Source organism: Modestobacter marinus (assembly GCF_011758655.1).
GTDB lineage: Bacteria > Actinomycetota > Actinomycetes > Mycobacteriales > Geodermatophilaceae > Modestobacter > Modestobacter marinus.
Genome location: NZ_JAAMPA010000001.1, coordinates 2330049 through 2789716, shown reverse-complemented (window position 1 = coordinate 2789716; position 459668 = coordinate 2330049). Strand labels below are relative to the sequence as shown.

Sequence of the window (459668 nt, the reverse complement as noted above, 5' to 3'; positions counted from 1 at the left end):
CGAGCGCCCCGGGTGCGAGCACGTCGGCCAGCGGCGACCCCGGGCGCACCAGCTCGCCGGCCGGCGCCCAGCCGCCGTCGTCGTCCGGGAGGGCCAGCTCGGCCAGCCACGGGAGCTCCCCCGGGGCGGGTGCCGCCGCGGCGACGAGGGCGAGGACCGCGACGGCAAGCGGCTCGACGTCCTCGTCGTCGTCGGCCCGGTCCAGCGAGCTCTCCACCGCCGCGCGCACGTCGGGGTCGGCGAGCACCGCGGTCGCGGTCGCCGGCCGGGCACCCAGCCGCTCCAGCACCCGCCGGGCCGGACCGGCGGCCACGGCGGGGTCGGCGATCCGCAGTCCGAGCGGCGCCAGCCGTGCGGCGGGCAGCGACCCGTCGGCGAGCAGCACGCCGACCGGGGTCTGCGCCGTCCGCCCGTCGGCCAGCGGGACCGGCAGGGCGGCCAGCTCGTCGCGGTCGGCGCCGTCCAGCGCGCCGTACAACCGGGCCCACCACTCCCCCGGCCGCCGCACGCCACGCACGGCCTCGACGACGTCGGCCCACCCGGCGCGGCGCACGCCGAGCGCGGCCAGCACCCGGGCGTCGGCGCGCCGGGACCAGCCGGCCGGCAGCAGGCCGGGGAGCACGCCGGCGAGGGCGGTGACCCGGTCGTCGGTCGGGTCGTCGAGGGCCACGGCCTGCCGCGGGCGCAGCGGCGGCTCCTCCGGGTCCGCGGCCGGCAGCCACGCACGCGCGGTGAGGCGGTCCAGCACGGCCCGGCACACCGCGGCGTCCAGCTCGGCGGCCGCCAGGCCGACGGCCGGCACCAGCCGCAGCAGCACCGGGTCGGCGGGCAGCGCGGCGAGCAGGTCGGCGTAGCCGTCGGCCGCCACCTCGACGAGCGCGTCGGTGACCGGACCGGGGGCCACGTGCCGCCGGTCGGGGCCCAGGGGGAAGGGGGCGATCAGCCGGGCCGGCAGCGACAGCGGTTCGTCGCTGGGGGTCGGCGCGTGCAGCACCTGCCGGCCGGTCAGCGGGACCGGCGCCCCGTCGCCGTCGACCGGGACGGCCCAGGTGACGGCGTACCGGCGGCGCTCGCGCTCCTCGACGGGCCGGTCGGCGAACAGCTCCGCCGGCAGCTCCCCGGTGCGCCGCACCAGCTGCCAGGTCGTCGTGGTGCCGTCGTCGGCCAGCCGGGCCTGCGGGCCGTCGTCGGAGCGGGTGAGGGTGCGGACCCGGCCGTCGAGCACCACGTCGACCCGGCAGAGGGCCGGCAGGGCCAGCAGCAGCTCCGGCTCCAGGGACTGCAGCGACGCGCGCACCGCCGCGACGGCGTCCGGGCGCAGCGGCAGCACGACCTGGGTGGCGAAGCCGTCCGGAGGCCGGCCGTCGGCCTCGAACGGCAGCCGCAGCACCGGGACGGCGCCGCGCCGGCGGGCCAGCTCGGGCCCGAGCGCGGGGACGGCGGCGGCAGCCGCGCGGGTCTCGGCGGCGCTGAACCGGACGGACTGCTCGGTGGACAGGACGGCCGGTTCGTCGGTCACCGCGAGCACGGCCGCGAAGCCGACGCCGAAGCGGCCGACGCTGTTCCCCGTGTCCCGCTTGGCCGACGCCCGCAGGGTGGCCAGCGCCTGCACGCCGTCGTCGTCCAGCGGCGCGCCGGTGTTGGCGGCGCGGAGGACGCCGCCGGTCAGGTCGAGGCGGAGGTGCCCCGGTGTCCCGGCCCGGCTCGCCGCGTCGGCGGCGTTCTGGGCGAGCTCGACGAGGAGCCGGTCGCGGTAGCCGCCACGGACCAGGTCCTCCTCGGCGTTGGCGTCCTCCCGGAACCGGGCCGGCGAGTCGGTCCAGGCAGCCAGCACCCGGCGGCGGAGTCCAGCGGGGTCGGCCACCCGGGCAGCATGCCCGAGGGAAGGCGCCGGGGAGACGTCCGGACAGACGACGAGGGCCCGGCCGGTGCGGCCGGGCCCTCGACGTCGATCAGGGAGTGCGGACTCCCGTCAGCGGGAGATGTGCTTGCGCCCCGTGGCCATGACGTAGACCCCGAGCACGATGATCGCGCCGATGATCGACCCGATGATGCCGGCGGTGCCCAGCTCGAACCCGTTGCCGGTGAACAGGCTGCCGAGCAGGTTCCCGACCAGCGACCCGACGATGCCGAGCACGATCGTGAGCCCGATGCCGAGGTCCTGCTTGCCGGGGACGACGGCGCGGGCGATGAACCCGGCGATCAGACCGACCACGATCAACACGATGATGTTCCAGAGCACGAGTGCCTCCTCGTTCCGACGGCGGACCGTCATGCGTCCTGGCGTCTCCAGAAGCGATGATCATGTCCCCCGCCGCCGGGACGCCCAAACGCCGAGTTGATCAACGTTCATCACATCGGGTGACCGGAAACCGGGCCGGACCCGTCCGTCATCGAGCTGCGCAGACGTCGGTGTGACGCTCCGTCACGAGCGTGGCGCCCCTCCCGGCCGGCGCACTCGACTCACCCGCCGCCCTCGGTGCACAGCTCACCGGACATGCAGACGGCTCGGCTGGGGCCGGGCTCCCACTCCTCGACGTCGGCCGACCGGCTCTCCAGCTCGACGGTGCGGCCCCCCGGGAGGTCGGTGCCGGCCGGGCAGGTCACCGGTTCGGTGGTCACGCTGCCCAGGTCGCCGCCCGAGCCGTACGCCACCGTCACCAGCAGGCAGGCCCCCAGGTCCACCTGGTCGTAGGACAGCCCTCCCCCGGTGAACGCGCTCGCGTCGATGGTCCGGACGAAGGTGATCGAGTCCTCGTGGAAGGAGGTCTCCACCGAGTAGTCGTACTGGTCGAGCGACTCCTGCGCCGCCTCCCCGGTGGGGGCCGGGTCCTGGGCGCGGCGCTCGAGGAAGCCGCCGTGCACACCGTCGAGCCGGGCCTGCAGGTCCTCGGTCGCCAGCTCCTCCGCCGACGCACTGCACCCGGACAGCCCGAGGGCCAGGCAGAGCGCGACCAGCGGGGCCCGGGCCGGCAGACGGAGCACAGCGGCAGCATGCCAGTGGAACGGTCGGGCTACCGATCAGTAACGTGGGTCACATGTCGCTCCGCCAGCAGCAGTCGGCCACCGTCCCGGGCGCTCCCACCGGAGAGGTGGACCGGCCCGATGCGACCGGGACGTTCGAGTCGACGGACCCGGCCACCGGCGCCGTCGTCCAGGTGTTCCCCGTCCACGACGCCGCGGCCGTCCGGGAGACCGTCGGCCGGGCGCACGCCGCCGCGGCGACCTGGGCGGCGCTCGGCTTCGCCGAACGGCGGCTCCGGCTGGCCGCCTACCGCGGCCACCTCGCCCGGCGGATGCCCGAGCTCGCCGACCTCGTGCACCGGGAGAACGGCAAGCCGCACGCCGACGCGGTCCTGGAGATCACCCTCGCCGTCGACCACCTGGCCTGGGCAGGCGCCCACGCGGAGCGGACCCTCGGCCGGCGCCGGGTCCGGTCCGGGGCGCTGGCGGCCAACCACGCGGCGTACCTGGAGTACCAGCCGCTGGGCGTCGTCGGCGTGATCGGACCGTGGAACTACCCCGTCTTCACCCCGATGGGCTCGATCGCCTACGCGCTGGCCGCCGGCAACGCCGTCGTCTTCAAGCCCAGCGAGTTCACCCCGGCGGTCGGCGCGTGGCTGGTCGCGGCCTGGCGCGCCGCGGTCCCCGACGTCGCCGACGTCCTCCAGGTGGTGACCGGCTTCGGCGAGACCGGTGCCGAGCTCTGCCGGGCCGGCGTCGGCAAGCTCGCCTTCACCGGCTCGTCCGCCACCGGCCGGAAGGTGATGGCCACCTGCGCCGAGACGCTCACCCCCGTGCTCATGGAGTGCGGTGGCAAGGACGCGATGATCGTCGACGACGACGCCGACGTGAGCGCCGCCGCCGACGCCGCGGTGTGGGGCGCGATGAGCAACGCCGGGCAGACCTGCATCGGCATCGAGCGGGTCTACGCCACCAGCGCGGTCCACGACCGGTTCGTCGCCGAGGTCACCCGCCGGACGGCGGCGCTGCGGCCCGGCTCGGACGACGGCGCCAGCTACGGCCCGATGACCATGGCGAGCCAGACCGACATCGTCCGCCGGCACGTGGACGACGCGCTGGCCACCGGCGGACGGGCGGTGACCGGCGGCACCGTCGACGGCGGGCTCATCGCCCCCACCGTGCTGCTCGACGTGCCGGAGAGCTCCGCCGCCGTCCGGGAGGAGACCTTCGGCCCCACGCTCACCATCACCGAGGTGGCCGACGCCGAGGAGGGCCTGCGCCGGGCCAACGACTCCACGATGGGGCTGGGTGGCTCGGTGTTCAGCGGGTCGGCGGACCGGGCGATGGACCTCGCCCGTCGCATGCGCAGCGGGATGACCTCGATCAACTCGGTGCTCACCTTCGCCTCGGTGCCGGCGCTCCCCTTCGGCGGGGTCGGGGAGAGCGGCTTCGGCCGGATCCACGGCGAGGACGGGCTGCGTGAGTTCACCCGGGCCAAGGCGATCACCCGGCAACGGGTCGGGCTGCCGGTGGACCTGATGAGCTTCGACCGGCCGGCCGGCGCCGCCCGTGCCCTCGCCGGGGTGGTGCGACTGGTGCACGGCCGCCACCGCTGACGCACCGGCCGCCGGCCGCCGGCCGCCCTGGGCGAGTGACAGCTCAGCGGGCCCACCGCCGCGGGAACGCCCCGCTGAGCTGTCACTCGCCGCACCGGACGAGGGCCCAGGGGCCGGGTCGTCGGTGCGGACGGCGGCCTCGTCGCGGTGACGCCGAGCGGTCACCCCGATGTGACCAGTCCCTCCCCCGGCTGCGCCCGGTCACCGGCCGGGTCTGGCAGAGTGAGGGCACCGGCGCCGCCCCCCGCTCATCCGAGAGCAGGTGGACTCGACGTCGGCGCGAGGCTGCGCCACCGAGGCGCGCCGGCGACCCGACGTCCGCCCCGGAAGACGTACAGCGGCCCAGCGATGGTGCCCTGCGCCCGGTGGACGAACGGTGGCCACCGGAGTGTTGAGGACCCCCAGATGACCAACGCGTTCCCCCCTGCCCAGAACGACAGCGCTGACCGCCCGCGCCGTCGCGCCACCCGCCCGTCCGCCACCCCCTCCGCGCCTGCCGCGCCGGCCGCCCACACCCCCGCCGGCCCGCCGGCCGGGGGCAGCGCGGAGGGCAGCCGCCGCCGTCGGGGCGGCCGGGGCCGCGGTGCCGGCCCCCGCCCCGAGGGCCAGCCGGCCGCTGCCCGCGCCCCGCAGGACGCCGCACCCCGCGCCGCCGAGTCCGTGCCCGCCGCCCCGGTCGTGCCGGCCGGCGACGTGGCCACCGTGCTGCCCACCGACACCACCTTCGCCGAGCTGGGCGTGCCCGCCCCCCTCGTCGAGGTGCTCACCGCCAGCGGCATCACCGCGCCGTTCCCGATCCAGGTCGCCACGCTGCCGGACACCCTGGCCGGCCGGGACGTGCTCGGCCGCGGCCGCACCGGCTCGGGCAAGACGCTGGCCTTCAGCATCCCGCTGGTCGCCCGGCTGGCCGCCTCCAGCAGCAAGCGCCAGCCGAAGCGCCCGCGCTCGCTGATCCTGGTGCCGACCCGCGAGCTGGCCAACCAGGTCAACGCCGTCGTCGACCCGCTGGCCCGCGCGCTGGGCATGCGGTCGACCGTCGTCTTCGGTGGCGTCGGGCAGAACCCGCAGGTGCAGGCCCTGGCCGGCGGCGTCGACGTGCTCATCGCCTGCCCGGGCCGGCTGGAGGACCTCATCGGCCAGGGTCACGCCGACCTCGGCGCCGTCGAGATCACCATCCTCGACGAGGCCGACCACATGGCCGACCTGGGCTTCCTGCCCGGCGTCAAGCGCCTGCTGGACCGCACCCCCAAGGTCGGCCAGCGGCTGCTCTTCTCCGCCACCCTGGACAACGGCGTCGACGTGCTGGTCAAGCGCTACCTGGACCGGCCGACCACGCACTCGGTCGACCCGGCCGTCGCCCCGGTCTCGACGATGACCCACCACGTGTTCCGGGTCGACGCCGCCGACAAGGGCCAGATCGTGCAGGAGCTGGCCTCCGGCCTGGGCCGCAGCGTGCTGTTCACCCGCACCAAGCACCAGGCCAAGAAGCTGGCCAAGCAGCTGACCGCCGCCGGGGTGCCCGCCGTCGACCTGCACGGCAACCTCAGCCAGAACGCCCGCGAGCGCAACCTCGAGGCGTTCAGCAACGGCGACACCCGGGTGCTGTGCGCCACCGACATCGCCGCCCGCGGCATCCACGTCGACGACGTCGCGCTGGTCGTGCACGTCGACCCGCCGTCGGAGCACAAGGCCTACCTGCACCGCTCGGGCCGCACCGCCCGGGCCGGCGCCGGCGGCATCGTGGTCACCATCGCCACGCCCGACCAGGCCGGCGAGGTCCGCACCCTGGCCCGGCAGGCCGGGATCACCCCCGAGGTGTCGGCGATCAAGCCCGGCGCCCGGGAGATCACCGCGCTGACCGGTCCGGCCGCCCCCCACGTCGAGCCCGCCCCCGCGCCGGCCCCGCAGCCGCAGGGCACCGGTGGAGGCAGCAACGGCGGTCGCCGCCGGCGCTCCGGTGGCGGTGGCGGCGCGGCGCCCGCCTCCTCCTCCGGCGGCGGCCGTGGTGGTCAGACCCGCTCGGCCGGTCCGGCGCGGACCCGGGCCGAGCTCGCCGCCCGGGCCGGCCAGGCCCCCAGCGGGGCCGGCCGCGGCCGTGGGCGCACCGGACGCTGACCTCCCGCTGATCACCCCGGGCTGAGGGCGGTCTCGGCACAGCCGAGGCCGCCCTCAGCCCGTTCTCGTGCCCGGCCCTGGCTGCGGCCGCGGCCGCCCCCGGCTCGTGCCCGACCCCGGTCGCGCGACCGCCCGGCGAGCGCGACGATGATGTTGAGCACTTCAGCATCCCCGTCCCGATAGAGGTCGCCATGCGCCTGCCCATCACCCCCAGCGAGATCGCCCCGCGCATCGCCACCGGCGCGTTCATCCTCAACTCCGGCCTCGGGAAGCGCGGCGCCGACGAGGCCACCGCGGCCGGTCTGCACGGCTTCGCCGCCGGCACCTACCCGGTCCTGAAGAAGGTCCCGGCGACCACCTTCGCCAAGGGGCTGTCCACGGCCGAGATCACCATCGGCGCCCTCCTGCTGACCCCGCTGGTGCCGACCGCGGTCGCCGGCGCCGCGCTCACCGGCTTCTCCGCCGGGCTGCTGGGCCTCTACCTCCGCACCCCGGGGATGACCAAGCCCGGCCGGAGCGTGGCCCCCACCCAGGACGGGCTGCCGATCGCCAAGGACGTCTGGATGCTCGGCATCGGCCTCGGCCTGCTCACCCAGGCCCTCACCGGTCGGGAGACCCGGGTCGCCACGCGCCGGGCCGGCCGGTCCCGCCGCAGGTAGGCGGACCGGTCAGCCGGCCTGCTCCTCGACCACCTCGGCGAGCAGGCCGGCCAGCAGCCCGGCGACGTCGTCCGGGCGGGTCTGCGGCGTCATGTGCGCAGCACCGGGCAGCTCGACCAGCCGGCCGCGGGGAGCCGACCTGGCCAGGTGCCCCGCCCAGCCCGCGGGGCACAGCGCGTCCCGGGTCCCGCGGACGACCAGGACCGGCACGTCCACCCTGCGCAGCCGCTGGTCGATGGGGTCGGGCGCGGTCCGGCGCCAGAGGGCGGTCATGTCCCTCGGCCCGGTCCGCAGCCACTGCGCGACGATCACCGGCACCTGCCACCACTGCTCCCGCACCGCCGTGCGCAGCCACCGGCCGGCCAGCACCGGCAGCCGGCGCATCCGCGGGTCGGTGGTCGGGCCGAGCAGCAGCAGGCCGGCCACCCGGGCGTCCCGCGCCGCGGCGGCCGCCACCACCTGGCAGCTCTGCGAGTGCGCGACCAGCACGCAGCGGCCCGGGCCGAGCGCGGCCAGCAGCTGGTCGGTCAGCTCCGCCAGAGGGCCGACCGGCCCTCGCGCGCCCATGCCCGGCAGCCGCAGCACCACCCCGCCGGCCCGCCGCCGGACCCGCGCCCAGGAGCGTTCGTCCAGACCGAGACCGGGAACGCACACCACGTCGGGAACAGGGTTCGCCTCCAGGCTGCTCACCTTGATGCCGACTGTGTCCGGGACGACGGTGCCCCGCGGCGGAGGGCGCCCGCACGTTCCGGAGCAGTAGTGGGAGGATCAGTCATCATGACGACATCAGGAGCCAGTGTGACCACCGTGACCCAGTCCACCGGACGCCGACCCCAGGTCGTCATCATCGGGTCCGGGTTCGGCGGTCTCTTCGCCGCCCAGCGCCTGAAGAAGGCCCCGGTCGACGTCACGCTCGTGGCCAAGACCAGCCATCACCTCTTCCAGCCGTTGCTCTACCAGGTGGCCACCGGCATCCTCTCCGAGGGCGAGATCGCCCCCGCGACCCGGGAGATCCTGCGCGACCAGGACAACGCCCGGGTGGTGCTCGGTGAGGTCACCGACATCGACCTGACCGCGCGCACCGTCACCTCGACCGTCCTCGGCCGCACCACCGTGCACCCGTACGACGAGCTGATCGTCGCCGCCGGCGCCGGGCAGTCCTACTTCGGCAACGACCAGTTCGCCGAGTTCGCCCCGGGCATGAAGAGCATCGACGACGCCCTGGAGCTGCGCGGCCGCATCTTCGGCGCCTTCGAGCTGGCCGAGCTGGCCACCGACCCGGGCGAGATCGACCGGCTGCTGACCTTCGTCGTCGTCGGCGCCGGCCCGACCGGGGTGGAGATGGCCGGGCAGATCGCCGAGCTGGCCCGCCGCACCCTGCGCAAGGACTTCCGCCGCATCGACCCGACGAGCGCTCGGGTGATCCTGCTCGACGCCGCGCCCAAGGTGCTGCCGCCGTTCGTCGACAAGCTCGGCCAGAAGGCGCACCGGCAGCTCAACGAGATCGGCGTCGAGGTCCAGCTGGGCGCGATGGTCACCGACGTCGACGCCGACGGCATCGTCGTCAAGGACGGCGACGGCCACGAGCGCCGGATCCACGCCGCCACCAAGATCTGGGCGGCGGGCGTGCAGGCCAGCCCGCTGGGCAAGATCCTCGGCGACCAGTCCGGTGCCGCGGTCGACCGCGCCGGCCGGATCTCGGTGCAGGACGACCTCACCCTGCCGGGCCACCCCGAGGTGCACGTGGTCGGCGACATGATCTCGCTGAAGCGGCTCCCCGGCGTCGCGCAGGTCGCGATCCAGGGCGGCAAGTTCGCCGCGGACGCCGTCAGGGCGCGGATCGCCGGCCGGCCCACCGCCCCGGAGTTCACCTACTTCGACAAGGGCAGCATGGCGACCATCTCGCGGTTCCACGCGGTCGCCGACACCTGGAAGTTCCAGTTCGGCGGCTTCCTCGCCTGGGTGCTGTGGCTCGTGGTGCACGTCATGTACCAGGTGGGCTTTAAGAACCGGTTCACCACGGTCATCCACTGGGCGGTCAGCTTCCTGGGCCGCGGGCGCTCGCAGCGCACCGCCACCCAGCAGCAGGTCTACGGCCGGCTGGCGCTGGAGGAGCTCGGCGCCGACTTCGAGGTCTCCAAGACCGGCGGCCAGCGCCACCTCGGCGAGCCGGTCGACGTGACCGGGCGCGACTCCGCCTGAACCACCCCGCCCCGACGACGACGGCCCCGGTCCCGCAGCTGCGGGACCGGGGCCGTCGTCGTGCGGCAGGTCAGAACGGGTAGGCCGGCAGGTCCCCGCGCAGCGTGACCCACTGGGTCTCGGTGAACGCCTCGATGTTGGCCTGCGGGCCGCCGTGCCGGGAGCCGGTGCCCGAGGCGCCCACCCCACCGAACGGGGCGACCGCCTCGTCGTTGACCGTCTGGTCGTTGATGTGCACCAGGCCCGACGGGATCCGCTCGGCCAGCTGCAGCCCGGCGTAGACGTCACGGGTGAGGATGCCCAGGCTCAGCCCGTACTCGGTGCCGGCCGCCATCGCCGCCACCTCGTCGAGGGAGGAGAACGGCGTCACCGGCGCCACCGGGCCGAAGATCTCCTCCTGGTAGGCCGGGGAGTCGACGGGCACGTCGCCGAGCACGGTCGGCCGGTAGAACAGCCCCTCGTACGTCCCGCCGGTGCGCACCGTGGCGCCGCTGTCGACGCTGGCGGTGACCAGGCCGTGCACCCGGTCGCGCTGGCCGGCGTCGATGATCGGCCCGAGCGCCACCTGGTCGCGCCAGGTGTCCCCGACCGGCAGGTTCTCCACCTTGCTGGTGAGGACGGCGGTGTACTCCTCGGCGATCGACTCGTGCACCAGGTGCCGGCTGGTCGCCATGCAGATCTGCCCCTGGTGGGCGAAGGTGCCCCACGCGCCGACCGAGGCCGCGGCGGTCACGTCGACGTCGCCCATCACGATGAGAGCGGAGTTGCCGCCCAGCTCCAGGTGCGCCCGCTTGAGGTGCTGCCCGGCGAGCGCGCCGACCGAGCGGCCGGCCTTGGTGGAGCCGGTGAAGGCGATGACCCGGACGGCGGGGTCGGTGACCAGGGCCTGCCCGACGTCGGCGCCGCCGGGCAGCACCTGGAACACCCCGGCCGGAAGCCCGGCCTCCTCGAAGACCCGGGCGAACACCGCGCCGCCGCAGACGGCGGTGCGCGGGTCGGGCTTGAGGACCACCGCGTTGCCCAGCGCCAGGGCCGGGGCGATGGCCCGGATGGCCAGGATGGTCGGCACGTTGAACGGCGCGATGACCCCGACCACGCCGGCCGGCACCCGCCGGGCGAAGGACAGCCGGGGCGAGCCGCTGCGCAGCAGCTCGCCGTAGGGGTGGCTGGGCAGCGCCGAGGCCTCGTAGCACTCCTGGGCGCTGGTGTGCACCTGGAAGTCGCCGAAGGGCTGGATGGCGCCGGACTCGCGGGCCAGCCACTCCTTGATCTCCGCGGTGTGCTCGGTCAGCAGGTCCCCGGCCCGGCGGAGCACCGCGGCGCGCTGCTCGAACGGCAGCGCGGCCCACTCCCGCTGCGCCTGGACCGCGCGGGCGCCGGCCTTCTCCACGTCGGCGGGGGTCGCCTTGCCGACCTCACCCAGCTCGGCCCCGGTGGCCGGCTCGACCGCGGTGTAGGTGCCCCCGCTGCCGTCGGTCCAGGAGCCGGTCCAGATCTTGCCGCGCCACGCGCCGTCCTCGAGCAGTGCCATGTGTTCCTCGTCTCGTCGGTGAGTCGTCGATGCCGGTTGTGTCACCTGCGCGCCCGGCTGTCACCCCGGCTTCCGCGGGGCGGAAGCCGAGGACCGCGTCGTGCGCGCGGTCAGCGGTGCTGCCGGCGGCTGCCCCCGTGCCAGTCCTCCTGCTCGCCGGTCGCACCGGCGGCCACGCCGAAGGCGGGCAGCTGGGGCCGCTCCCGCAGGCTCCGCTTGAGCTCGGCGAAGCCGGGGAAGCTCGCCAGGCCGACCACGTGGTCCCACAGCTGGACGGCCTCCTCCTCCGACGGGAGCCGGCTGATCACCGGGCCGAAGAAGGCCACGCCCTCCGGAGGCTGGAAGTGCAGGATCGGGGTGCCGACGTCCTTGCCGGTCAGCGCGAGCGCCTCGTCGGTCTCGGCCTGGACCGTCGCGTCCCAGGAGTCGTCGTCCAGCGCGGCCGCCAGCTCGGCCGGCAGGCCGACCTCGTCGAGCACCGGGGCGAGGAACTCGGGGGTGCCCCGGCGCGCGCGGTTCTCCTCGGCCTCCGGGCGCACCTCGAAGACCTGCCGGCCCAGCGCCTCGTACAGGCCACCCACCACCTCGGGGCCGTGCTCGGCCCGGGCCCGGGCCGCCACGCGGAGCAGCCGCAGCCCGGCGGTGTGCCCGGCCTCGTACTCGGGCGGGAACTGGGCCGCGTAGTCGACGTGGGCGTTGAGCAGGCGCAGCGAGATGAACCGCCACTCGACCTGGTGGTCGCGCTGGGCGCCGACCATCCGGACCCACTTGCTGGTCATCCAGGCGAAGGGGCACACCGGATCGAAGTAGAAGCGCAGATCGGCCATCCCCCGACCGTAGCCCGGCCCCGGCACACCCACCTGCGGGACGGCGACCCGGCCGGGTGTCACCCGGAGGGGTCGGCCCGGCGGCCCGGTGGTGCAGGCTGCGGCGCGGCGCGCCGATGCACGCGGTGACATGGAGAGCAGCGGGTGGACGAGGTGAGAGCGGACCGACGGGTCCCGGCGCGGGTCGGGCTGTTGGCGCTGCTGTACGGGTCGGGCGGGCTGTTCTGCCTCGCCGGGGCGCTGCGGCCGGTGGACCCGGAGACGCCGGTGGCCCTCGCCGGTGGGCTGGCCGTGGTCGGCATCGGCGGCGCGGTGGTCCTGCTGCTCCGGGGCGGCCGGCTGTCGGCGGCCGGCGGGCACACCGCCCTCGTCGTCGTCTCGCTGCTGGTGGCCGTCCTGGCGTCCCGGTCGGTCACCGCCGTCGGCGTCGTCGGGCTGGGCCCGGTGCTCATCGCGATCGGGCTCTACGCCGCGCACTTCTGCTCCCTGCCGGCGGCCCGGGTCCACGCCGGGCTGGCGGTGGGGACGACGAGCGTCGGCGCTGCCGTCAGCCTGCCGTCCACCGCCGCCCTCCCGTGGGTGATCACCGCGGTCAGCGCCCTCCTCCTCACCGAGGCCCATGCGCGGCTGAACCGGGACCTGCGCACGGACGCGGCGACCGACCCCCTCACCGGCCTGGCCAACCGCCGGGCCTGGGAGGCCGAGGCCGGCCGCACCCTGGCGCGTGCGCTGCGCAGCGAGGAGCCGATGACGGTCGTCGTGCTCGACCTCGACGACTTCAAGGCGGTCAACGACCGCGACGGGCACAGCGCCGGCGACCGACTGCTGCAGGAGGTGGCCGGTCACTGGCAGGCGCGGCTCCGCACCGCCGACCTGCTCGGCCGGTACGGCGGCGACGAGTTCGTGCTGTGCCTGCCCGCCACCGACGCCCCGGGGGCGCAGGAGGTCCTGGAGCGCCTGGCCGGCGGCCCGATCGGCTGGTCGGCGGGGACGGCGACCGCCCGGGCCGGCGACTCGCTGGCCACCCTGCTGCAGCGCGCGGACGCCGAGCTCTACGCCGGCAAGCGACGGCGGACGACGACCCGTCGCGACGGCGGCAGCTGACCCACAGCCCCCTCGGGGCAGGATGGGACCTCCGCGGACCCGGCTGTTGCATGGCGCAGGGCCGGAGCTCAGTCCCCGGCCTCGGCCAGCTCGGCCGCGCGCGCCGCGGCCCGGTCCCGGATCGCGGCCGCGGTGTGCGCGCGACGGACGGCGGCGTCCCGCCGGCGTTCGGCCTCCGTGACCGCACCGGCCGCCTCGCCGGCCTGCCGCTCGGCCCGGCGGAGCTCCTCGGCGAGCCGGGCGGCCCGCTCCTGGTGCTCCTCGCGCCGTCCGGCCGCCTCGACCAGGTGCCGTTCGGCCGCCTCGACGGCGGCGTCGGCGTCGCGGGCCACCCCGGCGGCCTCCTCGGCGTCCCGCCGGGCCTGCGCCAGCTCCCGGCGACGGCGTTCCTCGGCCTCCCGGCGGCGCTCCTCCTCCTGGCGGCGCGCCTCCTCCCGACGCCGCTCGGCCGCTCCGGCCTCGCCCACCGCGCCCTTCCCGGTCGCCGCGGCGGCGGTCGCCCGGGCCGGGGTCCGCTCGGTCCGGGGGTCCGGGGTCGCCGACCCGCTGCGGACGGGGGTCGCCACTGCGCCGCTGAGGTCGACCGGCCCCAGGCCGCTGTAGGACAGCGCCGTGGTGAGTCGGCCGGCCCGCAGCGCCACCCCGGCGTCGGGGTCGGCGATCGCGGCCCGCAGGGTGCTCTCCACCTGGTCGGCGACCGCGCTGCTGACGTCGTGCCCCTCCCGGTGCGCCACCGCGCGCGCCTCCCGCGCCAGCGCCGCGACCACCTGGTTGCGCTGGCGGCCCAGCGCGCGCAGCTGCTCGGCGGAGAGGTCGGCCTGGGCCCGGCGCAGCAGCTCCCCGAGCTCGAGCAGCTGGTCGACCTCCCCGGGCCGGCGGCGGGCCAGCAGGTTGCACACCCAGGCCGCGGTCGTCGGCTTGGGCAGTGCGGCGACCGCCTTGGCCAGCTCCTTGTCCCCGGCGGCCCGGACCCGGTCGCGGGCGGCGGTGCGGGCGGCGACGAACTCCTCGGGCGGGACGGCGTAGAGCTCCTCGGCGATGTCGTCCAGCCCGGCCACCGGCACCCCTCCCATCGTGTCCCCCGCCCGCCGTCCCGACCTGCACGGCGAGCGCGGTTGCATCATGCCGCCGACGACGCCCGGGAACCGGCCGCAACCGGGACTTGTTCTATTCGGCATAGAACAGTTAGATTGCTGTCGTGCTGGTGCGCATCGACCCCGACTCCCCGGCACCGCTGCACGCGCAGATCTCCGCGGCCGTGCGGCGGGGCATCGCCGCGGGCGAGATCGCGCCGGGCGAGCGCCTCCCCGGCGCCCGCGACCTGGCGGCCTCGCTCGGGGTCAACCTGCACACCGTGCTGCGCGGCTACCAGGAGCTGCGGGCCGAGGGCCTGGTCGAGCTCCGCCGCGGCCGCGGCGCCCAGGTGCGCCCGGACGCCGCACCGGCGGTCGCCGCGCTGCGCCAGGCCGTGCACGCACTGGTCGAGGAGGCGCGGCGGCTCGGGCTCAGCGCGACCGAGGTGACCGAGCTGGTCAGAGAGGCGATGGCATGAACGACGGCAGGAACGACGGCGTGGACGACGACAGGGACGAGGGCATGGACGACGCGCAGGGCACGGATCCCACGGGCGGCCGCCGCCCCTCCCGCCGGGCACGGGAGGTCGTCGCCGTCGCGCTGCCGCTGGCCGTCTGGGCGGCCGGCGCGGCGCTGGTGGCCACCTGGCGGCCGGAGCTGCCGACGCCGGTCGCGGTCCACTGGGGCCCCGGCGGCGACGCCGACGGCTTCGCCGCCCCGCTGCGCGCGGTGCTGGTCACCGGCGTCGTCCCCGCGCTGGGGTCGCTGGCCACGGCCCTGGTCCTGCGCGCCCGGCGGGTGGCCGCCCCCGAGCGCCGGCTGGCCGCCGGCTCGGCGACCGGGATCTCGGTGTTCTGCGTCGGGCTCGTCGTCGGCAGCCTGGCCGGGCAGCGCGGCCTGGCCGACCCGGCGGCCGCCCCCTCCCCCACGCTGGCCGCCGTCGTCGCCGGGCTGCTCGCCGTCCTCGCCGGCACGGCCGCCGCCCGGCTGCTGCCGGGCACGCCGCCGGGGGCGGCGCGGGCCTCCAGCGCCCCGCCCGAGTCGGCGCCGCGGCTGCCCGTCGCCCCTGGCGAGCGGGCCGTCTGGTCCGGCCGGGCGACGATGGAGCCGGTCGGCCTCGCCGCGCTCGGCACCGGCGGCCTGGTGGTCGGCGCGCTGGTGGTCCTCGGCACCGCACCGGCCGCGCTGCTGCTGGTCCCGGCAGCGCTGCTCGGCGTCGGCCTGCTGTTCGGCTCCGCCCGCGTCTGGGTCGACGAGCGGGGGGTGACCGTGCGCTCCCCGCTGGGCCGCCCCTCCTGGCAGGTGCCGCTCGCCGACGTCGCCGAGGCCACCGTCGCCGACGTCCGGCCGCTGCGCGACTTCGGCGGCTGGGGCTACCGGGTGGGCCGGGACGGGCGCCGCGCCGTGGTGCTGCGCGGGGGTGTGGCGCTCGAGGTGGTCCAGGGCGACGGACGCCGCTTCGCCGTCACGGTGCCGGGCGCCCGGCAGGCCGCGGCGCTGCTCAACACCCTGGCCACCCGGCAGCGCACCTGACCCTGCTCGTCGTGGCCACCAGTCCACCCGGCGGCGCTTCGTCGCCGCGCACGAAGAGCGTGCGCAACGCGGGCAGCAGGCTCACCCCATGGGTCGACCACTCGCGCTCGAGGACGTGTACTCCCTGCAGCTGCCGGGCGAGCCCACCATCTCCCCCGACGGGCGCTGCGTGGTCTACGTGCTGCGCACCACCGACGCCGCGGCCGACACCGACCGGCATGCGCTCTGGTGGGTCCGGGCCACCGGCGACGGCTGGGGCGCGCCGGCGCCGCTGACCCGGGGCACCGCGGACACCAGCCCGGCCTTCTCCCCCGGCGGCGACCGGATCGCCTTCCTCCGCCGCGGCGACGGGCCGCCGCAGCTGCACCTGCTGCCGGTCGACGGCGGGGAGGCCGAGCAGCTGACCGACCTGCCCGCCGGTGCCGGGGCCCCGGTGTGGAGCCCGGACGGCGAGCGGATCGCCTTCCCCGCACCGGTCCGTCCGGCCGACGCCGACGAGCACGCGCCGATCAGCACGACCCGGCTCGGCCACAAGGCCGACGGTTCGGGGCTGCTGCGCGGCGTCCGCCAGCACCTGCACGTGCTGGAGCTGGCGACCGGTGAGGTGCGGCAGCTGACCTCCGGCGACTGGCACGCCGGCCGGCCGGCCTGGTCGCCCGACGGCACCCGGCTGGCCTTCGCCGCCGCGACCGACCCCGACGCCGACCTCACCCACCGCACCCCCGCGCACGTGGTCGACGTCGCCGGCGGCCCGCCGCGCCGGGTCGGCGACGGCCTCGGCCTGGCCGGCCCGATGGTGTGGACCGCCGACGGCCGGGCGCTGCTGGTCGCCGGCCAGCCCACCGTCTCGGTCGACCACACCGGGCTGCTCGTCCAGCCGCTGGACGACGTCCCGGCCGAGCGCGACCTGGCCGCGCCGCTGGACCGCAACGTCATGCCGGGCGGCCCCGGCTACCCGGGCGGGCTGCCGCAGCTCACCCGGGACGGCGCCGAGGTCGTCTTCTGCGTCCGCGACCGGGGCTGCTCGCACGCCTACGCCACCGCCGTCGACGGCTCGGCCCCGCCCCGCCCGGTGCTGACCGGTGCCGACGTCGTCGTCTCCGGGCTGTCGGTGGCCGGTGCGGCCGACGTCGCCGCCGTCGTCCTGGCCGACCCGGGCACCTACGGCGAGGTCGGCGTGGTCGACCTGCACTCCGGCGCCGTCACCCGGCTCACCACGCACACGGCGACCGCGCTCCCCGACGTCGAGCTCGTCGTGCCGCAGCCCCGCACGTCCACCGTGCACGACGGCACGAAGGTGCACGGCTGGCTGCTGGTCGACCCGGCGACCGAGGGCCCGGCGCCGCTGCTGGTCGACGTGCACGGCGGTCCGCACAACGCCTGGTCACCGGCGGCCGACGCCGCCCACCCCCACCACCAGGCCCTGGTGGCCGCCGGCTGGGCGGTGCTGCTGGTCAACCCGCGCGGCAGCGACGGCTACGGCCGCGCGTTCCTCACCAGCGCCGTCGGCGGCTGGGGCACCGCCGACGAGCGCGACGTCCTCGACCCGGTCGACCAGCTGGTCGCCGAGGGGGTGGCCGACCCGGCGCGGCTGGTGCTCACCGGCTACAGCTACGGCGGCTTCATGACCTGCTGGCTGACCGGCCGCACCGACCGGTTCGCCGCCGCGATCGCCGGCGGCGTGGTCGCCGACCTGACCAGCATGAGCGGCACCAGCGACGCCGGGGAGGTGCTGGCGCTGGAGTACGGCGACGCGGTGACCGACCCGGAGGCCGTCCGGGCGCACTCCCCGATCACGAACGTGCACCTCGTCCGCACCCCGACGCTCGTACTGCAGGGCGGCGCCGACGAGCGCTGCCCGGTCGGCCAGGCCGAGCAGTGGTTCACCGCCCTGCGCAGCCAGCGCGTCCCGACCGAGCTGGTGCTGTTCCCGGGCGGCTCGCACCTGTTCATCCTCGACGGCCGCCCCTCGCACCGGGTCGGGTACAGCCGGCGGCTCATCGACTGGGCGCAGCGGCACGGCGCCGGGCACCCCGTGCCGGCGGACGAGCCGGTGTCGGTCCCCGGCGGACTGTTCGCGCTGCGCCCCCCGGGTACGCAGGAGCGGACGGCGGTCACCTCCGCCCAGCTGTCCGACGGCAGCATGCACGCCGGTGGCCGCGCCGACCCGAGGAAGGGCTGATCCCGGTGACCCACCTGCTCCCGCACGACGTCCGGCCGACCGAGTTCGACGCGCTGCTGCCGGCGATGCTGGCCGACCTCGAGGAGCTGGTGAGCGTCGAGTCGCCCTCGGCCGACCTGGCCGCGGTGGCCGCCGGCGCCGCCCGGGTGGCCCAGCTGGGCGCGCGGGCGCTGGGGGCCGAGCCCGAGGTGCTGCTGCACGAGGGCTGCACGCACCTGCGCTGGCGGCTCGGCGCGGGCCCGCGCCGGGTGCTGCTGCTCTGCCACCAGGACACCGTCTGGCCACTCGGCACCCTGGCGGAGCTCCCGTGGTCGGTGACCGACGGGGTGGTGCGCGGGCCGGGCTGCTTCGACATGAAGGCCGGCATCGTGCTGGCCTTCACCGTGCTGGCCCGGCTGCGGGCCGCGGGCCACGACCTGGACGGGGTGACCGTGCTGGTCACCGGGGACGAGGAGATCGGCTCCCCGACGTCGGCGGACCTGATCCGGGCCGAGGCCGCCGGCTGTGCCGCGGTGCTCGTGCTGGAGGCCAGCGCCGACGGCGGTGCGCTCAAGACCGGCCGCAAGGGCGCCTCGATGTACGACCTGCTGGTCACCGGCCGCGCCGCCCACGCCGGCCTGGAGCCGGAGAAGGGCGTCAGCAGCACGGTCGAGCTGGCCCACCAGGTGCTGGCGATCGCCGACCTGGCCGACCCGGCGCAGGGCACCACGGTCACCCCGACGGTGCTCACCTCGGGCACGACCACGAACACCGTCCCGGCCACCGGCCGGCTCAGCGTCGACGTGCGGGCGCTCACCGCCGCCGAGCAGCAGCGGGTCGACGCCGGGATGCGCGCGCTGACACCGCAGGTGCCCGGCGCTGTCCTCCAGCTGCGCGGCGGGATCAACCGGCCACCGCTGGAGGAGGCCGCGTCGGCCGGGCTGTTCGCCCTGGCGAGGGCGGTGTCGGCCCGGCTGGGTCTCCCGGCGCCGGCCGGCGTCACCGTCGGCGGTGCCTCGGACGGCAATTTCACCGCCGGGATCGGGGTGCCCACGCTGGACGGGCTCGGTGCGGTCGGGGGCGGGGCGCACGCCGTCGGCGAGCACGTGCTCGCCGACCAGCTGCCCGGCCGGGCAGCCCTGCTCGCCGGCCTGGTGCGGGCGGTGCTCGACGGCGGGGGCCTCGGTGTCCCGGACGAAGAGGCACCCGGTGAATGAGCACCCCGCACCAAGCCGGGCCGGGTCCGCGGCACCGACCATGGGCGGTGTGACCGACCTGATCGACGGGCCCGCGGTGCCCCTGCCCGCCGGCGTGCCCGCTCCGGGCGCCGCCCGGGCCGGTGCCGCGGTCGCCGCGGCCGCCGCCGCGGAGGCCGCGGGCGGCGCGCGGGTGCAGGTCGTCGCGCTCACCGACCTGGCCGACCTGCGGGCCGTCCAGGCGCTCTTCGACTCGATCTGGCACCCGGCCCCGGACAACCCGCCAGTGACCATCGAGCTGATGCGGGCGCTGACCAAGGCCGGCAACCCGCTGTTCGGCGCCTACGCCGACGGCCGGCTGGTGGGCGCCAGCGTGGCCTTCTTCGCCGCCCCGGCGGGCACCGCCCTGCACAGCCACGTCACCGGCGTCGCCCCGTCGGCCCAGCGGCACAGCGTCGGCCGGGCGCTGAAGCTGCACCAGCGGGCGTGGGCCCTGCAGCACGGCCTCGACCGGATCGGCTGGACGTTCGACCCGCTCGTGCGCCGCAACGCCTGGTTCAACCTCGGTCGGCTCGCCGCGACGCCGGTGGAGTACCTGCCGGACTTCTACGGGCCGATGCACGACACGATCAACGCCGCCGACCAGTCCGACCGGCTGCTGATGTGCTGGTCGCTGGAGGCCCCCGCGGTGGTGCGCGCGGTCGCCGGGCAGCCCGTGGACGTCGACCTGCCCGCGCTGCTGGCGGCCGGCGCGGCCACCGTCCTGGCCGCGGGGCCCGGTGGGAGCCCGGAGGTCCGGCCGGCGGTGCCCGGGGTCCCCGCGCTGATCGCCGTCCCGGCGGACGTCGAGGCGCTGCGCGCGCGGGACCCCGCGCTGGCCGCGGAGTGGCGCACCGCCGTGCGGGTGGCCCTCGGCGGTGCGCTGGCCGCCGGGAGCCGGGTGCGGGCGTTCGCCCGCGAGGGCTGGTACGTCGTCGACGGCCCGGGTACCCCCGGCGCCCCCGAGGCCGGGAGGGCCACACCGTGAAGCTCGAAGCCGTGGAACTGCGCCGGATCCGGATGCCGCTGGTGGCGCCGTTCCGGACGTCGTTCGGCAGCCAGACCGCCCGGGACATCCTGCTGGTGCGGGCGCGCACCGACGTCGGCGAGGGCTGGGGCGAGTGCGCCGCGCTGCCGGACCCGCGCTACTCCGCCGAGTACGTCGACGGCGTCGCCGACGTGCTCCGCCGGTTCTTCCTCCCCACGGTCGCCGCGGTCCCCGACCTCGACGCGAACGCGGTCGGGCGGGCACTGGCCCCCTTCTCCGGGCACTGGATGGCCAAGGCCGCGATCGAGACGGCCGTGCTGGACGCCGAGCTGCGCGCGGACGGCCGGTCCTTCGGCTCGTTCCTCGGCGCCGCCGTCGACCGGGTGCCCTGCGGGGTCTCGGTCGGGATCATGGACTCGGTCCCGGAGCTGCTCGACGCGGTCGGCGGCTACCTGGACCAGGGGTACCTGCGGATCAAGCTGAAGATCGAGCCGGGCTGGGACGTCGAGCCGGTCCGGGCGGTCCGCGAGCGCTTCGGGGACGTGGCGCTGCAGGTCGACGCCAACACCGCCTACGCCGTCTCCGACGCCCGGCACCTGGCCCGGTTGGACCCCTTCGACCTGCTGCTGATCGAACAGCCGCTGGACGAGGACGACGTGCTGGGCCACGCCGAGCTGGCCCGCGCGGTGCGCACGCCGATCTGCCTGGACGAGTCGATCACCTCGGCCCGCTCGGCGGCGGCGGCGATCCGGCTGGGCGCCTGCTCCATCGTGAACGTGAAGCCGGCCCGGGTCGGCGGGTACCTGGAGGCCCGGCGGATCCACGACGTGTGCGCCGCGCACGGGGTGCCGGTGTGGTGCGGCGGGATGCTGGAGACCGGGCTGGGCCGCGCGGCGAACGTGGCGCTGGCCGCGCTGCCGAACTTCAGCCTGCCCGGGGACACCTCGGCCTCCGACCGGTACTACGCCACCGACATCACGCCGCCCTTCCGGCTGGACGACGGGCACCTGCGGGTGCCCACCGGCCCCGGGCTGGGGGTCGAGCCCGACGCCGCGCTGCTCGAGGAGGTCACCACCTCGGTGGAGGAGATCGACCTCCGCTGACTGCACCCGTTCGTCCGCGCGGACGAACAGCGCGCCTCCGAGTCGTGCGCCGGCACTGCCCCGGCGGGCGCCGCCGCCCCTAGGGTCGGCCCGGTGAGCCTGCCTGCGAGCCCGGTCCCGGGTCTGTCCCCGCTCGCCGCCACCCCTCCGGCGGCGGCCCGTGCCAGCCTCGGCCACGTCCTGGATCACCTGGGCACCACCCTGCTGGAGGTGGTGGCCGGCGACCCGACGGCCGACCTGGCCGAGCAGGGGGTCGGCGGGCTGGTCATCCACGACCCGGTCGACCCCCCGGCGCTGCCCTCCCGGGCGCTGGTGCTGGGGGTCGGCGTGCACGAGCCGGACGCCGTCCTGGACCTGCTGGAGCAGACCGCCGCCGCCGGTGGGGCGGGGCTGGTCGTGCGGGCGCCGGCGCCCCTGGACCCGCGGATCGCCGCGGTCGCCGCGCGCACCGGCACCGTGCTGCTCGCGCTGACCCGCGGGGCGAGCTGGAACCAGCTGGCCACGTTGATCCGGTCGCTGCTGGGCGAGGGGGCGGTCGGGACGGCGGGCCCGGAGTCGATGGGCGGGGTGCCGGCCGGTGACCTGTTCGCCCTCGCCAACGCGATCGCCTCACTGCTGGACGCGCCGGTGACCATCGAGGACCGCAGCTCGCACATCCTCGCCTTCTCCGGCCGCCAGGACGAGGCCGACGAGTCGCGCATCCAGACGATCCTGGGCCGTCAGGTGCCCGACCGGTTCACCCGCCGGCTCGAGGCGCACGGGGTGTTCCGGCAGCTGTACGCCAGCGACCGCCCGGTGTGGATGTCACCGGAGGTGCTCGGGATGCCGGAGGTGACCGTCGCCCGGGCGGCGGTCGCGGTACGGGCCGGCGACGAGATCCTGGGCACCATCTGGGCGGCCGTGGACGAACCGCTGGACGCCTCGCGCGAGCGCAGCCTGGTCGACGCGGCGAAGCTGGTCGCCCTCCACCTGCTGCGGATGCGGGCCGGTGCCGACGTGGAGCGGCGGCTGGCCAGCGAGCTGGTCGCCACCGCGCTGGAGGGCGGGCCGGGCACCGTCGACGCGCTGAGCCGGCTCGGGCTGGCCGACCGGCCGCTGATCGTGCTGGCGATGGGGCTGACCGAGGGCACCGACGAGCAGGGCGCGCTCACCCTGGCGCGACGCGAGGCCGAGCGGCAGCGCTCCGCGGACGCGCTGGCCGTGCACCTGACCGCGCTGCACCCGGGCTCCGTCGTCGCCCTGGTCGGCGGGGTCTGCTACGCCGTCCTGCCGGTCGGGGCCGACGCAGCGACGGCCGACGTGCGGGCCGCCGCGGTGGCCACCGAGTTCCTGCAGCGCACCGGTGGCCGGGTCCCCGGGATGGTCGGCGTCGGCACCGTCGCCCTGGACGTCTCCGCGCTGACCCGCTCCCGGGACGCCGCCGACCGGGCACTGCGGGTGCTGCGCCACGGCACCACCTCGCGCCGGGTGGCCCGCGCCACCGACGTGCACATCGAGTCGCTGATGCTGCAGCTGGCCGACCTGGCCGCGGCCGAGGGGCACCAGGCCTCGGGGCCGGTGGCCCGGCTGGCCGAGTACGACGCCGCGCACCGCGCCCAGCTGGTGGAGACGCTGCGCGCCTGGCTGGACGCCTTCGGCGACGCGATCGCCGCCGCCGCGCAGGTGCACGTGCACCCCAACACCTTCCGCTACCGGCTGCGCCGGATCGCCGAGGTGGGCGGGATCGACCTCGGGGACGCCAACTCCCGGTTCGCCGCGATGCTGGAGCTGCGGCTGCTGCGCTGGTGAGCCCCGGTCAGCCGGCGCGGGCGAAGCGCTGGGACCACTCGGCGAGCCGCTGGCGCAGCTCGTCCGGGGCGACCACGGTGAACTCCGCGCGCACCGCGCCGAGCACCAGGGCGGGCCAGTCCAGGTCGTCGGTCTCCATCCGCAGCCGGCACCGGTGCGGGCCGTCGTCGGTGACCCGCACCCACCGTCCGACCCGGTCGCGGACCACCGCCGCGGGGGCCTCCACCACGGCCTCGACGACGGTGGGCGTGCGGAACCGGTCGATGCCGGCCCGCACGAACGCGGCGGCGTCCTCGGCCGGCAGCGGCCGCGGCGCGAACCGGGCGCCGCTGCCGTGCACGCCGGACATCCGGTCCAGGCGGAAGGTGCGCCAGTCACCCCGGGCCGGGTCGAACGCGACCAGGTACCAGCGCCGGCCCAGCGGGACCAGCCGGTGCGGTTCCACCAGCCGCGCCTCCGGTGGTCTCCCGGCCGGGGTGTAGGTGAACTCCAGCCGCTCGGACTCCCGGCAGGCCTGGGCGGCCGCCACCAGCAGCTGCGGGTCGATCGCGGGGCCGCCGTCGGACCACGGTGGCGCGGGCACCGTCATCGCCTGCAGGGACTCGACACGGCGGCGCAGCCGGGCCGGGAGCACCGGCACCACCTTGGTCAGCGCCCGCACCGAGGCCTCGGCCATCCCGGCTCCCGCCCCGGCCGCCGCAGCCTGCAGGGCGACGGTGAGCGCGACCGCCTCGTCGTCGTCGAGCACCAGCGGGGGCAGCGCGGCGCCCGCGGCCAGCCGGTAGCCCCCGTCGGCCCCCGGTCGGGCCTGCACCGGGTAGCCGAGCTCGCGCAGCCGGTCGACGTCACGGCGCAGGGTGCGCACCGAGACCCCGAGCCGGCCGGCCAGGTCGCCGCCGGCCCAGTCACGGCGGCCCTGCAGCAGGGAGAGCAGCCGCAGCGCACGGGCGGTCGGGTCGGTCATGCGCTCAGCTTCGCATCCATTGGGGACAGGATCTGGCACCGATGCCCGGCAGCATCCTCGGCACAGGTCCGATCGACGAGAGGCACACCGATGACCAGCACCGAGACCACCCGCGAGACCACCCCCGTCACCGGCGAGCGCGCCGACCTGCTGGAGACCCTCGCCAAGCACCGCTTCTTCCTGGCGCACACGGTGCGGGGGCTGACCGACGAGCAGGCCCGGCTGCGGCCCACCGTCAGCGAGCTCTCCCTGGGCGGCCTGCTCAAGCACGTCGCCGCCACCGAGCGGACGTGGGCGGAGTTCATGGTGACCGGACCGGCCGCCTTCCCGGCGGTCGACGAGTCGACGGCGGCGGAGTGGGGCGCGGAGTTCGTGATGGGACCGGACGAGACGCTCGCCGGGCTGCTCGCCACGGCCGCCGCGGTCGCGAAGCGCACCGACGAGCTGGTCCGGACCCTGCCGAGCCTGGACGCCGCCCACCCGCTGCCCGAGGCGCCGTGGTTCGAGCCCGGCGCCCGGTGGTCCGTCCGCCGGGTGCTGCTGCACCTGATCGCCGAGACCGCGCAGCACGCCGGCCACGCCGACGTCCTGCGGGAGACCATCGACGGCCAGAAGTCGATGGGTTGACGGGCCGGGCGGGCCCTGGTCAGCCGGTGCGGCCGGCCAGCGGCTCGCGCGCCGGCGCGAAGTGGCAGGCGGTGGCGTGCCGGTGGTCGACCGTCGGCTCGGTGGTCCGGCAGACCTCCCGCTCCGGGTGGACGAGCGGCCCGACCGGGCAGCGCGGGTGGTAGCGGCACCCCGGCGGCGGGGCGTGCGGGTCGGCGGGCTCCGCCGCCGCCACCGCCGCCGGGGTCGGGTCGGCGGCGGCGGTCGCGCCCGGCCGGGCGTGCGCGGAGTCGGGCACGGCGGCGAGCAGGTCCCGGGTGTAGGGGTGCTGCGGGTCGGTGAGCACCTGCTCGGCCGGCCCGTGCTCGACGATCCGGCCCAGGTACATGACGGCGATCTCGCTGGCCACGTAGCGGACGACGGCCAGGTTGTGCGAGATGAACAGCATCGAGGTGCCCAGCTCCCGCTGCAGCCGGCGCACCAGGTTCAGCACCGTGCCCTGGATGGAGACGTCGAGCGCGGAGGTGATCTCGTCGGCGATCACGACCGCGGGGCGGGCGGCCAGCGCACGGGCCAGCGCCACCCGCTGGCGCTGGCCGCCGGAGAGCTGACCGGGGTGGGCGCCGGCCCGGGCCGGGTCCAGCTCGACCAGCTCCAGCAGCCGGGCGACCTCCCGCCGCCGCTCGGCCGAGCCCGTCCCCCGCGGCACCGCCTCGGCGATGCTCTCCCCGATCGTCATCCGCGGGTCGAGCGAGGAGTACGGGTCCTGGAAGACCATCTGCACCGGCCGGGGGCCGGACCGGTGCCGCAGGGGCTTCCCGTCCAGCAGGATCCGGCCGCCCGACAGCGGCGTCAGTCCCACGGCCGCCCGGGCCAGCGTCGACTTGCCCGAGCCGGACTCCCCGACCAGCCCGACGACGGCGCCGTCCGGCACGGTGAGGCTGACCCGGTCGACCGCGGTCATCGCCCGCCGCCGGGAGCCGAACCGGACGCTGACGTCGTCGAACCGCAGCTCGCTCATGCCCGCTCCCCCAGCGAGACCGCGACCGGCGCCGCGCCGGGGACGGCGACGTCGGCGACCTCACCGGCGTGCCAGCAGGCCACCCGCCACCCGGTCTCGTCGTCGGCGAGGGCCGGGTCCTCGGCCGTGCACCGGGCCGAGGCGAGCGGGCAGCGGGGGGCGTAGGCGCAGCCCGGGGGCTGGTGCGCCGGGTCGACCGGCCGGCCGGGGATGACCGGGAGCGGCGCGTCCAGGTCGACGTGCATGTCGGGCACCGCGGCGACCAGCGCCCGGGTGTACGGGTGCCGGGCGCCGGTGCCGAGCTCGGCGGCCGGCAGGTCCTCCACCACCCGGCCGGCGTACATCACCAGCACCCGGTCGCAGACCTGCCCGACGACCGCGACGTCGTGGCTGATCAGCAGCAGCGCCACGTCGTCGGCGGCGCGCACCGACGCCAGCAGGTCCAGCACCTGCCGCTGCACCGTCACGTCGAGCGCGGTGGTCGGCTCGTCGGCGACGATCAGCGCCGGCTCCCCCATCAGGCCCATGCCGATCATCGCCCGCTGCCGCATGCCGCCGGAGAACTCGTGCGGGTACTGGTGCGCGCGGCGCTCGGCGGCGGGCACCCGCACGCTGCGCAACCGGTCGACGGCGCGGCTCATCGCCTGCCGCCGGTTCATCCCCTGGTGCTCCTCGGCCACCTCGGCCAGCTGACGCCCGATCCGGCGGGTGGGGTTGAACGACGTCATCGGGTCCTGGAACACCATGGCGAACGACGTCCCGAGCAGCCGGCGGTGCGCGCGGTCGGGCCCGGTGAGCAGGTCGGCGCCCTGGAAGACCAGCCGGCCGGCCGTCACCTCACCCGGCAGCTCGACCAGCCGGGCGACCGCCAGCGCGGTGAGCGACTTCCCCGAACCGGACTCCCCCACGACCCCGACCGCCTCGCCGCGGCCGACCCGGAAGCTGACCCCGCGCACCGGGCGGACCGGGCCGGCGGGCCCCGGGAAGGTCACCGATAGGTCCTGCACGTCCAGCACCGGCCGGCCCGCCGCCGCGCCGGGGTCGGTGACCGGCACGCCCTCGTCGGTCGCTGCGGCACCCGCGCCCTCGCTCCGCGTGCGCTCGCGCCGGCCGGCCTCACGGCGGGCGGCGCGGCCCGGGGCGAAGCCGCCACCCAGCGCGGTGGTGAGCCCGATGCCCTTGGCGACCGCCTCCCCGAAGAGGTTGAACGCCAGTCCGGCGACCACGATCGCCACACCGGGGGCGAGCGCCGCCACCGGGTGGATGTAGATGCCGGACAGGCCGTCCTGCAGCAACCGCCCCCAGTCGTAGCTCGGCGCCTGCACGCCGAGACCGAGGAAGGACAGGCCGGCGAAGGCCAGCAGGGCACCGCCGGCGCCGATCGTCGCGTTCACCACCAGCGGCTCGCCGATGTTGGGCAGCACGTGCCGGACGAGCACCCGGAACCGGCCGACGCCGGCGATCCGCGCGGCGGCCACGAAGTCCCGGTCCGCGATCCCGGCGGCCAGGGTCTGCGACAGCCGGGCGAAGGCCGGGGCGCCGGCGAAGCCGATCGCCAGGACCGCCCCGGTCATCCCGACGCCGAACACCACGGCGAAGAAGAGCGCCAGCAGCAGGCCCGGGAAGGCGACGGCGATGTTCACCCCGGCGGTCACCAGCCGGCCGCCGCGGCGTCCGATCAGCAGCGGTGCGGTGCCCAGCAGCAGGCCGACGACGACCGCGATCGAGGTGGCGGCCAGCGCCAGCCCGATGGACAGCCGGGTGGCCACCAGCACCCGGGCGAAGACGTCCCGCCCCAGGGCGTCGGTGCCGACCCAGTGCTCGGCGGAGGCGCCCTGCAGCACTGCGGAGGTGTCGATCCGGTCGGCCTCGGCCGACCACAGCAGCGGCGCGACGAGGGCCAGCAGCAGCACGAGGGCAAGCAGCAGCCCGGCGCCGGCCCCGACCGGGGTACGCAGCACGGCCAGCCAGCGGGCCCGGGCCGCCGAGCGCCGCGGGGCCACGGCCGGGGCGTCCAGGGTCGTCGAGGTGGTCATCGCCTCAGCTCTCCCGGATCGCCGAGCGCGGGTCCAGCAGGGCGAGCACCACGTCCACCGTCAGGTTCACCAGCAGCACCGCGGCTCCGTAGACCAGCACGATCCCCTGCACCACCGGGTAGTCCTTGAGCAGGATCGAGGAGGCGATGGTGCTGCCCAGACCCGGCCAGGCGAAGACGTTCTCCACCAGCACGGTGCCGGCGACCAGGGCCGTGAGCAGCAGGCCGCCGAGGGTGATGGTGGCGGTCAGCGCGTTGGGCAGCGCGTCGCGCAGGTAGATCCGGCGCCGGGGCAGCCGTTTGGCCCGGGCGGTGCGCAGGTAGTCGGCCTGCAGCACCGACACCATCTCCACCCGCATGATCCGGGCCAGCGCCGCGGCCGGGCCCAGCGCCAGCGAGAGCACCGGGAGCACGTAGGACTCCGGGCCGCTCCGCCCGGCCACCGGCAGCACCCCCCACTGGACGCCGAAGAGGTAGACCAGGCCGACGCCCAGCAGGAACTCCGGGATCGCGCCCAGCACCACGCTCGTGGAGGAGAACGCCAGCTCCCCGCCGCGGCGGCGGCCACCCCGGGTCAGCACCCCCATCAGCACCCCGAGCGGCACCGCGATGGCCAGCGCCGTCACGAACGCCAGCAACGCCAGCTGCACCGTGGCCGGCAGCCGCTGGGAGATCACCTCGGAGACCGGCAGCCGCGAGGTCAGCGAGGTGCCCAGGTCACCGGTGAAGAGCCCGCGCAGGAAGTGCACGTACTGCAGCAGGAGCGGGTCGTCCAGGCCGAGGGACTCCCGGCGGGCGGCCACCAGCGACGCCGGCGCGGTCGGCCCCAGGGCGCTGCGCACCGGGTCGCCGGGGATCAGGTGGATCATCAGGAACGCGGCGGTCACCAGCACCCACATCGAGACGACCAGCTGGCTCGCGCGCCGGACGGCGAACCGGGCCCAGGGCCCGTCCAGGACGGCGGCGCCTCGCCGGCTCGCCCCCGTCGCAGGGGGCGCCTCCGTCGTGCTGGTCACCCGCGCCTCCCCCTGCTCGTCGCCACCTGGTCCGCCGCTCCGCCGCCGGGGTGCTCAGCCCGCCGTCATCCGGATGCTGGTCGGCACCACCGCGACCGCGCCGGACTCGAAGCGGGCTCCGCTGCCGAAGGTGCTGACGCTCTGGTTGGCGAAGGGGACGACGTCGGCGTCGCGGACCAGGGCGGACTCCGCGGCCAGCCAGGTGTCGCAGCCCTCGGTGCCGGTCATCGTCATCGCCTCGGCCACGCCCGCGGCGTAGTCGGCGTTGTCGATGGCGGCGAAGTTGTTGCCCTCCGGCGCGGTCGGCCCGGACATGAACGGGACGAGCTGGTCGGGGCTGCTGACGTTGAGGGCCAGCCAGGTCACGTCCCAGTTGCCGCTGCCGAACACGGTCTCCAGCAGCGCCGTGTCGTCCTGGCCGCTCATCTCCACCTCCGCGCCCAGCTCCTGCCAGGTGGAGGCGGCGAGCTCGGCGGCGGCCGACCCGCCGGTGCCCAGGCCGCTGTTGTAGATGAAGGTCAGCTCCAGCGGCGTCCCGTCCTTGGCGCGGGTGCTGTCGGGTCCGGCCGTCCAGCCCGCGGCGTCGAGGGTCTCGGCGGCCGCCTCCAGGCCGCCGGTGGGCAGCTCGCCGGACACCGAGTCGCCGGGGCAGGCGACCGGGGCGGCCGTGGCGAACGTGCTGCCGGGAGAGCCGGTCCCGCCGGTGAGCACCTCCTGCAGCTCGCCCAGGTCCAGCGCCTGGGTCAGCGCCGTCCGGACGGCGGGGTCGGCCCCGGGCCGGCCGGCTGCGTGGTTGAACCACATCTCGCCCAGCACCGCGTCCAGCGTGGTGGAGAACAGGCCGGCACCGCTGAGCCGCTGGGCGTCCGGGCCGAGCACGGTGGCCGCGTTCAGCCCGCCGGAGAGCAGCAGGTTCGACGACGTCGTCTCGTTCGGCACGACCTGGACGACGACCTCGTCGGGCATGCCCTGCTCGTCGGTGCCCGCCCCGTCCGGCCCCCAGGTGTAGCCCTCGCGCAGGGTGAAGGTGACGTGGTCGGTGGGGACGACCTCGGTCAGCTCGAAGGGCCCGGTGCCCCGGCTCTCGCTCGCCAGCACCGACCGGTCCGCGAGCCCGCTGGCGCAGACCATCGGGAGGCTGGTCAGCCCCTCCAGCACGAAGGGCGCCGGGGACTCCAGCGTGAGGGTGAGCGTCGAGCCGTCGGCGGTGGCGCTGGCCCCGGGCGGCAGGAAGGTGCCCAGCAGCGGGCTCTCGTTGGCCGGGTCGGCGACGTAGTCGATGTTGTCCGCGGCGTCGGCGGCGGTGAACGGCTCACCGTCGGCGCAGGTGACGCCGTCGGCGATGGTGAGGGTGACCTCCTGGCCGTCGACCTGCCAGTCGCTGGCCAGGCCGCTGATCAGCTGTCCCTCGTCGTCCATGTGCAGCAGCGGGTCGTAGGCGAAGCGGCTCAGCTGCAGCACGTTGCTGGACGCCGACATCTGCGGGTCCAGGCTGCCCGGGTCGGCGTCCATCGCCATCGTGAAGGTGCCGCCGTCGACGACCTCACCGCCGGCGGCGTCCCCGCTCCCCTCGTCGCCACCGCCGCCGCACCCGGCGAGGACGGTCACGGCGACGCACGCACCGACGCCGGTCCGGATGAGCCTCATGGTGTGTCCTCTCCCTGGAACGCCGGCACCTGGATCGCGCGCACCTGCACCGCGGTTGCGAGAAGGCTGCCCCGGCCGGCGCGGGAGGTCTTCGTGCGAACGGACGAGGCAGCCCGCCACGCCTCGTCGCCGGTGACCAGTCCGGCGGTCATGCCCCGGCCCGGGGCACGGCGCGGCCGATGTGCAGGAACCGGGCGTGACCTGCGCCGTCGTCGCCGAGGAAGGCGAAGGGCACGTGCAGGCCCGACTGTGGCTGGACCGGGATGAGCGTGTCCGGGGCGAAGGAGACCAGCTCGCTGCGCTCGGGCTGCTCCCCCAGCTCCAGCGCCTCGCCCTTGGGGCGCATCTCCAGCCAGATCCGGCCGTCGTCGTCCTGGCTGACCACCAGGTCGGCCACCCGGCTGCTGTAGGTGCCGGTGAACCGGGTCGCGTCGACGCGGGGCGGGTCGGCCGGCGGCGCCGGCAGCGCCCGCAGCTGCACGCCCGCCAGCTCGCGCAGCACGTGCCCGACGACGTCCCGGTACAGGCCGTAGGGGTCCCCGCCGTTGGTGAGCAGGACGACGGCGATGCCCTGCTCGGGCAGCACCCGCAGGAACGAGGCCTGGCCGATGGTGTTGCCGTCGTGGCCGACGACCGGGGTGCCGTGCCCCTCGAACAGCTCCCACCCCAGCCCCCAGGAGTCGCCCATCACCCGGATGTCGGGCAGCTGCACCTTCGGCTCCTGCATCGCGGCGACCGTGCCGGCGTCCAGCACGGTCGACCCGTCGGGCGCCTTGCCCGCCTCCAGGTGCATCCGGGCGAAGGCGACCAGGTCCCGCGGTCGCATCGCCAGGGTGGAGCCGGCCGGGGCGTTCGACCGGGCCAGCGACCACACCGGAGCCGGCACCTGCGGGGCGCCCGGCTCGGGGCGCACGTGGCCCACCGCGACCCGGTGCAGGATCGCCTCGTAGGGGCTGGCCGCGGCGTGGGTGAGGCCCAGCGGGGTGAACAGGCGCTCGGCCAGGCACTGGTCGAAGGGCATGCCGCGCAGCACCTCGACCAGCCGGCCGAGCACGCAGTAGCCGGCGTTGTTGTAGGAGAACTGCTCGCCGGGCGGGAAGAGCTGCGCCAGGTCACCGAGCCCGGCGACGTAGCGCTCCAGGGCGTCGTCGCCGCGGCCGGTGTCGGTGAAGACGTCGCCCTCGAACCCGGCGGTGTGGCTGAGCAGCTGCCCGACGGTGAGTGTGCGGGCCGCCTGCTCGTCGGCCAGCGCGAAGCCGGGCAGGTGCGCAGCCACCGGGTCCTCCAGCGCGACCAGGCCGTCGTCGACCAGCTGCATCACCAGGGTCGCCGTCCAGACCTTGGTGATGGAGCCGATCTGGAACAGCGCATCCGGCGTCGCCGCCACCCCGGTCGCGGTGCTGAGCAGCCCGGCGGCGGCGTCGACCACCTCGCCACCCGCGAGCACCGCGACCCCGGCGGCCGGCACGTCGTGCTCGGCCAGCAGCGCCGGCAGCTGCTCGCGGATCCAGGCCCCGACCTCGTCCAGCTTCGTCATGCCGGCACGGTAGGAGCGCCCGGCGCCCGGCGGTTGGTGGTCGCGTCCAGGCCTGGACCAGCGCGTTCGTGCCGCTGGACGAAGAGACCCGGCCGGCCCGGGCGGGAGGCTGCGCCCATGGGCCGGACGTGAGGGCCCGTGGCCCGACCGGACGGAGCAGCACGTGACGACGACGACCGCACGACCCGAGATCGACCAGGAGCACTGGCAGCAGCGGCTCGAGGAGCTGGCGGCGAAGCACGAGGTGCCCGGCGCCACCCTCGCCGTCCTGCGGCTGGGCCCGGACGGGCCCGACGGCGACGAGCTGGTCGAGGCCGCCACCGGTGTGCTGAACAAGTCCACCGGCGTGGAGGCGACTCCCGACTCGGTCTTCCAGATCGGGTCGATCACCAAGGTGTGGACCGCGACGCTGGTCATGCAGCTGGTCGACGAGGGGCTGCTCGACCTCGACACCCCGCTGGTCGAGGTGCTGCCGGGCCTGCAGCTGGCCGACGAGGAGGTGGCCCGGCAGGTGACCATGCGGCACCTGCTCAACCACACCAGCGGCATCGACGGCGACGTCTTCACCGACACCGGCCGCGGCGACGACACGCTGGAGCGCTACGTCGCCGCACTGACCGACGTGGCGCAGAACCACCCGCTGGGGGCCACGTTCTCCTACTGCAACTCCGGCTTCTCGCTGGCCGGCCGAGTGGTCGAGGTGCTCACCGGGAAGACCTGGGACGCCGCGCTGCGGGAGCGGGTCATCGAGCCGCTCGGGCTCACCTCCACCTCGACGCTCCCCGAGGAGGCGATCCTGCACCGGGTGGCGGTCGGGCACATCAAGCCGGAGGAGGACCAGGAGTCGCACGTGGCACCGGTCTGGATGCTGCCGCGCTCGCTGGGCCCCGCCGGGCTGGTCAACGCCACCGCCCGCGACGTCACCGCCTTCGCCCGGATGCACCTGTCCGAGGGCCGTGCGCCCGACGGCACCGCGGTGCTGTCGCCGTCCTCGACCGCCGCGATGCAGGCCCACTCCACCGACCTGCCGGACCGGTTCTCCCTGGGCGACTCGTGGGGCCTGGGCTGGATCCGGTTCGACTGGCAGGGCGAGCGGCTCTACGGCCACGACGGGACGACGTTCGGGCAGAACGCCTTCCTGCGGGTCCTGCCCTCGCAGGGGATCGCGGTGGCCATGCTCACCAACGGCGGGCAGCCGCGGGACCTGTTCGCCGACCTCTACAGCGAGGTCTTCACCGAGCTGGCCGGCATCCGGGTCGCCGAGTCGCTGGAACCGCCGACGGAGGCCCCCGAGGTCGAGCTCAGCCGCTACGTGGGCACCTACGAGCGCAGCTCCATCACCACCGAGGTCTTCGAGCGCGACGGCGGCCTGGTGATGCGGGTGATCCCCACCGGGAGCATCGCCGAGGAGTCCGGGGCGACCGTGGAGGAACTGGCACTGCACCCGATCGAGCAGGGGCTGTTCGCCACCCGCGCCCCGGAGTCGGAGACCTGGATGGCCGTGGTCTTCTACACCCTGGACAACGGCGCCGAGTACCTCCACTACGGCGTGCGGGCCAACCCCCGGAAGGTCTGATGGAGCCGAGCGCGGAGTGCGACCTCGTCCTGACCGGTGCCCGGGTCATCGACCCGGAGACCGGCCTGGACGGGGTGCGGGCGGTGGGGGTCACCGGCGGCCGGATCACCTCCGTCACCGAGGTCGCACCGCCGGCCCGCGAGGTCTGGGACGTCGCCGGCACGGTGCTCGCGCCGGGCTTCGTCGACCTGCACAGCCACGCGCAGAGCATCACCGGCGGGCGCCTCCAGGCCCTCGACGGGGTGACCACCGCACTGGAGCTGGAGGCGGGGGTGCTGCCGGTCGCCGGCGCCTACGCCCGCGCGGAGGCGGAGGGCCGGCCGGTGAACTTCGGCTTCTCCGCGTCCTGGACCGACGCCCGGATGCACGTGCTCGACGGGGTGCCGCTGGCCGCCGACGCCTCGCTGGACCTCTTCGCCACCCACCAGTCGCGGCCGAACTGGCGCGGCCCGGCGAGCGACCGGGACGTCGGCCGGGTGCTGGACCTGCTCGAGGGGGCGGTGGCCGACGGCGCGCTGGGCATCGGGGTGCTGGTCGGCTACGCCCCGGACAGCGGCCGGGCCGAGTACTTCCGGCTGGCCGGCCTGGCCGCCCGGCTGGGGGTGCCGACCTTCACCCACACCCGCTTCATCTCCACCGCCGAGCCGGGCACCTCCCTGGAGGGCGCCCTGGAGGTGATCGCCGCGGCCGCCGGCACCGGCGCGCACATGCACATGTGCCACGTAAACAGCACCTCCACCCGGATGATCGACGAGGTCGCCGGGGCGATCGACGTCGCCCGCGGCCGCGGCGTCCGGGTGAGCACCGAGGCCTATCCCTACGGCGCCGGCTCCACCGTCATCGGTGCCGCGTTCCTGGCGCCCGAGCAGCTGCACCGGATGGGGATCGGCCCGCGGCAGCTGACCTACCTGCCCACCGGGGAACGGGTCGCCGACGACCGCCGGCTGGCCGAGCTGCGCGCGACCGACCCGGGCGGCGGCGTGGTGGTGCACTTCCTCGACGAGGACGACCCGGCCGACCTCGCCGTCCTGGAGCGGTCGTTCACCCTGGCCGACACCGCGATCGCCACCGACGCGATGCCCCTGGTCGCCTCCGGCGGAACGCCCCTGGTCGCTCCTGGCGGCACCGCTGCCCCGGACACGTGGCCGCCCCCGCCGGACGCGGTGACCCACCCCCGCTCGGCCGGGTCCTACGCACGCACGCTGCGCTGGCTGGTGCGGGAACGCGGCCTGCTCACCCTGACCGAGGCGCTGCGCCGCTCGTCGCTGCTGCCGGCGCAGCTCCTGCAGGACGCCGTCCCGGCGATGCGCCGCAAGGGCCGGGTTCAGGTCGGCGCGGACGCCGACCTGGTCGTCTTCGACCCCGACACGGTCACCGACCACGCGACGTACACCCGGGTCGCACCGTCCAGCGGCTTCCGGCACGTGCTGGTCGGCGGGACCGCGGTGGTCCGGAACGGTCAGCTGCGCACCGACGTCCTCCCCGGCCGGGCGATCCGCTCGGGAGCCGTCTGACGGACCGGACGACCCGTTCCGAGCCCGGCCGGCCCCTGGTCACGGAACGGCGGCGATGGGGGCAGGGCGCGGCTGGCCGGGCGGGCGACCGGGTAGGTCTGCGCGGTGACCCGCTTCCGCGCCGCACTCGTCGCCGCCGTCCTGGCCGTGCTCCCCGGCACCGCCGGCTGCGTCGTCACCTCGTCCTCCTCGGCGACCGGCCCGCTGGTCGCCTCCGGCCCGGCACCGCAGTCCGCGCCGGCCGGCGACCCCGGTGCGCCGGCCGAGGAGCAGATCGCCCGGGCGGTGTTCGACCGGGTGAACGACGAGCGGGAGGCCCGCGGGCTGGAGCCGGTGGCCTGGAACGACGCGCTGGCCACGGTCGCCCGCGACTGGAGCGCGGAGATGGCCGACACCGGCGAGTTCGAGCACCAGGACATCCGGGCGCTGCTGCAGGGCGACGAGCTGTCCGGGTTCCGCGCGGTGGGCGAGAACATCTTCACGGCGACCGGCCCGGTGCCGGCCGGGACGATCCACGCCGGCTGGATGCGCTCGGACGGTCACCGGGCCAACGTGCTCAACCCGGGCTGGGACCGGCTCGGCGTGGGCGTCGTCTGCGCCCCCGACGGCTCGGTGTGGGCGGCCCAGGAGTTCGGCCGGACGGCGGGTGCCGACCGGCCGGCGGTCGCGAGCAGCACGCCCCCGGTCGACCCGATCACCCGCCCGACCGACGACGGCCCGACCTGCTGACGCCGCCGCCGCGATTGACCGGGCCCTCGGCTCGGGTAGGTCAGCCCCCGATGACCCGAGCCCGCCCCGCCCCTGGGCCGAGGGCAGTCCGATCGGCTCCTGCTGCCAGCAGTGCCCGGCCGGCCGTGAACGGAGGGACGTGATCGTGCCGAGCACGGGACGCAGGAGCGCACGATGACCCGTCGGACCAGGATCGTCGCCCGCCGGGCCCAGCCGCCGGCGGGCGCCCGCGCCGGAGGTGGGGCGACGGTCGACGAGGACGGCGGCAGCCGGCCGGTCCCGCCGCCGGTACCCGCCGCGGCAGCCGAGTCCGCCCCTCCCGCGCCGGCCGGTCCGGCTCCGCTGTCCGTGCCCGACCGCGCGCGGGCGTACGGGGTACCGACCTGGGCGGTGCGGGCGATGGCCGTGGGCGGGGCGGTCCTCGCGGTGGCCGCAGTCGTGTGGCTGGGGTTCTGGCTGCTCTTCCGGCTGCCCATGCTCACGTTCGCGGTGGCCGTGGCGGTGCTGCTCACCGCGCTGATCGCACCCGTCGCCGGGCGGCTGCGCCGGGCCGGCGTGCCCGGGTCGCTGTCGGCGCTGGCCGCCGTCCTCGTCCTGCTCGGTGTGCTCGCCGGGATCGGCTTCCTGATCGGCTTCCGGGCCGCCGCGACCCTGCAGGACCTCACCCGACCCCTGGCGGCCGGGATCGACCGCATCCGGGTGTGGCTGATCGAGGGTCCGCTGCAGCTGGACCCACAGCAGGTCGCCGACGTCCGCAACGACATCGTCACCCGGCTCTACGAGGCGACTCCGAGCCCCGGCGCCGGCGCGCAGCTGGGCCTGTACGCGCTGGGCGGTCTGGTGCTGATCGTCTTCCTGGTGTTCTTCCTGCTCAAGGACGGCGCCGCGATGTGGGCCTGGCTGCTGACCCGGGTGCCCGACCGGACGCGGGCTCGGGTCGACGGCGCCGGCTTGGCCGCCTGGGACACGCTGGCCGGCTACGTCCACGGGGTGATCATCGTGGCGTTGATCGACGCCGTCGGGATCGGCATCGCCCTCGTCGTCCTGGGTGTCCCGCTCTGGCTGTCGTTGACGCTGCTGACCTTCATCGGCGCGTTCGTCCCCATCGTCGGTGCGACCGTCAGCGGCGCGGTGGCGGTGCTCGTCACCCTGGTCACCAACGGGGTGACCGACGCCGTCATCGTGCTGGTCGTCGTGCTGGTGGTGCAGCAGGTCGAGGGGAACGTCCTGCAGCCGCTGATCATGGGCCGGGCGGTGCGGCTGCACCCGATCGTCATCCTGCTGGGCGTCACCGCCGGGGGCCTGATCGCCGGCATACCCGGCGCGCTGCTGGCGGTGCCGATGCTCGCGGTGGCCTACCGCGTCCTGGAGCACCTGCGGACCCATCCCGCGCCCGCCGCGGAGCGCGAGGAGACGGTCCCCCCGTCGCCCGCCGGGGTGACTCCGAGCCGAGCGCCCGCCGCGGAGCGCGAGGAGACGGTCACTCCGTCGCCCGCCGGCGCACCTCCGGGCTGAGCGCCCGCCCCGGCCGCGCGCCGGGCTCGGTCTCAGCCGGTGGGGCCGTCGTCCGCCGGCTCCACCTGGTCGGCCGCGATGGCGACCTGACCGGCCTGCTCGTCGAGGAACGCCGCCGGGTCGTCGAGCAGCACGTCGGCGGCGATCCCGAAGTCGCGCTCGAAGGTCTCCGGCTGCACCGTCGTGGCCTGGCCCGTCACCTGGACGACGTCCCGCAGCCGCAGCGGCTGGACCGGGGTCGCCGACACCACGGCGACGGTCGCGCCCGACGCGGTGGAGAGGCGGAAGGCCGTGCCGATGTCGGTGGTGGCGATCAGGCCGACGACCTCGCCGCGCACGGACACGTCCTCTCCGTCGGTGAACGGCGGGGGCACCTCGGCGGGCGGCTGGGTGCCGGTCGGTGTCGCGCTGGGTTCCGCAGTCGGCTCGGGTGCCGGTGCGGACTCCAGCGCCTCGACCCGCTGCTCCAACGCACTGACGTCGTCGCGCAGGTCCTGGAGCTCCTCGGCGCTGACCTCCGGGGTCACGGCCGGCGGGTCGTCCCCGCACCCGGCGAGCCCGGCGGAGGCGGCGAGCACCAGGGCGAGCGGCAGGACCCGGCCGCGACCCCGCTCACTCCGCAGGCGACGGTGGTCTCTGGTCATCTCGCTCCTCTGTCCACGGTGCGGCCGACCGTGCGCCGGGCCTCGCCGGCTGGGGTCGTCGTCGCCGGGTCCCTACCCGCTCAGGGCAGCGTGTAGGCCGCCGGACGGATCTCCAGCGTGCCGTCGGTGGGGTCTTCGCTGAACAGCAGGGCTCCCGACTGCTCGCTGCTCGGCGCCAGGTAGGCGAACGTGGCGGTGGCCTGCTGGACCTCCTCGCCGTCGCGGGACAGCACACCGGTCACGTGCACCTGCTCGACCGTCTGGCCACCCTCGTTGACCACCTCGACGGGCACCACCCAGCCCTCGCCGACGCGTTCCGCCACCGCTGCGGTGACCTCCAGGCGTGGGACGCCGTCACGCACCACCACCGCCTGGTATCCCAGGAAGGCGAGCACCAGCAGGATCACAAGGGCCCCGACGGCGCCGAGCAAGTACTCGTTCCGGCTGGTGTCGCGGTCGCCGCCGCCGTGCCCGTTCCCGTCGCCGCCGGCCCCGCCGCCGGTCTCGTCCCGGTCGCCCCCGCCGCTCACGTCGTCCTCACAGGATCAGTCGGGCGGCCGCCGCGCCCAGGCTCGCCGGCAGCGCGAGGACGACCGCCTCGGTGACGGCCATCGCCGCGCCCGCCCCGTCGAAGCGGCCGAAGGTCCACAGCAGGTAGGCCGACACGGTCAGCGCGATCACGTAGCCGACGACGGTCAGGGTGAGGAACGAGCGCAGCACCCCGCCGGCGGCCGACTCCTGGCCTCGGAACCCCACCCAGTACACGAAGCCGTGCATCAGGACCAGGCACAGGAGGACGAGCGCCACCGGGTGCCAGGGATCGATCTCCGCCGCGAGGAGCACGACCTCCTCGGTGGGCGCGATGTTGGCCGCGAAGACGACCGCCCCGGCCGCCATGAGCAGCAGCTCGCCGCCGTAGGTCGTGGTCGGGGTGCGCCGGCCGCCGGCTCCGAGCTGGCTGCGCGCGAAGGAAGCGCCGACGGCCGCCGGGAGAAGCGCGAGGCTGGTGATCGACAAGGCGTCCTGCCAGTTCCGCAGCGGCTCGATCACGGCCAGCACCCCGAGGACCAGCACCGCCGCCACCGCGGCCATCACGAACGCCACCCCGGCGTCGGCCAGGTACCCCGGCCAGCCGACGCCGGGCATCCCCGCGCCGAAGTGCTGGGACAGGAAGACGACGAGCACGACGGTGGCCACCATGAGCAGGGCGAGGCGGTACCGCGGGACGGACAGCGCCAGCGACCAGATCTCCATGGTCATCAGCAGCGGCAGTGCGAACAGCAGGGCGCCGCCGAACGCGCGGCCGCTGCTCTGGGCGAGCAGGTGCCGGTTCTCGTGCCGGTCGTGGTCCCGGGTCGACGCCTGCTGGTCACCCCGATCCGCCACCCGGCCAACCTAGAGGGGCGGCAGCCGGGGACACGGCCAGGGGGCGACCGGGGCCGTCCCCGAGGCGGCCAAGCGGCGACCGGCGCCGGCCAGGGGCCACCAAGGCCGACTCCGAGACGGCCAAGCGGCGACCGGCGCCGGCCCGGGGCCACCGGGGCCGACTCCGAGGCGACCAAGCGGCGACCGGCGCCCGCCAGGGGGCGACGAAGGCCGACTCCGAGGCGGCCAGGCCGCGACCGGCGCAGGCCAGGGGATGACCGAGGCCCGCTCCGGAGACGGGAGAGGCCCCGCACGGATCTCTCCGTGCGGGGCCTCCCTCGCGTTCAGCCGGCCCAGGCCCTCCCGGGAAGGGAGGTGCCCAGGTCCGGGATCAGCTGCAGCCGCTGGTCGAGCCGCAGCCCTCGCAGACGTAGCAGCTGCCGGCGGGGCGCATCTTCGTGCCGCAGGTCATGCACAGCGGCGCGTCGGTGGCGGTGCCGGTGACCAGCTCGAGCAGCTCGGCCGAGGAGTGGGCCTCCTTGACCGACTTGGGGCCGGCCGGGGTGACCTTCTCCTCCACCTTGGCGGTCTCGATCGGCGCGGAGCCGCGCAGCTGCTCCAGGTCGACGTCGTCCTCCTCGACCGCCGGGGTCGAGGCCGAGGTGCCGTAGGAGCCGGCGACCTGTGCGGAGCGCTCCTCGGCGGTGAAGATGCCCAGGTTGGCGCGCTTCTCCACCGGCAGGTGGTCCAGCGCCAGCCGGCGGAAGATGTAGTCCATCACCGACTGGGCGATCCGGATGTCCGGGTCGTCGGTCATGCCGGCCGGCTCGAACCGCATGTTGGTGAACTTCTGGATGTAGGTCTCCAGCGGCACCCCGTGCTGCAGGGCCAGAGAGATCCCGATCGAGAAGGCGTCCATCACACCGGCCAGGGTCGAACCCTGCTTGCCCAGCTTGAGGAAGACCTCGCCCAGGCTGCCGTCCTCGTACATCCCGGCGGTCATGTAGCCCTCGGCCCCGGCGACGCTGAACGACGTGGTGACGCTGGTCCGCTTCTTGGGCAGCCGCTTGCGCACCGGGTGCGCCAGCGCGGTGGCCGGCGCGACCTCCTCGACCGCGACCTCGGCCTTGGTGCCGTCGTTCTTGCCCTTGCCACCGGACAGCGGCTGGCCCACCTTGCAGTTGTCGCGGTAGATGGCCAGCGCCTTGATGCCCATCTTCCAGCCCTGGAAGTAGATGTCCGCGACCTCCTCCACGGTCGCCGACTCGGGCATGTTCACCGTCTTGCTGATCGCGCCGGAGATGAACGGCTGCACCGCGGCCATCATGCGGACGTGGCCCATCGGGGAGATGGACCGCTCGCCCATCGCGCAGTCGAAGACCTCGTAGTGCTCGGGGCGCAGGCTCGGGGCATCGACGACGTGGCCGTGCTCGGCGATGTACTCGACGATCGCCTCGACCTGCTCGTCCTGGTAGCCCAGGCTCTTCAGTGCCCGCGGGACCGTCTGGTTGACGATCTGCATCGAGCCGCCGCCGACCAGCTTCTTGAACTTGACCAGCGAGAAGTCCGGCTCGATGCCGGTCGTGTCGCAGTCCATCATGAAGCCGATCGTGCCCGTGGGGGCCAGCACGGAGGCCTGCGCGTTGCGCCAGCCGTTCTCGGTGCCGATCGCCAGGCACTCCTGCCACTCGGCGGTCGCGGCCTTGAGCACGTCGGCGTCGTCGGCCCCGACCGGGCGGATCGCGTCGTTGGCGGCCGCGTGCTTGCGCATGACCCGGGCGTGGGCATCGGCGTTGCGGGCGTAGCCGTCGTAGGCCCCGACGACCCCGGCCAGCTCGGCCGAACGACGGTAGGCGGTGCCGGTCATCAGCGAGGTGATGGCGGCGGCCAGCGACTGCCCGCCCCGGGAGTCGTAGGCGTGACCGGTGGCCATGAGCATCGCGCCGAGGTTGGCGTAGCCGATGCCCAGCTGGCGGTAGGCCCGGGTGGTCTCACCGATCGGGTCGGTCGGGAAGTCGGCGAAGCAGATCGAGATGTCCATCGCGGTGATGATCAGCTCGACGGCCTTGACGAAGTTCCGGGAGTCGAACGTGCCGTCGTCCTTGAGGAACTTCATCAGGTTCAGCGACGCCAGGTTGCACGAGCTGTTGTCCAGGCTCATGTACTCCGAGCACGGGTTCGAGGCGTTGATCCGCCCCGTCTCGGGGTTGGTGTGCCAGTCGTTGATCGTGTCGTCGTACTGGATGCCCGGGTCGGCGCACTCCCAGGCCGCCTTGGTGACCTTGCCGAACAGCTCGCGGGCGTCGACGGTCTCGATCACCGAACCGTCACCGCGGGCCCGGAGCCCGAAGTCGGTGCCCTCCTCGACCGCGCGCATGAACTCGTCGTTGACCCGGACCGAGTTGTTGGCGTTCTGGTACTGGACGCTGGTGATGTCCTTGCCGCCCAGGTCCATGTCGTACCCGGCGTCCCGCAGCGCGCGGATCTTGTCCTCCTCGCGCGCCTTGGTCTCGATGAACTCCTCGATGTCCGGGTGGTCGATGTCCAGGACGACCATCTTCGCCGCGCGGCGGGTGGCGCCACCGGACTTGATGGTGCCCGCGGAGGCGTCGGCGCCGCGCATGAAGGAGACCGGCCCGGAGGCGGTGCCGCCGGAGGAGAGCAGCTCCTTGGAGGAGCGGATCCGGGAGAGGTTCAGGCCGGCACCGGAGCCGCCCTTGAAGATCAGGCCCTCTTCCCGGTACCAGTTCAGGATCGAGTCCATCGTGTCGTCGACGGCCAGGATGAAGCAGGCGCTGACCTGCTGCGGGGAGGCCGTGCCGACGTTGAACCAGACGGGCGAGTTGAAGCTGAACACTTGGTGCAGCAGCATCCAGGTGAGCTCGTGCTCGAAGACCTCGGCGTCGCCCTCGCTGGCGAAGTAGTCGTGCTCACGGCCGGCCGCGCCGTAGGTCAGGACGACCCGGTCGATGAGCTGCCGCAGGCTCGTCTCACGCTGGGAGCTGCCGACCGCACCCCGGAAGTACTTGGTGGTGACGATGTTGGTGGCGTTGATGCTCCACTCGGCCGGGAACTCGACCCCGCGCTGCTCGAAGTTGATCGAGCCGTCCCGCCAGTTGGTCATGACGACGTCGCGGCGCTCCCACACGACCTCGTCGTAGGGGTGCACACCGGCGGTGGTGAACACCCGCTTGACCTTCAGGCCCTTGCCGCGGCTGGGGGCCTTGGCGGTGCGGCGGTTCCGGCTGGTGCTGAGGCGGTCGGCTGTCTCGGTCATCGTGCGAGGGCTCCCTGGGTCGGACTGGTGCGGTGGTGCTGGCGGAGCGGCTGGGGAAGCCGGCGGGGTGCCGGAGCCGGGTCGTGCGGTCTCCTCGTCGAGACCTGTCTAGCGGAGGGGTCGGACAGTTCTCACGGGCCGCCGGCGCTGCCGCCGTCGACTGGTCGCGGCCGCTCGGCAGCTCGCCGGCGGGTGGTCGTGCCGGTCGCGGGGCTCTCCCGGTCGCCGTCGACCGGGCCCCGCTCGGCGGGCGGCGCCTCGGAGGGCGTCGCGTCCGAGGGCTTCGCGTCGGAGGGCTTCGCGGCGCTGCGGGCCGGTGCACCGCGGAGCTCGGCGATCTCCTTCTCGAAGTCGGCGACCGAGGAGAAGCTGCGGTAGACGCTGGCGAAACGCAGGTAGGCGACCTCGTCCAGGTCGCGCAACGGGCCGAGGATGGCCAGGCCGACCTCGTGGCTGGGGATCTCGGCGCAGCCGGTGGCCCGCACGGCGTCCTCCACCTGCTGGGCGAGCAGGGCCAGCTGGTGCTCGTCGACCGGCCGCCCCTGGCAGGCGCGCCGGACGCCGGCGACGACCTTGCCGCGGGTGAAGGGCTCGCTCACGCCGCTGCGCTTGACGACGGCGAGGACCGCCTCCTCCACGGTGGTGAAGCGGCGCCCACAGCCGGGGCAGGAGCGTCGACGGCGGGTGGTCGCCCCCTCGTCGGTCTCCCGGGAGTCGATGACCCGGCTGTCGGGGTTGTGGCAGAAGGGGCAGCGCATGTCGATCTCCTCCTCCCCGAGGTGTCGTGCGGGGCCTGCCCACGGCGTCGTAAGACCGTGACCGGGCTCCCCGCCGAAGGCCGTGCTGTGGACTGCGCCGGGGACATCCGGTGGATGCGCCGGGGAGAACGTGTGGAACGGCTGTGGATGGCTTACAGCCCTGTAACTACTAGATGTTGTGGTGGAACCGTACGACCACCCCTACAGGTGTGCAAGCCCTGACGAGCGTGTCGTCTTCCGCATCTGCCCCGAGGACCCCGCCCGCCCCATCCGCGGCCACCCACACCGGGCTCGCCGGCCCCGATCGGGCAGGTCAGGGCCGCGACGCGAGGGCACGCCCGACACTCTCGGCGCACCGCCCGACCGGAGGTACGCCCACCGGCGGACGGCTCACGGGAGCTCGAGCACCTGGCCGGGGACGAGGTCGACACCGGGGAGGTCGTTCACGTCGAGCAGGGCGTCCACCACCGCGCGCCGGTCCTCCTCGGGCGCGATCTCCCCCGCGATGGACCACAGCGTGTCCCCGTCCTGGACCACGATCGTCGTCGAGCCCGCCAGCTCGAGGCCACCCCCGGCCCCGCCGACCTCGACCGCGATCGTCGCCGCGGCGACGGAGAGCCCGAAGGCGATGGACAGGCCGGCGACGACCCGCCGCCCACGCCGGGTGAGACGCAGGGGCGGCTGCTCGTCGCGACCACGGGCGGCGACCCGACCGGACCGCACCGACAGCCCGGCACACCCACCGCCGCGCACACCGCGGCCGCCGGTCGGGGCGTCGAGGCCCGTACGCCCTCCACCCACCCGGCCGGGCCCCGGTCGGACGACCGCGGGGGCCGCCGGCCGAGGCGCCCGCCGCAGCGCGGCGCCGCGGCCCGGCGCCGCCGTCCTGGGCGGACGCGTCACCGTCCGCCCGGTCGGGAACGGGAGGACGACCGCCGCGACGGGAGACGCAGCGGTGAGCTCGGGCTGGGGACTGGCCATCGGAGTGCTCCAGGGGTCTCACGGTGCCGGACGGTCGAACAGGCGTTCGAATCGAACGCCTGCGCGATGTCTACCGCACACCTCCGACAGGAACACGCCGACACGGCGACTCCTTCGAACACGTGTTTGAACGAAGGGCCCGGAGGCGATACGGTTCCGAGGCGATCGAGGGCGGCGTCCGCGGTCCCGGCTCGCCGTGGTCACACGGCTGTCGGTGCGGCAGAGCGCCGGGAACTGCTGCCGAGGCAGCCGGACGAGGAGGACACATGGCGGTCGACGGCCCGAAGGCGCGCGGCGGCACGAGTCCCTCGCGGCGTGGCGCGTCCAGCACGACACCCGCCGACGACGCAGCGCCGACGGCGGCGGGCGCCGCGGTGCGCGAGTTCCCCGACCGGTCCGCCGACGGCGACGGTCTGACCCAGCGGCAGCGCCGGGTGCTCGAGGTCATCCGCGACTCCATCGAGCGCCGCGGCTACCCGCCCTCCGTCCGGGAGATCGGCGAGGCGGTCGGCCTCTCCTCGGCCTCGTCGGTGGCCCACCAGTTGTCGGTGCTGCAGCGCAAGGGGTGGTTGCGCCGTGACCCGAACCGGCCGCGTGCGCTCGACGTGCGACTGCCCGGTGACGCCACCGCGACGGGCACGAGCGAGCCCGCCGCCGAGGGGCCGGCCGGTCCGGGCGCGGCCGGTGCCGTCGACGACGCCACGACGCCTCGCCCCACGTACGTGCCCCTGGTCGGCCGGATCGCGGCCGGCGGTCCGGTGCTGGCCGAGCAGGCGGTCGAGGACGTCTTCCCGCTGCCCCGCGAGCTGGTCGGCGAGGGCACGCTGTTCATGCTGAAGGTGGCCGGTGACTCGATGGTCGACGCGGCGATCTGTGACGGTGACTGGGTCGTCGTCCGGCAGCAGCCGACCGCAGAGAACGGCGAGATCGTCGCCGCGATGATCGACGGCGAGGCGACGGTCAAGACGTACAAGCGGCGCGACGGGCACGTGTGGCTCCTGCCGCACAACGACGCCTACGAGCCCATCCCCGGCGACGACGCCACGGTCCTCGGCCGGGTCGTCACCGTGCTCCGCCGGGTCTGACCCGGGCGGGCGGCGCCGGGCCTCCGTTCAGGTCGGGCGCCGCCGACGCGTGCCGCCAGGTCCTCGGCCGGGTCGCCACCGCGCCCGCCCTCAGGCCGGGCGCCGCCGCAGCTTGCCGCCCAGCCACACGAGGACGGTGGCCACGGAGGCGGCGATGAGACCGGCGGTCAGCGGCTCCACCCCACCGGCGGTCGCCAGCGACCCGGCCGCGTCCTCGGTGGCCGCCGCCGGGTCCGCCGGGGCGGTGCCCGCCAGGTCACCGGTGGCGGGCACCTGGGTGACCACCGCGGGCAGCCCCTCGCCGGCGACCAGCAGGTCCCGGTCGTTGGCCGCGAAGGTGATGGCCTCCCCCTGGGGTGCCTCCGGCAGCGGCACCCGCACCGGCGACCCGGCCAGCGCTCCGGCGACGTCCGAGCCGCTCAGCGGCCAGACGTAGGCGTCGGTGTAGGTCCGCAGGGCGATGCGCGAGCCGTCCGTGGAGACCGCACCACCGGTGACCATCAACTGTCCGGCCCGGCCCACCGGACCGCCCGGCGTGCCGGTCAACGTGAAACCGAGCGTCGCCACCTGGCTCATCGGCACGGTGGCCCCGTCGGCGAGGGGCGCATCGGGGCGGTACACGGAGCTGGCGCCGAGCACCTCCTTGGTCACCAGGTACGGGGTGCCGTCGGGCGCGAGCAGGAGCGCCTCGGCGTCGTGCGCCCCGTCGGGGTAGGTCAGCCTGGTCAGCACCGTGGTCCCGTCCGGGCGGAGGCCGATCAGCGCCACCGTCTCCCGGCTCTGCGCGTTGTCGCCGATGTCGGCGACCCAGAGGGTGCCGTCGACGGCGAGGGCGAGGTCCTCCGGGTCGTAGGGGTCGACCTCCGCGGAGCGCACCTCGCCCACCGCGCAGGCTCCGTCGAGCAGCAGCACCTCGACGCGGTCGCCGCCGTCGTTCATCGCGAGCATCGTGTCCCCGGCGCCGGCCAGGCCGGAGAGCTCGGGGAGCCGCGGGTCGGTGACCTCGCACCGGGTGACCGGCTCGCCGTAGGGAGCGGCCCCGTCGTCGGCAGCCGCGGACCCGGCCGGCAGCAGCGCGAGCAGCAGGCCGGCGGGCGCACAGAGGGCGGCGCCCGCCGCCGTCCTGCGGCGGGTGGCGCCGCTACGCCTCGGATCGGCCGGCTCTGGCACCGACCCAGCGTGACAGCACGGCAGCGTCCAGTGCGTGAACCACGCCCAACAGCAGGAGCCCGACCGAGAGCCCGACCACCGCGTCGGTGACCCAGTGGAAGTCCAGCGCCACCATGGCCACTCCCGTCGCCACCGGCCCCAGCACGCTGAGCAGCCAGGCGGCCCGCTGCACGCCGGCGGGCAGACGGTACTCGACGGCCTGCCACCGGGCCACGCCCCACATCAGGACGGCGTTCGCCACGTGGCCCGAGGGGTAGCTGGCCCCGTCCTGGTGGAAGAACGACCCGGGGAAGGCCGGGGCCGTGCGGCCGGTGCCCCACTTGAAGGCGTAGACCACGGTGGTGAGCAGGGCCAACGCGACGACCACCCGGACCAGCGGCACGAGGGTCCGCTCCCGCACGGCCAGCCAGGTGACCAGGCCGGCCAGCACGACGAGGATCGTCACCCGCCCGCCCAGCTGGGTGACCACCCAGATCGGCCAGTAGGCCCACGAGTCCCGCAGCGCCCAGACGCTGGTCACCTCGGAGACCCGCAGGTCCATCCGCTCCAGCCACCCGCGGCCCAGCAGGTTGACGGTGACCCCGACGGTGACCAGGGCGGCGAGGAGCAGGACCCACCACGGCGGCCGGCCCACGCCCACCACCCGTGGGACCGGCCGGTCGGCGGCGGTCGCCATGCGGTCCACCGCTCCCCTGGTCACCGCGTCACGGTACCGGGGCCGTGACCTGGTCGTGATCCACCGGGCGGTCCGCCGACCCCGCTGCCGCGGCGTGACACGTGTGCGCCGGCGGCAGCGGGGTCGCGCGTCAGTGCTCGACGGCCGGGGCCGTGAAGCCCTCGAGCTGCGCGGCCAGGCCCGCGTCGACCCGCGCGGTCAACCGGGTCCCGGTGGCCTCGTGCGCCTCCTCGACGACCTCGCCGTCCCGGTGCACCCGGGCGACCAGGTCACCCCGGTCGTAGGGCACGAGCACCTCGACGTCGATGTGCGGGTGCGGCAGCCGCTGGGCGATCACGTCGCGCAGCGCCTCGATGCCCTCGCCCGTCCGGGCGGAGACCCACATCGCCCCGGGGAGCGCCTGGCGCAGGGCCAGCATGTCCTCCTCGGTCATGGCGTCGACCTTGTTCACGACGATGAGCTCCGGCACGGCCGCGGCGTCGATCTCGTTGAGCACCGTGTGCACCGCGTCGATCTGGCCGAGCGGGTCGGAGTCGGACCCGTCCACGACGTGCACGAGCAGGTCGGCGGCGGCCACCTCCTCCAGCGTGGACCGGAAGGCGTCGACCAGCTGGTGCGGCAGGTGGCGGACGAAGCCGACGGTGTCGGTCATCGTGTACTCGCGCCCCTCGGGCGTCTGCGCCCGGCGGACGGTCGGGTCCAGAGTGGCGAACAGCGCGTCCTGCACCAGCACGCCGGCGTCGGTGAGCTGGTTGAGCAGGCTGGACTTGCCGGCGTTGGTGTAGCCGGCGATCGCCACGCTCGGCGTCGCGTTGCGGTCGCGGGAGTTGCGCTGCGTCGTGCGGGCGGTCGCCATGCCGGCGATCTCCTTGCGCAGCTTGCTCACCCGGGAGCGGATCCGCCGCCGGTCGGTCTCGATCTTCGTCTCACCCGGACCACGGGTGCCGATGCCGCCACCGCCGGCGACCCGGCCACCGGCCTGCCGGCTCAGCGACTCACCCCAGCCGCGCAGCCGGGGCAGCATGTACTGCATCTGCGCCAGCTCGACCTGGGCCTTGCCCTCCCGGCTGGTGGCGTGCTGGGCGAAGATGTCCAGGATCAGGGCGGTCCGGTCGACGACCTTGACCTTGAGCACCTTCTCCAGCTGGTTGAGCTGGCCAGGAGCCAACTCGCCGTCGCAGATCACCGTGTCCGCGCCGGTGGCTGCGACGACCTCACGCAGCTCGGCGGCCTTGCCCGAGCCGACGTAGGTGGCCGGGTCCGGCTTGTCGCGGCGCTGGATCAGCGCGTCGAGGACCTGGGAACCGGCGGTCTCGGCGAGCGCCGCGAGCTCCGTCAGCGACCGCTGGGCGTCGGCCACCGTCCCCTCGGTCCAGACGCCGACCAGGACGACCCGCTCCAGGCGGAGCTGCCGGTACTCGACCTCGGTGACGTCGGTGAGCTCGGTGCCGAGGCCCGCGACCCGACGGAGTGCGCCGCGCTCCTCCTTGACGTAGGAGCCGGTGGTGTCGTCGTCGGCGTCCCACTGGCCGGCCGGCGCGGGCTTGGTGTCGGGCATGCTCGCGAGCGCCTTGTCGACGCGGGCTTCGGCCCCGTCGAGGATCGCGCGGTTCTGGGCTGTCGTCATCGTCTCCAGCGTGGCACGCCCCTGCACGTGGGGCGAACGACTTGTCACATCACCTGTTGTCATCGCGGGGTACAACACCTCAGACGTCCGGATGCATCCCCAGGTACAGCGACCAGCGCTCGGCGCCCGGGTGAGCCGGCCGGGTGGCGTACTCGTCCAGCAGCCCGTACAGCCGCTCCCGGAACTCGGCCAGGTCTGCTGCGCCCAGCCGCAGCCCGATCCGGGTGCTCTGCAGCTGGGCCTCGCCCACGAGGCCCACCTCCTCCAGGAACGCGGCCAGCAGTGGGTCCCGGGCGGCTCCCGGCGCACTGGCGCCGTCCATCAGCCAGCTCTTCCCGGTCGCCCGGTAGGGCACCTCCCGGGCACCCCGGGCGCCCCGCCGCTCCCCCTCGGCGGCGAGGAAGCCGTTGTCGACCAGGGTGCGCACGTGGTGCAGCACGGTGGCCGGGTTGCGGCCCAGCCGAGCGGCGATCTCCTTGTTGGTCAGCGGCTCGTCCAGGCACAGCCGCAGGATCCGCAACCGGACGGCGGAGGCCAGGGCGCGCGCCTCGGCGTCGGTGGCCGGACGGCGCTCGCCGACGAACCGTCGCGCTCCCGCACCGGCCTCCGTCTCACCCATGCCGGCAGCGTAGGACGTCGCCGCGAGACAGTGATTGACAATCCCCAACCAGTAGCGGGACGCTGCGCCGGTGACCCGGGACCGGAGCCTGCTGCGGCACCACGACTTCCGCCAGCTGTGGGCCGCGGAGACGGTCAGCCAGGTCGGCACCCAGGTGACCCTGCTGGCCCTGCCGGTGCTGGCCGTCTCGCTGCTGGACGCGACGCCGCTGGAGATGGGCGTCCTGACCGCGCTGGAGACCGCCGCCTTCCTGCTGATCGGGCTGCCGGCCGGCGCCTGGGTCGACCGCTGGCGGCGCAAGCGGGTGCTGGTGACCGCCGACGTGGTGCGGGCCGTGGTGCTGGCGACCCTGCCGATCGCCTACCTCCTGGACGTCCTCACCCTCGGGCAGCTGTTCGTCGTCGCGGCGGCCACCGGTACGGCCACCGTCTTCTTCGACGTCGCGTACCAGAGCTACCTGCCCGCCCTGGTCGACCGCGACCAGCTCGTCGACGGCAACGGCAAGTTGGAGGCCAGCCGGGCCGTCGCCCAGGTGGCCGGCCCGGCCATCGCCGGTGGGCTGCTGCGGGTGATCGGCGCCCCGTTGCTGATCGCCCTGGACGCGCTCTCCTTCCTCCTCTCGGCGTTCTTCATCCGCCGCATCCAGCGCCCGGACACGGTCCCCGACCGGGCCGGGCGGCGGTCGCTGCGCGCCGAGATCGCCGAAGGGCTGTCCTTCGTCGTCCACCAGCCGCTGCTCCGCCGGATCGTGGCCTGCACCGGGACGTCGAACCTGTTCTCCACGATCACCACGACCCTGCTGGTGCTCTACGCACTGCGCCGGCTGGAGCTGCCGGAGAGCGCGCTGGGCCTGGTCTTCTCCGCCGGCGCGGTGGGCGGCCTGGTCGGTGCGGCGACGGCCGCGCGCTTCGCCCGCACCGTCGGCGAAGGCCGGGCGATCCCGCTGGCGGTCATGGTGGTGGTGCCGTTCACCGCACTGACCCCACTGGCCGCCACCGGCGCCCCGCTGGTGCTCCTGGTCCTCGGCCAGATCGGCTTCAGCTGGTCGGTGGTGGTCTACAACATCACCCAGGTCAGCTTCCGGCAGCGGCTGTGCCCGCCGGCGCTGCTGGGCCGGATGAACGCCTCGGTGCGCTTCCTGGTCTACGGCACCATGCCGCTGGGCGGGCTGCTCGGCGGCGTCCTCGGCACCTGGCTGGGGGTGCTGCCCACCCTCTGGATCGCCGTCGCCGGTCAGCTGCTGGCGGCCGGCTGGGTGGTCGCGAGCCCCCTGATGCACATGCGCGACCTGCCCGACGGGCCGGACGCACCGGCCGCCGGGGTGCCGACGGTGCCCGAGGCCCGGGCGTCGACCGCCGGCAGCGACCCCGAGCGGTCCGGCTGACCGGCCGGCGGATTGGCCGGCCGGGTGCCGGGTAGGGCGGCGGGGACACGGTCCACCGCTCGAGAGGACGACGATGACCAGCCCTGACGAGGAGATCGACGACCCCGGCCGCGACCCCGCCGGCCTCGACCCGCCGCGCAACGTCTTCGGCGGCGCCGACCAGGACACCGGCCGCGGCGAGCCCCGCGGCACGGGGAACGTGGGCCCCGGCGACAAGCCCGAGGCGCCCACCGACGACCCCGAGACGCGGGCCGACGAGCCCGACCGTCCCTGACCGGCGTCCGCGATGCCGGGGCCCTCAGCCGGCGAGCCACTCCCGGCTGAGGGTCCCGGTGGCGACGACGACCGCCGGGCCGGAGAGCACCGTCGTCACCCCGTCGAACTGCACCGACAGCCGGCCGCCCGGCACGTCGACGAGGACCGTCCCGGTGCTGTCGCCGGCGGCCTCCAGCGCGGCGTAGGCCGCGGCGCACGCGCCGGTGCCGCAGGAGCGGGTCTCCCCCACGCCCCGCTCGTGGACCCGTAGCCGCACGTGCGCGCAGGTGCCCTCGGGCGGGAGCACGTTCACCATCTCGACGTTGACGCCCTCGGGGAACATCGCGTCGTCGACCCCGGGCAGCGCCTCGAGGTCCAGGGTGTCGACCTCGACGTCGGTCAGGCAGACCAGGTGCGGGTTGCCCATCGACACCCCCACGCCCGGGTGGGTCACACCGGCGATCCGCGCCGCGCTGCGGCCCAGCGGGACCGCCGGGCCCATGTCGACCCAGTAGCCGCCGTCGGGCCGGGCGCCCACCCGGCGGGGCCCGCCGCGGGTGCCGACCAGGACGCCGGCCTCGGCGACCGCCCGCTCCAGCAGCCCCTCGGCCAGCAGCACGTGCAGGAACAGCCGGATGCCGTTGCCGCACATCTCCGCGAACGAGCCGTCGGCGTTGCGGTGGTCCATGAACCACTCGCAGTCGGCCAGCGCGTCGCCCAGCACGTCCGCGGCGTCGGGCACGTGCCGGCTGCGGACCACGCGCAGCACGCCGTCCCCGCCGAGCCCGGCGCGACGGTCGCAGAGCCGGCGCACCAGGTCGGCGTCCAGCCGTGCCTCCGGCCACCCGTCCCCGTCGGGGTCGGGCAGGACGACGAAGTCGTTCTCGGTGCCGTGGCCGAGGAGGACCCGCGGGTCGGAGCTGTCGATCACCGGTCGATCGTACGGTCGGCGATCACGGTGAGGACGGCGTCGAGCAGGTCCGGCCGGGCCGCGTCGAACCACACGGTGCCGGCGTCGCGGCGGAACCAGGACCGCTGCCGGCGGACGAACCGGCGGGTGGTGGTGACCGTCCGCTCGCGCGCCTCCTGCGCGGTGAGCGCCCCGTCGAACTGCTGGAGGACCTGCGCGTACCCCAGGGCACGGGACGCGGTCGGCCCCTCGCGCAACCCGTCGTCGGCGAGCGCGGCGACCTCGTCGACGAAGCCGGCCGCCCACATCGCGTCGACCCGGCGGGCCACCCGGTCGTCCAGCTCGTCGGGCGCCCGGTCCAGCCCCACCGTGATCGCCGGGTAGTGCGGCTTCGGGGCAGGCAGCGTCGCGGTGAAGGGCTGCCCGGTCAGCTCGATCACCTCCAGCGCCCGGACCACCCGCCGGCCGTTGCCCGGGAGGATCGCCGCCGCGGCAGCCGGGTCCAGCGCCGCCAGCCGGGCGTGCAGCACCGCCGTGCCCTGGGCTTCCAGCTCCGCGGTCAGCCGGGCCCGCACCACCGGGTCGGTGCCGGGGAAGTCCAGCTCGTCCAGCACCGCGCGCACGTAGAGCCCCGAGCCCCCCACCAGCAGCGGGACGACGCCGGCAGCGCGGAGCCGGTCGACCTCGGCGCGGGCGCGCTGCCGGTACTCGGCCACCGAGGCCGGCTCCCGGACGTGCCACAGGTCCAGCAGGTGGTGCGGCACGCCGTCGCGCTCGTCCTCGGTCGGCTTGGCGGTGCCGATGTCCATCCCGCGATAGAGCTGCATGGAGTCGGCGTTGACCACCTCTCCCCCGGCGCCGGCCCCGGCCAGCCGCTGCGCCAGCGCGACGGCCAGCGCCGTCTTGCCGGTGGCGGTCGGCCCGACGACGGCGATGACCGGCGGTCCGTCGGCAGGGACCGGTGCCCCACCGGCGGGGACCGGCGGCCCGGCGTCGTCCACGGCGCTCACCGGGCCTGCCAGGCGGCGACGGGGTAGCCGACGCCGAACGGGGCGTCGTCGTGGTGCAGCTCGGCGGTGACGAGGCGCCCGTCCAGCGCGGCGCCGACCGCCCGCCACACCGGCACCCCGGCGGCCAGCAGTCGCTCCCCCGCGGCGGGGTCCAGGGCCGCCAGGGCCGCCGCGTCCCCGGCGCGGAGTGCGGCCGCCACCGCGGCGTCGAACGGGCCCGCGGCGGGGTCGAGGGCCCCGGGCGCCTTCTCGGAGCGCCGGGCCGACCCGTCCCCCATCGCGAGCACCCCCACCGGCCCGGGCAGCTCCGCCAACACCGCCGCGAGGCCGGCCGGCCCCACCCCGAGCCGGCCGCCGACGTGCCCCGCGCGGTCCAGCAGCCAGGCGGCCACCAGGTGCGGCAGCGGGACGCGGTGCCCGCCCGGCCGGACCCGGCCGGCGAACGGGACCTCCAGGTCGACGCCGAACCCGCGCAGGTCACCGGCGTCACCGGGACCGAACCGGAGGCCGTCGGCGCCCTCCCCGACGACCACCACCACCTCCGGCCGGTGCTCCAGGACGGTCTGCACGGCCGTGGCGACGGCCGCGCGCAGCACCGTCAGGGCGGGACTGGGGGCACCGGCGACCGCGGGGAGCAACAGGGGTGACTGCGGGCAGAACGCCACGGTCACCGGAGGAGGAGGTCTCACGCCAGGGAGTGTCGCGGATGCATCGTGGGAGACTGCTCACGTGTCGAGCACGGAGAACACCGGAGACCGGACCCAGCAGGCCACCGCCACCCCCGAGGAGCGCCCTGAGGGAGCCGTCGTCGAGGTCACGCCGGTCGACGGGGGGCCGCTGGCGGCATCCCCGGAGGCCGCCGTCCCCGAGACCGCCGTCCCGGAGGCCGCACAGCCCACCGACGGCGGCCCCGTCGTCGACGACCGGGGGGCCGCCGAACCCACGGCGCCGGCGGCCGAGGACCCGGCCCCGCCGGCCGACGGGCCTGCATCGGCGGCCGTGACGCCCGAGGCGGGCACCCCCGCCGCCGCGGCGCCGGCCGACGCGGCGGTCGCCGACCCGACCAGCGACACCCCGGCCACCGCCCCCAGCCCCGCACCGTCCAGCAGCACGCCCAGCAGCCCTGCCGCCGCCGACACCCCCGCCGCCGTCCCGGCCCCGCCCGTCTCCGCCCAGCCCACCTCCGACCCGTCCGCCTGGGGCCGGGTCGACGAGGAGGGCACCGTCTACGTGCGCACGGCCAGCGGGGAGCGCTCCGTCGGCTCCTGGCAGGCCGGCGCCCCGGCCGAGGGGCTCGCCCACTACGGCCGCCGCTTCGACGACCTGGCCACCGAGGTCGCCCTGCTCGAGGCGCGGTTGGCCGCGCACACCGGCAACCCCGGTGAGATCCGCACCAAGGCGCAGGAGCTCGCCGACTCGATCCCGCTCGCCCAGGCGGTCGGCGACCTGGACAGCCTCTCTGCCCGCGCCCGGGCGATGGTCAGCATGGCCGACACCGCCGTCGCGGCGAACCGGGCCGAGAAGGCGGCCCAGCGCGCGGTGCAGATCCAGCGCAAGGAGGCGCTCGCCGCCGAGGCGGAGCAGATCGCCGCGGACTCCACGCAGTGGAAGGCCGCCGGTGACCGGCTGAAGGCGATCGTCGAGGAGTGGAAGACGATCAAGGGCATCGACCGCAAGACCGACGAGGCGCTGTGGCAGCGCTTCGCCGCCGCGCGGGACGCCTTCGGCCGCCGTCGTGGCGCCCACTTCGCGGAGCTGGACAAGCAGCGGGGTGAGTCGCGGGCGGCCAAGAGCGAGCTGATCGCCGAGGCCGAGCGGCTGTCCACCTCCACCGAGTGGGGCCCCACCAGCGCGGCGATGCGCGGGCTGATGGACCGCTGGAAGGCCGTGCCGCGGGTCGGCCGGGACACCGACGACGACCTGTGGAAGAAGTTCCGCGCCGCCCAGGACGTCTTCTTCGCCGCCCGCACCGCCAACGACCAGGCCCGCAGCAGCGACGAGCTGGCCAACCAGAAGGCCAAGGAGGAGCTGCTCGCCGAGGCGGAGAAGCTCGACCCGGCCAACAAGGGCAACCAGAACGCGCTGCGGAAGATCCAGGAGCGCTACGACGCCATCGGCCACGTGCCCCGCGGCGCCATGCGCGAGCTCGAGGACCGGATGCGCACGGTCGAGGAGAAGTTCCGCGGCGCCAGTGAGTCCTCGCGCCCGCGGGTCCAGCCGGAGAACCCGCTGCTGACCTCCATGCGGGCCGCGGTGACCAAGGCCGAGGACCAGCTGGCCAAGGCGCAGGCCGCCGGCAACGCGAAGCGGATCAGCGAGGCCGAGGCCAACCTGGCCACCCGCCGGGAGTGGCTGGCCGAGGCCGAGAAGTCCGCCGGCCGCCGCTGACGAAGGACCTCCCTGCCCCCCGCCCCTCGCACGCTCGGGTCGGGCCCCTGCAGGGAGGCCGCTCCAGCACGTCACCAGGGCCCGTCCGTTCACCGGACGGGCCCTCGGCGTTTTCCGGAACGGTCGTGTAGCCCGAGGGTCGCCGGGTAGGTCGTGGACAACGAGATGCGCCGCACCGCATGCGAGCGCAGCTGACCTCCATCCCACCGCACACCTCACCCGGGCGTTCGGCAACCGCTGACCGCCGTCCTCAGGGAAGGAGCACCACCATGAAGGCCATCGTCTACCGAGGCCCCAAGAACGTCGCCGTCGAGGAGGTGCCGGACGCCACGATCCAGGCGCCCACCGACGCGGTCATCCGGATCACCACCACCAACATCTGCGGCTCCGACCTGCACATGTACGAGGGGCGCACCTCCGTGGAGGAGGGCAAGGTCCTCGGCCACGAGAACATGGGCGTCGTCGAGGCCGTCGGCGACGGCGTCGACCGGATCAAGGTCGGCGACCGCGTCTCCGTGCCGTTCAACATCGCCTGCGGCAGCTGCCGCAACTGCACCGAGGGCTGGACGTCGTTCTGCCTGCGCGCCAACCCCACCGAGGGCATGGACGGCGCGGCCTACGGCTACGCGAACATGGGCCCCTACGACGGCGGGCAGGCCGAGTACCTGCGGGTGCCGTGGGCGGACTTCAACCTGCTGCACCTGCCCGAGGGCACCGAGCACGAGAACGACTTCACGATGCTCTCGGACATCTTCCCGACCGGCTGGCACGGCGTGGAGCTCTCCGGCTTCCAGGTCGGCGACCGGGTGGCGGTGTTCGGCGGCGGCCCGGTCGGGCTGATGGCCGCGCACAGCGCGATGATCCGGGGCGCCTCGGAGGTCTTCGTCGTCGACAAGGAGACCGACCGGCTGGCGCTGGCGGAGGAGTACGGGGCCACCCCGATCGACTTCAGCGCCGGGGACCCGGTGGAGCAGCTCATGCAGGCCACCGGCGGGCGCGGGGTCGACCGCGGTGTCGAGGCGGTCGGCTACCAGGCGCACGACTCCAGCGGCGAGGAGCACCCGGAGCTGGTGCTGGACAACCTGGTGCAGGTCGTCCGGGCCACCGGTGGCATCGGCGTCGTCGGCGTCTACATGCCGGAGGACCCGGGCGCGACCAGCGACCTGGCCAAGGAGGGCCGGATCCCCTGGCAGTTCGGCACCTTCTTCACCAAGGGCCAGTCGATGGGCACCGGGCAGGCGCCGGTCAAGCGGTACAACCGGCAGCTGCGCGACCTGATCATCGACGGCAAGGCCAACCCCGGCCTGATCACCAGCCACGAGCTCGGCCTGGACCAGGCCGTCGAGGGCTACCAGCGCTTCGACGACCGGGACCAGGGCTGGACCAAGGTCCTGCTGCACCCCGGCAGCTGACCCTCGCACGACCGCGAACTCGATCAGGTGACTGATCACCGACCGTCCCCCTGCACCAGCACCGGTGCCGGGGGACGGTCTCGTTCACGCCACCTGCGCAGGGTGGCCCCGGGGGCTCAGCTGCAGGCGGGCGCGGCGACCGGCAGGGGCGCCGGGACGCCGACGGCCGGCATGCCGAGCAGCACGCCGGGCGTGGTCGGCCGGGTGCCCGCCTCGGCGGCGTCCCCGGCCCGGGTGCGGCGGTGGGAGAGCAGCGGGCCCCCGGCGACCAGGAAGTGCGGCTTGCCCTCGGTGACCACGGTCTCGACGACGTCGCCCGGGCGGACGCCGTCCGCCGCGTCGAAGTGCACCAGCCGGCCGTCGCGGGCCCGCCCGGACAGCCGGCCGCGGGCGGCGTCCTTGCTGCCCTCCCCCGCCGCGACCAGCAGCTCCACGCGGGTGCCGACCAGGGCCTTGTTCAGGTCCCAGCTGATCTCGTCCTGCAGCGCGGTGAGCCGCAGGTAGCGCTCCTGGACGACCTCCTTGGGCAGCTGGTCGTCCATCTCCGCGGCCGGGGTGCCCGGGCGCTTGGAGTACTGGAAGGTGAAGGCGCTGGCGAAGCGGGCCTCGCGGACGACGTGCAGGGTCTGCTCGAAGTCGGCCTCGGTCTCGCCCGGGAAGCCCACGATGATGTCGGTCGTGATCGCGGCGTCGGGCATCGCGGCCCGGACCCGGTCGATGATCCCCAGGTAGCGGTCCTGCCGGTAGCCGCGGCGCATCCTGCGGAGCACCTCGTCGGAGCCGGACTGCAGCGGCATGTGCAGCTGGTGGCAGACGGCGGGCGTCTCCGCCATCGCCGCGATGACGTCGTCGGTGAACTCGCGTGGGTGCGGGCTGGTGAAGCGCACCCGCTCCAGGCCCTCGATCGCCCCGGTGGCCCGCAGCAGGTCGGCGAAGGCCCCGCGGTCGCGGAACTCCACCCCGTAGGCGTTCACGTTCTGCCCGAGCAGGGTCACCTCGAGCACGCCCTGGTCGACCAGCGCCTGCACCTCCGCCAGGACGTCACCGGGACGGCGGTCCTTCTCCTTGCCGCGCAGCGCCGGGACGATGCAGAACGTGCAGGTGTTGTTGCACCCGACGCTGATCGACACCCAGCCGGAGTGGGCGGAGTCCCGCTTGGCCGGGAGGGTGGAGGGGAAGACCTCCAGCGACTCGACGATCTCGACCTGGGCCTCGGCGTTGTGCCGGGCCCGCTCGAGCAGCGCCGGGAGCGAGCCGACGTTGTGGGTGCCGAAGACGACGTCGACCCAGGGAGCGCGCCGGACGATCTCGCCGCGGTCCTTCTGCGCCAGGCAGCCGCCGACGGCGATCTGCATGCCGGGGTGGGCGTCCTTGACCGGGCGCAGGTGGCCGAGGTTGCCGTAGAGCCGGTTGTCGGCGTTCTCCCGGACGGCGCAGGTGTTGAGCACCACGACGTCGGCGTCGGTGCCCTCCGGGGCTGCCGAGTAGCCGGCCGACTCGAGCAGGCCGGAGAGGCGCTCGGAGTCGTGCACGTTCATCTGGCAGCCGTAGGTGCGCACGAGGTAGGTCTTGCCGTTCACCACCGGGATCGTACGGGGGCGCAGACCACACCCGGCGCATGCCGACGACTCCGCTTGGTGACCGGCGGGACCCCGACCGGGTGAACTCCGGGCACGCTCGGAGCTTCGTTACAGCTTCGTGATGCCTACGCGACGTTCCTGCGCCGGGAGCCACCTAGGGTCACCCGCTGTGACCGAACGTCCGACCGGAGAGCCTCTCGTCCGCATGTCCGGCGTCGACAAGTGGTTCGGCGAACTGCACGTCCTGCAGGACATCGACCTGTCGATCGACCGCGGCGAGGTGGTCGTCGTGATCGGGCCGTCCGGCTCGGGCAAGTCGACGCTGTGCCGCACGATCAACCGCCTCGAGTCGATCGAGAACGGTGAGATCACCATCGACGGGCAGCGCCTGCCCGCCGAGGGCAAGGAGCTCGCCAAGCTGCGCGCCGACGTGGGCATGGTGTTCCAGAGCTTCAACCTCTTCGCCCACAAGACGGTCCTGGAGAACGTCACGATGGGCCCGATCAAGGTCCGCAAGCAGTCCAAGGCCGACGCCGAGAAGCGCGCTCGCGAGCTGCTGGACCGGGTCGGCGTCGGGGCTCAGGCCGACAAGGTGCCCGCCCAGCTCTCCGGTGGCCAGCAGCAGCGCGTGGCGATCGCCCGCGCGCTGGCCATGGACCCGAAGGTGATGCTCTTCGACGAGCCCACCTCCGCCCTGGACCCGGAGATGATCAACGAGGTCCTCGAGGTGATGGTCGGCCTGGCCCGGGACGGCATGACGATGGTCGTGGTCACCCACGAGATGGGCTTCGCCCGCCGGGCGGCCAACCGCGTCGTGTTCATGGACGGCGGCCGCATCGTCGAGTCCGCGACGCCCGAGGAGTTCTTCACCAACCCGAGCTCCGACCGCGCCAAGGACTTCCTCTCCAAGATCTTGAACCACTGACCACCCGCACATCCACGAGAGGACCCTCCATGCGCATCACCCGCTACGCCGCCGCCCTCGCGGCCACCGGCGTCGTCCTGGCCGGCTGTTCCAGCGACGCCGGAGAGACCACCGAGGAAGCCGCCGGCGGCGGCGCCGAGGTCGCCGACGACGTCTCCTTCGACGAGGGCACCACGATGGCCGAGCTCGCCGACGCCGGCACCATCACCGTCGGCACGAAGTTCGACCAGCCCGGGTTCGGTCTGGCCGGCCCCGACGGCGTCCCCGAGGGCTTCGACGTCGAGATCGCCGAGCTGATCGCCGCCGAGCTGGGCATCGCCACCGACGACATCGAGTGGGTGGAGACGGTCTCGGCCAACCGCGAGTCCTTCATCCAGAACGGCGACGTCGACATGGTCGTGGCCACCTACACGATCAACGACTCGCGCAAGGAGCTCATCGACTTCGCCGGGCCGTACTACGAGGCCGGCCAGGACATCATGGTCGCCGCCGGCAACCCGCTGGGCATCCAGGGACCGGACGACCTCGCCGGGCGCAACGTCTGCTCGGTCGAGGGCTCCACGCCGGCGGAGGAGATCCGCACGAACTACCCCGAGGCGACGCTGACGCTGTTCGACGTCTACTCCAAGTGCGCCGACGCGCTGCGCAACGGCCAGGTCGACGCGGTCACCACCGACAACGTCATCCTGACCGGCCTGGTCGCCGGCGCCCCGGAGGAGTTCGAGCTGGTGGGCAACCCGTTCACCGAGGAGCCCTACGGCATCGGCATCACCAAGGGCGACGACGAGTTCCGCAGCTTCATCAACGACACCCTCGAGGCGTCCTTCGAGGACGGCTCCTGGGCCGAGGCCTGGGACCGCACCGCCGGCGCCATCACCGGCACGGACGCCCCCGAGCCGCCCTCGGTCGACCGTTACTGACCCTGCTGATCCCGGCGAGGTGCCGGCGGCGGGTCGACCCCGCTCGCCGGCACCTCGCCGCCGCTCGCCCTGAGAGGAGGCGTGGTGCAGTTCCTGATCGACAACTTCGACCTGTTCTGGGACGCCTTCCTCACGACGCTGAGCCTGTCCCTGCTCGCCTGCCTGGTGGCACTGGTGCTCGGCACGATCCTGGCCGCGATGCGGGTGAGCCCGATCCCGCCACTGCGCGGGCTGGCCACCTTCTACGTGGAGACGTTCCGCAACACCCCGCTCACGGTGGTCTTCTTCTTCATGATCTTCGGGCTGCCGCAGATCGACTTCGTGATCGACTTCTTCCCGGGGGCGGTGCTGTCGGTCGGGCTCTACACCGCGGCCTTCGTCTGCGAGGCGCTGCGTTCGGGGATCAACTCCGTGTCACCCGGCCAGGCCGAGGCGGCTCGCGCCCTGGGCCTGACCTTCGGTCAGTCGCTGAGCCAGGTGGTCCTGCCCCAGGCGTTCCGCACCGTCGTCCCGCCGCTGGGCAACGTGCTGATCGCGATGGTGAAGAACACCTCGATCGCGGCCGGCTTCTCGGTCAGCGAGCTGAGCTCCCTGCTCCCCCGGCTGGTCAACGCCAGCGCCGGTGACCTCACGGCCATCCTCATCGGGGTCGTCGTGGGCTACATGCTGATCACGCTGCCGTCGGCGCTGGCCGTGCACCGCATCGAACGACGGGTGGCGATCCTCCGATGACGACACCGGTGCTCTTCGACGTCCAGGGGCCCCGCGCCCGCGCCCGCGCCCGGGTCGGCACCGCGATCGGCGCCGTGCTCGTGCTCGCCGTCATCGGCTTCGTGCTGCTGCGGCTGGGCGGGAACGGCCAGCTGGAGCCCGAGCGCTGGGCGATCCTGTTCGACCCCGCCAGCGGGGTCCCGCAGGCACTGGGCCGCGCCCTGCTGCGCACCCTGCAGGTCGCCGTCGTCGCCATGGTGTTCGCGACCCTGCTGGGCCTGCTGCTCGCGGTGGGGCGGCTGTCCGACCACCGCTGGATCCGCGTCCCGGTCTCCACGGTCATCGAGTTCTTCCGGGCGATCCCGCTGCTGGTGGTGATCTTCGCGCTGTACTTCGTCCTCCCGAAGTACGGCGTCCGGCTGAGCACGTTCACCGCGCTGACCGGCGGGCTCGTCCTCTACAACATGGCCGTGCTGGCCGAGATCTTCCGGGCCGGAATCCTGTCCATCGACAAGGGCCAGCGTGAGGCGGGGTTCGGCCTGGGGCTGCGCAAGTCGCAGGTCATGACGCTGATCCTGTTGCCCCAGGCGACCCGGCGGATGCTGCCGGTGCTGGTCGCGCAGCTGGTCGTCCTGCTCAAGGACACGTCGCTGGGCTTCATCATCAGCTACCTGGAACTGCTCCGGCAGGCGCGTGGGCTCGTGGAGTTCTTCAACTTCCAGTTCGGCGACCGGTACAGCTTCCAGCTCTACGCGGCGGCCGGGTTGATCTACATCCTGATCAACGTGGTGCTCTCCATGGTGGCCCGGTACACCGAGCGCCGCACCAACCGCGCCGGCCGCAAGGCGGTGACCGCCGCGCCCGCCGACCAGATGGGTGCCGGAGCCGGCGCCCCCTGAGCGAGGCAGCACGACCCGGACCCGCGTGGTCCGCACCCGGCCCCGGCGTCCGCCCCTGGACGCCGGGGCCCGGTGCATGAGGGCACCTCGTCACAGCCCGCCGCGGGCGCCCGGTCCCGCCCCACGGCGGCTGCACGGTGGGCGGAGGAGGGTGCGGGAGGTGGCCGGCGCCCGTAGGGTCGGGCGGCGGCGCCCGGAGCAGCACCGGCCCTGGTCGTCGCATCGGACGGGTGGACGGCGCGATGCCACGCTCCTCCCGCGGACTCGACGAGGAGTCGCATGGCACAGCGCCCATGGAGCACCGGGCTCCTCGACGTCTGCACCGGTGACCGGACGGCCTCCGACCTGGGCGAGCAGATCGCCTGGTCCGAGGGCATCGAGCTGGAGGTCGCGACGATCGGCGACGACGGCGCCGCGACGGACTCCACCTGCACCGTCGGCCGCCGTGTCGTGGCTCGCGCCTCCCCCGTCATCCCGGTGAACCGCCGCTCCGTCACCGAGTACTGCACCTCCCTGGACGTGGCCGTGGCGTCCCTGAGCCTGGTCGGGCTCGACGAGGAGAGCGAGGCCCTGCTGGGTGCGCCGGCGGAGGTCCCGATCCCGGTGCTCTGACGGTCCACCCTCGCCGATCCCCCACGCGCTGACACCCGCACTGCCACCCAGCCCTGCACCGCAGGGCAACGACCCGCAACGGAGGCACCATGAGCAGGCAGATCACCCTCGAGCAGGCCGACACGATCATCGCCGCGTGCAAGGCCGAGGCGGTGTCCGTCGGGCAGCCGATGAACATCGCCGTGGTCGACGACGGCGGCAACCTGGTGGCCTTCGCGTCCATGGACGGCACCAAGCTCGTCGGGGTCGACATCTCGCAGAAGAAGGCCCTCAGCGCCGTGTACTTCCAGGCCGACACCCGGGACCTCGCCCCGCTGGTGCAGCCCGGGCAGCCGCTCTACGGCATCGAGTCCACCACGGGGGGCCGGCTGGTCGTCTTCGGTGGCGGGGTGCTGCTCACCGGCTCGGACGGCGCAGTCGCCGGCGGGGTCGGGGTCAGTGCCGGGACGGTGGACGAGGACCACCAGGTCGCCGAGGCCGGGCGGCGGGCGTACCAGGGCTGAGCGACCCGTCGGGTGTCCAGGTCGCCCGGCCGCCCTGCCCGGTCGTCCCGCCGCGGGGTGGGCGGTCTACCGGAGCCGGCCGGGTGACTTGGCACTTTCAGCCGGTGCCGCTGCGTGCAGCGGCTGCCGAGATCAGGGGTGTGACCTCCACCGCCGCCGCCACCGCCCCGCGCCACATGAACCGGGACCTCGAGGAGGACGACGACCTGGCCACGACGACCCAGATCTTCGTCAGCAAGCTCCGGGCCAGTGCGGCCGGTTTCGCCGCCGCGGCCGGGGCGCACTCGGCCATCGTCCGGGAGGCCGTCCCGCCGGCCCGGCACCGTCGCTCCCGCTGCCGCGTGGTGCTGCTCTACCCCGACGGCCAGGAGGCCGACGTGACCTTCCTCGGCCCGGTCAGCTCCTCGGCCAGCCCGAAGGAGATCGCCATGTCTCAGTTCGACACCTCCATCCAGCTGTGGCTGGGCGCCGGCCAGGAGCGCAGCCGGCGGTGGCTGGTGCCGGACGAGGAGGCCGAGGGTGGCGTCGCCGTCGACGTGACCGCCTGGCTGGACCGCTGACCGGCCGCGCCGCCCCCTGATCGCCGGACCACCCACCGCCGCCCGGGATGCCGCCTGCGCGCACGACCGTCACCCGGCGCGCGGGACCGTGACCCGGCCGACGGGACCGTGACCCGGCCGACGGGACCGTGACCCGGCCGACGGGACGGTGACCCGGCCGACGAGACCGTGACCCGGCCGACGGGACCGTGACCCGGCCGACGGGACGGTGACCCGGCGGACGGGACCGAGACCCGGTGCGGGGCCGTCACCCGGCGCACGACCGTGGTCGCGCGCTCCCGACCGTGGCGCCCGAACGCAGAACAGCCGATGCAAGGCTCCTCGCATCGGCTGTTCGCATCTCCGGCGCGCGGGCGGATGGCCGACGCGCGGGCGGGTGGACGGCCTCGCCCGGCCCGGCTCCTCAGGGCAGGTCGTCGACCGGCAGGGAGCCCGGGGGTGGCCGCAATCGGCCGATGGGCCGGGCGACCCCCTCCCCCACCTCGCCGCCCGTGTCCGCCGCCTCGTCAGCGGCGGCACGAGCGCGAGCAGCACGGGCCGCCGAGCGCTCGCGAGACCACGGGACCGGTGCGACGAGGTCCGGGTCCGGATCGCCGGACGGCTCGACGAGCCCGGACTGGTCTCCCGACCCGGCAGGCCCTGCGGTCACGTCCCCTGGCGGGCTGTCGGCGAGCTCGTCCGCGTCTCGACCGTCGAGCGCCTCGCGGACCACGTAGCCGGCCAGGCCCCCGCCGTAGCCCTTGCGGGCGAGCATGCCGATCAGACGCCGCTCCGCGGTGACCCGGTCGAGCCGGCGCATCGACGGGAGCTTCCGCTCGACCAGCCGCCGGGCGGAGTCCCACTCGTCCTGCGGGTCGACCTCCGCGACCGCTGCCGCGGCCACCTCACCGTCGACCCCCTTGGCCCGCAGCTCGGCGGTGAGCGCCCGCCGGGCCAGCCCGCGACCGGACTGCCGGGTCGAGACCCAGGCGGCCGCGAAGGCGGCGTCGTCGATGAGCCCGACCTCGGTGAAGCGGTCGAGCACCGCGGCCGCCGCGTCGTCGGGCACGTCCTTCTTGGCCAGCAGGTCGGCCAGCTGCTTGCGGGTCTTGGCCGTGCCGGTCAGCGCCCGCAGACAGATCGCCCGGGCGGCCGCCTCCGGGTCCTCCATCTCGGCCGCGTCGTCGTCGGCCTGGTCCCCGGACGCCGCCGGGTCGGCCGGGCGGCGACTCCACTGGGGCCCCGAGCCGCGACCGGCCCGTTCCCGGCGCCCGCCCGACTCGATCGGAGCGGACGAGTCGGGACTGCGCCGGCCACTGCCGCCGCCGGGGCGACGCCGACCGGACCGGCGACCTCGGTCACCGGCCGGTACGACGTCGTCCTCGGGGCCCTCGCTGCCCGGTCGGTCGTCGAACAGTGCGCCGGACACCGGCGGGATCAGAAGTCGGCCGGTGCAGCCGCCGGGGCCTCGGCGGCGGCGGGGACCCCGATGCCGAGCTTCTCCTTGATCTTGCGCTCGATCTCGTCGGCGAGGTCGGGGTTGTCCCGCAGGAAGTTGCGGGCGTTCTCCTTGCCCTGGCCGAGCTGGTCGCCCTCGTAGGTGTACCAAGCGCCGGACTTGCGGACGAAGCCCTGCTCCACGCCCATGTCGATGAGCCCACCCTCGCGGCTGAAGCCCTGGCCCCAGATGAGGTCGAGCTCGGCCTGCTTGAACGGGGCCGCCACCTTGTTCTTGACGATCTTGACCCGCACCCGGCTGCCGACCGCGTCGGTGCCCTGCTTGAGGGTCTCGATCCGGCGGATGTCGAGCCGCACCGAGGCGTAGAACTTCAGCGCACGACCACCGGTGGTGACCTCCGGCGAGCCGTAGACCACGCCGACCTTCTCGCGCAGCTGGTTGATGAAGATGCAGGTCGTACCGGAGTTGCTGAGCGCACCGGTGATCTTGCGCAGCGCCTGGCTCATCAGCCGGGCCTGCAGACCGACGTGGCTGTCACCCATCTCGCCCTCGATCTCGGCGCGGGGCACCAGCGCCGCCACCGAGTCGACGACGATGAGGTCGAGCGCACCGGAGCGGATCAGCATGTCGGCGATCTCCAGCGCCTGCTCACCGGTGTCGGGCTGGCTGATCAGCAGTGCGTCGGTGTCGACGCCGATCGCCCGGGCGTAGTCGGGGTCGAGCGCGTGCTCGGCGTCGATGAAGGCGACGATGCCGCCGGCCGCCTGGGCGTTGGCCACCGCGTGCAGGGCGACCGTCGTCTTGCCGGAGGCCTCGGGGCCGTACACCTCGACGACGCGGCCGCGGGGCAGACCGCCGACGCCGAGGGCGATGTCGAGGGCGACGGAGCCGGTGGGGATGACCTTCATGGCGATCTCGGGCGAGTCGCCCAGGCGCATGACGGAGCCCTTGCCGAACTGCTTGTCGATCTGGGCGAGGGCCATGTCGAGGGCCTTGTCGCGGTCGAGCGTTGCCATGGTGGCCACCTTCGGATGTCGCTGTAGCGGGTCGTCGCCGACGCTAGGGCGGGGGTCTGACAGTTTCTGCGGAACGGGTGCACCTGTGGACGGACCCCGGACCTGTGGACGCCACGGTAGGCCGAACACGTGTTCGATTCCAGTGACACGCCCGGATCGGCGCGTCCCACCGTCCAGCGCCCTCGGCGCCCACCCGGACAGCGCGGTCAGCGGGGCCGGCGGACCTCGTCGGCGGAGGCCCGGGCCGCCTGCACGGCCGGCATCCGCGCCTCGACGAAGGAGATGAGCCCCAGCAGGTGGGGCACCAGGGCAGCACCGTCCTCGGTCAGCCGGTACTCCACGTGCGGGGGGATCGCCGACCGCACCTCGCGGTGCACCCAGCCGTCCCGCTCCAGGGTCTGCAGGCTCTGCGCCAGCATCCGCTCGCTCACCCCCTCGATCCGGCGACGCAGCTCGCCGAACCGGTGGGGGGACTCGGCCAGGGCCGACAGCGCCAGCAGCGACCACTTGCCGGTCACGTGCTCCAGCGCCTCGCGGGAGGCGCAGGCGCGCCGGAAGACGTCGGCCACCAGCTCCTCGACCGTCTGCTCCCCCGCACCCCCGGCCGCCTCGCTCATGCGGCCAGGGTACCGTCCGACGAGCCAGCACTCACTTTTCGTAAGTGCCCCCCAGCCAGGAAGCACTCGGAGGAGTCCCCTTGATCACCGTCACCGGAGCCAGCGGCCAGCTCGGCCGGCTCGTCGTCACCGGACTGCTCGACGCCGGCGTCCCCGCCGGCGAGGTCGTCGCCGTCGTCCGCACCCCCGAGAAGGCCGCCGACCTCGCCGCCCGCGGGGTGCAGGTCCGCCAGGCGGAGTACGGCGACCCGGCGAGCCTCCAGACCGCCCTGCAGGGCACCGACCGGCTGTTGCTGGTCTCCGGCAGCGAGGTCGGCCAGCGGGTCACCCAGCACGGCAACGTGCTGCGGGCGGCCCGGGCAGCCGGCGTCGAGCTGGTCGTCTACACCAGCGCACCCAAGGCCGACGACACCTCGCTCCCGCTGGCCCCCGAGCACGCCGCCACCGAGCGGCTGATCGCCGAGGTCGGCGTCCCGGCGGTGGTGCTGCGGAACAACTGGTACCTGGAGAACTACGACCAGCAGATCCGCACGGCTGCCGAGACCGGCGAGGTCGCCGGCAGCTCGGGCGCCGGGCGGATCGCGGCGGCGACGCGGGCCGACTTCGCAGCCGGCGCGGTCGCCGTCCTCACCGCCGCGGCGCCCCGGCCGGGCGTCCTCGAGCTGGGTGGGGACCAGGCGTTCACCCTGGCCGACCTCGCCGGCGTCGTCGCCGCGCAGACCGGCCGGGACGTGACCTACCGCGACCTCACCGCCGAGGAGCACGTGCAGTCCCTGCTCGGTCAGGGCCTGCCGCAGGAGACCGCCGAGTTCATCGTCGGCCTCGACCGGTCGATCGCCCAGGGGGCCCTGGACACCGGCAGCACCGCGCTGTCGGAGCTCATCGGCCGTCCGACCACGCCGCTCGCCGAGCACGTCCGCACCGTCCTGGCGGGCTGAGGTCGCGTCCCGCCGAGGGGCTCAGCGGTCCTTCGGCGGGACGTCGTACTCCTTGCAGATCTCCAGCCAGACCGTGCGCACCGGTACGCCCGCCTCGATCGCCTCGGCGGCGGTGCGCCCGCCCAGCGGGCCGAAGACGTGGTCGCTGGCGACGCTCTGCGCACGGATCGCGCCGAACTGGCGCTCCATCCGGGACCAGAACTCCTGCAGCCGCACACCTCGACGGTACCCACCGCGCGCTGACCCGTGCGCCCGGCTCCCTCCGCGCCCTACGCTCGACGCATGGTCCCCAGCACCGGCTCGCCCACCTGGGACCTCGTCCTGCAGATCGCCCTCGTGGGCGCCATGATCACGCTCCTGGTCCTGCTGGCGCGGGATTACCTCAACCGGCGCTGACCTCGGCCGGCGCCGGGCTCAGCCAGCGCTGAGCCGGGCCCGGAGCCACACCACGACCAGCGGGCCGATCAGCGCTGCGGACACCGCCGCCACGAGCCCGAAGCCGCCGAGGGCGAGCAGCGGGCCACCCAGCGCGCCGGCGAGGGCCGCGCCCAGGCCCATGAGCAGGTCGGTCGCGCCCTGCGCCGACGGGCGGACCTCGGCGGACACGGACTCGGTGACCAGGGTCGACCCGGCGACCAGCCCGCAGGACCAGCCCAGCCCGAGCAGGAACAGCCCGACGCCCAGCTGGAGGGCGGCCCCCGGCGGCGCCGTGCCCGCGACGACGGCGGCGAGCAGGAGCAGCACGCCACCCAGCGCGACCGTCGCCGCCCGCCCGGCCCGGTCGGCGAGCCAGCCGACCACCGGGGAGAACAGGTACATGCCGGCCACGTGCACGCTGATGACCAGGCCGATCACCCGCAACGTCGTCCCGTCGGCCGCGGAGTGGCCGGCGCCCATGTGCACCGGGGTCATCACCATCAGCCCGACCATCACCGCGTGCGAGACGACGACGGCGGTCAGTCCCAGCCGTCCGCCGGGGGTGGCCCACACGGCGCGCAGGGCCGCCGCCGAGCCCGATCGCAGTGACGGCGCCCCGGCCGGACGGGTCGCCGCGCTGAACTGCCGGGCGAGCAGCAGCGGGTCGGGGCGGAGCAGCAGGAGCACCCCGAGGACGACGACCGCGAACACCGCGATGGACAGCACGAACGCCCCGCCCAGCCCCGGCAGCCCGAGGGCGCGCCCCAGGTCGTCGGCCGGGCCGGCCAGGTTGGGCCCGAGCACCGAGCCGATCGTGGTCGCCCACACGACCAGGGACAGCGCACGACCGCGATGCTCGGGTGCGGCGAGGTCGGCTGCGGCGTACCGGGCCTGCAGGCCGCTCGTGGTGGCGGCCCCGAACAGGAAGAGGCCGACGAGCAGGAGCAGCAGCGAGGACAGCGCCGCGGCCGCGACGACGACCAGGGCACCGACGACCGCGACCGCGTAGCCGAGGGAGAGGCCGGCGCGCCGGCCGTACCGGTCGCTGACCTGGGCCAGCGGGACGGCGATCAGGGCAGCGCCCAGGACGCTCGCCGTCTGCCCGAGCCCCGCGGCGGCGTCGCTCCCGGCGACGTCCCGGGCGAGCAGCCCCCCGACCGTGATGCCGATCGTCACGCCGAGCCCACCGAGGGCCACGCCCGTGGACAGCACCGCCAGCGTGCGGCGCTGGACGACGGCCTGGTCGGGCAGGGACAGCGCCGGTCGGGTCACCGGGTGAGTGTGCCCGACGGCGCCCGTTCGCAGGGGGTGTCGGACCCGCAGGACGACCGGCTCAGAGGCCCATCGAGCGCCCGACGATCTCCTTCATGATCTCGTTGGTGCCGCCGTAGATCGACTGCACCCGGGCGTCCCGCCAGGCCTTGGAGACCCGGTACTCGCTCATGTAGCCGTAGCCGCCGTGCAGCTGCAGGCACCGGTCGGCGACCTTGTTCTGCAGCTCCGTCGTCCACCACTTGGCCATCGCGGCGTCGGTGGCGGTGAGGTCGCCGCTGTCGAGCTGGCGCACGCACTCGTCGACGAAGGTCCGCGCGATCGTCACCTCCGTCTGCAGCTCGGCGAGGACGAAGCGGGAGTTCTGGAAGGAGCCGATCGGCCGGCCGAACGCCGTCCGGGTGGTCACGTACTCGACGGTCAGCGCGAGCACGGTCTCGGCCGCGGCCACCGCGGAGACCGCGATGTGCAGCCGCTCCTGCGGCAGGTTCTGCATCAGGTGGGCGAAGCCGTGTCCCTCGGTGCCCAGCAGGTTGGCAGCCGGGACGCGGACGTCGTCGAAGAACAGCTCCGCGGTGTCCTGTGCCTTCAACCCGACCTTGTCCAGGTTGCGCCCTCGGGTGAAGCCGGCCATGCCGCGCTCGACGACCAGCAGGCTGAGGCCCCGGGAGCCGGGCGCCTCGGGGTCGGTGCGCGCCACGACGACGACCAGGTCGGCGTTGATGCCGTTGGTGATGAAGGTCTTCGAGCCGTTGAGCACCCAGTGCCCGCCGTCCCGGCGCGCGGTCGTGGCGATGCCCTGCAGATCGCTGCCGGCGCCCGGCTCGGTCATCGCGATGGCGGTGATCAGCTCACCGGTGCAGAAGCCGGGCAGCCAGCGCTCCTGCTGCTCCTCGGTGGCGAGGTCCTGCAGGTAGGGCCCGACGACGTCGTTGTGCAGCCCGAAGCCGACGCCGCTGGCACCGATCCGGACCAGCTCCTCGCTGAGCACGCAGGACCAGCGGAAGTCGCGCACCCCACCGCCGCCGTGGCGCTCGGCCACGCCGATGCCCAGCAGCCCCTGGGCGCCGGCCGCCGTCCACAGCTCCCGCGGCACGATGCCGGCGCGCTCCCAGTCGTCGTGGAAGGGCGCGACCTCCTTCTCCAGCCACGCCCGCACGCTCTGCCGGAAGTCCTCGTGGTCGGCCTCGTACAAGCTGTGACGCATGCCACGCAGTCTGGCTCAACCCCAGCGTCGACCGACAGCCCGGTAGTCGAAGACCGGCTTGATCTCGGCGTTGAAGAAGCGGCCCTTGCTCTCCGCCCGGAGCAGCGACAGCACGCGCTCGGGCGGCACCTCGAGGAAGTGGTAGACGCGGCCGTCGCGGAAGACGAGCTCGAGCAGCTGCTGCTCCTCGTCGTACCCGACGGTCGCGATGTTGGACGACTGCACCGCCGTGCGCTGCATGGCTGCCCCCTGGCCGACCGGATGACACCAGTGTCATTCGCCCCGGTCCCCATGTCGACGAATCCGCTCGTCGACTCGTCGACGGACGGTCACCCTGGTGCGGTGCGCACGTTCGAGGAGCTCGTCGCCGAGGGCGAAGCCGTGCCGACCGAGGGATGGGACTTCTCCTGGTTCAGCGGCCGGGCGACCGAGGAGCGACCGCCCTGGGGCTACGCCGGCCTCCTGGCCGACCGGCTGGGGCACGCCTCGCGGTCGCTGGACCTGCAGACCGGCGGCGGCGAGGTGTACGCCGGGGCGCTGGCCCGGCCCGCACGGCCCCCCGGGCGCGTGGCGGCCACGGAGTCGTGGTCACCGAACCTCGCCCTGGCCCGGCTGCGCCTGGCGGCGTGGGGCGCCGAGGTGGCCGAGGCGGCGGACGACGGCCCGTTCCCCTTCCCCGACGCCGCCTTCGACCTGGTCAGCAGCCGACACCCCACCGTCCAGCGCTGGGACGAGATCACCCGCGTCCTCTCCCCCGGCGGCACCCACCTGTGCCAGGGCATCGGCTCGGGCACCCACCGGGTGCTGGCCGACGCGCTGCTGGGTCCCCGGCCCGGCCCCGACCAGCCCACCGCCGAACTGGCCGCCGCGGCCGCCCGGGCCGCCGGCCTGCAGGTGGTCGACCTCCGGGTCCGGCGGTGCCGGGTGGAGTTCTCCGACGTCGGCGCGGTCGTGCACTTCCTGCGCAAGGTGGTCTGGACGGTGCCGGGCTTCTCGGTCGAGCGGTACCGGCCGCAGCTCGCGGAGGTCCACCGCCGGATCGAGCGGGACGGCGTCTTCGTGTCGTGGTCGCAGCGCTACCTGATCGAGGCCCGCCGTCCGGACTGAACTGCCGGCCCCCGGCGAACTGTCGTACCCGCGTGGACACTGGTCGCGTGTCCGCTCTCGAGCGTTTCTCCGCGCCCACCCAGGCGTGGTTCACCGGTGCGTTCGAGCAGCCGACCGCGGCCCAGGAGGGCGCCTGGACGGCGATCAGCAGCGGCGAGCACGCGCTGGTCGTCGCCCCCACCGGGTCGGGCAAGACCCTGGCGGCCTTCCTGTGGTCGCTGGACCGGCTGGCCGCCACCCCGCCGCCGGAGGACCCTCTCGCCCGCTGCCGGGTGCTCTACGTGTCCCCGCTCAAGGCGCTGGCGGTCGACGTCGAGCGCAACCTCCGTGCGCCGCTGACCGGGATCGGCCAGGCCGCCGCCCGGCTGGGGCAAGCGCGTCCGGAGATCAGCGTCGGCATCCGTTCCGGGGACACCCCGGCCGACGAGCGGCGGCTGTTCGCCAAGCGCCCGCCGGACATCCTGATCACCACCCCCGAGTCGTTGTTCCTCCTGCTCACCAGCCAGGCGCGGGAGTCGCTGCGGGGCGTCGAGACGGTGATCCTCGACGAGGTGCACGCCGTCTGCGGCAGCAAGCGCGGCGCGCACCTGGCGGTCTCCCTCGACCGGCTCGACGAGCTGCTGGAGCGCCCGGCACAGCGGATCGGGTTGTCGGCGACGGTGCGGCCGATCGAGGAGGTCTCGACCTTCCTCGCCGGGGGCCGCCCGGTGCAGGTCGTCGCCCCGCCGTCGACCAAGCAGTGGGACCTGTCGGTCGTCGTCCCGGTCGAGGACATGAGCCAGCTGGGGCAGCCCACCGGCGAGCTGGAGGGGTCCGCCGCCGGCAACCAGCCGCGGACGTCGATCTGGCCGGCGGTCGAGGAGCGGGTGCTCGACCTGATCGAGGGCCACCGCAGCACCATCGTGTTCGCCAACTCCCGCCGGCTGGCCGAGCGGCTGACCAGCCGGCTGAACGAGCTCGCCTACGAGCGCGCCACCGGCGAGCCGATGCCGCACGGCGCGAACCCGGCCGAGCTGATGGCGCAGGCCGGCTCCGGCGGTGGGCTGCCGGCGGACGTCAAGCCGGTCGCCTCCGCGCACCACGGCTCGGTCTCCCGGGAGCAGCGTGCGGTGGTCGAGGAGGCGCTCAAGTCCGGGCAGCTGCCGGCGGTGGTCGCCACCTCGTCGCTGGAGCTGGGCATCGACATGGGCGCCGTCGACCTGGTCGTCCAGGTCGAGTCGCCGCCGAACGTCGCCGCCGGGCTGCAGCGGGTGGGCCGCGCCGGCCACCAGGTGGGTGCGGTCAGCGAGGGCGTCATCTTCCCGAAGTTCCGGGGTGACCTGGTGCAGAGCGCCGTCGTCGCCGAGCGGATGCGGGCCGGGGCCATCGAGTCGACCCGGTACCTGCGCAACCCGCTCGACGTGCTGGCCCAGCAGATCGTGGCCATGGTCTCCGAGCGGCCGCGCACCGTCGACGAGGTCGCCGCCGTGCTGCGCCGCTCGGCCGCCTTCGCCTCGCTGCCGGACGCCGCGCTGCACGCGGTGCTGGACATGCTGGCCGGCCGCTACCCCTCCGACGCCTTCGCCGAGCTGCGGCCCCGGCTGACCTGGGACCGGGTCACCGACACCCTCACCGCCCGCGCCGGCGCCCAGCGGCTGGCGGTCACCAGCGGCGGCACGATCCCCGACCGCGGGCTGTTCGGCGTCTTCCTCGTCTCCGGTGCCGGTGCCAACGGTGGTCGCCGGGTCGGTGAGCTGGACGAGGAGATGGTCTACGAGTCCCGCGTGGGCGACGTCTTCCTGCTCGGGTCCTCCTCGTGGCGGATCGAGGAGATCACCCACGACCGGGTCCTGGTGAGCCCGGCGCCCGGCCAGCCCGGCAAGATGCCGTTCTGGCACGGCGACACCCTGGGCCGCCCCCTGGAGCTGGGCCGGGCGCTCGGCGCCTTCCTGCGCGAGGTCGGCTCGGCCACGCCGGAGGCCGGCACCGAACGGGCCCGCGCCGCCGGGCTGGACGCCTGGGGCGCGAGCAACCTGTTCGCCTACCTGGCCGAGCAGAAGGCAGCCACCGGCCACCTGCCCGACGACCGCACGCTGCTGGTCGAGCGGTTCCGCGACGAGCTCGGCGACTGGCGGCTGGTCGTGCACTCCCCCTTCGGCGCCCAGGTCAACGCGCCCTGGGCGCTGGTGCTGGCCGCCCGGCTGCGCGAGCGGTACGGCGTCGACGTCGCCTCGATGCACTCCGACGACGGCATCGTGCTGCGGCTGCCCGACACCACCGGCGAGGCGCCCGAGGCCGACCTCGCGCTGCTCGACCCGGACGACGTCGAGCGCGAGGTCACCGCCGAGGTCGGCAACTCCGCGCTGTTCGCCAGCCGGTTCCGGGAGTGCGCCGCCCGCGCCCTGCTGCTCCCGCGCCGCGACCCCCGCCGGCGCACCCCGCTCTGGCAGCAGCGGCAGCGCGCGGCCCAGCTCCTCTCGGTGGCCAGCGAGTTCTCCTCGTTCCCGATCACCCTGGAGGCGGTCCGGGAGGTGCTGCAGGACGTCTACGACGTTCCCGGGCTGGTCGAGCTGATGAGCGACGTCCGGGCGCGCCGGGTCCGGCTCGTCGACGTGCAGACGCAGACGGCCTCGCCGTTCGCCCAGTCCCTGCTGTTCGGCTACGTCGGCCAGTTCATCTACGAAGGTGACGCCCCGCTGGCCGAGCGCCGCGCCCAGGCACTCGCCCTGGACACCGGGCTGCTGGCCGAGCTGCTGGGCCGCTCCGAGCTGCGTGAGCTGCTCGACGCCGACGCGATGGCCGAGGTCGAGGCGGAGCTGCAGCGACTGCCCGAGCAGCGGCACCCGCGCGACGCCGACGGCGCGAGCGACCTGCTCCGCGGGATCGGCGACCTGACCGTGGCCGAGGCCGCGGCCCGCGGCGTGCCGGCCGACTGGCTGTCCGAGCTCGTCGCCGCCCGGCGGGCCCTGGTCGTCCGGATCGCCGGGGAGGAGCGGTACGTCGCCATCGAGGACGCCGGCCGGCTCCGCGACGCCCTGGGCACCGCACTGCCGGTCGGGGTGCCCGAGGTGTTCACCGAGCCGGTGGCCGACCCGCTCGGTGACCTGATCGGTCGCTACGCCCGCACCCACGGCCCCTTCGCCCCACCGGAGGTCGCCGCCCGGCTCGGTCTGGGCGTCGCCGTCGTCACCGCCACGGTGCAGCGGCTGGTCGGCACCGGCCGCCTGGTCACCGGTGAGTTCCGGCCGGGCGGCATCGGCCAGGAGTGGTGCGACGCCGAGGTGCTGCGCTCCATCCGGCGGCGTTCGCTGGCCAAGCTGCGGCAGGAGGTCGAGCCGGTCCCGGTCGACACGCTGGCCCGGTTCACGCCCTCCTGGCAGTCGGTGGGCGGTCGGATGCGCGGGGTCGACGGCGTCCTGGCGGTGGTCGAGCAGCTGGCGGGTGCGCTGGTGCCGGCCTCGGCGCTGGAGTCGCTGGTGCTGCCGTCCCGGGTGCAGGGCTACTCCCCGGCGATGCTCGACGAGCTGACCAGTGCCGGCGAGGTGCTGTGGGCGGGGGCGGGCGGGCTCTCCGGCGGCGACGGCTGGGTGACGCTGGTGCCGGCCGACCTCGCTCCCCTGCTGCTGCCCGAACCGCCCGGGGGCGCGGCGACCGAGGGCGGCGTCGGGCAGCTCCTGCTCGACGAGCTCGCCGGCGGGCAGGCGCTGTTCTTCCGGGCGCTGTCCGACCGGGTGGGCGCCACCGACGACACCGCGCTGGCCGAGGAGGTCTGGGACCTGGTCTGGGCCGGCGCGCTGACCAACGACACCCTCGCCCCGCTGCGCGTCCGGCTGTCCGGTGGGGGCACGCACAAGCGGCAGCCCGCCGCGCCCCGCGCCCGGCTGGACCGCAGCCGGTACGGCCGCACCCGGCTGGGTCGGCCGGCGATGCCCAGCCGCACCGGTCCCCCGACGATGGCCGGGCGCTGGTCCCGGCTGCCCGACCTGGAGGCCAACGCCACCAAGCGCACCACCGCGCGGGCCGAGGCGCTGCTGGAACGGCACGGCGTGCTCACCCGCGGGGCGGTGCAGGCCGAGCAGGTGACCGGTGGGTTCTCCGCGGTCTACCCGGTGCTGCGGGCGTTCGAGGAGAACGGCCGGGCCCGCCGGGGCTACTTCGTCGAGACCCTCGGCGCCGCCCAGTTCGGCACCCCGGGCTCGGTCGACCGGCTGCGCAGCTTCGCCAGCCCGGACCGCGTACCGGCCGGGCCCGTCGTGCTCGCCGCCACCGACCCGGCGAACGTCTACGGCGCCGCCCTCCCCTGGCCGGAGCGGCCGGTGAGCTCCGCCGACAGCGCTGCCGACGGCCCCGCCGTCGACCTGGGCGAGGGCACCGGCAGCCGCAAGACCGGGCACCGGGCCGGGCGCAAGGCCGGCGCGCTGGTCGTGCTGGTCGACGGCGAGCTGGTGCTCTACGTCGAACGCGGCGGGAAGACGCTGCTGTCCTGGACCGAGGAGGAGACCGTGCTCAAGGAGGCGGCCACCGCGCTGTCCGGCGCGGTCGCCTCGGGGGCGCTGGGCCGGATGATCGTGCAGAAGGCGGACGGAGCGTCGGTGCACGAGTCCGGCCCGCTCACCGCGGCGCTGCAGGCAGCCGGCTTCGCCGCCACCCCGCGCGGCTTGCGCCTGCGCAGTTAGCCGGCTCCCCGTCAGGCTGCTCGGCGCAGGCGGCCGCCCGGTGCCGAGCGCGCCTCATGCGGTCAGCCGCATCGCGCACATGCCCGCACGGCGCGGGTGGCCGCACCGGCGCGGGTGGGCGTACTACCGGCGCCGGCGACCGGACGGCCGGTGGGGCCGCTGCGAGTCAGCGGCGGCGGCGGGAGCCCTGCAGCCAGGGGCCGAGCCAGCGGCTGACCCGTGGCATGGCCAGCCGCAACGCCGTCACCACGTAGGCCGCCGAGAGCAGCAGCCGCGCCGGCCAGGGCCAGTCGCCGACGAAGGGCACGACGAGGAGCTGGAACGTCGAGGTGAAGAGCAGGACCACGGCGACGGTGAGCAGCCAGCTGCGCCACGCCGGCCCCGGCTGCGGAGGCACCGCGAAGAATGTCTGCAGGCCCACGGCCCGGGCCACCCGCTCGTCCTCCACCAGCTGGTGCACCCGGTCCAGCGCTTCGCGCCGCTCCGGCGAGCGCTCCCAGACGGCGAGGGACTCGTCGTCCCGGAAGCGGTAGACCAGGTGGTACTCGTCGCTGCCCGGGCCGGGGCGCAGCAGGGAGGAACCGAGGTGACCGGGGAAGGTCGCCACCAGCTCCTGCACGTCGGCGGCCCAGCGCGCGAACGCGTCCTGCTGCTCGGGACGCACCACCCGGGCCACGGTGACGGTGACCGGTTCCTGCGCCGGGGCGGGCTGCCGGGTCATGAGGGTGCCGGTCAGGCGTTCCGGCAGGCTGCGCAGGCGGGTCGACACGGTCACAGGTCCCTCAGCGCTGAAGGAACCCAGGCTGTTCCCGCCTGCCGCTCCCCTCACACGAGGCCACTCGGACGAGCGAGCACCGGACCGTAGGCCATCGGCGCGGGACGCCGGCAGATCCGGCAGCGGCACCTGGAGCCGGAGGCCCCCGCGCCGGGGATCATGGGCACGTGCCCGAGGGAGACACCGTCTGGCTGGCCGCCCAGCGGATGAACACCGCGCTCGCCGGCGCCACGCTCCGCCGCGGCGAGCTCCGGGTGCCGCAACTGGCCACCCTCGACCTCGCCGGCGCGACCGTCACCGAGGTCGTCCCCCGGGGGAAGCACATGCTCATCCGGCTGGCCGACGACCGCACGCTGCGCACGCACTACCGGATGGACGGCAGCTGGCACATCTACCGCACCGGGTCACCCTGGCGGGGCGGTCCCGGGCACAGCATCCGGGCGGTCCTGGCCACCGACGAGTGGGACTGCGTCGGCTACCGGCTGCACGACATGCGCGTCGTCCCCACCAGCCAGGAGTCCGAGCTCGTCGGGCACCTCGGCCCCGACGTGCTCGGCCCGGACTGGGACCTGGAGGAGGCCCTGCGCCGGCTCCGCTCGCACCCCGACGAACAGATCGGCGTCGCGATCCTGGACCAGCGGAACCTGGCCGGCCCCGGGAACCTGTACAAGGTCGAGTCGCTCTTCCTGACCGGGGTCAACCCCTGGGCGCGAGTCGCCGACGTCCCCGACCTGCGCGCGCTCGTCGAGCGGGCTCGCACGCTGATGCTGGCCAACCGCGACCGCCCCGAGCAGAGCACCACCGGCGAGACCCGCCGAGGCCAGGACCACTGGGTCGCCGGCCGCACGGGCCGGCCGTGCCGCCGCTGCCGGACGCCGATCCTGCTCGGCGACCAGGGCCCCGACCTGCAGGAGCGGATCACCTGGTGGTGCCCGCGCTGCCAGGCCACGCCGGCACCGGTCGACCCACGCGCGCGGACCGGGGAGCCCGGGACCGAGGCGCGCCGGGCCCGCCGGTAGCCGGCCCGCCCGCACCGGGCGGGATGGCGGCTGGCCCACGAGGGCGCCACCACGCCCGGCGCAGGACGGGCCGGCCGCCGGCGTGGGGCGGGCGCCGGCGACGGACCTACCCAGGAGACGGCCGCCACGCCCGGCGCCGGCCTGCGCGGGCGGGGATCATGGCGGGATGCCCGAGGGAGACACAGTCTGGCTGGCCGCCCAGCGGATGAACACCGCGCTGGCCGGCGCCACGCTCACCAAGGGCGAGCTGCGCGTCCCCCAGCTGGCCACCGTCGACCTCGCTGGCGCCACCGTCACCGAGGTCGTCCCCCGCGGCAAGCACATGCTCACCCGCTTCGCCGACGGCCGCACGCTGCGCAGCCACTACCGGATGGACGGCAGCTGGCACATCTACCGGAAGGGCACCCCGTGGAAGGGCGGCCCCGCGCACAGCATCCGGGCGGTCCTGGCCACCGACGAGTGGGACTGCGTCGGCTACCGGCTGCACGACCTGCGGATCGTGCCGACCAGCGACGAGGACGAGCTGGTGGGCCACCTGGGGCCCGACGTTCTGGGCCCGGACTGGGACCTGGAGGAGGCCCTGCGCCGGCTCCGCTCGCACCCCGACGAACAGATCGGCGTCGCCATCCTGGACCAGCGGAACCTGGCCGGCATCGGCAACCTCTACAAGGTCGAGACGCTGTTCATGACCCGCACCCACCCGTGGACCCGCGTCGCCGACGTCCCCGACCTGCCCGGGCTGGTCGAGCGGGCCCGCACGTTGATGCTGGCCAACCGGGACCGCCCCGAGCAGAGCACCACCGGCTCGACCCGGCGCGGTGAGGACCACTGGGTGTTCGGCCGCCGAGGTCGGCCCTGCCGCCGCTGCCGGACCGCGGTGCTGCTGGGCGACCAGGGTCCGGACACCCAGGAGCGGGTGACCTACTGGTGCCCCGCGTGCCAGGCCGCGCGCAGTCCGATCGACCCGCTGGCCCGCACCGGCGAGCCCGGCCACCCGGCGTCCATCGCCGCCACCTGACCCCGACCACCTGACCACCCGCACCCGGGGACGCCGGAGCCCCGTCGTCCAGCGGGACGACGGGGCTCCAGGACTCGTCTCCGGGGGCAGGAGGACGCGGGCGTCCTACTGCTCGGGCCGCTCCGCCGGCTGGGCAGCCGGGGTCTCGGCGCCGAGCCCGGTCACCGGCGGGGTGCCCTGCTCGATGGCACCGGCGGCCTGGGTGCCGCTGATGGCCTGGGTCCCGCCGCCCATGGACGCGCGGATCTCGGCCAGCCGGGAGGCACCGGCGACGTCGATGGTCGCCTTCTCGACCTCGAGCATCCGGCCCTCGACCGAGTTCTGCGCGAGTTCCGCCTGCCCCAGGGCGGTGGCGTAGCGGGCTTCGATCTTGTCCCGCACCTCACCGAGGTTGGGGGTGTTGCCGGGTGCGGACAGCTCGTTGACCGACCGCAGTGAGGCGGACACCTGCTCCTGCATCTTGGCCTGCTCGAGCTGCGACATCAGCTTGGTGCGCTCGGCCAGCGTCGACTGCAGCCGCATCCGGCTCTGCTCCACCGCGCCCTTGGCCTGCTCGGCCGCCTGCAGCGCCTCGTCGTGGCTGCGCTTGAGGTCCTCCACCGCCTGCTCGCCACTGACCAGCTGGGTGGCGAAGGCCTGGGCGGCCTGCTCGTACTCGGCGGCCTTGGCGGCGTCCCCGGCGGCGCGGGTCTGGTCGGCGAGGGTGAGCGCCTGCCGGGCGGAAGCCTGCAGCTTCTCGATCTCCCCGAGCTGCCGGCTCAACCGCATCTCCAGCTGGCGCTGGTTGCCCAGCACCGCGGCGGCCTGGTTGGCCAGGGCCTGGTGCCGCTGCTGCTCCGCCTCGATCGCCTGCTGGATCTGGATCTTGGGGTCGGCGCGCTGGTCGATCTGGTCGTTGGCCGAGGCCGTCAGGTACTTCCACAGCTTCACGAACGGGTTCGGCATGGTTCCTCCTGGTCCGGTGCTCCGGCCCCGCCGGGCGGCAGGTGGTGCGACACGGATGACGCTGTCCCGATCATCGTCCCAGGCGTCGCCCCCGGCCAGCCACCGCACACCCTCCGGCACACCGCGGGCACGTCCGCCCGCACCAGCGACTGTCCCCCCGCACCAACGCTGGTGCGGGGGGACAGTGGGTGATCAGGTCACCTGATCACCGCTGAGGACGCGGGGCGGGTTCAGACCGGGCGGCCTCGCAGCCGGCGGTAGTGCGCGACGAGGGCGGCGGTGGAGGCGTCCGCGTCGATCTCCGGGCTCTCCATGTCCGGCGCGGCCTCACTGGTCAGCGCCGGGGCCAGCTGGCGGGCCATCACCTTGCCCAGCTCGACCCCCCACTGGTCGAAGGAGTCGATCTGCCAGATCGCGCCCTGGGTGAAGACGGTGTGCTCGTAGAAGGCGATCAGCTGCCCGAGCGTGGCTGGGGTCAGCTTCGGCGCCAGGATCGTGGTCGAGGGGCGGTTGCCCGGCATCACCTTGTGCGGGACGACGTCGGCCGGCGTGCCGTCGGCGGCGACCTCCTCCGCGGTCTTGCCGAACGCGAGCGCGGCGCTCTGCGCGAACATGTTGGCCATCAGCAGGTCGTGCATCTCGCCGATGTCGTGGTTCGGCTCCCCGAACCCGATGAAGTCGGCCGGGATCAGCGAGGTGCCCTGGTGCAGCAGCTGGTGGAAGGCGTGCTGGCCGTTGGTGCCCGGCTCACCCCAGTAGACCTCGCCGGTCGCCGTCGTCACCGGCTGCCCGTCGGCCTGCACGGACTTGCCGTTGCTCTCCATCGTGAGCTGCTGCAGGTAGGCCGGCAGCCGGGACAGGTACTGGCTGTAGGGCAGGACGGCGTGGCTCTGGGCGCCGAAGAAGTCGGTGTACCAGACGTTCAGCAGCCCCTGGACCAACGGCATGTTCTCCGCGAGCGGCGCGGTCCGGAAGTGCTCGTCGACGGCGTGGAAGCCGGCGAGCATCTCGGCATAGGCGTCCGGGCCGATCGCGACCATCAGCGAGAGCCCGATCGCCGAGGTGAACGAGTAGCGGCCGCCCACCCAGTCCCAGAACTCGAACATGTTGGCGGTGTCGATGCCGAACTCGGCCACGGCCTCGGTGTTGGTGGAGACCGCCACGAAGTGCTTGGCCACGGCCGACTCGTCGGCACCCGAGGCCAGCAGCCAGTCCCGGGCGACGGTCGCGTTGGTCAGCGTCTCCAGCGTGGTGAAGGTCTTGGAGCAGACGACGAAGAGGGTGGTCGCCGGGTCGAGGTCACGGGTCTTCTCGGCGAAGTCGGTCGGGTCGATGTTGGACACGAAGCGGGCGGTGATCCCGCGGTCGCTGGAGTCCTGCAGGGCGGTGTAGGCCATCGCCGGGCCGAGGTCGGAGCCACCGATGCCGATGTTCACGACGGCCCGGATCCGCTCGCCGGTGTGCCCCGTCCACTCCCCCGATCGCACCCGGTCGGCGAAGGTGCGCATCTTGCCCAGCACGGCGTGCACGTCGGCGGTGACGTCCTGGCCGTCGACGGTGAGCGGCACCGACTCCGGGGCGCGCAGCGCGACGTGCAGGACGGCGCGGTCCTCGGTGGTGTTGATGTGCTCGCCGCGGAACATCGCCGCGATCCGCTCCGGCACGCCGGCCCGCTCGGCCAGCGCCACCAGCAGCTGCAGCGTCTCGTCGGTGACCCGGTGCTTGGCGAGGTCGACGTGCAGGTCGCCGGCGGTGCCGGTCAGCCGGGTCCCGCGTCCGGGGTCCTCGGCGAACAGCTCGCGCAGCGTCCGGTCGCCGACCGCGCGGTGGTGCTCGGCAAGGGCTGCCCACTCGTCGGTCGCGGTGATGTCCATGCTGCTGCCTCCAGTGTCCGGCCAGGGTCTCCCGGGACAGGTGCGCAGCGACGCCGCAGCACAAACCCCGGGCATGATCATGCCTGCGCCGGGCAGCTGCCCGGCGCAGGCCCTCCTGCACCGGGCAGCGCGGGTGGCAGCCCACCCGCAGTCGCCGTCAGGCGGCGCTGATCCCCTGTCCCTCCGCCGACTGGACCTGCTCGACCCGGTCCTCGGCGGCCAGCCGGGTCAGCTCGGCACCGGCCTCGGCGTCCCGGGTCAGGTTCTCCCCCGTCGTCGGGTCGAACACGTGCACCTTGCGGCTGTCCAGCCAGAACTCCGCGTCCCGGCCTTCCCGGATCCGGCTGGTCGCGTCGATCGACACGATGGCCTGGGTGCGCAGCTCCTCGGCGTCCAGTTCCTTGGACAGCTCGCGGAGCTGGGAGCGGATCTCGTCGGGGGCCTCGTAGGGGATGTAGGCGAACTGCGAGTCACCGAGCCACTCGGTCACGTCCACCCGGGCGGTGAAGACCGACCCGAGCGGCCGCTTCGCCTCGTCGACCAGGGAGGCGTCCTCGAAGTACTCCGGCCGGATGCCGACCAGGAGCAGGTCGCGGCCGGCGACCGCGGATGCCCGCCGCTCGTCGAGCTCGATGTCACCGAACGGCGTGGTCAGCCGGGAGCCCTCGAGCGTGGCCGGCAGGAAGTTCATCGGCGGGGAGCCGATGAAGCCGGCGACGAAGAGGTTGACCGGCTGCTCGTACAGCTCGCGCGGGGACGCGACCTGCTGGATCTTGCCCTTGCGCAGCACGCAGACCCGGTCGCCGAGGGTCATCGCCTCCGTCTGGTCGTGGGTGACGTAGACGGTGGTGATCCCCAGCCGGCGCTGCAGCCGGGAGATCTCGGTGCGCATCTGGCCGCGGAGCTTGGCGTCCAGGTTCGACAGCGGCTCGTCGAAGAGGAACGCCTCGGCCTGGCGGACGATCGCCCGGCCCATCGCCACCCGCTGCCGCTGACCACCGGAGAGGTTGGCCGGCTTGCGCTCCAGGTGCTCGTGCAGCTCCAGGACGTCGGCGGCCTCGTTCACCCGCCGCTGCACCTCCGCGTCGTCGACCTTGGCCAGCCGCAGCGGGAAGGCGATGTTCTCGAACACGGTCAGGTGCGGGTACAGCGCGTAGTTCTGGAAGACCATCGACAGGTTGCGCTCCCGCGGCGCCTTGTCGTTGACCCGCTTGCCGCCGATGACCATGTCGCCGCTGGTGATGTCCTCCAGCCCGACGATCATCCGCAGCAGCGTGGACTTCCCGCAGCCGGACGGGCCGACGAGGATCATGAACTCCCCCTCGTCGATGTCCAGGCTGACGTCGTTCACCGCCGGGAATCCGTCGCCGTACTTCTTGACGATGTTCTTCATCTCGATCGAGGCCATCAGTTCGTCCCTCTCGTGATCAGCGTGGGTCGGCGGCCGGGCGTCAGCCCTTGACGGCGCCGTTGGTGAGGCCGGCGACGATGCGCCGCTGGAAGAGCAGGACCAGGACGACGACCGGGATGGTGACGATCACCGCGGCAGCCGCGATCGCACCGGTCGGGTCCTCGAACTGCGAGGCGCCGGAGAACAGGCCCAGCGCCGCGGGCACCGGCCGCGCCGCCTCGGTGGAGGTGAGCGAGATGCCGTAGACGAAGTCGTTCCAGGCGATGAAGAAGGCGATGATCGCCGTGGTGAACACGCCCGGGGCGGCCAGCGGGACGATCACCTTGCGGAACGCCTGCCAGGTGGTGGCGCCGTCGACCTGCGCGGCCTGCTCCATCTCCCAGGGGATCTCCCGGAAGAACGCCGACATCGTCCAGATGGAGATCGGCAGCGTGAGGGACAGGTACGGGATGATCAGCCCGGGCCAGGTGTCGTAGAGCCCGATGTTGCGCCACAGGTTGAACAGCGGCGTGACGATCGAGATGACCGGGAAGATCGCCACCGCCAGCGCCGTCCCGAGGATGAACTTCTTCCCCGGGAAGTCCAGCCGGGCGATCGCGTAGGCCGCGAACATGGCCAGCAGGCAGGAGATCGCGGTGGCGATCAGGCAGATGCCGAACGAGTTGCGCAGCGCCGGCAGGAAGAGGTCGCTGGCCCCGCCGGTGAGGATGAGGGAGTAATTCTCCGTCGTCGGGGAGCCGGGGAGGAAGTTGCCGTTGTTGAGGGCGCTGGGCGCCTTGAACGACAGCGACACGATCCAGGCGATCGGGAACAGCGCGTAGAGGACGATCGCCACCCCGGCGACGCCCCACCAGGCCTTCTCCTTGCCCGACATCAGGCATCTCCCCTCGTCTGGGACAGGTCGACCTTGAAGCCCTTGATGAAGCTCATCGCGATGAACACGACGGCCAGGAAGAGCAGCACCGAGACCGCCGACCCCAGCCCGATCTCCAGCCGGGAGATGGTCTGCCGGTAGGCCAGGAAGGAGACCGACTCGGTCGCGTTCGCCCCGCCGGTCATGATGAAGATGCTGTCGAAGACCCGGAACGCGTCCAGGGTGCGGAACAGCAGGGCCACCATGATCGCGGCCTTCATGTTCGGCAGGGTGACCTTGCGCATCCGCTGCCACCAGCTCGCACCGTCGACCTTGGCCGCCTCCTGCAGCACCTCCGGCACCTGGGCGAGCCCGGCCAGCAGGAGCAGCGAGATGAACGGCGTGGTCTTCCAGATCTCGGCCAGGCAGATGACCAGCAGGGACGTCCAGGTGTCACCGAACCAGTCGGTCTCCGCGCTGATCCCCGGGACCCAGCCGAACCAGCTGTTGACGAAGCCGGTCTGGATGTCGAAGGCGAACTGCCAGGCGAAGGCCGACACCACGGTGATGACCGCGTACGGGATGAGGATCGCGGCCCGCAGCACCGGCCGGATCGTGCTCAGCGCCTTGGCCATCACCATGGCGAGGGCGAAGCCCAGGACCAGCTCGACGGCCACGGTGACCAGGGTGATGAAGCCGGTGACCAGCAACGACCGCCACCACAGCCAGTCGGAGAGGATCACCCCGTAGTTCGACAGCCCGGTGAACGACCGGTTGTCCGGGTCGGTCAGCCGGAAGTCGAAGAGCGAGTCGTAGACCGCCTGGGCGATCGGGTAGGCGGTCACCATCAGCATGACCACCAGGGCGGGGCCGGCCAGCAGCCAGCCCAGCTTCCGCTCGCTCTTGGCCCGGTCGCTGGTCTTCGCGTCCGGGGCCGAGACCGGCTGGGTCTTCTCCGACGGGGGCAGTGTCGTGGTGCTCACCAGGTCCCCCCTCCACAGCTCGGGGAGGACGCGGGCACCCGCGTCGCGCGCTCGGTCACAGCAACTGCTCCTTCCGCAGCACGGCGTTGATCAGCTCGGTGGCCGCCTCGGGCGTCGTCTCCGGCTCGACCGACGACGGCGGGTGGTAGACCCGCTGGATCCCGCCCGAGACCTCGCTGTAGTACGGCGTCTGCGGCCGGGGCGCCGCCAGCTCCAGGGAGTCCCGGATGGTGGGCGCCATCGGGAACTGCTCCAGCACCTCCGGGTCGTCGTAGACCGTGGTGTCGGAGGCCGGGTTGCCGTTGGTGACGAAGTAGTAGGCCTGGTTCTCCGTCGAGGTGATGCACTCGGTCGCCGCGTAGGCCAGGTCGGGGTGCTGGCTGAAGGCGCCGACGCCCAGGTTGATCCCGCCGTAGGGCGGCGCGGCCGGGGTGTCCTCGTCCACCCGCGGGTAGATCGCCCAGCCGTAGTCCTCGGGCACCGAGGCGTCCATCGTCCCGGCCTCGACCGCGGCCAGGGCGCGGGGGTAGATGAACGGGTAGTTGACGTTGAACCCACCGTTGGGACCCTCGAAGGCCGTGGCGGTGGAGTCCTCGTTCGCGGTCGACAGCGCCGGCCCGGCCGTCCCGCTGGTGGCGATCATGTTCATCACCTCGGCGGCGCGGATCCCGGCCTCCGACGTCAGCCCCAGCTCGATCGCCGAGGGGTCGGTCGAGTTCTCCTCGATGATCGACCCGCCGGCCGACTCGATGAGGGCGTTGAACCAGACGGTGAGCGCCTCCGCGCGGATGCCCTGGACGCCGACCTGCACGTCCTGCTCCTGGGCGGCCTGCACGATCTCGTCCCAGGTGACCGGCTGGCTCATGTCCAGCCCGGCCGCCTCCGCCACCGACTCGCGGTACCAGAGCAGCTGCGTGTTGGCCCAGAACGGGACGGCGACCAGTTCGTCGTCCCAGGTCGAGCCCTCGATCGCGCTCTCCACCACGTCCTCGGTGACCCGGCCGGCGACGTCCTCGGGCACCGGCGCGAGGAAGCCCGCCTCGGCGAACTCCGGGATGAACGGCGGGTCCAGGCTCATGATGTCGATCGAGGAGTCGTTGGCCGCCAGCCGCCGGATCAGCTGCTCCCGCTGCTGGGACGCCTCGCGCGGCAGCACCGCCGTCTCGATCACGTACTCGCCGTCGGCGTCCTCGGTGCACCGGGCGGCGATCTCGGCCTGCCCGCCGGAGTCGGGGTTGGTGTACCAGGTCAGCGTCGGCACACCCCCGCCGTCACTGCCGCAGGCCGCGAGCACCGAGCTCAGCAGCCCCGCCGCCGCCGCACCGGCCACCGCCCGGCGTCGCCGGTAGGAGGGGGGTGGACCGGCCCGACCGGCCTCCAGGTTGTCGTCTCCGACCCTGCTCACGTCCGGCACCGAGCCACCGCCTCTGCTGGCGACGGGCCACCTCGTCGTGGCCCCGGACTCGGAGCGTGGCCCGGCTCACAACCGGTGTCAAACGGAGCGAGATCTTGTCGTGTCCGACCGGCGGACGGCCCAGGGCGAGGCGTCCCCCGGGGCGCTCAGCCGGGCTCGGACCGGTGCGCCCGCACCGACGGCGTGGTGAGCTGCACGGGCGTGCGCGGCAGCACGTGCTGCACGTAGGAGCGCACCGCAGCCCAGGTGCCGACGTCGAAGCCGGCCTGCTCGGACAGGAACCAGCGGTGCTCCAGCACCTCGTGGAACACCTCCGCGGGCTCCAGCCGGCCGGCCAGCTCGTCGGGGACCGCGCCCACCACCGGCTGGTACACCTCGGTCAGCCAGCGGTGGCCGGCGACGGTCTCCGGCACCGGGCGGCCGCCGCGCTGCTCCAGGTAGGCGCGGTAGGACCACAGGTCGTTGAGCAGCCGCTGCGCCTGGTTCTCCTGCACCTCCAGGCCGGTCAGCCGGACCAGCTCACGACGGTGCTGCCCGGGCTCGGCGACCCGGGTCTCCACCCGCAGCCGCGCGCCGTCCCCGGAGGTCACCAGCTCGATCTCGCCGACGTCGAAGCCCAGGTCGTTGATCCGCTGGAGTCGCTCGGCGACCCGGATCGCCTGCTCGTCGGCGCGGAAGACCTCCTCCCGGGTCACCTCCTCCCACAGCGCCTGGTACCGGACCGGCAGGCTGTCGGCGATCTCGATCGGGTCGATCTCCGGGGAGAGCAGCTCACCGGACTGCAGGTCCATCAGCTCGGCCCCGACCCGCTCGCGGGCCAGGTCGACGTCGTAGGCGCGCTTGCGGGCCGACAGCGTCGGGTGCCGCTCGGCGGTCTCCGCGTCGACCAGGTAGGCGGTGAAGGTGCCGGCGTCCAGCCGGAAGAGCGTGTTCGACAGCGAGCAGTCGCCCCAGTAGACGCCGGCCAGGTGCAGCCGGACGAGCAGCTCGACCAGGGTGTCCAGCAGCTTCATCGGGTCGTCCGCGGCGCGCGGGCCGGAGAAGAGGTACCGGTAGGACATCGAGTACTCGAGGTACCGGGTGACCAGGATCGCCTGCTGGTCGTCGGGCCGGTCGACGCAGATGCCCAGCACCGAGACCGAGGGCAGCCCCTCACCCTCGAACTCGGCCAGCAGTGCGTACTCGTGCCGGGCCAGGGGCTCGGCGATCTCCTTGAGCGCGTACACACGGCCCTCCGACGCGGCGAACCGGACGACGTGCCGCGAGATGCCCCGCTGGGGCACCTCGATCAGCAGGTCCTCGTCCCACTCCTCCAGCGGCTGGTGCCACGGCAGGGACAGCAGGCCGGCCGCCTCGGTGCCCGGGGGCCGGAACAGGTACCGCATCACGCACTCCGCTGGTGGTCTGGCACGAGGTCCGGCGCTGGTCGCCGCCCGTCACGATGTCACGTCACCGGGCCGGCGTCCCGCTCTGCCGGCTGGACGGCACTCGGCCGTCCCGATCCGCGTGGACCGGGACGGCCGAGGGTGCGGCGCGGGCGGGTCAGCCGACGACCTGCCCGGTGACCACGGCGGCCTGCGCGGCCCGCTCCTGCACCGTGCCCGGCTGCAGCACCAGGCCCAGCAGCCAGCGGCACACCAGCTCGGCCTCGGGGCGGGAGATGCGCAGCGCCGAGCCGAGGGTGACGACGACGTCGCCCCACCGGTCGGCGTCCAGCGCCATCATCTGCACCAGGGTCTCCGGCTCGGTCTCGGCCAGCCGGCGCAGCACCGGGTGCCCGCCGACCTCCTCGGCCAGCGCGGGGACGGCGACGGTGAGCGGCAGCTCGGCGGCGAGCGCGGCCAGCCGGTCGAGCTCGAAGGCGATCAGCGCGTGCGCGACGTCGTCCTTGGTGCGGAAGTGGTTGTACAGCGTGGCCTTGGCGACGCCGGCCGCCGCGGCGACGTGCTGCATCGTGGTCTTGCGGACCCCGCGCTCGGCGAAGGCCGCGCGGGCCCCGGTGAGCAGGCCACGCCGGGTGCGGCTCATCGGCACGGCGGCGCGCCCGGGACGGCGGGCGTCCGGACGCGGGGTGGTGGGGCGCGGGGCCGGGACGGCGACGGCCAGCGAGGGCACCGGCGCGGTCAGGTGGTGGCCGGGGGCCGGCGGCTGCAGGAACGCCGCGCCGACCGGCACCGGGGTCGTCAGGTGCTGCCCGCCCGCAGCCGCCGCCTCGGCGGCCGCGGACTCGGCAGCGTCGGCCTCCAGCACGGTGACCCCGCCACGACCGGGAACGGTCGGCACCGGGAGCGAGGGGTGCTGCGGCAGCGGGGGGCGGGATCCTGGGGAAGACATGGACACTTTGTGCCCGTTCCGTCGCACTGGGTCAAGGAGGTGGACCCTGAGCACCGTTCGTGTCGCGCGTTCCGCCGCCCCGTGGACGGATCACCCCGCCCGTGACCGGACGGCTCGACCAGTTCGCCGCAGGACGGCCCCCTCGCCGGGCCCCGTCACGAGCGTGCGAATGGTTGGCGAGGGGTCCCCCGTCAGGCAGCGAGCGAGACGGCACCCCGGGCCCGGGCGGCCGAGCGGGCCGGCTGGCCACTGCCCACGAGGGCCAGGGCCGGCTCGGCGACCGGGGCCGCGGCAGCCTCCTGCTCGGCGGGCCGGTCCTCGGCAGCAGCCGCGGCCGCGTCGTCGTCGCCGGTCCCCGGGCGGGCGACGGCGACCGGTCGGACCGCGCGCCCGGCCGGATCGGCCAGCCGCATCTCCAGGCTCACCTCGGCCAGCAGGTCGGCCAGCTCCACGTCCAGGGCGTCGCAGATGGAGGCGAGCAGCTCCGAGGACGCCTCCTTCTGACCGCGCTCGACCTCCGAGAGGTAACCGAGGCTCACCCGGGCCGCGCCGGAGACGTCGCGCAGCGTCCGCCGCTGGCTCAGCCGGTGACCCCGCAGGGTGTTCCCCAACTGGGTGCGCAGCAGCGTCATGGCCGTCTCCTGTCCACTCTCTCGAGCAGGTCGAACGAGCAGCGCCACCGACCGGATCGGCCGGGAGACGCCGTGTGCTCACCGTACGCGGCCATGACCCCGGTCACCGTGCCGGTCCACGTCCGTCCGCTCATGGCGTAACGCCCTCGTCCTCCCCCGGCTTCCCGGAGACGACGTGCTCGGCGAGCCGGCCCAGCAGCCGCGCCAGCGCCTCCTGCACCGCCCCGGCGCGCACCGCGGCCCGGTCGCCGGGGAGGTCCAGCTCGTGGACGACGGTGACCAGCCCGTCGCTGAGACCGAGGTAGACCCGCCCCGGCCCGTGCTCGTCGACCGGGTCGGGGCCGGCCACCCCGGTGATCCCGACGCCCCAGGTGGCCGAACAGCGGCTGCGGATGCCCTCGGCGAGCGCTGCCGCGGCGGGTTCGCTCACCGGGCCGGAGACGGCCAGCAGCTCCGGGGCGACGCCGGCCAGCGTCGTCTTCAGGTCGGTGGCGTAGACGACGGCGCCCCCGCGCAGGGTCGCGCTCGCGCCGGGCACCGCCGCGAGGGCCGCGCAGAACAGGCCGGCCGTCAGCGACTCGGCGGCGGCGACCGTCTCACCGCGGGCCAGCAGGGCCTCGTGCACCCGCTGCGCGGTCCCGGCAGCCTCCGGTGAGCTCACGCCGCGGTGTCCCGCCGGCCCTCACCGGCGCCGGGCTCGCCGCCCGCGCCGGCCCGCCGGGCCGCGGCGGCCCGCATCGCCCGGGCGCTGGTGCGGCGCAGCTGCACGGCCCGGTAGACGTAGTCGATGCCGGTGGCGACGGTCAGCACGAACGCCGCGGCCATCACCCACCAGCGGGCCGACCCGAACAGCCCGTCGATCGGCAGGATGTACATGCCGATGGCCAGCGACTGCAGCACGGTCTTGGCCTTGCCGCCGCGGCTGGCCGCGATCACCCCGTGCCGGATCACCCAGAACCGCAGCAGGGTGACCCCCACCTCGCGGACCAGGATGGTCAGCGTCACCCACCAGGGCAGCAGGTCCAGCACCGACAGGCCGATGAGCGCCGTGCCGGTGAGCGCCTTGTCGGCGATCGGGTCGGCGAGCTTCCCGAACTCGGTCACCTGGTTGGTGCGGCGGGCGATCATGCCGTCGAGCTGGTCGGTGACGATCGCGAGGACGAAGAAGAGGGTCGCCCAGCCGCGGCGCGCGTCGTCCGCCCCGCCCTCGGACAGCAGCAGCACCGCGAACAGCGGGACCACCGCCAGCCGCAGCACGGTCAGCGCGTTGGGCACGTTGAGCAGGCGGGCGCTCTGCGGCGGCGTCGCCGCCGGGTCGGCCGGCCCCCCTGGTGCCACCGCGCTCACCGGGTCAGACCCCAGCCGTCACGGCGCCCGTCGGCGCGCCGTCCAGCTCGGCGACGGCTGAGGGCAGCGCCCGGGCGACCAGGTCGACGCCCTCGGTGTCGACCACCTCGGCCCGGACCACCTGTCCGGCTACCGCGTCGGCGGGCACCCCGGAGACCGTCGTCGTGCCGTCGGCGTCCGGGTCCTGGTGGGCGGCGTGGCCGGCCCAGGTGCCCGGCTCCTCGTCGTCCGACAGGTCCTCGGTCAACAGCACCTCCACGGTGCTGCCGATCCGCTCCTCGGCGCGCTGCGCCGTGAGCTCCTCCACCAGGTCGGTGATCCGCCGCACCCGGGCGTCGATCTCGTCCTGGTCCAGCTTGCCGGGCAGCCCGAGGGCCTCGGTGCCGTCCTCGTCGGAGTAGCCGAACACGCCGACGGCGTCCAGCCGCCCCTCGGTCAGGAACCGCTCGAGCTCGGCGACGTCGTCCTCGGTCTCCCCGGGGAACCCGAGGATGACGTTGGTCCGGAAGCCCGCGCCGGGTGCCAGCGCACGGGCGCGCTCGATGATGCCGAGGAAGTCCTCGGTGCCGCCGAAGCGCCGCATCCGGCGCAGCAGCGTCGGCGAGGAGTGCTGGAACGACAGGTCGAAGTAGGGGGCGATGCCCGGGGTCGTGGCGATCACCTCGAGCAGGCCCGGCCGCAGCTCGGCCGGCTGCAGGTAGGCCACCCGCACCCGGGCGACGCCCGGGGTCGCGGCCAGCTGGGGCAGCAGCTTCTCCAGCGAGCGGAGGTCGCCGGTGTCCTTGCCGTAGGAGGTGGAGTTCTCGCTCACCAGGACGATCTCGGTGACGCCCTGGGAGGCCAGCCACTGCGCTTCGCCGAGCACCTCTCCGGCCGGCCGGGAGACGAAGGAACCACGGAAGGTGGGGATCGCGCAGAAGGAGCAGCGCCGGTCGCAGCCGGAGGCGATCTTCAGCGCCGCGGACGGCCCGCTGGCCAGCCGCTTGCGCCGCAGCCAGTCGTGGCCGGGGATGGCCGGGGCGGGGGCGTCGCCCACCCGCCCGGCCTGCACCGCCGCGCTGCGCTGCACCGGGCTGATCGGCAGCAGGGTGCGGCGGTCGGTCGGCGTGTGCGGGACCAGCGGCCGCCCGGTGAGCACGTCGTCCAGCCGGTCCCCGATGGCGCCGTAGTCGTCGAAGCCGAGCACGGTGGCCTCGGGCAGCGCCCCGGCGAGCTCGGCGCCGTACCGCTCGGCCATGCAGCCGACGGCGATCACCTCGGCGCCGGAGTCGGTGGCGGCGAGGATCGCGTCGACGGAGTCCTTCTTCGCGCTCTCGATGAATCCGCAGGTGTTCACCAGCACGGCGTCGGCGGCCTCGCCGTCGGCCACCAGCTCGTAGCCGTCACCGGCCAGCCGGCCGGCGAGCTCCTCGGAGTCGACCTCGTTGCGGGCACAGCCGAGGGTGACGACGGCGACGCGCCGGGGGGCGGGAGCGGCGGACTGCCCTTCGGGGGAGGTCATGGGTCTGGGCAGGGCTGGCACCGTGTCATCGTAGTTGACGGACCCCCTGCCCCCGCTGCTCGCGAGCCCGCAGCGGGGCCCTGCAGGGCCGAGCTCAGCCCTCTCCGCCGCGCAGGGTGAACATGACCGACTCCAGCTCGTCGGGCTTGATGAGCACGTCCCGGGCCTTGGAGCCCTCCGACGGCCCGACGATCCCGCGGCTCTCCATCAGGTCCATCAGCCGGCCCGCCTTGGCGAAGCCGACCCGCAGCTTGCGCTGCAGCATCGAGGTGGAGCCGAACTGGCTGGTGACGACGAGCTCGACCGCCTGGACCAGCAGCTCCAGGTCGCTGCCGATGTCCTCGTCGATCTCCTTCTTCTCCCCCGCCGCGGCGGTGAAGACCTCCTCGCGGTACTCCGGCTCGGCCTGCCGCTTGGTGAACTCGACGACCGCCTCGATCTCGGTGTCGGAGACGTAGGCGCCCTGCACCCGGATCGGCTTGCCGGCCCCGATCGGCAGGAAGAGCGCGTCGCCCATGCCGATCAGCTTCTCCGCGCCGGGCTGGTCGAGGATGACCCGGCTGTCGGTGAGGCTGGAGGTGGAGAAGGCCAGCCGCGAGGGCACGTTGGCCTTGATCAGGCCGGTGACGACGTCGACCGAGGGCCGCTGGGTCGCGAGCACCAGGTGGATCCCGGCGGCGCGCGCTTTCTGGGTGATCCGGACGATCGACTCCTCGACATCCCGCGGCGCGACCATCATCAGGTCGGCGAGCTCGTCGACGATGGTGAGGATGTACGGGTAGGGCTGGTACACCCGCTCACTGCCGGGCGGGGCGGTGATCTCGCCGCGCTCGACCTTCTTGTTGAAGTCGTCGATGTGCCGCACCCCGGTGGCGCGCATGTCCTGGTAGCGCTGCTCCATCTCCTCGACCAGCCAGGCCAGCGCGGTGGCGGCCTTCTTCGGGTCGGTGATGATCGGCGTGATCAGGTGCGGGATGCCGTCGTAGGGCGTCAGCTCGACCATCTTCGGGTCGACCAGGATCATCCGCAGCTGGTCCGGGGCGGCCCGCAGCAGCAGCGAGGTCAGCAGTGAGTTGATGCAGCTGGACTTACCGGCGCCGGTGGCACCGGCGACGAGCAGGTGCGGCATCTTCGCCAGGTTCGCGCAGACGAAGCCGCCCTCGATGTCCTTGCCCAGGCCGACCAGCATCGGGTGCGGGTCCTGCTTGGCGACCTGGGAGCGCATGACGTCGCCCAGGCTCACCGTCTCGCGGTCGGTGTTGGGCACCTCGACGCCCACCGCCGACTTGCCCGGGATGGGCGCCAGGATCCGGATGTTGTCGTTGGCGACGGCGTAGGCGAGGTTCTTGGTCAGCGCGGTGATCTTCTCGACCTTGACCGCGTTGCCCAGCTCGATCTCGTAGCGGGTCACCGTCGGGCCGCGGGTGAAGCTGGTGACGGCGGCGTCGATGTTGAACTGCTCGAGCACCCCGGTGATCGCCTCGATGGCGACGTCGTTGGCCTTGGACTTGGCCCGCGGCGGGGTGCCGGCGCGCAGCACGCTGACCGAGGGCAGCGTGTAGGCGCCCTCGACCGGCTGGATCCGGAGCTGCTCGGGCTCCTCGATCGGCGGCAGGTCCTCCGGCGGGGCCGTGCGGTCGACGATCGCCGGCCGGCGGACCGGCACGGGCTCGGGGGCCGGCTCGTGGACGACCGCCGCCGGGGCGTCGTCCAGCGCACCGAGGTCGATCGCCCCGGTGTCCAGGGTGTCCTCGACCGCCGGGGCGGCCGCCTTGCGGCTCTTGCGCACCCGCGGGACCGGCTGGGTCGCCGGCTCCTCGTCCTCGTACTCGTCGTGGTCGTCGTAGTCCTCGTCGCCGTCCCGGCCCAGCTGCCGGTCGGCCCACTCCCGCAGGCGTTCGGGCACCTGGTGCACCGGCGTGGCGGTGACGACGAGCACGCCGAAGAAGGCGAGCAGGACCAGCAGCAGCACGGTGACGATCGAGCCGACGCCGGCGGTCAGCGGCATGCCGACCGCCCAGCCGAGCAGGCCGCCGGCCCCGGTCCGGTCGTCCGGGTCGGCGTCCGGCCCGACGACGTGGGCGATGCCGACGACGGCGGCGACCACGCTGAGCCAGCCGATCATCAGCCGCCCGCGCGACTCCGGGTGCGGGGGGTGCCGCAGCAGCCGCAGCGCGACCAGCAGCAGGACGACCGGCAGCGCGACGGTGAGCGCACCGATCGTCCACTCGACCGCCGTGGCCAGGCCGGCGCCGACCGGACCGATCCCACCGGTCCAGACCGCCGCCCCCAGCACGATCGCCAGGCCCAGCACCGCCAGGCCGACGCCGTCCCGGCGGTGCTCAGGGCCCAGCGGCTCGGCCTCCTCGGGCCGGGCGACCGACCGGGCCACGCCACCGGCGCCGCGGGCCAGCAGGCCCCAGGCCCCCGCGGCGCCGCGCCACAGGCTGCCGGCGAGCGTGCCCTGCTTCTTCTTCGGCGCCGGCCGGCGGGCCGCGGTGGACCCACGCTTGGCCGGGGGGCGCTTCCTGGCTGCGGTGCTGCCCGAGCGCGGGCGTGTGGAGGCGCTGCCGCGCGCAGGCGCCCGGTTCGACGTCGACGCGCGAGCAGGCATGCGTCAGACGGTAATGGCCGAGCCGGTGGCCGGGGTCCATTCCGGGCCGCGTGTCCGGCTCGGGCTCAGCCGACGCCCAGCCGGCCGGCTGGCTAGCGTGACCGGCGTGACCGCCCCCGAGCAGACCCTCCCCCACGGCAGCTGGCCGACACCGATCACCTCCGAGCTCGTGGTCCGCGCCGCGGCCCGGCTCGGCGAGGTCGTCGTGGACGGCGCGGACGTCTGGTGGGCCGAGGGCCGGCCCAGCGAGGGCGGCCGCACCGTGCTGGTCCGCTGCGCGCCGGACGGGACGACGACCGACCTGCTCCCGGCCCCCTGGAACGCCCGGACCCGGGTGCACGAGTACGGCGGCGGCGCCTGGACCGTGGCGGCCGGAACCGTGTGGTTCACCGACTTCGCCGACCAGCGGCTGTACCGGGTCGAGCCGGGCAGCAGCGAGCCGGTGGCGGTGACCCCCGAGCCGGCGCTGCCCGCCGGGGTCCGGTACGCCGACCTGTCCCCCGACGGCGACGGGGTCCTGGCGGTCCGGGAGACCCACACCACCTCCGGCCTGGCCGCCGAGGTGGTCAACGAGGTGGTCCGGGTCGCCGCCGACGGCACGGTGGAGGTGCTGGTGAGCGGGCCGGACTTCGTCTCCGACCCGCGGCGGGAGCCCGGAGGCCCGGCGCTGGCCTACCTGCGGTGGGACCACCCGGACATGCCGTGGGACAGCGCCCAGCTCGTCGTCCGGGACGGCGCGGGCACCGACCACGTGCTGGCCGGCGGCCCGGGTGAGTCGGTGGTGCAGCCGGTGTGGGGTGCCGACGCCACGCTGTGGTGGCTGTCGGACCGCACCGACGTCTGGGCGCTGTACCGGCGCCGGCCGCACGGTGAGGTGGAGCTGGTGTTCGACGCCGGCAGCGACATCGCCGGCCCGCAGTGGGTGTTCGGGCAGAGCCGGTTCGACCTGCTGGACGACGGCCGGGTCGTGCTCGCCTACGGCCGGGACGGCGCCGACCGGCTCGCCGTCCTCGACACCGACGGCACGGCACGCGAGTTCGACCTGCCGTACTCCGCGTTCGGTCAGGTGCGCAGTGCTCCCGGACGGGGCGAGGGCGCCGCCGGCGGGCTGGTGTGCGTGGCGGGGGGCCCGGCGTCCGAGCCGGTCGTCCTGCGCGTCGCCGTCGACGGGGCCACCGCCGTGCTGCGCCCGGCCCGCGACCTCGGCCTGGACCCGGCCTGGTTCTCCCGGCCCCAGCACGTCACCTTCCCCACCGAGCCCGGGCCCAGCGGGGTCGCCGAGGCCCACGCGCTGGTCTACCCGCCGACCAACCCGCAGGTGACCGGGGCCGAGGGCGAGCTGCCGCCGCTCCTGGTGCTCGTGCACGGCGGGCCCACCGCCGCCGCCCGGCCGGTGCTGGACCTGGGCGTCCAGTACTGGACCTCCCGCGGGTTCGCCGTCGCCGACGTCGACTACCGCGGCTCCACCGGCTACGGCCGGCGCTACCGCGAGGCGCTGAAGGGGCAGTGGGGCGTCGCCGACCTCGACGACGTCGTCGCCTGCGCCCGGCACCTCTCCTCCGGCGACGGCCCGGCCGGGCTGCGGGTCGACCCGGCGCGGCTGGCGATCCGCGGTGGTTCCGCCGGCGGCTACACCACGCTGGCCGCGCTGACCTTCCGCCCGGGCGTCTTCGCCGCCGGGGCCAGCCACTACGGCGTCGCCGACCTGGCCGCGCTCGCCGCGGACACCCACAAGTTCGAGTCCCGGTACCTCGACGGGCTGATCGCGCCCTTCGATCCGACGGCGGGGCCCGCCGGCGCCGACGTCTACGCCGAGCGCTCCCCGATCAACGCCACCGACGCGCTGGACACCCCGCTGGCGGTCTTCCAGGGCGACGAGGACCGGGTGGTGCCGCCGGAGCAGGCGGAGCTGATGGTCGCGGCCCTGCGCGCGAAGGGGGTGCCGCACGCCTACGTGCTCTTCCCCGGCGAGCAGCACGGCTTCCGCAAGGCGGAGAACATCCGCACCGCCCTGGACGGCGAGCTGTCCTTCTACGCCCAGGTGCTCGGCTTCTCCCTCCCCGCCGAGGAGGGGATCACCCCGATCGAGGTCGCGCGCTCGTAGCGGTTCGACCGCGCCGGTGAACCGATCCGGCTCCGGCGCCGTACACACCCGGGAGGACGTCGGCGATCGGGAGGCACGGCATGGTGCGGCAGCTGCGACCGGTCGTGACCGGCGTCCTGGACGTCCCGGCCGCCTACGCCGCCCACGGGCCGGAGCTCTACCGGTTCGCGCTGCGCCACCTCGGTGACCAGGGCGCCGCCCAGGACGTCGTGCAGGAGGTGTTCCTTCGGGCCTGGCGGTCGGCGGGCTCCTACGACCCCGGGCTGTCCAGCCTGCGCACCTGGCTGTTCGCCATCGCCCGCAACCTGCTGGTCGACGAGGCGAGGCGCGGCGCGGCCCGCCCGTGGCAGCGCCAGCTCACCGACGGCGCCCAGCTCGACGACCCCGGCCCGCCCGGGCCGGCCCTGGAGGAGCGGGTGGTCGACGCCTGGGTGGTCGAGGAGGCACTGCGGCGGATCGGCGCCGAGCACCGGGCCGCGATCGTGGAGACCCACCTGCGCGGGCGGCCGCACGCCGAGGTCGCCGCCGAGCTCGGCGTCCCGGTGGGCACACTGCGCAGCAGGGTGTTCTACGGCCTGAAGGCCCTTCGGTTGGCGATGCAGGAGATGGGGGTGGAACCGTGAGCGAGGAACAGGCGCACCGCGCACTGCGCGAGGAGCTGGGCGTCTACGCCCTGGGGGCGGGCACCCCGGAGGAGCGCGCCGCGGTGCGGGCACACCTGGACGGGTGCGCCGCCTGCCGCGCCGAACTGGCCGAGCTGGCCCCGGTCGCCGCCCGGCTCGCCGACGCCGACCCCGACCGGCTGGACGAGGACCCGGCGCCCCCGCCCGGGCTCGGCGACGCCGTCCTGGCCCGGATCGCGGCGGAGAGCGGACGCCCCCAGCGTGATCGGGTGGCGCACCGCCGGCGGACCCGGCTCGGCGCCGGTGCCCTGGTGCTGGCCACGGCCGCGGCGGCCTTCGTCGCCGGCTGGCTGGTGCGGCCGGTCCCACCCCCGCCGCCGCTGGAGAGCGTGGCCGTGCAGGTGACCGAGCCGGGGATCACCGCGACTGCCGACGTGGTGCCGCACACCTGGGGGGTGGAGGTGAAGCTCAGCGGGGCGGGGTTCACCGCCGGGGAGGTCTACCGGGTCGCCGTCCTGGAGGAGGGCGGGGACGCCGCGCCCGCCGGCGCCTTCCTCGGCACCGGCCCGGTGGAGCTGGACTGCAACCTCAACTCCGCGGTGCTGCGCCCCGACGCCGAGGGCTTCGTGGTGGTCGACGCCGGCGGCGAGGTGGTCGTGCGCTCGGTCTTCTGAGCCGCCGGTGAACGGGAGCGCCCCGGGGTCCGTAGACCCCGTTGTCCGATCCCGAGACCAGGAGCCAGCCATGACCCGCACCCGCACAGCCCGCGCCGCCGTCGTCGTCGGAGCGATGGGCGTCGTCGCCCTCACCGGAACCGGCACCGCCTCCGCCGAGACGGAGGTGGCCGAGCCGTCGACGTTCACCAGCGCGTTCACCGCGATGGCCACGCCGGATGCGGTGGTGAACACCGACGGGGTGCCCACCCCCGGGGAGCCTGGTGCCTCCGGCACCTTCATGTACCGGATCAACTCCGACCTCGAGATCATTTGCTACGACATCACCCTCACCGGGGTGACCCCGCCGTACCAGAGCGCGGCGAAGACCTCGACGCACATCCACGAGGCGGCAGCCGGGGAGTCCGGCCCGCCGCGGATCGCGCTGCCGGACCCGGTGGACGACGGCAGCGGGGACCTGGTGAGCAGCGGCTGCCTGCAGGGCCCGTTCACCACCGGCATCGCGCCGGACGGCACCGACACCGGCACCGGTTTCTCCCTCGCCGAGATCGAGGCCGACCCGTCGGCGTTCGCGACCGACAACCACACCGCGGCCTTCGTCGCCGGTGCGGTGCGTGGGCAGCTGACCCAGGTGCCGATCGGTGGCATCGAGACCGGTGCCGGGGGGACGGCGGACGACGGGACCTCCGGCGCACCGCTGGCCGCGCTCGGCGGCTCGCTGGCCCTGGCCGGGGCAGCGGCGTTCGGGCTGCACCGCCGCGCGGTCCGGGGCTGACCGGTGCGCCCTGGACGCGGGACCCTGCTGCTCGGCGGGGTGCTGCTCGCCCTCAGCGGGTGCGGCGCGCCGGCTGCGGGTCCCGCGGCCGGGGCGTCCGGCGCACTGTCGACGCCGGCCGACGCACCCTCCGCGGCCCCGGCGGCGGTGGACGCCCCGGTGCTCGACCCGGCCGCGGTGCCCGAACCGGAGTCGGTGTGGATACCGGCCATCGACGTCCGGCGCGACCTGGTGGACCTCGGCCTGGCCGGGGACGGGACGGCCGAGGTGCCGACGGACCCCGACGACGCCGGGTGGTTCACCGGTGGGGGCCGGCCGGGGTCACGGGGCCCGACCGTCCTCCTCGGCCACGTCGACTCCACGGCCGGGCCGGCGGTCTTCGCCGAACTCGGGGAGCTGGTGCCGGGCGACGTCGTCGAGGTGACCGTCACCGGCGGCGCCGTCGCCCGGTACGCGGTGACCGGCAGCGAGCAGGTGCCCAAGGACGAGTTCCCGACGGCGGCGGTCTTCGGCGCGACGACGCAGGACGTGCTGCGACTGGTCACCTGCACCGGCGACTTCGACCGCAGCGCCCGCAGCTACGTCGACAACCTGGTCGTCACCGCCGAACGCATCGACTGACCCCGGCCCTGACCCCCGACCTCCGGCCCCCGAGCGCACTTCACGGCCCCGCTGCAGGGGCCCGCGCCGAGCCTGCGAGGCGTGGGGGGCAGCGGGGTCCTTCTTCAGACCTCGAGGACGGTGGGGATGATCATCGGGCGGCGGCGGTAGGTGTCCGACACCCACTTGCCGACCGTCCGCCGGATCACCTGGGACAGCCGGTGGGCGTCGACCTGGTCGTCGGCGGCCAGGGCCCGCTTCAGCTCGGCCTCCACCAGCGCGACCGCCTCGGTGAAGGCGGCCGGGTCGTCGGAGAAGCCACGGGTCGACACGTGCACCGGCCGCACGATGGTGCGGGTCGAGGGCTCGATGACCACGGTCAGCGCGACGAAGCCCTCGTCGCCGAGGATCCGCCGGGCCTGCAGCGACTCCTCGCCGACGTCGCCGACGTTGAGCCCGTCGACGTAGACGTTGCCGATCGGCACGCTGCCCACGATCGACGCCCTGCCGTCGACCAGGTCGACCACGACGCCGTCCTCGGCGAGCAGGATCCTGTCCCGGCCCATCCCGGTCTCCTCGGCCAGCGCGGCGTGCGCCCGCAGGTGCCGCCACTCCCCGTGCACCGGCATCAGGTACCGCGGCTTGGCCACGTTGAGCAGGGTGCGCAGCTCCCCGGCCGGGGCGTGCCCGGAGACGTGCACCCGGGCGGTCTCCTTGTGCACGACGGTGGCGCCGAGCCGGGCCAGGCCGTTGATCACCTTGTAGACGGCCGTCTCGTTCCCGGGGACCAGCGAGGACGCCAGGATGATCGTGTCGCCGGCCTCGATGGTGACCTGGTGGTGGTCCCCGCGGGCCATCCTGCCCAGCGCCGACAGCGGCTCGCCCTGCGAGCCGGTGCTGACCAGGACCACCTGCTCCGGGGGCATCGCGGTGGCCTCGTCGAGCTTGACCATCAGCCCGGGCGCGACCCGGAGCAGGCCGAGGTCCTGGGCGACCCCCATGTTCCGCACCATCGAGCGGCCCACCAGCGCGACCTTGCGGCCGTGCTTCACCGCGCAGTCGAGCACCTGCTGGATCCGGTGCACGTGGCTGGCGAAGCTGGAGACGATCAGCCGCTGCGAGGCGCGCTCGAACACCGAGTCCAGCACCGGGCCGATGCTGCGCTCGGAGGTGACGAACCCGGGCACCTCGGCGTTGGTGGAGTCGCTGAGCAGCAGGTCGATGCCCGCCACCCCGAGCCGGGCGAAGGCCCCGAGGTCGGTCAGCACGCCGTCGAGCGGCAGCTGGTCCATCTTGAAGTCGCCGGTGTGCACCAGGGTGCCCGCCGGGGTGTGCACCGCGACGGCGAGCGCGTCGGGGATGGAGTGGTTGACGCTGACGAACTCGCAGTGGAACCCACCCGCCAGGTGGTCGTCACCGGCCGCCACCTCGACCAGCACCGGGTCGATCCGGTGCTCGCGCAGCTTGGCCTTGACCAGCGCGAGGGTGAACCGTGAGCCGACCAGGGGGATGTCGGCGCGCAGCCGCAGCAGGTACGGGACGGCGCCGATGTGGTCCTCGTGCCCGTGGGTCAGGACGACGGCGACCACGTCGTCCATCCGGTGCTCGATGACCCCGAAGTCGGGCAGGATCAGGTCGACGCCGGGCTGCTCCGCCTCGGGGAACAGCACCCCGCAGTCGATGATCAGCAGCTGGCCGTCGAACTCCAGCACGGCCATGTTCCGGCCGATCTCGCCGAGGCCGCCGAGCGCCATCACCCGCAGGCCGCCGGCCGGCAGGGGCGGCGGCGCCTTGAGGTCCAGGTGGGGCTGCGGGGAGTTCGACGTGGTCACAGCACGACACCTCCGGCGGCGAGGTCCACGCGCAGCTGCGCCACCTGCTCCTCGGTGGCGTCCACCAGCGGCGGGCGCACCGGGCCGGACGGGAGCCCGAGCTCGCGCAGCGCCGCCTTGACCATGATCGTGCCCTGGGTGCGGAAGATGCCGGTGTACACCGGCAGCAGGCCGTCGTTGACCTCGCGCGCCCGGGCCAGGTCGCCGGCCTCGACGGCGGCGATGAGCTCGGCCAGCCGGGTGCCGACCAGGTGCCCGACGACGCTCACCACGCCGACGGCGCCGGTCGCGAGCAGCGGCAGGTTCAGCATGTCCTCGCCGGAGTAGTAGGCGAGGTCGGTGCGGGCCAGGGTCTGCATGAGGGCGCCGAAGTCGCCCTTGGCGTCCTTGACCGCGACGATGTTCGGGTGCTCCGCGGCGCGGACCAGGGTGTCCACCTCGATGGGCACCACCGAGCGCGGCGGGATGTCGTAGAGCATCACCGGCAGGTCGGTGGCGTCGGCGACCGCGGTGAAGTGCCGCAGCAGGCCGGCCTGCGGGGGCTTGTTGTAGTACGGGGTGACGACGAGCAGGCCGTGCACGCCGAGCCGGGCCGCCGACTGGGCCTTGTCGATGGAGTGCGCGGTGTCGTTCGTGCCGACGCCGGCGATCACCAAGGCACGGTCGCCGACGGCGTCCAGCACGGCCTCGAGCACCGCGTGCTGCTCGCCGTCGCTGATCGTGGGCGACTCACCCGTGGTCCCGAAGACGACCAGGCCGTCGTGGGACTGCCGGTCGACGAGGTGCGCGGCGAGCTCCTGGGCGCCGGCGAGGTCGATCGTGCCGTCCTCGGCGAGCGGGGTGACCATCGCCGTGAGCACCCGCCCGAACGGCCGGGCGGGGTCCATGGTGGTGGCCGGGGTCATGCCCTGGAATCTACCGGCCCGCCCCGACGTCGCCGGAGCGCCCTGCGGCGGCCCAGGTCCGCTCGTGCTCGGCGAGGACCCGGCCCACGGGGTCCGGGGCGGCCGTCCGCCGTCCCCACCGGGTGACCCGGAAGCGGAGCCCGGTCGTCGACACCGACCAGCCGGAGCCGGGCGCCGACGCGCCGGGTGCCCAGTCCGGGCCCGGGCGGGGTGCCCAGGTGTCCCCGGCCACCTGCACGTCGACCTCGGTCACCACCAGCTCGTCGGCGTGCGGGAGGAAGGCGCCGTAGACCGCCCCGCCGCCGATCACCCACAGGTCGCCGTCCAGCGCGAGCGCCTCGGCCACCGACCGGACCACCAGCGCCCCCGGCTCGGCCGCGTCCAGGGTGGAGCTGAGCACCACGTTGCGGCGGCCGGGGAGCGGGCGGAACCGTTCGGGGAGCGACTCCCAGGTGCGGCGGCCCATGACCACGGTGCCGCCGGTGGTCAGCGCCCGGAACAGCCGCAGGTCCTCCGGCAGGTGCCAGGGCAGTGCGCCGTCGGCCCCGATGACGCCGCTGCTGCTCTGCGCCCACAGCATCCGCACCGTGCGCTGCGGCGACGCCGGGTCGGTCACACCGCCACCGCACCCCGGATGGCCGGGTGGTGCCGGTAGTCGACGACGTGGAAGTCCTGGTAGCGGTGCTCGAACAGCGAGGGCGCCGGGTCGACCTCCAGCCGCGGGAAGGGCAGCACCTCGCGGGAGAGCTGCTCGCGCACCTGGGGCAGGTGGTTGCGGTAGATGTGGCAGTCCCCGCCGACCCAGATGAAGTCCCCCGGTTCGAGGCCGACCTGCTGGGCGACCATCCGGGTCAGCAGCGCGTAGCTGGCGATGTTGAACGGGACGCCGAGGAACAGGTCGGCGCTGCGCTGGTAGAGCTGGCAGGAGAGCCTGCCGTCGGCGACGTGGAACTGGAAGAGCGCGTGGCAGGGGGCCAGCGCCATCTCCGGCAGGGCCGCGACGTTCCACGCCGAGACGACCATCCGCCGGGAGTCCGGGTCGGTGCGCAGCGTGTCCAGGACGGCGGAGAGCTGGTCGATCGACCCGCCGTCCGGCGTCGGCCAGGACCGCCACTGGACGCCGTAGACCGGCCCCAGACTGCCGTCCTCGGCCGCCCACTCGTCCCAGATCGAGACGCCGTGCTCCTTGAGCCAGCCGACGTTGCCCTCCCCGCGCAGGAACCACAGCAGCTCGTAGGCGATCGACTTGAAGTGCACGGACTTCGTCGTCACCAGGGGGAAGGAGCTGGACAGGTCGTAGCGGAGCCGCTCACCGAACAGGCTCAGCGTGCCGGTGCCGGTGCGATCGTCCTTCGGCGTCCCGGTCTCCAGGACCCGGCGGAGCAGGTCCTCGTACTGCGTGTCGACCTGCTGCTGGACGGCCACCTCGGCCATGTCGACTCCTCGTCGCGATCGTGGGATGGGGGCGCGGACTCGTCAGCCCTCGGCGACCAGCGGGCTGGCGGCGACGGCGGTGCCGTCGGCGAGCTCGCTGATCCGGAAGTCACCGAAGACGTGCGGGGCCGCATGCTGCAGTTCACGCAGGCAGGCGATGGCCAGCTCGCGGATCTCGACGTCGGCGTGCTCGCTGGCCCGCATGGCCACGAAGTGCCGCCAGGCCCGGTAGTTGCCGGTGACGACGACGCGGGTCTCGGTGGCGTTCGGCAACACCGAGCGGGCCGCCTGCCGGGCCTGCTTGCGGCGCAGCGTGGCGTTCGGGACGTCGGCGAAGCGCTCCTCCAGCCCCTCGAGCAGCTCGGCGTAGGCGGCCAGTGCGGCGTCGGTGGCGGCGAGGAACTTCTCGTGCAGCTCGGGGTCCTCGGCGATGACCGCCGGCTCGACCACGGCGGCGTCCCGCTCGGGCACGTAGCGCTGGGACAGCTGGCTGTAGGAGAAGTGCCGGTGCCGGATGAGCTCGTGGGTCAGCGACCGCGAGACCCCGGAGAGGTACATGGTCACCGTGCCGTGCTCCAGCACGGACAGGTGGCCGACCTCCAGGATGTGCCGCAGGTACCCCTGGTTGGTGGCCGTGGCCGGGTTCGGCTTGCCCCAGGACTGGTAGCAGGCCCGCCCGGCGAACTCCGCGAGCGCCTGCCCACCCTCGGCGTCGGTCTCCCACGGCACGTCCGCCGGCGGGGTGAACTGCGTCTGCGCGACGACCTGCACCTTCAGGGGGGCGATGGCGGGCACCCGTCGAGGGTACGGGGAGGACCACCGCCCTCTCGCTCAGCACGTGCGGGCCCGACCCGGGAGGCGGCAACGGCACCACCCACCCCAGCGGGCGGGGATGTCGAGCTGGCGTCATCGTGACGCTTGCGATGGCGTCATCGTGGTGTCATGGTGACGTCATGGAGAACTGGACACACCTCGAGGACCTGCAGAAGGCCGTGGCACCCCGCCTTCCGAAGACGCCGCCGGAGGCACGACCGCGCACCCGGCACCGGCACGGACGCCGACCGCGCTGGCTCGGCGGCGGGGCACCGTGAGCCGCCCGGCTCCCGGCTCTCCCCCGGCCCGGCCGACCCCGCTGCCCGTGCGGCCGCCACCGACGTCACGATGGCGGCCATGGACCTGACCGACTACGTCGACGCCCTCCGCGGCTCGCTCACCACGGCTGCAGCAGCCGGCACCGAACAGGCGCAGGAGACCGCCCGCCTGCTCGCCGAGGCGCTGGAGCCCGCCGTCCGGCTGACCGTCACCCAGGCCCTGTCCGCGATGGCCGCGGAGGTCACCGCCGCCTGGGACGGCGGCCTGGTCGACATCCGCGTCCGCGGCCGCGACCCCGAGGTCGTCGTCGTCCGGGCGCCCGAGCACGATCCCGAGCCGGCCCCCGACCAGCCCGTCGACGAGGCCGACGCCGACGACGACGGGGCGGTCGCCCGGATCAGCCTGCGTCTCCCCGAGGCCTTGAAGTCCCGCGCCGAGACGGCCGCCGCTGCGGCCGGCCTCTCGCTCAACGCCTGGCTCGTCCGGGCCGTCGCCGACGGCCTGCGGGAGTCCACCGACCCACCGCGCTCCTCGCGCGGCCCACGCCGCTACTCCGGCTTCGCCCGGAGCTGACCTCCGCTGGAGGACCCGTGACCGTCCGCATCCACCGTTTCCCGCTGAGCGACTCCTCCCACACCGTGGAGGTGCGCAACCCCGCCGGCTCGGTCCTCGTCCAGGGGGTGGACGGGGCCACCGAGGTCGTGGTCTCCGTCGAGGCGCTCGACGGCGCCGCCGAGCAGCTGCTGGACCGGGTCGACGTCTCGGCCACCGCGACCGCCCTGCGGGTCGCCGTACCCGAACGGCGCATCACCCGCACCCCGCGCTACGGCATCGAGGTGACCACCCCTCCCGACGTGGACGTCACCCTCGCGGTGGCGTCGGCGGACGCGACCCTGCGCGGCCGGCTGGGCCAGGTGGTCGTCACCACGGCCAGCGGCGACCTCGTCGCCGAGCACGCCGCTGCGCTGCAGGCCCGGTCGGCCAGCGGGGACGTGCGCGGCGGCCGGGTCGACGGTCGGTTCACGGCAGCCACCGCCTCCGGCGACGTGCAGCTGGACGACGCGCGGGGTCCGGTCGACGTGCGCACCGCCTCGGGCGACGTCGTGCTGGCCCGGACCGTGACCGACGTGTCCGCGAAGACGGCGTCGGGCGACGTCCGGGTGGAGCGGGCGGTCTCGGGGACCGTCCGGGTCCGCACGGTCTCCGGCGACACGACCGTCGCCGTGCAGCCCGGGCTGCGGGTGTGGCTCGACGTGCAGAGCGTCTCCGGGCGGCTGACCTCCGACCTCGACGGCGATGCGCCCGGTGCGGTCGACGACCCGACGGCGGCGCTCTCGGTCCTCCTCACGTCGGTCTCCGGTGACCTGCGTCTGCGTCGCGCCGCGCCGGCCTCGCCGGCGCACTGACCGCCCGTCCCCTCAGCCCGGGGCTCCTCCTCCGCTGACGGCGGTGGCGAGTGCGGCCGCCAGGTCACCTCGCTCGTGCACCACCACCTGCTCCAGGGCCAGCCAGCCGGCCATGAGCCGGAGTTCGGCGGCCAGCGCGACGGCGACCTCCGGGACGTCGACGCCCGGCTCGGCGAAGGCGCTCTGCACCCGGAGCACGCCGGCCTGCCGATCGGCCTTCAGGTCGACGCGGGCGACCAGCCGGTCGCCGAGCAGGAACGGCAGCACGTAGTAGCCGTGCACCCGCTTCACCGCCGGGGTGTAGATCTCCAGCCGGTAGCGGAAGCCGAAGACCCGCTCGACCCGCGGCCGCTCCCACACCAGGGAGTCGAACGGGGACAGCAGCGCCCGGGCGCGGATCCACCGCGGCCGCCGCGCCTGCGGGTCCAGCCACGCCGGCCGGCCCCAGCCCACCACCTCGACCGGGCGCAGCTCACCGGCGTCGGCCAGCTCGGCGATCGCCGTCCGGGCGTCGACCGGGCTGAGCCGAAAGTAGTCGCGCAGATCGGTCTCGGTGGCCACCCCGAGCGCCCGGGCCGCCGTGCGGACCAGCTCCCGGACGGCGTCCGGACGCTCCGGGGTCGGCGCCTCGACCACCGCCCGCGGCAGCACCCGCTCCGGGAGGTCGTAGACCCGCTCGAACCCGGCGGTGCGGCCACGGGCGGTCAGCGCGCCGGTGAAGAACAGGTACTCCAGGGCGGCCTTGCCGGCGTGCCAGTTCCACATGCTGCCCGGCCGGTTGGGCCGTTCCTCCTGCAGCTGGCTGGCCCGGATCGGGCCGTCGGCGCGCACCCGCGCCAGCAGCGCCGCCACGTACTCCGGGCGTTCCCGCTGCACCCGGGTCATCGAGCCCCAGGCCTCCTGCTCGGCGGCGGCCATCCGCCAGCGCAGCTGGGGGTGCAGTCGCGCCGGCAGGAACGACGCCTCGTGCGCCCAGTACTCGAAGACGTCGTGCCGCCGGTTGGAGACGGCGTCGAGGTCGCTGCGCTGGTAGGGCCCCAGCCGGCTGAAGAAAGGCAGGTAGTGCGACCGGGAGAGCACGTTGACCGAGTCGATCTGCACCACGGCCAGGCGCTCGGCGGTCCGGCGCAGCTGCCGGATGCCGACGCTCCCCGCGGGCCGCGGCTCGGCGAACCCCTGCGCGCCCAGGGCGATCCGGCGGGCCAGCGCGGCAGGCAGCCGTTCCACGGTGGTCACCTCGCCGATCCTGCCCTGCGGGTACGACGCTCCCGCCGGCCCGCCCTCACCCGTACTGGGCGTGCACCCGCTGGGCGACGCCGTCCACGGTGACGGTGCCGCCGTGCGGGAGGACCCACTGGGGCCGGGTGTGCCCGAACGGGACGCCGACGCAGAGCACCGCCTCCGGGTTGTACCGGGCGACGAGCTCCACGACGACGTCCCGCTGCTCCGCGCGCAGCCGGGCACGCTCCGCCGGAGCCGGGCGACGCGTGAGGTCGGAGACCGGTGGCCGGGCCAGCAGGACGGCGGCGACCGCGCCGAGGACGCCGCGCTCGCCGAGTGACCGGACGATCGAGCCGACGTCGCGCGCCGGCAGCAGCTCCTCCGACGTCTCCAAGAGCAGCACCCCGCCCGCGAGCACCGCGGCATCGAAGGGGTTCGCCTGCGGTGAGCACTCACTCGCGCACCTCTGAGCAGCCGCCCGAGGTACGTGCCGGTCCAGCGCTCGGTCGCCTCAGGTTCCCGAGAGCCGTTCCCCGCCCCCAGCGCCTACGCTGCCCCGGTGGAGCTGCCGAGGGGACGCGGCCCGTCCGGCCGCGCCGACGTGTCCGTACGACCAGCAGCAGCCGCGGACGCCGAGGCGATCGCCCACGTCCAGCTGGTCACCTGGCGGACGGCCTACCGCGCCCTCCTCCCCGCCGAGGTGCTCGACGACTGGGACGACGACGCCGCGGCGGCCAGCTGGCGGGCCGCGGTCACCACACCGCCGACGTCCGGGCACGGCGTGCTCGTCGCCCTGGACTCGGGGGCCGTGGTCGGGTTTGCCGCCTACGCCCCCACCGACGACCCCGACGCCGCAGACCTGGCCACCCTGCTCGTCGAGCCCCGCTGGGGTCGGCGTGGCCACGGCAGCCGGCTGCTCGCCGCCGTCGCGGACCTGGCCGCCGAGCGCGGCATCCGCTCGCTGCAGACGTGGGTGCCCGAGGACGACGCCGTGACCGCCCGGTTCCTCGACTCCGCCGGCTGGGCGCCGGACGGCTGGACCCGGACGCTGGACACCGGAGCCGCCCCGCTGTCCCAGCTCCGCTGGACGACGCTGCTGGACGACGACGACCACGACGACGAGGAGCGAGCGAACCCGTGACGTTCTCCGGCTTCCCCGACGAGGCCCTCGTCTTCTACGAGGGCCTGGAGGCAGACAACAGCAAGACCTACTGGACGGCGCACCGGGCGAGCTACGACGACCACGTGCGGGCGCCGCTCCAGGCGCTCGTCGACGAGCTCGCGCCGGAGTTCGGCACGCCCAAGCTCTTTCGTCCGTACCGGGACGTGCGCTTCAGCACGGACAAGACGCCGTACAAGACCCACCAGGGTGCCGTCCTCCACCAGGACGGCACCGGACTGGGCTCGGTCTACGTGCAGGTGTCCGCCGACGGTCTGCTCGTCGCCGGTGGCGCCTGGCGTCTGGCGCGCGACCAGGTGGACCGGTACCGCCGCGCAGTCGGTGACGACCTCCAGGGCGATCGGCTGGCGGCGGTGGTCCGCGCGTTGCGCGATGTGGGCCATGAGGTCGAGGGCGACCGCCTGATCCGGACGCCGCGCGGATGGCCGGCCGACCATCCGCGGATCGAGCTGCTCCGGCACAAGTCCCTGCACGGCTCACAGCAGTGGACGCCGACGGACTGGCTGCACACCGCTGCTGCGCTGGACCGCGTCCGCACGGCCTGGCGCGCCTTCGCCCCGCTGAACCGGTGGCTCGACGAGAACGTCGGGGCCAGCACCGCGCCGGCGGATCGCCGCCGTTGAGCAGGTGACCCGGAGACTGCCCGGGAACATCGGTCCCAGCACCACACCGGCTGAACGCCGCCGTCGGCCAATGGAGCCGGTGGCTCGACGGGAACGCCGGCCCCAACGTGGCCGGCAGACGCCGCCGCTGACAGGTGACGCGGTGCATCGACGGGCACGTCGGTCCCGGCACCACGCCGACCGAGCGCCCGCCATTGACCAGTTGCGTCACGTGACGCGGGGGAAGTTCCAGCTCGGCACGCACATCGCCGACGGCCGACTCGACCCGGGCCCCGACGTCGCGGCGCCCGGACGACACGGGGCTGACACACCAGGCGACCGCGCCCGGCACTTGCCACGAGTACCCCCAGAAATGCAGGAACGGGGTCACAGCCGTAGCTGTGACCCCGTCCTGGGAGTTATGTCCGGCGGCGTCCTACTCTCCCACCCGGTCCCCCGGGCAGTACCATCGGCGCTGAAAGGCTTAGCTTCCGGGTTCGGAATGAGACCGGGCGTTTCCCTTTCGCCATGACCGCCGTAACACTGTGAAGATGTACCCCGCACCCGTTCATCCGCCGGTGAGGGCGGAGCTGGGTGCTGAAGGGGCTGGAACACGGGGTTCCGTACCTTCAGAGCTGCACAGTGGACGCGGCATTCATCTTGCTAATGGGCTGGATGAGTATGTGGTCAAGCCCTCGGCCTATTAGTACCGGTCAGCTCCACGACTTGCGCCGCTTCCACTTCCGGCCTATCAACCCGCTGGTCTGGGCGGGGGCCTTACCCGGTTGACCCGGTGAGAGACCTCATCTCGAAGCGAGCTTCCCGCTTAGATGCTTTCAGCGGTTATCCCTGCCGAACGTAGCCAACCAGCAGTGCTCCTGGCGGAACAACTGGCACACCAGAGGTTCGTCCGTCCCGGTCCTCTCGTACTAGGGACAGCTCTTCTCAAGTCTCTTACGCGCGCGGCGGATAGGGACCGAACTGTCTCACGACGTTCTAAACCCAGCTCGCGTGCCGCTTTAATGGGCGAACAGCCCAACCCTTGGGACCTACTCCAGCCCCAGGATGCGACGAGCCGACATCGAGGTGCCAAACCATCCCGTCGATATGGACTCTTGGGGAAGATCAGCCTGTTATCCCCGGGGTACCTTTTATCCGTTGAGCGACACCGCTTCCACATGCCGGTGCCGGGTCACTAGTCCCAGCTTTCGCTCCTGCTCGACCCGTCGGTCTCGCAGTCAAGCTCCCTTGTGCACTTGCACTCGACACCTGATTGCCAACCAGGCTGAGGGAACCTTTGGGCGCCTCCGTTACATTTTGGGAGGCAACCGCCCCAGTTAAACTACCCACCTGACACTGTCCCTGATCCGGATCACGGACCGAGGTTAGACATCCAATTCGACCAGAGTGGTATTTCAACGATGACTCCACGAACACTGGCGTGCCCGCTTCACAGTCTCCCACCTATCCTACACAAGCCGAACCGAACACCAATATCAAGCTATAGTGAAGGTCCCGGGGTCTTTCCGTCCTGCCGCGCGTAACGAGCATCTTTACTCGTAGTGCAATTTCGCCGAGCCTGTGGTTGAGACAGCTGAGAAGTCGTTACGCCATTCGTGCAGGTCGGAACTTACCCGACAAGGAATTTCGCTACCTTAGGATGGTTATAGTTACCACCGCCGTTTACTGGCGCTTGAGTTCTGAGCTTCGCCTTGCGGCTAACCCGTCCCCTTAACGTTCCAGCACCGGGCAGGCGTCAGTCCGTATACATCGTCTTTCGACTTCGCACGGACCTGTGTTTTTAGTAAACAGTCGCTTCTCACTGGTCTCTGCGGCCACCCACCGCTGCCCCGCGCAAGGCGGTTCACAGCAGATGGCCCCCCTTCTCCCGAAGTTACGGGGGCATTTTGCCGAGTTCCTTAACCACAGTTCGCTCGATCGCCTTGGTATTCTCTACCTGACCACCTGAGTTGGTTTGGGGTACGGGCCGCTAAGAACTCGCTAGAGGCTTTTCTCGGCAGCATAGGATCATCCAATTCGCCTCAATCGGCTATGCGTCGGGCCTCACCCTGGATGCGATGCGGATTTACCTACATCGCGGGCCACACCCTTGCACCGGTACTACCACTCACCGGTAGGACTACCTTCCTGCGTCACCCCATCGCTTGCCTACTACCAGTCCAGGTCCCGCGCTCCCCCGGATCAGACCCGAAGGTCAGTCACCGGCTTTGGGCGGTTAGTATCGCTGGGTTCAGCATGGGCGTTCTTTCGCGGGTACGGGAATATCAACCCGTTGTCCATCGACTACGCCTGTCGGCCTCGCCTTAGGTCCCGACTCACCCTGGGCGGATTAGCCTGGCCCAGGAACCCTTGGTCATCCGGCGGGGGAGTTTCTCACTCCCCTTTCGCTACTCATGCCTGCATTCTCACTCGTGTGGCGTCCACGGCTGGATCACTCCGCCGCTTCCACCGCCACACGACGCTCCCCTACCCATCCACACACCTGGCCCAGCTCCCGAAAGAACTGGACGGGCTCGTGTGAATGCCACAGCTTCGGCGGTGTGCTTGAGCCCCGCTACATTGTCGGCGCGGAACCACTTGACCAGTGAGCTATTACGCACTCTTTCAAGGGTGGCTGCTTCTAAGCCAACCTCCTGGTTGTCACTGCGACTCCACATCCTTTTCCACTTAGCACACGCTTAGGGGCCTTAGCTGATGATCTGGGCTGTTTCCCTCTCGACTACGAACCTTATCGCCCGCAGTCTCACTGCCACGCTCTCACTTACCGGCATTCGGAGTTTGGTTGATTTCAGTAACCTTGTGGGGCCCCTAGACCATCCAGTGCTCTACCTCCGGCAAGAAACACGTGACGCTGCACCTAAATGCATTTCGGGGAGAACCAGCTATCACCGAGTTTGATTGGCCTTTCACCCCTACCCACAGCTCATCCCCTCAGTTTTCAACCTAAGTGGGTTCGGTCCTCCACGCGGTCTTACCCGCGCTTCAACCTGGCCATGGGTAGATCACTCGGCTTCGGGTCTAGAGCACGCGACTGATTCGCCCTGTTCGGACTCGCTTTCGCTACGGCTACCCCACACGGGTTAACCTCGCCACGTACCGCTAACTCGCAGGCTCATTCTTCAAAAGGCACGCAATCACCCCTGCCCCGAAGGGCATAAGGCTCTCACGGCTTGTAGGCACACGGTTTCAGGTACTATTTCACTCCCCTCCCGGGGTACTTTTCACCTTTCCCTCACGGTACTTGTCCGCTATCGGTCACCAGGGAGTATTTAGGCTTAGCGGGTGGTCCCGCCAGATTCACACCGAATTTCACGGGCTCGGTGCTACTTGGGATACGACTCGGGAGGCCATGAGTTTTCGTGTACGGGGCTCTCACCCTCTACGGCGACCCCTTCCAGAGGCCTTCCACTAACCCATGACTTTTTGACTCCCTGACAGTTCGGCAGAACCATCTGAGTCGTCCCACGACCCCGACCACACAACGCCTGCCGGCTTGGCATGCGATCGGTTTAGCCTCATCCGCTTTCGCTCGCCACTACTCACGGAATCACGGTTGTTTTCTCTTCCTGTGGGTACTGAGATGTTTCACTTCCCCACGTTCCCTCCACACGCCCTATGTGTTCAGGCGCGGGTCACACCACATGACTGGTGCGGGGTTCCCCCATTCGGAAATCCTCGGATCAACGCTCGGTTGGCAGCTCCCCGAGGCTTATCGCAGCCTCCTACGTCCTTCATCGGCTCCTGGTGCCCAGGCATCCACCGTGTGCCCTTAACAACTTGACCACACACAACACCCACGCCCACCCACCACAACCACACCCCCCACCCGGGCGAACCCAGGAAGACGAGGAGCGGTGTACGTGGATGAGCGCGGATATCCAGAACAAATGATTACAAGATGCTCGCGTCCACTGTGCAGTTCTCAAAGTACGGAAGATGACCCACCACCCGAAACCGCCAGCCCCAGGACACCCCGGGCGGTACGACATCTGACAGGCCTCCGCAGAAGCAACGAGCTCGATCAGCCCGCTCCCTCAGGACCCAACAGCGTGCCTACGACCAGCCACTCCCACCACCCCGCTCCACACCCTCCCCCCGCCCCTACGAGAGGGGCCGGGCTCACCGGGTCGTACTAGGGGCAGCCTGAGCTGCCTGGCCGAACTGGTCAGCGTTCCACCCTCGAGCTCCGCCACGAACACCCGAGCACCCCCGATGTTGAGGGCACTTCCTGGTCCGTGCACGGCTCTGGACCACCACACGAGTGTGGCGGCCAGTGCTCCTTAGAAAGGAGGTGATCCAGCCGCACCTTCCGGTACGGCTACCTTGTTACGACTTCGTCCCAATCGCCGATCCCGCCTTCGACGGCTCCCTCCACAAGGGTTGGGCCACCGGCTTCGGGCGTTACCGACTTTCGTGACGTGACGGGCGGTGTGTACAAGGCCCGGGAACGTATTCACCGCAGCGTTGCTGATCTGCGATTACTAGCGACTCCAACTTCATGGGGTCGAGTTGCAGACCCCAATCCGAACTGAGACCGGCTTTTTGGGATTCGCTCCACCTCGCGGTATCGCAGCCCTTTGTACCGGCCATTGTAGCATGTTTGCAGCCCTAGACATAAGGGGCATGATGATTTGACGTCATCCCCACCTTCCTCCGAGTTGACCCCGGCAGTCTCCTATGAGTCCCCACCATCACGTGCTGGCAACATAGAACGAGGGTTGCGCTCGTTGCGGGACTTAACCCAACATCTCACGACACGAGCTGACGACAACCATGCACCACCTGTGCACGACGCCAAAGGCACCCCGTATCTCTACGAGATTTCCGTGCATGTCAAGCCTAGGTAAGGTTCTTCGCGTTGCATCGAATTAAGCAACATGCTCCGCCGCTTGTGCGGGCCCCCGTCAATTCCTTTGAGTTTTAGCCTTGCGGCCGTACTCCCCAGGCGGGGCGCTTAATGCGTTAGCTGCGGCACGGAGACCGTGGAATGGCCCCCACACCTAGCGCCCAACGTTTACGGCGTGGACTACCAGGGTATCTAATCCTGTTCGCTCCCCACGCTTTCGCTCCTCAGCGTCAGTTACTGCCCAGAGACCCGCCTTCGCCACCGGTGTTCCTCCTGATATCTGCGCATTTCACCGCTACACCAGGAATTCCAGTCTCCCCTGCAGTACTCTAGTTTGCCCGTATCGACTGCAGGCCCGAGGTTGAGCCTCGGGTTTTCACAGCCGACGCGACAGACCGCCTACGAGCTCTTTACGCCCAATAATTCCGGACAACGCTTGCACCCTACGTATTACCGCGGCTGCTGGCACGTAGTTGGCCGGTGCTTCTTCTGTAGGTACCGTCACTTGCGCTTCGTCCCTACTGAAAGAGGTTTACAACCCGAAGGCCGTCATCCCTCACGCGGCGTCGCTGCGTCAGGCTTTCGCCCATTGCGCAATATTCCCCACTGCTGCCTCCCGTAGGAGTCTGGGCCGTGTCTCAGTCCCAGTGTGGCCGGTCACCCTCTCAGGCCGGCTACCCGTCGTCGCCTTGGTGGGCCACTACCCCACCAACAAGCTGATAGGCCGCGGGCCCATCCTCAGCCGATGAATCTTTCCACCACCAGACCATGCGGTCAGCGGTCACATCCGGTATTAGCACCAATTTCTTGGAGTTATCCCAGAGCTGAGGGCAGGTTGCCCACGTGTTACTCACCCGTTCGCCGCTAGGGCACCACCCCGAAGAGTGGGCCTCGCTCGACTTGCATGTGTTAAGCACGCCGCCAGCGTTCGTCCTGAGCCAGGATCAAACTCTCCGTAGATGATTTGATCGCAGCTGAGACCAAGAGTTGGCACTCTCGTTCAATCAACCAAAGGAACCCCAACGACACCCACAAAAAGGGATGCCGAATGGGGGTATTGATACTTGGCACTGACTTTCGGCACGCTGTTGAGTTCTCAAGGAGCGGACGCGCACGAAACCCGACCAATTTCTTGGCCCTCGTTCGAGGCGGCTTGTCCGACTGTACGCCGTGCACGGCTCGCTGTCACACCCGGGGGTCTGACCTCGCGGCTCCCGGCTCTTTCGACCCGGTCTCGCTCGGCGCAAAGAAGAACTTACGTGCCGTCCGGGGCGCCGTCAAACCGCTGTGGGGCCCGAAGCGCCCCGGATGGGCTCTCCGAGCACCTCGCCCGGGAGAAAGCCCAGGTCAGCGCCGACCGCCTGGCCTCCGATTGCGAGGCAGGTCACCTTCTGCGGCTTCGAAAAGGAGTTGAACGGCGCCCCAGGAGCCTCAGAGGCCCAGCAACGACTCGATCCCGACGGTCAGACCGGGGCGGTGGCCGATCTCCCGGACCGCCAGGAGCACACCGGGCATGAAGGACGCCCGGTCGTAGGAGTCGTGCCGCAGGGTCAGCGTCTCCCCCGCTGCGCCCATCAGCACCTCCTGGTGGGCGACGAGGCCGGCGAGCCGGACCGCGTGCACCGGGACGCCCTCGACGTCGGCGCCACGCGCCCCGGGCAGCGAGTCGGACTCCCGCGTCGCGTCCGGGGCGGCCGGGACGCCGGCGGCCCGCCGGGCGGCCGCGACGAGCCGGGCCGTGCGGGCCGCGGTGCCCGAAGGGGCGTCGACCTTGTTCGGGTGGTGCAGCTCCACGATCTCCACCGACGGGAAGAAGCGGGCCGCCTCCTGGGCGAAGCGCATGAGGAGCACGGCACCGATCCCGAAGTTCGGTGCGATGAGCACCCCGAGGTCGGGCTTGGGCTCCAGCCACTCCGCGATCGTGGCCAGCCGCTGCTCGTCGAAGCCGGTCGTCCCGACGACGCAGTGGATGTTCTGGTCGATGCAGAAGCGGATGTTGTCCATGACGGAGTCGGGCCGGGTGAAGTCGACGACCACCTGGGCGCCCGCGTCGGCGACGTTGAACAGCCAGTCACGCTCGTCGACCATCGCCACGAGCTCCAGGTCCTCGGCGGCGTCGACCGCCCGGCACACCTCGGTGCCCATCCGGCCCCGGGCGCCGAGCACGCCCACCGAGACGAGCGGAGTCTCTCCGGTGGCGGGGGTGGCGGGCTGGACGTCGGGGACCGGCGAGGTGCTCATCCCGCGATGCTCACCAACGCGGGCGCCGCACGCAAGGCGGCGCCCCACCCACCGGCAGGTCAGGCCCGGCGGCGGGCGAGGACGTCCCAGACCAGGAGCCCGACGGCGACCCCGGCCACGTCGGCGAGCAGGTCCGCGACCGACGTCGAGCGGTTGAGCACGGGCAGGGACTGGAGCAGTTCGCTGACCGAGGCGTAGAGCACCAGGACGACGGCGAGCGCCCCCCGCCCGACGCCGGCCCAGCGGCCACTGACCGCCAGCACGGCGAACAGCAGCACGTGGACCACCTTGTCCACGCCGGCCGGAGCGGACGGGACGCCCGAGGCCGGCGTGAACAGCACGACCAGGGAGACCAGCACGACGACCGCGAACAACCCACGGGCGAGCGGACCGTGGACGGCGGGCACCGTGGTCGGACGGGAGGTCATCGGCGGCTCAGGCGGCGAGCAGCCGGTCGAGGTCGCGCTCCCGGTAGGGGCCGACGACGGCCAGGCAGGTCGGCCGGGTGAACAGGTCGGCGGCGACCGCGCGCACCTGGTCCTCCTGCACGGCCTCGAGCCGGTCCAGGACGGTGCGCACCGGGAGGTACTCGCCGTACGAGAGCTCGCTCTTGCCCAGCCGGCTCATCCGGGAGCCGGTGTCCTCCAACCCCAGGACCAGGCCGCCCTTGAGCTGGCCGCGCGCCCGTACCACCTCCTCGGTGGTCAGCCCCTCCGCCGCGACCTCGGCGAGCGAGGCCCGGATCAGCCGGAGGACCTCGGGGACGCGCTTGGGCGAGCAGCCGGCGTAGACCGAGAAGCTGCCGGCTCCGGCGTAGTGGGTCAGCGAGGAGCCCACGCTGTAGACCAGGCCCCGCTTCTCCCGGATCTCCTGGAACAGCCGGGAGCTCATCCCGCCGCCCACCGCCGCGTCCAGCACCGCGCCGGCGTAGCGCCGCTCGTCCAGCCGGCCCATCCCCAGGCTGCCCAGCAGCAGGTGGGTCTGCTCCGTGCGCCGGTGGATCAGCCCGGTCGGCCGGGCCGGCCCGCCCAGGACGACGTCGGACCCCAGCCGCAGCGGCTCCGGCCGCGCTCCCCCGCCCAACCGGTCACCGAAGGCCGTCGTGACGAGGTCGACCACCTGCTGGTGGTCGACCCGCCCGGCCGCCGAGATGACGATCGAGGGGACGGCGTAGCGGTCCCGGTACCAGCCGTCGACGTCGTCCCGGGTCAGGGACTCGATCGACTCGACGGTGCCCAGCACCGACCGCCCCAGGGAGGTGTCGCCGAACAGGGTCTCGGCGTACAGGTCGTGCACGGCGTCGGCGGGCTCGTCGTCGCGCATCGCGATCTCCTCGAGCACCACCGTGCGCTCGGACTCCAGGTCCGGGGCGGTGTTGAGGGCCTCGGTGACCAGGTCGCCGAGCAGCGTCACCGCGAGCGGGAGGTCGCTGGCGAGCACGTTCGCGTAGTAGCAGGTGTGCTCCTTGGCGGTGAAGGCGTTCATCTCACCGCCGACGGCGTCCATCGCCGTGGCGATCTCCAGCGCCGTCCGGCTCCGGGTGCCCTTGAACAGCAGGTGCTCGAGGAAGTGCGAGGAGCCACCCAGCTCCGGGCTCTCGTCCCGGGACCCGACGCCGACCCAGATGCCCAGCGTCGCCGACAGCACCCCGGGCATCGTCTCGGTCAGCACCCGCAGCCCGCCGGGCAGCTCTGTCCGCTCCACCCGACCGCCGACCTCGTCGACGTCGAGCACCACCGTCTCGCCCACCCGGCCCGTCCCTGCACCGGCCGGGGCCGGGACGGACGCCGCAGCGCCCGCCCCGGCCCCGGTCAGGTCGGTACTCGTGATCACGCCTCCGCGGGGGCGGCGGTCTCGTCAGCCGGAGCTGCGTCACCGGCAGCGGCGGCGTCACCCTCGACGACCGGCACCAGGCTGATCTTGCCGCGGGCGTCGATGTCGGTGATCTCGACCTGCAGCTTGTCGCCGACGTTCGCGACGTCCTCGACCTTGGCGATGCGCTTGCCGTTGCCGAGCTTGCTGATGTGCACCAGCCCGTCGCGGCCGGGCAGCAGCGAGACGAAGGCGCCGAAGGCGGTCGTCTTCACCACGGTGCCGAGGAACCGCTCGCCGACCTTGGGCAGCGTCGGGTTGGCGATCGCGTTGATCCGGTCGACCGCGGCCTGGGCCGAGGGGCCGTCGGAGGCGCCGACGTAGATCGTGCCGTCGTCCTCGATGGTGATGTCGGCGCCGGTCTCGTCCTGGATCGCGTTGATCATCTGGCCCTTGGGGCCGATGACCGCACCGATCTTGTCGACCGGGATGCGCACCGTGGTCACCCGCGGGGCGTAGGCGCTCATCTCGTCGGGGCCGTCGATCGCCTCGAGCATGACGTCGAGGATGTGCAGCCGGGCCGCGCGGGCCTGGGTCAGCGCACCGGCGAGGACGTCGGAGGGGATGCCGTCGAGCTTCGTGTCCAGCTGGAGGGCCGTCACGAAGTCCTTGGTGCCGGCGACCTTGAAGTCCATGTCACCGAAGGCGTCCTCGGCGCCGAGGATGTCGGTCAGCGCGACGTACTCGGTCTTGCCGTCGACCTCGTCGGAGACCAGGCCCATGGCGATGCCGGCGACGGCGGCCTTCAGCGGGACACCGGCGTTGAGCAGGGCCAGCGTCGAGGCGCAGACCGAGCCCATCGAGGTGGAGCCGTTGGAGCCGAGGGCCTCGGAGACCTGACGGATCGCGTAGGGGAACTCCTCGCGGTCCGGCAGCACCGGCAGCAGCGCCCGCTCGGCCAGCGCGCCGTGGCCGATCTCGCGGCGCTTGGGCGAGCCCACCCGGCCGGTCTCACCGGTGGAGTACGGCGGGAAGTTGTAGTTGTGCATGTAGCGCTTGCGGGTGATCGGGTTCAGCGTGTCCAGCTGCTGCTCCATGCGGAGCATGTTCAGCGTCGTGACGCCCATGATCTGGGTCTCGCCACGCTCGAACAGCGCCGAGCCGTGCACCCGCGGGAGCACCTCGACCTCGGCCGACAGCGGCCGGATGTCGGTGAGGCCACGGCCGTCGATGCGGATCTTGTCGCGCAGGATGCGCTGGCGGACGACCTTCTTGGTCACCGCGCGGAAGGCCCCGGAGATCTCCTTCTCGCGGCCCTCGAACTGCCCGGCCAGGGCGGCCTTGACCTCGTCCTTGAGCGCGTCGGTGGCCTCCTCGCGCTCCTGCTTGCCGGCGATGGCCTGGGCCACGGCCAGCTTCTCGGCGGCCTGGGCCTCGACGGCGGCGTAGACGTCGTCCTGGTAGTCCAGGAAGCGCGGGAAGTGCGCCTCCGGCTTGGCGGCCTTGCCGGCCAGCGCGGACTGCGCCTGGCACAGCGCCTTGATGAACGGCTTGGCGGCCTCGAGGCCCTGGGCCACGACCTCCTCGGTCGGGGCGGTGGCGCCACCGGCGACCAGCTCGATGGTCTTCTCGGTGGCCTCGGCCTCGACCATCATGATCGCGACGTCGCCGTCGGGCAGGACCCGGCCGGCCACGACCATGTCGAAGACGGCGTCCTCGAGCTCGGCGTGCGTCGGGAAGCCGACCCACTGGCCGTTGATCAGCGCCACCCGGGTGCCACCGATCGGGCCGGAGAACGGCAGGCCGGAGAGCTGGGTGGAGGCCGACGCGGCGTTGATCGCGAGCACGTCGTAGACGTGGTCGGGGTCCAGCGACAGGACGGTGATGACGACCTGGACCTCGTTGCGCAGGCCCTTGGCGAAGGTCGGCCGCAGCGGGCGGTCGATCAGCCGGCAGGTCAGGATGGCGTCCTCGGAGGGCCGACCCTCGCGGCGGAAGAACGAACCGGGGATCTTCCCGATGGAGTACATCCGCTCCTCGACGTCCACCGTGAGCGGGAAGAAGTCGAACTGCTCCTTGGGCTGACGGCCGGCCGTGGTGGCCGACAGCAGCGTGGTGTCGCCCATGGTGGCGACGACGGAGCCGGCGGCCTGCTTGGCGAGGCGGCCGGTCTCGAAGGTGACGGTGCGGGAACCCAGGGCCCCGTTGTCGATCACCGCGGTGGCGGTGAACACGCCGTCCTCGGCGTCGAAGTCGATGGGGTCTGTGGTGGGTGCGGACATCGTGTCCTCTTCCTACGTCGCATACGGCGACGTCCTCTTCGCGGCGTCGCGCCGACGGCGTCCGGGGCGACCGGTCTTCGATCGAAGCCCTCGGGGGCGCACTCGCGGTTCCTGCGCTCAGGCTCGCTGCGTCCCGGGGGCCACTACCGAGGACCGGCCCTCGCGGGGCGGCCGGCGTGGGGCCGGTGGTCCCGTGCGGCGGGTGCCGCACGAGTGAGGGGACCGTCCCGGTGTTGCCGGAGCGGTCCCCTCGGTCGTGCTAGCGGCGCAGGCCGAGCCGCTCGATGAGCGAGCGGTACCGGTTGATGTCGGTCTTCGCCAGGTAGTTCAGCAGCCGCCGGCGGCGGCCGACCAGCAGGAGCAGGCCCCGCCGGCTGTGGTGGTCGTGCTTGTGCATCTTGAGGTGCTCGGTCAGGTCGCTGATCCGTCGGGTCAGCATCGCGACCTGCACCTCGGGGGAACCGGTGTCGTTCTCGACCGTCGCGTACTCGGTCATGATCTGCTTCTTCGTCGCGCTCTCCAGCGCCATGGTGCCTCCAGGGCAGGTCACGTGTGGCCCCCGGTCTGTGTCACGGGGGCAGCATGCACACACGTCGGTCACCCGACGTCGACGTCGAGGTTACACGGGTGCACCAGGGCCGGGCCGGGCCGAGCGGCGGACCAGGCCCTCGACCCGGGCCCGCGGGAGCGCGACCGGCCGGCGCCGGCCGGTCAGACCCCGAGGACGGCGCGGGTCCTCGCCACGTCCTCGCCCATGGCCACCAGCAGCTCCGGCACCCCGGCGAAGCTGACCATCGGGCGCAACCGCTCGACGAACTCCACGCCGACGTGCTCGCCGTACAGGTCGCCGTCGAAGTCCAGCAGGTGCGCCTCGACCGTGCGCCGGGCCCCGGCGAAGGTGGGGTTGCTGCCCACCGAGATGGCGGCCGGGTGGGTGCTGCGGCTGACGCCGCGGTGGTCCCGCAGCACCAGCCGGCCGGCGTAGACCCCGTCGGCCGGGATCGCGGTGTGCGCCGGGCTCTCCACGTTGGCGGTCGGGTAGCCCAGCTCCCGCCCGCGACGGTCACCGCGGACGACGATCCCGTCGACCCGGTGCGGGCGGCCCAGCGCCAGGGCCGCGGAGGCCATGTCGCCGGCGGCCACGCAGGCCCGGATGTAGGTGGAGGAGATGGTCACCTCGCCGTCGCCGGCCAGGGCGGGCGCCGAGCCGACGCTGGTCAGGTCGACCCCCTCGACGCTGAAGCCGAAGCGCCGGCCCTCGGCGGCCAGCGACTCGACGGTGCCGGCCGCCTTGTGCCCGTAGGTGAAGTTCTGCCCGACCACCACCTGGGCGGCGTGCAGGTGCTCGACCAGCACAGTGTGGGTGAACTCCCCCGGCGAGAGCCGGCTGAACTCCGGGGTGAAGGGCAGCACGCACATCGCGTCCACGCCCAGGGCGGCCACCAGTTCGGCCTTGCGGTCGGCCGAGGTCAGGATCGCCGGGTGGGAGCCGGGCCGCACCACCTCGGAGGGGTGCGGGTCGAAGGTCAGCAGCAGCGCCGGCCGTCCGACCGCGTGGGCCCGGCTGACCGCCGCCCCGATCAGGTGCTGGTGGCCGCGGTGCACCCCGTCGTACATGCCGACGGTGACCACCGTGCGCCCCAGGTCCGGCGGAGTCGCGTCCAGCCCACGCCAGCGCAGCACGCCGTCCCCCTCCCCCGCTACCGAGTGGTCGACGTGCTCAGGAGGCCGCGGGCGCGACGCGGTGCAGCCAGCCGTGGGTGTCGGGCACCCGGCCGTGCTGGATGTCGAGCAGCCGCTCGCGCAGCTCCATGGTCAGCGGACCGGGCTCGCCGTTGCCGACCGTGAAGTCCCCGGTGCGCCCCTTGACCTCGCCGACCGGGGTGATGACCGCGGCCGTGCCGCAGGCGAAGGTCTCGGTGATCGAGCCGTCGGCCGCACCTTCCCGCCACTCGTCGACGCTGACCTTGCGCTCGGTGACCCGGTGCCCGAGCTCGCGGGCGACCGTGATCAGCGAGTCGCGGGTCATGCCCGGCAGCAGCGTGCCGGTCAGCTCCGGGGTGACGAGCTCGGCGTCGGGGCCTGAACCGAGGACGAAGAACAGGTTCATCCCGCCCATCTCCTCGACCCAGCGCTTCTCCACCGCGTCCAGCCAGACGACCTGGTCGCAGCCGGCAGCGATCGCCTGCTCCTGGGCCAGCAGGCTGGCCGCGTAGTTCCCGGCGCACTTGACGTCACCGGTGCCGCCGGGAGCGGCCCGGATGTAGTCCTCGGAGAGGAAGACCGACACCGGCTGCACGCCCCGCGGGAAGTACGCCCCCGCCGGGCTCGCGATCACCAGGAACAGGTACTCGCTCGCCGGCCGGACGCCGAGGAACGGGTCGACGGCCATCATGTACGGCCGGAGGTAGAGGGTCTGGTCGGGGCCGGTCGGCACCCACTCGCGGTCGGCGTCGACCAGGGCGTCGACGGCGGTGAGGAAGGCGTCCTGCGGGACGGCCGGCATGGCCAGCCGGGCGGCGCTGCGGGCGAACCGGGCGGCGTTGGACTCCGGCCGGAAGGTCGCGACGCTGCCGTCGGGCTGGGCGTAGGCCTTGAGGCCCTCGAAGATCGACTGCGCGTAGTGGAGGGTGGCGGTGCTGGGGTCCAGCTGCAGGGGCCCGTAGCCGGTCAGCCGGGCGTCGACCCAGCCCTCACCCGCGCGGTACCGGGCCACGACCATCGAGTCGGTGAAGTGCCGGCCGAAGCCTGGGTCCGCGAGGATCGCGGCGCGTTCGGCGGCGGGCCGGCGCGGCACGTCCTCCACGACCAGCGGCACGCCCTCGGTGAAGACCCGGGGAGAGGTACGGCTGTCGGCGAGCGTGTCGGTCATGGCTCCCACCTGCTGGTGCTCGTGCTGGAGCGTGCCCGGCGGTTGCCCGGCCCGCCCGGTCACCCTAGCCCGGCCCTCCGGGCCCGGGGCACGTGCGGCGGGACGACCGCCCGCCGGCCACCTGGTGCGATCGGACCGACCGGAGGGCCGGCCGTCGTCGTCCGGCTCGGTGTCGACGACGGCACGGGCCTGCGGCTCAGCTGCCCTTCGGGGCCGCGGACTCGACGACCTCGTAGCTCCACACGTGCTGCTGCGAGCGCTCGGCGGCGGGGGCCAGGGTGTCGCCGCCGCCGTCGTGCGCGCGGTCGAAGTCCTGGCTGGTCTGCCAGGCCTCGTAGGCCTCCTGGCTGGTCCACCGCGTGTAGACGAGGTAGGAGTCGGTGCCCGCGACCGGGCGCAGCAGCTCGAACCACTCGAACCCGGGGGTGGTCTCCACCGCACCGGCCCGGCCCTTGAACCGCTCCTCGAAACGGGCGCGCTTGTCCTCGGGCATGGTCACGACGTTGATCTTGACGATGCTCATGCACCGCATCCTGCCCAGTCGCGACCGGCTCGACACAGCGGGTGGGCGAGACTGGCCCGGTGACCGAGCAGCCGCGCACCGCCGACATCGGGTTCGCCCGGCTCGACCCGGACCGGGCGGCCCGCACGGGGACGCCCGAGGTGGTGTTCGCCGGCGGCAAGACCCCGGCCGAGACGGTCGGGTGCCTGGCCGGCCTGCTGGACGCCGGCGCCCCGCTCGCCTGGGCCACCCGGGTCGACGAGCCGACGGCCGCGGCGGTGCGCGAGCGCTGGCCGGAGGCCCACGTCGACCCGGTGGGCCGGGTGGCCTGGGTGGGCACTCCCCCGCCCCCGGTCGGCGAGGTGCTGGTGCTGACCGCCGGGACGTCGGACGGCGCGGTCGCCGCCGAGGTGGCCGCCACCCTGGCCGCCAGCGGCGTGGCGTGCCGGCGGGTCGACGACGTCGGGGTGGCCGGCGTGCACCGGGTGCTGGCCGTGGCCCCGGACCTGGCCGCGGCCGATGCGGTCGTCGTGGTCGCCGGGATGGACGGCGCGCTGCCCAGCGTGGTCGCCGGGCTCACCGACCGGCTGGTGGTCGCCGTCCCCACCTCGGTCGGCTACGGCGCCGCCTTCGAGGGCCTGGCGGCCCTGCTCACCATGCTCACCGCCTGCGCGCCCGGCGTCCTGGTGGTCAACATCGACAACGGGTTCGGCGCCGGCGTCGCGGCCGCCCGGATCGTCCGGTCGGCTCAGCGGTAGCGCACCGGGTCCGGCAGCAGCTCGTTCATCGCCCCGGACCGGAAGCCCCGCGGGTCCAGCTCCACCCGGGCGAAACCGGGGACCGCGGCCAGCAGCTCCGGCCCCACGACCGGGACGAGGGCGGCGTCGACCTCGACCCGGGCCACGTCCCCGCCCAGGTCCCGCACCCGCAGGTCATGCACCGCGTGCCCGGCCCCGGCCAGCGCCGTCCGCAGCGCCGCCTCGGCCACCTCGACCCGGGCCAGGCCGGCCGCGGACACCGGCACCCCGTAGGCGATCCGGCTGGCCAGGCACGCTGCGGCCGGCTTGTCCGCCAGCGGCAGGCCCCAGAGCCGGGCGGCGGCGCGGACGTCGTCCTTGGTCATCCCGGCCCGGGCCAGCGGCGCCCACGCCCCGCGCGCCGCGGCCGCCCGGATGCCGGGGCGGAAGCCCGCTTGCAGGTCGTCGGCGTTCGTGCCGGTGACCACGTCGGCGATGCCCAGCTCCGCGGCCAGCGGCGTCAGCACGTCGACCAGCTCGGTCTTGCAGAACGCGCACCGGTCACCGGCGTTGGCGACGTACCCCGGCCGGGACAGCTCGTCGGTCCGCGGCTGCTCGTGCCGCACCCCCAGGCCCACCGCGAACTCGTGCGCCGCGACCCGCTCGGCGGCCGGCAGGCTCGGCGAGACCGCCGTCGCCGCGACCACCCGCTCGACGCCCAGGGCGCGCACCGCGGCGGCCAGCACCACACCGGAGTCCACCCCGCCGGAGAAGGCGACCAGCACCCCGGGGACGGCGGAGAGCTCGGCGTCCAGCAGGGCCAGCCGGTGCTCGAGTGTGCTCATCGGAGGCCAGGGTGTCACCCGGCTCAGCCCGGCGGGAAGCCGACCGCGACCCGGGCCACCGACCCGGCGTCCTCCACCAGGGCGACCAGCCGGCCGTCGGGAGCGACCGCGGCGTGCAGACCCGGGGCGCCGGTGGCCGGGACGCGCTGGCCGTACCCCAGGGCGACGGCCTCCTCGGCGGTGAGCTCCCGGGCCGGGAAGACCGCCCGGGCCGCGTCGGTCAGCCCCAGCACGCCCGGCCCGCTGCCCGGCCCGGCCAGCGCCCCGGCGGCGTCCTCGACCGGTCGGGCGTCGGTGGTGGCGAACGGCCCGGACGAGGTGCGGCGCAGCGCCGTGAGGTGACCGCCGACCCCGAGGACCGTGCCCACGTCCCGGGCGATCGCCCGGATGTAGGTGCCGGTGCTGCAGGAGACCGTCACGTCGACGTCGACCAGCTCCGGGGTGGGACGACGGACCCCGTGGACGTCGATCCGGTGCACGGTCACCGACCGGGCCGCCAGCTCGAACTCCTCACCGGCGCGCACCCGGTCGTAGGAGCGCCGGCCGTCGACCTTCACCGCGCTGACCGACGACGGCACCTGCTGCAGCGGGCCCACCTGGCCGGCCAGCGCCGCGCGGACGGCGTCCTCGGTGACCGCGGCGGCCGACGCGGTGGCGGTCACGTCGCCCTCGCGGTCGTCGGTGACCGTCGTCTGGCCGAGCCGGATGGTCGCCTCGTAGGTCTTGTCCGAGCCGGAGAGGTGGCCGAGCAGCCGGGTGGCCGCGCCCACGCCGAGCACCAGCAGCCCGGTGGCCATCGGGTCCAGCGTGCCGGCGTGGCCGACCTTGCGCACCGACAGCACCCGCCGGGCCCGGGCGACGACGTCGTGGGAGGTCATGCCCGGGGCCTTGTCGACCAGCAGCAGGGACGGCGGGACGTCGGCGTCGGGCTTCTTCGGGCTCATCGGACCTCCCCGCCGGGGCTCGTCGACCGGTCCTGCTCGGCTGGTGGGCACGTCGTCCCGCTCGCACGCTCGCTCACCGGGCCACCGTCTCACCCAGCCAGGCGCTCCCCCGCACCCGCCAGCCGACGGCCACCAGCCGCAGCACGATGAACAGGGTCAGGCCGGTCCACACCCCGGGCAGTCCCCAGTCCAGCCAGCCGGACAGCAGCGACAGCGGCACGAAGCCCACCAGCGCGGAGCCGACGGTGACGGTGCGCAGATAGGCGACGTCCCCGGCGCCCATGAGCACCCCGTCGAGGGCGAAGACGACCCCGGCCAGCGGCTGCATCAGCGCCAGGAACCACCAGACGACGCCGGCCTCGGCGAGCACCGCCGGGTCGTCGGTGAACAGCGGTGGCAGCACCGGCCGCAGGGCGAGCAGCAGGAGGGCGACGAGCACCCCGGTGCCCAGGCCCCAGCCGACCACCCGACGGGCGGTCTCGCGGGCCTCGGCCGGGCGGGCCGCACCCAGGGCCGTGCCGACGAGGGTCTGCGCGGCGATGGCGTAGGCGTCCAGCACCAGCGCGAGGAACAGCCACAGCTGCAGCGCGATCTGGTGCGCACCGAGCTCGGCGGTGCCCGAGCGGGCCACGACGGCAGCCGCGGCGGCGAAGGCAAGCTGGAGGACGGCGGCGCGCAGCAGCAGGTCGCGGCCGAGGACCAGCTGGGCCCGCAGCGCCGCCGGCCGGGGCCGCAGCGAGATCCCGGTGCTGGCCAGCTCGCGGGTCAGCGCGCGCACGAAGAGCGCGGCGGAGACCGACTGCCCGGCCACGTTCGCCACCGCGGAGCCGACCAGGCCCATCCCGGCCGTGTGCACCAGCAGTGGGCACAGGACCAGGCTCACCAGGCTGCCGGCCAGCACGTAGCCCATCGGCCGGCGCAGCTCCTGGACGCCGCGCAGCCAGCCGTTGCCGGCCAGGGCGAGCAGCAGCAGCGGCAGCCCCAGGCAGGCCACCCGCAGCCACTCCTCGGCGGCGTCGGCGACCGGCCCGGCTCCACCGGCGAGCAGGCGGGTCAGCGGCCCGGCCGCGACCTGGAGGACGGCGACCAGCCCGACCCCCAGCGCCAGGGCCAGCCAGGTGGCCTGCACGCCCTCCGCGACCGCGCCGTCCCGGTCACCGGCCCCGGCGCGCCGGGCCGCGCGGGCGGTGGTGCCGTACGCGAGGAAGTTGAGCAGCGCCGCCACGTAGGCGAGCAGCCCGCCGCCGATCGCCAGGCCACCGAGGCTGACCGTGCCCAGGTTGCCGACCACGGCGGTGTCGACGAGCAGGTAGAGCGGCTCGGCGGCCAGCACCACCAGGGCCGGCGCCGCCAGCGACGGGACCGACCTGCTCAGCGGGCCAGCTCCTGCCGGAGCTGGGCGATCGTGCCGTCCCGGTCGGCCGTCGAGGTGTAGCCGGCGGCAGCCCGGTGCCCACCGCCCCCCAGCGCCATCGCGACCCGGGCCAGGTCGGTGGCCCCGCGCGAGCGGAGGGAGACCGACCACGAACCGTCGTCCTGGCCCTTGAGGACGCAGGCGACGTCGGCCTCGGCGGTCGCGCGGACGACGTCGACGAGGGCTTCGAGCTGATCGGCGGCCAGGCCGTGGGCGCGGGCCTCGGCCGACGTCGACCAGGTCCAGACCAGGCCGGCGCCGACCTCGCGGTCCAGCGCCGCCCGCCCGGTGACGGCCGAGAGCAGCCCCAGCCAGCCGAAGGGCGCGGTGTCGAACAGCCGCTGACTGATCGCCGCGTGGTCGATGCCGGTGCGCAGCAGCCGGGCAGCCAGCTCGTGGGTGCCCGGCGCGGTGTTGCCGAAGCGGAAGGACCCGGTGTCGGCGGTCAGCCCGGCGTAGAGGCAGGTGGCCAGCTGCTCGTCGAGCTCGACGCCCAGGCCGTCCAGCAGGTCGGCGACGAGCACCACGGTCGCAGCGGCGTGCGGGTCGACCACCCGGATCTCCCCGAACCCCGGGTTGCTGGCGTGGTGGTCGACGACGACCGACCGCCGTGCGCCGGCCAGCACGGCCGCCAGGTCCCCCAGCCGGCCCGGGGAGGCGGCGTCCAGGCTGACGAACACGTCGACGTCGGCCGGCACGGCCCGTGGTGGGACCAGCTGCTGCGCGCCGGGGAGCCAGCCCAGCGAGGCCGGCAGCGTGAACGGCTCGGGGAAGGTCGCGGTCACCCGGGCGCCGCGGCGGCGCAGCCCCTCGGCCAGCGCCAGGGTGCTGCCCAGGGCGTCGGCGTCGGGCTGGACGTGCCCGGAGAGCACGACCGTCCGCCCGGCCGCCGCCGCCCCGGCGAGCAGTTCCACGGCCGCGTCCGCGGGCGCGGAGACGATGGTCATCGGCTCACGTGCCGTCCGGGCCGGCGTGCGGCGGCTGCTGCGGTTCCGGGTCGTTGTTGCCGCCGCCCACCGCGTAGTGCGTGCCGTCGTCCGGCTCGTCCGCGGCGATGCTGTCGGTCGTCCCGACGTCGCCGTGCTTGCCGCCGGCGGTGGGGTCGCCGGAGGCCGGCTCCTCCCGGCCGCCGAACCCGGCCTTGTGCTGCTGCCCGGCCAGGTCGTCCGGGTCCGGGTCCACCGCGCCGGTCACGACACGCTCCGCTCGGCCGCCGACGGACGACCGTCGGCGGCGTCGGCACGCTCGTCGGCCGGGGCGTCCAGGGACTCCCCGTCCTCGGCGTCCTCGTCCTCGTCGACCGCCGGCCTGCGGTAGGGGTCGGCCTCGCCGGCGTACTGGGCGTTCTCACGGGCACGGGCCAGTTCGGCGTCCGCCTCCCGGACGCGGGCCAGCGCCTCCTCCAGCTCCCGGGCGGTGTCCGGGACGATGTCGGCGACGAAGGTCAGCGTGGGCACGAACTTGATGCCGGTCTGCTTGCCCACGGTGGAGCGCAGCACGCCGGTGGCGCTGGCGAGGGCCCGGGCGGAGTCCTCGATCTGCTGCTCGTCGCCGTAGACGGTGTAGAACACCGTCGCCTCGCGCAGGTCACTGGTGACCCGCGCGTCGGTGATGGTGACCATCCCGAGGCGGGGGTCCTTGATCTGCATCTCGATCGTGGCGGAGACGATCTGGCGGATGCGCACGGCCAGTCGGCGTGCGCGGGCCGGGTCAGCCATCGGTCCTCCTCGGAACGGCCAGGAACGGTCCTGGGTGGGTCTGGAGGGCCCCGTCGCAGGGCCCCGCCCCGCGACGCGGCGTGGGGTGGGGGGCGAGGGGCCTCAGTCGGTCTCGCTGAACAACTGCCGGTGCGTGGACAGCAGCATCACCTCCGGGCGGTCTGCCAGCCACCGCTCGCAGGCGTCGAGGACGTCGGCCACGTGCGCGGGCTGCCCCGCCACGGTGGCGACCCCGACCTGCGCGCGACGGTGCAGGTCGGGGTCGCCCACCTCGGCGACGGCCACGGCGAAGCGACGCCGCAGTTCGGCCACGATCGGCCGGACCACGGCACGCTTCTCCTTGAGCGAGTGGACGTCCCCCAGCAGCAGGTCGGCGGTGAGCGTGCCCGTGAACACGCTCACCGCCTCCCTACTGCCAGGGTCTGTCCCGGCCCCCTTGCCCCCCGCCACGAACCAGCGAGTGGCGGGGGGCAAGGGGGTCCTTGCTCAGGCGCGCGGCTTCTCGCGCAGCTCGAAGGTCTGGATGACGTCCTCGGGCTTGATGTCGTTGAACGACCCCAGCCCGATACCGCACTCGTAACCCTCGCGGACCTCGGTCGCGTCGTCCTTGAAGCGACGCAGCGACTCGACGGTCAGGTTGTCCGCGACCACGGCGCCGTCCCGGATGAGACGGGCCTTGGAGTTGCGGACGATCGTGCCGCTGCGCACCAGGGAGCCCGCGACGTTGCCGATCCGCGGGACCCGGAAGACCTCGCGGACCTCCGCGGTGCCCAGCTGCACCTCTTCGTACTCGGGCTTGAGCATGCCCTTGAGCGCGGACTCGATCTCCTCGATGGCCTGGTAGATGACCGTGTAGTACCGGACGTCCACGCCCTCGCGGCTGGCGAGCTCGGTGGCCTGGCCCTCGGCCCGGACGTTGAAGCCCAGGACGATGACGTCGTCGGCCAGCGCCAGGTCGATGTCGCTCTTGGTGATCCCACCGACGCCGCGGTGGATGACCCGCAGCGAGATGTCGTCGCTCACCTCGATCTTCATCAGCGCCTCTTCGAGCGCCTCGACGGTGCCCGAGTTGTCGCCCTTGATGATCAGGTTGAGCTGACGGGTCTCCTTGAGCGCCGCGTCGAGGTCCTCCAGGCTGATCCGCTTCCGCATGGACGCGTTCTGCGCGTTGCGGATGCGGGCCTGACGGCGATCGGCGATCTGCCGGGCGATCCGGTCCTCCTCGACGACGAGGAAGGTGTCACCGGCACGCGGCACGGATGTCAGGCCGACGACCTGGACCGGACGGGCCGGCAGGGCCTCCTTGAGCTTGTTGCCGTGCTCGTCGAGCAGCGACCGGACGCGACCGTAGGCGTCGCCGGCCACGATCGAGTCGCCCTGGCGCAGGATGCCGCGCTGGACCAGCACCGTGGCGACGGGGCCACGGCCCTTGTCCAGCTTGCCCTCGATGACCACACCCTGGGGGTCCTGGCCCACGTTGGCGCGCAGGTCCAGGGAGGCGTCGGCGGTCAGCAGGATCGAGGTCAGCAGGTCGTCGAGGCCCTGACGGGTGGTCGCGGAGACGTCGACGAACATCGTGTCGCCGCCGTACTCCTCGGCCACCAGCCCGTACTCGGTGAGCTGCTGACGGATCTTGGCGGGGTTGGCCCCCTCCTTGTCGATCTTGTTGACCGCGACCACGATCGGCACCTCGGCGGCCTGGGCGTGGTTGAGCGCCTCGACCGTCTGCGGCATGACGCCGTCGTCGGCGGCCACCACCAGGACGACGATGTCGGTGACCTTCGCGCCGCGGGCACGCATCGCGGTGAACGACTCGTGACCCGGGGTGTCGATGAAGGTGACCGGACGCTCGTTGCCCTCGAGCTCGGTGACGATCTGGTAGGCGCCGATGTGCTGGGTGATGCCACCGGCCTCCTTGCCCGCCACGTTGGCGTGCCGGAGCGCGTCCAGGAGCTTGGTCTTCCCGTGGTCGACGTGACCCATGACGGTGACGACGGGCGGGCGGATGCCCCAGTCGTCCTCGTCGTCGCTCTCCTCGTCACCGAAGGTGAGGTCGAAGGTGTCGAGGAGCTCACGGTCCTCGTCCTCGGGGCTGACGACCTGGATGACCCAGCCGATCTCGGCACCGAGCAGCTGCAGGGTGTCGTCGTTGACCGACTGCGTCGCGGTGATCATCTCGCCCAGGTGGAACAGGGCGGTGACCAGCGCGGCCGGCTCGGCGTTGATCCGCTCCGCCAGGTCGGTCAGCGAGGCGCCACGCGGCAGCCGGACGGTCTGCCCGTTGCCACGGGGCAGCGAGACGCCGCCCATGCTCGGCGCCGCCATGGAGTCGAACTCCTGACGCCGCTGCTTCTTGCTCTTGCGCCCACGGACCGGACCGCGACCACCCGGACGCCCGAAGGCACCCGCGGTGCCGGCACCGGAACCACCGCGGCCACGACCACGGCCACCGCCGCCGGGGCGGAAGCCACCGCCGGCCGGCGCGCCGCCGGGACCACCGGGGCCACCGCCACCGGGACGGAAGCCACCGCCACCGCCGGGACCACCCGGACGGCCACGACCACCGGCACCACCGGGGCCGCCGGGACCACCCGCGCGACCGCCACCGGCCGGCCGCGGCGGCATCATGCCGGGGCTCGGACGCTGCGGCATCATGCCGGGGTTGGGACGGGGCCCACCCGGACCGGCGGCGGGACGGGGCCCGCCAGGACCGGACGCCGGGCGAGGACCGCCGGCGCCGGGAGCCGGACGCGGGCCGCCGGGGCCGGGACGCGGCCCACCGGGGCCGGCCTGCTGACCGGGAGCCCCGCCGGGTCGCGGACCGGCCGCAGCCGGACGCGGGGCGCTGCTGAAGGGGTTGTTGCCCGGCCGGGGAGCCGGACGGGGGCCGGGACGCGGCCCGGGGGCGGCCGGACGCGGAGCGCCCGGGGTGCCGCCACCAGCGGCCGGACCGGCGGGTGCACCACCGGCCGGGCGCGGACCCGGGGCAGCCGGACGCGGGCCCGGCTGCGCCGGTGCGGCCGGCGGCTGCTGGGTCGGGGCGCTGGCGGCCGGCTGCTGCGGCGCCGGGACCGGCTGAGCCGGAGCCGGAGCCGGGGCAGCGGCCGCCGGCTGCTGCGGCGCCGGCCGGGGGCCGGGACGCGGGCCGGGGGTGGCCGGACGGGCCGGGGCGTCAGCCCGGGCGGCAGGAGCCTGGGGAGCGGCCGGGGCCGGTGCCGGGGTGGGAGCCGGGGCAGCGGGGGCCGGCGCGGCGGGAGCCGACGTCACGGGAGCAGCCGGCCGGGGGCCGGGCGTGGGACGCGGACCCGGGCGGGCGCCGGAGGCGCCGTTGCCGCCACCGCTCGAGGCGCCGTCGCCGGGGAAGGCCTCACGCAGCCGTCGGGCCACCGGGGCCTCGACGGTGGAGGAGGCGGACTTCACGAACTCGCCCTGCTCCTTGAGCTTGGCGAGCACTGTCTTGCTGTCGATACCGAGCTCTTTCGCGAGCTCGTGTACGCGGGCCTTGCCTGGCACGGGTCTCCTCTGGTGAGGCCGGCGGCTGGCCCGCTCGACCTCTGTCTCAGTGGTGCATGGTCATCGTGGCGACTTCACGGGTTGCTCATCCGAGGTCGTCCTGCTCTCGACTGTGGACCGGCCGGGTGCCGGTCCGACTGGATCGCGCTCAGTTCGTGGTGCTCGGTGCTGCGTGGTGCTCGGTGCTGCGTGGTGCTCGGTGCCGTCGGCCCGGGCGGGTCAGCTGACCTGCCGGAGGACGTGGGCCTCGAGCGGGCCGGTCTCCAGCGGCGTGCTGCTGCGCAGCGCGCGCGGGAAGGCCCGGCGCCGGACTGCTGCCTGCAGGCACTCCGCGGTGGGGTGCAGGGACGCACCCCGGCCGGGGAGCCGTCGCCGCGGATCGGGGGTGAGCCCCCCGCCACGGACGACGACACGCAACAGCTCGGTGACCGGAGCGCGTCGCCGGCACCCCACACAGGTGCGGACCGGCATCGACGGATCGGCCATCAGGGAGTCTAGCGCGCCGCGGGCCCGGGATGTTCCGCGCGCCGCACAGGGGGCCGGTGGCCGCCCTGCGGACCGCGGGCACCGGGCCGACCGGCCTGCGCTCCCGGCCGCAACGGCGCCCGCCCGACACCCGGGGACACCGGGGCGTCGCCGTCGACCGCCTCGGCGTCACTGCGGATGTCGATGCGGCAGCCGGTGAGCCGGGCGGCCAGCCGGGCGTTCTGCCCCTCCTTGCCGATCGCGAGGGACAGCTGGTAGTCCGGCACGACGACCTGGACCGCCCGGGCGGCCGCGTCCACCACCCGTGCGCTGGTGACCCGGGCGGGCGACAGCGCGGAGGCGACGAAGCTGGCCTCGTCGTCGGACCAGTCGACGATGTCGATCTTCTCGCCGTGCAGGTCGCTCATCACGTTGCGGACCCGCTGGCCCATCGGGCCGATGCACGCGCCCTTCGCGTTCAGCCCGGGGACGCTGGTCCGGACCGCGATCTTCGACCGGTGCCCGGCCTCCCGCGCCACCGCGACGATCTCCACGCTGCCGTCGGCGACCTCGGGGACCTCGAGGGCGAACAGCTTGCGCACCAGGTTGGGGTGGGTGCGCGACAGCGTCACCTGCGGGCCGCGGAAGGTGCGGGCGACGGAGACGACGTAGGCCTTCAGCCGGCTGCCGTGCCGGTAGTCCTCACCGGGCACCTGCTCCGGCGCGGGCAGTGTGGCCTCCACCTTGCCGATGTCGACGAGCACCATGCCCTGGGTGTTGCGGCGGTCGTGCGCCTGCACGATGCCGCTGACGATGTCGCCCTCCTTGCCGGCGTACTCCCCGAAGGTCTGCTCGTGCTCGGCGTCCCGGAGCCGCTGGATGATCACCTGCTTGGCGGTGCTGGCCGCGATCCGGCCGAAGTCGGAGGGGGTGTCGTCCCACTCGTGGACGACCTCGCCGTCCGGGCCGAGCTCCTGGGCCAGGACGGCGACCTCGCCGCTCTTGCGGTCGACCTGCACGCGCACGTGCTTGGCCGCCCCGTCCGCGTGCCGGTACGCGGTGACCAGTGCGGTCTCGATCGCCTGCAGCACCGTGTCCGCGGGGATGCCCTTCTCCCGCTCGACCGCCTTGAGAGCCGTCACGTCGATGTTCACTTGTTGCCTCCTCGTCGCGACCGGGGGTCCCGCGGCGCGCGGCGCTGGGCCGGTCGCCCGGGCCTCCTGCTCGCGTCGACCGCACTGGTCCCGGTCGGGTCCTGCTCGTCGTGGTGCTCGTCCTCGGCGTCCCCGGCCTCGTCGCCGTCGGTCGCGTCGTCTGTCTCGTCGTCGTCTGGCTCGTCGTCCTGGTGCTCGTCGTCCTGGTCGTCGTCGGGCGCGTCCCCGTCGGCGTGGTCGACCAGCGCGGCGTCGCGGTGCCCGGCCGGGCGGGTGAACTCCACCTGCACCCGCGCCTCGCCCAGCTCCGCCCAGGGCACGGTGCGCTCGCCGACGGCCTTGCGCACCTGCCCCTTCTTCGTGCCGCCCTTCTCCACGGCCAGCACGACCCCGCCGTCGTCGACCCGGACGACCCGGCCGGTGAGCTGCTCCCGGCCGGAGTCGGGGCCCACGGCGACGACGACCAGCCGGCCGACGTTGCGCCGCCAGTGCCGCGGCAGGCTCAGCGGACGGTCGACCCCGGGGCTGGTGACCTCGAGGACGTACGGCGAGCGGCCCAGCGCCTCGTCCTGCGCGTCGAGCACCTCCGACAGCGCCCGGCTGACCTCGGCGACATCGTCCAGGCTGACCCCGGAGTCCCGGTCGACGACGACCCGGACCACCGACCGCTGGCCGGCGGGGCGGACGACGAGCTCCTCCAGGTCGTACCCGGCGGCGGTGACCACGGGCTCGACCCAACCGGTCAGCTTGGCGGTCACCACGTCCGCGGTGCCTGCACCTCGCGTGGACACCGACTGCCTCCTGTTGTGTGGGAACCGCGACGTGCCACCGGGTGGGTGCCCCGGTGGCCGGCCGGGCGGGCCCGACGGGCCACCGGCGTGCTGCGCGTGAAGGTCCAGGCTACCGCCCGCACCGCGAGCACCACCGGTCCCGCGAGTCGCGACCGGCGCTCCGGTGCGTTCGGCGGGAACGGTCACCCGCGGCTGCCAGGATGGACGGCGATGTCCGGACCCCTCCCCGCTCCCCCGGCCGCCGGCACGTTCACCCGGCGCAGCCTGCTGGTCGCCGCCCTCGCCGGCACGGCCCTGGTCGCCACCGGCTGCACCGGCAGCTCCGGCGACGAGACCGACGCGGTCACCCCGGCGCAGGTCGACCGGCTGGCCGCGCAGGTGCGCGTGCAGGAAGAGGTGGTGGCCGCCTACGACCAGGCGCTGAGCAGCGCGCCCGGGCTGGCGGCGGAGCTGGCCCCGCTCGCCGCGCAGGCGCGCGCGCAGCTGGACCGGCTGCGGGCGGCCGCCCCGGGCGACACCGCGACGGCGTCGGCGGCACCCGCCGGCGCCGCTGCACCGACCGATCCGGCGGAGGCACGGGTCTGGCTGCGGGGCGCCGTCGGCGCGGCGGCCACCGCACACGCCGAGGCCTGCCCGGAGTTCACCGGGGGGCGGGCGGCGTTGCTCGGCAGCATCGCCGCGGGCCTGCGGGGCCAGGACGGGCTGCTGGCATGAGCGCTGCACCAGGACGAGCAGCCGGGAGGCGGGACGACGATGGCTGACGGCACCGACTTCCCCGCGGGCGGGGACACGGCGGCTGGGGGCACGACGGCGGAGGACGCCGCCCTCCAGGAGGCGCTGGCCGCCGTGCACGTGGCGATCTGGGGCTACGGGGTCGTCGGTGCGGCGCTCCCCGCGGAGTCCCGGGACGCCGTGGTCGCTTGCGAGCTGGCGTACCTCGGACTCCGCGACCAGCTCGTCGGCCTGCTCAGCGACCGGCAGGTCGAACCGGTCGACGACGAACCGGGGCACACCCTGCCCTTCCCCGTGCTCTCCCCGGTCGACGCCGCAGCGCTCGCCGTCGTGCTGGAGGAGGGCGCGTCGGCAGCGTGGACGTGGGTGCTGGACCAGGCCGGCGAGCGCAGCACCCGGGTGCTCGCCGTGGCGGCGCTGAGCGCCGCGGAGGTGCGGGCGGTGGGCTGGCGCACGCAGGCCGGCCGCACCCCACCGACCAGCGCCTTCCCCGGCCTGCCGGAGGCCTGAGCCGCCGACTGCCGGCCCGGCCGACGCCGACCGTCAGCCGCCGAGCGCCGCGAGGAAGGCGTCGGCGACCTCGACGGCGACGCTGCTGGACTGCCCGCCCTCGACGAGCACCGCGAACGCGACGTCGCCCTGCGGGCCCCCGAGCTGGTAGCCCATGAACCAGCCGTGTGCGTCCAGCGGCGTGTTGGTGCCGTACTCCGCGGTGCCGGTCTTGCCGTACACCTCGCCCCGGTCGGCCAGCCCGGTGGCCGTCCCGCTGAGCACCACCTGGCGCATCATCGGCCGCAGTGCGTCCAGGACGGCCGGGCCGGGTCCGGCGGGGGCCGCGCCGGCCGGCTCGCCTCCCACGACCTCCACGGGGGCGGCGGGGGTGCCACTGGCGATGCCGGCGGCCACCAGGGCCAGCTGGGCCGGGCTCATCAGCACCTGCCCCTGGCCGATCGCGTCGGCGGCCTCGGTGGTGCCGGTGCTGGCTGCGGGCACCTCGCCGCTGAAGACGTCGACCGGCAGCTGCCAGTCGGCGCCCACCCCGTAGGAGGCGGCCGCCTCGGCGAGCGCCCCGTCGGGGAGGGTGAGCGCCTGCTGGATGAAGGTGGTGTTGCAGGACTGGGCGAACGCCTCGGTCATCGGCACCGTGCCGAGGTCGAACTGGTCCTCGTTCTCGAACTCCCGGCCCTCCACCGTGGTCGTGGCCGGGCAGGGCACCGGCGTGTCGGGGGTGACCGTGCCGGCCGACAGCAGCGCCGTCGCCGTCATCGTCTTCATGCTCGAGCCGGGCGGGAACTGCCCGGTCAGGGCGTTGACCGGGTTGGCCGCCTCGTTGGAGCTGACCGCCAGGAGCTCCCCGGTGCCCGGCCGGACCGCCACCAGGTGGGTGGGCAGGGGCTGGGTGGCCACCGCGGCGTCGGCGGCGTTCTGCACCGCCGGCAGCAGCGGGGTCTGGACCGCGGTGCCCGGCACGGGGTCGACGGTGGCGACGACCCGCCCGGGGTCCTCGAGGGCCTCGTCGGTGCTCACCACCCGGACGGTGAACCCGGGGGTGCCGGCCAACTGCTCCTGCCGGGCCCGCTGCAGCCCGGACAGGCCCAACCGGTCGCCGGCGGCGTAGCGCGCCTCCCCGTCGGCGTCCACGGCGTCCTCCAGCACCTCCGCGGTGGCGTCCCCGACCCGGCCCAGCAGGGCGAGCCCGAACCGGGACGTCGGGGCCAGCAGCCGGGTGCTGGTCGGGAAGACCGCCCCGGGCAGGTCGTACACCTGGGCCCGGATCGCCTCGAAGTCGGGCCGGCGCAGGGTGATCACCGGCACGAACTGCCCGGCCGGGGCGGCCTGCACGTCCGCGGTGATCTCCTCCGCGGAGATCCCGGTCGCCGCGGCCAGCCCGGCGGCCAGCGCCGGCAGGTCGGTGACCTGGGCGGTGTCCACCCCGACGTCGACGACCTCCGTCTCGGTGAACAGCGGTGCGCCGGTGGCGTCGGTGATCGGCGCGCGCTCCGGCAGCGACCGGTCCAGCTCCAGGCGCTGGCCCTCGGACAGCTCCGGGTGGACGACGGCCGGCTCGGCGACCACCTCCCAGCGGTCCTCCCCGTCCTGCTCACCCTCCTGCAGCGCCAGCGTGGCGTCGTAGGTCCAGTCCGGGGCCGCGACGAGGTCCCAGGTGGCCTGCCAGGTGACGTTCGCCGCGCCGTCGGAGACCGACACCTCGCCCAGCTCCGTGGTCAGGGTCGCCCCGGGCAGGTCGGCGGCGGTCTGCTCCAGCAGCGCCCCGGCCACCGCGGGATCGGTCGTGCGGTCGGCGGCGGCGTCCACCCGGCCCGCGGCCCAGTCGTCGAGGAAGGCCTGCGCGGCGTCCCGGACGTCGTCGGAGGAGTCCCCCGAGCACCCGGTCAGCAGGGGGGCGAGGACGAGGACCGCGGCCCCTCCGGCCGTCGTGACCCGGCGGGTGGCCCCGCGGCTGCTGCTGGACCCGTGTCGGCTGCGCACTCCCCCACCCTGGCAGAAGTCCGCCGGCGATCCGGAACCCCTCGCCGCACCAGCCCCAGCGCCCCCAGCCCGGTCAGAACAGGATCGAGGCGAAGGTGCCGACCTGCTGGAAACCGACCCGTTCGTAGGCGGCGCGGGCCGCCCGGTTGTAGTCGTTGACGTAGAGGCTGACCACCGGGGCGATCGCCGTGCGGGCGTACTCGACCACCGCCGCGGTGCCCCGCTGGCCGATCCCCTGGCCGCGGTGCTGCGGGGAGACCCACACACCCTGCACCTGGCAGGCGTCCCGGGAGACCGCGCCGATGTCGGCCTTGAACAGCACCTCGTCGCGCTCGATCCAGGCCAGCGAGTGGCCCGCGTGGACCATCTCGGACACCCGGGCGCGGTAGCCGGCGCCGCCGTCGACGCGCAGCGGACTGACCCCGACCTCCTCGGTGAACATGGCCACCGCGGCCGGCAGCAGGGTGTCCAGCTCCTCGGCCCGGACCGGCCGCACCCGCGGCTCGGCCGGCACCGCCGCCAGCCCGGAGATGGCCAGCAGCGGCTGCCGGGCGCGCACCTCCCGCGCCGGGCCCCAGGAGGGCGCCAGCAGCTCCCACAGCGGGAGCACCGCCGCCGCCGGACCCACGATGGTCGAGCACCGTCGTCCGGCCCGCCGGGCCCGGTCGGCGAACGCGGCCGCTGCGGCCCGTTCGGCACCCGGCTGCGCGAAGGGGATCAGGTTGGCGCCGGCCAGGCAGACCGCATCCAGCCGGCGGCCGGCGTACACGCCCCACAGCGGTGCGCCCAGCGACGCGGTCGCGGTGCCGTGGGTCTCGATCCGCCCGGCGAGCATGCAGGCGCCCACCGGGTCGGTCGCCAGCAGCTCGCGGACGGCGTCCTCGTCGCCGGCGTCCAGGACCCGGGCAGGCGAGGAGCGCAGCACGCGGACCACCGTCCTCGATCGACCGTCGTGGGTGGGCGGGTCAGGAGACGGAGACGACCGGCGGGCCCGACGGCGTGCCCTCGGCGACCTGCGCCTCGGCGATCCGCATGGCCTCCTCGATCAGCGTCTCGACGATCATCGACTCGGGAACGGTCTTCACGACCTCGCCCTTGACGAAGATCTGCCCCTTGCCGTTGCCGGAGGCGACGCCCAGGTCGGCCTCGCGGGCCTCACCCGGGCCGTTCACGACGCACCCCATGACGGCCACCCGCAGCGGCACCTCCATGCCCTCCAGCCCCGCGGTGACCTCGTCGGCGAGCTTGTAGACGTCGACCTGGGCCCGACCGCAGGAGGGGCAGCTGACGATCTCCAGACCGCGCTGGCGCAGGTTCAGCGACTCCAGGATCTGGTTGCCGACCTTGACCTCCTCCGCCGGCGGCGCCGACAGCGAGACCCGGATGGTGTCCCCGATGCCCTGGGACAGCAGCGCGCCGAAGGCGACGGCGGACTTGATCGTGCCCTGGAAGGCCGGGCCGGCCTCGGTCACGCCGAGGTGCAGCGGGTAGTCGCACTGGGCGGCCAGCAGCTCGTAGGCGCGCACCATGACCACCGGGTCGTTGTGCTTCACCGAGATCTTGATGTCGCGGAAGTCGTGCTCCTCGAACAACGAGCACTCCCACAGCGCCGACTCCACCAGCGCCTCCGGCGTCGCCTTGCCGTACTTGGCCAGCAGCCGCTTGTCCAGCGAGCCGGCGTTCACCCCGATCCGGATCGGGGTGCCGGCGTCCTTGGCCGCCCGGGCGATCTCGCCGACCTTGTCGTCGAACTTCTTGATGTTGCCCGGGTTCACCCGCACCGCGGCGCACCCGGCGTCGATCGCGGCGAACACGTAGCGCGGCTGGAAGTGGATGTCGGCGATCACCGGGATCTGCGACTTCTTCGCGATGATCGGCAGCGCCTCGGCGTCGTCGGTGTCGGGCACCGCGACCCGCACGATCTGGCAGCCCGAGGCGGTCAGCTCGGCGATCTGCTGCAGCGTCGCGTTGATGTCGGCGGTCTTGGTGGTGCACATCGACTGGACGCTGACCGGGGAGTCGCTGCCGACCCCGACGCCGCCGACGTCCAGCTGACGGGTCTTCCGGCGCGGTGCGAGGACGGGCGGCGGAGAGGCGGGCATGCCCAGCGAGACGGTCACGGTTGGTCAGTCTCCCACTTACTGCAGGGTGATCGGGTTGACGACGTCGGCGATGACGAGCAGGCCGGAGAGCAGGATGAACAACCCGGCCACGACGTAGGCGACCGGCATCAGCCGGGCGATGTCGAACGGGCCGGGATCGGGCCGCCCGCGCACCCGGGCCACGGTCGAGCGGGCCTTCTCGTACAGCGCACCGGCGACGTGGCCGCCGTCCAGCGGGTAGAGCGGCACCAGGTTGAACAGGAAGAGCACCAGGTTGACGCTGGCCAGCAGCGACACGAAGAAGCTGAGCTTGTCCAGGTTGCTGAACTGCTCCAGCGCGAACGCCTCCCCGGAGAGCCGGCTGACCCCGACCAGGCCGATCGGGCCCTCGCGGTCGCGCTCCTCGCCCAGGAAGGTCGCCCGGAACAGCTGCGGGATGCGCTCGGGGATCTGGACCAGTCGCTGCACCGACTCGGTGACCACGGTGGCGAAGTAGCCCGGCAGGGAGCTCAGCGGCTGGCCGACGTAGTCCGTGGCGGACTGCACGCCGAGGTACCCGACCGTCTCCGTGCCGTCGGGCTCACCGTCGGCGTCGCGGTCGGTGTAGACGGTGTTCTCGATCGGGGTGACCGTGAGGTCGAGCCGTTCGACGGCGCCGTCGTCGTCCGGCCGGGCGACGGTCAGCGTCAGGGGCGTGCTGGCGCTGGCCTGCACCGTCTCCACCAGCGCGTCCCAGCCGGCGCCCGGTTCCTGGGTGACCGGCTCGCCGTCGATGGCCAGGATCGTGTCCCCCGCCTGCAGCCCGGCCTGGGCGGCCGGGCCGGCCGGCGGCAGGCCGCAGTCCGCCGTCCCCGCCGCGCAGAGCTCACCGGCCGGGGTGATCGGCACCTGGCACGGGTCCTCCGCGGTGCCGCTGGCCGCGCCGGCCGGCAGCACGCAGTCGGGCACCGCCGCGATCGTGGTGGTGGTCGTCGGCAGGCCGATGCCCACCAGCAGGACCAGGAAGAGCAGCACCGCCAGCACCAGGTTGTGGAAGGGGCCGGCGAACATCACGATCACCCGCTGCCACCACGGCTTGGCGTAGAACACCCGGCCGCGGTCGGAGGGCAGGACGTCGTTGAGGGCCGCCCCGCGCACCTCGGCGATGAAGCTGCGCATCCGGGTGGCGCGCTTGCTCTCGCCCTCCTCGGCCGGCGGGATCATGCCGACGATCCGGATGTACCCGCCCAGCGGGACGGCCTTGATGCCGAACTCGGTCTCCCCGCGACGGCGGGACCACACCGTCGGCCCGAAGCCGACGAAGAACTGCGGCACCCGCATGCCGAACTTCCGGGCCCAGAAGAAGTGCCCGAACTCGTGGAAGCCGATGCTGAACAGCAGCCCGACGGCGAAGGCGACGATCCCGAGGACCGTCAGCAGGAACCCGCTCAGCTCAAGCTCCGTCTCGGATCGTCCGCGTCGATGGCGGCGCGGGCGTGCTCCCGGGCCCACTTCTCAGCGGCCAGCACGTCCTCGACGCAGGTGGGTGCGCCGAGGTCCGGCGCGGCGTCGAGGGTACGCGCGATGACCTGGACGATCCCTGGGAACGACAGGCGTCCGGCGGTGAACGCGGCGACCGCCTCCTCGTTGGCCGCGTTGTACAGCGCCGGGACGACGCCACCGGCCTCCCCCGCCTGCCGGGCCAGCCGGACCGCCGGGAACACCTCGCCGTCCAGGGGCAGGAACTCCCAGGTGCTCGCGGTCGACCAGTCCAGGGCCGGCTGCACGTCCGGCAGCCGGTCGGGCCAGGCCAGCGCCAGCGCGATCGGCAGCCGCATGTCCGGCGGGCTGGCCTGGGCGATCGTCGCGCCGTCGGTGAACGTCACCATCGAGTGCACGATCGACTGCGGGTGCACCACGACGTCGATGTCGGCGTACGGGACGCCGAAGAGCAGGTGCGCCTCGATCAGCTCCAGCCCCTTGTTGACCAGGGTCGCGGAGTTGATGGTCACCACCGGGCCCATGTCCCAGGTGGGGTGGGCCAGCGCCTGCTCGCGGGTCACGCCGGCCAGCTCCCCGGCACTGCGACCGCGGAACGGCCCACCGCTGGCGGTGAGCACCAGCCGGGCCACCTCGCCCCGCGCGCCACCGCGCAGGCACTGGGCCAGCGCCGAGTGCTCGGAGTCGACCGGCACCAGCTGGCCGGGGGCCGCCGCCGCCGTCACCAGTGCGCCACCGGCGACCAGCGACTCCTTGTTGGCCAGGGCCACCGTGCGGCCGGCGGCGAGCGCGGAGAGCGTCGGCCGCAGCCCGATCGACCCGGTGATCCCGTTGAGGACGACGTCGGCCGGACGCGCGGCCAGCTCCTCGGCCGCGCGCGGGCCGGCCAGGATCTCCGGGAGTGCGTAGTGGCCCTGCGCCCAGCCGCGCTGCTGCGCCGCGGCGTAGAAGGCCAGCTGCAGGTCCTGTGCGGCGGTGGCGCGGGCGATGGCCACCGTCCGCACGCCCAGGGAGAGGGCCTGCTCGGCCAGCAGGGCGACGTCGCCTCCGCCGGCGGCGAGCCCGGTGATCCGCAGCCGGTCCGGGTTCTGCCGGGCGACCGCGATCGCCTGACGCCCGATCGACCCGGTGGACCCGAGCACGGTGACCGTCCGGGGTTCGGTGCTGCGCGGCTCGCTCATGCGGCTGATCCTGCCAAGTCCCCCGCCCGGGCCCCCGCCGTCCACCCCGGGGCGTCCGGTCCGGGCGCGCCCGCCGGGTGCCCGGGAGGCGCGCCTGGCATCATGGCGGTGAGCGGCCCAGCGCCCTCACGTCGGACAGAGCAGTGCCGCGACTGCGGCGACGAGTGCCAGCGAGGATGCCAAGTGAGCGAGCACAGCGGCCGGGGACAGGGTCACCAGACGAGCGCCCGGGTGATCGAGCAGTCCACCCGCGAGGAGGGCATCGTCCGCGCCGGCGCGACGCCGGTCCACGACGAGCACCCCGCGGACTGGGGCTGGCACGCCGAGTCGGGTCGGGTCGGCCGGATCACCGGCTGGCTGATGGTGCTGGCCCTGCTGGCCCTGCTCTTCGGCAACCACGACGGCCAGGTCGAGAACCTGTGGATCCTCGGCTTCGCGCTCACCCTCGTGGTCATGCTGCTGTGGGACGTGCGCCGGCGGAAGAACGCCTGGCGCTCGCGCTGACCCGTCCGGCCGCTGCCCAGCGGCCCGAGTGACCTGACCGAGGCCGTCTCCCCACCGGGGAGGCGGCCTCGGTCGCGTCGTGCCGACCACCGACGGACCGCAGGACTGTACGAATGTGCCCGGGACTGCGCAGCCCGACTGCACAACTGGACATCGATGTGGACAGGGACCGTGGACGATCAGCCGGAGTGCTGTGCACATCTGGTCGACATCACCGCGTGTCGCACAGGAATCTGACAGGCAGGCCCTGCGGAGGCGCTAGACAGCGCCCCACAGGTCCGGGTGCCCGGGCCGCCATCCACGGAGGAACCCGATGAGCCGCCTGACCCGCACCCGCGCCGCCGTTGCCACCGGCCTCACCCTGGGCACGGCGACCGCCGGCCTGCTGTTCGCCCCGGCCGCGCTCGCCGCGCCGGCGGCGCCGACGGTCTCGCCGTCCAGCACGGTCGCCCCCGGCACCGAGTACAGCGTCTCCGGCGTCGGTTGCACCCCGGGCGCGGCGAGCACCGTCGTCTCGATGGTCCCCGACGTCGAGCACCCCCAGTCCGGCGACGGCACGACGCCTGCCGCGGACGGCTCGTGGAAGATCGACATGACCGCGCCGACCGAGCTGGGCAGCTACTCCTACCGGCTGACCTGCGACCAGTACACGACGAAGTTCTCCTACGGCACGGTCACCATCACGGTCACCGCCGACGGCAAGCCGGTCCCCCCGGCCACCCCGGCCGCGTTCGTGCCCGGCGCCAAGCCGAACACCCCCGGCATCGCCGTCGCGTCCAGCACCGGCGCCACCAACGTCGCGGCCCCGGGCCAGAAGGTCACCAAGACCTACAAGGGCTTCAAGGCCCACGAGAAGGTCACCCTGGTGCTCCACTCGACCCCGGTCACGCTGGGCACCTTCACCGCCGACGCCAACGGCGTCGTCACCGCCAGCTTCACGCTCCCCGCCGGCACCGCGCTGGGCACCCACACCCTCGCCTTCGACGGCGACGCCGGCAGCCACTTCGAGGAGACGCTGACGCTGACCGCCGACGGCAAGGCCCTGGCCTACACGGGCGCCAGCGTCACCCTGCCGCTCGTCGGCGGTGCCGTGCTGGTCACCGCCGGCGCCGGCGCCCTGGTCCTCGGCCGTCGCCGCAACGCGGGGGCTGCGCAGGCCTGAGCATGACCCCCAGCAGCACGACGGACGCCGGCCAGGACTCTCCTGGCCGGCGTCCGCCGCGTTCCCGGGCGGTGCGGTGGGCGCTCGCCGTCACGGCTGCGCTCGTCCTCCTGACGGTCGTCGACCTCGCGGTCCTGGCCGGTCGGGTGGACCGGGTGGCGGTCTCGACCACCACGGGCCCGGGGACGACGTGGGTGCTGGTCGGCCTGGACTCGCGGGCCGTCCTCCCGGCCGGTGCCTCGGCCGAGCAGTTCGGCACCACCGACGACGTCCCCGGCGCCCGGGCCGACGTCGTGCTGGTGGTGCACTCCGACGGGGACGGCACCACGGTCCTCTCGGTGCCGCGTGACCTGGTGCTCACCGCCGGGGAGACGTCCGGTCGGCTGGCCCTCAGCTGGCTCGACGGCCCGCAGGCCACGGTCGACTCCCTGTGCGGTCTCGGCATCCCCACCGACCACCTGGTGAGCGTGGACCTGGCCGGGTTCGCCGAGATCGTCGACGCCACGGGCGGGCTGGCGGTCGACGTCCCGGCTCCCGTGCGGGACCCCGCTGCCGGGCTGGAGCTCACCGAGGCCGGCCTCCAGCAGGTGGACGGCCGGACCGCCCTGGCGATGGTGCGCTCCCGCCACCCCGAGCAGCTGGTCGGCGGCCGGTGGGTGCCCGCGCCGGTCGACCCGGACGGCCGCGCCTCGGCGGCCGGGCAGGTGGTCGACGCCCTGGTCGACCGGGTGCAGGGCACGCTGACCCGGCCGTGGGAGCTGCAGCGGGTCGCCTGGGCGGCCACCGGCGCGCTGACCGCGGACGAGGGCACCTCGGCCCGTGACCTGGCCGCGCTGGCCACGTGGGACCTCGGGCCGGTGACCGTGCTGCCGGTCGGCGACCCGGTGGACGACACGCTGCTCCGCTTCCCGTCCCCGGCGACGGCCGACGTCATCGCCGCCGCCGGCATGTCCTGCGCCGGCTGACCGCCGGTCAGGTGACCGCGACGCCGATCGCACTGCCGATCAGGTAGGTCGCGCCGGCGGCCAGCGCCCCGAACAGCAGCTGGCGCAGCGCCGACCACCACCAGGGCCGCGGGGTGAAGCGAGCGGACAGCGCACCGGCCACAGCCAGCCCGATGGCACCGCAGACCAGCGCCACCCACAGCAGGTCGAGACCGAACAGGTAGGGCAGCAGCGGCACCACCGCGCCCACGGAGAACGTCACGAACGAGGAGACGGCCGCCACCCGCGGGGAGGGCTTGTCCTCCGGACTCAGCCCGATCTCCGCCACCACGTGCAGCCGCAGCGCCGTCTCCGGGTCACGGGAGAGCTGCACGGACACCGCCTCGGCCAGCCCGTCGTCCACGCCCCGGGCGCGCAGCAGCTCGACCAGCTCGAGCCGCTCCCCCTCCGGGTTGCGCTCCAGCTCGCGCCGCTCCTTGGCGACCTCCAGCTCCAGCTGCTCGTTCTGCGTGGTCACCGAGGTGTACTCGCCCAGCGCCATCGAGATCGCACCGGCGACCAGGCTCGCCACACCGGAGAGGACGACGGTCTGAGCCGCTGCGCCACCGGCTCCGACGCCCGCCACCAGCGCGGTGTTGGTGACCAGGCCGTCCATCGCCCCGAAGACGGCGGCCCGCAGCCAGCCACCGGAGACGTCGGCGTGGCTGTGCTCGTGCAGCTCCGCGTCGGGCAGCTCGCTCACGACTGGTCGGACTCGGCTCCCAGCGGGACGGCGTCCTCGACGGTGGGCACCGGGACGGCGACGCTCGGGACCCCGTCGACCTGGTCGGCGGCAGCCAGCTGGCCGCAGGCCCCGTCGATGTCCGAGCCCCGGGTGTCGCGGACCGTGGTCGGGACGCCGGCGGCGCGCAACCGGGCGACGAACTCCCGCTGGGCCGGCAGCGGGCTGGCGTCCCACTTGCTGCCCGGCGTCGGGTTGAGCGGGATGAGGTTCACGTGCGCCAGCCGCTTGGCCAGCAGCTTCCCGAGCAGGTCGGCGCGGAACGGCTGGTCGTTGATGTCCCGGATGAGCGCGTACTCGATCGAGTACCGGCGACCGGTGCGGCGGGCGAAGTCGTCGGCCGCCGTCAGCACCTCGTCGACCTTCCAGCGGGTGTTGATCGGCACCAGCTCGTCCCGGAGCTCGTCGTCCGGGGCGTGCAGGCTCACCGCGAGCGTGACGTTGAGCCCCTCCTCGGTGAGCTTGCGGATCGCCGGGACCACCCCGACCGTCGACACGGTCACCGAACGCTGGGACAGGCCCAGGCCGTGCGGCGCCGGGGTCAGCAGCGCGTCGAGCGTCTTGCGCACCCGGGCGTAGTTCGCCAGCGGCTCCCCCATGCCCATGAAGACGACGTTGGACAACCGGCCCGGCCCACCGGGGATCTCGCCGTTGGCCATCGCCGCTGCTGCCGCGACCGCCTGGCCGATGATCTCGGCCGCGGAGAGGTTGCGGGTCAGGCCGCTCTGACCGGTCGCGCAGAACGGGCAGGCCATGCCGCAACCGGCCTGGCTGGAGATGCAGACGGTCGCGCGGTCGGGGTAGCGCATCAGGACGCTCTCCACCAGCGCACCGTCGTGCAGGCGCCACAGCGTCTTGCGGGTGCGACCGCCGTCGGCGGACTGGTGCCGGACGGGGGTCAGCAGCCCTGGCAGCAGCGCCCCGGCCAGCTCGGTGCGCGAGGCGGCCGGCAGGTCGGTCATCTGCGCCGGGTCGGTGACCCCGGCGTAGAAGTGCCGGGCCAGCTGGTCGGCGCGGAACGCCGGCTGACCCAGCTCGACGACCGCCGCGCGGGCCTCGGCCCGGGTCAGGTCGGCGAGGTGCCGAGGCGGCTTGGTGCGGCGGGGGGCGTCGAAGACCAGGGGCAGGACAGTCATAACGCCCCCATGCTCCCACCCCTGGGCCGTCGGAGGTGGCTCAGCGGGGGTGACATGGCTCCCCGGGGGGTGCCGCGTCCCGTCAGCTGCGGCCGAGAGCCTCCGCCAGCGTCGCCGACGGGGCGGGTGCGCCGGCGGGCGGGGACGTCGGCGGCGGGGACGTCGGCGGCGGGGACGCCGGTAGCGTGGGCATCGGCGGCGTGGGCGCCGGTGGCGTCGGCGTCGGTGGTGCGGACGTCGGCGGCGTGGTCGCGGTGGGAGGCGCCGTCGGGCCGGGCACCGGGGTGGGGGTCGGCTCGGGCCCGACCGGCGGCACCGTGCCGCCACCGCCGGAGCCGTCCCCCGGTCCGCCGGGGACCTCCGCGTCGCCGCCAGGACCGGGGGCGTCGGGATCGGTGGGCGCGGGGCCGGGCGGCTGCGGAGTGGGCTCCACCGGCGAGCACGCCGCGGCCGGGACGGGGACGTCGACCGTGACGTCGGGGACGGGGGCGGAGCTCTCGTCCGGGGTCTGGTTCTCGTCCGGGACGGGCTCGGGCACGAGCACCGGGCAGTCGCCGTCCGGCACCGTCGGGGGCCCGACCGGGTCGATCGGGGCGGGGTCGACGGGAGCTGGGTCGACCGGGGCCGGGTCCACCGGCGCCGGGCCCACCGGGGCGGGGGCGGCCGGGGTGAGCAGCGGGGGCACCGGCTGCAGGGCGGGACCCGCCGGGTCACCCGGCTGCGTGCCGGGACGCGGCGCCGCCACCACCCGGTACGTGCGACCGCGGGCCGACGAGGTGGCCACCGGCGTCGAGGCCGTCACGGGGGCCGGTGTCGCAGCCGCGCTCGGCGTCCCGGCCGGCGCCGTGACGACCGGGACGTCCGGGGCGACGGCGCCCAGCGCAGGGAGCCCGCCCGAGCGAGTCGCCGGTGAGCGGTTCGCCGTCGTCGGCGCGGGTCGCTGGTCGGTGTCGCGCTGTACCGCCGCGACCGAGGGGCCGGCGCTGTCCGAGCCCCCGGGCAGGGTGAAGCCGGCCACGACACCGGCGACGACGAGCACCGCCGCGGGGAGGAGCACGCGGTACCGCCGCCGGGGCCCTGCGGCCGGCGGGGTACGGACGGACGGCGAGTCCACGGCAGGACCGGTGCCGCGTGCGCCGGCGGCGGCCGGCGCGGCTGCGGCGGCCGGCGCAGCTGTGGCGGCCGGCGCGGCTGTGGGCAGCGCCTCGGCAGCCCGGATGTCGGCTGCCCAGGCGGCGAGCCGCGCCTGGCTCTCCCGCTCGGCGGTGCGCTCGGCCTCGCGCAGTTCGGCCAGGGCAGCGACCAACTCGGCGGACGTCCCGGGGACCAGGTCCTCGAGGGCAGGCGGCGGGGTCTCGGGCGCCGCGGGCTCGAGGAGGGCGTCGGCGGCTGCGTCGGCGTCGGCGTCGGCGTCGGCGTCTGCGTCGGCGTCTGCGTCTGCGTCTGCGTCTGCGTCTGCGTCTGCGTCTGCGTCTGCGTCTGCGTCTGCGTCTGCGTCTGCGGACGAGAGCGTGGACGCCGTGGTGGGGCCGAGATGGAGCCACTGCGGCAGCCAGGCCTCGTCCCACGGAACAGCATCGGACGGGGTCTGACCGGTCGGTCCGCGGTCGATGGACGAGGAGTCCCCCGACCCGCCCACGGGCGACCGGTCGACCTCGACAGCCGAGGCCTCCACAGGCTCAGCTGCCGAGCTCTCGATGGCCGGCCCGCCGCTCACCGGCTCTTCGGTCATCGGCCGCTCGGCCATGGGCACGTCGGACGCCGACCCCACGGGCGCCAGCCCCTCGGACGCCGGTCCGTCGAACTCCCGTCCCGCGGACGCCGGCACCTCGGACACCGCCCCGCCAGACACCGCCTCGCCAGACACCGCCCCGTCGGACACCGGCCCATGGATCTCCGGGTCGCCGGACACCGGCCCCTGGATGGCCGGGTCGCCGGGCGTGCGGACACCTCGTGCAGGACCCGCTGCGACCGGCTCGTCCGGACCACCCGCGGATGCGATCACCGCAGACGGCTGCTCCTGCGACGACTCGTCACCTCGCGATGGGCCCGACGCCACGGCCGCTCCTCCCCGGTCGGTCGCCGCCCCGGCCGCCGTTCGCAGCCGAGCCCCGGTCACCAGACCCGAGCGGCCATGCTGCCTGAGGGGACGACCCTTCTCCGGTAGGCGCGGCGTGATCGCCCGGTCACACTGTGCTCGGCCTCGCCGGTCAGATGGACCCGGGCGCCGCGTTGAGGTTGGCGTGCTCCCGGACCCAGGCGTGCATCGCGATCCCGGCCGCGACCCCGGCGTTCAGCGACCTGGTCGAGCCGAACTGGCTGATCGACACGGTGAGCGCAGCCCCCTGCCGGGCCGCCGGGGTCAACCCGGGACCCTCCTGCCCGAACAGCAGGACACAGCTGCGCGGCAACGACGCCGTCTCCAGCGGGACGGCGCCGGGACCGTTGTCCACTGCCACCACCGTCAGCTCCTCGGCCGCCGCGAAGTCCAGCAGCCCGGTCACCTCCGGGTGGTGGCGGAGGTGCTGGTAGCGGTCGGTCACCATGGCGCCCCGCCGGTTCCACCGACGCCGGCCGACCACGTGCACCTCCGCGGCCAGGAACGCGTTGGCGGTGCGCACCACCGTGCCGATGTTCAGGTCGTGCTCGAAGTTCTCGATCGCGACGTGGAACGGGTGCCGGCGTCGGTCCAGGTCGGCGACCACCGCCTCCAGCCGCCAGTACCGGTAGCGGTCCACCACGTTGCGCCGATCGCCCTCGGCGAGCAGCTCCGGGTCGTACCGCGGGTCCGTCGGCCAGGGCCCGGGCCACGGACCGACGCCCACCGACCCACCCCACTCGGTCGGCCCGGGCACCTCACCCTCCGCTGGTCGGCCGCCCGGGAGCCCACTGCCCGCGCACTCGCCGTCCACGCGGTCGCCGTCCGTGAGCTCGCCAGCCGTCAGCCCGCCGGGCGTGGGCTCGCCGTCCGTGGGGCCGCCGTCCGTCGGCCGGCCGGGGGTCGCCCGACCTGTCGTCCCGTCCGTCACCGCCGGGATGCTGCCACGCCGTGCCGGCGGACCGGCCGGGCCGTCGTCAGCGAGGACGCGCACGCCTCCGCCTGGACCGGCGTGCGGATCCGGCCGCAGGCTCAGACCGGCGCGACCATCGACAGGATCAGCCACGCGACTGCCGCCGAGGGCAGCAGGGAGTCCATCCGGTCCATCAGGCCACCGTGGCCGGGCAGCAGGTCGCCCATGTCCTTGATGCCCAGGTCGCGCTTGATCAACGACTCCCCGAGGTCGCCGAGGGTGGCCGTGACGGCGATGGCGACGCCGTAGAGCACACCGCCCCACCACGGACCGTCGAAGACCAGCGTGATCAGCAGCGTGCCGATGAGCACGCAGGCCGCGACCGACCCCGCCAGCCCCTCCCAGGACTTCTTCGGACTGACCGTGCGGGCCAGGGGGTGTTTCCCGAACAGCACGCCGGCGGCGAAGCCGCCCACGTCGCTGCAGACCACCGTGCCGATGAAGGTCAGCACCCGGGCGGCGCCGTCGTCGGGCACCAGCAGCAGGACGGCGAACCCGGCCAGCAGCGGCACGTACAGGGCGACGAAGACCGCGGCGGACGCATCGCGCAGGTACCCGACCGGACCGTCGCCCAGCCGCCAGAGCAGCACGGCGAAGACGGTGAGCAGGAAGGCGATGACCAGACCCGAGGGCCCGCGCGTCCAGGCCAGGGCCGCCATCGCGACCGCCCCGACCAGGACGGGCGTGCGAGGGGGCCGGTGCCCACCCTTCTCCAGCGCCCTGCTCAGCTCGAAGACGCTGATCAGGACGGCCGCGGTCACGACGACGATGAAGGACGGTCGCCAGAGCAGCAGCGTCGCGAAGACGACCGCGCCCAGCCCCAGCCCGACGCCGACGGCGGCCGCCATGTCCCGCCCGGCCCGGCCGACGGCCCGCGGTGCCCCGCTCGGGGTGTCCTGCAGGGGTTCTCCGGTGACCTCGGTGCCGAGGGCGTCGGGCACCGCGGTGAGGGGGGCGTCGGCGGGCGCGTCCTCGTGGCCGGGTTCGGGGTCCCGCGCCTCGGCCGGCGGATCACCCGGCGTTAGCGGCACGGCGGGGGGTCGTTCGTCGTCCCAGCCCAGGTCGCTGGTGGGCGGCCCGGCGACCGGCCGGGGTCGGGGGCCGGGAGGGCCGGCCGGCGGACGCGGCGGCACCGGCGGCTGGTCGATCCGGACCAACGGCCCGGTGTCGGGGTCCTGCCGTGGCGGCGGGCCCTCCGCCCGGCCACCCGGCCCGTCGGCGACTCCGGCCCGGCTGCGGGCACGCGGACGGCCCGAGCCGAGGGGCTCGGGGCGGTGCGGGTCGCGGGTCACGGCAGCGTCCGGAGGTCGACTCAGACGTCCAGGAGCTCGGTCTCCTTGTTCTTCATCGCCTCGTCGATGCTGGCGACGTGGGCCGCGGTGAGGTCGTCGAGCTCCTTCTCCGCGCGACGCACGTCGTCCTCCCCCGCCTCGCCGTCCTTGTTGATCCGGTCCAGCTCCTCCTTGGCCCGGCGGCGCACGTTGCGGATCGAGACCTTGGCGTCCTCGCCCTTGGACCGGGCCATCTTCACCAGGTCACGGCGGCGCTCCTCGGTCAGCTGCGGGAAGACCACCCGGATCAGCGACCCGTCGTTGGTGGGGTTCACGCCCAGGTCGGAGTTGCGGATCGACTTCTCGATCGCCTGCAGCTGGGTGGCGTCGTAGGGCTTGATGACCGCCATCCGCGCCTCGGGCACGGTGATCGAGGCCATCTGCGGCACCGGGGTCAGCGCACCGTAGTAGTCGACGAAGATCTTGTTGAACATGGACGGCGCGGCGCGGCCGGTGCGAACGGAACCGAGGTCCTCGCGAGCGACCGACAGGGCCTTGTCCATCCGCTCCTCGGCGTCGAGCAGGGTGTCGTCGATCACGGGTTCTCTCCTCCTGCGGCAGCTGCCGGGTCTGTGCGGTGTGCGGATGGGGCGGCACCCGGCGTGCGCCGCCCCGGTCGACGTCCGGCCCGGTCAGGGCTGGGCGCTGATCAGCGTGCCGATCCTCTCACCTGCCACCGCGCGGGCGATGTTGCCGTCGCGCAGCAGGTTGAACACGACGATCGGCATCTGGTTGTCCATGCAAAGGCTGATGGCCGTGGCGTCGGCGACCTTGAGCTGCTTGGCCAGCACCGTGCCGTAGTCCAGGTCGCGGTACATCGTCGCCGCGGAGTTGGTCCGCGGGTCGTCGTCGTAGACGCCGTCGACGCCGTTCTTGGCCATCAGCAGCACCTGGCACTCGATCTCCAGGGCCCGCTGGGCCGCCACGGTGTCGGTGGAGAAGTAGGGCATGCCGGCGCCGGCGCCGAAGATGACCAGCCGGCCCTTCTCCATGTGCCGGATCGCCTTGCGCGGGATGTAGGGCTCGGCGACCTGGCCCATGGTGATCGCCGTCTGCACCCGGGTCTCGAGCCCGGCCTTCTCGCAGAAGTCCTGCAGGGCGAGGCAGTTCATCACCGTGCCGAGCATGCCCATGTAGTCGGCGTGGCCACGGTCCATGCCGGCCTGGGAGAGCTCGGCACCTCGGAAGAAGTTGCCGCCGCCGACCACGACCGCGACCTGGGTGCCGGCGCCGACCACGGCGGCCAGCTGCTCGGCGATGGTGCGGATGATCACCGGGTCGACCCCGACCTTGCCCCCACCGAAGGCCTCACCGGAGAGCTTGAGCAGGACCCGGTCGTAGCCGGACCCGTCCATCGGGGCGAAGGCGGTGGGTGCGGACTTCAGAGCGGTCACGGGCGTTCCTCGGTTCGGTGTCGGATGGATCGATCCTGCCGCATCCGGCGGGTGCGCGCGGGTGTCCGGCGGGTCCGGACGCACCACCGGCCCCGTCCTGGGGAGAACGGGGCCGGTGGTCGGCCACCCGTCCCCCGCGCCGAGCGTGCGTGGCGTGGGGGACGGGTGGTCCTTGCTCAGGCCTGGCCGACCTCGAACCGGGCGAACCGGTCGACGGTCAGGCCGGCGTCGGCGATGACCTGCTTGACGGTGCGCTTCGGCTCGGTGATCGAGGGCTGCTCGAGCAGGACGAAGTCCTTGAAGTAGGCGTTGACCCGCCCCTCGACGATCTTGGTGATCGCCTGCTCGGGCTTGCCCTCCTCCTTCGCGGTCTGCTCGGCGACCCGGCGCTCGGTCTCCACCGCGTCGGCGGGGACCTCCTCGCGGGTCAGGTAGCGCGGACGTGCCGCGGCGATGTGCATCGCCAGCGAACGCGCCGCGTCCTCGTCGCCACCGGAGTACTGCACGGCGACACCGATGGCCGGGGGCAGGTCGGTGGCCCGCTTGTGCAGGTAGACCGCCGTGGTGCCCTCGAAGACGGCGAACCGGGACAGCACCAGCTTCTCGCCGATGCGGGCCGACTCCGACTCGATGAGCGAGGCGACCGTCTGGCCGTCGACCTGGGTGGCCATCAGCGCGTCGACGTCGGCCGGCTTCTCGGCCACGACCAGGTCGAGCAGGCGCTCGGCGAGCTTGACGAAGTCGGCGTTCTTGGCGACGAAGTCGGTCTCGCAGTCGAGCTCGAGCAGCGCGCCGTCCCGGCTGACGACCACGCCGTTGGTGGTCGAGCGCTCCAGGCGCTTGCCGACGTCCTTGGCACCCTTGACGCGCAGGAACTCGATGGCCTTGTCGTAGTCGCCATCGGCCTCGGTCAGGGCCTTCTTGGAGTCCATCATGCCGGCGCCGGTGGCGTCACGGAGACGCTTCACGTCGGCTGCGGTGAAAGCAGGCATGTCACTTCCTCTGATCGGTGGTGGTGCGGGGCGCGGACCCCGCGAGGTGAGGTGCCGGCCTGGGGCCGGGCAGACGGCGGCGCCGCCCTCCCCCGCACCAGGCGGGGAGGAGCGGCGCCGACCGATCAGCCGTTCTCGGCGCCCTGGGTACCGGTGGACTGGTCACCGGTGGCGGGGACGCCCTCGACCGGGGCGACCTCGTCGGCCGTGACGGTCGGCGGGGCGGCCGGCGTCTCGGGCAGCTCGGTGGCGGTGGCCGGGACGGCCTCGGCGGCCGGCGCGGCGGCGTCGGCGGTCCCGCCGGTGAGCAGCTCGCGCTCCCAGTCGGCCAGCGGCTCGCCGCCGCCGACGGCCGGGGTCTCGGCGCCGTCCTCGGACCGGCCGGCGTTGGCCTGCGCGGCCGAGCGGGCCATCAGGCCCTCGGCGACCGCGTCGGCGATGACGCGGGTCAGCAGCGCGGTGCTGCGGATGGCGTCGTCGTTGCCCGGGATCTTGTAGTCGACCTCGTCGGGGTCGCAGTTGGTGTCGAGGATCGCGACGACCGGGATGCCCAGCTTCCGGGCCTCACCGACGGCGATGTGCTCCTTCTTGGTGTCCACGATCCAGACGGCGCTGGGCACCTTCTGCATGTCGCGGATGCCGCCGAGGGAGCGCTCGAGCTTGGCCTTCTCGCGGGAGAGGACCAGCTGCTCCTTCTTGGAGAGGCTGACCAGGGCGCCGGTCTGCTCGAGGTCCTCGAGCTCCTTGAGGCGGGCCAGACGCTTGTAGACGGTCTGGAAGTTGGTGAGCATGCCGCCCAGCCAGCGCTGGTTCACGTAGGGCATGCCGACGCGGGTCGCCTGCTCGGCGATGACCTCCTGCGCCTGGCGCTTGGTCCCGATGAACATGATCGAACCGCCGTGGGCGACGGTCTGCTTCACGAACTCGTAGGCCTGGTCGATGTAACCCAGCGTCTGCTGGATGTCGATGATGTAGATGCCGTTGCGCTCGGTGAAGATGAACCGCTTCATCTTCGGGTTCCAGCGACGGGTCTGGTGCCCGAAGTGGACCCCGCTGTCGAGCAGGTTCTTCATGCTGACGACTGCCACGTGGCGCCGCCTTCCTTCTCGTGCGCGGGCGGCCAGGAGCCGGCGCCGCGCTGCTCGGTTGTCGCGGACGCACCGGGAGGTGCGCCGCCCTGGTGTCCGCACCGCGCCACCGAACCCGCCAGGAGGCGGGACCGAGGTGACGACTGCCCCGCTGGGCTCGCCAGGTGCGCGAGCAGCGGGAAGAGGACACGCGAAGTCGATCCGCCGGAGGCGGACCGCATCGACGAGCATACGCCCTGGCCGGCGGTGGCCCGACCGGGTCGTCCCCAGCACCCGCCTCTGCCCACGACCGCGCGCGGACAGCTGCTGGCGGTGCGGTCCGGCGGCAGCCTCGTGCAGGTGACCACGCCCCGCTCGGCCCTCGTCGTCCTCGTCCTCGTCGCCCTGCTGACCGGCCCGCCCGCGGCATCGGCCGCCCCCGCCGCCGCACCGGAGTCGGCCTCTGCCGCGCCGGCCCCGGCCGCCGGGCTGTGGGCCTGGCCGCTGGCGGGCGCGCCCACGGTCAGCCGGCCCTTCGACGCGCCCGCGACGCCGTACGCGGCCGGGCACCGCGGGGTGGACCTGGCCGGCGCGGTGGGCGGGCAGGTGCTCTCCGCCGGCGACGGGGTGGTCGCCTTCGCCGGGATGGTCGCCGGCCGGCCGGTGGTCAGCGTCGACCACGCCGGCGGCCTGCGCACGACGTACGAGCCGGTGGCCCCGGGGGTGTCCGCCGGGCAGCCCGTGGTGCGCGGCTCTCCGCTGGGCGTGCTGGTGGCCGGGCACGACGGCTGCCCGGTGGACGCGTGCCTGCACTGGGGGCTGCGCCGCGGCGAGACGTACCTGGACCCGCTGTCGCTGCTGCGTCCGCCACGCGTGCGGCTGCTCCCGTGGCACTGAGCCCACCGGGGCTGCGACGGCGCTACCGTCCGGACGTGCGTTGGCGACGGAAGAAGGCCCCCGGAGAGCAGACCCCCGAGCAGCAGACCCCGGGACAGCAGGCCCCGGAGCAGGACGCCGGGCAGGTCCTGGACGGTCTGCGGCAGGTGGTCGACCGGTTCGGCTGGGCGGTGCTGCACGGCGGCGGCAACGGTGCGACCGACCCGCGGTGGTCGCACACCGTGGGGTTGACCGCGCTCGGGCACCCCGAGGTGATCGTCGTGGGGCTGCCGTTCCCGGCCGGGGAGAAGTACCTCAACCTCGTCGGTGAGGCGGTGCGCGGCGGTGCCCGCTTCGGCCCCGGGGCGGCCACGACCGGGCTCACCGACGCCGACTCCCCGGTGGTCTTCCTCGCGGTCGAGGACACCGCGCGGCTCGCCGTCGCCGAGCAGTTCTACGGCTCGATCGAGGTGCTGCAGCTCGTCTGGCCGGACTCGACCGGCCGGCTGCCCTGGCAGGAGGGCCACCGGAACCCGCCGGGAGCCCAGCCACTGCTGGGGCCGCTGCCCGGTGAAGAACCGGCCGGCGACTGAGCCGGCTGGCGTCGGCGTCAGCGGATCGACGGCCCTCGGCCTCGTCCTGGTGGCCGGGCCCGGCCAGCAGGACCGGCGCCGGCTCAGGCGATGTCGGCGAGCTTGGTCCGCAGGTGCAGGACGGCCTTGGTGTGCAGCTGGCAGATCCGGCTCTCGGTCACCCCGAGCACCCGGCCGATGTCGGCCAGGGTCAGGCCCTCGAAGTAGTAGAGGCTGACGACGACCTTCTCCCGCTCGGGGAGCTGCTCGACGGCGCGGGCCAGCAGCTGCCGCGCCTCGCCGTGCTCGGCCATCGCCTGGGGGTCCAGCGCGCTGGTGTCCTTGAGCGTGTCGCCCAGACGGGGAGCGGAGCCGTCGTCGTCCACGAGGAGCTCGTCGAGGGCGACCACGTTGACCAGGGACAGCTGACCGAGGAACTTGCGGATCTCCTCGACGTCCATGTCCATCTCGTCGGCGACCTCTTCGTCGGTCGGGCTGCGCTGGAGCTTCGCCTCCAGCGCCGCGACCGTCCGCTCGTACTGCCTGGCCTTCATCCGCACCGAGCGCGGGATCCAGTCGGTGGACCGCAGCTCGTCGATGATCGCGCCGCGGATCCGGGCCATCGCGTAGCTCTCGAACTTGATCTCCCGCTCCGGCTCGAAGCGGGTGATCGCGTCGATCAGCCCGAACGTCCCGTAGGAGACCAGGTCGGCCTGCTCGACGTGCGCCGGCAGGCCGCTGCCCACCCGGCCGGCGACGTACTTGACCAGCGGCGCGTAGTGCAGGATCAGCCGGTCGCGCAGCCCGGTGTCCCGCTTCTCCACGTACCGCGACCACAGCTCGATCACGTGGGCATCGGGGTCCTCACTCGCACCGACCTGCCGGACCGTCGCCTCAGACACCCGCACTCCCCCGCTCGAACTCTGCTGTCCCGTGCACCGACGCCGCCCTCACGCCCGTGGATGGGCCTGGGCGTGGACCGCACGGAGCCGCTCGACGGTCACGTGCGTGTAGACCTGCGTCGTGGCGAGGCTAGCGTGGCCCAGCAGCTCCTGGACGCTGCGCAGGTCGGCGCCGCCCTCCAGCACGTGGGTGGCGGCCGAGTGCCGCAGCCCGTGCGGGCCGACGTCCGGGGTCCCCGGCGCGGCGGCGACCGCCGCGTGCACCACCCGGCGGGCCTCCCGCGGGTCCAGCCGGCCACCGCGCACGCCCAGCAGGAGCGCCGGGCCACTGCTCCCCGTCGCGAGCACCGGACGGCCCCGCCCCAGCCACGCCTCCAGGGCCTCGGCCGCCGGGGCGCCGAACGGCACACTGCGCTCCTTGCGCCCCTTGCCCAGCACGCGCAGCAACCGGCGTCCGCGGTCGACGTCGTCCACGTCCAGCCCGACGAGCTCGCCGACGCGCACCCCGCTGGCGTAGAGCAGCTCGACGACCAGGACGTTCCGCAACCGCAGCGCCGCGTCGGCCGGGGTCTCCTCCTCCGCCGTCGGGCGCGCCGCCTCCTCGAGCACCGCACGGGCCTGGTCGGCGCCGAGCACCCCGGGGAGCGTGCGGTGGGCACGGGGGCTGGCCAGCCGGAGCCCGACGTCCTCGGCGGCCTGCCCGCTGCGCCGCAGGTGGGCGGTGAAGGACCGGGACGACGCGGCCCGCCGGGCGGTGGTGGACCGGCTGGCCCCGCGGGTCCGCCCCTGGGCCAGCCAGCTGCGCAGGGTGGCGAGGTCGAGGTCGGCGACCGTGCGGCCGCCGCGCCGGACCAGGTGGTCCAGCAGCGAGACGACGTCACCGACGTAGCCGCGGACGGTGTGCTCGGAGAGGTCCCGCTGGAGGCGCAGGTGCTCCTCCCAGCCTGCCAGCGGCTCCTCGAGCGCCGGCGGGAGCGCGGCTCGCAGCTCTGCTGTCCCGGTGGCCATGGGCGCAGGGTCCGTCGGGGAGAGGGACTGGTCAACGGGCCACGCCGTCGACCGAGCGCGTTCGCTAGGAGGTGGAGCTCGGGAGGGCCGTGCCGATCGCGTAGAGCAGCCAGATGGAGCAGCCCAGCACCAGGCCGATGATGACCCAGAGTCGCGCGCGTCTCGATGCCTTCTGCGCCCCGGGGAGGTCACCGGCCGCGATCTTCTGACTGGTCTGCGCGGCGAAGACGAGGGCGATGACGCCCGCGAAGGGGAAGAAGATGCACAGGACCGTCACCAGGACGGCCTGCACCAGGTAGGTCGGCGGCGGCTCGGGCGGCGTGTGCAGCCAGACCTGCTGCTGGGGCCACTGGATCCCGGGCGGGTGCCCGCCCGCGCGGCTCGGCTGGCCGGACCCCACCGGGTGGGGCTCCTGGTGGGACGACTGCTGGAGGTGCTGCGGTGGCTGCTGCCACGGGGTCGGCCCGCCCCAGTCCTCTCCCGGGTCCTGCGATTGCGTCATCGCTCCTCCTGTCCGGCCCTGCTCCTGCGACCGCTCTCGAAACGAACCCACTCCCGCCCACTCGCGTCCCAGGTCCACCGACCGGGTTCGACCTCGGCCCCCTGCTCGACGGCAGCCCGAAAGGCCTCGGCGGGCAGGCCGGCGGTGAAGACGAACTCCGCACCGGTCACCTCGTTCTCGAAGACGACGGCGCGTGCCCCGGCTCGCTCCTGTCCGGTCCCGAGCAGGCTCTGCACCCAGTCGCGCAGGCCGGTGCAGGCGTCCGCGGCGAGCCGCTCGAAGACGGTGCTGAGAAAGGGCGCGAGCACCGAACTGGTCAACAGCACCTCCGCGGCCGACTCGACACCCCGCCGCACCGGCTGGACACGACAGGTGACCTCGACGCCCGCGGCCTCGAGCGCACTGGCCGCGGACAACCCCACCTCCCGAGGCAGGGTCGCGGGCCAGCAGAGGTCGGCCTTCACCCGGGGGCTCGCCCTGCCGGTCACGACCCCTCCGGCAGTGTCCAGAGCTCGACGTCGCCGCTGCGGGCCGCGGTCAGCACCGTGCGGTCGTCGGGCAAGAACCCCATCCCCACGGCCGGCCCAGGGAGCATCACCTCGGCGACTGGTGCGCCGGTCGGGTCCCACACCCGAAGCGACCGGCCGTCGGCCACACTGGCCAGCAGCAGGCCGTCGGCGGACCGCCGGAGTCGATCGACTCTCGTGCCGTGCTGCCGCCGGCAGAGCAGGCGCCCGTCCCACCCCCAGGTACTGACCCGGCCGCCGACCGACCCGGTGGTCAGTCCGGTCGTCGAGACGTCCAGGGCCGCCACGCCCGTGGCGTGCTGCCAGGTGCCCGTGAGGCGGGCACGGACGTCGTACCGGCGGACGAGCCCGTCGTCGCCGGCCACAAGGAGGCCCTCGTCCCCGGGCACGAAGGCGACCGCGGTGAGCTCCCCGAGACGCCGCGGGTAGCCGCTCGATCGCCCGTCATCCGCCAGGACCGGGACGTGCTGGACGCACGTCCCCTGGCTGTCGAAGACGCGGAGGGAGCAGTCCCCCGCCGTGGCCAGCCAGTGCCCGTCGCTGCTGAAGGCGAGCGCGTCCACGCGCTGGGCGCCGCCCTCCATGACCCGCACCGGCACCTCGGTCTCCAAGTCCCACACCACGACCAGACCCCCGTCGTGGGCGCTGGCGACATGCCGGGGCCAGGGCCCCCAGGCGGTGCAGCGTGCACGTTCCCGCTGGGCCAGCACGCACAGTCCGACCAGCCGACCGGTCCTCGTCGACAGGACCCGGAGGACGCCGTCGGTGCCGACGAGCGCCACCAGGCCGCGCGGGCCCACGGCGGCATCACAGGAGGACGCCGTGACCAGCCGGCCGGCCGACCGCACCGGAGGCACCGGCCGTTCACCGGCGTCCCGGGTGGGCGTGGCAGACCCGGTGCGGGGCGGGGACGGTCGCGTGGTCGCAGCCGTGCCGGAGGTTTCGTGCGGCCTGGCGCTCCGGTCGTCGCCGGGGGCACTGCCCCCGCGGACGGCATCGGCCAGCTTCCTGCGGGTCGTCGCCAACCAGTCACCCGGCGGGACCGGGTCGCCTGCTTCGGGTGCCGGACGATCGCGCTCGGGTCGCACGGCTGCCGATGTCGCCGGGACGGCCGCCGTCGCCCGCCCGGGAACCGTGAAGACGTGGGTCTCGTCGGAGGCGAGGAACAGCACCGGCGTGGCCCACTCCAGGCTCCGCAGGGCCATCTTCACGCTCTCCCGGGCCAGCGTGACGGCACGGTCGACCGGCAGGCCGCGGGCGATGCCCTCGTAGAAGGAACTGGAGAAGGCCAGGGCGGCGGGGTCACTGATCTCGTACTGCATGGCGACGACCGCCGGGACCCCTTCGCGCATCAGCTTCGCCGCAGTGCTCGAGAAGAACCCCGCTGCCCCGGTCACCGCCGATTCGCACGCGTTGAGCACGACGAGCCGAAGTTGCGGGTTGTCGGCGACGAGGCGGCCCAGGTCGGTGGCCAGGACGGGCATGGCGTTGCCGTCGTCGTCCGAGAGCTCCAGGTACCCGGACTCGGCGTCCTCGTCGAAGCCCCCGTGGCCGATGAAGTGCAGGACGTGCCAGGGCTCTGACCGGACCGCCTCCGCGAGGTCGCCCCACCGGTCTCCAGACAACCACTCCACCTCGACCATGCTGGAGCTGAGCCGGCCGAGCGCCTGGGACACGTCCCGCCGTTCCTCCTCCGCCTCCAACGGAGGGAGATCGGCCGGTCGGGCCATCACGCCGAGCACCCGCAGTGGGGGGTCGACGCGCAGCGGCGGCACGGGCTCCATGAGGTGCGGCGCCCGGGCCACCGACACGCGGAGCGCCAGGTAGTCGTCGCGAGTGTCCGGGTCGACCGCGAACTCCCAGGGGATCCGGCTGACGTTGGGGCCGACCGGGTCGATCAGCACTCGGAGGGTCTGTTTGTGCTCCCGCGCCTTGTCGCGACAGCGCGAGAACAGCAGCCGGACGTCACCGGTGAGCAGGGCGTCGGAGAGCTCCGCACCGAAGTCCTGCGCGGCCCGTTCGGGCGTGGTGGCTCGCCGAGTGGTGACCTGGGCCGTCGACCGGATGAGGGACTTCTCCACCCGGGCCAGGCGCTCGTCCAGGAGTCGTGCGGTGAACGGTGCGGGGAGCTTCTGCACCGTGCCACCCAGGGGCGACGTGCAGACGATGACCCACTCGTCGTGGGACTCGACTATGCCGAGTCGAAAGGCCATGTCCATCGCGCCCCCGCCCCTTCCGCACGTCAGTGCACACCCGAGCGCCCTCGCTTGACCAGCGGGTAAGGGGTGGTGCTGACCGGTGCCCCGCTCTGGCGCACGGCCCCGGCGGGCTCTGGCCGACCGGCTCGTGCCCTCCAGCGGAGGTCCAGGGCCTTCGACCTGCGGTGCGACCACCGCCGCGGCCGACCGGTCACCGTCGATCGGGTGAGCGGACGGCACGCCCGACACCAGACTGGTCACTCAATGCACCTGGTCGCATCCGCTGGGTCGATCGGCGTGGGCGCCTCACTTCCCAGAGCCGGGTGCTCCTCACCTCCGCGGCGACTGCCGGCGTACCCGCCAACCGGTGCCGGTCCACTCGACGAGGTCGGCGAGCTCCAGCGCCGGAAGCACCCGGAGCACGTCGACGACCGAACAGCCGGCGACCGCCGCCAGCCGCTCCGGCGGCACGCCCACCCGCACCGGGCAGGCGTCCAGCACCCGCCGGGCGACGTCGGACAGCGAGTCACCCGGCGCGGTCTCCCGCTCCACCGGCGGCGCCAGGTCCTCCCCCACCCTGCCGACCACCTCCAGCACCTCGGCCGCCGAGGTCACCAGCGCCACGGGACGCTCCACCTCCCGCAGGAGCTGGTGGCAGCCCACCGACATCGCGCTGGTGACCGGACCGGGGACGGCCATCACCGCCTTGCCCAGCTCCCGCGCCCGGTTGGCGGTGGCCTGGGCGCCGGAGCGGGCGGCCGCCTCGACCACCACGGTGCCCCGGGTCAGTGCGGCGATCAGCCGGTTCCGCACCAGGAACCGGTGCCGCAGCGGTGCGCAGCCCGGCGGCCACTCGCTGACCAGCAGCCCCTCGTCCAGGATGCGGGCGAACAGCGCCGAGTGCGCACCGGGGTACACCCGGTCGACCCCGCAGGCCAGGACGGCGACGGTCGGCCCTCCGGCGGCCAGCGCCCCCCGGTGCGCCGCGGCGTCGATCCCGAACGCGCCACCGGAGACCGTCGTCCAGCCCCGCTCTCCCAGCCCGTGCGCCAGCTCGCCGGCGACGTGCTCGCCGTAGGCCGTCGAGGCCCGCGACCCGACCAACGCGACCGACCGGTCGACCAGCCCGGTCAGCGACGCCGCGCCCCGCACCCACAGCGCCAGGGGCGGCACCAGGGTGAGCGTGCGGTTCGGCTGCCGGCCGTCCACCAGCCCCCGCCCGTCCTCGGTGGCCAGGGTCAGGGAGTGCAGCGGCAGCGCCGGCCACTCCGGGTCCTCGGGCACGACCAGCCGGCCGCCACACCGTGCCACCCGGCGGAGGTCCTCGACACTGGCGTCCTCGCCCGCCCGGGCACCGGCCACCGCCTGCACCTCGGCCGGGGCAGTGCCCGCCCGCAGCGCGGCGGCGGCCACCACCGGGCCCGACTGCTCGACGAACCGCCACGCCGCCGACGACCCCGGCTCCAGGGCCCGGGACAACCACGCGCGTGCCCGCCGGACCTCGGGGTCGGCACCGCCGCTCATGCCGCTGCCCGCTGCAGCCGCATGCCCAGCGCCTCGGCCACCTGGTCGGGGCCGGGGACGGTGAGACCGGCGAGGTCGGCCAGCGTCCACGCCACGCGGACGACCCGGTCGAAGCCGCGCACCGAGATCGACCCGCGTTCCAGCGCCCGCTCCGCCAGGGCGAGCGCCGCGCGGGGCACCGGCCAGCGGTCCCGGAGCAGCCGCCCCGGCACCTGGCTGTTCAGCGCCAGGCCGCTGCCGGCCAGCCGCTCGGCCGCCACCGCCCGCGCGCCCCGCACCCGGGCAGCGACCACGGCGGTCGACTCGGGGGTGCCCAGGCCGTCCAGCCACGCGGCCCGGGTCACCGGCGGCAGGGTGACGCGCAGGTCGATCCGGTCCAGCAGCGGCCCGGACAGCCGCGACTGGTAGCGCCGCCGTTCCAGGGCGCTGCAGGTGCACGCCGTGTCACCGGCCGCGCTGGCGCAGGGGCAGGGGTTGGCGGCCAGGACGAGCTGCGCCCGGCACGGGAAGGTCGCCGACCCCTGGGCCCGGTGGATGGTCACCGTCCCGCGTTCCAATGGCTGGCGCAGCGTGTCCAGCACGGCCCGGGGGAACTCGGGCGCCTCGTCCAGGAAGAGCACCCCGCGGTGGGCCCGGCACAGCGCGCCGGGACGGATCTGGCCCGAGCCGCCGCCGACCAGGGCGGCCATCGTCGCCGAGTGGTGCGGCGCCTCGAACGTCGGCCGGGTCACCAGCGGCGCACCGGGCGGGAGGGTGCCGGCGATGGAGGCGATGGCGGTCACCTCCAGGGCGGCCTGCTCGTCCAACGGGGGCAGCAGCCCGGGCAGCCGTTCGGCGAGCATGGTCTTGCCGGCCCCCGGCGGTCCGCTGAGGAACAGGTGATGACCCCCGGCGGCGGCCACCTCGACCGCCCGGCGTCCCGCGGCCTGCCCCACCACGTCGGCCAGGTCGGGGCCCGGTGGCCCCGGGGCGGCGGCTGCCCGGACGTGCCGGTGGAGAGCGGCCTTCCCGGCGAGGTGGGCGACCACCTGGCGCAGGTCCGCGGCCGCCAGCACCGCGATGCCCTCGACCAGCCCCGCCTCGTCGGCGTTCTCCTGCGGGACCACCACCTCGCGATGCCCGGCGCGCGCGGCGGCCAGCACGGACGGCAGCACCCCGCGGACGGCCCGCAGCGTCCCGTCGAGCCCGAGCTCACCCAGCAGCACCAGGTCCCGGACGGCGGCCGCGGGCACCACCCGGGCGCCGGCGAGCACGGCGACGGCCAGCGCCAGGTCGAACCCACTGCCCTGCTTGGGCATGGCCGCCGGCGAGAGCCCGATGGTCACCCGGCGCAGCGGGAACTCGTGCCCGCTGTTGAGCAGCGCCGCCCGCACCCGGTCCACCGACTGGCGCACCACGGCGTCCGGCAGCCCGACCAGCGCCACGGTGGGCACCCCGGGCGCCAGGTCGACCTCCACCTCGACCATCGCCCCCTGCACGCCGGCCAGGCCCACCGACCAGGTCTGTGCCAGCGCCATCAGAACGCGTTCCGCAGGTGCGTCACCCGGGCCGGCCCGGACGACGGGACGTGCACCGCGACGACGTCGAAGCGCAGGTCCGGGGCGTGCTGGTCGTGGGCCGCCAGCCAGGCGCGGGCGAGCACCCGCAGCCGGTGGCGCTTGTCGGCGGTCACCGCCTCGGCCGGGTGACCGAACCCGGTGCCGGTGCGGGTCTTCACCTCGCAGAAGACCAGCGCCCGGCCGTCCCGGGCGACGACGTCGAGCTCACCGCCGCGACAGCGCCAGTTGCGGTCGAGGACCTGGAGGCCGGCGTCGGTCAGCGCCCGGACGGCGACCCGTTCGCCGTAGGCGCCGAGGGCGGCGCGGTGGCCGGGCGGGGACTTCTGCGGATGAGGCACCCCTCGACCGTCGCTGCCCGGAGCCGGGTGGGGCCAGAGCTCCGGCCGGTCTGTGGACGGACGCCGTCGGTGTGGACAGCGGCCGGCGGAGCTGCCCCAGGACGAGCCAGGGTGCCCCGGGGGATCAGGGCAGGCGCGGGTTGTCCGGGAGCTCGAGGTCCGGCTTGTCCAGCTCCTCCACGTTGACGTCCTTGAACGTCACCACCCGGACGTTCTTCACGAACCGGGCCGGGCGGTACATGTCCCACACCCACGCGTCGGAGAGGGTCAGCTCGAAGAAGACCTCCCCCCCGGCGTCCCGGACCTGGAGGTCGACGCTGTTGGCCAGGTAGAAGCGCCGCTCGGTCTCCACGACGTAGGAGAACTGGCGGACGATGTCCTTGTACTCGCGATAGAGCTGCAGCTCCATCTCGGTCTCGTACTTCTCGAGGTCCTCGGTGCTCATCGCGCGTGCTCCATCGGGGCCGGGGACGTCAGTGCTGCGGCCGGGGCTCCGGACGGCACCGGACCATCATCGTCCATGGCCGCTGCTCCCGGCAGGGGTGCCGTCCGCGCGGCGTGTGCGGCCCGGGCCCGGGCGACGTTGACGAAGCGCAGCCGGTGTTCCGGGCACGGCCCGTGCTCGTCGAGGGCGGCGCTGTGCGCGTCGGTGATGTAGCCCTTGTGCTCGGCGAACCCGTACTGCGGGAAGCGCGCGTCCAGCTCCAGCATCGTCCGGTCCCGGCTGACCTTGGCCAGCACCGAGGCGGCCGCCACGCAGGCCGCCACCCGGTCGCCCTTCCACACCGCGAGGGACGGCTGGGACAGGCCGCTGACCGGGAAGCCGTCGCTGAGCACGTAGTCCGGGCACGGGTCGAGCACCCGGACGGCGCGGCGCAGCGCCTCGATGTTGGTCACGTGCATGCCGCGCGCGTCGAGCTCCCCGACCGGGATGGCGACCACCGACCAGCAGACCGCCCGGTCGACCACCTCGGCGTAGACCTCGTCCCGAGTGGCGGCGGTGAGCAGCTTGGAGTCGGCCAGCCCGGGCACCCGCCCGCGACGCCCGGCGGGGAGCACGCACGCGGCTGCCACGAGCGGGCCGGCGCAGGCGCCGCGCCCGGCCTCGTCCGCCCCGGCGATGGCGGCGAACCCCCGGCGGCGGAGCGAGCGCTCCATCGTCCAGAGGTCGTCGGCGGGATCTGCAGCACCAGGTCGAGCGGCCATCGCCTGCCGACCCTACGTCGCCGCACCGGGCTCGCGAGGACGCCCGGCGAGTCCCGGTCCGGACGCACCACGAGCCGGTCCCTGGGGGAACAGGGACCGGCTCGGGGCGGCTGGTCGGTGGCGCGGACGCCGAGCCGACCGGCGTGCCGCAGCGGGACCCGCTCCGGCGGTCGGTCCGGCCCGGGCCTCCCGGGAGGGGTGCGGGCCGTGGTCGTGGCTGCCGGGTCAGGCGTCGGCAGAGGCGAGGGCGTGGACTCCGCAGGAGCAGCCGGGGTTGCGGGCCGACAGCACCAGGGAGACCGCGTGGGCCCGGTCGCGGGCACCCAGCTTGCGCAGGATCGCCTTCACGTGGGACTTCACCGTGTCCTCGGAGATGAACAGGTTCTTCCCGATCGCCCGGTTCGACTGCCCCTGCAGCAACTCGTCGAGCACGTCGGACTCCCGGCGGGTCAACGGCACCTCCGGGGTCAGCTCCCGCGACACCGGCGCCTCAGCACCCTCACCGCGACGGATCTGCGGGTCCACCACCGTGCGCCCGGCACGCGCGGCCAGCACCGCCCAGCCCAGCAGCGTCGGGGAGGTGTTCATCAGCAGATACCCCCGCACCCCCGCCGCCAGCGCCTCGTTGACCACACCCGGGTCCTCCGAGGTCGCCAGCGCCACCACCGCCAGCTGCGGGAACCGGCGGCGCAGGTCCCGCACCGCGTTCAGCGTGGCTGCCCGGCCGGTGCCCAGCTCCACCACCACCGCATCCGGGCGGGCGGTCTCGGCCAGGGTCAGCGCGCGGCGCGGCTCCCCGGGGGTGCCCACCGCCTGCATGCCGGCGGTCTCGTTGATCATGCCGACCAGCCCACGGCGCAGCACCGGGGCGTCGGCCAGGATCAGGACGCGGGTGACGCCGCGGGGGGTGCTGGCCATGGGGATGGACACGGGGAGCTCCCCGTTCGAAGTCTGGTGACTCTCTGCTCGTCCATCGGACGGGTGAACGGAGTGCTTGAGCAACTTCTCGGGATCAGTGCCGAAACGCGCACAGATCATGCCGAACCCGACAGTGGCACTCGGGAGAGATCACCCCGGCACGGCGGCTCGACGACCGCCCGCAGGAGCCCCGGCTCAGTCGGACTGCGACTCACGGCCCGGCCGGGTGTGGACCGGCCGCCGGACCCGGCGCCACCCGGTGCCCGGTGGGCGACGGGACGGCCCGGTGAGGACGGCACCCCGGGAACGACGCCGCCGGCGCCAGGCGGTGAGCGGTACCGCGCCACCGAGACCCAGCACGTACGGGGCAGCGAGGGCGGCGGTGTCCTGCACCGGCGCCGGTTCGGGTGCGACGACGCCGGCGGCGTCCGCCTGGCCGGGCTGGATGTCCGGGCTGTCCAGCAGGGTGAACCGGTCCAGCGGCCAGACCACCAGGGCCGCCTTGCCGATGACGTCGTCCACGGCGATGGTGCCGGAGTACCGGTCGTCCATGTGCTGCTTGGAGTCCGCCGAGGCCGAACGGTGGTCGCCCATCACCCAGAGCCGGCCCTCGGGCACGGTGACCGGCGGGAACTCCCGCCCGCCGGAGCCGCCGGTGTCCAGCGGGGAGTCCTGGTAGATGTAGGGCTCGTCGAGCGGCTCTCCGTCGACCAGGACCCGCCCCTGCGGGTCGCAGCACTCGACGGTCTGCCCCTCGGTGGCGATGACCCGCTTGACGTAGTCGTCCTCGCTGGGCGGGGCCACACCGATCGCCCGGCCCAGGGTCAGGGCGGCGCCGGTGAACCAGTTGGTGGGCTCCTCCACCGCGATCTCCGGGGACCAGGTGTCCGGGCCCTGGAACACCACGATGTCGCCGGGCTCGGGCTCGCCGAACCAGTAGGGCACCTTGTTGACCAGCACCCGGTCACCCGTGCAGCCGGTGCAGCCGTGCAGCGTCTGCTCCATGGAGCCCGACGGGATGAAGAACGCCTGCACCAGGAAGGTCTTCACCAGCAGGGCGAGCACGAAGGCGATGACCAGCAGCACCGGCAGCTCACGCAGCAGCGAGCCCTTCTTGGGCTGCTGGCGCCGACCGCGTCCAGCGGCCGCCGCCCCGGTCGAGGTCGTGGCGGCGGGGTCGGCGGTGTCGTGGTCGGCGGGGGGACGCCCGGGGTCACCGGAGTCGGCGGCTTCAGCGGGCCCGTGCGTGCTCATCGGCACCAGCGTACGGTCCGCTCCCCGCGGCGTCCGGCGCACTGCTGCGCGGCCGGATCGGTGTCGCCCACCCCACGAACGCGACCGGGCCGGCTGCGAGTGCAGCCGGCCCGGTCGGAGAGATCGCTGAGGTCAGCGGCTGACGACCTCGCGCTTCTCCTTGATCTTGGCGGCCTTGCCGCGCAGCTCACGCAGGTAGTACAGCTTCGCCCGGCGGACGTCACCGCGGGTCAGCACCTCGATCTTCTCGACGACCGGGGTGTGCACCGGGAAGGTGCGCTCCACGCCGACGCCGAAGCTGACCTTGCGGACGGTGAAGGTCTCGCGGATGCCACCACCCTGGCGACGGATGATCACGCCCTGGAAGACCTGCACACGCGAGCGGTTGCCCTCGATGACCCGCACGTGCACCTTCACGGTGTCCCCGGGCCGGAAGGTGGGGATGTCGTCGCGCAGCGACGCGGCGTCGAGGGCGTCCAGGGTGTTCATCGCAGCAGTCCTCAGTCCTAGCGGGAAAGTCGTCGTGGTACGGGCAGCGGTGTCCCGGTGCATCCGTACCGGGTGGCTGCGCTCCACCACCCGGTGGGGGTGCGGAGCCACCGTCGGGGTGAGCCGACGGCCTGCAGCAGCTCACTACTGTGCCACATCTTCAGTCGACGATGCGTGGCGGGCCCGTCCAGGGGCCGCCGAGCACCCCGGCCAGCGCCGTGGGGAGGTCCCGCGGGGCGAAGGTCTCGGTGCTGTCGGTGATCTCGGCGAGGGACCACCACCGGTGCGGTTCGTCCAGCTGCCGTTCGAGCTCGGTGCGCCCGCTGACGTCGACGTCGTGCGCCACGTCGCGCAGCACGAAGTAGGTCTCCCGGGCGTCCAGCAGGGTGTCGCCCCACCGGCCCTGCCAGCGGCGCAGCCACACCGGGCCCTCCAGCGCGGCCGGGTCGACGACGAGGGCGGTCTCCTCGGCCAGCTCGCGCACCGCCGCCGTCCGCAGGTCCTCACCGTCCTCCACCCCGCCGCCGGGGGTGAACCAGTACTCGACGGCCCCGGGCTCGCTGCGGGGCTGCAGCCCGCGCCCACCGAACAGCAGCACCCGCTGCCGGCGGTCGAGCACGAGCACCCGGGCCGCCGCGCGGACCCAGACGCGGGAGGTCACGCCTGCGGGTCCGCGTCCAGCGCCGCCCGGTCCGCGGGGGTCAGCGCCCCGTCGGGCAGCCCGGCGAGCAGGTCGGGACGACGGTCGGCGGTGCGGCGCAGCGACTGGGCCCGCCGCCAGCGGGCGATGGCGGCGTGGTCACCGGAGAGCAGCACCGGCGGCACCTCACGGCCGCGCCAGGTCGCCGGGCGGGTGTAGGAGGGGCCCTCCAGGAGCCCGTCGGCGTGCGAGTCGAACTCGACGGACTCGGCGTTGCCCACGACGCCGGGCAGGAGCCGGGTGACCGCCTCCACCATCACCAGCACCGCGGACTCCCCGCCGGCCAGCACGTAGTCACCGATCGAGACCTCGGAGACCGGGCCACCCTCGGCCGCCCAGTCGGCGACCCGCTGGTCGATGCCCTCGTAGCGGCCGCAGGCGAACACCAGCCCGGGCTCGGTGGCCCACCCGGCGGCCACCGCCTGGGTGAACGGCCGGCCGGCCGGGGTCGGGACGACGAGCCGGGTGCCGGGCGGGCGCACCGCCTCCAGCGCCCTCCCCCACGGCTCCGGGCGCATGACCATGCCCGGGCCGCCGCCGTACGGCGAGTCGTCGACCGTGCGGTGGACGTCGTCGGTCCACTGCCGCAGGTCGTGCACGCCGACGGAGACCAGGCCCCGGGCGGCGGCCTTCCCGAGCAGGGACTGGCCCAGCGGGGCGAGGTACTCGGGGAAGATCGTCAGGACGTCGATCCGGAACGTCACAGGTCGAGCAGCCCCTCGGGCGGGTCGACGACCAGCCGCCCGGCGGCGAGGTCGACGCTGGGGACGATCGCGGTCACGAACGGCACCAGCACCTCCCCACCCTCGGGACGGCGCAGCACGAGCAGCTCGGTGCCCTCGTGCCGGACGCCGGTGACCTCACCGACCGGGGAGCCGTCGGGCAGCACGGCGGCCAGCCCGACGAGCTGGTGGTCGTAGAAGGAGTCCGGGTCGTCCAGCTCCGGCAGCTCGGCGACGGGCACCAGCAGCTGGGTGTTGCGCAGCGCGTCGGCCGCCTCGCGGTCGGCGACCACGGTGCCGTCGGGCAGCACCAGGGTGAGCAGCAGCGTGCCGCTGTGCCAGCGGGCCGCCTCGATGGTCAGCGGCCCCCGCGTGGCGGGCTCGGTGAGCAGCGTGGCGCCGGGGGTGAACCTCAGGTCGGGGTCGTCGGTGCGCACCTCGACGGTCACCTGACCACGGACACCGTGGGGCCGGCCGATGCGGCCGACCACCACGGTGTCGGTGTCGTGCGGGGTGGCGCCAGCGGCGCCGGGAGTGCTCAGCGCCCGTCGGTGTCGACGACGTCGACCCGCAGGCCGCGCCCACCGACACCGGTCATCACCTGACGCAGCGCCTTGGCGGTGCGCCCGCCGCGGCCGATGACCTTGCCGAGGTCGTCGGGGTGCACCCGGACCTCGAGGGTCTTGCCGCGCCGGCCGTTGACGAGGTCGACCACGACGTCGTCGGGGTTGTCGACGATGCCCTTGACCAGGTGCTCGAGCGCCTCTTCGAGCACGTCTTACTCGGCGGGCTTCTCGGCCGCGGCGGGCTCAGCCGCAGCCGGCTCGGCTGCCGGGGCCTCGGCGGCAGGCGCCTCGTCGGCGGCCTTGGGAGCAGCCTTCTTCTTCGGCGTGGTCGCGTCGGCGGACGGCTCGTTCATGGCGGCCCGAGCGGCCTCCTCGTAGACGGCCTTCTTGTCGGCCTTGGGGGCCGCGACCTTCATCGGGGCCGGAGCCGGCTCGCCCTTGAACTTCTGCCAGTCACCGGTGACCCGGAGGATGGCGGCGACGGCCTCGGTCGGCTGGGCGCCGACGCCGAGCCAGTACTGCGCGCGCTCGCTGTCGACCTCGATGAAGGACGGGTCCTCCTTCGGGTGGTACTTGCCGATCGTCTCGATCGACCGGCCGTCCCGCTTGGTGCGGGCGTCGGCGACGACGATGCGGTAGTAGGGCGCGCGCATCTTGCCCAGGCGCATGAGCTTGATCTTGGTGGCCACGGTGTGTGGTGTGCTCCTCGAACGTGTGTGGTTGCTCGCCGGAGACGACGCGTGGGGGTACGCCGGGGCGGAGCGATGGACACGGGCGGGGATGGTGAGAGGGCCGCCCACCGCCGTGTTCGACAGACCATGATGCCAGACGTGACGACCCCTCCTCCAACCCAACCCATGACGGCCCCGCTGCCGGGGCCCGGCGCGAGCTCGGGAGCGGCGAGGGGCGGCGGGGTCCTCCACCACGTGGAGCTGTGGGTGCCCGACCTCGGCCGCGCCGAGGCCTCCTGGGGGTGGCTGCTCACCGCACTGGGCGCCGCGCCGTTCCAGGAGTGGGAGCACGGCCGCTCGTGGCGCTGGGGCGAGGACGGCACCTACGTGGTGGTGGAGCAGTCACCGGCGCTCACCGGCGACCGGCACGAGCGACGGGCCCCCGGGCTCAACCACCTGGCCTTCTGGGTCCCCGAACGGCCCCGTCCCGAGGCTCGCGGCGAGCTCGCGAGTCGTGAGGAGGACGGGGTCCTTCCACTCGACGCGCTGGTCGCCGAGGCGCCCGCGCACGGCTGGCGACTGCTGTTCCCCGACCGGCATCCGTTCGCCGGGGGCCCGGAGCACCGGGCCGCCTACCTCGAGGACGCCGACGGCTACGAGGTGGAGCTGGTCGCGGCCCCGCCCGGCTCGTGAGGCGGCACCAGGAAGCCGCCCCAGCCGTCGTAGCGGCCCCCGTGCCGCCCGACGACCGCCACGATCTCCCGGGTGAAGGCGGCCGCGGTCGCGTGGTCCACCGGGGTCATGGCGCTGAACTCGAGCCAGACGGTGAGCAGCCGGCGGTACAGCCCGTCCACCCGGTAGCCGGCGGCGGTGAGCTCCTCCCCCGCCGCGGTGGCCGCCGACCGGGACCGGAAGCCGGCCAGGTGGTCGATCGGCCGGGGAGAGCGCACCTGGTCGCCGTGCCCCAGGTTCGCCTCGACCGTCTCGGCGGTGCGCCGGAGCTGGGAGTCCAGGTCCTGCTGCACCACTGGCTCAGCTGCGCACGGCGGCGAGGACCGCGGTGGCGGCCTCGGCGACCGGCACGTCGGCGCGCTCACCGGTGGCTCGGTCGCGCACCTCGATGACGCCCTCGGCCAGCCCGCGCCCGACCGTCACGATCGTCGGCATGCCCAGCAGCTCGGCGTCCTTGAACTTCACCCCGGGCGAGACCTTCGGCCGGTCGTCGTAGAGGACGGTGAGCCCGGCGGCGACCAGCTCCTCGGCCAGCGACTGCGCCGCCTCGAACACGGCGGCGTCCTTGCCGGTGGCGACCAGGTGCACGTCGGCCGGGGCGATCTCGCGCGGCCAGACCAGGCCCAGCTCGTCGTGCGTGGACTCGGCGATCGCGGCCACCGCCCGGGAGACCCCGATGCCGTAGGAGCCCATGGTGACGGTGACGAGCTTGCCGTTCTCATCGAGCACCTTGAGGTCCAGCGCCTCGGCGTACTTGCGGCCGAGCTGGAAGATGTGGCCCATCTCCACCCCGCGGGCCAGCTCCAGTGGGCCGGAGCCGTCGGGGGCGGGGTCACCGGGCAGCACCTCGGCGGCCTCGATCACGCCGTCCCAGCTGAAGTCCCGGCCGGCCACGAGGTCGAACACGTGCTTGCCGGCCTCGTTGGCGCCGGTGATCCACCGGCTGCCGGGGACGACGCGGGGGTCGACGAGGTAGCGGATGCCGGACTTCCCCTCCGCGCCGAGGACCTGCGGCCCGATGTAGCCCTTGACCAGGTCGGGGTGCGCGGCGAAGTCGGTGAACGGCTCGACCTCGGCCGGGGCGAGCTGCGCCTCCAGCCGCTTGGCGTCCACCTCGCGGTCGCCGGGCAGGCCGATGACCAGCGGCTCCCGGGTGCCGTCGGGGTGGGCGAGGGTGACGACGACGTTCTTCAGCGTCGAGGCGCCGGTGTACCCGGCGTCGGGGAACAGCTCGTTCGCCGCCGCGACCAGCGTCTCGATGGTCGGGGTGTCGGGGGTGTCCTCGACGTGCGCCTCGGGCAGCCCGTCGAACGGGACCGACTCGGGGACGACGGTGGCGACGGCCTCGACGTTGGCGGCGTACCCGCCGGGTGAGCGGACGAAGGTGTCCTCGCCGATCGACGTCGGGTGCAGGAACTCCTCGCTCTTGGACCCGCCCATCGCGCCGGACATCGCCGACACGATCACGTAGTCCAGGCCCAGCCGATCGAAGATCCTGATGTAGGCGGCCCGGTGGGCGGCGTAGGAGGCGTCCAGCCCGGCGTCGTCCACGTCGAAGGAGTAGCTGTCCTTCATGGTGAACTCGCGGCCGCGGAACAGCCCGGCCCGGGGCCGCGCCTCGTCCCGGTACTTGGTCTGGATCTGGTACAGCGAGAGCGGCAGGTCCTTGTAGGACCCGTAGAGGTCCTTCACCAGGAGCGTGAACATCTCCTCGTGGGTGGGGCCGAGCAGGAAGTCGTTGCCCCGCCGGTCCTGCAGACGGAAGAGGTTGGGCCCGTACTCGGTCCAGCGGCCGGTCGCCTCGTAGGGCTCCCGCGGCAGCAGCGCCGGGAAGTGCACCTCCTGCGCGCCCATCGCGTCCATCTCCTCGCGGACGACGCGCTCGACGTTCCGGAACACCCGCCAGCCCAGCGGCAGCCAGGTGAACCCACCCGGCGCGGCGCGCCGGATGTAGCCGCCCCGGGCGAGCAGCCGGTGGCTGGGGACCTCGGCGTCGGCGGGGTCGTCGCGGAGGGTGCGCAGGAACAGGGAGGACATCCGAAGGAGCACGTGAGGAGTGTCCCAGGCGGCCACAGGACGCCGTCCATCGGTTTGCTCAGGCGACGACCTCAGGCGACGACCTCAGGCGACGACGCGGCCGCGGAGGACCATCCGCTGCGGTCGCTGCAGCGTGTCGAGGTCGACCCGGGGGTCGGTCTCGTAGACGACGATGTCGGCGGGCGCACCCTCGGTGAGGCCCGGCAGGCCCAGCCACTCGCGCGCACCCCAGGAGCCGGCGGCCAGCGCGGCCTCGACGGGCAGCCCGGCCGCGTGCAGCGCCCGGATCTCGTCGGCGATGACCCCGTGGTCGATGCCCCCACCGGCGTCGGTGCCGGCGAACACGGGCACCCCGGCCTCGAAGGCCGCGCGCACCACGGCGCCGGAGTTCGCGTACAGCCGGCGCATGGTGGAGGCGTAGGACGGGAACCTGGCCTCCCCCGCGGCCGCGAAGCCGGGGAAGTTCTCCACGTTCACCAGCGTCGGGACGACGGCGGTGCCCCGGCGGGCCATCTCCCCCACCAGCTCCTCGGTCAGCCCGGTGCCGTGCTCGATGCAGTCGATGCCGGCGGCGAGCAGCCCGGGCAGCGCGTCGGTGCCGAAGGTGTGCGCGGTGACCCGCGCGCCCTCCTCGTGGGCGGCGGCGATCGCCGCGGCCACGACGTCGTCCGGCCACTCCGGGGCCAGGTCGCCGACGCCGCGGTCGATCCAGTCCCCCACCAGCTTCACCCAGCCGTCGCCGCGCCGGGCCTGCACCCGGACCTCGGCCACCAGGTCGGCCGGCTCCAGCTCGATCGCCAGCCCGGGGATGTAGCGGCGGGGCGCGGCGATGTGCCGGCCGGCCCGGATGACCCGGGGCAGGTCCAGGTGCTCGTCGAGCACCCGGGAGTCGACCGGGGACCCGCAGTCGCGCAGGGCCAGCACCCCGGCGGCACGCTCCTCCAGCGCCTGGGCGCGCAGGTCCTCGACGCCGGTGGCGTGGACCCCGCCGTTGCCGATGCCGACGTGGCAGTGCGCGTCGACCAGACCCGGCAGCAGGAAGCCACCGCGGCTGACCGTCTCGGCCCCCGCGACCGGCTGGAAGGTGATCCGCCCCGCACTCACCCAGAGGTCGCGGTGCTCACCCTCGGGGAGGACGACGCCGGACAGGTGCAGGGCAGGCGCGACGGCGGTGGTCACCGGCCCTGCTGGTCCTTGAACTGGCTGAAGTCCAGCTTGCTCAGGTCGGGCAGCGCCTGACCGGGCGGCAGACCGGGCATCCCGCCCGGCACCCCCCCGGGCAGCTGGCCGGGAGCCCCGCCCATCCCGCCGGGGGCGCCGATCGGCCGCCGGGCCGGGCCGCCCTTCTTGCCGCCCTTGCCCTTCTTCCCCTTGCCGCGGGCCTGCACCTGGTTCTGCCGGCCGCGCTGCTTCTTCGACATCGGGCCCATGCCCGGCAGACCCATGCTGCCGGCCATCTGGCCCATCATCTTCTGCGCCTGGGCGAAGCGCTCCAGCAGGTGGTTGACGTCGGTGACGCTCATCCCCGAGCCGTTCGCGATCCGCACCCGGCGCGAGGCGTTGATGATCTTCGGGGTGGCCCGCTCGGCCGGGGTCATCGACCGGATGATGGCCGCGGTGCGGTCCAGGTCCCGCTCGTCGACCTGCGCGAGCTGCTCCTTCATCTGCCCGGCGCCGGGCAGCATGCCGAGCAGGTTCGCGATCGGGCCCATCTTGCGGATGGCCATCATCTGCTCGAGGAAGTCCTCGAGGGTGAAGCCCTCCCGGCTGGCGAGCTTGCCGGCCATCTTCTCGGCCTGGTCGGCGTCGAAGGCCTGCTCGGCCTGCTCGATCAGGGTCAGCACGTCGCCCATGCCGAGGATGCGCGAGGCCATCCGCTCGGGGTGGAAGACGTCGAAGTCGGCCAGCTTCTCGCCGGTCGAGGCGAACATGATCGGCTGCCCGGTCACGTGCCGGACCGACAGCGCGGCACCACCGCGGGCGTCACCGTCGAGCTTGGTCAGGACGACGCCGGAGAAGCCGACGCCCTCCTGGAAGGCGGTGGCCGTGGTGACCGCGTCCTGGCCGATCATCGCGTCGACGACGAACAGCGTCTCGTCGGGCGAGACGGCGTCGCGGATGCCCGCGGCCTGGGCCATCAGCTCGGCGTCGATGCCCAGCCGGCCGGCGGTGTCGACGACGACGACGTCGTGCTGGGTGCGCCGGGCGTGGTCGATGGAGTCGCGCGCGACGGCGATCGGGTCGCCCACGCCGTTGCCGGGCTCCGGTGCGTAGACGTCGACGCCGGCCTGCCCGGCCACCACCGACAGCTGCTGCACGGCGTTGGGGCGCTGCAGGTCACAGGCGACCAGCAGCGGGGTGTGCCCCTGGGCCTTGAGCCAGCGGCCGAGCTTGCCGGCCAGCGTCGTCTTGCCGGCGCCCTGCAGGCCGGCGAGCATGATCACCGTCGGCGACTGCTTGGCGTAGCGGATCCGGCGGGTCTCCCCGCCGAGGATGCCGACCAGCTCCTCGTTGACGATCTTGATGATCTGCTGCGCCGGGTTCAGCGCCGCGGAGACCTCCGAGCCGCGCGCCCGCTCCTTGACCGCGGTGATGAAGGACCGGACGACCGGCAGCGCGACGTCGGCCTCGAGCAACGCGATGCGGATCTCCCGCGCGGTCGCGTCGATGTCCTCGTCGGAGAGCCGGCCCTTGCCGCGCAGACCGGTGAAGACCTTGTCCAGGCGGTCGGAGAGGGTCTCGAACACAACACGTCCTCAGGCAGTCGGGCGCGCAGCCACCGCCCATTGCGGACGGCTCGGCTCGGGCACCCGGGGCCACCCCGGAGCCGTCGCGCCACCTGCGACCAGCCTAACGACCCCCGGGCCGACGCGGTCGCCCGCGGCGTGCACGGGGCGGCTCAGTCGCCGTCCGGCCCGTCGGTCACGAGCGCGAGGAAGGCGCTCACCGGCACGTGCGCCTCCAGCGGGTGCCGGAACCGCCGACCGGGGACGACGGTGTAGCGGTTGCGCCGCCCCACCCGTTCCCGCAGCACGTACCCGGCGTCCTCCAGGTCGGCCACGATCATCTGCACGGCACGCTCGGTGATTCCCACCTGCTCGGCGATGTCCCGCATCCGCACGTCGGGGTCGGCCGCCAGGCTCACGAGCACGTGCCCGTGGTTGGACAGGAAGGTCCAGCCAGGGGGTGGGGTGGTCACCCGCGGCAGCGTATGCCGCTCACCCGGGACGGCCGAACGGGTGGACAGGGGAATCTGATTTCGGGTACTGTGCTGCGTACGAGGGGAGTACCCGCCGCACCGCGGTGTCGCCGCCCGACAGTCCCGGCCCCGTGCCCGGGCGCGACCGGCCCGAGGGCCGGGAGAGACCTCGTCACCCCGGGGAGCACCCGTGCCCACGATGACCCGCCCTGGCCCGCGCCGCCCACTGCCGGCGCCACCGACACGAGCCGCAGGTCCCCCGCCTCCGGGAGCACGCCGCCGACTGCTGGCGGTGGTGCTCGAGGAGGCCGACGTCGACACCGTCCTGCCCCCGGCGCTCGCCTCCGCGGTGCTCGACGCCCGGCCCCTGACCGTCGCCGTCCTCCGCCCCCATCCCGGGTGGACCATCGACGCCCGGCTGATGGCGGTCCTCGCCGAGGTGTCCGATCGCGAGACCGGGCGGCTGACCACCCGCGTGACCGAGCGGCTCCGGGCCGCCGAGGTGGAGGCCGAGGTCGTCGTCCACCTGCTGCACGGCCTGGACGGGCGCCGCCGGGCGACCGTGCTGACCCGGGCACTGCGCGAGCTCGCCCGCCGGCACGACGCCGAGCCGATCATGCGACCACTGCAGTGAGCCGGCAGCCCCGGCCAGGCGTCCTCTCCCCCGCTCAGGTCGTCGCACTGCAGGCGCCCCGGGTCTACCCGTCGGTCTCCGTCCTGGCGACGACCTCCCCCGCTCCCCGGATGACCGGCGAGGACGCGCGCACCCTCGCCCGGCTGACCGCGTACGCGACGTCCCGGCTGTGCGCGGAGGACCCACCCGGCCGGGAGGACGTCGTCCGGGTGCTCGGCCGGACGGTGGCGAAGGCGGCCGCCGGACCCACCGGCGAGGCGATCGGCATCTTCGTCAGCTCCACGACCAGCGAGGTGGTGCGGCTGCCGATCCCGGTCACCGACCGGGTGGTCATCGACCCCACCTTCGCCACCCGCGACCTGGTCCGCAGCCTGCACCGGACCCCACGGCACGTGGTGCTCCTGCTGTCCGAACGGGAGGCCCGCCTCCTGGACGGCGTCGGCGAGCTGCTCACCCCGGCGGTGGGGTCGGGCTTCCCCCTCCACGCCCCTGACCGCGACTCCGGCGGGTCCTTCCTGCGCGAGGTGGACCGCACACTCGGCACCTACCTGCGCCTGCACCCCGCCCCGCTCGTCCTGGTCGGGGCCGAGCGCACCGTCGCCGAGTTCCGCAGGACCTCACGCAACACCGACCGGCTGGCCGGGACGGTCACCGGCGCCCTGACGAACGCACCGCTGAGCCGGCTGACCCCGCGGATCCGGGTGGTCCTCGAGCGCTACCTCTCCTCCCGGCAACGGGAGGCGCTGGACCTGCTGGACCGGCGCCGTTCACGCGGTCGGGTGGTGGACGGCATCGCCGCGGCGTGGCTGGCCGCGCGGGCCGAGCGCCCCGAGGCGCTCGCCGTCGAGGAGGGCTTCGTCTTCCCGGCCCGGCTCAGCGAGGACGGCGACCTCCTCACCCCCGCCGACGACGTCGAGCACCCCGACGTCATCGACGACGCCGTCGACGAGCTGATCGAGACGGTGTTGTCGCGTGGCGCGTGGGTGGCGTTCGTCGACGACGGGACCCTGCCGGACCGGGTCGCCCTCGCCGTGCGCTGAGCGACGGGCTCAGGCGGCGCGGTGCCAGGTCACCGCCACCGGACGGTGCACGTCCCCGCTGACCAGGGCGGTGCCACAGTCGGTGCAGGCCCACTCCGGGCAGGCGCCGCCGTCCTCGGTGTGCCCGTCGATGCACTCGGGCTGCTCGAAGTCGGTGTCGTGCCCGCACGTCGGGCAGGGCCACTGCTGCAGGTCGCTCACGGGTGCGTCCCCTCTCGTCTCGGCGCCGGTCGTCGGGAGCGCGCTCCCGTCCGGCACGTCGAACGTCCCACGGGGGTACGACAGAACCGTGGACCTCAGCCGGGCGGCGTGTCGCGCTTGACGCCCGGCCCCCCGGCCGTCGTCGGCGCGGCCGGGGCGGCCGGCCCGGGGGCCGGGCCACCGGCCGCGGACACCAGCGCCTCCTCGACCCGGCGGCGCCGCCCGGCGTCCATCGTCGCGCCGGCGGGGTCGCAGACGTAGAAGGAGTCGAGCGCATCGGCGCCGAGGGTCTCGATCCGTGCCGAGGTCACGTCCAGCCCCTGGTCGGCCAGCGCGGAGGTCAGCCGGTAGAGCAGGCCGGCCCGGTCGCCCGCGCGGACCTCCACGATGCTGGCGGCGGCGCCGTCGACCTCGCTGTCGTGCCAGGAGATGCGGGGCGGCGCCGCACGGTCCCCGTGCTGGCGGTAGTCGATCTCCCGCTGCCGCAGCCGGTCGGCCAGCGGCAGCGTCCCCTCCAGGGCGGCCCGGACGCCGTCGGCCAGGATCTCCGGCACCGGCGCCCGGCCGAACCGCGGGCGCACCGCGAACACCGACGTCGCCTGCCCGCCCTCGACCGAGATGCTGGCCGCCCGGACGTCGAGCTGGTTCAGCGCCAGCACGCCCGCGCAGCGGCTGAACAGGCCGGGCCGGTCCGGCGCCAGGAAGGTCACCTGCTGGCCGTCGGCGACGTCCCGCACGCCCACCGAGATGCGCCCGCCCTCCCCCGCGGGCCCCGGGCCCGAGGAGCTGACCTGCGGGGTGGTCGGCTCCAGCACCGGCCCGGGCGCCGGGGCGGCCACCAGGTGGGCCCGGACCCGGGCGACCAGCGCCGCGACCAGGTGTGCCTTCCACGGCGACCAGGCCGAGCTGCTGGTCGCCGCGCCGTCGGCCTGCGCCAGCGCGTGCAGCAGCTCCAGCAGCGCGGTGTCCCGGCCGATCGTCTCGGCGACCCGGTCGATGGTCGCGTGGTCGTCGATGTCCCGCCGGGTGGCGGTCGCCGGCAGCAGCAGGTGGTGGCGCACCATCGCGGCCAGCGTGGCGACGTCCGGTGGCGAGAAGCCCATCCGGGTCGCCACCTCCGCGGCGATCGGCTCCCCCACGACGCTGTGGTCACCGGGCCAGCCCTTGCCGATGTCGTGCAGCAGGGCGCCGACCAGCAGCAGGTCGGGCCGGTCGACGTCGCGGGTCAGCTCCGACGCCGCCGCGGCGGCCTCCACCAGGTGCCGGTCGACGGTGAACCGGTGCCACGGGTGCCGCTGCGGCAGCGACCGCACCCGGTCCCACTCCGGCAGCATCCGGGCCAGCAGCCCCTCCTGGTCCAGCTGCTCGACGACCGGGACGGCGCTGCGGCCACTGGCCAGCAGCCGGAGGAAGGACCAGCGCACCTCTGCGGGCCACGGCTCCGGCAGCGCCGGCGCGTGCACGGCCAGCACCTTGAGCGTGTAGGGCGACAGCAGCAGGTCCGCGCGGGCGGCGGCGGCGGCACCGCGCAGCACCAGCCCGGGGTCGGCGGCCGGCCGGGCGTCCCGCGCCAGCACCACCTCGTCGCCCTGCCGGACCAGCCCCTCGGCCAGCGGCTCGCGCCGCACCCGCCGGTACCGGGCCCGCGGACGCCGGACGAGCGAGGCGTCGACCCGCCGCCAGGTCTCGTCGGCGACGAAGGCCAGCCGGCGGCCGGCCAGGCTCACCCGGCGCAGCAGGACGTCGTCGTCGGCCAGCCCGAGCGCCTGCGCCACCGCGGCCTGCTCCTGGCGGACCAGCGCGTCGCCCGCCCGCCCGGTGCTGCGGCGCAGCGCGTCCCGCACGTCGAGGAGGAAGTCGTAGGCCTCCCCCGCGTCGGCCGGCGGCTCGTCGGCCAGCTGGGCGGCGGCCAGGGCCCGCAGCACCTGCCCCTCGCGCAGCCCGCCGTAGGCCTCCTTGAGGTCGGGCTCCAGCAGGAACCCCAGCTCACCGACCAGCCGGCTCCGCTCCCGGCGGATGTCCCGCAGCTGGGGCAGCAGCCGGCCGGCGTGCTGACGCCACGAGCCCAGCGTCGCCGTCCGCAGGCCCGCGGTCACCTCCGGGTCGCCGGCGACGTGGCGGGCGTCCAGCAGCCCCAGCCCTGCCTTGACGTCGTCGGCGGCCACCGAGACCGCCTCGGCGACCGTCCGCACGGAGTGGTCCAGCCGCACCCCGGCGTCCCAGATCGGGTACCACAGGGCGTCGGCGACGGCGGCGATCTCGCCCCGGCCGTCGTGCACCAGCACCAGGTCCAGGTCACCGTGCGGGGGCAGCTCCCGGCGGCCGAGGCTGCCCACGGCCACCAGGGCGATCCCGGCCCCCGCGGGCTCGGCCGGTGGGCCGCCCCGGCGGCGGGAGGCCCGGGGGGTGCCGGCGAGCGCGTCGTCCAGCAGGCCGGCCAGCCAGTCGTCCAGCGCCTGCACCCGCTCGGCGCGGGGCAGGGCGGGGAGGGTCGCGAGGTCGAGCACGGGCACCTCTCGGTCGTCCAGCGGGGGGGACGGCGTCGGCCGGGGCAGCGGGTCTCCCCGCCACCCCGGCCGACGTCCGGGCTCAGTGCCGGCCCCGTCCCGAGGCTCGCCCGAGCGTGCGGGGGACGGCGTCCTCTGTCAGAGCGCGTCGGCTCCGCGCTCACCGGTCCGGACCCGGACGATCTCGTCGATCGTGGTCACCCAGACCTTGCCGTCACCGATCTGGCCGGTGGAGGCCGACTCGACGACCGCGTCGACGACCCGCGCCGCGTCGTGCTCACTGACGACGACCTCGATCCGCACCTTCGGCACGAAGTCCACCTGGTACTCCGCGCCGCGGTAGACCTCGGTGTGGCCCCGCTGACGGCCGAACCCCTGCACCTCGCTGACCGTCAGGCCGGCGATGCCGATCAGCTCCAGGGCGTTCTTGACGTCGTCGAGCTTGAACGGCTTGACGATCGCGGTGACGAGCTTCATGCCCGGCTCCCTTCCGTGTTGCGCGCCTCGGCGCGTGCCTGGCCACCCAGGGGCGCGGTGCTGCCACCGCCGCCCAGGGAGGCGAAGTCGTACCCGGACTCAGCGTGCACGACGGTGTCGATGCCGGTCACCTCGTCCTCCTCGGTGAGCCGGAACCCGATCGTCTTCTGGATGAGGAAGCCGATCACCAGGGTGAGGACGAAGGAGAACACGAGCACCGCCAGGGCGCCCACGACCTGGCGCCACAGCTGGTCGACGCCGCCACCGTAGAAGAGGCCGTCCACCCCCGCCGGGGCGGCGGCCGTGCCGACGAAGCCCACCATGATGGTGCCGACGAGCCCACCCACGAGGTGGACGCCGACGACGTCGAGCGAGTCGTCGTAGCCGAGCTTGAACTTCAGGCCCACCGCGAGGGCGCACAGCGCACCGGCGAGGGCGCCGACGATGATCGCGCCGATCGGGGAGACCGCCGAGCACGCCGGGGTGATGGCCACCAGGCCGGCCACGACGCCGGACGCGCCACCCAGCGACGTGGAGTGCCCGTCACGCATCTTCTCCACCAGCAGCCAGGCCAGCGTCGCGGCACCGGTGGCGACCAGGGTGTTCACCCAGGCGACGGCGGCGGTGTTGTTCGCGGCGAGCGCGGAGCCGGCGTTGAAGCCGAACCAGCCGAACCACAGCAGCCCGGCGCCGATCATCACCAGCGGCAGGTTGTGCGGCCGCATGGCGTCCCGGCCGAAGCCACGGCGCTTGCCCAGCACGAGGGCCAGGGCCAGACCGGCGGCACCGGCGTTGATGTGCACCGCGGTGCCACCGGCGAAGTCGATCGCAGCGAGGTTGTTGGCGATCCAGCCACCGGTGTGGGTGACCACGCCGTCGTCGTCGGTGAGGGTGAAGTCGAAGACCCAGTGCGCGACCGGGAAGTAGACGACGGTCGCCCAGATGCCGGCGAAGACCATCCAGGAGCCGAACTTGGCCCGGTCGGCGATGGCGCCGGAGATCAGCGCGACGGTGATGATGGCGAAGACCGCCTGGAAGCCGACGAACGCCATGGTCGGCAGGCCGCCCTCCTCGGTCGTGAGGTCCTCCATCAGACCGGCCAGGCCGAAGAACTCGGTCGGGTCGCCGAGCAGGCCGAAGCCGACGTCGTCACCGAAGGCGAAGGAGTAGCCGTAGAGGACCCACAGCACGCTGATCAGGGCCAGCGCGCCGAAGCTCATCATCATCATGTTCAGCACGCTCTTGGCGCGGACCATGCCGCCGTAGAAGAGCGCGAGACCTGGGGTCATCAGCAGCACGAGAGCCGCGCTGGTGAGGATCCAGGCGGTGTCGCCGGTGTTGACCACGGCAACCTCCTGAGGGTGTCGTCGGCCATCGGCCGCAAGCGGGGGCCCCGAGGGGCCTCGGGCGTGCCACCGCCGGAGGAGGCGGTGCGGAGAAGACGGTGCCGACACCGTGTTTCCGTCTGCGGCGTGGACGTGTTTCGCCGCGGTGAACTCCCCAGCGCGTGTCGCCGCGTTGTGTTCCGGCCGTGTTGCAGGCGCACCGTCCGACCCGCAGATGTGTCGGCCGGAGTGCGCTGGGTCACGACACCGGGCGTTCACGCGCGCTTCTTGCGAAGAGTGTGCAAGTGCCAATGACGTGCAATAAGCTCGCCGGGCGTTCGACCGCGGGCACCTTGTCACCGGCCGCGCTCAGCACCCCGAGGTCCGGAGGTCCGTGTGCACGTCCCTGATGGCTTTCTCGACGCCACGACCAGCACCGGTACCGCCGTGGTCGCCGCCGCCGGCGTCGCCCTCGCGCTGCGCGGCTCACGCCACGAGCTCGACGAGCGCACCGCGCCGATGGCCGGGCTCACCGCGGTCTTCGTCTTCGCGGTGCAGATGATGAACTTCCCGGTCGCCTTCGGCACCAGCGGCCACCTCATGGGCGGTGCGCTGGCCGCGGTCCTGGTCGGGCCCTGGACGGCGGTGCTGTGCCTGACCGTCGTCCTCATGGTCCAGGCCCTGGTCTTCGCCGACGGCGGCCTCACGGCGCTGGGCACGAACGTCACCCTGCTCGGCCTGGTGGCGATCGGCGTCGGCTACGGCGTCTTCCGGGGGCTGCGGGCCGTGCTGCCGGCCACCCGCACCGGCCTGCTGACCTCCGCCGGGGTGGGCGCCTTCCTCTCCGTGCCGGTGGCCGCCCTGGTCTTCGTCGCACTGTTCGGACTGGGCGGCGTCGCCGACGTCGCGCTCGGCCCGGTCACCGTGGCCATGGTCGGGGTGCACCTGCTGATCGGCCTGGGCGAGGCGGTCATCACCGTCGCCGTCCTCGGTGCGGTGCTCACCGTCCGGCCGGACCTGGTCCGCGGCGCCCGGCACCTGCAGCGGGCCCGGGCGCTGGCCCCCCGGCCGGACCTGCCGGCGCGCACCGCCGCGGACGCCCGATGACCCGCACCCGCACCTTCGTGCTGATCGGGGTGGTCGTCGCGCTGCTCATCGCCGGTGTGGGCAGCTGGTACGCCAGCTCCGCGCCCGACGGGCTGGAGGCGACCGCCGAGGAGCAGGGCTTCGGTTCGACCGCCCGGGACAGCGCGGCCGCCGACTCGCCGCTGGCCGACTACACCGCGTCCTGGATCGGGGACGACCGGCTCTCCGGCGGCCTGGCCGGGGTCATCGGCGTGCTCCTGGTGCTGGCGCTGACCAGCGTCCTGGTCCTGCTGGTGCGCCGGCGCTCGACCACGGACGACGGAGCTCCCCGGCCCGACGCCCGCCGGCACTGAGGTGGGCGCGGGACACGGCGGGGCGCTGGCCGCGGCCTACGTGCCGGGCGACAGCCCGGTGCACCGGCTGGCGCCGCACACCAAGCTCGTCGCCGTCCTCGCCTTCGCCCTGGTGGTCGTGGCGACCCCGGTGCACGTCGGGTGGGCGGCGGCGGCCTACGCCGGCTTCCTGGTCCTGCTGCTGATCGTCGCCGCGGTGGCCCGGGTGCGGCCCGGGCGGCTGCTGCGGGGCCTGGTGGTCGAGGTGCCCTTCGTCCTCTTCGCCGTCCTGCTGCCGTTCGTCTCCCGCGGCCCCCGCACCGACGTGCTCGGGGTGTCCCTGTCCGAGAGCGGGCTCGCCGCCGGCGGCAGCATCCTGGCCAAGGCCACGCTGTCGGTGCTGGCCGCGACCCTGCTGGCCGCCACCACCGATGCCCGGGCGCTGCTGCGCGGGCTGGAGCGGCTGCGACTGCCCATGGTGCTGGTCCAGATCCTCAGCTTCATGATCCGCTACGCCGACGTGGTCGGGGGCGAGCTGGGCCGGATGCGGGTGGCCCGGGAGTCCCGCGGGTTCCGCGGCCGTCACCTGGGGGCCCTCAAGGTGCTCGGCCCGGCCGCCGGCTCGCTGTTCATCCGCTCCTACGAGCGCGGCGAGCGGGTGCACCTGGCGATGCTGTCGCGGGGCTACACCGGGCGGTTGCCCGGCGGGCCGGTGGCGGTCGTCGGCGGGCGGGCCTGGGCGACCGCGCTCAGCCTCCCCCTGGCTGCGGTCGCCGTGCTGGCAGCGGGTTCACTGCTGGGGTGAGCACCCCCGTCCCCTCGTTGCTCGTCGACGACCTGGCGTTCGCCTACCCCGACGGGCACCAGGCCCTCTACGGCGTCGACCTGCGGCTGGAGGCCGGCGAGCGGGTCGCGCTGCTGGGGCCCAACGGGGCGGGCAAGACCACGCTGGTGCTGCACCTCAACGGCATCCTGCGCGGCGGCCGCGGCCGGGTGGAGGTCGCCGGGCTGCCGGTCGAGGAGCGGCACCTGCAGGAGGTCCGGCGCCGGGTGGGGATCGTCTTCCAGGACCCGGACGACCAGCTGTTCATGCCCACGGTCGGCGAGGACGTCGCCTTCGGTCCCCGCAACCTCGGCCTGCCCGAGCCCGAGGTCGCCCGGCGGGTGGCCGACGCCCTGGCCGCGGTCGACATGGCCGACGCCCACGACCGCGCACCCCACCACCTCTCCTTCGGCCAGCGCCGGCGGGTCGCCGTGGCGACGGTGCTGTCGATGCAGCCGGAGGTGCTGGTGCTCGACGAGCCGAGCAGCAACCTCGACCCGGCCGGCCGGCGCGAGCTCGCCGAGGTGCTCCAGGCGCTGCCGATCACGCTGCTGATGGTCACCCACGACCTGCCCTACGCCCTGCAGCTCTGCCCCCGGTCGGTGGTGCTGGACGGCGGGGTGGTGGTCGCCGACGGCCCGACCCGGGAGCTGCTGGCCGACCCTGGGCTGCTGGCCGCGCACCGGCTGGAGCTGCCCTTCGGCTTCGACCCCCGCGCCGTCGGCTGATGGACGGGTCACCGATGCGCCGGGCGGCCCACGACCTGCCGGTGCCCGACTTCGCCCGCATCTTCGACGAGGCCCCGGCGCCGTTCCTGCTGCTCACCCCGGACCTGGTCATCGTGCACGCCAACCGGGCGCGGCTGGAGGCGACCGCGACCACCCTCGAGGACACCGTCGGGCGGCACCTGTTCGACGTCTTCCCGCGCAACCCCGCCGACCCGGCAGCCGACGGCGTGGCGAACCTGGGCGCCTCGCTGGCCGAGGCCCGGGACACCCGCCGGCCGGTCACCATGCCCATCCAGAAGTACGACATCCCGCTGCCCGACGGCAGCTGGACGGAGCGCTTCTGGAGCCCGCGGAACGTGCCGATCCTGGACGACGACGGGGAGGTCGTCCTGCTGCTGCACCGCTCGGACGACATCACCGACTACATCCGCGACCGGGACGAGGCGCGCCAGGCGGCCGAGCGCGGCCAGATCCGGGTGGAGCAGGTGGAGAGCGACCTCTTCGCCCGCACCCGGGAGCTCGAGCAGTACAACGCCGCGCTCCAGCTCAGCAGCCAGCGGGAGCGGCGCACCGCCCGCTCCCTCGCCGGGCTGGCGACGACCGTCTCCGCCCTGGCCACCGCCGAGACCACGGCCGGGCTGCTGCACCTGCTGTTCGAACAGGGCCGGTCGGCGCTGGGTGCCAGCGCCGCCTCGGTCGTCCTGCGCACGCCCGACGGCGAGGGCCTGGCCCTCACCGAGGACCGCGGCAGCCGGTTGCTCTCCGCGGACCTGCCGGTGGACTCACCGCTGCCGATGGCCCGCGCCGCCGTGCGCGGCGAGCGGGTGCTCATCACCGACGCCGAGGCCGACCAGCCCCGGCACCCCGACGCCGTCCGCCTCCTCCGCGGCCTGGGCATCCGCTCGTGGGCCGCTCTCCCGCTGCGGTCGGGCGGACGGCTGCTGGGGTCCTGGACGATCGGCTGGGCCGACCCGCGGGAGTTCGACGACGACGACGTCCGGGTGCTGGAGGCCCACGCGGCCCAGTGCGGGCAGGCGGTGGAGCGGGTGACCCGGCTGGAGGCCGAGCGGCGGCGGGCGAAGGCGACCCGCAGCCTGGCCGAGGCCCTCCAGCGGTCCCTGCTCACCGCTCCGCCACAGCCGCCCGGCCTGCGCATCGCGGTGCGCTACCGGCCCGCGGCGCAGGAGGCGCAGGTCGGCGGCGACTGGTACGACGCCTTCCTCACCCCCGGCGGCGCCACCACCCTGGTCGTCGGCGACGTCACCGGCCACGACCGGACCGCGGCGGCCGTGATGGCCCAGCTGCGCAACCTGCTGCGGGGCATCGCCCACTCCCTGGACGCGCCACCCGCCGCGGTGCTGAGCGCCCTCGACCGCGCTCAGCAGGGCCTCGGGGTGACCACCCTGGTCACCGCGGTGCTCGCCCGGGTCGAGGAGGGCCCTGGTGGGATCCGCCGGCTCCGCTGGTCCAACGCAGGGCACCCGCCGCCCCTGATCGTGCGGGCGGACGGGACGCCGGAGCTGCTGGAACGACCGCACGACCTGCTGCTGGGCGTGGACCCCGACCGGCTCCGCACCGAGCACGTCCTCGACCTGCACCCCGGCGACACCGTCGTGCTGTACACCGACGGCCTGGTGGAGCACCGCCGGTCGACGCTGGACGACGGCCTGGCCCGCCTGGTCGCCGCCGCGCAGGAACTGGCCGGCCGGCCGGTCGAGGAGCTGTGCGATGCACTGCTGGACCGGATGGCCCCGGAGCACGCCGACGACGTCGCGCTGCTCGCCCTGCGCATCGCCCCCGCCGCCTGAGCGCCTCCCTCAGGCGTCTCCCTCAGGCGTTGCCGACGAGCGCCTCGGCGAAGGCCTCCGGCTCGAACGGCGCCAGGTCGTCGGGCCCCTCCCCCAGCCCGATCAGCTTCACCGGGATGCCCAGCTCACGCTGCACGGCGACGACGATGCCGCCCTTGGCCGTGCCGTCGAGCTTGGTGAGCACGACCCCGGTGACCTCGACGGCCTCGGTGAACACGCGGGCCTGCACGACCCCGTTCTGACCGGTGGTGGCGTCGAGCACCAGCAGCACCTCGTCGACCGGCCCGTGCTTCTCCACGACCCGCTTGACCTTGCCCAGCTCGTCCATCAGACCCGACTTGGTGTGCAGCCGCCCCGCGGTGTCGACCAGGACGGCGTCCACCTCGGCCTCGGTGCCGGTGCGGACCGCCTCGAAGGCCACCGACGCCGGGTCACCGCCCTCGCGACCGCGGACGGTGAGCACCCCGACCCGCTCGCCCCAGGTCTCCAGCTGGTCGGCGGCGGCCGCACGGAAGGTGTCGGCGGCCCCGAGCAGCACGCTCTTCCCGTCACCCACCAGCACCCGGGCGATCTTGCCGACCGTCGTCGTCTTGCCGGCACCGTTCACCCCGACCACCAGGACCACGGCCGGGCGCCCGTCGTGCCGGGAGGTGTGCAGGGTCCGGTCCAGGTCCGGGCCCAGGACGGCGGTGAGCTCGCGGACGACCAGGTCGCGCAGCTGCAGGCCCGAGGCGGTGGCCAGCACCAGGCTCTGGGTGCGCAACCGGTTCACGATCTGGGTGGTGGCGGCGACGCCGACGTCGGCGGCCAGGAGCGTCTCCTCGACCTCCTCCCAGTCGTCCTCGGTGAGCTTCTCCCGGGCCAGCACGGTGAGCAGGCCGCGGCCCAGCGACGACTGCGAGCGGGCCAGCCGCGAGCGCAGCCGGATCAGCCGGCCGGCCGAGGGCGGCGGGGTGTCGAAGACCAGGCCGGGCTCCGGCTCCGCCGGCAGGTCGACCGGTGAGGTCGGCTCGGTCCCGGTCGGCGCGGCAGGGGTGGGGGGCCCGGTGTACCGGTCGGCCGCGGTGGCGCCCGAGGTCGGGTCCGGGGCGATCGGCGGGCGGGTGAGCGTGGTGCCGCGCGCGGCGTCGGAGTCCAGCCGGGTGGTGCGCCGGCCGCGGTTGACGAGCAGCCCGACCCCGGCGATGAGGGCGACGACGAGGATCGCGATCGCGATCAGCACGAACTCCATGCCGACAGTCTCCCAGGATCATGGGGCAGGCTGTGCCCCATGCCCGAGACCGCCGGCACCCGACCGCTCCTGCTGCTCGGGCCGCTCCTCCGCCACGTCGACCCCGTGTCGGCCACCATCTGGGTGGAGACGGACCGCGCCTGTGACGTGGCGGTGCTGGGCCAGCGGGCCCGGACGTTCTGCGTCAACGGCCACCACTACGCCCTCGTCGTCGTCGAGGGCCTGGAGCCGGGCAGCACGACCCCCTACGAGGTGCACCTGGACGGCCGGCGGGTCTGGCCGGCGGCGGACTCCAGCACCCCGCCGAGCCGGATCCGGACGGCCGGGCGGCCGGGCCCCTTCCGGCTGGCCTTCGGCTCCTGCCGCTACGCCACGCCCACGTCGGTCGACGTGCGCGAGGCGATCCCGCCGGACGCGCTGGACAGCTACGCCCGCCGGTTGCTGGACCTGCCGGAGGACCAGTGGCCCGACGCCCTGGTCCTGCTCGGCGACCAGGTCTACGCCGACGAGGTCACCCCGGCGACGAGGGAGTGGATGGCCGCCCGCCGGGACCTGTCCCAGCCACCGGGTGCCCAGGCCGCGGACTTCGAGGAGTACAGCCGGCTCTACGCGGAGTCCTGGGGGGACCCGCAGGTGCGGTGGCTGCTGTCGACGATCCCGTCCTCGATGGTGTTCGACGACCACGAGATGATCGACGACTGGAACACCTCGGCCGCCTGGCGCGCAGAGGTGACCCGCACCGACTGGTGGCGGCAGCGGATCTGCGGCGGGCTGGTCAGCTACTGGGTCTACCAGCACCTGGGCAACCTCTCGCCGAACGAGCTGGCCGAGAACGCGACCTGGCAGGCGATCCAGCAGCGCGCCGACGGTTCCGACGACGCCGGCCCGATGCTCGACGCGATGGCCCGGGCGGCGGACGACGAGCCGGAGGCGGTGCGCTGGAGCTACGTGCGGCACTGGGGACCGACCCGGCTGATCATGGTCGACACCCGCGCGGGCCGGGGGCTGGACGAGCACGACCGCAAGATCGTCGACGACTCCGAGTTCGACTGGGTCGACGCCGCGGTGCGCCAGTCGGTGCAGGACGGCGTCGAGCACCTGCTCATCGGCACCTCGCTGCCCTGGCTGCTGCCGCACTCGGTGCACGACATCGAGCGGTGGAACGAGACCCTGTCGGTGCGCCACCACGGCAGGCCGCTGGGCCGGCTGATGGAGAAGCTGCGGCAGGCCGCGGACCTGGAGCACTGGGCGGCGTTCGGGCAGTCCTTCGAGCGGCTGGGCCGGACCCTGGTGGCCACGGCCCGCGGCGAGCTGGGGGAACCGCCGGCCACCGCCCTCGTGCTGTCCGGCGACGTCCACCACGCGTACGCCGCCGAACTGGTGGACCCCGGTGACCTGGCCACCCGGGTGCACCAGCTGACCGTGTCGCCGCTGCACAACCAGGCCCCGCACGCCATCGAGATCGGCTTCAAGGTGGGCTGGAGCCGGTGGGCCCGGGTGCTCACCGGTGGGCTGCGTGCGCTGGCCCGGGTGGAGGGCAGCCCGCTGCGGTGGCGGAAGCAGGCCGGGCCCTTCTTCGGAAACGAGCTGGGCGAGCTGCTGCTGGAGGGCCGGGACGCCCGGTTCCTGCTCTGGGCGACCAGCCGCGACGACGACGGCACCGAGCACTTCACCCAGGTGCTGGACACCCGGCTGTCATGACCTCCGTCCGGCTGGTCAGCTTCAACGTCCACCACGGCGTGGGCCGCGACGGCCGGCACGACCTGCCCCGGCTCGCCCAGGTGCTGGCGGCCGCGGACGCCGACGTGGTCTGCCTGCAGGAGGTCGACCGGCACTTCGGCGACCGCAGCGAGCACGTCGACCAGGCCCTGCTGCTGTCCCGCGCGCTGGACCTGGAGCTGGCGTGGGGGCCCTCGATCGACGAACCCGGCGGCGGCACCGACCGCCGGCAGTACGGCAACGCGCTGCTGTCCCGGCTGCCGCTGCTGGGCTCCGAACTGCACCGGCTGCCCGGGCAGGGGGAGCCACGCACGGCGCTGCGCGCGCGGGTGCAGCTGGCCGGCGGCGAGCTGTGGGTGACCACGACGCACCTGTCCAGCCGATCGGCCGAGGACCGGGCCGCGCAGGCCGCCGCGCTCGCCGGGCTGCACGACCACCCGCAGGCCGCCGTGCTGGTCGGCGACCTGAACGCAGCCGCCACCGCCCCGGAGCTCGCGCCGCTGCGGGAGCGCCTCAGCGACGCCTGGGAGCTGGCGGCCAACCGCAGCGACCAGGCCGGGCGGTTCTCGCTGCACGCCCGGCAGGGGATGACGCACCCGGCCCGCCGTCCGCGGATGCGGATCGACCAGGTGTGGGTGTCGGCCGGTGTGACGGTGACCGGCGCCCGGGTGCTGGACGGCTCCGGGGCGTCGGACCACCACCCCCTGCTGGTCGAGCTGGACCTGCCGGCGGGCGGCTGATCAGGAGGCCTGCAGCTCCCGCAGCCGCTGGCTGATCACCCCGGTGATGCCGTCGCCGCGCATGCTCACGCCGTAGAGCGCGTCGGCGATCTCCATGGTCCGCTTCTGGTGGGTGATGACGATCAGCTGCGAGGTGTCCCGGAGCTGCTCGATCAGGGTGAGCAGCCGGCCGAGGTTGACGTCGTCCAGCGCCGCCTCCACCTCGTCGAGGACGTAGAACGGCGAGGGCCGGGCGCGGAAGATGGCGACGAGCAGCGCCACGGCGGTCAGCGACCGCTCGCCGCCGGACAGCAGCGACAGCCGCTTGACCTTCTTGCCCGGCGGCCGGGCCTCGACCTCCACCCCGGTGGTGAGCAGGTCCTCCGGGTCGGTGAGGAAGATGCGCCCCTCACCGCCGGGGAAGAGGGTGGCGAAGACCTGCGCGAACTCCCGCTGGGTGTCGGCGAAGGCCTCGGCGAAGACCTGGTGGATCCGGGCGTCGACCTCGCGGACCACGGTGAGCAGGTCGCGGCGGGTGGCCTTGAGGTCCTCGAGCTGGGTGGCCAGGAACGTGTGCCGTTCCTCCAGGGCCGCGAACTCCTCCAGCGCCAGCGGGTTCACCTTGCCCAGCGCGGCGAGGTCCCGCTCCGCGCGGGCGGCCCGGCGCTCCTGCGCGCTCCGGTCGTAGGGCACCGGCTGGGGCTCGGGCTCCCCCGCCGCCTCCGCTGCCGCCAGCTGCGCCTGGGTCGGGGGCACCGGCGCCGTCGGGCCGTACTCGGCGAGCAGGGTCGGCAGGTCGACGCCGTACTCCTCCGCCGCCCGGGACTCCAGCGCCTCGATCCGCAGCCGCTGCTCGGCGCGGGCGACCTCGTCGCGGTGCACCTCGTCGGTGAGCCGGTCGAGCTCCGCGGTGTGCTCGCGCACCCGGGCCCGGACCACCAGCAGCTCGGCATCCCGGCCGGTGCGGGCCTCGGCCAGGGCGTCGCGCTCGGCGGCCGCCCGGGCGAGTGAGCTCGCGAGGTGGGTGAGCGCCTCCTCCGCACCCGCCCGCACCTGCGCGGCCACCCGGGCGCCCCGCTCGCGCGCGACCCGGGCCGCAGCGGCCCGCTCCCGCGCCGCCCGCTCCTGCCGGGCCTGCCGGCGCAACGACTCGGCCCGGCCGGCCAGCGAGCGGGCGCGCTCCTCGGCCGTGCGCACCGCCAGCCGGGCCTCGGTCTCGGCCTGCCGGGCGGCGGCCGCCTCGGCGCGCAACCGGTCGCGCTCGTCGGTGGAGGGCTCCTCCTCCATCGGCGCGGCCTCGGCGGCGGCCAGCCGGTCCTCCAGCTCGACCAGCCCGGCGACGGCCTGCTCGCGCGCCTGCTCGGCGCGCACCCGGGTGGCGTCCAGCCGCTCGGCCTCGGCCACGGCCGACCGCGCGGCGGCACCGAGCTCGGCGAGCTCGGCAGCGGCGGCGGAGCGGGCCCGGTCACCGGCCTGCCGGGCGGTGAGCGCCGCGTCGACGTCGGCCGACCGGTCCGCGGCGGCCTCGCGGGCCCGGGCCAGCTCGTCGGCCAGCCCGGCGGCGTGCGCGGCCGCCCGGTCCAGCTCCGCGGCGGCCTCGTCGACCCGCGCGCGCACCTCCAGCCCGGAGGGTGCGTTGGCCTGACCGCCGACCGACCAGTCGGCGCCCAGCAGGTCACCGGCGTCGGTGACCGCCCGCACCCGGGGGTGGGTGCGCACCAGGGAGACGGCGGCCGGCAGGTCGGGGACGACGGCGACCCGTTCCAGGGCCCGGGCCAGCGCCGGCGCGAGCTCGGCGGGGGCCTGGACCAGGTCGAGGGCCCAGCGGACGCCCGCGGGCAGCTCGGGCCAGCCGTCCCGGGAGACCGCCGGGAGCCCACCGGTGACCAGCAGGCCCGCACGGCCTCCGTCCTCACGGGCCAGGTGGGTGAGCACGGCGGCCGCCTGCTCGACCCCGTCGACCACGACCGCGTCGGCCAGCCCACCGAGGGCGGCGGCCAGGGCGACCTCGGCCCCGGGCTGGACGGTGAGCCGGTCGGGGACCGGGCCCAGCACCCCGGGCAGGCCGGCCGCGAGCACCGCGGCAGCGCCGTCGGCCGGGGCGAGACCGAGGGCCAGGGCGTCCCGGCGCGCCTGCCAGCCGGCCCGGTCGCGCTCGGCGGCGCGCTCGGCGGCGGCGAGCTCGGTGACCGCCCGGGCGGCCTCGGCGTGCGCGGTGACGGCGGCCGCGTGCGCGGCGGCCAGCCCCTCGTCCCCGCCGGCGTCGGCGCCCAGCTCCTCGCGGCGGGCGGCCAGCCGGTCGCTCGCGACCTCGGCACGGTCGGCGGCCTCGGCCGCCGCGGCGGCCAGCCGTTCGATCTCGGCCTCACCGGCCGCCGCCCGGGAGCGTCCCGCGGCCACCTGCCCGGAGAGCCGGGCCAGCTGTTCACGCCGGTCGGCCAGCGCGCGGGCCGCGGCGACCAGGGCCCGCTCGGCCTCGGCCAGCGTGGTCTCGACCTCTCCGCGGACGGCCACGGCGGTGTCCAGCCGACCGCGTTCGGCCTGCAGGGAGGCGGCCAGCTCGCGCTCGGTGGCGTCGACCCGGTCGGCCTCGGCGTCCAGCTGGTCCGGGTCCCGGCCACCGGGGGCGGCGGCGGGGACCGCGGCGAGATGGCGGTGCCGCTCGGCGGCGAGCTGCGCGACGCCGCGGAACCGCTCGGCGAGCGTGGACAGCCGGAACCAGCTGTCCTGGGCGGCGGCGAGCACCGGCGCGTCGGCGGCGAGCTGCCGCTCCAGCGCCGACTCGCTGCGGGCGGCCTCGCCCAGTGCCGCCTCGACGGTGGCCCGCCGGGCACGGGCGGCGGTCTCGTCGGCGATGTCGGCGTTTAGGGCGTCGCGCAGGCCGACCAGGTCGTCGGCGAGCAGCCGCAACCGGGCGTCGCGCAGGTCGGCCTGGACCCCGGCCGCACGGCGGGCGACCTCGGCCTGCCGGCCCAGCGGCTTCAGCTGCCGGCGCAGCTCGGCGGTGAGGTCGCCGAGCCGGTCGAGGTTGGCCTGCATCGCATCGAGCTTGCGGAGCGCCTTCTCCTTGCGCTTGCGGTGCTTCAGGACGCCGGCGGCCTCCTCGACGAAGGCCCGCCGGTCCTCCGGGCGACCGGACAGCACGGCGTCCAGCTGCCCCTGGCCGACGATGACGTGCATCTCCCGGCCGATGCCGGAGTCGCTGAGCAGCTCCTGGACGTCGAGCAGCCGCACCTTGTCGCCGTTGATCTCGTACTCGCTCTCCCCGGAGCGGTACATGCGGCGGGTGATCGAGACCTCGGTGTAGTCGATCGGCAGCGCGCCGTCGGAGTTGTCGATCGTGAGCGTCACCTCGGCGCGGCCCAGCGCCGGGCGGCCGGCGGTGCCGGCGAAGATGACGTCCTCCATCTTGCCGCCGCGCAGGCTCTTGGCGCCCTGCTCGCCGAGGACCCAGGCGATGGCGTCCACGACGTTGGACTTGCCCGAGCCGTTGGGCCCCACGACGGCGGTGATGCCCGGTTCCAGGCGCAGCGTCGTCGGCGACGCGAAGGACTTGAAGCCCTTGAGCGTCAGGCTGGACAGGTGCACGGTGGAGAGACTCCCAGGGGGGTACGACGGTCCTGCTCAGCGCAGGGCGGCCCCATCCTCACCCACGACACGCCGATCGCCCGTCCGGCGATGCACGGGACGGGCGCCTGGGACCAGTGTGGTGTCGGCCTCGCTGCAGGGGACCGCCGCGAGCGTGCGAGCGGTGGGGGCAGCGAGCGCCTTCGTCAGGCGAGGACGGGGTCGGCCGACTCGTGCGCCATGGTGAGCAGCTCGCGGGCGATCGCCGCGTCACGCTCCTCGCGGAGGGCAGCGAGCTGCGCCTCGAGGCGGCGCACCTGCGCCCGCAGGGCGGCGTTCTCCTCGGCTGCCCGAAGCTCGTGCGGAGCGACGACGGAACCGAACAGGGCCTTGGCCATGACTCAACGGCCTTTCACTGCAGGAGGGAGGTCCCGTCGCACCGCCGGGGGGCGGTCTGCGCGGGCTGGCGCTCTCAGGGTGACACCAGCTCCGACCTGGGTCAACGGCACCGCGGGGGCCCCACCGTGTCGGGGGCATGTCGTCTTCGTCACGCCACGGTGAAGTCGGGCACCCCGCGCGCGTCGTCGTCCCGGTGCTCCACCGCGGTCACCGACCCCGGGGCCCGCGGCCCGGAGAGCTCGGCGAGCACGGCACGGACGTCGTCGTCCGGGCCCTCCAGGACCACCTCCACCCGGCCGTCGGGCAGGTTCGTCGCCGAGCCGGTGAGCCCACGCCCGGTCGCCGCCTGCCGGACGAACCAGCGGTACCCGACGCCCTGCACCTGCCCGTCGACCAGGGCGACCACCCGCCGTGGGGTGCTCATCGGACCGAGCGGGCGCGCGGGCGGGGCTGGCACTGCGGGCAGCTGTAGCTGGACCGGTTCATGAAGGACTCCCGGCGGATGGGGGTGCCGCACCGTGGACACGGGCGGTCCACCTGGCCGTACACGGCCAGGTGGCGGGAGAAGTACCCGCTCTGCCCGTTGACGTCGACGTAGAGGGAGTCGAAGGAGGTGCCGCCCTGCGCCAGGCTCTCACCCAGCACGTCGCGCACGCCTTCGAGCAGGTCGGCGACCTGGGCGCGGGTGAGCTTGTCGGTGGGCCGGCCGCCGTGCAGCCGGGCCCGCCACAGCGACTCGTCGGCGTAGATGTTGCCGACCCCGCCGATCAGGGTCTGGTCCAGCAGCGCCCGCTTGACCTCGGTGCGCCGGCGGCGGAGGGCCGCGCTGAAGTCGTCCAGGTCGAACGAGGGGTCCAGGGGGTCGGTCGCGATGTGCGCCAGCCGCGCCGGGAGCCCGTCGCCCGCCGCCTCCTCCACCGCCAGGCCACCGAAGGTCCGCTGGTCGACGAACCGGAGTTCCCGGCCGCCGTCGGTGAACCGGAAGCGCGCCCGCAGGTGCACCTCGTCGGGCTCGTCGGGCTTCTCCACCAGCAGCTGCCCGCTCATGCCCAGGTGGGCGACGAGCGCACGCCCGGACGGCGCACCGTCGACCTCGGCCAGGGGCAGCCACAGGTACTTGCCGCGGCGGTGGGCGGCGGTGAGCGTCCGGCCGGTGAGCGCGGCGACGAAGTGGTCGGCGCCCTCCAGGTGCCGGCGCACCGCGCGGGGGTGGTGCACCTCGACCTGACGGATCGTCCGGCCGGCGACCCAGCGTTCCAGGCCCCGGCGGACGACCTCGACCTCAGGCAGCTCCGGCACGGCTCAGTCCCGCGTCGGTCCGCCGTCGGCGGACAGGGCGTGCCAGGCCGTCTCGGCGGCCTCCTGCTCGGCGGCCTTCTTCGTCCGCCCGGTGCCCGAGCCGCGCACCTCACCGGCCAGCGACACGGCGGCGGTGAAGGTCTTGGCGTGGTCGGGACCCGCATCGAGCACGTCGTACACCGGTGCACCCAGGTTCAGGGCGGCCCCGAGCTCCTGGAGACTGGTCTTCCAGTCCAGGCCGGCGCCACGGGTGGCCGACTCGGCCAGCAGCGGGTCGAAGAGCCGGTGCACGACCGCCGAGGCGGTGTCCAGCCCCAGCCCGAGGTGGACCGCACCGATCAGCGCCTCGAGCGCGTCGGCGAGGATCGAGTCCTTCTCCCGGCCGCCGGTGGACTGCTCACCCCGGCCCAGCAGCAGGTGCGGCCCGATGCCCCCCTCGCCCAGCGCCCGGGAGACACGGGCCAGCGAGGTCATGTTGACCACCGAAGCGCGCAGCTTCGCCAGCTGCCCCTCGGGCAGGTCGGGGTGGCTGCGGTAGAGCTCGTCGGTGACGACCAGGCCGAGCACCGAGTCGCCGAGGAACTCCAGGCGCTCGTTGGTCGGCAGCCCACCGTTCTCGTAGGCGTAGGACCGGTGGGTCAACGCCAGGGCGAGCAGGTCGCCGGGGAGTTCGAGGCCGAGTGCATCGAGCAGCCACCGGGCCGCCCGTCCGGCGTGTGCCGCACCGCCGGCGGGCACACCGACACCGGCGTCCTGGGCCCCGGGCTCCCCCGTGAGGGAGTCCGGCACCGAGGACGCCGGTGTCCGGGTCGACTGCGCCACGCCGGAGCTGCGCAGGGTCAGACCGAGAGGACCTGGCGACCGTCGTGCTGGCCGCAGGTGGGGCACGCCTGGTGCGGCGGCTTGAGCTCACGGCAGGCCGGGTTGGGGCAGGGCGCCAGGGCGGGGGCCGTGGCCTTCCACTGCGACCGGCGGGCGCGGGTGTTGCTCCGGGACATCTTCCGCTTCGGAACGGCCACGGTCAGTTCTCCTCTGGGTTGGTGCGGCTGGTGGACCCCGGCTGGGGTCCGGCCGCGCTGTCGGTCGGGTCGGCACTGTCGGCCGTCTCGGTGAAGCGGGCGGCGAGCCCGGCCCACCGGGGGTCGAGCACCTCGTGGGAGTGGTCGGCAGGGAGGTCGTCGAGCCGCTCGCCGCAGTCGACGCACAGGCCGGCGCAGTCGGGCCGGCAGGTGGGCGACAACGGCAGGGTGAGGACGACGGCGTCCCGGACCAGCGGAGCCAGGTCGAGCCGCTCGCCGTCGATCCGGCGCACCTCGTCCTCGCCGCTGGTGGCCTCGGTGGTGCTGCCGGCGTAGGCGTACAGCTCCTGGACGTCGAGCTCCAGGGTGTCCTCGACCGGGTCCAGGCAGCGGGCGCACTGGCCGGTGACCGGGAGCTCGACCTGGCCGGTGACCAGGACGCCCTCCATCACCGACTCCAGGCGGAGGTGGAGCTGGACCGGCGCACCCTCGGGGACGCCGATCATCTCCACGCCCCAGCCGTCCAGGGCCGGGAGCGTCTTCTCCCACTCCCGCATCGACCCGGCGCGGCGGCCGAGCTCACGGAGGTCGACCTTCCAGGCCTTCTCGGCGGCCTTCTCGGCCGGCGTGGGGAGCTGCTTGTCGACGGGGTCGCCGACCGGACGCCGGGCGTCGGTGGACGCAGCGCCGGAGGACGGCCCCGTGGAGCGCGCAGAGGAAGCAGGCATGTCGGTACTCGTCGTCGTCGAAGGTGGGGGCGCCGGCGCGGGGCCCGCGCCGGACGGGCACGCGGGACGGCAGCAGCCGGACAGACGTCCAGCCTACCCGATCCCCCCGTCCGCCCCTCCCGGTCAGGGGGTGGGCGGAGCGGTCACGGACTGCGGAGGTTGTCCCGGGCCTTCTCCACCGAACGTGCCATGTGCGCCAGGGTGTTCCCGAAGTCGGCCAGCCGGCTGTCGACGTAGTCGTCGACCTCGGCCCGCATCCGGGCCACCTCGGCCGCGGTCTGGGCGCCGAGCTCGTCGGCCCGGTCGACCGCGGTGCGGTACACCTCGGTCTCGGTGAGCAGCCGCTCGTGCTCGGCCTGACCGGCGGCGATCAGCTCGGCGCGCTGCTCCTGCCCGTCCCGCACCAGCTGGTCGCGCAGCCGACGCCCCTCGGCGAGCAGCTCCTCGGCCTCCTCCTCGGCGCTGGCGAGCAGCTCGTCGGCCCGGGCCTGCGCCTCGGTGAGGATCTCGTCCCGCTGGCGGCGGGCGGTGCCGACCAGCTCCTCCCGCTGCCGGCGGGCGGCCACGACGACCTGCTCGCTCTCGCTGCGGGTGCGGCCGGTGAGCCGCTCGGCCTCGGCCTGCGCCTGCTGCAGGATCTCGGCGCGCTGCTCGACGATCGCCCCGGCCTGCTGGACCTCCTCCGGCAGGTTCTCCCGCAGGTCGTCGAGCAGGTCGAGCAGGTGGTCCCGCGGCACCATGCAGGAGCTGGACATCGGCACGCTGCGGGCGTTCTCGATGACCGTCGTCAGCTCGTCGACGGTCTCGTAGAGCCGGTACACGACCTCCGTCACGACTGCCTCCCCCTCGGCTGGGCCACCAGCCGGTCGTTGACCGCCTTGGGGACCAGGGACGACACGTCGCCGCCGAACTTCGCGATCTGCTTCACCAGGCTGGAGGACAGGTGGCCGACCTGGGGTGCGGTGGGCATGAACAGCGTCTCGACCTGGGCGAGCTCGCGGTTCATCTGGGCCATCTGGAGCTCGTACTCGAAGTCGCCGACCGCGCGCAGCCCCTTGACGATGACCGGGATCTGCTGGGCCCGGCAGTAGTCGACGAGCAGCCCCTCGAAGCTGTCGACCGTGACGTTGGGCAGGTCCACGACCGCCTCGCGCAGCAGGGACATCCGCTCGTCGACGTCGAACAGGCCCGCCTTGCCCGGGTTGACCAGGACGGCGACGACCAGCTCGTCGTACAGGCCGGCGGCGCGCGCGATCACGTCGACATGGCCGTTGGTGACCGGGTCGAACGAACCGGGACAGACCGCTCGCCTCACGACAAGCGACCGTACCGGAGCACCGCCTCCCCGTACCGACGATCACGCAGTCCGGTGAAGGGTGTCGGCCACGGGAAGGGGCGGTCGCGGCTGGACCGCTCCACCACGACGACGGCGTCCGGGGCCAGCCACGCCCGGTCGACCAGCGCACCGAGCACGCCCAGCACCTCCTCGTCGGGGGTGGAGTAGGGCGGGTCGGCGAACACCAGGTCGAAGGCGGCCGGGGGCCGCCCCCCGACCACCGTCGGCACGCTGCCGGGCAGCACCACGGCACCGGGCAGCCCCACCGCGGCGATGTTGGCGCGCAGCACCGGCAGCACCCCGCCGCCGGACTCGACGAACACCGCCTCCGCCGCCCCGCGGGACAACGCCTCCAGCCCGAGCGCACCCGAGCCCGCGTAGAGGTCGAGCACCCGGGCGCCTTCGACGTCCAGCAGCGACCCGAGGGAGTTGAACAGGCCCTCCCGGGCGCGGTCGCCGGTGGGCCGCACCCCGGTGCGGGGGACCTTGAGCCGGCGGCCACCCGCGCCCCCGGAGATCAGCCTGGTCATGCGTTCTTCATGCCTTCTCCAGGTAAGTGGCGCGGTCGTCCATGGCCAGGGCGGCGACGGCGGCCGCCAGCTCGGGGTGGTCGGCGAGGCCGCGCCCCTGCTCGACCAGCGCGGTGGCCTCGACCCGGGCCTCGGCGATGAGCGCCTCGTCGTGCAGCAGGGACAGCAGCTTCACGGTCGTCCGGCGGCCGGACTGGGCCGCGCCGAGCACGTCGCCCTCCCGGCGGGTCTCCAGGTCCAGCCGGGCCAGCTCGAAGCCGTCGGTGGTGGAGGCGACCGCGGCCAGCCGCTGGCCGGTCGGTGAGGTGCTGGGCGCCTCGGAGACCAGCAGGCACAGCCCGGCGTGCGCGCCACGGGCCACCCGGCCGCGCAGCTGGTGCAGCTGGCTGACGCCGAACCGGTCGGCGTCCATCACCACCATGACCGTGGCGTTGGGCACGTCGACCCCGACCTCGACCACGGTGGTGGCGACCAGGACGTCGATCTCCGCGGCGGCGAAGGCCCGCATCCGGGCCTCCTTCTCCTCCGGCGGCATCCGGCCGTGCAGCACCTCCACCCGCAGCGCCGACAGCGGGCCCGCCCGCAGCGCCTCGGCGACGTCCAGCACCGCCAGCGGTGGGCGCTTGTCACTGGCGCCCTTCTCCTCCGGCGGCGGGGCGCCGTCGGCGTCGTCCGGGCCGTCGTCGCCCTTGCCGCCGTCCTCGAGGTCGCCGATCCGGGGGCAGACGACGTAGGCCTGACGGCCGGCGGCGACCTCCTCGCGGACCCGGGCCCAGGCCCGGTCCAGCCAGGCCGGCTTCTCCCCCACCGGCACCACCGAGCTGGACACACCGCCGCGACCGGCCGGCAGCTGACGGAGCGTGGAGGTCTCCAGGTCGCCGTAGACGGTCATCGCGACGGTGCGCGGGATCGGGGTCGCGGTCATCACCAGCACGTGCGGTGGCCGGGTGCCCTTGGCGCGCAGCGCGTCCCGCTGCTCCACCCCGAACCGGTGCTGCTCGTCGACGACGACCAGCCCCAGGTCGGCGAAGTCCACGCCCTCCTGTAGCAGCGCGTGCGTGCCCACGACGATGCCCGCACTGCCGTCGGCGACCGCGGCCCGCACCTCCCGGCGGACGGCGGCCTTCTGCGAGCCGGTGAGCAGCGCCACCCGGGTGCCCGCCGGGTCGCCGTCGAGCTCGCCGGCGCGGCCCAGCGGGCCCAGGATCGCCGCCAGGCTGCGGGCGTGCTGGGCGGCGAGCACCTCGGTGGGGGCGAGCAGCGCGGCCTGCCCACCGGCGTCGACCACCTGGGCCATCGCCCGCAGCGCGACCACCGTCTTGCCCGACCCGACCTCGCCCTGCAGCAGCCGGTTCATCGGCTGCTCACGGGACAGCTCGGCGGCCAGCTCCTCGCCGACCTCGCGCTGGCCGTCGGTGAGCGAGAACGGCAGGGCGACATCGACGGCGTCCAGCAGCCCACCCCGGCGCGGCGGCCGGGCGATCCCCGGCTCCAGCGCGGCGGACCGCCGGCGGGCGGCCAGCGTCGCCTGCAGGACGAGCGCCTCGTCCCACTTCAGCCGCTCGTCGGCCTGGTCGACCTGCTCCTGGCTCTCCGGCCGGTGCTTCTGCCGCAACGCCGTGGCCAGGTCGACCAGGCCGTGCCGCTCGCGGACGGCTGCGGGGATCGGGTCGTCGAGCAGCTGCTCCAGCGAGTGGGCGTCGTCCAGCAGCAGCTTGACCGACTTCTGGACCACCCAGCTGGAGACGTCCTTGCTCGCCGGGTAGAGCGGCACCATCGCCCGCGCCCAGTCGTCGTCGTCCCCGGTGAGGATGTGGCAGTCGGGGTGGGTGAACTGCTTGTCGCCGCGCCACAGCCCCACCGTGCCGGCGAACAGCCCCCACTCGCCGACGTCCAGGTGCGCGTGCCGGTTGTTGAAGAAGACCAGCCGCATGCTGCCCGCGCCGTCGCCGACGGTCACCTCGGTGAGCGTCCCGCGGCGTTGCTGCATCTTCCGGGTGCTCACGCTCTTCACCTGGGCCAGCACGGTCACCCGGTCACCGACCTCCAGGCCGTCGAGCCGGGTCATCTCCCCGCGCCGCGCGTAGCGGCGGGGGTAGTGCCGCAGCAGGTCGCGCACCGAGTGCAGCGACAGCTGCTCGGCCATCACCTTCGCCGTCTTGGGGCCGAGCACCCGGCTCAGCGGGGTGTCCATGGAGATCGCCACTACTCGACCCCGATCAGCAGGGGCACCGCCCCGGCACCGCCGGGGTAGCGGACCACCTCGACCGTCGGGTGCACCGCCGCGAGGTGGGCGCACACCGCGTCGCCGAGCGCGGGCTCCTCCCCCACGACGACGGTGGCCATCTCCCCGCCCGCCGACAGCAGCCGGTCCAGCAGGTCCCGGGCGACGGGGACCGGGTCGGCGCCGATGACCACGACATCGCCCTCCGCGCTGCCCAGCACGTCGCCGGGGGCGCAGCGGCCGGCCGAGGTGAGCGCCTCCTGCTCGGCGACGGTCACCTCCGCCCAGCGGGTCGCGGCCGCGGCCTCGGCCATGGCGATGACGTCGTCGCCGAAGCGACGGGCCGGGTCGGCGACGGCCAGCGCCGCCAGGCCCTGCACGGCCGACCGGGTGGGGACGACCACGACGTCCCGGCCCTGCTCGCGGGCCCGGTCGGCGGCGCGGGCGGTGACCGCGGTGACCTCCCAGTGGTTGGGCAGGACGACGACCTGCTCGGCCCCGGTGTCCAGCACCGCCTGCAGGACGGCGTCCTCGTCGACCGCGTCGACCGGCGCGGTCAGCACGGTGACCCCCTCGGTGCCGAACAGCTCGGCGAGCCCGGCGGAGCAGGCCAGGGCGAGGACGGCCCGCACCCCGGCGGCGGCCGGCGTCCGCACCGGCGCCAGCGGGGTCACCGAGATGCGGTGCGGGCGGCCCGCCTCGATCCCCGCCTCCACCGCCGCACCGACGTCGCTGACGTGCACGTGCACGTTCCACTCCCGGCCGCCCGGGGTGTCGACCCCGACGACGACCAGGCAGTCGCCCAGCTCGGCCAGCCGGGCCTGCAGCCGGGCGACCGCGGCGTCGTCGGAGTCGGCGAGCAGGAACTGCACCTCGCTGCCCGGCCCGGGGGCGGGGGCAGCCGGCAGCGACCGGGGTGCGCGGCGGGGGTGGGCGGGTCGCCCGTCCAGCGGGGGGCGGGCCGGCGTCGTCCCGGTGACCGTGCCGACCAGCGCGTCGAGGACCAGGCACCACCCGGCACCCCCGGCGTCGACCACCCCGGCGTCGCGCAGCGCGGCCAGCTGGCCGGTCGTGGCCTCCAGGGCGGTGAAGGCGCCGTCGGCTGCTGCCCGGACGACGTCGGCCAGCCCGGCCTGCCCGGCGGCGACGGCGGCGGTCGCCGCGTCGGCCCCGGCCCGGGCCACGGTGAGGAAGGTGCCCTCCTCGGGGTCGGCGACCGCGGCGTAGGCGGCGCCGGCAGCCGCGGCCAGCGCCTCGGCGAACACCGCCCCGTCGACGCGCCGGGCACCGGCCAGCCCATCGGCGAGGCCGCGCAGCAGCTGGGCCAGGATCGCCCCGGAGTTGCCCCGTGCGCCCAGCACGGCGCCGCGCGCCAGCACGCTCCACGCCGACTCGGTGCCGTCGGCGGCGGCCAGCGCCGCGTGCCCGGCCTGCGCGGTCAGCAGCAGGTTGGTGCCGGTGTCCCCGTCGGGGACGGGGAAGACGTTCAGCTCGTCGAGCCGGCCGCGCGCCTGCGCCAGCGTGTCGACGACGGCGGAGCTCCACCGGCCGACCGCGGCCTCGTCCAGCGCCTCCAGCACGTGCCGGAGGGTACCGGGGCCCACCGACAGGACCCGGCGCGCACGACCGCCCGCACCGCCGGCCGGCACCGGGGACGGGGCGGTGGCGACACGGCGCTCCGGCACCGGCTACAGTGGTCTCCAGTTGTGCGTGGCTGGACCATGCCCTGGGCTCCCGCCCGGGTCTCCGCCGAGCACGCGACCTGACTTCAGCTGGACCAATTCTCTGGGAGTGATCGACCGTGGCTGCCGTGTGCGATGTGTGTGGCAAGGGCCCCGGTTTCGGCATGTCGGTGTCGCACTCGCACCGCCGCACGCCGCGCCGTTGGAACCCGAACATCCAGTCCGTCCGCGCCGCGCTGACCGGCGGCGGCCGCCAGCGCATGAACGTCTGCACCTCGTGCATCCGCGCGGGCAAGGTCGCCCGCGCCTGAGGAAGGACCCCCGTCCTCCTCACCCCTCGCACGCTCGGGGCGAGCCTCTGGACGGGGGCCGCACCGCACGGACGGTGAGCTGACACGACCCCGGAGGTCCTCGGACCTCCGGGGTCGCTGGCGTTCCCGGCCGGCTCAGCGGCCGATCCCGCGCGCACGGGCCGCGGTGACCACCAGGTCGACCACGGTGTCGTGCGGCAGCGCCGTGCTGTCCACCACCAGGTGGTAGTGCCGGGCCTCTGCCGGGTCGCAGCGGTAGAAGTGCCGCACGTAGGCCGTCCGCGCGGCGTCGGCGGCCTCCTGCTCCCGACGCACCTCCTCGACGGGCAGGTGCAGGTGCTCGACCGCGGCCGCCAGCCGGCGCTCCGCGGGGCCGTCCAGCCGCACGTGCAGGACGTCGGGCCGGTCGCGCAGCACCATCGCGCCCGCCCGGCCCAGCACGACGCCCCCCGGGCCGGCGGCGATCTCGGTCAGCACCCACTCGGTCTGCTGCCGGTAGGCCCGCTCGTCCGGCAGCGACCCGGTCGGCAGCACCCCGCCCACCGGGTCGGGCATCGTGCCCAGCGAGCTGACCAGCCGCCACAGCCCGCGGGTGATGGTCTCGTCGTTGGCCTCGGCCTCGGCCACCGGGACCCCGAGCCGGCCGGCCACCTGCGCCGGGATGACCCGGTCGTGGAACGGCAGGCCGAGCCGCTCGGCGACGGCCGGGGCGATCTCCGCGCCCCCGGCGCCGAAGGAGGCCGAGAAGGTCACGACGCCCATGCGTCCTCCTCAGGGGTGGGCTGGTCGACGACCAGCTGCTTGCCGAGGAAGACCGCCTCGGGTGAGTCCGCGTAGATGCCGTAGCCGGCCACCGGGGTGTAGCCGGCCCGGTCGTAGAGCGCCAGGGCCTCGGGCTGCCGGTCACCGGAGTTCAGCAGCAGCTGCTGGTGCCCGGCCGCGGCTGCGGTGCGCTCCAGCTCGGCGAGCACCAGGGCGGCCAGCCCGCGGCGCCGGAAACCCGGCTCGACGTACATCCGCTTGAGCTCGGCCACCCCGTGCCCGTGCGCCCGCCAGCCGCCGCAGCCGGCGGGGACGCCGTCGACCTCGGCGACCAGGAACAGCCCCTGCGGCGGGGAGAACTCAGCCGGGTCCACCACGGCGGCGTCCCGGCCGCCGTACCGGACGACGTACTCCTGCTGCACCCGCTCGATCAGGTGCTGGGCCACCGGGTCGGCGTACCCGACGGCGCGCAGCCCGGCCGGCGTGGAACCGGCCGGAGACGACTCAGCCGAAGTGGACATGCCCGGCCCCCTCCCCCAGCTCCTCGGCCACCCGGCTCGCGGGCACCCCGTCCACCCGCACGCCCGGCCCGTCGTCGGCCGGCTCGTGCACCGCGCCGACGACCGCCCAGCCGTCCGGCAGGTCGGCGCCGGCCGGGAAGGTGGCCACCAGCGCGTGGTCCTCACCGCCGGTCAGCACCCAGGCCATCGGGTCACCGCCCAGGGCGGCCGCGACCTGCGGGAGCGGCCCGGCGGGGTCGACGAACGCCTGCTGGAGCGCGGCCCGGTCCAGCTCGATGAGCACCCCGCTGTCGGCGGCCAGGTGACCGGCGTCGGCGAGCAGGCCGTCGCTGGTGTCGCACATCGCGGTCGCCCCGGCGTCCGCGGCGGCGGGGCCGGCGGCGTAGGGCGGGGCCGGCCGGCGGTGCGCCCGGACGGCGGCGATCGGTGAGGAGAACCCGCGGCGCAGCACGGCCAGCCCGCACGCCGACCAGCCCAGCCGCCCGGCGACGGCGACGACGTCCCCGGGCCGGGCACCGCTGCGCAGCACCGGGGCCCGACCGCCCAGGTCGCCCAGCGCCGTCACCGACAGCACGACCGCCTGCGAGTCCGGCGCGCTCGCCGAGGTGTCGCCCCCGACCACGGCCGCACCGAAGGGGGCGCACTCGGCGGCCATCCCGACGGCGACGTCCTCCAGCCACGCGGCCGGGGTGTCCGCCGGGCAGGCGAGGCCGACCAGCAGCGCGGTCGGCACCGCGCCCATGGCGGCGACGTCGGCCAGGTTCGCCGCCGCGGCCTTGTGCCCGACGTCCTCGGCGGAGGACCAGTCGCGGCGGAAGTGCCGCCCCTCCACCAGCACGTCGGTGCAGGCCACCACCCGGCCGTCGGGGGTGCGCAGCACCGCGGCGTCGTCACCGGGACCCACCTCGGCCACCGCGGCGGTACCGGAGCGGGCCACGACCCGGTCGATGAGGGCGAACTCCCCGACCGCGCCGGCACTGTCCTCGGGGTCGGGCCGGAGGCCCAGCGGACGGGGCCGAGTCACCGGTCACTCCCCCCGACTGGGGTACGTTGCCGGTCGGCCCGCTGCCCGGCAGGCCGGTCCCACCCCCAGCCGATGCCGACGTGCCCGTCGCCGTCGAGGCACTGCCCGAGGAAGGTCAACCCGTGGTCCACGCCTACATCTTGATCCAGACCGAAGTCGGCAAGGCAGCCGCGGTCGCGGCGAGCATCAGCGAGATCGCCGGCGTGACCAAGGCCGAGGACGTCACCGGCCCCTACGACGTCATCGTGCGGGCCGAGGCGAACACCGTCGACGAGCTCGGCCGGCTCGTGGTGGCCCGGGTGCAGTCCGTCGACGGGATCACCCGCACGCTGACCTGCCCCGTCGTCAACCTCTGAGCCGCTTGAGCACGCCCACCCCGGACGGGCCCGCCGCGCCGCCTCCGGACCCCTTGCGGCGGGCGGCGGTGGTCGCCACCGCCGTCCTGGTCGCCCTGGTGGTCGCCGTGCTGGTGCTGGTCAACGTGGTCGGCACCGACGCCGAGGAGGAGCCGGGTCCGGTCGCGGAGATCTCCGGCACGACCCCGGCCCCGCGCGCCGACCTGCCGCCGCTGCCCGTGGACACGCCGCCCATCACCCCGGAGGCGGACCTCGCCTGCCCGGCACTGATGGGCCAGCTGCCGCTGGAGCTGGCCGGGGAGCCGTCGCGCGCGGTCGACTCCGACAGCCCGTTCGCCTACGCCTGGGGCGACCCGGCGACCGTGCTGGTCTGCGGCGCCGAGCCGCCGGCCGGCTACGTCGTGGGCGGCCCGCAGACGCTGCTCGTCTCCGGCGTGGAGTGGTTCGTCGACACCACCGACCCCGACGTCTACGTGTGGACGACGGTCGACCGCAACGTCCCGGTCCAGGTGCGCGTGCCGGCCAGCTCCGACAGCGCCGGCCCCACCGCGTTGAGCCCGCTCATCGGCGGCTCGATCCCCTACACCGAGCCGACCCCCGCCCCGCTGCCGGACTGAACGGGGGTCCTTCTTCAGTCCCGGAGCCGGTCGAGCTGCGCGGTGGTGACCGCCTCCAGCTCACGGCGCGCGTCCTCCGGGGTGTCGGCGACGGCCGCGACCGCGACGGTGAAGACCCCGGCCGAGCACCACGCGAAGGCCGCCGGGCCGGCCATCCGGTGCTCGGGTGCCGGGTCGTCCTGGGCGAGCAGCACACAGCCCTCCGGCAGCCCGTTCGGCGAGCGGTTCAGCAGGCCGCCGTAGTGCTCGGCGTCGTTGCGGGCCAAGTCCGCGGCGTAGCTGACCGCACCGGAGGGATCGGCGAACTGGTCGAGGAAGACGCTGGTCAGCTCCTCCTCCGACCGCCAGAACCGCTCCCAGCCGCGGGTGTACCCGTAGTCGGCGAGCACCTCCTGCTCACGCTGCGCGTCCTCCCCGTAGCGGGCGACGTCGTCGATCGTCTTCTCCCCCGCCGGCGGTTCCAGCTCGTCGTCGGGCACCCGCGGCAGCCCGGACGGGACGTCGTCGACCAGCAGCTCCTCCAGCTCGGCCGGGGTGTCCGGGGTCGCTGCCGTCGCGGCCTGCGGCGCCGGCGCGGCGTCCGTGGCGGTGCAGCCGCTGCACACCGGGGCGGCCAGCAGCAGCGCTGCGGCCGTGACGTCCCGCAGCAGCCGCCGCGAGGTCATCCGGCGCCCGGCGCAGCGCCGTCGGGCGCGCCGGCCGGCGTGCTGCCCGGCGCCCGTCCGGACAGGGCGCTGGCCACCAGCCGGTCCACCAGCTCCGGGTAGCCGACCCCGGAGGCGGCCCACATCCGCGGGAACATCGAGATCGGGGTGAAGCCCGGCATCGTGTTGACCTCGTTGACGACCCACCGGTCGGCACCGGTCGCCGGGTCGGTGGTCAGGAAGAAGTCGACCCGGGCCAGGCCGGCGCAGTCCAGCGCCAGGTACGCCCGGCGGGACATCGCCTGCACCGCCTGGACCTGCTCGGGGGTGAGTTCGGCCGGCACGTCGAACTCGACGGCGTCCTCGAGGTACTTGGCGTCGAAGTCGTACCAGTCGGTGCCCGGCCGCAGCCGGATCTCCGCCGGCAGGCTGGCGTCGGGCAGCCCGGCGCCGGGCGCGGCGAGCACCCCGCACTCGATCTCCCGGCCGGGCACCGCGGCCTCGACCACGACCTTCGGGTCGACGGCGGCCGCCGTCGCGACGGCGGCGGGGAACTGCGCCCAGTCGGTGACCTTGGTGATGCCGATGCTGGAGCCGGCGCGGGAGGGCTTGACGAACACCGGGAGCCCGAGCCGGGCCCGCGCCGCGTCGTCCAGCAGCGCCGGGTCGGCGCGGAGCGCACCCGAGGCGTCGCGCAGCACCACGTGGTCACCCTGCGGGATGCCCGCCGCGGTGAGCAGCTTCTTGGTGAACTCCTTGTCCATCGACGCGGCGCTGGCGAAGACCCCGGAGCCGACGTAGGGCAGCCCGGACATCTCCAGCAGGCCCTGGATGGTGCCGTCCTCGCCGTAGGCGCCGTGCAGCACCGGGAAGACGACGTCGACCTCGGTGAGCCGGCCGATCGCCTGCCCGGCGTCGAGCACCGCCAGCCCCCGGCCGGCCGGGTCGCCCACGAGCGACACCGCGGTGCCGTCGGCGACCTCGGGGAGCCGCCCGTCCTCGATGGCCAGGGCCTTGCCGTCGTGCAGCAGCCAGCGGCCGTCCCGGGTGATGCCCACCGGCACCACCTCGTACCGCTCCGGGTCCAGCGCGGCGAGCACGCTCCCGGCCGACACGCAGGAGATCGCGTGCTCCGCGCTCCGCCCGCCGAAGACGACAGCGACCCTGGTCCTACGCGCCTTCCCGGTCATCGCCGCCGACCCTAGCCGAGGGTCCCGAGCGCGGATGTCAGGTCGGCCACCAGGTCGGCGGTGTCCTCGATGCCGCAGGAGAAGCGCACGAACCCGGCCGGGACGGCGTCCCCGCCCCACTGCGCCCGCCGGTCGACCGTGGTGTGGATGCCCCCGAAGCTGGTCGCGGCCGCGACCAGCCGGCTGCTGCGCACGAGCTGCGCGACGGCGGCCTCGTCGGCGAGCTCGGCGGAGACCACGCCGTTGGGCCGCAGCATCTGCTTCGTCGCCAGGGCGTAGGAGGGGTCCTGCGGCCGCCAGGGCCACCGGACGCCGTTGACCGCCGGGTGCCCGGCCAGCAGCTCCGACAGCGCGGCAGCGTTGGCGGCCTGCCGGGCCAGCCGCAGGTCCAGCGTGCCCATCGACCGGTGCGCCAGCCAGGCCTCGAAGACCCCGGGGGTGTTGCCGGTGGTCTTGCGCCAGGCGGCCATCCGGGCGTGCAGCTCCCGGCCGCGCTCGGTGCGGGCCGTGCTGACGTGCCCGAGCAGCACGTCGCTGTGCCCGGTCAGGGCCTTGGTGTCCGACCCCACGGTCACGTCGGCACCCAGCGCCAGCGGGCGCTGCCCGATCGGGGAGGCCGTGGTGTTGTCCACGACCAGCAGCGCGCCCGCGGCCTGGGTGGCCCGGGCGACGGCGGCGATGTCGCAGACGTCGAGCTGCGGGTTGCTGGGGGTCTCCAGCAGCACCATCCGGGCACCGTCGAGGTCCCCGCGGGCGGCGACGTCCTCGATCTCCAGGGTGGGCACCAGCTGCACCTCGACGCCGAAGCGGGCCAGCTCGTCGCGGGCGAGCACCCGGGTGGCGTAGTAGCCGTCCGACGGCAGCACGACCCGGTCGCCGGGGGCGACGAGCGCGAGGACGGCGGAGCTGATCGCCGCCATGCCGGTGGCGAAGGACAGGCAGTCGCCGCCGTCCAGCTCGCCGACGGCCCGTTCGAACACCCGCAGCGTGGGGTTGTCCGGGCGGGCGTAGCCGTCGGCGCCCTGCCAGCCGGGGACCTCCTCCCCGAGGTGGTACGGCGCGGCGAAGACCGGCGACGGACGGAGCGGGGTGCCCGGCACCGCCGGGTCGTCACCGGCGTGGACCAGCCGGGTGCCGTCGCCGAGGTCGGCGGGCAGGTCAGGGGTGGTCACGAACGGTCCTCCACGGGTGTGCGGCGGCGCCCCGGGAGCTACTCCGGCTTGGCCTCTCGGGACATCATCTCGCGCACCATCTGCGCGGCGGACTCGCCCTCGTGGCAGACCCGGACCACCGCCTCGGTGATCGGCACGTCGACGCCGTGCGCGCGGGCCAGGTCCAGCACCGAGCGGCAGCTCTTCACGCCCTCCGCGGTCTGCCGGGTGATCTGCTCGACCTCGGCCACCGACATGCCCTGGCCGAGGTGCTCCCCGAAGGTGCGGTTGCGCGACAGCGGCGAGGAGCAGGTGGCGACCAGGTCACCGAGCCCGGCCAGCCCGGCGAAGGTGGTCACGTCGGCGCCGAGCGCGATGCCCAGCCGGGCGGTCTCGGCCAGACCGCGGGTGATCAGCGAGGCACGGGTGTTGTCCCCGAAGCCGAGGCCGGCGGCGACGCCGCAGGCCAGCGCGATGACGTTCTTGACCGCGCCGCCCAGCTCGCAGCCGACCAGGTCGGGGTTGGTGTACGGCCGGAAGTAGCGGGTGTGGCAGGCCGCCTGCAGCGCCGCGGCCCGGTCGTCGTCGGAGCAGGCGATGACCGTGGCCGAGGGCTGTTCCTCGGCGATCTCCCGGGCCAGGTTGGGCCCGGACAGCGCCGCCACCCGGTCGGCGCCGGCGCCGGTGACCTCACGGATCACCTCGCTCATCCGCTTGGTGGTGCCGAGCTCGACGCCCTTCATCAGCGACAGCAGCGAGGAGTCGGGGGGCAGCAGCGGCGCCCAGTCGGTGAGGTTGGCCCGCAGCGTCTGGCTGGGCACGGCCAGCACCACGACGTCGGCACCGTCGAGGGCCTCGGCGGCGTCGCCGGTGGCGCGCACCGCGTCGGGCAGCCGCACACCGGGCAGGTAGTCGGCGTTCTCCCGGCTGGCGGTGATCGTCGCGACCAGCTCGGGACGGCGGGCGTGCAGGCTCACCGAGCACCCCGCGTCGGCGAGCACCTTGGCGAAGGTGGTGCCCCAGGAGCCGGCGCCCAGCACCGCGGCGCGGGTCACGCGGCCGCCCCGGGCAGGCGGTGGGGAGACCCCGGGCGGCCGGTCGCCCGGCCCGAGGGCGCGGTGGCCGCGCGCGGCGACAGTCGCTCGGGCACCGTGCCCCCTTCCGTCTCGTGGCCCGCCGGCGCTGCACCGACGACCCGGCCCATGATCGTGCCCTCCGGCCCGGACCGGCCGGCACCCGCCCCCGGGTGTCGGCCGGCGTCCGCCTCAGCCCAGGCCGGGGGCCCGGTGGGTGAACCGCCCGCCGACCAGGGTGGCCAGCACCTCGGTCGCCCGCAGACCGTCGGCGCCGTCGCGGGCGAGCACCGCCGCGGGCGGCTCGGCCACCACCACCAGGTCCGCGACGTCCCCGACCCGGACCGCGCGCCGCCCCCCGCTGGCGGCGGCCAGCGCGGTGTCCAGCTCCAGGTGCTGCTCGGGGTGCCAGGCCGGGCGGTCGTCCAGCGACCGGTGGACGGCGCTGGCGATGCCGTCCCAGGGGTCCAGCGGCGCGACCGGCGCGTCGGAGCCCAGCACGACCTCGGCGCCGGCGTCGACCAGCGCCCGGTAGGGGAACGCCCGCGCCGTCGCGGTGGCCCAGTGCTGGTCGGCGGCGTCCCGGTCGTCGAGGGCGTGCCGGGGCTGCACGCTGGCGACCACGCCGAGCTCGGCGAAGCGCGGCAGGTCGGCGTCGTGCACCTGCTGGGCGTGCTCGATCCGGCCGGTGCAGCCGGCGGCGGCGAAGCCGTCCAGCGCCACCCCCGCGGCCCGGTCGCCGATGGCGTGCACGGCCAGGTCCAGCCCGGCCGCGCTCGCCCGGCGCAGCAGCCGCTCCAGCTCCTCCGGCGGGGTGCGCAGCACCCCGTGGGCGTCCGCCTCCGCCACCCCGGGGTACGGGTCGTGGCAGAAGGCGGTGCGGGTGCCGAGGGACCCGTCCACGAAGACCTTCAGCGGGCCCATCCGCACCCGGTCGGCGGCGACCGGGTCGGCCACCCCGGGCAGCGGGTCGCCGCTGCGCAGCCCGGCGGCGATCGCCTCCTCGAGCCGGTCGACCCAGACCCCGGCCCGCACGCGCAGCGCGGGACCGCCCTCCCGCAGCCCGGCCCGCCGGGACCAGGAGGCGATCAGGTCGCCGTACTCGAGGTCGACGACGGCGGTCAGCCCGCGGGCCGCGGCCGCGACGGTGGCGTCCAGCACCCACCCGTCCAGGACGGCGGGGTCGACCCGCGCGGCCCGGGCCACGACGTCCATCGCCTCCTGCTCCAGCACCAGCCCGGACGGGCTGCTGAGCCCGAACCGCCGGGTGGCGGCGGTGTTGGCCCAGGTGGTGTGCAGGTCGCCGCTGGCCAGGACGACGCTGGTGTCCGGCGGCACCACCCCGGCCAGCGCCTCGTCCAGGACGGCGGCGGTGGCCGGCTCGGCCCACAGGGCGTCCCGGAAGCCGTGCCCCATCACCACCGCGGCCGGCGCGGGCGGTGCGGCCCGCAGCGCGGCGGCCATCAGCGCCGCGGCCTCCCGCGCCGAGCACGCCGCGGAGACGTCGACCCGCCGCCGCGCGGCCGCCCACTGCTCCAGGTGGGTGTGCGCGTCCTGCAGCCCGGGCAGCAGGACCGCGCCGGCCAGGTCGACCACCTGCAGCGGCTGGGGCAGCCGGTCGAGCCCGGGGGCCCCGCCGGACAGGTTGTCGGCGATCGCCTGCACCCGCCCGTCGGCGAGCAGCACGTCCCGGGTCCGGCCGCCCAGCCGGGCGGACCGCAGCAGCACCGCGGTCACCGGGCGGCCCCGCCGGCGCGGACCTGGGCGGCCCGCTGCGCCCGGAACACCTCGGCCGGCCAGGCCGAGATGCCACCGAGCCGGACCACCGCGGCGGTGCCGTCGTCGGCCCAGCGGTACTCCACCGTCTCGCCGGCCGAGCCGAACCCGGCGACGGTCTCCAGGCGCAGGGTGTCCGGGCCCTCGACCGTGAGCTCCAGGTGCTCCTCGGCCGGGTCCGGGGCGCTGGGGTGCAGCAGCACCAGCCGGCCGCCGAGCAGCGCGACGTCCGTGGCCCCCCACAGGTTGACGAAGCGGCCGGCGTAGCGGGCCAGCTCGGCCGCCGGCGGCTGCGGCACGTCGGCGGGTGCGGCCAGCGCGAGGTCGAGCAGGCCGAACAGGCCGCGGGCCAGCGCGTCGGCCGGCCCGTCGACGGCGTTGGTCAGCACGCTGACCACGACCTGGGCCTCCGGGTCGATCCAGGTGCGGGTGATGTGTCCCGGGAAGCCGCCGCTGTGCCCGACCAGCCGCCGCTCGCCCTGCGTCCGCAGGTCCAGCCCCAGGCCGTAGTGCCGGGGCGGCGCGGCGTGCGCGCGGATCTCGGACTCCGGCCGGCGCATCAGCCGCTTGGTGTCGTCCCGCAGCAGGCGGGGGTCGCCGGTGGTCAGCGCCGCACCGAAGGCGGTCAGGTCCCGGGCGGTGGACCAGAAGCCGGTCGCCGCGGCCATCGCCCGGGTGTCCACCGCCGGGATGGTCAGCCGGGTGTCCTCGCCGTCCAGCAGGCCGGTGTGCCCGGTGGCGTGCTCGCCGGCCCGGCCGGGCTCCCACTCCGGGCCGGTGTCGGCCAGCCCGAGGGGGTCGACCACCGCCTGCTGCACGTGCGCGGCGTAGGGGCGGCCGGTGACCGCCTCGATCGCCAGCCCGAGCAGCGAGTAGCCGATGTTGGAGTACTTGAAGTGCTCGTTGCGCTCCAGCACCGCGCCCTCCTCGACCGCGATGCGGAGCAACAGCTCGGCGTCCGGGAACGGCTGCCCGAGCTGCCAGTGGTCGTTGTCCCGGCCGTCCCGGATGACGCCGCCCTGGTGCCCGAGCAGTTCGCGGACGGTGACCGCGGCCACCGCCGACCCCTGCAGCGCCGGCACCCACTGGCCGATCGGGTCGTCCAGCCGCAGCCGCCCGGCCTCGACCAGCTGCAGCACCGCGGTGGCGGTGAAGGTCTTGGAGTGCGAGGCGATCCGGAACAGGTGGCCGGGGGTGAGCGGCGCCCCGCTGTCCAGGTCGGCCACGCCCAGGGCCGTGTCGAGCACCAGCTGCCCACCGACCCGGACGGCGGCCTGCACGCCCGGCACCCGGAGCCGGCGGCGCTGGTGCTCCAGCCACGACTCCAGGTAGCCGGCCGCTGCGGCGGCGACCTCGGCGGTGCGCTCGGGGGTGGTGCTCATCGCGGCGGGCTCCTCGGGGGCCGGCGGACTGTGGTGTGGGGAGCACATCACCCCGCCCCGGCACGGCAGCAGCGGGCCCCCGGCGCCGGGCTGCCGGACCCGGCCGCGCACCCCACCCGGCCCCGGTGTGCTGAGCTTGCCGGGTGCAGCGGTGGTCGGTCGTCGTCCCGGCGAAGCGGCTCGACGTGGCCAAGACCCGGCTGGCGCCGCTGACCGCGACGCTGTCCGGGGGCGCCCCGGCGGCACACCGGGAACTCGTGCTGGCCCTGCTGGGCGACACCGTCGCCGCCGCGCTGGCCAGCCCCGCCGTCGGGCTGGTGCTGGTGGTCACCGACGACCCGCGGGCCGCCGCCGTGGTCACCGGCCTGGGTGCCCGGACGGTCGGCGACGGGCCCGGCCGGGGCCTGAACGCCGCCCTGGAGCACGGTGCCCGGGTCGCCCGGGCCGACGGCGCCGGTCCGCTGGCCGCGCTGAACTCCGACCTGCCGGCGCTGCGGTCCGATGAGCTGGCCGAGGCGCTGGCCGAGGCGGCCGGCCGGCCGCGCAGCTTCGTCGCAGACACCGCCGGCACCGGGACGACGCTGCTGGCCGTGCCCGCCGGCGAGCTGGACCCGCGCTTCGGCCCCGGGTCGGCCGCCGCCCACGCGGCCGCCGGAGCGGTCTCGCTGACCGGGCGGTGGCCTGGGCTCCGCCAGGACGTCGACACCCCCGCCGACCTGGCGGTCGCCCGCCGGCTGGGCGTCGGACCCCAGACGACGGGGTTCCTGTCGTCCACCGTCGGGTGAGGCAGGATCGACCCGTGCCCGCTGCCTCTCCGCCGCTGCCCGCCGACCGTTTCCTGAACCGGGAGCTGTCCTGGCTGGACTTCAACTCGCGGGTCCTCGAGCTGGCCGAGGACGACGACCTGCCGCTGCTGGAGCGGGTCAAGTTCCTGTCGATCTTCGCCAGCAACCTCGACGAGTTCTTCATGGTCCGCATCGCCGGGCTGAAGCGCCGGCAGAGCACCGGCCTGACCGTGCGCTCCCCCGACGGCCTGACCATCCGCGAGCAGCTGGCCCGGGTCACCGAGCGCACCCAGGACCTGGTCCACCGGCACGCCAGCGTGTTCGACAAGGACGTGGCGCCGCGGCTGGCCGAGCAGGGCATCCGGATCGTCCACTGGTCCGACCTCGGCGAGCCCGACGCGATGCGGCTGCGGGAGTACTTCCGGGACCAGGTCTTCCCGGTGCTCACGCCGCTCGCGGTCGACCCCGCACACCCGTTCCCCTACATCAGCGGCCTCTCGCTGAACCTCGCGGTCTCGGTGCGCGACCCGGACACCGGTGCCCCGCGGTTCGCCCGGGTGAAGGTGCCGAACAACGTGCCGCGCTTCATCCCGATCGGGACCAGCACGAAGAGCACGGACGCCGAGGCGGTGTTCCTGCCGCTGGAGGACCTGATCGCGGCGCACCTCACCGCGCTGTTCCCCGGGCTGGACGTGCTCGACCACCACCTGTTCCGGGTCACCCGCAACGCCGACCTGGAGGTCGAGGAGGACCGCGACGAGGACCTGCTGCAGGCCCTGGAGCGCGAGCTGGCCCGGCGCCGGTTCGGCCCGGCGGTGCGGCTGGAGGTCACCGAGACGATGGACCCGCAGATCCTCGACGTCCTGGTGCACGAGCTGGAGATCAGCCCGGCCGACGTCGTCTCGGTGCCCGGGCTGCTCGACCTCGGCTCGCTGATGGCGCTGTACGACCTGGACCGCCCCGAGCTCAAGGACGAGCCGTTCGTGCCGGCGACCCACCCCCGGCTCAGCGAGGGCGAGACCCCCAAGAGCGTCTTCGCCACCCTCCGCGAGGGCGACGTGCTGGTGCACCACCCCTACGACTCCTTCGCCACCAGCGTGCAGCGGTTCATCGAGCAGGCCGCGGCCGACCCGGACGTGCTGGCGATCAAGCAGACGCTCTACCGGACCTCCGGTGACTCCCCGATCGTCTCGGCGCTGATCGAGGCGGCGCAGGCGGGCAAGCAGGTCGTCGTCCTGGTCGAGATCAAGGCCCGGTTCGACGAGGAGGCCAACATCAGCTGGGCCCGCTCGCTGGAGCGCGCCGGCTGCCACGTCGTCTACGGGCTGGTCGGCCTGAAGACGCACTGCAAGACCGCGCTCGTCGTCCGGATGGAGCACGGGGTGATCCGCCGCTACTGCCACATCGGCACCGGCAACTACAACCCCAAGACCGCCCGGATCTACGAGGACCTCGGCATCCTCACCGCCGACCCGCGGGTGGGTGCCGACCTCACCGACCTGTTCAACACCCTCACCGGCTACTCGAGGCAGACGACCTACCGCTCGCTCATGGTCGCCCCGCACGGCATCCGCACCGGCCTGGTGGAGAAGATCCGCCGCGAGGCCCGGCACGCCGCGGAGGGCAAGCCGGCGGGCATCCGGATCAAGGTGAACTCGCTGGTCGACGAGCAGATCATCGACGCGCTGTACGAGGCGTCGCTGGCCGGCGTGCCGGTGGAGCTGGTCATCCGGGGCATCTGCGCACTGCGTCCGGGGGTGCCCGGGCTCAGCGAGAACATCCGGGTGCGCTCGATCGTCGGCCGGTTCCTGGAGCACTCCCGGGTCGTGAACTTCGCCAACGACGGTTCACCGGAGTGGTGGCTGGGCAGCGCAGACCTGATGCACCGCAACCTGGACCGGCGGGTGGAGGTCCTGCTGCGGGTCAACGACCCGGTGGCCGCCCGCCAGCTGAAGCGCATGTTCGACGAGGCGATGGCCCCGGACGTGCGCAGCTGGCAGCTGGCCGGCGACGCCACCTGGACCCGCACCGGCGAGCGCGACAACCAGAAGGAGCTGCTGGCGCTGCGGGGTGAGAACGCTGGCTGACGACGACCGGCTGATCCCCGCCGCCGGGGGCGTGGTCTGGCGCACCGGGGACGACGGCACGGTCGAGACCGCGGTGGTGCACCGGCCCAAGTACGACGACTGGTCGCTGCCCAAGGGCAAGCTGGACGCCGGTGAGCACCCGCTGGTCGCCGCCGTCCGGGAGGTCGGCGAGGAGACCGGCCTGCAGGTCGCCGTCGGCCGGCGCAGCGTGCAGACCCGGTACGCGCACCGCCAGGGGCCCAAGCGCGTCGACTACTGGGTGATGCAGGCCGTCGGCGGGGCCTTCGCCCCCAACGACGAGGTCGACGAGCTGCGCTGGCTGCCGGTGCCCGCGGCCGTCGAGCTGGTCAGCCACAGCCACGACCGGGCGGTGCTGGAGGACCTCACCCGCGCCGATGTGCCCCGGGCACCCCGGGTGCTGCTGGTGCGGCACGCCTCGGCGGGCGACCGGTCGGACTGGGACGGCCCGGACGACACCCGTCCGCTGGACCGCCGGGGGCGCGCACAGGCCGCGAGGCTGGCCGCCGTCCTGCCGGTCTTCGCGCCGTCCCGGCTGCTGGCCGCCCCACCGGTGCGCTGCGGGCAGTCCCTCGACCCGCTGGCCCGTGAGCTGGGGCTCCCCGTCGGGCCGGCACCCGAGCTGGGCGAGGAGGGCTTCGACGCCGACCCGCAGGCCGGGATCGAGCTGGTGACCCGGCTGCTGGCCGACGGCGACGCCGACGGCCCGGTGGTCGTCTGCAGCCAGGGCGGCGCCATCCCCGCGGTGCTGCTCGCCCTGGGGGTGCGCTGGCACGACACCGCCGGGGCGCTGTGGCCGCCGTCGGCCAAGGGCAGCGTGTGGGCGCTCGGCGGCCGCCCCGGTGCCCTCGTCGCCGACTACTACCGCGACTTCGAGAAGGACCCCGCCGCCCCGGCCGGCGCGCTGACGCCCAGCACCGCCGGCCGGAGCTGACCCGGCCCCGCGCTACGCGGGGAGGGCCGGCAGGGAGCGCGGGAGCCAGGCCGGGCGGGCCGCCTCGAAGGCGGTGATGTCGTCGAGGTGCCGCTCGGTGAGGCCCACGTCGTCGAGCCCCTCGAGCAGCCGCCAGCGGGTGTAGTCGTCGATCTCGAACGGCACCGTGGCCGAGCCGTAGGTGACCTGCTTGGCGTGCAGGTCCACGGTCACCGGGGTGGCCGGGTCCGCCTCGATCGCGGCCCACAGCGCCTCGACGTCCGGCTGGGCCATCAGCACGGTGAGCAGCCCCGACTTGGTCGAGTTGTTCTTGAAGATGTCGGCGAACCGGGAGCTGATCACCACCCGGAAGCCACCGTCGAGCAGCGCCCACACCGCGTGCTCGCGGGAGGAACCGGTGCCGAAGTCCGGACCGGCGACCAGGATCGAGGCGTCGGCGTACTGCGGCCGGTTGAGCACGAAGTCCGGCTCGTTCGTGCGCCAGGCGACGAACAGGCCGTCCTCGAACCCGGTGCGGGTGATCCGCTTGAGGTACTCGGCCGGGATGATCTGGTCGGTGTCGACGTTGCTGCGCCGCAGCGGGGCGGCGCTGCCGGTGTGCGTGGTGAAGGCGTCCATCGGGCTCAGACTCCGATCGGGGTGGCGTCGGGCAGGTCGGCGGGGGCGGTGAGCCGGCCGGTGAGCGCGGTCGCCGCGGCGACGGCCGGGGAGACCAGGTGGGTGCGCCCGCCCTTGCCCTGCCGGCCCTGGAAGTTGCGGTTGCTGGTGGACGCCGAGCGCTCGCCCGGCTTCAGCTGGTCGGGGTTCATGCCCAGGCACATCGAGCAGCCCGCGCCCCGCCACTCGGCGCCGGCGTCCATGAAGACCTGGTCCAGCCCCTCGGCCTCGGCCTGCAGCTTCACCTGCACGGAACCGGGGACGACGAGCATCCGGGTGTTCGCGTCCACGTGCTTGCCCTTGAGCAGCGCGGCGGCGACCCGGAGGTCCTCGATCCGGCCGTTGGTGCACGACCCCAGGAAGACGGTGTCGACGTCGATCTCGCGCAGCGGGGTGCCGGCGGTCAGCCCCATGTAGGCCAGCGCCGACTCGGCGGCCCGGCGCTCGTTCTCGTCGGCGATCGTGGCCGGGTCGGGCACGGCGGCGTCGATCGGCAGGCCCTGACCCGGGTTCGTCCCCCAGGTGACGTAGGGGGTCAGCGAGGCGGCGTCGATGCGCACCTCGTGGTCGAAGACGGCGTCCTCGTCGGTGGTGAGCGTCGACCAGTGCGCCACGGCGGCGTCCCAGTCCGCACCCTGCGGGGCGTGCGGGCGGCCGGCCAGGAAGTCGAACGTCGTCTGGTCGGGGGCGATGAGCCCGGCCCGGGCGCCGGCCTCGATCGACATGTTGCAGATCGTCATCCGGGCCTCCATGGACAGCGCCCGGATCGCGCTGCCCCGGTACTCGATGACGTGCCCCTGGCCGCCACCGGTGCCGATCTGGGCGATGACCGCCAGGATGACGTCCTTCGCCGAGACACCCGGGGGCAGCTCGCCGTCGACGGTGACCGCCATCTGCTTGGCCGGCAGCTGCGGCAGCGTCTGGGTGGCCAGCACGTGCTCGACCTCGCTGGTGCCGATGCCGAAGGCCAGCGCGCCGAAGGCGCCGTGCGTGGAGGTGTGGCTGTCGCCGCACACGATGGTCATCCCCGGCTGGGTGAGCCCCAGCTGCGGGCCGATGACGTGGACGATCCCCTGGTCCCGGTCGCCCATCGGGGCGAGCCGGATGCCGAACTCGGCGGCGTTGCGCCGCAGCGCGTCGACCTGCGCCCGGGAGATCGGGTCGGCGATCGGGGACAGGATGTCCAGCGTCGGGACGTTGTGGTCCTCGGTGGCCATCGTGAGGTCCGGCCGGCGCACGGTGCGCCCGGCGGCCCGCAGCCCGTCGAACGCCTGCGGGCTGGTCACCTCGTGCACGAGGTGGAGGTCGATGTAGAGGAGGTCGGGCTCCCCCGCCGTCCGCCGGACGACGTGCTGCTCGTACACCTTCTGCGCCAGGGTCCTGCCCACGGGGTCCTCCTCGTTGCCATCTCACATGTTGGGATGCGAGTATTGCTGCGTGGGACAGCCTAACCCCGTCGCGGTCCTGGACAAAGCCGTGGCCATCCTCCGTGCCGTCTCGGCCGAACCGGCCAGCCTCGCCGAGCTGGTGGTGCGCACCGAGCTGCCCCGGGCGACCGCGCACCGGCTGGCCACCGCCCTGGAGGCGCACCGCCTGCTGCGCCGCACCGACACCGGCGCCTGGGCCCCCGGCCCGGCGCTCGCCGAGCTCGGGCGGGGCGGCGTCGACCTCGGCGACCTGGCCGGCCGGCACCTCGCCGTGCTGCGCGACAGCACCGGCGAGAGCGCCCAGTTCTACGTCCGCGACGGCGGCAGCCGGGTGTGCATCGCCGTCGCCGAGCGCGCCAGCGGGCTCCGCGACACCGTGCCCCTGGGCGCGCGGCTCCCCCTGACCGCCGGCTCGGCGGCGCACGTCCTCCTGGCCTTCTCCCCCGCCGAGGAGGTCACCGCCCTGCTGCCGGCGGCCAGCTTCACCGCCCGCACCCTGCTCGACGTCCGCCGCCGCGGCTGGGCGCACAGCGTCGCCGAGCGGGAGGCCGGGGTCGCCTCGCTGTCCGCCCCGGTGCGCGACGGGGCCGGCGGGGTGCTGGGCGCCGTCTCGATCTCCGGGCCGGTCGAGCGGCTGGGTCGCCGCCCCAGCGCCGAGGTCGTCTCCGCCGTCCTGGACGCCGCGATCGCCATCTCCCGCGCGTCGCGCTGACCTCTTCCCACGCAGCGGGACGGACGCACGACGGCCCGCAGCGGCATCTGCGCTGCGGGCCGTCGTCGGCTGCCGGGCTACCGGCCGGCGGTGTCCGCCCCGCCGGTCGGGTCCTCGACGGCCTCGCCGTCCTCCACGACCACCGGCCGCAGCCGGGTCCAGGCGACGAAGACCAGGGCGAAGACCAGCATGCCGAGGCCGGCCCACAGGTTGGCGTTCACGTCGCCGGTCTTGGCCGCCTCGGCCTCGCCGTAGTCGACGATGCCCAGGACGATCAGGACGACGCCGTAGAGGCCGATCAGGCCGGCGATGACGACCCGGACGTCGTAGGCGCCCGCGGTGTGCCGGCCGCCGGAGGCCGGCTGCCCGCCCGCGTCCTGCCCGTCGTGTGCGGTGCTCATGAGGGTGTCCTCTCTCCAGTGCCGGGCCGGGTCAGCGGAAGACCACGTTCAGGATGACCACCATCACCAGCGCGATGCCGGCCAGCTTGGTCGGCGACTGGTACCAGGGCAGGCGGTGCGCGTCGGGGTCGGTGCGCACCTCCTTCGGCGTCTCGGAGTAGACCAGCCCGGCGAGCTCGGCGACCGGCTTGGGCCGGGTCACCAGGCTGACCGCCACGCTGACGACGATGTCGAGGACGAAGGCCGTGGAGGCGGCGACGAAGCTGGCACCCTGGCCGCTGATCGGGAGGACGCCGACGGAGAGCCCGCCCAGGTTGTCCTCGCTCAGCACCGCGACGAGCACCGCCCCCAGCGTCCCGGAGACCAGACCGGCCCACCCCGCGGTGGGGGTCATCCGCTTCCAGAACATGCCGAGGATGAAGGTGGCGAACAGCGGCGCGTTGAAGAAGCCGAACAGCGTCTGCAGGTAGTCCATCAGGTTGCTGTAGCCCGAGGCGATGATCGCGGTGAAGATCGCGATCACGGTGGCCAGCACCGTCGCGACCCGGCCGACGCCCAGGTAGTAGCCGTCGGACCGGTCCTTCTTCACGTACTGCTGCCACAGGTCGTAGCTGAAGACGGTGTTGAAGGCGGAGATGTTCGCGGCCATGCCGGCCATGAACGACGCCAGCAGGCCGGCGATCGCCACGCCCAGCAGACCGTTGGGCAGCACGTCGCGGATCAGCAGCAGGATCGAGTCGTTGTAGTCGAAGGACCCCTCGGTCGCCTTCGCCTCGGCGACCTCCGAGACGAGCACCGAGGCGATCATCCCGGGGACGATCACGATGAACGGGATGAACATCTTCGGGAACGACCCGATGATCGGGGTGCTCCGCGCCGCGGACATGTTCTTGGTGGCCATCGCCCGCTGGACTTCGACGAAGTTCGTCGTCCAGTAGCCGAAGGAGAGCACGAAGCCCAGCCCGAAGACGATGCCGATGACCGACAGCACCGGGTTGTCGATGCTGGACAGGTCCGAGCCCGGCCAGGAGCTGAGGTCGTTCTCGTACCCGGCCTCGCGGATCGAGTCGATCAGCCCGCCGACGCCGCCCACCCGGTGCAGGCCGATCAGCGTCAGCGGCAGGAGCGCCGCGACGATGACGAAGAACTGCAGCACCTCGTTGTAGATGGCCGCCGAGAGACCACCGAGGGTGATGTAGCTGAGCACCACCGCGGCGGCCACGATCAGCGAGACCCACAACGGCCAGCCCAGCAGCGCGTTCACGATGGTGGCGAGCAGGAACAGGTTGATGCCGGCGATGAGCACCTGGGCCACCGCGAAGCTGATCGCGTTGACCAGGTGGGCGCCGGTGCCGAAGCGCCGGCGCATGAACTCCGGCACGGAGCGGACCTTCGAGCCGTAGTAGAAGGGCATCATCACGATGCCCAGGAACAGCATCGCCGGGACGGCGCCGATCCAGAAGTAGTGGAACGTGGCCATGCCGTACTGGGCACCGTTGGCCGACATGCCGATGATCTCGACCGCACCGAGGTTGGCCGAGATGAACGCCAGACCGGTCACCCACGCGGGCAGCGACCGGCCGGACAGGAAGAAGTCGAGGCTGTCGGACACCCGGCGACGGGCGGCGAAGCCGATGAGCAGGACGACGGCGAAGTAGGCGGCGACGAGCGTGTAGTCGACGATGTTCGCGTCGAGCCGCAGGGAGTCGTCCGCTGCGAGGACCACCGGGGGTTCCCTCCAGGTTCGGTGAGATCGGGCCCCAGCCACGGACGACCGGGACCCCTGCCTGCATCTCAGGGCGGCACGGTGGTGCGGCGCGGTGATCAGCTTCGCGAAGCTAACACCGGCCGGACGACTCGGCACTTCGTTGGTCACCGCAACGGGGGACTCTGTGACCACCGCCATGCCGGGGTCTGCGGGAGCACGGGACCCCCGGGCGCGGGAGCCCCTGGAGACGACGAGAGCCCCCGACCCGGGTGGGTCGGGGGCTCTGCCAGGTGTAGCCCCGAAGGGATTCGAACCCTCGCTACCGCCGTGAGAGGGCGGCGTCCTGGGCCGCTAGACGACGGGGCCAGGTGCTGCGGCGCTGATTCTGCCAGACGCCCGGGACCTGCTCGCGACACCCCTCCCCCGCGGCGTCGTCGGCGGCAGGCCGGGCCGCCCGGGGGACGACACGGGCACCCGGAGACGACGAGAGCCCCCGACCCGGGTGGGTCGGGGGCTCTGCCAGGTGTAGCCCCGAAGGGATTCGAACCCTCGCTACCGCCGTGAGAGGGCGGCGTCCTGGGCCGCTAGACGACGGGGCCAGGTGCTGCTGTGGTGCGGTCGTGCTGAGGAGTCGTGCTCCTCGCTGGGGTACCAGGACTCGAACCTAGACTAACGGAACCAGAAACCGTCGGGCTGCCAATTACCCCATACCCCATTGGCCGTGCAGCACCTTGCGGCGCCGGGAAAGAACACTACCCGATCCCCCTGGAGCCAGCACGGGCACCCCCCTCCTGGGCGCGTCAGCCGCCCGGCGGCCGGGTCCAGCCGCCGGAGGACGGCGGCGCTGTCCAGGCCCCCGGCACCGCCGGTGGCCCCCACGACGGCGGGGCCGGCGGTCCGCCCCACGACGGCGGGGCCGGCGGTCCGCCCCACGACGGACGGGGGCGGGCCGCGGGGGCCGGCGCCGCCAGCTGCATCGCCGGGCTGAGCAGCTCCGGCCGCATCCGCCGGCTCGCGACGGCCACCCAGACGACGAAGGCGACCATGCCGGCGATCCCGAGCAGGGTCGTCGCCCAGCCCACGGCACCACCGGGGTCAGCCGTGGCGAGCTCCTCACCCAGGGCGCCGGCCAGCACGAAGATCACCACGTTGTTGACCGCGTGCAGCGCGATGGCGGCCTCCAGCCCCCCGGTCAGCCAGACCGCCCCGGACAGCACCAGGCCGATGACGAACCGGTAGAGGAACGTCTCGACGTCCGGCGGCAGGTGCGCGGCGGAGAAGAGAGCGGCCGTCAGCACCGCCGCGACCGCCGCGCCGGCCTGGGGCCGGCCCACCCAGCCGGCGATCGCCTGGCTCAGGTAGCCGCGGAAGAAGTACTCCTCGGCCGCGCACTGCAGCGGCGTCGTCAGCAGGACGACCACCAGGAGCCAGCCGAAGGAGTCGGTCGGTCCGGTGATCGACAGGTCGGTGACCGCCACGGTGAGCAGCAGACCGACGGCGACCGCGAGCCCGAGGGTCGCCAGGGCCCGCCAGGTCCAGGGCAGCAGGGCCCGCCAGCGCAGCCGGCCCAGCACCGAGGAGGACCAGCCGATCCGCAACCCGTGCGGCACGAGCCAGCACACCCACACGATCGGGATCGCGATGATCAGCGAGGCGTTGGTGAACAGCAGGACGCCGACATCGGTGAGGTCCTGCATGGCGAGGTCGGGCACCACCCCGGTCACGAGGACGAGCAGGACCAGGACCACCGCGGCCACCCCGTACAGCACGGTGAACAGCAGCAGGCCCAGCAGCGGGCGCCACCACGCCCAGTCCCGGGTCCGCATGAGCAGCGCGTAGGGCTGCGGGGTGTCATGCGGCGGCGCACCGGGCGGGGTGACCGGCCGGGGCGGTCGCGCGGGACGCTGCACCGCCGGCGGCGGGTACCCACCCGGTACCGGAGGCGGGTGGGTACCGAACGCCGGACCCGGGGTGCCGGCAGCCGGGTACGGCGCCCCGCCCGGGGCTGCCCCTCCCGCACCGGCCGGCCAGCCGGCGGGACCGCCCGGCGGGGGGCCGAGCGGGACCCGGGGCGGGGCGCCGTACCGGCCGGTCGGCGGCGGGCCCGCGTACGGCGACCCGGCCGGGTACGGCGACTCACCCGCGGACGGGCGCTCGCCCTGCCCCCAGGCGCGCCAGCCCCCGCCGGTCATCCGGTCGCTGCCCCGCGGGCAGCGGCGAGCCGGGCGAGGGTGCGCTCGCGGCCCAGCAGCTCCATCGACTCGTACAGCGGCGGGGAGACCGTCCGGCCGCTGACCGCCACCCGCACCGGGCCGAAGGCCTGCCGCGGCTTGCGGCCCAGCCCCTCGACCAGGGCCTCCTTGAGCGCCGTCTCGATCGCCGGGGTCGTCCACTCCGGCAGCGCCTGCAGCGCGGCGGTGGCGGCGTCGAGCACCTCACCGGCACCGGCGCCCAGCTGCTTCTCGGCCGCAGCGGGCTCGATCTCGACGGTGTCGGTGAACAGGAAGCCGAGCAGCCCGACGGCGTCGGACAGCACGATCATCCGCTCCTGGGCCAGCGGCGCGATCGCCGCCAGCGTGGCGGCCTGATCGGCCGTCGGCGGGTCGGCGACCAGCCCGGCACCGGCCAGGAACGGGGTGACCCGGATGAGGAACTCCTCGACCGGCAGCGCCCGCAGGTGGGTGGCGTTGATCGCCTCGGCCTTCTTCAGGTCGAAGCGGGCCGAGTTGGCGTTGACGCTGTCGACGTCGAAGGCCTCCGCCATCTCCGCGGGCGAGAACACGTCCCGGTCCTCGGCGATCGACCAGCCCAGCAGGGCCAGGTAGTTGACCAGGCCCTCCGGCAGGAAGCCGCGGTCCCGGTAGACGTCGAAGTTCGACTGCGGGTCGCGCTTGGACAGCTTCTTGTTCCCCTCCCCCATCACCAGGGGGAGGTGGCCGAAGCGCGGCGTCCCGCCGGCGACACCGATGTCGGTGAGCGCCGCGTAGAGGGCGAGCTGGCGGGGCGTGGAGGACAGCAGGTCCTCGCCTCGCAACACGTCGGTGATCCCCATCAGGGCGTCGTCGACCGGGTTCACCAGCGTGTACAGCGGCGTCCCGTTGCCCCGGACGAGCGCGAAGTCCGGGACGGCACCGGCCGCGAAGCGCACCTCACCACGGACGTGGTCGACCCAGGTCAGGTCGGTGTCGGGCATCCGCAGCCGGACGACCGCCTCGCGGCCCTCCGCCCGGAACGCGGCGCGCTGGGCGTCGGTCGTCGTCCGGTCGGCGTTGTCGTAGCCGAGCTTGGGGTCCTGACCGGCGGCCCGGCGGCGGGCGTCGACCTCCTCGGTGGTGGAGAAGGACTCGTAGGCGTGCCCGGACTCCAGCAGCCGGGCCACGACGTCGCGGTAGACCTCGCTGCGCTCGGACTGCCGGTAGGGCCCGTGCGGGCCGCCGACCTCGGGGCCCTCGTCCCAGTCCAGCCCGAGCCAGCGCAGGCAGTCCAGCAGGTGCCGCTCGGACTCGGCGGTGTTGCGCGCCGGGTCGGTGTCCTCGATCCGGACGACGAACTGCCCGCCGGTGTGCCGGGCGTAGGCCCAGTTGTAGAGCGCCGCGCGCATGACGCCGACGTGCACCGTGCCGGTGGGCGACGGGCAGAACCGGGTGCGCACCGGGCCGGCCGGAGCGGTCATCGGGTGCCGGCCGTGGAGGTCGGGTCGGCGCCGGCGACGGTGCTGGTCAGCGTGCCGAGGCCCTCGATCGTGCACTCGACCCGCTGCCCGGGGGCGATCGGTCCGACACCGGCCGGGGTGCCGGTCAGCACCACGTCACCGGGCAGCAGGGTCATGACCTGGGAGATGTGGGAGATCAGGGTCGGGATGCCGAACAGCAGTTGGCTGGTCCGGCCGGACTGGCGCAGCTCGCCGTCCACGCTGCAGGTGATCTCCAGGTCCGCCGGGTCCTTGCCGAGCCCGGCCAGGTCGGTCTCGATCCACGGGCCGAGCGGACAGAAGGAGTCGAAGCCCTTCGCCCGGGTCCACTGCCCGTCGCTGCGCTGCATGTCCCGCTCGGTCACGTCGTTGCCGATCGTGTAGCCGAAGACGCTGGACAGCGCCTGCTCCGGGCTCACCTGCCGCGCGCCGCGCGCCCCGATGACGACGGCGAGCTCGACCTCGTGGTGCACGTTCGTGCTGCCGGCCGGGATGCGGATCGCATCGCCGGGGCCGATGACCGTGGTCGAGGGCTTGAGGAAGACCAGCGGCTCCTTCGGCGCGTCGCCGGTCGCCATCTCCTGCACGTGGTCGGCGTAGTTCTTGCCGATGCCGACCACCTTGCTGGGGAGGATCGGGGACAGCAGCCGGACGTCGGCCGCGGCGTGCCGCTGACCGGTGAAGGAGATCTGACCGAACGGGTGGCCTTCGATCTGGGCGACCTGGCCGTCCCCGTCGAGGACCCCGAAGGACATGCCGGCTGGGTGGGCGAAACGGACGATGCGCACGGCACGAGGCTAGTCGCCGCCGCAGCCGGGCCCCGCGACGGCGCTACGGTGGCCCATGGCCAGCCGGATCACCGCGATCGTCGTCAACAGCACCGATGCCGCCGCCCTCGCCGCCTGGTGGGCCGAGGTGCTCGGGTATGAGGTCCTGGACACCGACGAGGACGGTGTCGTGACGATCGGCGCCCCCGGGCAGGCCCCGAAGGGCCCGCAGCCGACCCTGGACTTCGTCCCGGTGCCCGATCCCACGCCGGGTCGGCGACGGCTGCACCTGGACCTCAACGCCACCGACCGGTCACAGGCCGAGGAGCTCGACCGGCTGCTCGCCCTCGGCGCCACCCCGGTCGACGTCGGCCAGGGCCCGCGCACCGACGAGATGACCTGGCACGTGCTGGCCGACCCGGAGGGCAACGAGTTCTGCCTGCTGGCCAGCACGGTCGCGCCGCTCGGGAGCTGAACCGCTCGGGAGCTGAGCTCCTCAGGGGTTGAACTCACGCTCCGGCGCGACGTCGACGTCCAGCAGCAGCGGGGCGTCGAGCTCCCGCAACCGGGGCAGCACGTCGTCGAGCACCGCCAGCAGCTCCTCGTGGCTGCTGATCCGCCGGGCCGGGCAGCCCAGTGCGGTGGCCAGGGCGGAGAGCCGGACCTCGGGGAAGCTCGGCCACGGCGCCTTGCCCGTGCCCTGCCGCTCGACGAGCTTGTCCATGATCGCGTAGCCGCCGTTGGCGAACACGACGAACAGGACGCCCACGCCGTAGCGGGCCGCCGTCCACAGCGACTGGACGGCGTACATCGACGACCCGTCGCCGAGCACCGCGACCACCGGCCGGTCCGGCCGGGCCATCCGGACGCCGATGGCGGCCGGCATGCCGAAGCCCAGGCCGCCCATCGCCACGCCCAGGTACCCCAGCGGCTGCCGCGAGGGGACTATCTCCTCCAGCACCTGGCGGGTGGACGGCGACTCCTCCACCACCACCGTGTCCGGGTCGAGGCGCTGGGCGAGCTGGGCGTAGACGTGCGGGGCCCGCAGCGGCTCCCCCGGGGCCGGCGGCGGCACGGTGACCGGTGTCCGCGGTGGCCCAGGCGGCACGCCGCGGTCGCTCACCCGCTCGGCGAGGGCGGCGCAGAAGACGCCCGGGTCGGTGAGCACGGCCAGGTCGGCGGGGCTCCGGTGCACCTCGGCCGGGTCCTGGCTGACCTGCACGATCCGGGCTGCCGGGTCGACGAAGGGACCGGGCTCGTAGGGGTACTGCCGGAAGGCCGGGCCGCCGACGACGAGCACGAGGTCGTGGCCGGCCAGCACCCGGCGCAGCCGCTCCCGGCCGGCGGGCAGCAGCCCCTGGTACTGCGGGTGGTCCTGCGGGAAGCCGGCCCGGGCGCCGAAGGCCTCCTGGCGCACCGGAGCGGCCAGCCGCTCGGCCAGCTGCACCAGCGCGGCCCGGGTGGTGGCGGTGTCCGCACCCGCCCCGACCACCAGCACCGGGGACCGCGCCCCGTCGAGCAGCTCGGCGACCTCGGCGACCGTCGCCTCGTCGACCCCCGCCGGGCGCCGCACCACGGTCGCCGCGGCCAGCGGCCCGGTGTCGGGCATCTCCTGCGCCCAGTCGTCCATCGGGACGACCACGATCGCCGGGCCGCGTCCGGTGACCGCCTCGTGGTGCGCCCGGGCGATCGACCCCGGGACGTCCTGGGCGCGCACCGGCTGGTCGACCCAGACCGGGTAGTCGCCGGCCAGACCGGCGAGCCGACCGGCGAGGAACGGCTCCAGGGCGAGGTGCCGCCGGTCCTGCTGGCCGACCACGACCACCAGCGGTGCCCGGTTGACCCGGGCGGTGGCGAGCGCGCCGACGGCGTTGCCCAGCCCCGCGGTGGTGTGCAGGTTGACCAGGGCCGGCCGGTCGTGGGCGATGGCCCAGCCGGTGGCGATGCCCACCACCGACCCCTCGTGCAGGGCGAGCACGAACTCGATGTCGTCGGGCAGGCCGGCGAGGAAGGGCACCTCGGTCGAGCCCGGGTTGGCGAACATCGTGGTCAGGCCCAGCCGGCGCAGCACGTCGAAGGTGACGTCCCGGACCGTCGGCGTCCCGGGAGGGGTGGTGGCGGCGGGCACGGTCAGTCGGTGGCGAGCAGCGCGTCGACCTCGGCGGTCTGCTCGGTGATCCCGTACTCCGCCATCAGGTCGGCGACGGTCTCCATCGACTCCACGTTGATCTCCTCGGGGAAGGACGGGAGCGCGATCTGCTCGGCGACCTCCGGGGAGATGCTGGTGTAGGTGGTGATGATCCGGCGCAGCTCCTCCGGGTTCTCCTGGGCGTAGGCCAGCGACTCGGCCATGGCGGCCTGGAAGTCGTCGACCAGCTCGGGGTTCTCGGCGAGCATCTGCTCGGTGGTGAAGTAGGTCGCCACCGTGAGGTCCTCGACCGGCTCGGCGAAGTTGCGCACCACGGGGCGGGCACCCTGGCCGGTCGCGACGCTGACGAACGGCTCGACCACCCAGGCGGCGTCCACGTTGCCGTTGGCGACCGCGGCCGGCATGTCCGGGAACGGCAGCTCGACGAAGTTGACGGTCGAGGAGTCACCACCGGCGTCCTCGACCGCCTTGCGGATCGTCACCTCGCCGATGTTCTTGAAGTTGTTGACCGCCACCGTCTTGCCGGCCAGGTCCGCGGCGGTCTGCACCGGGCTGTCGGCGGGCACGACGACGGCGGAGAAGTCGGTCTCCGGGTCGCCGGTGGACGACGTGCCGTTGGAGACGACCTTCAGGGGCAGCCCCTGGGTCTGGGCCAGCAGCAGCGAGGTCACGTTGCCGAACGCGAAGTCGAAGTCACCGGCGACCACACCGGGGACGGCCGCGGCGCCACCGGAGCCGGGCACCAGCTCGAGCTCGATGCCCCGCTCCTCGAAGAAGCCCTGCTCCTGCCCGAGGTAGATGGGGGCGACGTCGATGATCGGGATGATCCCGACGGTGACCTGGGCCAGGCCGCCCTCGGTCTCGGCGGCCGGTTCGTCGGACGAGCCGCCGCAGGCGGTGGCGGTGGCGAGCAGGGCGAGGGCGGTGATCGGGGCGAGCAGGCGACGCATGGGGGGCTCCTTTGCCGGACGTGCGAGGTGGGAGGGGGTGGAGCCCGGGCTAGGGGCGCGGGTCCGCGGCGACGGCGGGCTGCCCGGCGCGGTGGCTGCCGGTGGCGACCTCGTCGGCTTGGTGCTGGTCGCCCTTGCGGTGCTTGGCCAGCTGGATCTGCTCGTAGACGTGCCCGCGCAGCTCGGCGAACCGCGGGGAGGACCGGGTCTCCAGCTGGTTGCGCTCGTCGGGCAGGTCGATGGCGAGGTCCTCCATGATCACCGTCGGCGAGGAGGACAGGACCAGCACCCGCTGCCCCAGGTAGACCGACTCGTCGATGTCGTGGGTGACGAAGAGGATGGTCACGCCCAGCTTGTGCCACAGCGACCGGATGAGGTCCTCGAGGTCGGCGCGGGTCTGCGCGTCGACGGCGGCGAACGGCTCGTCCATCAGCAGGACCTTGGGCTGGTAGGCCACCGCGCGGGCGATCGCCACCCGTTGCTGCATGCCGCCGGACAGCTGCCACGGGTAGGCGCCGTGCACGTCGGCCAGGCCCACGGCCTCCAGCGCGTCCCGCACCAGCTCCCGCCGGCGGGCCTTGTCCAGCTTCTTCTGCTTCAGCGGCAGCTCGACGTTGCCCTCCACCGTCATCCACGGGTAGAGGCTGCGGCCGTACTCCTGGAAGACCACCGCCATCGCCTCCGGCGGCCCGTCGACCCGCGAGCCGGCGAGCGTGACCGTGCCGGCGGTGGGCTCCAGCAGCCCGGCGATGCACTTGAGCAGCGTCGTCTTCCCCGCGCCCGAGGGCCCCACGATGCAGACCAGCTCGCCGTCCGCGACGGAGAAGGTCAGGTCGCGGACGGCCTCCACGGTGCGGCCGGAGCCGGTGTAGGTCTTCTGCACCCCGGCGACGTCGAGCAGCGGCTGGGTCATCAGTTCTCTCCTCGCTGAGATCGGCGCAGGCCGTGGTACCAGCGCAGGGTGCGCCGTTCGAAAAGCTGGAAGAGCAGGGACAGCACGAACCCGAGCAGGCCGAGCAGCAGGATGCCGCTCCACATCTCCGGGATGGCGAAGCTGCGCTGGAACTGGATGACGCTGAAGCCCAGCCCGTTGGTGGAGGCGAACATCTCGCTGATGACCATGAGGATGATCGAGATCGACAGCGCCTGGCGCATGCCGGCGACGATCTGCGGGCTGGCGGCCGGCAGCACCAGGTGGCGCAGCCGGGCCAGGCCGGTGACGCCGTAGGACCGGGAGGTGTCGGACAGGACGTCGTCGACGGCGCGCACGCCCTCGACGGTGTTGAGCAGCACCGGCCAGACCGCACCGGAGATGATCACGATGACCTTGGCGGTGTCCCCGATCCCGGCGAACAGGAACAGGATCGGGATCAGCGCCGGCGGCGGGATGGCCCGGAAGAACTCCAGCACCGGCTCGGTCACCCGGCGCAGCGTGCGGTTGGCGCCCAGCAGCACGCCCAGCCCGACCCCGAGCACGACCGCACCGGTGTAGCCGATGAGCAGCCGGGTGACGCTGGGCAGGACGTCGGCGCGCAGCCGCTCGGAGAACCAGACGTCACCGAACGTCGTCAGGATCGTCTGCAGCGGCGGCGCGTAGTAGTTGGTGCTGTCCGCCGACCACACCCACCACAGGGTGACCAGGACGACGGGCAGGGTGAGCGCGAAGCCCACCGTCCTCCCCCAGCGCAGCACCGGCCCCACCGCGATCAGCCCCCCACGTCCGCGCGCACCGACGAGTGCCACGCCAGCGTCCGGCGCTCCAGCACCCGGGCCGCCAGGTTGACGACCACCCCGAGCAACCCGGTGAAGATGACCAGGCCGTAGACCAGCGGGACGGCGTTGGACGACTGGGCCAGCGCGATCTCCGCGCCCAGCCCGCTGCCGATGCCGACCAGGCCGGCCGTCACGGCCAGGATCAGCGCGACCGCCGCGCCCAGCCGGACGCCGGTCATCACGTACGGCAGCGCGGTCGGCCAGATCAGGTACCGGACCCGCGCCCAGCGGCCGAGGTGGTAGGAGCGCGCCGTCTCCCGGGCCACCGGGTCGACGTCCTGCACGCCGTAGATCACCTGGATCAGGATCTGCCAGAACGAGGCGTACACGACCAGCAGCAGCGTCGACTGCAGACCGAGACCGAGCAGCAGCACCGCCAGCGGGATCAGCGCCACCGACGGCACCGGCCGCAGGAACTCGATGGTCGAGGCGGTGAACCGGCGCAGCACCTCGATGCTGCCGATCAGCAGGCCCAGGCCGATGCCGGCCACGAGTGCGATCCCGAGCCCGATGCCCCAGGCCTGGACGGTCTCCGCGGTCGCGGCCCAGAAGCGGTCGGTGCCGGCTGCCTCCACCAGCGCCCCGACCATCTCGCTGAACGGCGGGAAGTAGTCGGCCGAGACGATGCCGGTGCGGGGCAGCAGCTCCAGCAGCACGGCGAACCCGACCAGCCCGGCCAAGCCGAGGACGGCCGACGGGAGCTCGCGCCGGCGCCGGCGGACGGGCTCGGCGGCCGCGCGGGCGGGGCGCACCTCCGTCGTGCTCATGGCGCCGTCGTCGGGCGCAGGGCGCTGCCCCGGGTGAGCAGGTGCATCAGGTGCCTGTCCTCCACGGTGAGGGCGCGTTGGCGGATCCGGTGGCCGGCGGGCGCACAGCCGGCCGGCGGATCGTCCACGGGATGGACCTGGGTGTTCGCTGGACGAACGACCGTTCTGACAGGGAACATAAGTCGTGAGCCGGGTCACGTCAACGCTCGTGCTCGAACCGTGATCGGGCGTCGAGGCAGCCGCCCGGGAGGAGAACGATGGACGCGACGACACCCCGCGACGGCGGCGACGGCGAGCGATCGGCCACGTTCGTCCAGTCGCTGGAACGCGGGCTCGCCGTCATCCGGGCCTTCGACGCCGAGCACCCCCGGCTGACCCTCAGCGACGTCGCCCGGCAGACCGGCCTGACCCGGGCCGCCGCCCGCCGGTTCCTGCTCACCCTCGTCGAGCTCGGGTACGTCCGCTCCGACGGACGGCTCTTCGCGCTGCGCCCCCGGGTGCTGGAACTCGGCTACGCCTACCTCTCCGGGCTCTCCCTGCCGGAGGTGGCCCGCCCGCACATGGAGCAGCTGGCCGCGGGCGTGCACGAGTCCTGCTCGCTGTCGGTGCTCGACGGGGAGGAGATCGTCTACGTCGCGCGGGTGCCGACCAGGCGGATCATGACCGTGGCCATCAACCTCGGCACCCGGTTCCCGGCCCACGCGACGTCGATGGGCCGGGTGCTGCTGGCGTCCCGGCCGGAGGACGAGCGGGAGCGGTACCTGGCGAGCGCACCGCTGGCGGCGCTGACCCCGTTCACCGTCACCGACCCCGACCGGCTCCGCCGGGTGCTGACCGAGACCCGCGACCAGGGATGGGCCCTGGTGGACCAGGAGCTGGAGGAGGGGCTGCGGTCGATCGCGGTGCCGGTGCGGGACGGCGACGGCGCCGTCCTCGCCGCGATGAACATCTCCGCCTCCGCCCGGCACGTCACCCCCGACGCCATCCGGGACGAGCTGCTGCCCCCGCTGCAGGCCGCGGCCCGGGAGATCGAGCTGGACCTGCGCCGCAGCCCCGGCTGACCCGGTCTGCTCAGCGGTGCCGCACCGCGTAGGTGAAGGCGTCGACCAGGGCGTGCCAGGAGGCCTCGACGATGTTGTCGTGCACCCCCACGGTGGTCCACTCCCCTGCCCCGTCGGTGCTGTCGACGAGCACCCGGGTGGTGGCGCTGGTGCCGCCCTTCCAGCCCAGGATGCGCACCTTGTAGTCGGCCAGCGAGACGTCGGCCAGGTGCGGGTACCGGCCGACCAGGGCCTGGCGCAGCGCGTTGTCCAGCGCGTTCACCGGGCCGTTGCCCTCCCCGGTGCTGATCACCCGCTCCGTCGTCCCGTCGCCGTTGGGGACGTGCACCTTGACCGTCGCCTCGCTGACCACCACCCCGTTGCCCCAGTGCTCGACCGAGGTGCGGTAGCTCTCCAGCTCGAACAGCGGCTCGGGGTCGCCGGGCAGCTGGGCGCGCAGCAGCAGCTCGAAGGAGGCGTCGGCGGCCTCGAAGGACCAGCCGTCGGCCTCCAGCACCTTGACCTGGTCGACCACCCGGCCGATGGCGTCGGCCTGGCCGGCCAGGTCGACCCCCAGCTCCCGCCCCTTGAGCTCGATCGACGCCCGGCCGGCCATCTCGGTGACCAGGATGCGCATGTCGTTGCCGACGACGGCGGGGTCGAGGTGGTTGTAGAGCTCCGGACTGACCTTGATGGCGCTGGCGTGCAGGCCGGCCTTGTGCGCGAACGCCGAGGCGCCGACGAACGGCTGGTGGTCGTCGGGGGCGATGTTGGCCAGCTCCGCGATCGCGTGGCTCACCCGCTTCAGCTCGGGCAGGCACTCGGCCGGCACCACCGGCAACCCCATCTTGGTGACCAGGTTGCCGATCAGCACGAACGTGTCGGCGTTGCCGGCCCGCTCGCCGTACCCGTTGGCGGTGCCCTGCACGTGGGTCACGCCGGCCTCGACGGCGGCCAGGCTGTTGGCGACCGCGCAGCCGGTGTCGTCCTGGCAGTGGATGCCGAGCTTGCCGGTGGTGCGCGCGCGGACGTCGGCGACCACCCGGCCCACGCCCATCGGCAGCATGCCGCCGTTGGTGTCGCACAGCACGCCCACCTCGGCGCCGGCGGCGAAGGCGGTCTCCAGGACCTGCACGCCGTGGTCGGGGTCGGCGGCGTAGCCGTCGAAGAAGTGCTCGCAGTCGACGAAGACCCGCCGGCCGTGCGCGACCAGGAAGGCGACCGTGTCGGCGACCATCGCCAGGTTCTCCTCCGGCGTGGTGCGCAGCGCCTCCCGCACGTGCCGCACGTCGGACTTGGCCACCAGGCAGACCACCGGCGTCTCCGCGTCCAGCAGCGCGCGCACCTGGGGGTCGTCCTCGACCCGGACGCCGACCTTGCGGGTGGCGCCGAAGGCCACCAGCTGGGCGTGCCGGAGGTCCAGCTCGCTGCGCGCCCGGGCGAAGAACTCGGTGTCCTTGGGCAGCGCCCCCGGCCAGCCGCCCTCGATGAAGCCAACGCCGATCTCGTCGAGGAGTCGCGCGACGGCGAGCTTGTCGGCGACGGACCAGCTCACGCCCTCGCGCTGGGCGCCGTCGCGCAGCGTGGTGTCGAAGACGTGGAAGTCGGTCGGGTCGAGGTCGAGCTCGGTGGCGGGGTGCGTGGCCACGGTGTCTCCCGGGTCGGTTCGGTACTGGGCCCAGACACGAAAAAACCTCCCGGGGTACGGGAGGTTGCGCGCAGTCCGGGGGAGGTGACTGCGCGCTAGCTGATGATGATCGTGCGGGTGGCGTCCATCACCACCAGTAGAGCACGGCAGAGCCGCTCGGTGGAACCGTCGTCCCACGTCCTGGGACGGCGGCCGCGCCGATCACCCGACCTCGACGACCACGCTGCCGGTCTTCTGCCCGCTGTCGACGTACCGGCCCGACGGGCCGGCCGGCACCCCGATCAACCCGACAGCGCGGCCAGCCGGTCGCCGACCTCGGTGGTGCGGAGGGTCGCCTTCGGGTCGCGGGTGGAGAGGTCGAAGGCGACGGCGGCGTTGACCTTCTTGGCCAGCTCCGGCCGGCCCAGGTGCTCCAGCAGCAGCCCGACCGACAGCACGGTCGCCGTCGGGTCGGCGATGCCCTGCCCGGCGATGTCCGGCGCGGAGCCGTGCACCGGCTCGAACATGCTGGGGTTGGTGCCGGAGACGTCGAGGTTGCCGCTGGCGGCCAGCCCGATGCCCCCGGTGACGGCGGCCGCGACGTCGGTGACGATGTCGCCGAAGAGGTTGTCGGTGACGATGACGTCGTACCGGCCCGGGTCGGTGATGAAGAACATCGCCGCGGCGTCCACGTGCTGGTAGGCCACGGTGACCTCGGGGAACTCCGCGGAGAGCTCCTCGACGGTCCGCGACCACAGCGAGCCGGCGTGGGTCAGCACGTTGGTCTTGTGGATCAGCGTGAGGTGCTTGCGCGGCCGGGCGACGGCCCGTTCGAACCCGTACCGGACGACGCGCTCGACCCCGAAGGCGGTGTTCAGGCTGACCTCGGTGGCCACCTCGTGCGGGGTGTCGCGCCGCAGCACCCCGCCGTTGCCGACGTAGGGGCCCTCGGTGCCCTCGCGCACGCAGAGCATGTCGATCTCGCCGGGCTCGGCCAGCGGGCTGCGGACGCCGTCGAAGAGCCGGGCGGGCCGGAGGTTGACGTGGTGGTCGAGCTCGAAGCGCAGCTTAAGCAGCAGCCCCCGCTCGAGGATGCCGCTGGGCACCCCGGGGTCGCCGACCGCGCCGAGCAGGATCGCGTCGTGCTGGCGCAGCTCCTCGAGCACCGCGTCCGGGAGCAGCTCCCCGGTGCGGTGCCAGCGGGCGGCCCCCAGGTCGTAGAAGGTGCTCTCGATGTCCGGGGCGACCGCGCCCAGGACCTTGAGGCCCTCGGCCACCACCTCGGGACCGATGCCGTCTCCAGGGACCACTGCCAGGCGCATGAGGCCAGAGGTTAGTGGGGGCCGGCCGCGGCCCCGCACCCGCACACGCCGGACGCCCCCCGCAGGTGGTGCTCGCGGAGGGCGTCCGGGTGGTGCGGTGCGGTCAGCGGGTCACCCGGGGACCCCGGGTGACCGCGCCGTCAGGGCGCCGCCGGCCGTACCGGGACCGGGAACGTCTGGGTGCGACCGGTGCCGGTGTCGTTGTGCGACACCACCACCATCGCCCCCTTGAGGCCGCCGACCGACCGGTCGGCCGCGTACGACGCGCTCTGGTCGATCGCGATCGTCGTGCCGTTCGTGGCCGGGACGAGCACCGCCGGTGCGCCGTCCACGGTGAACGACAGCCCCGGGTCCAGCGGGTCGAAGCTCATCGCCTCCGAGGCCAGCTCGGCCTCACCCGTCAGGCTCACCACGGTGCCCACGTTGTCGACCGTGCCGTAGGCGCTGGCGGACTGGACCCCGAAGCCGATCCGGCCCTGCACCATGGGCATGACCGCCGTCGGCACGCCCAGGATCTGGACGTCGGAGTCGTAGACGTTGGTGTCCACCGTGCCGTCGGCCACGTTGAGGAACCCGATGTAGGGCTCCCCGGCCGGCAGCAGCTGGTACTGGCGGTCGGTGACGACCACCAGCGGCACGTCGTAGTCCGGGATCCGGGTGGTGGTCACCTGGTAGTCCCACGCGCCGTCACCGGTCGCGTCGACGTAGACGCCGTAGTTCACGGCCGTCTCCGGCGAGGTGGACCGGCCGTGCGCGGAGACCCCGAAGTACAGCCAGGGGTCCGCCGGGCTGCTCGCCACGTCGGAGGCCACGCCCACCGTCTCCAGGTCGACCGACCGTTCCAGCTCGGACTTGTAGCAGTCCGGCAGGGCGGCGTCGGTGCACCGGGGCATCTCCGGGCTGCGGCCCAGGCCCTCGAAGGCGGTGGCCAGCGAGGTGTAGGACGTCGGCTCGAACGCCGGGCCGTTGCTCACGCCCCGGCCCACCAGGGTGATCGAGGTGCCGCCCTGCCGGTCCTGCGCGACCAGGTTCGACGCCGGCTTCGGGTTCGCGTGCACCGGCACCCGGAGCGTCGGAGCGTCGCCCTTCTTCGGGGTGAGCACGACGCGGCCGCTGGCCTCGCCCAGGAACTGCCGGCCGTCGTCGGTGACCATCGTGGGGTCGGCCACCTTGCGCAGCTGGTCCCGCTTCACGGTCAGGACGACGTTGACCACCGTCGTGGTGTTCGGTGCGACGTGCACGACCGAGGGCTCCACCCGGTAGCTGGCGCCGGGCTGGTCGACCAGCGCCTCGTACCGGAGCTTGTAGCCGACGGTCCGGTCGCTCTTGTTGGAGACGGTGATCTGCTTGTTCTGCACCAGCTTCGGGTCGACCGCCTCGATCACGCCGAACGAGGCCGACACGACGCCGGACCCGGCGTCCGCGTAGGCCAGCACCTGGTTGTCCAGGGCCGCCCGGGCGTCGATCCGGCCGGCACCCTGCCGGTTCGGGCCGTACACGACGCCCTCGGCGGTGTGCACGTCGTGGACGGCGGTGTTCATCAGGTCGGCCTTGACCTCCTCCGTCGTCCAGTCCGGGTGGGCGGCGCGGATGAGCGCGGTGACCCCGGAGGTGGTCGGGGCGGCCATCGAGGTGCCGGACAGGCTGGACCCCTCGTCGCCGGTGCCGACCGCGGCGGAGTAGACCGTCACGCCGGGCGCGGAGACGTCGGGCTTGAGGCCGCCGGCCTGGTGGGTGCCGCGGGAGGAGAACGACGCGAGCAGGTCGACCTGCGCCGGGTCGTCGACGGTGGCGGCGTCCTTGAGGCTCGGGCCGAAGGTGACCGTCACCGGGCCGGCCTGGACGGCGGCGGCGAGCGCCGCACCGTCGGTCGCGGTGGTGAGGATGCCCGGGATCTCCGGGACCCCGGTGATGCCGGTCTCGAGCAGGTCGTCGTCACCGATGATCATGAAGCCGGCGGCGCCGTGGTCCCGGGCGTTGGAGCCCTTGGCCACCGAGCCGCAGGCGAACCCGTCGGCCTCGATGAGGACGATCTCGCCGGTGTAGTCCCCGCTCCACGGGGCACAGCCGGTCGGGTCGTCCCCGGCCTCGGGCAGGACGACGGGGCCGGTCACGTCGGGCTTCAGCTGCCCGGCCTCGTCCCGGTCGCTGTAGGCGATCGAGCGCAGACCCGGCCGGATGCCGGTGGGGCCCCCGCCGGAGACGACCTGCCAGCCGTCGAAGATGCCGTAGCCGTCGTTGGACGCGGCGACCCCGATGCCGCGCGGGGCGTTGCCCGGCGAGCCGCCGATGTCGTAGCTGTCACCGGCGTTGCCGGCGGACATGACGACGAGCATGCCGTGCTCCATCGCCTCGTTGGCGACCATGGCGTCGGCGTCGTCGGCCAGGCCGTAGTCCGAGCCGAGGGAGAGGTTGACGATGTCGAGGTGGTCGTCGATCGACCCGTCGCCGTCGGGGTCCATCGCCCACTCCAGGGCCTGGATGGTGACGTCGGTCGAGCCGTCGCAGCCGAAGACCTTGAGGGCGTAGAGCGAGGCGTCCGGCGCCATGCCGGGACCGATCCGCAGCGCGCCCGGGTCGAAGGACTCGTCGTAGGCGCCGGTGTAGGTCTCCCCCTCCGCCGTCACGCCGTAGCCGGCCGCGGTGCCGGCCACGTGGGTGCCGTGGCCGTTGCAGTCCAACGGGTTGTCGTCGGGCATGGCGACCGGCTGGTACTCGGGGGAGCTCGGGTCGGCGTTGTAGCTGTCGCCGACGAAGTCGCGGCCGCCCACCACCTTGGCGTTCGGGAAGACCCCGGCCGGGGCGGGGGACGCCTCGGCGGCCTGCAGGGCGGCGAACTGGTCGATGTCGCCGCTGCCGCCGAAGTCGGCGTGGGTGTAGTCGATGCCCGTGTCGATGATGCCGACGGAGACCCCCTCACCGGTGTTCCCCAGCGCCTGCCAGGCCTCGACGGCCCGGACGACCTCGGCGGCACCGGTGTTGCTGGTCTCCTTCGGGGTGATCGGGTGCACCGCGGTGACGCCCGGCAGCGCGGTCAGCGCCTCGTAGTCGGCGGCGTCCGCGGACACGGCGACGCCGGGCACGACCGTGGAGGCGGTGTAGAGCACCTCGGCGTCGGCGACGGAGGCCGGCAGGTCGGCGACGACCTGGTCGGCGGCGGCCTCGACCGCCGGCTTGGCGGCCCGGGCGGCGTCCGCGGCCTGCGCCTCCCCCTCCCCCTCGTCGAGCGCCTCGGAGTAGACCTCCGAGGTGCTGGTCTCGTCGATGGCCAGGAAGAAGGACGTCGGGCCGCTCTGCGGCAGACCGGCCGGCCGTGCCTGCGCGGCCAGCTGGGACCGGACCTGGTCCAGCTGACCGGCGCTCAGGTCGGCCTGCGCCCGGTCGGCCACCGGGGCACCGGGGGCGGCCAGCGCACCGCTGACACCCCCGGTGGTCACCAGGGCGGCCGTCATGGCGACGACCCCCGTCCGGACGGCGACGCGACGGCGTCCCGCCCGGTTCGTGTGTGTGCTGCTCGGACCCACGTGCACCCCTGTCAGTGATTCGTGCGGGAGGGACCGCTCGATCGACCACCACGGACGGTGACCAGCCGGGACGGACCAGTCACACGGTGCGCGCTCCCGCTCCCACCGGCCAATAGGCCGTTCGGCGCATCACCGGCCCGCGGACGGCGCATCTGCGGCGGCCGGGCGGGCATCGGCCCGGCAGCCGAGCCGTCGACATCTGCCGTTGGGCGTGCCGGGCGCCGTTCGGCGGAACGAGATCGGGCAGATGACACGTTGGGACAGCGCTCAACCACCCGTTCGGCCCAGTCGGCCGGTCCGCCGGGTCACGCTCGGACACGACGAGGCCGCGCCGTCCCGGGCGGGACGACGCGGCCTGTGGTCGCGCTGGATGCGGGGGGTCAGCTCGGGTTGAGGTCGGCGGCACGGACCTGCCGGGCGCCGATCCGCTGGCCGATGTCGGCCAGCAGCTCCCCGCTGACCGTGCCGTCGACGGTCACGGCCATCAGCGCCTCGCCGCCCTGGGTGGTGCGGCTGACCTGCGCACCGGCGATGTTCACCCCCGCCTCCCCGAGCGCCGCGCCGACCGTGCCGACGACGCCGGGCCGGTCGGCGTAGACGAAGAACAGCAGGTAGCCGTCGGCGGTCAGGTCCATCTCGAAGCCACCGACCTCGGTCAGCTTGGGGACCTGGTTCTTGCCGTAGAGGGTGCCCGAGACGGTCACCTCCGTGCCGTCGGCCATCGCCCCCCGCACGGTGATCAGGTTGCGGTAGTCCGGGCTCTCGGTGCTGCTGGACAGGGTGACGTCCAGGCCCCGCTGGTCGGCCAGCAGCGGCGCGTTGACGTAGGTGACCGCCTCCTCGACGACGTCGGAGAAGACGCCGCGCAGCACCGCCAGCTGGACGACGGAGACGTCGAACTCGGCGATCTTGCCCTGCACCTGCACGTGCACCGACTGGGCCAGCCCGCCGGCGACCGAGGTGAACACCCGGCCGAGCTTCTCCGCCAGCGGCAACCCGGGCCGGACGTCCTCGGCGACGATGCCGCCGGCCTGGACGTTCACCGCGTCGGGCACGAAGTCGCCCTGCAGCGCGAGGCGGACGCTGCGCGCCACGGCGGTGCCGGCCTTGTCCTGCGCCTCGGTGGTGGAGGCGCCCAGGTGCGGGGTCACCACCACGTTCGGCAGGCCGAACAGCGGGCTGTCGGTGCACGGCTCCTTGGCGTAGACGTCGATGCCGGCGGCGCCCACCTGACCCGACTGCAGCGCCTCGGCTAGGGCGGCCTCGTCGACCAGCCCGCCGCGGGCGGCGTTGACGATGATGACGCCGCGCTTGGTGGCGGCGAGCTGCTCGGCGCCGATCAGCCCGAGGGTCTCGGGGGTCTTGGGCAGGTGGACGGTGATGAAGTCCGACTCGCGCAGCAGTTCGTCCAGGGACACCAGGCGGACGCCGAGCTGGGCGGCCCGGCCGGGCTGGATGTAGGGGTCGTAGGCGATCAGGGTGACGCCGAAGGCAGCCAGCCGCTGGGCGACCAGCACCCCGATCCGGCCCAGCCCGACGACGCCCACGGTCTTCTCGGTGACCTCGACGCCGGTGTACTTCGACCGGGCCCACTTCCCCTCCCGCAGCGAGGCGTCGGCGGCCGGGATGTGCCGGGCGGCAGCCAGCAGCAGCGCGACGGCGTGCTCGGCGGCGCTCACGATGTTGGAGGTCGGCGCGTTGACGACCAGCACACCGCGCTCGGTGGCCGCGGGGACGTCGACGTTGTCCAGGCCGATGCCGGCCCGCGCGACGACCTTGAGCTGCGGCGCGGCCGCGAGCGCCTCGGCGTCGATCTGGGTGGCCGACCGGATGAGCACGGCCGAGGCCTCGGCCAGCGCGGGCAGCAGGGCACCCCGGTCGGCGCCGTCGACGTGGCGGATCTCGACGTCGCCCCCCAGCACCTCCAACACGCTGGGCGCGAGCTCTTCGGCGATCAGGACGACGGGCGTGGTCGTGGTCACGGCTCCACAGCCTAGGGACGCCGCCCACCCCGCGGCACGCCGGTGCCCGACGGTCCCACTGGGTGGACACCCGGACGGACCCCGGTGCTTGCCGGGCCCTGCCGGCACCGCCAAGCTGGCGACGAAGCGCCGGTGCCACCGGCCTCGTCGGAGGAGATCATGAGCAGCGACCGGGACGACGCCCAGGGCCGTCACGAGACGACCCCGTTCGGCCAGCAGCCGGAGGAGGGTGGCCCGCCGCCGGCCCCGGGGAGCACCGGTTCCACCGCCTACGGGCAGGGCTCCCAGCCCGGTGCACAGCAGGGCCAGGACGGCCCCGGCCAGCCCCGGTACGGCCAGGACCCGTACGGCCAGGACCCGTACGGCCGGCCCCAGTACGGACAGGACCAGTACGGACAGGACCAGTACGACCAGCCGCAGTACGGGCGACCCCAGTACGGCCAGGAGCAGTACGGGCAGCCCTCGTACGGGCCCCCGACCGGGCAGAACCCGTACGAGCAGAACCCGTACGAGCAGCAGGGTCAGTACGGCCAGGGTCAGTACGGCCAGGGTCAGTACGGCCAGCCGCAGTACGGGCAACCCCAGTACGGGCAGCCGCAGTACGGGCAGGGCGAGCACGGCCGACCGCAGTACGGCCAGAACCCGTACGCGCAGGGCCAGTACGGGCCGGCTCAGTACGGCCAGCCCGAGCCCTACGGCCAGCAGCAGTACGTCCAGCCCGGACAGTCCTACGGGCAGTACGGGTACGGGGAGTCCCCGTCGACCGCCCGCCCCGGAGCGGTGATCACCGCCGCCGTCCTGGGCTTCGTGCTGGCGGCCTTCGGCGTCCTGGTCGGCTTCTTCCTGATCGTCTTCGGCGCCGCGGCCCTCGCGGGCGCCGAGGGCTTCGACGAGGAGCTCTTCTCCGTCGCCGGCGGCGGGCTCAGTGCGGTCGGCGGCATCTCGCTGGCCTTCGGGCTGGTCACGGTGCTGTGGACGGTGCTGATGATCTGGGGTTCGGTGTGGGCGCTGACCGGCCGCAGCCGGGTGCTGCTGATCGTCGGCGGGTCGATCGCGATCGCGTTCACCGGCCTGATCCTCGTCGGCGCCCTCGGCGAGGGGGACGGCGGCGGCATCGTGTTCGCCCTGCTGCTGGTCGCCGCCGCGATCGCGACCGTCGCACTGCTGTGCCTGAGGTCGGCCAGCCGCTACTTCGCCGCCCGCCGCGCCCAGCGGGCAGCCACCCGCTGACCCCTCCCCCGGACACGACACGGCCCCCGCAGCAGACGCTGCGGGGGCCGTGTCGTGTCGCGCCCCGGTCCGGGGCGCGGCGTCAGCGCGCGGCGGTCCCGGTGTAGTCGTCGCTGGCGCTGACCCAGCTCATCAGGCCGCGGAGCTTGCGGCCGGTCTCCTCGATCGGGTGCGCCTCGGCGGCGGCCCGCTTGGCCTTGAAGTCCGGCGCGCCGGCGTCCTGGTCGGCGATGAAGGCGGCAGCCCAGGAGCCGTCCTTGATCGCGGCGAGGACCTCCTTCATCGACTCCTTGACGCGGGCGTCGACGACCTTCGGGCCGGAGGTGTAGTCGCCGTACTCGGCGGTGTCGCTGACCGACCAGCGCTGCTTGGCGATGCCGCCCTCGTACATGAGGTCGACGATCAGCTTGAGCTCGTGCAGGCACTCGAAGTAGGCGATCTCGGGCTGGTAGCCGGCCTCGGTGAGGGTCTCGAACCCGGCAGCCACCAACGCGGACATGCCGCCGCAGAGCACGGCCTGCTCACCGAACAGGTCGGTCTCGGTCTCCTCGGCGAACGTCGTCTTGATGACGCCGGCGCGGGTGCCGCCGATGCCCTTGGCGTAGGAGAGCGCGAGGGCCTGGGCGCTGCCGCTGGCGTCCTGCTCGACGGCGATCAGGCAGGGCACGCCCTTGCCGTCGCTGAACTCGCGGCGCACCAGGTGCCCGGGGCCCTTGGGGGCGACCATGGCGACGTCGACGCCGGCCGGGGGCTTGATGTAGCCGAACCGGATGTTGAAGCCGTGGCCGAAGAACAGCGCGTCGCCGTCCTGCAGGTTGGGCTCGACCGACTCGGTGTACAGCGTCCGCTGCACGTGGTCGGGGGCGAGGATCATGATCAGGTCGGCCTCGGCGGAGGCCTCGGCGGGGGTGACCACGCGCAGGCCCTCGGCCTCGGCCTTGGCCCGGCTCTTGGAGCCCTCGGGCAGGCCGACCCGGACGTCGACGCCGGAGTCGCGTAGCGACAGCGCGTGGGCGTGGCCCTGGCTGCCGTAGCCCAGGACGGCGACGGTGCGCCCCTGGATGATCGAGAGGTCGGCGTCGTCGTCGTAGAAGATCTCGGCGGCCATGCGGTTCGTGCTCCTTCAGTGGATGGACCACCAAAATGGCCATTTTGGTGGAAGTGCGGGTGGGCGGGGCGGGGTCGGCTAGGCGGAGCGCTCGACCGGGCGCAAGGTACCGGCGCCGCTCATCGACCGCGGTCCGCGGGCCAGTGCGACGGTGCCGGACTGCGCCATCTCCTTGATGCCCAGCGGGGCGAGGACGGCGAGCAGCGCCTGCAGCTTGTCCGGCGTGCCGGTGGCCTCGAGGGTGACCGTGTCGGTGTTGACGTCGATCACCCGGGCGCGGAAGAGCTCGGCGGTCTGCAGCACCTGGGCGCGGTCGGCCAGCGGCGCGCGCACCTTGACCAGCAGCAGCTCGCGCTGCACCGCGGCGGTGTCCAGCTCGACGATCTTGATCACCTCGATCAGCTTGTTCAGCTGCTTGGTGATCTGCTCCAGCGGCTGCGCCTCGGCGTCGGCCACGATCGTCATCCGGGACAGGTCCGGGTTCTCCGTCGGCCCCACGGCGAGGGACTCGATGTTGAACCCGCGCCGGCTGAACAGCGCCGAGACCCGGGCCAGGACGCCGGACTTGTTCTCGACCAGGACCGAGAGCGTGTGTCGTGTCATGAGACCTGTTCCGTTCTGCGGTGTCGGCCCCGTCTCAGGGGCCCGCCGCGAGCGTGCGAGTGGTGGGGGGAGACGGGGTCCTTCCTCAGACCTGTCCCTCCCCGAAGACCGGGCGCACGTCGCGCGCGGCCAGGATCTCGTCGTTGCTCTTGCCGGCGGCGACCATCGGCCACACCTGGGCATCCGAGCCGACGATGAAGTCGATGACGACCGGGGCGTCGTTGATCGCCATGGCCTTCTCGATCACCGCGTCGACGTCGTCCTTGGACTCGCAGCGCAGCCCCACGCAGCCCAGCGCCTCGGCGAGGGTGACGAAGTCGGGGATGCGGACCTGCCGGGCCGTCCCCTCCTTGCCACCCTCCTTGCCGCCGTGGGTGTTGAGGTGGGTGTTGGAGTAGCGGCCCTCGTAGAACAGGGTCTGCCACTGCCGCACCATGCCGAGGTTGCCGTTGTTGATGACGGCGACCTTGATCGGGATCCCCTCGATCGCGCAGGTGGCCAGCTCCTGGTTGGTCATCTGGAAGCAGCCGTCGCCGTCGATCGCCCACACGGTGGTGCCGGGCATGCCGTACTTGGCGCCCATGGCGGCCGGGACGGCGTAGCCCATCGTGCCCAGACCGCCGCTGTTGAGCCAGGTGCCGGGCTTCTCGTAGGAGATGAACTGGGCCGCCCACATCTGGTGCTGCCCGACGCCGGAGGCGTAGATCGCGTCCGGGCCGGCGATCGCGCCCAGCCGCTCGATCACGTACTGCGGGGAGAGCATCCCGTCCTCGGGCCAGTCGTAGCCCAGCGGGTAGCGGGCGCGCCAGTCCTCCAGCTGCGCCCACCAGCCGTCCAGGTCCGGGGTACGCCCGGCCTCGTGCTCGGCGCGCAGCGCGGAGACCAGTTCGACGATCGTCGCCTTGGCGTCGCCGACGATCGGGACGTCGGCCTTGCGGTTCTTGCCGATCTCGGCCGGGTCGATGTCGGCGTGGACGACGGCGGCGTGCGGGGCGAAGCTGGACAGCTCACCGGTCACCCGGTCGTCGAAGCGGGCGCCCAGGGCGACCAGCAGGTCGGCCTTCTGCAGCGCGGTGACCGCGGTGACGTTGCCGTGCATGCCCGGCATGCCCAGGTTCTGCCGGTGGCTGTCCGGGAAGGCGCCGCGGGCCATCAGCGTGGTGACCACCGGGGCGCCGGTCAGCTCGGCGAGCTCGGCCAGCTCCGCGGCGGCGCCGGCCTTCAGCACGCCGCCGCCGACGTAGAGCACCGGCTGGCGGGCGGCGGCGATCAGCGCCGCGGCCTCGCGCACCTGCTTGCCGTGCGGGCGGGTGGTGGGCTTGTAGCCGGGCAGGTCCAGCCGCGGCGGCCAGCTGAAGTCGGTGGTGGCCTGCAGCGCGTCCTTGGAGATGTCGACCAGGACCGGGCCGGGCCGGCCGGTGCCGGCCAGGTGGAACGCCTCGGCGATCCGCTGCGGGATCTCGTCGGGGTCGGTGACCAGGAAGTTGTGCTTGGTGATCGGCATGGTGATGCCGCGGATGTCCGCCTCCTGGAAGGCGTCGGTCCCGATCGCGGCGCTGGGCACCTGGCCGGTGATGGCGACGACCGGCACCGAGTCCATGTAGGCGTCGGCCAGCGGGGTGACCAGGTTGGTCGCCCCCGGCCCGGAGGTGGCCATGCAGACCCCGACCCGCCCGGTCGCCTGGGCGTACCCGGTGGCGGCGTGCCCGGCGCCCTGCTCGTGCCGGACCAGCACGTGCCGCAGCGCGGAGTCGAACAGCGGGTCGTAGGCCGGGAGGATCGCCCCGCCCGGGATGCCGAAGACCACCTCGACGCCCACCGCCTCCAGCGACCGGACCAGGCTCTGCGCCCCGGTGATCCCGGTGACCGGCTCGGCGGCGGCCTCGGCCATCGACCGGGCGGTCGTCTCGACCCCGAGGGTGGCCTGGGCGGCGGCCTCGCTGGGCGGCACGGCCGTGGCCGGCGCGGGACCGGCGCCGGGAGCCGGACCGGCCGCGGGGCCGGCTGCGGAGGAGGGGTGGGCCGCGGCGGTGCGGCCGGTGCTGCTGGTGGTGCTCATCTGGACGATCTCCCTGGGCGCGGGGTGGGGTGCTGCGGCGGACGCCTGTCGGTGGGCGGGGAGTCGGCCAGACGGTGCCCGGCCAACAAAAAACCCCTCGTGCCGCTGGCACGGAGGGGTGGCGCGTCGGTCGGGAGGGACCGGCGCGCTAGTGGATCGCTACGAGCAGACGAGTGCGTGGCACGGGGACACTGTGCGCCCACCGGCACGGCGCCGTCAACCGCGTCGTCCCACTGGATGGGAACCGGTCAGGCTGTTCCTGGGACGGCAGCTGCCGGCTGCGCCCCCACGACATCGAGGGACGCCGGGTCGAAGGCGTCGATGACGGCCGCCAGCTCCGCCGGGCCGGTCGGCCGGCCCAGCAGGAAGCCCTGCAGGTACCGGCAGCCCAGGTCGCGCAGCGCCGCCAGCTGCCCCGGGGTCTCGACGCCCTCGGCGACCACGTCGATGGACAGCCGGTTCCCCAGCTCGATCACGCTCTCCACGAGCGCCGCGCAGCGCGCGTCGTCGGTGAGGCCGGCGAGGAACTCCCGGTCCATCTTGAGCACGTCGACCGGCAGCCGGGCCAGGTAGGCGAAGGTCGAGTAGCCGCGGCCGAAGTCGTCGAGGGAGATGACGCAGCCCATGTCGTGCAACGTCTGCAGGTCGCCGTCGGCCCGGTCCGGCTGACCGATGAACAGCGACTCCGTCACCTCCAGCATGAGCCGCTGGGGCGGCAGCCCGGCCCGCGCCAGGGCGGCGGCGACGTCGGGCACCAGGCTCCCCGACTGCAGGTGCCGCACGCTGATGTTCACCCCCAGCTGCAGGTCACGGCCGGCGCGGAGCAGGGCGGCGAGCTCAGCGGTCGCCTGGTCCAGCACCCACCGCTGCAGCGGCACGATCAGCCCGTCGTCCTCCGCCAGCGGCACGAACTCCTCCGGCGACACCTCACCGAGCACCGGGTGGTCCCAGCGGACGAGGGCCTCGATGCCCAGCACCCGGCGCTCGGCGACGCCGACGACGGGCTGGTAGACCAGCCGGAGCTGCCCCCGGGACAGCGCGTCGGGCAGGTCGCGGGCCAGCCGGGTCCGCCGGACGGTCGCGCTGTCGGCGGTCTCGCCGTGCCGACGGACGCGCCCCTTGCCGGCGGCCTTGGCCGCACGCAGGGCGAGGTCCGCGTGCCGGATCGTGGCCGCGACCTCCTCGGCGGAGGCCAGCTCGGTGACCCCGATGCTGCAGGAGACGTCGAAGACCAGGTCCGGGTCGGCGCCCGGGGTGGGCACCGACCGGTGGACGCCGGCCAGCTCGGCGATGATCCGCTCCCCCAGCGCCGTCGCCTCGTCCAGGTCGGCCCGCACGAGGACGGCGAACTCGTCGCCGCCGAGCCGGCCGACCACGTCCCGGTCCCGGACCGTGGCCCGCAGCCGGTCCGCGACCTCGGTCAGCAGCAGGTCACCGGCCTCGTGCCCGGCGATGTCGTTGACTGCCTTGAAGCCGTCGAGGTCCAGCAGGAGCAGGCAGGAGGCCTCCCCCTCCGACGCCCGGCTGCGGGCACCGGCCAGCGCGGCCATCAGCCGGGCGCGGTTGGGCAGCCCGGTGAGGTAGTCCGTGTAGGCCATCCGCTCCAGCTCGAGCTCGCTGTGCCGGCGCGTGTCGGCGTCGCGCAGGTGCACCACCAGCCCGGCGCCACCCGGTGCGGGCGCGCCGTCGGCAGGTCGGTGCAGGTCCCCGGAGGTGACCACCCGCACGGTCTCGTAGAACGGCCAGCGGCCGTCCCGGGACCGCAGCCGGAAGGTGCGCCCCTGCCCCTGGTCGCCGTCCGGGTCGGCGCCCGCGGCCAGCGCGGCCAGCAGCTCGTCCCGGTCCTCGACGTGGACGAAGTCGGTGAGCAGCCGGCCCTCCAGCTCCCGTGCCGACCAGCCGTGGGCGTGGCGCCCGGCGCCGGAGTCCCAGGTGATCCGCCCGTGGTGGTCCAGCACGATGGTGATGTCGGCGGCGCTGTGCACGAGCGTCCGGAAGTAGGCCTCGGTGCGCAGCACCTGCCTGGTCAGCCGGGCGCCGTCGGCGGCCCACACCAGGGTCCGGGCGAAGGTCAGCAGCAGCAGCAGGGCCGCGGCGGCCGCCTCCACCGGCAGGATCGACCGCCCGGCGATCCGGCCGACCAGCAGCACGAGCACGACGCCGAAGGCGGCGCAGTAGCTGACCACCACGCCCAGCAGCGGGACCTCGGGGGGCTCGTCCGGGTCGGTGGACCGCCCCGGGTCGGCGGCGATGGCGAGGGTGCCGAAGCCCAGCATGGCCAGCCAGGCCGTGCCGGTGACCACGTCGGTGACGACGGAGGGACGGACCACGGCGATGGCCCCGCTGACGGTGACCACGGCGACCGAGGCGAAGCAGGCGAGCAGCCACCCGGCGGCGGCCCGGCGGGCCTGGCTCACCCGCGCGAAGGTGACCAGCCCGACGGTGCAGAGCACGACCCCGGCGGCGGGGTAGCCCCACGCCACGAGGTCGTCGACGGAGTCGACGGTCCGGCCCAGCGCCGCACTGATCACCATCTCGGCCAGCGCGGACAGGCCGACCAGGCCGACGGCGGCGTCCAGCGCCACCCGTGAGCCGATCCCGGTGGCGGCCGACCGGATCAGCCGGGCGCAGCCCAGCAGCGCGAACGGGACCGCGACCACCAGCGGGACGTCCTGCGGCCCGGCGGTCGCCGGGTTGACCCCCACCCCGCGGACGGCGGCGATCGCCTGGCCCAGCGTCAGCAGCCCGGCGATGACGGCGAACGCCCGCCACGGTGCCGCGGACTCGGGGTCCAGCCGCTGGGCGTGCCGCGCCACGAGCACCCCCATGGCCAGCGACGCCACGCTGAGCACCGCCGGCGCCGAGTGCGCCGCGGCCGCGGGCCAGACGGTCTCCACGAGCGCGAGGCCGACGGCGACCGCACCGAGCAGGGACAGCACCGCCGCCCGGGGCCAGCGCGCCACCGGCGGTACCTGGGGCAGCGCCGGCACGCCGGCCGACGACGCCGGCAGCGCGGTCACGAGGCGCCGACCCGGCCGGTCAGCCCGGGCCACAGCCGGCCGGTGTCGGCCTCCAGCAGCTGCGCGAGGCCGGGCAGCGCCAGCGGCCGGGAGAGGAGGTACCCCTGGGCGTAGCCGCACCCGAGGGCCCGCAGGACCGTCAGCTGACTGGTGGTCTCCACCCCCTCCGCCACGACGTCGACGCCCAGCGTCGCGGCCAGCGCGACCACCGCCTGGCAGACCGCCCGACTGTAGGGGTCCCGGTCGACCCGGGACAGCAGGCCCCGGTCCAGCTTGATGATGTCGACCGGCAGCCGGCCGAGGGCGGGCAGCGAGGAGCGTCCGCTGCCGAAGCCGTCGACGGCGACGTGCACGCCCATCAGTCGCAGCGCCGTCACGTCGTCGGCGAGGGCACCGACCTCGAGGGCCGACTCGGCGATCTCCACCACCAGCCTCTCCGGCGGCAGCCCGCTGTCCCGCAGGGCGGCGGTCACGTCGCCGACCAGCGTCCCGGCGGCCAGGTGGGCGGCCGGGACGTCGACCCCCAGCTTCAGCTCACCGTCGCCGACCGGCAGGGCCCGCACCGCGGCGGTCGCCTCGTGCAGCACCCAGCGCTGCAGGTCCACCACCAGCCCGGCCCGGGCGGCGACCGGCAGGAACTCCTCCGGCGGCACCTCCCCGTACAGCGGGTGCTGCCAGCGCGGCAGCGCCTCGACACCGGTGACCCGCTGGTCGTCCAGGGCGACGATCGGCTGCCAGGCCAGCGTGAGCTCACCACGCTCCCGGGCACCGACCAGGTCCGCGCGCAGGTGCTCCCGGCGGTCGCGGGCGGCGGACAGCTCGGACCGGTACCGGCGCACCGAGCCGCTGCCGGCCGACCGGGCGTCCAGGACGGCGAGCTCGGCCCGGTCGACCGCCTGCCCCTCGCTCAGCCCCGGGTCCAGCGGCGCCAGCCCCACCACACCGGACAGGTCGACGATCCCGGCGTCGGTCGTGATCGGCGCCTCGATCGCCGCCAGGCAGCGGGCCGCGAGCCGGTCGTGCTCGTCCCCGGTCCCGTGCGCCAGCACGCTGAACAGCTCGGTGCCGATCCGGGCCACCTGGTCCTCGCCGCGCACCGTGGCGCGCAGCCGGCGGGCGACCTCGGCCAGCGTCGTCTCGGCCACCTCGCTGCCGGCGTTGTCGAGGGCCTCGCGCAGGCCGTGCAGCTCGATCAGCAGCAGCGCCGCGCGGGTCGGGCCGTCGTCCCCGCCGGCCAGCAACCCGGCCAGGGCCAGCCGCTGGGCCGCCCGGTTCGGCAGCCCGGTGAGGGGGTCGACGAAGGCCAGCGAGCGCAGCTCGTGCTCCCGGTCGAGCCGGGCGGTGACGTCGCGGCAGTGCAGCACGAGCGCCGCGACGTCGGCGTCCCCACGCAGGTCGCTGACCCCGGCCTCGAAGACCCGCCAGGCGCCGCTGCGGTCGGCCAGCCGGAAGCTGCGCAGGCCGAGGACGTCGCCGTCCGGCCCGTCGCCGGTGAGCCAGGCGGCCACCTCGGCGGCGTCCTCCGGGTGCACGGCGTCCGCCAGCAGCCGGCCCCGCAGGCCGGGCCCGTCGGCCGGCTCCAGGGCGGGAGCGGCCCAGCTGATCCGCAGGTCGCTGTCCAGGACGAGCACCGCGTCGCTGCTGGAGCGGACCAGCGAGCGGAAGTGCGCCTCGCTCCGCCGCAGCCGCGCGGCGACCCGGTGCTCGTCCCGGGCCGCGGCGGCCCGGTGGACGGCGGTCAGCGACAGGCAGCCCAGCAGCGCGATCGTGGCGGCCGGGGAGGGATCGGCGCCGAGCAGCGGCGCACCGAGGTAGGCGACCCCGGCCGCCACCGTCACCAGGTGCGGGAGCAGCTGGCCGACCACGTTCAGCCGGGCACTGGCCCGGGTCGGTGGTGCCTCGGCGTGGGCGCCCGGCTCGCGCAGCGCGGCCAGGCAGAGCAGCAGCAGGCCGACGAGCTCACCGGCGGGCGCGGCGCCGCCCAGGGCGGGCAGCGGCAGGTCCTCCCCGGCGATCGCCAGGCCGTGCGTGGTCGCCCAGGTCGCCGAGGCGAGGAGCAGCAGGGCGCCGGCGCCCCGCCGGGGTGCCGGGGACGCCGCGATGAGCAGGAGCACGGCGGAGACCACCGAGGCGGTCACCAGGCAGCTGACCTCCAGCACGACACGGTCCACGCCCGTCAGGGACTGGGTCCGCATCGCCGGTCCGACCACCAGCACCTGGGCCAGCACGAGCGAGGCGCAGAAGAACAGGGCCGTCTGGGTGGCCAGCCGGGCGCCGCCCCGGCGCAGGTGCCCCGGGGACAGCAGGGTGAGCACGGCGACCAGCGCGAGCAGCGCCGCCGGCAGCTGGACCAGCTGGCCGGTCACGTCGAACCCGCGCACCGGCGGGGTGCCGGCCAGCCCCGCGGACAGGCTGGTGCCCAGCCCGAGGACCACGGCGAGGGAGAGCAGCCGCCAGCCGCGCAGGCCGCCGGAGAGGCGGCCCCCGGCGCGCCACAGCAGCCCGGCGGTGACCAGCGCGGCGCCGCAGAGCAGCAGGTCGGCGGCCAGCGGGGCGGCGCCGCCGGCAGCACCGGTCAGCACCGGGACGGCGACCAGCCATCCGGGTGTCCGCCATCGGCGCGTCTGCTGCACCTCAGGACTGTCGGCGCGGCAGTGCGCCGGCAACAGGGCCGACGGCCCGGCCTCACCCGTTCGGGCGGGGCCGGGCCGCGGCCGGCGTCAGCCGCAGACCGCCCCGTGGGCCGCCGAGCCGACCAGCTTGGCGTACTTGGCGAGCACCCCGCGGGTGTAGCGCGGCGCCGGCGGCGCCCAGCCCTCCCGGCGGGCGTCCAGCTCCTCGTCGTCGACCAGGAGCTCCAGCGTGCGGGCGGCGAGGTCGAGCCGGATCCGGTCCCCGTCGCGGACGAAGGCGATCGGGCCGCCGTCGGCCGCCTCGGGGGCGATGTGGCCGACGCACAGCCCGGTGGTGCCGCCGGAGAACCGGCCGTCGGTGAGCAGCAGCACGTCCTTGCCCAGGCCGGCGCCCTTGATCGCGCCGGTGACGGCGAGCATCTCCCGCATGCCGGGGCCGCCGCGCGGGCCCTCGTAGCGGATCACCACGACGTCGTCCTTGGCCAGGGTGCCCTCGGTGACGGCGTCCATCGCGCCCTGCTCGCCGTCGAAGACCCGGGCGGTGCCCTCGAAGACGTCGGCGTCGAAGCCGGCGGACTTCACCACCGCGCCCTCCGGCGCCAGCGAACCCCGCAGGATCGTCAGCCCACCGGTCTTGTGGATCGGGTCGTTCATCGCGTGCACGATCGTGCCGTCGAGGTCCGGCGGGCTGATCTCGGCGAGGTTCTCGGCCATCGTCTTCCCGGTGACGGTGAGCACGTCGCCGTGCAGCAGGCCGGCGTCCAGCAGCGCGCGCAGCACGACCGGCACGCCGCCGACGCGGTCGACGTCGGTCATCACGAACCGGCCGAAGGGCTTCACGTCGGCCAGGTGCGGGGTGCGGTCACCGATCCGGTTGAAGTCGTCCAGGGTGAGGTCGACGTCGGCCTCGTGGGCGATCGCCATCAGGTGCAGGACGGCGTTGGTCGAGCCGCCCAGCGCCATGACCACGGTGATCGCGTTCTCGAACGCCTCCTTGGTCATGATCTGCCGGGCGGTGATCCCCTTGCGGAGCAGGTTGACCACGGCCTCACCGGAGGCGATCGCGATGGCGTCGCGGCGGGCGTCGGGCGCGGGCGGCGCGGCGCTGCCGGGCAGGGCCATGCCCAGCGCCTCGGAGACGCTCGCCATCGTGTTCGCGGTGTACATGCCACCACAGGAGCCCATCCCCGGGCAGGCGGCCTTCTCGATCGCGGTCAGCTCGTCGCGGGTGATCTTCCCGGCGGCGCAGGCGCCGACGCCCTCGAAGACGTCGATCAGGGTGAGGTCCTTGTCGCCGAGCTTCCCGGGCAGCGTGGAGCCGGAGTAGACGAACACGCTGGCGAGGTCGAGCCGGGCCGCGGCCATGAGCATGCCGGGCAGCGACTTGTCGCAGCCGGCCAGGAGCACCGAGCCGTCCAGCCGCTCGGCGAACATGACGGTCTCGACCGAGTCGGCGATGACCTCGCGGGAGACCAGCGAGGCGCGCATCCCCTCGTGGCCCATGGAGATGCCGTCGGAGACCGAGATGGTGCCGAACTCCAGCGGGTAGCCGCCGGCGGCGTGCACGCCCTCCTTGGCCCGCTTGGCCAGCCGGTCCAGCGACAGGTTGCAGGGGGTGATCTCGTTCCAGGACGACGCGACGCCGATCTGCGGCTTGGCGAAGTCGTCGTCGCCCATGCCCACCGCGCGGAGCATGGCCCGGGCCGGGGCCTTGGCGTCCCCGTCGGTGACCTCGCGGCTGCGCGGCTTGACGTCGACGGTGCGGTCGTTGCTGGTGGGGCGGTCCTCGACGGTCGTCACGACCGGCGATGGTAGGCCGGTGGCCGCGGGTCCGGCGGTGGGCTGGGTGGTCGTCATGGCGTGCTCCTGATCTCAGGGACGGGGGCCGGGGGCACCGGCCGGGAGGGTGGGCTCGGACGCAGCCGCGGCGCTCCGGCGCGCCCAGTGGCCGGCCAGCAGCGAGCCCGAGACGTTGTGCCAGACCGAGAACAGCGCCGCCGGCAGCGCGGCGGCGGCGGAGAAGTGCGCGGTGGCCAGCGCCGCCGCCAGGCCGGAGTTCTGCATGCCGACCTCGATGCTGACCGCCCGCCGGCCCTGTTCGTCGAAGCCGCAGACGCGGGCCACCGCGTAGCCCAGGGCCAAGCCGAGCAGGTTGTGCGCGACGACCGCCACGACCACGAGCAGCCCCACCGAGAGCAGGGTGTCCGCGCTCGCCGCGACGACGATCGCCACCACGACCGTGATCCCGGCGACGGAGACCAGCGGGAGGACGTCGAGCAGCCGCTCGACCAGCCCCGGGACGAGGCGGCGCAGCAGCAGCCCGAGCAAGACCGGCACCAGCACCACCTGCAGGATCGAGGTGAACAGCCCGGCGCCGTCGACCGGGAGGTACTGCCCGGCCAGCCACAGCACCAGCAGCGGGGTGAGCAGCGGCGCGAGCAGGGTGGAGACCGACGTCATCGCCACCGAGAGGGCGGTGTCGCCGCGGGCCAGGTAGACGATCACGTTGGACGCGGTGCCACCGGGGGCGGAGCCGACGAGCACCATGCCGGCCGAGAGGGCCGGGGGCAGGTCGAGCACCTCGGCGATCCCGAACGCGAGCCCCGGCATGACGACGAACTGGGTGGCCACCCCGGCCAGCAGCGCCCACGGGCGGCGCGCCACGATCGCGAAGTCGACCGGCCGCAGGGTCATGCCCATCCCGAGCATGATCACCGCGAGCAGCCACGGGACCGCCGCCGTCCCGCCGGCGAAGGCCTCGGGGACCGCCAGCGCCAGCGCGCCCGCCAGCACCACGATGACGGCGAACCAGCGCCCGACGAACGAGCTGACGACCCTGACCTGGTGCACCCGGCTCTCCTCCCCCGCGACGCTGCAGCCGGCCCAGCGTGCGGGCCGGTCGACGACGGCACAAGGAGAGCGTTGATGCTGGTAGTGACACCACCACCCGACGCCGTCCCGAGGAGGTCCGCGTGACCGGTTCCCCACGCACCGAGCTGGCGGCCTTCCTGCGCTCCCGGCGCCGGCAGGTGGAGCCCGCGTCGGTCGGGCTGCCCGGGCACGGCGCCCGGCGCGCACCCGGGCTGCGCCGGGAGGAGGTCGCGCTGCTGTCCGGCGTCAGCCACACCTGGTACACGTGGCTGGAGCAGGGCCGGGACATCTCGCCGTCCCGCCAGGTGGTGGACGCCGTCGCCCGCACGCTGCAGCTCTCGCCGGCCGAGCACGAGTACGTGCTGCGGCTGACCGGGCACGCCGCGACGGCCCCGGCGGAGCCCGGTCCGGCGGAGCTGCCGGCGCACGCGGTGCGGCTGCTGTCGGCCCTGGGCCCCTCCCCCGCCTTCGTCATCACGCACAGCTGGTCGATCCTCGGGTGGAACACCGCCTACGAGCGGCTCTACCCCGGCGTGGCCACGGCGCCGGAGGGCGAGCGGAACCTGCTCTGGGTGGTGTTCACCGACCCCGCCGTGCGCAGCCTGCTCGGCGACTGGGCCACCGACAGCCGGCGCTTCCTCACCCAGTTCCGGGCCGAGGTCGGCAGCCGGGTGCACGACCCCGCCGTCGTCGACCTGGTCACCCGGCTGCAGGAGGCCAGCGAGCACTTCCGGGCCGGCTGGGCCAGCCACGACGTCGACTCGTTCAGCTCCAGCGAGCGCCGCTTCGAGCACCCCCGGGTGGGCAGCCTGCTGCTGGAGCACCACCAGCTCACCCTGGCCGACTCCCCCGACCTGCACCTGGTCGTCTACACGGCCGCCGAGGGCACCGACAGCGCCGCCCGGCTGGCCCGGCTGTCCAGCGCCTGACCGGCCCCGACCGGCCACCCCGCCGGATCTGGGACCATCGCGACGTGGCTGTGGCTCGGATGCGGATGAGCCGGATCGCGCTCGTCCCCGTCCTCTTCCTGACGATCTGCGTGCTCCCGGTGACCGTCGCCTCGCCCTGGGCGTGGCTGCTGATGGCGGTGCCGCTGGCGCTGGCCGGCTGGGTGTTCCGGGTCGGGGTCGACCTCTCCGACGACGGGGTCACCGTGCGGTCGCTGGTCTCCCGTCGGACGGTCCCCTGGGCCGAGGTGGCCGGCATCCGGGTCGGTGAGCGCGCCGACCTGTGGCTGGTCACGACCGCCGGCACCCAGCTGCAGCTGCCGGTGCTGCGGGCCCGCGACCTGCCCCGCCTCGCCGCCCTCTCCGGCGGCCGCATACCCGACCCCGGGGCGCCTTCCCACCCGTGACGGACCCGGACTCTCGTCCGGCCCCCTCGCAGGGCCCCGCGGCGCGCGGAGCGTGTCGCGGGGGCGAGGGGGTCCTTCTAGTAGTCCGACACGACGTTGCGCAGCGGTTCGCCGGCCAGCACCCGGGCCAGCTGGTCGGTGACAGCCGCGGTGGCCCGGGCGTTGGTGTCCGGCACCGCACCGGCCACGTGCGGGGTGAGCAGCAGGTTCGGCGCCGACCACAGCGGGTGCCCGGCGGGCAGCGGCTCGGGGTCGGTCACGTCCAGCGCGGCGCGCAGCCGGCCGGAGGTGAGCTCGGCCAGCAGCGCGTCGGTGTCCACGACCACCCCGCGGGCGGCGTTGACCAGCAGGGCGTCGTCCTTCATGGCGGCGAGGAAGGCCGCGTCGACGAGGCCGGTGGTCTGCGGGGTCACCGGCACGATGAGCACCACGACGTCGGCCTCGGGCAGCAGCTGCGGCAGCTCGTCGATGCCGCGGACACCGTCCCGGGCGGTGCGGGCCACGTAGGTCAGGTCGACGTCGAAGCCGGCCATCATCCGGCCGATCGTGCGGCCGATGTCACCGGCGCCCACCATCAGCACTTTCGCGCCGACCAGCGAGTGCTCGGTGCGGAAGTCCCAGCGGCCGGCGTCCTGCGCGCGGGTGAAGTGCGGGATGCCGCGCTGCGCGGCCAGCGTCGCGGCGACCGTCCACTCCGCGGTCGAGGGGGTGTGCGCGCCGCGCGCGTTGCACAGCGTGACCCGCTCGGGCAGCCGGCCGACGAACTTCTCCGCCCCGGCGCTCATCAGCTGGACCAGCCGCAGCTGCGGGAGCGCGTCGAGCACCTCGGCCGGGATCTCCCCGCCACCGCGCGGCACGAGGACCTGCGCCTGCGCCGCCTCGCCGCTGGGCACCCCCTCGTCCGGGGACCGGTGGGCCCGGATGCGAGGGGAGACGGCCTCGACCGCCTCGGCGAGGGCCCGGGAGGGGACGAGCACGTGCAGCGTCTCCTCCGGGCCCAGGGGCAGCCTGGGGGCGGTGTCAGGAGCAGCGGTGTCGGGACCGGTGACGTCGGGCACGGGTCCCGACCCTAGGCGGGTCCGCGCGGCGCAGCGCGCCGGGCCGCCGCCGTACCCTTGCCGAGGTGGGACGGCGGACGGCGGCACCGGGTGCCCGGCGACGGACAGCACTGCTCCTGGGCGGGCTGCTGCTGGCCGGGTGCGGCGGCGGCTACGAGCCGGCCGGCCCCTTCCGCGACGTGCCGCAGGGGCAGCCACCGCAGGTCGCCCCGCCGCCGACGACCTCCCCGATCCCGGCCCCCGGCCAGCCGTCCACCCCCGGCGCCGACGACGAGCAGGCCGGTGACCCGAACGTGGTCGCCACCGGCCTCGCCGTGCCCACCGGCCTGGTGCTGCTGCCCGACGGGACGGCGGTGGTCGGTGAGCGGGACACCGGGCGGCTGCTGCAGGTCTTCCCCGACGGCGCCGAGCCCCGGGAGCTGATGACCGTGCCAGGCCTCGACACCGGCGGGGACGGCGGGCTGCTCGGGCTGGCCCTGTCGCCGACGTTCCTCGAGGACGGCCTGTTCTACGCCTACGTCTCCACCGCGACCGACAACCGGGTGGTGCGCTTCCCGATCGGCGGCACGCCCAACCCGGTGCTGACCGGCATCCCCCGCGGAGAGGTGCACAACGGCGGCGGGCTGCTGTTCGGCCCGGACGGCGTCCTGTACGTGGGCACCGGCGACGTCGGGGAGCCGGCGCTGGCAGCCGACCCGGCATCGCCGGCCGGCAAGGTGCTGGCCATGGACGTGTTCGGCCAGCCGGTCGGCGTCGGCCCGATCGTCACCCGCGGGCACCGGGACGTCACCGCGCTGTGCCAGGGCGGGGACCAGCAGCTCTACGCCACCGACGACGCGCTGCAGGGGCCCGACGAGTTCAACGCCCTCGTCGGCGGCGGCGACTTCGGCCCCGGCGGCATCCCGCCGGTGCTCGAGGTGCCCGGGGAGGAGGGCGGGCTGGGCGGCTGCGCGGTCACCGGCCCTTACGTCTTCCTGGGTGCGCTCGACGGGCAGCAGGTGCACGTCGTCGAGCTCGACGGCGGGCGGGTCCCGGTCGAGGAGCTGACAGCGTTCCTGGACGAGGACTACGGGCGGCTGCGCTCGGTGGCCGTGGACGCCGAGGGCGCGCTGTGGATCACCACCTCCAACCGCGACGGGGTGGGCACACCGGCCGAGGACGACGACAAGGTGCTGCGGGTGCTCCCGCCGACCTCCTCGGCGGGCTCGCCGCTCTGAGCCGGGTCACCGGGTGAAGCGGTGGACGACGTGGTCGGGCGGGTCGACCGGGTTGTCCGGCACCAGCTCTCCGGCGGCGTACCAGCGTGCCCCCGCGCGGCGCAGCGCCCGCCACGACCCCTCGTTGCCCAGCGCCACCGGCACGAGCACGTCCTGCGCCCCGGGGTGGTCGGCGAAGCCGCGGGCGACGGCGGCGGCGATCATCGCCGCGCCCAGCCCGCAGCCGCGCGCCTCCGGTTCACCGACCAGGTAGTCGATGCTCAGCGCCCCCGCAGGCACCGGGCAGATCGCCGACAGCTCGGCCAGCGACTCGGGCTCGTCGGCGAACGCGTACACCTGGACCAGCCCGAACGGCTGCCCCTCGTGCACGCCGAGGTAGACCGCGGTCGGGTCGGTGCCGTCGACGCTGGGGCCGTACTGCCGCTCGACCGCCGCGGGGCTCGGGTCGTCGTCCCACCACCGGGCGACCAGCGGCTCGGCCAGCCAGCGGCAGAGCAGCGGGAAGTCCGCCCGCCGGAGCGGGCGCAGCTCGACGGCGGGCAGCCCCACCGCCCCAGGCTAGGAGCCCAGCACCCGCTCCTCCAGCATCCGCTTCACGGTGGGGGCATCGGCCTTGCCGCGGGTGGTCTTCATGACCGCCCCGACGAGCGCACCCAGCGCCTGCACCTTGCCCGCCTTGACCTTGGCGATGACGTCCGGGGCGCCGGCGATCGCGGCGTCGACGGCGGCGACCAGCTCGTCGGACTCCCCCATCACCGCCAGCCCCTGCGCCTCGACGACCTGCGCCGGGTCGCCCTGGCCGGCGAGCACGCCGTCGAGCACCTGGCGGGCCAGCCCGTCGTTGATGGTGCCCGCGTTGACCAGCCCGACCAGCTCGGCCACCTGCGCCGGGGTGATCGCCAGCTCGGCGAGCTCGGTGCCGGCCTCGTTGGCCCGGCGGGCCAGGTCACCCAGCCACCACTTGCGGGCGTCACCCGGGGTGGCACCGGCGGCGACGGTCTGCTCGACCAGGCCGAGCGCTCCGGCGTTGGCCAGCCAGGTCATCTCCGTGGCGGAGATGCCCCACTCCTGCTGGAGCCGGGTGCGGCGCGCGGCGGGCAGCTCGGGGAGCTCGGCGCGCAGCTTCTCGATCCACTCGGCGTCCGGCGCCAGCGGCACCAGGTCGGGCTCGGGGAAGTACCGGTAGTCGGTCGCCTCCTCCTTGCTGCGCCCCGACGAGGTGCTGCCGGTGTCCTCGTGGAAGTGCCGGGTCTCCTGCACGACCCGCCCACCGCCGTCGAGGACGGCGGCCTGCCGGCGCATCTCGAAGCGGACGGCGCGCTCGACCGACCGCAGCGAGTTCACGTTCTTGGTCTCGGTGCGGGTGCCCCACTCCAGGTCGCCGACCGGGTTGAGCGAGATGTTGACGTCGCAGCGCAGGCTGCCCTGCTCCATCCGGACGTCGGAGACGCCGAGGGTCTGGAGGATCTCGCGCAGCTCGGTGACGTAGGCGCGCGCCACCTCCGGGGCCAGCGCGCCGGCGCCGGGCACCGGGCGGGTGACGATCTCGACCAGCGGGATGCCGGCCCGGTTGAAGTCGATCAGCGAGTGGTCGGCGCCGTGGATGCGCCCGGTGGCGCCACCGACGTGCAGGTTCTTGCCGGTGTCCTCCTCCAGGTGCACCCGCTCGATCTCCACCCGGTGCGTCGTCCCGTCGACCTCGACGTCCAGGTGGCCGGCGACGCACAGCGGCTCGTCGTACTGGCTGGTCTGGAAGCCCTTGGGGATGTCGGGGTAGAAGTAGTTCTTCCGGGCGAACCGCGACCAGCTCGCGATCCGGCAGCCCAGCGCCAGACCGATCTTGATGGTCGCCTCGATGGCGGCGGCGTTGGCCACCGGCAGCGAGCCGGGCATGCCCAGGCACACCGGGCAGGTGTGGGTGTTGGGCTCGGCACCGAAGGTGGTGGCGCAGCCGCAGAACATCTTGGAGGCGGTGCCCAGCTCGACGTGGGTCTCCAGGCCGAAGACCGGTTCGTACCGGGTCAGGACGTCGTCGAACTCGACCAGCCGGTCGGCGGTGCTGGTCATGGCTTCTCCTCCGGGTGGGACGGCGTGGTCGGGCCGGTGGCGGCGCTGCGGGTGGTGAACCAGGCACCGATCGCGGTCAGCACGCCGAGCACGATGAACACGGCGAAGATCGCCTGCCCGGTCAGCAACCACAGCACCGCACCGACGACGATGACGAACGCGGTCAGCCCCCAGGCCGCCTTCATGGGCCCGTTCACGCCGCACCCGCCGGGGTGCCCAGCTCGTCGAGCAGCCGGTGACCGCGGGCGGCGTCCTGCGCGGCCTCCAGCGCGGCGGCGACCCGGTAGCACCGCTCGTCGGCCAGGGCCGGCGCCATGACCTGCAGCCCGACGGGCAGCCCGTCGGACAGGCCGCTGGGCACCGAGATCGCCGGCAGGCCGGCCAGGCTGGCCGGCAGCGTGCACAGGTCGGCGGCGTACATCGAGATCGGGTCGTCGACCCGGGCACCGATCGGGAACGCGACGGTCGGCATGGTGGGGCTGACCAGGACGTCGACGTCGGCGAAGGCCGCGCCGAAGTCGCGGGTGATCAGCGTGCGCACCTTCTGCGCCTGGCCGTAGTAGGCGTCGTAGTAGCCGCTGGACAGCGCGTAGGTGCCCAGGATGATCCGCCGCTTGACCTCGGGGCCGAAGCCCTGCTCGCGGGTCAGCGCCATGACCTCGTCGAGGTCCCGGTTGCCGTCGTCACCGGCGCGCAGGCCGAACCGGACGCCCTCGTAGCGGGCCAGGTTGCTGGAGGCCTCGCTCGGGGCGATCAGGTAGTAGGCGGGCAGCGCCAGATCGAAGGAGGGGCAGGAGACCTCGGTGACCTCGGCGCCCAGCCCGGCCAGCACCTCGACCGCCTCGCGGGTGCGGGCCAGGACGCCGGGCTCGTAGCCCTCGGTGTGCCCCTCGCCGCCGAGCTCGCGCACGACGCCGATCCGCACGCCGCGCAGGTCGCCGGCAGCCCCCTCGCGGGCGGCGTCGGCCAGCCGGGCCAGCGGGGTGTCGATGCTCGTGGAGTCGCGCGGGTCGTGGCCGCCGATGACCTCGTGCATCACCGCGGCGTCCAGCACCGTGCGGGCCATCGGCCCGGCCTGGTCCAGGCTGGAGGAGAAGGCGATCAGGCCGTAGCGGGAGACCGACCCGTAGGTCGGCTTGTGCCCGACGAGGCCGGTGACGGCGGCGGGCTGCCGGATGGAGCCACCGGTGTCGGTGCCGATCGACCAGGGCGCGAGGTGCCCGGCGACCGCGGCGCTGGAGCCACCGGAGGAGCCGCCGGGGATGCGGTCGGTGTCCCAGGGGTTGCGGGTGACCTGGTAGGCGGAGTTCTCGGTGGAGGAGCCCATCGCGAACTCGTCCATGTTGGTCTTGCCCAGCAGCACGGTGCCGGCCTCGGCGAGCCGGGTGGCGATCGTGGCGCTGTAGGGCGGCAGCCAGCCCTCGAGGATCTTCGAGCCGCTGGTGGTGGGCACACCCTCGGTGACCACGAGGTCCTTGAGGGCCACCGGCACGCCGGCCAGCGGACCGAGCTCGGCACCGGAGGCGCGTGCCTCGTCGACCGCGGCGGCCGAGGCGAGCGCGGCGTCGTCGGCGACGTGCAGGTAGGCGCCGAGCCGGCCGTCGTCGGCGGCGATCCGGTCCAGGTGCGCGCGGGTCACCTCGACGGCGCTCACCTCGCCGGCCCCCAGCAGCCGGGACAGCTCGGCGACGTCGGCGCGGGTCAGGTCACTGCTGGTGCCGGTCACTCGGCGTCCCCCAGGATGCGCGGCACGCGGATGCGGCCGTCCTCGGCGGCGGGCGCACCGGCCAGCACGACGTCGCGGGCCAGGCTGGGGGTCACCTCGTCGGGGCGGAGCACGTTGGTCAGCGGGACGGCGTGGGTCATCGGCGGCACGTCGGCCACCGCGGCCTCACCGACCCGGGCGACGGCGGCGAGCACCTGGTCGAGCTGCCCGGCGAACTGGTCGAGCTCCTCGTCGGTGACGGCCAGGCGCGACAGCCGCGCCAGGTGTGCGACGTCGGAACGGGAGATGCTGCTCATGCTGCGCGGGGACCCCACTTCGGCGGCCGGACGGACCCGGCCTCGACTCGCTCCAGGACTCAGCCACTCTACGTGGCGCGCCCGGGCCGCCGGACCGCGAGCCGGGTTGGTCCGGGGGTGCCTCCGTGGGAGGCTGCCCCTGTCCGCGATCGACGGTGATCGGCTCCGCCTCAGCACGACGTCCGGGGGGATCCGTGTCCTACCTCTTGCGGCTGGTCGTCCCCGACCGGCCCGGCACGCTCGGCGCCGTCGCCACGGCGCTCGGCCACGCCGGCATCGACATCGTCTCCGTCGACGTCCTGGAGCGGGGCAACGGTGTCGCCGTCGACGACATCGTCGTGGAGCTCCCGGCCGACCGGGTCGCCGACAGCCTGATCACCGCCGCCACCGCGGTGCCGGGTGTGCAGGTCGAGTCGTTGCGCCCGTTCGCCGGCCCGATGGACACCCACCGGGAGCTGGAGCTGCTCGAGGCGCTGGCACCGGCCGGGTCGGGCACCGCCAAGGTCCTCGCCGCGGAGCTCCCCCGGGTGTTCCGCAGCGGGTGGGCGGTGGTGCTCAGCGGCTCCCCCGACCAGCTCACGGTGCTGGCCGCCTCGGACGCGGCACCGTCGCTGGAGGACGTCCGCACCCCGTGGCTGCCGCTCACCACGCCGCTGCTGCTGCCCAGCGACGGCGAGTGGGTGCCGCTGCGCTGGCAGGAGATGGCCGTGGAGATGATGGCCGCCCCGCTGGACCCCGGCACCGCCGTGCTGCTCGGCCGCTCCGGCGGGCCGGCGTTCCGCCGCTCGGAGCTGCTGCGACTGGCCCACCTGACCGGCCTCGCCGCAACGGTCGCCCGGCTCCCACCCGCCTGAGGCCCCGCGCGGGCCCACCCGCCTGAGCCCCGGGCGGGCCCACCCGCCTGAGCCCCGCGCGGGCCCACCCGCCGGAAGCCCCGCGCGGGCCCACCTGCCTGAGTTCCGCGCGGGCCTCGCTCAGCCCTCCGGGGTCGCGTCCGTCGAGTCGCCGGTGCCGGAGACCTCGGGGGTGGCGTCCGTCCCGTCGCCGGCAGGGGCCGCCTCAGCGGTGGCGTCCGTCGCGTCGCCGCTGGTGGCGACCTCGGCGGTGGCGTCCGTCCCGTCGCCGATGGTGGCGACCTCACGGGCGGCGTCCGGGCCCTGCTCGAGCAGCACCGTGAAGCCGTCGTCGTCCAGGACCGGCGCCTTCACCGCGACCGCCTTGTCGTACTTGCTCCCGGGGTCGGCGCCGACGACGACGAAGCCGGTCTTCTTCGACACCGAGCCGGTGACCTTGCCCCCGCGCTCCTGGATGGCGGCGATCGCCTGGTCCCGGCTGTGGTCGCGCAGCGAGCCGGTGACGACGACGGTGACGCCGGTCAGCGGCCCCGGCCCGGAGTCGGACGCCGGGTCGGCCAGCCGCACCCCGGCGGCCCGCCACTTCTCCACCACGTCGCGGTGCCAGTCGACGGCGAACCAGTCGCGCACCGCCGTGGCGATGGTGGGTCCGACGCCCTCGGCCGCGGCCAGCTCCTCCTCGGTCGCGGCCATCAGCCGGTCGACCGAGCGGAACTCCCGGGCGAGCGCCTGGGCCGCCGTGGGGCCCACGTGCCGGATGGACAGGGCCACGAGCACCCGCCACAGCGGGACGTCCTTGCGGGTCTGCAGGTTGGCCAGCAGCCGCTTCCCGTTGGCCGAGAGGGTGCCGTCCTTCTTCGTGAAGAAGTCGGTGCGGCACAGCGCGTCCTCGTCGAGGGTGAAGACGTCGCCCTCGTCGGCGAGCAGGCGGCTCTCCAGCAGTGCGGTCGCCGCCTCGTAGCCGAGCACCTCGATGTCGAAGGCGCCGCGGCCGGCGACGTGGAAGACGCGCTCGCGGAGCTGCGCGGGGCAGGAGCGGGCGTTCGGGCAGCGGATGTCGGCGTCGCCCTCCCGCTCCGGGCGCAGCTCGGTGCCGCACTCGGGGCAGTGCGTGGGGAAGACGAACTCCCGCTCGGAGCCGTCGCGGGCAGCGACGACCGGGCCGAGCACCTCGGGGATGACGTCGCCGGCCTTGCGGATCACGACGGTGTCGCCGATCAGCACGCCCTTGCGTTTGACCTCGCTGGCGTTGTGCAGCGTGGCCAGCTGGACGGTGGAGCCGGCGACCTTCACCGGCTCCATGTAGGCGAAGGGGGTGACCCGCCCGGTGCGGCCGACGTTGACCCGGATGTCGTGCAGCTTCGTCGTCGCCTCCTCCGGGGGGTACTTGAAGGCGATGGCCCACCGCGGCGCGCGGCTGGTCGACCCCAACCGGCGCTGCAGGGAGACCTGGTCGACCTTGACGACGACGCCGTCGATCTCGTGCTCGACGGAGTGCCGCTGCTCGCCGTAGCGCTCGATGTAGGCCCAGACGCCGGTCAGGTCGTCGACCACCTCGTACCGGTCGCTGACCGGCAGCCCCCAGACCCGCAGCTGCTCGTAGGCCTCGGACTGCCGGGCCGGCTCGAAGCCGCGGCGGGCGCCGACGCCGTGCACGACCATGCTCAGCGGGCGCTTCGCCGTCTCGCGGGCGTCCTTCTGCCGCAGCGAGCCGGCGGCGGCGTTGCGCGGGTTGGCGAACGGCGGCTTGCCCGCCTCGACGAGACCGGCGTTGACCTCGGCGAAGGCGGCGACCGGGAAGTAGACCTCCCCGCGCACCTCGAGGAACTCCGGCACGTCGTCGCCGGTGAGCTGCTGGGGGACGACGGCCAGCGTGCGCACGTTGGCGGTGACGTCCTCCCCGGTGGTGCCGTCGCCGCGGGTGGCGGCGCCGACCAGCCGGCCGCGCTCGTAGACCAGGTCGATGGCCAGCCCGTCGACCTTCAGCTCGCAGAGGTAGCCGGCGCCCGCGGCGCCGTCCCGTTCCGCGCGGGCGGCCCAGGCGGACAGCTCGGCGGAGCTGAAGGCGTTGTCCAGGCTCTGCATGCGCTCCGGGTGCGTGACCGGGGCGAAGGTGGCGCCGAAGCCGCCGTTGACCTTCTGGCTGGGCGACTCCGGGGTCAGCAGCGCCGGGTGGGCCGCCTCGAGCGCCTTCAGCTCGCCCATCAGCTCGTCGTACTGCCCGTCGCTGACCAGCGGGGCGTCCTGCACGTAGTAGGCGAAGGCGTACCCGTCGAGCTCCTCGGAGAGGTCGCGGTGCCGCGTCCGTGCGTCGTCGGGCACCTCGGTGACGTCCTGCCGGTCGACGGCCGCCTCGACCGTGGGCTGGTCGGCCCGCTCCACCGTGTCCTGCTCCACCCCTGCCTCGCTGCTCACGCCTCAGACCGTATCCGGCGGGTGCGACAGTCAACCGCTGTCCGAGCCGAGCTCCGTCCCGCGGGGTGGCGCCCCGCTCCCCTGGCCGCATCGTCCTGCCCGCCGGTGTCCACGGCTCGTCGCGCAGCCCTGTCCCCACCAGCGGGACACGCCTGGCGCGTCCGCGCGGTGCCGGCTGCCAGGCTGGCCCGGTGCTGATCCGCGACCTCGACCCGGCGGCGGACGAGGCGGTGGGGGCGGAGCTGCTCTCCCTGCAACGGGCTGCCTACGCCGTCGAGGCCGACCTCATCGGCGATGACCGGATCCCCGGCCTGCACGAGGACCTCGCCCAGCTGCGTGCTGCGGGGAGCTGTCGTGGCTGGGTGCCCATGTGGCCGGGCTGCTGGCCGGCGCGATCGCCGTGGCGTACCACCCGGTCACGGTGGACATCGACCGGCTGGTGGTCGATCCGTCCGCGCACCGGCAGGGCATCGGCAGGGCGCTGGTCCAGGACGTCGTCCGGCGTGCGGAGGGGCGCATGATCGAGGTGTCCACCGGGCGCGACAACGCACCTGCCCGCAGGTTGTACGAGTCGCTCGGGTTCCGCACCACGAGGGACGTCGAGGTCCTGGCCGGACTGTGGGTGACCCGCTACGCCCACTGCCCCTGACAGCACGCCGCGCACCGTTCGTGACAGCACAGCGCCCACCGCGCCGGACAGCACGGCACGGCTGTCGTCGGAACGCACGCCGCTACCGCGGTGGGCCGATGAGGATCTCGGTGTCGTCGGGGCGCCAGGTCCGCCACCGACCGTCGGGATCTCGTGCCACCCGGAAGCCGTGGTGGACCTTGGTGTGGTGCCGTTCACACAACAACGCCGAGTTGTTCAGCGACGTCTCACCACCGTGCAGCCAGTGGACGAGGTGGTGCACGTCGCACCACCACGTCGGTGCACCGCAGCCGGCGAACACGCAGCTCTTGTCGCGGCGTTCGACGGCCTTGCGCAGCCCGGGGGTGACCACCCGGTGGTCCCGGCCCAGATCCAGCGGAACACCGTCGGGGCCCATCACGATCCGGGAGATGCTCCCGTCGCACGCGAGGTAGCGGGCCCGGGCGGCGGAGATCGTCGCCCCGAACCCCAGCTCCCCAGCCCCGGCGCCGGTGGCCGGGTCGACCAGGTCCGCCAGATCGATCCCCACCACGACGTGCGGCTTGACGGTGCGCAGCGTGGGCAGCGAACCGGCAGCCAGCTGGTTGTCACACAACTGCACCAGCGCATCGGCGTTCTGCTGCGCCCGGGTCCGCGCGTCACCTTGCGGCCGGTCGGCCTGCACGATCGACTCGATCGCGGCCTTCACCTTCTCCCCGCCGGTCACGTCCAGGTCGAAGCGGCCGGTGACGCTCCCGTCGGCGTGCGTGGCGATCGTCAGCCGCCGCCCCTCCGTCGGGTCCGGCTCCGGCCCGTCCGGGTCGAGGGCGTCCTCGAACGCCTGGACCGCGGCGACCAGCGACTGGTGCGGTGAGGCGACGGCCACCCGCGTCCACACCTCATCGAACGCCCCGAGGTCGACGCCCTGCCCCCCGGCGCGGGCGACCTCGGTCGGGCCGACCGTCCTGGCCACCACGTCGACCTGCTCGGGAGTCACCGAGCCCTCGGCGAACCCCGCCGCCAGCGTCGGGAAGTGCTCCAGGACCCGCCCGGATCGCAGGATCCGCGACGCATCCGCCGGCGCCAGCCGCGCGTGCCCGATCAGCCACGACCGCATCGACTTCAGCCCGTCGTGCTCGGCGGCCTGCGTGGCGTCCGCACACCGCACGGTGCGGGTCAACTCCGCCGACGCGCGGTTCACCACCTGCACCAGCAACGCCGTCCGCTCCAGCACGGCCGCGTCGGTCAGGGCGTGCAGGTCATCGGCGCCTAGGGCGTCCAACGCGGAGATCAACTCGCTCACCGAACACCTCCTGACCCGTTCGAACGTGTGTACGAAGAATATCGGTCACGACACCCGTCGACAACTCGAATCCGCAGGTCAGAGACTCGTCCACAGATGTCAGCAGGCTCTTGACAGCCCCGGCGTCGGAGCCCGGGGGTGGACCGAATCAGGGTGCGCGACACCAGCCCGGACCGGCACCATGCCCCCGTGCACCCCGACCTCGAGCGCGCCCTCCAGCCGGTCTTCGACGACCTCCGCGCCACCTCGGCACCCCTCCCCCGCCGGGTCGACGATGGCTGGCCCGGCGACGCCAGAGGCGACGACGACGACTTCACGGCCCGCGCGATGCTCTGGGGTCGAGACGGCGGTCAGGGCGTCCTCGTCGATCTCCGCCTCACGCTGCCGGAGGAGATCGCGGACGTCGCCGACAGGGTCCAGGACTGGACCATCGAGGAACTGTGGGGCATCGCCCCGACCAACTGGCCGCGCTGTCCGCGGCACCCCGACAGCCACCCCCTCCAGGCGCGGGTGCGGGACGCCGCCGCGTGGTGGGTGTGCCCGCGGGACGACGTCCCGGTCAGCCTGGTCGGCAGCCTGCGCTGAGCCGGGCCGTCACTCCGGCAGCAGGTACTTGGCGGCCTCGCGGACGTGCGCCATCGCCGTCCGGGCGTAGGCCTGGCTCGCCCCGGCCAGGCCGCAGGACGGCGTCAGGGTGACCGCGCCGGCCAGCTCCTCGGCCGGGAAACCGAGCTCCCGCCACCACGCCTGCACCCGGCTCGCGGTCGCCTTCGGCCGGCCCAGGTCGGTGTCGGTGCCGGGGACGACGCCGACGAGGAGGTGGGTGCCCGCCTCGATCGCGGTGCCGACGGCGTCGAGGTCCTGCACCAGCCCCAGGTCGAAGGAGAGCCCATGCGCCCCCGCCGCCCGGAAGAGGTCGAGCGGGGCGCGCTGGGCGCAGCAGTGCACGACGACCGGCGCCGGCACCTGCTCCACGAGCCCGGTCAGCAGCTCCTCCACGACGTTCGACTCGACCGCCGACAGCTTGCCGAAACCGCTGACCGTGGGCAGGCCGCCCTGCAGGACGGCGGGCACCGACGGCTCGTCCAGCTGCACGAGCACCGAGGCCCCGGGCACCCGCGCGGTGACCGCGGCGACGTGGGCACTGATCCCCTCGGCGAGGGACTGCGCCAGGTCGCGGCGCGCCCCGGTGTCGACCACGGCCCGGTCGCCCCGGCTGCGCTCGAGCCCGGCCGCGAGGGTCCACGGCCCGGTCACCTGGACCTTAAGCGGGCCCACGTAGCGCTCGGCCACGTCGTAGAGGGCGTCGAGGTCCCGGGCCAGCGCCTCCTGGGCGCGGCGCAGGTCGGCGCCGGGACGGGCGACGAGCCGCCAGCCCGCCGGGGTGAGGTCGACGTAGAGGTCGACCAGCAGGGCGGCCGCGCGACCGATCAGGTCCGACCCGGCGCCGCGGCCGGGCAGCTCGGGCAGGTGCGGGAGGTCCGGCAGCTCGCCGACGACCAGCCGCATCGCCTCGACCGGGTCGGTGCCGGGCAACGACCCGACGCCGGTCGCCGGTCCCCACACGGGGTGCGGTCCGTCCCCGGTGCCCGGCTCGCTGCTGTCGTCCGGGAGGTCCGTCGCCGAGGTCACCTGCCGACCGTAGCCCGCCGTCCGACTGCGACCGGAGACGGTCAGGTCAGTGCGGGTTCCGGCCGTTCGCCGGCGCGCAGCACGGTGCCCTGGCCGAGCACCAGGTCACCCCGCTCGGCGTCCGGGGCGTACAGCACGGCCGACTGCCCGGGGGCGACGCCGCGCTGGCGCTCCCCGAGGACCAGGCACAGGCCGCCGTCCTCGGCGAGGGAGACCTCGACGGCGACCGGCGCGGCGTGGGCACGGAGCTGGACCTGCGCCCGGAACGGCAGGTCGGGCACCGGCCCGGTCCACGTGGGGACGCCGGTGCGCACCTCGTCGACCTCCGCCTGCTCCGCGGTGCCGATCGTCACGGTGCGGCTGACCGGCTCGATGCCCAGCACGTAGCGCGGGCGCTGGTCACCGGCGGTGACCCCCAGCCCGCGACGCTGGCCGATGGTGAAGCCGTGCGCACCGGCGTGCGTCCCGACGGTCTGGCCGGTGGCCGCGTCGACGACCGGACCGGGCTGCTCACCCAACCGGCGGGCGAGGAAGCCGCGGGTGTCGCCGTCGGAGATGAAGCAGATGTCGTGCGAGTCGGGCTTCGTGGCCACCGCGTAGCCGCGCTCGGCGGCCAGCTCCCGCACCCGTTCCTTGGTCATCGAGCCCAGCGGGAACACCGCGCCGGCCAGCTGCCCGGCGGTGAGCACGCCGAGCACGTAGGACTGGTCCTTCGCCGGGTCGACCGAGCGGCGCAGCTCGCCGTCGGCCAGTCGGGCGTGGTGCCCGGTGACGACGGCGTCGAAGCCGAGGGCCCGGGCACGGTCGAGCACCGCGGAGAACTTGATCTTCTCGTTGCAGCGCAGGCACGGGTTCGGCGTCCGGCCGGCGGCGTACTCGGCGACGAAGTCGTCGATGACGTCCTCGCGGAACCGGTCGGCCAGGTCCCAGACGTAGAAGGGGATGCCGAGCTCGTCGGCGACCCGCCGGGCGTCGTGGGAGTCCTCGACGCTGCAGCAGCCGCGGGCGCCGCTGCGCAGCGTCTGCCGGTCGGGCGAGAGCGCCAGGTGCACGCCGGTGACGTCGTGCCCCGCCTCGACGGCCAGTGCGGCGGCGACCGCGGAGTCCACTCCCCCGCTCATGGCGGCGATCAGGCGCATCTCAGTGCCGCCCGGTCCCGGCCCGCCGGGCCCGCTCCACGACCGGGCCGATCACCTCGAGCAACGCGTCGACGTCGGCGTCGGTCGAGGTGTGCCCCAGGCTGAACCGCAACGAGCTGCGGGCCCGGGCGGGGTCGGCGCCGGCGGCCAGCAGCACGTGGCTGGGCCGGGCCACACCCGCGCTGCAGGCCGACCCCGTCGAGCACTCGATGCCGCGTGCGTCCAGCAGCATGAGCAGCGCATCGCCCTCCGCCCCGGGGAAGGACAGGTGGGCGTTGCCGGGGAGCCGACCCAGGCCACCAGCGACGACGTCGTCCAGTGGCGGGCCGTTGAGCTGGACGTCGGGGACCTCGGCGATCACGCCGGCGACGAGCCGGTCCCGCAGGGCGGCCACCCGGGCGGTGCGCTCGGCCCGGTCGGCGACCGTGGCGGAGGCGGCCGCGGCGAGCCCGACGATGGCGGCGACGTCCAGCGTGCCGGACCGGACGTCGCGCTCCTGCCCGCCGCCGTGCAGCAGCGGGGTGCACTCGGCGTCCCGGCGCAGCAGCAGGGCACCGGCGCCCATCGGCCCGCCCACCTTGTGCCCGGTCATGGTCAGCGCGTCGACGCCGCTGGCGGCGAAGTCCAGGGGCAGCTGGCCGACCGCCTGCACCGCGTCGGTGTGCAACGGCACCCCGGCCCGGTGGGCGACGTCGGCCAGCGCGGTCAGGTCGCTGACGGCGCCGATCTCGTTGTTCGCCCACATCACCGTGGCCAGCGCGACGTCCCGCCCGTTCCCGAGGGCCTCGGCCAGCGCATCGGGGGTGACCCGGCCGGTCGGTTCGACCCGCAGCCAGGTGACCTCGGCGCCCTCGTGCTTCTCCAGCCACTCGACGCTGTCGAGGACGGCGTGGTGCTCCGCCGGGCTGGCGACGATGCGCCGACGGCCCTGGTCGGCGGTGCGGCGGGCCCAGTACAGCCCCTTGACGGCGAGGTTGTCGCCCTCCGTGCCGCCGCCGGTGAACAGCACCTCCGACGGACGCGCCCCCAGGGCGGCGGCCAGCCGCTCCCGGGACTGCTCGGCCACTCGCCGGGCCTCGCGGCCGCTGGCGTGCAGGGAGGAGGCGTTGCCCACCCGGGCCAGCTGCTCGGTCATGGCCGCGAGCGCGGCCGGCAGCATCGGGGTCGTCGCCGCGTGGTCGAGGTAGGTCATGGCACAGCCAGCGTAGGCGTCGCGCACCCGGGGCGACCGGGTCGTGTCCGACTGGTGGGGGTGCGCACGCCCTCCGCCTCCTCGCTGCTGTGGCCGCGACCGCGTCGAGCGCCGACCCGGAGGCCGGCGCCCGACGCGTCACGGTGGAGCCGCCCTCGTCCACCCGCACCGCGCGGGACAGGAGGGCCCTGCTGTTACTTGCGGGCGCTGATCTGCTCGGTGGCCGCCGGGACGACGGTGTTCAGGTCGCCCACGACGCCGAAGTCGGCCAGCTCGAAGATCGGCGCCTCGGGGTCCTTGTTGACCGCGACGATGGTCTTCGAGGTCTGCATGCCGGCCCGGTGCTGGATCGCCCCGGAGATGCCCACCGCGATGTACAGCTGCGGCGACACGGTCTTGCCCGTCTGCCCGACCTGGAAGGAGTGCGGGTAGAAGCCGGAGTCGACCGCGGCCCGGGAGGCGCCGACGGCGCCACCGAGGGAGTCGGCCAGGCCCTCGATCACCGAGAAGTTCTCGGCGCTGGCCACCCCGCGACCGCCGGAGACGACGATCGCGGCCTCGGTGAGCTCGGGCCGGTTGGACTTCTGCTCCACCACCCGGTCCAGCACCCGGGTCTGCTTGGCGGCCTCGGAGACGGCGACCTGCACCGTCTCCTCGGTGCCGGCGGCCGGGGCAGGCTCGGGGGTGACCGAGTTGCCGCGCAGGGTGTAGATCGGGGTGCCGACGGTGACCTGCGAGTGCACGATCGTCGCCCCGGCGAACGCCACCTGGGTCGCGGTGCCGTCGGCGGCGATCTCGGTGACGTCGGTCAGGAAGCCGCTGCCGGTCTTGATGGCCAGCCGGCCGGCGATCTCCTTGCCCTCCGGGGAGGAGGGGATGACGACCCCGGCCGGCGACCTCTCCGCGACCAGCTGGGCCAGCACCTCGGCCTTGGGGGCCACCAGGTAGGCGTCGACGTCGTCGGACTCGGCGACGTAGACCTTCGCCGCGCCGTACTCCGCCAGCGTGTCCTTGATGCCCGCGGCGGTGCCGGGGGCGCCGATGACGACGGCGGCGGGCTCACCGAGCGCACGCGCGGCGGTCAGCGCCTCCAGCGTCGACTTGCGGGGCCCACCGGCGGCGGGGTTGAGCTCGGCAAGGACCAGGACCTCTGCCATGTCTGTTCTCTCCTCAGCTCTGAGTCGCGCCGGTCAGACGATCTTCTGGGCGGCCAGGTAGCCCACCAGCTTGTCGGCGCCGTCGCCCTCGTCGGCGACCTTGACGCCCTCGCCCTTGGGCGGGCGGCCGGCGAAGTCGACGACCTTGCTGGTGGCGGTGGCCAGGCCCACGGTCGACGGGTCGATGCCCAGGTCGGCGAGGGTCTTGGTCTCCACCGGCTTCTTCTTGGCCGCCATGATCCCCTTGAAGGAGGGGTAGCGCGGCTCGTTGATCGTGTCCCAGGTGGAGACGATCGCCGGCAGCGGCGCCTCGACCTCCCAGTAGCCGCCGTCGGTCTGCCGCTCGATCTTGGCCATCGAGCCCTCGATCGTCAGCTTGCGGGCGCCGGACAGCTGCGGGATGCCCAGCCGCTCCGACAGCAGCGCCGGCATCACCGACACCTGACCGTCGGTGGACTCGGCGCCGCACAGCACCAGGTCGTACTCCAGCTGCGACAGCGCTGCAGCGATGACGGCGCTGGTCTGCACGGCGCAGGAGCCGTGGATCGCCGGGTCGGACACGTGCACGGCCTTGTCCGCGCCCATCGACAGGGCCTTGCGGATGGCGTCGGTGGCGGTGTCCGGGCCGACGGTCAGCACCGTGACCTCCCCGCCCTGCGCCTCCTTGACGGTGAGCGCCTCCTCGATGGCGTACTCGTCCATCTCGTTGATCACGTTGTCGGCGGTGGCCCGCGCGACGGTGTTGTCCGACGGGTCCAGCTTCCGCTCGCTGCCGGAGTCGGGGACCTGCTTGACCAGAACGACGATGTTCATCGTCAGACCAACCTCCGCGGTGGTTCGGGTGGGCGCCGGGGCGAGGCCCGCCTCGTGCCGATCATCGAGGCTACTTGCGGGTAACACCCGGCGGGGAGGGAGGGGCCGGGTGACCCGGGTCACCGGGCGGCCGTCCACTCCCCGGTACGGCTGAAGTGGGCGAGGACGGCGGCGTGCGGCGCCAGGTCCAGCCCCTGGGCCGCCACCCACGCGTCGTCGTGGAAGGTGCGGGCGTAGCGCTCCCCGCCGTCGCACAGCAGCGTGACGACGCTGCCGGTGCGGCCGGCCGCGAGCATCTCGGCGATGAGCCCGAAGGCCCCCCACAGGTTGGTGCCGGTCGACCCGCCCGCCCGGCGCCCGGTGACCTGCTCCAGGTGCCGCATCGCGGCCAGGGACGCGGCGTCGGGCACGCAGACCATCCGGTCGACGATGGTCGGGACGAACGAGGGCTCCACCCGCGGGCGGCCGATGCCCTCGATCCGCGAGCCGCGACCGGTGGCGGCCGGATCGCCGTCCCGCCAGCCGGGGAAGAACGCCGAGCCCTCCGGGTCGACGACGGCCAGCCGGGTGGGGAGCCGGCGGTAGCGGACGTACCGGCCGATCGTGGCACTGGTGCCGCCGGTCCCCGCCCCGACGACGACCCACTCCGGCACCGGGTGCCGCTCCCGGCTCAGCTGCTCGAAGACCGACTCGGCGATGTTGTTGTTCCCCCGCCAGTCGGTGGCCCGCTCGGCGTTGGTGAACTGGTCGAGGTAGTGCCCGCCGGTCTCGGCCGCGATCCGCCGGGCCTCGTCGTAGACGCTGCCCGCGTCGGACACCAGGTGGCAGCGGCCGCCGTGGAACTCGATGAGCGCGATCTTCTCCGCGCTGGTCGTCGCCGGCATCACCGCGACGAAGGGCAGGCCGAGCATCCGGGCGAAGTAGGCCTCGCTGACCGCCGTCGACCCGCTGGAGGCCTCCACCACGGTGCTGCCCGCGTGCAGCTGCCCCGAGCACAGCGCGTACAGGAACAGCGAGCGGGCCAGCCGGTGCTTGAGGCTGCCGGTCGGGTGCGTCGACTCGTCCTTCAGGTACAGGTCGATGCCCCACTCGGGCGGCAGCGGGTAGACCAGCAGGTGGGTGTCGGCGGACCGGTGCGCGTCGGCGTCGACCAGCGCGACGGCCCGCTCCACCCAGGCCCGCCCGCCGGGGTCGGAGCGGTCGAGGTCGGAGCGGTCGAGGTCGGTGGGATCGAGGTCGGTGGGGCGCGCGTCGGTCACCGGGGCATGCTCCCGCACCGCCGGGACCCCGCGGCGGTCAGCGGCCGGTGAAGGTGGCCTTGCCGGGCCCGTTCTCCAGGAACGAGCGCATCCCGGTCGCCTGGTCCTCGGTGTCGAACAGCTCGGCGAACAGCCGGCTCTCCAGCTCCAGGCCGGCGGCGAGGCTGCCGTCCAGGCCCTCGTCGATGGTCCGCTTCGCCGCGGCCAGCGCCAGCGGCGGGCCGGCGGCGAACTTGCGGGCCATCGCCACGGCGGTCGCGTAGACCTCCTCGTCGGGCACGACGGCGTCGGCCAGCCCCATCTCCAGCGCCTCCTCGGCGCCCACGTGCCGGCCGGTGAACACCAGGTCCTTGGCCTTGGCCGGGCCGACCAGCCGGGCCAGCCGCTGGCTGCCGCCGGCACCCGGGATCACGCCGAGCTGGATCTCCGGCTGCCCCACCTTGGCGCCACGGCCCATGATCCGGAAGTCGGCGCACAACGCCAGCTCGTAGCCGCCGCCGAGGGCGTAGCCGGTGATGGCGGCGATCACCGGCTTCGGGATGTGGGCGACCGTGGTGAAGGAGGAGGTGAGCTCCCGGCCCCAGGCGACCATGCTCGCGCCGGTCAGCTGGGACATCGCCTTGATGTCGGCCCCGGCGGCGAACACCCGCTCCCCGCCGTAGAGGACGACGGCCCGGACCTCCGGGTCCTTGCCGGCCTCCAGCGCGGCGGCCCGGACCTCCCAGTGCAGCTGCTCGTCGATCGCGTTCATCTTCGGCCGGTCGAGCCGGATGGTGCCGACGCCGTCCTCGACCTGGAGGGTGACGAACTCGGGTGCTGCCATGCGGGCCTCCGTGTGCTTCGGGACGTCGGTGTCCTGGGCGGTCGGTGCGACCGACCCTAGGCCGCGCGCCGGGCGGAGAACCGCCCGCGCTCGCGCTGCACGTCCAGCGGGAGGCCGAACGCCTCGGACAGCAGCGGCCCGGTCAGCACCTCGTCCACCGGGCCGGCCCCGACCACCTCGCCCCCGCGCAGCAGCAGGGCGTGGGTGTACCCCGGCGGGATCTCCTCGACGTGGTGGGTGACCAGCACCTGCGCCGGCGCGTTCGGGTCGCGGGCCAGGTCCGACAGCCGGGCGACCAGGTCCTCGCGGCCACCCAGGTCCAGCCCGGCGCCGGGCTCGTCGAGCAGCAGCAGCTCCGGGTCGGTCATCAGGGCGCGGGCGATCTGGGTGCGCTTGCGCTCGCCCTCCGACAGGGTGCCGAAGGGACGGTGCGCCATCGGGGCCACGCCCCACTGCTGCATCAGCAGCGCCGCCCGGGTGAGGTCGTGGACGTCGTAGCGCTCCCGCCAGCGGCCGACGACGGCGTACCCGGCGCTCACCACCACGTCGCCGACCCGCTCGCCCGGGGCGATCCGCTGCGCCACCGCCGCACTGGTGAAGCCGATCCGCGGCCGCAGCTCGAAGACGTCGACCGCCCCGAGCGTCTCGCCGAGGATGCCCACCTCGCCGCGGGAGGGGTGCAGCTGCGCGCCGGCCAGCTGCAGCAGCGTCGTCTTCCCCGCCCCGTTGGGGCCCAGCAGCACCCAGCGCTCGTCGGGCCGGACCGTCCAGTCGACCGCGCGCAACAGGTGCGCCTGGCCCCGGACGACGTCCACTCCGCGGATCTCGACGACCGGCTCAGTCCACACGCCTGCCATCCAACCAACCCGCCGCGCGTCGCGGTCACCGGGCTCGGGGCCGTCGTCGGGCACGATGCCGGGGTGACCGCATGGACGAGTGACCGACCGGTGGAGGTCTGGCCCGGCTCGGCGGCGCCGCTGGGCGCCCACTGGGACGGCACGGGCACCAACTTCGCGCTGTGGTCGGCCGGCGCGTCCGCGGTCGACCTGTGCCTGTTCGACCCCGACGGCACCGAGCACCGGCAGCGGCTGCGGGAGACCACCCACCAGGTGTGGCACGGCCGGCTGCCCGGCGTCGGCCCCGGCCAGCGCTACGGCTACCGGGTGCACGGCCCGTACGACCCCGCCTCGGGCGCCCGGTACAACCCGGCGAAGCTGCTGCTGGACCCCTACGCCCGCGCCGTGGACGGCGAGCTGGTGCTGGACGACGCCCTGTTCGGCTGGTCCTCGCAGGACCACTCCACCGCCGACCCCACCGACTCGGCGCCGTTCGTGCCCCGCGGGGTGGTCATCCACGACTCGTTCCCCTGGGACGGCGACCACGTGCTGCGCACCTCCTGGAGCGACACGGTCATCTACGAGGTGCACGTCAAGAGCGCCACGATGAGCCACCCCGACGTCCCCCCGGCGCTGCGCGGCACCTACGCGGGCCTGGCCCACCCGGCGTTCGTCGAGCACCTGGTGTCCCTGGGCGTCACCGCGGTGGAGCTGCTGCCGGTGCACCACTTCGTCAGCGAGCCGCACCTGCTCCGCCGCGGGCTGACCAACCACTGGGGCTACAACACGCTCGGCTACTTCGCCCCGCACGCGGCCTACAGCTCGGCCGGGACGGGCGGGGAGCAGGTCACCGAGTTCAAGGCGATGGTCAAGGCGATGCACGCCGCGGGCATCGAGGTGATCCTCGACGTGGTCTACAACCACACCGCCGAGGGCGACCACACCGGGCCGACCCTGTCCTTCCGCGGCATCGACAACGGCGGCTACTACCGGCTCGACGGGGAGGACCGCTCCCGCTACACCGACTACACCGGCTGCGGGAACACCCTCGACGTCCGCCGGCCGGCCGTGCTCGGCCTGCTGATGGACTCGCTGCGCTACTGGGTCACCGAGATGCACGTCGACGGCTTCCGGTTCGACCTCGCCTCCGCCCTGGCCCGCTCGATGCACGACGTCGACCGGCTGTCGGCCTTCTTCGACGTGGTGCACCAGGACCCGGTGGTCAGCACCGTGAAGCTGATCGCCGAGCCGTGGGACGTCGGTGAGGGCGGCTACCAGGTCGGCAACTTCCCGCCGCCCTGGACGGAGTGGAACGGCAAGTACCGGGACACCGTGCGCGACGTCTGGTCCGGCGCGCAGGTGGGGGTGCGCGACCTGGCCTACCGGCTCACCGGCTCCTCCGACCTGTACCGCTCCGACGGCCGCCGTCCCTTCGCCTCGGTCAACTTCGTCACCGCCCACGACGGGTTCACTCTGGCCGACCTGGTCGCCTACGAGCAGAAGCGCAACGAGGCCAACGGCGAGGACAACCGGGACGGCGAGAGCCACAACCGCAACTGGAACTGCGGCGTCGAGGGCCCCACCGACGACCCGGCGGTGCGCGAGCTGCGGGCCCGGCAGGTGCGCAACCACCTGGCCACGCTGCTGCTGTCGACCGGGGTGCCGATGCTCACCGCCGGGGACGAGCTGGGGCGCACCCAGGGTGGCAACAACAACGCCTACTGCCAGGACAACGAGGTCTCCTGGCTCGACTGGGGGGCCATCGACCCCGACCTGTGGAGCTTCGTGTCCACCCTGGTGGGGCTGCGGCGGCGTTCCCCCGTGCTGCGGCAGGAGGCCTTCTTCGAGGGCACCGAGATCGCCGGCACCGGCGGCACCCGGGACCTGGCCTGGTTCGCCCCGGGCGGGCACCAGCTGACCAGCAGCGACTGGTTCGACACCGGCCTGCAGACCCTGGGGATGTACCTGGACGGCCGCGGCCTGCGGCACCGCGACGAGCGGGGCCGGCCGGTGCTCGACGACTCGTGGCTGATCTGGCTGCACGCCGGCCCCGACCCGATCGACGTCGTCCTCCCGGGCGCGCCCTGGGGCGACGGCTACGAGCTGGTGCTGGCCACCGAGTACCCGGCCGGCACCCCGCCCGAGCCGACCGCGCTGCCGCCGGGCCCGGCGCAGCTGCCCGGCCACTCCGTCTGGGCGATGCGGGTGGTCCGGCACGCCTGAGGCGATGACCTGGCGACCCTGACGGGCCGCACCGCAGCCAGGGGACGTCCCCGGCGGGGCGGAGCCGCTTCGTCGCTCGGTCGCGGGACCCTCCGGGCCCCACTCCTCACGATCCCCAGGCGGAGCCGGCCACCAGCTCGGCGGCAGAGTTCGTCCCCGGCTGGTCGTGAACGCGACACGGCCCCGTCCTCCAGGGGAGGGCGGGGCCGTGTGCGGAGCGGTCTCCGGTTACTCCGCGGCCTGCTCGAAGGTGATGACGGTCCAGCCGAGCAGCAGCCGGTCGCCGTCGGCGAGCGGGTGCGGCACGCCGGGCTCCAGCTGGGTCCACTCGGTGGCCTCCGGGCCGGCGACGTGGGTGCCGTTGAGCGAGCCGAGGTCGGTCAGGGAGACCTCCCGGCCGGCGCGCTGGATGGCGGCGTGGGCGGAGGAGAGCACGTTCTGGGTGTCGGCGATCGGCACCGGCCGGGCGTTGCCGGTGGTCACCAGGTCGTGGCCGTCGGGACGGCGACCGAGCACCAGGTCCTCGTCGACGGTGACGACCAAGCCGTCGTCGAAGCGCAGCACCGGCGCCGCCGGGGGCTCGGGCCGCCAGAAGGCGGTCTGCTCGCCGCCCTGGCCGACCGGCTGGCTGGCGACCCGGCCCGAGTTGCCGAACCCGGCGTCGGAGCCGGCGGTGAAGGACTCGCCGCTGGGCAGCGCGGTGGCCGGCGGCACGGCGACGGACGGCGCCGCCGGGGCCGCGAGCTGCAGCAGCGCACCCGAGCCGGGCACGGTGCCCTCGACCAGGTCGAGGGCGACGCCCGGCGGCATCGCGGCGGCCGGCTGACCCGGACCGACGTAGAGGGTCTGGCCGATGGCGAACCCGGAGGCCAGCGTGCAGCCGTCGACCGAGGAGCCGGAGACCGGGACGCCGTCCACGGCCGGCTGGCCCTTGCCCGACCAGAGCGCGACACCCGCTCCGGTGCCCCCGGAGGTGTCGGCGAGCACGAGGGCGAAGGACGCCGGCCCGTCGGCGAGCCGGGACACCTGGCCGGCGACGGCGCCGAGCACGCGTTCGGCGCCGGGGCCGGAGACCCCCAGACAGGCGTGCAGGGCGGCCACCAGCGCGGGCGAACCGGGGGCGTCGACCCACAGCAGGCCCCCACCACGGCGGGCGACGACAGAGTCTCCGGGGAGGACCTCACAGCGGTCGGGCATGACGGCCAGCCTAATGACCGGACCGTGGTCCTGTGCCCCGCGGGCGCGTGGCACGCCGCGACGTCGACCCGTTGCGCACGACGTGCCCCAGCGACCACAGCCGCCCCACCAGGATGGACACCCGACGGGGTCGGATGACCACCGAGGGTGCCCGGCTCAGGCGTTGACGACGACCCCGAGCTCCGCGGGGACCACCAGGTGCGCCGAGTGCGGCAGCACCCGAACGGTGTAGCCGAACGCACCGGTACGGGTCAGCGGCACGGTGCCGGTGAACCAGTGCCGCGAGCCCTCCGCACCGTCGTGCCGCAGCTCCAGCGTGGTGACCTGGTGCAGGCCGTCGGCGTCGTCGACCCGGCCGTAGGCCGCCTCGACCAGCACGTCGGACGGGGCGAGCCCGGGCAGCTCCACCTCCGCCCGCAGGTCGATGCCGCCACCGATCTCCGGGGTCTCCCCCACCCCGGTCGCCTCCACGTGCGCCACCCGGACACCGGGCCAGTGCTCCAGCAGCTTCGCCCGCCAGGCCGCCTCGGCGCGGGCCGGCTCGTAGCCGCCGGCGGCCATCGACCGGGCGGCGCCGGCGGCCGGCACGTAGAGCCGCTGCACGTAGTCCCGCACCATCCGGGTGGCCAGCACCTTCGGCCCGGTCTCGCGGAGGGTGTCCCGGACCATCTCCACCCAGCGGGACGGGACGCCCTCGTCGTCGACCTCGTAGAAGCGCGGGACCACCTGCCGGTGGAGGAGGTCGTAGATGGCCTGGGCCTCGACGTCGTCCCGCCGCTCCGGGTCCTCGACGCCGTCGGCGGTCGGGATCGCCCAGCCGTTCTGGCCGTCGAACCACTCGTCCCACCACCCGTCGCGGATGGAGAGGTTGAGCCCGCCGTTGAGCGCGGACTTCATCCCCGACGTGCCACACGCCTCCAGCGGCCGCAGCGGGTTGTTCAGCCAGACGTCGCAGCCCCAGTACAGGTAGCGGGCCATGCCGATGTCGTAGTTGGGCAGGAAGGCGATCCGGTGCCGGATCTCCGGGTCGTCGGCGAACTTCACCATCTGCTGGATCAGCTGCTTGCCGCCGTCGTCGGCCGGGTGGCTCTTGCCGGCGATGACCAGCTGGACCGGCCGCTCCTCGTCCAGCAGCAGGGCCTTGAGCCGCGCCGGGTCGCGCAGCATGAGGGTGAGCCGCTTGTAGGAGGGCACCCGGCGGGCGAAGCCGATGGTCAGCACGTCCGGGTCGAACGCGGTCTCGGTCCAGTCCAGCTCGGCCTCCGCCGCCCCGCGGGACAGCGCCGTCGCCCGCACCCGGCGGCGCACCTCCTCGACCAGCCGGCCGCGGAGCAGCCGGCGGGTGCGCCACAGCTCGGCGGCGGGGACCCGGTCGACGCCGTCGAAGTGCACCTCGCCGTCCACCTCGAGCGGGTCGCCCTGGCTGGTGGTCTGGGTGCCCAGCTCCACCAGCTCGCGCGCGGTCCAGGTCGGGGCGTGCACCCCGTTGGTGATCGACCCGATCGGGACGTCGTCGGGGTCGAAGCCCGGCCACAGCGGGCCGAACATGTCCCGGCTGACGTGGCCGTGCAGCTCGCTCACGCCGTTGGCCCGCTGCCCCAGCCGCAGCCCCATGTGGGCCATGTTGAACTTGCTCGGGTCCTCCTCCGCGCCCAGCGGCAGCAGCTGGTCGACGGGGACGCCGAAGCCGGCGAAGTAGCGCTCGATCAGCGCCTTCGGGAAACGGTCGATGCCCGCGGGCACCGGGGTGTGGGTGGTGAAGACCGTGCCGCCGCGCACCGCCTGGAGCGCCTCGGGGAAGGACAGGCCGTGGGACTCGGTGAGCTCCCGGATCCGCTCGATGCCCTGGAAGCCGGCGTGCCCCTCGTTGGCGTGGAAGACCTCCGGCGGCGGGGTGCCGGTCAGCGAGCAGTAGGCGCGCAGCGCGCGGACCCCACCGATGCCCAGCAGCATCTCCTGGCGGAGCCGGTGGTCCTCACCCCCGCCGTAGAGCCGGTCGGTGACCCCGCGCTCGGCGGGGCTGTTCTCCTCGATGTCGCTGTCGAGCAGCAGCAGCGACACCCGGCCGACCTGGGCGCGGTACACGTGGGCGTACAGCGTGCGCCCCTCCGGCAGCGGCACGGCGATCACCACGGCGTTGCGGTCGGCGTCGCGCACGAGCTTCAGCGGCAGGCCGTGCGGGTCCAGCGCCGGGTAGTGCTCCAGCTGCCAGCCGTCGGCGGACAGGCCCTGGGAGAAGTAGCCCGACCGGTAGAGCAGGCCCACCCCGATCAGCGGGACGCCCAGGTCCGAGGCGGCCTTGAGGTGGTCACCGGCCAGGATGCCCAGGCCGCCGGAGTACTGCGGCAGGACCTCGGTGATGCCGAACTCGGCGGAGAAGTAGGCGATGGTGGCCGGCGCGTCGGCGCCCAGCGACTGGTACCAGTGCGGGGCGTCCAGGTACTCGCGCAGGTCGGCGGCGACCGTCGTCAGCTGCTCCAGGAAGCCGGGGTCGTCGGCCAGCGCCGCCAGCCGTTCGGCGCTGACCTCGCCGAGGACCTTGACCGGGTCGCCGCCGCAACTCGCCCAGAGCTCCGGGTCCAGCGCCTCGAAGAGGTCGCGGGTCTCCGGGTGCCAGGACCAGCGCAGGTTGGTGACCAGCTGCGACAGCGGCATCAGTGCCTCGGGGAGGGAGGCGCGGACGGTGAGTCTGCGGAGGGCTCGCACCCCGGTGACCCTAGCGTGACGGCGCTCACGCCGAGCCTGGGACGACGGCCGGTACGGACCCGCCGCGGACCACTCCCTCCCCACCCGTCACTCCCCCTCCCGGTTGAGCCCGTCCACCGCCGACGTGTGCGCAGCAGGGGATCTGGATAGCGTTGCCCCGATGACTGGCCGCGCTGACCTCCGCCTCGGCATCTCCGATGTCGCCCCCGTCGTGTCCTGCGGGTCGTTCTCGACCCGCGCCGTGGTCGGTGAACACCTGCCGATCACCGCCACCGTCTTCCGCGAGGGCCACGACGCCGTGGCCGCGAACGTGGTGTTCACGCCTCCGGGCGAGGAACCCTCGGCGGTGCCGCTGCTGCGGATGACGAAGTACGGCCCCGAGCCCGACCGCTGGACCGCCACCGTCGTGCCCGACCGCGAGGGGCTGTGGACCTACCAGGTCGAGGCCTGGGACGACCCGCTGAGCACCTGGCACCACGACGTCGAGGTGAAGGTCGAGGCCGGCCAGGGCCCCGACGAGCTGGCCAACGACCTGGAGTCCGGCGCCCGGCTGCTCGAGGAGGTGGCCGCCGCCGCCCCCGAGGAGCACCGTGCCGCGCTCACCGGTGCGGCCGCCGCACTGCGCGACGGGTCGCTGGAGCTGACCGCGCGGATCGCCCCCGCCCTCTCCCCCGCGCTGCAGCGGGTGCTGCACGACCACCCGGTGCGCCGGCTGGTCACCGGGTCGCAGCGGCACGAGCTGTGGGTCGACCGGTCGCGTGCCCTCTACGGCTCCTGGTACGAGTTCTTCCCCCGCTCGGAGGGCCCGGTCGTCGGCGGCAGCCCGACGCACGGGACGTTCGCCCAGGCCGCCGAGCGGCTGCCGGCGATCGCCGAGATGGGCTTCGACGTGGTCTACCTGCCGCCGATCCACCCGATCGGCAAGGTCAACCGCAAGGGCAAGAACAACACCCTGGTGGCGCAGCCGGACGACGTCGGCTCACCGTGGGCCATCGGCAGCGACGAGGGCGGCCACGACGCCGTCCACCCGCAGCTGGGCACCCTCGACGACTTCAAGGCCTTCGTCGGCCGCACCCGCGGGCTGGGCATGGAGGTCGCCCTCGACCTGGCGCTGCAGGCCGCGCCGGACCACCCCTGGGTCACCTCGCACCCGGAGTGGTTCACCACCAAGCCCGACGGCACGATCGCCTACGCGGAGAACCCGCCGAAGAAGTACCAGGACATCTACCCGATCAACTTCGACAACGACCCCGACGGCATCTACGCCGAGGTGCTGCGGGTCGTGCGGCACTGGATGGACGCCGGGGTGCGGGTGTTCCGGGTGGACAACCCGCACACCAAGCCGCTGAACTTCTGGCACTGGCTGATCTGGGAGGTCAAGAAGACCGACCCCGACGTGGTCTTCCTGGCCGAGGCGTTCACCCGGCCGGCGATGATGCACCAGCTGGCGCGGATCGGCTTCACCCAGAGCTACACCTACTTCACCTGGCGCACCGAGAAGTGGGAGCTGGAGGAGTACGGCCGCGAGCTGGCGACCAACGCGCACTACATGCGGCCCAACTTCTTCGTGAACACCCCGGACATCCTGCACGAGTCCCTGCAGGTGGGCGGCCCGCCGATGTTCAAGATCCGCGCGGTGCTGGCCTCGATGATGAGCCCGACCTGGGGCGTCTACTCCGGGTACGAGCTGTTCGAGCACGTCGGGCTGCGGCCGGGCAGCGAGGAGTACCTGGACACCGAGAAGTTCCAACTGCGCCCGCGTGACTGGGCCGCCGCCGAGGCCTCCGGTCGCACCCTGGCGCCCTACCTGCGCCGGCTCAACGAGATCCGGCGCGCGCACCCGGCCCTGCAGCAGCTGCGCACGCTGCGGTTCCACGCGATCGACAACCCGAACCTGCTCTGCTTCTCCAAGACCGACCCCGGTTCCGACGACTGCGTGCTGGTGGTGGTGTCGCTCAACAGCACCTACACCCAGATCGGGACGACCGCCCTGGACATGCCCGCCCTGGGCCTGGACTGGTCGGACCGCTTCTCGGTGACCGACGACATCACCGGCGCCCACTACGACTGGGGTCAGGCCAACTACGTCGAGCTGGACCCCTACCGGGAGCCGGCGCACGTCTTCACCGTGCACCGCAGCGTGTCCGGCTCCCTCCCGCCGCAGTGATGACGGACCTGCCTGCCACCACCGCTCGCGGCGGCCCCGGCAGGCAGGTCCCCGCCCGCCTCCCCAGCTGAACCTCTAGGAATCCCCCTCATGACCCTCCCCGTCCCTGCACAGTCGATCCCCGGCGCGGGTGAGCAGTCGGGCCTGCCCGCCCCCGGCACCGACCCCGAGTGGTTCAAGCGCGCCGTCTTCTACGAGGTGCTCGTCCGCGGCTTCGCCGACAGCAACGCCGACGGCATCGGCGACCTGCGCGGCATGATCGGCAAGCTCGACTACCTGCAGTGGCTCGGCGTCGACTGCCTCTGGCTGCCGCCCTTCTTCGCCTCCCCGCTGCGCGACGGCGGCTACGACGTCAGCGACTACACCGCGGTGCTGCCGGAGTTCGGCGACATCGAGGACTTCAAGGAGCTCATCGGCGAGGCCCACTCCCGTGGGATGCGGATGATCATCGACTTCGTCATGAACCACACCTCGGACCAGCACCCCTGGTTCCAGGCCAGCCGCAGCGACCCCGACGGGCCCTACGGCGACTTCTACGTGTGGGCCGACGACGACACCGGCTACGCCGACGCCCGGATCATCTTCGTCGACACCGAGAGCTCGAACTGGACCTTCGACCCGGTGCGCAAGCAGTACTTCTGGCACCGGTTCTTCAGCCACCAGCCCGACCTGAACTTCGAGAACCCGAAGGTGCAGGAGGCGATCCTCGACGCGCTGCGCTTCTGGCTGGACCTCGGCATCGACGGCTTCCGGCTCGACGCCGTCCCCTACCTCTTCGAGGAGGAGGGGACCAACTGCGAGAACCTCCCGCGCACCCACGAGTTCCTCAAGAAGGTGCGCAAGGTCGTCGACGCCGAGTACCCCGACCGGGTCCTGCTGTGCGAGGCGAACCAGTGGCCGGCCGACGTCGTCGAGTACTTCGGCGAGGACGGCGACGAGTGCCAGATGGCCTTCCACTTCCCGGTGATGCCGCGCCTGTTCATGGCCGTGCGCCGGGAGCAGCGGTTCCCGATCTCGGAGATCATGGCGCAGACGCCGGACATCCCGGAGAACTGCCAGTGGGGCGTCTTCCTGCGCAACCACGACGAGCTGACCCTGGAGATGGTCACCGACGAGGAGCGGGACTACATGTGGGGGGAGTACGCCAAGGACCCCCGGATGAAGGCCAACATCGGCATCCGCCGGCGGCTGGCGCCCCTGCTCGAGAACGACATCGACACCCTCGAGCTCTTCACCGCCCTGCTGCTGTCCCTGCCGGGCTCGCCGGTCATGTACTACGGCGACGAGATCGGCATGGGCGACAACATCTGGCTCGGTGACCGGGACGGCGTCCGCACCCCGATGCAGTGGACCCCCGACCGCAACGGCGGGTTCTCCACCGCCGACCCGCAGCGGATGCACCTGCCGCTGGTGGCCGACCCGGAGTACGGCTTCCAGGTCACCAACGTCGAGGCCCAGCTGCGGAACTCCAACTCGTTGCTGAACTGGATCCGCACGATGATCGCGGTGCGCAAGCAGCACCCGACCTTCGGCGTCGGCAGCTTCACCGAGATCGGCTCACGCAACCCCACGGTGCTGTCCTTCGTGCGCGAGTTCGGGGACGACGTCGTGCTCTGCGTCAACAACCTGTCCCGGTTCCCGCAGCCGGTGGAGCTCGACCTCCGCCGCTTCGAGGGCTACACCCCGGTCGAGCTGACCGGGCGGGTGCAGTTCCCGCAGATCGGCGTCCTGCCCTACATGCTCACCCTCGGCGGCCACGGCTTCTACTGGTTCGAGCTCTCCAAGCCCACCGCCCCGGCGGGCGAGGAGGAGGAGGACTGGGAGACCACCGCCAGCAGCAGCGTGGCGCAGTCGCTGCTCGACGCCGGGGTGGTCGGCCCCGCCGACACCACCGCCGGCACCGGCGGCCTCGGTGCCGAGGCCCCGACGACCACGACCCACGGAGAGTCCTGATGAGCGCTCTGACCGACATGCTGGCCGACTGGATGCCCGGTCAGCGCTGGTTCGGCGGCAAGGGCCGCGAGTGGGCCGGGGTGACCGAGGAGGGCTTCTTCCTCGACCAGTCCGACCCGGCGCTCTCGGTGCACCGGGTGCGGGTCGAGTACACCGACGGGGCCAGTGACACCTACCTGGTGCCGCTGTCCTGGCGCAGCGCCCCGGCCGAGGAGCTCTCCACGGCCTTCGTCGGCGCAGTGTCGGGGTCCCAGGGCGAGAACTACGCCTACGACGCCATGCGGGACCGGGACGCGACCGTGCCGTGGCTGACCCACCTCGTGGCGGCCTCCACCGTCGGCCCGATGCGCTTCCACCCGGCCGGCGTGGCCTACATCCCCGAGGGCCTGCCGGGCGACGTGATCTCCACCGAGCAGAGCAACACCTCGCTGGTCTACGGCGAGACCGCGATCCTCAAGCTGTTCCGCCGGCTCGAGCCCGGGCTCAACCCCGACGTGGAGATCCACGACGCACTGCGGCAGGCGGAGAACCAGCACATCGCCGGGTTGCTCGGGTACATCGAGATCGACGACCCGCAGGGGCTGGAGCCGGCCACCGTGGCCATGCTGCAGACCTTCGTCCCCAACGCCAGCGACGGGTGGCGGCTGGCCACCTCCAGCGTCCGGGACCTGTACGCCGAGGCCGACCTGCACGCCGACGAGGTCGGCGGCGACTTCGCCGGGGAGAGCGAGCGGCTGGGCGAGGCGACCGCCTCGGTCCACGCCGACCTCGCCCGGGTCCTCCCGACCGAGCCGGCCGACCGCGACTGGTACGCCACCGTCGCCGGGCAGATGACCGCCCGGCTGGAGGCGGCCCTGGCGGTCGTCCCCGACCTCGCCGAGCACGCCGACGGGCTGCGCAGCCTGTACGCCGCCGTCGCCGACACGACCGAGCCGGTCGTGCGCCAGCGGGTGCACGGCGACCTCCACCTGGGTCAGGTGCTGCGGACGACGACTGGCTGGATCGTCCTGGACTTCGAGGGCGAGCCGGCCCGGCCGCTGGCCGAGCGACGCGAGCTGGACACCCCGCTGCGGGACGTCGCGGGGATGCTCCGCTCCTTCGACTACGCCGCCCGGCACATGCTGGTCGAGCAGCCCGACGACCCGCAGCGGGCCTACCGGGCGCAGGAGTGGGCCGAGCGCAACCGGCACGCCTTCTGCGCGGGCTACTCCGCCGCCGGGGGCATCACCCTGTCCAGCGACTCCGCACTGCTGCGGGCCTTCGAGGCCGACAAGGCGGTGTACGAGTGTGTGTACGAGGCGCGCAACCGGCCGCACTGGCTGATGATCCCGCTCAGTTCGCTGTCCCGGCTGGCCGCCGGCAACTGAAGGAGGCCCCGCTGCCCCCACCGCGCACACGCGTGCGGCGGGACCCGGCACAGGGGCCGGACCGGACGACCAGCACGACGACCAGACAGACCTGGAAGGACCACCGATGAGCACCGACGACGCCAGCACCCCTCCGGGCACGGACACCAGCAGCGAGCCCGCCGACAAGGCCGAGCTCATGCGCCGGGTCGAGGAGATCACCGAGGGGGTCCGTGAGGCCAGCGAGGCCGACACCCCGCCCGCCCCGGCCAAGAAGGCCACGCGCAAGGCCGCCGCCAAGAAGGCGCCGGCGAAGAAGGCCGCGGCCGAGGCCCCCGCCAAGAAGACCACCGCCCGCGAGGCCTCCGCGCGGACCGCGGCGGCCGCCGAGGCGCCCGACGGTGACCAGCTGAGCACCACGGCGGCGGAGTCCGCGCCGGCGGCCCGCACGACGGCCAAGCGGACGGCGAAGAAGGCCGCACCGGCCGAGGCCGGCGACGCGCCGGTCAAGCGGGCACCGCGGAAGGCGACCAAGAAGGTCACCGCCGCACCGGTGATCGCGCCGGCGCCCATCGCCGAGCCGGGCGACCCGACGGCCCCCTCCGCTCCCCAGCCGGAGCCGCCCAGCCCCGACCCGGCCGAGCCGAGCACCCCGCAGGCGCCCGAGAGCGGCGAGCACGCCGGCACCGGCGGCCACTCCCCCGCGGAGACGGCCTCCGAGCCCGGCGCCGAGATCGCTCCGGACACCGTCCCCGCTGAGCCCGCCGTCACCGGGACGGAGGCCACCGGGACCGGCTCGGCCGACAGCCCCTCGTCCGACAGCCCCTCCGCCCCGGCCCCCGCCGACCAGGCCGGTGCGGCGGTCACCACCGCCGACCTGGCCACCAGCGAGGTCGTGGACCTGCCGCCGGCACCGGACGAGGCGCCCGAGCCGGAGGCCGCCGGACTGGTCGACGCGCTCCCCGAGGGCGAGGCCCCGGTCAGCACCTCGGTCCCCGCCGAGGCCACCCCGTCGCCCTCCGAGGTGAGCCAGGAGCAGCTGGCCGCGGTCGTCGACGGCTGGTCCTTCGACCCGCACAGCGTGCTCGGCGCGCACCGCGTGGCGGACGGCTGGGCCGTGCGCACGCTGCGCCCGGACGCCGAGGCCGTCGCCGTCGTCGACCAGGACGGCAGCCGCTACGAGGCCCGCCAGGTCTTCCGCGGCGGCGTCTTCGAGGCCCGGCTCCCCCAGCAGCCCGGCGACTACCGGATCGAGGTCGTCTACCCGAACGGGCAGGGCGGCACCGACACCTTCACCGTCGACGACCCGTACCGCTGGCTGCCCACCCTGGGCCAGCTCGACCAGCACCTCATCCGCGAGGGCCGGCACGAGAAGCTGTGGACCGTCCTCGGTGCGCACGTGATCGGCTACGACACCCCCGGTGGCCGCGTGGACGGCGTCTCCTTCGCCGTCTGGGCGCCCAACGCCCGGGGCGTGAAGGTCACCGGCGACTTCGACTACTGGCAGGCCCGCGCCTACCCGATGCGGTCGCTGGGCTCCTCCGGCGTCTGGGAGATCTTCGTGCCCGGCGCGCAGGTCGGCACCCGGTACCGCTTCCACGTGCTCGGTGCCGACGGGCAGTGGCGGGTCAAGAGCGACCCGATGGCCTTCGCCACCGAGGTGCCCCCGGCCAACGCCTCGGTCGTGACCGCCTCCACCCACGAGTGGAACGACGCCGAGTGGCTGGCCCAGCGCGCCGAGGCCAAGTGGCACGAGCGGCCGATGAGCGTCTACGAGGTCCACGCGGCGTCCTGGCGGCAGGGCCTCTCCTACCGCGAGATGGCCGACGAGCTGGTCGCCTACGTGAAGGACGCCGGGTTCACCCACCTGGAGTTCATGCCGCTGGCCGAGCACCCCTTCGGTGGCTCGTGGGGCTACCAGGTGACCTCCTACTACGCCCCGACGTCGCGCTTCGGCTCCCCCGACGACCTGCGGTACCTGATCGACGCCGCCCACCAGGCCGGCATCGGCGTCATCGTCGACTGGGTGCCCGCGCACTTCCCCAAGGACGACTGGGCGCTGGCCCGCTTCGACGGCACGCCGCTGTACGAGCACGCCGACCCGCGCCGCGGTGAGCAGCCGGACTGGGGCACCTACGTGTTCGACTTCGGCCGCGCCGAGGTGCGCAACTTCCTGGTCGCCAACGCGCTGTTCTGGGCGCAGGAGTTCCACATCGACGGCATCCGGGTCGACGCTGTCGCCTCGATGCTCTACCTGGACTACTCGCGCAACGACGGCGAGTGGACGCCCAACCAGTACGGCGGCCGGGAGAACCTGGACGCCGTGGCGTTCCTGCAGGAGATGAACGCCACCGTCTACCGCGAGGTGCCCGGCGTCATCACCATCGCCGAGGAGTCGACCGCGTGGCCGGGCGTCACCCGCCCCACGTACCTCGGCGGCCTGGGCTTCGGCTTCAAGTGGAACATGGGCTGGATGCACGACTCGCTGGGCTACATGGCCAACCAGCCGGTCTACCGCAGCTACCACCACGGCCAGCTGACGTTCTCCATGGTCTACGCGTACTCGGAGAACTACGTCCTGCCGATCAGTCACGACGAGGTCGTGTACGGCAAGGGCTCGATGCTGGGCAAGATGCCCGGCGACCGCTGGCAGCAGCTGGCCAACCTGCGCGCCTACCTCGGCTACATGTGGGCCCACCCCGGCAAGCAGCTGCTGTTCATGGGCTCGGAGTTCGGGCAGCTGTCGGAGTGGGCGGAGAGCCGGTCGCTGGACTGGTGGCACCTCGACGACCCGGCGCACCGCGGCGTGCTGGAGCTGGTGACCGACCTCAACACGGTCTACCGGGACAGCGAGGCGCTCTGGAGCCAGGACGTCGACCCGGCCGGCTTCCAGTGGATCGACGCCAACGACGCCGGGGGCAACACCCTCACCTTCCTGCGCGTGGGCAAGGGCGGGCAGCTGCTGGCCTGCGTGGTCAACTTCTCCGGCCAGCCGCACGAGCAGTACCGGATCGGGCTGCCCCGCGGCGGACGCTGGCGCGAGGTGATCAACACCGACTTCGAGGGCTACGGCGGCTCCGGGGTGGGCAACCTCGGCGGCATCGAGGCCGTCGCGGATTCCTGGCACGGGCAGCCGTGGTCGGCGACGCTGACCGCCCCGCCGCTGGCCACCGTGTGGTTCGTGCACGAGGGCCCGGAGCCCGAGCTCCCCGACGAGGGTGCACCGGCCGACCAGGCAGAGATCGCCGCGGCCGAGGCGTCCGGCGCGGCCGAGGGCCCGGGCAGCGGGCTGGAGCCGACCGAGCGCTGAGGTGATCGACGGACGACGGGGCGGGGACCTGCTAGGGTCCCCGCCCCGTCGTCCGTCCGGCGGCCCGGCCGGTGTTCCCTGCCTGCCGGGGACGGCACGGTCCGGCAGGATGGACGGCGGTGCTGCCGCCGCGGGCGGCCGGAACGGATCGGGAACCCATGACCTCCACGCCCCGACGGCGTCTCGCCGTCGCCGTCGCGGGTGCGCTCCTCGGGTCGGCCGTGCTGTCCGGCTGCGCGGTGACCCTGATCGAGGGGCGCGCGAGCCCGGTGGCCGGGCCCCAGGGCGACGTCCCGGCCGCGGAGTTCCCGATCATCGGCGCGACCGACGACGAGGTCGACCGGATCGCCCGCAACGCGCTCGCCGACCTCAACAGCTACTGGACCGGGCAGTTCGTCCCGACGTTCGGGCAGGACTTCACCACGCTGACCGGCGGCTACTACTCCGTCGACCCGGGCGCCCTCGACCCGGCGCAATACCCGAACGGGCAGATCGGCTGCGGGGAGACCCCGGACGCCGTCGTCGACAACGCCTTCTACTGCGGTCCGGGTGCCGAGTACCCCAACGGCGACGCCATCCAGTACGACCGCGCGTTCCTCGGCGCGCTGGCCTTCGGCACCGGCGGCGGCGAGGGGTACGGCCGGTTCATCCCGGCCCTGGTGATGGCGCACGAGTTCGGGCACGCGGTCCAGGGCCGGGTCGGCTACCCCGTGGAACGGTCGATCAACATCGAGACCCAGGCCGACTGCTTCGCCGGCGCCTGGACGGCGTGGGTCGCCGAGGGCAACGCCGCGTACGACTCGATCCGGCCCGGTGAGCTGGACGACGTGCTGCGCGGCTACCTGCTGCTGCGCGACCCGGTCGGCACCGGCGCCTACGAGGGCCAGGCGCACGGCTCCTACTTCGACCGGGTGTCGGCGTTCCAGCAGGGGTTCGACGACGGCCCCGCGGCCTGCCGGGACGACTTCGACGCCACCCGGGCGTTCACGCAGAGCGCCTTCCAGAGCGACCTCGACTTCGCCACCGGCGGCGACGCGCCCTACGAGCAGACGGTCGAGGAGTTCGTGCCCGACGGGCTCGGTGAGTTCTGGCAACTGGCCTTCGACCAGCTGGGCGAGGAGTTCACCCCGCCCGACGTCGAACCGTTCTCCGGCGAGGCCCCGGACTGCGCCGGCGAGGACACCGACCTCGACCTGCTCTACTGCCCCGCCGACGCGACCGTCCGCTACGACGAGGTCGACCTCACCCTGCCGCTGTACGCCGCCGAGCAGGGCGGGGACTACGCCGTCCTGACCGCGGTGGCCATCCCCTACGCGCTCGCCGCCCGCGACCAGCTGGGGCTGCCGGTCGACGGCCAGGCCGCCGTGCGGTCCGCCGTCTGCCTGTCCGGCGCCTTCACCTCCGCCGTGCTGGGCGCCGAGACCACGGTGCTCAGCATCTCCCCCGGCGACGCCGACGAGAGCGTCTCGTTCCTGCTCGAGCACGCCACCGACCCCGCCGTGCTGCCCGACGTCCAGCTGACCGGGTTCCAGCTGGTCGACGTCTTCCGCAGCGGGGTCGTCGACGGCCTGGCCGCCTGCGACATCGGCGCCTGAGCCACCGCCGGCCAGGCCCTGCAGCGGGCCCAGCCGACGGCCCCGCCGCAGGGGCCCACCGCGAGCTCGCGAGCGGTGGGGGGGCAGTGGGGTCCTTCTAGAACAGGGCGGTCATCAGGGCCCGGCGGGCCGGGCCGACGCGCGGGTCCTCGTCGCCCACGATCCCGAACAGCTCGACCAGGTGCTGGCGGGCGGCGTCGCGCTCCTCGCCCGCGGTGCGCCGCACGACGTCGAGCAGCCAGCCGAAGGCGGCGTCGACGTCGCCGGTGCCGAGCAGGAAGTCTGCGGCCCGGGTCTGCGCGGCGATGTCGTCGGGCGCGGCCTGGGCGGCGGCCAGCGCGTCCGGCCCGGCCTCCTCGGCCCGGCGGAACAGCTGGACCTGACGCAGCGCCAGCCCGGCCACCGGGTGCTCCGGCTCGGTCTCCAGGATCGCCTGGTAGGCCGCCTCGGCGGCGGCGAGGTCACCACGGTCCAGGGCGGCCTCGGCCGCGTCCAGCCGCGGGTCCTCCGGCTCCTGCGGCGCACCGTCGTCCTCGGCGGCACCGGGCACCGCGCCCCCGGAGGTGGCGGCGACCAGCTCGGTCACGAACTGCCGGGCCTGCTCCTCGGGGATGGCGCCGGTGAACTCGGCGACCAGCTGCCCCTGCCAGACGGCCTTGACCGCCGGGATGCCCTGGACCCGCAGGCCCTGGGCGAGCGCCGGGTTCGCGTCCACGTCGACCTTGGCCAGCACCCAGGAACCGGCACCCTCGGCGGCCAGCCGCTCGAGCACCGGGGAGAGCTGCTTGCACGGCCCGCACCACTCGGCCCACAGGTCCAGGACGACCGGGACCTGGAAGGAACGGTCGAGGACCTCGCTCTGGAAGGTCGCCTCGGTGACGTCGATGACGGCGCTGCCGGGGGCGCCGGCCGGCGCGGTGGCGCTCGGCGGCGGGGCGGCCGCGGCGCGGGCCGCCGCCTCGTTGCGCGCCTGCACGGCGGCGAGGTCGACCGCACCGGCCAGCGAGGCCGCCATCTGGGCCTGCTGGGCAGCGGCCCGGGGATCGGTTCGGGCGGGACGGTTGGGCTGCATGACCTCGATCATCCCACCCGCCCGCGCCGCACCGCCCCGGGAGCCGGTCAGAACCGGGCGGCCTCGGTGTACGTGCCCCACTCGGCGCGCAGCGCGTCGCAGATCTCGCCCAGCGTGGCCTCCGCCCGGGCGGCCTCGAGCATGGCCGGCACCATGTTCTCCTCGGTCCGGGCCACCTCGACCATCCGGGCGACGGCGGCGCGCGCCGCGGCGTCGTCCCGGCTCTGCCGCCGGCCGGCCAGCTCGGCCCGCTGGTCGGTCTCCACCTGGTGGCTCACCCGGAGGATCTCCAGGTCGTCGGCGGCGCTGCCGGCCCCGGTGAGCGTGTTGACGCCGACGACCTTCTTCTCGCCCTTCTCCAGCGCCCGCTGGTAGACGAAGGCGGCCTCGGCGATCTCGCCGGTGAACCAGCCGTCCTCGATGCCGCGCAGGATGCCGGCGGTCATCGTGCCGTCGCTGCCCATCTCGCGGATCCGGGTGAACACCCCCTCCGCCTGCCGTTCCAGCTCGTCGGTCAGCGCCTCGACGTACCAGGAGCCGCCCAGCGGGTCGGCCACGTTGAGCACCCCGGTCTCCTCGGCGATCACCTGCTGGGTGCGCAGCGCGATCTGCGCGGCCTTCGCGCTGGGCAGCGCGAGCACCTCGTCCAGGGCGTTGGTGTGCAGCGAGTTGGTGCCCCCCAGCACCGCGGCCAGGGCCTCGACCGCCGTCCGGACGACGTTGTTGTCCGGCTGCTGGGCGGTGAGCGAGACCCCGGCGGTCTGGGTGTGGAAGCGCAACTGCTGGGCCTTGTCGGTGCGGGCACCGTAGACGTCGCGGAGCCAGCGGGCCCAGATCCGCCGGGCGGCCCGGAACTTGGCGATCTCCTCGAAGAAGTCGATGTGCGCGTCGAAGAAGAAGGACAGGCCGGGGGCGAAGACGTCGACGTCCAGCCCGCGGGAGAGCCCCAGCTCGACGTAGGCGAACCCGTCGGCGAGCGTGTACGCCAGCTCCTGCGCGGCGGTCGAGCCGGCCTCACGGATGTGGTACCCGGACACCGAGATCGGCTTGTAGGCCGGGATCTGGTGCGCGCAGTACTCCATCAGGTCGCCGATCAGCCGCAGGTGCGGCTCGGGGGCGAACAGCCACTCCTTCTGCGCGATGTACTCCTTGAAGATGTCGGTCTGCAGCGTGCCGTCCAGCTTCGCGAGGTCGGCGCCCTGACGCTCGGCGGCGACCAGGTACATGCAGAACACCGGGACGGCGGGCCCGCTGATCGTCATCGACGTCGTCGTCTGCTCCAGCGGGATGCCGTCGAACAGCACGTCCATGTCCGCCGCGGAGTCGATCGCGACCCCGCAGTGCCCGACCTCGCCGAGCGCGCGCGGGTCGTCGGAGTCCCGGCCCATCAGGGTCGGCATGTCGAAGGCGACCGACAGCCCGCCCCCGCCCTCGGCCAGCAGCGACCGGAACCGCTCGTTGGTCTGCCGGGCGTTGCCGAAGCCGGCGAACTGACGGATCGTCCAGGCCCGCCCGCGGTAGCCGGTGGCGTGCAGCCCGCGGGTGAACGGGAACTCGCCGGGCCAGCCGATCCGGTCGAAGCCGGGGACGGCGGTCTCGTCGGCCGGCCCGTAGGCGGGGTCGACCTCCAGCCCGGAGAGCGTGGTGAAGTCCGCGTCCCGCACCCGCCCGGCGGCCAGGGCCGCGTCGTAGCGCTGCTGCCACCGGCTGCGGGCCTCGTTGCCCGGCTGCTCCGTCATGACCAGATGCTAGGACGTCCAACTACTTTGCGGCCACCCCCGACACGGTCAGTCGCCGGCGACGTCCCCCGCGCCGAGACGGACCTTCTTCAGCACGTCGAACAGCACGTCCAGCTCGGCCTCGGGCAGGTCGGCCAGCCCGAAGTCCTGACCGGTCAGCGCCTCGGTCGCCCGCGGGACGACGTCCCGCCCGGCGTCGGTGATCGCGGCGAGCACCCCGCGACCGTCGGCGGGGTTGGGCCGCCGCTCCACGTAGCCGGCCGCGACCAGCCGCTCGATCGCGTTGGTGACGCTGGTCGGGTGCACCATCAGCCGGCTGCCGATGACCTTGAGCGGCAGCTGCCCGGTGCGGGAGAAGGTCAGCAGCACCAGCACCTCGTAGCGGGCGAAGGTGAGCCCGTGCGGCTTGAGCGCCTCGTCGAACCGGGCCAGCAGGATCTGCTGCACCCGGAAGACGCTGGTGGCCGCCCGCATCGAGGCCGCCGGCCCGAAGTGCTGCTCCCAGCTCTGCGCGGCGCGCTCGATCGGGTCGAAGGGCAGGCCCAGCGGTCGCACCATGGCCCCAGAGGCTAGTTCTCCCCCGCCGCACCCCCGTGGCGGCCGCCGAGAAGCGCCTGGCTGCGGCATCCGACCCGCGGACACCGCGATCAACCGCGTCTCGCCGTCCGTCTGTGGACGACGTCAGCGCGGCAGCGCCACCGGACGGCAGGCTGCGGCGGTGCCACCCCAGCCCAGCCGGCCTCCGGCGCTGCACGGACGCCTGTTCCGCGGCTCGGCGGCCGTTCGCGACGGCCACCTGACGACTGCCCAGCTGCGCAGCCTCGCCTGGGTGCGGCTCTTCCCCGACGTCTATGCCTGCGCCAGCCTCCCGCTCACCCACCACCTCCGGGCCAGGGCCGCAGCCTGCCTGCTGCTCCCCGGTTCCGTGGTCGCCGGCCGCAGTGCGGCCACCTGGTGGGGCGTGCCGATGGCCGGACCGGTCGACGACATCGAGCTGCTGCTCCCGGCCGCGTCCCGGGCCGGGACCACCCGTGGGCTACGGGCGCGGCGCACCGCGGTCAGTCCGTCGGAGGTCCGGCTGCTGCGCGGCGTGCCGGTGACCTCGCCGATCCGGACGGCGCTCGACCTGGCCCGCGCCCGCCCGCTCGGTGAGGCCGTTGCGCTGGTCGACCAGTTCGCCGCCGCGGGGGTCGTCGACCTCGGCCGAGCCCGCAGCGCCGCCGCGCCGCTGACCGGTCGCGACTGCCGTTCGGTGCGGGAGGTGCTGCGGCTGGCCGACGGGCTCGCCGGGTCACCGCAGGAGACCCGGGTGCGACTGCTGATCGCCGACTCCCTCCTCCCCGAGCCGGTCGCACAGTTCACCGTCCGCGCCGGCGGCCGCTTCGTGGCCCGCGTGGACTTCGCCTGGCCGGAGCAGCGGCTGGCTGGAGTACGACGGGCTCTGGCACGGGGAACCGGGCCAGTTCGCGGCGGACCGCCAGCGGCTCAACCGGCTGCTGGCCGCCGGCTGGCGGGTCCTCTTCGTCACCGCGGCCGACCTGCACCGCCCCGATCAACTGCTCTCCCGCATCGCCGCCGCACTGGTCGCCTGACACCGAGAACCGTCGATCTGCGGCATCCCGGTGGCGGGACACCGCCACCAGCCGCATCTCGCCGAGCACCGGGGACGACGTCGGAGTGTGGTGTCCCGGGGGTCGGACACCACACCCAGCCGCATCTCACCGCGGGTGGCGGGCGAGCCGGGGTCAGGCGGGCGGGGCGGGGCGGAGCGGCGGGGCGTCCCGGATGCCGAAGACCTCGCGCAGGGCGACCCGGGCGGCGTTGTCGCCGCAGTGGCCGTGCACCGCGGGCCCGGGCGGGGTGGCCGACGACGCCAGGTAGGTGCCGCGCACCGGGGTCTTGTAGGTGTTCCACCGGGGCACCGGGCGGGCGAGCATCTGCCGCAGCGACGCCTCGCCGTTGGAGATGTCCCCGCCCACGTCGTTGGGGTTCCAGTGCTGCATCTCCCCGGCGTGCATGGTGTGCCGGGCCAGGATCGTGTCGCGGAAGCCCGGGGCGAACCGCTCGACCTGCGCCTCGATCGCCTCGGTCATGTCGACGGTCGAGCCGTGCGGCACGTGCACGTAGGCCCAGAAGACGTGCCCGCCGTCCGGCGCGCGGGAGGGGTCGACGACCGTGGGCTGCACGGCTAGCACGTAGGGCGCGTCCGAGACCCGCCCGGCGGCCGGCGCCGCCTCCCCGGCGATCGTCTCCTCCATCGTGCCGGCGACGTGCACGGTGCCGGCCCGGCGGACCTCGGGGTTCGTCCACGGCACCGGCTCGGACAGCGCCCAGTCGACCTTGAACACCCCGGGCCCGTGCTTGTACCGCTTCACCCAGCGCCGGTAGCCGTCGGAGACCCGGTTGCCGGCCATCGCGACGAACGCGCTGGGCGAGGTGTCCAGCAGCACGGCCGGGACGCCGTCGAACTCGCGCAGGTCGGTGACCTCGTGGCCGGTGACCACCTCGCCGCCCTGCTGCTCCAGCGCGGTGACCATCGCGTCGGCCAGCTGCTGCGAACCGCCCTCGATGAGCGGCCACCCGTTGTGGTGGCTCATCATCCCCAGGAACATGCCGAGCGCCGCCGTGAGCGGGCGGCTGAGGTCGAGCATCCCGTGCGCGGCGGCACCGGCGATCAGCGCCTGCGCCTCCTCGTCGTCGAAGTACCGGCGGGCCAGCCAGCCGACGCTGGGCAGCCCCTGCAGCCCGAAGCCCGCGACCCCGGCGAAGCTCGTGACCGGCGGGAGGCGCCGGAACGCCGAGGTGAGGAAGAAGTCGGTGATCTCGTCGGCCTGGCGCAGCAGCGGCCCGAAGAGCCGGCGGTAGCCGCGCTCGTCGCGGCCCAGCCCGGCGGCGGTCTGCTCCAGCGAGTGGTGGGAGAGCGCCGCGCGGCCACCCTCCAGCGGATGGGCGAAGTTGATCTCCGGCTGGAGCAGCCGGACCCCGCGGGAGGCGAGGTCGAACTCGCGGAAGAACGGTGCGGTGGCAGCCATCGGGTGCACCGAGGCGCAGATGTCGTGCCGGTAGCCGGGCAGCGTCACCTCCTCGGTGCGCAGCCCGCCCCCGGCCCGGTCGCCGCGTTCGACCACCCGCACCGACAGCCCGGCCGCGGCCAGCCGCAGCGCACCCGCCAGCCCGTTGGGTCCGGCTCCGACGACGACGGCATCCGGGGTCCCGTTCACGCCGCCATCCTGCCCGCCAGCCCCTAGAGCTGCGCGATGAGCTCGTCGGCCGCGCGGTAGGGGTCGGTCTCCCCCGCGACCACCTGCTCGGCCAGCGCACCGAGCGCCGCGGAACCGGAGACGTCGCCCATCCGCTCCCGCAGCCCCGCGACCGCGATCGCCTCGACCTCGCGGGCGGCGCGCTCGACCCGGCGCCGACGCCCCTCCCCGGAGGCCGCCAGCCACTCCCCGTGCTCGGCGAGCCGGGCCAGCACGTCGTCGACCCCGTTGTCGGTGTCGCGGGAGGCGACGGTCTTCACGATCGGCGGGCGCCAGGCCCCGGGCCCGGCGTGCCGGCCACCGAGGGACAGCATCGCCCGCAGGTCGCGCACCGTCTGGTCGGCGCCGTCCCGGTCGGCCTTGTTGACGACGAAGACGTCGGCGACCTCAAGGATGCCGGCCTTGGCCGCCTGGATCCCGTCGCCCATCCCCGGCGCCAGCAGCACCAGCGTCGTGTCGGCCAGCGAGGCGACCTCCAGCTCCGACTGCCCGACCCCGACGGTCTCGACCAGGACGACGTCGCAGCCCGCCGCGTCGAGCACCCGCAGCGCCTGGGGCGTCGCCCAGGCCAGCCCGCCGAGGTGGCCGCGGGAGGCCATCGAGCGGATGTAGACGCCGCTGTCCCCGGCGTGGTCCTGCATCCGCACCCGGTCGCCGAGCAGGGCGCCGCCGGAGAACGGGGACGACGGGTCGACCGCCAGCACCCCGACCCGCTGGCCGGCCCGGCGGAAGGCGCGGACCAGCGCCGTCGTCGTGGTCGACTTGCCCACCCCGGGCGGGCCGGTGAGCCCCAGGACGCGGGCCCGGCCGGTGTGCGGGGCCAGCGCGGCGGCGACCTCGCGCAGCAGCGGGCTGGCGTCCTCGACCAGGGAGATCAGCCGGGCCACCGAGCGGGCGTCCCCCTCGCGGGCGCGGGCGACCAGCGTGCCGACGTCGGCCGCCCGCCGGCCCCGCCGCCCCGACGGGACGGCGGCGGCCGGTGCCTGGACGGCAGTGCCCTCGGGCTCGGGGGTCACGCCCGGGCGGGCACGTGCAGGACGAGCGCGTCGCCCTGGCCTCCGCCGCCGCACAGCGCGGCGGCACCGACCCCGCCACCACGGCGGCCCAGCTCCAGGACCAGGTGCAGCACGATCCGCGCACCGCTCATCCCGATCGGGTGGCCCAGCGCGATGGCCCCGCCGTTGGGGTTGACCTTCTCCGGGTCGACCGCCAGCTCGCGGGTGGAGACGATGCCGACGGCGGCGAACGCCTCGTTGAGCTCGACCAGGTCCAGGTCGGCGGGGTCGATGCCCTCCCGGGCGCAGGCCTTGGCGATCGCCCGCGAGGGCTGGCTCTGCAGCGTCGCGTCGGGCCCGGCGACGACGCCGTGCGCGCCGATCTCGGCGAGGACGGTCAGCCCCAGCTCCGCGGCCTTGGCCGCGGACATGACCACGACCGCGCAGGCGCCGTCGGAGATCTGCGAGGACGTGGCGGCGGTGATCGTGCCGTCCTTCGAGAACGCCGGCTTGAGCCGGGCCAGGCTCTCGGCGGTGGTGTCGGGGCGGATGCCCTCGTCCTCGCGGAACTCGATCGGGTCGCCCTTGCGCTGCGGGATGAGCACGGGGGTGATCTCGTCGTCGAACAGGCCGTTCTTCTGCGCCGCGGCCGCCTTCTGGTGGCTGGCGGCGGCGAAGGCGTCCTGCTCCTCCCGGGTGAGCCCGTAGCGGCTGTTGGCCTGCTCGGTGAGCGCGCCCATGGCCACCTGGTCGAAGGTGTCGGTGAGCCCGTCGTGGGCCATCGCGTCGACGAGCGTCGCGTCGCCGTACTTGGTGCCGGTGCGCGAGGTGGGCAGCAGGTGCGGCGCCTGGGTCATCGACTCCATGCCGCCGGCGACCACGACCTCGAACTCGCCGGCCCGGATCAGCTGGTCGGCCAGGGCGATCGCGTCCATGCCGGAGAGGCAGACCTTGTTCAGCGTGAAGGAGGGCACCGACATCGGGATGCCCCCGGCGACGGCGGCGGGCCGGGCGGGGTTCTGGCCGGCGCCGGCCTGGATGACGTGGCCCATGATCACGTAGTCGACCTGGTCGCCGGTGATGCCGGCGCGCTCCAGCGCTGCCTTGATCGCCACCCCGCCCAGGTCGGCGGCGGAGAAGTCCTTCAGCGAGCCGAGCAGGCGGCCCATCGGGGTGCGGGCGCCCCCGACGATCACGGAACGGGTGGGTGCGGGCTGGCTCATCGAGGCTCCAGGAACTCCCGGTCACCGCCCTTGGCGACCGTCTCGGCAGGACACCGCGTGGTCCCTCGGGACAGACCATCGGGACACCACGGGCTGTGGTCAGGATAGGGCTCACGCCCTCCGGTGGTGCCGGACCGGTGACCGGGGCCACGACATCGGCGTGAAGCCGGTCACAACCGGCTGCCGGTGGCCGGCCGGCGGCGGGAGGATGCGCGGCATGACCCCTGCCGTGCCCGACGACGCGCACACCGGCCTGTTCACCACGATCGACCACGTCGGCATCGCCGTGCCCGACCTGGACGAGGCGATCGCCTTCTACGCAGCCACCTTCGGCATCCACTCGGTCCACGAGGAGGCCAACGAGGAGCAGGGCGTGCGCGAGGCGATGCTCGCCGTCGGCGACGGCGAGACGCGCATCCAGCTGCTCGCGCCGCTGACGCCGGAGTCGACGATCGCGAAGTTCATCGACCGCTCCGGCCCCGGGATGCAGCAGCTGGCGTTCCGGGTCGCGGACCTGGAGGCGGCGAGCGCCACCCTGCGCGAGCGCGGGATGCGCCTGCTCTACGACGCCCCCCGGCGCGGCACGTCGGGCAGCCGGGTGAACTTCGTGCACCCCAAGGACACCGGCGGGGTGCTCGTCGAGCTGGTCGAGCCCGCTCCGCACGGATGAGTTGCCTGGGTCACACACCCTGGTCAGCCGGAGCTACCCGCCAGTAACCTCCGGCCACCGCACTGCACCCTCCGAGCCAACGACGACCCGGGAGCGCACGCATGGACCAGATCAGGGACGCCGTCCTCGCCGACCAGCTCGACGCGATCGGAGGGCTCCCGACACCGGGGTCCTACCGCGCCGTGCTGGTGCGTAAGGACGAGCAGCACATGTTCGACGGCCTGCCCACCAAGGACAAGGACCCCCGCAAGGCGCTGCACGTCGAGGAGGTGCCCACCCCGGAGATCGGGCCGGGCGAGGCGCTGGTCGCGGTGATGGCCTCCTCGGTCAACTACAACACCGTCTGGACGTCGATCTTCGAGCCGGTCTCGACCTTCGGCTTCCTCGCCCGCTACGGCCGGCTCAACGACCTGACCCGCAAGCACGACCTGCCCTACCACGTGGTGGGCTCGGACCTCGCCGGCGTCGTGATCGCGGTCGGCCCCGGGGTCAACAAGTGGAAGCCCGGCGACGAGGTCGTCGCCCACTGCCTGTCCGTCGAGCTGGAGGACCCGGCCGGCCACGACGACACGATGATGGACCCGCAGCAGCGGATCTGGGGCTTCGAGACGAACTTCGGCGGCCTGGCCGAGCTGTCCCTGGTCAAGAGCAACCAGCTGATGCCCAAGCCGGCGCACCTGACCTGGGAGGAGGCGGCCAGCCCGGGGCTGGTCAACTCCACCGCCTACCGGCAGCTGGTCAGCCACAACGGCGCGAACATGAAGCAGGGCGACGTCGTCCTGATCTGGGGTGCCTCCGGCGGGCTCGGCTCCTACGCCACCCAGCTGGCGCTCAACGGCGGCGCCATCCCGGTCTGCGTCGTCAGCAGCCCGGAGAAGGCCGAGATCGTGCGGTCGATGGGCGCCGAGCTGGTCATCGACCGGTCCGCGGAGCAGTACCGGTTCTGGAAGGACGAGGAGACCCAGGACCCGCGCGAGTGGCAGCGGCTGGGGGCGAGGATCCGCGAGCTGACCGGCGGGGACGACGCCGACATCGTCTTCGAGCACCCCGGCCGGGAGACCTTCGGCGCCAGCGTCTACGTCGCCAAGAAGGGCGGCACGATCGTCACCTGCGCCTCCACCAGCGGGTTCCTGCACTCCTACGACAACCGCTACCTCTGGATGAACCTCAAGCGGATCGTCGGCTCGCACTTCGCCAACTACCGCGAGGCCTGGGAGGCCAACCGGCTGATCGACCGGGGCCTGATCCACCCGACGCTGTCCAAGACCTACGCCATGGACGACGTCGGCCAGGCCGCCTACGACGTCCACCGCAACCTGCACCAGGGCAAGGTCGGCGTGCTGACCCTCGCCCCGGAGGAGGGCCTGGGCGTGCGGGACCACGCCAAGCGGGAGCGGCACCTGGCGGCGATCAACCGCTTCCGCGACGTGTGAACCGCGTCGACCTGGGAGTTCCCTGGGTGCTGCCCCCGACACGCTGACTGCGCCGCGGGATCAATGCGAGGATGAGGTCATGAGCGACCCCCGCGACGACGAGTTCGGTTACCGCGACGGCGGCCCCACCTTCGACGTGGTGCGCAAGGGGTACGACCGCAACCAGGTCGCCGAGACGCTGGCCAGCCTGGACGCCGACCTCGGGGTGGCGCTGGCCGACCGGGACGCCGCCGTGGCCCGGTCGGCCGACCTCGCCCGTCAGCTCCAGGCGCTGCACGGCGAGGTCGAGTCGTTGCGGCGCCGGGCCGCCAGTGCCAGCGCACCCACGTTCGAGAACATGGGCGAGCGCATCTCCAACATGCTGCAGCTCGCGCAGGACGAGGCGGCGGAGATCCGGCGCTCGGCCGAGGAGCAGGCCGCCCAGCTGCAGGCCGCCGTGGCCGCGGAGGCCGAGGCGATCCGGGAGCGGATCGCCGGCGAGGAGCGGGCCCTCGGGGAGCGCTCGGCCGCCAGCCGGGCCGAGGCGGAACGCCTGGTCGCCGAGGCACGGCAGCACGCCGAGCAGATCGCCGCGGTCGCCCAGTCCCGCGCCGACGAGCTGGTCACCAAGGCGCAGGAGCGGGTGGCCCGGCTCGACGCCGACTCCCAGGGCCGCCGCGCCAAGGCCGAGCAGGACTTCGAGATCGCCCAGCGGGCCCGCCGCAGCGAGGCCGCCCGGCTGGAGCAGGAGCGCGAGCAGACGTCGATCGCCGCCGCCCAGCAGCGGATCGCCGAGGCCGACGAGCGGGCCCACCACACCCTCACCGAGGCCGAGGCCTCGGCGGCGGCGATCCGGGCGGTCCGGGACGACCTGACCCGCCGGCTGGCCGACGTGCGCACCCTGCTGGGCCGGCTGCCCGACCTCTCCGACCAGGTGCCGCAGGCCGAGGACGCCCGGCCGGCGGCCCCGGCCGAGCCGGTGCAGCAGCCCGAGGCGGCGCCGTCCGCTGCCGACTCCGCGCCGGACCGGCCGTCCGACGCCGGCCCCGCCACCGAGGAGCAGCCCAGCGCCCCGGAGCGTCCGGCCGCGCCGCCCGCCGCGGAGCCGGCGGCCGCCCAGACCCAGGCCAGCCAGCCCGCGCCCACCGAGACCCAGGCCGTCCCGGTCCAGGCCGCGCAGACGCAGTCGGTCCCGGCCCAGTCGGTGCCCACGGGCGGCGCCCAGCAGCCGGTCCGGACGCCGGCCCCGGCCCACCCGACCCAGCAGCAGGCACCGGGTGCGGACCGGACGACGGCGGAGCAGCCCGCGGCCGAGGCGCCGCAGCAGCGGCCCCAGCCCGGCGTGCGGCAGACGCCACCGGTCCCGGCCCGCGGTCCGGTCACGCGGGTCCAGCCGACCCCGGCCGTGCCGGCCGGTCAGGGTGGTCCGCCGCCGGCCCACCGGGGCTGACCGCAGCCTCTGCTCCTCGACGGCCCTCTCCGGCGCACCCCGCCCGCGCTGCGGGAGGTCGAGGCGACCGACCACCACCGGAGAGGAGCACCGTGTCCCGGCTGTCCCGGAGCGCGCTGCTCGCCGTGCTCAGCGCCGGCCTGTGCGCGCTCGGCCTGCCCCTCGCCGCGGGGGCGGCCGCCGCACCGGCGGCGGACAGCGGCCTGGTGAGGACGGCGCACCTCTCCCCGGACACCCCCTCGGTCGACGTCACCGTCGACCCGGTGTCCGAGCCGGACGCGGAGGTCGTGCTGCCCGCGGTCGGCTACGGCGAGGTCTCCCCGTACCAGCGCGTGCCGGCGGGCAGGTACACGGTGAGCGCCCGCGCGGCCGGGGCGGACCCGGGCAGTCCTCCGGTGCTGTCCACCACGCTCACCGTGGCCCCCGGGAGCGCGACCACGGTGGCCGGCGTCGGGCTCTTCGCCGACCTGGGCCTCGCCGTCCTGACCGACGACCTCACGTCGCCGCCGACCGGGTCCGCCCGCGTCCGGGTGCTGGACGCCGCCGCGACCGGCTCCCCGCTGGACGTCGCGCTCGGCGGGGGCACCGTGCTCGCCACCGACCTGGCCTTCCCCGGCTCGACCGACCCCGTCGACGTGCCCGCGGGCGCCGGCACGCTCACCGTGACCGGTGACGACGGCGCCCCCGCCGAGCTGCCCGTCGACCTCGCCGCCGGGTCCGTCCAGACCGTGCTCGTCCTGGACCGCGAGGGGGGTGGGCTCAGCGTGACGACCGTGCTGGACGCCGCCGGCCCCGGCGTCGTGCCGGTCGGTGGCGTGGAGGCCGGCGGCGGTGGCACCGCGACGGACGACGGGCTGCCGGTCGGCCGCACCGCGCTCGCCGTCCTCTCGCTCACCGCCCTGCTGCTGGCCGCCGGCCAGTACCGCGTCCGTGAGATCCGGACCGGCCGGCGATGACTACACCGACGAGCCGGTCCGGCCGGCGCACCCGGCCCGGGTCGGCGGTGCTGCGGGCAGCACTGCTGGTGGTGGCCGTCGTCGCCGGCGGCGCGGCCCTCGTGGACCAGCCGTCCGACGCCGCGCGCGCCCCCGCGGTCGCCTCACCGCCCGCACCGGTGGCCCTCGGCGCCACAGCGGAGTCCCCTGGGTCAGCGGGGTCCGTGGCGGCGGCGGGCCGCACGGTCGCGGCCCCGGCCGGGCTGCGCATCGCCGCGATCGGCGTGGACACCGACCTCGTCCCGATCGGGGTCGACGACGCCGGCGCCCTGCTGCCCCCGGCGGACGTCGCCCAGGCCGGCTGGTTCGCCGCCGGACCGGTGCCCGGCGAGGTGGGCCCGGCGGTGCTCACCGGGCACGTCGACGACCACACCGGCCCGGGGGTGTTCTCCCGGCTGGCGGAGCTGACCGCGGGAGACGAGGTGGTCGTCACCGGCAGCGACGGCCGGCCGGTGACGTTCACGGTGACCCGGGTGGCCGCCCACCCCAAGGACGACTTCCCCACCGAGGAGGTCTACGGCCCGACGACCGGGGCCGAGCTCCGGCTGGTCACCTGCGGCGGCGACTTCGACCGCTCGCGCCGCAGCTACACCGACAACGTCGTCGTCCTAGCGACCGCCACCTGAGCCGGCGGCACCCGCCCTCCGGCCCCGGTGCAGGGGCCCGCCGCGAGCGTGCGAGTGGTGGGGGGCACCGGGGTCCTTTCTCAGCGCCGGCGGCCGCGGGCCCGCCAGCACACGGTGTGCCAGTGCCGGCGCCAGTCGGCGGCCGAGTCGGTGTCCCACGGGTCCAGGTCGGAGTCCCGGGCGTAGGCCGGCCAGGTGACCACGTGCGGCGTCCGGGGCGGGATCAGCTGGTCACACCCCGGGCAGCGGTAGCTCTTGTCGCTGCCGGCCCCGGTGAGCGGCCGCACCACCCAGTCGCCGTCGGAGGCCTCCTCGACCGGCTGCCGGGCCGCCACCGGCCCACGCCCCGGCTGCGTGGTCCGGGCGCGGCCCGGACCACGCCGTGAGCCCCCTCGGCGCGGCACCGGTCAGCGGTTCGCGTGGTCGCGGAAGCCGCGGCCGGCCTTGCGGCCCAGGTAACCGGCGGTGACCAGGTGCTCGAGCAGCGGCGCGGGGGCGAACCCGGGCTCGCGGAACTCCGTGTACAGCTCCCGCTCGATCGCCAGGGCGACGTCCAGGCCGACGACGTCCAGCAGCTCGAAGGGGCCCATCGGGTAGCCGCAGCCGACCTTCATCGCGGCGTCGATGTCGTCGGCGGTGGCGTAGTGCGCCTCCAGCATCTTGACCGCGTCGTTGAGGTAGGGGAACAGCAGCGCGTTGACGACGAACCCGGCGCGGTCGGTGCAGGACACCGCGTGCTTGCCCAGCTGCGCGCAGAGCGCGTGCGCGGTGGCGGCGACGTCGGGTTCGGTGGCGATCGTCGAGACCACCTCGACCAGCTTCATCACCGGCGCGGGGTTGAAGAAGTGCAGGCCGACGACGTCGCCGGGGCGCTCGCTGGCCTTCGCGCACTCGATGACCGGCAGGCTGGAGGTGGTGGTGGCGAGCACCGCGCCGGCCTTGGCGATGTCCCCGAGCGCGGCGAACAGGGCCTGCTTGACGCCCAGGTGCTCGACCACGGCCTCGATGACCAGGTCGGCGTCGGCGAGGTCGTCGAGCCGGGCCGAGCCGGTGACCCGGGCGAGCGCGGCGTCCCGCTCGGCCTCCTCCAGCCGGCCGCGGGCGACCTGCTTGTCCAGCGACCGGGTCAGCGCGTGCTGCACGGCCTCGACCTTGTCCACGGTGCGGGCGACGAAGGTGACGTCGTAGCCGGCCTTGGCGACCACCTCGACGATCCCGACGGCCATGGTCCCGGAGCCCACGACGCCCACGCTGCGGACCGGGCGCGCCCCCTCGGCGGCGCCGCCGGTGGCCGGCGTCGCGGCGTCCGGGACGACCTCGGCGGAGTCGCGGCCGGCGTAGGTGTAGAAGCCGCGGCCGCTCTTCCGGCCCAGCAGCCCGGCGGTCATCATCTGCTTGATGATCGGCGCGGGGGCGTGCAGCCGGTTGCGCGACTGCTGGTACATCGTCACGAGGATCTCGTAGGCGGTGTCGATCCCGATGAGGTCCATCAGCGCCAGCGGGCCCATCGGCAGGCCGCAGCCCAGCCGCATCGCGGCGTCGATGTCCTCGCGGCTGGCGTAGCGGTTCTCGAACATCGAGACGGCGTGGTTGAGGTAGCCGAACAGCAGCGCGTTGGCGATGAACCCCGCCTTGTCGCCGATGGTCACGTCGATCTTGCCCAGCCGCGCGGCCAGCGCCTCGACGTCCTCGACGACCGAGGGCTCGGTGACCACGGTGCGCACGATCTCGACCAGCTTCATCACCGGCGCCGGGTTGAAGAAGTGCATCCCGATCACCTTGCCGGGGCGGCCGGTGGTGACCGACAGCTCGGTGACCGACAGGCTGGAGGTGTTGGTCGCCAGGATGGTGTCCGGCGGGCAGATCGCGTCCAGCTTCGAGAACAGCTGGGCCTTGAGCTCCATCCGCTCGGGGATGGCCTCCACGACCAGCTCGGCGACGGCGAGGTCCTCCATCGCGGTGGTGAACCGGATCCGGGACAGGATGGCGTCGCGGTCACCGGCCTCGAGCTTCCCGCGGGCGACGGCCTTGCCGGTCGACTGCTCGACGTGCGCCCGTCCCCGCGCCAGCGCCTCGTCGGTCACCTCGACCGCCGTCACCGACAGCCCGGCCCGGGCGAGCACCTCGGCGATGCCGGCGCCCATCGTGCCCAGCCCCACCACGCCGACCTCGGTCAGTTCTCTGGCCACGGTGCCGTCCCTCCGCCGTCCGGTGATCGCGAGCAGTTTCCCACCACCGGCCTCCCGGGGTGCTACCGGCCGGTAGCCGGGGCCCCGTCGCAGGGGCCCGCCGCGCGCGGAGCGGGTGGTGGGGGGCGACGGGGCCCTCCTAGAACAGGCGCTGGGAGGGGTCGTCGGTGCCCTTGAGGACGGCGTAGTCGACGGTGAGGCAGTCGATGCCGCGGTCGGCGGCCAGCACCCGGGCCTGCGGCTTGATCTCCTGGGCGGCGAAGACGCCCTTGACCGGCGCCAGCCGCGGGTCGCGGTTGAGCAGCTCCAGGTAGCGGGTCAGCTGCTCGACCCCGTCGATCTCGCCGCGGCGCTTGATCTCGACGGCCACCGTCGCGCCGCCGGCGTCCCGGCAGAGCAGGTCGACCGGGCCGATCGCGGTCGGGTACTCGCGGCGCACCAGCGACCAACCGGCGCCGAAGGTCTCCACGTGCAGCGCGAGCAGGCGCTGCAGGTCGGCCTCCACGCCGTCCTTCTGCAGGCCGGGGTCGACCCCGAGGTCGTGCCGGGAGTCGTGCTCGACCGACTCGATCGTGATGACCAGCTGCTCGCCGGCCTTGTTGGTGACCGTCCAGGTACCGGCGCCGTCGACGAGCTCGTCCTTGAGCGCGCACGGCGGGCTCATCCAGTTCAGCGGCTTGTAGGCCCGGTCGTCGGCGTGGATGGACACCGAGCCGTCGGCCTTGACCAGCAGCAGCCGGGTGGCGGGCGGGAGATGGGCGGTGAGCCGCCCGATGTAGTCCACGGAGCAGCGGGCAATGACCAGGCGCACGGACGTCGACGCTACCGGCCGCCGGAGCCGCCCTCCGCACCGGCGGGGACCCCGCCCGGAACCCGCCGGGCCGCCGGGCCGTGTACTCCCCGTGCGGAACCCACCTGCCCTCCGTCCCGCCGCCGGCCTGCTGCTGGCGGTCTCGCTGCTGACCGCCTGCGCCGAGCGGGGCGGGGCCGGGGCGGCGCCGCCCGGTCCGTCCAGCGCGACGCCGACGGGGTCGGCCGACGTCGCGCTGCCGGCGGGCGAGGACACGCTGGTGGTCCAGGTGGCCGACGTCGGCGGCTTCACGACGCCGGAGATGCTGGCCGGGCGGCTGCCGATCGTGAGCGTCTACGCCGACGGCCGGGTGATCACCCAGGGGCCGGTGCCGGAGATGTACCCCGGGCCGGCCTGGCCCAACGTCCAGGTGCAGGAGGTCGACGAGGCCACCGTGCAGCAGCTCGCCGAGCGGGCGCTGGACGCCGGCATCGCCGAGACGACCGACCTGGGCTCCCCGCCCCTGGCCGATGCCACCTCCACCCGGTTCACCCTGCACACCGCCGACCGGACCGTGCAGCGGGAGGTGTACGCACTCCGGGAGACCGCAGGCGTCGGTGGGCTGCCCGGGGAGCCGGGCGCCGGTGGGCTCACCGAGCAGCAGGAGGAGGCGCGGGCCCAGCTGCAAGACCTGCTCGACGAGCTGACCGACCTCTCGCAGACCCTGTACGGCGAGGGTCAGCCACCGGAGTCCTACCGACCGGAGGCGGTCGCGGCGCTGGCCGGGCCGTGGACGGAGCCGGGTGACGACCTGACCCACCCGGAGGTGCCCTGGCCGGGGCCGGCGCTGCCGGGCGAGCCGGTCGCCCCCGGGGTGACCTGCGTAACGGCGACGGGCGACCAGGCCCAGGACGTCGCCGACGCGGCCCGGGACGCCACCACCCTGACCCCCTGGGTCGGGGCGGACGGCGCACGCTGGTCGATCACCTTCCGCCCGCTGCTGCCGCACGAGTCCGGCTGCGCCGACCTGACCGACTGACCGCGGTGTGCTCCCCGGGCCGCGGCCCGGGGAGCGCCCGGATCACACCTGCTGCGGCGAGCGCAGGTCTGCGTCCACCCCGTCGCGCTGCTCGACGGGGGCGAGCGGGTCGGCGGTGCGGGTGGAGTTGAACCGGTCGAGGTCCAGCAGCCCCTCGCGCTTGGCGACGATCGTGGGCACCAGTGCCTGGCCGGTGACGTTGGTGGCGGTGCGACCCATGTCCAGGATCGGGTCGACCGCCAGCAGCAGGCCGACGCCGGCCAGCGGCAGCCCCAGCGTGGACAGCGTGAGGGTCAGCATCACCACCGCGCCGGTCACCCCCGCGGTCGCCGCCGAGCCCACCACCGACACCAGGGCGATCAGCAGGTAGTCGGTGATCGAGAGGTCGACGTCGAAGAACCCGGCCACGAAGATCGCGGCCAGCGCCGGGTAGATCGCCGCGCAGCCGTCCATCTTCGTCGTGGCGCCGAGCGGGACGGCGAACGAGGCGTAGCTGCGCGGGACGCCGAGGTCGGCCTCGGTCACCCGCTGGGTCACCGGCAGCGTGCCGATGGAGCTGCGGGAGACGAACGCGAGCTGGATGGCCGGCCACGCACCGGCGTAGAAGCGCAGCGGCGAGAGGCCGTGCAGCTTGAGCAGCACCGGGTAGACGACCAGCAGCACGATCGCCAGGCCCGCGTAGACAGCGCCGACGAAGACGCCCAGCGAGCCCAGGGACCCCCAGCCGTAGCTGGCCACGGCCTTGCCGATCAGGCCGACGGTGCCGATCGGGGCGAGCAGGATGACCCACCAGAGCACCTTCTGCACGATCGCCAGCACCGAGCGGGTGACCGACAGGAACGGGTCGGCGGCCGCGCCGACCTTGAGCGCGGCGATGCCGATGGCCACCGAGACGACGATCAGCTGCAGGATGTTGAAGCTGACGCCGTCCGCGCCGCCCTCCAGGCCGAGGAAGTTGGCCGGGACGAGGCCGGTGAGGAAGTCCCACCACGACCCCGAGCCCCCCTCGTAGGTGGCCAGGCCCGCGTCGACGGAGCTGCGGTCACCAGGCCGGGTCAGCAGCCCCAGGCCGATGCCGATCGAGACCGCGATCAGCGAGGTGATGGCGAACCACAGCAGGGTCTGGCCGGCCAGCCGCGCGGCGTTGGAGACCTGCTTGAGGTTGGCGATGCTGACGATGATCGCGGTGACGATCAGCGGGACGACGATCGCCCGGAGCAGTCCGACGAAGGTGTTGCCGATGGTGGTGAGGGTGCTGGTCAGCCAGTTGGCGTCGGTGCCGGGCACCAGGACGCCGTCGACGAAGGAGCCGGGGACCGGGCCCATCGCGCGGGCGACCAGGCCGAGGGCGATGCCGATGACCAGGCCGAGCAGGACCTGGACCGCGAACGGGACGCGGCGGAGACGTGCGAGCACGGGGAGTGCCTCTCTGGGCGGTGCGGGGGTGGTGGAGGGACGGGGACCGTGCGCGCCCCTAGCGGGAGGTGGTCATCCGCCCGTGGTCGACGACGCGCCGCCGCGTCAGCCCCCAGAGATCGGTCACGTGCAGGCGAAGGCGCACACCGCCGCCGGTCATTCCGCGGGGTGAGCCGGATCATGATCGCGGGCCCGCGACCCGGGGCGGGCCCGCCGGAAGACGCCGCCCCGTCATCCTCCCGGTGGACGCCGGTGACGACTCCAGGTGGATGTGCCCGGCGGGCCGGCCGAGCAGGCTCGGGGCATGCCGTCCCCGGGGAGCCGACCGTGACCGACGCCGTCCTCGGGTGGGTCCAGGAGCTGATGGCCTCGCCGTGGGTGTACCTGGTGCTGTTCTCGCTGGCCGCCCTCGACGGCTTCCTGCCCGTCGTGCCCGGCGAGAGCGTGGTGATCACCGCCGGGGTCTTCGCCGCCACCGGGCAGCCGGACCTGGCGGGGGTGGTCGCGGTGGCCGCACTGGGCGCCTTCGCCGGCGACCACGCCTCCTACCTGATCGGGCAGCGGGCCGGCCCCCGGCTGCACGCCGGGGCGCGGCCGGGCAGCCGGCGCCGGGCGGCGCTGGACCGGGCGGGCCGGCTGCTGGCCGCACGCGGCGGCGTCCTGCTGGTCACCGCCCGGTACGTGCCGGGGCTGCGGACGGCGGTCACGCTGACCGCCGGGGCCGTGGGCTGGCCGCTGCGCCGGTTCACCCCGTTCGCCGCGCTGGCCGCCCTCACCTGGGCCGGCTGGTCGGCCGGCGTCGGGTACGTGGGCGGGCTGGCCTTCGAGCGGGACCCGCTCCGTGGCCTGCTGCTGGGCCTCGGCCTGGCCCTGGCACTCGCCGCGCTCGGCGAGGGCCTGCGGTCCCTGCTGGGACGGCGCCGGACCCCCGGCGACGCGGTGGCCGAGCGCGCTCGGGCCGAGGTGGGGGCAGGCTGACCGGGTGAGCGCCGCCGAGAGCATCAGCCCCACGTCACCCCGGCCGGTGCGCCGCACGGTCTTCACCCAGGGCTGGCGCGACGTCACCTTCCTGCACTGGGCCGTCGACCCGGCCCTGGTGGCCCCGCTGCTGCCGGCCGGCACCCGGCCCGACGAGCTGGACGGCGTGACGCACGTCGGCCTCATCCCCTTCCGGATGCGCCGGATCGGCCTGCTCGGGGCGCCGGGGCTGCCCTGGCTCGGCTCCTTCGCCGAGACGAACGTGCGGCTGTACTCGGTCGACGACCAGGGACGGCGGGGCGTGGTCTTCCGGTCGCTGGAGGCCGACCGGCTGCTGCCGGTGCTGGCCGCCCGCTGGGTCGCCCGGCTGCCCTACCTGTGGTCCCGGATGAGCACCACCCGCGACGGCGACCGGATCACCTACCGGGCGGCCCGCCGCTGGCCCGGCCCCCGGGGCGCCGGCGGCACCGTCGCCGTCCGGGTGGGTGACCGGCTGGCCGACCCCGGGCCGCTGCCCCGGTTCCTCACCAGCCGCTGGGGGCTGCACCAGGAGACCCGGGGCCGGCTGGCCTACTGGCCGAACGAGCACCCGGAGTGGCCGCTGCACACCGCGGAGCTGCTCCACCTCGAGGACGACCTGGTCGCGGCGGCCGGTCTGCCCACGGTGGGCGGGGCCCCGGACAGCGTGCTCTTCTCCCCCGGCGTCGACGTCCGGTTCGGGCCCCGGGTGCCCTGACCCGGGGTGGTGCGGGCGACCCGCCGGTGTATCGGGACGAGGTGGTTCCGCCGGAGCCCGTCGTGGGTGACACTGCCGGGGTGAACGGGCCCCCGCCGTCGCCGGCCCCGCCGTCCGTCGCGCTGTCCCCCGCCTGGCTGCACCGGGTGCTCGACGCGGCCCGCACCCGGCTGGGCATGGACGTCGCCTGGATGTCGACGTTCACCGAGAGCACCCAGCACATCCGCGCCGCCACCGGCGCGCTGGACGCCATGCACGTCCGGGAGGGGATGCAGCCGTCCCTGGAGGGCTCGTTCTGCGTCCGGGTGCTCAGCGGGCAGCTCCCCCCGGTGGTCACCGGCGCCCGCCGGAACCCGGACACCCGCGAGCTGGCGGTCACCGCCGACCTGGGCATCGGGTCCTACGTCGGCGCCCCGGTCCGGGCACCGGACGGCCGCCCGGTCGGGATGCTGTGCTGCGTGAGCCGGGACGACGGCGCGCACCTGGACGGCGCGGCCGCCCGCACCCTGGAGCTGCTGGCCGACCTCATCGCCGACCGGCTGGCCGAGCCGCTGCCCGCACCGCCGGCCGACCCCGCCGGCCGGGTGCGCGACGTGCTCAGCGAGGGGGCGGTCGTCACCCACGTCCAGCCGATCGTCGACCTGGCCACCGAGGAGGTCGTGGCCTACGAGGCGCTCGCCCGGTTCCCCGGCGTCGCCGACGGACCGGAACGGCTCTTCAGCGCCGCCGCGGCCGCGGGGCTGGGGGTGCAGCTGGAGGAGCTGGCCGCGCGGGCCGCCCTGGCGGTGGCCCCCCGGCTCCCCGCGGGGCGCCCACTGGGGATCAACCTCTCCCCGGCGGCACTGCTGTCGCGGACGGTCACCGACCTGCTGCTGGACCACCGGCACCTGGACGTCGCGGTCGAGGTCACCGAGCACAGCCCGGTGGACGACTACGACGCCCTGGAAGCCGCCCTGACCTCCCTCCGCGAGGCCGGCATCGGGCTGACCGTCGACGACGCCGGTGCCGGGTACGCCAGCTTCCGGCACGTGCTGCGGCTGCGCCCGGACGTGATCAAGCTGGACCTCGCGCTCGTCGCCGGCGTCCACACCGACCCGGCCAAGCAGGCGATGGTCACCGCGATGGTCAGCTTCGCCGGGGCGACGGGTGCCCGGCTGGTGGCCGAGGGGATCGAGGACCCCGCCGAGGTCCGGACGCTGCGGGCGCTGGGCGTGGCCCGGGGACAGGGGTACCTGTTCGGCCACCCGGCTCCCCTGCTCTGAGGCCCGGCCCTCCCTGCACCGCGGCGCCCGGTGCCGCCCGGTGCCCCCGACGGCGGACAGGAGATGATCCGGTCACGCGTCGTCGAGGTGGGGAGCACCGTGGTGGAGCCCGTTCGGTTCGGACTGGTGGGGTACGGCTTCGGTGGCCGGTACTTCCACGCCCCGCTGCTGGCCGCCGCGAGGGAGTGCGACCTCATCGCCGTCGCCACCTCCTCGACCGAGCGCCGCGCACTGCTCAGCCGGGAGCACCCGGGTGCGACCGCCGTCGGGTCGCTGGCCGAGCTGGCCGCGGCCGGCGTCGAGGCGGTGGCGATCTCGACCCCCGCCGACACCCACACCGCGCTCACCGACCAGGCGCTCGACCTCGGCCTCGCCGTGGTCTGCGACAAGCCGTTCGCCCTGGACGCGCCGGCCGCGCGGTCCAGCGTCGAGCGGGCCGAGCGGCTCAGCCTGCCGCTGGCGCCCTACCAGAACCGCCGCTGGGACTCCGACTTCCGCACCGTCCAGGCCCTGGCCGAGGCGGGCACGCTGGGCCGGATCACCCGGCTGGAGTCCCGGTTCGAGCGGTTCACCCCCGACCCCGGCCCGGCACCGTCCGGCGGGGGCACGCTGCTGGACTTCGGCAGCCACCTGGTCGACCAGGCACTGGTGCTCCTCGGCCCGGTGACGTCGGTCTACGCCGAGTGGCGGGTGCGGGCGAACGGGCTGGACGACGACGTCTTCGTCGCCCTCACGCACGCCGGCGGCGCCCGCTCGCACCTGGCCGGCAGCTGGAGCGAGGGCGCACCGGGCGACCGCTTCCGGGTCACCGGCACGGCCGGCAGCTACGTCGTCGGCGGGCCGATGGACGGCCAGGAGGAGGCACTCGTCGCCGGCGAGACCCCGGCCACCCGCGGCCCGGACTGGGGTGCGGAACCGGAGGAGCGCTGGGGGCGGGTCCGGCGGGGCGACCACGAGGACCGGGTCCCCACCCTGCCCGGCGCCTGGGACACCTTCTACCCGGCGTTCGCCGCCGCGGTCCGCGGTCAGGGGCTGGTCCCGGTCGACCCCCGGGACGCCGTCGCCTCGCTCACCGTGCTCGACGCCGCCCGGCGCAGCGCCACCGAGGGCGTCGTCGTCCGGCTCGACTGACCGCGGCACCGGGCCGGCGGCCGGTCAGTGGTGGGCCGCCTCCGCGGGGCGCGGCTCGGCGTGGTCGTCCTCGACCCACTCGAGGAGGTCGCCGGGCTGGCAGTCCAGCACCCGGCACATCGCCTCCAGGGTGCTGAAGCGGACGGCCTTGGCCCGGCCGTTCTTCAGCACCGCCACGTTGGCCGGGGTGAGCCCGACCCGTTCGGCGAACTCCCCGACGCCCATCTTCCGCTTGGCCAGCTCCACGTCGATGCGCACGACGATCGGCATCAGATGACCGCTTCCATGTCGGTGCGCAGCGAGGTGGCCTGCTGCAGCAGCGCGCGCATGACCACCATCAGCAGCCCCACGACCGCCCCGATCAGCAGCAGCACCAGCAGGAGGACCGGCGGCCCCGGGTCGTCGCTGACCTCGTCGACGATGAAGTAGTACGAGCTGACGAAGGTCCCCAGCAGCATGAGCCAGCCGACGGCCAGCGCCGCCAGGATCGCGTTGACCCACGGCAGCGAGCTCGCGCTGAAGATGCAGTCGGTGCGGACCATGGTCAGCAGCTTCCAGGTGCAGACGACGACGACCTGGACGCACGCCAGGCCCAACACCGCGGCCCAGAGCATCGCCTCACGCACGAGCGACTGCTCCAGCGACGGGTCGGCCAGCTCCGGCAGCATCCCCGGCACTGCCCAGACCTGCGCGGCGACGAGGGCGGCGAACACCAGCGCGAGCAGGAAACGGATCGGGAGCACCAGCGGATGAGCATGCGGCATGGATCGAGATTCGCTCGCTGTCGATCGACTGTCAACAGCTCATCGGCCGACGTCCTCCCTCAGACGGGCACCGGCGCCGGGACGTCAGCCGGGAGCCCGTTCGCCTCGCGGACGACGGCGACGACCTCGGCCATGATGTCGGTGATCCCGAAGTCCTTCGGCGTGAAGACCCGGGCCACCCCCAGCTCCCGCAGCCGCCGGGCGTCGCCGTCCGGGACGATCCCGCCGACCACCACGGGGACGTCGTCCAGGCCGGCCGCCCGCAGGCCGTCCAGCACGGCCGGCACCACCTGCAGGTGCGAGCCCGACAGCACCGACAGGCCGACCACGTGCACGTCCTCCTCGACGGCAGCGGAGACGATCTGCGCCGGGGTGAGCCGGATCCCCTGGTAGACCACCTCGAAGCCGGCGTCCCGGGCCCGCACGGCGATCTGCTCGGCGCCGTTGGAGTGCCCGTCCAGCCCCGGCTTGCCGACCAGGAAGCGCAGCCGGCCACCCAGCTCGGCCCCGGTGCGGCGGACCGCCTCCCGCACCTCGGCCAGGGCGCTGTCGGCTGCTCCGGCGGCGGCCGCCCCGACGCCGGTGGGGGCCCGGTACTCCCCGAACACCGCGCGCAGGGCGCCGGCCCACTCCCCCGTCGTCACCCCGGCCCGGGCGCAGCGCAGCGTGGCCGCCATCAGGTTCGCGTCGGTGCCCGCGGCCGCCCGCAGCTCGGCGAGCGCCTCGGCCACCGGCCCGGGGTCCCGCTCCCCGCGCCACCGCCGCACCGCGGCCTGCGCCGCCGCCTCGACCGCCGGGTCGACGGTCTGGATCGCCGTCTCCAGGTCGGCCAGCAGCGGGTTGGGCTCGCTGGTGGTGTACCGGTTGACGCCGACGACGACGTCCTCGCCGCTCTCCATCCGGCGGCGGCGCTGGGCCAGCGAGGCCACCAGCTCGCTCTTCATGTGGCCGGACTCGACCGCGGCGACCGCGCCGCCCAGCTCCTGCACCCGGGCGATCTCCGCCCGGGCACCCTCGACCAGCTCGGCGACCTTCCGCTCGACCACCACCGAGCCGGTGAACAGGTCCTCGTACTCCAGCAGGTCGGTCTCGAACGCGAGCACCTGCTGCAGCCGCAGCGACCACTGCTGGTCCCACGGCCGGGGCAGGCCGAGCGCCTCGTTCCAGGCCGGCAGCTGCACCGCCCGCGCCCGGGCGTCCCGGGACAGCGTGACCGCGAGCATCTCCAGCACGATCCGCTGGACGTTGTTCTCCGGCTGCGCCTCGGTCAGCCCCAGCGAGTTGACCTGCACCCCGTAGCGGAAGCGCCGCTGCTTCGGGTCGGTGACGCCGTAGCGCTCGGCGGTCAGCTCGTCCCAGAGCTGGCCGAAGGCGCGCATCTTGCACATCTCCTCGACGAAGCGGACCCCGGCGTTGACGAAGAAGGAGATCCGGGCGACGACGTCGCCGAAGCGCTCGGGCGGCACCTGCCCGGAGTCGCGCACCGAGTCCAGCACGGCGATCGCCGTGCTCATCGCGTAGGCGATCTCCTGCACCGGCGTCGCCCCGGCCTCCTGCAGGTGGTAGCTGCAGATGTTGATCGGGTTCCACCGCGGCATCGCCGTCACCGTGTAGGCGACCATGTCGGTGATCAGCCGCATGCTCTGCGCCGGCGGGAAGACGTAGGTCCCCCGCGACAGGTACTCCTTGATGATGTCGTTCTGCGTCGTCCCGGCCAGCTGGGCGACGTCGTGGCCCTGCTCCTCCGCGACCACCTGGTAGAGCGCCAGCTGCCACATCGCCGTCGCGTTGATCGTCATCGACGTGTTCATCTCGTCCAGCGGGATGCCGTCGAACAGCGCCCGCATGTCGCCGAGGTGCGCGACCGGCACCCCGACCTTGCCCACCTCACCGACGGCGAGCTCGTCGTCGGGGTCGTAGCCGGTCTGGGTGGGGAGGTCGAAGGCGACCGACAACCCGGTCTGCCCCTTGGCGAGGTTCCGGCGGTAGAGGGCGTTGGACTCCCCCGGTGAGGAGTGGCCGGCATAGGTGCGCATGACCCAGGGACGGTCGCGGTCCTTCGGCGCTGAAGGGAACGGCATGCCCGCGGAGTGTAGGGCGGTTACTCACGAGTAGCCACGGTCGTCCCCCGGCGGTGGCACACTCGGCCCCGGGCTCGCGGCCGGCCGGCCGCCCGCGCCGCAGGGAGGTCAGCGTGCCGATCGACGCAGGGAGCCTGCACTACGCCGTGGGCCCCGCCATCGCCGTCCTGATGCTCGTGCTGATCGCGCTCTTCCTGCGCTGGGCCTTCGCCTCGGGCTCCTCGTCGGCCAAGCCGGTCCGGCGCGAGGAGCTGCTCACCCCGGTGGCCACGCTCACCCGCCGGGAGTCGGCGCTGGCCCTGCGGGCGGTGCTCAGCGACGCCGGCATCCGGTCCACGATCCGCGAGCCGGCCGCGCACCGGGCCGACGTCCTGGTCTTCCCCGAGGACCTCGACCGCGCCCGCGCGCTCGCCCTCTCCTTCGGCGGGCGCTGAGGGAGGACCCCGCGCCTCCGGGCTGGGTCAGCTGGGGCGCTGGGTCCGCTCGATCTGGACGCCCACGCCGCGCAGCTGCTCGGTGAAGTCCGGGTAGCCGCGGTCGACGTGGTGCACGTCCTGCACCTCGGTGACGCCGTCGGTGAGGAGCCCCGCGAGCACCAGGCCGGCCCCGGCGCGGATGTCGGTGGCCAGCACCGGGGCGCTGGAGAGCCGCTCCCGACCGCGCACCACGGCGTGGTGGCCGTCGATCCGCACGTCGGCCCCGAGCCGGACCAGCTCGTTGACGAACATGAACCGGCCCTCGAAGACGTTCTCGGTGATCAGCGCGGTGCCGCTGGAGACCGCGGCCAGCGCCACGGCCATCGGCTGCAGGTCGGTCGGGAAGCCGGGGAAGGGCAGCGTGACGACGTCCATGCCCCGCGGTCGGTCGGTCATCGCCACCCGGATGCCGTCGTCCCGGGACTCCACGGTCGCGCCCGCGTTGACCAGCTTCTCCAGCGGCACGCTCAGGTGCTCGGCCACCGCCCGCTCGATCACCAGGTCGCCCCGCGTCATGACCGCGCCGATCGCCCAGGTGCCCGCGACGATGCGGTCCGGGACGGTCGAGTAGGCCACCGGGTGCAGCTCCCGGACGCCCTCCACGGTGATGGTGGAGGTGCCGGCGCCCTCGATCTCGGCGCCCATCGCGACCAGCATCCGGCACAGGTCGACGATCTCCGGCTCGCGGGCGGCGTTGTCCACGATCGTCGTCCCCTGGGCCAGCGCGGCGGCCATCACGAGGTTCTCGGTCGCCCCCACGGAGGGGAAGTCCAGCCAGATCGAGGTGCCGACGAGCTTCGGGGCGGTCGCGATCAGGAAGCCGTGCTCGTTGACCACGGTGGCACCGAGCCGCTCCAGGCCCGCGACGTGCATGTCCAGCCCGCGGGAGCCGATGGCGTCACCCCCGGGCAGCGCGACCTTGGCGGTGCCCAGCCGGGCCACCAGCGGGCCGAGCACGCTGATCGAGGCACGCATCCGGCGGACCAGGTCGTAGTCGGTCTCGCTGGAGGGGCGCTCCGGGACGTCGATCAGCACCCGCCCGCCGCCGCTCGGGCTGCCACCGGGCTCCAGCGGGTAGCGCTCGAAGGTCACGCCACAGCCCAGGCGCCGCAGCACCTCGCTCATGATCGAGACGTCGAGGATGTCGGGCACCTCGTCCAGCGTCGTCCGGCCCGGGGCGAGCAGGGCCGCCGCCATGAGCTTGAGCGCGCTGTTCTTCGCACCGGTCACCCGGACGCGGCCACGCAGGGACGCCCCGCCGGTCACCTCGAAGCAGTCCACGGCGCCCAGCCTAAGGTGGCCCCGCCGCGGGCTCGCACGCCGCGCCCGCGAGGGGTGGGGGCGGCGAGGTCCATCTCCTAGGCTCGGCCCATGACCGTCCGGCTGACCCGCATCTACACCCGCACCGGTGACGCCGGGCAGACCCACCTCGGGGACATGTCCCGGGTGGCCAAGACCGATCCGCGGCTGATCGCCTATGCCGACGTCGACGAGACCAACAGCGCGCTCGGGGTCGCCGTGGCGCTGGGCGGGCCGTCGGCCGAGGTCACCGGGCTGCTCCGCAGCGTGCAGAACGACCTGTTCGACGTGGGCGCCGACCTCTCCACCCCGATCCAGGAGGCGCCGGAGCACCCGCCGCTGCGGATCACCGCGGCCTACACCGAGCGGCTGGAGGCGGCCTGCGACGCCGCCAACGCCGAGCTGCCCGCGCTCACCTCGTTCGTCCTCCCGGGGGGCACGCCGCTCGCCGCACTGCTGCACACGGCGCGGACGGTGGCCCGGCGGGCCGAGCGCAGCGTCTGGGCGTTGCTGGCGGTCGACGCCGAGGGCACCAACGCCGAGACCGCTCGGTACCTCAACCGGCTGTCGGACCTGCTGTTCATCCTGGCCCGCGCCGCCAACCCCGACGGCGACGTGCTCTGGGAGCCCGGGGCCCACAGCGGGGTGCACGCCCAGCGCGCGGCCCGGGAGGGCTGAACACCACCTGGGCCACCGGACGGCCCCGCTGCGGGAGTCCTCGCGGAGCGTGGGGGCAGCGGGGTCCTCCGTCAGCGGTCGACCGGCGGGGCGGACTCGATCCAGGACAGGAACCCGGTCACCGTCGAGGAGTCCATCGCCAGCTCCTGCGGCCCGGACCCGGTGCGGACGGTGAGGATCACGCTCTCGTCGGGCAGCGACAGGTCCGCCGCGGTCGGACGGCGCCGGGCGTCGACCTGGAACTGCGCCCGGCACAGTCGCCGGTTGGGGCGGACCGACAGCGACAGGGCGCGGTACCAGAGCAGCATGTCGCCGGAGTACCAGGCGACGCCCACGGCCCACCGGGAGGTGCCCGGCGCACGCAGCCACATGGTGACCGCCCCCAGCCCGGAGAGCAGGAACCGGCGGCGCAGCAGGAAGGCGGCGACCAGCGCGACCAGCAGCAGCCCGACGAGGACCAGGACAGCGGTGGTCACCGGGCGGGGCTCGTCGGCCGAGAGCGGGTCGCGGAGGGACTCAGCCGGCGGTCAGGCGTCCTGGCCGGCGGCGCGGAGCCGGGACTGGGCCCGGCGGGCGGCGGCGAGCGCCTCCGGGTCGTCCCCGGCCTGCTCCGCGCGACGGAGCGCCTCGCGGGCCCGCTCGACGTCGATGTCGGAGGAGATCTCCGCCGTCTCGGCCAGGATCGACACCCCGCGCTCGGTCACCGAGAGGAAACCACCGTGGGCGGCGACCACCAGGTCGTCGCCGGACTCGGTGCGGATGCGGACGACCCCACCGGGGGCCAGCTCACCGAGCAGCGGCGCGTGGCCGGGCATGACCCCGAGCTCACCCTCGGTCGTGCGGGCGATGACCATGCTGGCCTCACCGGACCAGAGCATCTTCTCCACGGCCACGAGCTCGACCTGCAGGGTCGCCACGTCAGTCCTCCAGGGTCATCGACCGCCCGTGCCAGGCCGGTGATGCGGGCCGCCGGTCCGGACGGACGCGGCAGCGGGTCCCTGACACTGTACCGGCGGCCGGGGCCAGGTCCCGCCACAGGCTGCCGACCCCTGCCGGCCACCGCCCCGATGGGGGGAGCACCGCTGGCCACGGCATGGCCTGGGGGCCCGCGGGCGCAGCGGGTCCGGTCAGCAGACGGTGCGGCGGTAGACCACCGTCCAGCGCCCCAGCCGCAACTGGGGGTGCCAGACCACCGATGGCGGCGCCCACTCGGCGGTGTCGAACGGCTCGCCCTCCACGGGCAGCGGCGCGTACGGCGGCCAGCTCCACTCCAGGACGTCGTCCGCCGAGGCCTCGTGGCGGGCCGGGTCGCCCACCGAGGTCGCCGTCATCGCCGTCCCACCGCGCAGCGCCGCTGCCAGACCCCAGGTGTGCACGTCGTACTCCTGTGCGTGACGTCCGCTGCTCGGACGTGCTGGTGGACATGGTCGTCACCTGATGGCCAGGACTTGAGCACCTCTGCTCCCGGCCACCCGATCGGATGGCGTGCCGTTTGCACGCCGGTGTCGTGCAGGCGCGGACCGTCACCGGTCGCCCGCGCCCGGACGGGCGCGCACCGGCACCGGGGCCCGCGCCGGCCACCCGGGAACGGCAACGGCCGGGCACCCCCCGAAGGGGTGCCCGGCCGTTGCGCGCGGCGCGGAGGGGCCCCTCCCCCGTCGCGCGCGACGGGGCGAGGAGGCCCGGGCTCAGCTCTTCTTCAGCTTGTCGTAGTTCCGCTCGAGGTCCTCGAGGCCACCGCACATGAAGAAGGCCTGCTCGGGAACGTGGTCGTACTCGCCCACGGTCAGCGCCTTGAAGGCCTGCAGGGTCTCCGTCAGCGGGACGTAGGACCCCGGCTGCCCGGTGAAGGCCTCGGCGACGAACATGTTCTGCGAGAGGAACCGCTCGATGCGACGGGCCCGGTTCACCGTGACCTTGTCCTCCTCACCGAGCTCGTCGATGCCGAGGATCGCGATGATGTCCTGCAGCTCCTGGTAGCGCTGCAGGATCCGCTGGACCTCGCGGGCGATGTCGTAGTGCTCCTGCCCGATGTACTGCGCGTCGAGGATCCGGCTGGTGGAGTCCAGCGGGTCGACGGCCGGGTAGATGCCCTTCTCCGAGATCGGCCGGGAGAGCACCGTCGTCGCGTCGAGGTGCGCGAACGTGGTGTGCGGCGCCGGGTCGGTGATGTCGTCAGCGGGCACGTAGATCGCCTGCAGCGAGGTGATGGACCGCCCCCGCGTCGAGGTGATCCGCTCCTGCAGCGTGCCCATCTCGTCGGCCAGGGTCGGCTGGTAGCCCACCGCGGAGGGCATGCGCCCCAGCAGCGTGGAGACCTCGGAGCCGGCCTGGGTGAACCGGAAGATGTTGTCGATGAAGAGCAGCACGTCCTGGTCCTGCTCGTCGCGGAAGTACTCCGCCATCGTCAGGGCCGAGAGCGCCACCCGGAGCCGGGTGCCCGGCGGCTCGTCCATCTGGCCGAAGACCAGCGCGGTCGAGTTGATGACGCCGGACTCGGTCATCTCGGTGATCAGGTCGTTGCCCTCACGGGTGCGCTCGCCGACGCCGGCGAACACCGACACGCCACCGAACTCCTGCGCGACGCGGCGGATCATCTCCTGGATGAGCACCGTCTTGCCGACGCCGGCCCCGCCGAACAGGCCGATCTTCCCGCCGCGGACGTAGGGGGTCAGCAGGTCGATGACCTTGATCCCCGTCTCCAGCAGCTCGGTGCGGCCCTCGAGCTGGTCGAACTTGGGCGCGTTGCGGTGGATCGACCAGTGCAGGGCGTCCTCGGCGTGGCCGGGGGTGTCCAGGCACTCGCCCAGGGCGTTGAACACGTGCCCGGTCACCACGTCACCGACGGGCACCGAGATCGGGCCCCCGGTGTCCCGGACCTGCGCGCCGCGGACCAGGCCGTCGGTCGGGGCCATCGAGATGGTGCGGACCACGTTGTCACCCAGGTGCTGGGCGACCTCGAGGGTCAGCGTCTTGCCCAGGTCGGCGAGGGTGACCTCGACCTTGAGGGCGTTGAAGAGCTCGGGCATCGCGTCGCGGGGGAACTCGACGTCGACGACCGGGCCCGTGACCCGGACGACGCGGCCTGCGCCGACGGTCTCCTGGCTGGACGGACGTTCCTCTGTGACGGTCATCTGTGCTGCTCTCCTGCCCTCGGGCTCGGTGGTCTCGCGTCTTGAGTGTCCCCGTCCGCGGCGGTCGGTGCCGCGGACGGGGCGGGTGGCTCAGTCGTCGGCGTTGGCCGACACCAGCGCGTCGGCGCCACCGACGATCTCGCTGATCTCCTGCGTGATCTCGGCCTGGCGGGCCTGGTTGGCCTGCCGGGCGAGGTTCTTGGCCAGCTCCTCGGCGTTGTCCGAGGCCGACTTCATCGCCCGCCGGCGGGAGGCCGACTCCGACGCCGCCGCCTCGAGCAGTGCCGCGTAGATCCGGGTGGTCACGTACTTGGGCAGCAACGCGTCGAGCAGCTGCTCGGCCGACGGCTCGAACTCGTACGCCGGGGTGATGTCGGAGCTGCGTGCCTCCTCGACCTGGGCGTCGCGGTCGTCCCGCAGCTCGTCGACCTCCTCGACGACCAGCGGGGCCATCCGGTTGGCCACCGGCACCTGGGAGAGCAGGGACCGGAACTCGGTGTAGACGATGTGCAGCTCGTCCACGCCGAGCACGTCGTCAGCGCCGGCGCCGGTCTCGTCGTCGTCCTCACCAGCGGTGAAGGCGGCGATGAGGGTGCGGCCGATGTCCTGCGCGTTCTCGTACCCGGGCTGCTCGGAGAACCCGGTCCAGGTCTCCTCCATGTCCCGGTCGCGGAACCGGTAGTACGTCTCGCCCTTGCGGCCGACGACGTACAGGAGCGGCTCCTTGCCCTCGTTGCGGAGCAGGGCGAGGAGCTCCTCGGTGCGCCGCAGCACGTTGACGTTGTAGGAGCCGGCGAACCCGCGGTCGGAGGTGATCACCAGGACGGCGACCCGCCGGGGGTTCTCGCGCTCGGTCAGCAGCGGGTGGTCCAGGCTCGCCGAGCCGGCCAGCGCCGACAGCACGCGGGTGATCTCCCGGGCGTAGGGCTTGGAGGCCTCCACCCGGGCCTGGGCACGCACGATGCGCGCACCGGCGATCAGCTCCTGGGCCGAGAAGATCTTCTTCGTCGACTGGGTGGAGCGGATCCGGCGGCGCAGCGCGCGGAGGGAACCGGCCATCGTCAGCCGGCCCGCTTGACCTGGACGGTCTCCTGGCCCCGCTCGCGGGCGTCCATGGCCTCGGCCTCGGGCTCGTTGACCTGCAGCGACTCGCCGTCGGAGGTGGTGAACCGGCCGTAGAAGGCCTCGACCGACCGCTCCAGGCTGGCGACCGTGTCGTCCTCGAGCTTCTTGGAGCTCCGGATCGAGTCGAAGACGACGTTGTCGCCCCGCTCGACGAACTCCAGGAACTCCGCCTCGAAGCGGCGGACGTCGGCGACGGGCACCTTGTCCAGCTTGCCGGTGGTACCGAGCCACAGCGAGACGACCTCGCGCTCGACCGGGAACGGCGAGTACTGGCCCTGCTTGAGCAGCTCGACCAGGCGCTGGCCACGGTCCAGCGTGGCCCGGCTGGAGGCGTCCAGGTCCGAGGAGAAGGAGGCGAAGGCCTCCAGCTCACGGAACTGGGCGAGGTCCAGGCGCAGGCGGCCGGCGACCGACTTCATCGCCTTGATCTGCGCCGAGCCACCCACGCGGGACACCGAGATGCCCACGTTGATCGCCGGGCGGACACCGGAGTTGAAGAGCCCGGTCTCCAGGAAGATCTGGCCGTCGGTGATCGAGATGACGTTCGTCGGGATGTAGGCCGAGACGTCGTTGCCCTTGGTCTCGATCAGCGGCAGGCCGGTCATCGAGCCCGCGCCCAGCTCGTCGTTGAGCTTCGCGCAACGCTCGAGCAGACGGGAGTGCAAGTAGAAGACGTCGCCGGGGTAGGCCTCACGGCCCGGCGGGCGGCGCAGCAGCAGGGAGACGGCGCGGTAGGCCTCGGCCTGCTTGGACAGGTCGTCGAACACGATCAGGACGTGCTTGCCCTCGTACATCCAGTGCTGGCCGATGGCCGAGCCGGTGTAGGGGGCGATGTACTTGAAGCCGGCTGCCTCGGAGGCGGGAGCGGCGACGATGGTCGTGTACTCCATCGCGCCGGCGTCCTCGAGCGCGGCCTTGGTCGCCGCGATCGTCGAGCCCTTCTGGCCGACCGCCACGTAGATGCAGCGCACCTGCTGGGCCGGGTCACCGGTCGCCCAGGCCTGCTTCTGGTTGATGATCGTGTCCAGCGCGATCGCCGACTTGCCGGTCTGCCGGTCACCGATGATCAGCTGACGCTGGCCGCGGCCGATCGGCGTCATCGCGTCGATCGCCTTGATGCCGGTCTGCATCGGCTCGTGCACCGACTGCCGCTGCACCACGGTGGGCGCCTGCAGCTCGAGGGCGCGACGGGTGGTGGTCTCGATCGGGCTGCCACCGTCGATGGCGTTGCCCAGCGGGTCGACGACCCGGCCGAGGAAGCCGTCGCCGACGGGCACCGAGAGGACCTCGCCGGTCCGGCGGACCGTCTGGCCCTCCTCGATGCCGGAGAAGTCACCGAGGATGACGACGCCGACCTCGCGCACGTCGAGGTTCAGGGCCAGGCCACGCACACCGCCCTCGAACTCGAGCAGCTCGTTGGTCATGACCGAGGGCAGGCCCTCGACCCGGGCGATGCCGTCGCCGGCCTCGGTGACGACCCCGACCTCTTCCCGGGAGACGTCCGGGGTGTAGTCGGTGACGTAGTTCTGGATGGCACTGCGGATCTCGTCCGCGGAGATCGTCAGCTCGGCCATGGCTCTGCGTCCTCTTCCTGCTGGTGTCTGTGGTGGTGCGGTGCGGCGGTGCCGGTCGAGCTGGGTCAGCCGGCGAGCCGCCGGCCGCTGGCCTCGAGTCGCGCAGCGATGCTGCCGTTGATGACCTCGTCGTCCACCCGGACGACCAGGCCACCGAGCACGTCGGGGTCGACCTGGACCTGCAGGCCCATCGTCCGCCCGTACAGGCGGCCGAGCACGTCGATGAGCCGCTGCTCCTGCGCGGCCGTCAACGGGACGGCGGAGGTCACGTGCGCGACCGAACGTCCCCGGCGCCGGGCGGCCATCGTGGACAGCCGCTCGACCTCGTTCTCCGGGTTGTGCACGTGCGAGCTCGTCAGGGCGTTCCGCACCAGCCGCTCGGTCACCGGGCTGACCCGGCCGGCCAGCAGCCGGTCCAGGAGGGCGGTCTTGCCCTCCCGGGGTGCGGACCGGTCGCCGAGGATGCGGGCGAGGTCGGCGTCGCCGGCCACGATGCGGCCGAACCGGAACAGCTCGTCCTCGACGCCCTCCAGCTCCCCGCGCGCGTCGGCGGCGTCCAGCGCGGCCTCGGTGCCGAGGGTCTCGGTGGCCTCCACCAGGTCCCGGGGCCGCGACCAGCGCTGCCGCGCGACCGTCTCGACGACCGACATGGTGTCGGCACCGAGCTGGCCGGAGAGCAGTCGCCGCGCCAGGCCGGCGCGGTCGTCGGGCCGCACCGAGGCGTCCGAGAGCGCCCGCCGGAGCGACGGCTGGCCGTCCAGGAGGTCCGCCACGGCGAACAGCTCGTCGGACAGGGTGAGCAGCACGTCACCGTGGTTGCGGCTGCGAGCCCCCTGCGACTTCTCCTGGAGGCTCGCCCGCGACTCCTCCATCGCGGCCCGGCTGGAGGCGTGCATCAGCGCTTGCCCTCGGGGACGTACACCGAGCTGCCGGTGTTGCCGGTGGTCGCCGCCGGCTGCACCGCGCCGTCCCCGGCGGGGTTGCTCACGGCCATCTGGTCCAGCTCGTCGAGGAACCGGTCGACGGTCCCGCTGCGGCGGGCGTCGTCGGCCAGCGACTCGCCGACCACCCGGCCGGCCAGCTCGACGGCGAGGGTGCCGATCTGGCCACGCAGCTCGGCCACGACCTGCTGACGGGAGGCAGCGAGCTGCTCCTCGCCACGGGCCACGATGCGAGCCGACTCCTCCTGGGCCTGGGCGCGCAGCTGCTCGATGATCTGCTGCCCCTCGGCCCGGGCGGAGTCCCGGATCTGCGCGGCCTCGTTGCGGGCCTCGGCGAGCTGGGCCCGGTACTGCTCCAGCGCCGCCTTGGCCTCGGCCTGCATGGCCTCGGCCCGCTCGATGCCGCCCTCGATCGCCGCACGGCGTGCCTGGAAGACCTGCTCGAACCGCGGGGCGACGAACTTGACCACCACGAAGAGCAGGACCGCGAAGGCGATCAGGCCGACGATGATCTCGCCGACGGGCGGGAGGAGCGGGTTCGCGCTCTCCGCAGCCAAGATGCTCATGCTCTCAACGTCCTCGTCTGGGTGTCAGTGACCGAACTCGTCCGACGAGTGGGATCAGGTGCCGTAGACGAGGGGGGCGACGAAGCCGATCAGCGCCAGCGCCTCGGCCAGGGCGAAGCCCAGGAAGGCGTAGGTACGGGTCAGGCCGGCCGACTCGGGCTGGCGCGCGGTGGCCTGGATGTAGGCGGCCCAGACGAGGCCCACACCGATGCCGGGGCCGATCGTGGCGATGCCGTAGCCGACCGAACCGATGCTGCCCTCGAGCTCTGCGAGTACCTCGATCATTGCGGGGTGTTCCTCCTGTGTCGGTCGCCCGGTGGTCACCGGGCGGCTGGCGGGGTCCTGCGGGTGGTGCAGTTCTGGGGAGCGGCCCGACGGGCGGACCACCGTGGTGCGGTCAGTGGGCCGCTTCGACGGAACCGTTGAGGTAGGTGCCCATCAGCATCGTGAAGACGTAGGCCTGCAGGAAGATGACCAGCAGCTCGAAGAACGTCATCACGATCGCCATCAGCGCGGAGATGGGCCCGAACACGGCCGAGAGGTTGCCGACGGTGAGCAGGTAGGTGGCGCCGAGCGCGAAGGTCACCAGCAGCATGTGGCCGGCGAACATGTTCGCGAAGAGCCGGATCGCCAGCGTGAACGGCCGGACGATGAAGTTCTGCAGCAGCTCCAGCGGCGTGATCAGGATGTACATCGGCTTCGGCACGCCGGGCAGGAACATGATGTCCCGGAAGTAGGGCCACAGCCCCTGGTTCTTGATGCCGACCACGATGTAGACGACCCAGCAGATCAGCGCCAGCACCAGCGGGAAGGCGAACTTCGACATCGGCGAGATCTGGGCGAACGGGATGATCGCCATCAGGTTGTTCGCCAGGATGAAGAAGAACAGCGAGGCCAGGAACGGCGCGAACGGCAGGCCCTTGGGGCCGACGACGTCACGGGCGATCCCGTCGCGGATGAACGAGTAGCCGGTCTCGCCGATGAACTGCATCTTGCCGGGGACGATCTGCGCCTTGCGGACCGTGAGGACCAGGAAGGCGATCATGGCCAGCGTGGCCACCCAGGCGATGATCGTGATGCGGGTGATCTCGAAACCCACACCCAGCACCGAGAAGCTGGTCAGGACCTCGGGGTAGAACTCACCGATGCCCGGGGGCGTGAAGCCGCCGCCGGGGTCGCTCTCCACAGCGAGCACGTCGCCGAGCGCGTGGGCGCTGGAGGTCACCGTTGTCCCTTCTGCGTCCTGGGCCGGCTCCGTCGTCCGCCCGGGGGGTTTCCGGCGTCCCGCCCGGGGGCCGGGTCGGGTTCGCCGTAGGTCTTGACCACCACGTAGATGGCCACCGTCACGCCGAGGATGATCCCGACCGGGAAGAACACTCGCGTGTCCAGCCACTGGTCGATCAGCCACCCGACCCCGCCCCACACCGCCATCCCGGACAGGAGCGTCCCGGTGACCGCCCAGCCCATGTCGGCCCCACTGGGCTGACGAGCTGCGCGCGCAGGTCGTGGTCGAGCGCCCCCAGGTTCGGAGGTGTCCTCGGCCATCGGTTCGGACACTATCAGCCGTGCGGCGCCGGGTTTTCCGGGGAACGCTCCCGCTCCCCCGGCGGGGTGGGCGGCGGGACGTAGAAGAGCTGCCTGGTCCAGACCCAGCGCAGCTGCACACCGCTCCACAGCAGGGCGCCCACGACCACCGTCCAGGCCAGCACCCGGCGGTCCGGCCACCCCTCGGCCGGCAGGCCGGTCAGCAGCGGGAACAGCACCAGCGCCTTGAGCCCGAACGTGCCCAGCGCCGCCGGCATCGTCCAGGTGTCGTCCACCTTGCCGGCCCAGGCGACGACCAGCCCCGAGATGCAGAAGAACGCCGTGACGACGACCGCGCCGACGACCACGGTCAGGGCGTCGGCCCAGCTCAGCGCCACACCGACGACGACCGCGGCCACCGCGGTCACCGCCGCGGTGACCAGCAGCCCCACCCGGAGGAACGACAGGTCCCAGGGCGCGTCCCCGGTCGCCCGCGCGCCGGTCACCGGTGCACCCCGGCGGGGGTGGACGGCGCGGACGGCGTCACGGCCGACGGGGGACGCGTCGTCCCCGCGCCGTCCCGGACCGCCCGGCTGGCCGGGTGCGCGGCGCGGCTGCGCTGCTTCATCGCCGCGAGCTCGGCCTCGCGGGCGGCGATCGCCGCCCGGCGGGCGCGGGGGCTCAGCACGACCACGACGCCGACCACGAGCAGGGCGCCCACGATGACGAGGACCTCCACGGTGCCCCCGGTGATGGACAGCGCGACGGCGCCGAAGCTGAGCAGCGCCGCCCAGAAGTACATGATCAGGACCGCCCGGCGGTGGGAGTGACCGATCGACAGCAGCCGGTGGTGCAGGTGCATCTTGTCCGGCGCGAACGGCGACTGCCCCCGCATGCTGCGCCGGACCACCGCCATCAGCAGGTCGATGAACGGGATGAACAGCACCGCGATCGGCACCAGCAGCGGCAGGGTCAGCGGCAGCAGGTTGGCCGCCGAGCCGAGGGTCTGCGAGTCGGTCTGCCCGGTGGCCGAGACCGCGGCGGCGGACAGCATGAGCCCGACCAGCATCGAGCCGGAGTCGCCCATGAAGATCCGGGCCGGGCTGAAGTTGTGCGGCAGGAAGCCCAGGCAGGCCCCGGCGAGCACGGCGGTGATGAGCGCGGGCGCACTGGCCACGTCGTCGAAGCCGACCAGGCCCAGGTGGTAGCTGTAGGCGAAGAAGGCCAGCGCCGCGATCGCCGAGACCCCGGCCGCCAGCCCGTCCAGCCCGTCGATGAAGTTCAGCGCGTTGACGGTCAGGACGGTCAGCAGGATCGTCGCCGGCACCCCGACGTCCGGGCCCAGGGACAGCGTGCCGATGTCGGCGACCGGCAGGAACACGTAGGCCAGCTGCACGCCGAGCAGCACCATGACCCCGGCCGCGGCGATCTGGCCGGTGAGCTTGGTGAGCGCGTCCAGGCCGAACCGGTCGTCGAGCACCCCGAGCAGGCAGATCAGCCCGCCGGCCACCAGGACGGCGATGGTCTGGGTGCTGAACTCGAAGCTGCGCTGCAGCGAGGGCAGCTGCGAGGCGACGAGCACGCCGGCGGCCACGCCGAGGTACATCGCCACTCCCCCGCCGCGGGGCGTGGGGATGACGTGCACGTCCCGGTCACGGACCGCAGCCATCACCCGGAACCGGACCGCCGCCACCCGCACCACCGGCGTGGCCAGGAAGGTGACCAGCGCGGCGGCGAGGAGGACGACGGCGTACTCGCGCACGGCTCAGCCGACGCGCGACGGTTCGGGGTGCGCGTTCGGCGGGGCTGGGTGGGGATAAGCAGGGTGGGCGCCGACCAGCTCGCGCACCCCGGCCGCGACGTCGGCCGTGCGGGAGCCGTCGGCGTCCCGGATCGCGGTGCCGATGAGCGAGGCGATCGACTTCATGTCGCTCTCCACCATGCCCTGGGTGGTGACCGAGGGGCTGCCGACGCGCACGCCGGAGGCGACCGAGGCCGGCTGCGGGTCGAAGGGGATGGCGTTCTTGTTCAGCACGATGCCGGCCGCGTCGCAGCGGGCCTCGGCGACCTTGCCGGTGACCAGCTCGCCGGCGGTGTCGGTGACCTGGCGCAGGTCGAGCAGCGCCAGGTGGGTGTCGGTGCCACCGGCGACCGGCCGCAGCCCCTCGGCAGCCAGGCCCTCGGTGAGCGCCTGGGCGTTGGTGATGACCTGCCGGGCGTAGGTCTGGTACTCCGGCTGCAGGCACTCCTTGAGGTTCACCGCCTTGGCCGCGATGGCGTGCATGAGCGGGCCGCCCTGCATCATCGGGAAGGCCGACTTGTCGATGGCCTTGGCGTGCTCGGCCTTGCAGACGATGGCCCCGCCACGCGGGCCGCGCAGCACCTTGTGCGTGGTGAAGGTGACGACGTCGGCGTAGGGCACCGGCGAGGGGATCGCCTTGCCGGCCACCAGGCCGATGAAGTGCGCGGCGTCGACCATGAAGATCGCGCCCACCTCGTCGGCGATCTCCCGGAACGCGGCGAAGTCGATCAGCCGCGGGATCGCCGAGCCGCCGGCCACGATCAGCTTGGGCCGGTGCTCGCGGGCGAGGTCGCGGACCTGGTCGTAGTCGATGTGCTCGGTCGTCTCGTCGACGCCGTACTGGACGGCGTTGAACCACTTCCCGGAGAAGGAGACCTTGGTGCCGTGGGTGAGGTGCCCGCCGTGCGGCAGCGCCATGCCCAGCAGGGTGTCCCCGGGCTGCAGGAAGGCGCCGTAGGCCGCCAGGTTCGCGCTGGCACCGGAGTGCGGCTGCAGGTTGACGTGCTCGGCCCCGAACAGCTCCTTGCCCCGGGCGATGCCGATCTCCTCGGCCCGGTCGACGACCTCGCAGCCGCCGTAGTACCGGCGGCCCGGGTAGCCCTCGGCGTACTTGTTCGACAGCGTGCTCCCCAGCGCCGCCAGGACGGCGGGGCTGGTGAAGTTCTCGCTGGCGATCAGCTGCAGTCCGCCGCGCAGCCGGTCGAGCTCGTCGAGGACGACGCCGGAGATCTCCGGGTCGAAGTCGGCCAGGGCGTCGAAGTCGGGGCCCCAGTAGGGGGTGGTGGCCGGGGTGCTCATCGCGGGTGCACTCCTGCTGCTCGGTGCGGGCGCCCGCGTGCACTCGTCGATGAGGGGCGCGCGGCTGTCGCACCACGGTATCGCTGCGCCACGGCGATGCTGCGCATCGCACCGCGGCAGCTGCCGTCCCCCGTGGGACGAGCCGTTCCGCGCCCCGGCGGCGGACGGCCTGCCGGAGGCGGGCCGTGGCCCGCCCCGGGGCACCCTCGCCCCCGGGAGCGGCTGCTCAGTCCGTGATGTCGGGGACGACCTCGCGGAGCTGCTCGAGCCCAACCGCGCCCAGCCGCAGCACCCGGGGGGTCGGGGCCGTGCAGTCGACGATCGTGCTGGCCGCCGAGCCGGTGCGCGGCCCGCCGTCCAGGACCACCGCGGCGTGCTCGCCCAGCTGGTAGGCCGCCTCCGCCGCCGTCGTGCCGGCCGGGCGGCCGGAGCGGTTGGCGCTGGAGACCGCCAGCGGGCCGGTGCGCCGCAGCAGGTCCCGGGTCACGTCGTCGTCCGGCAGCCGGACGGCGACCGTCCCCTCGGCGTCCCCGAGGTCCCAGGCCAGCGACGGCGCGTGCTCCACCACCAGGGTCAGTCCCCCGGGCCAGAAGGCGGCGGCCAGGTCGTGGGCCACCTGCGGCACGGTGACGACCAGCCCGGCCAGCGTGGAGGCCTCCCCCACCAGCACCGGGACCGGCATGTTGCGGCCCCGGTTCTTGGCCGCCAGCAGCCGGGCGACCGCGCCCGGGGTGAACGCGTCGGCGGCCACCCCGTAGACCGTGTCGGTCGGGATCAGGACGAGCTCACCCCGGGACAGCGCCATGGCGGCAGCGGTCAGCCCCGCCTCGCGCTGGTCGGGGTCACTGCAGTCGAACACGTCAGCCACGGGTGGGGAGTCTCCCCCACGTACCTTCTCGCCGTGGACGGGTGGGGGTCGGCGGCGTCGGTCGCGGTGCTGGTGGCCACGCTGACCGGCTGCGGCGCCCCCACGCCGGGGACGACGGCGGCCGCACCCGGCACCGTCCCGGCGTCGGTGCCCGGGCTGCCGCCCGGTGCCCGGGTCGACTACCAGCTCGGCGGCGCCCACCCACCCGCCGAGGGGGTCGACGGGGTGGTCCGGGACCGCACCGACCGGCCGGCGGCCGGGCTGTGGTCGGCGTGCTACGTCAACGCGTTCCAGACCCAGCCTGGCGGTGCTGCCACGTGGCCGGAGGAGCTGCTGCTGCACGACGCCGCCGGTCACCGGGTCGCCGACCCGGACTGGCCCGACGAGTTCCTGCTGGACATCTCGACCGCGGAGTCGCGGGCGGCGGTGCTCGGTGTCGTCGGTCCGTGGGTGGACGGCTGCGCCGCCGACGGCTTCGACGCGGTCGAGCCGGACAACCTGGACAGCTGGACCCGGTCCGGGGGGCTGCTGGACGTCACGGACGCCACCGCGATGGCCGAGCTGCTGGTCCAGCGCGCCCACCGGGCCGGGCTCACGATCGCGCAGAAGAACGCCCCTGACCTGACCGGCGCCGGCCTCGGGTTCGACTTCGCGGTGACCGAGGACTGCGGGCAGTACGCCGAGTGCGCCGCCTACACCGACGTCCACGGCGGTGCGGTGATCGACGTCGAGTACACCGACGCCGGCTTCGAGCGGGCGTGCGCCGTGCCGGGCATCAGCGTGCAGCGCCGGGACCTGCTCGTCTCCGTCGCCGGCAGCCCGGGTCACCGCGCTGCGTGGTGCCCGCCCAGCTGAGCCGTCGTGTAGCGCGGCCGGTCGGCCAGGTCACGGTGGTCGGCGACGTCGGTCCAGCCGCCGTGGGCCCGGAGCAGCGCCGGCAGCGCACTCCCCTGCTGGTCGGCGTGCTCGATGCCCAGCCAGCCGCCCGGGCGCAGCAGCCGGGCGGCGGTGCCCAGCAGCCCGCGGACGACGTCCAGCCCGTCCGGACCGCCCCACAGCGCCAGCGGCGGGTCGTGCTCGGTGACCTCGCGGGGCAACCGGGCACCGTCGGGCACGTACGGCGGGTTGGAGACGACGACGTCGACCAGCCCGTCCAGCCCGGTCAGCAGCGCCCGGTCGGTCATGTCACCGGCCAGCACCTCGACCGGGGTGTCACCGGCGGCGGCACGGGTGGCGGCGTTGTGCCGGGTCCACTCGATCGCCGCGGCGTCCCGCTCGACGGCCACGACCCGGGCGCCGGGGTGCTCGTTGGCCACCGCGAGCGCGATCGCACCGGAGCCGGCCCCCAGGTCGACGACGGTGGGCGCGGCCAGCCCGGCGATCCGGCTCAGCACCCAGCCGGCGACCAGCTCGGTCTCCGGGCGCGGCACGAAGACCCCCGGACCGACCGAGAGCTCGAGGTGGCGGAAGGGCGCGGTCCCGGTGAGGTGCTGCAGGGGCACGCGCGCGGCGCGCTCGTCGAGCAGCGCGGCGTACCGGGCCGCCTGCGCGGCGGGGAGCTCGCCGAGGGTCAGCAGGGCCGTGCGCGTCACCCCGAGGACGGCGGCCAGCAGCAGCTCGGCGTCCACCCGGGGCGACTCGATGCCGGCGTCGGCCAGCCGCCGGGCGGCGTCGGCGAGCAGCGTGCGGGCGTTCAGGAGCCGGCCGCCAGCAGCTCGGCGGTCGCGGCCGCGGTCAGCGCGTCCAGGACCGGGTCGAGGTCGCCGTCCAGCACCTGGTCGAGGTTGTGCGCCTTGAAACCGACCCGGTGGTCGGCGATGCGGTTCTCCGCGAAGTTGTAGGTGCGCACCCGCTCGCTGCGGTCGACCGTGCGCACCTGGCTGCGCCGCTGGTCCGAGGCGGTGGCGGCGGCCTCCTCCCGGGCGGCGGCGAGCAGCCGGGAGCGCAGCACCCGCAGCGCCGACTCGCGGTTCTGCAGCTGGCTCTTCTCGTTCTGCGAGCTGACCACGATCCCGGACGGCAGGTGCGTGATCCGCACCGCGGAGTCGGTGGTGTTGACGCTCTGCCCGCCGGGCCCGGAGGAGCGGAAGACGTCGATGCGCAGGTCGTTCGGGTCGACGCTGACGTCGACCTCCTCGGCCTCGGGGAGCACGAGCACCCCGGCCGCCGAGGTGTGGATCCGGCCCTGGGACTCGGTGACCGGGACCCGCTGCACGCGGTGCACGCCGGCCTCGAACTTCAGCCGGGCGAAGATCCCCTCGTCGGTGCGCGACTTGATCGCCACCGCGACGTCCTTGTACCCGCCCAGTTCGGCCGGCACGGCGTCGAGGACCTCGGTCGCCCAGCCGCGCCGCTCCGCGTAGCGCAGGTACATCCGCAGCAGGTCCCCGGCGAACAGCGCCGACTCCGCCCCGCCCTCCCCCGCCTTGATCTCGAGGATGACGTCCTTGTCGTCGTCGGGGTCCTTGGGCAGCAGCAGCTCGGTGAGCCGGCCGGTCAGCTCACCGACGCTGCCCGCCAGCTCCTCGGCCTCCGCGGCGAAGGACGGGTCCTCCCCGGCGAGCTCCCGAGCGGCGGCGAGGTCGTCGGTCGCGGCGTCGAGGGCCCGGGCGGTCTCCACGACCGGGGCGAGCTGCGCGTACCGCCGGCCCAGCCGGCGGGCCCGCGCGGCGTCGGCGTGCACCGCCGGGTCGGCGAGCTCGGCCTCCAGCTCGCGGTGCTCGGCGAGCAGGCCGGCGAGCCGGTCGCTGCCGGCTCCGGTGCTGCTGCTCACGGGCACTCCTCCTGCTGTGCGTCCCGACAGGCCGCGGACGGGGGCGGACATGACGACGGCGCCCGCGCCGCCCTGGTGCAGGGCGGCGCGGGCGCCGTCGGAGGTGCTACTGGCCGGCGGGGGTGCCGGCAGCGCGCTTGCCGAACCGCTTCTCGAAGCGGGCGACGCGGCCACCGGTGTCCAGGATCTTCTGCTTGCCGGTGTAGAAGGGGTGGCACGCCGAGCAGACCTCGACGGTCAGCTGACCGGTCGGCGAGGTGCTGCGGGTGGTGAACGTGTTCCCGCAACCACAGGTCACCTCGGTGACGTTGTACTGCGGGTGGATGTCGGCCTTCATGCCGGTACACCCTCTCTCTGGTCTCGGGGTCTGCTGGTTCGATCACCGCCGCGGGGCGGCGGCAGAGGCTCAGTCGGCCAGTGTACGTCCCTGGCGAGGTGCCCGGACGTGAGGTGCCGCTCCCGCCCCCACCGCGTGCGACGGGGGCGGGAGGAGCGTCATTCCTTCTCGTTCACGCCCAGGGTGGTCTTCTGGACCTGCATCAGGAACTCGATGTTGTTGCGCGTCTTGCGCATCCGGTCGAGCAGCAGCTCCAGGGCCTGCTGGGGCTCCAGGGCCGACAGCACCCGGCGGAGCTTGATCACGATCGCCAGCTCGTCGGGCGAGAGGAGGATCTCCTCCTTGCGGGTGCCCGAGGCGTTCACGTCGACCGCCGGGAAGACCCGCTTGTCGGCGAGCCGGCGGTCCAGCTTGATCTCGGCGTTCCCGGTGCCCTTGAACTCCTCGAAGATGACCGTGTCCATCGTCGAACCGGTCTCGACCAGCGCCGAGGCGATGATCGTCAGCGAGCCGCCGTTCTCGATGTTGCGGGCGGCACCGAGGAAGCGCTTCGGCGGGTAGAGCGCCGTGGAGTCGACACCACCGGAGAGGATGCGCCCGCTGGCGGGGGCCGCCAGGTTGTAGGCGCGGCCCAGCCGGGTGATCGAGTCCAGCAGGACGACGACGTCGTGACCCATCTCGACCAGACGCTTGGCCCGCTCGATCGACAGCTCGGCGACCGTGGTGTGGTCGGCCGGCGGCCGGTCGAAGGTCGAGGCGATGACCTCCCCCTTCACCGAGCGCTGCATGTCGGTGACCTCTTCGGGCCGCTCGTCGACCAGCACCACCATGAGGTGGACCTCGGGGTTGTTGGTCGTGATCGCGTTGGCGATCGACTGCAGCACCATCGTCTTGCCGGCCTTCGGCGGGCTGACGATCAGCGCCCGCTGGCCCTTGCCGATCGGCATGACCAGGTCGATGAGCCGCGTCGTCATCAGGTGCGACTCGGTCTCCAGCCGCAGGCGGTCCTGCGGGTAGAGCGGGGTCAGCTTGGTGAACTCGGGGCGGTTGCGCGCCTGCTCCGGGTCCAGCCCGTTCACCGAGTCCAGCCGGACCAGTGCGTTGTACTTGTCCTTCTTCTCGCCCTCACGGGGCTGGCGGACCGCACCGGTGATGGCGTCACCGCGGCGCAGGCCGTACCGGCGCACCTGGGACAGCGAGACGTAGACGTCGTTCGGGCCGGTCAGGTACCCCGACGTGCGGACGAACGCGTAGCTGTCCAGCACGTCCAGGATGCCCGCCACCGGGAGCAGGACGTCGTCCTCGCTGACGGTGGGCTCGCCCTGGTCGAAACGCTCGCGCCCGCCGGTGCTGCCACCGCGCCGGTTGCGGTCGCGGTACCGACGGCCACGGCGACCGCGGCCGCCCTCGAAGTCGTCGTCGTCCTCGTCGTTCCGGGGATCCCGGGTGTCGTTGCGGCCGTCGTTGCGGTTGCCCGGGCCGTCGTTGCGGTTGCCGGGGCCGTCGTTGCGGTTGCCCGGGCCGTCGTTGCGGTTGCCGTCCCGGTTGTTGCGGCCCGGCCGACCGGAGTCGCCGTCGCCGCGGTTGCGCCCGCCGCGCTCGCCGTCCCGGTCGGCGCCGTCGCGGCCGCCCCGCTCGTCCCGGCCGGCGGAGTCCCGGTTCCGGTCCTCGCGGCCGCGGTCGTCACGGCTGCGGTCCTCGCGGTTGCCGCGCTCGTCGCGGGAGCCGGAGTCGCGGCTGCGGTCCTCGCGCTCGCCGTCGCGGTTGCCCCGCTCCTCGCGGCTGGCCGAGTCACGGTTGCCGCCGTCGCGGCTGGCCGAGTCGCGGTTGCCGGCGTCGCGGCTGCCGCGCTCGTCGCGCTCGCCGCCGTCCCGGGGGCCGCGGTCGGCACGGTTGCGGCTGCGCTGCGGCCGGTCGCCGTCGGTGCGGCTGTCGGACGGCGCCGGGTCGCTCCCCTGGGCCGGAGCCGGCTCCGCGGTCTCGTCCGCGGTGACCGGGGCTGCGGTACCGCCGGCCGGGGAGTCGACGGTCGGCGCGCCGGCCGGACGGCTGGCCCCGCGGCGACGGCGGCCCGTGGGGGCCGGCTCGCTGGGGGCGGCGTCGGTGGCGGCGGTGTCCGTGGTGGTGGCGGCGTCGGTGGCCGTCGCGTCGGTGCCGGGAGCGGGCGTCGGACCGCCGTTGGCACCGCCGCTGACCGGGGCCTCCAGGGGCGCGGCCGGAGCCGTGCGGCTCTCGTCGGCGCGGGGGGCGGGCACGGTCGGGGCGGTGGCCGGCTCGGCGCCCACCTGGCGCTCGGAGATGGCGGCGACGAGGTCGCTCTTGCGCATCTTGCCGGTGCCGGGGATGCCCAGTTCGCCGGCCAGGCGCTGCAGCTCGGGCAGCAGCATGCCGGCCAGTCCGCTGCCACGGCGGCGCGAACGGGGAGCCGTCCCGCTGCCGGCAGCTGCCTCGTCGGACGGGGCGGCGTCGGGCGCGCCGTCGATGAGGTCGGTGCTCTCGCTCACGTACAGGTCCTTCCCTGCGGTGACCTGCGCCTACCAGCGCAGGAGGTGACCCGGCCCCGGGACGCGAGAGCCCGGTACTGGACTCGTCGGATCGGCAGGGAGTGCTCGGGTTCGTGGATGCGAGGGGTTCAGCGGCGACGGATCGACCGTCTGCAACGCCTCGCGTGAGGCTCGCCCGGAGGCGGCTACGTCGTCAGCCTAGACACAGGCTCACAGTGCTCACAACACAGTCCGTCACGGATGTGTTCCGAGCGCCGGAGACGATACCGCATCGTGATCAACGGGCAGCGGGGTGACGACCGCGCCGGTGGGGTCGACGGGCAGCGGCCGGCACTCCCACCCGGCCGGTGTGGCTTCCTGCAGGGCCCTGACCTGCGCGGCAGCAGCCGGCGCAGCGGCGTCCTCGTCGGGGCCGAGCACCGCCAGCGCCAGCACGCACGGGCCGGCGCCGGAGACGACGGCGGCGTGCCCGTCGGCCCGCAGCCGGGCCAGCAGGGTCGCGCTCTCGGGCATGGCCGGTGCTCGCTGCGCCTGGTGCAGCCGGTCCTCGGTGCCCTCGAGGAGCAGCGCCGGGTCACGGGTGAGCGCGTGCACCAGGAGCGCGGAGCGGCCGGCGGCGTGCGCGGCGTCGGCGTGCGGCACGGACGCGGGCAGCAGCTCCCGGGCCAGGTGCGTGGCCAGCGTGGTGCTCGGGACGAACAGCACCGGGGCGATCCGCGGGTCGACGGCCAGCCGCGCGGCGCGGGCGCCGGAGGCCGTCGTCCAGGACAGCGTGGCCCCACCGAGCAGGCAGGGGGCGACGTTGTCGGGGTGCCCCTCCAGCTCCGAGCAGAGCCGGAGCACCGCATCGTCGTCGACCTCGGCGACGTCGGGGCACAGCGCCCAGGCGGCCAGCACGCCGGCGGTCACCGCGGCGGCGGAGGAGCCCATCCCCCGCCCCTGCGGGATGGTGTTGCGCGCGGACAACCGCAGGCCGGGCGGCGTCCACCCCAGCTCGGCGGAGGCGGCGCGGAACGCCCGCACCACCAGGTGCGACTCGTCGGTCGGCAGCTCGCCGGCGCCGGCGCCGCTCACCTCGACGGTCAGCCCACCGTCGGTGACGGCGACGTCGAGGGAGTCCCAGCAGGACAGCGCCAGCCCGGCGCAGTCGTAGGCCGGACCGAGGTTCGCGCTCGTCGCCGGGACGCGGATCCGGACGGCCGCAGCCTGCTCCACTCAGAGCCCCAGCTGCGCCGCGGCGGCGGCCGCGTCGACCGGGATGGTGACCGGTGCGGGCGCACCGGAGATCGCCCACTCCGGGTCCTTGAGGCCGTTGCCGGTCACGGTGCAGACGACCCGCTGCCCCGGCTCGAGCCCACCGGCCTCGGCCACCTGCAGCAGACCGGCCACCGACGCGGCCGACGCCGGCTCGACGAAGACCGCCTCGCTGCGGGCCAGCAGCCGGTAGGCGGCGAGGATCGCCCGGTCGGTGACGGCGTCGATCCGGCCACCGGAGGTGTCCCGCGCGTCCAGCGCCTTCGTCCAGGACGCCGGGTTGCCGATCCGGATGGCGGTGGCGATCGTGCTGGGCTGCTCGACGACCTTGCCGGTGACGATCGGTGCCGCGCCGGCCGCCTGGAAGCCCCACATCGCCGGGGTGCGGGTCGCCGGGCCGGGGGTCTCCGACGTGTCGCGGTACTCGCGGTAGCCCTGCCAGTAGGCGGTGATGTTGCCCGCGTTGCCGACCGGCAGGCAATGCACGTCGGGTGCGTCGCCGAGCACGTCGACGATCTCGAACGACGCCGTCTTCTGGCCCTCGATCCGGTACTGGTTGACGCTGTTGACCAGGCTGACCGGGTAGTCGATCGCCAGCTTGCTGGCCAGCGCCAGGCAGTCGTCGAAGTTGCCCTCGACCTGCAGCAGCTTCGCGCCGTGCACCAGCGCCTGGGCGAGCTTGCCGGTGGCGATCTTGCCCTGCGGCACCAGCACCGCACAGACCAGCCCGGCGCGCGCGGCGTAGGCCGCGGCACTCGCACTGGTGTTGCCGGTGGAGGCGCAGATCACCGCCTGCGCGCCCTCCTCCACGGCCTTGGAGATGGCCATGGTCATGCCGCGGTCCTTGAACGACCCCGTGGGGTTGGCGCCCTCGACCTTCAGCCAGACGTCGCACCCGGTGCGGCGGGACAGCTCCGGCGCGGGCAGCAGCGGCGTGGCGCCCTCCTGCAGCGTGACCACCGGGGTCGCGGCGCTCACCGGCAGCCGGTCCCGGTAGGCCTCGATCAGCCCCGGCCAGTACGGCGAGACGGGGGCCCGCAGGCCCGTCGGGAGTCCAGCGCTCATGACCACATCACCCGTTCGCCTCCGCGGGACGTTCCGCTCACAGCCCCTCCACCCGCAGCACGCTGGTCACGCCGCGGACGGCCGACATCTCCCGCAGCCGGGCGACCGTCGTGGCCAGCGCCGCGTCGGGGGCCCGGTGGGTCACGATCACCAGCGTGGCGGCGTCGCCGTGCCCGTCCTGGCGGACGGTGGCGATGCTGACGCCCTGCGCGGCGAACTCGTGCGCGACGGTCGCCAGCACACCGGGCTTGTCGGCGACGTCGAGGCTCACGTGGTAGCGGGTCGGGGTGTCGGCCATCGGCCGCACGGCGAGGCCGGCGTAGCCCGTCGTCCCCGGCCCGGCGACACCGGCCACCCGGTTGCGGGCGACCGCGACCAGGTCGCCCAGCACCGCACTGGCGGTGGGCTGCCCACCGGCGCCCTGGCCGTAGAACATCAGCTCACCGGCCGCCTCGGCCTCGACGAAGACGGCGTTGAACGCCCCGCCCACCGCGGCCAGCGGATGGGTGGTCGGGATCATCGCCGGGTGCACCCGGACGGCGACGGAGTCGTCGGCGCCGTCGCTGCCCGCGACCCGTTCGCAGATCGCCAGCAGCTTGACCGTGCAGCCGATCTCGGCGGCCCGGGCGACGTCGGTCGCCGACACCGCGGAGATGCCCTCGCGGTGGACGTCGGCGGCGGTGACCGGGGAGTGGAAGGCCAGCGAGGCCAGGATGGCCGCCTTGGCCGCGGCGTCGAACCCGTCGACGTCGGCGGTCGGGTCGGCCTCGGCGAACCCGGCGTCGGTCGCCTCGGCCAGGGCCTCACCGAACCCGGCGCCGGTCTCGACCATCCGGGAGAGGATGTAGTTCGTCGTCCCGTTGACGATGCCGACCACCCGGCGGAGCTGGTCACCGGCCAGCGACTCGCGCAGCGGGCGCAGCAGCGGGATCGCCCCGGCGACCGCGGCCTCGTAGTACAGGTCGACACCGGCCTCGGCGGCCGCGGCGTGCAGCGCCACGCCGTCCTCGGCCAGCAGCGCCTTGTTGGCGCTCACCACCGACTTCCCGGCGCCGATGGCGGCCAGCAGCAGCGTGCGGGCCGGCTCGATGCCACCGATCACCTCGACCACCAGGTCGACGTCGGGCCGGGTGACCAGTTCCTCGGCGTCGGTGGTCAGCAGCTCGGCAGGCACCTCGGGGTGCCGGTCGGGACGGCGGACGGCGACCCCGGCGACCTCCACCCGGCGCCCGATGCGCGCGGTGAGGTCCTCGGACTGCTCGGACAGCAGCCGCAGGACGGCGCCGCCCACCGTGCCGCAGCCCAGCAGGGCCACCTTCAGGGAATCGCTCACGACTGGGCTCCTGCGGCGTGCTCGGGCGCCGGCTGGTCGATCGCCGGGCTGGGGGCGGGCACGTCGGCGAGGACGGCGTCGAGGGCGAACACGTCGGACAGTGTCTGACGCCGGACGATCTCGGTGGCCACCCCGTCCCGCACGGCGACCACCGGCGGCTTCAGCAGGTAGTTGTAGTTGCTCGCCATCGACCAGCAGTAGGCGCCGGTCGCGGCGACCGCCAGCAGGTCGCCGGGCTGGACGTCCGACGGCAGCCACAGGTCACGGACCAGCACGTCGCCGCTCTCGCAGTGCTTGCCGACCACGCGGCAGAGCGCCGGCGGGGCGTCGGAGCTGCGGTTGGCCAGCACGCAGGTGTAGCTGGCGTCGTAGAGGGCGGTGCGGATGTTGTCGCTCATCCCGCCGTCGACGGACACGTAGTTGCGCACCAGCGGGGTGCCCGGGGCGCCGCTGGCCCCGAGCCGCACCGGCTTGATGGTGCCGATCTCGTAGAGCGTGACGGTGCCGGGGCCGGCGATCGCCCGGCCCGGCTCGACGGCCAGCCGCGGCACCGGCAGCCCCAGGGCGGCGCACTCGGCGGCGATGACCGCCCGCAGCCGCACCGCGACGTCCTCGGGGCTGACCGGGTCGTCCTCGGAGAGGTAGGCGATGCCGAACCCGCCGCCGAGGTTGAGCTCGCCGAGCACCTCACCGGTGGCCTGGTGCACCTGGCCGAGCAGGCCGACGACCCGGTGCGCGGCGGCCTCGAAGCCGGCCGTGTCGAAGATCTGCGAGCCGATGTGGCTGTGCAGCCCGGCCAGGTGCAGGCCCGGCTCGCGGATCACCCGGACCGCTGCGGTGAGGGCGTCACCGGTGGCCAGCGAGAAGCCGAACTTCTGGTCCTCGTGGGCGGTGGCGATGAACTCGTGGGTGTGCGCCTCGATGCCGACCGTCGACCGGATGAGCACCGGCACCGGCGCACCCCCGGCGGCCACCCGGGCCTCCCCGAGCGGCACCAGCCGGTCGATCTCGTCGAAGGAGTCCAGCACGACGTGGCCGATCCCGGCGTCGACCGCGAGATGCAGCTCGAGCAGCGACTTGTTGTTGCCGTGCAGCGCGATCCGCTCGGCCGGGAAGCCGGCGGCCAGCGCGACCGCGAGCTCGTTGCCGCTGCAGGCGTCCAGGTGCAGGCCGTCGTCGGCGATCCAGCGGGCCACCTGGCCGCAGAGGAACGCCTTGGAGGCGTAGTGCACGTCGGCGTCGGCGAAGGCGCCGGCGAAGTCGGCGGCCCGGCCGCGGAAGTCGCCCTCGTCCAGCACGAACAGCGGCGTGCCGTGCTCGCGGGCCAGGTCGGTCACCCGGCGGCCGCCCAGCTCCAGCTCGCCGTCGACCCGCCGGGCCGACCGCGGCCACACCTGCGGGTCGAGCACGCCCAGGTCCGCCGGTGCCGGGCCGGCCGCCGGGGGCGGCGCGATGTTCCCGTGCAGCGGGCCCGCCGGGTGCGCCCTCACATCCGCTCCGGGGCGGAGACGCCGAGCACGGCCAGGCCGTTGCGCAGGACGGTGGCGGTCGCGGCGCACAGCCACAGCCGGGCCGTGGTCACCGGGGTGGCCTCCTCGTCACCGCGCGGCAGCACCCGGCAGGAGTCGTAGAACCGGTGGTAGGTGCCGGCCAGCTCCTCCAGGTAGCGGGCCACCCGGTGCGGGGCCCGCAGCTCCGCGGCCGAGGCCACCACCCGGGGGAACTCCCCCAGTGCCCGGAGCAGGTCGCCCTCGCGCTGGTGGGCCAGCGCCGCGGTGTCCACGTCGCCGGCCTCGCCGAGCGGCAGGCCGAGGTCGGCGGCGCCGCGCAGCAGCGAGGAGATCCGGGCGTGGGCGTACTGGACGTAGAAGACCGGGTTGTCGTTGGTCTGCCGGCTCCACAGGTCCAGGTCCAGGTCGATCTGCTGGTCGACCGAGGCCCGGGCCAGCGCGTACCGGGCGGCGTCGGCCCCGACGGCGGCGACCAGGTCCTCCAGCAGCACCACCGTGCCAGCGCGCTTGCTCATCCGCAGCGGCTCCCCGTCCCGGACGAGGTTCACCAGCTGGCCGATCAGGATCTCCAGGTTGACGTCCGGGTCGTCACCGAGGGCGGCCACCAGCGCCTTGTACCGGCCGATGTAGCCGTGGTGGTCGGCGCCCAGCATGATCACGACCTTGTCGAAGCCGCGCTCGCGCTTGTCCAGGTAGTAGGCGCAGTCGGCGGCGAAGTAGGTCGTCTCGCCGTCGCTCTTGACCAGCACCCGGTCCTTGTCGTCGCCGAAGGTCGTCGTCCGCAGCCAGACCGCGCCGTCGGCCTCGAAGACGTGGCCCTGCTCGCGCAGCCGGGCCACCGCCTTCTCCAGCGCGCCGGTCTCGTGCAGGGTGCGCTCGCTGAAGTACACGTCGAAGGCGACGCCGAAGTCGGCCAGCGTGCGCTTGATCTCGGCGAACATCAGGTCGACGCCGAGCACCCGGAACCGTTCCTGCTGGTCGGCCTCGGGCAGCTCCAGGACCCCGGGCTCGGCGGCGACCACCTGGCCGGCGATCTCACCGATGTAGTCCCCGGCGTAGCCGTCCTCGGGCACCGGCCGGCCGTGCGCCGCCGCCATCAGGCTCAGCGCGAAGCGGTCGATCTGCGCGCCGGCGTCGTTGAAGTAGTACTCCCGGGTCACCTGCGCGCCGCTGGCGGTCAGCAGCCGGCCGAGGGCGTCGCCGACGGCGGCCCACCGGGTGCCGCCGATGTGCACCGGACCGGTCGGGTTGGCCGACACGAACTCCAGGTTCAGCCGCTGCCCGGCCAGCACCTCGGTGCGCCCGTAGGCCTCCCCCGCGGCGACCACCCGGACGGCGATCTGGCCCAGGGCGTCCTTGGCGAGCGTGACGTTGAGGAAGCCGGGCCCGGCGACGTCGACCGCGGAGACGCCCTCGACGCCGCGCAGCTCGCCGGCGAGCACCTCGGCGACCTCCCGCGGCGGGCGACCGGCGGCCTTGGCCAGCCGGAGCGCCACGTTGGTGGCGTAGTCGCCGTGCTCGGGGTTCTTCGGCCGCTCGATCACGACCTCGTCGGGGACGGCGACGGAGAGCACGCCGCGCTCCACGGCCGCCGCGACTGCGGACCGGACGACGTCGCTGAGCTGCTCGGGTGTCACCGTTCGATCGTACGGAGCCGGGCATCCCCGTTCCGACGTGCCCGCCGCGCTGTGGGCCGGGACACCTCCGCCGGGGTCGCCGACGTCCAGGGAGCCCACAGGTCCGCGACCTAGACTCGCCCGCGCCGGACGGGACCAGCCCGGGACGGACGCGGGCACGCACTGGCTCATCGAGACAGCGGCCCACGACGCACAGCGAGCGAGGAGCGGCAGTGGCCAAGGACCCCAAGCCCGAGAACGGCCGCGCGAGCAGCGGCGCTTCCCGTGGGGGGTCACGGGTCCCCGGCAAGGGCTCGGGCGGCCGGGGGCGCACGCGCCCGCCGACCACGGTGGTCACCCAGCAGAAGCCGTGGGGCCTGATCGCCGCGGCCGTCGCGGTGGTCGTCTTCGCCGCGGCCATCATCGGCTACGCCGTCGTCCAGGTGAACGAGGCCAACGCCGACAAGGTCACCGAGGCCAGCCAGATCACCGGCCTGGAGACCTTCGACTACGCCGCCGGCCAGGAGCACGTCACCACGCCGGTGAGCTACACCGAGAGCCCGCCGGTCGGCGGCCCGCACGACGGCGAGTGGGCCGACTGCACCGGCACCGTCTACGACGTGGACATCCGGCACGAGAACGCCGTCCACTCCATGGAGCACGGCGCCACCTGGATCACCTACGACCCCGAGCTGATCGCCGACGGCGACCTCGCCACGCTGGAGGAGCTGGTCGAGGGCACGTCCGGGCTCATGCTCTCGCCCTACGCCGGGCTGGGCTCGCCGATCAGCCTGCAGTCGTGGAACCACCAGCTGACCGTCGACTCCGCCGACGACATCCGGGTGCAGCAGTACGCCGACTTCATGACCTACAACGCCGAGTTCTACCCCGAGGTCGGGGCCAGCTGCGAGAACCCGCTGTTCATCACGGACCCGCTGGTCGCGGGCGACGGCAGCCGGGGCACCGACGCGATGGCCACCGACGCGCCGACGACGTCGACCCCGGCGGCCGAGACCACCTCGGCGCCCTGACCCGCCGCCCGCCTGCCGCACGCCCGGAGAGGAACCGATGACCGATCCCGGAACCGACGACGACCGCGGCACCACCGGCCCCGGGCGGTCCCGCGGCTGGCTGACCGGCGTCCTGGTGGCGGTGATCGCCCTCGGGCTCCTGGTGGCCGGCGGCGGGCTGGCCGTCGCGCTGGGCATCGGGCGCGACGAGCAGCCCACCACCGACTCGGTGGCCGCCGGGTTCTCCCGGGACATGTCCCGGCACCACCTGCAGGCGGTGGAGATGGCCAACCTCGCGCTCACCGAGACCACCGACCCGGAGATCCGCCAGCTGGCCTTCGACATCTCCGCCACCCAGACCAACCAGCTGGGCCGGATGCAGGGCTGGCTGGCCCTGTGGGACCTGCCGTTCAACGGTGGCGAGACCATGGCCTGGATGACCGACGCCGAGATGGCCGGACACGACATGGGCGACGACGCGGCCGGCCACGACATGGGCAGTCCCGCGCTGATGCCCGGCATGGCGACCGAGGCCGAGCTCGCCGAGCTGCGCTCGCTGAGCGGGACGGCGTTCGACCGGATGTTCCTGCAGCTGATGATCCGGCACCACCAGGGCGGGCTGGCCATGGCCGAGTACGGCCAGGAGCACTCCGACGTCGACGTCGTGGAGCAGCTGGCCCGGTCGATCGCGGAGACCCAGAGCGCCGAGACGGCCACCATGGCGGCGATGCTCCGGGCACGCGGCGGGGAGCCCCTGCCGGCGCCCTGACCCCGTCGCCGGCGGGACGGGGCCCCTGTCGGGAGCGCACCGGCGGGCTGGTAACGTGCCACGGGCGCCGAGCGGGAGCGGAGCGCAGCACGATCGCAGGACAGCACGACACGCGGACGAGCCCCCGTAGCTCAGGGGATAGAGCACTGCCCTCCGGAGGCAGGGGCGCAGGTTCGAATCCTGCCGGGGGCACACCAGCCCAGCTCGCACCGCGACTCCCCGCCCGCCCAGGACACTGCGTCCCGGGCGGGCGGCGTCGTTCCCGGGGTGGTCAGCCCTGCTGGACCGCGCCGTCGGCCACCGCGAACCGCCGGGTGGTGTGCACCGCCTCGAGCATCCGGCGGTCGTGGGTGACCAGCAGCAGCGTGCCGGTGTAGTCGGCCAGCGCCTGCTCCAGCTGCTCGATCGCCGGCAGGTCCAGGTGGTTGGTCGGCTCGTCGAGCACCAGGACGTTCACCCCGCGTGCCTGCAGCAGCGCCAGCGCCGCGCGGGTCCGCTCCCCCGGCGACAGGGTGCCGGCCGGCCGCACCACGTGGTCGGCACGCAGCCCGAACTTCGCCAGCAGGGTCCGCACGTCGGCGTCCGGCAGGTCGGGCACCTCCGCGCCGAACGCGGCCGACAGCGGCTCCTCGCCCAGGAACAGCCCGCGCACCTGGTCGACCTCGCCCAGCCGCACGCCCGAGCCGAGCGACGCCGTCCCCTCGTCCAGCGGCAGCCGGCCCAGCAGCGCGGCCAGCAGGGTGCTCTTCCCCGAGCCGTTGGCCCCGGTGATCGCCACCCGGTCGCCCCAGTCGACCTGCAGGTCCACCGGCCCGAGGGTGAACCCGCCGCGGCGGACGACGGCACCACGGAGCGTGGCGACCACGGCGCCGGCCCGCGGGGCCGCGGCGATCTCCATCCGCAGCTCCCACTCCTTGCGCGGCTCCTCGACCACCTCGAGCCGCTCGATCCGCCGCTCGGTCTGCTTCGCCTTGGCGGCCTGCTTCTCCGACGAGGACCGGTTGGCCGCCTTGATGTGCTTGTCGCCGTCCTTGGACTTCTTGATCGAGTCGCGGACGCCCTTGGCCATCCAGTTGCGCTGCATCCGCGCCCGGGCCTCCAGCGAGGCCTTGGTGTCGGCGAACTCCTCGAAGTCCTCCCGGGCGTGCCGGCGGGCCACCTCCCGCTCGACGAGGTACGCCTCGTAGCCGCCGTCGTGCACCCGCACCAGCTGCTGGGCCAGGTCCAGCTCCACCACCCGGGTGACGGTGCGGGCGAGGAACTCCCGGTCGTGGCTGACCAGCACCACCCCGGTGCGCAGGCCGGCGACGAAGCGCTCCAGCTGCTCCAGCCCGGCCAGGTCGAGGTCGTTGGTGGGCTCGTCGAGCAGCAGGACGTCGTACCGGCTCAGCAGCAGCGAGGCCAGCCCGACCCGGGCGGCCTGCCCGCCGGAGAGCCCGACCGTCGCCGCGTCCAGCGCGACGCCGGGGGCCACCGAGTCGACGACCGCCCCGGCGCGCTCGGCCAGGTCGGCGCCGCCGAGGGCCAGCCAGCGCTCCAGGGCGTCGCCGTACCGGTCGTCGGCGCCCGGGGCACCGGCGGTGAGCGCCTCGGTGGCCTCCTCCATGGCCCGCTCGGCGGCGGCGACCCCGGTCCGGCGGGCCAGCAGGTCGAGCACGGTCTCCCCCGGCCGCCGGTCGGTCTCCTGCGGCAGGTAGCCGACCGTCGCCGACGGCGGGCTGAGCGCGATCTCCCCGGACTCGGCCGGCAGCACCCCGGCCAGCGTCTTCAGCAGGGTGGACTTGCCGGCACCGTTCACCCCGACCAGGCCGACGACGTCGCCGGGGGCGACGACGAGGTCGAGGTCGGCGAACAGGACCCGGGCGCCGTGACCGGCGGCCAGTCCACGGGCGAGCAGCGTGGCGGACACCCGCACATGGTGCCGCCCGCTCACCGGACGCCCGGTGAGCGGCCCCGGTGGACCCCTCAGTCGGCGAAGGGGCCGGCCGCGCCGGGCGGCTCCTCGTCCTCGGGCAGCGCGAGGACGTCGTCGGCGATCTCGTCGAGCAGCTCCTCGAACGCGGTCACCCCCGGCGCCTCCTCGCCCGGGCTGCCCCGGCGGACCAGCCAGGGGCGCAGGTTGTCGTAGCCGCGCACCGACACCCGGCGCAGCGGCCGCACCCGGTACTCCCGGACACCGCGCAGCTCGCGCGCCAGCTGCTGGTCGACCAGGACGGTCGAGGGCCGGGCGATCGAGGTCAGCCGGCTGGCCAGGTTGACCACCGGTGAGTAGACGTCGCCGAGCCGGGTGAGCACCGGCCCGTACGCCGCACCGACCCGCAGCGGCGGGCGGTCCGCGGCGGTCCACTCGTCCGGGAGCAGCAGGGCGATCTCCACGGCGTCCACCGGGTCGGCACAGGTGAACAGCACGCCGTCCCCGACCGTCTTCACCACCCGGCCGCGGAACCGGGCGATGACGTCGGCGGCCAGCCCCTCGAAGTCCTCGACCATCGCGCCCAGCTCCCGCCCGCCCATGCCGCGGCTGCGCGAGGTGTAGCCCACGAGGTCGGCGAAACCGACCGCCAGCTCCCGCCGGTCCCCGGTGCCCGGGGCGAGGAACAGCCGCTCGGCGTTGGCGGCCAGGTGCCGGCGCCAGACGTAGTCCTGCAGCTCGCGCATCAGCGGCAGCAGCCGCTCGGTGGAGCGGACGGCGGCGGCCTCGGCCGTCGCCGGGTCCGCCGGGGAGGTGCTGAGCAGCATCCCCAGCATGTCGGTCTGCCAGTCGGCCAGCCGGGACAGCGACTGGCCCATGGCGCGGGCGATGGACGCCTCGGCGCCGGGCTCGACGAAGCCCGAGTCGATCAGCGCCGACAGCCGGGCCAGGGCCCGGACGTCGGCGTCGGTGAACGCCGGGTCGCCCTCGGGGACGTCGGCGAAGCCCAGGGCCCGCCACAGCCGCTGGGTGCGCTCCGGGGGCATGCCGGCGAGCTCGGCCACCTGCCGGCGGGTGTACCGGCGTGGCCCCTCGAGCAGCAGCCGCTCCAGGGACTCGCGCGGGTCGGGGCCCGGTTCGGACGTCGGCAGCGCTCAGCCCGCGCGGTGCCCACCGGCCGGCGGGCCGACGACGCTGACAGCGGCGTTCACCGGACCTCCTCGGCGGGCGTTGGTCGGCCGCCTGCACGGCCTGCTGGACCTGGCGTCGGTGAGCGAGCCCGCTCACCCGGGCGGAACCTACCGAACTCGCGCGCCATGAGGTGTCACCGGTCACGGTCCGGCCGTGAAGTCCTCGCGCCGGGGGGTGCCGGTGCGCTTGGATGGCCCCGGCGCCGGACCCGCCGGCGGAGCGAGGAGGGCGAGATCAGCAGCGGCAGAACGGCCACGGTGGACCCCGTCCGGGTCGAGGTGGACGGCCTCACGAAGACGTTCGGCAAGGTGCGCGCGGTCGACGACCTGAGCTTCACCGTCGAGCCGGGGCAGGTGACCGGTTTCCTGGGGCCCAACGGCGCCGGGAAGACCACCACGCTGCGGATGGCCCTGGGCCTCATCACGCCCGACACCGGGACGACCACGTTCAACGGCGTCCGCTACGCGGGACTGCCGGAGCCGATGCGCCAGGTCGGCGCGGTGCTGGAGACGGCGTTCCACCCCGCACGCAGCGGCCGCGACCACCTGCGGGTGTACTGCCGCGCGACCGGCCTGCCGGTCGGCCGCGCCGACGAGGTGCTCGAGCAGGTCGGGCTCGGCACCGCCGGCCGGCGCCGGGCCGGGGGCTACTCCCTCGGCATGCGCCAGCGCCTCGGGCTGGCCACGGCGCTGCTGGGCGACCCGGCCGTGCTGGTCCTCGACGAGCCGGCCAACGGCCTGGACCCGGAGGGCATCCAGTGGCTGCGCGGGTTCCTCCGCCACCTGGCCCACGACCAGGGCCGCACGGTGCTGGTCTCCAGCCACCTGCTGGCCGAGGTGGAGCAGACCGCCGACCGGGTGGTGATCGTCGGCGCCGGCAAGCTCGTCCGCCAGGGGACGCTGGCCGAGCTGCGGTCCGGCAGCTCCGGCAGCGTGCTGGTGCGCAGCCCGCAGAGCACCGCGCTGGCCGACCTGCTGCGCACCAGCGGGACGACGATCGTCCGCACCGACGGCGCCCCCGACGGGCTCACGGTCACCGGGCTCAGCACCGACGAGATCGGCCGGCGGGCGTTCGCCGGCGGGATCGAGCTGCACGAGCTGCGGCCGCGCACCAGCGGTCTGGAAGAGGTGTACTTCCGGCTGACCGCCGGCCAGGAGCAGTACGCCGCCGCCTCCGAGCAGGGAGCCGTCTGATGGGCACCGTCGTGGCCCGGCTGGTCCGCGCCGAGTGGACGAAGCTGTTCACCACCCGGGTGTGGATCGGCCTGCTGCTGGGCGCCTGCCTGCTCTCCGGGGCGTTCGCGGCGCTGTTCACCGCCTTCGCCGGCAACCCGGACAGCGGGCTCCCGCCGCTGGACTCCCCCGAGTACGGGCAGCTCGCCTTCTCCCTCGCCACGAACGCGACGGTCATCTCGGTGGTGCTCGGCATCATCGGGATCACCCAGGAGTACCGGCACCGCACCGCGACGCCGACCTTCCTCGCCACCCCGCAGCGCGGCCGGGTGGTGGTCGCCAAGCTGCTGGCCTACGCCCTGGTGGCCGTCCCCTACGCGGTCGTCGTCTGTGCGGTGACCGTGGCGGTGGTGCTGGTCTACGGCAACGCCCGCGGTGGCGCACCGGAACTGAGCGGCGAGAACCTCGAGGTGCTCACCTTCTCCGGCCTGGCGCTGGTCATCTACACGGTGATCGGGGTCGGGCTGGGCGCGCTGCTGAAGAACCAGGTCGGCGCCATCGTCGGCGCGCTGATCTACCTCTTCGTCGTGGAGCCGCTGCTGCGCAGCATCCCGGCGACCTCGGGGGCCTACAAGTGGCTGCCCGGTGGCGCGCTGGAGGCGATGACGGCCACCTTCGAGGGGCCGGACCTGCTCGAGCAGTGGCAGGGCGCCCTCCTGCTGCTGGGCTACGGCCTGGCCGCCGCCCTGCTCGGCTCGCTGCTGGCCGTCCGCCGGGACGTGGTCTGAGTGCGCACCCGCCGGGACGGGGCGGAGCCGGGAGCGGCTGCGTGACGAGTCGGATGACCGCCCGCCGGCTCGGGCGGCTGGTCACCGACGGCGAGCTGGAGGCCGTCCGGGCGGCCGTGCAGGAGCAGCCGCACCTGCTGTCGGCCGCGGTCGACCAGGACGGCGCGGACGGCTGGACCGCGCTGCACCTGGCCGTGCTCGCCGGGCAGGCCCCGATGGTGACCGTGCTGGTCGAGGCCGGGGCCGACCCGACCGCCCGCACCGAGGACGGCCGCACGCCCCTGCAGCTGGCCCTGACCCGCACGCCCCACCTGGTGCCGGTGCTCCGCGAGCTGGGCGCCCCGGTCGACGCCGCATCCGCGGCGTTCCTGGGTGAGGTCGAGACGCTGTCCCGGGCGCTGGACGACGGCGTCCCGCTGACCGACCCGGCCACCGGCACCGACCTGCTCAGCTGGGCGGCGACGGCCGGCCGGGCGGGCACGGTGCAGCTGCTGCTGGACCGTGGCGCAGCGCCCGGCCCGGCGCTGCACGCCGCGGCCGCCGTCGGTGCGCCGGCGGTCGTCGAGGCGCTGCTGGCGGCCGGCGCGGACGCCGACGTCCGGGACCCGGCCACCGGCCGCACCCCCCTGCACGCCGCCGTCGCCGGCGCCGCCTCGGACGGTGCCGCCGCGGACGGTGCTGCCGCGGACGGCGATGCCCCGGCGGTGGTACGGCTGCTGATCGACGCCGGAGCCGACCTGGACGCCACCACCCACGACGGCGCGTCCGCCCTGGACATCGCCCGGGTGGCCGCGGCCCGGCAGCGCGCCGCGGCCACCGGGGACACGCCGCACGCCGACTCGCTCGCCGAGATGCTGGTCACCGCGGGCGCGACCGGATGACGCCCGTCCCGGCGGCGCACCGGACCGCGCGGTGCCGTTTCCCGCGGGTCGACAGCCGCCCGTGACCCGGGACACGTGCGGCATGTCACGACGGAGCGCTGCACCCCGGGACCGGGGGCGTAAAGTCGGCACCCGGTCCAACGACGTCCCTCGACGAAGAAGGCACTCGACCCCGTGTCAAGCGTGAGCTCATCCCAGCCGTCCACCGCCCACTCCGCCAACCCCGTGGCGGGCTTCGGCACCAACGAGTGGCTGGTCGAGGAGATGTACCAGCAGTACCTCGCCGATCCAGGGAGCGTGGACCAGGCCTGGCACGACTTCTTCGCCGACTACCGGCCGGGGAGCCCGGTCGCCGACGGCCAGGACCGCACCTCCGAGCCGGCCGAGCCCGAGGCAGGCCAGGCCGGGTCGGCGCCGTCGGCCACCACCTACGCCTCGCCCGCGCCCAGCCGAGAGGTCGCACCGCAGATGTCCCAGTCGGGTCCCGCCGCGCCGAAGCCGGCACCCGCCAGCACGACCCCCGCCGAGAAGGCCCCCGCCGAGAAGGGCTCCTCGGACGAGGGCGCTGACGGCAAGGGAGCTGACGGCAAGGCCGCCGCACCGGCCTCCAACGCCGCCCAGGGCGACGCCCGGTCCGAGGGCACCGTCGTGGCCCGGGCCGCCGAGCGCGCCTCGCAGCAGAAGCCCGCCGCACCGGCCAAGCCGGTCGCCAAGCCCGGAGCCGGCCGCGCCGCCGACGACCAGGACGGCGGCGGACCGAAGCGCACGCCGCTGCGCGGTGCCGCGGCGAGCGTCGTGAAGAACATGAACGCCTCGCTGACCGTGCCGACGGCCACCAGCGTGCGGGCGGTGCCGGCCAAGCTGATGGTCGACAACCGCATCGTCATCAACAACCACCTGGCGCGTGCCCGCGGCGGGAAGATCTCCTTCACCCACCTGATCGGCTACGCGCTGGTCCGGGCGCTGGACGAGTTCCCGAACATGAACAGCGCGTTCGCCGAGGTGGACGGCAAGCCGACCCACGTCCAGCCCGAGCACGTCAACTTCGGCCTGGCCATCGACCTGCCGAAGCCCGACGGCACCCGCTCGCTGGTGGTCGCCTCGATCAAGGCGGCCGAGGAGATGGACTTCGCCGCCTTCTGGGGCGCCTACGAGGACATCATCCGGCGGGCCCGGGCCGGCAAGCTGACGATGGAGGACTTCTCCGGCACGACGATCAGCCTGACCAACCCCGGCACCATCGGCACCAACCACTCGGTGCCGCGGCTGACCACCAACCAGGGCACGATCGTCGGCGTCGGCGCGATGGACTACCCGGCCGAGTTCCAGGGGATGAGCCCCGAGGCGCTGGCCGAGATGGCCGTCTCGAAGATCATCACGCTGACCTCGACCTACGACCACCGGGTCATCCAGGGCGCGGAGTCCGGTGACTTCCTGCGCCGGATGCACCAGCTGCTGCTGGGCCAGGACGGCTTCTACGACGACGTCTTCCGCTCGCTGCGCATCCCCTACGAGCCGGTCCGCTGGGTGCCGGACAAGCGGGTCAGCCACGAGGGGCAGATCGACAAGGAAGCCCGGGTCATCGAGGTCATCGAGGCCTACCGGCGCAACGGCCACCTCATGGCCGACACCGACCCGCTCGAGTTCAAGGTCCGCACCCACCCGGACCTGGACATCGTCCAGCACGGGCTGACCCTGTGGGACCTCGACCGGGAGTTCCCGGTGGGCGGCTTCGCCGGCGAGCGCACGATGCTGCTCCGCGACATCCTCGGCGTGCTGCGCAACTCCTACTGCCGCACCGTCGGCGTGGAGTACATGCACATCACCGACCCCGAGGAGCGCCGCTGGCTCCAGGAGCGGATCGAGGTCAAGCACGACCAGCCCAGCCGGGACAAGCAGAAGCGCGTGCTGGGTCGGCTCAACGCCGCCGAGGCGTTCGAGACCTTCCTGCAGACGAAGTACGTCGGCCAGAAGCGGTTCAGCCTCGAGGGCGGCGAGTCGGTCATCCCGCTGCTGGACGAGGTGCTGGTCAGCTCCTCCGAACACGGCATCGAGGAGGTCGCGATCGGCATGGCCCACCGCGGCCGGCTGAACGTGCTGGCCAACGTGCTCGGCAAGAGCTACGCCAAGATCTTCGGTGAGTTCGAGGGCAACATCGACCCCGGCACCGTGCAGGGCTCCGGCGACGTGAAGTACCACCTCGGGGCCGAGGGATGCTTCGAGCACGAGGGCCGCCAGGTCGCGGTGTCGCTGGCCAGCAACCCGAGCCACCTGGAGACGGTCAACCCGGTGCTCGAGGGCATCGTGCGGGCCAAGCAGGACATGATCGACAAGGGCGAGGGCGGCTTCACCGTGCTGCCCGTGCTGCTGCACGGCGACGCGGCGTTCGCCGGTCAGGGCGTCGTCCAGGAGACGCTGAACCTCTCCCAGCTGCGTGGCTACCGCACCGGCGGCACCGTGCACGTGGTCATCAACAACCAGGTCGGCTTCACCACCAGCCCGGCCCAGTCCCGCTCGACCCTGTACTCCACCGACGTGGCCCGGATGATCGGCGCCCCGGTCTTCCACGTGAACGGGGACGACCCCGAGGCGTGTGTCCGGGTGGCCAAGCTGGCCGTCGACTACCGGCAGGAGTTCAAGAAGGACGTCGTCGTCGACCTGGTCTGCTACCGCCGCCGCGGGCACAACGAGGGCGACGACCCGTCGATGACCCAGCCGCTGATGTACGACATCATCGACCGCAAGCGCTCGGTCCGGAAGCTGTACACCGAGGCGCTCGTCGGCCGCGGCGACATCACGCTGGCCGACGCGGAAGAGGCGCTGAAAGACTACCGCGGGCAGCTCGAGCGGGCCTTCGCCGAGACGCACGACGCCCGCGACTCCTCCACGCCGGAGCCGGTCATGGACCCGCGCTCGCCGCAGGAGGCCACGGTCGACACGGCGATCACCCCCGAGGTGCTCAAGGCGATCGGCGACGCCCACGTGGCCCTGCCGACCGACTTCACCGTGCACCCCAAGCTGCAGCGGATGCTGGAGCGCCGGGCGGCGATGGCCAGCGAGGGCGGCATCGACTGGGCGATGGGCGAGCTGCTGGCCTTCGGGTCGCTGCTCATGCAGGGCGTGCCCGTCCGGCTGGCCGGGCAGGACTCCCGCCGCGGCACGTTCGTCCAGCGGCACTCGGTGCTCATCGACCGGGAGACCGCCGAGGAGCACACGCCGCTGCTGCACCTCACCGAGGAGCAGGCGAAGTTCTTCGTCTACGACTCGCTGCTGTCGGAGTACGCCGCGCTCGGCTTCGAGTACGGCTACTCGGTGGCCAACCCCAAGGCGCTGGTGCTCTGGGAGGCCCAGTTCGGCGACTTCGTCGACGGCGCCCAGATGGTCATCGACGAGTTCATCAGCTCCGGTGAGGCGAAGTGGGGGCAGCGCTCCGGCGTCGTCCTGCTGCTGCCGCACGGGCTGGAGGGCCAGGGCCCCGACCACTCCAGCGGCCGGATCGAGCGCTTCCTGCAGCTGTCGGCCGAGAACAACATGACGGTCGCCAACTGCTCGACGCCGGCGAACTACTTCCACCTGCTGCGCCGCCAGGCGCTGTCGGAGGTGCACCGCCCGCTGGTGGTGTTCACGCCCAAGTCGCTGCTGCGGGCGAAGGCCGCGGTCAGCTCGGTGAGCGACTTCACCGAGGAGCACTTCCGTCCGGTGCTGCCGGACCCGGGTGTGGGCGGGGAGCCCCTGGACGGCTCCGCGGTGCGCCGCGTCCTGCTGTGCAGCGGGAAGATCAGCTACGAGCTGTTCGCCCAGCGGGAGAACGAGGGGACCGCCGACACCGCGATCCTGCGGGTCGAGCAGCTCTACCCGCTGCCGGCCGAGGAGATCGCCGAGGCGCTGGCGGCCTACCCGGACGCGACCGACGTCGTGTGGGTGCAGGAGGAGCCGGCCAACATGGGCGCCGCCCAGTTCATGGCCGTCAACCTGCCCGAACACCTGCCGGCCGGACGCACGCTGCGCCGGGTGTCCCGGAAGGCCTCGGCGAGCCCGGCCGTGGGCTCGGCCAAGGTGCACGAGGTCGAGCAGCGCCAGCTGGTCGCCCGGGCCTTCGCCGACTGAGCCCGGCGGGGCGGGGCAGCACGATGTACTTCACCGATCGCGGCATCGAGGAGCTGGCCGGCCGGCGGGGCGAGGAGGAGGTCTCGCTCTCCTGGCTGGCCGACCAGCTCCAGGCCTTCGTCGACCAGCACCCCGACTTCGAGGTGCCGGTCGAGCGGCTGGCCACCTGGCTGGCCCGGGGCGGCACGGACGACGTCGACGACGACGAGTAGGGCCGTCCCGGCCCCGCCGCTGGGCTGACGGCGCACGGCCCCCGGGACCCGTGCGGCCGGACCGCGGCGGGGGGTCCCGCGCGCCTCCAGCGCCCCGGGACCGGCGGACGGCACGCTGAGTAGGTGCTCGGTCACTCCCACGCCCTGTCCGGTCTGGCCGCCGGCGCCGCGACCCTCCCCTGGGTCCCGGTGCACGGCACGGTCGCCCAGGTCGCCTGGGTCTCCGCCGTCGGCGGCTTCGCCATGCTCCCGGACCTCGACCAGCGCGGTTCGACCATCTCCGGGATGTGGGGCCCGCTCACCGACCTGCCCTCCGGCGTCGTCAACACGATCGCCCGCGGCCACCGCTGGGGCACCCACGACGCCGTCCTCGGCCCGCTGGCCTTCGGGCTGCTGGCCACCGCGGCGACCTGGCACCGCTGGTCGAGCCTGCTGCTGCTGGCGCTGGCGATCGGGCTGGCCCTGCGGGCGCTGCACGTCGTCATCCCCGGCCGCGCGGAGAACACCGTGATCGGCAACCTCGTCCTCTCCTGGGGCGGCGCGTGGCTGCTGCTGGCCCACAGCCCGGCCCCCCAGTGGCTCCCGCTGGCCGTCGCCCTCGGGACCCTGACCCACATCGCCGGCGACTGGCTGACCAAGGAGGGCGTGCCGGTCCCGGTCTTCTGGCTGGCCCGGCGCAGCCGGCTCGCGCCGGTGCACCTGCGCACCGGCGCGGTCGTGGAGAAGGCGGTGCTGGTGCCGCTGTTCCTGGTGGCGACCGTCGTCCTGCTCTACGTCAACACCGGGGCGCGGGACCTGGTCGACCCGCTGCTGGACCGGCTGGGCTGACCGGGCCCGCCCACCACCGGGTCAGACCGGCGGCGGAGCCGGCAGCCGCCCCGGGCGCGGCCGCAGCCGGGCCACCACCCGGCCGACGACGACCGCCGTCCCGAAGGCCCGGGAGTCGTCGGTGACCAGCGGGTTGTCCCCCTCCACCCAGTGCCCGCCGGGCACGGCGCGGCGGACCCGCTTGACCACCAGCAGCTCCGGCCGCGCGGGGAACCGGGCGAGCACGACCGTGCCGGCCGGCACCACCGCCCCGGGCGGCAGCCGGCGGACCAGCAGCCGGTCCCCGTGCCGCACGGTCGGCGACATCGACGGCCCGGCGACCCGGGCCAGCACCCAACGGGTCGGCAGCCCGGGGACGCCGCCCGGGCCGTCGCTGCTCGACGTGTTCTCGGTGATCACCGCGGGTAGGGTCGCAGAAGACCCATCCCCACGAACCCGGAGGCACACCCATGCGTCTGTTCCGCATGTTCTCCGCCGTGGAGGCCACCGCACACTGCGACCTCCCCTGCGGCGTCTACGACCCGGCCCAGGCCCGCATCGAGGCGGAGTCGGTCAAGGCCATCCAGGAGAAGTACCAGGGCAACGAGGACCCGGTCTTCCGGACCCGCGCCATCCTGATCAAGGAGCAGCGGGCCGAGCTGGTCAAGCACCACCTGTGGGTGCTGTGGACCGACTACTTCAAGCCCCCGCACTTCGAGAAGTACCCGCAGCTGCACGAGCTGTTCAACAAGGCGACCAAGCAGGCCGGCGCCGCCGGCGGCAAGGGCAGCATGGACCCCGCCGAGGGCCAGAAGCTGCTCGACTACATCGCCGAGATCGACAAGATCTTCTGGGAGACCAAGGCCGCTGCCTGACCGAGGTCCCCGTCCAGCGGACGGGGCCGTACTGCCGGGTCATCCGCGAGGGTGGCCCGGCAGTGTCGTACCTGCCGCCGGTCCTGGGTGGCAGCTCCCCCTACCCAGGAGACCAGCGCACCCGTGACGTCCTACTTCGACCTGCGCGCCCTGCTCGAACGCGTGGAGGCAGCCGCGCCGATCGACGCCGTGACCGCCGTCGCCGACGAGCTGGCCACCCTGTCCGGCGCGACCGAGGTGTCCTTCCTGATCGCGGACTTCAGCGGGCACGCCCTGGTCCGCCTCGGGACGGCGACCCGCGCGCCGGACGGTGCCCGCGTCCAGGGCGTCGAGCACGCGGAGACCCTCCGGCTGGAGGGCACGGTCCACGAAGAGGTCCTGCGCACCCAGCAGGCGGTGGTGCAGCGCAGCGACGACGGGACCTGCGTGATCGTCCCGGTCACCGACCGGGGCGACGCCCTCGGCGTGCTGGAGCTGGTGCTGCCCGAGCCGCCCGACGAACAGCAGCTGGCCGACATCGCCGCGGCCGGCCACGCCCTCGCCTACGTGATCATCGCCAACCGGCGGCACACCGACCTCTTCGAGTGGGGCCAGCGCACCACGCCCTTCTCGCTGGCCGCGGAGATCCAGCGCCGGTTGCTGCCCAGCGCCTTCACCTGCGAGGCCGGGCAGTTCACCCTCGCCGGGTGGCTGGAGCCGGCCGCGACCGTGGGCGGGGACACCTTCGACTACGCACTGGACCGGGACTCGCTCCAGGTCTCGATCACCGACGCGGTCGGGCACGAGGTCGGCGCCGCCCTGCTGGCCACGCTGCTGGTGGGCAGCCTGCGCAACGAGCGGCGCCGCGGGCTGGGCCTCGATGACCAGACGCGCAACGCCAACGACGCCGTCGCCACGCACTCGGCGGCCGGGGAGTTCGTCACCGGCCAGGTCATGCGCGTGGACCTGCACACCCTCGAGGCGCAGATCGTGAACGCCGGCCACCCCTTCCCGCTGCGGCTCCGCGACGGCCGGGTGGAGGAGGTCGAGCTGGCCATCGACCTCCCGTTCGGCGTCGAGGCCGGCACCGGGTACCGCCTGCAGCGCTTCCCGCTGGAGCCCGGCGACCGCGTCGTCTTCGTGACCGACGGGATGCAGGAGCGCAACGCCGCCTCCCTCGACGTCGCAGCGGCGCTGGCCGCCACGGCCTCGATGCACCCCCGGGAGGTCGTGCACGAGCTCGGGCAGGCGGTGCTGCGCGCCACCGGTGGCGTCCTGCGGGACGACGCCTCCGTCGTCTGCCTCGACTGGTACGGCGGCCCGCCGCGCGAGCGCGACAGCCGCACCGGGGCCAGCCCACGGCTCGCCTCCCGGTGAGGCCGCCCGCCGCGACACCGCCGTCGGCAGGCGTTCGGTCCCGGTCCCGGTAACCTCGGTCTGCGATGCGCATCGACCGGGCCGGCTGGCCCTTCCTCGCCGTTCCCCTGGCCTCTGCGGCGGTGTCCACCGCCCTGGGGCGGGGCAGCGGTCTCCGTGGGGCCCGCCTTCTGGCGTGGCCCCTCCTCGCCCTGTCGGCGTACATGGCCCTGTTCTTCCGTGACCCCGACCGGCAGTGCGACTCGGTCCCGCCCTCCCCCGACGACGTGCTCTCCCCGGCCGACGGCGTCGTCATGGTCGCCGGTGAGGCGCAGCCGGGCGTGGCGCCCGAGGGCGACTGGCAGCAGGTCAGCGTCTTCCTGTCCGTCGTCGACGTGCACGTGAACCGCGCGCCCTACGGCGGCCGGGTCACCTCCTCCACGTACACCCCGGGCAGCTTCCTGGCCGCCTACCGCGCGGAGAGCGCGCACCGCAACGAGCGCAGCGAGCTGTGGGTCCGCGACGGCGACCGCACGGTCGTCTTCCGGCAGATCGTCGGCGTGCTCGCCCGGCGGATCGTCACCCGCGTGGTGCCCGGGCAGGAGGTCGCCACCGGCGACCGGATCGGGCTGATGAAGTTCGGGTCCCGGATGGACGTCTTCCTGCCGCCCGAGTGCACCGTCACCGTCACGAAGGGGCAGCGGGTGCGGGGCGGCGAGACCGTCATCGCCCGCTGGTCCTCCCCCAGCTGAGGAGCCGGCGGATGCCCGGGAGGCGCACCACCACCGTCGAGTTCGTCCGTGGTTCGGTGCGCGGCGGCCGGCGGCGGGCTCGCTCGTGGCTGCCCAGCCTGTTCACGCTGGCCAACATGATGTGCGGCTTCGGCGCCATCCTGGTCGCCTTCCGCGGCGAGTACCGGCTGGCCTGCCTGCTGATCGCGCTCTCGGTCGTCTTCGACATCGCCGACGGTGCGGTCGCCCGGCTCGTCGGCGCCGTCTCACCCTTCGGCCTGCAGTTCGACTCGCTGGCCGACCTGGTCTCCTTCGGCCTGGCCCCGGCCCTGCTGGCCTTCGCCCTGTTCTCCGACGGCCGGGACTCCCTCGACGCCCTCGGCTGGGTGGTCTGCTTCCTCTGGGTGGCCTGCGCCGCCATCCGGCTCGCCCGCTTCAACACCACGATCGACCCGACGGCGGACAAGCGGTTCTTCACCGGCCTGCCCAGCCCCGGCGCGGCCGGGGTGGTGCTGGCCAGCGTGTTCGCGTTCGCCGACCTGATGCAGGGCCGCGACCGGCTGTGGGTGCTGCTGGTGGTCGTCGTGCCCGGGCTGCTGATGATCAGCAACGTCCGCTACCGCTCGTTCCGGTCCCTGGTCAGCCCGAAGAGCGGCAAGCCCTACGGACTGGTCGTCGCCGTCGTCCTGGTCGTCGTCGGCCTGCTCACCGTCCCGACCGTCACCTGCCTCGTGGTCGCCTACAGCTACCTGTTCTCCCCGCTGGTGATGCCGGTGCTGACCCCGCTGGGCCGGCTGGTCCCGGCACGGATCAAGGAGGTGCTGTCCTGAGCGTGCGCCGGGTCCGCCCCGACGACGTCCCGACGGTGCTGCGGCTGGTCCGCGAGCTCGCCGCCTACGAGGAGTCCGAGCACGAGGCCGGGATGACCGCCGAGCAGCTGCACGCCGCGCTGTTCGGGGAGTCCCCGGCGCTGTTCGGTCACGTCGCCCTCGCCGGGGAGGGGGAGGGTGCCGAGATCGCCGGCTTCGCCCTGTGGTTCCTCAACTTCTCGACCTGGCGCGGCACCCACGGGCTGTACCTCGAGGACCTCTACGTCTCCCCCGCCCACCGCGGCACCGGGCTGGGCCGCGAGCTGCTCCGGACGCTGGCCGACGAGTGCGTCACGCGCGGCTTCGCCCGGCTGGAGTGGTCCGTCCTCGACTGGAACACCCCGTCCATCGAGTTCTACAGAGCAGCCGGTGCGGTGCCGATGGACGGGTGGACGGTCTTCCGGCTCACCGATGACGCCTTGACCCGGTTCGCGGCCGACCGCCGCTGACCCACCCGACCGACAGGAGAACGGTGTGACCACCGAACGCGGCGAGTCCGAGTGCTGGCTGACCGACATGGACGGCGTGCTGGTGCACGAGGGGAGGGCCCTGCCCGGCGCGGCCGACTTCCTCGCCCGGCTGGTCGAGCGTGACCGCCGTTTCCTGGTGCTGACCAACAACTCGATCTTCACCCCGCGCGACCTGTCCGCCCGGCTGGCCCGCAGCGGCCTGGACGTGCCCGAGCACGCGATCTGGACCTCGGCGCTGGCCACGGCGGACTTCCTGGCCTCCCAGCTGCCCGGCGGCTCGGCCTACGTCATCGGCGAGGCGGGCCTGACCACGGCGCTGCACGAGGCGGGCTACACGATGACCGACACCGACCCGGACTACGTCGTCCTCGGGGAGACCCGCACCTACTCGTTCGAGGCGATCACCCAGGCGGTCCGGCTGGTCGGCGCCGGCGCCCGGTTCATCGCCACCAACCCCGACGTCACCGGCCCCTCCCCCGAGGGCCCGCTGCCCGCCACCGGCTCGGTCGCGGCGATGATCACCAAGGCCACCGGGGCCGAGCCCTACTTCGTCGGCAAGCCCAACCCGATGATGTTCCGCAGCGCGATGAACCGGATCGAGGCGCACTCGGAGTCGACCACGATGATCGGTGACCGGATGGACACCGACGTCGTCGCCGGCATCGAGGCCGGGCTGGACACCATCCTGGTGCTGACCGGCTCGACCCGCGCCGAGGACGTCAGCCGCTTCCCCTTCCGGCCCAGCCGGGTGCTGCCCTCGATCGCCGAGGTCATCGAGCTGATCTGACGGAGGACCCCTCGCCCCCCGCCCCGGGAGAGGGTCCTCCCACTCGCGGCGGGCCCCTGCGAGGGGGCCTAACGGTCGAGGAAGGCCAGCCGCGCCTCGGGGGTGGCCAGCAGGTAGAGCTCGGCCGCGACGAGTGCCAGCACCGGCAGGCCCAGCAGCGGCTGCTGCGCCGGGAAGGCGGCGTTGTACGCGAGCAGGCCCAGCAGGATCTGCAGCACGATGACCGGGCCACGGGCCCAGCCGGACACCCGCCACAGCCCGACCGCGGCGGCGGCGAGCAGCCCGGCGCCCAGCCCGACGTAGACCACCTCGGCCAGCGCGCGCCCCACGCTGTCCGGGGAGCCGGTCAGCGTCAGGACCAGCAGCACGACGGCGAGGACGGTCAGCGCGAGCGCCTCCACGGCCACCACCAGGGCGGCCCGGCGGACGGCGGTCGGCGCCTCCTGGCGCGACCGCGCGCGGCGCGGCGCGGTCGGCTGCGCCGCCCCACCGAGCAGGCCCTCGGCCCGCGGCCGACGGCGGTCCGGGGTCTGCCCGTCCTGACCTGACACGCCGCCGAGGTTACCCGCGGCTCCCGCGCGAGCCGCCGCACCGGACGTGCCGCACGGCCGGCCCGGAGGCGCTGGATATGTTGGGCGGCATGCGTGCGCTGCTGGTGGCGAACCCGGCGGCCACGACCACCACCCGCAAGGTCCGCGACGTGCTGGTCCGGGCGCTGTCCAGCGAGCTGGACCTCGAGCTGGCCGAGACCGCCCACCGCGGTCATGCCCGGGAGCTCGCCGCCCAGGCCACCGCGGACGGCATCGACCTCGTCGTGACCCTCGGCGGCGACGGCACGGTCAACGAGGCGGCCAACGGGCTGCTCACGGCCGGCCCCGGCCCCGACGTGCCGATGCTGGCCGTCGTGCCGGGCGGCTCCACCAACGTCTTCGCCCGCGCGCTCGGCCGTTCGCGCGACCCGGTGGAGGCGACCGGGGAGATCCTCGACTCGCTGCGCGCCGGGCGCACCCGCCTGGTCTCCCTCGGCACCGCCCAGGCCCGCACTGACGAGGCCCGCACCGGCGAGCAGGGGACGGCGGAGGGCTGGACCACCCCCCGCTGGTTCGTCTTCGCCGCGGGCATGGGCTTCGACGCCGACGTCATCTCACGGGTCGAGGCCCAGCGCGCCCGGGGACGGCGGTCCACCGGCAGCCTCTACATCGGTGCCGGCGTCAACGCCTTCCTGCTCGGCCGGGACCGGCGCCGTCCACCGATCACCCTCGAGGCGTCCGGCGAGGCCCCCGTCGACGGGCTGTTCCTCGCCCTGGTCTCCAACGTCAGCCCCTGGACCTACCTGGGGGCGCGGCCCATCGACCCGAGCCCCGAGGCGTCCTTCGACACCGGCCTGGACGTCTTCGCGATGGGGCGGGTCGGCGTGGTGCGGATGCTGCACCACGTGCGCCAGACCATGGCCGCCCGGCCGGACGCCCGCGGCCGCGGGGTGCACCGCTGGCACGACCTCGGGGAACTGACCCTGACGTCGACCCGCCCGCAGGGGTGGCAGCTGGACGGCGACCACCTGGGCACCACGACCGGGCTCCGCGTCCGGTCGGTCCCGGACGCGCTGCGCGTCGTCGTGTGACCGGTGCGCCGTCCGTCCTCGTGTGACGGAGCGCTCGGCGCCGGACCCCTCCGGGTGGTGCGGGGACGCGCCCGGTGGGGTAGGCAGGAGTGGCGAGGCCCCGCAGGGCGTGGTGAGGTTGCTCACGAGCCCCGCTGACGCCCGGCGAACTGCTTGACAGTGCGTCGACTCGTGAAAGCATCACAAGCAAGCAACCTGCTGGTAACACAGCAGGCGGTCGTCGTTCCCCGCGCTGACACCAGCGCACGGACCTGCGGGGGCGGTCCCCGGACCGACGACCGGACACCCTGACGAGATCGAGGAGTACACCGCCATGGACTGGCGCCACCGCGCGCTCTGCCGGGACGAGGACCCGGAGCTCTTCTTCCCGATCGGGACGACGGGCCCGGCAGTCGTCCAGATCGAGCAGGCCAAGGCTGTGTGCGGCCGGTGCCCGGTCGTCGAGTCCTGCCTGGACTGGGCGCTGAGCTCCGGTCAGGACTCCGGGGTCTGGGGCGGGCTGTCCGAGGACGAGCGCCGTGCCCTGAAGCGTCGCACCGCGCGCACCCGGGTCCGCACCGCCTAGCACCCGCCGCCTCTCGCCCTGCGCATGCGCAGGGCGGGGCCGCGCAGCAGAGCCCGCTCCCTCCGGGGGCGGGCTCTGCTGCGTTCACCGGCGGGGGCGCCCGGCGCCCGGCAGGCTGAGCACCGCCTCGGTCCCCGGGCCGCCGTCCGCCGGCGGCCCCATCTCCAGCGTCCCGTGCAGCTCGCTGGTCACCAGCGTCCGCACGATCTGCAGACCCAGCCCGGTGCTGGCCGCCGGGTCGAAGCCCGGCGGCAGCCCGCGCCCGTCGTCGCGGACCCGCACGACCAGGTCGTCACCGGTGCGCTCGGCAGCGAGCACGATCGTCCCCGGCTCGCCGTCGTCGAACGCGTGCTCGGCCGCGTTGTGCAGCAGCTCCGTCACCGCCATCACCAACGGCGTGGCGCAGGCCGCGGGCAGCTCCCCGATCGCGCCGTCGCGGTTGATCCGGGCGGCGGGCCCCACCGAGGTCACGTCACCGAGCATCGGCAGCACCTGGTCGAGCACGTCGTCGACCTCCACGACGTCGTCCCGGCTGCCGGCCAGCGTCTCGTGGACCACCGCGATCGAGGCCACCCGGCGGACCGACTCCTCCAGCGCCGCCCGGGCCGCCGGCTCGGTCATCCGACGGGCCTGCAACCGCAGCAGCGCGGCCACGGTCTGCAGGTTGTTCTTCACCCGGTGGTGGATCTCCCGGATGGTGGCGTCCTTGGTCATCAGCGCGCGGTCCCGGCGGCGCACGTCGGTGACGTCGCGGACCAGCACCAGCGCGCCCTCCTCCCCGCCGGGGGCCTGCAGGGGCAGCGCCCGCACCAGCATGGTGGCCGCGTCGTTCTCCACGTCCATCGGCTCGGGGAACCGGCCGGCGACCGCCGCGGCGATGCTCGCGGCCACGGCCTCACCGGCCACCCGGTCGCCCGACACCTGCCGGGTCACCTCGCCGAGGTCGGAGCCGACGACGTCCCCGGTCACGCCCATCCGCCGGTAGGCCGACAGGGCGTTCGGGCTGGCGTAGACCGCGCGCCCGGTGCCGTCCAGCCGGACCAGCCCGTCGCCCACCCGCGGGCTCATCTCCGCGTCGTCCAGCATCCGCGGCGGGAACGTGCCGGCCGCCACCATCAGCGAGAGGTCGGCGGCGATGTCGAGGTAGGTGACCTCCAAGGTCGACGGCGACCGGGTGGCCGCCAGGTTGGTGTCCTTGGCCAGCACCGCGACCACCGCCCCGTCGTGCCGGACGGGGATGACCTCCCGCCGGCGGGGGCTCGTGCCCGACCAGTCGGGCTCGCCCTCGGTGATCGGCCGCCCCTCCCGCTGCGCGCGCAGCAGCGGCTCGGCGTCGAGGCCGGTGGCCTCGCTGCCCACCAGGTCCTCCGGCTGGCTGGTGGGCGCCGTCAGCGGCCGCACCTGGGCCACGCACCACCAGGCACCGGTGTGCAGCGGGACCCACAGCGTGAGGTCGGCGAAGGCGAGGTCGGCCAGCAGCTGCCAGTCGGCCACGAGCCGGCGCGCGTGGTCGACCTGGGAGGGGCTCGCCGAGCCGCGGGTGAGACGTTCGGACAGGCTGCTCATCGTCCGGTGAGCCTACGGCCCCGTCCGGGGCCCACCCGAGCCTGCGAGAGCACGAGTGTGACGGGGTCCGCTGTCTACCCTGCTCGCGTGGCCTCCCCCGCACCCCGCGTCGGCCCGGCCGGGCCCGCGGACCACGCCCGGATCGCCGAGCTCACCGTGGCCGCCTACGCCGCCGAGGAGCTCGCCCCGGCGGAGTACCTGCCCCAGCTGGCCGACGTGGCGGGGCGGGCGGACCGGGCGGAGCTCCTCGTGGCCCGCGACCGCGACGGACGCGTCGTCGGCAGCGTGGCGCTGGTGCTGACCGGCGACTTCGGGGAGGTGGTCGAGTCCGCGGACGAGGCGGCGTTCCGGATGCTGGCGGTGGACGCCGGCGCGCGCGGCCAGGGCATCGGGGCCGCGCTGGTGTGCGCCTGCCTGGACCGGGCCCGGGCGGCCGGCAAGCGCCGGATGGTGCTGTCCACGGGCGAGCGGATGACCGCGGCGCACCGGCTCTACGCCCGGTTCGGGTTCACCCGGCTGCCGGAGCGGGACTGGTCGCCGGTGCCCGGCGTCGACCTCCGCGTGTACGTCCTCGACCTCGGCTGAGGGACCCGCCGCCTCCCGGACGGCGGTCGCTACGCCGGGACGACGGTGGCGATCAGGTCGCCCTCCTGGAGGACCTCCCCCTCGACGACGTGCAGCTCGCCGACCGTGCCGGCGCGCTCGCTGAGCACCGGGATCTCCATCTTCATCGACTCGAGGATGACCAGCGTGTCACCGGCGGCGACCTCCGCACCGGGGGCCACGAGCACCTTCCACACGCTGGAGACCATCTCGGCGTGGATCTCCTCGACCGCCACCGGCGCCCCCTGTCCTCTGACCTGCCCCGACCCGTCCGAACCGAGGGTGTGCTCATGAAAGCACGCGCGGGGACCGGCACCGCACCGCGCCGAGCGCCGATCAGCTGCAGTCGGGGACGAGCGCACCGGCGATGCGGTGCAGCACGCCGCAGACAGCGGCGCCGTCGTGCGGGACGCCGGTGTCGGGCAGGCCGGTGAGGAGCTCCGTCGCCGCCCGCGCAGCGCTGGCCGCATCGGGGGCGGCGGTGCTCACCGTGGCCAGCAGCGCGTCGTACCAGCCGTCGAGGCGGTCACCCGCGTCGTAGCCGCTCACCGCGACCAGCTCGACGTCCCCGGCTGCCCCCCGGTCGGGGACCGGGAGGTCGGGCAGCCGGCCGGTGACCCGGCCCGCGGTGCCCGGCGGCAGGGTCGACCGCAGCTGGACGGCCAGCCCGGCGTACGGGGGCCCCTCGGCGGCGCCCGGGAGCGGGTCCGCCGGGGCGCTGGAGGCCCTGCCCAGCGCGAGCGCGACGGCATCCACCCCGTGGGCCCGCTCCAGCACCGCGATGTCTAGGGAGAAGCCCGCCGCGACCTCGGCCAGCTCCCCGCCCGGGTCGATGCCCACCGTGACCAGCCCGCGCCAGCCCAGCTCGGGGAGCCGCCGGGCGGCGGCAGGCAGCGACCCCAGTCCGTCGGGCGGCGTCCAGGAGACCCGGGGGGTGCCGCCGGCGCGGTCCCGCAGCACCGGGGTGACGTGGTGCAGCCCCTCGGCGCTCACCCAGGCCAGGAAGCCACGCTCGCTGGCCGGCTCGACGCCGTCACCGCCGAGGCGCTCGAGCACCCCGGCGTCCGGCCCGATCCAGCCCAGCCCGGCGTCGGCCACAGCGGCGGCCAGCCGTGCGTTCCCGGCGAGGGCCGGCGGGACGGGCAGCACGGCCTCCACCCGGGTCCGGCGGGCGGCCTCGACCAGCCGGCGGACGTCCAGGTAGGACTCGGCTGCCGGGGCGGGCCCCAGCAGCACGGACTCGTCGGCCATCCGCACGTGCCGGGCGTCGCGTTCGGCCTCCGAGTACACCGCGACGGCCTTCACGCCCAGCCGACCGCACGCCCGGATCACCGCGCAGGCCATCGGCCCCCGCCCGGCCACGAGCACGCTGTCGACTGCCTGGACCACGTCGTCCTCCTCCTCCCGGCCGCGCCGACGTCCTGCCGGTGGCTCCTGCCACCGCTTGCCCGACCGCGCACCAGCGCACGGTGCCCGGCCCACCCGTGAGAGCCTTGCAGGGTCAGCTTGGCCGGTGCCGGGGTGCCCTGCATCCTGCACCGGGACCGATCAGCAGCCGGGCCTGCCGCCCGGGTGGAGCACAGAGAGGAGGGGCAGCGATGTCCAAGCGTGGACGCAAGCGGCGCGCCCGCAAGAAGAGCGGCGCCAACCACGGCAAGCGCCCCAACGCCTGACGAAGGACCCCCGTGCCCCCCACCACTCGCACGCTCGCGGTGGGTCCCGGCAAGGGGCCGGGCAGCGCTCCACCGCCGTCAGGCGGTGGGGCGCTCCCCGGGCAGCTCGGCGCCGCCGGTCCCGATGCTCGTCGTCTCGACGCTCGTCTCGATGCTGGTCTTCTCCACGCGCACCTGGGTGCCGTCCTCCTCGAAGGAGACGGTGGTCAGCTGCACCTTGATCCGGTCGCGCAGGCCGATCGGCGTGGGGTCACCGCCGCAGCGCCGGCGGACCAGCGCCTTGAACTCCTGCTCGATGCCGAACTGGCGCAGGCAGGGCGAGCAGTCCTCGAGGTGCTCGGCGATGACGGCGCGCCGGGCGTCGTCGGTCTCGTGGTCGAGGAACTCGAAGACGTGGGAGAGCACGTCGTCGCAGGAGGCGATCTCCGCGCCGTGGCCCTCGCCGCCGTGAGCGTCGTTGCTCATGAGCGGGTCGCCTCCTCAGCAGCTCCGGCCCGGACGAAACCGCGTTCCCGGGCGTAGTCGGCCAGCAGCTTCTGCAGACCGCGGCGACCGCGGTGCAGGCGGGACATCACCGTGCCGATGGGCGTGCCCATGATCTCGGCGATCTCCTTGTACGCGAACCCCTCGACGTCGGCGAGGTAGACCGCGAGCCGGAAGTCCTCCGGCAGCTGCTGCAGCGCCTCCTTGATGTCGGAGTCGGGCAGGTGGTCCAGCGCCTCGATCTCCGCGGAGCGCAGGCCGCTGGAGGTGTGCTCCTCGGCCGCGTAGAGCTGCCAGTCCTGCACCTGCTCGGTGGGGTACTGCTGCGGCTGCCGCTGCTTCTTGCGGTAGCTGTTGATGTAGGTGTTCGTCAGGATCCGGTACAGCCACGCCTTGAGGTTGGTGCCCTCGGCGAACTGGTGGAAGGCGGAGTACGCCTTGACGAACGTCTCCTGCACCAGGTCCTCGGCGTCGGCGGGGTTGCGGGTCATCCGCAGCGCCGCCGGGTAGAGCTGGTCCAGGTAGGGCAGCGCGTCCCGCTCGAAGCGGGCGTCACGCTGGGCCCGGGTCTCGGCGAGCTCGGCACGACTGCCGTCGGCGCGCGCCTCCGGGGTCTCCTCGGGCTTCCCCGGCTCGACGACGGGGCTGTCGCTCACGGGCTCCTCGGGCACCGACCGTCCTCTCTGCGGCGCCCGGGAACGGACGACCACGTCGCTCGATCCTAGCCGGGTGCGGCCTGGGCGGCCGGGGGGACGGCGGACGGACGCGGAACCGCGCGCGATGCGCGTCGGGGCGCCCGGGACTGTGCTGCTCACGGTCGGTGCAACGGCACGCCCCCGGGGTCGATTCCCCGCCGGGGTGGTCGTCGGGCGATCACTCCCCGACCCGGTGGGCGTCGCCCTAGGCTGCTGCGCCGTGGCGGCGACACCGGCGGTGCGGACCCTGGACCAGGCGCGGGCCCCCTACTCCCTGCACGAGTACGACCCGGCCGACGGCGCGGACGGGCACGGCTACGGCGAGGTGGCGGTGGCCGCCCTGGGTGCCGACCCCGCGCAGGTGTTCAAGACCCTCGTCACCCGGGTCGACGGCGCGCTCACCGTCGCCGTCGTGCCGGTCAGCGGACAGCTGAACCTCAAGGCGCTGGCGACCGCCGCGGGCGGGCGGAAGGCCGCGATGGCCGACCCGGCCGACGCCGAGCGGAGCAGCGGCTACGTGCGCGGCGGGATCAGCCCGCTGGGTCAGCGCAAGGCGCTGCCGACCGTGGTGGACGACAGCGCCCTGGCCTTCCCGACCGTGCTGGTCAGCGCGGGCCGGCGCGGGCTGCAGGTGGAGCTGTCGCCGGCGGACCTGGTGCGGCTGACCCGGGCGCGCACCGCACCGATCGCCCGCGGCTGACCGCCGCCGGGTCAGCCGTACGGGGTGAGCAGCTGGTCGACCGGCGCGAAGTCGTCGGTGAGGACGCCGGCGTCCCCGATGAAGCGGTCGAGCTCGTCGCCCTCGGCCACCTGCCAGGCCAGCCCCCGCTCGGCCAGTGCGGCGGCGATCTCCGCCGACGGCAGGGGGCGCTGCGAGGCGACCGCGACGACGTTCCCGCCGGCCTCCCCGGACAGCACGGGCGCCCGGGCCAGCAGCAGCACGTGGTCGAAGACCTGCTGCACGGTCGCGAGCTCCGCCCGGACGAAGGACAGCGGCGGGTGGTCGATCAGGTTGACCGCGTAGACGCCGTCCTCGGCCAGCGCGTCGTCGACCAGGCGCAGCGCCTCCACGGTGGTCAGCTGCCACGGCACCGACAGCCCGCCGAAGGCGTCACCGACGACGAGGTCCCGCTCGCCGGCGGCCTCCGCCTCGAGCCCGACGCGGGCGTCGCCGACCCGCACCTCCAGCTCGTCGGAGGTCTCCAGCCCGAGCTCCTGCTCGTCGACCGCGACGACGCCGGGGTCGACCTCCAGCACCCGGCTGACGGTGCCCGGCCGCACGTCGGCCAGGTAGCGCGGCAGGGTCAGCCCGCCGCCGCCGAGGTGCAGCGCCGACAGCGGTTCGCCGGCCGGGGCCAGCGCGTCGGTGACCGAGGCGATGGCCTGGACGTACTCGAACTCCAGGTACGTCGGGTCGGCGAGGTCGACGTAGGAGTGCCGCAGGGTGTCCAGCACCAGCACCCGGCCGGTGTCCCGCGCGGGGTCGGCGACCACCCGGGCGCAGTGGTAGGCGGTCTCCCGCTCGCAGGGCGTCGGCGCGACCGCGGCCAGCACCGGGGCGGCGACGGCCAGGGCGAGCAGGCCCACCGGGAGCCGGCCGGTCACCCCGGGGGTGCGGCGGCGAAGCAGCACGGCCAGCGCCACCCCGACCAGGACGACGAGCAACCCGGTGCCGACCAGGATCACGCTGCTGGGCAGCACCGCGACCAGCAGGAAGCCGGTGGCGAAGGTCGCCACGATGCCCCCGATGGTGCCGATGCCCGACAGCCGGCCGACCACCGAGCCGGTCTGGGACAGGCTCCCCAGCTGCAGCGCCACCACCATCGGCGGGACGGCGGACAGCAGGGCGGCCGGGACGACGACCGCGACCGCGGCCAGCAGCAGCACGTTCCCGGCCGCGGCGCCGGACAGCAGCTCGCCGGCGAACCGCACCAGCGGGAGCACGGCGACGATCAGGGCGCCACCGGCGACCATCAGCGGCGCGATCAGCCGCCGCGGGTCGGTGCGGTCGGCGGTGGCGCCCCCGGCCCAGGCGCCGATCGCGATCGCGGCCAGCGCGAACCCGATGATCGCGGTGCTGGTCTGCAGGGTGATGCCGACGTAGGGCGCGATGAGGCGCAGCCCGACGACCTCCAGCACCAGCACCGCCCCGGAGGACAGGAAGGTCACCCCGGCGGCGATCCAGTCGGGCAGCGCCCGGGCGGAGGCGGGCTCCGGGTCGGTCGACGCGATGGTGGGGTGCGGGTCCAGCGGGCTCACCTCGGGGATCGGGGGACGGTCAGAAGAGGGCGGGCTGGTCGGCGGGCTCGCTGACCGACTCCACCCGCGCGGTCAGCTGCGGGCCGTTGTTGGCCACGTTGCCCACGGCCGGGCCGACCGGACGGATCTCCAGCCGCTCGACGTACTCCGGCGGCGTCGGGCCGGCCAGCTCGGTGACGTCCTCGCGGGCCGGGTCCAGCCACTCCGCCCAGCGGTCGGGCGGCAGCACCAGCGGCATCCGGGGGTGCACCTCGGTGAGCGCACCGACCGCCGGGGCGGTGACCACGGTGCAGGTGTACAGCCGGTCCTCGCCCCGGCCCCACACCTCCCAGAGCCCGGCGAAGGCGAGCCCGGAGCCGTCCTGCGGGGTCACGTAGAACGGCTGCTTGCCGGGGCGGTCCTGCCGGGGCGCCCACTCGTACCAGCCGTCGGCCGGGACCAGGCAGCGCCGGCTCGCCGCCGCGGTGCGGAAGGCGGGCTTCTCGGCCAGCGACTCGACCCGGGCGTTGAGCATCCGGTTGCCGACCGAGACGTCCTTGGCCCAGGAGGGCACCAGGCCCCAGCGCACGGCCCGGAGCTCCCGGTGCCCGCCGCCGGTGAGCGCGCCCTCGGCGTCCCGCTCCTTCTTGTGCCGCACCACGTACACGTCCTTGGTGGGGGCGACGTTGTGGTCGGCCGGCAGGGGCGCCTGACCCTCGACCGGGACGGCCTCGAACTCCAGCGCCAGGTCCTCCGGACGGCGGCTGGCGGCGTACCGACCACACATGACGGGCTCCTCCCGGGACGACGACGTCCCCGAGCGTAGGTGCGCCCACCGACGACCCGCCGTGCGTCACCCGGGCCGGGAGGGGTAGGACGGGGGGCACAGACCCGACGCACCGCGACGAAGCACGACGGAGGGCACATCACGTGACGACCACCCAGGCTCCCTCGACAGAGCAGCCGAAGACCGCCGGCGACGCGGGCGCACGCCCGTACGCGACGGTGAACCCCTACACCGGGGAGACGGAGAAGGAGTTCCCCTTCCTGGAGACCGACGCCATCGACGGCGTGGTCGAGCGGGCCCACGCCGCCTTCGGCGACTGGCGCCGCCGGTCGGTGGCCGAGCGCGCCGCCGTCGTCGGCCGGGCCGCCGAGCTGATGCGCGAGCGGCAGGACGAGTTCGCCGCCCTGATCACCCGGGAGATGGGCAAGCGGATCCAGGAGGCCGCCGGCGAGGTGCAGCTGGCCGCGAGCATCCTCGAGTACTACGCCACCAACGGCCCGCGGTTCACCGAGCCGAAGCCGATCGACGTGATGGGCGGCGGCGAGGCCGAGGTGGTCAACGAGCCGATCGGCGTCCTGCTGGCGATCGAGCCGTGGAACTACCCGCTGTACCAGGTGGTGCGGGTCGCCGGCCCGAACCTGACCCTGGGCAACACGATCCTGCTCAAGCACGCGGAGAACAACCCGCAGTGCGCGCTGGCGCTGGAGCAGCTGTTCCGCGACGCCGGGGCCCCCGAGGGCGTCTACACCAACCTGTTCCTGCGGATCGCCGACGTCGAGCAGGTCATCGCCGACCGGCGGGTGCAGGGCGTGACGCTGACCGGCAGCGAGCGGGCCGGGGCGAGCGTGGCGCAGCTGGCCGGCAAGCACCTGAAGAAGTCGGTGCTGGAGCTCGGTGGCAGCGACCCGTTCATCGTGCTCGACGCCCCCGACCTGGGCCGCACCGTGAAGGCCGCGACCATGGCCCGGATGGCCAACACCGGCCAGGCCTGCATCGCGGCCAAGCGGATCATCGTGCTCGACGAGGTCTACGACGACGTCGTCGCCGGCCTGCAGCAGGCATTCGGCAGCTTCACCCCCGGCGACCCGGCCGACCCGGCGACGACGCTGGGCCCGCTGTCCACCGAGCGGGCCGCGCAGGACCTGGCCGCGCAGATCCAGGACGCCGTGGACAAGGGGGCCACGGTGCTGGCCGGCGGCAAGCGCCCCGAGCACGACGGCGCCTTCGTCGAGGCGACCCTGCTGGCCGACGTCACCCCGGAGATGCGGGCCTACCACGAGGAGCTGTTCGGCCCCGCGGCCGTCGTCTACCGGGTCAAGGACGCCGACGAGGCCGTCGCCCTGGCCAACGACAGCGACTTCGGGCTGTCGGCCGCCGTCTACAGCGGGGACACCGAGCGGGCCCGCGAGGTGGCCGACCGGCTGGAGTCCGGGATGGTCTGGATCAACCAGCCGTCGGGCTCCTCCGCCGAGCTGCCCTTCGGCGGGGTGAAGCGGTCCGGCTACGGCCGCGAGCTGTCCGAGCTGGGCATGTTCGAGTTCGCCAACCGCCGACTGGTGCGCACGATGCCGCCGAAGAAGCAGGCGGCGCCGGCCCAGCACGTCGGCGGCTGACGCGGGAGGTGACCCCGCGCTCCGGGCGCCGTCACGGCGGCGTCCGGAGCCCGGGGGTCCTCGCCAGGAGACCGGCCGGGCGGGTCGGCAGGGCAGGATGAGCGGCATGACCGAGGTCTGGACGACGCCTGCCCGCCGCACCCCGGTGGACGCCGTGGTGACCCTCCCGGGCTCCAAGTCGATCACCGCCCGCGCCCTCGTGCTGGCCGCGATCGCCGACGGGCCGAGCCGGCTCGTGCGCCCGCTCCGCGCCCGGGACACCGACCTGATGGCCGCCGGGCTGCGGGCGCTCGGGGTCGGCGTCGTCCCCGACGGCGCGGACTGGCTGGTCACGCCCGGGCCGCTGCGCGGGCCGGCCGAGGTGGACGCCGGGCTGGCCGGCACGGTGCTCCGCTTCCTGCCCCCGGTCGCCGCGCTGGCGACCGGGCCGGTCCGGCTCGACGGCGACGCCCGGCTCCGGGACCGGCCCAACGCCGGGCTGATCGCCGGCCTGCGCGACCTCGGCGTCCGGGTCGATGACGACGGCCGCGGCCGGGCCCCGTTCACCGTGCACGGCACCGGGGCGGTGCGCGGCGGCGCGGTCACCGTCGACGCCAGCGAGTCCAGCCAGGTCGTGTCCGGGCTGCTGCTGGCCGCGGCGCGCTTCGACGACGGGATCGAGCTGACCCTCGCCGGCGGCCTGCCGTCCCTGCCGCACGTGGAGATGACCGTCCGGACCCTCGCCGAGCACGGGGTGCAGGTGAGCCGGACCGACGGCGGGTGGCGCGTCGCCCCGGGCCCGATCGCGGCGCTGGACCGCGTCGTCGAGCCCGACCTGTCCAACGCCGCCCCGTTCCTGGCCGCGGCACTCGTCACCGGCGGCCGGGTGACCGTGCGCGACTGGCCGACCGACACCACGCAGCCCGGCGCCCAGCTCGACCGGCTGTTCACCGCGATGGGGGCCGAGGTGGCCCGCACGCCCGCGGGCCTGCAGGTGACCGGGCGGGAGCGGATCACCCCCCTCGACGCCGACCTGGGCGAGGTGGGTGAGCTGACCCCGGTGCTCGCCGCACTCTGCGCCCTGGCCGACGGGCCCTCCCGGCTCACCGGCATCGCCCACCTGCGCGGCCACGAGACCGACCGGCTGCAGGCGCTGGACGAGGTGCTCAGCGCCGTCGGCGCCCGGGTCGAGCAGCTGCCCGACGGGCTGGTCATCACCCCGGGGCCGCGCCGGGCAGCGCGGGTCGACTCCTACGCCGACCACCGGATGGTGCACGCCGCGGCGGTGCTGGGCCTCGCGGTCGACGGCGTCGAGGTGACCGACCCGGCCGCGGTGACCAAGACGCTGCCGGACTTCCGGGAACGCTGGGCCGGCCTGCTCGGCGAGGACGCCGGGGTGCCCGCATGAGCCGGAGGATGGACAGCCGCTCCGACGAGGACGACGTCCGCGTCCGGGCCTCGCGGCACGGCTCCCGTCCCCGCACCCGCACCCGCCCCACGCACGAGGAGGCGGTGCCCGGGCTGGTCATCGCGGTGGACCGCGGCCGGATGACCGTGCGGGTCGAGGGGCCCGAGGGCGCACCGGTCGACGTCACCGCGATGCGCGCCCGCGAGCTGGGCAAGCACGGCGTCGTCGTCGGTGACCGGGTGCGGCTGGTGGGCGACACCTCCGGGCGCACCGACAGCCTGGCCCGGATCGTGACCATCGCCGACCGGGTCACCTCGCTGCGCCGCACCGCCGACGACACCGACCCCACCGAGCGGATCGTGGTGGCCAACGCCGACCTGCTCGTCGTGGTCACCTCCGTGGTCGACCCCGACCCCGCCCTCGGCTTCCTGGACCGCTGCCTGGTCGCCGCCTACGCCGGCGGGCTGCAGCCGCTGCTGTGCCTGACCAAGACCGACCTGGCCAGCCCCCAGCCGCTGCTGGACCGCTACGCCGGGCTGGAGGTCGAGGCGGTGCCGATGTCGCGGGAGGCGTCGCTGGACGAGCTGCTGGAGCGGCTGACCGGGCGGATGAGCGTGCTCGTCGGCCAGTCCGGGGTGGGCAAGTCGACCCTGGTGAACCGGCTGGTGCCCGACGCGTTCCGGGCCACCGGCGACGTCAGCAAGATCGGCAAGGGCCGGCACACGTCGTCCTCGGCGGTGCTGCTGGACCTCCCCGGCGGCGGCACCGTGATCGACACCCCCGGCATCCGCTCGCTGGGCCTGGCCCACGTCACCGCGCAGGACGTGCTGGCCGCCTTCGACGACCTCGCCGAGGCAGCCGTCGACTGCCCGCCGGGCTGCGGGCACACCGCCGAGGACCCGGAGTGCGCCCTGGACGCCTGGGCCGCCGAGGGCCCGCCCGCCGGCCGGGAACGGCTGGCCAGCTTCCGCCGGCTGATCGCCGCCGTCGGCCAGCTCACCCCCGGCCACTGAGGGAGGACCCCGTCCTCCTCATCCCTCGCGAGCTCGGGACGAGCCTCGGGACGGGGCCGCGGGGCCGAGGGCGAGCGGGAGGGGATCTCGCGGACTAGATCTCCCGCGGGGTGATCGCGCGCTCGGTCCAGCCGCCACCACCGTCGGGGTCGACCCGCCACGCCCGCGCGCCCGGCCGCACCGTCACCGCCTCGGCCAGCTCGACGCCCACGTAGTGCAGCCCGACGCCGTCCTCGGTCGCGTAGCCGGCCGGCAGCGTCCCGGCGGCGACCAGCCGGCGGTAGGTCTGCCGGCGCGGCTGGTCGGTCAGGTCGTCGTGCACGCCGTTGCTGTACGGCAGCAGCCCCAGGCCCTCGGTGAACGGGTCGAGCCGGTCGGACCACGAGTCGGTGGGCCCGCCCACGTGCCAGCACAGGCTGCCGGCGCTCGGGCCGGCGAGCACCACCCCGGCCTCCCAGCACTGGCGCAGCACCGCCGGCAGGCCGTGCGCCCGCCAGACCGCCATCAGGTTCACCACGCTGCCGCCCTCGACGAGCACGACGTCCTGGGTGAGCAGGTGGCTGCCCACGTCGGGGACGCTGGGCTGCGGGAACAACCGCAGCACGCTGAGGACGACGTCGTCCCGGCCGCCGAACACCCGCTGGTACGCCGAGACCGCCGCCGGGTCGTCGCCCACCGCGGTCGGCATGTAGCAGAGCCGCACCGGTCCCCCGGTGGTGCGACGGGCGGCGCCCAGCGCCAGCACGTGCTCCAGGAGCGGGCGGTTGCCCCGCTCCCCCGGCCGCGGCTCGATCACACCCGAGAACGCGAACACCTGCCGTCGCACCGTCACACCTCCACGTAACCGCCGCTGCGCCAGTAGACCCCCGACTCCCGGGTCAGCAGCGCCTCGTCCACCAGGTATCGGCGGAGCGCGGCCACATCGGGGTGCCAGGCGGCCAGCAGTGCGTTGACCTCCCGCTCCGGGTAGCGGACCCCGGGTTCGAACACGTGCACCAGGTGCTCGAGCACGACCCGGCGCTTGCTGTGCTGCGCCGGGACGGAGATCAGCCTGCCGTCCCGGACGAAGGCGCGCAGCACGGCGTCCTGCCCCGGGTCGGCGGACAGCTGAGGTGCGGGCGGAGCGGTGGCGGCCGCCGCCCGGGCCGCCTCGCCGAAGCGGTCGGCGTGCAGCACGAGCGCGTGACCGTCGCGGTCCACCAGCCCGGCCCGGGACAGCCGCCGGGCGGCCAGCGCGACGTCCTTCAGCGGCAGCCCCGATGCCTCGGCGACGTCGGTGAGGGTGCCCGCGCCGAGGGCGAGGGCGGCCACGACCTTCAGCCGCACCGGATCGGCCAACAACCCGACGATCGTCCCGGCCTCCACACCCCGACGGTATCCGTGCATCGCCGGCGCAGGTGGCGGGTACCCGACGGCCCATGGTGAGCCCGATCGACATCCAGAAGGCCCTGTCCGGCATGGACTACCCGGCGAAGAAGGACGACGTGGTGAAGCACGCGGAGTCCCAGGGAGGCAGCGAGGAGGTCCTCGACGCCCTGAAGGGCATCGACGACCAGGAGTACGACACCCCGGCGGCGGTCAGCAAGGCCGTCTTCAACTGAGGGAGGACCCCCTCTCCCCCCACCCTTCGCGAGCTCAGGGCGGGCCCCTGGGAGGGGGCCGCTCCAGCACGTCGCCGCCGGTGGGCGGGGCCGCACCGGCCCCGCCCGCTAGGTTCTGGCCATGACGGCTGGCCAGCGGGGATACAACGAGGACATGCGCCTGGCGCACGTACTGGCCGACCAGGCCGATGCGATCAGCCTGGACCGCTTCCGGGCGCAGGACCTCCGGGTGGAGACCAAGCCCGACCTCACGCCCGTCACCGACGCCGACCACGCGGTCGAGGAGCAGCTGCGCAGCACGCTGGCCCGCGCCCGCACCCGGGACGCCGTGCTCGGTGAGGAGTTCGGCAGCACCGGCCGCGGCGACCGACGCTGGGTCATCGACCCGATCGACGGCACGAAGAACTTCGTCCGCGGTGTGCCCGTCTGGGCGACCCTGGTCGCCCTGCTCGACGGTGACCTCCCGGTGGTCGGGCTGGTCTCCGCGCCCGCGCTGAACCGGCGGTGGTGGGCCGCGGCCGGCACCGGTGCCTGGACCGGGCGCCGGCTGGAGAACGCCACCCGCTGCACGGTCTCCCAGGTGGGCGCGCTCGCCGACGCGAGCCTGTCCTACTCCAGCCTCTCCGGCTGGGAGGAGCAGGGCCGGCTGGAGCCGTTCCTCGACCTCACCCGCTCGGTGTGGCGCACCCGGGCCTACGGCGACTTCTGGAGCTACATGATGGTCGCCGAGGGCGCCGTCGACGTCGCCTGCGAGCCCGAGGTCTCCCTGTGGGACCTGGCCGCCCTCGACGTCATCGTGCGCGAGGCCGGCGGCGCCTTCAGCGACCTGGCCGGCAACGCCGGGCCGGCCGGGGGCAGCGCCGTGGCCAGCAACGGCGTCCTGCACCCCGACGTGCTGACGGCGCTCGCCCCCCGGGGGGAGTGAGCGCCGTCGGCGTGGGTCGAGCTGGTCAGCGAGTGGTGCCCGGCCCCGTGCCGGAGCCGCCGCGGCCGCCCTGCAGCCGGCGGCGCACGTCGTCGATCTTCGCCCGGTTCTTCGGGTCGCTGGCCAGCTGCTGGGCCTTCTCCGTCGCCTGACGGATGACCTGCTTGCCCTTCGGGCTGTTCGCGAACTGCATGACCTTGTTCATCAGCGACGCCATGGTGCGCCCACCCCCTTGCTCTGCTGCGTCCCCGGTCGGGGTCGCTCATCGGCACCAACGGTGCCAGCAGCCCTGACGTTCCGCGCGACGAGCCGGCCTCAGGCCCGCGCCGCGGCCCAGCGTTCGCGGACGACACGGGACTCCGCGGCCCGCCCGGGCTCGACGACCGGTCCGGCCGACCGCACGGGCACCAGGTCCAGGCCCACCCCGCGCGCGGCGAGCAGGGCGGCGCCGGCCGCCGACGCGCTCCGGACCTGCACGTGCTGGACCGGCCGGGCGAGCACGTCGGCGAGCAGCTGCTGCACCCCGGCGTCCCGCGCTCCCCCGCCGGTCAGCACGACCGGCCCGCCGTCCCCCGGCCCGAGCAGGTCCAGCGCCGCCGCCACGGCGCACGCCACGCCCTCCAGGGCCGCGCGGGCGAGGTCCGCCCGGGTGGTGTCGGCCGACAGCCCCGTCCAGCCGCCGCGGTCGGCCGGGCCGGCGACGCCGCCGCGCTCCCCGGTCAGGAACGGGCAGAACACCACCCCGCCCGCCCCCGGCCGGGTGGTGGTGAGGCTCGCGGCGAACTCCGGCCAGTCCAGGCCCAGCACCTGCTGCACCCAGGCCCACGCCGTCCCCGCGTTCTGCAGGGCGGCCATGCCGTACCAGCCGTCCACGGCGTCGGCGTAGCAGTGGACGACGGGGTCGGTGGCCGGCTGCGGATCCACCCCGGGCCGGATCACCTGCGCCCCCGAGCCGAGGTTCACCTGGACGCCGGTGCGGGTGCCGGCGGCCAGGAGCGCGAGCGGGGTGTCGGCGCCACCGACCACCACCGGCACGTCCCGGCCCAGCACGGGCGCCTCGCCGACGACGGTCCATCCCGGCAGGACGGCCGGGAGCAGGCCGGGGTCGACCCCGGCGGCAGCGGTGGCCGCGGTCGACCAGCGGTTCCCGGGCACGTCCCACAGCAGGGTCGCCGAGGCGTCGCTGCGATCGGTGACGGCCGGGTCGGTGCCGAGGACCAGGGCGGCCCGGACGGCGTCCTTCGGCAGCAGCACGGTCGCCGCCCGGGCCACCAGCTCCGGCTGGTGCTCGCCGAGCCAGGCCAGCAGCGGCCCGGTCATCCCGGCGGCCAGCGGGTTCGCCAGCGCGGCGCGGTCGGCCCCGGGGAGCCCGCGCCAGCGCGACAGCTCCCCGGCCGCACGCTGGTCGGGCCACAGCAGCGCCGGGGCGAGCGCGGCGCCCGAGCGGTCCACCAGCACGGCGCCGTGCATCTGGCCGGAGAACCCGAGCGCCGCCACCGGCCGGTCCCCCAGCGCCCCGGCCACCGCGGCCAGGGCGTCGTCCAGCGCACGCCGCCAGACGGCGACCTCCGTCTGTGCCCAGCCGGGCCGGGGACGCTCCACCGCGTAGGCGACCTCGCTCTCCGCGACCACCGACCCGCCGAGGTCGAACGCAGCGAGCTTGAGGCCGCTGGTGCCGAGGTCGGCGCCGAGCACGAGCGTCATGGGGTGCTCACCACCGCTGCGGCTGCCTCACGCCCCCGATCCTGGCCCCGACCCCGCGCGGTCCGCCAGCCGCCGTCAGCTGCCGCGGAGCAGCCCGGTGGCGGTGAGCTCCTCGGCGATGTCGCGGAGCTTGACGTTGGTGCGCTGGGAGGCGTGGGTGAGCAGCGTGAACGCCTGCTCCGGCGTGACCTTGTAGCGCTCCATCAGGATGCCCTTGGCCTGCTCGATCACCGCACGGGAGGCCATCGCCTGGCGCATGTTGGCCACGTCGTTCGTCGCCCGGGCCGCGGCCTCGGCGTTGCCGACGGCGATCGCCACGAAGGCGGCGACCTCCTCGCCGATGGCCACGTCGGCGTCACCGAACGCCCCGGGCGTCCGGGCGTAGTTGTTCAGCGCGCCGATGTTCGCGCCCTGGAAGGGCAACGGGATGGACATCGAACTGCGGACACCCAGCTCGGCGACCTGCCGCGCGTAGTCGGGCCAGCGGTCGTCGCGCCGCATGTCCTCCACCAGGAAGACCGCACCGGACCGTCCCGCGTCCAGGCACGGGCCGTACCCGCGTTCGTACTGCAGTTCATCGGCGTCCATGGCGATCTGTCCGTCGTACGCAGCGGTGAGGGCCCGGTCGTCACGGATGAGCGTGATCGAGGTGGCCTCCGCACCGGGGATCGCACGGCGGGAGATCTGGACGATCTCGGTCAACACCTCGGGCAGCTCCCGCCCCACGAGGACGACGCCGGCCAGCTCCTGGTGCAGTGCGCCAAGGCTCTCGGTCATCGTCTCGGGGGTCCCTCTCCAGAGCGGCGGGTGGGCCGTTGGTTCGACGTCCGCCTGCGCCGGGGGTGGCGTGCCCGGCGGAGGCGAGCGTATACGCCGTAAAGCGACAGGTCGCAGTCCCGGGCGGCGGAGCCGCGACCCGAACTCGGTTGCCCGGCCCGGGGCACCCGCGCCAGGGTCCAGGGGTGACCAGCACGGCGGCAGCGGCTCGGCGCCTCCCCGGCGGACTCGTGTTGCGGGCCTGCCGCCCCGGCGACCTCGACCAGGTGGGGGCGTTGCTGATCGAACGTGGCGAGCCCGCCGACGCACTCGACCAGCGACTGGTCGTCGAGGACCCGGACACCGGCTGGGAGGCCACCGCGGTGGTCCTGGACGGCGACCGGGTGGTCTCCACCGCCACCCTGCTGGCCGAGTCCGTGCGGCTGGAGGACGTCGTCCTGCCCGCGGGCCAGGTCGAGCTGGTCGCCACCGACCGGGCGTACGAGGGGCGTGGGCTGGTGCGCGCGCTGATGGGCTGGGCGCACGAGCGCTCGGCGGCCCGGGGCGACCTGGTGCAGGTGATGATCGGGATCCCGTACTTCTACCGGCTCTTCGGCTACGAGTACGCGATCGACGTCCCCCCGGCCCGCCCGCTGGCCGGCGCCCCGGCCCCCGTCCCCGGGCTCCGGCCGGCCACGCCTGCGGACCTGCCGGCGCTGGCCCGGTTGCAGGAGGCCGCCCAGGCCGGCGCGGACGTCGCGATGCCGCACCCGGCCGCCCGGCTGCGCTGGCTGCTGGCGCACGAGGCCAGCACCACCTGGGTGCTGGAGCGGGACGGCGCGGTCGTCGCCTCCGCCCGCGTCCCCGAGCCGGACGACGACGTGCTGCTCGCCGAGCCCGCCGCGGTGGACGACGCCGCGGCCGGCCGGCTGCTGGCCGGTGTGGCCGCACTGGCGGCGGGGCGGCTGATCCGGGTCACCGACCGCCCGGGCAGCCTCCCCGGCCGGACCTGGGCCGGGCGGCTGGGGGCCGGCAGCGACCTGGCGGAGCAGTACTACGTGCGGGTGCCCGACCCCGGCGCCCTGCTGGCGGCGCTGCGCCCGGTGCTCAGCCGGCGGTTCACCGCCGCCGGCATCGACCGGGGCGGCATCGACGTCGTGGTCTCCACCTACCGGGCCAGCTGGCGGCTGCCGGTGACCGACGACGGACTGGGCGCGGTGGTCGCCGGCGGGCGGCTGCAGGCCCCGGGCACGGCCCGCGGTGCCGGGGTCGCCCCGGACCAACTGGGTGCGCTGCTGTTCGGCCCGCACGGCATGCACGGGCTGTCCCGGACACGGCCGGACGTGTACCCGGGCCGGGACGCCGACCTCTACGAGCAGCTCTTCCCGCCGCTGCGCGCGGACCTGCTCACGTACTACCTGCCGTACTGAGGTCCGCCTGCCGTGCCGAGGCGCACCCGGTCGTCTGGTGGGATGGTCGGGTACGCCGGTGCGCGCGATCCGCCGCCGGCCCACCCGCAGAGCAGGAGACCCCGTGCAGTACGCCGAGTCCGTCGTCGAGCTCATCGGCGACACCCCGCTGGTCCGGTTGAACTCCGTGACCGCCCACCTCGGCCCGGACGCGCCGCTGGTGCTGGCCAAGGTCGAGTACGTCAACCCCGGCGGCTCGGTGAAGGACCGCATCGCGGTGCGGATGATCGAGGCCGCCGAGGCGTCCGGCGCGCTGAAGCCGGGCGGCACGATCATCGAGCCGACCAGCGGCAACACCGGGATCGGCCTGGCCCTGGTCGCCCAGACGCGCGGCTACAAGTGCATCTTCGTGTGCCCGGACAAGGTGGGGAGTGAGAAGATCAACGTGCTCAAGGCCTACGGCGCCGAGGTGCACGTCTGCCCCACCGCCGTCGACCCGGCCGACCCGCGCTCCTACTACTCGGTCTCCGACCGGCTGGCCCGGGAGACCCCGGGTGGCTGGAAGGCCGACCAGTACGCCAACCCGGCCAACCCGCGCTCGCACTACGAGACCACCGGGCCGGAGATCTGGGCCCAGACCGACGGGCGGATCACCCACTTCGTCACCGGCGCGGGCACCGGCGGCACCATCTCCGGCGTCGGCCGCTACCTCAAGGAGGCCAGCGACGGGCGGGTGCAGGTCATCGGCGCGGACCCGGAGGGCTCGGTCTACTCCGGGGGCACCGGCCGGCCGTACCTCGTGGAGGGCGTCGGCGAGGACTTCTGGCCCGAGGCCTACGACAAGTCGATCGCCGACGAGATCGTCGCGGTCTCCGACGGCGACTCCTTCGCGATGACCCGGCGGCTGGCCCGCGAGGAGGGGCTGCTGGTCGGCGGCTCCTGCGGGATGGCCGTCGTCGCCGCGCTGCGGGTGGCCGAGCGGCTGACCAAGGACGACGTCCTGGTGGTGCTGCTGCCCGACGGCGGCCGCGGCTACCTGAACAAGATCTTCAACGACGAGTGGATGGCCGACTACGGCTTCCTGGACGCCGGCGGCGGCGAGACCGTCGGCGAGCTGCTGGACGCGAAGTCCGGCGCGGGGGCGGCGGGGATGCCTCAGCTGGTGCACACGCACCCGAACGAGACGGTGCGCGATGCGATCGACATCCTCCGCGAGTACGGCGTGAGTCAGCTCCCGGTGGTCAAGGCCGAGCCGCCGGTGACCGCCGGTGAGGTGGTCGGCTCGGTCGCGGAGAAGACGCTGCTGGACGCGCTGTTCACCGGCCGGGCCACGCTGGCCGACCCGGTCGAGCGGCACATGTCCGCCCCGCTGCCGATCATCGGCTCCGGCGAGCCGGTCTCGGCCGCGGTCGGCGCGCTCGGCGACGCCGACGCACTGCTGGTGCACGTGGACGGCAAGCCGGCCGGCGTCGTCACCCGGCAGGACGTGCTCGGCCACCTGGTCGGCCTGACCCCTACGGTCGCGTCATGAGCGGCTTCAACACGCGCGCCATCCACGCCGGGCAGGAACCCGACCCCGCCACCGGCGCGGTCATCCCGCCGCTGCACCTGACGACCACCTTCAAGCAGGACGGCGTCGGCGGGCTGCGCGGCGGCTACGAGTACAGCCGCAGCGCCAACCCCACCCGGGACACGCTGCAGACGGCGCTCGCCTCGCTGGAGCTGGGCACCCGGGCGATGACGTTCGCCTCGGGCCTGGCCGCCGAGGACGTCCTGCTGCGCACCGTCTGCCGGCCCGGCGACCGGATCGTGCTGGGCGGGGACGCCTACGGCGGCACGTACCGGCTCATCTCCAAGGTGCAGGAGCCGTGGGGCGTCGGGTACGTCCCCGTCGACCTGAACGACCTGGACGCCGTCCGCGAGGCCGTCGCGCCGGAGACCACCCGGGTGCTGTGGTGCGAGACGCCCAGCAACCCGCTGCTCAACGTCGCCGACATCGCGGTGCTCGCCGAGATCGCGCACGCCGCGGGCACGCTGCTGGTCGTCGACAACACCTTCGCCAGCCCCTACCTGCAGCAGCCGCTCACGCTGGGCGCCGACGTCGTCGTCCACTCGACGACGAAGTACCTGGGCGGGCACTCCGACGTCGTCGGCGGTGCGCTCGTGGTCTCCGACGCCGAGCTGGGCGAGCGGCTGGCGTACCTGCAGAACGCCGCCGGCGCGGTCAACGGCCCGTTCGACGCGTGGCTGGTGCTGCGCAGCCTGAAGACCCTCGGCGTCCGGATGGACCGGCACAGCGCCAACGCCGGCCGGATCGCCGAGTGGCTGCTGGAGCACCCCGCGGTCGGCGCCGTGCTGTACCCGGGGCTGCCGCAGCACCGCAACCACGAGATCGCCGCCAAGCAGATGTCCGGCTTCGGCGGGATGGTCTCCTTCCGGCTGAAGGCGGGCGAGGAGGCGGCGCTGCGGGTGTGCGAGCGCGCGCAGCTGTTCACCCTGGCCGAGTCGCTGGGCGGGGTGGAGTCGCTGATCGAGCACCCGCACCGGATGACCCACGCCAGCGCCGCCGGCTCCCCGCTGGAGGTGCCGGCCGACCTGGTCCGCCTGTCCGTCGGCATCGAGGACGTCGACGACCTGCTCGCGGACCTGGACCAGGCCCTGGCCTGATCGCCGTTGGTCACCCAGTGCTGCCTCCCGGTCCGGGACGGTGCACTGGGTGACCAACGGCGCGCCGCTACCGAGGGGCGGTGAGGATCCTCGGGCCGTCGGCGGTGACGGCGACGGTGTGCTCGACGTGGGCGGCGCGGCTGCCGTCGGCGCTGCGCAGGGTCCAGCCGTCGGCGTCGACCCGGTAGTCGTCGCTGCCACCGGCGAGGAACCACGGCTCGATCGCGATCACCAGGCCCGCGCGCATCGTCAGCCCACGCCCGGCCCGGCCCTCGTTGGGCACGGACGGCGCCTCGTGCATGGACCGGCCCACTCCGTGCCCGCCCTGGTCGGTGTTGATGCCGCAGCCCCCGGCCCGGCCGACGGCACCGATGGCGGCCGAGATGTCGCCGATCTTGTTGCCGACCACCGCCGCGGCGATCCCGGCGGCCAGCGCCCGCTCGGTGGTCTCCACCAGCTGGATGTCCTCCGGGCGGGGCGCGCCGATCGGGTAGGTGCGGGCCGCGTCGCCCACCCAGCCGTCGAGGGTGGCGCCGGCGTCGACGCTGAGCAGGTCGCCGTCCTCGAGCTCCTGGGACGTCGGGATGCCGTGCAGCGCGACGTCGTTGACCGACAGGCAGAGCACGCCGGGGAACGGCGGCGTGCTGTGCAGCGGCGCGTAGCCCAGGAACGGGGAGGTCGCCCCGGCGTCGGCGAGGACCTGCCGGGCGACGGCGTCCAGCTCGGTCAGCCGGACGCCGGGCGCGGCCAGAGCGTGCACCGCGGCGTGCATGTCGGCGACCACCGCGCCGGCGGCGCGCAGGGCGTCGATCTCCCCGGGTGTACGCAGTTCGATCATCTGGAGTCCTTCCGGGATTGATATCCCGGTATTACTATCACGGCCATGGTCCGCCCGCCGCTGAGCCCCGAGGAGCGCGACCGCGGTCGCCGGCTGGGCGCGCTGCTGCGCGCCGCCCGGGGGCCACGGACCCCGGCCGAGGTCGCCGCCGCCTCCGGGGTGAGCCTGGAGGCGTTGCGCAAGATCGAGTCCGGCCGGGTGCCCACCCCGGCGTTCTTCACCGTCGCCGCCCTCGCCCGCGCCGTGGGGCTCCCGCTGGACCAGCTCGCCGACACGCTGGACGACACCGGCGCCGCCCTCTCCGCCTGACCCGGTCGGACGGTCAGGGACCGGGCGCCCGTCGCTGCCGCGATGACGCCCCGGGCCTCGGCGAAGGCCGCCTGTTCCCGGCCCGGGCGGTCAGCAGGGCGTGCTCGAGCACCATGCCCGCACCGTGGCCCGCAGCCGCCCACCTGCCGGGGCCGGCGTCCGGGACGCCCGGTAGACAACAGCGGTGCCCCGCATCAGCGTCGTCCTCGCGACCATGGACCGGCGGGAGTCCCTGCTGCACTCGCTGGCCCGGCTCGACTCCGCCGACGGCCCACCGGTCATCGTGGTCGACAACGCCTCGACCGACGGCACCGCGGACGCCGTCCGCGCCGCCCACCCGCGGGTCGACGTCGTCGAGCTGGACGCCAACGCCGGTGCGGTCGCCCGCAACCACGGCGTCCAGCGGGCCGCCACCGACCTCGTGGCCTTCGCCGACGACGACTCCTGGTGGGAGCCCGGTGCGCTCGAGGCGGCCGCCGACCTGCTCGACGCCCATCCGCAACTGGCCGTGGTCGTCGGCCGGGTGCGGCTGGCCGGGGACGGCAGCGAGGACGCCGTCACCCGCAAGCACCGCGCCGAGGTCCTCGGCCGCTCCGCCGCCGGCCCGGACGTGCTGAGCTTCCCGGCGTTCGCCGCCGTCGTCCGCCGGGACGCCTTCCTGGCCGTCGGGGGCTTCTCCCCGTTCCTCTTCTTCGGCGGCGAGGAGCACCTGCTCGCCCTCGACCTGGCCGCCGCCGGCTGGCAGCTGGTGTTCGCCGAGGACGTCGTCGCCTGGCACGCCCCCGCCGGCCCCGAGCGGCCGAGCCCGGCCCGGTGGGCGCTGCAGACCCGCAACGACGTCCTCGTCGACTGGCTGCGCCGCCCGCTGCCCGTCGCGCTGGCCGCGACCGGCCGGCTGGCGGCCCGCGCCGGACGGGACCCCGCGGCCCGCACCGCCCTGGCCGGGGTGCTCCGCCGGCTCCCGGCCGCGCTGCGCCGGCGTCGTCCGGTGCCCGCCGAGGTGGAGCGGCGCTTCGCCACCGCGCTGCGACCGCTGGGTCAGTCGACCAGCTGAAGTGCCCCGGTCGGGCAGGCGCGCACCGCGGTCTCCACGGCCGTCAGGTCGGTCGGCTCGCCGACCTGGAGCACGCCGTCGGCGTCGAGCCGGAACACCTCCGGCGCCTCCATCTCGCACACCCCCGCGCTCATGCAGACCTCCCGGTCCACCACCACCCGGGTCATCGACACCTCGTCAGCCGCGCCGGCAGCCGCTTGAGGCCGTTGACGAAGGAGGACTCCAGCCGGGCCGGCGGCCCGACCACCTCGAGGTCGGGCAGCTGGTCGGCGAAGGCCCGGAACGCCACGCCGATCTCCCGCCGGGCCAGGTGCGCGCCCAGGCAGAAGTGCGGACCGCGGGAGCCGAACCCGACGTGCGGGTTCGGGTCGCGGGCCAGGTCGAACCGGTGCGGGTCGGGGAAGACGGCGGGGTCGCGGTTGGCGGCCCCGTAGAACAGCAGGAACTTCGACCCGGCCGGGAAGGACTGCCCGGACAGCTCGACGTCCTGGGTCGCCGTCCGCCGCATCCAGGTGATCGGGCTGGTCCAGCGCACGACCTCCTCCACCGCGGTGCGGGTGAGGCCGGGGTCGGCGGCCCACCGGTCCCGCTCGGCCGGGTGCTCGGACAGGGCGAGCACCCCCTGGGAGATCGCGTTGCGGGTCGTCTCGTTGCCGGCGACCAGCAGCAGGATGAAGAACGAGGCGATCTCCTGGCGGGTCAGCCGCTCGCCGTCGACCTCGGTGCTGACCAGCGCGGTGGTCAGGTCGTCGGCCGGGTGCGCGTGCCGCTCGGCGGCCAGCCGGGCCATCAGGCCGGCCAGCTCCTCCCCCGCCTTCAGGAACGCGGTGACCATCTGCTCCTCGCTCTGCACGAGCTCGGGGTCGCCGCCGGAGAGGATGACGTTCGACTGCTGCAGCACCATCGCCCGGTCGTCGTCCGGGATGCCCATCATGTCGCAGATGACCCGCAGCGGGATGGGTGCGGCCAGGTCGGCGACCACGTCGATGGTGCCGTCGCCGTCCTCGGCGGTGCGCCGGGCGCGGGCGACCACGTCGTCGGCCACCGCCTGCACGTTGCCCACCAGGTCCTCCAGCACGCGGGGCGTGAACGCCTTGGCCACGATGCGGCGGATCTTGCCGTGCCGGGGGTCGTCCATGCTGATCAGCGAGCCGTAGAACTCGTTGAGGTCCGGGGGCATGTCGGCGATGGACACCGCGCCGGAGCCGGAGGAGAACAGCGCCGGCCGGCAGCTGATCGCCTCGACGTCGGCGTACCGGGTCACCGCGTGGTAGCCGGGGCCGGGCTCGATGTAGGGGATCACCGGCTCGGCGAAGAACGCGAACGGACGCTCGCGGCGCAACTGGTCGTACACCGCGTGCCGCTGCTCCGGCGGCGCGCCCCAGAACGTCCGGTCGGACAGGTCGACGGTGTCCAGGTCCGGCGTCGGTGAGCTCACGGTCGGCCTCCAGGGCGGGCGACGGGACGCAGCGCCCCGACGCTAGCCCAGCCGTGACCAGGGTCACAGACCCCGCGTCACCCGCCGGCGAGCTCCCGGACGAACCACTCGCGCGCCGCCGCGTTGCCGGCCGCGCCCCGCCGCCGGGCCTCGGCCAGCTCCTCGGTCAGCGTGCCCGACAGCGCGTGCTCCAGCGCCGCGTCGAGGGCCTTCGCGTCGACCTGCTCCGCGGGCAGCACCACCGGCCAGCCCAGCGCCGCGGCCTGGGCGCTCACCTTGGCCCCACCGACGATCGCGTCGCAGGCGATCACCGGGACGTCGTGCGCCAGGCCGAGGACCAGCGCGTGCAGCCGCATGCTGACCACCACGTCCGCCCGGCGGACCAGCGCCTCGACCTGCAGCGGGAAGCGCTCGTGCGGCTTCTCGTACAGGTCCATGGTCAGCTCGAACCACGGGATGGCCCGGGCACCCAGCCAGCTCTCGATCGCCGCCCGCACCTGGGCGGCCCGGCTGCGGTCGCCGTACTCCTCCTGCGGCGGGGCGAAGGCGACGGCGACGACCGGGACGTCGGGGGTGGTGGTGCCGATGGCCAGGTCCGGCCGCGCGATGCCGGGGGCGTCCCGCTCCCAGACCCGGTCGAACAGCGCGCGCCCGGCGTCGGAGACCACCGAGACGTTCACCGCCCACCGCTGGGCCGCGGCGAACGCCTCGGTCAGCTCCCGCAGCAGCGGGGTGTCCGACAGCGGACCGCTGACGAAGACCAGGTGGGTGTAGTCGGCCGGGTCGAGGTCGCGCCAGGAGGCGCCCCGCTGGAGGTAGGGCGCCCAGGCGACGTCGTGGTCGATGCCCTCCTCGGTGAGCCAGCCGACCACCGCGTCGGCGCCCAGCTCGTCACCGATGGTGGCGATCACCTCGTCGAAGCTGAACCAACCGGTGACCAGGACACGCATGGCCTCAGCTTCCCAGGCGCCGTCCCGGCGCCCGCAGCGGCCTCGGCGGCCATGCCGCCTCAGGCTTCGGCGGCGACCAGGTCCCGGTACTCGGGGTGCCGCTCGATCCAGCCCCGCACGAACGAGCACATCGGGACGACGGTGCCGCCCTGGCTGCGCACGTCGTCCAGTGCGGCGCGCACCAGGGTGCTGCCCAGGCCGGAGTGCCCCGCGTCGCTCTCGACCTCGGTGTGGGTGAACACCACCTGGTCACCGCGGCGCTGGTAGGCGGCGACGCCGAGCAGGCGGTCGCCGTCCCGGATCTCGTAGCGGCTGTCCTCGGGCGAGTTGCTGACGGTCGGCTCCATGCCCCACCCGAACCCCCGCCACGGCCGCGGTGTTCCCCGGGGAGGGCCCCGTGCGGGAGCACGGGGCCCTCCCTCAGGACAGCCGGCGGGCCGCCGGGCCGGAGGTGACCGTGAGGACGCGGGGCAGGGTCAGCTCCCGCTCGCGGCAGGCGGCCACGACCGCCTCCTCGACCGCCGGGGCGTCCGCGGACCGGATCAGCGCGATCGCCGAGCCGCCGAAGCCGCCGCCGACCATCCGGGCACCGAGGGCGCCCGCCGCCCGGGCCGCCGCCACGACGACGTCGAGCTCCACGGCCGACACCTCGTAGTCGTCGCGCAGCGAGGTGTGCGAGCCGTCGAGCAGCGGCCCGATCTCGGCCACCCGCCCGGCCCGGACCAGCTCGACGACCGCGTCGACCCGCTGGTTCTCGGTGACCACGTGCCGGGTGCGCGCCTGCAGCCGTGGGTCGGTGAGCCGCTCGACGTCGGCCGGCGTGGCGTCGCTGAGCCACTCCAGGCCGAGCTGCCGGGCCGCCTCGTCGCAGTCGGCGCGCCGCTGCGCGTACTGGCCGTCGGCCAGCGTGTGGGTGACCCGGGTGTCGATGACCATCAGCTCCAGACCGGCCTCGGCCAGCCCCAGCTGCACCGGCTCGGTGCGGGAGTCCCGGGTGTGGATGAGCAGGGCCGAGCCCTCCTCGGCCAGCAGGGCGACCGTCTGGTCCATCCCGCCGGTGCCGGCCCCCACGACCTCGTTCTCCGCCCGGATCGCGGCCTGGATCAGCAGGTGCCGCAGCTGCTCGTCGTCGCTCCGGCCGGCCAGCTCGGCCGCCGACAGCGCCACCGCCGCCTCCAGCGAGGCCGAGCTGGACAGCCCGGCGCCCAGCGGGACGTCGCTGCTGACCGCCAGGTCCAGGCCGGGCACCTCGACGCCGGCCTGCTGCAGCGACCACAGGGTCCCGGCGGCGTAGGCGGCCCAGCCGGACACCGCGCCGGGGCCCAGGGCGGCCAGCGTCCCCTCGAACGGCTCGGCGTCCGGGTCGGTGCTGCTGATCCGCACCCGGTCGTCGTCCCGCCGGCGCACGGCGGCCGCCGTCACCCGGGTCAGCGCGAAGGGCAGGCAGCGGCCGCCGCTGTAGTCGACGTGCTCGCCGATCAGGTTGACCCGGCCGGGCGCGGTCCAGACGCCGTCCGGCCCGCTCCCCCAGGTGGCCCGCAGTTCGGCCACCGCGAGGTCGGCCTGCGACCGCGCGCCGCTCACGAGGCCACCTCGCGCAACCGCTCGGCGATCCGCTCCGGCGTGGTGTCGTTGATCCAGGCGCCCATGCCGGACTCCGAGCCGGCCAGGTACTTCAGCTTCCCGGGCGCCCGGAGCAGCGAGAACAGCTGCAGGTGCAGCCGGCCCAGGTCGCGCTCGGCACCGGTCGGCGCCTGGTGCCAGCCGGAGATGTAGGGCACCTGGTCCACACCCGGGTGGAAGCGGTTCACCCGGCGCAGCAGCTCCTGGTAGACCTCCGCGAGCTCGGCGCGCTCGGCGTCGTCCAGCGCGGCCAGGTCGGGGACGTCGCGGTGCGGCGCGAGGTGCACCTCCACCGGCCAGCGGGCGGCCCGCGGCACGTAGGCGGTGAAGTGCTCGCCGGCCAGCACGACCCGGGTGCCCTCGGCCTGCTCGGCGGCGAGCACGTCGGCCAGCAGGTTGCCCCCGGTCGCCTCCCGGTGCCGGCGGGCCTGCTCGAGCAGCTGGCCGGTGCGCGGCGCGACGACGGGGTAGGCGTAGACCTGCCCGTGCGGGTGGGTCAGCGTCACCCCGATCTCCTGGCCGCTGTTCTCGAACACGAAGACCTCGGCCACGCCGGGGTCGGCCGAGTGGGCCGCCGTCCGCTGCGCCCACGCCTCCACGATCGTCCGCATCCGGGCCGCGGGCAGGTCCACCACGGCGGCGTCGTGGTCGCTGGAGAAGACCACCACGTCGCAGTGGCCGTACGCCGGGGCGTCGGGCGGGCCGAACGGGACGGCGGGTGCCCCCTCGACCGGGCCGGCGGTCAGCGGCGCGAAGCTCGGGAACCGGTTGGCGAACACCGCGACGTCGTACCCGCTGTCGGGCACCTCGGTCGGGCGGGCCGGGTCGACGGTCGGGTCCAGCGGGCAGTCGGCCGCGCTGGGCAGGAAGGTGCGGTTCATCCGGTGCCCGGCGATCGTCACCCACTCGCCGGTGAGGACGTCGTAGCGCACCTCCCCGGCCCGCGGCGCCTCGAGCAGCGGACGGTCATCGGCCGTCTCGTGCACCGGACCGGCGGTCGCCTCGTCGTCGAAGTAGAGGATCGGCCGCCCGTCGGCCAGGGTGCGCTCGGTGACCTGCCCCGGCCATCGCTGTGCCCCGTCGGCCATCGGTCCCGCGTCCATCTGGAGGTCCTCCTGTCGTACGGCGCTGCCGTGTCCGGCCGTGGCAGCCAGAGTCTGCCCAACCGGCCGGCCGCACACAGACGGAGGGCCCGGTCACCATGACGGTGACCGGGCCCTCCGGTTGGTAGCGGGGACAGGATTTGAACCTGTGACCTCTGGGTTATGAGCCCAGCGAGCTACCGAGCTGCTCCACCCCGCGTCGCAGGGAGAACACTACCCCACGCCTCGGGGCCCCTGCAGCGGGGGGTCAGAGCGCGATCTCGGCCGCGGGCACCGGCCCGGCTGCCGCCTCCAGCGCCTCGGTCAGCAGGGCGACGAGCGCCTCGAGCTGGACGTCGGTCGAGGACCCGACCTCCTCGTCGGACCCGTCCAGCGCGCGGGCCGCGAGACCGGCCTTGCTGTCGATCAGCTCGGCGATCCGGGCGTCGATGGTCTGCGCGGCGATGATCCGCCAGGCGGTGACCGGCTCGGTCTGGCCGATCCGGTGCGCCCGGTCGATGGCCTGGGTCTGCTCGGCGTCGGTCCAGGACAGCTCGGCGAGCACCAGGTTGGAGGCGACCTGCAGGTTCAGCCCGACGCCGGCGGAGGTCAGCGAGCAGACCGCGACGGCGACGTCCGGGTCGTTGACGAACGCGTCGATGTTCCGCTGCCGCGCCCCCGGCGTCTGGTCGCCGCGGATCGAGGAGTACCGGACGCCCTGCTTGGTGAAGACCTCCTCGGCGGTGTCCATGACGTCGATGTGCTTGGCGAAGAAGACGACCTTGCCGGCGCTGCGCGCGAGCTGGGCCGCGTAGTCGGCGGCGAGGCCCGCCTTCGCCTCACCGATCCGCCGCATCATGCTGAACACGTTCTCCCCGGCCTTGGCCGTGGTGGCGTCCTTCAGCTCCCAGCGGGCCACCTGGCGCACCAGGCCGGCGTCGATGCCCTCGACGACGGTGGCGGACTCCCGGGCCGCGATCGCCGACTCGTACCGCTTCACCAGCCGGCGGGAGAGGTCGCGCTCGGCGGCCCGGATGGACCGCCCGGCCGGTCCGTCCAGCTCGACCGGCAGGTCGGCGATCCGGCGCGCGGGGATGTCGGCCGCCACGTCGACCTTGCGGCGCCGGACGATGCCCAGGTCGATGACGCACCGGCGGGCGGCGCCGTAGAAACCGGGGTCGGCGGGCGTCAGCCCGGTCTCCTCCAGCGCGTCCATCAGCTCGGCGAGCGGCTTGGAGTCGTCGATCCAGCCGAGGAACTGCCAGATGGCCCGGAAGTCCTCGATGTCGTTGATCAGCGGTGTGCCGGTGAGGGCCATCAGCAGCGGGCGCGGGTTGCGGGAGCGGATCCGCTGGGAGACCTCCAGCACGTGCTGGGAGCGCTGGGAGGTCTTGTTCTTGATGAAGTGCGCCTCGTCGACGACCATGCCGCCGAAGCCGAAGTCGCCGAGCCAGCCCACGTGGCGGTCCAGCACCTCGTAGTTGACGACGACGATGTCGGCGAAGCCGTCGATCGTGTCGCCGTTGCCGTGGATCACGGTGGCCGAGCGGTGCGGCACCCAGAGCCCGGCCTCGCGCGCCCAGTTGGTCTTCACCACGTTCGGGACGACGACGAGCAGCGGGTAGGCGTCCGCCGCCTCGGCGGCGAGCAGTGCCTGCGCCGTCTTGCCCAGGCCCGGCTCGTCGGCCAGCAGGAACGTCCGGTGGCCGGCGGCGGCCGCGGCGACCAGCTGCCCCTGGTGGGGCATCAGGTCCAGCCCGGCCGGGGTGAACCGGCTGGTCGGGAACGGCAGGTCCAGGCACGCCGGGGCGCCCCCGGACGCGCGCTCGAAGGAGTTCAGCAGCGGGCCGAGCAGCTCCCACCCGGCCAGGCGGCGCGGGCGGGGCGCAGCCGGCCGCACGGCCGAGAAGTCGGGGGCCAGGAACGGGTTGGCCAGCTGCCGCGAGACGACCGACTGCGGGACCACCTGCCGTTCGGGGGCGACGGGCGCGGCCGTGGCCTCCCGCGGCGCGGCCTCCTCGGCGGGCGGCTCGACCCCGACGGACTCCAGCACCTCACGCTTCAGCGACCGGGCCGCCTCGGACACCACCGCGTCCTCGGCCAGGAGCGCGAGCAGGCCCGGGTCCCGCACGGCGGTCTTGGCCAGGATCGTCCCGATCCCGTCCAGCCGCTTGAGCTGCTCGGCCCGGCGGCTGTCGCTGCCGGTCTGCTCCGCCCGGACCCGGGCGTGCTCCTCGCGCACCAGCAGGGCCACGACCTGGAACTTCGCGCGCACGGACGGCGTCACGCGGCCGCGCTGGGCGGCCGCCTCGACCTCACGGACGGTGCGGGCGAGCACGGCGATCAGGTCGCCGTCGTCGCGGTTGCGCGCGCGTCGCTGGGTGCGCGGGGCGCCCCGGCGGGTGCCCGCCTGGGCCTGGCCTCGTCGAGCCAAGGATCCTCCTCTGAACGCCCGGCACGGTGCCGCGGCGGGTGCCGCACACAGGTCCGCGGTCGCCGGTGCCGGCTGTCGCGAGGAGCGCCCGGGACGGCCGCTCCGGTCCACGACCCGGCCCCACGGATCTGCTGGAGATCGACGCATCGGAGCCGGACAGCCCACCCGCGGTGGGGACCTGCAACCACCACTCGGTGGCCGGGCACCCACCACGGGAGGAGTCGTCGCCGGACGTGCGACAGGTCCGTGCGGCAGGTGCTGGACCCATGCTAACGGCCATCCCCCCGACCGGGACGGTCGGCGGGCGGGCCGCTCTCTCCTGCACGAACGCGGAACGGCCCCCACAGGGACTGTGAGGGCCGTTCCGTCGTGGTAGCGGGGGCAGGATTTGAACCTGCGACCTCTGGGTTATGAGCCCAGCGAGCTACCGAGCTGCTCCACCCCGCGTCGGTGAAGACCACCCTACCAGGTCTGCGGGGAGGGGGCCGCGTGCCCCCTCCCCGCCCGGGCTCAGCCGCCCGGTGCCGCCTCGGCCGCGGCCTGCGCCGCCTGGTAGGCGTCGACAGCGATCTGCAGGTCCTCCAGCGCCGCACCCTGGCCGGCGAAGTCGCCGCCCCGCTGGGCCGTCCGGAGCGCCTCCAGCGCGGCGTTGATGTCCGAGACCGCGCCGGCCATCTCCGGGGTCGCCGCCTCGTCGCCGGGGCCGTCGCCCGGGACCGGCACCTCGGCGTCCGGGATCGGCTCGGGCACCGTGTCCGGGGTGGCGTCCTCGTCGACGGTGTCGGCGATGTCGTTGCTGTCGGTGGCCGACTCCCCCGCGCCGGCGCCGAACACCTGGTCGAGGGCCTCGGAGAGGGTGTTGGCGTAGCCGATCCGGTCGCCGAAGTTGACCAGCACCTTCTGCAGCAGCGGGAAGCCGCCCTCGCCCGAGGACCGGACGTACAGCGGCTCGACGTAGAGCAGCCCCTCGTCCCCGATGGGCAGGGTGAGCAGGTTGCCGAACACCGCCTCGGAGCTGTCGCTGTCGAACAGGGTCAGGTCCGGCCGGACCAGGTTGTTCGTCTCGAAGGCGTTCTGCACCTGGCCCGGGCCGCGGAACGGCGTGTTGCCGGGCAGCTGCAGGATCTGGATCTCCCCGTAGGTGTCCGGGTCGCTGGAGGCGGAGATGAACGCCGACAGGTTCTGCCGTTCGAACGCGTTCATCGGGCTGGTCAGCTGGAAGCTGGCCTCCTCGTCACCCGGCCGCTGGGCGAGGATGTAGTACGGCGGCTGGTCCTGGGCGGTGTCCTGCGTCGGGTCGTCCGGGATCTGCCAGCGGTCGTTCTGGTTGTAGAAGTCGACCGGGTCGTCGACGTGGTAGCGGGTGAGGATCTCCCGCTGCACCTTGAACAGGTCCTCCGGGTAGCGCATGTGCGACACCAGCTCCGCGGACATCGAGTCCAGCGGCTGGACGACGCCCGGGAACGCCTTCATGTACGTCTGGAGGACCGGGTCGGCCTCCCACTCGTAGAGCGTCACGGTGCCGTCGTAGGCGTCGACCGTGGCCTTCACCGAGTTGCGGATGTAGTTGAACGTCTCGTTGGGCAGCGCCGTCGTGCCGGTGCCCGTCAGGGCGTCGGTCGCCGCCTCGCCCAGCTCCATCTGCTCGGCGTAGGGGTAGGAGTCCGAGGTGGTGTAGCCGTCGAGGATCCAGACGATCCGCCCGTCGATGACCGCCGGGTAGGGGTCCCCGTCGACCTCGAGGAACGGTGCGGCCTTCTCCACCCGGTCCCGCGGGTTGCGGATGGTGAGGACCTTGGACTCCTCGTTGACCGCCTCGGAGAGCAGGAAGTTCCGCTCGCGGTAGAAGATCGCGAAGGTCAGCTGCCGGAAGAAGCTCCCGACGCCGATGCCGCCCTCACCGTCGTAGGTGTTGTTGATCTGCCCCTCGTCCGTGCCGCCCTCGGGCAGGTCGAACTCCCGCGGCTCCGCGCCCTCGGGGGCGCCGACGACCGAGTAGTCGTTCATCAGCTCGCCGTAGTAGAGGCGGCTCTGGTCGACCGGGATGTTCCCGGTGGTGGGCAGGTTCCCGGTGGTGAAGTTGGGCTCGCCGCCCTCCCGGCCCGCGGTCACCTGGTTGGCCGGCGCGGCCACGAAGCCGTTGCCGTGGGTGTAGACGGTGTGCCGGTTGATCCAGCTGTCCTGGTTCTCGCTCAGGCTGTCGCTGTCCAGCTCGCGGGCGGCGACGACGTAGTCCTGGGTCTGCCCGTCGATGGTGTACCGGTCGATGTCCAGCTTCTCGGCGAACCCGTACACGTTGCGGATCTGCTGGCGCGCGGTGAACGTGTCCGACAGCACGTTCGGGTCCAGCAGCCGGGCGTTCGGGATCGTCTCGCTGTCGTTGCGCAGCTCGGAGAGGACGGCGCCGACGTTCGGGTCGCCCGCGGTGTCCTGCGCGTAGTTGACGTACTCGACGTCGGAGAGGCCGTAGGCGTCGCGCGTGGCGGCGATCGCCCGCTCGATGTACTCGGCCTCGCGCTGGTTGGCGCTGGGGTTGACGACGAACTGCTGCACGATCGCCGGGTACGCCACGCCGATCACCAGGCTGGAGGCCAGCAGCAGCACCAGGGCCGCGGCCGGGAGCAGCGTGTTGCGCACCAGGATGTTCGCGAAGAAGGCGATGGCGCAGATGGCCGCCACGACGACCAGGATGTTCTTCGCCGGCAGCAGGGCGTTCAGGTCGGTGTAGGAGGCTCCGGTGAAGACCTCACCGCGGTCGGAGTAGACCAGCTCGTAGCGGTCCAGCCAGTAGGCGACCGCCTTCAGCGCCACGAAGGCGCCGACCAGGACCGACAGCTGCACGCGCGCGGCGCCGGTGAGCTTCTGGCCCGGGGTCTGCAGCCGCAGGCCACCGAACACGTAGTGGGTCAGCACCGACCCGATCAGCGCCAGCAGCACGATGGCGAAGCCGAAGCCCAGCACCAGCCGGTAGAAGGGGTAGTCGAAGACGAAGAAGGAGATGTCCAGGCCGAACTGCGGGTCGGGCGTCCCGAAGTCGGTGGAGTTGCGGAACTGCAGCCAGGTCTGCCAGCTGCCCTGGGCGGTGATCCCGGCGAACAGCCCGAGGACGACGGCGATGCCGGCGAGCACCAGCTTGCGCCGCGGCTCGACCGACTGGCGGTAGCGCTCGAGGTTCTGCTGCTCCAGCGACATCGGCCGGAAGGTCGGGCGGAACCGGTAGGCCAGGTACACCGCGAGGGCGACCAGCCCCCCGGTGGCCACCGCGGTCACGGCGAACAACAGCGCACGGGTCTGGACCTCGGTCCAGAACACCTCGGTGAAGCCGGTCTCGTCGAACCAGAGGTAGTCGACGTAGACGTTGGTGAGCGTGCCGATCACGGTGAAGAGCACCAGCAGGACGGCGACGACGCCGATGACCAGCTTGGCGCGCCGGGACAGCGTCGGCACCGGCACGGGGGGCCGCATGGCCACGGTCGGTCTCCTGTCTTCTTGCGACTTCGAGGCGGCGCGGGCTCAGGGGCCCGGCCGGGGAACACGATCACAGGGGGCCCCGGGACCGCCAGAGGCGGGAGGCGGGACCGCTGGGGTCCGCTCCCTCAACTGTTGTCGGCGGCGCCGGGTTCCCCGCGGGTCACGGGCAGGTCACGGCTGTCCGGCAGCGGGCTCCGGCCCGGGCGGCGCGCCCGCCGGGGCGCCGTCAGCACGGCGTCGGCGTGCGCCCGGCACGCAGGTCCGCCAGCGCGGTGAGGGCGTCGTCCAGCGTCGCCACCCGCGCCATCGGCAGGCCCTCCTGGGCGTTCTGCACCGCCTCGGCACAGTTCTCGGCGGGCACCAGGAACAGCTCGGCGCCGATCTCCCGGGCCGAGACGAGCTTGAGCGGGATGCCGCCGATCGGCCCGACCACGCCCTCGGTGTCGATCGTCCCAGTACCGGCGACCACCGCCCCCTCGGTGAGGTCGGTGTCGCCCACGAGGTCGGTGATCCCCAGGGCCAGCATGAGACCGGCGGACGGACCACCGACGTCCGCGACCTCGATCCCGACGTCGAACGGCGCGTACGGGGTCTGCAGGACCAGCACGCCGAGCGCCGACCCCTCGCCCTCGGCCGCGGCGGACGTGGTCACCGTCACCGAGCCCGGCTCGCCCCGCCGCCGGTAGTCGACGACCACCGGGGAGCCCGGCGGGGTGGCCGCCAGCACCGCCGACAGGGCGTCCAGGTCCGGGGTGGGCGTGCCGTCGACCGCGTCGATCGCGTCCCCGGCCTCCAGCCGGTCGGCCGACGCCGAGTCCTCGGCCAGCTCCTGGACGACGACCGCATCGGCGTACCCCAGCTCGGCCAGCGCGGCGCCCCGGGCGGCCTGCTCGGAGGTGAGGAAGGCCTGCCGGTTCTCCGCCTGGGTCTCCTGCACCGACCGGCCCGAGGGGTAGACCTGCTCCCGCGGCACGACGACGACCTCGTCGTCGAACCAGCCCTGCACCGCACCCACCAGCGTCAGCTCGTCCTGCGGGATGCCGACGGTGGTCAGGTTGAGGTTGCCCGAGACGTCGTTGGGCTCTCGGCCCTCCACGCTGATGATCGGCGTGCCGTCGATCTCACCCAGGGTGTTGTACGTCGGCCCGGGCACCTGGGCCACGAAGGGCACCGGGAGCAGCGTCCCCAGCACGCCGAACACCAGCAGCAGCAGTGTCCCGGCGACCAGGACGGTGGTCCGCCGGGTCACCGGTGCACCGCGCCGGCGGCGGCCGGCTCCGTCCGCGACGTCGCCGCGTGCACGCCTGCGCCCTCGAGCACGACTCCTCCTCGCCGGCGGTCGACCGCCCTCGGCCGGCCCGCCACCGTCGTCGGACCCGCGGCCCGGCGGGCGGGCCCGTCGAACGGCGAGCGTAGGTGACCTGCGCGCCCCACCGGTCCGATGCAGGTCCGCCGGCCGCCGGGGCGGATCGGCCGGTGGCGGGTCCGGACGGCGGTCGGCGGCCGGCGTGCGCGGTTACGGTGGGGTCATGAGCGATCTCCCCTTCGGCTTCGGGCCCCCTGACCGCGACCCCGAGCGCCGGGGCGAGCCCGGCGGACAGGGCGGCGACGGGCCGGGCGGCAACGACCCCTTCGGCCTCGGCGCGCTCTTCGGCGGCGCCGGGGCCGGCGGTGGCAACCCCGCCGAACTGCTGGGCAAGATGCCGCTGTTCGCCGAGCTGCAGAAGCTGATGAACTGGTCGGGCGGCCCGGTGAACTGGGACCTCGCCCGGCAGGGTGCGATCAGCCAGCTCGCCCCCGGCCACCAGCCGACGTCCGCCGGTGAGCAGGCCGCCGTCACCGAGGCGATGCGGCTGGCCGACCTCTGGCTGGACCAGGTCACCGACCTGCCCTCCGGGGTCGACCGGGGCCTGGCCTGGTCCCGGGTGGAGTGGGTCGAGCAGACGCTGCCGGCCTGGACCGCGCTGATCGACCCGCTGGCCGAGCGCGTGGTCGCCGCCATGACCAGCGCACTGCCCACCGAGGCCGCGTCCATCGCCGGCCCGCTCGCCGGGATCATGGGGCAGATGGGCGGCGTCATGTTCGGCGCCCAGGTCGGCCAGGCGCTGGCCAAGCTCGCCGACGAGGTCACCACCAGCACCGACGTCGGCCTGCCGCTGGGCCCCCAGGGTGCCGGCGTCCTGGTGCCGCAGAACGTCGCCGCCTTCGGCGCGGGCCTGGACCGCCCCGAGGACGAGGTCCGGCTGTTCCTGGCCCTGCGCGAGGCCGCCCACCAGCGGCTGTACGCCCACGTGCCGTGGCTGCGCCAGCAGCTGACCGACGCCGTCCACGCCTACGCCCGCGGCATCCACGTCGACCGCGAGGCCATCGAGCGCGGCCTGAACGACGCGATGAGCGGCATGGAGGGCGGGCTGGACCCCAGCGACCCGGAGAGCATCCAGAAGCTGCTGGGCAGCGGGCTGCTCGAGCCGGAGGAGACCCCCGAGCAGCAGATGGCGCTGCGCCGGCTGGAGACCCTGCTCGCCCTGGTCGAGGGGTGGGTGGACAGCGTCGTCTCCGCGGCGGCAGCCGAGCGGCTGCCCGGGCACTCGGCGCTGGCCGAGACGATGCGCCGGCGCCGGGCCTCGGGCGGGCCGGCCGAGCAGACGTTCGCCACGCTGGTCGGGCTGGAGCTGCGCCCCCGGCGGCTGCGGGACGCCAGCACGGTCTGGGGGGCGATGGCACAGCAGCACGGCCCGGCCGAGCGCGACCGGCTGTGGTCCCACCCGGACCTGCTGCCCACCTCCGACGACCTGGACGAGCCGCTGGACTTCGTCGCCCGCCAGGGAGCCGGCGACCCGTTCGCCGAGCTGACCGGGGGCATGGGCGAGCAGTCCGACGGCACGCCGCCGGAGGAGGGTGGCAGCACGCCGGACGGCGAGGACGGCGGCGCCGAGCCCCGCGCCTGACCCCCGGGTCCGACGGGGTCGTGCCACGCCGGCACGACCCCGTCAGGCCCCGTCCGGAGGCCCGCCCCGAGCGTCGTGCCGTGCTGGAGCGGCCCCGTCAGGCCGCGTCCGGAGGCTCGCCCCGAGCTCGCGAGGGGTGAGAGGGACGGGGTCCTTCCACCGCCACGAGCGTGCGAGTGGTGGGGGGCAGCGGGGTCCTTCAACAGTCGACGGCGCCGGGCTCCAGGTCGTCGTCGTCGGTCGGCCGGCCACCCGTGGCGCCGTGCTCGAAGCCCTCGAGGAAGCCCAGCGCCCGCTCGGCCCGCGGGTAGGCGTGCACCAGCGCCCAGAAGCGCTGGTCGTGGTTGGGCTCCAGCAGGTGCGCCAGCTCGTGGACCAGGACGTAGTCGACGACGAACTCGGGCATGCCCCGCAGCCGGCTGGACAGCCGGATGGTCCGGTCGGCCGGGGTGCACGACCCCCACCGGCGGTTCTGGTTGTCCACCCACCGGACGCTGGCCGGCACGGCCCGCCCGTCCAGGTGCGCCCGGGAGAGCTCCAGCGCCCGGTCCATCAGCTCGTCGTCGGAGGCCAGGGTGCGACGACGGCGCTCCTCGCGGGTCTGCAGCTTGGCGACCATCTGGTCCACCCAGCGCCGCTCCTCGGCAGCGCTGAAGGCCGCCGGGATGAGCACGACGGTGCGCCCGTTCTCCCGGTAGGCCGTGACGGTCCGACGGCGCCGCGCGCTGCGGCGGACCTCCACCTCCGGCACCGGACGAGGAGGCGTGCGGACGGCGGGGACCGCCGTCGACGCAGCCGGCTCGCGGCGGTCGGGTCGCTTCTGCACGCACGCACCGTATCGGGCCGGGCGGCGGGCGCTCCGGGTGAGGACACCCGGTCGTGGACAGGTGCACACGGACAGTGGACACCGGTCGGGCGGCTGTCCCCCGATCGATGGACGCCGCATGATCACTCCACAGGCCCACTGGCGCGTTCGCGCAGGTGAGCGGACCGGGCAGCGGCGACCGCCCGCCGCCGTCCCCGCCCGCTCCCCCGGCCGTGCACAGCGACACGCCAGCGGGTCAACACCGTGTCCACACCGCCGTCCACAGGTTGTGGGAGGAGGTCGACGACCAGCCGCCCGGGCCTGTGGACGACGGCTGCGGGCCGGCCCGTCGCGCTGGCACCCTCCCTGCGGTGACCGAGAGCCCGCACCCGCTGCTGCCCGCCGCCACGCCGCTGCTCCGGCTGGACCCGGAGCTGCTGCAGATCGGTGGCGTCGACGGGCGCGACGGGCTGCGCGTCCACCCGGCCGGCGCAGAGGTCACCGCGCTGCTGCGCCGGCTGGACGGCCGGCGGAGCGAGCGCACGGTGCGCGCCGAGTCGGTGGCCGACGGCGTGCCCGGTGACGTGGTGGACGACCTGCTGGCCGGGCTGCGCGGCACCGGCCTGCTGCACGACCTGGCCGCCGCCGACCTGCTGGCCACCGACCCCGGCCCGGCAGCGGTCGCCCGGGCCGGCATGGAGCTGCCCGCCGCGGTCCCACGGGCCGGCACGGGCGGGCGGTGGCGCGCCCGCCGGCAGAGCGCGGTCGTCGTCGACGGCGCCACCCGGGTGGGCGCACCGCTCGCCGCCGTGCTGGCCGCCAGCGGGGTGGGGTGGGTGCACGTCCGGGACCGGGGCCCGGTCCGCGCCGAGGACGCCGTCGTCGGCGGGGCGACGGCGGCCGACGAGGGACGCCCCCGGGCGCTGGCGGCCGCCGACGCCGTCCGGCGGGCCAGTCCGCTGACCGACCTCCGCCCGCTCCCCCCGGACCGGGCACCGGACCTGGTGGTGCTGTGCCGGCCCTGGGCGGCCGCCGACCCCCTGTCCGCGGCCCTGCAGCAGGCGGGCACCCCGCACCTGGTCGCCACGGTGCGCGCGGAGACCGGGGTGGTGGGCCCGCTCGTGCTGCCGGGCAGCCCGGGTGGCGGCTGCCTGCGCTGCGCCGACGCCTGGCGGCGGGACGACGACCCGGCGTGGCCCCGGCTGGCCGCCCAGCTCGCCGCGGTCGAGCCGGCCCCGAGCGGCGCCACCGTCACCTGCCTGCTCACCGCGGTCACCGCGGCGGTCCAGGTGCTGGCCCACCTCGACGGCGACGACGACCCGGTGACCGTCGGCGCGGCCCTCGAGCTGCGCCCGCCCGACCTGCTGCCCCGCCTGCGCCGCTGGCCTCCACACCCGGGATGCGCCTGTCGCGGGACCGGCCGGGGCGCGCCACCGCCGTAGAGGGGACACTGGTGTGGTGAGTGACACCGGACGGGACATCCCGCGGGGGGCGGTGTCCCGAACGGCACGGCTCGCCGCCCTGCCGCTCGGCGCTGCCGGCAGGGCCACCCTGGGCATCGGCAAGCGGCTCTCGGGGCGTGCGCCCGAGGACGTGAGTGCTGAGCTGCAGCAGCAGACGGCCGAACAGCTGTTCGCCGTGCTGGGCCAGCTCAAGGGCGGTGCCATGAAGCTCGGCCAGCAGCTGTCGATCTTCGAGGCCGCCGTGCCCGAGGAGATGGCCGGGCCCTACCGCGAGGCGCTGGTCAAGCTGCAGGAGGCGGCTCCGCCGATGCCGGTGCGCACCGTGCACGCGGTGCTCGCCCAGCAGCTGGGCGGGAACTGGCGCGAGCGGTTCCGCGACTTCGACGACACCCCGGCCGCGGCGGCGAGCATCGGCCAGGTGCACCGGGCCACGTGGCGGGACGGCCGGGACGTCGCGGTGAAGATCCAGTACCCCGGCGCCGGCACCGCGCTGATGGCCGACCTCAACCAGCTCGCCCGGTTCGCCCGGATGTTCTCGGTGCTCTTCCCCGGCATGGAGGTCAAGCCGCTCATCGCCGAGCTCAAGCTGCGCGCGGAGGAGGAGCTGGACTACGGGCTGGAGGCCGACGCGCAGCGGGCGTTCGCCGCCGCGTACGCCGGCGACGACCAGATCGTCGTCCCCCGGGTGGTGGCCAGCGCACCGAAGGTCATCGTCTCCGAGTGGCTCGAGGGCATCCCGCTGTCCCGGGTCATCGCCGACGGCACCCGGGAACAGCGCAACCGGGCCGGGCTGCTGATGTCGGTGCTGCACTTCTCCGGTCCGCAACGGGCCGGGCTGCTGCACGCCGACCCGCACCCGGGCAACTACCGCCTGGTGCCCGACGGGCGGCTCGGGGTCATCGACTTCGGGGCCACGGCCCGGCTGCCCGACGGGCACCCGGAGCCCATCGGCCGGCTGGTGCGCTGGGCGCTGGAGGGCCGCGCCGACGACGTGCTGGCCGACCTGCGCGCCGAGGGGTTCGTCCGCGAGTCCGTCGAGGTCGACGCCCAGGGGGTGCTGGACTTCCTGATGCCCTTCCTCGCCCCCGTGTCGGCGCCGACGTTCCAGTTCAACCGGGCGTGGATGCAGGAGCAGGCGAACCGGATCGGTGACCCGCGGAGCGACGCCAGCCGGCTGGGCCGCCAGCTGAACCTGCCGCCGGCCTACCTGCTCATCCACCGGGTGACGATGGGGTCGATCGGCGTGCTGTGCCAGCTCGACGCCGAGGCGCCCTACCGCGGCGTCTGCGAGGAGTGGCTGCCCGGCTTCGCCGGCTGACCGGTCGTCCTCACGGACGGCACCGTGGCCGGGTGCCCTCCGGGGTGGCGCGGAGCCGCCCGGTCCGTCCCGACCGCGGGCGTGTGATCCCGCGGTCGGAACGGACGGCGGCTGCTGCCGTGCAGTGGTGCTGCCCAGTGGTGCTGTGCGGAGCCCGCGCCCGCCGTCGTCACCAGACGGCGGAGCTCGCGCGGGCGGCCCGCTGCGAGGCCCGCTCCGCCCGGCGCGCCCAGCGCCGGGCGGTGATCAGCCGCCGGGCCCGGGCCGACGCCTCGGCCTCGGCCATCCGGCGGGTCATGTGGGACCTGCTCAGGTCCTGGTCGAACGAGTACATCGCGATTCCTCAGGGTGCGACGGCACCGCTGCGCGGTGGCCGGGTGGAGGTGCACCGGGTGGAGGTGCACCGGGTGGCCGGTCGCCCGGGGTGCGGGCGCCGGACCGGCGGGAGCCACGTGCTCCGGTGCTGCGGCCTCATGCCGCGGCCTCGGTACGGACCTTGGGCGGACGGCCGCGGGGACGCTTCCGGGGGATGACGACCCCGTGGTCGAAGATCTCCCCGCCCCAGACCCCCCAGGGCTCGGCGCGGTCGAGCGCGCCGGCCAGGCAGGTCGCCTGGACCGGGCACCCGCCGCACAGGCTCTTGGCCTGCTCGAGCTGGGCCGGGGACTCGGCGAACCACAGGTCGGGGTCCTGCACCCGGCAGGGCAGTCCCCGACGGGTGCCTGCGCGGGCCGGGCCCTGGGTGGACACGTGCGTGCGGTCGAGCCCGGGTCGGCGATGGGACGTCGCGGGGTCGATCGTGGTCTGCACGGCCGCTCCTCCTCTTCCTTCGTCTCTGCGGCCGGTCGGCGGGGTCCCGCCGGCCGGTGGCCGGGGTCCGCGGGGGCTCGTCGAGACGCTGGAGCAAGACGAAGGCCGCGGTACCCGGTGTCCGGGTTCCGCGGCCTCGAGGAGGACCTGCTGGGCGTGCTAGCCCAGTGGGTCTTCCGGGGGCAGGTCACCCGGGGTGCTGCTGGTGTGCCGAGCGGAGGCGCCGACGACGGCGTTCTCCGCCAGTGCGGTGGTCTGGACGGACGGCTGCCCGGTGCCGATGGGCGCACCGGTGGCGAGGAAGCCGGTCGTGCCGGCGGCGGCGAGCAGGCCGCGCAGACGGACAGCCGTGGGAGCGCCGGCGATGGACAGACCGGTGGCGTTCCACGGAGCGGCGTACGGCGCCATCAGGGCGATCTGATCGGCCGGGAGGGAGCGGTGCAGGCCGACGGCCGGCGAGGTCACGGTGCGCACGCCGGCGGTGGTCAGGTCGGTGCTGTTCACGGGGCCCCTCCTTCCGGGGTCGGAGCCCGGCCTCTCGGCCGGTCTCCCTGCGGTCTGCGTCAGGGTGGTGCGTCCTGGGTCACTCCCAGGTGGTGGGACGAAGGCTAGGGGAGCCGCCGGAGACGGGTCAATCGAATTAACCGAGAAACCCTCAGGAGGTGTGTCCGCCCTGCTCGGAGGCGTGTCCGCCCTCGACGGTGGCGATCACCTCGGCGCCGTAGAGGTCGAGCTTGCGGGCCCCCACACCGGGCAGCGCCGACAGCTCGCGCACGGTGGTGGGACGCGTCTCGGCGATGGCCTGGAGCGTGGCGTCGGTGAACACCACGTACGCCGGCACCGACGCGGCCTCGGCGGTGGTGCTGCGCCAGGCCCGCAGCCGCTCGAACAGCTCCCCCGCCTCCCCCTCGAGGACGACCTTCGGCCGCTTGGCCGGGCGGCGCGGCGCGGCCGCGGCGTCCGGCGCCAGTCCGTCGAGGAACCGGCTGCGCGGCCGGGACCGGCGGCCGCCGGGGTTGCGGGCCAGCGACCAGGACAGCGTCAGCTGCTCGCGGGCCCGGGTGACCGCGACGTAGAGCAGCCGGCGCTCCTCCTCCACTGCCTCGGGGCGGGACTGCGACTGGGCGATCGGGACGACGCCGTCGACCAGCCCGACGACGAACACGGCGTCCCACTCCAGGCCCTTGGCCGCGTGCATCGACGCCAGCGTCACCCCCTGCACCGTGGGGGCGTGCTGGGCGTTGGCCCGCTCGGCCAGGTGCGCCACGAAGCCGGCCAGGTCCAGCGTGGGCTGCTCGGCCACCAGGTCGACGGCGAGGTCGACCAGCGCGGCCAGGGACTGCCAGCGGTCGCGCGCGGTGCCGCCCGGCGGTGGCCGGTGCTCCACCCAGCCGGTCGAGGCCAGCACGTCGCGGACGGCGGGCACCAGCGCGCCCGGGTCGTTCCCGCCGGCCGCCGCACCGCGCAGCAGCAGCACCGCCTCACGGATCTCCGGCCGCTCGAAGAACCGCTCCCCGCCCTTGAGCACGTACGGGACGCCGAGGTCGGCCAGCGCGGACTCGTAGACCTGGGACTGGGCGTTGATCCGGAACAGCACGGCGATCTCGCTGGCCGGCAGCCCGCCGTCGACCAGCTCACGGCAGGCGCGGGCCACCGCCGCGGCCTCGGCCGGCTCGTCGGGGTGCTCGACGAAGGTCGGGGCCGGGCCCTCGGCCCGCTGGCCGAGCAGGCGCAGCCCGGGCAGCCCCTTGCGGGGCGGTGCCTGGCCGATCAGCCGGTTCGCCAGGCCGACGACCTGCGGCGTGGACCGGTAGTCGCGCTCGAGCTTGACGACCTCGGCGTCGCCGTAGCGGTCGGCGAAGCCCAGCAGGTACTCGGGGTCGGCGCCGGTGAAGGAGTAGATCGTCTGGTTGGGGTCGCCCACCACGCAGACCTCCGCGCGCCCGCCGAGCCAGGCGTCCAGCAGCCGCTGCTGCAGCGGGTTGACGTCCTGGTACTCGTCGACGACGAAGTGCCGGTACTGGGCGCGCACCTCGCGGGCGACGTCGCGGTGCTCCTCGATCGCGTAGGCGGTGACCAGCAGCAGGTCCTCGAAGTCCAGGGCGCCGTCGCGCTGCTTGGCCGCCTCGTACCCGCGGTACACCTCGGCGACGGCGGAGGCGTCGAAGGGCAGGTCGCGGCCGGCGGCCGCGGCCCGGGCCGGGTAGTCCTCCGGGGTGGCCAGCGTCGTCTTCGCCCACTCGATCTCACTGGCCAGGTCCCGCAGGCTGGTGCGGTCGGTGGTCAACCGGGCCCGGGTCGCGGCACCGGCGACGACGCGCAGCTTGTTCTCGATCAGCTCGGGCATCGGCCCGCCGAGCACGCGCGGCGCGAAGTACCGCAGCTGGCGCATCGCCGCGGCGTGGAAGGTCCGGGCCTGGACACCGCCCACGCCCAGCGCCGACAACCGGCCCCGCAGCTCACCGGCCGCCCGGGCGGTGAAGGTGACCGCGAGCACCTGCTCGGGCACGTACTCGCCCAGGTGCACCCCGTAGGCGATCCGGTGGGTGATGGTGCGGGTCTTGCCCGTCCCGGCGCCGGCGAGGATGCACACCGGCCCGCGCACCGCCTCGGCCGCTGCCCGCTGCTGCTCGTCCAGGCCCGCGAGCACGGCCTCCGGCCCGGTCGGTCCCTCGGCGGTGCCCCGCTCGTCCTCGACCCGCTGCATCGCCACGACCCGATCCTCCCAGCCGCTCCCGCCGGGCGGGGGAAGGATCCCCAGGCCCGGTGCGTTCGGCCAGCGGCAGGCCCCGGGCACGGGCCACCCTCCCCGGGTGGCTCCCCGGGGGAGACACGAGGGAGGATCCACCCGATGAGCACCCCGACGGCCGCGGTCACGATGTACACCACGAACTGGTGTGGCTACTGCATGCGCCTGAAGAAGCTGATGGACCGCGACGGCATCGACTACGCCGAGGTCAACATCGAGGTCGAGGAGGGCGCTGCCGACATCGTCATGCAGGCCAACGGCGGCAACCGCACCGTCCCGACGCTGGTCTTCGCCGACGGCTCGGCGCTCACCAACCCCAGCATCGACCAGGTGAAGGCCCAGCTCGCGCAGCTGCCCGGCGCGTGATCGCCGGCCGTGGCCCCGGGGAGCGATGATCGTCCACCCGGGGGCTGCGGTCCGCCTCCCGCCGATCGAGCCCCGGCACCCAGGGAGGCCGTGATGGAACCGATGACCGGCACACCGCTGCCCTGCAGCCGGCCGGTGGCGGCCGCGCTCCCGGCGGACGTGCTGCTGAGCCCGTCCGGCGGTCCCGCGGCCCTCGTGGTCCGGACCAGACGCGGCTGGTCGGTGCTCAGTCCCCTGCCCGCCCTCGCGGACGCACCGGGCGGGGCGGTCGGTGACTCCGGCGGGGGCTGGGGCGAGGTGGTCGACGGGCTGGCGCTGGTCGAGGCGATGACCCTGGCCGACCTCGTGGCCGGCGAGGTGGGCGCCGCACCGGAGCCGGACCGGCAGGCGCGCCGGGCGGCCCGGACGGCGGGTCCGCCGACCCCCACGGCGGGTGGTGCAGGCTCGTGCGGCGACCCGCGGGACGACGAGATCGCCGCGCTGCGGCGCACCGTCTCCCAGCTCGAGCACGCGCTGGCCGCCCGCGTCTCGATCGAACGGGCCATCGGTGTCCTGGCCGAGCGGCACGGCAGCAGCCCACGCCAGGCGTTCGAGGAGCTGCGCCGGCAGGCCAGGTCCCAGGGCCGGCCGGCCGCCGAGCTCGCCGGCGAGGTGCTCGACGCCCTCCCCGCACGCGACGCCGTCTCCGGGGCCCCCAGCTGACCGCTCCGCTCCCGCTCTCGCCCGACGCGCTGGCCGACCGGCTGGCCGAGCTGCTGTCCCAGGTGCCGCCGGAACCCGGGGCGGCCTCGCTCCGGGTCGCCGTCGACGGACCGGATCTGCCCGGCGCACCGGGGACGACCGGTCCGCAGGTGCTCGCCGACGCCGTGGCCGCACGGCTGCCCTCGCTGAGCCGGCCGGCGGTCGTGGTGCCGGCCGAGGGCTTCTACCGACCGGCGTCGCTGCGGCTGGAGCACGGCCGCACCGACCCCGACGCCCGCTACAGCGACTGGCTGGACGCCGGTGCCCTGGCCCGTGAGGTGCTGGACCGGTGCGGGCCCCGGGGCACCGGGGAGCACCTGCCCGCGCTGTGGGACGTCGAGCGGGACCGGGCCGCGCGCGCGGGGTACCGCCCGGCCCCACCCGGTGGGGTGCTGCTCGTGCCGGGCTCGCTGCTGCAGGGGCTGGGGCTGGCCTTCGACGTCGTCGTCCACCTGCGGATCAGCCCGGCCGCCCGGCGGCGGCGGGCACCGGCCGACCGCGCCTGGGAGCTGCCGGCCTTCGACCGCTACGACGACGAGGTGGACCCGGCGGCACTGGCCGACGCGGTGGTCCTCGCCGACCACGCCGACCGGCCGGCGCTGGTGCTCCAGGGCCGCTGGAGCTGACGCCCCTGCCCGGACACATGCGGTCCGGCTACAGCTCGCCGGCCACCCAGCGGTCGATGATGTGCCGGGCGATCGAGACGGTCGGCGGCAGCGCCTGCGGGCCGGTGCCCGCGCGCAGCTCGTCCCGGCTGAACCACCGGGCCTCCTCGATCTCGTCGTGGTCGATGCGCAGCTCCTCGGTCGTCGCGCGGGCGACGAAGCCGAGCATCAGCGACTGCGGGAACGGCCACGGCTGGCTGGAGACGTAGCAGACGTCGGTGACGGCGATGCCGACCTCCTCGGCGACCTCCCGGGCCACCGCCGCCTCGGCGGACTCGCCGGGCTCGACGAAGCCGGCCAGGATCGAGAACCGGCCCGCCGGCCAGACCGCCTGCCGGCCCAGCACGCAGCGGTCGCCGCCGTCGTGCACCAGCATGATCACCGCGGGGTCGGTGCGCGGGAAGACCTCGCGGCCGCTGTCCGGGTCGCGCTGCACCCAGCCGGCGCGCTCGATCGTGGTCGCCGCACCCGTGATCGGGGAGAACCGGTTGCGCTCGTGCCACTCGATGATGCCCACCGCCTGGACCAGCAGACCCGCGTCCAGGTCACCGAGCGCGCCGCCGACCTCGCGCAGCCCGGACCAGGAGTCGACCGGCCGGCCGGCCACGCTCAGCGCGCGCGGGGTGCGGAGCGCGGCGTACGCGACGCCGTCGGCCTCACCGAGGTAGATGGCGCCCTCCGGCCAGGCGGCCCGCTCCTCGTAGACCAGCTCCGGGCCGGCCGTCCCCTCGTGCACCGGCGCCGCGCGCCGCTCGTCGATGCGCAGCACGCGGACCGGCCGGCCCTGCGCCGGGTCCGGCAGCGACCGGGCCAGGTGGCCCCGGTCGTGGGCGGTGCGGGACAGCAGCGGTACGTCGGTGACCGCGCCGGCGTACCGGTCCTCGGGCCAGTCACCGCGGGCGGGCGGCGGTGGGTTGTCGGCCGGGGTGCTGCCGCCGGGCGGGACGCTCACGCGAGCGGCTCGGGCGCCGGTTCGACGGTCGGGGCGGTGACCTCGATCGGGCCGAGCACGCGCAGCTGGTCGGCGACCTCCTCGGCGTCCCCGACGACCACCGCGGTCAGCCCGGCCGGCGACAGCCAGCGCCGGGAGACCTCGGTGACCTCCTCGACGGTCACCGCGGCCAGCGCCTGCTGGTGGTCGGCGAGCCAGTCGGCGGACAGGCCGGCGCCGAAGAGCGCCGAGAGCGTGCTGGCCAGCCCGGCGTGCGTCGCCGTCCCGAGGGCGAGCGTGCCCAGCAGGTACCGGCGGGCGGAGTCCAGCTCGGCCTCGGTGACCGGGGTCAGGGCCATCCGGCCCAGCTCGTAGACCGTCTCCAGCAGGGCGGGGCCGGTGACGCCGGTGGCGACGTCGGCCTCCACGGTGAACGAGGAGCCGGCCATCAGGTGCTCGACCGAGCTCCGCGGGCTGTAGGTGTAGCCCCGCCGCTCGCGGATGTTCTCCACCAGCCGGGAGGAGAAGTAGCCACCGAAGACCATGCTGGCCAGCCGGAGCGCGGGCAGCTGCGGGTCGGTGCGGCCCGGTGCCGGGCCGCCCAGCCGCACGTTGGACTGCACGGCGCCGGCCCGGTGCACCAGCTCCAGCGGGCCGGGGGCGAGCGTGGGCACCGGCGCCGCCGCGACCGCCTTGCCCTCGGCGACCCAGCCGGCCAGGGCGGTGCCGACGACGTCGACCGCCGCGGCGGGATCGACGTCACCGACCAGCACGAGGGTGCTGCCGGCGGGCAGGACGCGCTCCCGGTGCAGCTTGCGCAGCGCCGCCGGGGTGACCGCGGCGACCAGCTCGGCCGCGGGCAGCTGTTGGGCGTACGGGTGGGCGCCGAACCGCCGGGCGGCCAGGGCCGACCGGGCGATGACCCCGGGCTGGGACCGGGCGATGAGGATGCGCTCCCCCACCCGGGCCCGCTCGGCGTCGACCGGGCCCGCCGGGTAGGTCGGCGCGGTGAGCAGCTCGGTGAGGACGCCCAGGACGGAGCCCAGCCCGTCGGGGAGCATCGTGGTGGAGAACAGCAGCCGGTCGGCGTCGGCGGAGACCGACAGCTCGCCACCGTGCGTCTGCAGCAGCTGGGCGATCTCCAGCTGGTCGTGCCGGGCGGTGCCCAGCAGGACGGCGCTGGCCAGCAGGGCGGTGCGGGCGGCGTGGGTGGCTGCGGCCCGCGGGGCGGAGGCGGCGAAGGGCACCCGCAGGCGCAGCTCGACCAGCGGCACGCCCGGCCGCGGGACGACGACCAGCCGCAGCCCGTTGGGCAGCGTGGTCTGGTGCACCTCGGGCGCCACGGCGGGGCGGGGTTCGCCCAGCGGCGGCACCAGCGAGAGGTCCAGCACGGGTGCACTCATCGGGCTGCCCCTCCGGTCGCGCGCAGTTCGAGGACGGCGGCGGTGTCCGGCGACAGCCCACGGGCCGCCGCCTGCACCTGGTCGGGCGTGACCGCGGCGAGCCGGGCGGCGAGCTCGCCGGCCAGCTCGGCCCGGCCGTGGATCAGCTCGGCGGAGGCGAACCCGAGGGTGCGGCCGAGCACGGAGTCGGCCTGCTGGAGCAGCTGCGCCTCGGTGCGCGCGGTGACCCGGGCCAGCTCGTCGGCGGGCACGCCGTCAGTGGCGACCCTGTCGACCTCCTCGTGCACCGCGGTGAGCACCCGGTCGACCGGGACGTCGGCCGGGTGGTGGACCTGGCTGACCAGCAGCGTGGCGTCGCGGACGTCGAAGGGGTCACCGAACAGGCCGAGGTAGGTGCTCTGCGCCACCGCCAGCCGGTCGGCGTGCAGCAGCCGGCGCTCGAGCCGGGAGGCGTCGCCCTCGCTGAGCAGCTCGGCCAGCAGCACGGTGCCCAGGTAGGTGTCCAGGTCACCGACCGGGTCGGGCACGCGCCAGCCGATCGCGACGGCGGGCGCGGGGGCCAGGCGGTCCTCGACCACCCCGCGGCGGACCGTGGTGGGCGAGGGCTCACCGACGGCCGGTGCCGGCGGGGCCGGGCGGGCGGGCACCTGGTCGAACCAGCGGCGCACCAGCACCTCGGTCTCGGCGACGTCCAGGTCGCCGCCGATGCAGAGCACCGCGTTGGACGGGGCGTAGTACCGGGAGAAGAAGTCCGTGGCGTCGTCCACGGTGGAGGACTCGAGGTCGACGAAGGAGCCGTAGCCGTCGTGGGTGTTGGCGAAGCTCTCGAACGCGATCTCCGGCAGCTGCAGCCAGGGGAACGCGCCGTAGGGCCGGTTCAGCACGTTGACCCGGATCTCCTCCTTGACCACGTCGATCTGGTTGCGGAGGTTCTCCTCGGTGATCGCCGGGGCCGCCATCCGGTCGGCCTCCAGGAACACCGCCCGCTCCAGCGCCTCGGCGGGCAGCGCCTGGAAGTAGTTCGTGTAGTCCTGGTGGGTCGACCCGTTGAAGGTGCCGCCGGCGGCCTGGACGAGGCGGGCGTGCTCCATCTTCGGCACGTTGGCCGAGCCCTGGAACATCATGTGCTCGAAGAGGTGCGCGAAACCGGTGCGGCCCGGGGGTTCGGAGCGCATGCCGACGTCGTAGAAGACGCTCACGGCGACGACGGGGACACTCCGGTCCGGCGCGAGCACGACCCGCAGTCCGTTGTCGAGCGTGAACCGCTCCACAGGGTGCCGCAGGGTCAGGTCGGGCCCAGCTGCTGTCACGCCACCGACCCTAACCGCGCCGTCCGACACGCCGCAGACGGGGACGGCCGGGCTCCCCCGTCCGGGCTGCCGTCCTGCCTGGCCGCACCGCCCTCCCCGCGAGCGGGCGCCCCGGCCCGCCGCCGTGCGTCGGGCCGCCCACCCCGTCCGGGGAGGGGCACCCCACGGAGGCTCGTGCTCTGGTGCACCGGTGCAGCCAGAGCACGAGCACACCGGGCACCACGGTCGGCACCCTCACAGCACCTGGACGTCGGCGAGCACCCGGTCGATGGCCCCGTACAGCTCGGCGTGCGTGTTGGGGATGGACAGGTACAGCAGGGCGAGTGCGGGCCGGCCGACGTCGACCAGCAGCAGCGCGGCCCGCTCGCCGCTCGCGTCGTAGCCCTCGGCGTCCCAGGTCAGGTCGAACTCGACGAGCCAGGCGGGAGCACCGTCGACGGTCACCGCCTCGTCCCGGCGGACGGTCCGCTCGTTGGGCTCCGGGTAGTACCGGGTGCGCACCGAGTCGGCCACGGCGGTGGCCGTGGACTGCAGGGTGTCGGGCCCGGACCAGCCGTAGGAGGGGACGAGCGGCCCGGAGGTGCACTGGGCGATGAACACCTCGCCCGCGCCCGGCAGGTCGTCCTGGGTGACGAAGTACTGGCCGGCGACCGCGACCGTCTCCAACTGCACGCCGCGGTCCCACTCGAGCCAGCCGTCGCCGAGGAAGGGGTAGGAGATGCCGGCCGCCTCGTCGATGATCCGGACCGTCCCGGGCGGGAACTCCCGGCCGGGCGCAGGGGCGGCCTCGGTCAGCGGCGCCTGGCCGGCCGGCTCCGGCGCCGGCCCGGAGCCCCGGACCAGCAGACCGGCCAGCACCAGCACGAGCACCAGCAGGAACCCGCCCAGCCCGAGCAGCAGCGGGCTGCGGCGCGGCCGGGCCGGCTCGGGGCTCTCCCAGGAGTCCCAGGAGGACGACGGGGCCTGCACCGGCGGGGCCTCGAACGGCCGGCCGACGCTGACCCCCGGTCCGGCCGGGGTGGTGACGTCGGACCAGGTCACCCCGTTCCACCAGCGGACGAGCTCCGCGGCGCCGTCCGGATCGGGGTACCAGCCCGGCGCCGGCGCGCTGCCCTGGCCGACCGGCCCCGCGAGCCCGGGGCCCGGGCCGCTCATCCTCGGCGCTCCCCGGTCGTGCTCAGCGCGCCGGGAACGGGACGGTGGCCAGCTCGCGCCACAGGTGGGCGGTTGCCTCGGCGCCGCGGTACAGCATCGGCAGCAGCACCCGCTCGTTCGGCGAGTGGATCCGGTCGGTGGGCAGCCCGGCGCCGAGGAACAGCAGCGGGGCGCCGAGGATGCCGGCCAGGTCGGCCTCCGGGCCGCTGCCGCCCTCGCGGGTGAACAGCACTTGGTCGGCGTCGGTGTCGAAGGCCTGGGCGATGGAGCGCAGCAGCGCGTCCATGGCCGGGTGGTCGATGTCGCTGCGGCACGGGGCGACGCCGCCGGGCGGCACGTGCACGTCGGCCTCGATGCCGGCCGGGGTGTTCGCCTGCACCCAGGCGCGCACCTGCTCGCCGAGGTCGGCCGGCACCTGGTCGGCAACGAGCCGGAAGGTCACCTTGGCGTGCGCCTCGGCGGGGACGATCGTCTTGTGGCCGGGGCCGGTGTAGCCGCCCCACATGCCGTTGACCTCCGCGGTCGGGCGGGCACCGACCCGCTCCAGGGTGCTGAAGCCGGCCTCGCCGGTGGCCACCCGGGAGGCGGCCGGGCCGGCCAGCCACGCCTGCTCGTCGAAGGGCACCCGGCCCATCAGCTCGCGCTCGCGGTCGGTCAGCGGGCGCACCTTGTCGTAGAACCCGGGCAGGGTGACCCGCCCGGACTCGTCGTGCAGCGAGGCCAGCAGCTCGGCCATCGCGTGCAGCGGGTTGGGCACCGCGCCACCGAAGGAACCGGAGTGCAGGTCGACGGCGGGCCCGCGGAGGGTGATCTCGGCGTCGGCCAGGCCGCGCATGGCGGTGACGGCGCTCGGCACGTCGGGGGCGGCCATGCCGGTGTCGCTGACCACCACGACGTCGCAGGCCAGCCGGTCGGCGTGCGCGCGCAGCAGGTCGGCGAAGTACGGCGAGCCGGACTCCTCCTCCCCCTCGATGAGCAGCTTCACCGTGACGGCGGGGGTGTCCCGGCCGGTGGCGGCCAGGTGGGCGCGCATGCCGAGCAGGTGGAAGGCGACGTTGCCCTTGTCGTCGATGGCGCCACGGGCGTGCAGCTCCGGGCCGTCGGGGCCCTCGACCCGGGTGGGCTCGAACGGCGGGCGGTCCCACAGCTCCAGCGGGTCGACCGGCTGGACGTCGTGGTGGCCGTAGACCAGGGCGACCGGCGCCCCCGCGTCGGCGGAGGGCCACTCGGCGAAGACGGCCGGGGCACCCTCGGTCGGCCAGATCTCCACGGTCGGGAACCCGGTGCGGCGCAGCGCGTCGGCCAGCCAGTCAGCACTGGCGGCGACGTCGCCGGCGTGCGCCGGGTCGGCCGAGATCGACGGGATCCGCAGCCAGGCGTCGAGGTCGGCGTGGAGGTCGTCGAGGTGGGCGGTCACGAAGTCGCGTTCGGCGGAGCTGCTCACGCCGTGGACGGTATCCCGCCGCGCGCACGCGACCGGCCGGGTGCCGGGCTAGGTTGCCTGCATGGCCGTGGGGATGCTGCAGGTGGACGTGGGCGACCTGACCTTCGACGTCCGGACCGACGGGCCGGTGGACGGCCCGCCCGTGCTGCTGCTGCACGGCTTCCCGGAGACGTCGCTGAGCTGGTCGGCGGTCACGCCGCTGCTCGCCGAGGCCGGGCTGCGCACCTACGCCCCCGACCAGCTGGGCTACTCCCCCGGCGCCCGCCCCGGGGAGACAGACGCCTATGCGCTGACCAACCTGGTGCAGGTGACCGCGGACCTGATGACCGCCCTGGACGTGCCGGTCGCCGACGTCGTCGGGCACGACTGGGGCGCCAACGTGGCCTGGGGCCTGGCCGGGTGGCACCCGGACCGGGTCCGCACCCTGACCGCCGTCTCCGTGCCGCACCCGACCGCCTACACGCTGGCCTTCCGCGCCGATCCGGAGCAGAAGGAGCGCTCGGCCTACATCAAGCTCTTCTGGCAGGCCGGCAAGGCCGAGGAGGTGCTGCTGGCCGACGACGCCCGGCGGCTGCGGCGGATGCTCGACGCACCGGGCGTCCCCGCCGAGGCGGTGGACGTCTACGTGCGGCAGCTGTCGGCGCCGGGTGCCCTGACCGCGGCACTGAACTGGTACCGGGCGATGAGCTCGGCCACCCGGGTCGACCCGGTGGAGGTGCCGACCACGTACGTGTGGAGCGACGGCGACGTCGCGGTGGGCCGGACCGCCGCCGAGGCCTGCGCCGACCAGGTCACCGGCGACTACCGGTTCGTGGAGCTGCCCGGGGTCACCCACTGGATCCCGGAGCAGGCCCCCGAGGACCTCGCCCGGGCGGTGCTGGACCGGATCGCCCGGGGCGCGGTCGCCGCACCCACCAGCTGAGCACCACCCGCGAGCCGAGCACCGTCCGCGAGCCGAGCACCACCCGCGAGCCGAGCACCACCCGCGAGCCGAGCACCACCCGCGAGCCGGGCACCACCCGCGAGCCGAGCACCGTCCGGGAGCCGGGCGCTCAGTCGGTGCCGGTGACCAGCGCGAGCAGGCCCTCCTCGTCGAGCAGGTCGACCGGGCGCAGGGTGACCCCGGCGGCGACGTGGTGGAAGCCGGCGCTGACCCGCTCCACCGGCACGCCGGTCAGCCGGGACCAGCCCAGCCGGTACGCGGCCAGCTGGACGCCGGCGGCAGCGAGCTCGGCGGCTCCCGGCACCGGGCCGGTCTTCCAGTCGATGACCTCGTAGCCGCCGTCGGGGGTGGCGTAGACGGCGTCGATCCGGCCGCGCAGGGTGAGCGGCCCCAGCGGCGTCTCGAACGGCGCCTCGACGTCCACCGGCTGGCGGTCGGCCCACTCGCCGGCGAGGAACGCCTCCTGCAGGGCGGTGAGCGCGGCATCAGGCGCCGCGCCCGCGTCACCGCTCCCGGGCAGCTCGTCGAGGTCGATCAACCGGGCGGCACCGAAGCGCTCCTCCAGCCAGGCGTGGAAGGCGGTGCCCCGCCGCGCCAGCGGCGCCGGCGCGGCCGGCATCGGCCGGCGCAGCCGGCGGGCCAGCTCACCGGGGTCCCGTCGCAGCGCGACCAGCGCGGACACCGACAGGTGCGCGGGGAGCGGGACGTCGACGGTGCCGCGGGAGTGGGCGGCCCGCTCGCGCAGCAGCAGGTCGGCGTCCCGCAGCCACTCGGCGACCAGCGGGTCGTCGGTCGCGCCGAGCGCCTCGGTGGTCAGCGGGTGCGGCTCGGTGCCGGCGATCAGCTCGGCGGCGGCGGAGAGCGACCGCCGGCGGCCGGCCGACAGCGGGTCGGCCGGCCACACGCCCACCGGCCACTCGGCCAGCGCGGGGTTCTCCGCGTCGTCGGCCGGCGGCGGCGCCCACGCGTCGACGACCCCGGCGCCGTCCTCGCAGGCGCCCTTGACCGCCAGCAGCAGCGACGACGGGCCGCAGACGGTCTTGCCGTCGCGCCACCAGCTGCCCGAGCACAGCAGCAGGTGCTTGGCGCGGGTCACCGCCACGTAGCCGAGCCGGATCTCCTCGGCCAGGCCGAAGTCCTTCCACTCCTCGACGTAGTCCTCCAGCGCGTCCCGGACCGCGGCCTGGTCGCCGGAGCCGGGGACCGGCAGGTGCAGCCGGGGCAGCTCGGCGCGGTCGGTGGCCCGCAGGTCGACCGGGACGGCGCCGGGGTCGCGGATCCAGGAGTCCGAGGCGTCCCCCTTCGCGGGGAACTGGCCCACGGTCATCCCGGGCACCGCGACGACGTCCCACTCCAGGCCCTTGGCCGAGTGGCCGGTGAGCAGCTGGACCGCCTCCGGGTTGACCGCCACCTCCCCCGGCTCCAGGCCGCGCTCGCGCACCTCGGCGTCGGCGAGGTAGCCGAGGAAGGCCGGCAGCGAGGGCAGCTCGGCGAGCTCGGAGAACTCGGCGGCGACCTCGTGCAGCGCGTCCAGGTGGGTGCGGGCACCGCCGGGGGTCACGTCCGGGTGGCTGGCCAGCTCGGTCTCCAGGCCGAGGCTGCGGACCACCTCGTCGACCAGGTCGGGCAGCGACTCCCCCAGCCGGGACCGCAGCCCGGACAGCTCGCCGGCCAGCCGCCGCAGCCGCCGGTGCCCCTCGGGCGAGTAGGCATCCGGGCGGCCGAGGTCGTCGAGCGCCTCGACGATGCTGCCGCGCTCCCGCGGCGGGGCCGGGCTCGCCGGGGCGCCGGCCGCCGGCGGGGTGCCTTCCTCGACCGGCTCGGGGGACGGCGTGCGGCGCTCCCGCACCAGCGCCCGGGAGCGGGCCTCCAGCGCGGCCAGGTCGCGCGGCCCGATCCGCCAGCGGGCGCCGGTGAGCAGCCGGCCCAGCGCGTCGCCGGCGCTCGGGTCGACCAGCACCCGCAGGGTGGCCACCACGTCGGAGACCTCGGGGACGTCGAGCAGCCCACCCAGCCCGACGACCTCCACCGGCAGGCCGCGGGCGCGCAACGCGGCGGCGATGCCGGGCAGCTGGGCCCGGCGCCGGGCGAGCACGGCGATCGTCGGCCGGTGCGCACTGCCGTCCTCCGGACGGCCCCGCGACCAGGAGCCGTCCCCCAGCTGCGCGGAGCCGCTGCGTCGCTCCTGCGCGGGACCCTCCGGGCCCTCCTCGTCACGATCCCCAGCCGCACTCCTGCCGTGCCAGCAGGCAGCGAGCCGGTCGGCGAGCGCCTCGGTCTCCTCGGCGACGGTCTCGTACAGCCCGCAGTGCACCGCGCCGGCGCCGGCGACCGGCGAGGGCTGGAGGTCCGGCAGCGGCTGCTCGGGCTCGGGCAGCGCGGCGGCCACCGTGTTGGCCACCGCCAGCACCGCCCGGTCGTTGCGCCAGCTGGTGGACAGCGTGAGCCGCTCGGCCGGGCGCTCGGGGGTGCCGGGGAAGGTGCGGGCGAACCGCTCGATCGTGCCGGCCGAGGCGCCCCGCCAGCCGTAGATGGACTGGCGCGGGTCGCCGACGGCCAGCACCGGGTGCCCGCCCGGACCGCCGAACAGCGCCTCCAGCATGCGCAGCTGGCCGACGCTGGTGTCCTGGTACTCGTCGAGCAGCACGACCCGCCACCGCGCGCGCTCGCGGCGGCCCACCTCGGCGGAGCCGACCGCCACCCGGGCGGCCAGGGACACCTGGTCGGCGTAGTCGATGGCCCCGGCCGCCCGCTTGCGCGCCTGGAACGCCTCGACCATCGGCAGCAGGGCGACCCGGGCCCGCTGCCGGGCCAGCAGCTTGAGCACCTCCGCGTACGGGCCCTTCTTGCGGCCGGCATCGGGGTAACCGCGCAGCTGGGACTCCAGCCGCGCCGTCCAGGCCCGCAGGGCGTCGGGGGTGATGTCGTGCTCCCCGAGCTCGGCGGCGAGCTGCAGCACGTCCTCGGTGGTGGTGACCAGGCCGAGGGCCACGTCGCTCATGTCGCCGGTGTGCGCGGCGACCGCGGTCGCCGCCTGGCCCCAGCACATGGCCGGCCCCAGCACGCCGGACCCGGGCTCGACGCCGATCCGCAGCCCGTGCTCGGCGACGATGCTGGCCGCGTAGCCGTGGTAGGTCGCCACCGTCGGTGCCGCCACGGCGAGCCGCTCCCGGAGCGCCGGGTCGGTGTCCGGGTGCTCGGCGAGCGCGGCCAGCCGCTTGCGCACCCGGGCGTTGAGCTCGCTGGCGGCCTTGCGGGTGAACGTCAGGCCCAGCACCGCCTCCGGGGCGACGAGCTGGTTGGCGACCAGCCAGGCGACCCGGGCGGCCATCGTCTCGGTCTTCCCCGATCCGGCACCGGCGACCACCACCAGCGGCCGGTCGACCGGCGCGGCGACCACGCCGGCCTGCTCCGCCGACGGCGAGTGGCCGACGCCGCTGCGGGCCGCGGTCTCGGCAGGGGTGAGCAGCCGCGGCGGCTCCGGGGCGAGGACCGGCACCATGCCCGGCAGGTCGAGGCTCAGCTGTTGGAGGACCCCGTCCTCCGCTCCGCTCGCGAACTCGCGGGGGGACCCGGAAGGGGGCCGGGGAGAGCCGGCAGAAGGCGTCATCGGGTCACCTGCCGGCCGGACTCCTGCATCGGGCAGCTGCGGCGGAAGGCGCACCGCTCGCAGTCGGTGTCGGTGCGCGCCACGAACTCCCCCGCCCCCATGCCCTCACCGACCTCGGCGATCAGCTCGCCCGCCCAGCTCTCCCGCGGGTCGACGTCGGGGGGCAGCGGCGGCTGCACGTGCTCCTTGGCCGCCTTCTGCGAGCCGCCGACCTGCAGCAGCGCCGCCCCGCCGGTGGCGGTGCCGTGCCCGGCGAAGGCGCCCTCGGTGACGGCGAGCTGGTAGGCCGCCAGCTGCCCGTGCTCCTCCACCGCCCGGGGGGCGGTCTTGCCGGTCTTGAGGTCCACGACGACCAGCCGGCCCTCGGCGTCGCGCTCCAGCCGGTCGACCTGCCCGCGGAGCCGGGCCCGGCCGACGGTGACGTCGAAGTCCTCCTCCGCCGCGACCAGCTCCCGGTCGGCGCGGGCGTGCCAGGCCAGGAACTTGGTCAGCATCTCCTGGGCCCGTTCCCGCTGGCGCTGGTCGAACCAGCCCGGCCCCAGGTCCAGGCCATCGAGCTCGGCGTCCAGGACGGCGGGGGCGTCGGCCGGCGGCAGACCCTCGGCCACCTGCTGGGCCACGTCGTGCACCGCGGACCCGACGGTGCGGGTGGCCTCCGGGGCCGCCTCCGCGCCGACCGCGCCGAGCACCCAGCGCAGTGGGCACCGCTGGAAGGTGTCGATCGCCGAGGGCCGCACGGGCACCACCTCGGCCGGATCGACCAGGGGCGCGTCGTCGGAGAGCGGGGCCAGCCCCCACCAGCCGGCCGGATCGGCCCCGGGCACCCGCTCCTCGGCCAGCCGGCGCAGCACGGCGGCGGCGCTGGCCCGGCGGGCCGGCGGAGTGTGCGGGTCGGTGAGGTGGCGGCGCAGCTCGGCGACGAGCGCGGGGAGGGTCAGCTGCCGGGGCAGCGGGGTGTGCGGCCGGGCGCCGTCCCCGTCGGCCGGCGCCGGCGCCACGAGGTCCAGGAAGCGCGAGGCGGTCGCCCCGGCGTCACCGCCGTCCAGCGCGCCGTCGACGGCGGTGACCAGCAGCCGGCGGCGGGCCCGGGTGCAGGCCACGTAGAACAGCCGTCGCTCCTCGGCCATCGCCTGGGTGCGCCGGTCCAGGGTGGCCGGGTCGGTGCCCCCGGCGGCGTCGACCAGGTCCTCGGCGCCGAGCAGGCTGGCCCGGGTGCGCAGGTCGGGCCACACCCCTTCCTGCACCCCGGCGACGCAGACCAGGTCCCACTCCAGGCCCTTGGCCGCGTGGGCGGTGAGCAAGCGGACCGTCTCCCCCATCGGCGCCCGCGCCGCTCCGCTGTCGCCGGGCAGCTGCTGCGCGCCGAGGTGCTGCACGAACGCCGCGACGGTGGCGTGCGGGAGGCGGTCGACGAAGCCGGCCGCGGCGTCGAACAGCGAGACGACGGCGTCCAGGTCGCGGTCGGCCACCGCACCCGACGGGCCGCCGGCCGCGCTGGCCCGCGCCCACCGGTTGGCCAGCCCACTGGCCTGCCACATCGCCCACAGGACGTCCTCGGCGCTGCCGTCGGCCGCCAGCGAGAGCCGGCCGGCCGACATCACCCGGGCCACCCGCAGCGCCGGCCGGGCCAGGTGCTCGGGCAGGGCGTCGAGCAGGGTGGCGTCGGCCAGCACCGACGCCAGCGGCGCCCCGCGGACCGCCGGGTCCTCCCCCCGGGTGGCCAGCTCCCGGCGGACGGCGCGGCGCAGCCGCCGCAGGTCCAGCACGGTCGCCCCGCCCAGCGGGGACGCGAGCAGCGCCTCGGCGCCCGGCTCGTCCAGCCCGGTCTCGGTCGGCACCTCCGGGCCGGCGCCGGCGTCGGGAGCGGCTGCCGGCGCAGCGACCGGCGCCGGCAGCAGTGCGGTGAGCGCGGCCAGCAACGGCTGGACGGCGGGCTGCGCGGCGAGCGCGACGTCGTCGGCAGAGACGGCGACCGGCACCCCGGCCTGGCTCAGCGCCCGCCGCACCGGGCCGAGGCCGGCGGTGGCCGACCGGACCACGACCGCCATCTGCGACCACGGCACGCCGTCCAGCAGGTGCGCGCGGCGCATCGTGTCGGCGAGGAAGGCCGCCTCCGTGGACGGGGAGTCGAAGACGTGCACCTCGGCGGTGCCGGGGTCGGTGTGCTCGCCGGCCTGCAGCCGGCGGTGCTCCCACGGCCCGGGCAGCCCCTCGGCGACGCGCCGGCTGACCGCGAGCAGCTCGGTGCCCGAGCGGCGGCAGACGCCGAGGGAGAGCCGGTCGGCCGGGCGGCCGTCGCGGTGCCGGAAGCGGCTGGGGAAGTCGATGATCCCGCGCGGCTCGGCGCCGCGGAACGCGTAGATCGCCTGGTCGGGGTCGCCGACGACGACCAGGTCGCCCCCGCCCCCGGCGAGCAGCTCGACCAGCTCGACCTGCGCCGGGTCGGTGTCCTGGTACTCGTCGACGAACAGCCAGCCGGCCCGCTCGCGCTCGGTGCGCAGCAGCTCCGGGTCGTCGTGCAGCTCGTCGATGGCGGTGCGGACCAGCTCGGCCGGGTCGTAGCCGGAGGCCCCGCCGCGGGCGACCGTGGCGAACCAGGAGACGTCCTGGTACTGCCGGAGGAAGTCCGCGGCCGCCTCCCAGTGCGGCAGCCCGCGCTCACGCCCCCAGGCGGACAGCCGCCGGCTGTCGATCCCGCGCTCGGTGGCCCGCAGCAGCAGCTCGCGCAGCTCGTCGCGGAAGCCGTCGGTGCCCAGCGCGGCGGCCAGGTCGGCGGGCCAGCGGACGGCGCCCTCCTCGTCGGCGTCCCCGCGCAGCAGCTCGGCGAGCACGGCGTCCTGCTCGGCGGAGGTCAGCAGCCGCGGTGCCGGCTCACCGCGCAGCACGGCGGCCCGGCGCAGCACCCCGAAGGCGTAGGAGTGGAAGGTGCGGGCCACCGGCTCCCGGATGGTGCGCCCGACCCGGGCGGTGATCCGGGTGCGCAGCTCGGCGGCGGCCTTGCGGCTGAAGGTGAGCACCAGCAGCCGCTCGGGGTCGGCGCCGGCGTCGATCCGCGCGGCGACCGCCTCGACGATCGTGGTCGTCTTCCCGGTGCCGGGCCCGGCCAGGACCAGCAGCGGACCGCCCCGGTGGTCGACCACCGCCTGCTGCGTCGGGTCGAGCTGCGGGCGGACCACCGGCGCCGGCTCCGGCTGCACCAGCCGGTACACCGGCCCGGAACCGACCGACGGCTCCGCCGTGACCACCGCTGTACTCCCCGCTTCCCCCCGCACACCCCGATGAGACCACGGGGGTACGACAGTCGCGCTCAGGCGTCGTCCGGCCAGCCCACGGCGGCCAGGTCGACCCGCGATCCGCGCAGCGGCACGCCCTCCCCGGCCAGCAGCTCCAGCTGCCGCACCCGGACCGGCTCGGCCGCCGTCCCGTCGGCGCGCACGACCCGGTGCCAGGGCACGGCCGCACCGCCGGTGGACAGCGCCCGGGCGACCCGGCGCGGTCCGACCCCGACCAGCCGCCCGATGGCGCCGTAGGTGCTCACCCGCCCCGGCGGGATCGCCTCGACCACGTCATAGACGGCCTCGTCGACGTCCTCTGCCGCAGGCGGCTGCGGTCCGGGTGCCGGCACGGGTCCGGGGGCTGGCACGGTGCCCGCCTCAGCCGGTGAAGTCGCTGTTGAGGGTCCACCACTCGTACAGGGCGGCGACCTCGTCCTGCGTGGTCCCGGGGGCGTGGACCGCGCCCTCGACCAGGTACTCGTCGTCGGTCCAGACGATGACCGCGTCGCCGTCGGGGAGCAGGGCGCAGGCCACCAGGCCACCGGTGACGCCGCTGGGGTAGGTCCACTCGCCGTAGCCCGTGGTGGTCGAGCAGTCCTCGTCCCCGGACCACTCGCTGAGCCCGAGGTCGGCGACGTCGGAGGCGAACACCGCGTCCAGCGTGGGCACGTCCGGGTACCGGTGGTACACCGCGCCGGCCGGGCCGGGCTGGGTGAGCGCGGGCCCGCACTCCGCCGCCGTGAGGTCACCGTCGCCGTAGAGCGCCCGCTCCTGGCAGTCGGTGAAGTCGCTGGGCAGGTGCGCCAGCAGCTCGTCTGGAGCCGGCGCCGGTGGCGCGGACGACGCCGGGGTGGACGTCGATGCGGACGACGCCGGGGAGGACGGCGCGGACGCGGAGGACGATGCGGCCGAGGAGCCCGGCGAGCCCGTCCCGGCGGCCGTCGGGACGGGGCCCTCGTCGTCCCCGGTCAGGGTCAGCGTGAGGACGACCGCGACCACCACGAGCAGCAGCAGCGCCGCGACGATGGCGAGGACCGTGGTGCGCCTGCCGCGGTCGCCGCCACCACCGGCGGCACTCGACCCAGCGGGGTGGTCCCGGCCGGGGCCGCCGAACCCGCCGACCTGGGTGGGCTGGTCGCCGTGACCGGGCGGGCGGGGCGCACCCCAGCCCCCGGGGCCGGGTGGGGGGCCGTACCCGCCGGGCGGCTGACCCCAGTCATCGGGCTGCCCAGGCTGCTGACCCCACCCTCCGGACCGGTCGGGCTGCTGACCCCAGCCACCGGACTGCCCGGGCTGCTGACCCCACCCTCCGGACCAGCCGGGTTGCTGACCCCAGCCACCGGACCGGCCGGGCTGCTGACCCCACCCTCCGGACCAGCCGGGCTGCTGACCCCAACCCCCGGGCTGACCCCAGCCACCGCCCTGCGGCGGGCGGCCGTCCGACGGCGACGACCCGTCCGGGCCTTGCGGGGGCGGCCCCGGGGGTGGCTGGCTCATCGTGGGACCTCCGGCTCGGCTGTGTCGGGCAGCCTAGGCGGCAGGTGTCCCGCCCGGACCGCGTGTCCACACGTCCGGGCGTCCACAGACGTCGGTCAGGCGCAGGGGCCGGTCAGGCGCGGCGGCCGAACCGGGCCAGCAGACGGGTCTGCAGGTCCGCGCCCGGCGGCACCTCGACCGGGGCGTCGAACACCCCCGGCACGCCGTCCTCGCCCAGGTGCTCCTCGGCGTACCGGAAGGCCTCGGCCACGAGCTCGGGGTCCAGGGCGGTGTCCCCGCCGACCGCCCGGGCAAGGTCCCAGGCGTGCACAGTGAGGTCGACGGTCATCTCGGTCAGGTAGTCGCCGGCCGGGGCGGGGCCGGAGGACAGCTGCACGGTCCGGGACAGCACGTCGTCGGCGGCCCAGGCGGTCAGCGCGGCGTCGGCCGCGGACTCCCAGGCCGACAGCGGGTCCCCGCCCAGCAGTTCGGCCGGGTCGGTCGGGACCTGGCGGCCGACGACGTCCGGTGACTCGCCGGCCAGCAGCAGCGGGACCCACAGCTGCTCGCCGGTCAGGTGGGCGACCAGGTCCACGACGCTCCACTCCGGCAGCGCGGGGGCGTCCCACTCGCCGGGCTCGACGGCGTCCACCCGGTCGGTGAACTGCGCCTGGGCGCGCTGGTACCGCATGAGCAGGTCGGCACGGCGTGGGTCGGGCATGCCCCCAGTAGAACGCAGAGGCCCCCACTCCGGCACGGAGTGGGGGCCTCTGTCCGGCCCCTTCGCAGGGTCCCGACCCGCGCGGAGCGTGGGTCGGGGGGCGAAGGGGTCCTTTCAGTAGGTGGGGAGCGCCTTGTCGATCCGGGTCGCCCACGCCGTCACGCCGCCCTGCACGTGCACGGCGTCCTTGAAGCCGGCGTTCTTGACCGCGGCGAGCGCCTCGGCGGAACGGACGCCGGTCTTGCAGTGCAGCACGATCGGCTTGTCCTGCGGCAGCTGCGCCAGCGCCCGGCCGGACAGGATCTCGTCCTTGGGGATCAGCTTCGCGCCCGGGATGGAGACGATCTCGTACTCGTTGGGCTCCCGGACGTCGATCAGCTCGAAGTCCTTGCCGGCGTCCATCATGTCCTTGAGCTCGTCGACGGTGATCGTCGAACCCGCGGCGGCCTCCTGGGCCTCCTCGGACACGACACCGCAGAACGCCTCGTAGTCGATGAGGCCGGTGATCGGCTCGCCCTCCGGGTCCTTGCGGACCTTGATCTCGCGGAAGGTCATCTCCAGGGCGTCGTAGACCATCAGCCGGCCGAGCAGCGTCTCGCCGATGCCGGTGATGAGCTTGACCGCCTCCGTGGCCTGGATGGCGCCGATGGTCGCGCAGAGCACGCCCAGGACACCGCCCTCGGCGCAGGAGGGGACCATCCCGGGCGGCGGCGGCACCGGGTAGAGGTCGCGGTAGTTGGGCCCGTGCTCGTTCCAGAAGACCGAGACCTGGCCGTCGAACCGGTAGATCGAGCCCCACACGTAGGGCTTGTCCAGCAGCACGCAGGCGTCGTTCACCAGGTAGCGGGTGGCGAAGTTGTCGGTGCCGTCGACGATCAGGTCGTACTGGCTGAAGATCTCCTCGACGTTCGAGGAGTCCAGCCGGGTCTCGTGCAGCCGCACGTCGACCAGCGGGTTGATCTCCTTGATCGAGTCGCGGGCGCTCTCGGCCTTGGACCGGCCGACGTCGGACTGCCCGTGGATGATCTGGCGCTGCAGGTTCGACTCGTCGACGGTGTCGAACTCGACGATGCCGAGCGTGCCGACACCGGCCGCGGCCAGGTACATGAGCACCGGGGAGCCGAGGCCGCCGGCGCCGACGGCCAGCACCTTGGCGTTCTTGAGCCGCTTCTGCCCGTCCATCCCGACGTCGGGGATGATCAGGTGACGGCTGTAGCGGCGGACCTCGTCGATCGACAGGTCGGTGGCGGGCTCCACCAGGGGTGGCAACTGCACGGAGCGCTCCTCACACGGCTGTGGTCACAGGGCTGACCGGCTCCAGAGGCCGGTGTCCTGCTCTGCCCAACAGCGTTCCACGCCGTGCTCTTCCCGGTCGCGGCCCGGGGGTCATCCGCGCAGGTCGCGGCGGCGGTACCCGGCCAGGCCCGCGACGGTCAGCACCGCGGCGACCACCAGCAGCCCGGCCAGCCCGGGCACGTCCACGGGCCCGGCCGGCACGGCGGCGACGTGCGCGAACGGCGACAGGCCGCGGACCCAGGCCGGCCAGGCCAGGGTGTCGGCGAGCACCAGCAGCAGGTAGCCGCCGGCTGCGGGCAGCACCCCCAGTGGCAGGACGGCGGACGGCGCCCACGCCAGCGCCGCGACCGCCGCCCCGAGGCACACCGCGACGACCGGCAGCACGTTGAGCACCCCGGTCAGCGCCGCGCCCATGGGCAGGTCGGCCCCGACCCAGGTGGCGCCCAGCCAGGTCGCCAGACCGGCCGCCACGGTGAGCAGGACGGCGCCGGTCGCCACCCCGGTCAGCTCGGTGGCCAGCCAGCGGACCCGGCGCACCGGCAGCGAGTACAGCAGCGTCAGCCGACCGGCGACCTCGTCGGTCGCCGTGGCCGCGACCCGGCTGGCGACGAACCCACCGACCGGCACTGCCAGCAGGGTGAACAGCGAGGCCACGTAGCCGCGCACGCTGCCCAGCTCGGCGAAGCCGGCCCGGGCGGCCAGCTCCGCGAAGCGCGGGTTCTCGCTCAGGAAGTCGGTCATCGTGGTGGCCAGCAGCCCGATGAGCAGGAAGTAGGCCACCACCGCCGCGCCCCAGCCGAGCACCGGCCGGCCGGTGTGCCGGGCCGCCAGCGCGGGCAGGGAGCGCAGCGGCCGGGCACCGGGCCGGACGGTGCCGGGCCGGCGCCAGGGACCGCTGCCGACGTCCCGCCGGGTGGAGACCGCCAGCGCCGCCGCGACCAGGACGGCGACGGCAGCGGCCAGCACGACCAGCGGCAGCACCCGGTCGGCGGCGAAGGGAGCGCTGCGACCCAGCAGGCCGAACGGGCTCAGCCAGTGCAGCCAGCCGAGCGCAGGCACCCCGTCGGCGACCATCCGGGTCAGCAGGCCGGCCAGCAGCAGCCCCACCGCCAGGCCGGCGGCGACCCGGCGCTCGGCCAGCAGCTGGGCGGCGAGCGCGCCCAGCGCGGCGCCCACCATGCCGGTGCCGCCGATGAGCGCGCCGAACAGCAGGGCACCGGTCGTGGCGGTGCCGGCCAGCACCAGGCCGGCGGCGGTCGCGGCGCCGACGAGCGCGGCCGCGCCCAGCAGGACCACCAGGTGGCGCAGCAGCACGGCCGGCAGCCGCAGCCTTCCGCCCAGCAGCAGGTCCCAGCGACCGGCCTCCTCCTCGCCCCGGGTCACCCGGGTCGCCGCGAGCGCCGCCCAGACGCCGACGAGCACCGCGACCGCCGTCCCGGTGCGCCACACGGTGAACCCGCCGGGGTCCCCGAGCGCGACCGGCGGGCCGAACAGGGTGCGGATGGCCGGGTTCTCCGCGAGCGCCGCCAGCGAGGCCCCGGCCAGGTCCTGGTCCAGCTGCCGGTGCTGGACGGCGACCAGCGCAGGCATCCCGGCGGCGACGCCGGTGACCAGGACGGCGCCGCGACGGACCGACCGGGCGGCCAGGGCGGTGACCGCCCGACCGGCCGGGCCGGGCTCCGGCGTCCACCCGGCAGCGGACGCCGTGGGGGCGGGCGCGGTGCCGGTGGTCATGCCCGCACCTCCGCGCCGGTGGACCGGTCGTCGCCGTAGAAGTCGAGGAAGAGCTCCTCGAGGCTGGGCTCGCGCACGTCGAGGGCGACGACGTCCAGGCCGGCCAGCGCGCGCAGCACCGGGGCGGGCGGGCCGGCCAGCGTCATCGTCAGCTCGAGCGGCGACGTCCACCGCAGGTCGGCGACGCCGTCGACCCCGGTCAGGCCGGCTCCCGCGGCAGCAGGACGAGCCAGGGTGACGCTGATCTCCGAGCGGCGCAGCCGCCGCAGCTCGTGCAGCCCGGCGACCTCCACCAGCCGGCCCTGGCGCAGGATGCCCACCCGGGAGCAGACGGCCTCGACCTCGGCGAGCTGGTGCGAGCTGAGGAACACCGTCTGCCCGCGCGCGGCCGCCTCGGTCACGCAGCGGCGGAACTCCCGCTCCATCAGCGGGTCCAGGCCGCTGGTCGGCTCGTCCAGGACCAGCAGCGGGGCGCGGGTGGCGAAGGCGGCGACCAGGGCGACCTTCTGCCGGTTGCCGGTGGAGTAGGTGCGGGCCCGCCGGTCCGGGTCGAGGGCGAACCGCTCGACGAGCTCGGCCCGGTAGGCCAGGTCGGTGCCCGGGCCGACGGCGGCGAGCAGGTCCAGGCACTCCCGCCCGGTCAGCGCCGGCCAGAGCGCGACGTCCGCGGGGACGTGGGCCAGCTGGCGGTGGGCCCGGCCGACGTCGTGCGCCGGGACGCCGAACACCTCCACGTGGCCACCGGAGGGGCGCAGCAGCCCGAGCACCAGCCGGATCGTCGTGGACTTGCCGGCGCCGTTCGGACCGAGGAAGCCGAAGACCTCCCCGGGTGGCACCGCCAGGGAGAGGTCGTCCACGGCGACGGTCCGGGAGAAGCGCTTGCTCAGGTGCTCGGCGCGCAGTGCGGGCACGGCAGGGGCAGAGGCGGGCATCGGAGCCCTCCGATCGCAGTCGGGAACACGACTGCCGACCAGGCTTCCCGGCGCACCGGCAGTGACCCTAGACCCGCCGCAGCCGCGCCGGAACGGGTCCCGGCACGGCCTCTCCGGGACCCAGCGCCGCCCCGGACCGAGGGGTGAGCCGGACGATCAGGAGGGCAGCGGCCAGGCGTTCTTCTGGCAGCCCTGCAGGCCGAGGGTCTGCTGCTGCATCACCGGGGCCGGCTGCCCCGGGCCCGGGCACGGCTCGTGGCCGTGGCCCAGGACGTGCCCGACCTCGTGGTTGACCACGTACTGCCGGTAGGTGGCGACGTCACCGCCGTACTCGGGGACGGCGGTCTCCCAGCGGGCCAGGTTGACCACCGCGCGCTCGCCGTAGCGGCAGGACGTGTAGCCGTTGGTGCCGACGCCGGGGCAGTAGATCTCCATGCTGCCCGGGCTGATCAGGCTGACCCGGAACTCGTAGGCACCGGCCGCGGCCTCGGCGGCACCCACCCGCTGGAAGGACAGCCCGCCGTTGCCGCCCCAGGACCGGGGGTCGCCGAGGGTGGCCTCGACCGCGGCGGCGAACGCGGCGCCGTCGACGTCGATGCCGTCCTCGACCTCCACGACGAAGCGCTCCAGCGGCCCGGTGCCGTACACCCCGGACGTGCCGTCGACCACGCTGACGCTCCCGGCACCCTGCTCGACGTAGGCCGGTGCGGCGGGTGCGGTCTCCCCCGGCGGCGGTGCCGGTGTGCTCGGCACCCCGGCCGGGACGTCCTCGACGTCGACGACCGGTGGCGTGGTCGGCGCGGACGTCTCCACGGCCTCGGCCGAGGCCGTGGAGGTGGGGCCCTCCCCGCCGCCGGGCCGGACGACGTCGATGAGGGCCAGGAGGGTCGCGACGGCCAGCACCGGGACGGCGTAGGCGCGCCAGCCGTACCGGCGGACGAACCGGCGGAACCGGCCGCGCGGCAGCACGGTGGGGCGTCCGGTCGGGGCGCGGCGCGCGACCAGCGGCTCCCCTGCCGGACGTCGTCCGGACGGACGGGGTCCCGGGCTCGTCACGGCGGCCAGGCTCTCACGCCACACCGGTCCCAGGGCGGACGCCGTCCGGGCGCGGCGCCGTTCCGGGACGCCCGGTCACACCTGCCCGGCCGGGAGGTCGGCACCGCCGACGGGGTCGGTCGCGCGGACACCGGCGGCGTCCTCGGCCAGACCGAGCACCGCCCGGGCGGTGGGCTCCGGGGCCTCCAGCATCGCCAGGTGCCCGATGCCGGCCTGCACCTGCAACCGGGCGTCGGGGAGCACCTCGGCCAGCCGCGGCGCGAGCTCGGGGTCGACCAGCTTGTCCCGGTCACCCCAGACCACCAGGGACGGCGCCCGCACCGACCGGGCCATCCGCCAGGCGTTCGCCCGGCCCACCCGCAGGTAGGAGCTCATCAGGCCGCGCAGGCTGCGGGTGAGCGCCTGGCCCGCCCAGGGCTGGGCGTCCCGCCGCCGGGTCTCCTCCACCGCCTCGGCGACGCGCTCCGGTGGCACCCGGCCCGGGTCGCCGAAGCACATCTGCAGCAGGCCGCGGACGCGCTGCTCCGGGCTGGCGCCGGCCAGCCGCCGTTCGGCGAGCGCAGGCACGCCGGGCAGCAGCACCAGCGCGATCGCCCGGTCGAACGCCGCCGGCACCCGGTAGACCGGCATGGCGGCGGAGATCAGGGTGAGGGTGGCGACCAGGTCCGGACGGCGGGCGGCGACCCAGACGCTGACCAGGCCGCCGAGCGAGTTGCCCACCAGGTGCACCGGACGCCCCTGCCCGGGGCCGGGCCGGGCGACGATCCACTCCAGGACGTCGACGACGGCCTGCACGTGCCGGTGGATGGAGTAGCGCGGCGGCGGGGCCGACTGGCCGAACCCGGGCAGGTCCAGGGCCCAGCCGTCGAACCGGACGGCCAGCAACGCGGCCAGGTCGGTCCAGTTGGTCGAGGCGCCGCCCAGGCCGTGCACGTAGAGCGCCCGCTCGTGCGGCGCCTCCCCCTCGGCCGGGTCGCTGCCCGGCAGCGGGCCGCACCAGGGCGTGTGCCGGACGAAGACCTCCCCGCCGGTGATCGGCACCATCGCACCGGGCCAGGGCGGGAGGAGGGCACCGGGCCGCGGCAGCGGCACCGAGGACAGCCGGGCGTCGTTCACCTACCCGACGGTAGAACACCGGGGTGTCGGTCCTGCCGTGCCCGGCCGGGGTGGGACGCCGTCGGCACGACGCGCCGGTAACATCGCCGGGCCATGCGACCCAGCCGACCCGCGCCCGCGCCTCCGCCGCCGGCTGCCCCCCGCACCCCCGCCCCGCGCACCGCGCGCCTGCCGCGGGGTGCCCGGCGGCTGCAGCTGCTGCGGGCCGCGCAGGACGTCTTCGTCGCCCAGGGGTTCCACGCCGCGGCGATGGACGACATCGCCGATCGGGCCGGGGTCAGCAAGCCGGTGCTCTACCAGCACTTCCCGGGCAAGCGGGAGCTCTACCTGGCGCTGCTGGAACAGCAGGTCGACGAGCTCACCGACCGGGTCCGCGAGGCCATGGCGGGCACGGAGTCCAACCGCGAGCGGGTCGACGGCGCGGTGGGTGCCTACTTCGACTTCGTGGACGCCGACGGCGAGGCGTTCCGGCTGGTGTTCGAGTCCGACCTGCGCAACGACCCCGACGTCCGGCGGATCGCCGACCGCGGCGCCCGGCAGTGCATCGAGGCGATCGCCGAGGTCATCGCGATGGAGACCGGCGCGGACCCGGAGCGGGCGCTGCTGCTGTCCGCGGGGATGACCGGGCTGGCCGAGACGAGCGCGCGGTGGTGGCTGGCCCGCAAGGGCACCCTGTCCCGCGACGAGGCCGTGTCCCTCGCGTCGTCCCTGGGCTGGCGCGGCATGTCGGGCTTCCCGCTGCGCGAGGACGCCGACTGAGCTCCGCCGTTCGCTGACGGCTGACCGGTTGGACCGGCTGCCTCCCGGGGGGCTGGACTAGCGTGGGAGGCCAGTAGCCGGACCTGAGGAGGCATCCCCGCGTGGAAGTAAAGATCGGTGTCCAACACTCCCCCCGCGAGCTGGTCATCGACAGCCCCAAGAGCCCGGACGAGATCGCGGCCGAGGTGTCCAAGGCCATGACCGGGTCCAAGGACGGCCTGCTCACGCTGGTGGACGAGCGCGGCCGGCGCATCGTCGTCCCGACCGACCGGATCGCCTACGTCGAGATCGCCGAGGCCGACCAGCGCCGGGTGGGCTTCATCAGCAGCTGAACGACCGCACCACCGCACCACCGCCGACAGGGCGTCGCCGCACCGCGGCGGCGCCCTGTCGCGTCTCCCCCCTCAGGGGTTGAGGCCGAGGGCCTGCATCCGGGCCGAGTGCGCGGTGGTGAGCCGCTGGAGCAGCCGGGCGACCCCGGTCAGGTCCCCCGTGCCGGCGATGAGCAGGTCGGCCAGCTGCTCGTGCTCGGCGATGACCGCCTGGGACTGGGTCAGCGCCTCACCGACCAGCCGCCGCGCCCACAGCGCCAGCCGACCGGTGAGCGTCGAGTCGGCGAGGATGGCGGCCCGGACCTCCCGCAGCGCGAAGTCGGCGTGCCCGCTGTCGTCGAGGACCTCCTCGACCAGCGCCCGGTCCGGCTGCGGGAGGAAGGCCGCGACCTCGCGGTAGAAGTCGGTGGCCAGCCCGTCGCCGACGTAGGCCTTGACCAGCCCCTCCAGCCAGGTGCTCGCCCGGGTCCCGTCGTGGAAGGCGTCCAGCGCGGCGACGAACGGGGTCATCGCCTCGGCCACGTCCACGCCGAGCTCGCGCAGCCGCTGGGTCAGCCGCTCGTGGTGCCCGATCTCGGCCGCCGCCATCCGGGCCAGCGCGGCTCGGCCCTCGAGCGTGGGCGCCAGCCGGGCGTCCTCGGCGAGCCGGTCGAACGCGGTCAGCTCGGCGTAGGCCAGCACGCCCAGCAGGTCGATCACCGCCGGCCGGACGGCCGGCTCGCTCCGGCCCTGGTCCTGGCCCTCCTCGACGCTGGTCACGGTTCCCCCTCCTCGTGCCCCACCGGCGCGGGGACGCGCCGCCGGCGGCCGCTCGACGCCTCCTGGGCCCGTGTCGCACGGCAGCGCAGCGAGGTTAACGGGCAGGTCACGCTAGGATGGAATCGGCGAGCCGCCAGGTTCGTTGTTCGTGCGCAACTTCCGTGTGCGCTGATGACCGCCGGATCACCTCCTCGAGGCCGGCCCTCCGAGGGCCGTCTCCCGGGCAGTCTGCACTCGACGCCCGGTCTGCTGGCCGCGTCGGCGCTTGGATCGAACATCCCGGAACCGACCCCGGGACCGGCGAGCGAGTCGGGCAACGCCGGAGCTCGAGACCGAGCTCAGGCACCGACGACGCACCGCGGTCCCCCACCAGACCGAGGCGAGAGAACTGACCTCCACCGAGAACACCTCCACTGCCACCACCACCCCCGCCGCTCCGGAGCTGGAGCACGCCGAGACCGGCGCGCCCGCCCCCGAGGAGCTCGAGCAGCAGGTCGAGGAGCTGGGCGGCGCGCCCGTCGCCCCCGACAGCCCGCTGTTCAGCGACTTCGACGTGCACCCCGACATCGTGGCCGCGCTGGCCGAGGTCGGGATCACCCGCACCTTCGCCATCCAGGAGCTGACCCTCCCGCTCGCCCTGGCCGGCAACGACCTCATCGGGCAGGCCCGCACCGGCACCGGCAAGACGCTGGGCTTCGGCGTCCCGCTGCTGCAGCGCGTCGTCCCCGCCGCCGAGGGCGGTGACGGCGTCCCGCAGGCGCTGGTCGTCGTCCCGACCCGCGAGCTGTGCGTGCAGGTCTCCCGCGACCTGGCCGCCGCCGGCGCCAGGCGCGGCATCCGGGTGCAGGCCATCTACGGTGGCCGCGCCTTCGAGCCGCAGGTCGCCGCGCTGCAGGCCGGCGTCGAGGTCGTCGTCGGCACCCCCGGCCGGTTGCTGGACCTGGCCCAGCAGGGGCACCTGATCCTGGGCAAGGTCCGGGGCCTGGTCCTGGACGAGGCCGACGAGATGCTGGACCTCGGCTTCCTGCCCGACATCGAGCGGATCCTGGCGATGGTCCCGGACAAGCGGCAGACGATGCTGTTCTCCGCGACGATGCCCGGCCCGATCGTCACGCTGTCGCGGTCCTTCATGACCCAGCCCACGCACATCCGGGCGCACGGCAACGACGAGGGCTCGACGGTCCCGCAGACCACCCAGTTCATCTACCGGGCGCACAACCTGGACAAGCCCGAGCTGCTGTCCCGGGTGCTGCAGTCCCGCGACCGCGGCCTGGTGATGGTGTTCTGCCGCACCAAGCGCACCGCGCAGAAGGTCGCCGACGAGCTCGTCGACCGCGGGTTCGCCGCGGCGGCGGTGCACGGTGACCTCGGCCAGGGCGCCCGCGAGCAGGCGCTGCGCGCCTTCCGCGCCGGCAAGGTCGACGTGCTGGTCGCCACCGACGTCGCCGCCCGCGGCATCGACGTCACCGGGGTCAGCCACGTCGTCAACTACCAGTGCCCGGAGGACGAGAAGACCTACGTGCACCGGATCGGCCGCACCGGCCGGGCCGGCAGCACCGGCGTGGCGGTCACCCTGGTCGACTGGGACGACATCCCCCGCTGGCAGCTGATCAACAAGGCGCTGGACCTCGACTTCGCCGACCCGCCGGAGACGTACTCCACCTCGCCGTGGGTCTACACCGACCTGGACGTGCCGACCACGGCCACCGGCCGGCTCCCCCGCGCGCAGCGGACCCGCGAGGGCCTGGGCGCGGAGACCCTGGAGGACCTCGGGGAGACCGGCAAGCGCCAGCGCACCGGCGGCGGTTCGGCCGGCCCGGGCCGCACCGCCCCCGCCACCGAGGAGGCCCCGCCCACGGTCGGGCCGCGCAAGAGCCGCCCGCGGCAGCGCACCCGGGGCAACGGCGCAGCGGCTGCGGGAGCCGCGGCGGCGATCGACGGTCCGCCGACCGACCGGGACACCCCGGCGATGGCCGGGTCCACGGACGGCGGCGAGGGCGGCGGCCGGCCGCGCCGGCGTCGTCGGCGCGGTGGTCGCGGCGGCAGCGGCGGCTCGGAGTCCGCGGCCTGATGGCGGGCCTGCCTTCCCCCCGACCCCCACGCCACTCGGGTCGGGCCCCGGGAGGCAGGCCGTTCCAGCACGTCCCCAGGCGGCGGCCGCCCCTGCGGTTCTGGGTCTGGACGGCGGTCACCCTCGCGGTGGCCGCCGTCGCCGTCCTGCTGTGGCGCACCTCCGACGTCGCGGCGACGTCCCGCACGACCGCGGCGCCGGCCGCCGTCCCCGACGAGGCACCGGCAGCCGAGCTGGCGCAGGCCTGGTCGGAGACCACCGGCCCCGCCGCACCGCGGCAGGCGGTGGAGAGCGGCCGGGTGCTGGTCACCGACGAGCGGGGCGTGGCCATGCTGGACGCCGCGACCGGTGCGGAGGCCTGGCACTACCGGCGGGCCAACGCCACCCTGTGCGATGCGACGGCGGTCGACGGGATCGTCGTCGTGGCCTTCCGCACCACCGGACGCTGCAACGAGCTGACCGGCCTGGACGCCGCCACCGGCGACCGGGCGTGGTACCGCAACGTCCGGTTCCGCACCGACGTCGACCTGGCGAGCACCAACCAGGTCCTGCTGGCCAGCAGCCCGACCGGGATCGTCACGATCGACCCGGTCGGCGACGACACCCGGTGGCGGTACGCCCCGCCGGAGGGCTGCCGGATCGTGGGGTCCGACGTGGGCAGCTCCGGGGTGGTCGTGCTGCAGCGGTGCAGCGGCCTGGCGGCGGTGCAGGTCCGGTTGCTCGACGGGTTCGCCGGCGACGTCCTGTGGACCCGGGACCTGGAGGTCGGCACCGACCCCGCCCGGCTGGCGGGCGTCGACCGGCTCGTCGACGTCGTCGTCGGCGACCGGGTGCACGTGCTCTCCCCCGCCGACGGCACGCTGCTCGGCGAGGTCGAGCTCCCGGCCCGGCCGGCCGGCCAGGACGCCGGGACCGAGCCGCTGCAGCAGGTCGGCGTCGCCGACGTGGCCCTGCTCTGGGCACGCGGTCAGCTGCTGGCGCTGGACCAGACGACCGGGCAGCCACGCTGGCAGCTGCCCGCCCTGGGGCTGCCCGCCACCGGCGAGGAGACCGTCACGGTGCCCGAGGCGGGGGCGTTCGTGGAGCGCAGCCTCGCGGACGGGTCGGAGCTCCGCCGGTGGTCCACCGCCGACGAGGTCCCGGCCGGGGGGCGGACGTCGCTGGTCGGTCCGGTCGTCGTCTACGCCACCGACACGGCGGTGCTCGCACAGACCTAGCGGGACGGACGGGGGTCAGCCGACCCGGGTGGCTGCGGAGCGGATCGCGTCCGCGAGGTCGCGAGGCCGGCTCCACATGGGCCAGTGCCCGGTGGGGAGGTCGATGACGTCGAGCTGCTCGAGGTCGGCGACCTCGGCGAACACGGGGTGTCCTGCCCGGGCCAGCTCCAGCACCTGTGCGCTCGGCATCGAGCAGCACACGAGCGTGGTCGCGACCCGCCGGCGTGCGTCGTTCGTGAGCTCCACGGGCTGACGGAGCACGGGACCGGGCTCGGGCACAGCCCTCGCCCGGAAGCGTTCGAGGACCTCCGGGCTCAGACCCGCGAGGCTGGCCTGCTCCCCGAGGACGTCGAAGGGCGGCAGCGGGAGCTCCCGCACCGTCGCCGGCATGTCCGGAGCGAAGACAGCTCCCGGCGCGACCGGCCCGGAGTCGACCCACACCACCCGGTGGACGAGCTCAGGGTGCCGGTCCAGGACGAGGCTGACCGGGGCGTTGGCCCCGCTGTGCGCGACGAGGACCGCCGGCTGGTCCGCGGACACCCCGGCCGCGGCCATGGTCTGCTCGATCGCCGCTGCCTGGTCGTCGAGGGTCCTGGACGAACGCCCGGGGTCCTGCTCGTCGAGCCCGGGGAGCGTCATCGGGACGACCCGCCCGTCGTCGGCCGCCAGGTGCTCCAGCACCTCGTCCCACGCCCAGGCACCCAGCCAGTGGCCGGCGATCAGGAGGGTGGTCGGGCTGCTCGTCGTCGTCGTCATGCCCCGATCGTCCTGGGCCGCCCGGACAGGTGCATGTCACCATCTCTGTCATGAAATCCGGCGGGTCGGGAGGATGAAGCGCGCGGAACGCCTCCACGCACTGTCCGAGATGTTGCGCCGCAACGGCGCGCGGGGATGCACCGCCCAGCGGCTGGCGACCGAGTTCGACGTGTCCGTGCGAACGGTCAAGAGGGACCTCGCTGCACTGGAGAACAGCGGCGCGCCGATCTGGTCCCGTCCCGGACCCGGCGGTGGGTACGGGTTCACCACCGGCGGGTCCCTGCCGCCCGTCAGCCTCTCCCCGGCCCAGGCGGTGGCGCTCCTGGCGGCCGTCTCCGCGGCACCCGAGGCCCCCTACGGCGATCTGGCCTCGGCCGCGGTCGAGAAGATCATGGACGTCCTCGATCCCCGGACCCGGGCGAGGGCCGACGAGCTCGCGCGCCGCGTCTGGGTCGACGCGCCGCCGTCCAGATCGCGCGCCGTCAGGTCAGCGCTGGAGGCGGCGATGGCCGAGCAACGGGTGGTCCGGATCCGCTACACCGCGATCGACGGCACCACGACCACCCGCGACGTCGAGCCCGTGTCGTTCGCCTCCACGAACGGCCAGTGGCACCTGATCGGCTGGTGCCGGCTGCGCGACGCCATGCGGTGGTTCACCGTGTCCCGCATCGAGCGGGCCCGCGCGACGACGATCGCCTGCACCGGTCACACGATCGACGAGATCGGGACACCGCCGCCGAACGCCCGACCGGTACACGGCCTCGGCACCTGAGGTGCTCGGTCGCCGTGCCTGGTCACGCACTGCGGCGCGGGGCCCGACGGCGAGGCACACTCGGGGCATGGTCCTGCCTGGAGGCTCCGAGCACACCGCCCCCGACGACCTCCGCCAGCTGGCGGTGCACGACGCGGCCCGGGTGACCTTCCCCGGCCGTTCCGGACCGTTGGCCGCCCTGGACACCGGCCCCTGCGACGGACCGACGGTGCTGCTGGTGGCCGGCTACACCGGCAGCAAGGAGGACTTCGCGCCGTTGCTGTCGCCGCTGGGCGAGGCCGGGGTGCGGGCCGTGGCGATGGACCAGCGCGGGCAGTACGAGTCCCCCGGCCCCGACGACCCGGCGCAGTACTCGGTGGCCGAGCTGGCCGCCGACGTCGTCGCCGTCGCGCGGCAGCTGCACAGGGAGACCGGCAGCCCGGTGCACCTGCTCGGGCACAGCTTCGGCGGCCTCGTCGCCCGCGCGGCGGTGCTGGCCGAGCCGGCACTGTTCGGCACGCTCACCCTGCTGGGCAGCGGTCCCGCCGCGCTGACCGGGCCCCGGGCCGAGCTGCTGGAGCACCTCCCCCCACTGCTGGCGGCCGGCGGTGTCCAGCTGGTCAGCGACACCCTGGACGAGATGGCGATGACCGACCCCCGGGCGCAGGCGGTGCCCGCGCCGACCCGGGAGTTCCTCACCCGCCGGTTCCTGGCCAACACCGCCGCCGGGCTGCTGGGCATGGCCGACGCGATGCTCGCCGAGCCCGACCGGGTGGCCGACCTGGCTGCGACCGGCGTCCCGGTGCTGGTGACCCACGGCGTCGCCGACGACGCGTGGAGCCCCGCGGTCCAGGCGGAGATGGCGGCCCGGCTGCACGCCCGGCACGAGGTCATCCCGCAGGCGGTGCACTCCCCCGCCATCGAGAACCCGGCCCGCACCCTGCAGGTGCTGGTCACCTTCTGGAGCGACCCGCACGGCTCGCCGGCCACCGCCGACGACGACGCCGCCGGGGCACTGCGGTGAGGCCGACCCCGTCGGTCAAGGACTTCACCGAGCAGGAGGACCTGCTGGGTTTCTTCGGGCCGGACAGCGTCACCTGGCGGGTGCACAGCGACCCGGCGTTCTCGGTGGGCGGCATCCGGGCGCTGCTGCTGCAGGCGCTGCACCCGGTGGCCATGGGCGGCGTCCACCAGTTCTCCACGGCCTTCGCCACCGACCCGTGGGCGCGCCTGACCCGCACGGCCGAGTACGTCGCGACGCTGTCCTTCGGCACCCGGCGGGACGCCCTGCGGCAGGTGCGCCGGGTGCGCGGGCTGCACCGGGGGAAGTCCGGGGTGGAGGAGACGACGGGCCGGCACTTCAACGTCGACGACGCCGACCTGCTGCTGTGGGTGCACAACTGCGAGGTCGACTCGCTGCTGTCCACCGCCCGCCGGGCCGGGGTGCCGCTGACCGACGCCGACGCCGACCGGTACGTCGAGGAGCAGGTCGTCGCCGCGGTGCTGGTGGGCGCGGAGGAGGCCGACGTGCCGCGCACGGTCGCCGAGCTCGAGGCCTACTTCGACCGGGTCCGCGCCCAGCTGGCGGTCACGCCCGCGGCGCGCACCGCCTCCCGCTTCATCCTGGTGCCGCCGATGCCCGGCTGGGTGCAGGTGCTGACCCCGGCCCGCCCGGCGTGGAGCACGCTGGCCTCCCTCGGCGCGGCGACGCTCCCCGGCTGGGCCCGCCGGCTCTACGGCCTGCCCGGGTTCGGGCTCACCGACACCGCGGCGACGGCCGGACTCAGGGCGTTCCGGCAGACCGCGCTGGCCGTCCCGGCCCGGGTGCGCGAGTCGCCGATCGTGCGGGCGGCCCGGGAACGGGTGGCCGCGGTGGAGCCGCTCAGCGCCTGAGCGGGCGGCTCCCGGCCGGGTCCCGCGGTGCCGGGTCGTCCCGGGCCGCGGCGGCGGCCAGCACGAACGCCACGGGGAGGAAGAACAGGCCGACGCCCAGACCCAGCACCAGTGACCAGCCGAGGACGACCGCCGCGCCGGCCCAGGCGACCGCCCGGGCGTACCGGGTGCGCGAGGTCAGCACCACGACCAGGCAGACGACGACCGGCAGGCCGAGCAGCAGGAACGCGAACGCCCCCGCGTCCCGCCAGACCTCGGCGGCCAGCCAGGCGGCGACGAGGACGGCCACACCGAGCGCGGACCAGCGCAGCACCGCCGACCTCCCCGACTCGTCCGTCACCTGCACCCCGAGTCTGGTCAGCGCCGGGGACCCGGGCAAGCCGGTCACCGGCGGCCGGGCACCAGCACCCGGCGCGCAGCGGCGAGGACGGCGTCGGCCACCCGGTCCAGTGACGGCGACCGCAGCCGCCACTGCTGCCAGTGCAGGACGACGTCCACCGCACCGTCCGGGTCGAGCACCGTCAGGTCGCCGTCGGTGTCCTGCAGGTCGGGGACCATGCCCCAGCCCATCCCGAGCCGGACCGCGGCGAGGAAGTCGGCCGAGGAGGGCACGAAGTGCATCGGCGGCCCGGCGGGGTCGACGCCCCGGGCCCGCAGGTGCGCGTGCTGCAGGTCGTCGCTGCGGTCGAAGACGACGACCGGTGCCCGGGCCAGGGACTCCGCCGTCCCGCCGTCGGCGAACCAGCGCCGGGCGAAGGCAGGGGTGGCCTGCGGCCGGTACCGCATGCTGCCCAGCCGGGTCGACGTGCAGCCGGGCACCGGGTCGGCGTCGCCGGTCACCGCGGCCATCACCGTGCCGGACCGCAGCAGCGTGCTGGTGTGCGCCTGGTCGGCGCGGTGCAGGTCGAGGGCGAGGTCACCGGCCAGCGGCGCCAGCGCGGGCAGCACCCAGGTGGCCAGGGAGTCGGCGTTGACCGCGATCGGCAGGGCGACCGGACCGTGCGCCGCTCCGTCCAGCTCGCGGGTCGCGTCGGCGGTGAGCAGGTCGATCTGCCGGGCCAGCCGGAGCAGCGCCTCACCGGACTCGGTGGGCCGGACCGGCCGGCTGCGCACCAGCAGCACCCGGCCGGTCGTGGTCTCCAGGGCCTTGAGCCGCTGGCTGATCGCCGAGGGCGTCACGTGCAGGGCGCGGGCGGCGGCGTCCAGGGTGCCGGTGGCGACGGCCGCCTCCAGCGCGCGCAGCTGGGCCAGGTCGAGGTCCACGGCCACCATCAGACACGCTTCAGGTGCATCAGGAAAGTGAGCTGGCCTTCCGTAGGAGGACCGACCTAGCGTGGCCGGCATGTCCCCCGCCCTGCTCGCCGCCGCCGCCGGACTGGGGCTCGGGCTGTCGCTGATCGTCGCGATCGGGGCGCAGAACGCGCTCGTGCTGCGCCAGGGCCTGCGCGCCGAGCACGTGGCCGCTGTCGTCGCCGTCTGCCTGCTCTCCGACGTCGTCCTGATCGCGGCCGGGGTGGGCGGCGCGGGCACCCTGGTCAGCCGGGCGCCCGGGGTCCTGACCGCCGTCTGCTTCGGCGGCGCGGCGTTCCTGCTGGTCTACGGCCTGCTGGCGGCGCGACGAGCGCTCCGGCCGGCCGCCCTGCTGCCCGACGCGAGCGGCGCGCGCACCGGCCTGGCGGTGACCGTCTCCACCGCCCTGGCGCTGACCTGGCTCAACCCGCACGTCTACCTCGACACCGTGGTGCTGCTCGGGTCGCTGGCCGGCACCTACGAGGAGCGACGCTGGTGGTTCGGCGCCGGCGCCGCCCTGGCCAGCGCCGTCTGGTTCGTCGGCCTCGGGTACGGCGCCCGGCTGCTGCGGCCGGTGTTCGCCCGGCCCGGTGCGTGGCGGGTGCTGGACGCCGGCATCGCCGTCGTCATGGTCACCCTGGCCGTGTCCCTCGCCGTCCGCGGGGCGACCGGCGGCTGACCGCCGTCGGTCTCGCACCGTTGTGCGCCGGCCGGGTCCGGCGCTACGGTCGCCGCCATGACTGCCGGGTCGGCCTCGAGCCGTGAGCGAGTCGGGTACCCGGCCCGCACGTGACCCCGGGGCGGCCCCGCGGGCCGCCGCTCCCCACACCTCCCCGCGCCCCGTGTCCACACCGGTGGCGCCGCGCCCGCACCGCGACCCGATCCCGGCCCGAGCCGGTCCCCCTTGCGCACTCCGGCCTCCTCCGGCCGGTCCCTCACCCCTTGCGAGCACCCGTGCCCACTGCTGCCCTGCACCACATGATCGTCCCGGTCACCGACCGGGACGCCGCCGTCGCCTGGTTCGTCGACCTGCTCGAACTGCGTGAACCGTGGCCGGACGGCTTCTTCTGCTCCGTCCAGCTCGACGACTCGATCGTGCTCAACTTCGCCGCCGCCCCGGCCGTGGAGCCGCTGCACCTGGCCTTCCTGATCGGCGAGGAGCACTTCGACCGGATCCGGGCCCGATTCGACGCCGACGGGACGCCCTACACCGCCGACCCACCCGGGCGCCGTCCCGGAGAGGTGGGCGAGGTCAACCCCGACGGCAGCGGACGACGGCTGTACTTCCGCGGCCCCGACGGCCACCTGCTGGAGGTGCTGACCGCCCGCTACACCGACGTGCCGGCCGGCTCCGCAGCGGGCTGACTCACCCGTCCGCCGGCACCGGCTCGGGAGGCAGGAAGCTCCACGTCTCCCGGGCCGGGGCGGCCGCCTGACCGGTCGGGCAGCTGGATCGGAAGTCGCACCAGCTGCACTGCTGGCCGGGCACCGGCGGGAAGGCCTCGTCGACGTCGGCACCGGCGTCCAGCGCCTCGGTGGCGGTGCCGATGTCGGCGGCGATGTCCTCGGCCCGGCGGACGTGGTTGGCCAGCGACCGGTCGGTGTGCTCGAAGGCGGCGACGGTGCCCGACGGGAGGTGGTGCAGCTCGACCCGGCTGCACGGACGGCGCAGCGTGCGCCGGACGCCGAGCACGTACAGCGCCAGGGCCGGTGACCCGCGGGCCTCGTCCTCGGTGCTGGGCACCCGGCCGGTCTTGTAGTCGACGACCACGAGCTCGTCGCCGCGCCGGTCGATCCGGTCGACCCGGCCCGACAGCGCCAGCGCCTCGGTGGTGGCGCCGACCGTGCGCTCGGTGCCGGCCGGCTCGTCGGCGGGGTCGAGCTCGGCGACGTAGTCGGTGATCCAGGCCGCGGCCCGGGCCCGCCACTGCGCGGCCTGCTCGTCGTCCCGGAAGCCGGCCCGGGACCAGCCGCTGTACAGCAGTTGCCGGGCTGCGGCCGGGGTGCGCTTCTCGACCGGCAGCTCGTACCAGGAGCGCAGTGCGGCGTGCACCGCCGAGCCCACGGTGTTGTGCGCCCACGGCGGGCCCTTCGGCGGGCTGGGCCGGGCGAGGTAGGCGAACCGGTACCGGCGCGGGCAATCGGCGAAGGTGGCCAGCTTGCTGGGCGTGCAGGAGAACAGCCGCTTGGGCATGCCGGGCATCTCCAGCTGGTCGCTCACCGGTCCCCCTCCGCTCCCACGCCGCCACGGTAGCCGGGGGCACCGACGGGTTCAGCCGGTGAGCACCGTGCTGCCGGTCCCGGCGGCCAGCAGCGCCTCGTACTGCTCCGGGTCGGTGGTGCAGGCGCCGATCGGGGTGCGCTTGTTGGTGCCGTGGTAGTCGCTCGATCCGGTCTGGATCAGCCCCAGCCCGGCGGCCAGGGCACGCAGGTACGCCCGCTGGTCAGGGGTGTGGTCGGGGTGCTCGACCTCCAGGCCGAGCAGCCCGGCGGCGGCCATCTCGGCGATCGCGTCGTCCCCGACGACCCGGCCCCGCGAGGTCGCCAGACCGTGGGCGAACACCGGCACCCCGCCGGCGGCGCGGACGAACCGGATGCCGTCGAGCACGTCGGTGTCGGCCTTCGCCGCGTAGTAGGGACTGCCGTGGTGCAGCAGCGTGGCGAACGCGTGGTCGACCGAGTCGACGACGCCCGCCTCGACCAGCGCCCGGGCCACGTGCGGCCGCCCGACCACCCCGCCCTCGCTGCGCGCCACGATCTCGGCCCAGGCGACCGGGTAGCCGTCGGCGGCGAGCGCGGTGACGATCCGCTCCCCCCGGCTCAGCCGCTCCTCGCGCAGCCGGACCCGCTCGGCGGCGAAGGCCGGGTGCAGCGGGTCGAACAGGTAGGCCAGCAGGTGCACGCTGATCGGCGGCTCACCGGCGGGGAAGTACCGGCAGGACAGCTCCATCCCCGGGACCAGGGTCACCCCGGACGGCCGCGCCGCCTCCGCCAGGGACCAACCGGCCGTCGTGTCGTGGTCGGTGAGGGCGACGACGTCCAGCCCGGCCGCGGCCGCGGTGGCGACCAGCGCGGCGGGGCTGTCGGTGCCGTCGGAGACCGAGGAGTGGGTGTGCAGGTCGATGCGCACGCCCCCAGCCTGCCGCACCGGCGCAGGACCCGCCGCAGGTGGTCGGGCGGGCCGGTCAGGACGGCGGGCGGGTGCGCGGGATCGGGGCGGTGTCGTAGCGGCGCCCCGACTGCACCGGCGGCGGCATGTGCTGCTCGGGGGCGTCGCCGTCCCCCCGGTCGTCGGCGCCCATCGACCCCTCGGCGTCCTCGTCGGAGCTCACCGGGTTGGTGGAGGAGTCGGTGCCGAACATCAGCTCCGACAGCCGCTTGTACAGCGCGTTGGCGTGCGGCAGGAAGGTGATCTCGTCCAGGCCCTGCGCCTGACCGGCGGACTCGAAGCGGAAGGTGCCGTAGCCGAGCACCTGCCCCCAGCCGGTCTCCTTCCAGGTCAGGTCGGTGATCCGGCGCAGGGGCATGACCGCGACGGTCCGGATGAAGACCCCCGAGGTCATCAGCACCCGGCGCCGGGTGACCAGGAAGTGCCGGACCCACCACTCCCCGACGTGCAGGCCGAGGTAGAGCAGCGCGCCCAGCACGACGAGCAGACCGAGGAGGGTGGAGAACCGGTTGTCCGGGTCGAGCTGGAGGAACCACACGCCGACCGCGAACGCCGGGACGCCGCGGACCGCCGGGCGCGCCAGCACCGCCCAGTGCCGGCGGGTGGCGATGACCGGCGGCTCGTCGGAGAGCAGGTACTTCTCGGCGTCCTTGCCCCAGCGGGGCCGCCTCGTGCGAGGGCCGGACACGGCCGCGCTCAGACCAGGGATTCCACGAAGGCCGACAGCGAGTCGGCCGCGTCACTGAGCGCGCCACCGGCACTGCGCACGATGCCGGCCGCGTCCTCGGGCCGCTGGATCACGTAGAAGACCACGAACGCGATGGCCAGCCAGGTGAGCACCTTCTTCAGCAAGGTCGCACCGTTCCCTTCCTCAGGTGGCCAGGCGGACTCGACGGCGACCGGCTGGCGGACCGACGGCAGTGCACCTCGACGGCCGTCCGGACCGCGGCCCCATGAGTAACAGCCGCACCACCCGCACCACCACTCGCCACGCCGACCGGGTGTCGAACGGATCGAGACCGGCCGCTCCGTCCGGGTCCGCTCACCGGCCGGGCAGCAGCCGGTCGGTCATCGGGCCGAGCGGGAGGTCGGGGTAGACCCGGTCGCGCAGGTCGAGCAGGGCGAGGTCCTCGGCCAGCAGCCAGGCCGCCGACGCCGGCCAGGTGACCAGCCACAGCCAGACCCCGTGGGCCTCCCCCACGTAGGCGGCCCGGTCCTCGCCCACCGGCACCAGCCACAGCGGCACCCGCTGCCCGGCGGCCTCGACCGCGACGGTGGAGGGGCCGCCGACCAGGTCTCCCGGGTCGACGCCGGGCAGCCCCGCGTAGCCGCAGCCCAGGCCGGTGCCGGGCTCCTCGGCCACGAGCACCAGCTCGGCCGAGCCACCGAGCGGGGCCGGGCCGGCGCAGGCGACGACGATCGCCCGGGCTCCGGGCTCACCGCCCCAGGCCAGCCCGGTGACCGCCCAGCCGCGGGGCATCGGGTCGGGCACCCAGGCGGGGACCCGGGCATCGGCGCACACGGCGCTGATCGCGTCGTGGGCGACCACGGCGGTGTGGTGCAGCGGGGTGACCGCGGCGTGCACGTGACACCAGCCCTCGCCGGTCACGCCGGGGCGGACGGTCAGCGCCTCGCCGCAGCGCGGGCACACGGGGGAGACACTCATCGCCGCTCACCGTCCTGTTCTGCCGGGGGTTCGTCAAGCATCGGTCAGCGTGGACCGCGTACGGGCACCGGGTCGCCGGCCGCCGCCCCTACCCTCGGCCGGGTGGACGATCTGCGGCCGGAGGTGGCCTGCGTCGGCGCCGTGGTGCACGACGAGCGTGGCCGCTTGCTGCTGATCCGCCGGGGCCACGACCCCAGCGCGGGCCTGTGGTCGGTGCCGGGCGGGCGGGTGGAGCGCGGGGAGTCCGAGGCCGACGCCGTCGTGCGGGAGACCGCCGAGGAGACCGGGCTGGCCGTGCACCCGGTGCGGGTGCTGGGCCGCGTCCGGATCGACGGGGACGGCGTCGTCTTCACCGTCACCGACTGGCTGTGCACCGTGGCCGGATCCGGACGGCAGCCGGTGGCCGGCGACGACGCCGACGACGCCACCTTCGTGGACGCCGCCGGGCTGGCCGCGCTGGAGCTGGCCCCCGGTGTGCTCACCGCGCTGTCCGGCTGGGGCGTGCTCCCCTCCTGAGCGGGCGGCCGGACGGGTCAGCGCCGGACGGGTTCGGGACGCCCGGGCTGCTCCCCGCCCCGGGTCTCGCCGTAGGACCGCTTGGGGACCATCACCTTGCGGCGGAAGACGCAGACCACGGTGCCGTCCTGCTTGTAGCCGATGGTCTCGACGTGGACGACGCCCCGGTCGTCCTTGGAGCGGGACTCGGTCTTGTCCAGCACGGTGGTCTCGCCGTAGACCGTGTCGCCGTGGAACGTCGGTGCGACGTGCTTGAGCGACTCGACCTCCAGGTTGGCGATCGCCTTGCCGGAGACGTCCGGGACGCTCATGCCGAGCAGCAGGGAGTAGACGTAGTTGCCGACGACGACGTTCTCGCCGAAGTCGGTGGTCTCCGCGGCGTAGTGGGCGTCCAGGTGCAGCGGGTGGTGGTTCATGGTGAGCAGGCAGAACAGGTGGTCGTCGTACTCGGTGACCGTCTTGCCGGGCCAGTGCTTGTAGGTGGCGCCGACCTCGAACTCCTCGTAGTACCGGCCGAACTGCATCAGGCTGCTCCCACTGGTCTCTCATCGGGTGACGGACGACGCAGGTGGGACTGCCGGGGCGCCCGGGTGCGGACACGCCACCGGAGCGCCCACCACGGAGCGACGATGACCCGTCTGGACGGGCGCCGATCCTACGATGGCCCGGTGCACCTGCAGTCCGCCCCCGAACTGCCGGCCGAGGCCGAGGTCGAGCGCCTGACCCCGGGTGGGCGGCGCGCCCGGCTCGCCGCCGCCGGGGTCGTGCTCGCCCTGTTGCTGGCCGGAGCGGTGTGGGGGGACGACGACACCTTCCCCTTCGGCCCCTTCCGGATGTACTCCACCCGCGCGGACCCCGACACCCCGGTCGTCTCCACCCGGGTCGTCGGGCTGACCGCGGCCGGGGAGGAGGTCCGCCTCTCCGGCGGCGAGGTGGGGCTGCGCCGAGCGGAGTTCGAGGGCCAGCTGCCCCGGATCCAGCAGGACCCCGCCCTGCTCGGGCTCCTCGCCGACTCCTACGCCGAGCACCACCCCGACGCCGAGGAGCTGGTCGAGGTGCAGGTCGTGCAGCGCCGCGTCGAGCTCTCCGACGGCCAGCCGACCGGCGCCTCCACCGACCGGGTGCTGGTCGAGTACGAACTGGAGGACGGCGAGTGAAGACCTCCGCCACCACCCCACCGGTGCGCCCCGAGACGGCCCCGGCCTTCCCCGGCACGCCCCGCTGGTGGTTCCGGCCGGTGCCGCTGGCCCGGATCGCGGTCTTCCGGGTGATCGCCTACCTGTTCATCCCGGTCGACGTCTTCCTCACGACGGCCTGGGTGCGGGCCCACGCCGACGTGCCCACCGACTGGTACGCGCCCCTGCTGATCGGCCGGCTGCTGGACCTCCCCACCCCCACGCACACCCTCGTGCTGGTCGTCCAGTGGGCGCTGGTGATCGCCGCGGTGGCCGCCGCCACCGGCCGGGCACCGCGACTGCTCGGCTTCGCCGTCTTCCTCCTCTACTCGGAGTGGATGGTCATCGCGATGAGCTACGGGAAGGTCGACCACGACCGGATCGCCTTCCTGGTCGCCCTGGCGGTGCTGCCGACCATCGGGCGGGCGCGGCTGCGGGACCGGCGGTCCTCCGAGGCCGCCGGGTTCGCGATGGCGGCCGTGCTGGTGACCGTGATGCTCACCTACTTCCTCGCTGCCTGGGCGAAGATCCGGTTCGGCGGCTGGGACTGGGCGACCGGTGCCACGATGACCCGCGCCGTGGTCCGCCGGGGCACCGACCTGTCGATGTGGACGCTGGACGTGGCCTGGCTGCTGCCCACCGTGCAGTGGGTGATGATCGCCCTGGAGCTGGCCGCCCCGCTAATCCTGCTGGTGCGCACCGACCGGGCCCGGATCGGGCTGGTGCTCTTCCTGCTCGGCTTCCACGTGATGGTCTACGCCGGCGTCGGGATCATCTTCCTGCCGCACTGCATCGCGATCCTGTCGATCCTGCCGTGGGAGCGGCTGTCGGTGCTCCAGCGCCGGGAGTCCCGGGCCGGGCTCCCGGCGGTGCCCGGGGCTCCTGCCCCGGGCTGACCTGCCCGGCCGGCGTCCGCGGTCTGCCGTGCCCGGCCGGCGTCCGAGGTCGGCCGCGCCCGGCCGGCGTCCGAGGTCGGCCGCGCCCGGCCGGCGTCCGAGGTCGGCCGCGTCCGGCCCGCGTGGAGCGGGCCTCGGCGGCGTCAGATCATGGCGCCGATCCGGGCGGCCATCTCGGCCTCGTGCTGCTGGTAGGCCGAGGCCACGCTGGTGAGCAGCTGGCCCATGCCGGTGAGCGCCTCGCTCACCCCCTGGCTGGACAGCCGCCACTTCTCGTAGAGCTCGCTGAACTGCACCGCGGCCTGGCTGTCGGTCCAGCCCTCCAGCACCGAGCTGTTGATCCCGGCGGACAGCGTGGCGTGCCGGGCCGACGTGTCGGCGGCCTCCGCCTGGCACCGTCCGGCCATCGTGCCCAGCGTCGCGATGTCGACCTTCATGGCTCCTCCTCAGCTGCCGGGCCTCTCCCGGCGGGGTCCGAACCTAGGGCTGCCGGGGCGCGTACGACCGTGGCTGTCCACAGCCGGCCCGGTCGTCCACAGATGTCGATCGGGACCCCCGCGGCCCCGCCGGTCCCGGCACGATCACCGGGGTGGCCAGGTCCCCGGTGCGGTGTCCCGCATGACGTCGGCGCCCGTCGAGCACACCACCCGCTGCTGGACGGTGCAGGTGCCCGGCGGCGTGCTGGACGTCGAGGTCCGGGCACCCGAGGAGGCGGTGCTCGGCGACGTCCTGGCGTGTCTGTCCGAGCGGCTCCGCCTCCCTCGGGCGCAGGTGTTCTCCGGGTCCAGCGCCCTGCCGGCCGGCACCCCGCTCACGTCGGAGGTCCTGCGCCACGGCGCGCTGCTCGGCTGGGGTCGCCCCGGCCCCCGCGAGCCGGCCGACGGAGGTGCGCTCGAGCTGCACGTGATGGCCGGGGCGGACGCCGGCCGGACCGTCGCGCTCGGCCAGGGCGAGCTCGTCGTCGGCCGCGGCGCAGCCTGCGGGCTGAGGCTCGAGGACCCGGACGTCTCGCGGCGTCACGTGGTCGTGTCCGTGGCCGAGGGCCGGGTCACGGTCGCCGACCTCGGTTCCTCCAACGGCACCACGCTGACCGACCGCTCCGGGGCGACCGCCCCCGTGGGCACCGCGGCCCAGGAGTGGTCGGTCGACGCGACGCTCCGGGTGGGCGCCAGCGCGCTCCGGCTGACCGGCCCCCGCGGCGCCGGCCTGGAGTGCGCCGCGGCGCCGGCGGGACGGGTGCACGTCCGCCCGCTCCCCTGGTCCCCCGCTGCTCCGGGGAGCACGACGGTGCTCCGGCCGGCGCCACCGTCCGGGCCGTCCCGGCGACGGCTCGGCTGGGTCGCCGTCGCGCTCCCCGCGTTCGGCGGGGTCCTGATGGCCTGGCTCCTCGCCACCCCGCACTTCCTCTTCTTCGCCCTGCTGAGCCCGGTCGTCGCCGTGGCCAGCTGGTCGTCGGACCTGCTGTCCGGCCGCCGCGGCCACCGCCGGGAGGTCGCCGAGCACGCCGTGACGCTCGCCCGGGCCGAGGCCGAGGTCGGCCAGGCGGTCGCCGCCCACCGCGCGGCGCAGGAGGCCGAGCACCCCGACCTGGCCGTGCTGGCCGCCGCGGCACGTCGGCGCAGCAGCCCGCTGTGGTCCCGGGCCGGCACGGCCACCGGGCCGCTCGGCGTGCGACTGGGCACCGGTCCCGGCGCCACCACGGTCACCACCGCCGAACCCGGCGGGGACCGTTCCGCCGTCCTGGCCGAGCACCTGCCCGTGGCGCTGCCGCTGCCCGCCGGCACCGGTCTGGGGATCGTGGGACCGCGGCCGGCCGTCCTGGGCGTGGCCCGCGCGGTGGTGTGCCAGCTGACCGTGCTGCACCCTCCGGCGAGCCTGCGGATCGTGCTGGTGAGCGGCGCGGACGAGCTCGCGGACTGGCGGTGGTGCCGCTGGCTGCCGCAGCTGCAGGGGGTCGTCGTCCCGGGCCGGCCGGTCCCCGACGGGCTGCTGGCCGCGTCGTCCCGCGCCCCGACCGACGGAGCCGCCGCCGAGCCGCGGACGGTGGTCGTGCTGGACGGCCCGGTCGACTCAGCGACCGCCGCCCTGCTCGCCGGGGCCGCCGACCAGGTCGTGTGGCTGGAGCTGGGCGGGTCCGAGACCGCCCTCGCGCTGCCGGCGCTGGCCCGCCTGCAGGTCGCCGGGGAGACCGGCACCGGAGGCCGGTTGCGGCTGCCCGGCGCCGACCAGGAGCGGCCCGTCGAACTGGACGCGATCAGTCCGGCGACGGCCGACCGGATCGCGCGGGACCTGGCCCGGCTCGCCGTCCCGGCGTCCACGGGCGAGCTGCCCGCGGCGGCCCGACTGCTCGACCTGCCGGCCACCGGGCTGCGCCTGGCGGAGCGCGACGAGCCGGTGTCCGGCACCTGGGACCGGGTGCGCAGCCGCCTGCTGGCCACGGTGGGCGTCACCGGCGAGGGGCCGGTGACGATCGACCTGGTCGCCGACGGCCCGCACGCGCTGATCGCCGGCACGACCGGCGCCGGCAAGTCCGAGCTCCTGCAGACCCTCGTGGCCAGCCTGGCCCAGCACCACCCACCGGACCGGTGCAGCTTCCTGCTCATCGACTACAAGGGCGGCGCGGCGTTCGGCGAGGCGGCGGCGCTCCCGCACACGGTGGGAATGCTCACCGACCTGGATCCGCAGTCCACGGCGCGGGCGTTGCGGTCCCTGTCGGCGGAGCTGACCCGCCGGGAACGGCTGCTCGCCGAGCACGGCGCGCGGGACCTCGCCGCGCTGCCGGCGCCGGTCGCCGCGAGCCGCCTGGTGATCGTCGTCGACGAGTTCGCCACCCTGGCCGAGGAGCTCCCGGGCTTCGTCAGCGGCCTGGTGGGCATCGCCCAGCGCGGCCGGTCCCTCGGCGTGCACCTGGTGCTGGCCACACAGCGCCCGGCCGGGGTGGTGAGCCCGGAGATCCGGGCGAACTGCTCGCTGCGAATCTGCCTGCGGACCACCGACGAGGTCGACGCCCGGGACGTGCTCGGCAGCGCCCTGCCCGCGCACCTGCCCCCCGACCGGCCGGGCCGGGCGTACCTGCGGACCGGCAACGGGCCGGCCGTGCTGCTGCAGGTGGCGCAGGTCTCCGGCCGGCCGGCACCGGCCGTGGCGCCGCTGACCGTCGCCCGGTGCACCTGGCCGCCCCTGCCACGTCCAGCACAGCCAGGTCGACCGCAGCCCGGGCGGCCCGGCGGCGAGGGCCCCAGCGACCTGCAGCGGCTGGTCGGCGCACTCGCGGAGCGGACGCGGGCGGAGGGGATCAGCCCGCCGCACCGCCCCTGGCTCCCCCCGCTGCCCGACGAGCTCCCCGCGGCCCTGCTCGACCGCGGGGCGGCGGAGGCGCCGGCGGTCCGGCTCAGGATCGGCCTCCGCGACTCCCCCGACGCACAACTGCAGACCCCGCTGGAGCTGGACCTGGCGGTCGGTGGTGGCTGGCTGTTCGTGGGCGGCCCCCGCAGTGGGCGGACGACCGCACTGCGCACCGTGCTGGGCGAGGCGGTCCACCACCTGCCGCCCGGCCGCCTGCAGGTGCACGTGCTCGACCACGGCGGCGGGGGCCTCGCGGGGGCAGCCCGCGGCCTGCCGCACACGGGCACGGCCGTCGGCCGGGACGACGCGCACCGCACGGTGCGACTGCTCGCCCGGTTGACCGAGGAGGTGGACCGGC

The 459668-nt window shown here is 74.6% G+C and carries 419 protein-coding genes, 6 tRNA genes, 3 rRNA genes and 1 pseudogene (2 of these 429 cut by a window edge); 146 read left to right on the top strand and 283 right to left on the bottom strand.

Features of this window, described 5'->3' with window-relative positions; all coding sequences use genetic code 11:
* From FB380_RS13190 to FB380_RS13180, 3 genes are all read right to left on the bottom strand, one after another.
* Window positions 1–1864: the 5' portion of a sacsin N-terminal ATP-binding-like domain-containing protein gene (locus FB380_RS13190; protein WP_166755424.1), read on the bottom strand. 1085 nt of this gene lie to the left of the window's left edge; only the first 1864 of its 2949 coding nucleotides appear in the window; it begins with the start codon at window positions 1862–1864; the stop codon falls past the left edge of the window.
* 108 nt (window positions 1865–1972) lie between these two features.
* Window positions 1973–2275: a GlsB/YeaQ/YmgE family stress response membrane protein gene (locus tag FB380_RS13185; RefSeq protein WP_208382837.1), complete on the bottom strand. Its 303-nt coding sequence runs from the start codon at window positions 2273–2275 to the stop codon at window positions 1973–1975.
* 188 nt (window positions 2276–2463) lie between these two features.
* On the bottom strand, window positions 2464–2985 hold the full coding sequence (locus FB380_RS13180; RefSeq protein ID WP_166755423.1) for a hypothetical protein: 522 nt from the start codon (window positions 2983–2985) through the stop codon (window positions 2464–2466).
* 53 nt (window positions 2986–3038) lie between these two features.
* On the opposite strand from FB380_RS13180, the gene FB380_RS13175 reads away from it, so the two are divergent.
* From FB380_RS13175 to FB380_RS13165, 3 genes are all read left to right on the top strand, one after another.
* Window positions 3039–4580, top strand: coding sequence for an aldehyde dehydrogenase family protein (locus FB380_RS13175; RefSeq protein ID WP_166755422.1), 1542 nt, complete (start codon window positions 3039–3041; stop codon window positions 4578–4580).
* 405 nt (window positions 4581–4985) lie between these two features.
* On the top strand, window positions 4986–6695 hold the full coding sequence (locus FB380_RS13170) for a DEAD/DEAH box helicase (protein WP_208382836.1): 1710 nt from the start codon (window positions 4986–4988) through the stop codon (window positions 6693–6695).
* 191 nt (window positions 6696–6886) lie between these two features.
* A complete protein-coding gene (locus FB380_RS13165) occupies window positions 6887–7354 on the top strand; it encodes a hypothetical protein (RefSeq protein WP_166755421.1) in 468 nt (155 codons plus the stop codon).
* Between the two features lie 9 nt (window positions 7355–7363).
* Here the strand turns inward: FB380_RS13165 and FB380_RS13160 are convergent, their stop codons facing one another.
* The gene (locus FB380_RS13160) at window positions 7364–8044 is read right to left on the bottom strand and encodes an alpha/beta fold hydrolase (RefSeq protein ID WP_166755420.1); all 681 of its coding nucleotides are present in this window, start codon (window positions 8042–8044) and stop codon (window positions 7364–7366) included.
* A gap of 108 nt (window positions 8045–8152) precedes the next feature.
* Between FB380_RS13160 and FB380_RS13155 the strand changes: the two genes are divergently transcribed.
* Window positions 8153–9556, top strand: coding sequence for an NAD(P)/FAD-dependent oxidoreductase (locus FB380_RS13155; RefSeq protein WP_229682253.1), 1404 nt, complete (start codon window positions 8153–8155; stop codon window positions 9554–9556).
* Between the two features lie 70 nt (window positions 9557–9626).
* Here FB380_RS13155 and FB380_RS13150 read toward each other — a convergent pair whose 3' ends face one another.
* Together FB380_RS13150 and FB380_RS13145 are read right to left on the bottom strand one after the other, a co-directional pair.
* Window positions 9627–11087 (bottom strand): benzaldehyde dehydrogenase, encoded by a 1461-nt coding sequence (locus FB380_RS13150; RefSeq protein ID WP_166755418.1) that lies wholly within the window; start codon window positions 11085–11087, stop codon window positions 9627–9629.
* Between the two features lie 110 nt (window positions 11088–11197).
* Entirely contained in the window at window positions 11198–11914 is a 717-nt protein-coding gene (locus FB380_RS13145; protein WP_166755417.1) for a mycothiol-dependent nitroreductase Rv2466c family protein, read from the bottom strand.
* A gap of 144 nt (window positions 11915–12058) precedes the next feature.
* Between FB380_RS13145 and FB380_RS13140 the strand changes: the two genes are divergently transcribed.
* Entirely contained in the window at window positions 12059–13018 is a 960-nt protein-coding gene (locus FB380_RS13140) for a GGDEF domain-containing protein (RefSeq protein WP_166755416.1), read from the top strand.
* A 68-nt stretch (window positions 13019–13086) separates the two neighbouring features.
* Here FB380_RS13140 and FB380_RS13135 read toward each other — a convergent pair whose 3' ends face one another.
* Window positions 13087–14091, bottom strand: a complete 1005-nt coding sequence (locus FB380_RS13135; protein ID WP_166755415.1) for a hypothetical protein — start codon at window positions 14089–14091, stop codon at window positions 13087–13089.
* 125 nt (window positions 14092–14216) lie between these two features.
* Between FB380_RS13135 and FB380_RS13130 the strand changes: the two genes are divergently transcribed.
* From FB380_RS13130 to FB380_RS13100, 7 genes are all read left to right on the top strand, one after another.
* Window positions 14217–14570 (top strand): GntR family transcriptional regulator, encoded by a 354-nt coding sequence (locus tag FB380_RS13130; RefSeq protein ID WP_166755414.1) that lies wholly within the window; start codon window positions 14217–14219, stop codon window positions 14568–14570.
* Window positions 14567–15625, top strand: coding sequence for a DUF1648 domain-containing protein (locus tag FB380_RS13125; RefSeq protein ID WP_166755413.1), 1059 nt, complete (start codon window positions 14567–14569; stop codon window positions 15623–15625). The genes FB380_RS13130 and FB380_RS13125 overlap by 4 nt, the downstream gene beginning before the upstream one ends.
* Window positions 15626–15713: 88 nt before the next feature.
* Complete coding sequence (locus FB380_RS13120; RefSeq protein ID WP_166755412.1) at window positions 15714–17807, top strand: S9 family peptidase; 2094 nt, start codon at window positions 15714–15716, stop codon at window positions 17805–17807.
* Window positions 17808–17812: 5 nt separating this feature from the next.
* Complete coding sequence (locus tag FB380_RS13115; RefSeq protein ID WP_229682255.1) at window positions 17813–19003, top strand: M20 family metallopeptidase; 1191 nt, start codon at window positions 17813–17815, stop codon at window positions 19001–19003.
* A 40-nt stretch (window positions 19004–19043) separates the two neighbouring features.
* Window positions 19044–20009, top strand: a complete 966-nt coding sequence (locus tag FB380_RS13110; protein WP_166755411.1) for a GNAT family N-acetyltransferase — start codon at window positions 19044–19046, stop codon at window positions 20007–20009.
* On the top strand, window positions 20006–21112 hold the full coding sequence (gene menC, locus FB380_RS13105; protein ID WP_166755410.1) for an o-succinylbenzoate synthase: 1107 nt from the start codon (window positions 20006–20008) through the stop codon (window positions 21110–21112). The genes FB380_RS13110 and menC overlap by 4 nt, the downstream gene beginning before the upstream one ends.
* A 93-nt stretch (window positions 21113–21205) precedes the next feature.
* Window positions 21206–22900, top strand: coding sequence for a PucR family transcriptional regulator (locus FB380_RS13100; protein ID WP_208382835.1), 1695 nt, complete (start codon window positions 21206–21208; stop codon window positions 22898–22900).
* A gap of 7 nt (window positions 22901–22907) precedes the next feature.
* Here FB380_RS13100 and FB380_RS13095 read toward each other — a convergent pair whose 3' ends face one another.
* Entirely contained in the window at window positions 22908–23864 is a 957-nt protein-coding gene (locus tag FB380_RS13095) for a helix-turn-helix transcriptional regulator (protein WP_166755409.1), read from the bottom strand.
* A gap of 90 nt (window positions 23865–23954) precedes the next feature.
* Here FB380_RS13095 and FB380_RS13090 point away from each other — a divergent pair, with 90 nt between their 5' ends.
* Window positions 23955–24491: a DinB family protein gene (locus tag FB380_RS13090; protein WP_166755408.1), complete on the top strand. Its 537-nt coding sequence runs from the start codon at window positions 23955–23957 to the stop codon at window positions 24489–24491.
* A 19-nt stretch (window positions 24492–24510) separates the two neighbouring features.
* Here FB380_RS13090 and FB380_RS13085 read toward each other — a convergent pair whose 3' ends face one another.
* The 5 genes from FB380_RS13085 to FB380_RS13065 all read right to left on the bottom strand — a co-directional run bounded on the left by FB380_RS13085 (window position 24511) and on the right by FB380_RS13065 (window position 31726).
* Window positions 24511–25491 carry an ABC transporter ATP-binding protein gene (locus FB380_RS13085; protein WP_166755407.1) on the bottom strand — a complete coding sequence of 327 codons (981 nt, stop codon included), beginning with the start codon at window positions 25489–25491 and terminating at the stop codon, window positions 24511–24513.
* Entirely contained in the window at window positions 25488–27527 is a 2040-nt protein-coding gene (locus tag FB380_RS13080) for a dipeptide/oligopeptide/nickel ABC transporter permease/ATP-binding protein (RefSeq protein WP_166755406.1), read from the bottom strand. The genes FB380_RS13085 and FB380_RS13080 overlap by 4 nt, the downstream gene beginning before the upstream one ends.
* Before the next feature lie 4 nt (window positions 27528–27531).
* Window positions 27532–28542 (bottom strand): ABC transporter permease, encoded by a 1011-nt coding sequence (locus FB380_RS13075; RefSeq protein ID WP_208382834.1) that lies wholly within the window; start codon window positions 28540–28542, stop codon window positions 27532–27534.
* 54 nt (window positions 28543–28596) lie between these two features.
* Window positions 28597–30189 (bottom strand): ABC transporter substrate-binding protein, encoded by a 1593-nt coding sequence (locus FB380_RS13070; RefSeq protein WP_166755405.1) that lies wholly within the window; start codon window positions 30187–30189, stop codon window positions 28597–28599.
* A 148-nt stretch (window positions 30190–30337) separates the two neighbouring features.
* Window positions 30338–31726 carry a serine hydrolase domain-containing protein gene (locus FB380_RS13065; RefSeq protein ID WP_166755404.1) on the bottom strand — a complete coding sequence of 463 codons (1389 nt, stop codon included), beginning with the start codon at window positions 31724–31726 and terminating at the stop codon, window positions 30338–30340.
* A gap of 163 nt (window positions 31727–31889) precedes the next feature.
* On the opposite strand from FB380_RS13065, the gene FB380_RS13060 reads away from it, so the two are divergent.
* The 4 genes from FB380_RS13060 (at window position 31890) to FB380_RS13045 (ending at window position 37060) form a co-directional block, all read left to right on the top strand.
* Window positions 31890–33302 (top strand): serine hydrolase domain-containing protein, encoded by a 1413-nt coding sequence (locus tag FB380_RS13060; RefSeq protein WP_229682256.1) that lies wholly within the window; start codon window positions 31890–31892, stop codon window positions 33300–33302.
* On the top strand, window positions 33302–34816 hold the full coding sequence (locus tag FB380_RS13055; protein ID WP_166755403.1) for an amidohydrolase family protein: 1515 nt from the start codon (window positions 33302–33304) through the stop codon (window positions 34814–34816). Before FB380_RS13060 ends, FB380_RS13055 begins: the two co-directional genes overlap by 1 nt.
* A 105-nt stretch (window positions 34817–34921) precedes the next feature.
* Window positions 34922–35545 (top strand): CAP domain-containing protein, encoded by a 624-nt coding sequence (locus FB380_RS13050; RefSeq protein WP_166755402.1) that lies wholly within the window; start codon window positions 34922–34924, stop codon window positions 35543–35545.
* A 174-nt stretch (window positions 35546–35719) separates the two neighbouring features.
* Entirely contained in the window at window positions 35720–37060 is a 1341-nt protein-coding gene (locus FB380_RS13045; RefSeq protein ID WP_166755401.1) for an AI-2E family transporter, read from the top strand.
* Between the two features lie 32 nt (window positions 37061–37092).
* On the opposite strand, the gene FB380_RS24140 is transcribed toward FB380_RS13045, so the two are convergent.
* The 6 genes from FB380_RS24140 to FB380_RS25995 all read right to left on the bottom strand — a co-directional run bounded on the left by FB380_RS24140 (window position 37093) and on the right by FB380_RS25995 (window position 43827).
* Window positions 37093–37704, bottom strand: a complete 612-nt coding sequence (locus tag FB380_RS24140; RefSeq protein ID WP_188959673.1) for a hypothetical protein — start codon at window positions 37702–37704, stop codon at window positions 37093–37095.
* Between the two features lie 80 nt (window positions 37705–37784).
* Window positions 37785–38234 carry a hypothetical protein gene (locus FB380_RS13035; protein ID WP_166755400.1) on the bottom strand — a complete coding sequence of 150 codons (450 nt, stop codon included), beginning with the start codon at window positions 38232–38234 and terminating at the stop codon, window positions 37785–37787.
* A gap of 7 nt (window positions 38235–38241) precedes the next feature.
* Complete coding sequence (locus FB380_RS13030; protein ID WP_166755399.1) at window positions 38242–39090, bottom strand: TIGR02587 family membrane protein; 849 nt, start codon at window positions 39088–39090, stop codon at window positions 38242–38244.
* A 370-nt stretch (window positions 39091–39460) separates the two neighbouring features.
* Window positions 39461–42346, bottom strand: coding sequence for a vitamin B12-dependent ribonucleotide reductase (locus FB380_RS13025; protein WP_166755398.1), 2886 nt, complete (start codon window positions 42344–42346; stop codon window positions 39461–39463).
* Between the two features lie 131 nt (window positions 42347–42477).
* On the bottom strand, window positions 42478–43104 hold the full coding sequence (nrdR, locus tag FB380_RS13020; RefSeq protein ID WP_166755397.1) for a transcriptional regulator NrdR: 627 nt from the start codon (window positions 43102–43104) through the stop codon (window positions 42478–42480).
* Between the two features lie 390 nt (window positions 43105–43494).
* On the bottom strand, window positions 43495–43827 hold the full coding sequence (locus FB380_RS25995) for a LysM peptidoglycan-binding domain-containing protein (protein ID WP_166755396.1): 333 nt from the start codon (window positions 43825–43827) through the stop codon (window positions 43495–43497).
* Window positions 43828–44351: 524 nt separating this feature from the next.
* On the opposite strand from FB380_RS25995, the gene lexA reads away from it, so the two are divergent.
* Entirely contained in the window at window positions 44352–45170 is an 819-nt protein-coding gene (gene lexA / locus FB380_RS13010; protein WP_166755395.1) for a transcriptional repressor LexA, read from the top strand.
* Window positions 45171–45260: 90 nt separating this feature from the next.
* Here the strand turns inward: lexA and FB380_RS13005 are convergent, their stop codons facing one another.
* The 4 genes from FB380_RS13005 to FB380_RS12990 all read right to left on the bottom strand — a co-directional run bounded on the left by FB380_RS13005 (window position 45261) and on the right by FB380_RS12990 (window position 49262).
* A complete protein-coding gene (locus FB380_RS13005) occupies window positions 45261–46340 on the bottom strand; it encodes a hypothetical protein (RefSeq protein WP_229682257.1) in 1080 nt (359 codons plus the stop codon).
* On the bottom strand, window positions 46312–47040 hold the full coding sequence (locus FB380_RS13000; RefSeq protein ID WP_229682258.1) for a phosphatase PAP2 family protein: 729 nt from the start codon (window positions 47038–47040) through the stop codon (window positions 46312–46314). Before FB380_RS13000 ends, FB380_RS13005 begins: the two co-directional genes overlap by 29 nt.
* Window positions 47041–47146: 106 nt before the next feature.
* Window positions 47147–48643 (bottom strand): GTPase HflX, encoded by a 1497-nt coding sequence (gene hflX, locus FB380_RS12995; RefSeq protein ID WP_166755394.1) that lies wholly within the window; start codon window positions 48641–48643, stop codon window positions 47147–47149.
* Between the two features lie 79 nt (window positions 48644–48722).
* Complete coding sequence (locus FB380_RS12990; RefSeq protein WP_166755393.1) at window positions 48723–49262, bottom strand: ArsR/SmtB family transcription factor; 540 nt, start codon at window positions 49260–49262, stop codon at window positions 48723–48725.
* Between the two features lie 70 nt (window positions 49263–49332).
* On the opposite strand from FB380_RS12990, the gene FB380_RS12985 reads away from it, so the two are divergent.
* The gene (locus FB380_RS12985) at window positions 49333–50646 is read left to right on the top strand and encodes an MFS transporter (protein ID WP_166755392.1); all 1314 of its coding nucleotides are present in this window, start codon (window positions 49333–49335) and stop codon (window positions 50644–50646) included.
* A 73-nt stretch (window positions 50647–50719) separates the two neighbouring features.
* Entirely contained in the window at window positions 50720–50920 is a 201-nt protein-coding gene (locus tag FB380_RS12980) for a hypothetical protein (protein WP_166755391.1), read from the top strand.
* 24 nt (window positions 50921–50944) lie between these two features.
* Here the strand turns inward: FB380_RS12980 and dapF are convergent, their stop codons facing one another.
* From dapF to FB380_RS12965, 3 genes are read right to left on the bottom strand one after another with little or no spacing between them, the layout of a single operon-like run.
* The gene (gene dapF, locus FB380_RS12975) at window positions 50945–51832 is read right to left on the bottom strand and encodes a diaminopimelate epimerase (RefSeq protein ID WP_166755390.1); all 888 of its coding nucleotides are present in this window, start codon (window positions 51830–51832) and stop codon (window positions 50945–50947) included.
* A complete protein-coding gene (miaA, locus tag FB380_RS12970) occupies window positions 51829–52821 on the bottom strand; it encodes a tRNA (adenosine(37)-N6)-dimethylallyltransferase MiaA (protein WP_229682259.1) in 993 nt (330 codons plus the stop codon). The genes dapF and miaA overlap by 4 nt, the downstream gene beginning before the upstream one ends.
* Window positions 52818–53510 carry a class III extradiol ring-cleavage dioxygenase family protein gene (locus FB380_RS12965; RefSeq protein ID WP_166755389.1) on the bottom strand — a complete coding sequence of 231 codons (693 nt, stop codon included), beginning with the start codon at window positions 53508–53510 and terminating at the stop codon, window positions 52818–52820. The genes miaA and FB380_RS12965 overlap by 4 nt, the downstream gene beginning before the upstream one ends.
* A gap of 40 nt (window positions 53511–53550) precedes the next feature.
* Between FB380_RS12965 and FB380_RS25490 the strand changes: the two genes are divergently transcribed.
* Window positions 53551–55209, top strand: coding sequence for a DUF349 domain-containing protein (locus FB380_RS25490; RefSeq protein ID WP_166755388.1), 1659 nt, complete (start codon window positions 53551–53553; stop codon window positions 55207–55209).
* 269 nt (window positions 55210–55478) lie between these two features.
* A complete protein-coding gene (locus FB380_RS12955; RefSeq protein WP_166755387.1) occupies window positions 55479–56621 on the top strand; it encodes a glutathione-independent formaldehyde dehydrogenase in 1143 nt (380 codons plus the stop codon).
* A gap of 116 nt (window positions 56622–56737) precedes the next feature.
* Here the strand turns inward: FB380_RS12955 and miaB are convergent, their stop codons facing one another.
* The gene (gene miaB / locus FB380_RS12950) at window positions 56738–58201 is read right to left on the bottom strand and encodes a tRNA (N6-isopentenyl adenosine(37)-C2)-methylthiotransferase MiaB (protein WP_166755386.1); all 1464 of its coding nucleotides are present in this window, start codon (window positions 58199–58201) and stop codon (window positions 56738–56740) included.
* Window positions 58202–58406: 205 nt separating this feature from the next.
* Here miaB and FB380_RS12945 point away from each other — a divergent pair, with 205 nt between their 5' ends.
* The 7 genes from FB380_RS12945 to FB380_RS12915 all read left to right on the top strand — a co-directional run bounded on the left by FB380_RS12945 (window position 58407) and on the right by FB380_RS12915 (window position 63331).
* Window positions 58407–59126: an amino acid ABC transporter ATP-binding protein gene (locus FB380_RS12945; RefSeq protein WP_166755385.1), complete on the top strand. Its 720-nt coding sequence runs from the start codon at window positions 58407–58409 to the stop codon at window positions 59124–59126.
* A 29-nt stretch (window positions 59127–59155) separates the two neighbouring features.
* Window positions 59156–60046: a glutamate ABC transporter substrate-binding protein gene (locus tag FB380_RS12940; protein ID WP_166755384.1), complete on the top strand. Its 891-nt coding sequence runs from the start codon at window positions 59156–59158 to the stop codon at window positions 60044–60046.
* An 84-nt stretch (window positions 60047–60130) separates the two neighbouring features.
* Window positions 60131–60778, top strand: coding sequence for an amino acid ABC transporter permease (locus FB380_RS12935; protein ID WP_166755383.1), 648 nt, complete (start codon window positions 60131–60133; stop codon window positions 60776–60778).
* Window positions 60775–61656 carry an amino acid ABC transporter permease gene (locus FB380_RS12930; RefSeq protein ID WP_166755382.1) on the top strand — a complete coding sequence of 294 codons (882 nt, stop codon included), beginning with the start codon at window positions 60775–60777 and terminating at the stop codon, window positions 61654–61656. The genes FB380_RS12935 and FB380_RS12930 overlap by 4 nt, the downstream gene beginning before the upstream one ends.
* Window positions 61657–61935: 279 nt before the next feature.
* Window positions 61936–62268 (top strand): hypothetical protein, encoded by a 333-nt coding sequence (locus FB380_RS12925; protein WP_166755381.1) that lies wholly within the window; start codon window positions 61936–61938, stop codon window positions 62266–62268.
* Between the two features lie 89 nt (window positions 62269–62357).
* Window positions 62358–62771 carry a GlcG/HbpS family heme-binding protein gene (locus FB380_RS12920; RefSeq protein WP_166755380.1) on the top strand — a complete coding sequence of 138 codons (414 nt, stop codon included), beginning with the start codon at window positions 62358–62360 and terminating at the stop codon, window positions 62769–62771.
* Between the two features lie 140 nt (window positions 62772–62911).
* Window positions 62912–63331, top strand: coding sequence for a hypothetical protein (locus FB380_RS12915; RefSeq protein WP_229682261.1), 420 nt, complete (start codon window positions 62912–62914; stop codon window positions 63329–63331).
* A gap of 403 nt (window positions 63332–63734) precedes the next feature.
* On the opposite strand, the gene FB380_RS12910 is transcribed toward FB380_RS12915, so the two are convergent.
* The 3 genes from FB380_RS12910 to FB380_RS12900 all read right to left on the bottom strand — a co-directional run bounded on the left by FB380_RS12910 (window position 63735) and on the right by FB380_RS12900 (window position 66402).
* Window positions 63735–64739: a regulatory protein RecX gene (locus tag FB380_RS12910; protein ID WP_229682262.1), complete on the bottom strand. Its 1005-nt coding sequence runs from the start codon at window positions 64737–64739 to the stop codon at window positions 63735–63737.
* Window positions 64740–64747: 8 nt separating this feature from the next.
* Window positions 64748–65785: a recombinase RecA gene (gene recA, locus FB380_RS12905; protein WP_166755379.1), complete on the bottom strand. Its 1038-nt coding sequence runs from the start codon at window positions 65783–65785 to the stop codon at window positions 64748–64750.
* 206 nt (window positions 65786–65991) lie between these two features.
* On the bottom strand, window positions 65992–66402 hold the full coding sequence (locus FB380_RS12900; RefSeq protein ID WP_166755378.1) for a winged helix-turn-helix transcriptional regulator: 411 nt from the start codon (window positions 66400–66402) through the stop codon (window positions 65992–65994).
* Between the two features lie 80 nt (window positions 66403–66482).
* Between FB380_RS12900 and FB380_RS12895 the strand changes: the two genes are divergently transcribed.
* Window positions 66483–67340, top strand: a complete 858-nt coding sequence (locus tag FB380_RS12895; protein ID WP_166755377.1) for an SDR family oxidoreductase — start codon at window positions 66483–66485, stop codon at window positions 67338–67340.
* A gap of 21 nt (window positions 67341–67361) precedes the next feature.
* Here FB380_RS12895 and FB380_RS12890 read toward each other — a convergent pair whose 3' ends face one another.
* The 4 genes from FB380_RS12890 to FB380_RS12875 all read right to left on the bottom strand — a co-directional run bounded on the left by FB380_RS12890 (window position 67362) and on the right by FB380_RS12875 (window position 70476).
* Window positions 67362–67556 carry a DUF3046 domain-containing protein gene (locus FB380_RS12890; protein WP_166755376.1) on the bottom strand — a complete coding sequence of 65 codons (195 nt, stop codon included), beginning with the start codon at window positions 67554–67556 and terminating at the stop codon, window positions 67362–67364.
* A 198-nt stretch (window positions 67557–67754) separates the two neighbouring features.
* Window positions 67755–69029 (bottom strand): MFS transporter, encoded by a 1275-nt coding sequence (locus FB380_RS12885; RefSeq protein WP_229682263.1) that lies wholly within the window; start codon window positions 69027–69029, stop codon window positions 67755–67757.
* Between the two features lie 61 nt (window positions 69030–69090).
* Window positions 69091–70236: an acyl-CoA dehydrogenase family protein gene (locus FB380_RS12880; protein ID WP_166755375.1), complete on the bottom strand. Its 1146-nt coding sequence runs from the start codon at window positions 70234–70236 to the stop codon at window positions 69091–69093.
* 15 nt (window positions 70237–70251) lie between these two features.
* On the bottom strand, window positions 70252–70476 hold the full coding sequence (locus FB380_RS12875) for a KTSC domain-containing protein (protein ID WP_166755374.1): 225 nt from the start codon (window positions 70474–70476) through the stop codon (window positions 70252–70254).
* Window positions 70477–70578: 102 nt separating this feature from the next.
* Here FB380_RS12875 and FB380_RS12870 point away from each other — a divergent pair, with 102 nt between their 5' ends.
* Both FB380_RS12870 and FB380_RS12865 read left to right on the top strand, forming a co-directional pair.
* Window positions 70579–71343: a methyltransferase domain-containing protein gene (locus tag FB380_RS12870; protein ID WP_166755373.1), complete on the top strand. Its 765-nt coding sequence runs from the start codon at window positions 70579–70581 to the stop codon at window positions 71341–71343.
* A gap of 47 nt (window positions 71344–71390) precedes the next feature.
* A complete protein-coding gene (locus FB380_RS12865; protein WP_166755372.1) occupies window positions 71391–75998 on the top strand; it encodes an ATP-dependent helicase in 4608 nt (1535 codons plus the stop codon).
* Between the two features lie 166 nt (window positions 75999–76164).
* On the opposite strand, the gene FB380_RS12860 is transcribed toward FB380_RS12865, so the two are convergent.
* Window positions 76165–76767, bottom strand: coding sequence for an antibiotic biosynthesis monooxygenase (locus FB380_RS12860; RefSeq protein ID WP_229682264.1), 603 nt, complete (start codon window positions 76765–76767; stop codon window positions 76165–76167).
* Window positions 76768–76940: 173 nt separating this feature from the next.
* Here FB380_RS12860 and FB380_RS12855 point away from each other — a divergent pair, with 173 nt between their 5' ends.
* Window positions 76941–77792, top strand: coding sequence for a DNA-formamidopyrimidine glycosylase family protein (locus FB380_RS12855; protein WP_166755371.1), 852 nt, complete (start codon window positions 76941–76943; stop codon window positions 77790–77792).
* 166 nt (window positions 77793–77958) lie between these two features.
* Window positions 77959–78810, top strand: coding sequence for a DNA-formamidopyrimidine glycosylase family protein (locus FB380_RS12850; RefSeq protein ID WP_166755370.1), 852 nt, complete (start codon window positions 77959–77961; stop codon window positions 78808–78810).
* A 105-nt stretch (window positions 78811–78915) separates the two neighbouring features.
* On the opposite strand, the gene FB380_RS12845 is transcribed toward FB380_RS12850, so the two are convergent.
* The 13 genes from FB380_RS12845 to FB380_RS12785 form a co-directional block, all read right to left on the bottom strand.
* The gene (locus FB380_RS12845; RefSeq protein WP_166755369.1) at window positions 78916–79755 is read right to left on the bottom strand and encodes a PspA/IM30 family protein; all 840 of its coding nucleotides are present in this window, start codon (window positions 79753–79755) and stop codon (window positions 78916–78918) included.
* Window positions 79756–79985: 230 nt separating this feature from the next.
* Window positions 79986–81629 (bottom strand): glucose-6-phosphate isomerase, encoded by a 1644-nt coding sequence (gene pgi / locus FB380_RS12840; RefSeq protein ID WP_166755368.1) that lies wholly within the window; start codon window positions 81627–81629, stop codon window positions 79986–79988.
* Window positions 81630–81786: 157 nt separating this feature from the next.
* A complete protein-coding gene (locus FB380_RS12835; protein WP_166755367.1) occupies window positions 81787–83037 on the bottom strand; it encodes an ABC transporter ATP-binding protein in 1251 nt (416 codons plus the stop codon).
* A gap of 43 nt (window positions 83038–83080) precedes the next feature.
* Window positions 83081–83914 carry a carbohydrate ABC transporter permease gene (locus FB380_RS12830; protein ID WP_166755366.1) on the bottom strand — a complete coding sequence of 278 codons (834 nt, stop codon included), beginning with the start codon at window positions 83912–83914 and terminating at the stop codon, window positions 83081–83083.
* On the bottom strand, window positions 83914–84876 hold the full coding sequence (locus tag FB380_RS12825) for a carbohydrate ABC transporter permease (protein ID WP_166755365.1): 963 nt from the start codon (window positions 84874–84876) through the stop codon (window positions 83914–83916). Before FB380_RS12825 ends, FB380_RS12830 begins: the two co-directional genes overlap by 1 nt.
* A gap of 55 nt (window positions 84877–84931) precedes the next feature.
* A complete protein-coding gene (locus FB380_RS12820; protein WP_229682265.1) occupies window positions 84932–86281 on the bottom strand; it encodes an extracellular solute-binding protein in 1350 nt (449 codons plus the stop codon).
* Window positions 86282–86436: 155 nt separating this feature from the next.
* Window positions 86437–87675, bottom strand: coding sequence for a DUF4032 domain-containing protein (locus tag FB380_RS12815; protein ID WP_166755364.1), 1239 nt, complete (start codon window positions 87673–87675; stop codon window positions 86437–86439).
* A gap of 157 nt (window positions 87676–87832) precedes the next feature.
* Entirely contained in the window at window positions 87833–88624 is a 792-nt protein-coding gene (locus FB380_RS24740; RefSeq protein ID WP_229682266.1) for a TetR/AcrR family transcriptional regulator, read from the bottom strand.
* A 191-nt stretch (window positions 88625–88815) separates the two neighbouring features.
* The gene (locus tag FB380_RS25485) at window positions 88816–89256 is read right to left on the bottom strand and encodes a helix-turn-helix domain-containing protein (protein ID WP_166755363.1); all 441 of its coding nucleotides are present in this window, start codon (window positions 89254–89256) and stop codon (window positions 88816–88818) included.
* Window positions 89257–89386: 130 nt separating this feature from the next.
* Entirely contained in the window at window positions 89387–89917 is a 531-nt protein-coding gene (locus FB380_RS12800; RefSeq protein ID WP_166755362.1) for a CinA family protein, read from the bottom strand.
* Window positions 89914–90603, bottom strand: a complete 690-nt coding sequence (pgsA, locus tag FB380_RS12795) for a CDP-diacylglycerol--glycerol-3-phosphate 3-phosphatidyltransferase (protein WP_166755361.1) — start codon at window positions 90601–90603, stop codon at window positions 89914–89916. Before pgsA ends, FB380_RS12800 begins: the two co-directional genes overlap by 4 nt.
* A 4-nt stretch (window positions 90604–90607) precedes the next feature.
* Window positions 90608–92104, bottom strand: coding sequence for a 30S ribosomal protein S12 methylthiotransferase RimO (gene rimO, locus FB380_RS12790; RefSeq protein ID WP_166755360.1), 1497 nt, complete (start codon window positions 92102–92104; stop codon window positions 90608–90610).
* A 94-nt stretch (window positions 92105–92198) separates the two neighbouring features.
* Window positions 92199–94718, bottom strand: a complete 2520-nt coding sequence (locus tag FB380_RS12785; RefSeq protein WP_166755359.1) for a DNA translocase FtsK — start codon at window positions 94716–94718, stop codon at window positions 92199–92201.
* A 106-nt stretch (window positions 94719–94824) separates the two neighbouring features.
* Here FB380_RS12785 and FB380_RS12780 point away from each other — a divergent pair, with 106 nt between their 5' ends.
* The 5 genes from FB380_RS12780 to FB380_RS24730 all read left to right on the top strand — a co-directional run bounded on the left by FB380_RS12780 (window position 94825) and on the right by FB380_RS24730 (window position 99515).
* Complete coding sequence (locus FB380_RS12780) at window positions 94825–96822, top strand: S9 family peptidase (RefSeq protein WP_229682267.1); 1998 nt, start codon at window positions 94825–94827, stop codon at window positions 96820–96822.
* 80 nt (window positions 96823–96902) lie between these two features.
* Window positions 96903–97445, top strand: coding sequence for a sigma-70 family RNA polymerase sigma factor (locus tag FB380_RS12775; RefSeq protein ID WP_166755358.1), 543 nt, complete (start codon window positions 96903–96905; stop codon window positions 97443–97445).
* Window positions 97442–98119, top strand: coding sequence for a zf-HC2 domain-containing protein (locus tag FB380_RS12770; RefSeq protein WP_166755357.1), 678 nt, complete (start codon window positions 97442–97444; stop codon window positions 98117–98119). Before FB380_RS12775 ends, FB380_RS12770 begins: the two co-directional genes overlap by 4 nt.
* A gap of 70 nt (window positions 98120–98189) precedes the next feature.
* Window positions 98190–98894, top strand: coding sequence for a CHRD domain-containing protein (locus FB380_RS12765; RefSeq protein ID WP_166755356.1), 705 nt, complete (start codon window positions 98190–98192; stop codon window positions 98892–98894).
* A gap of 3 nt (window positions 98895–98897) precedes the next feature.
* Entirely contained in the window at window positions 98898–99515 is a 618-nt protein-coding gene (locus FB380_RS24730; RefSeq protein ID WP_208382833.1) for a class F sortase, read from the top strand.
* Window positions 99516–99619: 104 nt separating this feature from the next.
* On the opposite strand, the gene FB380_RS12755 is transcribed toward FB380_RS24730, so the two are convergent.
* Genes FB380_RS12755 through thyX form a run of 5 tightly spaced genes read right to left on the bottom strand, consistent with a single transcriptional unit; the run spans window position 99620 to window position 104460 of the window.
* On the bottom strand, window positions 99620–101326 hold the full coding sequence (locus FB380_RS12755; RefSeq protein ID WP_166755355.1) for a ribonuclease J: 1707 nt from the start codon (window positions 101324–101326) through the stop codon (window positions 99620–99622).
* On the bottom strand, window positions 101323–102231 hold the full coding sequence (gene dapA / locus FB380_RS12750; protein WP_166755354.1) for a 4-hydroxy-tetrahydrodipicolinate synthase: 909 nt from the start codon (window positions 102229–102231) through the stop codon (window positions 101323–101325). Before dapA ends, FB380_RS12755 begins: the two co-directional genes overlap by 4 nt.
* Window positions 102232–102241: 10 nt before the next feature.
* Entirely contained in the window at window positions 102242–102847 is a 606-nt protein-coding gene (locus FB380_RS12745; protein WP_229682268.1) for a dihydrofolate reductase, read from the bottom strand.
* A complete protein-coding gene (locus tag FB380_RS12740) occupies window positions 102844–103665 on the bottom strand; it encodes a thymidylate synthase (protein WP_166755353.1) in 822 nt (273 codons plus the stop codon). The genes FB380_RS12745 and FB380_RS12740 overlap by 4 nt, the downstream gene beginning before the upstream one ends.
* 42 nt (window positions 103666–103707) lie before the next feature.
* Window positions 103708–104460 carry an FAD-dependent thymidylate synthase gene (gene thyX, locus FB380_RS12735; RefSeq protein ID WP_166755352.1) on the bottom strand — a complete coding sequence of 251 codons (753 nt, stop codon included), beginning with the start codon at window positions 104458–104460 and terminating at the stop codon, window positions 103708–103710.
* Between the two features lie 375 nt (window positions 104461–104835).
* On the opposite strand from thyX, the gene FB380_RS12730 reads away from it, so the two are divergent.
* Together FB380_RS12730 and FB380_RS25990 are read left to right on the top strand one after the other, a co-directional pair.
* On the top strand, window positions 104836–105330 hold the full coding sequence (locus tag FB380_RS12730; protein WP_166755351.1) for a toxin-antitoxin system HicB family antitoxin: 495 nt from the start codon (window positions 104836–104838) through the stop codon (window positions 105328–105330).
* A gap of 17 nt (window positions 105331–105347) precedes the next feature.
* Window positions 105348–106163 (top strand): DUF4097 family beta strand repeat-containing protein, encoded by an 816-nt coding sequence (locus FB380_RS25990; protein ID WP_166755350.1) that lies wholly within the window; start codon window positions 105348–105350, stop codon window positions 106161–106163.
* 12 nt (window positions 106164–106175) lie between these two features.
* Here FB380_RS25990 and FB380_RS12720 read toward each other — a convergent pair whose 3' ends face one another.
* Window positions 106176–107399, bottom strand: coding sequence for a winged helix-turn-helix domain-containing protein (locus tag FB380_RS12720; protein ID WP_166755349.1), 1224 nt, complete (start codon window positions 107397–107399; stop codon window positions 106176–106178).
* A gap of 46 nt (window positions 107400–107445) precedes the next feature.
* Window positions 107446–107802 (bottom strand): hypothetical protein, encoded by a 357-nt coding sequence (locus FB380_RS24135; RefSeq protein ID WP_208382832.1) that lies wholly within the window; start codon window positions 107800–107802, stop codon window positions 107446–107448.
* A 141-nt stretch (window positions 107803–107943) separates the two neighbouring features.
* On the opposite strand from FB380_RS24135, the gene FB380_RS12710 reads away from it, so the two are divergent.
* Complete coding sequence (locus FB380_RS12710; RefSeq protein WP_166755348.1) at window positions 107944–108525, top strand: GNAT family N-acetyltransferase; 582 nt, start codon at window positions 107944–107946, stop codon at window positions 108523–108525.
* A complete protein-coding gene (locus FB380_RS12705) occupies window positions 108522–109187 on the top strand; it encodes a DUF2461 domain-containing protein (protein ID WP_166755347.1) in 666 nt (221 codons plus the stop codon). Before FB380_RS12710 ends, FB380_RS12705 begins: the two co-directional genes overlap by 4 nt.
* A gap of 402 nt (window positions 109188–109589) precedes the next feature.
* Here the strand turns inward: FB380_RS12705 and rrf are convergent.
* From rrf to FB380_RS12650, 11 genes are all read right to left on the bottom strand, one after another.
* Window positions 109590–109706 (bottom strand): 5S ribosomal RNA (rrf, locus tag FB380_RS12700).
* A gap of 143 nt (window positions 109707–109849) precedes the next feature.
* Window positions 109850–112970 (bottom strand): 23S ribosomal RNA (locus FB380_RS12695).
* Between the two features lie 501 nt (window positions 112971–113471).
* Window positions 113472–114993 (bottom strand): 16S ribosomal RNA (locus tag FB380_RS12690).
* The 16S, 23S and 5S rRNA genes sit together here, the layout of an rRNA operon.
* A 471-nt stretch (window positions 114994–115464) precedes the next feature.
* A complete protein-coding gene (gene dapB, locus FB380_RS12685; RefSeq protein WP_208382831.1) occupies window positions 115465–116274 on the bottom strand; it encodes a 4-hydroxy-tetrahydrodipicolinate reductase in 810 nt (269 codons plus the stop codon).
* A 59-nt stretch (window positions 116275–116333) separates the two neighbouring features.
* On the bottom strand, window positions 116334–116702 hold the full coding sequence (locus FB380_RS12680) for a VanZ family protein (protein WP_166755346.1): 369 nt from the start codon (window positions 116700–116702) through the stop codon (window positions 116334–116336).
* A 7-nt stretch (window positions 116703–116709) separates the two neighbouring features.
* Window positions 116710–118107: a M16 family metallopeptidase gene (locus FB380_RS12675; RefSeq protein WP_166755345.1), complete on the bottom strand. Its 1398-nt coding sequence runs from the start codon at window positions 118105–118107 to the stop codon at window positions 116710–116712.
* Entirely contained in the window at window positions 118104–120368 is a 2265-nt protein-coding gene (locus FB380_RS12670) for a polyribonucleotide nucleotidyltransferase (RefSeq protein ID WP_166755344.1), read from the bottom strand. The genes FB380_RS12675 and FB380_RS12670 overlap by 4 nt, the downstream gene beginning before the upstream one ends.
* Window positions 120369–120627: 259 nt before the next feature.
* On the bottom strand, window positions 120628–120897 hold the full coding sequence (rpsO, locus tag FB380_RS12665; protein ID WP_029339129.1) for a 30S ribosomal protein S15: 270 nt from the start codon (window positions 120895–120897) through the stop codon (window positions 120628–120630).
* Window positions 120898–121079: 182 nt separating this feature from the next.
* Window positions 121080–122051, bottom strand: coding sequence for a bifunctional riboflavin kinase/FAD synthetase (locus tag FB380_RS12660; protein ID WP_166755343.1), 972 nt, complete (start codon window positions 122049–122051; stop codon window positions 121080–121082).
* Between the two features lie 37 nt (window positions 122052–122088).
* Window positions 122089–123240, bottom strand: a complete 1152-nt coding sequence (locus FB380_RS12655; protein WP_166755342.1) for a branched-chain amino acid aminotransferase — start codon at window positions 123238–123240, stop codon at window positions 122089–122091.
* Window positions 123241–123436: 196 nt separating this feature from the next.
* Window positions 123437–123763 carry an antibiotic biosynthesis monooxygenase family protein gene (locus FB380_RS12650; RefSeq protein ID WP_166755341.1) on the bottom strand — a complete coding sequence of 109 codons (327 nt, stop codon included), beginning with the start codon at window positions 123761–123763 and terminating at the stop codon, window positions 123437–123439.
* 59 nt (window positions 123764–123822) lie between these two features.
* Between FB380_RS12650 and larB the strand changes: the two genes are divergently transcribed.
* On the top strand, window positions 123823–124500 hold the full coding sequence (larB, locus tag FB380_RS12645; RefSeq protein WP_166755340.1) for a nickel pincer cofactor biosynthesis protein LarB: 678 nt from the start codon (window positions 123823–123825) through the stop codon (window positions 124498–124500).
* Here larB and larE read toward each other — a convergent pair.
* The 12 genes and pseudogenes from larE to rimP form a co-directional block, all read right to left on the bottom strand.
* Window positions 124491–125324, bottom strand: coding sequence for an ATP-dependent sacrificial sulfur transferase LarE (gene larE, locus FB380_RS12640; protein ID WP_166755339.1), 834 nt, complete (start codon window positions 125322–125324; stop codon window positions 124491–124493). The genes larB and larE overlap by 10 nt on opposite strands.
* A 23-nt stretch (window positions 125325–125347) precedes the next feature.
* Window positions 125348–126268 (bottom strand): tRNA pseudouridine(55) synthase TruB, encoded by a 921-nt coding sequence (truB, locus tag FB380_RS12635; protein WP_166755338.1) that lies wholly within the window; start codon window positions 126266–126268, stop codon window positions 125348–125350.
* Window positions 126269–126341: 73 nt separating this feature from the next.
* Complete coding sequence (locus tag FB380_RS12630; RefSeq protein ID WP_229682073.1) at window positions 126342–127604, bottom strand: MATE family efflux transporter; 1263 nt, start codon at window positions 127602–127604, stop codon at window positions 126342–126344.
* A gap of 35 nt (window positions 127605–127639) precedes the next feature.
* Window positions 127640–128629, bottom strand: coding sequence for a DHH family phosphoesterase (locus tag FB380_RS12625; RefSeq protein ID WP_166755337.1), 990 nt, complete (start codon window positions 128627–128629; stop codon window positions 127640–127642).
* Between the two features lie 4 nt (window positions 128630–128633).
* Window positions 128634–128876 carry a hypothetical protein gene (locus tag FB380_RS12620; RefSeq protein WP_166755336.1) on the bottom strand — a complete coding sequence of 81 codons (243 nt, stop codon included), beginning with the start codon at window positions 128874–128876 and terminating at the stop codon, window positions 128634–128636.
* Window positions 128873–129400, bottom strand: coding sequence for a 30S ribosome-binding factor RbfA (gene rbfA / locus FB380_RS12615; protein ID WP_166755335.1), 528 nt, complete (start codon window positions 129398–129400; stop codon window positions 128873–128875). The genes FB380_RS12620 and rbfA overlap by 4 nt, the downstream gene beginning before the upstream one ends.
* 102 nt (window positions 129401–129502) lie before the next feature.
* Complete coding sequence (locus FB380_RS12610; protein ID WP_229682074.1) at window positions 129503–129802, bottom strand: DUF503 domain-containing protein; 300 nt, start codon at window positions 129800–129802, stop codon at window positions 129503–129505.
* An 84-nt stretch (window positions 129803–129886) separates the two neighbouring features.
* Window positions 129887–131725, bottom strand: a complete 1839-nt coding sequence (gene infB, locus FB380_RS24720; protein WP_229682139.1) for a translation initiation factor IF-2 — start codon at window positions 131723–131725, stop codon at window positions 129887–129889.
* 1047 nt (window positions 131726–132772) lie between these two features.
* Window positions 132773–132913 (bottom strand): annotated as a pseudogene (locus FB380_RS25480) (translation initiation factor IF-2 N-terminal domain-containing protein); the annotation flags it as partial.
* A 219-nt stretch (window positions 132914–133132) separates the two neighbouring features.
* Window positions 133133–133399: a YlxR family protein gene (locus tag FB380_RS12600; protein WP_166755333.1), complete on the bottom strand. Its 267-nt coding sequence runs from the start codon at window positions 133397–133399 to the stop codon at window positions 133133–133135.
* Window positions 133400–133407: 8 nt separating this feature from the next.
* Complete coding sequence (gene nusA, locus FB380_RS12595; protein WP_166755332.1) at window positions 133408–134532, bottom strand: transcription termination factor NusA; 1125 nt, start codon at window positions 134530–134532, stop codon at window positions 133408–133410.
* The gene (gene rimP / locus FB380_RS12590; RefSeq protein WP_229682075.1) at window positions 134529–135323 is read right to left on the bottom strand and encodes a ribosome maturation factor RimP; all 795 of its coding nucleotides are present in this window, start codon (window positions 135321–135323) and stop codon (window positions 134529–134531) included. Before rimP ends, nusA begins: the two co-directional genes overlap by 4 nt.
* 210 nt (window positions 135324–135533) lie before the next feature.
* Here rimP and FB380_RS12585 point away from each other — a divergent pair, with 210 nt between their 5' ends.
* Window positions 135534–136037, top strand: a complete 504-nt coding sequence (locus FB380_RS12585; RefSeq protein ID WP_166755331.1) for a hypothetical protein — start codon at window positions 135534–135536, stop codon at window positions 136035–136037.
* A 39-nt stretch (window positions 136038–136076) separates the two neighbouring features.
* Complete coding sequence (locus FB380_RS12580; RefSeq protein WP_166755330.1) at window positions 136077–136565, top strand: ferritin-like domain-containing protein; 489 nt, start codon at window positions 136077–136079, stop codon at window positions 136563–136565.
* Window positions 136566–136598: 33 nt separating this feature from the next.
* On the opposite strand, the gene FB380_RS12575 is transcribed toward FB380_RS12580, so the two are convergent.
* The 5 genes from FB380_RS12575 to dxr form a co-directional block, all read right to left on the bottom strand.
* Entirely contained in the window at window positions 136599–138545 is a 1947-nt protein-coding gene (locus tag FB380_RS12575; RefSeq protein WP_166755329.1) for a penicillin-binding transpeptidase domain-containing protein, read from the bottom strand.
* A 73-nt stretch (window positions 138546–138618) separates the two neighbouring features.
* Window positions 138619–139470: a GNAT family N-acetyltransferase gene (locus FB380_RS12570; RefSeq protein ID WP_166755328.1), complete on the bottom strand. Its 852-nt coding sequence runs from the start codon at window positions 139468–139470 to the stop codon at window positions 138619–138621.
* Between the two features lie 40 nt (window positions 139471–139510).
* Window positions 139511–140665 carry a flavodoxin-dependent (E)-4-hydroxy-3-methylbut-2-enyl-diphosphate synthase gene (gene ispG, locus FB380_RS12565; RefSeq protein WP_166755327.1) on the bottom strand — a complete coding sequence of 385 codons (1155 nt, stop codon included), beginning with the start codon at window positions 140663–140665 and terminating at the stop codon, window positions 139511–139513.
* 18 nt (window positions 140666–140683) lie between these two features.
* Window positions 140684–142138, bottom strand: a complete 1455-nt coding sequence (locus tag FB380_RS12560) for a M50 family metallopeptidase (protein ID WP_229682076.1) — start codon at window positions 142136–142138, stop codon at window positions 140684–140686.
* The gene (gene dxr / locus FB380_RS12555; protein WP_166755326.1) at window positions 142075–143307 is read right to left on the bottom strand and encodes a 1-deoxy-D-xylulose-5-phosphate reductoisomerase; all 1233 of its coding nucleotides are present in this window, start codon (window positions 143305–143307) and stop codon (window positions 142075–142077) included. Before dxr ends, FB380_RS12560 begins: the two co-directional genes overlap by 64 nt.
* A 183-nt stretch (window positions 143308–143490) precedes the next feature.
* Here dxr and FB380_RS12550 point away from each other — a divergent pair, with 183 nt between their 5' ends.
* From FB380_RS12550 to FB380_RS12540, 3 genes are all read left to right on the top strand, one after another.
* Window positions 143491–143811, top strand: coding sequence for a DUF2631 domain-containing protein (locus FB380_RS12550; protein WP_166755325.1), 321 nt, complete (start codon window positions 143491–143493; stop codon window positions 143809–143811).
* A gap of 313 nt (window positions 143812–144124) precedes the next feature.
* The gene (locus tag FB380_RS12545; RefSeq protein WP_166755324.1) at window positions 144125–144973 is read left to right on the top strand and encodes a hypothetical protein; all 849 of its coding nucleotides are present in this window, start codon (window positions 144125–144127) and stop codon (window positions 144971–144973) included.
* Between the two features lie 2 nt (window positions 144974–144975).
* Entirely contained in the window at window positions 144976–145938 is a 963-nt protein-coding gene (locus FB380_RS12540; RefSeq protein WP_166755323.1) for an LCP family protein, read from the top strand.
* A 7-nt stretch (window positions 145939–145945) separates the two neighbouring features.
* Here FB380_RS12540 and FB380_RS12535 read toward each other — a convergent pair whose 3' ends face one another.
* From FB380_RS12535 to rpsB, 9 genes are all read right to left on the bottom strand, one after another.
* Window positions 145946–146659, bottom strand: coding sequence for a VIT1/CCC1 transporter family protein (locus FB380_RS12535; RefSeq protein ID WP_166755322.1), 714 nt, complete (start codon window positions 146657–146659; stop codon window positions 145946–145948).
* Entirely contained in the window at window positions 146656–147834 is a 1179-nt protein-coding gene (gene rlmN / locus FB380_RS12530) for a dual-specificity RNA methyltransferase RlmN (protein ID WP_166755321.1), read from the bottom strand. The genes FB380_RS12535 and rlmN overlap by 4 nt, the downstream gene beginning before the upstream one ends.
* Before the next feature lie 82 nt (window positions 147835–147916).
* Window positions 147917–149140 (bottom strand): hypothetical protein, encoded by a 1224-nt coding sequence (locus tag FB380_RS12525; protein WP_166755320.1) that lies wholly within the window; start codon window positions 149138–149140, stop codon window positions 147917–147919.
* Window positions 149141–150044: 904 nt separating this feature from the next.
* Window positions 150045–150689, bottom strand: coding sequence for a TrmH family RNA methyltransferase (locus FB380_RS24710; RefSeq protein ID WP_188959593.1), 645 nt, complete (start codon window positions 150687–150689; stop codon window positions 150045–150047).
* Window positions 150690–150964: 275 nt separating this feature from the next.
* Window positions 150965–151936, bottom strand: coding sequence for a phosphatidate cytidylyltransferase (locus FB380_RS12515; protein WP_229682077.1), 972 nt, complete (start codon window positions 151934–151936; stop codon window positions 150965–150967).
* Between the two features lie 281 nt (window positions 151937–152217).
* Window positions 152218–152775 (bottom strand): ribosome recycling factor, encoded by a 558-nt coding sequence (frr, locus tag FB380_RS12510; protein WP_166755318.1) that lies wholly within the window; start codon window positions 152773–152775, stop codon window positions 152218–152220.
* 93 nt (window positions 152776–152868) lie between these two features.
* Window positions 152869–153630 (bottom strand): UMP kinase, encoded by a 762-nt coding sequence (gene pyrH, locus FB380_RS12505; protein ID WP_249523470.1) that lies wholly within the window; start codon window positions 153628–153630, stop codon window positions 152869–152871.
* Between the two features lie 176 nt (window positions 153631–153806).
* The gene (tsf, locus tag FB380_RS12500) at window positions 153807–154622 is read right to left on the bottom strand and encodes a translation elongation factor Ts (protein WP_166755317.1); all 816 of its coding nucleotides are present in this window, start codon (window positions 154620–154622) and stop codon (window positions 153807–153809) included.
* A 125-nt stretch (window positions 154623–154747) separates the two neighbouring features.
* A complete protein-coding gene (rpsB, locus tag FB380_RS12495; protein WP_166755316.1) occupies window positions 154748–155710 on the bottom strand; it encodes a 30S ribosomal protein S2 in 963 nt (320 codons plus the stop codon).
* A gap of 339 nt (window positions 155711–156049) precedes the next feature.
* Here rpsB and FB380_RS12490 point away from each other — a divergent pair, with 339 nt between their 5' ends.
* Together FB380_RS12490 and FB380_RS12485 are read left to right on the top strand one after the other, a co-directional pair.
* Window positions 156050–156586 (top strand): murein hydrolase activator EnvC family protein, encoded by a 537-nt coding sequence (locus FB380_RS12490; protein ID WP_229682078.1) that lies wholly within the window; start codon window positions 156050–156052, stop codon window positions 156584–156586.
* A 35-nt stretch (window positions 156587–156621) separates the two neighbouring features.
* Window positions 156622–157158 carry a DUF4262 domain-containing protein gene (locus tag FB380_RS12485; RefSeq protein WP_166755315.1) on the top strand — a complete coding sequence of 179 codons (537 nt, stop codon included), beginning with the start codon at window positions 156622–156624 and terminating at the stop codon, window positions 157156–157158.
* A gap of 83 nt (window positions 157159–157241) precedes the next feature.
* On the opposite strand, the gene whiG is transcribed toward FB380_RS12485, so the two are convergent.
* The 18 genes from whiG to rpsP form a co-directional block, all read right to left on the bottom strand.
* Entirely contained in the window at window positions 157242–158039 is a 798-nt protein-coding gene (gene whiG / locus FB380_RS12480) for an RNA polymerase sigma factor WhiG (RefSeq protein ID WP_166755314.1), read from the bottom strand.
* A gap of 48 nt (window positions 158040–158087) precedes the next feature.
* Window positions 158088–159047 carry a tyrosine recombinase XerC gene (locus FB380_RS12475; RefSeq protein ID WP_166755313.1) on the bottom strand — a complete coding sequence of 320 codons (960 nt, stop codon included), beginning with the start codon at window positions 159045–159047 and terminating at the stop codon, window positions 158088–158090.
* A 64-nt stretch (window positions 159048–159111) separates the two neighbouring features.
* Complete coding sequence (locus FB380_RS12470; RefSeq protein WP_166755312.1) at window positions 159112–159549, bottom strand: CD225/dispanin family protein; 438 nt, start codon at window positions 159547–159549, stop codon at window positions 159112–159114.
* Window positions 159546–160037: a hypothetical protein gene (locus FB380_RS12465; protein WP_166755311.1), complete on the bottom strand. Its 492-nt coding sequence runs from the start codon at window positions 160035–160037 to the stop codon at window positions 159546–159548. The genes FB380_RS12470 and FB380_RS12465 overlap by 4 nt, the downstream gene beginning before the upstream one ends.
* On the bottom strand, window positions 160034–162289 hold the full coding sequence (locus FB380_RS12460) for a CHAT domain-containing WD40 repeat protein (protein ID WP_166755310.1): 2256 nt from the start codon (window positions 162287–162289) through the stop codon (window positions 160034–160036). The genes FB380_RS12465 and FB380_RS12460 overlap by 4 nt, the downstream gene beginning before the upstream one ends.
* A 315-nt stretch (window positions 162290–162604) precedes the next feature.
* Window positions 162605–163798: a DNA-processing protein DprA gene (gene dprA / locus FB380_RS12455; RefSeq protein ID WP_166755309.1), complete on the bottom strand. Its 1194-nt coding sequence runs from the start codon at window positions 163796–163798 to the stop codon at window positions 162605–162607.
* Window positions 163795–165315: a YifB family Mg chelatase-like AAA ATPase gene (locus FB380_RS12450; RefSeq protein WP_166755308.1), complete on the bottom strand. Its 1521-nt coding sequence runs from the start codon at window positions 165313–165315 to the stop codon at window positions 163795–163797. Before FB380_RS12450 ends, dprA begins: the two co-directional genes overlap by 4 nt.
* Window positions 165315–165695 (bottom strand): YraN family protein, encoded by a 381-nt coding sequence (locus tag FB380_RS12445; protein WP_166755307.1) that lies wholly within the window; start codon window positions 165693–165695, stop codon window positions 165315–165317. The genes FB380_RS12450 and FB380_RS12445 overlap by 1 nt, the downstream gene beginning before the upstream one ends.
* Window positions 165696–165819: 124 nt before the next feature.
* The gene (locus tag FB380_RS12440; protein ID WP_036339823.1) at window positions 165820–166140 is read right to left on the bottom strand and encodes a DUF2469 domain-containing protein; all 321 of its coding nucleotides are present in this window, start codon (window positions 166138–166140) and stop codon (window positions 165820–165822) included.
* Window positions 166137–166901, bottom strand: a complete 765-nt coding sequence (locus FB380_RS12435) for a ribonuclease HII (protein WP_166755306.1) — start codon at window positions 166899–166901, stop codon at window positions 166137–166139. The genes FB380_RS12440 and FB380_RS12435 overlap by 4 nt, the downstream gene beginning before the upstream one ends.
* Before the next feature lie 225 nt (window positions 166902–167126).
* On the bottom strand, window positions 167127–167831 hold the full coding sequence (locus FB380_RS12430) for a response regulator transcription factor (RefSeq protein WP_166755305.1): 705 nt from the start codon (window positions 167829–167831) through the stop codon (window positions 167127–167129).
* Window positions 167832–168014: 183 nt separating this feature from the next.
* Entirely contained in the window at window positions 168015–169073 is a 1059-nt protein-coding gene (gene lepB / locus FB380_RS12425; protein ID WP_166755304.1) for a signal peptidase I, read from the bottom strand.
* A 132-nt stretch (window positions 169074–169205) separates the two neighbouring features.
* Window positions 169206–169562 (bottom strand): 50S ribosomal protein L19, encoded by a 357-nt coding sequence (rplS, locus tag FB380_RS12420; protein WP_166755303.1) that lies wholly within the window; start codon window positions 169560–169562, stop codon window positions 169206–169208.
* Between the two features lie 160 nt (window positions 169563–169722).
* Window positions 169723–170223, bottom strand: a complete 501-nt coding sequence (locus FB380_RS12415; RefSeq protein WP_166755302.1) for an NUDIX hydrolase — start codon at window positions 170221–170223, stop codon at window positions 169723–169725.
* Complete coding sequence (trmD, locus tag FB380_RS12410; protein ID WP_166755301.1) at window positions 170220–170966, bottom strand: tRNA (guanosine(37)-N1)-methyltransferase TrmD; 747 nt, start codon at window positions 170964–170966, stop codon at window positions 170220–170222. The genes FB380_RS12415 and trmD overlap by 4 nt, the downstream gene beginning before the upstream one ends.
* Window positions 170963–171475, bottom strand: coding sequence for a ribosome maturation factor RimM (rimM, locus tag FB380_RS12405; RefSeq protein WP_312018799.1), 513 nt, complete (start codon window positions 171473–171475; stop codon window positions 170963–170965). The genes trmD and rimM overlap by 4 nt, the downstream gene beginning before the upstream one ends.
* Window positions 171476–171522: 47 nt before the next feature.
* Window positions 171523–171759, bottom strand: a complete 237-nt coding sequence (locus FB380_RS12400; protein ID WP_014742367.1) for an RNA-binding protein — start codon at window positions 171757–171759, stop codon at window positions 171523–171525.
* 3 nt (window positions 171760–171762) lie between these two features.
* Window positions 171763–172239 carry a 30S ribosomal protein S16 gene (gene rpsP, locus FB380_RS12395; RefSeq protein ID WP_166755299.1) on the bottom strand — a complete coding sequence of 159 codons (477 nt, stop codon included), beginning with the start codon at window positions 172237–172239 and terminating at the stop codon, window positions 171763–171765.
* A gap of 75 nt (window positions 172240–172314) precedes the next feature.
* Here rpsP and FB380_RS12390 point away from each other — a divergent pair, with 75 nt between their 5' ends.
* Window positions 172315–172914 carry a VOC family protein gene (locus FB380_RS12390; protein ID WP_188959595.1) on the top strand — a complete coding sequence of 200 codons (600 nt, stop codon included), beginning with the start codon at window positions 172315–172317 and terminating at the stop codon, window positions 172912–172914.
* Here the strand turns inward: FB380_RS12390 and FB380_RS12385 are convergent.
* From FB380_RS12385 to FB380_RS24705, 5 genes are all read right to left on the bottom strand, one after another.
* Window positions 172875–173249: a ribonuclease E inhibitor RraB gene (locus FB380_RS12385; protein WP_166755297.1), complete on the bottom strand. Its 375-nt coding sequence runs from the start codon at window positions 173247–173249 to the stop codon at window positions 172875–172877. The genes FB380_RS12390 and FB380_RS12385 overlap by 40 nt on opposite strands.
* 4 nt (window positions 173250–173253) lie before the next feature.
* A complete protein-coding gene (locus FB380_RS12380; protein WP_166755296.1) occupies window positions 173254–175002 on the bottom strand; it encodes a proline--tRNA ligase in 1749 nt (582 codons plus the stop codon).
* 72 nt (window positions 175003–175074) lie between these two features.
* Window positions 175075–176169, bottom strand: a complete 1095-nt coding sequence (locus FB380_RS12375) for an amidohydrolase family protein (protein ID WP_229682081.1) — start codon at window positions 176167–176169, stop codon at window positions 175075–175077.
* Complete coding sequence (gene ffh, locus FB380_RS12370; protein ID WP_166755295.1) at window positions 176166–177737, bottom strand: signal recognition particle protein; 1572 nt, start codon at window positions 177735–177737, stop codon at window positions 176166–176168. Before ffh ends, FB380_RS12375 begins: the two co-directional genes overlap by 4 nt.
* A gap of 152 nt (window positions 177738–177889) precedes the next feature.
* Entirely contained in the window at window positions 177890–178189 is a 300-nt protein-coding gene (locus FB380_RS24705; RefSeq protein ID WP_229682082.1) for a helix-turn-helix transcriptional regulator, read from the bottom strand.
* A 292-nt stretch (window positions 178190–178481) separates the two neighbouring features.
* Here FB380_RS24705 and FB380_RS12360 point away from each other — a divergent pair, with 292 nt between their 5' ends.
* Both FB380_RS12360 and FB380_RS12355 read left to right on the top strand, forming a co-directional pair.
* Entirely contained in the window at window positions 178482–178823 is a 342-nt protein-coding gene (locus tag FB380_RS12360) for a hypothetical protein (protein WP_166753293.1), read from the top strand.
* The gene (locus FB380_RS12355) at window positions 178820–179863 is read left to right on the top strand and encodes a baeRF3 domain-containing protein (protein ID WP_166755293.1); all 1044 of its coding nucleotides are present in this window, start codon (window positions 178820–178822) and stop codon (window positions 179861–179863) included. The genes FB380_RS12360 and FB380_RS12355 overlap by 4 nt, the downstream gene beginning before the upstream one ends.
* Before the next feature lie 9 nt (window positions 179864–179872).
* Here FB380_RS12355 and FB380_RS12350 read toward each other — a convergent pair whose 3' ends face one another.
* The 4 genes from FB380_RS12350 to FB380_RS12335 all read right to left on the bottom strand — a co-directional run bounded on the left by FB380_RS12350 (window position 179873) and on the right by FB380_RS12335 (window position 184394).
* A complete protein-coding gene (locus tag FB380_RS12350; protein ID WP_229682083.1) occupies window positions 179873–180064 on the bottom strand; it encodes a hypothetical protein in 192 nt (63 codons plus the stop codon).
* A 95-nt stretch (window positions 180065–180159) separates the two neighbouring features.
* Window positions 180160–182571, bottom strand: coding sequence for a [protein-PII] uridylyltransferase (locus FB380_RS12345; protein ID WP_166755292.1), 2412 nt, complete (start codon window positions 182569–182571; stop codon window positions 180160–180162).
* A 138-nt stretch (window positions 182572–182709) separates the two neighbouring features.
* On the bottom strand, window positions 182710–183048 hold the full coding sequence (locus FB380_RS12340; RefSeq protein ID WP_091066026.1) for a P-II family nitrogen regulator: 339 nt from the start codon (window positions 183046–183048) through the stop codon (window positions 182710–182712).
* Window positions 183045–184394 (bottom strand): ammonium transporter, encoded by a 1350-nt coding sequence (locus FB380_RS12335; RefSeq protein ID WP_166755291.1) that lies wholly within the window; start codon window positions 184392–184394, stop codon window positions 183045–183047. Before FB380_RS12335 ends, FB380_RS12340 begins: the two co-directional genes overlap by 4 nt.
* 375 nt (window positions 184395–184769) lie before the next feature.
* On the opposite strand from FB380_RS12335, the gene FB380_RS12330 reads away from it, so the two are divergent.
* From FB380_RS12330 to FB380_RS12315, 5 genes are read left to right on the top strand one after another with little or no spacing between them, the layout of a single operon-like run.
* Window positions 184770–185480, top strand: coding sequence for an energy-coupling factor ABC transporter permease (locus tag FB380_RS12330; RefSeq protein ID WP_188959596.1), 711 nt, complete (start codon window positions 184770–184772; stop codon window positions 185478–185480).
* The gene (locus FB380_RS24130) at window positions 185477–185812 is read left to right on the top strand and encodes a PDGLE domain-containing protein (protein WP_188959597.1); all 336 of its coding nucleotides are present in this window, start codon (window positions 185477–185479) and stop codon (window positions 185810–185812) included. The genes FB380_RS12330 and FB380_RS24130 overlap by 4 nt, the downstream gene beginning before the upstream one ends.
* A 1-nt stretch (window position 185813) precedes the next feature.
* On the top strand, window positions 185814–186596 hold the full coding sequence (cbiQ, locus tag FB380_RS12325) for a cobalt ECF transporter T component CbiQ (protein WP_166755290.1): 783 nt from the start codon (window positions 185814–185816) through the stop codon (window positions 186594–186596).
* Window positions 186593–187342, top strand: coding sequence for an energy-coupling factor ABC transporter ATP-binding protein (locus FB380_RS12320; protein WP_166755289.1), 750 nt, complete (start codon window positions 186593–186595; stop codon window positions 187340–187342). Before cbiQ ends, FB380_RS12320 begins: the two co-directional genes overlap by 4 nt.
* Window positions 187342–189150, top strand: a complete 1809-nt coding sequence (locus tag FB380_RS12315) for a SpoIIE family protein phosphatase (protein WP_208382828.1) — start codon at window positions 187342–187344, stop codon at window positions 189148–189150. The genes FB380_RS12320 and FB380_RS12315 overlap by 1 nt, the downstream gene beginning before the upstream one ends.
* 22 nt (window positions 189151–189172) lie before the next feature.
* Here FB380_RS12315 and ftsY read toward each other — a convergent pair whose 3' ends face one another.
* Complete coding sequence (gene ftsY, locus FB380_RS12310; RefSeq protein ID WP_166755288.1) at window positions 189173–190381, bottom strand: signal recognition particle-docking protein FtsY; 1209 nt, start codon at window positions 190379–190381, stop codon at window positions 189173–189175.
* A gap of 39 nt (window positions 190382–190420) precedes the next feature.
* Here ftsY and FB380_RS12305 point away from each other — a divergent pair, with 39 nt between their 5' ends.
* Together FB380_RS12305 and FB380_RS12300 are read left to right on the top strand one after the other, a co-directional pair.
* On the top strand, window positions 190421–192082 hold the full coding sequence (locus FB380_RS12305) for an alkaline phosphatase D family protein (RefSeq protein WP_166755287.1): 1662 nt from the start codon (window positions 190421–190423) through the stop codon (window positions 192080–192082).
* A complete protein-coding gene (locus tag FB380_RS12300) occupies window positions 192079–192840 on the top strand; it encodes an endonuclease/exonuclease/phosphatase family protein (protein WP_166755286.1) in 762 nt (253 codons plus the stop codon). Before FB380_RS12305 ends, FB380_RS12300 begins: the two co-directional genes overlap by 4 nt.
* On the opposite strand, the gene smc is transcribed toward FB380_RS12300, so the two are convergent.
* The 12 genes from smc to FB380_RS12240 form a co-directional block, all read right to left on the bottom strand.
* Window positions 192841–196407, bottom strand: coding sequence for a chromosome segregation protein SMC (smc, locus tag FB380_RS12295; protein ID WP_166755285.1), 3567 nt, complete (start codon window positions 196405–196407; stop codon window positions 192841–192843).
* A gap of 185 nt (window positions 196408–196592) precedes the next feature.
* A complete protein-coding gene (locus FB380_RS12290; protein WP_164701286.1) occupies window positions 196593–196784 on the bottom strand; it encodes a hypothetical protein in 192 nt (63 codons plus the stop codon).
* Window positions 196785–196933: 149 nt separating this feature from the next.
* Complete coding sequence (locus tag FB380_RS12285) at window positions 196934–197209, bottom strand: acylphosphatase (protein ID WP_188959598.1); 276 nt, start codon at window positions 197207–197209, stop codon at window positions 196934–196936.
* Window positions 197206–198084: a bifunctional DNA-formamidopyrimidine glycosylase/DNA-(apurinic or apyrimidinic site) lyase gene (mutM, locus tag FB380_RS12280; protein WP_166755284.1), complete on the bottom strand. Its 879-nt coding sequence runs from the start codon at window positions 198082–198084 to the stop codon at window positions 197206–197208. The genes FB380_RS12285 and mutM overlap by 4 nt, the downstream gene beginning before the upstream one ends.
* 3 nt (window positions 198085–198087) lie before the next feature.
* Entirely contained in the window at window positions 198088–198906 is an 819-nt protein-coding gene (gene rnc, locus FB380_RS12275) for a ribonuclease III (protein ID WP_229682084.1), read from the bottom strand.
* A 17-nt stretch (window positions 198907–198923) separates the two neighbouring features.
* Window positions 198924–199103 (bottom strand): 50S ribosomal protein L32, encoded by a 180-nt coding sequence (rpmF, locus tag FB380_RS12270; protein WP_166755283.1) that lies wholly within the window; start codon window positions 199101–199103, stop codon window positions 198924–198926.
* A gap of 2 nt (window positions 199104–199105) precedes the next feature.
* Window positions 199106–199831 (bottom strand): YceD family protein, encoded by a 726-nt coding sequence (locus tag FB380_RS12265; protein ID WP_166755282.1) that lies wholly within the window; start codon window positions 199829–199831, stop codon window positions 199106–199108.
* Window positions 199832–199974: 143 nt separating this feature from the next.
* The gene (locus FB380_RS12260) at window positions 199975–200664 is read right to left on the bottom strand and encodes a hypothetical protein (RefSeq protein ID WP_166755281.1); all 690 of its coding nucleotides are present in this window, start codon (window positions 200662–200664) and stop codon (window positions 199975–199977) included.
* Entirely contained in the window at window positions 200661–201146 is a 486-nt protein-coding gene (gene coaD, locus FB380_RS12255; RefSeq protein ID WP_166755280.1) for a pantetheine-phosphate adenylyltransferase, read from the bottom strand. The genes FB380_RS12260 and coaD overlap by 4 nt, the downstream gene beginning before the upstream one ends.
* A complete protein-coding gene (rsmD, locus tag FB380_RS12250) occupies window positions 201143–201697 on the bottom strand; it encodes a 16S rRNA (guanine(966)-N(2))-methyltransferase RsmD (RefSeq protein ID WP_166755279.1) in 555 nt (184 codons plus the stop codon). Before rsmD ends, coaD begins: the two co-directional genes overlap by 4 nt.
* A 7-nt stretch (window positions 201698–201704) precedes the next feature.
* Window positions 201705–203903, bottom strand: a complete 2199-nt coding sequence (gene recG / locus FB380_RS12245) for an ATP-dependent DNA helicase RecG (protein WP_229682085.1) — start codon at window positions 203901–203903, stop codon at window positions 201705–201707.
* Complete coding sequence (locus FB380_RS12240; RefSeq protein WP_166755278.1) at window positions 203903–205501, bottom strand: DAK2 domain-containing protein; 1599 nt, start codon at window positions 205499–205501, stop codon at window positions 203903–203905. The genes recG and FB380_RS12240 overlap by 1 nt, the downstream gene beginning before the upstream one ends.
* 221 nt (window positions 205502–205722) lie before the next feature.
* On the opposite strand from FB380_RS12240, the gene rpmB reads away from it, so the two are divergent.
* Window positions 205723–205914 (top strand): 50S ribosomal protein L28, encoded by a 192-nt coding sequence (gene rpmB / locus FB380_RS12235; protein ID WP_036339964.1) that lies wholly within the window; start codon window positions 205723–205725, stop codon window positions 205912–205914.
* Window positions 205915–206049: 135 nt separating this feature from the next.
* Here the strand turns inward: rpmB and FB380_RS12230 are convergent, their stop codons facing one another.
* Genes FB380_RS12230 through FB380_RS12220 form a run of 3 tightly spaced genes read right to left on the bottom strand, consistent with a single transcriptional unit; the run spans window position 206050 to window position 208221 of the window.
* Complete coding sequence (locus FB380_RS12230) at window positions 206050–206676, bottom strand: cytidylate kinase-like family protein (RefSeq protein WP_166755277.1); 627 nt, start codon at window positions 206674–206676, stop codon at window positions 206050–206052.
* Window positions 206664–207197, bottom strand: a complete 534-nt coding sequence (locus tag FB380_RS12225) for a GNAT family N-acetyltransferase (RefSeq protein WP_166755276.1) — start codon at window positions 207195–207197, stop codon at window positions 206664–206666. Before FB380_RS12225 ends, FB380_RS12230 begins: the two co-directional genes overlap by 13 nt.
* Window positions 207181–208221, bottom strand: coding sequence for a thiamine-phosphate kinase (locus FB380_RS12220; protein WP_166755275.1), 1041 nt, complete (start codon window positions 208219–208221; stop codon window positions 207181–207183). The genes FB380_RS12225 and FB380_RS12220 overlap by 17 nt, the downstream gene beginning before the upstream one ends.
* Window positions 208222–208361: 140 nt before the next feature.
* On the opposite strand from FB380_RS12220, the gene FB380_RS12215 reads away from it, so the two are divergent.
* Both FB380_RS12215 and FB380_RS12210 read left to right on the top strand, forming a co-directional pair.
* Window positions 208362–208577 carry an Lrp/AsnC ligand binding domain-containing protein gene (locus tag FB380_RS12215; protein ID WP_243850155.1) on the top strand — a complete coding sequence of 72 codons (216 nt, stop codon included), beginning with the start codon at window positions 208362–208364 and terminating at the stop codon, window positions 208575–208577.
* Between the two features lie 5 nt (window positions 208578–208582).
* Entirely contained in the window at window positions 208583–209194 is a 612-nt protein-coding gene (locus FB380_RS12210) for a DUF3515 family protein (RefSeq protein WP_229682086.1), read from the top strand.
* Between the two features lie 14 nt (window positions 209195–209208).
* Here the strand turns inward: FB380_RS12210 and FB380_RS12205 are convergent, their stop codons facing one another.
* The 6 genes from FB380_RS12205 to FB380_RS12180 form a co-directional block, all read right to left on the bottom strand.
* Entirely contained in the window at window positions 209209–209859 is a 651-nt protein-coding gene (locus tag FB380_RS12205) for a hypothetical protein (RefSeq protein ID WP_166755274.1), read from the bottom strand.
* Complete coding sequence (locus FB380_RS12200) at window positions 209856–211028, bottom strand: D-alanine--D-alanine ligase family protein (RefSeq protein WP_166755273.1); 1173 nt, start codon at window positions 211026–211028, stop codon at window positions 209856–209858. Before FB380_RS12200 ends, FB380_RS12205 begins: the two co-directional genes overlap by 4 nt.
* Before the next feature lie 11 nt (window positions 211029–211039).
* Complete coding sequence (locus FB380_RS12195) at window positions 211040–212200, bottom strand: cystathionine gamma-lyase (RefSeq protein WP_166755272.1); 1161 nt, start codon at window positions 212198–212200, stop codon at window positions 211040–211042.
* A 38-nt stretch (window positions 212201–212238) separates the two neighbouring features.
* A complete protein-coding gene (locus FB380_RS12190) occupies window positions 212239–213234 on the bottom strand; it encodes an NAD(P)H-dependent glycerol-3-phosphate dehydrogenase (protein WP_166755271.1) in 996 nt (331 codons plus the stop codon).
* A gap of 210 nt (window positions 213235–213444) precedes the next feature.
* Entirely contained in the window at window positions 213445–214980 is a 1536-nt protein-coding gene (locus FB380_RS12185; RefSeq protein WP_229682087.1) for an amidohydrolase, read from the bottom strand.
* A 5-nt stretch (window positions 214981–214985) separates the two neighbouring features.
* Entirely contained in the window at window positions 214986–216410 is a 1425-nt protein-coding gene (locus FB380_RS12180) for a serine hydrolase domain-containing protein (RefSeq protein WP_166755269.1), read from the bottom strand.
* A 143-nt stretch (window positions 216411–216553) separates the two neighbouring features.
* Here FB380_RS12180 and cofC point away from each other — a divergent pair, with 143 nt between their 5' ends.
* The 3 genes from cofC to FB380_RS12165 are packed head-to-tail and all read left to right on the top strand — an operon-like array spanning window position 216554 to window position 220234.
* Window positions 216554–217195, top strand: a complete 642-nt coding sequence (gene cofC / locus FB380_RS12175; protein ID WP_166755268.1) for a 2-phospho-L-lactate guanylyltransferase — start codon at window positions 216554–216556, stop codon at window positions 217193–217195.
* A 14-nt stretch (window positions 217196–217209) separates the two neighbouring features.
* Complete coding sequence (locus FB380_RS12170; protein ID WP_166755267.1) at window positions 217210–219282, top strand: RNA degradosome polyphosphate kinase; 2073 nt, start codon at window positions 217210–217212, stop codon at window positions 219280–219282.
* Window positions 219266–220234, top strand: coding sequence for an NUDIX hydrolase (locus FB380_RS12165; protein WP_166755266.1), 969 nt, complete (start codon window positions 219266–219268; stop codon window positions 220232–220234). Before FB380_RS12170 ends, FB380_RS12165 begins: the two co-directional genes overlap by 17 nt.
* Window positions 220235–220246: 12 nt before the next feature.
* Here the strand turns inward: FB380_RS12165 and leuD are convergent, their stop codons facing one another.
* On the bottom strand, window positions 220247–220852 hold the full coding sequence (leuD, locus tag FB380_RS12160) for a 3-isopropylmalate dehydratase small subunit (RefSeq protein ID WP_166755265.1): 606 nt from the start codon (window positions 220850–220852) through the stop codon (window positions 220247–220249).
* A gap of 5 nt (window positions 220853–220857) precedes the next feature.
* On the bottom strand, window positions 220858–222279 hold the full coding sequence (gene leuC / locus FB380_RS12155) for a 3-isopropylmalate dehydratase large subunit (protein ID WP_166755264.1): 1422 nt from the start codon (window positions 222277–222279) through the stop codon (window positions 220858–220860).
* Between the two features lie 25 nt (window positions 222280–222304).
* On the opposite strand from leuC, the gene FB380_RS12150 reads away from it, so the two are divergent.
* Window positions 222305–223030 (top strand): IclR family transcriptional regulator, encoded by a 726-nt coding sequence (locus FB380_RS12150; RefSeq protein WP_166755263.1) that lies wholly within the window; start codon window positions 222305–222307, stop codon window positions 223028–223030.
* Between the two features lie 77 nt (window positions 223031–223107).
* On the opposite strand, the gene FB380_RS12145 is transcribed toward FB380_RS12150, so the two are convergent.
* The 8 genes from FB380_RS12145 to FB380_RS12110 form a co-directional block, all read right to left on the bottom strand.
* On the bottom strand, window positions 223108–223431 hold the full coding sequence (locus FB380_RS12145) for a hypothetical protein (RefSeq protein ID WP_166755262.1): 324 nt from the start codon (window positions 223429–223431) through the stop codon (window positions 223108–223110).
* Window positions 223432–223462: 31 nt separating this feature from the next.
* Entirely contained in the window at window positions 223463–225157 is a 1695-nt protein-coding gene (locus FB380_RS12140) for a sodium:solute symporter family protein (RefSeq protein WP_166755261.1), read from the bottom strand.
* Between the two features lie 275 nt (window positions 225158–225432).
* A tRNA-Glu gene (locus tag FB380_RS12135) sits at window positions 225433–225505 on the bottom strand.
* Window positions 225506–225665: 160 nt separating this feature from the next.
* Window positions 225666–225738 (bottom strand) — tRNA-Glu (locus FB380_RS12130).
* A gap of 44 nt (window positions 225739–225782) precedes the next feature.
* Window positions 225783–225854: transfer RNA gene (locus FB380_RS12125), tRNA-Gln, on the bottom strand.
* A gap of 85 nt (window positions 225855–225939) precedes the next feature.
* Window positions 225940–226965, bottom strand: a complete 1026-nt coding sequence (locus tag FB380_RS12120; RefSeq protein WP_166755260.1) for a CPBP family intramembrane glutamic endopeptidase — start codon at window positions 226963–226965, stop codon at window positions 225940–225942.
* 362 nt (window positions 226966–227327) lie between these two features.
* Window positions 227328–228812 carry a glutamate--tRNA ligase gene (gene gltX / locus FB380_RS12115; protein ID WP_166755259.1) on the bottom strand — a complete coding sequence of 495 codons (1485 nt, stop codon included), beginning with the start codon at window positions 228810–228812 and terminating at the stop codon, window positions 227328–227330.
* Window positions 228809–229618, bottom strand: a complete 810-nt coding sequence (locus FB380_RS12110) for a fumarylacetoacetate hydrolase family protein (RefSeq protein ID WP_166755258.1) — start codon at window positions 229616–229618, stop codon at window positions 228809–228811. The genes gltX and FB380_RS12110 overlap by 4 nt, the downstream gene beginning before the upstream one ends.
* Before the next feature lie 55 nt (window positions 229619–229673).
* On the opposite strand from FB380_RS12110, the gene FB380_RS12105 reads away from it, so the two are divergent.
* A complete protein-coding gene (locus FB380_RS12105; protein WP_166755257.1) occupies window positions 229674–230072 on the top strand; it encodes a VOC family protein in 399 nt (132 codons plus the stop codon).
* 21 nt (window positions 230073–230093) lie between these two features.
* Here FB380_RS12105 and mdlC read toward each other — a convergent pair whose 3' ends face one another.
* Genes mdlC through FB380_RS25470 form a run of 6 tightly spaced genes read right to left on the bottom strand, consistent with a single transcriptional unit; the run spans window position 230094 to window position 235364 of the window.
* Entirely contained in the window at window positions 230094–231725 is a 1632-nt protein-coding gene (gene mdlC, locus FB380_RS12100) for a benzoylformate decarboxylase (RefSeq protein ID WP_166755256.1), read from the bottom strand.
* Window positions 231726–231727: 2 nt separating this feature from the next.
* On the bottom strand, window positions 231728–232696 hold the full coding sequence (locus tag FB380_RS12095) for an ABC transporter substrate-binding protein (RefSeq protein ID WP_166755255.1): 969 nt from the start codon (window positions 232694–232696) through the stop codon (window positions 231728–231730).
* A gap of 49 nt (window positions 232697–232745) precedes the next feature.
* Window positions 232746–233609, bottom strand: a complete 864-nt coding sequence (locus FB380_RS12090) for an ABC transporter ATP-binding protein (protein ID WP_188959599.1) — start codon at window positions 233607–233609, stop codon at window positions 232746–232748.
* Entirely contained in the window at window positions 233609–234439 is an 831-nt protein-coding gene (locus tag FB380_RS12085; RefSeq protein ID WP_229682088.1) for an ABC transporter permease, read from the bottom strand. The genes FB380_RS12090 and FB380_RS12085 overlap by 1 nt, the downstream gene beginning before the upstream one ends.
* Window positions 234403–235236, bottom strand: coding sequence for an ABC transporter permease (locus FB380_RS12080; protein WP_166755254.1), 834 nt, complete (start codon window positions 235234–235236; stop codon window positions 234403–234405). The genes FB380_RS12085 and FB380_RS12080 overlap by 37 nt, the downstream gene beginning before the upstream one ends.
* Window positions 235233–235364 carry a hypothetical protein gene (locus tag FB380_RS25470; RefSeq protein WP_268237746.1) on the bottom strand — a complete coding sequence of 44 codons (132 nt, stop codon included), beginning with the start codon at window positions 235362–235364 and terminating at the stop codon, window positions 235233–235235. The genes FB380_RS12080 and FB380_RS25470 overlap by 4 nt, the downstream gene beginning before the upstream one ends.
* 129 nt (window positions 235365–235493) lie before the next feature.
* Between FB380_RS25470 and FB380_RS12075 the strand changes: the two genes are divergently transcribed.
* Window positions 235494–236297 (top strand): IclR family transcriptional regulator, encoded by an 804-nt coding sequence (locus tag FB380_RS12075; protein WP_166755253.1) that lies wholly within the window; start codon window positions 235494–235496, stop codon window positions 236295–236297.
* A 10-nt stretch (window positions 236298–236307) separates the two neighbouring features.
* On the opposite strand, the gene cimA is transcribed toward FB380_RS12075, so the two are convergent.
* The 4 genes from cimA to serA form a co-directional block, all read right to left on the bottom strand.
* On the bottom strand, window positions 236308–237924 hold the full coding sequence (gene cimA / locus FB380_RS12070) for a citramalate synthase (RefSeq protein ID WP_166755252.1): 1617 nt from the start codon (window positions 237922–237924) through the stop codon (window positions 236308–236310).
* 281 nt (window positions 237925–238205) lie between these two features.
* Window positions 238206–239225 (bottom strand): 3-isopropylmalate dehydrogenase, encoded by a 1020-nt coding sequence (locus FB380_RS12065; protein ID WP_166755251.1) that lies wholly within the window; start codon window positions 239223–239225, stop codon window positions 238206–238208.
* Window positions 239226–239365: 140 nt separating this feature from the next.
* On the bottom strand, window positions 239366–242677 hold the full coding sequence (locus FB380_RS12060) for a S8 family serine peptidase (RefSeq protein ID WP_166755250.1): 3312 nt from the start codon (window positions 242675–242677) through the stop codon (window positions 239366–239368).
* A gap of 452 nt (window positions 242678–243129) precedes the next feature.
* Window positions 243130–244731: a phosphoglycerate dehydrogenase gene (gene serA, locus FB380_RS12055; protein WP_166755249.1), complete on the bottom strand. Its 1602-nt coding sequence runs from the start codon at window positions 244729–244731 to the stop codon at window positions 243130–243132.
* Window positions 244732–244890: 159 nt separating this feature from the next.
* On the opposite strand from serA, the gene FB380_RS12050 reads away from it, so the two are divergent.
* The gene (locus FB380_RS12050) at window positions 244891–245961 is read left to right on the top strand and encodes a hypothetical protein (RefSeq protein WP_166755248.1); all 1071 of its coding nucleotides are present in this window, start codon (window positions 244891–244893) and stop codon (window positions 245959–245961) included.
* 82 nt (window positions 245962–246043) lie between these two features.
* Here the strand turns inward: FB380_RS12050 and ilvC are convergent, their stop codons facing one another.
* From ilvC to FB380_RS12015, 7 genes are all read right to left on the bottom strand, one after another.
* Complete coding sequence (gene ilvC / locus FB380_RS12045; protein WP_036340023.1) at window positions 246044–247069, bottom strand: ketol-acid reductoisomerase; 1026 nt, start codon at window positions 247067–247069, stop codon at window positions 246044–246046.
* 78 nt (window positions 247070–247147) lie between these two features.
* Window positions 247148–247672 (bottom strand): acetolactate synthase small subunit, encoded by a 525-nt coding sequence (gene ilvN / locus FB380_RS12040; RefSeq protein WP_166755247.1) that lies wholly within the window; start codon window positions 247670–247672, stop codon window positions 247148–247150.
* An 85-nt stretch (window positions 247673–247757) separates the two neighbouring features.
* Entirely contained in the window at window positions 247758–249731 is a 1974-nt protein-coding gene (locus FB380_RS12035) for an acetolactate synthase large subunit (RefSeq protein ID WP_166755246.1), read from the bottom strand.
* A gap of 248 nt (window positions 249732–249979) precedes the next feature.
* Entirely contained in the window at window positions 249980–252751 is a 2772-nt protein-coding gene (locus FB380_RS12030) for a putative bifunctional diguanylate cyclase/phosphodiesterase (protein WP_166755245.1), read from the bottom strand.
* Window positions 252748–255384, bottom strand: a complete 2637-nt coding sequence (locus tag FB380_RS12025; protein ID WP_166755244.1) for a putative bifunctional diguanylate cyclase/phosphodiesterase — start codon at window positions 255382–255384, stop codon at window positions 252748–252750. The genes FB380_RS12030 and FB380_RS12025 overlap by 4 nt, the downstream gene beginning before the upstream one ends.
* A gap of 87 nt (window positions 255385–255471) precedes the next feature.
* Window positions 255472–257241, bottom strand: a complete 1770-nt coding sequence (ilvD, locus tag FB380_RS12020) for a dihydroxy-acid dehydratase (protein WP_208382826.1) — start codon at window positions 257239–257241, stop codon at window positions 255472–255474.
* Between the two features lie 15 nt (window positions 257242–257256).
* Window positions 257257–258234, bottom strand: coding sequence for a bile acid:sodium symporter family protein (locus FB380_RS12015; protein WP_166755243.1), 978 nt, complete (start codon window positions 258232–258234; stop codon window positions 257257–257259).
* 122 nt (window positions 258235–258356) lie between these two features.
* On the opposite strand from FB380_RS12015, the gene FB380_RS12010 reads away from it, so the two are divergent.
* Window positions 258357–259184 (top strand): helix-turn-helix transcriptional regulator, encoded by an 828-nt coding sequence (locus tag FB380_RS12010; protein ID WP_166755242.1) that lies wholly within the window; start codon window positions 258357–258359, stop codon window positions 259182–259184.
* A 44-nt stretch (window positions 259185–259228) separates the two neighbouring features.
* Window positions 259229–259609: a PH domain-containing protein gene (locus FB380_RS12005; protein ID WP_229682089.1), complete on the top strand. Its 381-nt coding sequence runs from the start codon at window positions 259229–259231 to the stop codon at window positions 259607–259609.
* A gap of 77 nt (window positions 259610–259686) precedes the next feature.
* Here FB380_RS12005 and FB380_RS12000 read toward each other — a convergent pair whose 3' ends face one another.
* A complete protein-coding gene (locus FB380_RS12000) occupies window positions 259687–260667 on the bottom strand; it encodes a 2-hydroxyacid dehydrogenase (RefSeq protein WP_229682090.1) in 981 nt (326 codons plus the stop codon).
* A 65-nt stretch (window positions 260668–260732) separates the two neighbouring features.
* Between FB380_RS12000 and FB380_RS11995 the strand changes: the two genes are divergently transcribed.
* The gene (locus FB380_RS11995) at window positions 260733–261884 is read left to right on the top strand and encodes a PQQ-dependent sugar dehydrogenase (protein WP_229682091.1); all 1152 of its coding nucleotides are present in this window, start codon (window positions 260733–260735) and stop codon (window positions 261882–261884) included.
* A 6-nt stretch (window positions 261885–261890) separates the two neighbouring features.
* On the opposite strand, the gene FB380_RS11990 is transcribed toward FB380_RS11995, so the two are convergent.
* The 5 genes from FB380_RS11990 to gatC are packed head-to-tail and all read right to left on the bottom strand — an operon-like array spanning window position 261891 to window position 265973.
* Window positions 261891–262433 (bottom strand): GNAT family N-acetyltransferase, encoded by a 543-nt coding sequence (locus tag FB380_RS11990; protein ID WP_166755241.1) that lies wholly within the window; start codon window positions 262431–262433, stop codon window positions 261891–261893.
* 9 nt (window positions 262434–262442) lie between these two features.
* Window positions 262443–263951: an Asp-tRNA(Asn)/Glu-tRNA(Gln) amidotransferase subunit GatB gene (gene gatB, locus FB380_RS11985; RefSeq protein ID WP_166755240.1), complete on the bottom strand. Its 1509-nt coding sequence runs from the start codon at window positions 263949–263951 to the stop codon at window positions 262443–262445.
* Window positions 263948–264148 (bottom strand): hypothetical protein, encoded by a 201-nt coding sequence (locus tag FB380_RS11980; RefSeq protein ID WP_166755239.1) that lies wholly within the window; start codon window positions 264146–264148, stop codon window positions 263948–263950. Before FB380_RS11980 ends, gatB begins: the two co-directional genes overlap by 4 nt.
* Window positions 264145–265677, bottom strand: a complete 1533-nt coding sequence (gene gatA / locus FB380_RS11975) for an Asp-tRNA(Asn)/Glu-tRNA(Gln) amidotransferase subunit GatA (protein ID WP_166755238.1) — start codon at window positions 265675–265677, stop codon at window positions 264145–264147. Before gatA ends, FB380_RS11980 begins: the two co-directional genes overlap by 4 nt.
* Entirely contained in the window at window positions 265674–265973 is a 300-nt protein-coding gene (gatC, locus tag FB380_RS11970; RefSeq protein ID WP_166755237.1) for an Asp-tRNA(Asn)/Glu-tRNA(Gln) amidotransferase subunit GatC, read from the bottom strand. Before gatC ends, gatA begins: the two co-directional genes overlap by 4 nt.
* A 194-nt stretch (window positions 265974–266167) precedes the next feature.
* On the opposite strand from gatC, the gene FB380_RS11965 reads away from it, so the two are divergent.
* Window positions 266168–266827 (top strand): ACT domain-containing protein, encoded by a 660-nt coding sequence (locus FB380_RS11965; RefSeq protein ID WP_166755236.1) that lies wholly within the window; start codon window positions 266168–266170, stop codon window positions 266825–266827.
* A gap of 120 nt (window positions 266828–266947) precedes the next feature.
* Here FB380_RS11965 and ligA read toward each other — a convergent pair whose 3' ends face one another.
* The gene (ligA, locus tag FB380_RS11960) at window positions 266948–269242 is read right to left on the bottom strand and encodes an NAD-dependent DNA ligase LigA (RefSeq protein WP_229682092.1); all 2295 of its coding nucleotides are present in this window, start codon (window positions 269240–269242) and stop codon (window positions 266948–266950) included.
* A 370-nt stretch (window positions 269243–269612) separates the two neighbouring features.
* Here ligA and FB380_RS11955 point away from each other — a divergent pair, with 370 nt between their 5' ends.
* Window positions 269613–269891, top strand: a complete 279-nt coding sequence (locus FB380_RS11955) for a GNAT family N-acetyltransferase (protein ID WP_166755235.1) — start codon at window positions 269613–269615, stop codon at window positions 269889–269891.
* Window positions 269892–269973: 82 nt separating this feature from the next.
* On the opposite strand, the gene FB380_RS11950 is transcribed toward FB380_RS11955, so the two are convergent.
* Window positions 269974–271173 (bottom strand): HNH endonuclease signature motif containing protein, encoded by a 1200-nt coding sequence (locus tag FB380_RS11950; protein ID WP_166755234.1) that lies wholly within the window; start codon window positions 271171–271173, stop codon window positions 269974–269976.
* Between the two features lie 189 nt (window positions 271174–271362).
* On the opposite strand from FB380_RS11950, the gene FB380_RS11945 reads away from it, so the two are divergent.
* A complete protein-coding gene (locus FB380_RS11945; RefSeq protein ID WP_166755233.1) occupies window positions 271363–271758 on the top strand; it encodes a hypothetical protein in 396 nt (131 codons plus the stop codon).
* Between the two features lie 9 nt (window positions 271759–271767).
* Here FB380_RS11945 and FB380_RS11940 read toward each other — a convergent pair whose 3' ends face one another.
* The 8 genes from FB380_RS11940 to FB380_RS11905 all read right to left on the bottom strand — a co-directional run bounded on the left by FB380_RS11940 (window position 271768) and on the right by FB380_RS11905 (window position 280045).
* Window positions 271768–272805, bottom strand: a complete 1038-nt coding sequence (locus FB380_RS11940) for a methionine synthase (protein WP_188959600.1) — start codon at window positions 272803–272805, stop codon at window positions 271768–271770.
* Between the two features lie 41 nt (window positions 272806–272846).
* Window positions 272847–273944 (bottom strand): tRNA 2-thiouridine(34) synthase MnmA, encoded by a 1098-nt coding sequence (gene mnmA, locus FB380_RS11935; protein ID WP_166755232.1) that lies wholly within the window; start codon window positions 273942–273944, stop codon window positions 272847–272849.
* A gap of 1 nt (window position 273945) precedes the next feature.
* On the bottom strand, window positions 273946–275136 hold the full coding sequence (locus FB380_RS11930) for a cysteine desulfurase family protein (RefSeq protein ID WP_166755231.1): 1191 nt from the start codon (window positions 275134–275136) through the stop codon (window positions 273946–273948).
* A gap of 194 nt (window positions 275137–275330) precedes the next feature.
* Window positions 275331–276293, bottom strand: coding sequence for an electron transfer flavoprotein subunit alpha/FixB family protein (locus FB380_RS11925; RefSeq protein WP_166755230.1), 963 nt, complete (start codon window positions 276291–276293; stop codon window positions 275331–275333).
* A 33-nt stretch (window positions 276294–276326) separates the two neighbouring features.
* Window positions 276327–277106 carry an electron transfer flavoprotein subunit beta/FixA family protein gene (locus tag FB380_RS11920; RefSeq protein ID WP_166755229.1) on the bottom strand — a complete coding sequence of 260 codons (780 nt, stop codon included), beginning with the start codon at window positions 277104–277106 and terminating at the stop codon, window positions 276327–276329.
* A gap of 119 nt (window positions 277107–277225) precedes the next feature.
* Window positions 277226–278365 (bottom strand): L-cysteine desulfhydrase Cds1, encoded by a 1140-nt coding sequence (gene cds1 / locus FB380_RS11915; RefSeq protein WP_166755228.1) that lies wholly within the window; start codon window positions 278363–278365, stop codon window positions 277226–277228.
* A 37-nt stretch (window positions 278366–278402) separates the two neighbouring features.
* Window positions 278403–279188 carry an enoyl-CoA hydratase/isomerase family protein gene (locus FB380_RS11910; RefSeq protein ID WP_166755227.1) on the bottom strand — a complete coding sequence of 262 codons (786 nt, stop codon included), beginning with the start codon at window positions 279186–279188 and terminating at the stop codon, window positions 278403–278405.
* 56 nt (window positions 279189–279244) lie between these two features.
* A complete protein-coding gene (locus FB380_RS11905; RefSeq protein WP_166755226.1) occupies window positions 279245–280045 on the bottom strand; it encodes an ABC transporter ATP-binding protein in 801 nt (266 codons plus the stop codon).
* A gap of 63 nt (window positions 280046–280108) precedes the next feature.
* On the opposite strand from FB380_RS11905, the gene glgX reads away from it, so the two are divergent.
* Window positions 280109–282247, top strand: coding sequence for a glycogen debranching protein GlgX (gene glgX, locus FB380_RS11900; protein ID WP_166755225.1), 2139 nt, complete (start codon window positions 280109–280111; stop codon window positions 282245–282247).
* Window positions 282248–282475: 228 nt separating this feature from the next.
* Here the strand turns inward: glgX and FB380_RS11895 are convergent, their stop codons facing one another.
* Both FB380_RS11895 and glgP read right to left on the bottom strand, forming a co-directional pair.
* On the bottom strand, window positions 282476–283444 hold the full coding sequence (locus FB380_RS11895; RefSeq protein ID WP_166755224.1) for an FHA domain-containing protein: 969 nt from the start codon (window positions 283442–283444) through the stop codon (window positions 282476–282478).
* A 156-nt stretch (window positions 283445–283600) separates the two neighbouring features.
* Complete coding sequence (gene glgP / locus FB380_RS11890; protein ID WP_166755223.1) at window positions 283601–286150, bottom strand: alpha-glucan family phosphorylase; 2550 nt, start codon at window positions 286148–286150, stop codon at window positions 283601–283603.
* Between the two features lie 160 nt (window positions 286151–286310).
* On the opposite strand from glgP, the gene FB380_RS11885 reads away from it, so the two are divergent.
* From FB380_RS11885 to FB380_RS11865, 5 genes are all read left to right on the top strand, one after another.
* The gene (locus FB380_RS11885; protein ID WP_166755222.1) at window positions 286311–288317 is read left to right on the top strand and encodes an alpha-1,4-glucan--maltose-1-phosphate maltosyltransferase; all 2007 of its coding nucleotides are present in this window, start codon (window positions 286311–286313) and stop codon (window positions 288315–288317) included.
* Window positions 288318–288407: 90 nt separating this feature from the next.
* Window positions 288408–290270: a maltose alpha-D-glucosyltransferase gene (treS, locus tag FB380_RS11880; protein ID WP_188959601.1), complete on the top strand. Its 1863-nt coding sequence runs from the start codon at window positions 288408–288410 to the stop codon at window positions 290268–290270.
* Window positions 290270–291637, top strand: coding sequence for a maltokinase N-terminal cap-like domain-containing protein (locus FB380_RS11875; RefSeq protein ID WP_166755221.1), 1368 nt, complete (start codon window positions 290270–290272; stop codon window positions 291635–291637). The genes treS and FB380_RS11875 overlap by 1 nt, the downstream gene beginning before the upstream one ends.
* Window positions 291638–291743: 106 nt before the next feature.
* Window positions 291744–294926 carry a 1,4-alpha-glucan branching protein GlgB gene (gene glgB / locus FB380_RS11870; protein WP_208382825.1) on the top strand — a complete coding sequence of 1061 codons (3183 nt, stop codon included), beginning with the start codon at window positions 291744–291746 and terminating at the stop codon, window positions 294924–294926.
* Between the two features lie 158 nt (window positions 294927–295084).
* Complete coding sequence (locus tag FB380_RS11865; protein ID WP_166755220.1) at window positions 295085–296521, top strand: neutral zinc metallopeptidase; 1437 nt, start codon at window positions 295085–295087, stop codon at window positions 296519–296521.
* Window positions 296522–296618: 97 nt separating this feature from the next.
* Here the strand turns inward: FB380_RS11865 and FB380_RS11860 are convergent, their stop codons facing one another.
* From FB380_RS11860 to FB380_RS11835, 6 genes are all read right to left on the bottom strand, one after another.
* Window positions 296619–297593, bottom strand: a complete 975-nt coding sequence (locus tag FB380_RS11860; RefSeq protein ID WP_166755219.1) for a tetratricopeptide repeat protein — start codon at window positions 297591–297593, stop codon at window positions 296619–296621.
* Between the two features lie 47 nt (window positions 297594–297640).
* Window positions 297641–299332 carry a coenzyme B12-dependent isobutyryl-CoA mutase large subunit gene (gene icmA / locus FB380_RS11855; protein WP_166755218.1) on the bottom strand — a complete coding sequence of 564 codons (1692 nt, stop codon included), beginning with the start codon at window positions 299330–299332 and terminating at the stop codon, window positions 297641–297643.
* Between the two features lie 48 nt (window positions 299333–299380).
* Window positions 299381–299890 (bottom strand): MarR family winged helix-turn-helix transcriptional regulator, encoded by a 510-nt coding sequence (locus FB380_RS11850; protein ID WP_166755217.1) that lies wholly within the window; start codon window positions 299888–299890, stop codon window positions 299381–299383.
* Between the two features lie 1187 nt (window positions 299891–301077).
* The gene (locus tag FB380_RS11845) at window positions 301078–302553 is read right to left on the bottom strand and encodes a phytoene desaturase family protein (RefSeq protein WP_166755216.1); all 1476 of its coding nucleotides are present in this window, start codon (window positions 302551–302553) and stop codon (window positions 301078–301080) included.
* Between the two features lie 23 nt (window positions 302554–302576).
* On the bottom strand, window positions 302577–303608 hold the full coding sequence (gene meaB, locus FB380_RS11840) for a methylmalonyl Co-A mutase-associated GTPase MeaB (protein WP_166755215.1): 1032 nt from the start codon (window positions 303606–303608) through the stop codon (window positions 302577–302579).
* A complete protein-coding gene (locus tag FB380_RS11835) occupies window positions 303605–304810 on the bottom strand; it encodes an acetyl-CoA C-acetyltransferase (protein WP_166755214.1) in 1206 nt (401 codons plus the stop codon). Before FB380_RS11835 ends, meaB begins: the two co-directional genes overlap by 4 nt.
* A 217-nt stretch (window positions 304811–305027) precedes the next feature.
* On the opposite strand from FB380_RS11835, the gene mce reads away from it, so the two are divergent.
* The 5 genes from mce (at window position 305028) to FB380_RS11810 (ending at window position 309963) form a co-directional block, all read left to right on the top strand.
* On the top strand, window positions 305028–305480 hold the full coding sequence (gene mce, locus FB380_RS11830) for a methylmalonyl-CoA epimerase (RefSeq protein ID WP_166755213.1): 453 nt from the start codon (window positions 305028–305030) through the stop codon (window positions 305478–305480).
* A gap of 101 nt (window positions 305481–305581) precedes the next feature.
* A complete protein-coding gene (ccrA, locus tag FB380_RS11825; protein ID WP_166755212.1) occupies window positions 305582–306913 on the top strand; it encodes a crotonyl-CoA carboxylase/reductase in 1332 nt (443 codons plus the stop codon).
* 79 nt (window positions 306914–306992) lie between these two features.
* The gene (locus FB380_RS11820) at window positions 306993–308342 is read left to right on the top strand and encodes a coiled-coil domain-containing protein (RefSeq protein ID WP_166755211.1); all 1350 of its coding nucleotides are present in this window, start codon (window positions 306993–306995) and stop codon (window positions 308340–308342) included.
* Between the two features lie 92 nt (window positions 308343–308434).
* The gene (locus FB380_RS11815) at window positions 308435–309298 is read left to right on the top strand and encodes a DUF4397 domain-containing protein (RefSeq protein ID WP_229682094.1); all 864 of its coding nucleotides are present in this window, start codon (window positions 308435–308437) and stop codon (window positions 309296–309298) included.
* The gene (locus FB380_RS11810) at window positions 309295–309963 is read left to right on the top strand and encodes a class F sortase (protein ID WP_188959602.1); all 669 of its coding nucleotides are present in this window, start codon (window positions 309295–309297) and stop codon (window positions 309961–309963) included. The genes FB380_RS11815 and FB380_RS11810 overlap by 4 nt, the downstream gene beginning before the upstream one ends.
* An 80-nt stretch (window positions 309964–310043) precedes the next feature.
* Here FB380_RS11810 and FB380_RS11805 read toward each other — a convergent pair whose 3' ends face one another.
* From FB380_RS11805 to nucS, 3 genes are all read right to left on the bottom strand, one after another.
* Window positions 310044–310298 (bottom strand): hypothetical protein, encoded by a 255-nt coding sequence (locus FB380_RS11805; RefSeq protein ID WP_229682095.1) that lies wholly within the window; start codon window positions 310296–310298, stop codon window positions 310044–310046.
* A 72-nt stretch (window positions 310299–310370) separates the two neighbouring features.
* Window positions 310371–312152 (bottom strand): 3-hydroxyacyl-CoA dehydrogenase family protein, encoded by a 1782-nt coding sequence (locus FB380_RS11800; protein ID WP_166755209.1) that lies wholly within the window; start codon window positions 312150–312152, stop codon window positions 310371–310373.
* A gap of 139 nt (window positions 312153–312291) precedes the next feature.
* Complete coding sequence (gene nucS, locus FB380_RS11795; protein ID WP_166755208.1) at window positions 312292–312963, bottom strand: endonuclease NucS; 672 nt, start codon at window positions 312961–312963, stop codon at window positions 312292–312294.
* 91 nt (window positions 312964–313054) lie between these two features.
* Between nucS and FB380_RS11790 the strand changes: the two genes are divergently transcribed.
* The gene (locus FB380_RS11790) at window positions 313055–313981 is read left to right on the top strand and encodes a hypothetical protein (RefSeq protein WP_166755207.1); all 927 of its coding nucleotides are present in this window, start codon (window positions 313055–313057) and stop codon (window positions 313979–313981) included.
* 42 nt (window positions 313982–314023) lie between these two features.
* On the opposite strand, the gene FB380_RS11785 is transcribed toward FB380_RS11790, so the two are convergent.
* Complete coding sequence (locus FB380_RS11785; RefSeq protein WP_166755206.1) at window positions 314024–315397, bottom strand: dicarboxylate/amino acid:cation symporter; 1374 nt, start codon at window positions 315395–315397, stop codon at window positions 314024–314026.
* 327 nt (window positions 315398–315724) lie between these two features.
* On the opposite strand from FB380_RS11785, the gene FB380_RS11780 reads away from it, so the two are divergent.
* The 4 genes from FB380_RS11780 (at window position 315725) to FB380_RS11765 (ending at window position 319504) form a co-directional block, all read left to right on the top strand.
* Window positions 315725–316375: a DedA family protein gene (locus FB380_RS11780; protein ID WP_166755205.1), complete on the top strand. Its 651-nt coding sequence runs from the start codon at window positions 315725–315727 to the stop codon at window positions 316373–316375.
* A 4-nt stretch (window positions 316376–316379) separates the two neighbouring features.
* On the top strand, window positions 316380–317111 hold the full coding sequence (locus tag FB380_RS11775; RefSeq protein ID WP_166755204.1) for a YqjF family protein: 732 nt from the start codon (window positions 316380–316382) through the stop codon (window positions 317109–317111).
* Between the two features lie 80 nt (window positions 317112–317191).
* A complete protein-coding gene (locus FB380_RS11770; protein WP_166755203.1) occupies window positions 317192–318373 on the top strand; it encodes an EAL domain-containing protein in 1182 nt (393 codons plus the stop codon).
* Between the two features lie 63 nt (window positions 318374–318436).
* On the top strand, window positions 318437–319504 hold the full coding sequence (locus tag FB380_RS11765; RefSeq protein ID WP_188959603.1) for a Gfo/Idh/MocA family protein: 1068 nt from the start codon (window positions 318437–318439) through the stop codon (window positions 319502–319504).
* A 24-nt stretch (window positions 319505–319528) separates the two neighbouring features.
* Here the strand turns inward: FB380_RS11765 and FB380_RS11760 are convergent, their stop codons facing one another.
* From FB380_RS11760 to FB380_RS11750, 3 genes are all read right to left on the bottom strand, one after another.
* Window positions 319529–319774, bottom strand: a complete 246-nt coding sequence (locus FB380_RS11760; protein WP_166755202.1) for a helix-turn-helix domain-containing protein — start codon at window positions 319772–319774, stop codon at window positions 319529–319531.
* Window positions 319774–320247, bottom strand: coding sequence for a DUF2975 domain-containing protein (locus FB380_RS11755; RefSeq protein WP_229682096.1), 474 nt, complete (start codon window positions 320245–320247; stop codon window positions 319774–319776). Before FB380_RS11755 ends, FB380_RS11760 begins: the two co-directional genes overlap by 1 nt.
* Before the next feature lie 80 nt (window positions 320248–320327).
* Window positions 320328–322349, bottom strand: a complete 2022-nt coding sequence (locus tag FB380_RS11750) for a methylmalonyl-CoA mutase family protein (protein ID WP_166755200.1) — start codon at window positions 322347–322349, stop codon at window positions 320328–320330.
* A 113-nt stretch (window positions 322350–322462) separates the two neighbouring features.
* On the opposite strand from FB380_RS11750, the gene FB380_RS11745 reads away from it, so the two are divergent.
* Entirely contained in the window at window positions 322463–322783 is a 321-nt protein-coding gene (locus FB380_RS11745) for a hypothetical protein (protein WP_166755199.1), read from the top strand.
* 27 nt (window positions 322784–322810) lie between these two features.
* On the opposite strand, the gene murA is transcribed toward FB380_RS11745, so the two are convergent.
* On the bottom strand, window positions 322811–324106 hold the full coding sequence (gene murA, locus FB380_RS11740; protein ID WP_166755198.1) for a UDP-N-acetylglucosamine 1-carboxyvinyltransferase: 1296 nt from the start codon (window positions 324104–324106) through the stop codon (window positions 322811–322813).
* 90 nt (window positions 324107–324196) lie between these two features.
* Between murA and FB380_RS11735 the strand changes: the two genes are divergently transcribed.
* Complete coding sequence (locus FB380_RS11735) at window positions 324197–324802, top strand: cob(I)yrinic acid a,c-diamide adenosyltransferase (protein ID WP_166755197.1); 606 nt, start codon at window positions 324197–324199, stop codon at window positions 324800–324802.
* A gap of 71 nt (window positions 324803–324873) precedes the next feature.
* Here the strand turns inward: FB380_RS11735 and FB380_RS11730 are convergent, their stop codons facing one another.
* The 15 genes from FB380_RS11730 to FB380_RS11660 all read right to left on the bottom strand — a co-directional run bounded on the left by FB380_RS11730 (window position 324874) and on the right by FB380_RS11660 (window position 337634).
* Window positions 324874–325278, bottom strand: a complete 405-nt coding sequence (locus FB380_RS11730) for a DUF2550 domain-containing protein (protein ID WP_166755196.1) — start codon at window positions 325276–325278, stop codon at window positions 324874–324876.
* 51 nt (window positions 325279–325329) lie between these two features.
* Window positions 325330–325719: a F0F1 ATP synthase subunit epsilon gene (locus tag FB380_RS11725; RefSeq protein ID WP_166755195.1), complete on the bottom strand. Its 390-nt coding sequence runs from the start codon at window positions 325717–325719 to the stop codon at window positions 325330–325332.
* A 210-nt stretch (window positions 325720–325929) separates the two neighbouring features.
* Window positions 325930–326178 carry a hypothetical protein gene (locus tag FB380_RS11720; protein ID WP_166755194.1) on the bottom strand — a complete coding sequence of 83 codons (249 nt, stop codon included), beginning with the start codon at window positions 326176–326178 and terminating at the stop codon, window positions 325930–325932.
* 312 nt (window positions 326179–326490) lie between these two features.
* Window positions 326491–327936, bottom strand: a complete 1446-nt coding sequence (gene atpD, locus FB380_RS11715) for a F0F1 ATP synthase subunit beta (protein WP_166755193.1) — start codon at window positions 327934–327936, stop codon at window positions 326491–326493.
* A 90-nt stretch (window positions 327937–328026) separates the two neighbouring features.
* A complete protein-coding gene (locus FB380_RS11710) occupies window positions 328027–328995 on the bottom strand; it encodes a F0F1 ATP synthase subunit gamma (RefSeq protein WP_166755192.1) in 969 nt (322 codons plus the stop codon).
* A gap of 2 nt (window positions 328996–328997) precedes the next feature.
* Window positions 328998–330635: a F0F1 ATP synthase subunit alpha gene (atpA, locus tag FB380_RS11705; protein ID WP_166755191.1), complete on the bottom strand. Its 1638-nt coding sequence runs from the start codon at window positions 330633–330635 to the stop codon at window positions 328998–329000.
* A 65-nt stretch (window positions 330636–330700) separates the two neighbouring features.
* Window positions 330701–331531, bottom strand: coding sequence for a F0F1 ATP synthase subunit delta (locus FB380_RS11700; protein ID WP_166755190.1), 831 nt, complete (start codon window positions 331529–331531; stop codon window positions 330701–330703).
* Window positions 331531–332142 (bottom strand): F0F1 ATP synthase subunit B, encoded by a 612-nt coding sequence (locus FB380_RS11695; protein WP_166755189.1) that lies wholly within the window; start codon window positions 332140–332142, stop codon window positions 331531–331533. Before FB380_RS11695 ends, FB380_RS11700 begins: the two co-directional genes overlap by 1 nt.
* Window positions 332143–332196: 54 nt before the next feature.
* Window positions 332197–332427 (bottom strand): ATP synthase F0 subunit C, encoded by a 231-nt coding sequence (atpE, locus tag FB380_RS11690; protein ID WP_014377627.1) that lies wholly within the window; start codon window positions 332425–332427, stop codon window positions 332197–332199.
* Between the two features lie 112 nt (window positions 332428–332539).
* On the bottom strand, window positions 332540–333367 hold the full coding sequence (atpB, locus tag FB380_RS11685) for a F0F1 ATP synthase subunit A (RefSeq protein WP_166755188.1): 828 nt from the start codon (window positions 333365–333367) through the stop codon (window positions 332540–332542).
* Window positions 333364–333609 carry an AtpZ/AtpI family protein gene (locus FB380_RS11680; protein WP_229682097.1) on the bottom strand — a complete coding sequence of 82 codons (246 nt, stop codon included), beginning with the start codon at window positions 333607–333609 and terminating at the stop codon, window positions 333364–333366. Before FB380_RS11680 ends, atpB begins: the two co-directional genes overlap by 4 nt.
* Before the next feature lie 92 nt (window positions 333610–333701).
* On the bottom strand, window positions 333702–334172 hold the full coding sequence (locus FB380_RS11675) for a hypothetical protein (protein WP_166755186.1): 471 nt from the start codon (window positions 334170–334172) through the stop codon (window positions 333702–333704).
* Entirely contained in the window at window positions 334169–335428 is a 1260-nt protein-coding gene (locus FB380_RS11670; RefSeq protein WP_166755185.1) for a glycosyltransferase family 4 protein, read from the bottom strand. The genes FB380_RS11675 and FB380_RS11670 overlap by 4 nt, the downstream gene beginning before the upstream one ends.
* Window positions 335429–335431: 3 nt before the next feature.
* Window positions 335432–336766 carry a serine hydroxymethyltransferase gene (locus tag FB380_RS11665; RefSeq protein ID WP_166755184.1) on the bottom strand — a complete coding sequence of 445 codons (1335 nt, stop codon included), beginning with the start codon at window positions 336764–336766 and terminating at the stop codon, window positions 335432–335434.
* A 226-nt stretch (window positions 336767–336992) separates the two neighbouring features.
* On the bottom strand, window positions 336993–337634 hold the full coding sequence (locus FB380_RS11660) for an L-threonylcarbamoyladenylate synthase (RefSeq protein ID WP_166755183.1): 642 nt from the start codon (window positions 337632–337634) through the stop codon (window positions 336993–336995).
* A gap of 33 nt (window positions 337635–337667) precedes the next feature.
* On the opposite strand from FB380_RS11660, the gene FB380_RS11655 reads away from it, so the two are divergent.
* Window positions 337668–338489 carry an endo alpha-1,4 polygalactosaminidase gene (locus tag FB380_RS11655; protein ID WP_166755182.1) on the top strand — a complete coding sequence of 274 codons (822 nt, stop codon included), beginning with the start codon at window positions 337668–337670 and terminating at the stop codon, window positions 338487–338489.
* Here FB380_RS11655 and prmC read toward each other — a convergent pair.
* From prmC to argS, 9 genes are all read right to left on the bottom strand, one after another.
* Complete coding sequence (gene prmC, locus FB380_RS11650; RefSeq protein ID WP_279591047.1) at window positions 338459–339316, bottom strand: peptide chain release factor N(5)-glutamine methyltransferase; 858 nt, start codon at window positions 339314–339316, stop codon at window positions 338459–338461. The two genes, FB380_RS11655 and prmC, sit on opposite strands and share 31 nt — an antisense overlap.
* Window positions 339317–339327: 11 nt before the next feature.
* On the bottom strand, window positions 339328–340407 hold the full coding sequence (gene prfA / locus FB380_RS11645) for a peptide chain release factor 1 (protein ID WP_166755181.1): 1080 nt from the start codon (window positions 340405–340407) through the stop codon (window positions 339328–339330).
* 106 nt (window positions 340408–340513) lie between these two features.
* Window positions 340514–340744: a 50S ribosomal protein L31 gene (rpmE, locus tag FB380_RS11640; RefSeq protein WP_166755180.1), complete on the bottom strand. Its 231-nt coding sequence runs from the start codon at window positions 340742–340744 to the stop codon at window positions 340514–340516.
* A gap of 158 nt (window positions 340745–340902) precedes the next feature.
* Complete coding sequence (gene rho, locus FB380_RS11635) at window positions 340903–343248, bottom strand: transcription termination factor Rho (protein WP_166755179.1); 2346 nt, start codon at window positions 343246–343248, stop codon at window positions 340903–340905.
* A 234-nt stretch (window positions 343249–343482) separates the two neighbouring features.
* A complete protein-coding gene (thrB, locus tag FB380_RS11630) occupies window positions 343483–344463 on the bottom strand; it encodes a homoserine kinase (protein ID WP_166755178.1) in 981 nt (326 codons plus the stop codon).
* Entirely contained in the window at window positions 344464–345567 is a 1104-nt protein-coding gene (gene thrC / locus FB380_RS11625) for a threonine synthase (protein ID WP_166755177.1), read from the bottom strand.
* 37 nt (window positions 345568–345604) lie between these two features.
* Window positions 345605–346900, bottom strand: a complete 1296-nt coding sequence (locus FB380_RS11620; protein WP_166755176.1) for a homoserine dehydrogenase — start codon at window positions 346898–346900, stop codon at window positions 345605–345607.
* A complete protein-coding gene (lysA, locus tag FB380_RS11615) occupies window positions 346897–348390 on the bottom strand; it encodes a diaminopimelate decarboxylase (protein WP_166755175.1) in 1494 nt (497 codons plus the stop codon). The genes FB380_RS11620 and lysA overlap by 4 nt, the downstream gene beginning before the upstream one ends.
* Window positions 348387–350048 (bottom strand): arginine--tRNA ligase, encoded by a 1662-nt coding sequence (gene argS, locus FB380_RS11610; protein WP_166755174.1) that lies wholly within the window; start codon window positions 350046–350048, stop codon window positions 348387–348389. The genes lysA and argS overlap by 4 nt, the downstream gene beginning before the upstream one ends.
* 212 nt (window positions 350049–350260) lie before the next feature.
* Here argS and FB380_RS11605 point away from each other — a divergent pair, with 212 nt between their 5' ends.
* From FB380_RS11605 to FB380_RS11595, 3 genes are all read left to right on the top strand, one after another.
* The gene (locus FB380_RS11605; protein WP_166755173.1) at window positions 350261–351058 is read left to right on the top strand and encodes a DUF3105 domain-containing protein; all 798 of its coding nucleotides are present in this window, start codon (window positions 350261–350263) and stop codon (window positions 351056–351058) included.
* A gap of 37 nt (window positions 351059–351095) precedes the next feature.
* Window positions 351096–351806, top strand: coding sequence for a DUF305 domain-containing protein (locus FB380_RS11600; protein ID WP_166755172.1), 711 nt, complete (start codon window positions 351096–351098; stop codon window positions 351804–351806).
* A gap of 120 nt (window positions 351807–351926) precedes the next feature.
* A tRNA-Arg gene (locus tag FB380_RS11595) sits at window positions 351927–351998 on the top strand.
* Between the two features lie 79 nt (window positions 351999–352077).
* Here the strand turns inward: FB380_RS11595 and FB380_RS11590 are convergent.
* The gene (locus FB380_RS11590; protein WP_166755171.1) at window positions 352078–353715 is read right to left on the bottom strand and encodes an ABC-F family ATP-binding cassette domain-containing protein; all 1638 of its coding nucleotides are present in this window, start codon (window positions 353713–353715) and stop codon (window positions 352078–352080) included.
* Between the two features lie 56 nt (window positions 353716–353771).
* Window positions 353772–354782, bottom strand: a complete 1011-nt coding sequence (locus FB380_RS11585) for an adenylate/guanylate cyclase domain-containing protein (RefSeq protein WP_229682099.1) — start codon at window positions 354780–354782, stop codon at window positions 353772–353774.
* A 384-nt stretch (window positions 354783–355166) separates the two neighbouring features.
* On the opposite strand from FB380_RS11585, the gene FB380_RS11580 reads away from it, so the two are divergent.
* The 6 genes from FB380_RS11580 (at window position 355167) to FB380_RS11555 (ending at window position 362897) form a co-directional block, all read left to right on the top strand.
* The gene (locus tag FB380_RS11580) at window positions 355167–356102 is read left to right on the top strand and encodes an ABC transporter ATP-binding protein (RefSeq protein WP_229682100.1); all 936 of its coding nucleotides are present in this window, start codon (window positions 355167–355169) and stop codon (window positions 356100–356102) included.
* Window positions 356102–356869, top strand: coding sequence for an ABC transporter permease (locus FB380_RS11575; protein ID WP_166755170.1), 768 nt, complete (start codon window positions 356102–356104; stop codon window positions 356867–356869). The genes FB380_RS11580 and FB380_RS11575 overlap by 1 nt, the downstream gene beginning before the upstream one ends.
* Before the next feature lie 41 nt (window positions 356870–356910).
* On the top strand, window positions 356911–357750 hold the full coding sequence (locus FB380_RS11570) for an ankyrin repeat domain-containing protein (RefSeq protein ID WP_166755169.1): 840 nt from the start codon (window positions 356911–356913) through the stop codon (window positions 357748–357750).
* A 183-nt stretch (window positions 357751–357933) separates the two neighbouring features.
* The gene (locus FB380_RS11565) at window positions 357934–361857 is read left to right on the top strand and encodes a multifunctional oxoglutarate decarboxylase/oxoglutarate dehydrogenase thiamine pyrophosphate-binding subunit/dihydrolipoyllysine-residue succinyltransferase subunit (RefSeq protein WP_188959604.1); all 3924 of its coding nucleotides are present in this window, start codon (window positions 357934–357936) and stop codon (window positions 361855–361857) included.
* Between the two features lie 23 nt (window positions 361858–361880).
* Window positions 361881–362069 carry a DUF6104 family protein gene (locus FB380_RS11560; RefSeq protein ID WP_166755167.1) on the top strand — a complete coding sequence of 63 codons (189 nt, stop codon included), beginning with the start codon at window positions 361881–361883 and terminating at the stop codon, window positions 362067–362069.
* A 123-nt stretch (window positions 362070–362192) separates the two neighbouring features.
* The gene (locus FB380_RS11555) at window positions 362193–362897 is read left to right on the top strand and encodes a metal-dependent hydrolase (protein WP_166755166.1); all 705 of its coding nucleotides are present in this window, start codon (window positions 362193–362195) and stop codon (window positions 362895–362897) included.
* Between the two features lie 21 nt (window positions 362898–362918).
* On the opposite strand, the gene FB380_RS11550 is transcribed toward FB380_RS11555, so the two are convergent.
* Window positions 362919–363296, bottom strand: a complete 378-nt coding sequence (locus tag FB380_RS11550; protein WP_229682101.1) for a S26 family signal peptidase — start codon at window positions 363294–363296, stop codon at window positions 362919–362921.
* A gap of 50 nt (window positions 363297–363346) precedes the next feature.
* On the opposite strand from FB380_RS11550, the gene sodN reads away from it, so the two are divergent.
* The 6 genes from sodN to FB380_RS11520 all read left to right on the top strand — a co-directional run bounded on the left by sodN (window position 363347) and on the right by FB380_RS11520 (window position 367943).
* Window positions 363347–363751 carry a superoxide dismutase, Ni gene (gene sodN, locus FB380_RS11545; RefSeq protein WP_166755164.1) on the top strand — a complete coding sequence of 135 codons (405 nt, stop codon included), beginning with the start codon at window positions 363347–363349 and terminating at the stop codon, window positions 363749–363751.
* 123 nt (window positions 363752–363874) lie between these two features.
* The gene (locus FB380_RS11540) at window positions 363875–365107 is read left to right on the top strand and encodes a PP2C family protein-serine/threonine phosphatase (protein WP_166755163.1); all 1233 of its coding nucleotides are present in this window, start codon (window positions 363875–363877) and stop codon (window positions 365105–365107) included.
* A 65-nt stretch (window positions 365108–365172) separates the two neighbouring features.
* A complete protein-coding gene (locus FB380_RS11535) occupies window positions 365173–365838 on the top strand; it encodes a phosphatidylserine decarboxylase (protein WP_166755162.1) in 666 nt (221 codons plus the stop codon).
* A gap of 11 nt (window positions 365839–365849) precedes the next feature.
* Window positions 365850–366647 carry a CDP-diacylglycerol--serine O-phosphatidyltransferase gene (gene pssA / locus FB380_RS11530; protein WP_166755161.1) on the top strand — a complete coding sequence of 266 codons (798 nt, stop codon included), beginning with the start codon at window positions 365850–365852 and terminating at the stop codon, window positions 366645–366647.
* Window positions 366648–366649: 2 nt separating this feature from the next.
* Window positions 366650–367135, top strand: coding sequence for a GNAT family N-acetyltransferase (locus tag FB380_RS11525; protein ID WP_229682102.1), 486 nt, complete (start codon window positions 366650–366652; stop codon window positions 367133–367135).
* A 25-nt stretch (window positions 367136–367160) separates the two neighbouring features.
* Complete coding sequence (locus FB380_RS11520) at window positions 367161–367943, top strand: HAD-IIA family hydrolase (RefSeq protein WP_229682103.1); 783 nt, start codon at window positions 367161–367163, stop codon at window positions 367941–367943.
* Between the two features lie 68 nt (window positions 367944–368011).
* On the opposite strand, the gene FB380_RS11515 is transcribed toward FB380_RS11520, so the two are convergent.
* Window positions 368012–368494 carry a hypothetical protein gene (locus FB380_RS11515; protein ID WP_166755160.1) on the bottom strand — a complete coding sequence of 161 codons (483 nt, stop codon included), beginning with the start codon at window positions 368492–368494 and terminating at the stop codon, window positions 368012–368014.
* Between the two features lie 89 nt (window positions 368495–368583).
* Between FB380_RS11515 and FB380_RS11510 the strand changes: the two genes are divergently transcribed.
* A complete protein-coding gene (locus tag FB380_RS11510) occupies window positions 368584–369564 on the top strand; it encodes a diacylglycerol/lipid kinase family protein (RefSeq protein WP_166755159.1) in 981 nt (326 codons plus the stop codon).
* A 313-nt stretch (window positions 369565–369877) separates the two neighbouring features.
* Window positions 369878–370129, top strand: a complete 252-nt coding sequence (locus tag FB380_RS11505; RefSeq protein ID WP_036340246.1) for a WhiB family transcriptional regulator — start codon at window positions 369878–369880, stop codon at window positions 370127–370129.
* Window positions 370130–370213: 84 nt separating this feature from the next.
* Here FB380_RS11505 and FB380_RS11500 read toward each other — a convergent pair whose 3' ends face one another.
* Window positions 370214–371695 carry a sensor histidine kinase gene (locus FB380_RS11500; protein WP_166755158.1) on the bottom strand — a complete coding sequence of 494 codons (1482 nt, stop codon included), beginning with the start codon at window positions 371693–371695 and terminating at the stop codon, window positions 370214–370216.
* An 87-nt stretch (window positions 371696–371782) separates the two neighbouring features.
* Between FB380_RS11500 and FB380_RS24700 the strand changes: the two genes are divergently transcribed.
* Window positions 371783–372280 (top strand): GNAT family N-acetyltransferase, encoded by a 498-nt coding sequence (locus tag FB380_RS24700; protein ID WP_166755157.1) that lies wholly within the window; start codon window positions 371783–371785, stop codon window positions 372278–372280.
* A 29-nt stretch (window positions 372281–372309) separates the two neighbouring features.
* Here FB380_RS24700 and FB380_RS25985 read toward each other — a convergent pair whose 3' ends face one another.
* Both FB380_RS25985 and FB380_RS11485 read right to left on the bottom strand, forming a co-directional pair.
* Window positions 372310–372534 (bottom strand): biotin/lipoyl-binding carrier protein, encoded by a 225-nt coding sequence (locus tag FB380_RS25985; RefSeq protein ID WP_166755156.1) that lies wholly within the window; start codon window positions 372532–372534, stop codon window positions 372310–372312.
* Between the two features lie 100 nt (window positions 372535–372634).
* Window positions 372635–373687 carry a biotin carboxylase N-terminal domain-containing protein gene (locus FB380_RS11485; protein ID WP_166755155.1) on the bottom strand — a complete coding sequence of 351 codons (1053 nt, stop codon included), beginning with the start codon at window positions 373685–373687 and terminating at the stop codon, window positions 372635–372637.
* 209 nt (window positions 373688–373896) lie between these two features.
* On the opposite strand from FB380_RS11485, the gene FB380_RS26230 reads away from it, so the two are divergent.
* Window positions 373897–373971 carry a 50S ribosomal protein bL37 gene (locus FB380_RS26230; RefSeq protein ID WP_014742531.1) on the top strand — a complete coding sequence of 25 codons (75 nt, stop codon included), beginning with the start codon at window positions 373897–373899 and terminating at the stop codon, window positions 373969–373971.
* A gap of 78 nt (window positions 373972–374049) precedes the next feature.
* Here FB380_RS26230 and rsrA read toward each other — a convergent pair whose 3' ends face one another.
* Window positions 374050–374436, bottom strand: a complete 387-nt coding sequence (gene rsrA / locus FB380_RS11480; protein WP_166755154.1) for a mycothiol system anti-sigma-R factor — start codon at window positions 374434–374436, stop codon at window positions 374050–374052.
* Entirely contained in the window at window positions 374433–375110 is a 678-nt protein-coding gene (locus FB380_RS11475; RefSeq protein ID WP_308423038.1) for a sigma-70 family RNA polymerase sigma factor, read from the bottom strand. The genes rsrA and FB380_RS11475 overlap by 4 nt, the downstream gene beginning before the upstream one ends.
* Window positions 375111–375369: 259 nt before the next feature.
* Here FB380_RS11475 and ybaK point away from each other — a divergent pair, with 259 nt between their 5' ends.
* The gene (gene ybaK / locus FB380_RS11470) at window positions 375370–375849 is read left to right on the top strand and encodes a Cys-tRNA(Pro) deacylase (protein WP_229682104.1); all 480 of its coding nucleotides are present in this window, start codon (window positions 375370–375372) and stop codon (window positions 375847–375849) included.
* An 11-nt stretch (window positions 375850–375860) separates the two neighbouring features.
* Here the strand turns inward: ybaK and FB380_RS11465 are convergent, their stop codons facing one another.
* Window positions 375861–377408 carry a fused MFS/spermidine synthase gene (locus FB380_RS11465; protein ID WP_166755151.1) on the bottom strand — a complete coding sequence of 516 codons (1548 nt, stop codon included), beginning with the start codon at window positions 377406–377408 and terminating at the stop codon, window positions 375861–375863.
* 19 nt (window positions 377409–377427) lie between these two features.
* On the bottom strand, window positions 377428–378174 hold the full coding sequence (locus FB380_RS11460; protein WP_166755150.1) for an SOS response-associated peptidase: 747 nt from the start codon (window positions 378172–378174) through the stop codon (window positions 377428–377430).
* A gap of 143 nt (window positions 378175–378317) precedes the next feature.
* On the opposite strand from FB380_RS11460, the gene FB380_RS11455 reads away from it, so the two are divergent.
* The 3 genes from FB380_RS11455 to rsgA all read left to right on the top strand — a co-directional run bounded on the left by FB380_RS11455 (window position 378318) and on the right by rsgA (window position 382187).
* Window positions 378318–379787: an NAD-dependent succinate-semialdehyde dehydrogenase gene (locus tag FB380_RS11455; protein ID WP_166755149.1), complete on the top strand. Its 1470-nt coding sequence runs from the start codon at window positions 378318–378320 to the stop codon at window positions 379785–379787.
* 106 nt (window positions 379788–379893) lie between these two features.
* The gene (gene aroA, locus FB380_RS11450; RefSeq protein WP_166755148.1) at window positions 379894–381174 is read left to right on the top strand and encodes a 3-phosphoshikimate 1-carboxyvinyltransferase; all 1281 of its coding nucleotides are present in this window, start codon (window positions 379894–379896) and stop codon (window positions 381172–381174) included.
* A gap of 8 nt (window positions 381175–381182) precedes the next feature.
* Window positions 381183–382187 (top strand): ribosome small subunit-dependent GTPase A, encoded by a 1005-nt coding sequence (gene rsgA, locus FB380_RS11445; protein WP_208382823.1) that lies wholly within the window; start codon window positions 381183–381185, stop codon window positions 382185–382187.
* 94 nt (window positions 382188–382281) lie between these two features.
* On the opposite strand, the gene FB380_RS11440 is transcribed toward rsgA, so the two are convergent.
* Entirely contained in the window at window positions 382282–383013 is a 732-nt protein-coding gene (locus tag FB380_RS11440) for a peptidase E (protein WP_229682105.1), read from the bottom strand.
* 2 nt (window positions 383014–383015) lie between these two features.
* Window positions 383016–383552 carry a DUF2087 domain-containing protein gene (locus tag FB380_RS11435; protein ID WP_166755146.1) on the bottom strand — a complete coding sequence of 179 codons (537 nt, stop codon included), beginning with the start codon at window positions 383550–383552 and terminating at the stop codon, window positions 383016–383018.
* Window positions 383553–383605: 53 nt separating this feature from the next.
* Between FB380_RS11435 and FB380_RS11430 the strand changes: the two genes are divergently transcribed.
* Together FB380_RS11430 and hisN are read left to right on the top strand one after the other, a co-directional pair.
* On the top strand, window positions 383606–383788 hold the full coding sequence (locus FB380_RS11430; protein WP_166755145.1) for a DUF2795 domain-containing protein: 183 nt from the start codon (window positions 383606–383608) through the stop codon (window positions 383786–383788).
* A 121-nt stretch (window positions 383789–383909) separates the two neighbouring features.
* Window positions 383910–384713, top strand: coding sequence for a histidinol-phosphatase (hisN, locus tag FB380_RS11425; RefSeq protein ID WP_166755144.1), 804 nt, complete (start codon window positions 383910–383912; stop codon window positions 384711–384713).
* A 25-nt stretch (window positions 384714–384738) separates the two neighbouring features.
* Here the strand turns inward: hisN and FB380_RS11420 are convergent, their stop codons facing one another.
* The 3 genes from FB380_RS11420 to FB380_RS11410 form a co-directional block, all read right to left on the bottom strand.
* The gene (locus tag FB380_RS11420) at window positions 384739–384930 is read right to left on the bottom strand and encodes a hypothetical protein (RefSeq protein WP_166755143.1); all 192 of its coding nucleotides are present in this window, start codon (window positions 384928–384930) and stop codon (window positions 384739–384741) included.
* Window positions 384931–385028: 98 nt separating this feature from the next.
* A complete protein-coding gene (locus tag FB380_RS11415) occupies window positions 385029–386417 on the bottom strand; it encodes an FGGY family carbohydrate kinase (RefSeq protein ID WP_166755142.1) in 1389 nt (462 codons plus the stop codon).
* Between the two features lie 75 nt (window positions 386418–386492).
* Window positions 386493–387194 (bottom strand): GAF and ANTAR domain-containing protein, encoded by a 702-nt coding sequence (locus tag FB380_RS11410; protein WP_166755141.1) that lies wholly within the window; start codon window positions 387192–387194, stop codon window positions 386493–386495.
* A 275-nt stretch (window positions 387195–387469) separates the two neighbouring features.
* Between FB380_RS11410 and FB380_RS11405 the strand changes: the two genes are divergently transcribed.
* The 3 genes from FB380_RS11405 (at window position 387470) to FB380_RS11395 (ending at window position 391249) form a co-directional block, all read left to right on the top strand.
* Window positions 387470–388603, top strand: a complete 1134-nt coding sequence (locus FB380_RS11405) for a GNAT family N-acetyltransferase (protein ID WP_208382821.1) — start codon at window positions 387470–387472, stop codon at window positions 388601–388603.
* Window positions 388604–388706: 103 nt separating this feature from the next.
* Complete coding sequence (locus tag FB380_RS11400; protein ID WP_166755139.1) at window positions 388707–390113, top strand: cystathionine beta-synthase; 1407 nt, start codon at window positions 388707–388709, stop codon at window positions 390111–390113.
* On the top strand, window positions 390110–391249 hold the full coding sequence (locus FB380_RS11395; protein WP_166755138.1) for a cystathionine gamma-synthase: 1140 nt from the start codon (window positions 390110–390112) through the stop codon (window positions 391247–391249). Before FB380_RS11400 ends, FB380_RS11395 begins: the two co-directional genes overlap by 4 nt.
* A gap of 67 nt (window positions 391250–391316) precedes the next feature.
* Here FB380_RS11395 and map read toward each other — a convergent pair whose 3' ends face one another.
* Window positions 391317–392087, bottom strand: a complete 771-nt coding sequence (map, locus tag FB380_RS11390; RefSeq protein ID WP_166755137.1) for a type I methionyl aminopeptidase — start codon at window positions 392085–392087, stop codon at window positions 391317–391319.
* 45 nt (window positions 392088–392132) lie between these two features.
* Here map and FB380_RS11385 point away from each other — a divergent pair, with 45 nt between their 5' ends.
* Window positions 392133–392396 carry a helix-turn-helix domain-containing protein gene (locus FB380_RS11385; protein WP_166755136.1) on the top strand — a complete coding sequence of 88 codons (264 nt, stop codon included), beginning with the start codon at window positions 392133–392135 and terminating at the stop codon, window positions 392394–392396.
* Window positions 392397–392580: 184 nt separating this feature from the next.
* Complete coding sequence (locus FB380_RS11380) at window positions 392581–393450, top strand: glycosyltransferase family 2 protein (RefSeq protein ID WP_229682106.1); 870 nt, start codon at window positions 392581–392583, stop codon at window positions 393448–393450.
* Here the strand turns inward: FB380_RS11380 and FB380_RS11375 are convergent.
* From FB380_RS11375 to FB380_RS11325, 11 genes are all read right to left on the bottom strand, one after another.
* On the bottom strand, window positions 393435–393617 hold the full coding sequence (locus FB380_RS11375) for a ferredoxin (protein WP_166755135.1): 183 nt from the start codon (window positions 393615–393617) through the stop codon (window positions 393435–393437). The genes FB380_RS11380 and FB380_RS11375 overlap by 16 nt on opposite strands.
* On the bottom strand, window positions 393614–394888 hold the full coding sequence (locus tag FB380_RS11370) for a cytochrome P450 (RefSeq protein WP_166755134.1): 1275 nt from the start codon (window positions 394886–394888) through the stop codon (window positions 393614–393616). The genes FB380_RS11375 and FB380_RS11370 overlap by 4 nt, the downstream gene beginning before the upstream one ends.
* Window positions 394889–394965: 77 nt before the next feature.
* The gene (locus FB380_RS11365; RefSeq protein WP_166755133.1) at window positions 394966–395838 is read right to left on the bottom strand and encodes a polysaccharide pyruvyl transferase family protein; all 873 of its coding nucleotides are present in this window, start codon (window positions 395836–395838) and stop codon (window positions 394966–394968) included.
* Window positions 395839–395897: 59 nt separating this feature from the next.
* Entirely contained in the window at window positions 395898–396185 is a 288-nt protein-coding gene (locus FB380_RS11360) for a GNAT family N-acetyltransferase (protein ID WP_166755132.1), read from the bottom strand.
* 73 nt (window positions 396186–396258) lie between these two features.
* Complete coding sequence (galK, locus tag FB380_RS11355) at window positions 396259–397422, bottom strand: galactokinase (protein WP_208382820.1); 1164 nt, start codon at window positions 397420–397422, stop codon at window positions 396259–396261.
* Entirely contained in the window at window positions 397419–398564 is a 1146-nt protein-coding gene (gene galT / locus FB380_RS11350; protein WP_166755131.1) for a galactose-1-phosphate uridylyltransferase, read from the bottom strand. Before galT ends, galK begins: the two co-directional genes overlap by 4 nt.
* A gap of 122 nt (window positions 398565–398686) precedes the next feature.
* Window positions 398687–398763: transfer RNA gene (locus tag FB380_RS11345), tRNA-Met, on the bottom strand.
* Window positions 398764–398811: 48 nt separating this feature from the next.
* Window positions 398812–400977 (bottom strand): DEAD/DEAH box helicase, encoded by a 2166-nt coding sequence (locus FB380_RS11340; protein WP_166755130.1) that lies wholly within the window; start codon window positions 400975–400977, stop codon window positions 398812–398814.
* A gap of 370 nt (window positions 400978–401347) precedes the next feature.
* Window positions 401348–401424: transfer RNA gene (locus tag FB380_RS11335), tRNA-Met, on the bottom strand.
* A 63-nt stretch (window positions 401425–401487) separates the two neighbouring features.
* Window positions 401488–404442, bottom strand: coding sequence for a UPF0182 family membrane protein (locus tag FB380_RS11330; RefSeq protein ID WP_208383439.1), 2955 nt, complete (start codon window positions 404440–404442; stop codon window positions 401488–401490).
* Window positions 404443–404674: 232 nt separating this feature from the next.
* On the bottom strand, window positions 404675–405697 hold the full coding sequence (locus FB380_RS11325; RefSeq protein ID WP_166755128.1) for a YlbL family protein: 1023 nt from the start codon (window positions 405695–405697) through the stop codon (window positions 404675–404677).
* A 280-nt stretch (window positions 405698–405977) separates the two neighbouring features.
* Between FB380_RS11325 and FB380_RS11320 the strand changes: the two genes are divergently transcribed.
* Window positions 405978–407396, top strand: a complete 1419-nt coding sequence (locus tag FB380_RS11320; protein WP_166755127.1) for a zinc-dependent metalloprotease — start codon at window positions 405978–405980, stop codon at window positions 407394–407396.
* Between the two features lie 199 nt (window positions 407397–407595).
* Here FB380_RS11320 and FB380_RS11315 read toward each other — a convergent pair whose 3' ends face one another.
* On the bottom strand, window positions 407596–408222 hold the full coding sequence (locus FB380_RS11315; protein ID WP_188959605.1) for a M48 metallopeptidase family protein: 627 nt from the start codon (window positions 408220–408222) through the stop codon (window positions 407596–407598).
* Between the two features lie 350 nt (window positions 408223–408572).
* On the opposite strand from FB380_RS11315, the gene FB380_RS11310 reads away from it, so the two are divergent.
* Complete coding sequence (locus FB380_RS11310) at window positions 408573–409643, top strand: ThiF family adenylyltransferase (RefSeq protein WP_166755126.1); 1071 nt, start codon at window positions 408573–408575, stop codon at window positions 409641–409643.
* A 16-nt stretch (window positions 409644–409659) separates the two neighbouring features.
* Window positions 409660–410982, top strand: coding sequence for an ABC1 kinase family protein (locus tag FB380_RS11305; RefSeq protein ID WP_166755125.1), 1323 nt, complete (start codon window positions 409660–409662; stop codon window positions 410980–410982).
* Between the two features lie 169 nt (window positions 410983–411151).
* Here FB380_RS11305 and FB380_RS11300 read toward each other — a convergent pair whose 3' ends face one another.
* The 4 genes from FB380_RS11300 to FB380_RS11285 form a co-directional block, all read right to left on the bottom strand.
* The gene (locus FB380_RS11300) at window positions 411152–411316 is read right to left on the bottom strand and encodes a hypothetical protein (RefSeq protein WP_166755124.1); all 165 of its coding nucleotides are present in this window, start codon (window positions 411314–411316) and stop codon (window positions 411152–411154) included.
* Between the two features lie 137 nt (window positions 411317–411453).
* Complete coding sequence (locus FB380_RS11295; RefSeq protein WP_425563421.1) at window positions 411454–411792, bottom strand: WhiB family transcriptional regulator; 339 nt, start codon at window positions 411790–411792, stop codon at window positions 411454–411456.
* Between the two features lie 159 nt (window positions 411793–411951).
* Window positions 411952–412296, bottom strand: a complete 345-nt coding sequence (locus FB380_RS11290) for a hypothetical protein (protein WP_166755123.1) — start codon at window positions 412294–412296, stop codon at window positions 411952–411954.
* A 151-nt stretch (window positions 412297–412447) separates the two neighbouring features.
* Complete coding sequence (locus FB380_RS11285; protein WP_166756240.1) at window positions 412448–414499, bottom strand: ATP-dependent DNA helicase UvrD2; 2052 nt, start codon at window positions 414497–414499, stop codon at window positions 412448–412450.
* Between the two features lie 144 nt (window positions 414500–414643).
* On the opposite strand from FB380_RS11285, the gene FB380_RS11280 reads away from it, so the two are divergent.
* From FB380_RS11280 to FB380_RS11270, 3 genes are all read left to right on the top strand, one after another.
* Window positions 414644–414907 carry a mycoredoxin gene (locus FB380_RS11280; protein ID WP_036340330.1) on the top strand — a complete coding sequence of 88 codons (264 nt, stop codon included), beginning with the start codon at window positions 414644–414646 and terminating at the stop codon, window positions 414905–414907.
* 93 nt (window positions 414908–415000) lie between these two features.
* Window positions 415001–415609, top strand: coding sequence for an ANTAR domain-containing protein (locus tag FB380_RS11275; RefSeq protein ID WP_229682107.1), 609 nt, complete (start codon window positions 415001–415003; stop codon window positions 415607–415609).
* A 62-nt stretch (window positions 415610–415671) separates the two neighbouring features.
* Window positions 415672–416274, top strand: coding sequence for a nucleoside/nucleotide kinase family protein (locus FB380_RS11270; RefSeq protein WP_229682108.1), 603 nt, complete (start codon window positions 415672–415674; stop codon window positions 416272–416274).
* Window positions 416275–416302: 28 nt separating this feature from the next.
* Here the strand turns inward: FB380_RS11270 and nudC are convergent, their stop codons facing one another.
* The 5 genes from nudC to FB380_RS11245 all read right to left on the bottom strand — a co-directional run bounded on the left by nudC (window position 416303) and on the right by FB380_RS11245 (window position 422556).
* Window positions 416303–417265 carry an NAD(+) diphosphatase gene (gene nudC / locus FB380_RS11265; protein ID WP_166755122.1) on the bottom strand — a complete coding sequence of 321 codons (963 nt, stop codon included), beginning with the start codon at window positions 417263–417265 and terminating at the stop codon, window positions 416303–416305.
* Entirely contained in the window at window positions 417262–418647 is a 1386-nt protein-coding gene (locus FB380_RS11260; protein ID WP_166755121.1) for a M16 family metallopeptidase, read from the bottom strand. Before FB380_RS11260 ends, nudC begins: the two co-directional genes overlap by 4 nt.
* On the bottom strand, window positions 418644–419957 hold the full coding sequence (locus tag FB380_RS11255; RefSeq protein WP_166755120.1) for a M16 family metallopeptidase: 1314 nt from the start codon (window positions 419955–419957) through the stop codon (window positions 418644–418646). Before FB380_RS11255 ends, FB380_RS11260 begins: the two co-directional genes overlap by 4 nt.
* Window positions 419958–420191: 234 nt before the next feature.
* Window positions 420192–421112 (bottom strand): DUF2510 domain-containing protein, encoded by a 921-nt coding sequence (locus tag FB380_RS11250; protein ID WP_166755119.1) that lies wholly within the window; start codon window positions 421110–421112, stop codon window positions 420192–420194.
* Window positions 421113–421134: 22 nt separating this feature from the next.
* A complete protein-coding gene (locus FB380_RS11245) occupies window positions 421135–422556 on the bottom strand; it encodes a M20/M25/M40 family metallo-hydrolase (protein ID WP_166755118.1) in 1422 nt (473 codons plus the stop codon).
* Between the two features lie 61 nt (window positions 422557–422617).
* On the opposite strand from FB380_RS11245, the gene FB380_RS11240 reads away from it, so the two are divergent.
* Complete coding sequence (locus tag FB380_RS11240; RefSeq protein WP_166755117.1) at window positions 422618–423478, top strand: alpha/beta fold hydrolase; 861 nt, start codon at window positions 422618–422620, stop codon at window positions 423476–423478.
* A gap of 130 nt (window positions 423479–423608) precedes the next feature.
* On the opposite strand, the gene FB380_RS11230 is transcribed toward FB380_RS11240, so the two are convergent.
* The 10 genes from FB380_RS11230 to FB380_RS11185 all read right to left on the bottom strand — a co-directional run bounded on the left by FB380_RS11230 (window position 423609) and on the right by FB380_RS11185 (window position 438715).
* The gene (locus FB380_RS11230) at window positions 423609–427109 is read right to left on the bottom strand and encodes an ATP-dependent helicase (protein WP_229682109.1); all 3501 of its coding nucleotides are present in this window, start codon (window positions 427107–427109) and stop codon (window positions 423609–423611) included.
* A complete protein-coding gene (locus tag FB380_RS11225; RefSeq protein ID WP_229682110.1) occupies window positions 427106–430354 on the bottom strand; it encodes an ATP-dependent helicase in 3249 nt (1082 codons plus the stop codon). Before FB380_RS11225 ends, FB380_RS11230 begins: the two co-directional genes overlap by 4 nt.
* Window positions 430355–430416: 62 nt before the next feature.
* A complete protein-coding gene (locus tag FB380_RS11220; protein ID WP_229682111.1) occupies window positions 430417–430752 on the bottom strand; it encodes an MGMT family protein in 336 nt (111 codons plus the stop codon).
* Window positions 430753–430762: 10 nt separating this feature from the next.
* Window positions 430763–431386 carry a hypothetical protein gene (locus tag FB380_RS11215; protein ID WP_166755115.1) on the bottom strand — a complete coding sequence of 208 codons (624 nt, stop codon included), beginning with the start codon at window positions 431384–431386 and terminating at the stop codon, window positions 430763–430765.
* Between the two features lie 607 nt (window positions 431387–431993).
* On the bottom strand, window positions 431994–432581 hold the full coding sequence (locus FB380_RS11210; protein ID WP_166755114.1) for a TIGR03086 family metal-binding protein: 588 nt from the start codon (window positions 432579–432581) through the stop codon (window positions 431994–431996).
* A gap of 114 nt (window positions 432582–432695) precedes the next feature.
* Window positions 432696–433856, bottom strand: coding sequence for an adenylyltransferase/sulfurtransferase MoeZ (moeZ, locus tag FB380_RS11205; protein WP_166755113.1), 1161 nt, complete (start codon window positions 433854–433856; stop codon window positions 432696–432698).
* A 111-nt stretch (window positions 433857–433967) separates the two neighbouring features.
* Window positions 433968–435611, bottom strand: coding sequence for a polyketide antibiotic transporter (locus FB380_RS11200; RefSeq protein WP_166755112.1), 1644 nt, complete (start codon window positions 435609–435611; stop codon window positions 433968–433970).
* Window positions 435608–436543 carry an ABC transporter ATP-binding protein gene (locus tag FB380_RS11195; protein ID WP_166755111.1) on the bottom strand — a complete coding sequence of 312 codons (936 nt, stop codon included), beginning with the start codon at window positions 436541–436543 and terminating at the stop codon, window positions 435608–435610. Before FB380_RS11195 ends, FB380_RS11200 begins: the two co-directional genes overlap by 4 nt.
* A 156-nt stretch (window positions 436544–436699) precedes the next feature.
* Window positions 436700–437599 (bottom strand): DUF3152 domain-containing protein, encoded by a 900-nt coding sequence (locus FB380_RS11190; protein ID WP_229682112.1) that lies wholly within the window; start codon window positions 437597–437599, stop codon window positions 436700–436702.
* A 75-nt stretch (window positions 437600–437674) separates the two neighbouring features.
* Entirely contained in the window at window positions 437675–438715 is a 1041-nt protein-coding gene (locus FB380_RS11185) for an alpha/beta fold hydrolase (RefSeq protein WP_166755110.1), read from the bottom strand.
* 93 nt (window positions 438716–438808) lie between these two features.
* Between FB380_RS11185 and FB380_RS11180 the strand changes: the two genes are divergently transcribed.
* Window positions 438809–439474, top strand: a complete 666-nt coding sequence (locus FB380_RS11180; RefSeq protein WP_229682113.1) for a TetR/AcrR family transcriptional regulator — start codon at window positions 438809–438811, stop codon at window positions 439472–439474.
* A 101-nt stretch (window positions 439475–439575) separates the two neighbouring features.
* Window positions 439576–439806: a DUF3107 domain-containing protein gene (locus FB380_RS11175; RefSeq protein WP_036340369.1), complete on the top strand. Its 231-nt coding sequence runs from the start codon at window positions 439576–439578 to the stop codon at window positions 439804–439806.
* A gap of 72 nt (window positions 439807–439878) precedes the next feature.
* Here FB380_RS11175 and FB380_RS11170 read toward each other — a convergent pair whose 3' ends face one another.
* Window positions 439879–440565: a ferritin-like fold-containing protein gene (locus FB380_RS11170; RefSeq protein ID WP_166755109.1), complete on the bottom strand. Its 687-nt coding sequence runs from the start codon at window positions 440563–440565 to the stop codon at window positions 439879–439881.
* 265 nt (window positions 440566–440830) lie between these two features.
* Between FB380_RS11170 and FB380_RS11165 the strand changes: the two genes are divergently transcribed.
* Entirely contained in the window at window positions 440831–442636 is a 1806-nt protein-coding gene (locus FB380_RS11165; RefSeq protein ID WP_229682114.1) for a DEAD/DEAH box helicase, read from the top strand.
* 128 nt (window positions 442637–442764) lie between these two features.
* Window positions 442765–443853 (top strand): outer membrane protein assembly factor BamB family protein, encoded by a 1089-nt coding sequence (locus FB380_RS11160; protein WP_229682115.1) that lies wholly within the window; start codon window positions 442765–442767, stop codon window positions 443851–443853.
* Between the two features lie 15 nt (window positions 443854–443868).
* On the opposite strand, the gene FB380_RS11155 is transcribed toward FB380_RS11160, so the two are convergent.
* The gene (locus FB380_RS11155; RefSeq protein ID WP_166755107.1) at window positions 443869–444609 is read right to left on the bottom strand and encodes an alpha/beta fold hydrolase; all 741 of its coding nucleotides are present in this window, start codon (window positions 444607–444609) and stop codon (window positions 443869–443871) included.
* A gap of 73 nt (window positions 444610–444682) precedes the next feature.
* Here FB380_RS11155 and FB380_RS11150 point away from each other — a divergent pair, with 73 nt between their 5' ends.
* The 3 genes from FB380_RS11150 to FB380_RS11140 all read left to right on the top strand — a co-directional run bounded on the left by FB380_RS11150 (window position 444683) and on the right by FB380_RS11140 (window position 447253).
* Complete coding sequence (locus tag FB380_RS11150) at window positions 444683–445381, top strand: helix-turn-helix transcriptional regulator (protein ID WP_166755106.1); 699 nt, start codon at window positions 444683–444685, stop codon at window positions 445379–445381.
* Between the two features lie 67 nt (window positions 445382–445448).
* On the top strand, window positions 445449–446384 hold the full coding sequence (locus tag FB380_RS11145) for an alpha/beta fold hydrolase (RefSeq protein ID WP_166755105.1): 936 nt from the start codon (window positions 445449–445451) through the stop codon (window positions 446382–446384).
* A complete protein-coding gene (locus FB380_RS11140) occupies window positions 446381–447253 on the top strand; it encodes an oxygenase MpaB family protein (protein WP_166755104.1) in 873 nt (290 codons plus the stop codon). Before FB380_RS11145 ends, FB380_RS11140 begins: the two co-directional genes overlap by 4 nt.
* Here FB380_RS11140 and FB380_RS11135 read toward each other — a convergent pair.
* Both FB380_RS11135 and FB380_RS11130 read right to left on the bottom strand, forming a co-directional pair.
* Window positions 447243–447593, bottom strand: coding sequence for a hypothetical protein (locus FB380_RS11135; RefSeq protein WP_166755103.1), 351 nt, complete (start codon window positions 447591–447593; stop codon window positions 447243–447245). The two genes, FB380_RS11140 and FB380_RS11135, sit on opposite strands and share 11 nt — an antisense overlap.
* A gap of 44 nt (window positions 447594–447637) precedes the next feature.
* On the bottom strand, window positions 447638–448516 hold the full coding sequence (locus tag FB380_RS11130) for a LysR family transcriptional regulator ArgP (RefSeq protein ID WP_188959606.1): 879 nt from the start codon (window positions 448514–448516) through the stop codon (window positions 447638–447640).
* 79 nt (window positions 448517–448595) lie between these two features.
* On the opposite strand from FB380_RS11130, the gene FB380_RS11125 reads away from it, so the two are divergent.
* Both FB380_RS11125 and FB380_RS11120 read left to right on the top strand, forming a co-directional pair.
* The gene (locus FB380_RS11125) at window positions 448596–449222 is read left to right on the top strand and encodes a LysE/ArgO family amino acid transporter (protein ID WP_166755101.1); all 627 of its coding nucleotides are present in this window, start codon (window positions 448596–448598) and stop codon (window positions 449220–449222) included.
* Window positions 449223–449497: 275 nt separating this feature from the next.
* On the top strand, window positions 449498–449908 hold the full coding sequence (locus FB380_RS11120) for a VOC family protein (RefSeq protein ID WP_166755100.1): 411 nt from the start codon (window positions 449498–449500) through the stop codon (window positions 449906–449908).
* Between the two features lies 1 nt (window position 449909).
* Here FB380_RS11120 and FB380_RS11115 read toward each other — a convergent pair whose 3' ends face one another.
* The 5 genes from FB380_RS11115 to FB380_RS11095 all read right to left on the bottom strand — a co-directional run bounded on the left by FB380_RS11115 (window position 449910) and on the right by FB380_RS11095 (window position 453378).
* Window positions 449910–450764, bottom strand: a complete 855-nt coding sequence (locus tag FB380_RS11115) for a RecB family exonuclease (RefSeq protein ID WP_229682116.1) — start codon at window positions 450762–450764, stop codon at window positions 449910–449912.
* A 51-nt stretch (window positions 450765–450815) separates the two neighbouring features.
* The gene (locus FB380_RS11110) at window positions 450816–451673 is read right to left on the bottom strand and encodes a PHP domain-containing protein (protein ID WP_166755099.1); all 858 of its coding nucleotides are present in this window, start codon (window positions 451671–451673) and stop codon (window positions 450816–450818) included.
* 55 nt (window positions 451674–451728) lie between these two features.
* Window positions 451729–452400, bottom strand: coding sequence for a PH domain-containing protein (locus tag FB380_RS11105; protein ID WP_166755098.1), 672 nt, complete (start codon window positions 452398–452400; stop codon window positions 451729–451731).
* An 8-nt stretch (window positions 452401–452408) separates the two neighbouring features.
* Window positions 452409–452564: a hypothetical protein gene (locus tag FB380_RS11100; protein WP_166755097.1), complete on the bottom strand. Its 156-nt coding sequence runs from the start codon at window positions 452562–452564 to the stop codon at window positions 452409–452411.
* A gap of 190 nt (window positions 452565–452754) precedes the next feature.
* A complete protein-coding gene (locus tag FB380_RS11095; protein ID WP_166755096.1) occupies window positions 452755–453378 on the bottom strand; it encodes a DUF6758 family protein in 624 nt (207 codons plus the stop codon).
* 102 nt (window positions 453379–453480) lie between these two features.
* Between FB380_RS11095 and FB380_RS11090 the strand changes: the two genes are divergently transcribed.
* On the top strand, window positions 453481–453894 hold the full coding sequence (locus FB380_RS11090) for an NUDIX domain-containing protein (RefSeq protein ID WP_166755095.1): 414 nt from the start codon (window positions 453481–453483) through the stop codon (window positions 453892–453894).
* A 17-nt stretch (window positions 453895–453911) separates the two neighbouring features.
* Here FB380_RS11090 and FB380_RS11085 read toward each other — a convergent pair whose 3' ends face one another.
* On the bottom strand, window positions 453912–454418 hold the full coding sequence (locus FB380_RS11085; RefSeq protein ID WP_166755094.1) for a MaoC family dehydratase: 507 nt from the start codon (window positions 454416–454418) through the stop codon (window positions 453912–453914).
* 144 nt (window positions 454419–454562) lie between these two features.
* Here FB380_RS11085 and FB380_RS11080 point away from each other — a divergent pair, with 144 nt between their 5' ends.
* Both FB380_RS11080 and FB380_RS11075 read left to right on the top strand, forming a co-directional pair.
* On the top strand, window positions 454563–455051 hold the full coding sequence (locus tag FB380_RS11080) for a hypothetical protein (RefSeq protein WP_166755093.1): 489 nt from the start codon (window positions 454563–454565) through the stop codon (window positions 455049–455051).
* Window positions 455048–455965 (top strand): MFS transporter permease, encoded by a 918-nt coding sequence (locus FB380_RS11075; RefSeq protein WP_229682117.1) that lies wholly within the window; start codon window positions 455048–455050, stop codon window positions 455963–455965. Before FB380_RS11080 ends, FB380_RS11075 begins: the two co-directional genes overlap by 4 nt.
* A 143-nt stretch (window positions 455966–456108) precedes the next feature.
* Here the strand turns inward: FB380_RS11075 and FB380_RS11070 are convergent, their stop codons facing one another.
* Entirely contained in the window at window positions 456109–456402 is a 294-nt protein-coding gene (locus tag FB380_RS11070; protein ID WP_166755092.1) for a WXG100 family type VII secretion target, read from the bottom strand.
* Between the two features lie 181 nt (window positions 456403–456583).
* Between FB380_RS11070 and FB380_RS11065 the strand changes: the two genes are divergently transcribed.
* On the top strand, window positions 456584–459668 hold the 5' portion of the coding sequence (locus FB380_RS11065) for an FtsK/SpoIIIE domain-containing protein (protein ID WP_166755091.1). It continues 1127 nt past the right edge of the window; 3085 of the gene's 4212 nt are visible here — the first part of the coding sequence; its start codon is at window positions 456584–456586; the stop codon falls past the right edge of the window.

What these genes read in the sequence shown, in the direction of transcription:
- FB380_RS13185 (WP_208382837.1), bottom strand. Translation starts at nt 2,275, where the DNA reads ATGACGGTCCGCCGTCGGAACGAGGAGGCACTCGTGCTCTGGAACATC.
- FB380_RS13175 (WP_166755422.1), top strand. Translation starts at nt 3,039, where the DNA reads ATGTCGCTCCGCCAGCAGCAGTCGGCCACCGTCCCGGGCGCTCCCACC.
- FB380_RS13170 (WP_208382836.1), top strand. Translation starts at nt 4,986, where the DNA reads ATGACCAACGCGTTCCCCCCTGCCCAGAACGACAGCGCTGACCGCCCG.
- FB380_RS13165 (WP_166755421.1), top strand. Translation starts at nt 6,887, where the DNA reads ATGCGCCTGCCCATCACCCCCAGCGAGATCGCCCCGCGCATCGCCACC.
- FB380_RS13150 (WP_166755418.1), bottom strand. Translation starts at nt 11,087, where the DNA reads ATGGCACTGCTCGAGGACGGCGCGTGGCGCGGCAAGATCTGGACCGGC.
- FB380_RS13145 (WP_166755417.1), bottom strand. Translation starts at nt 11,914, where the DNA reads ATGGCCGATCTGCGCTTCTACTTCGATCCGGTGTGCCCCTTCGCCTGG.
- FB380_RS13135 (WP_166755415.1), bottom strand. Translation starts at nt 14,091, where the DNA reads ATGGGAGGGGTGCCGGTGGCCGGGCTGGACGACATCGCCGAGGAGCTC.
- FB380_RS13125 (WP_166755413.1), top strand. Translation starts at nt 14,567, where the DNA reads ATGAACGACGGCAGGAACGACGGCGTGGACGACGACAGGGACGAGGGC.
- FB380_RS13120 (WP_166755412.1), top strand. Translation starts at nt 15,714, where the DNA reads ATGGGTCGACCACTCGCGCTCGAGGACGTGTACTCCCTGCAGCTGCCG.
- FB380_RS13110 (WP_166755411.1), top strand. Translation starts at nt 19,044, where the DNA reads ATGGGCGGTGTGACCGACCTGATCGACGGGCCCGCGGTGCCCCTGCCC.
- FB380_RS13095 (WP_166755409.1), bottom strand. Translation starts at nt 23,864, where the DNA reads ATGACCGACCCGACCGCCCGTGCGCTGCGGCTGCTCTCCCTGCTGCAG.
- FB380_RS13090 (WP_166755408.1), top strand. Translation starts at nt 23,955, where the DNA reads ATGACCAGCACCGAGACCACCCGCGAGACCACCCCCGTCACCGGCGAG.
- FB380_RS13085 (WP_166755407.1), bottom strand. Translation starts at nt 25,491, where the DNA reads ATGAGCGAGCTGCGGTTCGACGACGTCAGCGTCCGGTTCGGCTCCCGG.
- FB380_RS13080 (WP_166755406.1), bottom strand. Translation starts at nt 27,527, where the DNA reads ATGACCACCTCGACGACCCTGGACGCCCCGGCCGTGGCCCCGCGGCGC.
- FB380_RS13070 (WP_166755405.1), bottom strand. Translation starts at nt 30,189, where the DNA reads ATGAGGCTCATCCGGACCGGCGTCGGTGCGTGCGTCGCCGTGACCGTC.
- FB380_RS13065 (WP_166755404.1), bottom strand. Translation starts at nt 31,726, where the DNA reads ATGACGAAGCTGGACGAGGTCGGGGCCTGGATCCGCGAGCAGCTGCCG.
- FB380_RS13055 (WP_166755403.1), top strand. Translation starts at nt 33,302, where the DNA reads ATGGAGCCGAGCGCGGAGTGCGACCTCGTCCTGACCGGTGCCCGGGTC.
- FB380_RS13045 (WP_166755401.1), top strand. Translation starts at nt 35,720, where the DNA reads ATGACCCGTCGGACCAGGATCGTCGCCCGCCGGGCCCAGCCGCCGGCG.
- FB380_RS24140 (WP_188959673.1), bottom strand. Translation starts at nt 37,704, where the DNA reads ATGACCAGAGACCACCGTCGCCTGCGGAGTGAGCGGGGTCGCGGCCGG.
- FB380_RS13025 (WP_166755398.1), bottom strand. Translation starts at nt 42,346, where the DNA reads ATGACCGAGACAGCCGACCGCCTCAGCACCAGCCGGAACCGCCGCACC.
- nrdR (WP_166755397.1), bottom strand. Translation starts at nt 43,104, where the DNA reads ATGCGCTGCCCCTTCTGCCACAACCCCGACAGCCGGGTCATCGACTCC.
- lexA (WP_166755395.1), top strand. Translation starts at nt 44,352, where the DNA reads ATGGCGGTCGACGGCCCGAAGGCGCGCGGCGGCACGAGTCCCTCGCGG.
- hflX (WP_166755394.1), bottom strand. Translation starts at nt 48,643, where the DNA reads ATGACGACAGCCCAGAACCGCGCGATCCTCGACGGGGCCGAAGCCCGC.
- FB380_RS12990 (WP_166755393.1), bottom strand. Translation starts at nt 49,262, where the DNA reads ATGGGTGAGACGGAGGCCGGTGCGGGAGCGCGACGGTTCGTCGGCGAG.
- FB380_RS12980 (WP_166755391.1), top strand. Translation starts at nt 50,720, where the DNA reads ATGACCAGCCCTGACGAGGAGATCGACGACCCCGGCCGCGACCCCGCC.
- FB380_RS12955 (WP_166755387.1), top strand. Translation starts at nt 55,479, where the DNA reads ATGAAGGCCATCGTCTACCGAGGCCCCAAGAACGTCGCCGTCGAGGAG.
- FB380_RS12945 (WP_166755385.1), top strand. Translation starts at nt 58,407, where the DNA reads ATGTCCGGCGTCGACAAGTGGTTCGGCGAACTGCACGTCCTGCAGGAC.
- FB380_RS12940 (WP_166755384.1), top strand. Translation starts at nt 59,156, where the DNA reads ATGCGCATCACCCGCTACGCCGCCGCCCTCGCGGCCACCGGCGTCGTC.
- FB380_RS12930 (WP_166755382.1), top strand. Translation starts at nt 60,775, where the DNA reads ATGACGACACCGGTGCTCTTCGACGTCCAGGGGCCCCGCGCCCGCGCC.
- FB380_RS12925 (WP_166755381.1), top strand. Translation starts at nt 61,936, where the DNA reads ATGGCACAGCGCCCATGGAGCACCGGGCTCCTCGACGTCTGCACCGGT.
- FB380_RS12920 (WP_166755380.1), top strand. Translation starts at nt 62,358, where the DNA reads ATGAGCAGGCAGATCACCCTCGAGCAGGCCGACACGATCATCGCCGCG.
- recA (WP_166755379.1), bottom strand. Translation starts at nt 65,785, where the DNA reads ATGGCAACGCTCGACCGCGACAAGGCCCTCGACATGGCCCTCGCCCAG.
- FB380_RS12900 (WP_166755378.1), bottom strand. Translation starts at nt 66,402, where the DNA reads ATGAGCGAGGCGGCCGGGGGTGCGGGGGAGCAGACGGTCGAGGAGCTG.
- FB380_RS12880 (WP_166755375.1), bottom strand. Translation starts at nt 70,236, where the DNA reads ATGCGTCACAGCTTGTACGAGGCCGACCACGAGGACTTCCGGCAGAGC.
- FB380_RS12875 (WP_166755374.1), bottom strand. Translation starts at nt 70,476, where the DNA reads ATGCAGCGCACGGCGGTGCAGTCGTCCAACATCGCGACCGTCGGGTAC.
- FB380_RS12850 (WP_166755370.1), top strand. Translation starts at nt 77,959, where the DNA reads ATGCCCGAGGGAGACACAGTCTGGCTGGCCGCCCAGCGGATGAACACC.
- FB380_RS12845 (WP_166755369.1), bottom strand. Translation starts at nt 79,755, where the DNA reads ATGCCGAACCCGTTCGTGAAGCTGTGGAAGTACCTGACGGCCTCGGCC.
- pgi (WP_166755368.1), bottom strand. Translation starts at nt 81,629, where the DNA reads ATGGACATCACCGCGACCGACGAGTGGGCAGCCCTTGCCGAGCACCAC.
- FB380_RS12835 (WP_166755367.1), bottom strand. Translation starts at nt 83,037, where the DNA reads ATGGCCTCGATCGAGATGAAGAACATCGTCAAGAAGTACGGCGACGGA.
- FB380_RS12830 (WP_166755366.1), bottom strand. Translation starts at nt 83,914, where the DNA reads ATGTCGGGCAAGGAGAAGGCCTGGTGGGGCGTCGCCGGGGTGGCGATC.
- FB380_RS12815 (WP_166755364.1), bottom strand. Translation starts at nt 87,675, where the DNA reads ATGCGGTACCTGTTCCGGCCCCCGGGCACCGAGGCGGCCGGCCTGCTG.
- FB380_RS24740 (WP_229682266.1), bottom strand. Translation starts at nt 88,624, where the DNA reads ATGTCTTCCCCAGGATCCCGCCCCCCGCTGCCGCAGCACCCCTCGCTC.
- FB380_RS25485 (WP_166755363.1), bottom strand. Translation starts at nt 89,256, where the DNA reads ATGACGCTGCTGCGCACCCAGTTGGGGAACACCCTGCGGGGTCACCGG.
- rimO (WP_166755360.1), bottom strand. Translation starts at nt 92,104, where the DNA reads ATGACCTCCCCCGAAGGGCAGTCCGCCGCTCCCGCCCCCCGGCGCGTC.
- FB380_RS12785 (WP_166755359.1), bottom strand. Translation starts at nt 94,718, where the DNA reads ATGCCTGCTCGCGCGTCGACGTCGAACCGGGCGCCTGCGCGCGGCAGC.
- FB380_RS12775 (WP_166755358.1), top strand. Translation starts at nt 96,903, where the DNA reads ATGGTGCGGCAGCTGCGACCGGTCGTGACCGGCGTCCTGGACGTCCCG.
- FB380_RS12765 (WP_166755356.1), top strand. Translation starts at nt 98,190, where the DNA reads ATGACCCGCACCCGCACAGCCCGCGCCGCCGTCGTCGTCGGAGCGATG.
- dapA (WP_166755354.1), bottom strand. Translation starts at nt 102,231, where the DNA reads ATGACCCCGGCCACCACCATGGACCCCGCCCGGCCGTTCGGGCGGGTG.
- FB380_RS12740 (WP_166755353.1), bottom strand. Translation starts at nt 103,665, where the DNA reads ATGGCCGAGGTGGCCGTCCAGCAGCAGGTCGACACGCAGTACGAGGAC.
- FB380_RS12730 (WP_166755351.1), top strand. Translation starts at nt 104,836, where the DNA reads ATGGACCTGACCGACTACGTCGACGCCCTCCGCGGCTCGCTCACCACG.
- dapB (WP_208382831.1), bottom strand. Translation starts at nt 116,274, where the DNA reads ATGAGCACCTCGCCGGTCCCCGACGTCCAGCCCGCCACCCCCGCCACC.
- FB380_RS12680 (WP_166755346.1), bottom strand. Translation starts at nt 116,702, where the DNA reads ATGACCTCCCGTCCGACCACGGTGCCCGCCGTCCACGGTCCGCTCGCC.
- FB380_RS12670 (WP_166755344.1), bottom strand. Translation starts at nt 120,368, where the DNA reads ATGTCCGCACCCACCACAGACCCCATCGACTTCGACGCCGAGGACGGC.
- rpsO (WP_029339129.1), bottom strand. Translation starts at nt 120,897, where the DNA reads ATGGCGCTGGAGAGCGCGACGAAGAAGCAGATCATGACCGAGTACGCG.
- FB380_RS12655 (WP_166755342.1), bottom strand. Translation starts at nt 123,240, where the DNA reads ATGACCGACACGCTCGCCGACAGCCGTACCTCTCCCCGGGTCTTCACC.
- FB380_RS12650 (WP_166755341.1), bottom strand. Translation starts at nt 123,763, where the DNA reads ATGAGCATCGTCAAGATCAACGTCGTGACCATGCCCGAGGACAAGCGC.
- larE (WP_166755339.1), bottom strand. Translation starts at nt 125,324, where the DNA reads ATGAGCACACTCGAGCACCGGCTGGCCCTGCTGGACGCCGAGCTCTCC.
- truB (WP_166755338.1), bottom strand. Translation starts at nt 126,268, where the DNA reads ATGAGCCCGAAGAAGCCCGACGCCGACGTCCCGCCGTCCCTGCTGCTG.
- FB380_RS12625 (WP_166755337.1), bottom strand. Translation starts at nt 128,629, where the DNA reads ATGACCATCGTCTCCGCGCCCGCGGACGCGGCCGTGGAACTGCTCGCC.
- rbfA (WP_166755335.1), bottom strand. Translation starts at nt 129,400, where the DNA reads ATGGCTGACCCGGCCCGCGCACGCCGACTGGCCGTGCGCATCCGCCAG.
- infB (WP_229682139.1), bottom strand. Translation starts at nt 131,725, where the DNA reads ATGGCGGCGCCGAGCATGGGCGGCGTCTCGCTGCCCCGTGGCAACGGG.
- FB380_RS12600 (WP_166755333.1), bottom strand. Translation starts at nt 133,399, where the DNA reads ATGGCCGATCCGTCGATGCCGGTCCGCACCTGTGTGGGGTGCCGGCGA.
- FB380_RS12585 (WP_166755331.1), top strand. Translation starts at nt 135,534, where the DNA reads ATGTCCGGACCCCTCCCCGCTCCCCCGGCCGCCGGCACGTTCACCCGG.
- FB380_RS12580 (WP_166755330.1), top strand. Translation starts at nt 136,077, where the DNA reads ATGGCTGACGGCACCGACTTCCCCGCGGGCGGGGACACGGCGGCTGGG.
- dxr (WP_166755326.1), bottom strand. Translation starts at nt 143,307, where the DNA reads ATGAGCGAGCCGCGCAGCACCGAACCCCGGACGGTCACCGTGCTCGGG.
- FB380_RS12545 (WP_166755324.1), top strand. Translation starts at nt 144,125, where the DNA reads ATGAGCCGCCTGACCCGCACCCGCGCCGCCGTTGCCACCGGCCTCACC.
- FB380_RS12540 (WP_166755323.1), top strand. Translation starts at nt 144,976, where the DNA reads ATGACCCCCAGCAGCACGACGGACGCCGGCCAGGACTCTCCTGGCCGG.
- rlmN (WP_166755321.1), bottom strand. Translation starts at nt 147,834, where the DNA reads ATGACTGTCCTGCCCCTGGTCTTCGACGCCCCCCGCCGCACCAAGCCG.
- tsf (WP_166755317.1), bottom strand. Translation starts at nt 154,622, where the DNA reads ATGCCTGCTTTCACCGCAGCCGACGTGAAGCGTCTCCGTGACGCCACC.
- FB380_RS12475 (WP_166755313.1), bottom strand. Translation starts at nt 159,047, where the DNA reads ATGGCCACCGGGACAGCAGAGCTGCGAGCCGCGCTCCCGCCGGCGCTC.
- FB380_RS12470 (WP_166755312.1), bottom strand. Translation starts at nt 159,549, where the DNA reads ATGACGCAATCGCAGGACCCGGGAGAGGACTGGGGCGGGCCGACCCCG.
- FB380_RS12460 (WP_166755310.1), bottom strand. Translation starts at nt 162,289, where the DNA reads ATGGCCTTTCGACTCGGCATAGTCGAGTCCCACGACGAGTGGGTCATC.
- dprA (WP_166755309.1), bottom strand. Translation starts at nt 163,798, where the DNA reads ATGAGCGGCGGTGCCGACCCCGAGGTCCGGCGGGCACGCGCGTGGTTG.
- FB380_RS12450 (WP_166755308.1), bottom strand. Translation starts at nt 165,315, where the DNA reads ATGGCGCTGGCACAGACCTGGTCGGTGGGCCTGGCCGGCGTGCAGGGG.
- FB380_RS12440 (WP_036339823.1), bottom strand. Translation starts at nt 166,140, where the DNA reads ATGAGCACCGAGGACCTCGAGAAGTACGAGACCGAGATGGAGCTGCAG.
- FB380_RS12435 (WP_166755306.1), bottom strand. Translation starts at nt 166,901, where the DNA reads ATGGCCGCTCGACCTGGTGCTGCAGATCCCGCCGACGACCTCTGGACG.
- lepB (WP_166755304.1), bottom strand. Translation starts at nt 169,073, where the DNA reads ATGAGCACGCACGGGCCCGCTGAAGCCGCCGACTCCGGTGACCCCGGG.
- rplS (WP_166755303.1), bottom strand. Translation starts at nt 169,562, where the DNA reads ATGAACACCCTGGACGCCCTCGACGCCGCGTCGCTGCGCGACGACATC.
- FB380_RS12390 (WP_188959595.1), top strand. Translation starts at nt 172,315, where the DNA reads ATGGACACGGGCGGGGATGGTGAGAGGGCCGCCCACCGCCGTGTTCGA.
- FB380_RS12340 (WP_091066026.1), bottom strand. Translation starts at nt 183,048, where the DNA reads ATGAAGCTCGTCACCGCGATCGTCAAGCCGTTCAAGCTCGACGACGTC.
- FB380_RS24130 (WP_188959597.1), top strand. Translation starts at nt 185,477, where the DNA reads ATGACCCGCACCCGCACCTTCGTGCTGATCGGGGTGGTCGTCGCGCTG.
- FB380_RS12315 (WP_208382828.1), top strand. Translation starts at nt 187,342, where the DNA reads ATGGACGGGTCACCGATGCGCCGGGCGGCCCACGACCTGCCGGTGCCC.
- ftsY (WP_166755288.1), bottom strand. Translation starts at nt 190,381, where the DNA reads ATGGAGTTCGTGCTGATCGCGATCGCGATCCTCGTCGTCGCCCTCATC.
- FB380_RS12305 (WP_166755287.1), top strand. Translation starts at nt 190,421, where the DNA reads ATGCCCGAGACCGCCGGCACCCGACCGCTCCTGCTGCTCGGGCCGCTC.
- FB380_RS12300 (WP_166755286.1), top strand. Translation starts at nt 192,079, where the DNA reads ATGACCTCCGTCCGGCTGGTCAGCTTCAACGTCCACCACGGCGTGGGC.
- FB380_RS12290 (WP_164701286.1), bottom strand. Translation starts at nt 196,784, where the DNA reads ATGGCCAAGGCCCTGTTCGGTTCCGTCGTCGCTCCGCACGAGCTTCGG.
- FB380_RS12285 (WP_188959598.1), bottom strand. Translation starts at nt 197,209, where the DNA reads ATGAGCACCCCACGGCGGGTGGTCGCCCTGGTCGACGGGCAGGTGCAG.
- FB380_RS12265 (WP_166755282.1), bottom strand. Translation starts at nt 199,831, where the DNA reads ATGCCTGCTTCCTCTGCGCGCTCCACGGGGCCGTCCTCCGGCGCTGCG.
- rsmD (WP_166755279.1), bottom strand. Translation starts at nt 201,697, where the DNA reads ATGACCAGGCTGATCTCCGGGGGCGCGGGTGGCCGCCGGCTCAAGGTC.
- FB380_RS12230 (WP_166755277.1), bottom strand. Translation starts at nt 206,676, where the DNA reads ATGGGCGTCGTGACCTTCTCGGCCTCCTTCGGCGCCGGGGGCGCGGAG.
- FB380_RS12225 (WP_166755276.1), bottom strand. Translation starts at nt 207,197, where the DNA reads ATGTCCACTTCGGCTGAGTCGTCTCCGGCCGGTTCCACGCCGGCCGGG.
- FB380_RS12205 (WP_166755274.1), bottom strand. Translation starts at nt 209,859, where the DNA reads ATGACCTCGCGGCGGCTGCTGCGGGACGTCACGGCCGCAGCGCTGCTG.
- FB380_RS12200 (WP_166755273.1), bottom strand. Translation starts at nt 211,028, where the DNA reads ATGACCGGGAAGGCGCGTAGGACCAGGGTCGCTGTCGTCTTCGGCGGG.
- FB380_RS12180 (WP_166755269.1), bottom strand. Translation starts at nt 216,410, where the DNA reads ATGAGCACCACCCCCGAGCGCACCGCCGAGGTCGCCGCCGCAGCGGCC.
- leuD (WP_166755265.1), bottom strand. Translation starts at nt 220,852, where the DNA reads ATGGACGCCTTCACCACGCACACCGGCAGCGCCGCCCCGCTGCGGCGC.
- FB380_RS12150 (WP_166755263.1), top strand. Translation starts at nt 222,305, where the DNA reads ATGTTGGGATGCGAGTATTGCTGCGTGGGACAGCCTAACCCCGTCGCG.
- FB380_RS12145 (WP_166755262.1), bottom strand. Translation starts at nt 223,431, where the DNA reads ATGAGCACCGCACACGACGGGCAGGACGCGGGCGGGCAGCCGGCCTCC.
- FB380_RS12120 (WP_166755260.1), bottom strand. Translation starts at nt 226,965, where the DNA reads ATGCGGACCCGGGACTGGGCGTGGTGGCGCCCGCTGCTGGGCCTGCTG.
- gltX (WP_166755259.1), bottom strand. Translation starts at nt 228,812, where the DNA reads ATGACCGCTCCGGCCGGCCCGGTGCGCACCCGGTTCTGCCCGTCGCCC.
- FB380_RS12105 (WP_166755257.1), top strand. Translation starts at nt 229,674, where the DNA reads ATGGCCAGCCGGATCACCGCGATCGTCGTCAACAGCACCGATGCCGCC.
- FB380_RS12095 (WP_166755255.1), bottom strand. Translation starts at nt 232,696, where the DNA reads ATGCGTCGCCTGCTCGCCCCGATCACCGCCCTCGCCCTGCTCGCCACC.
- FB380_RS12090 (WP_188959599.1), bottom strand. Translation starts at nt 233,609, where the DNA reads ATGACCCAGCCGCTGCTCGACGTCGCCGGGGTGCAGAAGACCTACACC.
- FB380_RS12080 (WP_166755254.1), bottom strand. Translation starts at nt 235,236, where the DNA reads ATGAGCACGACGGAGGTGCGCCCCGCCCGCGCGGCCGCCGAGCCCGTC.
- FB380_RS12075 (WP_166755253.1), top strand. Translation starts at nt 235,494, where the DNA reads ATGGACGCGACGACACCCCGCGACGGCGGCGACGGCGAGCGATCGGCC.
- FB380_RS12065 (WP_166755251.1), bottom strand. Translation starts at nt 239,225, where the DNA reads ATGCGCCTGGCAGTGGTCCCTGGAGACGGCATCGGTCCCGAGGTGGTG.
- FB380_RS12060 (WP_166755250.1), bottom strand. Translation starts at nt 242,677, where the DNA reads ATGACGGCCGCCCTGGTGACCACCGGGGGTGTCAGCGGTGCGCTGGCC.
- FB380_RS12050 (WP_166755248.1), top strand. Translation starts at nt 244,891, where the DNA reads ATGAGCAGCGACCGGGACGACGCCCAGGGCCGTCACGAGACGACCCCG.
- ilvC (WP_036340023.1), bottom strand. Translation starts at nt 247,069, where the DNA reads ATGGCCGCCGAGATCTTCTACGACGACGACGCCGACCTCTCGATCATC.
- ilvN (WP_166755247.1), bottom strand. Translation starts at nt 247,672, where the DNA reads ATGACACGACACACGCTCTCGGTCCTGGTCGAGAACAAGTCCGGCGTC.
- FB380_RS12035 (WP_166755246.1), bottom strand. Translation starts at nt 249,731, where the DNA reads ATGAGCACCACCAGCAGCACCGGCCGCACCGCCGCGGCCCACCCCTCC.
- ilvD (WP_208382826.1), bottom strand. Translation starts at nt 257,241, where the DNA reads ATGACGACCACCCAGCCCACCGCCGGACCCGCGGCCACCGGCCTACCA.
- gatB (WP_166755240.1), bottom strand. Translation starts at nt 263,951, where the DNA reads ATGACCAGCACCGCCGACCGGCTGGTCGAGTTCGACGACGTCCTGACC.
- gatC (WP_166755237.1), bottom strand. Translation starts at nt 265,973, where the DNA reads ATGAGCAGCATCTCCCGTTCCGACGTCGCACACCTGGCGCGGCTGTCG.
- mnmA (WP_166755232.1), bottom strand. Translation starts at nt 273,944, where the DNA reads ATGCGCCTGATCGCCGCCATGAGCGGGGGAGTGGACTCCGCGGTCGCC.
- FB380_RS11930 (WP_166755231.1), bottom strand. Translation starts at nt 275,136, where the DNA reads ATGACCTACCTCGACCACGCGGCGACGACCCCGATGCTGCCGGCCGCG.
- FB380_RS11925 (WP_166755230.1), bottom strand. Translation starts at nt 276,293, where the DNA reads ATGGCAGAGGTCCTGGTCCTTGCCGAGCTCAACCCCGCCGCCGGTGGG.
- FB380_RS11920 (WP_166755229.1), bottom strand. Translation starts at nt 277,106, where the DNA reads ATGAACATCGTCGTTCTGGTCAAGCAGGTCCCCGACTCCGGCAGCGAG.
- FB380_RS11910 (WP_166755227.1), bottom strand. Translation starts at nt 279,188, where the DNA reads ATGGCAGCACCCGAGTTCGTCACCCTCCAGGTCGAGGACGGCGTCGGC.
- FB380_RS11905 (WP_166755226.1), bottom strand. Translation starts at nt 280,045, where the DNA reads ATGGCAGGCGTGTGGACTGAGCCGGTCGTCGAGATCCGCGGAGTGGAC.
- FB380_RS11895 (WP_166755224.1), bottom strand. Translation starts at nt 283,444, where the DNA reads ATGCCCGACCGCTGTGAGGTCCTCCCCGGAGACTCTGTCGTCGCCCGC.
- FB380_RS11885 (WP_166755222.1), top strand. Translation starts at nt 286,311, where the DNA reads ATGACTGGCCGCGCTGACCTCCGCCTCGGCATCTCCGATGTCGCCCCC.
- treS (WP_188959601.1), top strand. Translation starts at nt 288,408, where the DNA reads ATGACCCTCCCCGTCCCTGCACAGTCGATCCCCGGCGCGGGTGAGCAG.
- FB380_RS11875 (WP_166755221.1), top strand. Translation starts at nt 290,270, where the DNA reads ATGAGCGCTCTGACCGACATGCTGGCCGACTGGATGCCCGGTCAGCGC.
- glgB (WP_208382825.1), top strand. Translation starts at nt 291,744, where the DNA reads ATGAGCACCGACGACGCCAGCACCCCTCCGGGCACGGACACCAGCAGC.
- FB380_RS11865 (WP_166755220.1), top strand. Translation starts at nt 295,085, where the DNA reads ATGACCTCCACGCCCCGACGGCGTCTCGCCGTCGCCGTCGCGGGTGCG.
- FB380_RS11860 (WP_166755219.1), bottom strand. Translation starts at nt 297,593, where the DNA reads ATGCAGCCCAACCGTCCCGCCCGAACCGATCCCCGGGCCGCTGCCCAG.
- icmA (WP_166755218.1), bottom strand. Translation starts at nt 299,332, where the DNA reads ATGACGGAGCAGCCGGGCAACGAGGCCCGCAGCCGGTGGCAGCAGCGC.
- FB380_RS11850 (WP_166755217.1), bottom strand. Translation starts at nt 299,890, where the DNA reads ATGGTGCGACCGCTGGGCCTGCCCTTCGACCCGATCGAGCGCGCCGCG.
- FB380_RS11835 (WP_166755214.1), bottom strand. Translation starts at nt 304,810, where the DNA reads ATGAGCCAGCCCGCACCCACCCGTTCCGTGATCGTCGGGGGCGCCCGC.
- mce (WP_166755213.1), top strand. Translation starts at nt 305,028, where the DNA reads ATGACCCCTGCCGTGCCCGACGACGCGCACACCGGCCTGTTCACCACG.
- ccrA (WP_166755212.1), top strand. Translation starts at nt 305,582, where the DNA reads ATGGACCAGATCAGGGACGCCGTCCTCGCCGACCAGCTCGACGCGATC.
- FB380_RS11820 (WP_166755211.1), top strand. Translation starts at nt 306,993, where the DNA reads ATGAGCGACCCCCGCGACGACGAGTTCGGTTACCGCGACGGCGGCCCC.
- FB380_RS11810 (WP_188959602.1), top strand. Translation starts at nt 309,295, where the DNA reads ATGACTACACCGACGAGCCGGTCCGGCCGGCGCACCCGGCCCGGGTCG.
- FB380_RS11765 (WP_188959603.1), top strand. Translation starts at nt 318,437, where the DNA reads ATGATCCGGTCACGCGTCGTCGAGGTGGGGAGCACCGTGGTGGAGCCC.
- FB380_RS11760 (WP_166755202.1), bottom strand. Translation starts at nt 319,774, where the DNA reads ATGCCGATCGTCGTGCGCATCGACGTGGAGCTGGCCAAGCGGAAGATG.
- FB380_RS11750 (WP_166755200.1), bottom strand. Translation starts at nt 322,349, where the DNA reads ATGCCGTTCCCTTCAGCGCCGAAGGACCGCGACCGTCCCTGGGTCATG.
- FB380_RS11735 (WP_166755197.1), top strand. Translation starts at nt 324,197, where the DNA reads ATGACCGTCCGGCTGACCCGCATCTACACCCGCACCGGTGACGCCGGG.
- atpD (WP_166755193.1), bottom strand. Translation starts at nt 327,936, where the DNA reads ATGACCGTCACAGAGGAACGTCCGTCCAGCCAGGAGACCGTCGGCGCA.
- FB380_RS11710 (WP_166755192.1), bottom strand. Translation starts at nt 328,995, where the DNA reads ATGGCCGGTTCCCTCCGCGCGCTGCGCCGCCGGATCCGCTCCACCCAG.
- atpA (WP_166755191.1), bottom strand. Translation starts at nt 330,635, where the DNA reads ATGGCCGAGCTGACGATCTCCGCGGACGAGATCCGCAGTGCCATCCAG.
- FB380_RS11700 (WP_166755190.1), bottom strand. Translation starts at nt 331,531, where the DNA reads ATGCACGCCTCCAGCCGGGCCGCGATGGAGGAGTCGCGGGCGAGCCTC.
- FB380_RS11695 (WP_166755189.1), bottom strand. Translation starts at nt 332,142, where the DNA reads ATGAGCATCTTGGCTGCGGAGAGCGCGAACCCGCTCCTCCCGCCCGTC.
- atpE (WP_014377627.1), bottom strand. Translation starts at nt 332,427, where the DNA reads ATGATCGAGGTACTCGCAGAGCTCGAGGGCAGCATCGGTTCGGTCGGC.
- FB380_RS11680 (WP_229682097.1), bottom strand. Translation starts at nt 333,609, where the DNA reads ATGGGCTGGGCGGTCACCGGGACGCTCCTGTCCGGGATGGCGGTGTGG.
- FB380_RS11665 (WP_166755184.1), bottom strand. Translation starts at nt 336,766, where the DNA reads ATGAGCACCCCGGCCACCACCCCCTACTGGGGCCCCGACTTCGACGCC.
- rpmE (WP_166755180.1), bottom strand. Translation starts at nt 340,744, where the DNA reads ATGAAGGCCGACATCCACCCGCAGTACAACGTCACCGAGGTGACCTGT.
- thrC (WP_166755177.1), bottom strand. Translation starts at nt 345,567, where the DNA reads ATGAGCGCTGGACTCCCGACGGGCCTGCGGGCCCCCGTCTCGCCGTAC.
- FB380_RS11600 (WP_166755172.1), top strand. Translation starts at nt 351,096, where the DNA reads ATGACCGATCCCGGAACCGACGACGACCGCGGCACCACCGGCCCCGGG.
- FB380_RS11575 (WP_166755170.1), top strand. Translation starts at nt 356,102, where the DNA reads ATGGGCACCGTCGTGGCCCGGCTGGTCCGCGCCGAGTGGACGAAGCTG.
- FB380_RS11560 (WP_166755167.1), top strand. Translation starts at nt 361,881, where the DNA reads ATGTACTTCACCGATCGCGGCATCGAGGAGCTGGCCGGCCGGCGGGGC.
- sodN (WP_166755164.1), top strand. Translation starts at nt 363,347, where the DNA reads ATGCGTCTGTTCCGCATGTTCTCCGCCGTGGAGGCCACCGCACACTGC.
- FB380_RS11535 (WP_166755162.1), top strand. Translation starts at nt 365,173, where the DNA reads ATGCGCATCGACCGGGCCGGCTGGCCCTTCCTCGCCGTTCCCCTGGCC.
- pssA (WP_166755161.1), top strand. Translation starts at nt 365,850, where the DNA reads ATGCCCGGGAGGCGCACCACCACCGTCGAGTTCGTCCGTGGTTCGGTG.
- FB380_RS11510 (WP_166755159.1), top strand. Translation starts at nt 368,584, where the DNA reads ATGCGTGCGCTGCTGGTGGCGAACCCGGCGGCCACGACCACCACCCGC.
- FB380_RS11505 (WP_036340246.1), top strand. Translation starts at nt 369,878, where the DNA reads ATGGACTGGCGCCACCGCGCGCTCTGCCGGGACGAGGACCCGGAGCTC.
- FB380_RS11500 (WP_166755158.1), bottom strand. Translation starts at nt 371,695, where the DNA reads ATGAGCAGCCTGTCCGAACGTCTCACCCGCGGCTCGGCGAGCCCCTCC.
- rsrA (WP_166755154.1), bottom strand. Translation starts at nt 374,436, where the DNA reads ATGAGCAACGACGCTCACGGCGGCGAGGGCCACGGCGCGGAGATCGCC.
- FB380_RS11460 (WP_166755150.1), bottom strand. Translation starts at nt 378,174, where the DNA reads ATGTGTGGTCGGTACGCCGCCAGCCGCCGTCCGGAGGACCTGGCGCTG.
- aroA (WP_166755148.1), top strand. Translation starts at nt 379,894, where the DNA reads ATGACCGAGGTCTGGACGACGCCTGCCCGCCGCACCCCGGTGGACGCC.
- rsgA (WP_208382823.1), top strand. Translation starts at nt 381,183, where the DNA reads ATGGACAGCCGCTCCGACGAGGACGACGTCCGCGTCCGGGCCTCGCGG.
- FB380_RS11430 (WP_166755145.1), top strand. Translation starts at nt 383,606, where the DNA reads ATGGTGAGCCCGATCGACATCCAGAAGGCCCTGTCCGGCATGGACTAC.
- hisN (WP_166755144.1), top strand. Translation starts at nt 383,910, where the DNA reads ATGACGGCTGGCCAGCGGGGATACAACGAGGACATGCGCCTGGCGCAC.
- FB380_RS11420 (WP_166755143.1), bottom strand. Translation starts at nt 384,930, where the DNA reads ATGGCGTCGCTGATGAACAAGGTCATGCAGTTCGCGAACAGCCCGAAG.
- FB380_RS11415 (WP_166755142.1), bottom strand. Translation starts at nt 386,417, where the DNA reads ATGACGCTCGTGCTCGGCGCCGACCTCGGCACCAGCGGCCTCAAGCTC.
- FB380_RS11410 (WP_166755141.1), bottom strand. Translation starts at nt 387,194, where the DNA reads ATGACCGAGAGCCTTGGCGCACTGCACCAGGAGCTGGCCGGCGTCGTC.
- FB380_RS11395 (WP_166755138.1), top strand. Translation starts at nt 390,110, where the DNA reads ATGAGCGGCTTCAACACGCGCGCCATCCACGCCGGGCAGGAACCCGAC.
- map (WP_166755137.1), bottom strand. Translation starts at nt 392,087, where the DNA reads ATGATCGAACTGCGTACACCCGGGGAGATCGACGCCCTGCGCGCCGCC.
- FB380_RS11385 (WP_166755136.1), top strand. Translation starts at nt 392,133, where the DNA reads ATGGTCCGCCCGCCGCTGAGCCCCGAGGAGCGCGACCGCGGTCGCCGG.
- FB380_RS11375 (WP_166755135.1), bottom strand. Translation starts at nt 393,617, where the DNA reads ATGACCCGGGTGGTGGTGGACCGGGAGGTCTGCATGAGCGCGGGGGTG.
- FB380_RS11365 (WP_166755133.1), bottom strand. Translation starts at nt 395,838, where the DNA reads ATGCGTGTCCTGGTCACCGGTTGGTTCAGCTTCGACGAGGTGATCGCC.
- FB380_RS11360 (WP_166755132.1), bottom strand. Translation starts at nt 396,185, where the DNA reads ATGGAGCCGACCGTCAGCAACTCGCCCGAGGACAGCCGCTACGAGATC.
- galT (WP_166755131.1), bottom strand. Translation starts at nt 398,564, where the DNA reads ATGGACGCGGGACCGATGGCCGACGGGGCACAGCGATGGCCGGGGCAG.
- FB380_RS11330 (WP_208383439.1), bottom strand. Translation starts at nt 404,442, where the DNA reads ATGCGGCCCCCCGTGCCGGTGCCGACGCTGTCCCGGCGCGCCAAGCTG.
- FB380_RS11320 (WP_166755127.1), top strand. Translation starts at nt 405,978, where the DNA reads ATGAGCGATCTCCCCTTCGGCTTCGGGCCCCCTGACCGCGACCCCGAG.
- FB380_RS11300 (WP_166755124.1), bottom strand. Translation starts at nt 411,316, where the DNA reads ATGTACTCGTTCGACCAGGACCTGAGCAGGTCCCACATGACCCGCCGG.
- FB380_RS11285 (WP_166756240.1), bottom strand. Translation starts at nt 414,499, where the DNA reads ATGCAGCGGGTCGAGGACGAGCGGGGCACCGCCGAGGGACCGACCGGG.
- FB380_RS11280 (WP_036340330.1), top strand. Translation starts at nt 414,644, where the DNA reads ATGAGCACCCCGACGGCCGCGGTCACGATGTACACCACGAACTGGTGT.
- FB380_RS11275 (WP_229682107.1), top strand. Translation starts at nt 415,001, where the DNA reads ATGGAACCGATGACCGGCACACCGCTGCCCTGCAGCCGGCCGGTGGCG.
- FB380_RS11260 (WP_166755121.1), bottom strand. Translation starts at nt 418,647, where the DNA reads ATGAGTGCACCCGTGCTGGACCTCTCGCTGGTGCCGCCGCTGGGCGAA.
- FB380_RS11250 (WP_166755119.1), bottom strand. Translation starts at nt 421,112, where the DNA reads ATGAGCGGCCCGGGCCCCGGGCTCGCGGGGCCGGTCGGCCAGGGCAGC.
- FB380_RS11240 (WP_166755117.1), top strand. Translation starts at nt 422,618, where the DNA reads ATGGCCGTGGGGATGCTGCAGGTGGACGTGGGCGACCTGACCTTCGAC.
- FB380_RS11230 (WP_229682109.1), bottom strand. Translation starts at nt 427,109, where the DNA reads ATGACGCCTTCTGCCGGCTCTCCCCGGCCCCCTTCCGGGTCCCCCCGC.
- FB380_RS11210 (WP_166755114.1), bottom strand. Translation starts at nt 432,581, where the DNA reads ATGCCCGACCCACGCCGTGCCGACCTGCTCATGCGGTACCAGCGCGCC.
- FB380_RS11200 (WP_166755112.1), bottom strand. Translation starts at nt 435,611, where the DNA reads ATGACCACCGGCACCGCGCCCGCCCCCACGGCGTCCGCTGCCGGGTGG.
- FB380_RS11195 (WP_166755111.1), bottom strand. Translation starts at nt 436,543, where the DNA reads ATGCCCGCCTCTGCCCCTGCCGTGCCCGCACTGCGCGCCGAGCACCTG.
- FB380_RS11180 (WP_229682113.1), top strand. Translation starts at nt 438,809, where the DNA reads ATGCGACCCAGCCGACCCGCGCCCGCGCCTCCGCCGCCGGCTGCCCCC.
- FB380_RS11155 (WP_166755107.1), bottom strand. Translation starts at nt 444,609, where the DNA reads ATGACGACGACGACGAGCAGCCCGACCACCCTCCTGATCGCCGGCCAC.
- FB380_RS11150 (WP_166755106.1), top strand. Translation starts at nt 444,683, where the DNA reads ATGAAGCGCGCGGAACGCCTCCACGCACTGTCCGAGATGTTGCGCCGC.
- FB380_RS11145 (WP_166755105.1), top strand. Translation starts at nt 445,449, where the DNA reads ATGGTCCTGCCTGGAGGCTCCGAGCACACCGCCCCCGACGACCTCCGC.
- FB380_RS11125 (WP_166755101.1), top strand. Translation starts at nt 448,596, where the DNA reads ATGTCCCCCGCCCTGCTCGCCGCCGCCGCCGGACTGGGGCTCGGGCTG.
- FB380_RS11095 (WP_166755096.1), bottom strand. Translation starts at nt 453,378, where the DNA reads ATGAGTGTCTCCCCCGTGTGCCCGCGCTGCGGCGAGGCGCTGACCGTC.
- FB380_RS11085 (WP_166755094.1), bottom strand. Translation starts at nt 454,418, where the DNA reads ATGCAGTTCGGCCGGTACTACGAGGAGTTCGAGGTCGGCGCCACCTAC.
- FB380_RS11070 (WP_166755092.1), bottom strand. Translation starts at nt 456,402, where the DNA reads ATGAAGGTCGACATCGCGACGCTGGGCACGATGGCCGGACGGTGCCAG.